Below are 461,373 nucleotides of genomic sequence, written 5' to 3' on the forward strand. Positions count from 1 at the left end.
CGCCTGCATCATCGTCAGTTTGTAGAAATCGGTGTCGAGCAGGTTCTGCACAATGCGATCGCCAAACACGCTCTCGCTCATAACGGGGTTCTCCAGGCGGGCCGCGGCCTGTGGTCGCGACGTTTCAGCTGTTTCTATGAATGGGGCTAGTGGCGCATATCAGAGGCAGTTATTGCCAGCGATTTTTTAGACAGTACATATCCTTGTGGCGAGGGAGCTTGCTCCTGCTGGGGTGCGAAGCGCCCCCAATACAGGACTGCTGCGCAGCCCAACGGGAGCAAGCTCCCTCGCCACAAGAATTAGCCGGGGCTTCAAATCTACGGCGCATCCGGGCTGTCGATCTGCTCGAGCATCCACTTCACAAAATCGCGCACCTTGGGCACTTCCGCCGAGTGCTCGGGATACGCCAGGTAATAGGCATCCGTGCTTGGCATCGCGTGTTTCCAGGGGATAACCAGTTTGCCGTCCGTCAACTCTTCTTCCACCAAAAACCTTGGCAACAGCGCCACGCCGCAGCCGACCTGGGCGGCGCGGATGCACATATAAAACGTTTCGAAGCGCGGGCCGTGGTAGCTGTGTTCAGTGTGGTAGCCCTGGCTGTCGAACCAATCGTGCCAGGCCTGGGGCCGCGAGGCGTTTTGCAACAGGACGAGGTCGGCGAGCTGCGTAGGGTCGGTGAACGGCGTGTCCGGCAGGCTGCCCGGCGCGCAGACCGGCACCAGCTCCTCGCCAAACAGCTTCAGGCATTCGGTGCCGGGCCGCGAGCCTTGGCCGAAGTAGAACGCCAGGTCGCTGCGACCTTGCAGCAAATCGTCGGCTTCCTGCTCGCTGCACAGGTCCAGATGGATTGACGGGTGGCGCAGGCGCCAGCCTTTCAGACGTGGCACCAGCCAGCGTGCGCCGAAGGTCGGCGGCGTCGAAACCCGCAAGACTTCGGTTTCGCCGCCGTAGGAACGCAGGTAATGGGTCGACATCTCGACCTGGGTGAGGATTTTTCGTACTTCCACCAGGTACAAATCACCGGCCGGGGTCATTTGCAGGCGTCGGCGCACCCGGCGGAACAGCAAGTGCTGCAACAACTCTTCGAGTTGCGCGACCTGTTTGCTGACGGCGCTCTGGGTCAGGTTCAGCTCTTCGGCGGCCCGGGTGAAGCTCAAATGCCGGGTCACGGCCTCGAAACACTGCAGTGCGGTGATCGACGGCAAATAGCGTTTATTCAGCATGGACGGTCCTTTTTCTTGTTTCTTTTACTGCCAGCAATTCAAAGCATGAATAAACGGAATGATATCTCTCTTAAAGGTCGTTTGTTGGGTAACCTCCGGGGAGCTAAAACTACAGGTCTGATCAGCCGTGAATGTCCGGCTGTACGTTTTCTGTTTTTTGCTCGAGGAGTGACCCATGGTTGCCGCATTGCTTGATCGTCTTGGTGTGAACCCGGCCCTGTACCAGAACGGCAAAGTGCCGGTGCATTCGCCGATCGATGGCAGCCGGATCGCTGCCGTGAACTGGGAAGGCGCCGCTGAAGTCGAGCAGCACATCAGTCGTGCAGATCATGCGTTCGAATTGTGGCGCAAGGTCCCGGCCCCGCGCCGTGGCGAACTGGTGCGTCAACTGGGCGACATCCTGCGCGAATACAAGGCCGACCTCGGCGAGCTGGTGTCCTGGGAAGCGGGCAAGATCACACAGGAAGGCCTGGGTGAAGTTCAGGAAATGATCGACATCTGCGATTTCGCCGTCGGCCTGTCCCGTCAGCTGTACGGCTTGACCATCGCGTCCGAGCGTCCTGGCCACCACATGCGCGAAACCTGGCACCCGCTGGGCGTCGTCGGCGTCATCAGCGCCTTCAACTTCCCGGTTGCGGTCTGGGCCTGGAACACCACGCTGGCGCTGGTCTGCGGCAACCCGGTGATCTGGAAACCGTCCGAGAAAACCCCACTGACCGCACTGGCCTGCCAGGCGCTGTTTGACCGCGTACTGAAGAACTTCAGCGACGCACCTCCACACCTCAGCCAAGTGATCATCGGCGGCCGCGATGCCGGCGAAGCGCTGGTCGATGACCCGCGTGTCGCGCTGATCAGCGCCACCGGCAGCACCCGCATGGGCCGTGAAGTGGCGCCAAAAATCGCCGCACGTTTCGCCCGCAGCATTCTGGAGCTGGGCGGCAACAACGCGATGATCCTCGCCCCAAGCGCCGACCTGGACATGGCCGTCCGCGCCATCCTGTTCAGCGCCGTCGGCACCGCCGGTCAGCGTTGCACCACGTTGCGTCGCCTGATTGCCCATGAGTCGGTGAAGGAAGAAATCGTCACTCGCCTCAAGGCTGCCTATTCCAAGGTCCGCATCGGCAATCCGCTCGAGGGCAACCTGATCGGTCCGCTGATCGACAAAAACAGTTTCGAAAACATGCAGGACGCGCTGGAACAAGCCCTGAGCGAAGGCGGCCGGGTGTTTGGCGGCGAACGCCAGCTGGAAGACAAATACCCGAACGCTTATTACGTCTCGCCGGCCATCGTTGAAATGCCGGAGCAGAGCGATGTGGTCTGCAATGAAACCTTCGCACCGATCTTGTACGTGGTCGGTTACAAGGATTTCGACGAAGCGCTGCGTCTGAACAACTCGGTGCCACAAGGCCTGTCCTCGTGCATCTTCACCACCGACGTGCGTGAAGCCGAACAGTTCATGTCGGCGGTGGGCAGCGACTGCGGCATCGCCAACGTCAACATCGGCCCGAGCGGTGCGGAAATTGGCGGCGCGTTCGGTGGCGAGAAAGAAACCGGTGGTGGGCGTGAGTCGGGCTCCGATGCATGGCGCGGCTACATGCGCCGCCAGACCAACACCGTGAACTACTCGCTGGAGTTGCCGTTGGCGCAGGGTATTACGTTCGACTGATCCTCGAGTCGAACAGTGATCCCCTGTAGGAGTGAGCCTGCTCGCGATTGCGGTCTATCAGTCAACATAGATGTTGAATGTTAAATCGCTATCGCGAGCAGGCTCACTCCTACATTTTGAACTGTGTGTTGGTTAGGTTTCTGTTGGAGTCTGGCAATGCCGTTACGCGAAGAGTGTCTGTGGGAAAAACTGACGCCGCAAAGGCCCGACAATGCCGCGCTCAAGGGCGAAGTTACCGTCGATGTCTGCGTCATTGGCGCCGGTTTCACCGGCCTGTCGGCGGCGGTGCATCTACTTGAAAAAGGTAAAAAGGTCTGCGTGCTCGAAGCCCATCGCGCCGGTCACGGCGGTTCGGGGCGCAACGTCGGTCTGGTCAACGCCGGGATGTGGATTCCACCGGACGAGATCGAAGCCGGGTTCGGCGAAGCGGTGGGCAGTCAGCTCAATCGCATGCTGGGTGCAGCGCCATCGCTGGTGTTCAGCCTGGTCGACAAATACAACATCGATTGCCAGTTACGCCGCGAAGGCACGCTGCACATGGCGCACAACGCCCGTGGCGAAGCCGATCTGCGCAGTCGCGAAGAACAATGGAAACGTCGCGGAGCACCGGTCGAACTGCTGACGGGGCAATCCTGCGAACAAGCGACGGGTACAAAAAAGATTGCTGCCGCGCTGCTCGACAAGCGTGCCGGCACGATCAATCCGATGGCTTACACCACGGGGCTGGCCAAAGCGGCGATCAGCCTCGGGGGCCAACTGTTCGATCATTCTCCGGTGACCCGACTCGAACGTCAGGGCCAACGCTGGTCGGTGCAAACCGCTCAGGGATCAGTGCTCGCCGAGCAAGTGGTCATCGCCTCCAACGCTTATACCGAAGGTGACTGGACGGAGTTGCGGCGCAATTTCTTCCCCGGTTATTACTATCAAGTGGCGTCGGTCCCGCTGACCGAAGACGCCGCGCAGCAAATTCTGCCCGGCGGGCAGGGTTCCTGGGACACGCGCCAGGTACTGAGCAGTATTCGTCGCGACAAAGACGGCCGTCTGTTGCTGGGCAGCCTCGGTAACGGCAATCAGAAACCGGCCTGGTTCCTCAAGGCCTGGGCCGATCGGGTGCAGCAGCACTATTTCCCCTACCTCAAACCCGTGGAATGGGAATGCACCTGGACCGGTTGCATCGCGTTTACCCCGGACCATTTGATGCGTTTGTTCGAGCCGGCGCCCGGTTTAGTGGCAGTCACCGGTTACAACGGCCGGGGCGTGACAACAGGGACAGTGGTCGGCAAAGCCTTTGCCGATTATCTGTGTAACGGAAATCCTGAGGCGCTACCCATTCCCTTTGCCCCCATGCAGCCATTGGCCGGGGTGGGTTTGCGCAGTTGTTTGTACGAGGCCGGTTTCTCGCTGTATCACGCAGGCCAGTGCTTGCGGATCGTTATTTGATTGTTGAAATTTGTTGCTGGGAGCGGCGCTTTTTCGCGCAGCGACTAGCCTGTAAAAGGTGCGGGTTGTAGCAGTTCCGCACCAGCAGTGTGCACTTCGGTGACGCACGTTGTTACAGGCTGGTTGCACGTCGTTTGGCGCCGCGGTTGCAATGATGGCGCACGCGGGTTGCGCCTTTAAAAATAAATGGTTTCACCTTCTGCGGTTTAGACGGTTGCACGCCCAATGAAAATGGGATCGAAACAGTCGAAATAACAATAAAGCAGCGACTTTTTTCAGAATAAAAAACCGATGGCACGGCCCTTGCTCTGAGCATTCAGAGAAGTCGCAGTGCCAACTAAAAAAAACCTTGGAGCACCACCTCATGTCCCAGACGTTTTACAAGAAAGGCTTTCTGGCCCTCGCAGTGGCAACTGCGTTGGGTGTTTCTGCGTTTGCACAGGCTGATGTGAAAATCGGTGTGGCGGGTCCGATGACAGGCGCCAACGCGGCATTTGGCGAGCAGTACATGAAGGGTGCACAGGCTGCAGCCGACGCGGTCAACGCGGCGGGCGGCGTTAACGGGGAAAAAATCGTACTGGTGAAGGGCGATGACGCCTGCGAACCGAAACAGGCTGTGACGGTCGCCAAGGACCTGACCAACCAGAAAGTCGCCGGCGTAGTCGGTCACTTCTGCTCCTCGTCGACCATCCCGGCCTCCGAGATCTACGACGAAGCGGGCATCATTGCAATCACTCCGGGTTCCACCAACCCAGCGGTTACCGAACGCGGCCTGAGTGCCATGTTCCGTATGTGCGGGCGTGACGATCAGCAAGGCATCGTGGCCGGTGACTACATCGTCGACGTGCTCAAGGGCAAGAAAGTCGTTGTCCTGCACGACAAGGACACCTACGGCCAAGGCCTGGCGGACGCTACCAAGGCCCAACTGGAAAAACGCGGCGTGAAGCCTGTGCTGTATGAAGGCCTGACCCGTGGCGAGAAAGACTTCAGCACCATCGTCACCAAGATCCGCGGCGCTGGCGCCGATGTCGTCTACTTCGGCGGTCTGCACCCGGAAGCCGGTCCTCTGGTCCGTCAACTGCGTGAGCAAGGCCTCAAAGACGTCAAGTTCATGTCCGATGACGGCATCGTGACCGACGAACTGGTCACCACTGCTGGCGGTCCGCAATTCGTTGACGGCGTACTGATGACCTTCGGCGCCGACCCACGCCTGCTGCCAGACAGCAAAACCGTGGTGGACGAGTTCCGCAAGAAAGGCACCGAGCCTGAAGGCTACACCCTGTACGCCTACGCTTCGGTCCAGACCCTGGCCGCAGCTTTCAACGGCGCCAAGTCCAACAGTGGCGAGAAAGCCGCCGAGTGGCTGAAGAAAAACCCGGTCAAAACCGTGATGGGCGAGAAGACCTGGGACGCCAAGGGAGACCTGAAAGTCTCCGACTACGTCGTTTACGAGTGGGACAAGGACGGCAAATACCACCAGCTGGAAAAACAGAAGTGATATGACCTGATCTGCCCGGTGCCTGTTGCACCGGGCAGTCTATGAACATGTCCGTGCAGTACCTGTCTTTTCTCGTAGAGCTGCACACAACCGTGTTGCCCCGGCGGCTGAACCCCGGTCCGTTGCACCCGGCTTCTGTGCAGTCTCTCAAATGCGTGAGATTGCGTTATGGATGGTATTTTCCTGCAGCAACTGGTCAACGGCCTGACCCTCGGGTCGGTCTATGGCCTGATCGCCATCGGCTACACAATGGTCTATGGCATCATTGGCATGATCAACTTCGCCCACGGCGAGGTTTACATGATTTCCGCTTACCTCGCGGCAATCAGTCTGGCTCTGCTGGCGTACTTCGGTATTGAATCCTTCCCGCTGTTGATGCTCGGCACCTTGATCTTCACCATCGTGGTCACGGCGGTGTATGGCTGGGTCATCGAGCGCGTCGCCTACAAGCCCCTGCGCAACTCCACCCGACTGGCACCGCTGATCAGCGCCATCGGGATTTCGCTGATCCTGCAAAACTATGCCCAGATCGCCCAAGGTGCCAAGCAACAGGGCGTTCCGACCTTATTGACGGGGGCCTGGCGCGTCGAAATCGGCACCGGCTTCGTGCAGTTGACCTACACCAAGGTGTTTATCCTGATTGCCGCATTCGCCGGCATGGCCCTGCTGACCTACATCATCAAGTACACCAAGCTCGGCCGCATGTGCCGCGCCACCCAGCAAGACCGCAAGATGGCCTCGATCCTGGGGATCAACACCGACCGCGTGATTTCCTACGTGTTCATCATCGGTGCAGCGATGGCGGCCCTGGCCGGCGTGCTGATCACCATGAACTACGGCACGTTCGACTTCTATGCCGGCTTCATCATCGGCATCAAGGCGTTCACGGCCGCGGTACTTGGCGGCATCGGCTCGCTGCCTGGTGCGATGCTTGGCGGGATCATTCTCGGGATCTCCGAGTCGCTGTTCTCAGGTTTGGTCAACTCGGACTACAAAGACGTTTTCAGCTTCTCGCTGCTCGTTCTCGTTCTGGTCTTTCGGCCCCAAGGCCTGCTCGGCCGTCCTCTTGTGTCGAAGGTGTAAGCGATGTCTTCAACCACTAAAAAAACCATTGATCTCAAAAGAAGCCTGGTTGACGCGATTCTTGCCGGCCTTGTCGCCCTGATTGTGTTCGGCCCGATTGTCGGCGTGGTCCTTGACGGCTACGGCTTCAATCTGGAAACGACCCGGGTGGCCTGGATTGTCGCCATCGTCATGGCTGGCCGGTTTGCCCTGAGCCTGTTCCTGCAAACGCCCAAGGGTCTGAAAATCCTTGAAGGCTTTGAAAGCACTGGTTCCGGGGTTCATGTACTGCCGCCTGATTACAAATCCCGCCTGCGCTGGATCATCCCGCTGGTGATCCTCGTTGCCGTGGTGTTCCCGTTCTTCTCCAACTCCTACCTGCTGGGCGTGGTCATTCTCGGGCTGATCTACGTATTGCTCGGCCTGGGCCTGAACATCGTGGTCGGCCTGGCCGGCCTGCTCGATCTGGGTTACGTGGCCTTCTACGCCATCGGTGCCTACGGCCTGGCGCTGGGTTATCAATACCTCGGCCTGGGTTTCTGGACGGTGCTGCCGCTGGCGGCCATCACCGCGGGCCTTGCCGGTTGCATCCTCGGGTTCCCGGTGCTGCGATTGCACGGTGACTACCTGGCGATCGTGACCCTGGGATTCGGTGAAATCATTCGCCTGATCCTCAACAACTGGTTGTCCCTGACCGGCGGCCCGAATGGCATGGCGGCTCCATTGCCAACCTTCTTCGGTCTCGAGTTCGGCAAGCGCGCGAAGGAGGGGGGCGTCCCGTTCCATGAGTTCTTCGGCATCGCCTATAACCCGGACGTGAAGTATTACTTCATCTATGCGGTGTTGTTCCTGGTGGTGCTGGCCGTGCTGTACATCAAGCATCGTCTGGTCAAGATGCCGGTCGGCCGCGCTTGGGAAGCCTTGCGTGAAGACGAAATCGCCTGCCGCTCCATGGGCCTGAACCACGTACTGGTCAAGCTCTCGGCGTTCACCATCGGTGCCTCGACGGCCGGCCTGGCCGGGGTGTTCTTCGCCACGTATCAAGGCTTCGTCAACCCGACCTCGTTCACCTTTTTCGAATCGGCGCTGATCCTCGCCATCGTGGTCCTCGGCGGAATGGGCTCGACCATCGGCGTGGTGATTGCAGCCTTCGTGCTGACCGTTGCCCCGGAACTGCTGCGCGGCTTTGCGGAATATCGCGTGCTGCTGTTCGGCGTGTTGATGGTGTTGATGATGATCTGGCGACCGCGCGGCCTGATTCGGATCAGCCGTACCGGTGTGACCCCGCGTAAAGGAGTAGCGCCATGAGCGAAGTCGTACTCTCGGTCGAGAAGCTGATGATGCACTTCGGCGGCATCAAGGCGTTGAGCGATGTCAGCCTCAAGGTGCATCGCAACTCGATCTTTGCCCTGATCGGCCCCAACGGCGCCGGCAAGACCACCGTGTTCAACTGCCTGACCGGTTTCTACAAGGCCTCCGGTGGCAGGATCGAACTCAATACCCGCGGCGAACGCACCGATGTCATCCAGCTGTTGGGCGAATCGTTCAAAGCCACGGATTTCGTTTCGCCGAAAAGCTTCATCACCCGGATGCGCTACAAAATGTTCGGCGGCACCCACCTGGTGAACCGTGCCGGGCTGGCGCGCACCTTCCAGAACATTCGCCTGTTCAAGGAAATGTCGGTACTTGAAAACCTGCTGGTAGCCCAGCACATGTGGGTCAACCGCAACATGTTGGCCGGCATCCTCAATACCAAGGGCTACCGCAAGGCCGAAAGCGACGCGCTGGACCACGCCTTCTACTGGCTGGAAGTCGTGGACCTTGTGGACTGCGCCAACCGTCTGGCCGGTGAACTGTCCTACGGCCAACAGCGCCGCCTGGAAATCGCCCGGGCCATGTGCACCCGGCCGCAGATCATCTGCCTCGACGAACCGGCGGCCGGCCTCAACCCTCAGGAAACCGAAGCGCTGAGCGCGATGATCCGTTTGCTGCGCGACGAGCACGATCTGACCGTGGTGCTGATCGAACACGACATGGGCATGGTAATGAGCATTTCCGACCACATCGTGGTGCTGGACCACGGCGTCGTCATCGCCGAGGGCGGACCTGAAGCGATTCGCAACGACCCGAAAGTGATTGCGGCCTATCTGGGCGCTGATGAAGAGGAAGTGGTGCTATGAGTCAACCCATCCTCGAACTCAAGGATCTGGATGTGTTTTACGGGCCGATCCAGGCTCTGAAAAAAGTCTCGCTGCATATCGAAGAAGGTGAAACCGTCAGCCTGATCGGCTCCAACGGCGCCGGTAAATCGACCTTGCTGATGTCGATCTTCGGCCAGCCGCGAGCGGCTAGCGGGCAGATCATTTATCAGGGCGTGGACATCACCCACAAGTCGTCGCACTACATCGCGTCCAACGGCATCGCTCAGTCGCCTGAAGGCCGACGGGTGTTCCCCGACATGACCGTCGAGGAAAACCTGCTGATGGGCACCATCCCTATCGGTGACAAGTACGCTTCCGAGGACATGCAGCGCATGTTCGAGTTGTTTCCACGGCTCAAGGAGCGCCGTAACCAGCGGGCCATGACCATGTCCGGCGGTGAGCAACAGATGCTCGCCATCGCTCGTGCGTTGATGAGTCGGCCCAAGCTGCTGTTGCTTGATGAACCGAGCCTTGGACTGGCGCCGATCGTGGTGAAACAGATCTTCGCGACCCTGCGGGAACTGGCGAGTACCGGCATGACCATCTTCCTGGTCGAGCAGAACGCCAACCACGCGTTGAAGCTGTCGGACCGGGCATACGTGATGGTCAACGGCGAGATCCGCATCACGGGCACCGGCAAGGAGCTGCTGGTCAACGAGGAAGTGCGTAACGCCTATCTCGGCGGGCACTGACACGCTGCCGAAATATCCACAGCCCCGACGAGCAATCGCCGGGGCTTTTTTACACCTCGAATACACCACGAATCCCCCTGTGGGAGCGAGCCTGCTCGCGAAAGCGGAGTGCCAATCGACAGGTGTTTCACTGGCCCACCGCTTTCGCAAGCAGGCCCGCTCCTGCAAGGGCCAAGTGTGCTTTCCGGAAATTGTGGAAAACAATATTCACAAGCTCTCAAAGCGCGACATAAAGCCGCTGCAAATAGTTGTTTTGTCACGCTTTTGACTTGTCCCCGTTTACTGTGGAGCTGGCTGTGAATAACGTGGGAGTAGCTGTCTGAGAGCCTTTGAATCCGTGGCTTGCAGCGATGTGGTTGTTTTTTGATCAGGCGTTTTTGCTTGACCCGGAACAGGCTTTGTCAACCTTTTTGTTGGATGGCAAAGTGGCTGGAAATGTAATGGGCCAGCCTGTGGATAAGTCTGTGGTTAAACTCTGGAAAGACTCGGCTGAGGGCCGTAGTTACTGGCTTGGCGCCATCGTCGGTTTGCCCATCACATCGTGCAAAATGCCATGGGCTACACAGCTGGTACCCGAGGGTCAAGCAAAAAACTTTGTAATCTACCCGCAAAGCCTTGTGGATAGCGGCTTGCAGCTTTTCCACTTGCCCCCGGAAACTGTGGACCGGCCTGTGGATAAGGTGCGTGTACATGGCTGCAAGCCACGGTGCCTGTGGCTTTGGAAGGTCTGGTTGTTTTTTGTACAGTTTTTGCGGCGGTTGCCGCTGTGGGCAAGGCCGGGCATGCTGCCAGCTGATTTTCTATTCCAATGGCTGTCGATCAGCCGAAGCAAGGAGAACACGATGTCCAACACCCTGTTTATTACCGGCGCGACCTCTGGTTTTGGTGAAGCCTGTGCCCGTCGTTTTGCCGAGGCCGGCTGGAAACTGGTGCTGACAGGCCGTCGTGAAGAACGCCTCAATGCCCTGTGCGCCGAGTTGTCGAAGCAGACCGAGGTGCATGGCCTGGTGCTCGACGTGCGTGATCGCAAGGCCATGGAGGAGGCGATCGCCAACTTGCCGCCGTCCTTTGCCAAGCTGCGCGGGCTGATCAACAACGCCGGTCTGGCGCTGGGCGTTGACCCAGCACCTAAGTGCGACCTCGACGATTGGGACACCATGGTCGACACCAACATCAAAGGCCTGATGTACGCCACTCGCCTGCTGTTGCCACGCCTGATCGCCCACGGTCGCGGTGCCGGTATCGTCAACCTCGGCTCCGTCGCCGGCAACTATCCGTACCCGGGCAGCCATGTTTATGGTGGGACCAAAGCATTCGTTGGCCAGTTCTCGCTGAACCTGCGTTGCGACCTGCAAGGCACTGGCGTGCGTGTCAGCAATATCGAGCCGGGCCTATGCGAGAGCGAGTTCTCGCTGGTGCGTTTCGCCGGTGACCAGGAGCGCTACAACGCGACCTACGCCGGTGCCGAGCCGATCCAGCCGCAGGACATCGCCGATACCATTTTCTGGGTGCTTAATGCCCCGGCGCACATCAACATCAACAGCCTCGAATTGATGCCGGTGAGCCAGACGTGGGCCGGGTTTGCGATTGAGCGTAATGCCAAGGGTTAAGACCGCATAACGGCTTTCGCGGGCAAGCCGCGCTCCCACAAGACTTGTGTTGAATCGTCATTTCGCGAACGACAAAAAACCTGTGGGAGCGGCGGTGCGGCGATCCGAATTGCCCGCGATAGCTATCTGTCAGTCAGCCGAGATAGTCGACCAGCCCTCGATAGCAAGTGGCCAAGTGATAAGGCGTGGTCGATGGCATGTCCTTGCGGCTGACTTCGCCCTGCTCGTCGCGACATTCATACCACCCCCTCGCATGCAAAAAGCGTTGCTGCAATGCCTGCAATTGGCGTTGCACCAAGCCTTCGCTATTTGGACGCAAGGTCAGCGCGCGCAGGTATTCAGCCTGGGCCCAGATGCGTTGAGTGGCATCCTTGGCAGAGCCATTCAGATCGAGCATCGCCGTCACCGCACCCGTTTGTGGATCAACGCCCAGTTGTTCGGTGAGTACAAACGCGCGCTCCAGCGAAGCATGCAGTTTTGAGCCGTGCAGCAGTGGCGAAGACTCCAGCAGGAAATACCACTCGAACTGATGCCCCGGTTCAAACCAGTTATCCACAGCGCCCAGCGGTTTTTCCATCAGCACGCTGTGGTGCGGGTCAATAAAACGCTTCTGCATGGCTGTGCATAACTCGACCAGCGCGCGCTGTACGGCGATGTCTTCTCGCACCGACAGGGTCGCGAGGAAAGCTTCGGCCAGATGCATCAAGGGATTTTGCAGGGGGCCGGAGTCGAGCGAGGACCAGTCGCGGTCGAGGCTGGCTTCGTACAGGCCGTCGCCTGTGGCGAAGCGCTGCGCCAGCACTTCCAGTGTCGCGTTGAGGACCGATTCCACTAGCGGCTCGCGCACCTTGCCCCAGTAATGGGCGCAGGCGAACAGGATAAAGGCGTGGGTGTAGAGGTCTTTGCGCTGATCCAGTGGCGCACCTTGCGGGTCGATGCTGTAGAACCAGCCACCGTGCTCGGCGTCGTGAAAATGCTGTTGCAAGGAACGGAATAGCGCCGCGGCGCGTTCCTCGGCGGCCGGCACCTGGCCGATCAGGCTGGAAAACAGATACAGCTGCCGCGCGCAGGCCATCGCTCGATAGCGTTGGGGCGGCAGCGGTTGATGCCCGGCGTCCAACGCTTCGTAAGGCAACGCCATGTCGGCATTCCAGCCGGGGCCTTGCCAGAGCGGCACGATCACGTCCTGGAAATGCTGTTGCACCGAGGCGAACAGAGCGGTCAATTCAGGCTGGGAGGCAGAGCGGGAAACAGGCGGCATTGGCTGGCGTCGTCACGGCAGGGTAGATTGCGCGACATGTTAGCAGGCCTGAGAGATGCGGTGTCTGTCAGGCCGTCTTTGCGAGCAAGCCTCGCTCCCACAGGTGTACGCATTCCAATGTGGGAGCGAGCCTGCTCGCGAAGGGGCCATCACAGGCAATAAAAGATCAACCTGCGAGCAACCACGCACCAGTCGCCGCCGAAGCCGCACCGGCCAATCGAACCAACGGCGCCGCCGCTTGCGGCAACACGCGCACCACCGCATAACCCGCGGCATGCAACGCCGCCGTCGCCGCCACAAACCCTGCGGCATACGCCCAAGGGCTCGACATGTCCGGCAACTCCAGCCCATGGGCCACACCATGGAACAGCGCAAACAAAGCCGTCGCACCGACCGCCACGCCCAGCGGCGGACGCACGGCCAGGGCCACGGCCAGGCCCAGCGCCAGCACCGATGCCGCAATGCCGCTTTCCAGCGCCGGCAGGTTCAATCCTTCAAATCCCAGCAGTCCACCAATCAGCATGGTGCCAACGAAGGTGCACGGCAGCGCCCAGCGCGCGGCGCCTTTTTGCTGCGCCGCCCACAAACCCACCGCCACCATTGCCAGCAAGTGATCAAGGCCGCCAATCGGGTGGCTGATGCCGGCGATCAAACCGTTGTCGCCATGACCCGGGTGCGCGAAGGCGATGGCCGGGGTCAGCAGCAGGGCCAGGGTGCCCAGGATGCGTTTCAGTGTCATGGATAAGCTTCCTTGTTGATAAGTCGTGATCAGGCTGCGGTCAGCAGGCCTTGGCGTTCGATGAAGGCGATGATTGCTTCCAGGCCCAAGCCGGTTTTCTGATTGCTGAAGACAAACGGCTTGCCGTTGCGCATGCGCGTGGTGTCGCTGTCCATCAGTTCCAGCGACGCGCCCACCAGCGGCGCGAGGTCGACCTTGTTGATCACCAGCAAGTCGGACTTGCAGATCCCCGGCCCGCCCTTGCGCGGCAGCTTGTCGCCCGCCGAGACGTCGATCACGTAAATGGTCAGGTCGGACAGTTCCGGGCTGAAGGTCGCCGACAGGTTATCGCCGCCGGACTCCACCAGAATCAGATCCAGCCCCGGAAAGCGGCGGTTCAGTTGATCCACCGCTTCGAGGTTGATCGAGGCGTCTTCGCGGATCGCCGTGTGCGGGCAGCCGCCGGTTTCCACGCCGATGATGCGCTCAGGGGCCAGGGCTTCGTTGCGCACCAGGAAATCGGCGTCTTCGCGGGTGTAGATGTCGTTGGTGACGACGGCCAGGTTGTAGCGGTCGCGCAGGGCCAGGCAGAGCGCCAGCGTCAGGGCGGTTTTACCGGAACCGACCGGTCCGCCGATGCCGACGCGCAGGGGTTGTGTGTTCATGTGATTCTCCAAGTAAAAAGGCCCTAGGAACGGAACAGACGGCTGTACTGGCGCTCATGGGCCATGCACGCCAGGGACAGGCCGAACGCGGCGCTGCCGTAGTGTTCGGGGTTGATTCGGGTGGCGTCCTGCTGGGCTTGTTGCAGCAGTGGCAGCAGTTCGCTGGTCAGGCGTTGCGCGGCTTGCTGGCCCAGGGGCAGGGTTTTCATCAGCACCGCCAATTGATTTTCCAGCCAGCTCCAGAGCCACGCCGCCAGCGCATCTTGCGGGCTGATCTGCCAGGCGCGAGCGGCAAGCGCCCAGCCGAGGGCCAAATGCGGCTCAGGGCGCTGCTGGAGAAAGGCGCGGGCCGGCGCATCGAGTTCCGGCAAGCCGTTGAGCAGTTGTTGCAATGAATAGCCCATCTGCCGGCTTTCCTGATGCAGCTCGCGGGTTTCCCGGCTGGCACGATGTTCTTCGCAGCGTTGCAGCAACTGGCCCCAGTTCTCATCAAAGGCAGCGGTGCAATGGGCGAGCAGCAGCGGCGCTTCGAAGCGTGCCAGGTTCAACAACAACTGATCGCTGATCCAGCGTCGCGCGCTGTCTGCATTGTTCACCCGGCCGTTATCCACCGCCATCTCCAGGCCTTGCGAATAGCTGTAGCCGCCAATCGGCAGTTGTGGGCTGGCCAGGCGCAGCAGCGCCCAGGCCGGGTTCATAACCGGACGCCGAACTGGTGCAATTTCGGCGGGTAGTTGAAGTCCTCGTCGCCGTGGCGGGAATGGTGATGGCCGCCCCCATAGGCGCCGTGTTCCGGCTGGAACGGTGCCTCGATGTTGTCGACGTTGGCCTCCAGCTGTTCGAGCATGGCCTTGAGTACGTAATCATCGAGCAGGCGCAACCAGCCATCACCGACTTGCAGGGCGACGTGGCGATTGCCCAGGTGATAGGCCGCGCGAGTCAGTTCGAACGCGTTGGCGCACGTAACATGCAGCAATTGTTCGGGGCGGGCGCAGACGCGGACGATGCGCCCATCTTCGGCTTGCAGGCACTCACCGTCATACAGTGGCGGCTGACCGCGCTCCAAAAACAAACCGACGTCCTCGCCTTCGGCACTGAAACAGCGCAAACGGCTTTTGCTCCGGGCCTCGAAAGTCAGGTGCAACTCGGCGGCCCAGACGGGTTGAGGGTCGATTCTGCGATGAATCACCAGCATCGGAAGGCTTCCAGCAATGGACGATGTTCAGGCTAGAGCAAGGGGCTTGCCAATCGGGCGATACGTAGGAAATACCTGTCGGAGCGTAGTGGGTGGCTCAGGCTGTTGCGGGATTTTGAACTGGAATGGTGCGGGGATTTTTCGGTGGCACCAAATTGATGCCTTGACTGGTTTTGTGGACGTGAGCCTGCTTGCGATAGCGTCGGCACAACAACATTTGATGTGGCTGACATTCCGCTATCGCGAGCAGGCTCGCTCCTACAGGGTTTATTCAGTGCTGCCGAGGCCTTGCCAATGCTTGAGACCGATGAAGATGAAGCGCAGCTGTTGAGTGATTTTTGCCTGTGGCGTCAGGTGCTCAGGCAGCGCCTCGGCCGGTGGATCGATAATGTCCGGCAAGGTCGCGAACACACTTTTGACGATCAGATCCGCCATGACGCTGAGGCCGGCGATGTCCAGATGCTGCAATTTCGGCATCAAGGACAGGTCGGCCGCGAGGTCCGAGCTGATGTCTTCCCGCAGGCGACCAATGGCCTGGCGCACGGGCAGCGATCCGCCGTACTGCTCCCGGGCCAGAAACAGGAACTGCGAGCGATTGGCCGAGACCACGTCGAGAAAGATCCGAACCGAAGCGTCAATGATGCCGCCCATGACGAACTCGTTATGGCGCACCAGGCGAATGGTCTCGCGAAAGGTCTGGCCGACTTCGCTCACCAGTACCAGGCCCAGTTCGTCCATATCGGCGAAATGCCGGTAGAAACCGGTGGGCACGATGCCGGCGGTTTTCGCCACTTCGCGCAGGCTCAGGCTGCCGAATCCTCGACCACATTCCATCAGGTGACGGGCAGCGTCCATCAGGGCGTTGCGGGTTTGTTGTTTCTGTTCGGCGCGGGGCAGCATCGCAAGGGTGTTTTTCTGGACAGGGACAGCGGCGCACTCTAGCAAATCGGCTTCGCTGGCGTCGAACGACTATCGGGGGATCAAGCGGGGATGTACAACTTCCAATGAGGCAAAACCCTATAAAGTCAAAAGCCCAATCCAGGGATTGGGCTTTTTTTCAGGGCCGCCATGGGCTCAGCTCACAGCGCTGTTGCGTTCGATGACACGGTCACCACCACCTTCGGCGAGTGTTTGGCCTGGAGTGCGGTCGGAACCATCGGCAGCCAGTGTTTGACCTGGGGTGCGGTCGGAACCATCGGCAGCCAGTGTTTGGCCTGGAGTGCGGTCGGAACCATCGGCAGCCAGTGTTTGGCCTGGAGTGCGATCGGAACCATCGGCAGCCAGTGTTTGACCTGGGGTGCGGTCGGAACCATCAGCGGCGAGAACCTGGCCTTGTGGCGTTTTGTCATAACCGTCTTCAGTGATCAGGCCTTTTTCTTTCAAGCGATCATTGCCACCTTCGGCAAGGGTCTGGCCTTGTGGAGTGCGGTCGGAACCATCGGCAGCGACGGTTTGGCTGAACACCGAGCGGCTGTCTTTGACTTGTGGAGTGGCCTGGTCAGCAGCAGGCAGAGCGAAAGCGGTGCTGGCCAGCATTGAGAGGGTAAGGCTAAGCAGTAATTGGCGTTTCATGATGGGTTGCTCCTTGGGAGGGCGATAAAGTGGGTACGAGGGCAATGCTACTCTCGATAAGTCGATATAAAAGTTCATAAACGCAATGGTAATAATCAACGGAATTGATTGTTCTGCCGAAGCGCTCTAGAACGGGTGTCTCCGGCGATCGCTTTTGCACTGGAGTGGGTATTTTCGACCCACTGATGCCGCACAAAAGTGCGGGGGCGGTAACGCTGGATTCGGGGGCAGTCTCTCCCCGGTCGATTATTTGAGGATTAATCGATGTTTCGGTTAAACCTGCGGGCCGTTTTTCAGTCGTAGATTCCATGGCAGGCCGGTTCTGGCCTGTCGTTTCACACGTGCGTCGCAGTCAGGGCGCTCAGTCGTATCAGGAGCCCTGTGCAATGACGCGCACTCGTAAAATTGTTACCTGGACCTTCGCCAGCCTGATTGTCTTGCTGGCGGTATTGGTTCTGATCATCGCGTTCTTCGATTGGAACCGGATCAAACCGCCCCTTAACGCCAAAGTTTCTGAAGAGCTGCATCGTCCGTTCGCCATTAATGGCAACCTCGCGGTGGTCTGGCAGCGCGAGCCCGACGAGGGCGGTTGGCGGGCGTGGGTGCCGTGGCCGCACGTGGTGGCCGAAGACCTGAGCCTGGGTAACCCGGACTGGTCGAAAAAACCACAGATGGTCACCCTCAAACGCGTCGAGCTGCGTATTTCACCCTTGGCATTGCTGGCGCAACGGGTGGTGATCCCGCGTATTGACCTGACCGAGCCGAATGCCGATCTTCAGCGCCTGGCCGATGGCCGTGCCAACTGGACGTTCCAGTTCGACCCCAAAGACCCGAGCGCCGAGCCTTCGAGCTGGGTGGTGGACATCGGTGCCATCGGCTTCGACAAGGGCCACGTCACCCTCGATGACCAGAACCTCAAGACTCAGCTCGATGTGCTGATTGATCCGTTGGGCAAACCCATTCCATTCAGCGATATCGTCGGCGACAAAGCCGCAAAAACCGCGCAGGAGAAAGGCGCGGCGCCCCAGGATTACGCGTTCGCGCTGAAGGTCAAAGGCCAATACCACAATCAGAAACTCGCGGGCGAAGGCAAGATCGGCGGGTTGCTGGCATTGCAGGATGCGGCCAGGCCGTTCCCGCTCCAGGCGCAAGTGAAGATCGCCGATACCAGTGTCGAACTGGCCGGAACGCTGACCGATCCGCTGAATCTCGGCGCCCTGGACCTGCGCCTGAAACTGGCCGGTACCAGCCTGGGCAATCTCTATCCGCTGACCGGTGTGACGCTGCCGGATACGCCGCCCTACGAGACCGACGGGCATTTGATCGCCAAACTGCATGAGCCGGGTGGTGCGGTGTTCCGCTATGAAGCATTCAACGGCAAGATCGGCGAGAGCGACATCCACGGCAGCCTGGCCTATGTCGCCAGCCAGCCGAGGCCGAAACTCAGTGGTTCGCTTGTTTCCAACCAACTGCTGTTCGCCGACCTGGCCCCGTTGATCGGCGCTGACTCCAACGCCAAGCAAAAGGCCCGTGGCGGCGAAAGCAAGCAGCCGACGGACAAGGTGTTGCCGGTCGAGGAGTTCAAGACCGAGCGCTGGCGTGACATGGACGCCGACGTCGAATTCACCGGCAAGCGCATCATCCACAGCGAAAAATTGCCGTTCAATGACCTCTATACGCACCTGGTGCTGACCGACGGCGTTCTCAGTCTGGAGCCTCTGCGTTTCGGCGTGGCGGGCGGCAACCTGGATGCGCAGATTCGCCTCAATGGCCGCACCGAGCCGTTGGAAGGCCGGGCCAAACTGACCGCGCGCAAGTTCAAGCTCAAGCAGCTGTTCCCGACTTTTGAACCGATGAAAACCAGTTTCGGCGAACTCAACGGCGATGCTGACATCACCGGCCGTGGCAACTCGGTGGCCAAGCTGCTGGGCAGCGCCAATGGCAACCTGAAAATGCTGATCAACGATGGCGCCATCAGCCGCGAGTTGATGGAGCTGGCCGGGCTCAACGTCGGCAACTATGTGGTGGGCAAGATCTTTGGCGACAAGGAAGTGAAGATCAATTGCGCGGCGGCCGACTTCGATATCAAGACCGGTTTGGCCACCACCCGACTGTTCGTCTTCGATACCGAGAACGCGATCATCTATATCGACGGCACGGCGAACATGGCGACGGAGCAGCTGGACCTGACGATCACCCCGGAATCCAACGGCTGGCGGTTGATTTCGTTGCGCTCGCCGCTGTACGTGCGGGGCAAGTTCATCAAGCCGGATGCGGGCGTGAAGGCGGTGCCACTGATTTTGCGTGGCGCCGGGATGGTTGCGTTGGGCGTGATCGCAGCGCCGGCGGCGGGGCTGTTGGCGTTGGTGGCACCGAGTGGGGGTGAGCCGAATCAGTGTGCGCCATTGTTGGAACAGATGAAGGCAGGCAAGGCGCCGGTGACCGTTAAACCAACGAAATAATGGGGTGTCAGTGTGGCTGCCTTCGCGGGCAAGCCTCGCTCCTTCAGGAGAATACTAAACCTGTAGGAGCGAGGCTCGCCCGCGAAGACGATCTGAAAGGCGCTAAAGATCTTTCAGAATGTCAGCCATATCATCCGCATGCTCTTCTTCCTGAGCCAGGATGTCTTCAAAGATGCGCCGGGTGGTCGGGTCTTTTTCGCCGATGTACTGAATGATCTCGCGGTAACTGTCGATGGCAATCCGCTCGGCGACCAGGTCTTCGTAGACCATCTCTTTAAGGGAATTGCCCGCCACATATTGCGCGTGGGAGTTTTTCGACAGCAAGTCAGGGTTGAACTCCGGCTCACCGCCCAGTTGCACGATGCGCTCGGCCAGTCGGTCGGCGTGCTCGGCTTCCTGGGTTGCGTGCTCGAGGAACTCGTCGGCCGCGACGTTGGCTTTCAAGCCGCTGGCCATGAAGTAGTGGCGCTTGTAGCGCAACACGCAGACCAGTTCCGTGGCCAACGACTCGTTCAGCAGGCGCAATACTTCTTCACGGTCAGCGCTGTAGCTTTCGGTCACCGCGCCGTTCTCGACGTTCTTGCGGGCCCGTTCGCGAAGGGTGGTTACGTCAGACAAATGCATGTCACTCATCTCGTTCTCCTGGAGGCTAATCCGGTTTGCGTCACCTTCTGGGGAAGTGATCGCTACTTAAGGTGTGAGTGATGAGCGCGGCGAAAAGTTTTATGCCATTTGTCCATCGTAAAAAGCGCCCGAAATGGTCACGCCAACCCATGCCCGGACAGCAGCGCCTCCTCGCGCAGCCACGCAAAAAACGCCCGCACCGGCGGATGCCGTTCGCGTCCCGGCACACAGAGTGCGCTATAGCCGGCGCCATCGACCTGGACCTCGCCCCGGTAGGCGACCAGTAAACCGTTGGCCACGCTTTCCGACACCAGGATATTGCTCGCCAGCACCAGCCCCTGCCCGGCGATCGCGGCTTGCAGGGCGTAATGCTCTTCGTCGTATTCACGGACCGCCGGTTGCCCTGTCAGCCAACTTTCGCCGGACTGCGCGCACCAGGCCGCCCAGCCGTGGGCATAGAGTTTGGAGTTGTGCCAGCGCACGCTGATCAGCGTGGGTACCCGCTCAGCCGCCAGGGCCACCTGCCCGGGCGAGCCATAGACGCCGAACGATTCGTCGAACAGGCACAGCCCATAAAGGTTCGGGTAATCACCCAGGCTGTAGCGCACCACCAAATCGACGCTGGCGTCCTGATGCAGATCGATGACTTCGCAGTGGGTGTCCAGGCGCAGGTTGATGTTCGGATGGCGGGCGTAAAACCGACCCAGACGCGGCACCAGCCACAACGCCGCGAAGGCCGCCGTGGTGGAGATCGTCAGGCTCGCGCCGCTGCGTTGCGGGCGCAGGGTGTCGACGCTTTGCGCCACTTCCAGCAGCGCGCCGTGCAGGCTGCGGAACAACCGTTCGCCGCCGTCGGTGAGGCGCACCTGCCGTGGCAGCCGCTCGAACAGCGGCACGCCGAGCCAGTTCTCCAGCGAACGAATCTGGTGCGACACCGCTGTGGGCGTCACCGAAAGTTCTTCGGCGGCGGCCTTGAAACTCAGCAGGCGCGAGGCGGATTCGAAGGCGCGCAGGGCGGTGAGCGGCAACGAGGCAAACATTCAAATACTCCATGGATGAAATGGATTCATCCAGACTGATTTCTACTCAGTTGAAGAAGGGCGGCTGTGAGCTTCAATCTGCAAGCCACAGGCAGTTTAGCCCTTAAGGAGATTCAGATGAGCAAGATTCTTGCGATCCATGCCAGCCCCCGTGGCGAGCGTTCCCATTCCCGGCGTCTGGCGGAAGTGTTTCTTGGCGCTTGGCAAGCGCGACATCCTCAGTCGCAGCTGACTCGCCGGGAAATAGGTCGGGCATTGATACCGCCGGTTAACGAGGCCTTTGTGGCCGCGGCCTTTTACCCCGAGCCCCAAGCGCGTCCCTTGTCGATGCAGGCCGACCTGGCGTTCAGCGATGAGCTGGTCGGCGAGTTGCTCGGTCACGATTTGCTGGTGATTTCCACGCCGATGCACAACTTCAGCGTACCCAGCGGCCTCAAGGCCTGGATCGATCAGATTGTGCGGCTCGGGCTGACGTTCAATCACACCCTGGACAATGGCGTGGCGCAGTACGAGCCGTTGGTGCACGGCAAAAAAGCCCTGATCGTCACCAGTCGCGGCGGCTTCGGTTTCGGGCCGGGCGGCGAGCTGGAGGCGATGAACCATGCCGATCCGTTGCTGCGCACCGCGCTGGGGTTCATCGGCATCACCGACATCACCGTGGTGGCCGCCGAAGGCGAAGAGTCGGCTGAGCGCACGTTCGAGATTTCGCTGGCCGAAGCCGAGCAGCGCTTGCTGACGCTGGCCCGGGAGTTCTGATGGCCTGGCTGTTTCTGCTGATCGCCGCCGGGTTCGAAGTTACCTTCGCCATGGGCATGAAGTACGCCGAAGGCTTTACCCGGCTCTGGCCATCGCTGATCACGGTGGTGGCCGCCGTCGGCGGGATTTACTTCCTGACCCTGGCCATGCGCGAGTTGCCGGTAAGCATCGCCTACCCGATCTGGACCGCCATCGGTTCACTGGGCACGGTGTTTCTCGGCTTTGCGCTGCTGGGTGAAAGCCTGACGGCGATCAAACTGGTGTCGGTGGGGCTGATCGTGGCAGGCGTGGTGGGGCTGAAGTAGGGTGGATGTCATAGACTGGTCGTCGAGTTGTCATCTTGGGTGACGATGCTTGGCTGACGTCTTGCATCGCGCCTTGCTTCATCTCACCGATCACAAGGATGTCCGTCCATGTCGCAAGGTTCTGCCACGCGTTATCCGTTGGTGCTGGTCCCGGGAATGCTCGGGTTTATCCGTCTGGTGCTGTATCCGTACTGGTACGGGATCATTTCGGCGTTGCGCCGGGGTGGGGCGACGGTGTTTGCGGTGCAGGTCTCGCCGCTCAATTCCAGCGAGGTGCGCGGCGAGCAGTTGCTGGCGCGGATCGAGGAGATTCTGCGGGAAACCGGGGCCGAGAAGGTCAACCTGATCGGCCACAGCCAAGGCTCGCTCACAGCCCGTTACGCGGCCGCCAAACGTCCGGATCGCGTGGCGTCCGTCACGTCGGTCGCAGGGCCGAATCATGGCTCGGAGCTGGCGGATTATCTGGAAAAGCATTACCCGGCCGACACGTTCAAAGGACGGGTTCTCAGCGTGTTGTTGCGCTGGATCGGCGCGTTGATGAGCCTGCTGGAAACCGGCTATCGCGGGCCGAAGTTGCCTGTGGATATCCCGGCTTCGCACCATTCGCTGACCACTCAAGGCGTGGCGCTGTTCAATCAGCGTTATCCACAGGGCCTGCCTGAAACCTGGGGCGGGCACGGGCCGGAAGAGGTCAACGGCGTGCGCTATTACTCCTGGTCCGGGACGTTGCAACCGGGCAAGACGGACCGCGGCGGTAACCGGTTCGACGGCACGAACCGCAGTTGCCGGCTGTTTGCCAGAACCTTTGTGCGCGAAACCGGGCATTGCGACGGGATGGTCGGGCGTTACAGCTCGCACTTGGGGACGGTGATTGGCGATGAGTATCCGATGGATCACTTCGACATCGTCAATCAGTCGCTGGGGCTGGTGGGGAAAGGGGCGGATCCGGTGCGGTTGTTTGTCGAGCATGCGGCCCGATTGAAAGCGGCTGGCGTGTAAACGTCAGTTGGACCGCGAAGGCGTCGGGTCAGGCAACGCTGACCTTACGGCCCAACACGGTAGTCCAGCGCTCCGAAAGCACCACCCCACCCAGCGTCAACACCCCACCCACCAGGTGATACATCGCCAACTGTTCATTCAGTACCACCGCCGCAATCAACGCCGTAATCAACGGCAGCAAATTGAAAAACAGCGTGGTCCGGCTCGGTCCCAGGCGCACCACGGCCTGCATCCACGCCAATGGCGCCAGCATCGAAGCCAGCAAACAGGCATAAAGCACCAGCGGAATATTCTGCAAGGTCGGTCCGACCTTCGGTGAAGCGACAAACAACGGAAACAGCACCACCACCGCCACCAGCACCTGCAAATACAACAGCACCAGTGGCGGCAAGCGCAGCTGCCATTTTTTCAGCAGCGTGCTGTAGATCGCGTAGGCCAGCGTGGCGATCAGCATCATCGCGTCGCCCAGGTTCACGCCGTGCTCAAGCAGTGCGCCGAGGCTGCCGGACGACACCACCACCAACACGCCGGCGAACGACAACACCGCACCGGCCAATGCGCCCGCAGTCAGGCGCTGACCGAGGCTGGCGATTGCCATGGCCAGCGACATCAAGGGCATCAGCGACAAGATGATCCCCATGTTGGTGGCTGTAGTCAGCGTTGCGGCGAAGTACGCCAGGCTCTGATAGACGGCCATGCCGAGCACGCCAAGGATGAAAATCTTGCCCAGGTTCGGGCGAATCTGCGGCCAATGCGCGATCACCGGTTTGAGCATGAACGGCGTGAACAGAATCCCGGCCAGCAGCCAGCGATAGAAGCCGATTTCTGCGGGGAAGATCGCGCCGACCGCCAGTTTGTTGATCACGGTGTTGCCGGCCCAAATGAAAATGGCCAGCAGGGGATAAGCGTATTGCATCAGAAAAACCATCAACGTTAGTGAGGAGCGATTATCCGCCTGTCTGGATGCAAGCCTATACTTCAATCCAGACAACCTGCCCTTGATGACGGACAGCATGACCAGTAAACACATCGACCTGCTCGACTTCGCAGAATTGCCGTCCCCGGTCTATTTCCGTTATGCCGACTTCGACACCCATGAATATGCCTCGACCCACCGTCACCCGTGGGGCACCCTCGAGTATTCGGCCAACGGTGTGTTGCACATGGAAATTGGCAGCAGCCGCTTCATGTCGCCGCCGCAATACGCGGTGTGGGTGCCGCCACAGACCGAGCACAGTTTCTACAGCAATCAACCGATCAACTATCGCGCGGTCTGCCTGGCGCCGGTGTTGTGCACCGCGTTGCCACAACAAGCGTGCACGCTGGCAATCAGCGACATTCTCAAGGCGATCCTCAAGGACTTCGCCGCCCGCGACGTGAAAATTCCCGACCAGGATGCGGACAAACGTCTGGCGCAGGTGTTGGTGGACCAGTTGCAACTGGCACCCATCCAGGAGTGTTTTTTGCCTTACGCCAGCAGCTCGGGATTGCTCGTAATACTTGAAGCCCTGCAAGCCGAGCCCGGGGACAATCGGCCATTGGCGCACTGGGCCGCGCAGATTCATGTCAGCGAACGCACCTTGGCGCGGCAGTTTGTCCGTGAGCTGGGCATGAGTTTCGGCGAGTGGCGGCAACGCTTGCGTTTCCTCGCGGCGATCGAAGCGCTGGACAGTCAACGCAGCATTCAAAACATTGCCTTCGACATGGGTTACAGCACCGGTTCGGCATTTATTGCGATGTTTCAACGTCAGGCCGGGTGTACGCCTGAGCAATATCGTCGGCAACGAATTATCTGAGATAAAGAAGTCAGTGGATGTTAGAAGTTTTAAGTGGTGAAGTTTCTTACAGGCTAATCGGAATTGAACTTCATTTGATTGAGTGATTAACGTTGTACGCTAGTTGCATAAGCCGTTTCTGTTCAGCAAACTTATGCAGAGTATCAATGTGACCACTTCAATCCGGATCGATGAAATATCAGCAACCGCAATACAACAAAAAAGCATACATCACGAACTTATAAAAAATGCTATCCCGGAATGGATGCGCCAAACTTCACCCCACAGAATCAGCGCGTTAAAAACCGTGATAGCCCCACTTCCGGAATGGATTAGCACCGCTTCACCGATGCAGCTCGCAGCCCTGCAGCGCGCCTCGGAGGAAAGCTGGCGGGCTCAAAACGATGTCGACCAGATGCTGAGCGAGACGCAAGATGTCTACGCCTTTGCTGAACCGCTGCTTCGTCAGGCGCTGAAAGATCAATACGGTGTAGACGTCGATGTAAAGGAAACTTTCTTGCAGTTGTTTTCTCCGCCCCATTTATCCCCTTGGGCCAACAATTTCAATAACGGCGTGGAATCGCGCATTGTTTCGTTGCTGGATGCGGCATTACATAATTTTTCGGATAAAGAAGTATTAACCTCTGATTCGCAGTTTATTACCCGGCCGGACAAATCGAATCGATTCGATATAACCGGTGTTCGTAACAACATGAGTGTCGACCAATTCAAGACACTTTGCCGCACTCTGGATATCGGCGCTCACTATAAAGCCCATCTTGAAGGCTATGTGCGCCCTGTCGACGGGCTGGCGCGTAGTGTGGTGCAGCAAACAGTCATAAAAAGCCAAAAGGCTGCGTTAAAAGCAGCCCTGTATCTGGCCAGCCTTAAAAATGACATCTCGGCCAGTGGCTACCTGGCCGTACAAAGCCTGCTCAAGGATATTAAAGCGTGGAAGATGGATGGCCTTCCCGTTCATTACTATCAGCTGAAAATTCTCGATGTCCAGTTGAGAGGCATCGTGCTGATCGCCCCTGATCTGCATATCCACGACAGCGCCGCCCGGCGAGTCATTGTCTATGTGCCACATGACCCGGAGCATCCACTGAAAGAGTACGCCTCGAAGGCCGAGTTCGCCCGTGAGCTCACTCGCCAATTGCGGGATGCCCCAAGGAATTCCACAAACAGTTATCAGCAGTTCTTCAGCCGTTTTGTCGACCATCAACAACGGGGGCGCTTCTTCTCGGCACTCAATGCCGCGCTGGTGGAAATAACCCAACACGACAAAATTCCGGGCGTCGATCAGCCGGTATGGCGCGAAACGCCCATCGAGAATCCGCGCCTGCACTTTGAGCACGTTCGGTTCGAGAACGACATCCATACCTTTTTTACGGGCGACCCTTGGCTTTATCTCTACCAGCAACAGCAAAACAAAATCCTGAACGACGCCCGGGAGATGGTCATCTCGACGCAAGATGCCGATCGTATGGAGCGCTGGGCGTGGTTCGACAACCTGGAAAAAATGCTTTCCGACGTCTTCAATGCCGCGTTAATGGTGGTGGGGCCTTTCATACCCTTTGTGGGCGAGGTAATGATGGGTTACATGGTTTATCAGTTGGTCAGCGAGGTCGTCGAAGGCATTGTGGATCTGGCTGAAGGTCTCTATCTGGAAGGGGCCGAGCACATCATTGGGTTTGTCGAAAGCCTGGTCCAGTTGGTGGCCTTCGCTGGCGGCATGAAAATCGGCAGTGAGGTGGTACTGCCCAAGTTGTCATCGTTCATCGAGTCGACAACACCGGTCACGCTGGCCAACGGCGCCAAACGCCTGTGGAGCCGCGACCTTGAGCCCTATCAAAAACAAAACCTGACCCTGACTGCGGATTCAAAGCCTGATGAAACCTGGCTGCACCGGCATGAGGGCAAGCCGATTCTCAAGCTGGACACCCGGCACTTCGAACTGACGAAAGATCCACAGAACGGTAAACACAGGGTTAAACATCCGACCCGCTCCGACGCCTATCAACCCGTGGTGGAGAGCAACGGCGAAGGTGCCTTCGTGATTGAAGGCGAGCAACCCCATAGGTGGGATGACTCGACCTTGATGGCGCGACTCGGCCCGGACATGGGTGAGCTGGCCGACGCCTACGGCGACATCCGCACGGTCAGCCAGACCGATGCCAGCGCGATCCGCCAAATGTATGCCGACAATGAGCGGCCATCGCCGTTGCTCAGCGATACCGTGACCCGGTTTCGTATCGACCGTGACATCCAGACCTTCATCGAGCAGATGGGCAGCGAGCGTGCGCAAGATTACTCAAACGCCGATCCCGAGATGCAATTTCAGCTGCTCGATGGTCTGTGGCCCGGCAATGCGATTGAGCTGGTAGACGCCAGGGGCGAAGTGCTTCGGGTCATCGGTCGCGCGGGCGGGCCGGGTGTCCAGATAAACAGCAATCGTCTGGCTGACGTCGATCTGCTCAAGACGCTGTTATCGCACCTGGATGAAGCACAACTGAACACCTTGTTGGACGTCGAGTTCCATATCACGCCCAGCACGCTGGAACTGAACGCCAAAAATCTGCGGGCCGAGTTGGCGATACGGGCCAGGAGCAAGCGCACGTCGCTGTTCAACGCACGTTATCGTCGTGTCGAAGCTGCCACGAGTGACAGCGCAAAAACGATCCAGGCCCAAGTGCCGGGCCTGCCTGGCACTGTCGCCCGCGAGTTGCTGTCCATCGCCACGCCCTCCGAAGTCCAGGCGATTGAGCGCGGGCAGTTGCCCGCAAGGCTGGAAAACCTCGCGCGTTGGGCGCTGCGAGACGTGCGCATGAGTCGTGCTTATGAAGGTTTTTACCTCGACTCGGTCGACAGTCCCGACATGGACCGGCTGGCGCTGCACTCCCTTGAGCATCTTCGCGGCTGGAATCCCGATGTGCGCATTGAGGTCCGACGGTTCGAGTACGACGGAACCCTGCTCGACAGTATCGGCCAGGACGACGCAGGGATTCGCCGTACGCTCGTCGAGCTTCATGACTCGACATTCGTCGCTTATGACGAAGACGCAAATGCCCTGCATTCGGGCATGGATCTGTTTTCCGCTATTTTGCAGGCGTTGCCGGACGCCGAGCGTAACGCGCTGAACATCTATATCGGCCAGGGGGCCAAACTGAAGCTGGCCCTGCGCGACAACGCATTGCAGCCCTATCAGTTGCTGAAGGTGCTGGACGGTCTGCCGGTTCTTGACCCGCTCACTTACGATCCTCAATTGATGCGCCTGCGTGGTGGCTCGCCGGGCGCGGGCGGCGAACGTGCAGTCCTGGAAGACATCGGCGGCCAATACAGCGACCTGGTCACGGTAGCGTTCCATCCTTCTGTTTCGGCATTCAAGCGATTCGATTATCTGCGCGGCCTGAAACTGATTCACGACAGCCTTCCACAGGATTATCTTTTCGACCTTTTCGAGGCGCTGAACGCAGCCAATGCGACCGGAGAGGCCGGGCCAGGCCTGCGGATCGTCCAAAGTATCGAGGCGTTGCCTGATCTGCAGAAGCTGATGCTGCCAGAGCAGTTCAACGCGTTGACCGGGCGCCTGTTTACCAAAGAGGGCCTGGTGCCGCTCACTGAACTGGAACGAAACCTGGGGTTGAATGCGCGCAATCTGGAACAGACCGGGCGGGCCAATGCCTACCAGGCGCTGTTACATTCAGTCCGGGAGAACGGTGTAACGCCAAGTCCGGAGCTGGCTGATTTAAGCAGCTATGGGGAGTGGTTTTCCCAGGCCGTGGTCGAGACCGAAGGGCCGGTTCAGGTATCGCCTCAAACCATGGCCAACTTGAAAATGGCGCAGGACGCGATCTATCGAGCCAAGGAGCTCCTGCCGTTATCGGGGAATCAGTTGCCAAGCATGTGGGAAAACGGCGGTTCGGCGATTGCCAAAATCAAAGGCCTGCGAGGGATGGACCTTGAGGAGGGCGGGTTCTCTGCAAAATTGACCACCGCTGAGGCCGCTCGCAAAGCCATTGATATCAAGGGCGGGAATTGTTCGGAGAACTCGAAGGTTACGTTTTCGATTCTCGCCAGCCAGCCCCGGACGTCCAGCATTCACATTGTCAGGGCCACCCGTTTTGATCATCAATATGTAGTGATAGGAGATGATCTGAGCAATCTTGATGCTCTGGTCGTCGCTGACTCGTGGCCGGAATTTCCCGCAGCGCACTTGGCCAGCAATGCACACTTCAATTTCGAAATGCCGCCGGTGACCACACTGACCCCCGGGCCGGCCGTGGCCGAGTACGCCTTTATCAATGAAGCCGCGCCAGGGCCGGCGGTATTGCCTGCGGTTTCCGAGGCGAACACGTTCCGGCAGATAAAAATCAACAAGCTCTATGAGGAGGGTGCGGCATATGCCCAATGGACGTCGTTGCGTGAGCTTGGACAGACTTATGCGGTCGAGGGGGGCACGCCGGTCTTGTTCGAGCGGATGCCCGCGTCGGTCATTGATAACCGGGTTGATGCTTATCAGCGATACCGGGAAGCCTTTAAAGATCTTCTGGAATCGGAGGTTGATTGAGAACCATCGATTGCGGCGGTGGATGAATGTGTAACAGGGGTTGTCTACACTCCAGATTGAGGCCGCACCCCTCGGTGCGGCAACAAGGAGAAAACTCCATGATGATGTTGCGTGTCCCTTTGTTGATGATCGGTTTGCTGCTTAGTGCCCAGGGCTTCGCCGCCACTGAGCAACAGAACAAGATGACCACCTGCAACGCTGACGCTACCGCGAAAGGCCTCAAGGGCGACGAGCGCAAAGCCTTCATGAGCACCTGCCTCAAGGCGGCGCCGGCCGCCAATGACGCCAAGACCTTGACCCCTCAGCAAGAGAAAATGAAAACCTGCAACGCCGATGCGGCGACCAAAGCGCTTAAGGGTGATGAGCGCAAAGCATTCATGAGTGATTGCCTGAAGAAAAAATAAATAACTGAGTCATAACGGGCGGCAGATTGTGATGGCTGTGAGGGCCCCTTTGCGAGCAAGCCCGCTCCCACAATGGAACTGTGTTCGCAGGACTGATGTGGGAGCGAGCCTGCTCGCGAAGGGGCCAGCATGGCCGCTATAAAAAATCGCCCACGCCCCACTAAGGTCGCCCTACACAATCCCTAGTGCTGGCCTGCGAACGCTGGCAGACTGCCAATCCTTTTACGTCGTTCGTTTTGAGGCTGTATGCCAACGTTTTCTCAACGCCACGTTTTGCTGCTGATCAGTTGGGTCATCATCTTTGGTGGTTTGCTGCTGGTGATCCCGCTGCGACTGCTGCCTAGCCTGCTGGCCGGGTTGCTGGTGTTCGAACTGGTCAACATGCTCACCCCGCAGTTGCAGCGGCTGATCGAAGGTCGACGCGCGCGCTGGCTGGCGGTGGCGTTGCTGGGGACGTTAGTGGTCAGCGTGTTGACCCTGATTTTTGCCGGCGCCATCAGCTTTTTGCTGCACGAGGCGGAAAACCCGGGCGCATCGCTCGACAAATTCATGCACGTGGTTGACCGCGCGCGCGGGCAGCTGCCGCCGTTCATCGACGCCTATCTGCCCGCCAGTGCCGCGGAATTTCGCGTGGCCATCGGCGAGTGGATGAGCAAGCACCTGAGCGACTTGCAACTGGTCGGCAAGGACGCGGCGCACATGTTTGTGACGCTGCTGATCGGCATGGTACTCGGGGCGATCATCGCCTTGCAGCGCATACCGGACGTGACCAAGCGCAAGCCGCTGGCTGCCGCGTTGTTCGACCGCCTGCACCTGCTGGTCCAGGCGTTTCGCAATATCGTCTTCGCCCAGATCAAGATTTCCCTGCTCAACACCTTCTTTACCGGGATCTTCCTGGCGGTGATCCTGCCGATGTTCGGCGTCCAGCTGCCGCTGACCAAAACCCTGATCGTGCTGACCTTCCTGCTCGGTCTGTTACCGGTGATCGGCAACCTGATGTCGAACACGCTGATCACCATCGTCGGCTTGTCGCTGTCGATCTGGGTCGCCATGGCGGCGCTGGGTTATCTGATTTTTATCCACAAGCTCGAATACTTCCTCAACGCGCGCATTGTCGGCGGGCAGATCAGTGCCAAGTCGTGGGAGTTGCTGCTGGCAATGCTGGTGTTCGAGGCCGCGTTCGGCCTGCCAGGGGTGGTGGCGGGGCCGATTTATTACGCGTACCTGAAGAGTGAGTTGAAGCAGGTGGGGATGGTGTAACCACCCCATAATCGTTCTCACGCTCTGCGTGGGAATGCCGCCATGGACGCTCTGCGTCCGTTGATGAGGCTGTGACGCGGAGCGTCACGGGATGCATTCCCACGCAGAGCGTGGTAACGATCACTACCTCGGGTTGCGAATCAGTCCATCGTGCCGTAACGCTTCATCGCCTCGATCGCCAACCCGCTGCCGATGCTGCCGAAGATGTTCCCTTCCACATGCCGCGCATTCGGCAACATCGCCGACACGCTGTTGCGCAGCGCCGGAATGCCGCTCGAACCGCCCGTGAAGAACACCGTGTCGACCTGATCGACCCGCACGTTGGCGTCGTTCAGCAGTTGGGTCACGCTGTTGCGCACGCGCTCCAGCAGGTTGTCGATGGCCGACTCGAACAGTGCGCGACTCAGCTCAACGCTCAAGCCCGGCTCGATGCGGTCCAGCGGCACATGGCGGCTGTCGGCGTGGGTCAGCTGGATCTTGGTTTCTTCCACTTCCATGGCCAGCCAGTGTCCGGCGCGCTGGTCGATCAGCTTGAACAGGCGATCAATACCGCCGGTGTCTTCGATGTCGTAGCGCATGCTGCCCAGGGCCAGGGTCGACTTCTGCGAGTACACCGAGTTGATGGTGTGCCAGGTCGCCAGGTTCATGTGGTGGCTGGTGGGCATGTAGGCGCCGCTCTTCATGCGGCTGCCGTAGCCGAACAACGGCATCAGGCCTTGCAGGCTCAACTGCTTGTCGAAGTCGGTCCCGCCGATGTGCACGCCGCCGGTGGCGAGGATGTCGTCGTGACGGTTGTCGTGGGTGCGGCGCTCCGGGGACAGGCGCACCAGCGAGAAGTCGGAGGTACCACCGCCGATGTCGACGATCAGCACCAGCTCTTCCTTTTCGATGGTCGACTCGTAGTCGAATGCCGCCGCAATCGGTTCGTACTGGAACGACACATCCTTGAAGCCGATGGCGCGCGCCACGTCCACCAGGGTGTTCTCGGCCTCCTGGTCGGCCATTTCGTCGTCATCGACGAAGAACACCGGGCGGCCCAGCACCACTTCCTCGAATTCCCGACCGGCGGCCGTCTCGGCGCGCTTCTTCAACTGGCCGATAAACAGCCCGAGCAGGTCCTTGAACGGCATCGCCGTGCCGAGGACGCTGGTGTCGTGCTTGATCAGCTTGGAGCCCAGCAGGCTCTTGAGCGAGCGCATCAGCCGGCCTTCGTAGCCTTCCAGGTACTCGTGCAGCGCCAGCCGACCGTACACCGGGCGGCGTTCTTCCATGTTGAAGAACACCACCGACGGCAGGGTGATCTTGTCGTCCTCCAGCGCGATCAGCGTTTCCATGCCGGGGCGCAGCCAGCCGACGGTGGAGTTGGACGTGCCGAAGTCGATACCACAGGCACGGGCTGGAGATGCGTTTTTCATGACTTTCAGGTTCCGGTTAAAAAACGGCCGCGCAGTGTATGTCAGTGCGGCGCAGATTCGAAGGCCGACTATCCGCTAAATACACCAATGGCGCCTTGATAAGATGGCCGGATGCCCCAAACTTGTCTGCATTGAGCCTGGCAGCCATCGGACGGTCGCAAGAACCGCCCACTGCTGCCGATAAACTTCTGACGCGCTACCCGGTCACAAACTTGAGATCGGTCAACCCGGCGCCTGGAAATACGCGCAGACTACGGTGACGGCGCGATATCGATAACGGATGGTGATCCTTAGATGGACTTCAAAGACTATTACAAGATTCTCGGTGTGGAACCGACCGCGGACGATAAGACGATCAAGGCGGCTTATCGGAAACTGGCGCGCAAATACCACCCCGATGTCAGCAAGGAAAAGGACGCCGAGGCCAAGTTCAAGGACGCCTCGGAAGCTTATGAAGCGCTGAAAAGTGCCGACAAGCGCGCCGAATATGACGACTTGCGCAAATACGGCCAGCACGGCCAACCGTTCCAGGGGCCGCCGGGTTGGCAGGGCCGTGGCGGCGGTGGGTTTGGCGGTGGTCAGGACACGGGCGATTTTTCGGACTTCTTCAGTTCGATCTTCGGCAACCGTGGTCCGGGTTTTGGTGGTGGACAGTCGGGCCGCAGTGCCGGGCGCCGAGGGCAAGACGTGGAAATGGAACTACCGATTTTTCTGGAAGAAAGCCTGTCGAACGAGTCGAAGAAGGTCTCCTTCCAGGTGCCGCAGTACAACGCGGCCGGCCAGCACGTCAGCAACACCAGCAAAAGCCTGAACGTGAAAATCCCGGCCGGTGTGACCGACGGCGAGCGCATCCGCCTCAAGGGCCAGGGGGCGCCGGGCATCGGTGGCGGGGCCAACGGCGATCTGTTCCTGATCATTCGCTTTGCGCCGCACCCAAAATTCGACGTCGAAGGCGAGAACCTGATCATTACCTTGCCGCTGGCGCCCTGGGAGTTGGCGCTGGGTACCGAAGTCGCCGTGCCTACACTGACCGGCAAGATCAACCTCAAGGTCCCGGCCGGCAGCCAGAACGGCCAGCGCATGCGCGCCAAGGGGCACGGTCTGCTGAACAAGGCGGGCGAGCGTGGCTACCTGTTCGTGCAATTGAAAGCCGTGATGCCCAAGACTTCAAGCGACGAGGTCAAGGCGCTGTGGGAAGAACTGGCGAAAAAAGCCGCTTTCGACCCGAGAGAAAATTTCTGATCCAAGAGACGGAGTAGCCCATCATGAGCAACCCCCTGATCGTTCAACTGGACATGGCAGAATTCTGTGAGGCGACCGAGCTGTCGGACGTCTACGTGATCGAAATCGTCGAGCACGGCATCCTCGAACCTCAGGGCAAGCAGCCCAAGGATTGGGTTTTCAACGATTACGAGCTGGCTCTGGCCAAGCGCGCCGCCAAGCTGCGGCGCGATCTGGAGCTGGAGTGGGAAGGCGTCGCCCTGGCGCTGGACTTGCTTGAAGAGGTCCAGCAGCTGCGGGCGGAGAATCGCATGCTCAAGCAGCGGTTGGGGCGGTTGGTCGTCGAGTAGTGTTCTGCTGGTTTTGTGTCGTTTGACACGGCCCCTTCGCGAGCAGGCTCGCTCTCACATTGGATCGGGTTCTTCCAGAAGGAATACGGTCAACTGTGGGAGCGAGCCTGCTGGCGATGAACGATGACGCGGTCCGTGGTATTAAACCTTGCGCGGCAACACCACGGTAAACAGCGTGCCGTCCGCTTCGCTGGAACTGACGTCGATCGTCCCGCCGTGTGCATCGACCACTTCCTTGACGATAAACAACCCCAAACCAAGGCTGGTGGAGGGTTGGCCGAGCTGCTCGTCAGCGCTGCGCACCAGCGGATCGAAAATCGTGCCGATCGCTTCCTCGGGGATCGGAGCGCCATAGTTATGCACCGTGAGGCGAACCATGTCCGGCTCGCCCGTCAGGGTCACCGTCACGTCACGCTTGTTCAACCCATGCTGCAAGGCGTTGCCGACCAGGTTCTGCAACAGTTGACTCACTCGTCCGGCATCCCAGGCGCCTCGGGTGTCACCCTTTACGTGGACCGTCGGATCGCACTCGGGGTTACCGGCGCAGGCTTCGGCAATCGCCGCATGGGCGGCATCGGCCAGGTCCATGGGGGCCCGTTCGATCGGCAGGCTTTTACCCAGGCGACTGCGCACCAGCTCCAGCAAATCGCCGACCATCGCCGCCATGTGCCGCGCGCCGTGCTTGATGTTGACCGCGCAGGTCAGCGCATCGCCTTCAAGCTTGGCTTTGCGCAGCAGTAATTCGGTGGACATGCTCACCGCTTGCAAGGGTGCCCGCAGGTCATGCCCCAGGATCGCCAGAAAGATATCCCGCGAACGATTGACCTGCTCGGCGTAGGCCGCGGTGGATTCGGCGAGTGCTTCGTCAATGGCTTCGTTGAAACGGATCATGTCCTGGAAATAGGCAATGTCCGGAGACGCCAGGCTGTCGACCCACAAACGGATGACGCAGGCACGCAAATGACGGAATTCCGATGTCATCTGTACCAGATCAAACCCCACGGTATGCCGCAGTTCGCCATGACTGGCACCGGCCTCGTCCAGGCTCGGGGTTTTTTCCGGGCCTTCGCCCTTGGCCTTGGCCATCTGTTCACTGGAGGTTTGCGCGGTGGTCATGTCACGCGCGGCGGCCAGCAAAATGACCTTGGCGTGATCGCGCAGGGCGACCTTGTCCATGTGCTCGGCCGCCGGGGTAATGGTGCTGGCGAACTGCTCCCATTCATCGACGATACGGTCTACGTGTTGCCTGATGAAATCGGGTAGGCGCATGTCCGGTTTCCTGATGGGAATTCTGGCGCATCTTAGCCCCTTTGCTGCCCGCTAAAAACTACCATTACGCGGGGGAGCACTTTTGTACGGGGTTCGGGTGGTAATTGCCTGTTTTTTAGATTCTTAAATCGAATGCGACGTTGATGTATTCGTGATTTTGGCGTTGTTTTTTGAGCTTTTGTTTTCGTCGCCAGCCAATAATCTGGTGGTTCAATTCGTCGCATAAGGATTTGCGAAATGAGTGAACGTTCGGACAACCCGGGTCGGCCAGCCATTGCCGGGCAGGCAAGAGAAGTGAATAACAATGCGTATCGTGATTATCTGCTGGGCAAACTGCCCGCGCCGGTCAAAGACGCGCCCGCCTCACGCCTGGTTGCCTTTGCCCATTCGAAACCGGAGTTTCCTGAGTGGTATTTGAATTCAAGCGCCATTGATCGCCAGTACCTCAAGGAGTTGATCGACGAGCGCTGGCGCCTTCAGGGGCCATTGGACGAGGCGCTGAAGAATGTGCAGCAGGACATTCTTGCCTTCGCCGAGCCCTTGCTGGTCCAGGCTTTGAAAGAGCATTTGAACCTGGAGCTGGACGTCAACGCGACGCTGATTCGGCTGTACGTCCCCGCCAATCTGGCCATTGGCATCGATACCCATGCCAGTCGGCTCAGGCAATCATCATTGCTGGAAGCGGCCCTGCACAATTTCGAGGCCCCCGAAACGCAGGAGGGCGCGTTTCGCGATGGCTCGGGCATCTTCATCAGGGACGACGAAAACGAACTTCAGCGGCATACGCTGACGGTCGAAAGATTTGCCGCCCTGTGCCGCACGCTCGATATCGGTGCGCACTATCAGCGTCACATCAAGGCATTGCTGATGCCCGAAGAGGTGACGGCCAGAGCGAACGTCGTGAATCAATGCACGGCCAGTGAAAAGGCCGCGTTTCACGAATCGGCGCTGATCGCGTATCTGAAAAAAGACATCACGTCCTATGGCTACGGGAAACTCCGGCAGATTCGTGACAACGAACAAGGCATTTTGATGGGCCGTCGGCCCCTGCAATGCCACCGGCTGGCGATCATGGGGTTCAGGCTGTCCGGCATTGTGTTGTTCAGTGCAGTGGCGGACCCTTCAAAAATCAAACGGGTTTACGACGCGCTGATTCCACAGCATCAACGAACGATGCTGGAATGGTCGCGACGTCTGACACTGCTCCCGGGGCAGGAGTTTGATCAGTTCAAGTTGCTCCAGGCGTTTTTCGCCAATGGCCCCAGCGGTCTCGTTGAGGCCATGTTGCAACGGGACGATGCTTATCAACAAAGTCGTCTGGAGGGGACGCTGATTGCGTATGTCCCCGATGATCCCGACCACCCCTTCAAGGAATACGAGTCCTTCACTGACTTCATGAAGGCGCTGACGAGCCAGTTGCGCTCGCCGGGTTATCAACAGTTTTTCAGCCGTTTTGTCGCGCAAAAAGACCAGGGCAAGTTTTTTGCCCGGGTTCGCGAGCGCCTCTCGACCTTCACCTGGAAACAGCGAGAGCCGCTGGACATGGGGCCGTGGTGGCGGGAGAGCGCCGTTGAAAATGCCAACGCAGAGCCTGTCACCCATATCATTTCGGGCGATCTCTGGGCGCAAACAAGTCTATGGCGCAGGGAGAAAGCGATTGCCGATGCGCGGCACATCGCCGTGCCGACCGGCGATGAAGACGCCACCACCCGTTGGAACCGGCTGATCAGTAATCTGAACATCGGCTGGAACGTGTTCAATTTCGGCGCCATGCTGGTGCCCGGCCTGGGCGAAGCGATGCTGGCCTCCATGGTCGGGCAGATGGTCCTGGAAACCCTGGAAGGCTTCGAAGACTGGAGCAAGGGCGACAAGGAAGACGCGGCGTCCCATCTCACCGGCGTCATGATCAATTTCGCGCAGTTGGCCATTATGGGCGCCGGGCATGTCTTGCCGGCCGGTGCGGCGGCGTCGGTCAAACCATCGGCGTTTATCAACCGGTTGAAAAAGGTTGATCTGGCCAACGGCCAGACGCGCCTCTGGAAGCCGGACCTTTCACCCTACGCCCATGACATGGTGTTGCCCGCCGAGGCGAAGCCAAGCGAGCAGGGTCTGTATCGGCACAGCGAAAAGGACTTCCTCAAGCATGAAAACCAACACTTCGAAGTGATCAGCGATTCACGCACCGGCCAGCCACGCTTGCAACATCCGGCCCGGCCACAGGCTTATCAGCCGACACTGGAGCACAACGGTGGCGGCGCGTGGAAAACCGAACTCGACCGTCCCATCGAGTGGGACAAAACCACCCTCATGCGGCGCCTGGGCCCGACGGTTGAGGACTTTTCTGATAACACCCTGGAGCATATTCGTCTCGTCAGCGGCATGGAGGAGGACGAATTGCGTCGCTTGCATGTGGTCAGCGAACCGCCGCCCGCGTTGCTGACCGACACGATCGAACGCTTCCAGGCCTGGGCCGAAGTGCAAAAACTGCCCGGGCAGATAAGGCTCAACGAGGTTCCGCAAGCATTCGTCGAGCAGGTGCCCCGCTTGCTGGTTGAATGGCCCGGATGGCCTGAGCAAAAAGGCATCGAGCTGTTTGACGGCCCTGGGCATAGCGGGCGCTCGATCAAATTCGGCAACGTCGATGCTCTGCCCGCCGACACGCTGAAGATAAGTCGTGCCGAGGTTCGTTCAGGGAAACTGCCGGAGCGTGCCGTGAAGTTTGCGAACGAGGCCGACATCCACGCGCTGCTCGGGCAGGGCATTTCAACGGACGAGCAAGTCCGCATCGATGCCTTGAAAAACCTGCTGGCCGGGCGAGCAGACAGTCGCCGCGCAACTCTGTTTGACGCGCTGAGTCGCCGTTTGCAGCAAACCGACAACCCGCAGGTGCAGGTGCTTCAGGATGCGTTCAATGGGCTCCCCGCTGCGGTAGCCCGGGAACTGCTCGCCGACATCGAGCCGCAAGACCGGCTCGACATCACCGAGCCGTCGCGCATCCCCTTGCAACTCAGGGAGCGGGTAGGAGTGGCCTTGCGGGCCATACGAACCGCGCGCGCTTATGAAGGGCTCTTTCTCGACGCGGCGTTCAGTGTGGACACCGAGCGGCTGGCGTTGCACTCGATGCAGGCGCTACCCGGCTGGCCCGAAAACGTGAGGATCGAAATCCGTGAGTTTTCATTCGATGGCCCGTTGCGCGACAGCGTCGGCCCGACGGACGCCACCCACCGCAGAATCCTGGTCAGCGAGGACGGCCAATACCAGGCGCGCGATACCGATGATCTGCAATTGCACGGGGCCGATGATTTATACGCGTCGGTGTTGCATGCGTTGCCGGATGCCGAACGAAACGCGCTGGGGTATCACGTCAACCAAGGTGCCACGCTCAAGTCCGCCATTCAAAAAACGCCATTGCCACGGGAAAGGTTCAGCGCGCTTCTGGGCGATAACCCTGTACGCAAACCGGCGTATGACCCCGTCACGATGCGCCTGCGTGGCGGCATGCGCGGGGTGGCTCATGGGCTAAGTCGAATCAACGAACCCATGACGCCGCAAGAGCGGGTGCGTGTTGTCCGCCCCGGATGGACGGAGGCCGAAGCCTTGGCCTATCTGCAGATGAGTGGCAGCGAACTCAGTCTGGAGCAGAGGGCCAGCGCACTCGAAGCGGAATTCGATCGGCTCAACGCCAATTTTCAACGCTGGTTGAAATCGCCGACCGAAGCGTACAGCTTCACGCCTGCCGGCGTCGCCGAATGGCAAGTCAGAAACGCTTTATACAAAGAGATCAGGGAATGCTGGCAGCACACCGGGTTGCGCCACGTGGATTCATTCGGTCATCTGCAGGGCGTTGTGCTCGACCTGGAAAACATCCCGCTGGGGCGTCATCTGCGCACCATGCCTGCCCTGGAAGGTAATTTCGATCACGTCACGCGCCTCAATCTGACCCTGTCCGAATTGACCGACGCACACAGTTCCTTTCTCGATCATTTTCCCCGCTTGCGTTCGCTCAACGTCAACGGCAATGCGTTCTCCGCTGTTCCCGGTGCCATCCGCCGCATGCGCGCGCTGACAGAACTCAACATGCGAGGCAACCGTATTGTCCTGGATGCACAAGGTGTCGCGGACCTGCGCAACCTGACACGACTGGAGGTTCTGGACCTGTTTGGCAATCCGTTGGGGCAAGTCCCGGATATTGGCGGCATGAGAAGGTTGCATACGCTGATCCTGGCGGACACCGGCGTGCACACCTGGCCGCAGGGGCTGTTCGCACAACCGCGGTTCCGGCATTTTTTCCTGGATTTGCAGCGCAACGAAATCACCCACATTCCGGCAGTGCCCCCTGGCTCCGCTCAGGCGGAATTGCTGGCGCGCACCTTGCTGAGCCGAGAGCCGCAGTGGTTGGCCGAGGCCAATCTGCAAACGCTCAGGGACTACATCGAGTCCATCGGCATGGACCCCGATCGACCTTATCCTCCCCGTGGTGTGCGTGACAGTCTCGACTGGGAGGAGGGCATGACACGGCCGGAATGGGTGGCGAAGCAAGCGGTCTGGAACAGTGTCGAGGATGAGCGCGGATCGGTCGGTTTTTTCAACGAAATCCGCAAACTCACCGAGTCGGGGCACTTCAAGCACGACCTCGGGTTTCGGGTCGATATGACCGCCAAGGTCTGGCGCATGCTCGAGGCGATGTCGAAAAATACCGAGCTTCGGCAAAAACTCTTCACCATGAGTACGGTGCCCACAACGTGCGTCGATGCGGGCGCGCAGCTGTTCAATGCCATGGGCCTGGAGGTGCTGATTCATGAAGCCTATGAGTTGGCCAATCCTTCGCTGGTGGAGGGTGAACTGGTCACGCTGGCGCGAGGCAAGTCACGTCTGGATGAACTGAGCAGGATTGCCCGCAAAACCATTTCCGAACGCGAGGCGATGGGCGAGGAGTTCAGGCGTGTCAATGCCATGGGGGAGGTGATGGGCACGATCGATGAGGTGGAAGTTCACCTGGCGTTCATGACCGATCTTGCCGAACGGCTGGACTTGCCCTGGCAGTCTCGAAACATGCAGTTCCGAGGGATCGCGGGTGTCACCTCGGCGATGACCGACAATGCTTACCTGCGTGTGCTCGACCTTGAGGAAGGTGAGCTGCTCGGTGATTTGCTTGTCGAGCAGCCGTTCTGGTCATCCTATGTCGAGGGTGTCAACCGACGGGCTTTCAAAGTGTTCAGGCGCCGGATCGATGCCACGACAGACTTCTATATGGCCTTGGACCAGCGTGCGAACGACACAACGCTGACCCTTGAGCAAAAGGCTCGGCTGAAGGAAGCGCTCAGGGTGCTCGGCGCGGAACTGAACAAGCCGGAAAGCGACTTTGCACCGGGACGCATCATGACCGATGCGCAATACGCTGCTGAGTTGAAGACGATCGATGAAGAGCAAAAGGCGTTGCTCAAAACCTTCACCCAACAGGCGATCGACCGGGCAAAACTGCAAAGGGTAGAACTGCCCTTTGTCGTGCAGCCGGACAGCTGATTGCACCTGTTTTTCCCGGGGGGCTGGTACGCCAGGCCGCCGGGATTGTCAGGCAGACAGAACGATCAAAACAGGAAATATCGCTGAGCCATCGGCAGCACATCGGCGGGCTCGCACCACAGCAGGACACCGTCAGCCTTGACTTGATAGGTCTGCGGGTCGACATCGATGGTCGGCAGATAGTCGTTGTGGATCAAGTCGGTTTTCTGCACCTCGCGGCACCCTTTGACCACTGCGATTTTCTTCTTCAAACCCAAGGCCTCGGGAAGGCCTGCTTCTTGGGCTGCCTGGCTGATGAAGGTCAGGCTGGTGGCGTGCAACGAGCCGCCGTAGCTGGCAAACATCGGGCGGTAATGCACCGGTTGCGGCGTCGGAATGGAAGCATTGGCATCGCCCATCAGGCTGGCCGCAATGGCCCCGCCCTTGAGGATCAAGGTCGGCTTGACGCCAAAAAACGCCGGACGCCAGAGCACCAGATCCGCCCATTTACCCACTTCCACCGAGCCCACCTCATGGCTGATGCCATGGGTGATCGCCGGGTTGATCGTGTACTTGGCGATGTAGCGTTTGGCGCGGAAGTTGTCGTTGCCTTCGCCATCCCCGGGAAGCGGGCCGCGCTGCTTTTTCATCTTGTCGGCGGTCTGCCAGGTGCGCGTGATGACTTCACCGACGCGGCCCATGGCCTGGCTGTCGGAGCTGATCATCGAGAACGCGCCGAGGTCATGCAGGATGTCTTCGGCCGCGATGGTTTCGCGGCGGATGCGGCTTTCGGCGAAGGCCACGTCTTCGGCAATGCTCGGGTCCAGGTGGTGGCAGACCATCAGCATGTCGAGGTGTTCGTCAATGGTGTTGCGGGTGAACGGCCGGGTCGGGTTGGTCGAGCTCGGCAGCACGTTGGCAAAGCCGCAGGCCTTGATGATGTCCGGGGCATGACCGCCCCCCGCGCCTTCGGTGTGATAGGTGTGGATGGTGCGACCCTTGAAGGCGGCGAGGGTGGTTTCGACAAAGCCCGACTCGTTGAGGGTGTCGGTGTGGATCGCCACTTGTACGTCGTACTGGTCAGCGACGTTCAGGCAGTTGTCGATGCTCGCCGGGGTGGTGCCCCAGTCTTCGTGCAGCTTGAGGCCGATGGCGCCGGCCTTGACCTGCTCGATCAACGGCTCCGGCAGGCTTGCGTTGCCCTTGCCGGTAAAGCCAATGTTCATCGGGAATGCATCGGCAGCCTGGAGCATACGCGCCAGGTGCCACGGCCCGGACGTGCAGGTGGTGGCGTTGGTGCCGGTGGCCGGGCCGGTGCCGCCGCCGATCATGGTGGTGACGCCGCTCATCAATGCTTCTTCGATCTGTTGCGGGCAGATGAAATGGATGTGTGTGTCGATGCCGCCAGCGGTGAGGATCATGCCTTCACCGGCAATGACTTCGGTGCTGGCGCCGACCGCGATGGTCACGTCCGGCTGGATGTCCGGGTTGCCGGCCTTGCCGATGGCGGCGATGCGGCCGTCTTTGAGGCCGACGTCGGCTTTGACGATGCCCCAGTGGTCGATGATCAGCGCGTTGGTGATCAAGGTGTCGACCACTTCGGCGGCCAGTAATTGACTCTGCCCCTGGCCATCACGGATGACTTTGCCGCCGCCGAATTTCACTTCTTCGCCGTAGGTGGTGAAGTCTTTTTCCACTTCGATCCACAGCTCGGTATCGGCCAGACGGACCTTGTCACCGACGGTGGGGCCGAACATGTCGGCGTAGGCCTGACGGGAAATCTTCATTCGTTCGCCTTGAGATTCAATTGAATTTGAAATCGTTCGCTGCGCTCACTCTCGCGAGCAGGCTCGCTCCCACAGGGGAGTGCGATCAACTGTGGGAGCGAGCCTGCTCGCGATGGGGTCGGTGCAGACACCGCATTCCTTAGAGGTCACCCATGATCCTGCCGGCAAACCCGAACACCCGGCGATGCCCGGCCAGGTCCACCAGCTCGACCTCGCGACTCTGCCCCGGCTCGAAGCGCACGGCGGTGCCGGCGGGGATGTTCAGGCGCATGCCGCGACTGGCGGCGCGGTCGAAGGTCAAGGCGTCGTTGGTTTCGAAGAAGTGGTAGTGCGAGCCGACCTGGATCGGCCGGTCGCCACTGTTGGCCACTTTCAGGCTGACAGTGCGACGGCCAACGTTGAGTTCGATGTCGCCGGGCTGGATCTGGTATTCACCGGGAATCATCAGTGGGCTCCCTGAAGAATCTTGTAGTAGAGGGCGGTCGGTTTGTACTGGCCGCTCGGGTCGCAGGCGTAATCAGGGATTTGACCTGCCTTGGTGTAGCCCAGGGCCTTGTAGAAGTCTTCGGCGGGGGAGCCGGCTTCGGTGTCGAGGTAAAGCATGCCGCGTTTGTGCTGGAGCGCGGCCTGTTCCAGCGCGCTCATCAATTGTTGGCCCAGACCACGGCGGCGCGCATGTTCGCGCACCAGCAGTTTCTGCACTTCGGCACGGTTAAGGCCGTTGGCTTTCTGGCACAGGGTCAGTTGCACGCTGGCCTGCACTTGCTCGTCCTTGACCACCACCCACAGCAGTACGTTGCCCTTGTTCAGGTTGTCCTGAACCTCATCGAAATAGGCGCGGGCCTGAGTGGCGTCCAGATTGGCCATGAACCCGACACTGGCGCCATAGCCGACGGCGTCGAGCAGCAAATCAATCAAACCCTGACGATAGTGCGCAAAGCTTTCAACATTGACGCGGCGCAGTTGGGCAGCGTTCATCGGCAATTACTCCTTGTTGGCGGGCGGCGGCTCCGCGCCAGGATTGAGGGTCAGTTGCATGAAGGTCAGGTCCAGCCAGCGGCCGAACTTGGTGCCCACCTGCGGCATTTGCCCGGTGGTCACGAAACCGGCCCGTTCATGCAAACGGATGGAAGCGGCATTGCCGCTTTCGATGGCAGCGACCATGACATGTTTGTCGCAGTCTTTGGCGCGCTCGATCAGCACCGTCATCAATTGCGGGCCGAGACCGTTGCCACGCTGGTCGCTACGCACGTAGACCGAGTGCTCGACGGTGTGGCGGAAACCGTCGAACGGCCGCCAGTCACCAAATGAAGCGTAGCCCAGCACACTGTTATCGCCGTCGACGATCACCAGGATCGGATAACCCTGGGCTTGCCGGGCGCTGAACCATGCCTGACGGTTGCCCAGGTCCACGGCCTGTTCGTTCCAGATCGCCGTGGTGTTGAGCACGGCGTCGTTGTAGATGTCGCGGATCGCCGGCAGATCGGCGTGCAGCGCGTCGCGGATGTGATAGGTCATGACGCGTCCTCAGGCGATGGGTTGGTGAACGGTGACCAGTTTGGTGCCGTCGGGGAACGTCGCTTCGACCTGGATCTCCGGGATCATTTCCGGGATGCCTTCCATCACTTGTTCGCGGCTGAGCAGGGTGGTGCCGAAGTGCATCAGTTCGGCCACGGTCTGGCCGTCACGCGCGCCTTCGAGCAGCGCAGCGGAGATGTAGGCCATGGCTTCCGGGTAATTGAGTTTCACGCCGCGCGCCAAACGCCGCTCGGCCACGAGGCCTGCGGTGAAGATCAGCAGCTTGTCTTTTTCGCGTGGGGTCAGGTCCATCGTTTGGAATCCATCAAGGCAGTTAAAAAGGTCATTGGAACTGTGAATATAAACCTTGTGGGAGCGAGCCTGCTCGCGAAGGCGGCGGGCCAATCAGCATCTATGTTGAATGACACCGCGCCTTCGCGAGCAGGCTCGCTCCCACATTGGAAAGTGTTTCAGGTGCTCCATATTCTGGGTGGGACCGCTTCCCTGCCGAGCAACGCAGGTCTCAGCAACCGCCACAAATCAATCATCCAGCCCCGCGCCAACAGCGCCTCACTGGCCAGACACCGAGCCACCAGAAGCCCCGGCAATTGCGTCAGATCCCCGCGCACTTCATTGGGCAGCGAGCGACAGGTTTCCAGCAGTTCGCTATCGATCTCACCCGTGACCAGCAACGTCGCAAACACCGGCTGCCCATCCAGGCCAATCGGCGAGTCGAGCAGCCCGTCATCCCCGACAATGCGCTGGCGTTCGTGCCAGAGCAACTGGCCGTCGCGGCGGATGTCCAGTTGCGCCTGAAAATACCCGAGGTCGAAGCGCTCGCCACTGGCCGGGCGACCCAGCGCCACGACGTCCCAGTAAAACAGCCGGGCGTCGCCCTCCAGATCAATCGAGGTGCCGAGTTCGGCCTGGGCGTCGCTGAAGATAATCGTCTCTTGCGGCAGCCATTCCAGTGTTGCACCGCACGCCACTTTCAACGTCAGCTGCTGATAGGCGGGCCCCGCCGCGCGATACCATTTGGCAGCGCCCGGGCTGGTGATTTGCGCCCAGGCATCCGGGCCGACGCTGGCCGAGATGTCCAGTCGATCACCGCCTGCGATGCCGCCCGGCGGATGAACGATGATGTGCTGGCACACTTGCGGCCCTTCGGCATACAGGTGCTTCTGCACCCGCAGCGGGCCTTTATGCCGGCGCTGGACCGGGCGCGTGCTGTCGCCGAACCGGGCGTAGCCCAATTCCAGCTCGGCATGCCAGCTCGGTGTAAACAGGGCAGTGGGGAGAGGTAAGTTCATGTCTTCTAGTTATCGTCAGGACGCTTCAGATTAGATCGTAACCAGACCGCGTACACCCTCGGCTTCCATATTTTCGCCGCGACCTTGCTGCACGATCTCGCCGCGGGACATCACCAGGTACTGGTCGGCCAGTTCGGCGGCGAAATCGTAGAACTGCTCGACCAGCAGAATCGCCATGTCGCCCCGGGCCGCGAGCTTCTTGATCACCACGCCGATCTCCTTGATCACCGACGGCTGGATGCCTTCGGTGGGCTCATCGAGAATCAACAGCCGTGGACGGCTGGCCAGTGCGCGGCCAATCGCCAATTGCTGCTGTTGGCCGCCGGACAAGTCACCGCCACGCCGTTGCTTCGTTTGCAGCAATACCGGGAACAGCTCGTAGATGAAGGCCGGCACTTCCTTGGCTTCAGAACCAGGAAATCGCGAAAGGCCCATCAGCAGGTTTTCTTCCACGGTCAGGCGGCCGAAAATTTCGCGGCCCTGAGGCACATAGGCGATCCCGGCATGCACCCGCTGGTGCGGCTTGAACGTGGTGATCGGTTTGCCTTCCCAGTTCACTGCGCCTTCCTTGGCCGGCAGCAAACCCATCAGGCATTTGAGCAGGGTGGTCTTGCCCACGCCGTTGCGCCCCAGCAGGCACGTCACTTCACCGACCTTCACGTCAAACGTCAGGCCCCGCAGGATGTGGCTACCACCGTAATACTGGTGCAGCTTGTCGACTTGCAGCATCTTCAAATTCCCCTCAAATCCCCTGTAGGAGCGAGGCTTGCCCGCGAAGGGGGCCTGGAGGCCGCCAAAAGCTTCGCGGGCAAGCCTCGCTCCTACGGGAGCAAAATCATCTTCCGAGATAAACCTCGATTACACGCTCGTTTTCCTGCACCTGTTCCAGCGACCCTTCGGCCAGCACGCTGCCCTGGTGCAACACGGTGACGTGGTCGGCAATCGAGCCGACAAAACCCATGTCGTGCTCCACCACCATCAGCGAATGCTTGCCGGCCAGGCTTTTGAACAGTTCGGCGGTGAACTCGGTCTCGGCATCGGTCATGCCCGCCACCGGCTCGTCGAGCAGCAGCAGTTGCGGGTCTTGCATGAGCAGCATGCCGATCTCCAGAAACTGCTTCTGGCCGTGGGACAACAGACCCGCCGGGCGATTGACCGAGGCCGTCAGGCGAATGGTTTCCAGCACCTCGCTGATGCGATCTTTCTGTTCGCCACTGAGGCGAGCCCGCAGGCTGGCCCACACCGACTTGTCGGTTTTCTGCGCCAGCTCCAGGTTCTCAAACACGCTCAAGGCTTCGAACACCGTCGGCTTCTGGAACTTGCGGCCGATGCCGGCCTGGGCAATCTGCACTTCGCTCATCGACGTCAGGTCCAGGGTTTCACCGAACCAGGCTTTGCCGTGACTGGGGCGAGTCTTGCCGGTGATGACGTCCATCAGCGTGGTCTTGCCCGCGCCGTTGGGGCCGATGATGCAGCGCAATTCGCCGACGCCGATGTACAGGTTCAGAGCGTTGAGCGCCTTGAAACCATCGAAGCTGACGCTGATGTCTTCCAGGGTCAGGATCGTGCCGTGGCGTGTGTCCAGGCCAGGGCCGACACGTTGCCCGAGGCCGATGGCATCGCGGCTGCTGCCGGCGTCCTTGTTGGGCTCCACAGGAAAAAATGCCGGTTCGAGCATGAATTCAGCCGTCGCAGTGACTCTCATTGCTCACCTCTCTTTTTCAGCAGACCGATCACGCCTTTGGGCAGGTACAAGGTCACGACGATGAACAGAGCTCCGAGGAAGAACAGCCAGTATTCGGGGAATGCCACGGTGAACCAGCTCTTCATGCCGTTGACCACGCCAGCGCCGAGCAGCGGACCGATCAGCGTGCCGCGACCACCGAGGGCCACCCATACGGCTGCTTCAATGGAGTTGGTCGGCGACATTTCACTCGGGTTGATGATTCCGACTTGCGGCACGTACAGTGCGCCAGCCAGACCACACAGCACCGCACTTAAGACCCAGACAAACAGCTTGAAACCCCGCGGGTCGTAGCCGCAAAACATCAGGCGGTTTTCCGCATCGCGCAACGCGGTCAGCACCCGGCCGAACTTGCTCTGCGCCAGGCGCCAGCCAATAAACAGGCTCGCCACCAGCAACACCACCGTGGCGAAAAACAGCACCGCGCGCGTGCCCGGCTCGGTAATGCCAAAGCCGAGAATGGTGCGGAAGTTGGTGAAGCCGTTGTTGCCACCAAACCCGGTTTCGTTGCGGAAAAACAGCAGCATCCCGGCGAAGGTCAGGGCCTGGGTCATGATCGAGAAATACACGCCCTTGATCCGTGAACGGAAGGCGAAAAACCCGAAGACCAGCGCCAGCAACCCCGGCGCCAACACCACCAGGCACATCGACCAGAGAAAGCTGCTGGTGCCGGTCCAGTACCACGGCAGTTCGGTCCACGACAGGAAGGTCATGAACGCCGGCAAGCCATCGCCTGAGGCCTGGCGCATCAAGTACATGCCCATCGCATAGCCGCCGAGGGCGAAGAACAGGCCGTGGCCGAGGGACAACAGCCCCGCGTAACCCCAGACCAGATCGAGGGCGAGGGCGACGATGGCGTAGCAAAGGATTTTTCCCACCAGCGTCAGGGTGTAGGCCGAGACGTGGAACACACTGTCCGGCGACAACAGTGAGAGCAGTGGCAACGCCAGCAGCAGAACCAGAATCACCGCGCCAACAGCGATGGTGACTTTGGGACCGGCCTTTTGGCTGGCCGTGAGCATCAGGGGCTGGTTCATCAGTCGATCACCCGTCCTTTCAGTGCGAAGAGGCCTTGCGGACGCTTCTGGATGAACAGAATGATCAGCGCGAGGATCAGGATCTTGCCGAGCACGGCGCCGATCTGCGGTTCGAGAATCTTGTTGGCGATGCCCAGGCCGAACGCGGCCAGGACACTACCGGCCAACTGACCGACACCGCCGAGCACCACCACCAGGAACGAGTCGATGATGTAGCTCTGTCCAAGGTCCGGGCCGACGTTGCCGATCTGGCTGAGCGCTACGCCGCCGAGTCCGGCAATGCCCGAGCCGAGGCCGAACGCGAGCATGTCCACGCGCCCGGTCGGAACGCCGCAGCACGCGGCCATGTTGCGGTTCTGGGTGACGGCGCGCACGTTCAAACCCAGGCGCGTCTTGTTCAGGAGCAGCCAGGTCAGCACAACCACGAACAAGGCGAAGGCGATGATCACGATGCGGTTGTACGGCAGCACGAGGTTGGGCAGCACTTGAATCCCGCCCGAGAGCCAGGCCGGGTTGGCCACTTCGACGTTCTGCGCGCCGAACACCAAACGCACCAGCTGAATCAGCATGAGGCTGATGCCCCAGGTCGCGAGCAGGGTTTCCAGCGGGCGGCCGTAGAGGTGACGAATCACCGTACGCTCCAGCGCCATGCCGATTGCGGCAGTGACGAAAAACGCCACCGGCAACGCGATCAGCGGGTAGAACTCGATGGCTTGCGGGGCAAAGCGCTGGAACATCAGCTGCACCACGTAGGTCGAGTACGCGCCGAGCATCAGCATTTCGCCGTGGGCCATGTTGATCACGCCGAGCAGACCGAAGGTGATCGCCAGTCCCAGGGCGGCGAGCAGCAGGATCGAGCCCAGGGACATGCCGCTGAACGCTTGCCCGAGGATTTCGCCGATCAGCAGTTTACGTTTGACCTGGGCCAGGCTGGTTTCGGCAGCGGTGCGCACGTTGGCGTCTGTTTCAATGCCCGGCTCCAGCAGGCTTTCGAGGCGGGTGCGGGCCAGCGGATCGCCGGTTTCGCCGAGCAGGCGCACTGCCGCGAGGCGCACGGCCGGGTCGGTGTCGACCAGTTGCAGGTTGGCCAGCGCTAGGCTCAGGGCTGCGTGGACGGTTTCATCTTTTTCGCCGGCCAGTTGTTGGTCGAGGAATTTCAGCTGGGCCGGTTTGGCACTTTTCTGCAATTGCTGCGCGGCGGCCAGACGGATTTTGGCGTCGGCGGCGAGCAATTGGTGGCTGGCCAGCGCGGTGTCGATCAGACCCCGCAGACGATTGTTCAGGCGCAGGGTTTTGGCTTGGCCGTCGACGGTCAACTCGCCTTGTTGCAGGGCGTTGATCAGTTCGATACGGGCAGGATCGGGCTGCGCAGCCCAGGACTCCAGAAGCTTGGCTTGCTGCACGGGATTGGCGGCGACGAAGTCTTCGGCGTCGCCGGAATGCGCGGCCATCGGCAGTAAGAGCGCGAGTGCAAAGATCAAGCGGTAAAGGGCGGTGGGCATATGTAAGGCCTTGCGCGGGCTAAATGTAGGAGTGAGCCTGCTCGCGATAGCGGTCTATCAATCAACAGGTCTGTTGTCTGTCCCACCGCTATCGCGAGCAGGCTCACTCCTACAGGGATTTGTGTCGGTCCTGAATGAAGTGCTCAGGCCGACATCCAGTGACTCAGTTGCTCTTCACCGCATAATCCGGCTTCTTGTCGTTACCCGAAATGAACGGGCTCCAAGGCTGGGCACGGATCGGCCCTTCGGTCTGCCACACGACGTTGAACTGACCGTCGGCCTGTATTTCGCCGATCATCACGGGCTTGTGCAGGTGGTGGTTGGTCTTGTCCATGGTCAGCGTGTAACCCGACGGCGCGGCAAAGGTCTGGCCGGCGAGCGCTTCGCGGACTTTGTCGACGTCGGTGGATTTGGCTTTCTCAGCCGCTTGCGCCCACATGTGGATGCCCACGTAAGTGGCTTCCATCGGATCGTTGGTCACCGCTTTGTCGGCGCCCGGCAGGTTGTGTTTCTTCGCGTAGGCTTTCCAGTCGGCCACGAATTTCTTGTTCGCCGGGTTCTCGACCGACTCGAAGTAGTTCCAGGCCGCGAGGTTGCCCACCAGCGGTTTGGTGTCGATGCCGCGCAGTTCTTCTTCGCCGACCGAGAACGCTACAACCGGAACGTCAGTCGCTTTCAGGCCCTGGTTGGCCAGTTCTTTATAGAACGGCACGTTGGAGTCGCCGTTGACGGTGGAAATGACCGCTGTCTTGCCTCCGGCCGAGAATTTCTTGATGTTGGCCACGATGGTCTGGTAATCGCTGTGGCCGAACGGGGTGTAGACCTCTTCGATGTCCTTGTCCGCTACGCCTTTGGAGTGCAGGAACGAGCGCAGAATCTTGTTGGTGGTGCGCGGGTAAACGTAGTCGGTGCCCAGCAGGAAGTAACGCTTGGCGCTGCCGCCTTCTTCGCTCATCAGGTACTCCACCGCCGGGATCGCCTGTTGGTTCGGCGCGGCACCGGTGTAGAACACGTTCGGCGACATCTCTTCGCCTTCGTACTGCACCGGGTAGAAGAGCAGGCCGTTGAGTTCTTCGAACACCGGCAACACCGATTTACGCGACACCGACGTCCAGCAACCGAACACCACGGCGACCTTGTCCTGGGTCAGCAACTGACGACCCTTTTCCGCGAACAGCGGCCAGTTCGACGCGGGGTCCACGACCACCGGTTCCAGCATCTTGCCGTTCACGCCGCCCTTGGCGTTGATCTCGTCGATGGTCATCAACGCCATGTCTTTGAGCGAGGTTTCGGAGATCGCCATGGTCCCGGACAACGAGTGCAGAATACCGACCTTGATGGTCTCGGCGGCCTGGACGGTCCAGGTCATGCCCATAGCGGCAATGCTTGCCGTGAGTGTGAAAGCCTTGATCAAGCTACGACGCTTCATTGTGCGATCTCCATGAACATTAGAATTTTTTCTGGGTTGGCAGATGCGGACTACTGAAGGGTCTTTAGCAAGGGCTGTGCCTGTTCGGAAAAGGCAGGGAAATATTGAAATAGAGCCCTCGGTGAACGTGATGACGCACCAGACTGGGGCTTGATGAAGGCGCGGGTGCACCGCCGTGCGCAGCATTGGTGCCGGGTGCGGCAAAGCAAAAAAAACGGTAGCGATATATATGTACCACCTGCCGCGCTCCGGGATCTTGATCATCGTGGCTTCTCAGTTGAGTGAGCAGCGCATGAACGGCATTTCTATCAGTACACCTTCAGCACCCCGACGCGGGGCAACCTTTCCTGCCCTGGGGCCGATCTTCATCAGCGCGGATGACGCGGCCTACTGGGCTCACCGGCAGATCGGCGCGCGCCATGACAAGACTTACGGCGGTGTGATCTTGCAGCGTGGCGACGGAAAATTTCAGCCCACATTGCCGGTGGCGGGAAGGATGAGGCATTTCGATTTCGACTTTCTGTCATCTTCTGAAAACTCCCAAGAGCTGTTTGCCCCACCCGGCTACAGGGGCGCGGCGTATTACTTGTCCCACGCGGCCAGTCACGCTGACGTCCAGCGTATTCATCCGCGCTGGACGACTGAGCAGATCACGTTGAGCCTCGGATTTTTTTCCAGAGCACATCTCCTGAGTCACATGCAGGACCCGGGCGCCTATGGCCAGCGTCATTATTTGTCGGGGCCGGATGGCTCGTTGATCAAGTACGAGTCCACTCAGCCGGCAGAAGAGGAAGAACTCATTGAGCTGGGCGTCAAGGCTTTCGGGCCGTTCTCCGACGTTGAGCAACTGATTCAGAAAGTCGCCCAGACCGGCACCCTGAGCGTACTGGTAGCCAATGCACCGTGGGGAGGCGTGCGAGGAAACGTGCCGACGAACTGGACGCTCGGTACGGCTGCGGTGAGAAGTTCGACGTCGGTACAGCCGTTTTTTTGTGCGGTGTTCGACCAGGTGGACAAGGCCATCGAAGCGGCCGCCGCCACGGTAAGCGCATCCACCGGCAGCGTTTATCTGGGGTTTGTCGTGACCTCTGCCGGCAGCGCGCAGTACATGGCGACCTATCCGGTGCTTTCCAGCGATCCGGCAGCCGAACTGTTCAAGTCCTTCCCGATGAATGCCGATCGCACGCTGGAGCGCCTGCTCGATTTCGACCTGAACGGCGTCTACTTCATGCCGCAGGGTGATGCGTCTCAGAGCGCCGGCGAGCCCTGGCTTTATGAGCGCTTTTTTTCACCGCAGGAGTTGGCTACGGGCATCAGGTTTTCGCTGGAGGATGTCCACCGGCAGGAGTACCCGGACTACCTCAAGGTGTACGCCCGGACCCGGGACGGCGCCGTGTTGCAATACCGACCTTCGGCGCACCTGCGTGAAGTACCGCTGGAGGACAGCGCGGATCTCAACGTGCGACTGAAGACCGGTACGCTCAAGCCTGCGGATTACATCGGACAGGTGGCAGCGGCTGGCGAGCTGACGGTGCTGAAGGACAGCGCGCTTTGGGATGTTGTCGGGATCGTGGGGCCTGACTGGCAACCCTATGCCCGGTCGAGGCGCTTGAGTCCCGCTTTCCTCAGGGCGGACGATGCCGCCCGTTTTGCTCATGAATATATTGGCAGCCGGCGTGAACAGGGCTTCGTCGGGATGGTTTTGCAGGATCGAAACCAACGTTTCGTCGCCACCGAGCCGGTGTTTGCCGCAAAACGGTTTGCACTGGACAGGCTCTGCCCCCTCGACGCTACCGGGGCACCGATCGTGTTGGTCGAGGGTCACTCTTTTCATGGGCTGTACGCCTCGCGTTGGCAAGCGGATGCCGGAGCCATTGTGCGTACTGACTTGCAAGAGCAACTGATCCACGCACAAATGTTCACCACCGAAGACATTCGCTCGGTGTTCGACAAGCGTGCGCATGTTGTTGATTTCTACCTGTCCGGCTCAGCCGACGCCCTGTTGGTTTACAGCCCCGATGTATCGAAAGTGGCGGCTCGCAACCGCCTGCAACAGCGGGCGGCTGTACTCGCCGATGGCAAAACGCTGATAGACCAGGAGCTGGCAGCCGGCACACTTGAGCCCGGTGCAGTGGTCGACGAACTGGCTGGCACCGGCAGATTACGCGTGGTGGTCGGCAGCGACGTGTGGGGGCCGCGGGGAACGGTGCTGGGTGATCAGTCAAATAACGAGGCCGCCCGCACAGACATTGCCGCTCCCGTGCTGGGGGCGATTTTTACCAGCGCCGAAGACGCCGTGTTGAACGCCCGCCATCGTGCCCGGCATGACTACCGCGCAGCCGCGGCGGGTTGGGGATTCATCCTCAAGCACAAGGCGCGCGAGGAGTACGTGGCGACCGAAACGGTTACGCCCAGGGGCCTGGGGGCGCTGAACCAGGCAAGCGACTTTGGCGCTCCCGTATTGATCGACGAGTTCAGGACCCTCGGGCTTTATTACGCGGCAAGCTGGATGCCTAAAGGGTTATCGACCACGGAGGCCTGGTTTGCCCGGCATTTTGCGTCCATCAGCGATTTGGCTGCAGCGATCTACGACGACAAGGGCACGCAACGCCTGACGCATTTTCAGGACCTGAACATTTTTATCGCAACACTGGATGGGGCATTGTTGCGTTACCAGTACTCGGCCTCCTCAACACAACTCGACAATCAGGGTGTGCAGCAACTGACGTCAGCATTGGGCAAGGACACACGACCCTATGCCAACGTCATTCAAATGCTCGCCAAGGCCGGAGACCTGAAGGTGCTGCGCACCAGTGAGCTGTGGGACGAGCCGGGGAGTGTCGGACCTGACTGGACACCTTTCGTGCAGATCCAGCGGCGAGCCCTCAGTCCGGTCTTTGTGTCGCAGGACGATGCCGCGGGCTATGCGCTGGCGCAGTTGGGCTCACGGCGTGAGCGGGTCTACGGCGGCCTGGTGCTGCGTCGCGCCGATGGTTTGTTTGTCGCAACGTTGCCGGTGGCCGTGGAGGTCGAGAACTTCCCTGCCAACTGGATTCGTCTGGATGAATTGATTGAACAGGGTTTGTTTCTGACCGGGAGTACGGTCGTCGCCCGGTACCATTCCAGAATTCCGGTCGAACCGATTTTCGCGCTGTCGGACCGCGAGCGGGACGTGTACCAGGCGATGTTTTCCACGGATTTTCTGGCGGACATTCTGACCGGTTCGGGGGGTTCCCCGTCTCTGTCGCCCGGCAAGGAATACCTGCTGGGGCTCGACGGCAGCCTGATCAGCTACACCCTCAGTGCAAGCGCCAGCGAAAAGCAACTCGCCCGGGCATTGGCGCCACCCAGCCAATTGCAGCGCCGGCATACCCCGATAGAACTGCAGATGCGCAACGGCACGCTAACACCGAGCGAGTATGTCAATCAGGTTGCAAGGGCCGGCCGGTTGCAAGTGATTCGGGGGAGCCGACTGTGGGGCGAGGCCAGGCAACTGTCGCACTGGAGTGCTTATCCGGGGATTATCTCGTCGGACGTGCATCGATTTGCCATTACCGAGCCGGCGCTCAGCCCGGTCTTCACGCAGGTAGACGATGCCATGCGCCATGTCCATCGCGCGGTAGGCGCCCGTGCCAGCCTGATGTTCGGCTTTGTGCTCAAGGGGCTGAACGGTGAACGGTACGTGACGACGCTGCCGATCGACGGGCGGCAAGGGCATCTCACGGTCGAGCGGGTATTTCCCCAAGGGTTGCTACCGTTGGGGTATCGAGTCGAGGGCATTTATTTGTGTCCGTCGACAAGCCCGGGACGATTGCCCCATGACGTGACACAGAGCTTCATCTCGCCTCGGGACTTGTCCTACGGGCTGGGCGCTGTCGGTGTGCGCACGGCTGAAGGATCCACGTACCTCAACGTCTACATCTCCTGCGCCGACGGCGCCTTGTTGCGCTATGCCCCCAGGGCCAAGGCACCTGAGTGGACCCTGTTTCATGCCATGGTGGCCTACGAGAAAATCCTGCAATCAGGCCGGGAATCGCTGATTGACTACCTGCGCAAAGTCATCGCCAACGGTGAGTTGCAGGTCGTGGTGCGCAGCGCTTTCTGGTCGCCGCTCAGGGTTGATGCCCGGGGTGTCAAAACCGGCATCGAGCTGATCAAGTGGGAGCAGGACAACCTGTTTGCGCTCGGCCCCGTCTTCGCCCATGCCGATGATGCGGCTCGCTTGGCGCAGCGATTGATTGGCGAGTACGTCGGCCAACCGTATCTGGGTGGCGTGCTGATCCATCAGGCGTCTTCTTCGTTCGTGGCCGTCGAGCCGCATGAGGACGGCGTCAACAGTGGGGCTGCCAGTACGCTGTTTTACTCAGGGCCGGGTGGGCCCATTGCACCGGTCACGGTGCCGGGTGCGCAGCCTTTGCCGTTGCCGGTTTTTCCGCAGGACTACAGGTGGGCGGCTGTTCATCAGTTCTACAAACGCTTCAACCTGTTCGTGAAGGACCCCACTGCGTCTGATCGATTACTGATGGATAACCTGGCCTTGGCCGACCTGTGGTTCTGCAGAGACGTTGTGAAAAAGAGCGGTGTCTCCGGAGGCTGTTGCTATTTCACCGGTCGTGGCGGGGCCCTGTTCAAATTCACCCCCAGCTTCTCGCCACAGGAAACGGCCTTGTTCAACGAGGAGGCGAAGGACGGGGTCGCTGCGTACCTTGCCGCGCTCGCCAGTGTCGGATTGCTTGAGGTACTGGACACCGATGGTTACTGGCAACGTCGCGGGCGATTGAATGCGACCTGGCAGCCCCCTGTGCAACCGGCGACGAAGCCAGATCGTGACGAACTGTGAAGTGCAGCGTTCATTGATCTGAGCGCCGGATGAGCCGTGCCCCCCCTCCGGTTGGCATGGCTCAGCGACGCTGCATGAGGCCGATGAAAAACAACCCGCCTATCGCCGCCGTGGCCACGCCAATCGGCAAGTCCTCGGGGGCGATCAGGGTGCGCGCGGCGACGTCGACCCACACCAGAAACACGCTGCCCAGCAATACACACGCCGGTAACAATCGCCGGTGCTCGGCCCCGACCAGTCGACGGGCAATGTGCGGCACCATCAGCCCGACAAACCCGATCGACCCGCTGATCGACACCAATACGCCGGTCATCAGCGATGCAATCAGAAACACCCGCAAGCGCACGGTACGCGCATTCAAACCAAGGGTGACGGCAGTCTGTTCGCCGGCCATCAGCGCATTCAACGGTCGGGCCATGCCTAGCAGCAAGACCAATCCCAGCAACACGCTGGCGGCCGGCACCGCAAGCAACTCCCAGCGCGCCAACCCGAGCCCGCCGAGCATCCAGAACATCACCGCCGAACTCGCCCGGTGGTCGCCGAGGAACAGCAGCAGATTGGCAATCGCCATCATCACGAAAGACACCGCCACGCCGCACAACAGTAGCCGGTCACTGTCCAGACGACCGTTGCGATTGGCGATCATCAGCACGGTCAACATGCTCAGCAGCGCGCCGATAAACGCCGCGATCGGCAAGGTCAGCAGGCCGACGATTTCACCGACGTGCAGCACCACAATCACCGCGCCAAGGGTCGCACCGGAAGTGACCCCGAGCAGGTGGGGGTCGGCCAATGGATTGCGCGTCACCGCTTGCAGCACCGCGCCGATCAGCGCCAGGCCAGCACCGACCAGCGCACCGAGCAGCATGCGCGGCACGCGGATCAGCCAGACAATGTGTTCCTGCCCTGCAGTCCAGCTCACTTCACCAGCACCGAACACCTTGTGCAGCAAGATCCGCCCCACCACGTCCACCGGAACCCGCGCCGGACCGAAGCCCAGCGACACCACGCACGACACCAGCAACAGCGCGGCGAGCATCACCAGCAGCAAGACATAGCGACGATCCATCATTCTCCGTGGAAACCTTTGGCCAGGGTTTCAACCGCCAGCACGTTGTCGATGCCCGGCGTGGCCTGCACATACGGAATCACGATAAATCGCTGGTTCTTGATCGCGTCCACCGATTGCAGCGCCTTGTTGCTGAGCAGGAATTGTTCTTTCTGTTCGGCGGTGACTTCGCCGTAGTCGACGATCACGATCACCTGAGGGTTGCGCTCGACCACGTCTTCCCAGTTGACGCGGGTCCAGCTCGCCTCGACGTCGTCCAGAATGTTGCGCCCGCCCGCGGCGTCGATCAGTGCCTGCGGCATGCCGAGGCGGCCGGACGTCATGGCGCGGTCTTCACCGCTGTCGTAAAGGAAGACCCGCGGTTTATCGGCGGGCAGACCCTTGCGCACCTCGGCGACTTGCGCCTGCATTTGGGCGATCAGGGCATTGGCGCGGTCCTGCACGTCGAAGATCTTGCCGAGGTTGCGCAGGTCGTTGTAGGTGTCTTCCAGGCTGGCCGGTGGACGCTTCATGACAAAGGCGCAGGACTCGGTCAGCTCGTAGACATTGATGCCCAGCGGTTGCAACGTTTGAGGCGTGAGGTCGCCACCCACGCGCATGCCGTAATCCCAGCCGGCGAAGAAGAAGTCGACGTTGGCATTGAGCAGGGTTTCCACCGACGGGTATTTGGCTGCCAGCTCGGGCAAGCCGTCGAGGATGGTCTGCATCTCGGGCGTGACTGACTTCCAGCCGGACACGCCGCTGTAGCCGGCCATGCGCGGTTTGAGGCCAAGGGCGAGCATCATCTGGGTCATGTTGATGTCGTGGCTGACCGCGTGTTTCGGCGCCTGCGTGAAGGTCACTTCGCGGTTGCAGCTCTGGATCGTCAACGGGTAGTTCGTGGCCTCGGCCAACGCGTGGGCACTGCCCAGCAACAGCGTGAAGCAAAGCAGGGAACGCAAAGTCATGGTTGGGTTATCCAGGTAATTCGTGGGTAGCCGTGCAAGGGGTGTTCATCGATCAGCGCTTCGACGCCGAACACGTCGCGCAGCAGCGGGGCGCTCAGGACTTCTTTCGGCGTGCCGCTGGCGACGATGCGACCGTGATGGATCACGTACAAACGATCGCAGAAAGCGGCCGCCAGATTGAGGTCGTGGATGCTGGCCAAGGTGCCGATTTTCAGGCGTTTGACCAGCTGCAACAGTTCCAGTTGATAGCGTGGGTCGAGGTGGTTGGTCGGCTCGTCGAGGATCAGCAATTGCGGTTGCTGAGCCAGAGCGCGGGCGAGGATCACACGTTGTTTTTCACCGCCGGAGAGGGTGGCGAAGGCGTGGTCTTCGAAGCCTCTGAGGCCGACGGACGCCAATGCTTGAGTTGCCAGATTCCGGTCTTCAATCGTGTCGCCACCGAACAGGCCTTTGTGCGGCGTGCGGCCCATGGCGACCACCTCGTCGACGGTCAGGCCGAAGGCATCGGGGAACTCCTGCAACACCACGGCGATGCGTTGGGCGCACCAGCGCGAGGATTGCTTCCAGACGTTGTGGTGGTCGAGCCGGACCTCGCCGCTCTCGGGCTTACTGAAGCGATAAGCGCAGCGCAGCAGGCTGGTCTTGCCGCTGCCGTTGGGGCCGATCAACCCGACGAACTCACCGGCGGCCACCTGCAGGGACGCCTCACGCAGCTGGAACTGGTGATGGCAGTGGCCGTGGCCCAGGGGTGTCCAAGCGAGGTTTGAGAGGTTAAGCGAGGTCATGCAGTTGCTCTGAGAGAGTGGGTGATGCTGATGACGCCATTACGGGCAAGCGCGCTCCCACAGGGATCGCGCAAATCCTGGGGGAGCGGGCCTGCTGATCAAAACACTGTATTTGAGTTATACAGTAACACTAGAGATGATGCCGAGCTAAGCGCGGCAAGTCTACAGATTCGTCTAAATCGCGCATCTCGCCTGCTTCATGAAGAAGGTGAGGCCGATTCAGTTTGCCGGGTGAATCGCGAAAACAGCACACGATCCAGCACCCACACCACCACCAGCGAAGCCCCCACCAACGGAAACGCCACGGCCAGAGCGAACATGATGATCATCGCGGTTTTCCATCTCGGCAGGTCGTGGCGCAGCGGTGGAACTCCGAACTTGCCTTGTGGACGCCGTTTCCACCAGATCACCACGCCGCTCACCGCGCTGAGCAAAATCATCAGGCAGATCAGCAGCACGACGATCTGGTTGAACGCGCCAAACATCTTGCCTTCGTGCAACATCACGCCGATTTCCGTGGCGCGGGCGACGGTCCCGTATTGCTCGTAGCGCACGTCGGCGAGGACATCGCCGGTGTACTGGTCGACATGCAAAGTGGCGTCGTTGCGCGGGTCGTCCGCGAACACGGCGATGGTGAACACGCCGGTGTCGGTGGTCGGGAAGGTGATGCTGTAACCCGGCTCGACCTTGCGTTGCACGGCGATGTTCTGCACGTCTTGCAGGCTGATGGTCGGTGCGGCGGGGCCGGCTTTGGCGCCATCGTGGGTCATGTGTTCGGCGTGGTCGCCGGACATCGGCATCGGCGTGTTTTCCATCGCCCATGGCACGGTCTGGCGAGTGGCAGTGTTGAGGCTGCGGGCCTCGACATCGGATTTGGGCACGTTGTCCCACATTGCCGCCGGAAACACGTTCCACACCTGCGCATATTTCTGGCCCCAGAACCCGGTCCAGGTCATGCCGCTGAGCAGCATCACCAGCAGCAACGATGCGCCCCAGAACCCGGTCACAGCATGCAAATCACGCCACAGCACCCGACCGCGACTGGTCAGGCGCGGCCACAAAATACCGGCCGCCTGGCCACGTGGCCACCACAGGAACACGCCGGAAACCACCAACACCACGCCCCAGCCAGCAGCCAGTTCGACCAATCGATCACCGACGGTGCCGATCATCAATTCACCATGAATCGCTCGCGCCACCGCTTGCAGATTCTTCTTGGCGTCTTGCTCGCCAAGGATGTCGCCCTGATAGGGATCGACGAATACGTTGAGTTCGCTACCGCCATTGATCACGACAAACTGAGCGCTGCGCTCGGCGTTGACCGACGGCAGGTACTGTTTGATCGTGGCGTGTGGGTACGCCTGTTTCACCCGTTTGAGCAGGTCGTCGGCCGGGATGCTGTGATGCCCGGCCGGTACGTTCATCAGGCTGCCGTACATCATCGGATCGAGTTGCGGCTTGAACAGGTAGATGACGCCGGTCAAGGCCAGCATCACCATGAATGGCGCGACGAACAGACCGGCATAGAAATGCCAGCGCCAGGCCAGGTTGTAGAAATTTACTTTGGGCTGTTTCATCACGTGTGCTCCGCTTTGGCATGGTTCTTTTAGTTGTTTGTTTTGCGGTTGCTGCGCAACCGATCGCGAGCAGGCTCGCTCCCACAGGTTCTCCACTGTCCATGTGGGAGCGGGCTTGCCCGCGATACTCTTAGAAGCTCATGTCCACCTTGGTCCAGAGCGTTCGCCCCGGTTCTTTGATGGCCTGCGGGTCATTGGCCGGGTAGCCAAAACCGGCGTTGCCGGCCAGGTTCAAATGCTCGGCGTAAGCCTTGCCGAACAGGTTGTCGACGCCACTGCTGACCTTCCAGTTTTTGTTGATACGGTAGGCGCCATTGAGCGAGAACACGCCAAAACCGGAGGTCTTGTCGAAGTCCTTGCCGACCACGTTGCCCTTGTTCTGGTCGATGCGGTTTTGCGCCGCGACCACTCGCCACAGGGCACCGGCACTCCAGTTGTCTTCGCTGTAGGTCAGGCCGAAACGCGCGTCCAGCGGCGGCATTTGCGGCAATGCGTTGCCATCGCTGCTGTTCTTGCCCCAGGCGTAGGCCAGGGTCGCGTCGGCTTTCCAGTTGCTGGTCAGCTGGTAGGCCGCGCCGAGTTCGCCGCCCATGATTCGCGCGTCGATGTTCTGCGCCTGGGAGGTGGTGCCCATCATGGTCGGGGTGTAGTTGAACAAGATGTAATCGCGCACCTGGCCGACATAACCCGAGGCCCAGGCTTCGAGGTCCTCGGTCTTGTATTGCAGGCCGAAATCGAGCTGGGTGGTTTTTTCAGGCTTGATCGAATCGAAGGCATTCACCGATCCGGCGGGGCCGGACTTGGGCGAAAACAGTTCCCAGTAATCGGGGAAACGCTGGGTGTGACCGAGGCCGGCGTAGAGGGTGGTCGGGCTGTCGGCGAGGTCATGCTCGTAGCGCAGGAAGCCGCTTGGCAATGTGTCGGCGCGGGTTTCGTCGGCGGTCGGGTTGGGGCGGGTCATCATCCCGGAACCGGTGGTCTGCCGGTAATCCTTGGCCGATGCACGGTCCAGGCGTGCACCAGTAATCAACCGGTCACGGTCAGCGGCGTACCAGGTCAGTTCGCTGAACACTCCGTAGTTATGGAAGTCGGCGTCCTTGGTATACGGCAAGTCCTTGTAGGTATCGACGCCCATGCTGCCGCGTTGGCGATGCTCGTTGGTCTGCGCATCGATGCCGCTGATCAACTGCACATCGGCCCAGCGCCAAGTCGCCTTGATCCGCGCGCCGAGGGTGCGGCGGTCGACGTTGGAAGCCATTGGGCCGGCCATCATCCCGGTGCCCGATGGCGTGCGCAGCGTGTAGTTGTCCATCACGTGGTCGGCGTAGTTGTAGTAGATCTGCGCTTCGACCTTGTCCAGCACCTCGCCGATGTTCGATTTTTCGAACCGCAGGCCCAGGCTTTCACGCTTGAACTGCGAGCCGTCCATGCCGCGCCCGGCGTAACGCGCCTCGCCATCGCCTTTGCCGGCGGTCAGCTCCAGCAGCGTGTCGGCGTCCGGCGTCCAGCCGAGCGCGACGTCACCGTTCCATTTGTCGTAGCGCGACGGCACGGTGTCGTTGTTGCCGTCCTTGTAGTCGTCGGCGTGCGCGGTGTTGCCGATCACGCGCACGTAGCCCAGCAGCCCGCCGGCAGCGGCGTCCACCACTTTGTCAAAACGGCCGTTGGAGCCGGCCAATACGCTGGCGTTCACGCGGGTACCGAGTTCGCCGAAGCTTTCCGGTTCACGCTCGAACAAGATCGTGCCCGCCGATGCGCCCGGTCCCCACAGTACGGTTTGCGGACCTTTGATGACGGTGAGTTTGTCGTAGGTTTCCGGCGAGATGTAGGAGGTGGGCGCGTCCATCCGGCCGGGGCAGGCGCCGAGCAATTGGCCGCCGTTGGTGAGGATGTTCAGTCGCGAACCGAACATGCCGCGCAGCACCGGATCACCGTTGGTGCCGCCGTTGCGTACCAGGGCGAAGCCGGGGATGGTTTTCAGGTAGTCGCCACCGTCGCTGGCCGGAACGGGTTGGCGCGGGTCCTTGGGGTTGGTGACGATGGTCAGCGGCGAACTCGGGGCAATGGCGGTGATCACCGTCGGGCTCAGTTCTTCACCGTGGCCCGCGTGTTCGTTGGCCAGCACCGTGGATGTCAGCAATGCGCTGCAAAGGACGGCGGTGGCGTGCCTGAAACGAATACTCGATTCGTTCGGGGCAAAAGAAGCTTGGGCAGGGCTCAAGCGTGTGTCAGCAGCAAACCTGGACATGACAATTTCCATCGAGCAGTCGTAAACGACACGGCGGACAGCCTGTGGCTGTCTGCAAAACCGTGTGAAATCAGAGGTGCGTGTTTACGCGACGATGGGTGGGGCGCGGGTTCGGGCGCCGGGGAAGACGGTGTGCCGGGCATGGCCCAGGCGAGGGGAGGGAGTGGTGAAGGTGGTGGCTGTTGGTGTGTCGAACGCGACGAAGGTCTGGCCGCCGGTCAGCGCCGGGCAATTGAACAGCAGGCTGCAATAGCCGCATTTTTCCCAGAGCGCGTGGTGCGAGGCTTTGGGCGGGCAGTGCTCGGCGGCGGGTTGCGCGCCGTGGTTGGCGTGCTCCATGGCCGACATGTCCATGCTCATGTCCATCGACATGCTCATCGACATCGACGAGGCGCGTTGATCCATCGGCATCGACTGAGAAATCAGCGGGCCGATAAAGATCATCAGCATGGCGAACAGGCTGATCCAGCTGCCGTGCGTCAGGCTTGACGACTGACGACGGTGTGCGGATGACCTGGCGCTAAGCGGGCGCATGGGGGTGTTCAGCTCAGTGGATTTACTGGGCGTGGGTGTGCATCTGCATGACTTCTGGTGGCTTCTTCTGCACCGCGACTTCGACCGTCACGTCACCGGATTTTTCGAAGTGCAGGGTCAGCGGGAAACGCTTGCCGTCGCTCAGCAGGCTGCGGTCTTTGAGATTCACCAGCATCACGTGATAGGCCATTGGCGCAAACGTGACGTTGCCACCGGCAGGAATCTCGACGCTCGGCACTTGCTGCATTTTCATCAGGTCGTTTTGCATGATGTGCTCATGCAATTGCGCTTCACCGGCAATCGGCGAGTCGACGCTGAGCAGGCGGTCGGCGGCTTTTCCGGTGTTCTGAATAACAAAATAGGCCGCTACGGTTGGCGCGTTGGGCGGCAACTCCTGGGACCACGGGTGAGCGATCTGCAGTTCGCCGACCTTGTATTCGTGGGCATTGGCAAAGCAGGCAGGCAGCAGCAACGCAGCCAGAACGATGAGTTTGTTCAACATGGCAGTTCTCCAGAGCGATTCAAGACGCAGTTCAATTGCGAGAAGGAATCACACCAGAGGGGACGCGCGGGGGTTGAGGCTCGGCCATTGCTGGCGCGGGGTGGGGGTGTCGAGAGCGGTGGCAGGCACGCTTCGATTGGCTTCGAAACGAGCGAAATACAGTTGTGGCGCATGCCCCGGCAACGCCACCAACGGCGCGGAACCGGAACAGCACCAGCAATGCTGCATGTTGGAATGGTCGTCGTTCTGCGGGGCTTTTTGCTCAAGGTCGCCCAAGGAAATCGCCACCATCTTCGTGCCGCTGGACGTACAGAAACTGCCCCACAACAATTGCTCGGCGGGTGATTTCGCCGACTGCGCCATGGCTCCGGTCATCGGCATGGCGAGCATGTTGAACAGCACTGCGAAGCAGGCGATCCAGGCAATTGCTAGCCGTTGTCGGGACATTGGACAAAATCCGTTGGGTGGGCGATCAGTCGCGGCTATTTAGCCTGATCAGGGCCGATAAGTAAAAAAGCGGCGTGCGGTGTGGTGTCGCAGTGCACGTTCAAAAGAGTGTAGCGGCTATGATTCGAAATGCCGGATGAATTGCGGTCGGCATACAACCCTGTGGCGAGGGAGCAAGCTCCCTCGACACAATTACTTAGGCGTCCGGCAGATTGCATTCCGCCAGTGCAGCAAACAACTCACTCACCGATCCAAACTCCCGATCCACCCCCGGCAACACCGGCCGCTGCAACACAATCACCGGCACCCCACGCTCCCGCGCCACTTCCAGTTTCGGTTCGGTCGCGGTGCTGCCGCTGTTCTTGCTGATCAGCACATCAATCTGCCGACGTTCAAACAGCTCCCGTTCATCCTCTATCAGAAACGGCCCGCGCGCGCCGATGACTTCGCAGCGTTCGTTGCCCGGGTAAGCGTCCAGTGCGCGCAAGGTCCAGAATTGCTCCGGCGGGATTTCGTGCAGGTGCTGCAACGGTTCGCGGCCGAGGGTGAACAGCGGTCGGCGGAAGGGCTTCAGGGCTTCGATCAGTTCGTTCCAGTCGCTGACGTCGCGCCAGTCATCCCCGGCCTGTGGCTGCCAGGCAGGACGGCGTAACGCCCAGCATGCAATGCCGCTCAGCTGCGCGGCGGCCTTGGCGTTGTGGCTGATTTGTGCAGCGTAGGGGTGGGTCGCGTCCAGCAGCAGATCGATCCCTTCATCGCGAATGAACTGCGCCAGGCCTTCGGCACCGCCGTAGCCGCCAACGCGCACCTGGCAGGTCAGGTCCGTCGGCACGCGACCGACACCGGCCAGGCTATAGATGTGTTCCGGCCCCAGCGTGCGGGCGATGGCCAAGGCTTCGGTCACGCCGCCCAGCAGCAAAATACGCTTCATTGAAAAGCACCTGCATGGCCGACAATTCCGCCCTGGCGATCGATGGCAAAGACTTCAACCTGAACCTGCGCCGGCACCACGCTGCGGGCGAAGTCCAACGCGTGCTGACACACCGCATCTCCAAGGGCGATGCCCGCCGCGCTGGCCATCGCCAAGGCTTGCTGGCTGGTATTGGCGTTGCGAATGCCTTGCTGCAGCGCCTTGTCGGCGCCCATTGTGGCGGCCCATTCGGCCAGTTGCGGCAGGTCGATGCTGGAATGCCGGCTGTGCAAATCCATGTGCCCGGCCGCCAGTTTGCTGATCTTGCCGAAGCCGCCGCACAGGCTGAGTTTATCCACCGGCACTTTGCGCAAGTGTTTGAGCACGGCGCCGACGAAGTCGCCCATTTCGATCAGGGCGATTTCCGGCAGGTCGTAGACGCGGCGCATGGTGTCCTCGCTGGCGTTGCCGGTACAGGCGGCGATGTGCAGGTAACCGTTGCTTTTGGCCACATCGATACCCTGGTGGATCGAGGCGATGTAAGCCGCACAGGAAAACGGCCGGACGATGCCGCTGGTGCCGAGGATCGACAACCCGCCCAGAATGCCCAGTCGTGGGTTCATGGTTTTCAAGGCCAGCGCCTCGCCGTCCTCGACGCTGACCGTGACCTCGAAACCGCCGCCATAGCCGAGTTCTTCGGCCAACAACGTCAGGTGCTCGGTGATCATTTTGCGTGGCACCGGGTTGATCGCGGGCTCGCCGACGCCCAGCACCAGCCCCGGCCGGGTGACTGTGCCGACGCCACGCCCGGCGCTGAAACGGATACCCGGCTCGCCGCGCAGTCGCACCTGGGAATACAGCAACGCGCCATGGGTCACGTCGGGGTCATCCCCGGCATCCTTGATCGTCCCGGCTTCGGCGCCGTCGTCGATCAGGCGGCAGAATTCCAGGCGCATCCGCACCTGCTTGCCCTTGGGCAGCACGATCTCCACGGCGTCAGCGCTCATCCCGCCCAATAACAAACGGGCCGCTGCCAGACTGGTCGCGGTGGCGCAACTGCCCGTGGTCAGGCCGCTGCGCAGCGGGGCGGGTTGTTCGGCGGTTTCGTCACGCATCGAGGGGCTTCGTCACGTCCAGCAAGGTAATCGGCAGCGCCTGACGCCAGGTGTCGAACTCCCCCAGCGGCTGGGCCTGGGCAACGTGAATGCGGGTCAGCTCGCCGCCGTGGCGTTCGCGCCAGGTCATCAGGGTGACTTCGCTTTGCAACGTGACGGCGTTGGCGATCAATCGGCCGCCGGGTTTGAGTTGCGCCCAGCAGGTGTCGAGCACACCTTCACGGGTGACCCCGCCACCGATAAAAATCGCATCCGGGAGTTCGAGCCCGGCCAGGGCCTGCGGCGCACTGCCGCGAATCAATTGCAGACCGGGCACGCCGAGGGCATCGCGATTGTGTTCGATCAACAGCTGCCGACCTTCATCGGCTTCGATGGCCAGCGTGCGGCAACTGGGGTGGGCGCGCATCCATTCGATGCCGATCGAGCCGCTGCCGGCGCCGACATCCCACAGCAGTTCGCCGGGTACCGGGGCCAGGCGCGCAAGGGTGATCGCGCGGACGTCGCGTTTGGTCAGTTGACCGTCGTGCTGGAAGGCCGAGTCTGGTAGGCCGGCCAGTCGCGAGAGCCGCGGGGTGTCCGGCGCGGCGATGCATTCGATGGCGATCAGGTTCAGATCGGCGACCGCTGGATCGTTCCAGTCATTGGCCACCCCATCGATGCGCCGTTCGTTTGCGCCGCCCAAATGTTCCAGCACGCTGAGACGGCTCGGACCGAAACCGCGTTCACGCAACAATGCCGCAACGGCGGCCGGGCTTTGGCCATCGTTGCTCAGCACCAGCAAACGCACGCCGCTGAACAACTGCGCGCTCAGTGCGGCGAGGGGCCGGGCTACCACCGAAAGCGTCACCACCTCCTGCAAGGGCCAGCCCATTCGCGCCGCCGCGAGTGAGCAGGAGGAGGGCGCGGGCAGGATCAGCATTTCAGCGTCAGGCACTTGCCGGGCCAGGCTGGCGCCGACGCCGAAGAACATCGGATCACCGCTGGCCAGCACGCAGACCGGTTCGCCACGCAGCGCCAGAACGGGGTCAAGGGAAAACGGACTGGGCCACAACTGCCGCTCGCCACGGATGCACGCTGGCAACAAATTCAGTTGCCGCTGGCCGCCGAAGATTCGCGAGGCGCCCAACAGGGCGCGACGGGCATTCTTGCCCAGGCCCTTGAAGCCGTCTTCACCGATTCCCACAACCGTTAGCCAGGGTGCCATGCCGTTCCTTAATCCAGGGTTCATGTTCAAGGGCGGCATGATAACGCGGCTTCTGTTATCTGGCGCTGCTCCATTGTCGGAGCAGACGGCGTTTTTTTGAAAACTTATGTGGTCGAAAACTTGTTGGGTGTTGGGTTGGTTTTGTTATTTTTGTTTTTGGGTCAAGTTTAAAATTTGCTGTAAGGCATGCTTGATTTGTTTTCGAATAACTACTTTTCAAGTTGGATGGATAGTCGCCTTTATGGCGTTAATGGATATGGATATGGATATGACTGTGATAACGGATGATATGAAACATAATGCAGCCTTGGTGGGAGATATCTTGCTGACCGGTGTTCAAGGACAGTCGCGCGAGGATTATCGTTTCGCATTGAATTGTACTTATCTGGCACAGCGGCAAGCGGACAATACTTACAACAGCGCAATCCGGCCCGGACGCTGGATCGATTATTACGCTGATGTACTGTGGTCGCATGGCTGGAATCGTGATCATCCGCCGATTGAGCATGTTCAAACGCAGTTTTATGGAAGTGTGCGGCAGGTCTGGTCGAAGCTGGCTTCTCCTATTCTCAGCCGTGACCAGGTGGAAGGGGTGAATCTGGGACTTGCTGCACTGGAAAAAGACGTTGAACTGTTAAAGAAGGTCAAGGGGGTGAGTGGAAAGGCCTTCGACTTTAAGATAATGCCGATTAGCTACAACGCAAATGGGGATATGGAGTTAGTGGTCAGTAATATCAGGTTCATCAAGTCAAGCATGAATACCGAATACCTTTTTTGGGATATATCGCAAGTCATGAATCAGCTGGATGTCCTGGCTCGAAAGGTAGTGATCTCACGGCGGGTGATGGACGCTCGTCGATCCAGCGTGGAAGAGGCGCTGGCAGGCATTAAATTCAACTTCGAGGACTATGAGCTGTAAACCGCCCAAGGGACGGGGCAGTCGTTACGCTTTCGGATGACCTGAAACACGAATTCCGACCGGCAGGCATTTTCATGCGCTCGGGCAAAGCAGGCATAATGGCGACCTTTCGCCCACCACGGCGCTGCCAGCCAGCCGGTCCATCCCTTGAACGAACGCCCGATGTCCACCGCTTTACGCCCCTCGGCCTGTCCGGGGTTGTTGCGTATCGTCCAGGCACTGGACGGCGGCATCTGCCGGATCAAGTTGAATGGCGGTTCGATCAGCGCGGCTCAGGCCGAAGCGGTGGCGAATGCGGCCGAGCATTTCGCCGGCGGAGTGATCGAGGCAACCAACCGCGCCAACCTGCAGATTCGCGGGATCGGCAGTGAGCACGCTGCCTTGATCGACAGCCTGATGGCGGCCGGACTCGGCCCGACCAGCGCGGCGGGCGATGACGTGCGCAATCTGATGCTCAGCCCCGGCGCCGGCATTGATCGGCAGATGCTGATCGATACGCGCCCGCTGGCTGAACAGATCCTCGCCACGCTGCAAAGCGATGAACGCTTTCACGACCTCAGCGCCAAGTTTGCGGTGCAACTGGATGGCGGCGAAGGGCTGGCAATGCTCGAACACTCGCATGATCTTTGGTTGTCCGCTGCTGAACGAGGCGGTGAGCGAGTGTTTGTGTTCGGCCTGGCGGGTTGCCTTGTCGACCTGCCCGCAGGCGCGGTGTCGCTGGAGCAGGGGCATGCGCTGGTAGTTGCGGTGCTGGAGCTGTTTCTGGAGCTGGCGCGCCCCGAGCAGACTCGCATGCGACACCTGCTCGCCGAATGTTCGCTCGACGTGTTTCTCGTGCGTCTCGCCGAGCGAGTGCCGTTGATGCCCATCGAGGCGTGGCGGCGCGAGGCAAATCCAGATGCGTTGCACATCGGCGCTCATCCACAGCGTGATGCCGGTCGTGTCTACATCGGCGCAGTGCCGCCGCTGGGCCGCCTCAACCCAGCGATGCTCCGAGGCGCTGCACAACTGGCCCGCGAACAGGGCGACGGCACGCTGCGTTTCACGCCCTGGCAAAGCCTCTTGGTGCCCGGCGTCCATGGCAGCAAGGCGCCTCACGTTATCCACAACCTTGAACACCTCGGCCTGCGCTGCTCGGCCGACGATGCCCTGGCGCATCTCATCGCCTGCACCGGCTCGACCGGCTGCGGCAAAGGCCTGGCTGACACCAAGGGCGATGCCCGGCAACTGGCGACGCTGTTGCAACGTCACGGCCAGACGCTGAACGTGCACCTGTCCGGCTGCCCGCGTTCCTGCGCGGCGGCGCACATCGCGCCGGTCACGTTGCTGGCGGTTTCTTCCGGTCATTACGACCTCTATTTTCGCGATGCAGCGCAGCCGGGTTTCGGCGCGCTGCACGCACGCAATCTTACTATTGAAGCGGTCGCGGCCTTGCTCGACGCCCGCTCACGGAGCCCCTTAGATGCTTGATTACATCCGCGACGGTCAGGAGATCTATCGCAACTCCTTCGCGATCATTCGTGCCGAGGCCAACCTCGGGCGAATCCCGGCCGATCTGGAAAAACTCGCGGTGCGGGTGATCCACGCCTGCGGCATGGTCGACGCCATCGACGGCCTGCAATTTTCGCAAGGCGCGGGCAAGGCCGGGCGTGAGGCGCTCGCCGCCGGTGCGCCGATCCTGTGCGATGCACGGATGGTCAGCGAAGGCGTGACCCGCACGCGGTTGCCGGCCAACAACGAAGTGATTTGCACCCTGCGAGATGAAAGCGTCCCAGCGTTGGCCCGAGAGTTGGGCAACACCCGGTCCGCCGCCGCCCTGGAGCTGTGGCGTCCGCATCTGGAAGGCAGCGTGGTGGTGATCGGCAACGCCCCGACCGCGCTGTTCTATTTGTTGGAAATGCTCGATGCCGGCGCCCCCAAGCCGGCGCTGATCCTCGGCTTTCCGGTCGGCTTCGTCGGCGCTGCCGAATCAAAGGCGGCGCTGGCGGCCGACAGTCGCGGCGTGCCGTTTGTCATCATGCAAGGCCGGCTGGGCGGCAGCGCCATGGCCGCCGCCGCCGTCAATGCCCTCGCCACGGAGATCGAATGATGCAGCAGCCTGGACGCTTGATCGGCCTGGGCGTCGGCCCCGGTGACCCGGAGCTGATTACCGTCAAAGCCCTGCGCTTGCTGCGCGAGTCGCCCGTGGTGGCGTACTTCGTCGCCAAGGGTAAAAAGGGCAACGCCTTCGGCATCATCGAAGCGCATTTGCAGGACGCACAAACGCTGCTGCCGCTGGTGTATCCGGTGACCACTGAAGCGTTGCCGGCGCCGCTGTCTTATGAGCAAGTGATCAGCGATTTCTACGATGCGGCGGGCGAAGAACTCGCCGCGCATCTGGATGCCGGTCGCGACGTGGCGGTGATCTGCGAAGGCGATCCGTTCTTTTACGGCTCCTACATGTACTTGCACGATCGTCTGGCCGAACGGTACGAAGCCGAAGTGGTGCCGGGTGTGTGCTCCATGCTCGGCGGCGCTTCGGTGCTGGGCGCGCCGTTGGTGTATCGCAATCAGAGCCTGTCGGTACTCTCGGGCGTATTGCCGCACGAGGACCTCAAGCGTCGCCTGGCCGATGCCGATGCGGCGGTGATCATGAAGCTGGGACGCAACTTTCCCAAGGTCCGTCAGGTGCTCGAAGAACTGGGGCTGGCGGAGCGGGCGCTGTACGTCGAGCGCGCGACCATGGCCAATCAGAAGATCGTGCCGCTGGATCAGGTCGAGCCGATGTCCTCGCCGTACTTCTCGTTGATCATCGTTCCCGGCGAACGGTGGCAAGGTTGATGGCCCGTCCAGTTCCGGCGATTGTCATTCTTGGCAATGGCAGCCTCGCGACCGCACGCAAGATCCAGCAGGTCTACCCCGGCGCCTTGATTCATGGCCTGGCCGGACGGGTTGAAGGCGCGGACCGTGTCTATCACGAGTTTGGCGCGACCGTGCGTGAGTTCTATCAGCAGGACACGCCGATCATTGCCTTGTGTGCGGCCGGGATCGTGATCCGCACCCTGGCGCCGTTACTGCTGGAGAAGGGCGCCGAGCCACCCGTGCTGGCCGTGGCCGAAGACGGCAGTGCCGTGGTGCCGCTGCTGGGTGGCCTCGGTGGCGTGAACGTCATGGCGCGGGAGATTGCTGCCGGTCTTGAGGTGGCGGCGGCGATCACCACCAGCGGTGAACTGCGCTTCGGCACCTGCCTGCTCAATCCACCCAGCGGCTACGCCCTCGGCGATCTGGAACTGGGCAAACGTTTTGTCTCGGATCTGCTCGCCGGCCAAAGTGTGCGCATCGAAGGCACCGCGCCGTGGCTGGCGCAAGCGCAGCTGCCGGAAGATCCGCAGGCGCCGTTGTCGATTCATGTCGGCAGTGCCGAGCGCACGCCGGCGGCCAATGAATTGCTGATCTACCCGCGCAGTGTGCTGGTGGCGGTGAACGCCGAGGTGGCGGATCTGCCGAACGCGATTCGCGGGGCGCTGCATCAGGCAAACATCGCCGTGCAATCGCTGGCGTGCCTGCTGGCCAGCGATCTGCACATGGCCAACCCTGCGTTGCGCGACGCGGCGCTTGAGCTGGGTGTGCCGCTGCGGTTTGCCTCGGTCAGCGGCGGCGTCAGCGAGCTGGCCCGCGACACCGCGCCGAACGCTACCGTCGTGGCGGCGGATACCGGCATCGCGATCGCGGTGGCCAGTCAGCCACTGGAGGTTGCACAGATCGGGCGTGCGCGCGGTCGTCTGGCCGTGATCGGCCTGGGCCCTGGCGCCGCCGAACTGATGGTGCCAGCGGTGAAGGCTGAACTGGCGCGCGCCAATGACGTGCTGGGTTATGAAACCTACGTGCGCATGGCCGGGCCATTTCGCGCCGATCAAGTGCTGCATTGCACCGACAACCGCGAAGAAATGCAGCGCGCTCGCCACGCCTTTGAACTGGCGGCCCAAGGGCGGTCGGTGGTGGTGGTTTCGTCGGGAGATCCGGGCGTATTCGCCATGGCGGCCGCCGTGCTCGAAGCGCTGCACGAGTCGAGTGAGCCAGGTTGGCACAACGTCGATCTGGAGATTCTTCCAGGCGTCTCCGCATCCCTGGCAACGGCCGCCCAGGCCGGCGCGCCATTGGGGCACGACTTCTGCGTGATGTCCCTGTCGGACAACCTCAAGCCTTGGGCAATCATCGAGAAGCGGCTGGACCTGGCGTCTCAGGCCGACCTGGCGCTGGCGTTCTACAACCCGATCTCGCGGTCGCGTCCTTGGCAACTGGGTCGGGCACTGGAGATTGTCGCGCAGCACCGCACCGCTGAAACGCCAGTGGTGTTGGGGCGGGACATTGGTCGTCCAGGCCAGACATTGCGTGTCACCACGCTGGGTGATCTGACCCCCGATCAGGTCGACATGCGCACCATGGTGCTGGTCGGCTCTTCCACCACCTGCGTGTTCCCGCGTGCCGAGGGTGGCCAGTGGGTGTATACGCCTCGTTGGTACGGCGACAAGCCAGCCGGGTAAGTCTTGGCGGCCAGCGGTGCTGGCCGCAGTTCAGCCCCCCTTCCAGTGCGTAAGATTTTTCACCGCGCATCGACCGAAAGATTCCTTGATGCCCGCCGTACTTTAACTGGGCTCACCCGGAAAGTGCATGCGAGTGCCTCAGACAATTCAATATCCGCGTTTCATGTTCTGATACAACCGACGCAGGCCGTTTGATTCGCGGCTGTGCGCAGTGTGTTAGTAACCGTTTCCGACAAAGATAAAAGTTACACTTGTTTGTTCGGCTTAAGTGTAATTAATTAATTGCGCTGTTGTTGGATTGAGGTTGTTATTTTTATCGCATAGTATTTTTTGGGTGGGCAGCTTGGGCAGTTTTTTGCCTGCTGTTTCAGTGGTTAGCGTATTAGCAATGCCAGTGCTTTCGGTGCTGGTTTTAAATATCAGTTCAGGTTCGCAAACATCGACGGATGGCGTGTGCGCGACGCTGTGGGCTACGTGTATTTCAAGTTTGTTATAAGGGCATGGATGTGATGAATCAATATCAGGGATCAAACACGGCGGGTAAGTCGTTTCTTCAGTATTTCAGACTCGATGATATTCAAGCACTCTCGAACGAGTTTCGCGCCGCGCCGGAATATGAAGCGCTGGTTGGCTATTACTCAGCGTGCGCAAAAGATCAGCCATGGGCTGACCAGATGGCGCCATTGTTATTGCTCAAAGAGACGCTCGACTCACTGATTGGCCAGCGCGCCGGACCGATTTCCGCCGCGTTGGCCGACCTCTCTGCGCGGCTTGAAAACTATACAAACCGGCTGGTCCAGACCGTGCGAATGTTGAATCCGGTTGCGCCCGAAGTGCCGAAAATAATGCACTTCGTTTGGGTCGGCGGGAGCGCGGTTGGCGCTATTCAGCGAGACTACATCAATATATGGAAGGCGGTCATGGTCAAGGAAGGCCATACGTTCAACCTCTGGTACGACAGTGATGCAGTACTGGCCTTCGAGATGAATCGAGTGATCCTGGACAGTGCCAGGGCGCATGCCATGGAGTCAGGGGGAGCCACTATCGCCACGCCTGTGGAGCTGGCCCGGATGATCGAACATCGAGCCCGGGTGCTGAAAATGCAAATGTCGGCTCACCTCAGGCAGGAGCGCTGGGCCGGAAAGGCGGATGAAGCGCGTATTGATCTGATGGTTCGCGCCTATGGCAAGGACGAGGCCACCCTCATTGCGTTCAGACAAAAATGCCTGGACAGCCACTTGGCCATGGTTGATCAACATCTGCGGTTACGCGACGTGCGTGAAGTCTTCAAAGAACACCTTTTATGGGACGTCTATGAACGCGAAGTGGCAGGGCGAGGCAACTTTGCTGCGGCCAGCGATGTGGTTCGCCTGCAGGTCGAAGCACTGGAGGGCGGTCGCTACAGTGATGTGGATTACTTGCCGCAACTGAAAAACGTATTGGGCGGAGTCGATATTACGGCGTTCGATGAAAGTGCGCGAATTGGCGTATTACAACTCCTGCTCAATAACAACGAATCGCTGATGCCAGGGCGCGACCCCAGTCGATACCCTGACCGCACAATGAGTATTCCTGAACAGCACAGGGCAGCATTAAACGAGTTTGCACTGCAGCGTCCGGGGCCCTCCGACATATTTTCTGCGCCGGGCAATAGTCAAACGCCCACGGACGGTATTCGCATGGCCATCCAGATCAACAGTGAAATGAACTCTCATATCGTCGCGCATGCCGGCGCTGGCTCGACCCAGGCGATTATCGAGTTGATCAGGTTCAACTACGACTTCCTGTCAGAGTTTGAGTCTCGATTGAACGCGACGGCTGTGGACTGGAGCGACAGTGCAGCCGTACAAGATATTCTCGTGGCGATGGTGAATGAAAAGATTGCCGAGGTGCCTGGACTGTCGAAAACGCGCCGAGGGTATTTAGGCAAGCTGGTTAGCGCCATTGGCGCTTACTACAGTGACGGTATTCGTTATGAATCCCGTGGGACCATTGATTTGACCGGACCTGGAGCGGCGATTACAGGGCTTGAGGAGTATGTGGAAAAGCATCTCCTGTTTGATGGGAAAAACGAAATACGAGACCGATTGAAATTGTCGGATGGCTACAACGTGGCCACCGAAGAAGAGAAGGTTTCTGGCTGGACGATCAACGCTACACCGCAAGAATGGCTGCAAAAAGAACAAGCAAACTGGGCCGACGGCAAATTACAAACACGCTATCAGGGGACTTTTTCCGAGCTGTTGAAAGGGCGCACCATCAGCTTCGAAAAAGGCTGGCCGATCATGGAAGGGCGCCCGGTTTTGTTGACCGCCATCCTGCAGCGCTGGATGGATGAGTTAGGGGAGCCCTTCATCCGTGCGATGAACGAAAAGCTCAGCGGTGAGTTGAATTTCGCTAAACCTTTTTCCCTGGACTTTGATGACCGGCAAAGGATTCTGAACCAGCCTGTAGCCGAGCTACCGGTTTCCCATGGTTTCTATCCGATTGGCAATCTGAATGAAATGATCGTTCGCATCGGTCATGGGACTCTGCCGCTCGATCAGTTGAGTCCGGTACATCGGGTGGTGCTCGGTGGCCTTTTCGGCGCATCGACGCTGGACGAAACCGGTTTCGCCGACGCCTGGCAGCAGCTCGGCGCGCTCGCGGAAAGTACGGCCGACCGGGGTATATCCGAGCGGTACATGTCTATCGAGCAGGTGTTGCTTTCGCTCAAAAGTCCCGAGTTCGAAACGGCGTTTGCCGCCGTCAAAACGCCAGTTGACCCCTCCACGGAGAGCGCTCAGGTACTCAAGATTCTTTCATTCGAGAATTCGTTGACGCTTCGTCAATGGGGCGAGAGCGTGGCTCGCATCAGGCACCAGACGGACTACGAGCTACGCCGATACATTCTCCAGCGCAGTGCCTCGGTGCGTAAAACGCTCCTGGAGGCGGGCGCGTCAATGGCCAAGTTAATGCCTCAGGGGTTGCTGGTCAGGGGCGATGGCGACCCCGGAAGACGCTGTTATCCACTGGCGCTGCTGATGGCGGCGGCGACTCATCAGGGCCGCGATGCGGTACAGGCACTCAGCGGCAGACTGGCCAATGCGCATTTCTCGCCCGGTGAAAGTGATACCCATGCATTTCTTCAGGCGCTCGACGAATTGCGCGCCATACCCCAGGCTGATTTTGGCGACAAGCTCGGCCCGTTGAGTTTCGATGGCATCTTTGAGGTGTTGGCGGCTAAACCTGCACCTTGCACGTTGATGCTCAATACCGAAAACCATTCAATGATGGTGGCCAGGACCGGGACGGCCGAACACAGTAGCTGGTCTTTCTACGACCCCAATTTCGGTGTCTTTGGTTTCGATCGGATAGACCACCTCAAGCTTGGGATGAAGGCCCTGTTCAACACGTCCGACCTGGCCAGGCAGTATGCGATCGAGTCGACGGATCGCTCGCCCTTCAATGTGATCGAGCTGGACGGCGCTCGCCTCGCCAGCAAGCACTTACCCTCGGAACTGCCAGTGTCGAAGCTGTTGGGCAATGAATCCTTGAGCTCAGGAAAAAGCATCGCACCCTGGTCCCATCACGCCCAATTACGCTCACGCGCGCTGTCTGAAAATGCGCGATTGGGACGGGGTCTTTCCGAACGGGATGCCAGCGTCTGGGCGAGCAAAATCGATCAGGTGACAAACCGGGTGAGATCGGCGAACGGACTCGGGAGCGAGTACGTCCCCGTGTTCGCAACCCTGCAGGCTCAACCGGATGACGGTTACGCACTGTCGTTCATGGACATCAAAACGCAACAGATCCGCGTGGTGAAAACCAACGAACCGTTTCTCGGGCGAATCAAGTCGTTCCTGGACACGAGTATCGAGTACCTGGCCGGCAGCAACGATGGACATAAACCTGTTGATCCAACGGATGTTTCCGAGGGGAGCCGGCTGAGTTTTGCGTTTGGTTTCCAGGCGTTGATCACCGAACTTCGAAACCGCGATCAACTGGCGCAGCCTGGAACAGAATCGAACCTGGCCGTCGCCGTTCGCCTTCATGGCTACCTGGGCCATGCACAGTTAGTCCACGGTATCGGCCTCGACACGCTGCAAATGGCGAACCTGGTTCGACAGCTGGTGAACGCCGAGCGAGCGATAGCGGTCAGGACCGCTTCGGCGGGCGGGCGACTCCTGGCGCGAATCGCTGGCCCGGGGTTGGGGCAGGTATTGGGCGTGGTCAATATCGGTTTTGATATTTACGAGTTCTACAACGCCGAAAACCACGAGCAGCAAGCGCGTTTCGGCACTCAACTGCTGTTCGATGTCAGTGCGCTTGTGCTCGACGGCGTTGCGCTGGTAGTCGGCGGGACGGCGGGTGCGGTCGCAGGTTTTCTGTCGGTACCATTGCTTGGCATCGGAATCGGCGTCACGGCGATTGCCGGCAATCTCGGGCAAATCATGGACAAGGCAGAGAAAGTTGCCGAATTGTTTACCCGGTTCAAAACGGCGTACAGCCCGCAGGCTTTTTCGGTCAAGCAAGGGGTCGTATCGATCATGCCCGAGTCGGTGGTGGACACGCTTGATCTTCGCGAAGGGGTCATCGTGTTCGGCAGCCAGGGGCTCTTTCGCTCGCTGGGTGGCTCGGGGCTCCCACGGCCCGATGGGAACAAACAGAACGCTATTGTCGTTCGAGAAAGCATGGGGCTGCCAAAACAGGTCGCGATTCCTGGCCCGCGTGTTCATGGTCGATTTAACGCTGTGCCGGCAGAATCGGCCTTGCTGCTTCCGGGTACTCCAAAGTGTTATTACGGTTACGAGTATCAACTGGGTTCCGATCCGCAGGTCTTTGAGTGGAGCAACCTGCTCCTGAACGTTGTCGGCGGCTCGAGCGTCCTGCCTCGTAAGATGTATCCGCAATATGACGTGTTGCGTGAACTTGAAGCCAGGGAGGAAGGTTTTTTCTTCACCCACGCCAGACCTTTCCCGCACATCCTGTACAAACTTAACCCTGTCTATGAGCCCACGACCATTACCGTGCGCGTTGGAAATGAAACCCGGGCGCTGTACGTTCCTGAATTACCGCGAGAGATGCGGGGCAAGGTTTCTTACCGCATCGACACGCTGAGGGGGGCTTACTCCCTCGCACTTAAACCAGGACTCGTGTCGGTCCATCTCAGCGCACTTCCCGGTGACGGAAGCGTGAGCTGGGTGTTGAGCGCCGACTGGATCACGCCACAACACATCAGTGTCGGCGCGGCGGGGTTGAACATCGACGGTATCGAGCTGAGCATCGAGGCCGACATCGACGTATATGTTCGAACAAAGAACCTCGAAACCTACCGTGTTGACCGCGAACATCGGCAACTGTACCTGGCGTCACTTCAAGCGGCTGACGGACATTACTCGCAGGCGGAGCTTGACCGTTTGAAGGTGCTTCACCGGCAGCAGCGCATGGGCAATGCCTTAATTCCTGCGGGCAAGTTTCTGCTGCCTTTTGGCAATCCAGAAAAGCCGCAATACACTGCCGGTTGGTACGAAGTGGCAAAGGAACGGTTCGTTTATGGCCGTCAATTCCTGGGTCCGGTCAGCGAGAAACTTCAACTGGCGGCAGTGCAAGACGATCACGCTTACTTCTATCACCCGGATCAACCCCTGATATGGCGCGTCAATGCCGTCACGGGTTTGACCACCTGGCGCTACAGCGTTTTCAATCGTGGAAGTGAAGAGGCGCAGATCATTGGCTGCCTTGATCGGGGCGCTGGCGTTGTTCAAGTCACTCAGCGGGTACGCCTGAGCAAGACCCAGCGTTACGTGGTGATTTATCTGATTCACGGCGAGGAAATCTCGTTGGTCTCGGTATCGAGCGAACCACCGGACTATTTCGATACCTTGAAGGACGTCATTGCCCTGTTACAGCAGGTTGATATTGCGGTTGTTGCTGAGGGCGCCGACGCCGAACGGCAAACGTCCTGGAGGCCTGCGTCCTTTGTGACGGTAACGTCCGGCGACCTCGACAAGCCGTCGCTGCCGAGATGGATCAACGGGCAGAGCCACCAACTCCTGACCCCGCACTTGCCCGTCAGCGAAACCGCCTCGGCGCTGCCCCAGATAAGCTTGCTGCCACCGAATGATCCTGATGCTGCAGCGTTCCTGTTTCACGACGCACACAGTCAAAACCTCTATCACCAACCCTTTACCGGCGATGAGGCACAACGGGTGCCATTGCCAGGCAGCGTCAAGCTCAGGATCAGCGACGGCGGGTACCTGGTCGTCAATGAGTCCGGGCTGATGTTTGACGTTCGTCAGGACGCGAGCTTTTTCCTTAGCGGCGTGACGGGGGATTGGCTGGATGCCCATCCATTGTGGATGAGCGATCTGGAGGCCCTTGGCAAGGAGCATGCGGTTTCGCTGATTTCGCTTTCCGGATTATCGGACGTCACCGGCCAGGTGCCTGTCTACGCGCGCTATCTGAACAACAAGCTGTTGGTAACCGACCTGATGGCTGAAAAAGGTTGCCGTCTGTTGTCCGTCACTCGTGATGGCAAGCACGCCTGGTTACTTGGCCTGAGCAGCGGCCACCTTTATCGTCAGGCGTTTATCGAGCCTGAGCAGCTGAGCCGCGCGTTCGGCAGTGGCAGGCGGCTGATCAATGCCGACGCGCTGCCACGACCAGAAAAGGTCTGGGGAACCTGGGCATTTTCTGACGTGCTGCCTTACGGCACCGGTTTGCGGGGCCGCACTCGGGACGGGGTCAATTTCGAACTGATTGAAGGTGAGCCGGCCCGCATCATCAGTGTCGAGAACGCCTGGTCTTATCGTTACAGGGAGTCGCCTGAAGCGCTGACAAAACGCCTGAACGATTTAGTGTCCGGTCAGGCTCATGCGCCTTTTTTGCCGATTGGCCACTCGACCAACCGTTACGCGTATTACGTACCCGAACTCAATCGTGTCTTTGAGGTTAACGGCAGAGCGGATGGGCAGTGGGCAAACTTCCTCGGGACGAAACAAGGGAGTGTTCCGCTGTTGTTTGATCCGGTGGACGGCGTGATCTTCAACCGCAACACAAAAGAGGTTGTGTGGGTGGCGGCGAACAAGGCCAGTCGAGAGGGGGATGTCATGACGCTGGAGATCGGGGGAGAGGTAAAAGACCTGCTGGCTCTGGTGCCTGACGGTGTCAGTTCATTGATTCTGGGAGGCGCTGAAACGGGGTCGATTTACCACGTGTCGGAGACCGCCTGGCAGCACCTCGATTGCATCGTGGTCGATTGCACTGACTGGCCGGACATTGACGCCATACCCTCGCGGCTGATTCTGGCGACCGGAGCGCAGGATGACTGGCGTGTCGATCGGGCAGACAACCATCTGCTGCTCACCGACCCCGACAACGGCAGCAGCCTGGTTTTTCGTTCGGCACAATCTGAGGAGTGGGCATTGGCCCAGTCGCTGAACCTGAGTGTGCAAGTTCTTGGCAATACGCTTGAGGTCAGCGTCCATGAACTGTGGCAAACGATGTTCGATCTTGGGGAAAGCAGCCTTGAGTTAAAAGTGCTCGTCGAGAAGTTGAGCTCGGTCTAAAAAACCGAGGGTGGAGATCCGGGTTCCGAACGTTTCGCAACGTTGTCAATTCACAACGTTGCGCTCCCTGGCTGATCAGGGCACCAGGTAACCTTTTACGCCCGTGAAGATAATCTGTGCCGCCAGCGCGCACACAAACAATCCCATCAGCCGGCTGACAATCTGCAAGCCCTGGTCACCGAGAATCCGTTCGATGCGGCTGGACAAATAAAGGACCACGCCAACCGTAAAACTGGCCAGGGCAATGCTGAGAATGGCCGTGAGTTTGTCGTCCCAATGTGGCTGGCTCACGCCCATAACCAACAAGGCACCGATGGTGCCGGGGCCGACCGTCAATGGAATCGTCAGCGGGACGATCGTCACGTCCTGCTGCACATTGTCGGTCTGCACCGCCGACTTGCCTTGGGCCATGCCCAGTGCCGAGATAAACAGCACGCTGCCGGCGCCGATGCGGAACGCGTCCACGGTGATGCCGAAGACACTGAAAATCACCCGTCCGAACAAGTACAGCAAGACGCTGGACACCAGCGTGGCGGTGGCCACTTTCCAGGCCAGTCGACGTTGTTCCTTGCGTGAATAACCGCGGGTCAGGCTGATGAAGCAGGACAACACGAAGAACGGGCTGTAGAGCACCAGCATCTTCAGGTAAACGCTGAATAACACGTGGAGCATGGTTTCGGCTCGCATCAGGAGTGAGGATGACGAGGAGTCTATCAGTCAGTTAATTGCTTGTGGGTGTGAGTTGTGACAGGCGCGTCAGTTAATTTTGCGGTTGGGCGCTTTTGTTAGTTGCTTAGGTGTTGTTGTAACTTATGTTTATTGAATGGATATGGTGTTACAGGTTTTAGTTTGTCGTAGTTCGTTTGTTTGGTTATTGTTTTATCGCAAGTTCATGAGGAACTTGTCTGGTATTTTTATAAGGAATTCATTGTGTATAATCAAGCTATTCGTGAAAGTTATGTCGCTGCCTGTATTGAAGCGATTGAAGCGTGTGATATCGACGAGCAGATCATTATCCGCCCTCGTGGTCTTATGGTTGTGGGCGACGAGATCGAAGCACCGTCGAAAGGCTCCGTTGTGGGTGAAGGCACGTTGGGCTTTTCTGGCAAGCTCAGTGCTGAAAACAAGTCAGACGCTCAAAACGCCTTTCTCTTTGCATCCCGTGCAGCGAACAAACTATACCCTGAAGAACATCAGGGCAAAGAGTGGTACTTGAGGTTCCGGGAAGTCATGACCCTCGCAGGCTGGACGCCTGTCAGCAAGTACTACAGCGATCTGCACGTCAGCGGCACCAGCGTCCGCATGGACAAACTGGTGCTGGAGATTCTCGGTGCGGTGGTTGCCGGCGTTGCATTGCCTGGTCCGACGACTGCGTTGATGCTCAAGGTGGCGGGTGATGCGATCGCGGCCCTGCAAAAGCGTGACACGGCTGCCCTGACTGTTTATGAGCGAAATCTGCTGGAAAATGGCGTCGGGGGAATCTCGGCAGGTGCGTGTGTCGAAGTCGAGGGTGAGGCAATCATGGCTGTGGGTGCAGTGCGTTTTCTTCGCAAGAACAGCTCCACCCAAGTAATGTTTACGGATGTGGATATCCGAAATGTGAACTTGTATCGCGGCGAAACGGTATTTGCCAAAAATACATTGGTCGCTGATGCAGTCCGTGAGTCCATCAAGAGCAAACTTGTCCCACATAAAGACCAGATCGTAGACATTGATATCTAACTGATCTAAATCGGCAGCCGGTTGTCGGCTGCCTTTTTTATTGTCGAGGGAGTTGATATGAGTTGCGAATATTCTGTGTTGATCGTTGGCGCTTGTGTCGTGATTATTCCGGCTGCGGATGGGGCGGCGCACTATAAGGATCTGGTCGATTCCGTGTTGCTGGCGCAATTGATTGCCAATAAGAAGATTGAAAAAGCCCCGGATGTCGACTGGTACAACGCTTATGTGGAGTTTCTGGATGACTACTGGCTGCGACGTACAAGAGCGCGACAGGAATGGCTGATTACCCAGGACAGTGTCGAGTCTGTCAGCGACTGGGTCATTGCAGCGATTTCACAAGGCGCTGTGGATAAAGGAGGCGCTACGGCGGCAACAGTGCAGCGGCTGGCAAGGTTGTCCGGCAACGAGCCCGCAATGGGTTTGCTGCGCGATCACATGCAGAAAATATCCACGGACGAGTCGGGTGATGTTCTTGCGCCCGCAGAGGCTGTGCGTTTGCTGGTGGTTATAGCGCAGACGCCGACATCGCTCACAAGTGTGTACATCGAGCTTAAGACCCGCCAGATCATCAGTGCCAATCCGCTGGCCCAGCGACATCTGGCCGAGGATGTACAAGGCAGCGTTTGCATGCGCTACGCCAGTGCTGACTTGTCCGGAATCCTCTACGGCCCCGTGCGCGACGCCATTGCCTTGAAGATCAGGGACAGGTATCAGGACAACGTCGCGATGTTGACGTTGACCGATGATGCTTCGACCATGGAAATCTGCGCAGCAGATTGAGTCATGCCGGCGTTGATTGCCCTACACGCCTGCCTGGAGCGTTGAGGTCGTGCGATTCTGCTGATCACGCTGGGCAACCCAATGCTCGATCAGATCGCGCAGTTGCGACAGCTCGACCGGTTTGGCCATGTGCCCGTCCATGCCGGCCTGGCGCGCGCGTTCTTTGTGCTCGGCGAGGATGTGCGCGGTCAACGCAACAACCGGGGTGCGAATCCGCTGGTTGCCGACTTCCCAGGCACGTAACTGCTGGGTGGCAGAGAAGCCATCGAGGATGGGCATTTCACAGTCCATCAGGACCAGGTCATAGCGCTGGGCTTTCATTGCCTGCAAGGCTTCTTCGCCATTGCTGGCGGTGTCAGGTTGCAGGTTGAGCTTGCCGAGCATGCCGCGAATCACCTTGGTCGAGATGTTGTTGTCTTCGGCCACCAGAATGCGGAAATCACTCGGAACCTTGACCGGAAGCGTCGGACCGGAGGGCTGGTACGGCGAGACGGTCGGGCCCTTGTTGCGCTGGTTCAGTTCGTCCGCCAGGGTGGTCTTGAGGGTGTAGCCAGCCACCGGTTTGGCGAGGATGCGTTTGATCCCGGAGTTGCGCGCGATGATCTTGCTCGGCGCGTTGCTGATGCCAGTGAGCATGATCAGCAGAATGTCGTGGTTCAGGCTCGGGTCTTCCTTGATCTTGGCCGCCAGTTGCATGCCGGTCATGCCGGGCATGTTCTGGTCGAGCAGGACCACGTCGAAATAATCGCGCAGGTGAGCTTTGGTGCGCAGCAATGCCAGTGCCTCTTTACCGGACGGCACGGCACTGACGTTCAGGCCCCAGGCGCTGCATTGCTGCACCAGCACTTTGCGGCACGTGTCGTTATCGTCCACCACCAGCACACGCGCACCTTGCAGCGGCCCGTCGAGGTCGGAGGTCGGGTGCTCGAGACGATCAGGGTCCAGCGGCAGGGTCAGCCACAACGTGCTGCCTTGGTTGGCGCCAATCTTGATGCCGAATTCGCCCTGCATAAGGCGGATCAACTGACGGGCAATCACTAGCCCCAGGTTGCCGCCCAGGCTGGTTGCCGAGAGGAAATGTTTGCTGTGCAGCTCGGCGTGCATCAGTGCGTCGCGTTCTTCGGCCTCCATCGGCACGCCGCTGTCTTGCACGGCGATGCGCAGGCGCGGTTGGGCGCTGCGTTCGTCAAGCGCGACGACGATCAGGATCTCGCCCTCGTCGGTTTTCTTCAGGGCGTTTTCCAGCAGGCTCAGCAAGGTCTGGCGCAGACGCGTCGGGTCGCCGCTGATGACGCGTGGCACTTGCGGCTGGATGAAACTGATCAGCTCGACGTTCTGCTGTTCGGCCTTGGCGCGGAAGATGCTCAGGCAGTCTTCGATCAAGGCATTGAGATCGAATTGAACGTCGTCCAGTTCTATCTGCCCGGACTCGAGCTTGGAGATGTCGAGTATCTCGTTGATCAGGGTCAGCAGTTCGTTGCCGGCGCTGTGGATCGTCTGCACATAGTCACGCTGCTTGACCGACAACGGTGTGCCCAGCAGCAGTTCAGTCATGCCCAGTACGCCGTTCATCGGGGTACGGATTTCGTGGCTGATCTTCGCCAGGAACTCGGCCTTGGCGTTGATCTCGGCATTGCTGGCCGCCAGGTCGCGACTGACGCTGAAACGATCTTCGGTGATGCTGCGCTGACGTTCGCTCAGCGCAATGCTCATCAGCACGCCGCTGATGCAGATAAACCCCAGCAGCGTCATGATCAAGCCCTGCGGCGCGACCAGCGTCAGCCCCAGCAGGGCCGGCAACATGATCAGCGTGCCAATGTTGAACACGACCATCGCCGCGACGAACAGGCGCGCCGGGCGATAACCTTTTTGCCAGTGATAGGCACTGACGAACAACATGCTCAGACCTGCCAGGGCGACCAGGGCGTAGGTCATGATGTTCAGCGGCAGCGTATTGACGAACAGCAGCAGCAAGCCGCACATCACGATGAACAGAATGTCACCCAGCAGCAGCTTGTTCAGCGGGTGCGGGCCGAGTGGCGCAAAGAAACGATAGGCGAACATCAGGCCGCACGGCGCCGTCAGCAGCAGGGCGAGGTAGGCGCCGGGTGTCTGCACCGCGTGCCAGTTTGGCAGCCAGGGCCCCGCCAGATTCAGCAACAGCAGCAGGCTGAGCATCAACAGTGCTTCGCATGCGGCCAGCCAGAGACTGCTGCGCGAGCGCGTATAGGCGTAGCGGACGAGGCTGTGCAGGATCAGCATCCCGAGGCAACCGAACAGAAGGCCGTAAATCAGCATCTGGTTCTGATTGGCCGCGGTCATGATCGCCGATTGCAGGGTGATGTACGGCCGTAACTGGTGTTCGGACACCAGCCGCAGGTAGACGTCGAGGGGTTTGTCGCTTTGTGGCAGCGGCAACATGAATTCGCTGCTGGGCAGGGGACGGTCAGCCTGGGGCTGCCCGGTGCCGGTGTTCAATTGATCGATCAGCGTGTCGCCGTCGAGCACGTACAGATTGAGGCGCGACAGGTCGGGGGCGAACACTCGCAGCAATTGCTCGTGTTTGCCGGGTGCGAGCCGGAAGCGCAGCCACAATGCGCCTTCGGGCTCGGCCGCGGTGAGGCGGTCAAGTTCGATGGGGCTGAATTGATTGGTGTAGCGCGCGGAACGGATGTCGCTCAGCTGCAGGTCGCCCTGTTCGTCAAGCAATACCGCCCAGCCACTGCCTTGCGCGGCCTGGGCCGGGAGCATGCAGAGCAAGGTCAGCAGCGTGACAGTGAAACCTATGGCAATCCTGAGCCAGCGCACGGCGAAATCCCTTCGTAGGTTGATGCCAGATTATAACTATGCGCGGCGCCGGAACAGTCCGGCAAGGGCCTGAAGCACAAGCCCTGCCGAACGGATCGCTTATTCCTGATTTTCGCCACGTTCGCGGGCAATGGCACGGTAACCAATGTCCTTGCGATAGAAACAGCCTTCCCAATCAATCTTTGCCGCCAGTTTGTAAGCCTGTTGCTGGGCAGCATCAACGCTGGCGCCCATGGCGGTAGCGCAAAGCACACGACCACCGGCGGTCACCACTTGACCGTCCTTGAGCGCAGTGCCGGCGTGGAAGACTTTGCCTTCCAGTGCGGCGGCTGCATCCAGGCCGTTGATGGCGACGCCTTTAGCGTAGTCGCCAGGATAGCCGCCAGCCGCCAGCACGATGCCGACGCTCGGACGTGGATCCCATTGCGCTTCGACCTTGTCCAGGGCTTGCGCCAGGGCCGCTTCGACCAGCAACACCAGGCTCGACTGCAAACGCAGCATCACCGGTTGGGTCTCAGGATCACCGAAACGGCAGTTGAACTCGATAACTTTTGGGTTACCAGCCTTGTCGATCATCAGGCCGGCATACAGGAAACCGGTGTAGACGTTACCTTCATCGGCCATGCCGCGCACGGTCGGCCAGATCACCAGGTCCATGACGCGCTTGTGGACTTCAGCGGTCACGACGGGGGCAGGGGAGTAGGCACCCATGCCGCCGGTGTTCGGGCCGGTGTCGCCGTCGCCGACGCGTTTGTGGTCCTGGCTGGTGGCCATCGGCAGTACGTTCTTGCCGTCGACCATGACGATGAAGCTGGCTTCTTCGCCGTCCAGGAATTCTTCGATCACAACGCGCGAGCCGGCCTCGCCGAATGCGTTGCCCGCGAGCATGTCGCGCACAGCATCTTCTGCTTCGGCCAGGGTCATGGCAACGATCACGCCTTTACCGGCGGCCAGGCCATCGGCCTTGATCACAATCGGCGCACCTTTTTCACGCAGATAGGCCAGGGCCGGCTCGATCTCGGTGAAGTTCTGGTAATCGGCGGTCGGGATCTTGTGGCGAGCCAGGAAATCCTTGGTAAAGGCTTTCGAACCTTCCAGCTGGGCCGCACCGGCCGTCGGGCCGAAGCAATCCAGGCCACGGGAGCGGAACAGGTCGACGACGCCAGCGACCAGCGGCACTTCCGGGCCAACGATGGTGAGGGAAACGTTTTTCTCCGCGAAATCTGCAAGCTGCTCGAGGGCGAGCACGTCGATAGCGACGTTCTCGCACTTGGCTTCAATGGCGGTGCCGGCGTTGCCCGGGGCAACGAATACTTTCTGCACACGCGGATCCTGAGCCACTTTCCAGGCCAGGGCGTGTTCACGGCCACCGCTGCCAATGATCAAAACATTCATTTCAAAAACCTCGGATGACGCTAATTCTGTGGGGGCAGCCTGAGCTGCCTGGCTAACGGTACGCGGCATCCGCCACCACCGAACCTGTAGGAGCGAGGCTTGCCCGCGAAGGGATCGCCTCGGTCTTGTTGATACACCGTGGCGAGCCCTTCGCGGGCAAGCCTCGCTCCTACAAGAGCGAAAAATCAGTGACGGAAGTGGCGCATGCCGGTGAAGACCATGGCGATGCCAGCTTCATCAGCAGCGGCAATCACTTCCGCATCACGCATCGAGCCACCCGGCTGGATCACCGCGGTGATACCGACCTTGGCCGCGTTGTCCAGGCCGTCGCGGAACGGGAAGAACGCATCGGAGGCCATCACCGAGCCCGCCACCTGCAAACCGGCATGTTCAGCCTTGATCGCGGCGATACGGGCGGAGTTCACGCGGCTCATCTGGCCAGCGCCGACGCCGATGGTCTGACGGTTCTTGGCGTAGACAATGGCGTTGGATTTAACGTATTTGGCGACTTTCCAGGCGAAGATCAGGTCGTTGATTTCCTGCTCGGTCGGGGCACGCTTGGTCACGACTTTCAGGTCGTCGGCGCTGATCATGCCGATGTCGCGGCTCTGTACCAGCAAACCGCCGTTGACGCGTTTGTAGTCCCAGGCAGCGGCGCGATCAGCCGACCACTCGCCGCAGGCCAGCAGGCGCACATTGGCTTTGGCCGCCACGATGGCGCGGGCTTCTTCGCTGACGCTAGGGGCGATGATCACTTCGACGAACTGACGCTCGACGATGGCCTTGGCGGTTTCAGCATCCAGCTCGCGGTTGAAGGCGATGATGCCGCCGAACGCCGACTCGGTGTCGGTGGCGTAAGCCAGTTCGTAAGCCTGACGGATACCGCCTTCTGCGTCCGGGCTGACCGCAACGCCGCACGGGTTGGCGTGCTTGACGATCACGCAAGCCGGCTTGACGAAGCTCTTCACGCATTCCAGCGCGGCGTCGGTGTCGGCCACGTTGTTGTACGACAGCTCTTTGCCCTGCAGTTGGGTCGCGGTGGCGATACCGACTTCGGCAGGCTTGGCTTCCACGTAGAACGCCGCGCTCTGGTGCGGGTTCTCGCCGTAGCGCATTTCCTGAGCCTTGACGAACTGGCTGTTGAACGTGCGCGGGAACTCGCTGCGACCGGAGGTCGAGAGGGTGTCAGCGGCCTGGTTCACGGTGCCCATGTAGTTGGCGATCATGCCGTCGTAGGCCGCGGTGTGTTCGAAGGCCTTGAGCATCAGGTCGAAACGCTGAGCATAGGTCAGGCCGCCAGCCTTGAGGCCTTCAAGGACGCTGGCGTAGTCGCTGGCATTGACCACGATGGCCACGTCTTTATGGTTTTTTGCCGCCGAGCGGACCATGGTCGGGCCGCCGATGTCGATATTTTCGATGGCGGTCGGCAGGTCGCAGCCTGGCTTGTTGATGGTGGCCTCGAACGGGTACAGGTTGACCGCGACCAGGTCGATCGGCTTGATGCCGTGCTCGTTCATGATGGCGTCGTCGATACCGCGACGACCGAGGATCCCGCCGTGGATTTTCGGGTGCAGGGTTTTCACCCGACCGTCCATCATTTCTGCGAAACCGGTGTAGTCCGCGACTTCCACTGCGGCAACACCGTTGTCGCGCAGCAGCTTGAACGTTCCGCCGGTGGAGAGAATCTCGACGCCCAGGGCTTCAAGCTCTTTGGCGAATTCGAGGATCCCGGTCTTGTCGGAAACGCTGATCAAGGCGCGGCGGATCGGCAGGCGGGTAGTCTGGTCGGTCATTTCAATTTCCATCAAAAGCAAAGGAGTCAGCAAAAAGGCGACCGTTTTTACGCGGGCGCCTTTCTGGTTTGATTGAATGCTTACAGCAAATCGTACTGCTTGAGTTTCTTGCGCAGCGTGCCTCGGTTCAACCCGAGCAGCTCGCTGGCCTTGGTCTGGTTGCCCTTGACGTAGTTCATCACGCACTCGAGCAGGGGCGCCTCGACTTCGGAGAGCACCAGGTTGTACACATCCGTGACGGCAGCGCCCTCAAGGTGGGCGAAATAATTGTGCAGCGCCTTCTCGACACTCCCGCGAAGGGTCTGACCTTCTTCGCTCGGCGTATTGAGGTGCTGTTTCAAATTCACGTTGTCGCTCACGGGTGTTGTTCCACTCACTAAAGTCTCGGTCATCATCGTCATGCGGCCACCCCTTCTCCGTCCCCTGTCAGGCTCTTGTAACGTTCGGCGAAGAAGCCCTGAACGTTGGCGCATTGTGCTTCCGTATCTTCCAAACGATTGAAGTGGGCGCGAAACTCCCTGGCGCCCGGCAAGGTTGCGAGATACCAGCCCACATGCTTTCGAGCGATACGGACGCCCATCACGTCTCCATAGAAGACGTGCAGTGCAGCCAGATGCTCTAGCAGAATGCGTTCCACCTCGATCAATTCCAGTGCCGGGAGTTTTTCGCCAGTACGCAGGAAATGATCGATCTCACGAAAAATCCACGGCCGCCCCTGGGCGGCCCGGCCTACCAGCAGGCCATCGGCACCGGTCGCATCGAGCACGTACCGGGCCTTCTCGGGTGAATCGATGTCGCCGTTGGCAAAGACCGGCATCGACACCGCCTGCTTGATCGCGGCAATGGTGTCGTACTCGGCTTCACCGGTGTACAGGTCGGCACGGGTGCGGCCATGAACCGCCAACGCCGTAATGCCCGCTTGCTCGGCGATCTTCGCCACCGTCAGACCGTTCTTGTTGTCCCGGTCCCAGCCGGTGCGGATCTTCAAGGTGACCGGCACATCAACCGCAGCCACGACGGCTTGCAGGATCTCGGTCACCAATGCTTCATCCTTCAACAGCGCGGAACCGGCGGCCTTGTTGCAGACCTTCTTCGCCGGACAGCCCATGTTGATGTCAATAATCTGTGCGCCCAGTTCGACGTTGGCCCGGGCCGCATCCGCCAGCATCTGTGCATCACCCCCGGCGATCTGGACCGAGCGGGGCTCGGGATCACCTTCGTGGATCATGCGCATCCGCGATTTGCGGGTGTTCCACAAGCTCATGTCGCTGGTGACCATTTCCGAGACTACAAGCCCTGCGCCCAGTCGCTTGCACAGCTGACGAAAGGGCTGGTCGGTGACGCCCGCCATGGGGGCGAGGATCAAGCCGTTGTGCAATGTATATGGACCGATGCGTACCGCCGACATAGGACTTCCCTGTTGTGGGGCCGGATCATGAGAGTTCGAAAAAGGGTTGGCATGATACCCGCTCTCGATGACTGGATAAAGGCTGAATTGAACAAAATCTGAACAGTAATTCTGTTATCGCCAGCGGTTTGGTATGAGCGGTCAAAGTCAGAAATATGCCGTCAATGCCGTAACACTGAAGCGTTTCACTCGGGCGAATGAAAGCTCAGGCTGTAATTCACCGCTTTGGAGCCTGGATCAAGGATATCCAGTGCGATGTGGATCGGCGTTTGCGGCGGCATCTCTGCCAGGCCTTCGAGGTCGCCGTTGAGGTACTCGCCGGGTTTGAAGCGCCGGCTGGCGATCAGGTGGCCGTTAAGGTCGGCGAAGCGCAGTTCCAGCAGCGGGAAGGGCTGGGAGAAGGGCGCGCGGTTGTAAATGATCGCATCGACCACCAGTGCACCGTTGAAGTCGGGGTGACTGCGGACCACCAGGTTGCTGCTTTTGATTTTCGCGATATCAACTTTCGATGGCACCGTGCAGCCGACTTGCGGGCACAGTTGCTGGAACCATGGACGGTATTGATCCTGGCGCGCCAGTTCGTCGAAGTGGTAAGCGATGTATTGGCCGGCGAGAGCACCGGCACCGATCAGGACCAGCAGCAGCCAGAAAAGCCGTCGGCCCCAGGGGGAGCGACGTTTTTGCCAATCCAGTTGCAGCGGATCGTCGGTCAGGTCCTGCAGGGCGTCGGCACGTTCGGTCGACTCGCTGCGTTCGTGTCGCTTGCGCAGAGGGGCGATCGGGGGCAGGTCGTCGTCAGGTGCATCGGTTGCCGACAGGCGATCATGGTGCAGGGGCGTGTCGAGCGGATCATTCAGGCGCAGTTGCGGCACCTGGGGTTCGTCGTCCAGATCAACCGGTTCCAGCGAGAATGACGGTTCGGTGCGCGAGTGCTTGCTCGGTACTGGCTGCGTTTCCCGTGGTTCGGCTTCGACCGCCTGGGCACGATCGGCCGCCGATTCGCTGAAGAGGCTGTCGGACCAGGGTTCATCGTCGTGCTCGACAGAGTCGCGGCGAGCACTGAGACCGTTTTCGCGGTGCTGGCCGAATTCCGTGGTGGGCTGGATTTCCCGCTGTTCGAGCCGGGCGAGTTCTTCGTCCAGGTCCAGGCTGTCCAGATCCATTTCGGCGGCGGACCATTGCTTTTGGCTGATGGCGCGCTGTACCGGCGGTTCGACAATGGCCGGGGCTACCGGTTGGACAGTTTCCTTGGCGCCCCGTTGCTCAAGCAGCTGCTTGGCGGCGTTGAACACCTGCAAGCACGAGCCGCAACGAACCACTCCACGGGCCACGCTCAATTGAGCATGGCTGACGCGGAAGCTGGTTTGGCAATGCGGGCACTGGGTGACGAAGCTGTCGGTCATGCGGCGATCCGGTTTATGCAGGCGTTCATTCTAGCGCCGACGGCCAGTGATGCGCACCCAGCCATCGCGATTGGCGATCGGGTCCAGATCGAAGTCTTGAGCGTAGGCTTTGGCGACTTCTTCGCCTTGCTCGGCGAGGATGCCCGACAACGCCAGACGACCGCCAGGCTTGACCAGGCTGGACAATTGCGGCGCCAGGGACACCAGCGGTCCGGCCAGAATGTTGGCCACCAGCACATCGGCTTGAACCTGTGGCAGATCTTCCGGCAGGTACAGCGGGAAGAGCGCGTCGGCAATATTGTTGCGCCCGGCGTTGTCGCGGGAAGCTTCCAGCGCCTGCACGTCGATGTCGGTGCCGACGGCTTCCTTGGCGCCCAGCAGCAGGGCGGCAATCGCCAAAATCCCCGAGCCGCAACCGAAGTCGAGGACGTGGCAGTCCTTGAGGTCCTGACCATCGAGCCATTCCAGGCACAGTGCAGTGGTCGGGTGGGTGCCGGTGCCGAACGCCAGGCCCGGGTCGAGCAGAATGTTCACAGCGTCGGGTTCAGGGGCAGCGTGCCAGCTTGGGACGATCCACAGGCGTTGACCGAAGCGCATTGGCTGGAAGTCGTCCATCCAGCTGCGTTCCCAGTCCTGGTCTTCGATGACTTCGCTGTGATGCTCGGGCAGCGGGCTGCCGGTCAGCAACTCAAGATGAGCCAGCACACTGGCCGCTTCAGTGCCGCCTTCGAACAGGGCCAGCAGATGAGTGTGCGACCATAACGGCGTGGTGTTGAGTTCAGGTTCGAAGATCGGCTGATCTTCGGCGTCCATGAACGTCACCGACACGGCGCCCACTTCAAGGAAAGCGTCTTCGTAGGTTTCGGCTTGTTCTGGGCTGATGGCGAGACGGACTTGCAGCCAAGGCATGGCGGGCACCTTTGAAAAATATTGATTGCAGCCTAGCGGGCTGCGAGAAGCGCGCAAGTTTACGCGAGCGCGCGGCAGAAGACGACAAGGCCGACACTGGTATGCAGTTTGTAGGAGCGAGGCTTGCCCGCGAAGCGCGATGACGCGGTGATGCGGTGAGTCTGCAATACCTCGGCGTATGGTTTGCGGGCAAACCTCGCTCCTGCAGGAGTTGTAACCTCCAGAAACAACAAAGCCGCCCGAAGGCGGCTTTGTTGGACGGGCTAAAGCTTAATGCTTGTCGCCAGCCAGCTTGTGTTCCAGGTAGTGGATGTTGATACCACCTTTGCAGAAGCCTTCATCGCGGACCAGGTCGCGGTGCAGCGGGATGTTGGTCTTGATCCCGTCGACAACGATTTCGTCCAGCGCATTGCGCATGCGCGCCAATGCTTCGTCACGGGTTGCGCCGTAGGTGATCAGCTTGCCGATCAACGAATCGTAGTTCGGCGGAACGGCATAACCGCTGTACAGGTGCGAATCGACGCGAACGCCGTTGCCGCCTGGAGCGTGGAAATGCTTGACCGTGCCTGGGCTCGGCATGAAGGTTTTCGGGTCTTCGGCGTTGATCCGGCATTCCAGGGCATGGCCGCGGATAACCACGTCTTCCTGGGTGTACGACAGCTTGTTGCCAGCGGCGATGCTGAGCATCTCCTTGACGATGTCGATGCCAGTGACCATTTCCGAAACCGGGTGCTCAACCTGAACGCGGGTGTTCATTTCGATGAAATAGAACGCGCCGTTCTCGTACAGGAACTCGAAAGTACCCGCGCCACGGTAGTTGATGTCGATGCAAGCCTTGACGCAGCGTGCGAGGACTTCAGCCCGTGCCTTCTCATCGATGCCCGGTGCCGGCGCTTCTTCGAGAACCTTCTGGTGACGACGTTGCAGCGAGCAATCGCGGTCGCCCAGATGGATGGCGTGACCCTGGCCGTCGGAAAGCACCTGGACTTCCACGTGACGTGGGTTAGTCAGGAATTTTTCCAGATAGACCATCGGGTTACCGAACGCCGCGCCTGCTTCGGTGCGGGTCAGTTTGGCGAAGGAGATCAGGTCTTCTTCTTTATGCACAACGCGCATGCCGCGACCACCACCGCCGCCAGCGGCTTTGATGATCACCGGGTAACCGACTTCGCGACCGATGCGCAAAGCGGTTTCTTCGTCTTCAGGCAACGGGCCGTCGGACCCCGGAACGGTTGGAACGCCAGCAGCGATCATGGCGTGCTTGGCCGATACCTTGTCGCCCATCAGGCGAATGGTGTCGGCTTTCGGGCCAATGAACGCGAAGCCGGAGTTCTCGACCTGTTCAGCGAAATCAGCGTTTTCCGCAAGGAAACCGTAGCCTGGGTGAATGGCGGTGGCGCCGGTCACTTCGGCCGCGGCGATGATGGCCGGAATGTGCAGGTAAGAGTGGGCGGCCGAGGCCGGACCGATGCAGACGGATTCGTCTGCCAGGCCCAGGTGCATCAGCTCTTTGTCGGCCTTGGAGTAAACGGCGACAGTCTTGATGCCCATCTCTTTGCAGGCACGCAGGATCCGCAGGGCAATCTCACCGCGGTTGGCGATCAGAACTTTTTCCAACTTCGCAGTCATCAAAGTTTCTCCGCGTTTCAAACGATGGTGAACAGCGGTTGGTCGTACTCAACCGGCTGGCCGTCTTCGACGAGGATGGATTCGATCACACCGCTGGTTTCAGCTTCGATGTGGTTCATCATCTTCATGGCTTCGACGATGCACAGAGTGTCGCCTTTCTTCACGGTCTGGCCGACTTCAACGAAGGACGGCGAGCTTGGCGAAGATTTGCGATAGAAGGTGCCGACCATCGGCGAACGGGCAACGGTGCCGTTCAGCACTGGCGCGACGGGAGCCGCAGGCGCTGCAGCGGCAACCGGAGCAGCAGCCACTGGCGCAGGCGCCTGTGCATGCATCGGAGCCGGTGCGTAGAACTGCTGAGCCGGGGTCTTGCTATGACGGCTGATGCGTACGGACTCTTCGCCTTCCTTGATCTCGAGCTCGTCGATGCCGGACTCTTCCAGCAGTTCGATCAGTTTCTTAACTTTACGGATATCCATGAATCATCAACTCCCAAGGGTCGGTCAGGGGCGTATAGCTTGTTGTTCAAGCTGTTCCAGGGCGGCCTCCAGGGCCAGTCGATAACCGCTGGCGCCAAGGCCGCAGATCACTCCCACCGCTACGTCGGAGAAGTAAGAGTGATGGCGGAAAGGTTCGCGTTTGTGCACGTTAGACAAATGCACTTCGATGAATGGGATGCTCACCGCCAGCAGCGCGTCACGTAATGCGACACTTGTGTGCGTAAAAGCTGCTGGGTTGATCAGAATGAAGTCCACACCTTCGCCTTTTGCGGCGTGGATGCGGTCAATCAATTCGTACTCGGCGTTGCTTTGCAGGTACAGCAGATGATGGCCGGCTTCACGGGCACGGCGTTCCAGGTCCTGGTTGATCTGCGCCAGTGTCGTAGCGCCATAGGTGCCCGGTTCGCGGGTGCCGAGCAAGTTCAGGTTGGGTCCGTGCAGAACCAATAGCGTCGCCATCTGCTGTTCCTTGTTATCTGTGTGCAGTTGTCAGAACCCGGCGACTATGCCGCAAAGCCTTTGTGACTGTCCAGTTCTATGCAAAAGCCAGCACGATGGCCGATGTTTGCGCGAAATATGTGACCGGCCTGTTAAATCCGGTCATTTGCTTTCGCAACACGTTCGGCGAAGTCTGTCGCGCTGATCTCGCCGATCACTCGCACATCGGCGCGTTCGACACCGTCCTTGCCGAAAAACATCAGGGCCGGAGGGCCGAACAGTTTGTAGCGATCGAGCAGGGCACGTTGTTCGGCGTTGCTGGCAGTGATATCGAAACGCACGAGGCGATAGCCTTTCAGGCGTTCGATGACGGTGGCGTCGTTGAGCACTTCGCGTTCGATGACTTTGCAGCTGATGCACCAGTCGGCGTACCAGTCGAGCAGCAGCGGAGTGTTGGTGGATTTGGCCTCGGCGAGGACGCGATCCAGGTCTGCCGGAGTGCTGATGGTTTGCCAGGCGCTGGTGTTTTGCGGCTGTTCGGTGCCGGCAATGATGCGCGGTTGGCCAATCGGGTTGAACGGATCGGTCTGCCCGCTGAACGCCCCGAACCAACAGGCCAGGGCGTAAAACAGCAGAAACATCCCGAGCAGTTGGCCGAGGCGTTTTCGTGGCGGTTTGTAGACGAATTCCAGCGCGCCCATGAACAAACCGACGCCACCGGCCAGCAAACCGATCAGCAGCAAGGTGATTTGCCCCGGCAATACGCGACTGACCAGCCCGATTGCCAATCCCAGCAACAACACGCCAATCGCATTTTTTACATAGACCAGCCACGGCCCGCTTTTCGGCAGCCAGGCTGCGCCGCCGGTGGCCACGAGTAACAACGGCGCCCCCATGCCGAGGCCGAGCATGAACAGTTTCAAGCCTCCCCCCAGTGCATCGCCGCTGGCGCTGATATAAAGCAATGCACCGGCCAGCGGCGCCGACACGCAGGGCGACACCAGCAGGCTGGACACCACGCCCAGGACCGCGGCGCCCCATAACGAACCGCCTTCGGTACGCCCGGCGATCCGGTCCAGGCGACTGCTGATGGCATGTGGCAGCTTGAGTTCGAACACGCCAAACATCGCGAGGGCAAATACCGCAAAAAACATCGCGAACGGCACCAGCACCCACGCCGATTGCAGACGCGCCTGAAGGTTGAGCTGGGCGCCGAACATTCCCATCAACGCACCCAGCAGGGCGAAGCAGGCGGCCATGGGCAGTACATACGCGAGCGACAGATTGAAACCGCGCAACCCACCGATCTGGCCGCGCAACACCACGCCGGAGAGGATCGGCAGCATCGGCAGTACGCAAGGGGTGAAGGTCAGGCCCAGACCCGCAAGGAAGAACAAGGCGAGCTCGCGCCAGCTCCAGCTCTGGGCCGTGGCGGGCGTCGTTGCGCCAATGCCATCAATGTTCAGTCGTTCGGTTTCGGGCGGATAACACAGGCCTTTGTCGGCGCAGCCCTGATAGGTCACGGCCAGCGTGAAGGCGCGGGGATCGGTGCGCGGCACTTCGACGTCGAGCACGCCGTGATAGACCTCGACGTCGCCAAAGTACTCATCGTGCTTTTGTTCGCCCTTGGGCAATTGCGCCGCGCCAAGGCCAACTTCGGCCGGTTCGGCGCGAAACTGAAAGCGGTGCCGATAGAGGTAGTAACCCTCGGTGGCGACAAAACGCAGCTTGATCGATTGCGGCGTGCTGTCGACCAGGCTCAGCTGAAATGCCTCGCGCACCGGCAGGAAGTCGGCACTGTTGTTGATCGAGCCCAGGGTGGAACTGGGTCGACTCTCCAGCAACCCGGCGGCGTTTGCCGGCAGGGCGAGCACTAAAAGCAGCAGGCAGAGCAAACGGCGCATGACAATCTCGCGTATCGGAATTGGGGGCATGATAGCGGACAGTCGCGCGGATTGCCCCGCCCCTGTAGGAGCGAGGCATGGCGGTCTATCAGACGCGGAAGGCTTGAACGGCGGTATGCAAGCGTGCGCCCAATACCAGCAGGTTCTCCCCTTGCACGCGCCCCTCGCCAATGCGCAACAAATTATCCCCACCCAATTGGTGAATTCGCTCACTGTGATCACGGATCTCACTGACCGCACCACTCTGCTGCGCAGTGACATCGGCAATGCGCACGGCGGTGTCGGAAATGGTCTGGATCGCCCCGACGATTTTATCCAATGCACCGTCGGCAGCCTGAGCCTGATTGGCCGTGGCTTCGGCGTGTTCGACCTGGGCGCGCATGCCTTCCACCGATTGCCGCGCGGCGGTTTGCAGGCCGGCGATCAAGGTCTGGATCTCTGCGGTGGCCCCGGCCGTGCGTTGCGCCAACGAGCGAACCTCTTCCGCCACCACCGCAAACCCACGACCCATTTCCCCGGCGCGGGCGGCTTCGATGGCGGCGTTCAGGGCCAGCAGGTTGGTCTGGTCGGCAATTGAGCGGATGACCGTCAGCACGCCGCCGATGGTCGCCGATTCTTCTGCCAGGTGTTCGATCATCTGCGCATTGCCTTGCACTTCACCCACCAGCGCATGCAGGCCGGTGAGGCTCAGACCAATAACTTTCTGGCCATGCTCGACCGCGATTCCGGCATGACGACTGGCGTCGGCGGCCTGGCTGGCATCGCCAGCAACTTGTTGGATCGTTGCTTCCAGTTCGCCGAGAGAATCGCGGATCAGCGCGGTGTCGCCGGCCTGATGTTCGGCACCGCTGTGCAAGTCGTTGCTCAACTCGGCCAAAGTGCGGCTACTGCCGGCGACCTGCTCGGCATTGAGACGAATAGTCCCGACCAGGTCCGCCAGGTACGCGCGCAAGCGGTTGAGCGAGGCTTCAATGTCATGCAGTTCGCGATTGGTCTTGCCTAATTGAATTTCCTGGCTGAAGTCGCCTTCGGCCCAGGTCGACAGGGCGGGGGCGAGGTTGGTCAGTGTCCGGGCCAGCTTGCGTTGCAAGGTGTCGATCAACAAGGCGATCAGCAGAATCAGGCCGATCATCACGCCTTGCATCAAGCGTACTTCGCCCTGGATCTGCCCGTGCTGGGCGCGGACCACCGGCTCCAGTCCGGCAATGGCCTGCTGTACGTCGGCGATCTTCAGGTGCGTCGCGGTACTGAGGTCGGTGCGTTTCTGGATTTGCTCGCGAGTGCGTGCCAGTTCAGCGGGGTAACGCGTCAGCAAGCTATTGAGTTCCCGTTTGAGGGCGACACCGGCATCTTCGGCGACGGTTTTTTCGGTGTTCTCCAGCCCCATCATCGCGGCGAAATCATCGGTGCCGGATTCGCTGCTGGCGGCCACCCCGAGCAGCGGCAAGGCGCCTATCAGCTCGGCCTGCGCACGAATGCTGGCGACTTCGCGTTCGACATCGGCGGCCAGTTCACTGCGACCGCTGCTGACCAGTTTGTCCCGCGCCAGCGACAGTTTGCCCAGGTGCTGGGACGCGGCGAGCAAGGGCGCGAGGTACGCTGCGTTCCCGCTGGCGTATTGGCTGAGCTGATCGAGGCTGGCGCCGAGTTCACGTTCAGCTTGCAGCAGCAAGGCTTGAGGGTCCCCGGCAAGTTTGCCGGCAGCCAGAAGGTCGGTCTTGCTGAATTCACTGAGGTTCGACAGGCTCGGACGCAAGGTGTCGGCCAAGGCTGGCGGTAATTCACCGAGTTCCTTCTGCAGGCTGTCGATGGCCTGGCTGGCGCTGCTCAGGCGCAGGGCATCGCCGCTGGCGAGATAATCCTCGACGTTGCGCGCCACTTCATTTTGAAATTGCTGGGACAAACCGAGGTAACGCTCCATCAGCAGATAGGGGCGTTCGAGGGCTTTTTGCGACCACCAGAGCGTCGCGCCAAGGGCCACGCACACGGCGACTAAAAGGAGGGTGTTGAGATTGGTCAGCAGCTTCAGGCGCATCGCGGGTCTACCAACGGCAGAATGGTAAGCGCCTGAAGTTATTGCGTTTCTGTTACAGGGTTATGACCGAATGGGTCCATTCCGATGAAAAAGTGGCACTTTGCTTTGACGTCCGCGCAGCCTGCACGCGGTTACGTCCACCGTCCTTGGCGCGGTACAGCGCTTCGTCCGCCTGGCTGGCCATCATCAGGCTGTCGGAGTGGTCGCACAGCTCCACCACTCCGGCGCTGAACGTGCACCACAAATCCTGGGGCTGGGCCGGGTAGTGGATTTCGGCAAACCGCTGACGGATTTCATCGAGCACTCTGTGGGCCGCTTCGAGATCGGTGTCCGGCATGACGATGGCGAATTCCTCGCCACCGTAGCGGCCGATGAAGTCTGTTTTGCGCAACCGCTGCTTGAGAAACAGCGCCAGGCTCTTGATGACCCGGTCGCCCATGGGGTGGCCGTGGCTGTCGTTGACCCGTTTGAAGTGGTCGATGTCGAGCATCGCAAAACTCAACGGCTTGCTCTCGCGGCGGGCGCGGAAGCTGCAGTCTTCGAGCAATTGCAGGATGTGGGTGTGGTTGTACAAACCGGTCAGGCTGTCGCGCACCATCCGTGCTTTCAGATTGCGTGCCCGCGCCGCGCGGTTGCGCACAGTGGTGATCAGGTGCCGCGGCTTGATCGGTTTGGTCAGGAAGTCGTCGCCGCCTTCGCTCATGGCGTCGAGTTGCTTGTCCAGATCATCTTCGGCGGACAGGTAAATGATCGGTACGCTCACGTAGCGGTCGTTGTGCCGGATCACCTTGGCCAGTTCCGTGCCGGTGCAGGTCGGCATGTACATGTCGAGGATGATCAGGTCCGGCTGAAAGTCCGCCAGTTCGGCCATGGCCTGAATCGGGTCGATCAGGGTGCGCGTGACGATTCCGGCGCTGTTCAGCAGGCGCTCGGTGTGCAAGGCCTGAGCGCGGGAGTCGTCGATGATCAGCACTTTATAAGGTTCGTACTGGGCGACGCAGGTCAGGACTTCGATCTTCTCCAGCAGGCTTGAGGCTTCGAGGGTGCCGGTGAGAAATTCCTGGCCACCGGCGCGCACGGCGGCGAGGCGGGTCGGGGTGTCTGTTTCGAGCAAGCTGAAGAACAACAGCGGTAGAGGCTCATCCAGTCCGACCTGGGCTTCGGCGGCCAGTTTCAGGCCGATGCCGGCGCCACTGAAGTCCACGTCCATGACGATGGCGGCGGGCAGGCGCTCGATCATAGAGGAGCGAAACGCCGCGACGCTGTCCAGGGATTGGGCGCTGAGCCCGAAAAATTCCAGCTGTTTGGCCAGGCGCTCGGCGCGGTCGTGATCCTGCAACATCACGTAGATCGGCTTGCGCAGCGGTGGCAGAAAGGTTTGTTCGAGCTGATCGCCGTGGCGCAGGCCGGTGCGCGACAGGCGCTGCATCAAGCGATTGAGGTCGGTGATCAGGCCACTGCTCAGGCGTCCGCGATTGGCGTCGACAGCCTCCAGCGACTGGCCGATGTGACGCGCCAGCTGCGTGTGTTCCGGTTGTTCGAAACGTTCGGCAAAGCGCAGCAGGCGCAGGTTGGCCTCGCTCAGTTCCGACAAATCGGTGTTGGACCACTCGCTGCGTTGCAGGCGCTGCCATATCTCAAGAATCTGACGTGCCTGATGAATTACCCGCTGGGCAAAGTGGTGCTTGAGGCGCTCACGGCTGGGGTCTTCTGGCTCGGTCATATCCTGACTACTAGTTAGGGTGCATGCTGAGATCGACTGGTGGCTCTATGCTAGCACCTCTTTTCAATCCCATGAGCATCGTGTGTCAATAATCTGCAAAGCGGCCTTATTCAGTTTCTGACTGGATGGTCGCATAGGCTCGCGGCTGTGCTTCATTTATAGTGGCCCCTGATCGCGGTCATTGTAAGTCCCGCCATTTCCCGCAGGATTTAATGCGCGGCAAACGAGGCACGATGGCGTAGGGTTGTGGTCGAACCGATGAACTCAAGTGATTGAAAGGATATCGCCATGCTGGACTGGAAGAATCGCGCGGGCAGCGCGCCTGAACGTGCCGCTGAACCGAAGTCGGCCACCCGCAGTTACGTCGGCGGCCTGTTGTTCAGCCGGGCGCTGGCGACGCTGATTGGCCTTTACCTGCTGGTGACGATCGGGCTGGGTTGGTATTGGAGCCAGGAGCCGGCACTGTTCCCGGTTCAACAGAATGCGCAAGTGGCGGCCGAGAAAGAAGGCAAGCAAATGGTGGTCGGGTACACCACGGTGGAAACCCTCAAGACCGTCGCTGGTACATTGCTGAGCAAGCCAGGTGGCTATATTTCCAACGACCGTTTCCCGCCGGGTCTGTGGATGGACAATACGCCGAGCTGGGAATATGGCGTGCTGGTCCAGGTTCGCGACCTGAGTCGTGCAATGCGTAAGGACTTCGCCCGTTCCCAGTCGCAGTCCACCGAAGACGCTGACCTGGCCAAGGCCGAGCCGCGTTTCAACTTCGACAACAAGAGCTGGGTGCTGCCCTCCAGTGAGTCCGAATACCAGGAAGGCATCAATTCCCTGAGCCGTTACCAGACACGCCTATCCGATCCGAGTCAGAAAAGTGCGCTGTTCTATGCCCGCGCCGACAACCTGAACAACTGGCTGGGCGATGTCGGCACCCGTCTGGGTTCGCTGTCGCAACGGCTGTCGGCCAGCGTGGGCCGAGTCAAGCTCAACACCGCGCTGAAAACCGAAGTCTTGGCGCCGGGTCAGGTGCCACAGGTCGATGAAGAAATCGTCGAGACCCCGTGGATGCAGATCGATAACGTGTTCTATGAAGCCCGCGGCCAGGCTTGGGCGCTGTCCCATTTGCTGCGCGCCATCGAAGTCGATTTCGCCGATGTGCTGGCCAAGAAGAACGCCACGGTCAGCGTGCGTCAGATCATTCGTGAGCTGGAAGCCTCGCAAGAGCCGGTCTGGAGCCCGATGATCCTCAACGGCAGCGGCTTCGGTGTGCTGGCCAACCATTCGCTGGTCATGGCCAACTACATCTCCCGTGCCAACGCGGCAGTGATCGATCTGCGTCAATTGCTCAATCAGGGCTGAGTCATGGTCGATAACGCCAAAGAGGCTGCCCATCGCGCGGCCTCGGATGCCGAACACATCGCCTGGGTCGACGAACAGGACAACCTGCTCGGCGCCCTGGTCCGTTCTGACCTGCGCGAGCGGGGGCTGATCGGGCGTGGCACCTACATCATGCTGTTCAACTCGGTCGGTGAACTGTGCGTTCACCGTCGAACCCTGAGCAAAGCCATTTACCCCGGTTACTGGGATGTGGCGGCCGGCGGCATGGTGCTCGCCACCGAGACGTACGTCGAATCGGCTGCCCGTGAGCTGGAAGAAGAGTTGGGCGTGAGCGGTGTGGAGTTGACCGCCCATGATCACTTCTTCTTCGAGGACACCGGCAATCGTCTCTGGTGTTCGGCGTTTTCGGCGGTGTGGGACGGCCCGTTGATCCTGCAACCGGAAGAAGTGCTGGAAGCGCGTTTCATCCCCATCGAGCAGGTCATGCTGGAAATCCAGCAAAAGCCTTATTGCCCGGACTCCCTGGCCGCGTTGAAGCGTTATCTGTGCGCCCTTGGGAAGGGCGTCGCAAAAGAGCAGTAAATTGGCGCCGATTGGCTCTTAGCAAGTCGGCTTTTTGCCGTTACACTGCGCGACCTTTTCAAACTGAGCCAGCGTTGTCTGGCCCAGTAGCGCTGCCCCTGCCTGAGTGGGGCTTCGCGGTCGATGGCAGCTTCCCAAGTTGCCGCGACCAGTCTTTGTCCTCCCAAGAGGATTGCCGGTGGCCAAAAAAGCCGCATCCTTCGCCGCCCTTGGTGGCCTGGTATTTTCCACCGACGCAGGTCGTCATTGCCCGGATTGCAGTAAACCGGTGGACGCCTGCATCTGCAAACAGACCGTTATCCCGGCTGGCGACGGCATCGCTCGCGTGCGTCGCGAAAGCAAGGGGCGTGGCGGCAAGACGGTGACCACCATCACCGGCGTGCCGTTGGCGGAAGAAGCGCTCAAGGACCTGGCCACCACGTTGAAGAAACGCTGTGGCACCGGGGGTGCGTTGAAAGACGGAATCATCGAAATCCAGGGCGATCATGTCGAGCTACTCTTGGCTGAACTGATCAAGCTGGGTTTCAAAGCGAAGAAGTCCGGCGGCTAGCAGCCTCTGTGAAAACCACCCTCGGCTTGATCCAGTCCTGATTCAACTCTGGCCTGGCGTCGTCTACATGGTTTTCACAGAGCCTGTTCTGACCGGTTTCTAAACTCAGCGCTGAATGTGAGGTCTATGGCCCTTGCATGCAGGCTAATCGTCATTTTCATTCTTTAGACTGCGCCGGCCTGAACCCAGGCGACGCTCTATGACTTCTTTATAGGGGACTTCAATGTCCGTACGACGCACACGCAAAGACGATGGCAGCCAATGGACAGTTGCGGACAGCCGCAGTGTTTACGGGATTCGCCATTGGGGGGCCGGGTATTTCGCGATCAATGACGCCGGTCGCGTCGAAGTTCGTCCGAACGGTCCGACCAGTTCGCCTATCGACCTCTTCGAGCAAGTCGACCAGCTGCGCAAAAGCGGCCTGTCCTTGCCGCTGCTGGTGCGTTTCCCTGACATTCTGCAAGACCGCGTGCGTCAGCTGACCGGCGCGTTCGACGCCAACATCGAGCGCCTGGAATACCAGAGCAAGTACACCGCGCTGTACCCGATCAAGGTGAACCAGCAGGAAGCGGTGATCGAAAACATCATCGCCACCCAGGATGTGTCCATCGGCCTGGAAGCCGGCTCCAAGCCTGAGCTGCTGGCCGTATTGGCCCTGGCGCCAAAGGGCGGCACCATCGTTTGCAACGGTTACAAGGACCGCGAGTTCATCCGACTGGCGCTGATGGGCCAGAAGCTGGGCCACAACGTGTTCATCGTGATCGAGAAAGAATCCGAAGTTGGCCTGGTGATCGAAGAAGCCGCCTCGCTGAAGGTCAAGCCTCAAGTCGGCCTGCGCGTGCGTCTGTCGTCCCTGGCCTCAAGCAAGTGGGCGGACACCGGCGGTGAGAAGTCCAAGTTCGGTCTGTCGGCGGCGCAGCTGTTGTCGGTGGTCGAGCGTTTCCGCGCGGCTGGCCTGGATCAAGGCATTCGCCTGTTGCACTTCCACATGGGTTCGCAGATCGCCAACCTGGCGGACTACCAGCACGGCTTCAAGGAAGCGATTCGTTACTACGGCGAACTGCGTAACCTCGGCTTGCCGGTTGACCACATCGACGTCGGTGGCGGTTTGGGCGTCGACTACGACGGCACGCACTCGCGCAACGCCAGTTCGATCAACTACGACATGGACGATTACGCCGGTGTCGTGGTCGGGATGCTCAAGGAGTTCTGCGATGCGCAGAGCCTGCCGCACCCGAACATCTTCTCCGAAAGCGGCCGCTCGCTGACCGCTCACCACGCCATGCTGGTGGTGCAAGTGACCGACGTCGAGAAGCACAACGACGACGTGCCGAAGATCGACAACAAGGAAGAGCTGCCGGAGACCGTGCAGTGGCTGGTTGACCTGTTGGGCCCGACCGACATCGAGATGGTCACCGAAACCTACTGGCGCGCCACGCACTACATGAGCGATGTGGCCACCCAGTATGCCGATGGCAAGCTGACCCTGGCCGAGAAAGCCCTGGCCGAGCAATGCTACTTCGCCGTGTGCCGTCGCCTGCACAACTCGTTGAAGGCGCGTCAGCGTTCGCACCGTCAGGTGCTCGACGAACTCAACGACAAGCTGGCCGACAAGTACATCTGCAACTTCTCGGTCTTCCAGAGCCTGCCGGACACCTGGGCCATCGGCCAAGTCCTGCCGATCCTGCCGCTGCACCGTCTCGACGAAGAGCCGCTGCGCCGCGCCGTGCTGCAGGATCTGACCTGCGACTCCGACGGCAAGATCAAGCAATACGTCGACGAGCAGAGCATCGAAACCAGTCTGCCAGTCCACGGTTTGAACGAAGGCGAGGACTACCTGCTGGGTATTTTCCTGGTCGGCGCCTACCAGGAAATTCTCGGCGACATGCACAACCTGTTCGGTGACACCGACTCGGTGAACATCTACCAGAACGCCGACGGTAGCGTGTACCACGCGGGTATCGAAACCCACGACACCATCGAAGACATGCTGCGTTACGTGCACTTGTCGCCGGAAGAACTGATGACCCACTACCGCGACAAGTGCGCAAGTGCGCGCATCACTGCCGCCGAGCGCACCCAGTTCCTCGACGCTCTGCGCCTCGGCCTGACCCGTTCGTCTTACCTGTCTTCTTGAGGTAAGGCACTGGTCTCATCAGGTTGTCGGAAAATGTTCCGCGCGCTGCGGAAATTTCAGATGACCTGGTGGGACGCCTCCCTGATTTCAAACGAAATGACTCACACCCTCGCTATCCAAGCGACGTGGTCCTCTTTTCGCGTAGGTCATTTCCTAAGTTGTACTTCGGCTCTCTACTCGGCCAACTCTCTCGGAGAGAATCCCCGGCCGCCCCTCCTGTAGAGAATCGCCGATGTTCGATCCAGTCAACGAGCCGTCATTTCGTCTGGATGTAGAGGGTCTGCCCGACCCCGTTGAGGTCTTGGCCTTTACCGGCAGTGAAGCGATCAGCGAACCCTTTGTGTTTGACGTGGATCTGCTGATCGAAGACCCGACACTGGACCTGGCAAGCCTGCTGTACCGTCCAGCCTTTTTGCATTTCGGGCCGCCGGGGACCGGTTTTCACGGGCAGTTGCATGAGCTCGTCCAGACGGGTCATGGTGCTGCGCCCAGGCTTTGCCGTGTGCGCCTGAAGCCGAAACTGGCTTGCCTGGCCCAGCGTTTCAGCCAGCGCATCTTCAGCAACCGTTCAGTGCCCGAAATCCTCGCCCAGGTGCTCAAGGAGCATGGCATTACCGGTAAGAATCGGCGCTTTGACTTGAGCGGCGATTACCCTCCGCGTGATTTCTGCACGCAGTACCGGGAATCGGATCTGCAGTTTCTCCAGCGCCTGTGTGCCCAGGAACGGCTCCATTACCACTTCGAGCATCACCCGCGCGGGCACTGTCTGGTAGTTGGTGATAAGCAGGGGCCCTTTCAGCAGGGCGCCGAGATGGTTTTTGCACCCGACCCCGAACAGCCTGGGGTGCGCCGCTTCAAGGTTCACGGCAACACGCAGGCGGGCGAAGGTCAGACGAATTTGACCACGTTGCGCAGCGGCCAGCGGGTTCTGCTGTCCGGCCATCCGTGTACGGACTGGAACCGTCGCTGGCTGCTGATCCAGGTCGAGCATCAGGGTGGGCAGACACCGGGGTTTGCCTACGGCAACAAGATCCACGTTGCCGGGGCGGTACCGCTTGCGGCGCCTCATTCGGTCATGAACCCCAGGATGCACAGCCTGCAGCGGGCGTGGGTGGTCGATGTCGATGAGCCGCAACCCGATTCAACCAGGCCCGTTGCCGTGCAATTTGATTGGGTCTATCAGGGCGAAGGCGCTGCGCCCAGCCACTGTTGGCTGCCATTGGCGCCGGAGTTGGGCGGCGCGCATGCCAAGCCGTTGAGAGAAGGCGCGCAGGTACTGGTGAGCTTTATCGAAGGCGATCCGGATCAACCGTTAATCACCGGGTATCTTCCCGGCCCCTCTTTCACCCACGCGTCAGGCTTGTCCGAACCTCCACCCACCACGACAACAGATGCCGACACTGCCAGCGTCGGATTGCTGCGTTTGTTGCAATCCAGCGAACCGATCGTGCTGCTGTGTCTGTTGCCTGGCGGGGGTAGTTTCAGCCATTGCGCGCAAGCCTTTTGCACCTGCCGGGCCGCGACAAGGCTTGGCCAGAGCGGTGCGGCATGATCGTCGCTCAGGCGCCGGACTCAACCGCACAATGGCTGTTGCTCGACGTACCGGGGCAGCCCCGCGCCGGCGCGAGGCTGATCCAGCAGTTTGCGCAGGCCCGACGGTTCTGGCTGTTCGATAGCACCGAGTTGCAGCCGTTACGCGAGCACGGTCCGGTGTTGGTCGACCTCAAGGGATGCCCGGCGCTGGCCGAGCTGTGCCTGCGCGAACCGCACCTCTGGAGCGGTTTGTTATTGGTCAGTGAGGCTTCGCCGTCGCAGTTGCTCGAGCATTTGCGTCGCATGCTGACCGTCACTTTTGGCCTGCATCACCGTGCTTTGTTGAGTTACTACAACCCCCACACCGCCAGTTACTTTTTTGATGCTTGCGATGCCCTGGAATTGAGTCGCTGGCTGGGGCCGATCAGTCAGTTGCGCTGGTTCGGCGGAACCTGGGCCGACCGGGCAATCGGCAGTCAGGGTTGGCAGCAGTTGTTCAATCCCGGGCTTGCCGTCAGCCCGTTGGCCATCGAAGAAAACCTGACGCCCCGGCAGCGTGACACCTTGCAAACCTGCCTGCTTGAACAGCACGTCTGGCATTGGAGCCGGTCCACCGGGACCGACTACAACAGTCTGTGGGCCCTCGTGCAGGAAGGGCTGGCGCTGGGTTTCAGCGAACGCCCGGTGCTCGATGGCTGGTTATGGCTACGCTTGCAGTATCCCGACGCTTCACCCGTGCAGCCGCTACCGGGTATCACTCAGCAGGAACGTCTCGATAGCTTGCGCAATCTATGGCAGAACGATCAACCCTGAACACGAGGTTCGACATTGATGGCGAGCACAACCCGCTGGCTGTTCGGCCTGACCATGGGCATTTGTTTGCTGACCGTGATAACGGCGTGTTCACCGCTGAAAATGCTCAATGCGCTGACCCCCGACAGCACGTTCGACAAGACCGAAGGGATTGCCTATGGCGATGATCCGCGGCAGAAACTCGATGTGTATGTGCCTCGTCACCCTCTGGAGAATGCCCCGGTGGTGGTGTTTTTCTACGGCGGCAGCTGGAACAGCGGTTCACGCAGTGATTACTCTTTTGTCGGCGAGGCGCTGGCATCGCGCGGAGTGGTTGCGGTGCTGGCGGACTATCGACTGTATCCACAGGTACGCTATCCCTTGTTCCTGGAGGATGGCGCTAAAGCCGTGGCCTGGACTCACGATCACATCCACAGGTTTTCCGGTGACCCGCAACGGTTGTACCTGATGGGCCACAGCTCCGGGGCCTATAACGTCGCGATGCTGGCGTTGGACCCCGGTTTGCTGGGGGCCGTGGGGATGTCGCCGCACGATCTGCGCGGCTGGATCGGTCTGGCCGGGCCTTATGATTTTCTGCCCATCCAGAATCCGGACGTGCGGCCCGTGTTTTTCTGGCCGGATTCTCCGCCGCAGTCGCAACCGATCAATCACGTCAGTCGAGGCGCGCCGCCGGCGTTGTTGATGGCTTCGCGCGACGACGATCTGGTCAACCCGACGCGTAACACTGGCGGCCTGGCGCGCAAGCTGCGCCAGGCCGGAGTGCCGGTTCAGGACTTCTATTTTGCCCGCACCGGCCATGCCACGCTGGTGGCGACACTGTCTCGGCCCATGCGGGGTTTGGCGCCGGTGCTGGATGAGGTCAGCGCCTTCATCAGAGCCACGCCGACTCAGTAAACCTTGCCCGCGAACCAGCCGTCGTTCTTGCGCAAGTACCAGGCGAAAGCACCGAGGGTCAGGCTGCGCAGCAACATGAACAACAGGAACGTTATCCACAGCCCATGGTTGCCAAAACCTTGCAGTGCCCAGGCGAACGGCAGCAGCAGAACGACCGTCAGCAGCATGCCGTTGCGCATTTCCCGGGCCCGCGTGGCGCCGATGAACAGTCCGTCGAGCAGGTAACTCCACACGGCAATCAGCGGCAGCGCGGCGAGGTAGGGCAGGTAGATAAACGCGGTGTCGCGCACGCTCTGGATGTCGGTCTGCATCTCAATGAACAAATGCCCGGCGAAGGCGAACAGCACGGCAAATCCCAGGCTCGCCAGCAACGACCAGCCGCAGGCGACCACCAATGAGCGACGCAGCGCCTCTCGATCGCGCGCGCCGATGGCATGCCCGCACAGGGCTTCCACGGCATGGGCCAGACCGTCCAGCGCGTGGGCCGTCAGCAGCAAGCCGTTGAGCAGCAGGGCGTTGGCGGCGACGGTGGCATCACCGAGCCGTGCGCCCTGCACGGTGACCAGGAAAAACACCGATTGCAACGCCAGGCTGCGGATGAAAATGTCGCGGTTGACGGCCAGCAGTGGCCGCCAGCTCTGCCACAGCGCCAGCGCGGCCCAGGCGATGTGGCCGGGATAAGCGCGCAGGGCTTTGCGGGTCATGAACAGGCCGATCAGGGCCCCGGTCCATTCGGCGATCACCGACGCCCGGGCTGCACCGACCACGCCCCAATCCAGTCCGAGAACGAACCACAGGTTCAGCGCGATGTTCACCAGGTTGGTGCTCAGTAGAATCGCCAGCGGGGCCCGGGCGTTCTGGGTGCCCAGGAACCAGCCGACCAGCGCATAACTGGCCAGCGCCGCCGGCAGGCCGAATAGCCTTGTATGGAAAAATTCGCGGGTGAGTTGGTCAAGCTCGGCGGAGGGTTGCATGAAGTGCAGCGCGACGCCGCTCAACGGAACGCCCAATGCGCCCAAGACAATCGCCAGTCCCATCGCCAGCAACAAGCCCTGCAACAAAATCTGCCGCAACGCCGCGCCATCCCCGCGCCCGGCGGCCTGGGCGGCAAAACCGGTAGTGCCCATGCGCAGAAAGCCCATACCCCAGGCCAGAAAGGTATACAGGCTGGCCCCGACCGCGACGGCGCCCAACTGATGGGCGTGGGGCAGGTGGCCGATGACGGTACTGTCGACCAGTGCCACCAGCGGAACGGAAATGTTCGAAAGAATCATCGGCGCAGCCAGCGCCCAGACCCGACGATGGGTAGGGCGGTCGCGCCAGTCGGCAATCAGGTTGGACATGCAGGCTCCTTGGGGAGCAGGCATTGTAGCGGGAGGTGTCGTACTAATGTGGGAGCGGCGGTGTCAGTGGATGATCCAGCTCAGCAGCCAAAGGCCCAACACCAACCAGATAATCCCCATGATGATCGACGCATTCATAAACGCCCGGATCGCCGACCACAACAGCATCAGCCCCAGGATCAGCGCAATGATGCTGATGATCGATGTGTCCATGCCCAGTGCCCGGGACAAGCCTTCGACAAAATTGCTGCCGGCATGGCTCAGCAGGTTGAACAAGCCGCTGAGGCCATCAACGATAAACCGGATGACCGAACCGAGTGCCTGGCCGAGCCATTCGAAGAAACTTTCTACCTGCATGTCGTGAACGTCCTGATGTAAGTGGTGGCGTGCTTGCCGGACTTGGGCCATGGATTACGGTGCCGAGTTCCCCACAAGCATAGAGCGTTGCATCGACCCTGTGGGAGCGAGCTTGCTCGCGATGGCGTTTTGTCAGTCAACATCCGGGCTGGATTAAGTCCGCGCTCTCACATTCAACTGCCCACTTGCCATCCCCGGTCATCCCCCCGAAGCTATACGCCTTCAGGAGAGCCCGATGAACCTTGTTGAACTGACCGAACGCCTGCACGCCATCCGTGACCGCAACGACTGGCGGCAATTTCACAGCCCGAAAAACCTGGCCATGGCCGCGAGCGTGGAAATGTCCGAGCTGGTGGAGATTTTCCAGTGGCTGACCGAAGACCAGTCGCGCCAGTTGCCGGCGGACAAACTGGCCCACGCCGGGCAGGAAGTGGGTGACATCGTCCTCTATCTATTGCTGCTGTGCAGCGAGTTGGGGCTGGACATGAATGAAGTGGTACGCAACAAACTCGCTGACAGCGAAAAGAGGTTCAGCTGATGAGCGATCGTCATTTCGATCAACTGGCGACCCGGTTTGCCGAAAAAATCTACGGTGGGGCGAAAGGTGCGATCCGCCTGGCGGTGCTTCAGGCCGACCTGGCCGAAACCCTGCCGGACCGGCCGCTGCGCGTGTTGGATATCGGCGCGGGCCTGGGCCACATGTCGTTGTGGCTGGCCCAGCGTGGCCATGACGTCACGCTTGCCGAACCCGCCGAACCGATGCTCGAAGGCGCCCGCCAGCGGTTCGCCGACGCCGGGCAGAGCGCCACGTTCATTCAGGCACCGTGGCAGGAATTGCTCGGCCAGCTCACCGAGCCCTATGACCTGGTGCTGTGCCATGCCGTGCTGGAATGGCTTGCCGAACCCCATGCCATCCTGCCGGTGCTGCATCAACTGACCAAACAGGACGGCTGGCTCTCCCTGGCCTTCTACAACCGCGACGCGCTGATCTACCGCAACCTGCTCAAAGGCCATTTCCGCAAGATGCGCAAGAACGACATGGCCGGCGAGAAGCAGAGCCTGACCCCGCAGCAACCTCTCGATCCGCGCGAACTGGCGGCGCAACTTGAGGGCCTGTGGCAGGTCGAAAGCCAGAGTGGGGTGCGGGTTTTCCACGACTACATGCCAGTGGAATTCCAGGCCCGCGCCGAACTCGTGGACTTGCTCGAAATGGAGCTGGCCCACCGCCGTCACCCGAGCTTTGCCGGGCTTGGGCGCTATTTGCACTGGATCTGTCGGCCGGTCTGATCGGAGCGCAACATGAAAAGTCGTTCAGGGTTACTGGTGATCTGTCTCGGGTTGGCGGCCTGCCAGGGCAGCAATCCCTATGTGGTGACCTCCAAGCCCTTGCCGCCGGCACCGCCTCAGGCGGCCAACACCTTCGACCGCAGCGCCTACCCGGCACCGCCGCGTGACTATGGGCGTTACCGCAGCTGGGCCTGGCTCAACGGGCAGCTGCCACCGGGCAGCGCCTGGGCAGACTCGGGCCAGGTCGCCGAAGCGGTCAGCAACGCCCTCGATCAGCGCGGCCTGCGTCCGCTGCACGACAACACCCGCCCGGCCGACCTGTTTGTCAGCGCCGATCTGCACCTGGAAACCCGGTTGCGCCAGGTTCGGGACGACTACGGTTATTACGGCGGTGGTTATGGCGGCTACAACCGCTACGGCACCGGTTATGGCATGTACAACACGGTGCCGATCGTGCGCACGTATCAAGAACAGGTCGTGGTGGTGCGAGTGGATCTGTTCGATGCGGGCACAGGCCAGCCAGTGTGGAGTGCCAGCGCCGAAACCGGCAGTCGGGGCAGTCAGAGTGAGCGTGGCGATGCGATACGTGAGGCTGTGGAAAAGGCCATGTCGGCGTATCCTCCCAGTTAACTTCTCACGTTGAGAGGGCGTTCACAGGTTCATGTCTTCAACCGGAGAACCATCATGATCCGTCGTTTCGCTTTACTGGCTGTGGCCGCGCTGCTCAGTGCCTGCGCCGCCAACCAGGTCAATAATGACTTCGATGCCAGCCGCGACTTCGCCGCCTATCGCACCTGGAGCTGGAAAGAACCTGCACTGCAATATCGCCCCGACGACCCACGGATCAAGAGCGACCTGACCGAACAGCGCATTCGTCAATCGGTGGCCGATCAACTGGATCAGCGTGGCCTGCGCCCGGCCGCCGCTGGCAGCAAGGGTAATTTGGACGTCCAGACTTACCTGATCGTCGAAGAACGCCAGCAACAGGTGACCACCAACTATGGCGGCGGTTGGGGTAATCCATGGAATGGCTACTGGGGTGCGCCGATGTACAACGAAACCCGCAGCGTCAGTTACAAAGTGGCGACCATCCAGATCGATTTGCTCGATGGCAAGGACGGCAAACTAGTGTGGCGTGGCAGCGATGAGCAACTGCTCAGCCGCACGACGAACCCCGCTGATCGCAGCAATGCGATACGCGAAACCGTCGCACGAATCCTCGCCAACTATCCACCGCACTGACCATCCACCCAGCCTGAAACACAAGCCCGCTCCCACAAACGGTTGTGGGGTGGCTTGTTGCCAGCAGCCTTGCCCAGCGTTGTCTACACTGTTTTTCCATGGAGGTAACCCCCCGGCGGTTCACCGGCAAAGGAGTGCATGATGTCTCCACGCTTGCAATTTTGCGGCCCGTCCCGGCAACGGGGGGCGATAGGCTTGATGGCGGCGCTGACATTCGCATTGGCGCTGGTGTTCCTGCTGGTGGTGATCGACAGCGGCCGGCTCTACCTGGAAAAGCGCAACCTGCAGCGCGTCGCTGACATGGCCGCGCTCGAAGCCGCCACCCGTGGCGGTGACTGCGGCGTCGGTACAACCGCGCTCATCTACGCCACTGCCAGCGCCCAACGCAATAATTTCACCGTGCCCGGTGCGGATCGCACACTGGCCGTTGCCTGTGGTGCGCTGACCGTCGGCGCCAACAACCTTCGGGTTTTCGGCGTTGACCCGAGCAAAAGCGAAGCCATCCGCGTGATCGCCAGCCATGGGGTGCCGCAAAGTCTCGTCGGTGGAATCGGCGCAATGTTCGGGGGCGCACCCGCCAACTCGACCATCACCCTCAGCGCCACTGCGGTGGCCGGGCTGCCGGGGCCGCCGGTCGCCCAACTGACCATTCGCAGCACCCTGGTCGACGTCAATTTGTTGAACGGCTTCCTTTCCGCGCTCGCGGGAGCGTCCATCAACCTGCCTGTCGCGAGTTGGAACGGGCTGTTGGGCGCCGACATCAACTTGCTTAAATACATGGACCAGTTGGCCATTGACCTGCAGGTCACGGCAGGCGATTACACAGGGCTGCTCGGTGCTGATGCCACCGTGGGCCAGTTACTTCAGGCCGCTGCCACGGTGGCGCGACTCAATGGGGCGACGGCGGACGTGCAGGCCGGTTTCGACAGCTTGGCCATCGCGGTCGTCAGCCCGCTCAAAGTGCATTTGGGGGACCTGTTGAAACTGCAGACAGGCACCACGTCTGCCGGCCTGAACGCCAACGTGAACGCGCTTCAACTGGTGCAGGCCTTTATCGAACTCGGCAACAGCAAGAGCGCCGTGGCAGGCACCATTCCGGTGAATCTGCTGGGGCTTGGCGTCGGGGCCAGCGCAAAGATCAAAGTCATCGAACCCCCGCAGTGGTCGGCGGTGGGCAATCCCGCACTGGCAAAAAATGGCGCCCTTGGGCGCCAATCGAATCTATGTGCGCACCGCTCAAGTCCGGGTGCTGGTGACATTGGATTTGTCATTGGTCACCGGTCTGCTAGGCGCGGTGACGGGGACTTTGTCCGTGGTCACCGGGTTGCTCGGGCTCGACTTGTACGTGTTGCCCAGCCCCAACCTGGACGTCAGCCTGGAAGCCGGTGGCGGCAACAGTTACGTCACCGATTACACCTGCCCCAGCGAAATCAATAAAAGCCTGACCGTGAACACCACGACCACCGTGGCTGAATTGCGTGTCGGACGGGTCAATTCGGACTGGGATTCATCGTCCGTGCCCCTGACGGTCACGCCGGTCACCCTGCTCGATATCCGCAAGGCGGGCGTACCCTTTTCCGGCGGTGGCGCTGAGCTGCAAATTTACAGTCCCGTGCTGCCGGCCAATGCCACCTCGACGTTCATCAACCCGCCGAAAGTCGGTTTGGCCCCGTCGGATCCGCCATACACCTTGACTGCTACCAACGCGGTTTCCGGATTGTCGCAAACCGTCAATGACGTGAACCTGATCGTCCACGCGCCGTCATTCACGCCCAACTTCCTGTTGGCCGCGACCTTCGAATTATTGAAAACACTGCTCAATGGCGTGATGTTGTTGCTGAAGTCGACACTTGAATCAATCCTCGGTCCGCTGCTGGATAACCTGCTCGACACGCTTGTGAAAACCCTGGGAATCGAGGTCGGGAAAATCCAGGTCGGTGCCAACCTCAGTTGTTACTCCGGGCGGCCGGCGCTGGTGATCTGATCCACCGGGACCACCGGCAACTCAATGCAAAACAGCGCACCCTGCTCCGAGTTACGCACACTCAGCCGCCCCTCCATGTTCTCGATGATGCCGTAACTCACCGACAACCCCAGCCCGGTGCCGATGCCCACCGGTTTAGTGGTGAAAAACGGCTCGAAAACCTTCTCCATCAACCTCGGATCTATCCCGCCACCGTTGTCCTCGACCCATATCCGCACGCATCGCTCATCCCGTTCGGCGTATAGCGCAATCCACGGATTGAACTCACGGTCGGCTTCGCGTTTGCTCAGCAGCGCATCCCGGGCGTTGACCATCAGGTTGATCAGCACTTGCTCCAGCTGGTCGATAAAGCCGCGGACCTGCACGGCAAAACCAATCTCGCCGATGCGCAATTCAACCCCTTTGCCGCGCATGCCTTCGGCGAGCAGCGACAGCGTGCCTTCGATCGCGTCGGCCGGGTTGAACGGTTGCTGCTCGATGTCCGAGCGCCGGCCAAACACGCGCATATGATCAACCACTCGTGCGGCGCGCTGGACCTGTGAATCGATGCGGTTGAGCTTGTCTTTCAAGTAATCGATCTGCACGTCGCCATTGTTCAAGCGCTTGAGCACATTGACGATGGCCATGCGCATCACGTTCAGCGGCTGATTGATTTCGTGAGCGAGTCCCGTGGCCATTTCGCCGAGGGTGGCCATTTTCGCGCTCTGGGTGAGTTGCTGCTGCGAGCGGCGGACTTCGGTGTTGTCGCGGCCGACTGCCTGCACTTCCAGCAAGCGACCCTCGGCGTCGAACACGCCGCGGTCCGACCAGACCCACCAGGCGTGTTCCCGCCCCGGCAGTTGCAGATAGATTTCAGCGGTACTGACCGGGGCTCGCGGCGTCAGTTGGCTGAGTCGCAGCACGAATGCCTGGCGCTGATCGTCCGACATCCAGTGGCCCAGGTTCACACCGGGCAGTTGATCGGGCTGACATTCCAGATACGTCGCCAGCGGCCGGTTGCCGAAGGTCAGGGTCAGGTCCGGGCGATAGCGGCAGATCATCGCCGGGGAGTCCTCCACCAGGATTCGATAGCGCTCTTCGCTCTGTTTCACCTGCTCGGTGGCGAGGGTCGCTTCGGTGACGTCCAGCCACAAGCCGACAGTTTCCACCGGCAGGCCGAGGTCGTCGCGCAACACCTTGGCTTCGTCAAGCAGCCAGTGGTACTCGCCGCGGCTGTCGCGCAACCGGTAACGGGCGCGCACCGTGCCTTCACGCAGCAGCCGTCGGGTGCGCTCGAAATAGTGCTCGCGGTCTTCTGGATGCACCCTTTCTATCAAGGCTCCTGCGGTGCAATCGGCGAGTGTCAGGCCGAGCAACGGCAGCAGGCTGGCGCTGAAAAACGTCGGCAAGAGCGCGCCTTCAACATAGCGCTGCACGTAAATCACGGCCGGCGAGCTGGCGATCAGATTGTCCAGTCGGGCATGGGCGGTGGCGGCGTTCTGTTCCTGGTTTTTGATGTCGCTGATGTCGAGCATGAAGCCCACCAGTCGGCGGTTTTTACCCATGCCAATGGCCTGACCTTGCAGCCGATACCAGACGGGCGCTTGCTCACAGTGCCAGCGCACGCAGAGCAGCAACGGGGTGCCGGCGTCCTCCAGGGCGTGCAGGCGGCTGCGCAGTTCTTCGCGGTCGGCAGGGTGCACGTGATCGAGCCATTCGCCGAGCGTCAGGCGGGGGCTCGCCAGGTTCAGCGAGCTGGCCAGCGAAGGGGCCAGTTGCATTTCAGCGCTGTCGCTGAACACTTCCCACCAACCGGTGCCGAGTAGCGCTTGCAGCGACGCCAGGCGCTCCAGCTGCAAATGATGCCGATGCTCGCGCAAGCGTTCCAGCAGGGGGCTGGCGAGGGCGGCGGTGAGCTGCAACCAGTCGCCATCGTTCAATTCGGGCGCCCGCTGCTGCGCCGTGTAAAAACCGCAGAGTAACCAGGTGGCCACGCCGTGAGCATCGTAATAGGGCACCGCAAGTCCTTCGGCATGCCCGAAGATTTCTTGCAAACGCGGGTGCTCGCCACGCGCCAGGTGTTGCGGGAAAGAACCGTTCAGGCTGTCGAGCCCGGAACCCAGGCGCTGTCCGTTCTGCCACAGCATCGGTGCATCGAAGGCCGCGTAATACTGATGGATTTGCCAGCCCTGGTCCTGCTCATCAAGCAGCGCCACCGCAATACACGGAATGTGAAAGCGCTGAGCCAATACCTGAAGCTGCTCCTGCAACACATCGGGCAGACGGGTGAGGCTGCACAGGCGCAACTGTTCGCTGATCCTGGCCGCGAGAAGCTGGTTCTGTTCGCGGCGGCACGATTGTCGACGTTCAACCAACACATCGCTGATGTCCAGCAACTGCAACAGCCAGTTGTCCGCCAGTGGAAGGACCCAGCCGCGCAGGTGCAGTGGGTGCCCGCTGACGCTGTGAAAGTCCAGGTCGAGGATTTGGCCTTGCCAGTCGGCGGGGATACCTTCGATGACCAGGCTGCTGTGGGGCATCAGGTAATCGAGCAGCGGTGGTGCCTGTGTGGAGAGCCGTTGCGGGGCGAGCGTATGGCGCAATGGGCCGGTCAGGTGCAGCACCCGGCCTTCGCCATCCAGGTGCACCTGCAAGCCGACACTCGGCACGCTCAGGGTGTCCGGCGCAACCTGAGGTGGTGGCGATTGGCGGTTGAGCAGACGCCCGAAGAGTTTTTCCCCGGAATTCAAAATTGCAGGCTCGAACTGGCCGAGAGGGTCGTCGGCAGGTTAGGCACCGCGCCGATGCCCGGCAGCACCAGAAACGGCAGCACCTGGTTGAGTTTGGTGGTGGGGTAATCGATGTTGACCTTGAGCATGCCGCCGACGAAGGTGATGGTCGAATCGGTGGCGACATTGAAGTTCAGTGCGGCGGGAATCCACGCCAGTTGCCGGGTCAGTTCGGCTGAGGCTGTGGCTTGGACGTTGGCGGCGTAACCGGGCGTGCCCGGGTCCACCGCCACGCTGCGACGCACCGCTTCGGCGGTCGACTGGTTGAACGACTGCATCAGCAACAGCGGCAGGCTGTAACTGACAATGGCGTAAAACACAGCGAAAAAAATCACGAACACCAAAGCGAACTCAATCGCTACGGCGCCTTTTTGCTGGCGGGGGAGGCTCGAATTCATGACTGCGTCTACCCTGACTGTCACTGCGTAATATCAGCATAGAATCATTCAGCCAAAAGGGACTTTTTTACGCAATGCAAACTTTTGTCCTACTGATCTGGCTGACGCTTTGCGCAGCGCAGGATGCCCGTGAAAAGCACATTGCCAACTCGTTGACCCTTGGCGCGGGGGTGTTGGCGTTGGCGTTTCTGCTATGGACCGACACCACTTGGCTGGGGGCAGAAGGGGCGCAGGGCGGCTGGGCTGCTTTTCTGGCACTGGCCTTCACGTTGCCCGGTTACGCGCTGAGGCGATTGGGCGCCGGGGATGTGAAATTAATGACAGCCTTGGGTTTGGCGACGGACGGAATGCATCTGCTGGGCAGCTTTGTCGGGGCCGCGCTGGCCAGCGTGTGCTGGCTGCTGCTCGCGCCAAAAGTATGGCCTCATATGAGTCAACGGGTTAGGGCGCGTCTTCGATATTTAGGCCCTGGGCTGTCAAAAAAGCAGCCATTTGCGCCGTTCGTGCTGATGGGTTTTTCATTGGCCCTGCTTTGGATTCGCTAGTCATGTTGTTCCATCCCCCCTATGTACATAGTCGGAAAGTGCGTCTACTTTTCAGATTGATAGTCGTACGGCCAGTGGCTTTCGTACAGGAACGGTCAGCTGTAGACCGAGCATGGAGTGGCGCGTGAACAAATTCACCTCGGCAGTAAAAGTCCTCGTGGTTGATGATCAGGCGTTGATTGTTGAAGAACTTTGCGAGTTTCTGGAGGCGAGCGGCTATCGCTGCGTTCCCTGTGAATCGAGCAAGCAAGCCATTTCCCGTTACGGCGAAGACCTGCAAATCGGCCTGGTGCTGTGTGATTTGCATATGCCTGACATGGACGGGATTGAGCTGGTGAAGGAGTTGCAGCGGATGTCCGGCAAGCACCGGGCCTTCGAGGCGATCATGCTGACTGGGCGTGCGGACAAGCAGGATGTGATCAAGGCCTTGCGGGCAGGGATTGCCGATTATTACCAGAAGCCGATTGATCTCGATGAGTTGCTCGAAGGGGTTCAGCGACAAGAGGTGGCGTTGCAAGATCGACAGAAGAATCTGCAGTTGGGGCATTTGAATCAGAAGCTGCAGTACCTGACTGAGTCGATCGATGATTTGTATCAGGATCTGGATAAGGTGCGGCGTGGTCCGCAGGGGGCGGATTCTTCCGGGGCTGATGTCAGTGATGTGGATCGGGTGGAGATCCCGGCGATTTTCAATCAGTTGTCGCCCCGGCAGCTGGATGTGGCGCGGTTGGTGGGGAAGGGGCAGACCAATTATCAGATTGCCTGTGAGTTGGGGATTACCGAGAACACGGTGAAGTTGTATGTGTCGCAGGTGTTGCGGTTGACGCATATGCATAATCGGACGCAATTGGCATTGGCGTTGTCGCCCGGTAACTCCGGGATGCGCCAGCGGGTTACGGCTCACTGAGTGTGGTGGGTCGCTTTTGGCGGCCTTTGGGCCGACCATGTTCTTGGTGGTTGTGTGCATATCCATTTTTGCGGTAACGGCGGCTGGCGGTTTCGCCCTTACGGCGAGTCCCTTTTGTCAAACGCCAAAAAAGGAACCAAAAAGTCTCGCCCCAAGCGTCCGGCCCCTCGCTAAGGCTCGGCGTACCTTCGCTCCGGTATCCATCCGGGGACACTGCCCTCCGGTCTGCTTCGCGACGACCTACATGCAGCGTGTTCGACTGCGTCGAACGGCGCTGCGCGCCACTCCCCGGATGAACACCTCCACTCAGCCTCCCGAAAGGGGCGGGTGGATCAAGATCAAAAGCTGCAGGCGAGCTAACGCTCGGCCTGATGAGTGGTGAGAATCAAAAGCTGTACGCTGAATTCTTGTAGGAGCGAGGCTTGCCCGCGAAGGCGGCCTGACAGCCGACCATTTTTTTGCAGCACCAAACCCTGTGGGAGCTGGCCTGCCAGCGATAGCGGCCTGACAGCCGCCCAACATTTGCTGATGTACCTAGTTCAATTGTAGGAGTGAGCCTGCTCGCGATGGCGGCCTGACAGCCGACCATTTTTTTTGCGGATGTACACCAAACCCTGTGGGAGCTGGCCTGCCAGCGATGGCGGAGTGTCAGACGACGTGAATGCCAGATGCCGGACCGCAATCGCGAGCAGGCTCGCTCCCACAGGGGGAATGTGTGTGGATTTGAGGGCTGTGTTTAATAGTGTTTAGCGTTACTTCCTGAAAGCTACAGTTTCTTGCTCCTTTGCCTACGACTACGCCAGAATCCGCCGGCTTGTGCGCTTTGACCCTGGTCTTTATCGTTTCCCCCTACGATCCGCTCAATCCCAAAAAGCTCAACGAAGCCGCCGACCGCGCGCTGGATCACTAGCTCAATCCGTCTGCCCTCAAGGCCCCCGTCATCCGCAAGGTCAGCACTATGTTCATCGTCGCCCCCGATATCGATAACGAAAGCCTGTTGGCCCACGCTTGCGAGTCCTTGGCGTGGCGATCCAGCAGGTCATCATGCTGGCTGAGTTGGCGGTGAATCGAGCGCTGGATAATGTGGATGTGCCGCAAGCGATGTACCGGTTAGACCGCGTCATCGTTCTTCGCGGGCGCGTCGGATCGCTGCACCGCTCGCGAAGGCGATGAATTCGATGCAAGAAAGCCTGACGCTACCCCCCCGCCCCACCGTTCACTGTCCCCCCTTCCTCCTGATCGAAAAACATCGGAATCTCATGCTGATAGCTCTTCAGCCAGCGCTGCATGCTCAGCTCTCGTTCGGTCGCGGTTGAGGTCTGTGGGGTGTGTGAGGCGGCCTGGTGGCTGATCTGCAATTTCAACCAGCCTTCGGTTTCCTGTTGTTGTGGTGAGGCGGGGCCGTCGAGGGCGTTGGCGGTGAGTGGCAGGGCCAGCAGGGCGAGGTAAAGGAGGATCGGTTTCATCTGTCTGCTCCTATTGAAGGCCCGGCGTCGCGACGGCGGCGACCTGGTTTGCGGGTGTCGGAATCACCTTGGTCGGGGCCTTGAGTTTTTGTGCGCGTTCCTGGGCTTCGGTGACCTGGGCGGGGCTCAGGCCGACGCGGCTGACGAGTTCGGCGGCGCGGCTCCAGTCATCCTGGTAGATCAGCAGCGTCACCATATTCAACGCCGCCAGTCGATCGCTTTGCTTGAGCTCCATGGCCGTCAGGAATTCGAAGCGTGCATCGTCGACGCGCCGTTGGTTGAGGTAGACCACGCCGAGGTCGTTGCGGATTTTTTCATCGGTTGGCGCCAGTCGGGCGGCGCGTTGCAGGTGGGCCTGGGCCTGGCCGTTGTCGCCCCTGGCTGCCGCGAGCTGGCCGAGGCCGTGTTCGGCAGCGGCGGCGAGGCAGGTGTCGAGCAGGCTGCGGTAAAGTGGCTCGGCTTCGCTGCGCCCCAGCAGCCGGTTTACCTTGGCCCGGCGCAAGCGCACGTCGGCAACGTTGTCGGGCAGGCTTTGCAGGTTGGCGAGGCTCGCGTGCAGTTTGCCGTCGTTGGCCATGTCATCGGCCAGGTTCAATTTCAGCTGTTCATCGGAGCCCAGCTTGCTGCAACTGGCGCTTTGGGTCAGGGCGTTCCATGGCGCCTGGCCGTCGGTGGCGCAACCGCTCAACAGGAGCAAACTCAAACCGGCAATCATTGCTTTCATCGCGATCCCTCTATGAACCAATGGCCCGGGCCAGGGCGGTGAAGCCCGGGCCGGCCAGGACGATCAATAACGCCGGGAAGAGAAACAGCATCATCACGACGGACATTTTGGCGGACATCTTGGAGATGTATTCCTGCAAGCGCGTGAGGCGCCGGTCATCGAACAGTTGCTTGAGCGCCAGTAGCGATTTCATCGCACCACCACCCTGGTGGATCAGCTGTTGAAGGATCACGCAGGTGTCCGTGAATTCGTCTACCGCCAACAAGCGGCTGGCCTTGCTCAGCTCTTCGCCCAACTCCAGGCCGGAATCGACACGGGCCAGAACCAGGCGCAGTTCGTGGGTCAATGCGGGCATCAGTTGCTTGCCTTCCTGGCTCAGCACGCGCAGCGATTGCTCGACGGCCATGCCCGATTCAAACAGGATGCGCAGCAGCGGAATGAAGGTCGATATCTCCAGGGCCAACTGTTTTTGCCGGCGTTGAGACGCGGCGGCGAGCAGGCGTTTAGGCAGCAGGTAACCGATGGCCGTGGCGAAGAGCGGGGCGATCCAGTGGTTTTGCACGCTGGGGTAGAACACGCTTTGAATCAGCAATGCCAAGGCCAGCGCCAGCACCGGCACTCCCACCTGGAACGCCGCGAACTGTGAGCGGCGGCGGGCGCTGCGCCAACCCAAGCGGTTGAGCAGGGTTTGGGTTTCGTTGTCCAGATTGACCGAACGCTGACCGATGCGGCTGTTGCCCAGCGCTTGTAGCCAATGACCCATGCGGTCGTGGTCAACGGCTTTGCCGTCCAGCCGTTGAGCCACCTGACGCGCACGCCGGCGCTGGTCCAGCAGGCTGCCGAGCAGCAACAGCGCAGCCGCCATAAACAGCAGGGCACTGATCAGCAGCGGTATTTTCATACGCTGCGCAACATGCGCCAAAGCGCCAGGCTGCCCACCGCCTGCAAGCCAAACGCACTCGCGAGCATCATTTGCCCTGAGCTGTCGTGCCACATTGCAAGCAGGTAAGCGGGGTTGGCGGCCAGGAAATAGGTGGCCAGGCCCAGCGGCAAACTGCCTAGCACCCAGGCCGTCACGCGGGTTTCACCGGTCATGGCGCTGAGCTGGCGGGCGGCCTGTTCGCGTTCACGGATCATCTTGATCAGGTTCTCCAACAATTCGCTGGCATTGCCGCCGTAGCGGTGATTGACCTTCAGGCCGAGGGCAAACAGGCGCAGTTCATCCTTCTCATACAGCTCGGCGAAGTCCGACGCGGCATCCGGCAGGCTGACGCCCAACTGCACGTTGCGTTGTACCCGGCCCATGGCCTCTTTGAGCGGATTGTCGGCGGCATGGATAGCGCCCAGCACCGCGTCGGCCAGAGTGCGACCGGACTTCAGGCTGCGCACGGTGTGATCGAGCAACGTCGGCAGTTGTTCGATCATGCGCTTGAGCCGGCGCTGATAACGCCAGCTTATGAACAGCCGGAACGCGAGTGGCGGTACCAGCAAACACACCACGAGCCCGATCCAGCCACCGGCGGCGAAGCCGATCAACGTACCGAACGCCCACAGCAGCATCCAGCGTCCCAGCTGTTCGTTCGGGCGCCCAAGGCCCGCGCGCAGGAACGCCCGTTCCAGGCCTGCCCAAGAGGTTTTTTCCACCACCAACTGCGGTTGCCCCTGGGCCAGGCGATTGAGCACGCGCTCGGTGCCAGTCTGGCGCAAGCCTTTGAGCAGCAGGTGAATCGACACGCCGAGCATGATCAGGCAAACGAGAATGAGCAATGCCGGTTTGAGCATGCCGTGAGCCTCAGTACGGTGATGGCGGGAGCGCCGACTCGCGGCGCAGTTTATCGCCGGCCGGGTTGACGGCCTCGCGCAGAAACCCGAATCCGCTGCGCCGGTCGAGGCGGAACAGCGTATTGGTGACGTAGACATCGTCACGGACGCCCACCACCTCCACCACTTCGCTGACGCAGCGTCGACCATCGGGCATGCGCGTCAACTGGATGATCACGTCCAGTGCCGCGCAGATCATTTGCCGCAAGGTCTTTTCAGCAATGACGCGACCGGTCAGGCCGACCAGGGTTTCCAGGCGCAGCAGCGCATCCTGGGCGTTGTTGGCGTGCACGGTGCTCATCGAACCGTCGTGGCCGGTGTTCATGGCGGTGAGCACGTCGAGCACTTCGACACCGCGAATTTCGCCGAGGATGATCCGGTCCGGGCGCATCCGCAGGGCGTTGCGGATCAAGTCGCTGGACTTCACTTCACCGTGGCCCTCGGCATTGGGAGGACGGGTTTCCAGGCGCACGACATGCGGGTGGCCGAGTTGCAATTCGGCGACATCTTCGATGGTGACCAGCCGCTCGTGTGGGTTGATCAACTGGCTGAGAATATTCAACAGCGTGGTTTTACCGGTGCCGGTGCCGCCGCTGATCAAGACGTTGCAGCGCTTGCCCACGGCTTCCTGGAGGAAATCGAAGATCGGCTGATCGATGGTTTGCATCGTCACCAGGTCGTTGCTTTTGAGCATGTCCTTGCGAAATTTGCGAATCGACAGGCAGGGGCCGTCGAGGGCGATCGGTGGAATGATCGCGTTGACCCGGCTGCCATCCGGCAGGCGAGCATCGACCATCGGCGAAGACTCATCGAGCCGCCGACCCAGTGGTGCGAGAATCCGTTGCATGACGCGTTCGACGTGGTGCGCATCAATGAAGCGCAAGTCACTTTGATGCAGCACACCGTCGCGTTCGATGAATACCCGGTGCGGGCCGTTGACCAGGATCTCGGTCACCGCCGGATCGCGCAGCAGCACTTCAAGCGGACCGAAACCGGTGAGTTCGTCGACCAGTTCTTCGGCCAGTCGCTCCATTTCATAACGGGAAATCGCCAGGTGCAGTCGCGCGATGTACTCAGCCACTTTGTCGGTGACGAATTGCGACAGTACCTGGCGCGAACCCTCCAGCAGGTTTTTACCGGACTCTTCGATGGCGTCGATGATGAAACGGTGCAACACCAGTTTCAGGCCTTCATGGTCGGCGTTGGCGCTCGAAGCGCGTTGCGGCGCACCGAACAGTTTTTCACTGCTCATTGCGCACCTCGAAGCCGGTTGAACCAACCGGTCCTGGGTTTGGCCAAGGCTTCGGAGCGCTTGGCCAGACATTCACCGAGGGCCCGCAGGCCTTGGCTCAGGCCTTCGCGAGGGGCTAGTTCGAACAGGCTGACGCCCTGATTCTTGGCGTTGAGCCGCACTTCCGGGCTGTAGGCGAGGGTGGCGATGATCTCCATGCCGAAACTTTTACCCAGGGTTTCCGAGTCCGGCGCGACGTGGCGCAAGTAGCGGTCGATGAGCAATCTGGCGTGGTCAAGCTTCATGCCTTTCTCCCGCCACAGATTCAGCAGCGCGAGGTTGCGGCGACAGTCGAGAACGTTCTGATCGGTGTACCAGAGCAGCTTGTCGCAATGGCTGATAAATGTGCGCAGTGCCTCGCTGTCCGGCTGGCCGGTGAGGTTCACCACAATGTGCTGGAAGTGTTGGCGCAGGGCGCTGAGCAGCATGTACAGCTCGGCGGCGCTGGTGTGTTCCAGCGGTTCGTCATGACTGGCGTACGCCAGAATCCGCAGTCCGTCACCGTCGCTGGTGAACGCACTGTCGATCAGCGTTGCGTCCAGCCGCCGCAAATGGCGCAGGGCATCGCCGAAGTGAAACGAGCTCTCCAGGCCGAGCAGGGCCAGGCTGTCGCCGCGTGGCAGGCCGAGGTCGAGCAGCAAGGTTTGCTGTCCGCTCTTTTGCACCACCTGCGCCATATGGTTGGCGAGCAGCGCGCCGTCGGCACTGCTTTGCACGCCATATAGCACGGTCAGGCCACCCAGGTGGGTATTCGGAGCCACCGGTGGCAGGCGTTTACTGAGACGCCGCACCAGCCCCGCGACTTCGCTGGAGCGCGAGCCATACGCGACGAAATCCCGGGCGCCGGCCCGCATCGCGTTGAGCACGAGCTGGTTGTCCATGCCGTCGCCCAGCGCGACGATGGCCAGCATCGGTTTGGCTTCAAGTGCACCCTCGATCAAGGTGCTCTGCGCCACCACATGTTCGCGATCCAGCCCCACGAACACCAGGCTGGCGAAGGTCACGTCGACCAGCGTCAGCAGTTCGTCGAGGCTGCCGCCACCGGCACTGACGACCTGGCCCAACGGGGCGAGGGCGCCTTGCAGCCATTCAAGGTCGGTGGGGTTGCGGGTGATCGCCAGGAAGGTCTGGCTCAGGTTCTGGCTCATTGCGATAACCCGCTGCGTTTATCGAAGTTGCCGTTTTCGAGGAAGTACATGCGATAGAAACCGGGGTCGTAGTTGCGCAGTTGTTCACCGGGCAGCGACGGTAATTTCGCGTTGGCCGCCAACGGCTGCACCAAGTGCGGCGTGACGATCATCAGCAGTTCGCGCTCCTCGCGCTTGATCGATGAACTGCGGAAAAACGCACCGAGTATCGGGATGTCGCCAAGACCGGGAAATTTGTCGACCTGCGAGGCGTTTTGCGTGCTGATCAAACCGCTGATGACGAAACTTTCGCCATCGGCCAGGGAGATGCTGGTGTCAGTGCGGCGGATGGTGAGCGCCGGGACTGTGGTGCCGCCGATGGTGACGCCGTTGTTGTAATCCAGCTCACTGACTTCCGGCGCCACTTTCAGGGCGATGCGTTGGTTGCTGACGACGGTCGGCGTGAGTGTCAGGCGAATGCCGAATTCCTTGTATTCGATCGAGTAGCTGTTGCTGTTGGCGCTGGGCACCGGAATCGGGATTTCACCGCCGGCCAGAAAGCTCGCGCTCTGTCCGCTGATCGCCACCAGGCTCGGCCGCGCCAGGGTGTAGGCGAAGCCGCTGCCTTCCATGGCGTTGATGATGGCGAGGAAATTACCGCCGCCGGCGACGATGTTGTACATGTCGTTGGCCAGCGGAATGCTCGGCACGGCAATGCGTGGATCGATGTTGCGCAGCGGCAGCACACGCGGTGTGACTGCCGTATTGGGCACGGTGCCGGGTGAGCCGAACAGGAAGTTCGAGTTTTTACCGTAGATCGAGGTGCTGGCCTCTTTCAGTTTGGTCCGGCTGACCTCGACGAAGCGAATATCGGTCTGCACTTGCGACGCCAGCATCGGGTCTTCGGAAGGCATCGACGCCGCGCCGGTCATCGCTGCTGTGGCCCGGCCCTGAACGAACACCATGCTTTGGCGCGGTGTGCTGGCGCAGGCGGTCCAGACCATCAGGCTGGTGGCGCCCGGCGCCATGCCGGTGAGCAGAAACGCCTGATTGCCGTTGACGCGCACGTCGGCGATTTTCGGATCGCCCACGGCCAGTCGCGTGATCGCTACCGGCGATTGCAGTTCCTGCTGCAACCCTTCACCGACTTCCAGCACCGCCGGCAGGGGCCCTAATGCAGAGCAATTGCCCGCGGCGGCGAATGTCATGCCGAGCGGTTGAGCGCCCAGCAAGGAGACACAGAGCAGGCCTTGGAACATGGACATGGAACGTCTGCGCATTTAAAGGCGTCCTTGCTCGACTCAGGGGGTTTGTTGGGAGATTTGGTTGCCGCGAATGACTTCCACGCCTGATTTGCGCGGTGCCGTGCTGCCGAGGGTGAGTGCTTTGGGGGGGCCGACGAGGGCCAGTTGGCTGAACTGCACCAGGTCGCGATCAGCCCGGGCAAGGTGGGCGTTTGAATCGTTTTCGCCGGCCCAATAATGCGCCAGGCGTTTCTCTTCGGCACTGCGCACGGCCAGGCGCAGCACCCCGGCCTGGGTCGCCAGCATCAGCCGGCTCAGCAGCGACTCGGGCACGGCGAGCACCACCGAACGGGCGTTGGTGCGCTGTGGCTCCTGCTTGAGTTGTTCTTCGTTGCTGCGCACCGGTTTGGCCGGGCGCCCATCGTTGGTCAGTCCCAGCTGTTCGCCGACGCCGAGCACCCGCAACGCGGGGATGACGACCTGAGCCGACGGCTGAACGTTGTTGGCGTCTGCACGCAGAAACAGCATCACGTCGACATAATCGCCAGGGCTCAGTTGCCCGCCGGCATTGATCACTTCATCCACCGCGACGGCGAGCGCACGTTCATCGGGCCGGATCATTCGCGACAATGCACTGCCGGCTTCGAAGCTTTCAGCGTTGAGCCAGGTGCCTGCGGTCAGTGCGCGCCACGGCGTGCGACCAATGGCCTGATCGAGTCTGGTCAGACTGCCGGCCGGGGCGGTGCGCAGTTTTTCCAGGGTCACGTCGGCGGCGGTGATTTGAACGAAGGGCGCCACATCGCGCAGCAGCACGACAACGGGTTGACGGGTGGGATCGTCTACCGACGCAGGTTCCGGAACAGGTGCGGTGGCGACAGCGTTCGGCGGTGTGACGGGGTCGGGGGCCGGTTGTCGACTCAGTGTCAGCCCCCAATAACCGGCAATGATGGCACCCACCAGAAAAAAACCGGCCAGACCCATGGTGACTCGGCTGTTCATCACGGCTCTCCCTTTCCTGCTGCTTGATGACTCGTAAGGTCCAACGAGATAACTTCGCAATCAGGCAGCTTTGACCTTCTAACTATTTCGCTATTTGACGTTAGCGCAGGTAGATCAAAATGCCATTACTCCTTGGAAAATATCTAACGAAAGTAAGAGGCTATCGTGCCAAACCTGGTTTTTTGGCGTCGATTGGCCGGTTAATACTTAAGTATTAATTCGTTCTTACAGTTGTTGGTAAGCGGAATGCCGACAATGCTGATGCTGGCACAGGGGAATCATGTTGCGGCCATGCAACACCCGGCACCCTCCAAGGAGAAAACGTCATGTCCCTCACTCAGTTTGTTCAGCGGCTGAAGTCTGAAGTCGTCTTCTACATCAACCTGGCGAAAGACACCGAAGGGGCTTCGGGTATTGAGTACGCCATTATCGCGGGGATGGCGGCGGTCGCGCTGGTAGCTTTCATGGAGCCGATCTCGGGTTCGATTACTTCGATCTTCACCAGTATCACGGCGTTACTGCCGGCGGCGCCTTGATCGATGCCGTTTGCCAACGGGCCTGAGTGGTTTTAACGTCAGCGCTTAGTCCATCGCAGGAAAACCCTATGAACGCTCTCGCATTCCCACGCCAACAACTCCTTCTGGTCGATGACGAGGAGGATGCGTTGCTGGAACTGGCGGAGCTGCTTGAGGGCGAGGGCTTCAATTGCTTTACCGCAACCTCGGTCAAACTCGCTCTGAATCATTTGACCCGCCATCCCGATATCGCCCTGGTGATCACCGATCTGCGCATGCCGGAGGAAAGCGGCATGTCGCTGATCAAACGCCTGCGCGAGCACACCTCCCGCCAGCATTTACCCGTGATCGTGACATCCGGCCATGCAGACATGGAAGATGTCAGCGACATGCTGCGCTTGCAGGTGCTCGACCTGTTCCGCAAGCCGATCTATCACGTGCGGTTGCTGGAGACGCTCAATAACCTGTTTCCGCAGCCAAGCGCGCACTTCAATCACTGAACCAGCCCTTTTCGCGAGCAGACTCACTGCCTCGGACGACTCGCAAACGCGGTCCCCTGCAGGCGCGAACCTGCTCGCGACGGCGATTTCACAGATGATCAACCGGTTCAGGCAATCGGCCGCCAATGTCCCACCATATGTTCAAGATCCCCCGCCCCCAGCAGCTGGAAATCCCCACTGGATCCCGCCGCGCTGACCAGCAACGTCACCTCACTCGGCAACCGCACCGGTTTCCTGAACTGCACCGCCATCTCGACATTCGCCGTGGGCAGATGCTCACTCAACGCTGCCAATGTCCGGGCCTTGTTCCACAATCCATGAGCAATGGCCGTCGGAAAACCAAACAGCTTGGCGCTCGCGGCACTCAGGTGAATCGGGTTGTAGTCCCCGGATACTTTTGCGTACTGCCGGCCGATGTCCGCCGGCGCATTCCAGCGAGCCACTTGCGTCATCTCCAGGGTTGATGCCAACACGTCCTCGACCGGTTCGCCTTCGAGCTTGACCCCGCGGCACAGCATCTGGCTTTCAGCTTCCCACAACGGCCCCAACTGATCGTCAAGCGACGTCACCAGATCGAACGTCGCACCCTTGGCATGGGGTTGCAGGTTCTGCACCTGCACGCTGACCCGAACACGGTTGACCCCACCCATGGGGCGCAATACACGAATGCGATTGCTCAGGTGAATCAGCCCCAGCAGCGGGAACGGAAAGTCCTTGGCCGTGAGCAATTGCATCTGCAAGGCAAACGCCAGGATGTGTGGATAGGTCGGCGGCAGCAAACCGTTATCGGCAAAACCACAGACCTTGCGATACGCCGCCAGGCGTTTCGGATCGACCTCGAGCCAGCAGCGCAATCCCGTGTCGGGCAACGTGGTGCCGGTGATTTTGCGCCGTGTTGCCGCCTTCACGTACAGCCCCGTCAGGCTCGGTTCGCGGTTGAGGGTGTGCCAATCGGTGATCATGTTCATGCCCCCAGGACGCTTTGGCCGCAGACTCGCAACGCTTGCCCGGTGAACGCGCCGGTCCCTGGCTGAGCAAGCCACGCGACGGCTTCGGCAACGTCTTGTGGCAGGCCGCCCTGGCCCAAAGAACTCATACGTCGCCCGGCTTCACGGATGCCGAACGGCAGGTGCGCGGTCATCTGGGTTTCGATGAACCCCGGCGCCACCGCATTGATGCTGATGCCGCGTTGACTCAGCAGCGGCGCCCAGGCCTGGGCCAGACCGATCAGCCCGGCCTTGCTCGCCGCGTAATTGGTCTGCCCGCGATTGCCGGCGATGCCGCTGATGGACGCCAACAGAATCACCCGCCCGTTGTCATGCAAGGCGCCGCTGTCGAGCAGGGCCTTGGTCAGCACTTGCGGCGCGTTGAGGTTGACGGCGAGCACCGCGTCCCAGAATTCGGGGGTCATGTTGGCCAGGGTTTTGTCGCGGGTGATGCCGGCATTGTGGACCACGATGTCGACGCCGTCGGGCAGCAGTTCGATCAGCTGCGCGGCGGCGTCTTCGGCGCAGATGTCCAGGGTGATGCTGCGCCCGCCGAGGCGCGCAGCGAGTGCATCGAGGTCGGTTTTGGCCACAGGTACGTCAAGCAGGATGACCTCGGCACCGTCACGGGCCAGGGTTTCGGCGATGGAAGCGCCAATGCCGCGCGCGGCACCCGTGACCAGCGCCTTGCGCCCGGCCAGTGGGCGAGTCCAGTCCGACACCTGCGTATCGCAAGCCTTCAAACGAACCACCTGGCCTGACACAAACGCACTTTTGGGCGAGAGGAAAAACCGTAGCGGCCCTTCGAGTTGATCCTCGGCGCCGTCACCGACATAGATCAGCTGCAAGGTGCCGCCGCTGCGCAATTCCTTGGCCAGCGAGCGACTGAAACCTTCCAACGCACGCTGTGCGCTGGCGGCGAACGGGTCGGTCAACGTCTCTGGCGCACGCCCCAGAATTACCAGGTGCGCGCTGTGATCGAGGTTCTTGATCAGCGGCTGGAAGAACTCGCGCAGCTGTTTGAGCTGATCGGTCTGCACTACGTTACTGGCGTCGAACACCACGGCTTTGAGCTTGGGGCCGTGGCCGGGAATCCACGCGGTGGCCAGCGAGGGGTCAGTGCCGTAGCTGTAGATCGCATCGGTCAGGCGATTGGCAAAAGCGCTGACTTTCTCTGTCAGCGGGCCGCCGCCAATCAACAGCGCCCCTTCGACAGGCCGCAGTCGGCCTGCTTGCCACCGCTCCAGGCGTACCGGAGACGGCAGTCCCATGGCCCCGACCAGACGATGGCCGATGGAGGAATTGGCGAAGTCGATATAACGGTCAGACATGGAACGCACTCCGGCAGCTGGGGTTCAAAGTGTGGACCACGAATGGCAATCAGTCGTTCGATCCACGATATAAGGCCTACGCTTGAACAGTGTAGGAGCGAAGCTTGCTCGCGAAGACGATGTTTCATTCAGAGGAGATATTGAATGTGCCGGCGCCTTCGCGAGCAAGCTTCGCTCCTGCAGGGCAGGTGTTTACATCTGATTTTTTGACAGGAGCTTTTCATGACCCAGCTGCGCCGCGTCGCGATTATTGGCGGTAACCGAATCCCCTTCGCCCGCTCCAACGGGCCTTACGCCACCGCCAGTAACCAGGCGATGCTCACCGCAGCGCTCGAAGGCCTGATCGAACGCTACAACCTGCATGGCCTGCGGATCGGCGAAGTGGTCGCGGGGGCGGTCCTCAAGCTGTCCCGAGACATGAACCTGACGCGCGAGTGTGTGCTCGGTTCACGGTTGTCCCCCGGCACCCCGGCCTATGACATTCAGCAGGCGTGCGGCACGGGCCTTGAAGCGGCGTTGCTGGTGGCGAACAAGATTGCGTTGGGACAGATCGAGTGCGGCATTGCCGGTGGCGTCGATACCACCTCGGATGCGCCGATCGGCGTCAGTGAAGGTTTGCGCAGGGTGCTGTTGCAAGCCAATCGCGCCAAGACCACCGGCGACAAACTGAAAACCTTTCTGCAGCTGCGTCCCCGGGACTTGATACCGGAGTTCCCGCGCAACGGCGAACCGCGCACCGGTTTGTCCATGGGCCAGCACTGCGAGTTGATGGCCCAAACCTGGAACATCCCCCGCGAAGAACAGGATCAGCTGGCGCTGGAGAGCCATCGGAACCTGGCCGCGTCCTACGCCGAAGGCTGGCACAACGACCTGATGACACCGTTCCTCGGCCTGACCCGCGACAACAACCTGCGCCCGGACCTGACCCTGGAAAAACTCGCCTCGCTGAAACCGGCCTTCGAGAAAAGCGCCAAGGGCACGATGACGGCGGGCAACTCCACGCCGCTCACCGATGGCGCGTCGCTGGTACTGTTGGGCAGTGAAGAATGGGCGAAGGAACGTGGCTTGCCGATCCTCGCCTATTTGCGTGACGGCGAGGCCGCGGCAGTGGATTTCGTCAACGGCGCCGAAGGGCTGTTGATGGCGCCGGTGTACGCGGTGCCCCGTTTGCTGGCGCGCAATGGCCTGACCTTGCAGGACTTCGATTACTACGAAATCCACGAAGCCTTCGCCGCGCAGGTGCTCTGCACGTTGAAGGCCTGGGAAGATCCGGAGTATTGCAAAACCCGTCTCGGCCTCGATGCGCCGCTGGGCTCCATCGACCGCAGCCGCCTCAACGTCAAAGGCAGTTCACTGGCGGCCGGGCATCCGTTTGCCGCAACCGGCGGGCGCATCGTCGCCAACCTGGCGAAGTTGCTCGACGCGGCGGGCAAGGGCCGAGGCCTGATCTCGATCTGCGCCGCTGGCGGCCAAGGGGTGACGGCGATTATCGAGCGCTGATCAGTTCGGCGTTCTGCTGCGCGATGCGTTCACGGTTGCGGTTGGCGTAGCTCTCGGCCATCACCGAGCAGACGATCAACTGCAACGGGTGATAAATCATGATCGGCAGCAGAATCAGGCCCAGGCCAGGGTTGGCGCCGAAGATCAGTGCCGCCATCGGCGCACCGGCCGCGAGGGATTTTTTGCTGGCGCAGAACACCGCAGCGATCTCATCCGCCGGGCTGAATTTCAGTGCGCGAGCGGTGCGGGTAGTCATCCACAGGATGACCGCCAGCAGGATCACGCTGCCGATCAGTGCGCTGAGAATTACGCCGTTGCCCTGTTGTTGCCACATCCCCGAGACCATCGAGTTGCAGAACGCCGAGTACACCAGCAACAGAATCACCAGCTTGTCGACGATGTTGGTGTAGCGCTTGTGGCGGGCGAAGAACTTGCCGAACATCGGCCGCAACAGCTGGCCGAGCACCAGCGGCACCAGCAACATGGCGCAGAGGTCGAGCAGCGTCGAGCCCAGATCGATGCCGCCAGCACCGCTGCCGACCACCAGGCTTACCAGCAACGGCGTCAGGAAAATCCCCAGCACGCTGGACAGGCTCGCATTGAGTATCGCCGCCGGCACGTTGCCGCCCGCGCTGCCAGTCAGGGCCACAGACGAAGAAATGGTCGACGGCAGGGCGCAGAGGTAGAAGAAGCCAAGCATCAACAGCGAAGGCACGTGCGAACCCAGCAGCTTGTCGCTCAGCAACCAGATCAACGGGAACACCATGAAGGTGAAACCCTGGACCATCACGTGCAGCTTCCAGTTCTTCAGGCCGTGGCTGATCTGCTCGCTGGAGAGGTTGACCCCGTGCAGGAAGAACACGAGGAACACGCCGATGTTGATCACATATTCCGCGTGCATCCCGCCACCCGTGGCGCCGAAGACCGGGAAGAAATACGCCAGCAGCGTGGCGATCAGCATGCCGCACAAGAACCAGTCGGTGACCACGCGTTTGAGGTGTTTGAAGGCATGCATAACGGCCACCGAATACATTTGTAAGAATTGATGACTTAGCCTAACGTCGGCCCTATCTGCCGTCTTGCGACATAAGGCCAATCAATGCCGGCTAACGGACAACTTTCCCTCGAACGGGCCATTCCGACGCTGAAGGCGCTACCGCGTCCGCTGTTCGCTCGGGCGGAAAGTCTGAATGCCGGGTCGTGGACGCCACCTCATCGCCACGATTGGGTGCAGTTTTCCTACGCCATCAGCGGCGTTCTCGGCGTGCACACGGCTGAGGGCAGTTTCTTTGCGCCGCCGCAGTGGGGGATCTGGATTCCGGCGGACCTCGAACACCAGGTGGTGACCTCGATGCGTGCCGAAATGCGCAGCCTTTACGTGCGCCGCGAGGACTGTGAATGGGCCGACGGGCGTTGTCGGGTGCTGGAAGTCACGCCGCTGGCCCGGGAGCTGATCAAGCGTTTTTGCTTGCTGCCGGTGGAGTATCCGCAGGGCGACAGCCAGGAAACGCGGCTGGTGAATGTGCTGCTGGATCAGTTGGCGAATCTGCCGGAGGTGGGGTTTTCCCTGCCGTTGCCGCGTCATGAACGGCTGCTCGGGTTGTGCAATGAGCTGATCGAACGTCCGGAGCTCAGTGTGACGTTGCAGGAATGGGCGCAACGCCTGGGCACCTCGGAAAAGACGCTGATGCGCTTGTTCCAGCGCGAGACCGGGCTGAGCTTTCGCGGGTGGCGACAGCGAATGCGGTTGCTGTCGTCGCTGAGTTTGCTGGAGGAGGGCGACAGCGTGACCCATGCCGCGCTGTCTTGTGGGTATGACTCGACGTCGGCGTTTATTGCGGCGTTCAAGGGGTTGTTCGGCTTCACACCCGGTGAATTGTTCAAACAGTAATTGTGGCGAGGGAGCTTGCTCCCGCTGGAGCGCGAAGCGGTCCCAATTCAGTAAACACGCTGTATCAGGTATTCCGTGTTTACCGGTTTGCGACCGCTTCGCGGCCGAGCGGGAGCAAGCTCCCTCGCCACAGGTATCGGTTTTCGACCCGTTAGATCAGCGACCTCAGGTCCTGAAGCGACGAACCAACCCGTCCAGTTCATTCGACAACCCGGCCAGGCTCTGCGAGTCCAGGCGCGCCGAGTTCGCCAGTTCTGCCACCAACTGCGCGTCGCCATGGATCTGGCTGATGTGCCGGTTGATGTCTTCGGCCACCTGATGCTGTTCTTCCGCCGCCGTGGCGATCTGCGTGTTCATGTCGCGAATCACATCCACCGACTCACGAATCAGCCCGAAACTGCTGCGCGCTTCACCGATGCGGGTCACCGATTGTTGCGACACTTCCAGGCTCGCATGCATCTGTTGAGTCACTTGGCTGGTGCGCTTGGCCAGGTTGCCCAGCAAGCCATCGATTTCCGCCGTGGAATCCGCCGTGCGTTTGGCCAGTGCCCGGACTTCATCCGCCACCACTGCAAACCCGCGACCTTGCTCACCGGCCCGTGCAGCCTCAATGGCGGCGTTCAGGGCCAGCAGGTTGGTCTGTTCGGCAATCGAGCGAATGGTCCCCAGGATCGACTGGATGTCGTTGCTGTCGCGTTCGAGCTGTTGCATCGACTGCGCCGACTGTTCGATTTCCTGGCTCAGGCGATCAACGCTGGTCACGGCCGCATCAATCTGTTGCTGACCTTGACGCGCCTGGCGCTGGCCACTGTCGGCGGATTCTGCCGCCTGGCTGCATGAGCGCGCGACTTCGTTGGCGGTGGCGACCATTTCATGGAACGCCGTGGACACCATGTCCACCGCCTCACGCTGGCGCCCGGCGGCTTCAGCCATATCGCTGGAAACCTGAGTCGAGCTTTTGGAGGTGGCGAGAATCTTGGTCGCGGCACCGCCGATGCTTTGGATCAGGTTACGAATCGCCGTCAGGAACTGATTGAACCAGTTGGCCAGTTGCGCGGTTTCGTCGCTGCCACGGATTTCCAGGTTTTTGGTCAGGTCGCCTTCACCTTGGGCGATGCCTTCCAGGCCGCTGGCCACGCTGCGGATCGGTCGCACGATGACACTGGCGAAACTGGCGCCAATGATGGCGAAGAACACTGCCAGAACGGCGGCGATGATTGCGATCAGCCAAGTCAGTTGAGTCGCGGAGCTCATCACATCGTTTTGCTTGATCAGGCCGATAAAGGTCCAGCCCAGTTGCTCCGACGGCCAGACGTTGGCCATGTAGCGTTCGCCGTTCAACTCGACTTCCACCAGGCCTTTGCCGGCCTTGGCCAGTTGCGCATAAACTTCGCCGAGGCTGCTCAGGGCTTTGAAGTTGTGTTCCGGTTGTTTCGGATCGACCAGCACGGTGCCGGTGTTTTCCAGCAGCATCAGGTAGCCGGTTTCACCCAGTTTGATCTGCTTGACGATCTCGGTGAGCTGCTTGAGCGTCACGTCGATACTGACCACGCCGCCGTTGGTGCCCAATTGGTTGTCGATGGTGCGCACGGTGCTGACGTAGGTCGCATCGTCCTGGGCCCAGTAATAGGCCTCGGTGCGAAATGGTTTGCCCGGCTTGGCCTGGGCCGCCTTGTACCAGGGGCGCTGGCGCGGGTCGTAATTGTTCAGCTTGGCATCGTCCGGCCAGGACACGTAACCGCCCGCCGCAGTGCCGAGGATGGCATAGGCATAGGACGGATGGCTGTTGCCCAGGTCCTGCAGGAGGCTGAAGACCTTTTTGTCCATCTCGCCCTGGGGAATGCTCTCGGCGTTGGCGCTCATGTAGGTCTTGAGGCTGTCGTCGGAGTTCTTGATCAGCGGTTGTCTGGCCAGGTAGTCGACGTTCTGGCTGATGCCGTCGAAGAACAATTGCATCGCGTTGCTGACCTGACGAATTTCACGACCACTGCCGTCGACGAAATTCGCCTTGGCGTCACTGCGCAAATTCAGCACCACGAGGGTGGCGACCAGCACCACGGGCAGGCAGGCGATGATTGCAAACGCCCAGGTCAACTTCTGTTTGATGTTCATCCGCGCTCCAGATTTTTCTTGTAGGCCCACGCAGTGCAGATGACTCGCGGATTATTGGCAGCCGTAAACGTATTTGATCAACCCGGATCCCTGAGCGCGCCATCGTTTTTGTAGTCGGAACGATTGTCGGACAAATCACTCTGTCACTGAGGACTTCGGCTGAATTAATGGGAAATTGAGGCTTGGTGAGAAATATCCTACGAAGGGTGTGAATTAAGGTGTCAGCTTCTGTCGCAAATGCCCTCGCACCCCTTCGCCACACAGTGGTGCAGGCTCAGCTATGATCTCGGGCGGCCGATGACGACCGAAAGGAGTTGGCCGATTAATTCGGCACATTGTGTGCATCACGACGTTCATAGGTCGGCAACCCCTCCCCCGAACGAGTGGATTGCCGTATAACGAATGACTTTCGCGTGTTTGGTAATAAAGGACCCACAATAAAAGCTGATGAAGACTCCAAAACGCATTGAACCCCTGATCGAGGACGGTCTGGTCGACGAGGTGCTGCGCCCACTCATGAGTGGTAAAGAAGCAGCTGTTTATGTGGTGCGCTGCGGTAACGAGCTACGTTGCGCGAAGGTCTACAAGGAGGCGAATAAACGCAGTTTCCGTCAGGCGGCCGAATATCAGGAAGGCCGCAAGGTGCGCAACAGCCGCCAGGCTCGAGCGATGGCCAAAGGCTCGAAATTCGGCAAGAAAGAAACCGAAGACGCCTGGCAGAACGCCGAAGTGGCGGCGCTGTTCCGTCTGGCCGGTGCCGGTGTTCGGGTGCCCAAGCCGTATGACTTCCTCGAAGGCGTACTGCTCATGGAGCTGGTGGCCGACGAGTACGGCGATGCCGCGCCGCGTCTGAACGACGTGGTGCTGGAGCCGGACCAGGCGCGCGAATATCACGCGTTCCTGATTTCGCAGATCGTGCTGATGCTGTGTACCGGTCTGGTGCACGGTGACCTGTCCGAGTTCAACGTGCTGTTGACCCCGACGGGCCCGGTGATCATCGACTTGCCGCAAGCGGTAGACGCGGCGGGCAACAACCACGCGTTCAGCATGCTGGAGCGGGACGTGGGCAACATGGCGTCTTACTTCGGCCGGTTTGCGCCAGAGTTGAAAAAGACCAAATACGCCAAGGAAATGTGGGCGCTGTACGAAGCCGGCACCTTGCACCCGGCCAGCGTGTTGACGGGCGAGTTCGACGAACCGGAAGAATTGGCCGACGTCGGCGGTGTCATACGCGAAATCGAGGCGGCACGCCTGGATGAAGAGCGTAAACAGGCGGTGCGCGCGGCAGATGACGCGCCACCGGGCAAAACCGAAGAGCCGCCTCCACCGTGGATGCAGTGATCGGTTGACGAAAACCCGGCTTCGGCCGGGTTTTTTGTAAATGCTGATCCCTAAACACTGGAGATCATTTGTGGGAGTGAGCCTGCTCGCGCCTACAGTGGATTGTTCCCTGCGACTCCCACACTCAAGGACTGAATGTGAACCCCTCCACCCGCAATGCCCAACTGATCATCGCGGCCCGTCTGGTCTCGGACTTCGGCGCCTTTCTCAACATGGTCGCCCTGGCCACTTACGTCTACCTGCTCAGCAACAGCGCCATGAGCGTTGGCATTTTCCTCGCCAGCCGGGTGGGCGGAGGGGTTTTCGCCAGCTTGATCGGCACCTCGTTCTATCGCCGCTGGGCCGGGCGCATGCCGCTGATTGCCTTTGATTTGCTGCGCGCAGGGTTGTTGGGCCTGTTGCTGGTGCTGCCGGTCGCCCAGCAAGCACTGCTTTTACCGTTGATCGCGTTCGGCCTGGGGTTCGGCAACTCAATGTTCGCCATCGGCCTCAACAGCCAGTTGCCGCACCTGATCGAAGGCGAGCACTTGCTCAAGACCAACGCCTGGATCACCTCGGCCTCGTCGGCGGCCATGGTCGGTGGGAGCCTGGTGGCAGGACTGTTGGTGGCGGCCTTCGGCTTTGAAGCGGTGTTCGCATTGAACGTGGTCACTTATCTGCTGGCCGCGTTGTTCATCCTGCCGTTGCGGTTTTCCCGACCAGCATCCGATCCCGAACCAACCCAGCCTCGTAGTGAGTGGCACGCCTTGCGCCAGGGCTTGCGCAGTACGCCCGTGGTGGCCGCGATGCTCGCCGTGACCATGGCCGACACCTTGGGCAGCGCGGCGCACAACGTCGGCTTTCCGATCATTTCCCGGCTACTGACGCCCGAGTCGGCCAGCACCACGCTGGGCCTGATGCTGGCCGTCTGGGCGTGCGGAAAGCTGATCGGCGCGCGAATCGCCAGTCGCCTGAAAGGGTCGGACAATGCACACCTGGAGCGGCGATTTTTCTTCGGGGTATTGCTGATGTCCTGCGGTTTTATCCTGATGTTCCAGCAGCAGACCCTCTACGGTTTGCTGTTGTTCTCGTTACCGGCCGGATTGGGTGACGGCTTCTCCGAGGTCGGCCTGATGTCGCGTCTGCAACGTGAACCGGACAGCCTGCGCCTGCCGATCTTCAGCTTGCTGACACTGCTGCAAATGACCGGTTTCGGGGTCGGCATGTTGATCGCCGCGCCGTTCTATTCGTGGTGGACGCCGGGGGCCGTGGTGCTGCTGTTCCACGGCGTTCCCCTGACCACGTTGCTGGTGGTGAAGGTGCTCGCGATCAGGGGCGAACGGGTGACGCGCAGCAGCCCGACTCCAGGTTCTTGAGGATCGGACAATCGGGACGATGGTCGCCCTGACAGTGTTCGACCAGGTCCTGCAGGGTGTCGCGCAACTGACCCAACTCGCGGATCTTCTGGTTCAGCTCGTCGATGTGCTGGCGGGCCAGGGCTTTCACGTCGGCGCTGGCCCGTTGGCGGTCCTGCCAGAGGGTCAGCAACTTTCCCACTTCTTCCAGCGAAAACCCCAAGTCCCGGGAGCGTTTGATGAACGCCAGCGTGTGCAGGTCATCGTCGCCATAAATGCGGTAGCCGCTGTCGGTGCGGTGGGCGGCCTTCAGCAAGCCGATGGACTCGTAATAACGAATCATCTTCGCGCTCAGGCCGCTGTGCCGCGCTGCTTGGCCGATGTTCATCGATTGTCCTCCAGGTCCTTGGGTTTCCAGGTTTTCAACAGTAACGCATTGCTCACCACGCTGACGCTGGACAGCGCCATCGCCGCGCCGGCCAGCACCGGATTGAGGAAGCCGAACGCAGCCAGCGGAATGCCGATCAGGTTATAGACGAACGCCCAGAACAGGTTTTGCCGGATCTTTGCGTAGGTCTTGCGGCTGATTTCCAGCGCGGCGGGCACCAGTCGTGGATCGCCGCGCATCAGGGTGATGCCGGCTGCGTGCATGGCAACGTCGGTGCCACCGCCCATGGCGATGCCGATGTCGGCGGCCGCCAGGGCCGGGGCGTCGTTGATGCCGTCGCCGACCATCGCCACCACGCCGGTTTTTTTCAGTTCGGCGACGGTGGCGGCTTTGTCTGCCGGCAAGACTTCGGCGTGGACATTGGTAATGCCCAGCGCTTCGGCAACCACTTTGGCACTGCCGCGGTTGTCGCCGGTCAGCAAGTGGCTGCTGATGTGGCGTGCGCTGAGCTGTTGCACAGCGTGCAGCGCGCCGGGTTTGAGGGTGTCCCCAAACGCGATCAGGCCCAGTACCTTTGGCTCGGGGCTTTGTTCGATCAACCAGGAGAGGGTGCGGCCTTCGGTTTCCCACGCAGTTGCGGAGTCGGCCAGATCCCCTGCGCTCAAACCGCTTTCTTCCAGCAGCCTGCGATTACCCAAGGCCAAACGACGGCTGTCGAGCGTGCCGGCGATGCCGCGACCGGTCAGCGATTGACTGTCGCTAACGTCGGCCACGGTCAAAACCCGTTCGGCGCAGGCGTCCAGAACCGCCTTGGCCAGCGGGTGTTCACTGCCGCGTTGCAGGGCGCCGGCCATTTGCAGCAGGGCGGCTTCGTCACCGTTAATGGCACTCAGATGAGCGATTCGCGGCGAACCCGAGGTCAGCGTGCCGGTCTTGTCGAACACTACGGCGCTGACTTCATGAGCGCGTTCGAGCGCTTCGGCGTCCTTGATCAGAATCCCATAGCGGGCCGCGACGCCGGTGCCGGCCATGATCGCGGTCGGCGTGGCCAGCCCGAGTGCGCAAGGGCAAGCGATGACCAGCACGGCGACGGCGTTGATCAACGCGGTTTCAATCGGCGCGCCGTACAACCACCAGCCAATCAGCGTCGCCAACGCGATCAACAGAACGGTAGGCACAAATACCTGACTGACTTTATCCACCAGCTTCTGAATCGGCGCTTTGGCGGCCTGGGCGTCTTCGACCAGACGGATGATCCGCGCCAGCACGGTTTCCGCCCCCAACGCTTGAGTGCGAACCAGCAACCGGCCTTCGCCATTGATGGCACCCCCCGTGACCTTGTCACCGGGTTGCTTGGGCACCGGCAGGCTTTCGCCGCTGATCAGCGCTTCGTCGGCGTGGCTCTGGCCTTCGACCACTTCACCGTCCACCGGGAAGCGTTCGCCGGGTTTGACCATGACCAGGTCGTTTAGGCGCAAGGCGCTGATGGCAACGTCCTGCTCGCGGCCGTCGATCACCTGAATGGCGCGTTCCGGGCGCAAGGCTTCGAGGGCGCGGATGGCGCTGGCGGTCTGGCGCTTGGCACGGCTTTCCAGGTATTTGCCCAGCAACACCAAGGCAATCACCACCGCCGAGGCTTCGAAATATAGATGAGGCATGCGCCCGGCCGCCGTGGCCCATTCATAAAGACTCAAGCCATAGCCGGCGCTGGTTCCGAGGGCGACCAGCAAATCCATGTTGCCAGCCCCGGCGCGCACGGCTTTCCAGGCGGCCACATAAAAACGTGCGCCGAAAATGAACTGCACCGGCGTGGCCAGCGCGAATTGCACCCAGGCCGGGAGCATCCAGTGCACGCCAAACGGTTGCAGGAGCATTGGCAACACCAGCGGCAGGGCGAGGGCGATCGCCATGATCAACGCCCAGCGCTCACGGTGCAGGCGCTGCTGTTGCTGATCGGTTTGCGGGTGTTCGACTTCCCAGACGCTGGCGCTGTAACCGGCTTTGGTGACCGCTGCGATCAAGGTTTGCGGATCGATGTGTCCGAGCAGTTCCAGATGCGCCCGTTCGTTCGCCAGGTTGACGCTGACGCTTTTCACCCCGGGCACTTTGGCCAGCGCCCGTTCGACGCGACCGACGCAGGAAGCGCAGGTCATGCCGTCGATGCTCAACTCCAGACTTTGCTGCGGCACGCTGTAGCCGGCCTGCTGCACCGCGTCGATCAAGGCCGGCAGGCTGTCGCCGGGCGCCTGGACCCGCGCCTGCTCGGTGGCGAGGTTGACGCTGACGGCAGAAGCGCCGATGACTTTGCTCAAGGCACGCTCGACACGCCCCGCGCAACTGGCGCAGGTCATGCCGGCAATCGGCAGATCGAACGTAGTGGATTCGGACATCGGTCGCGCTCCCTGTAGAAGATGTCTACAGGATCAACCTTGCCATGCTGGCAAGGTCAAGCGCCATGTCTCAGATCAAAAGACCTGATCGTTCCCACGCTCTGTGTGGAAATGCAGCCGGGACGCTCCGCGTCCCATTTAAAAGCCCAACGCAGAGCGTCCGTTGAAGTGTTTCCCGCCGCAGAGCATGGGAACGATCGGTGTGGCGATTAGTAGTCGAGAGCGGTGGGCTTCAGGTACATCCCTTCCTGCGTCATCGCAATCCGGAACTTCAACACGTCCCCGGCCTTGAGCGTGATGTTCTGCGAACCCGGTGCGAGCATGCCCGGGTTGCAACCCGGTGCCTGGCCCGGCAACAGTTTGAGGCGCAGGGACACAGTGCCCGGCGGCAGGTTGAACGAGGTGCTTTGTTCCTGGAACAGCCGCGCCGACAGTTGGTCCTGGATGTAGACGCCGATCTCGCAGGAGGTCGCGACTTCGAGGCGCTCGCGAGAAATGATCAGTACGCCATAGTCCTCCCCGGCGGCTTGAACCGAAGGTGTCGCGGCAAATAGGCTGAGGAAGCCAAACAGGCTGAGAGCTGACCAGCGCATGGCTGAATCTCCTGAAGTCGAGTCATTGATGCACGCAGCTTGGCCGAGCGCGACACCGATTGCCAGCCCGGCAGATTTTGGCAGAACTTGACCTTGCCATGGTGGCAAGCCCGAGACTGCTCGCAACCTCATAAAAGGAGCCACACCATGCAAGTGTTCAACGTTCAAGGCATGTCCTGCGGTCACTGCGTCAAAGCCATTACCCAGGCGCTGCAAGCCAAGGATCCTGCGGCCAGCGTGCGGGTCGATCTGGCAGCCGGGGAAGTCGGTGTGGAAAGCGCGCTGACGACCGAGCAAGTGATCGCTGCGATCACGGAAGAAGGCTACGACGCCAAACTCGCTTAAGCCCAGGCACAATCCCCTGTAGGAGCGAGCCTGCTCGCGATAGCGGTGTGTCATTCAGCGTTGATGTTGACTGGCACTGCGCTATCGCGAGCAGGCTCGCTCCTGCAGGTTTTATATTTATCCAATGATATTTAATAGTTAGCGAGCTATCGGAATGTTCAAGGCGTCCATGCGCGGCTAGACTGTCGGGCTGCCGACCCATGCCCAACTGGATGCCTGATGAACTTCCGTACCATTTTGATTCTTGGCGCCCTGAGCGCTTTCGGTCCGCTGGCAATCGATTTCTATCTGCCGGCGTTCCCGGCGATGGCACTCGCGTTCGGTACCGATGAGAAACACGTCCAGCTGACCCTGGCCGCGTACTTCCTGGGCCTGTCCCTGGGTCAACTGGCATACGGACCGGTGGCGGATCGCTTCGGGCGAAGGATTCCGTTGCTGACAGGCGTCGGGTTGTTCACCGCGGCGTCCCTGGCCTGCGCGTTTGCGCCAAATCTGGAATGGTTGATCGGCGCGCGATTCATCCAGGCCCTTGGTGGTTGCGCCGGGATGGTGATCGCCCGTGCGGTGGTCAGTGACAAATGCGATGCGGTGGGCTCGGCGAAAGTCTTTTCGCAATTGATGCTGGTGATGGGCCTGGCACCGATTCTCGCGCCCATGCTCGGTGGACTGCTGGTCAACACCACCGGCTGGCAGTCGATCTTCCTGGTGCTGACCGGATTCAGTGCGCTGGCAGGGTTGGCCGTGGCAATCGGGTTGCCGGAAAGCCTGCCGGCCCACGTACCGCGTCAACCGCTGTCGGGGGCGTTGCGTCAGTACGGTCGGCTGTTGTCGGATCCGGTCTACCTTGGCCACGCCTTGACTGGCGGTATCGCCATTGCCGGGATGTTTGCCTACATCGCCGGTTCGCCGTTCGTCTTCATCAAACTCTACGGGGTCCCGGCCGAGCATTTCGGCTGGCTGTTCGGGACCAACGCGGCGGGTTTCATTCTGGTGGCGCAGGTCAACGCACGACTGCTGGCCAAGCGTGGCCCGGCATTTCTGCTGGTGCGTACCGTGTGGATTTACCTGGGGGCGGGCCTGACGCTGCTCGCCGTCAGTGCGCTGCACACCGAACAGTTATGGCCGCTGCTGATTCCGCTGTTTATCTGCATCGCCAGCCTCGGTTGCATCCTCCCCAATGCCTCGGCCTGCGCCATGAACGGGCAGGGCGCTCGCGCCGGCAGTGCGTCGGCGATGCTCGGGTGCCTGCAATTCAGCGTCGCCGCCGGAGCGGCTGCATTGGTCGGTGTTTTACACGATGGCAGCGCCGTGCCGATGGCCATGGTCATCAGCCTGTGCGGGATTCTGGTGGTGAGCGCGGCGATGCTCACCCGGCGTTTGCAAAATGCCCGGGCATTGGCGCAAACCCAGGTCTGAGGGCGGACTCAGCCAGCGGCGCGCTGTTGTTGGCGGTCGGGAATTTGATGGGGCGCGAGCAATCGCGCTTCAAGGGTCTTGGTGAAGGCTAGCGCTTCAGCTTCGCTGCGGAACGTAACAGCGTGTTGGTCCAGACGAACCTGCCACTGGGATTTAGCCACTTCTTTAATCAGGATCTTCATTGCTGAACTCTCCTCTCTTAAAAGATGTTGCGTAAAAGATTGCATCGCAGAGGTTTCGATTGTAGACCCGAATACGATCGTAATTGTGACATGGGTCAATTCTCGGACTGACGGTGTCGTCCATCCGGACGACACTTGTCTCAATCTGTTTCAGAACCCTTCGAGCACAATCTTGCCCTTGGCCTTGCCGCTTTCCAGCAGCTCATGGGCGCGTCGCAGGTTGGCCGCGTTGATGGTCCCGAAGTGCTCGCCGACCGTGGTTTTCAGCGTCCCGGTGTCGATCAGCCCGGCCACGCGGTTGAGTAAGTGGTGCTGCTCGATCATGTCCGCCGTTTCGAACAGCGAGCGGGTGTACATGAATTCCCAGTGCAGCGACAGGCTCTTGCGCTTGAGTTTGGTCACGTCCAGCGCTTTCGGATCATCGATCAGCGCCAGTTTGCCTTGTGGCGCCAATGCCTCGACCAGTTGATCCAGGTGATGATCGGTCTGGGTCAGGCTGGCGACGTGGGTCACATTGTCCACGCCTGCGCGTTTGAGTTCTTCACTCAACGGCTGGCTGTGATCAATCACCAGATCGGCGCCCAGTTCGCGTACCCAGCTCTGGGTTTGCGCACGGGAAGCGGTGCCGATGACCTTCAGCCCGGTGAGTTGGCTGGCCAGTTGCGTGAGGATCGACCCTACGCCGCCCGCCGCGCCGACGATCAGCAGGCTCTGGCCTTCATCGGTTTTACCTTCGCGCACTTGCAGGCGTTCGAAGAGCAATTCCCAGGCGGTGATGGCGGTCAGCGGCAGTGCGGCGGCTTCGGCGAAACCGAGGGTTTTCGGCATATGGCCGACGATGCGTTCATCCACCACGTGCAATTCGCTATTGCCCCCCGCACGGGCGATAGAGCCCGCGTAAAACACCTTGTCGCCAGCCTTGAACAGCGTGACTTCGCTGCCGACAGCCTTGACCACACCGGCCACGTCCCAACCCAGCACTTTCGCCGCGCCGCCTTCAGGCTGGACGTTCTGGCGGACCTTGGTGTCGACCGGGTTCACCGAGATGGCTTTGACTTCCACCAACAGGTCGCGCGGACCGGCAACCGGTTCTGGCAGTTCGATGTCTTGCAGGGCATTGGCGTCGCTGATCGGTAACGAGGTGTAGTAGGCGATGGCTTTCATGTGCGGCTCCTGAACAGTAATAGATGAAGGGATCAAGCCACGGTGCGCAGGCGCTTGAGGTCGAAGTGCTCGAGAAAGTCGCCGGCCTTGGCGCGGAAGTTCTGTACATGGGCGCTGGCGTCATGGGCTTGCAGGGCTTCGTCGCTGCTCCAGTGTTCAATCATGTAGAACGCCAGTGGATTGGCCAGGTCCTGATGCAAATCGTATTGGCCGCAACCGGCCTCGGCGCGGGTCGGCTCCACCAGCGCACGCAGGTGTTGTTCGAGGGCGTCTTGCTGGCCGGGTTTGGCAATGAGGGTGGCAATGGCGGTGAAAGGCTGGGACATGGTCGCTCCGCAAACGGGTTGATTTCGATGGGACAGATGATTGGCTATTTCTCTGCAAGATAAAACCCGCTAAAAGAGCAGTCTCTTTCAATATTTTTTTGATAATCGGGGCTGAGAATGCTGCGTTTCGATGACTTGCAGTTATTCGTCCGGGCTGCGGACCTGGGGAGTCTGTCGGCGGCGGCGCGGGTGATGGACATGTCGGCGGCGGTGGCCAGTGCGGCTTTGAAGCGCATCGAACAGCAACTCGGCGCGCGCTTGCTGGCGCGCTCCACCCGCAGTTTGCGTCTGACCGCCGAAGGTGAGGGCTTTCTGGAATATGCCCGGGCCGCCCTGAGCAATCTCGACGAGGGTCGTCGCTTACTGGCCAGCGGTCAGGATCAGGTCAGCGGGATTCTGCAGTTGTCGGCACCGTCGGACTTTGGCCGCAACCTGTTGCTGCCGTGGCTCGACGAGTTCCAGCGCGAGCACCCTAAACTGACCGTGCGCCTGTTGCTGGGGGACCGCATCGCCGACCTGTTCCGCCAACCCGTGGACATTGCCCTGCGTTACGGCGAGCCGGAAGACTCAAGCCTGGTGGCACTGCCCATCGCGACGCAGAACCGCCGAGTGCTCTGCGCCGCGCCGAGTTATCTGGCGAGGCACGGCGAGCCGCGGCATCTGGAACAACTGGCGCAGCACAATTGTTTGTTGTTCATGCTCGGTAGCCGGGTCCATGACCATTGGAGTTTCCACGACGGCAAACGCGAAGTCGGGCTGACCGTCAGCGGCGATCGCTTCAGTGACGACGCCGATGTCGTGCGGCTGTGGGCAGTGGCGGGGGCCGGGATTGCTTACAAGTCCTGGCTCGATGTCGCGGCCGATGTGCTCGCCGGCCGGTTGAAAGTGCTGATGCCGGAGTTGCTCTGTGAGCGCGCACCGCTGAATTTGCTGTGCGCCCATCGCGCACAATTGAGTAAGCCGGTGAACCTTCTACGGGAAATGCTTGCCAGCCGATGCGCTCTTTTAGGCAGTCAATTTCCGACAATATCGGGCATCGATCATTAGTCGCAGGCAAATAGCGAAATTTCTGTCAGGAACTATCACCACCCGCGCTTTCCCAAGGGCAGGAACCGGCGGTTAACCCGCTTATACTAGCGCCCGCCTCATGTACGCACCGTCGACCTCGCGATGGCGATGGCCTCACGGTCAAGCATCCGACCTTCGGCGCACCTGCGAAGCAATGGCATGGGGGAGAAGGGGCTTTGCCCGGCTTATGGCGGTTTCCGCGTCTTGGCCGACGACACATTACTGGTCAAGATGTCTCTGAGCAGCAGACGAAACGATTCAACAGGGAGTGAATACATGGAACATGCACCTTGCATCAGCCAGATCGCCACGTTGCTGGCTGACCCCAAGCGCAGCGCAATGATGTGGGCCTTGATGGATGGCTCGGCGCGGCAGACCGAAGAGCTGGCGCTATTGGCCGGCCTGTCACCGTCTTCGGCCAGTGCACACCTGGGGCGTTTGTCCGCCGGAGGTCTGTTGAAAGTCGAAATCCGTGGGCGCAAACGCTTTTTCCGCCTGGCCGCGCCTGAAGTGGGCGCGGCAATCGAAGCACTGGCCAGCGCGACGATGGCCAGCACGCCGCAGCCCGTCCCGGACGTCTTCAAACGCACCAGCCCCATTGCCAAACCTCAGGCGGCGCCATCGTCGTTGTTGCGGGCCCGACTGTGCGACGACCATTTGGGAGGCACCCTGGCCGCCGATCTTTACCAGCGGTTGCTGGATGCCGGCTGGATCGAGCAGTTCGAACAGCGCGTCATGATCACCCACAAGGGTTCCACACAACTGGCCTCGCGCGGGGTGTTCATCCAGGCCCTGGCTCATCGCAACAGTCGAGTGGCCTGTGCGTGTCCCGACTGGAGCGAAAGACGCCCGCACATGGGCGGGTCGCTGGGCGCTGCGTTGTTGCAGCTGTTCATGCAGTCCGGCTGGCTGAGCCTGCCCAATGATTCGCGCGCCTTGCAGATCACGGCCGCGGGGCAGCGGGAGATCCATCGATTCGCCAAGGAAACCGAGCTGGAAATGGCGCTTTAGAGCTGTTTGATTGACTGAGTCGCTAGCTGGCTGAACACAGAGCCTGTGGGAGTGAGCCTGCAACATAGACTCTCCCACAGGGGTTCTGCGCTAAGGCTTATGGTTTTACCAACCGCGCATCCAGGCTGTTTTGCGCCAAACGCTTGGCCTGATCCTGGGTCATGCCCAGGTCGGTGTACAGCGCATGGAAGTTCTCGGTCACATACCCGCCAAAGTACGCCGGGTCATCCGAGTTCACTGTCACTTTCACGCCACGCTCAAGCATGTCGAGGATGTTGTGCTGGGACATGTGATCGAACACCCGGAGCTTGGTGTTGGACAGCGGGCACACGGTCAGCGGGATCTGCTCGTCGATGATCCGCTGCATCAAACGCTCGTCTTCGATGGCGCGCACGCCATGGTCGATGCGCTGGATTTTCAGCAGGTCGATGGCTTCCCAGATGTACTCAGGCGGGCCTTCTTCACCGGCGTGGGCGACGGTCAGGAAGCCTTCGTGGCGGGCACGATCAAACACACGCTGGAACTTGCTCGGCGGGTGGCCCATCTCCGAGCTGTCCAGGCCCACGGCCACAAACGCTTCACGAAACGGCAGCGCCTGGTCGAGGGTTTTCTGCGCTTCGTCTTCACTCAGGTGGCGCAGGAAGCTCAGGATCAAACCGCTGGTGATGCCCAGTTGCTGCTCGCCATCCTTGAGCGCCGCCGCGATGCCGTTGAGCACCACTTCAAACGGGATGCCACGGTCGGTGTGGGTTTGCGGGTCGAAGAACGGTTCGGTGTGAATCACGTTCTGCGCCTTGCAACGCAACAGGTAGGCCCAGGTCAGGTCGTAGAAATCCTGCGAGGTGCGCAACACGTCGGCGCCCTGATAATACAGGTCGAGAAACTCTTGCAGGTTGTTGAAGGCATACGCCTTGCGCAGGGTTTCTACATCGCTCCAGGGCAGGGCGATCTTGTTGCGTTCGGCCAGGGCGAACAGCAACTCGGGCTCCAGCGAACCCTCGAGGTGCAGGTGCAGTTCTGCCTTGGGCAGGGCGTTCAGCCAGTCGTACATAGTCTTTTCTCATCAGGTGCAGATGGCGAGCATTCTACAGATGCCCGTAGAAACAATTAGCAAAACCTGACCAGCCGGTTCATCACACCACGGCCTGTTCCCGTCGATAGGCGTAGGTGTCGGCGAAGCGCGAGAGCAGGAATTCAGCGCAGGTAGTGGCCGGGTACTTCGCCGGGTGCGATTCGTCCTGGCAACCTGGCAGGCATTCAATGGGCGTATCGGGGTGTGGTTCGGCGAAGAACGGCATCGAGTAACGATCGATGCCCAGCGGGCTGATCACCCGGTGCGGCGTCGACAGGTAACGGTCGTTGCTCCAGCGGGCCATCATGTCGCCGAGGTTGACCACGAACGTGCCTTCGATCGGCGGCGCGTCGATCCATTCGCCTTTGACGTTGCGCACTTGCAGGCCACCGGCGGCGTCCTGGTACAGCAGGGTAATGCAGCCATAATCGGTGTGGGCGCCGGCGCCTTGCTGCTCCTCGGAGCTGGCGGTATGGCGCGGCGGATAATGGATCATCCGCAGCACGCTGACCGGTTCATTGAAGCGCGTGTCGAAGAAGTCGCGCTCGATGTTCAGCGCCAGGGTCATGGCACGCAGCAGGGTTTGGGCGAGGGCCTGCATGTCGATGTAATGCTGTTCCATCAGCACTTCCCAGCCGGGCATCGAGGGGTGGCGGTTGGGACCGCGCAGCGGTTTTTCCGCCAGTACTTGCGGGTGGTCGGCCGGCAGGTGCAGGCCCATGTCGAAGGTTTCTTTCAGGTCGCTGGGTTTGCTCGGGTCAAGTTGCTCGGTGGCGATGGCACCGTAGCCGCGATGGTGGCGAGTCTGGGTGATGTCGATCTTGAGCTTTTCGGCGGTGGGCAAGGCGAAGAAGCGTTGGGCATGGTCGAGCACGGCGTGGATGCGTGACGCGGAGATCGGATGCCCCTTGATGTAGAAAAAGCCCCAGTCGCGGCAGGCGCGGTCGATTTGAGTCGCGACGGATTGCCAGGCGGTTTGGTCAGCGCTGTAGAGCGGGGCGATGTCGATGATCGGGAGTTGGTTCATGCGCAATTCTCAAGAACGCTGAAAATTCATTGTAGGAGTGAGCCTGCTCGCGATCGCGGCGTGTCAGTCGACATTGATAGCGTCTGACACTCCGCCATCGCGAGCAGGCTCACTGCTACAGGGTTTTGTGTTGGGTTGGGGAGCTACTTCGGAATGTCGGCCTTCATCCCTTCAACGTAGTAGTTCATCGACGCCAGTTCCGCATTGCTCGCCGTCGCGCCCGTCGGGATTTTTTCGGTGCCGGCCTGATCCTTGATCGGCCCGGTGAACGGGTGGAAGGCGCCGCTCTTGATGTCCGCAATGATCTGCTCGGCCTCGGTTTTCACCGCCGCTGGCACCAGGTCGCTGATCGGCAGTTCAACTGTGCCTTCTTTCAAACCGCCCCAGTAATCCTGCGATTTCCAGGTGTGGTCGAGCACGCTTTGGGTCGCTTGAATGTAATGCGGGCCCCAGTCGTTGACGATCGACGTCAGCACCGCTTTCGGCCCGAAGTGCGCCATGTCCGAAGCGTAGCCCACGGCATACACGCCGCGGCGTTCGGCCGCCTGAATCGGTGCCGGGCTGTCGGTGTGCTGGAACACCACGTCGACGCCCTGGTCGATCAGCGCGTTGGCGGCGTCGGCTTCCTTGCCCGGATCGAACCACGAGTTGACCCATACCACCTTGATCTCGGTGCCTGGGTTGTATTTGTTCAGGGCCAGTTGAATAGCGTTGATGTCGCGGATCACTTCCGGGATAGGGAAGGACGCGACGTAGCCGATCTTCTTGGTCTTGGTCATCTTCGCCGCGAGGAAACCGCCGACGTAGCGACCTTCATACGTGCGCGCCAGGTAGGTGCCGAGGTTCTTGTCCTGCTTGTAGCCGGTGGCGTGTTCGAAGGTCACCTTGGGAAACTGCTTGGCGACTTTCAGGGTCGGGTTCATGTAGCCGAACGACGTGGTGAAGATCAGGTCGTAGTTGTCCTTGGCCATGTTGCGGATCACTCGCTCGGCGTCGGCACCTTCGGCGACGTTCTCCACATAGTTGGTGGTGATCTGATTGCCGAACTTCTCGGCCAGCGCCTTGCGCCCCTGTTCATGCTGATACGTCCAGCCGTGGTCACCGATCGGGCCGATATAGACGAAGCCGACTTTCAGCGGGTCGGCGGCGCTGGCGGTCAGGCTCGCGCTCAGACCAATAGCCGCGGCAACGGCGCAAAGCAGCTTCTTCAACGGACGTTTGTGCATGAATTCGAACTCCATGTTGTTGTGAGGTGGGCAGAGGCAATGCAAATTGCTGACCAACAGGACAACAAAAACGCCGAAACCGTGTAATGGCCTTCGCGGGCAAGCCTCGCTCCTACAAGAGCGACGCCAACCTGCAGGAGCGAGGCTTGCCCGCGAAGAGCCCGCAAGGCCAATAAAAGTGCACGTGTCAAACCTGCTGCCATCCACTGGTGCGCTAAGGTGTAACGAAACGTTAGCGCCGCCCCGCAGTCAGTAGCTCATCACCCTGATCGCTTCACTCGGCACAAAAGGCCCGCAATGCTCACACTCCTCAAGCAAGAAAAGTTTCTGTTGCTGGCCGTGATTGCCGCGCTCGTCGCTTATCCACTGGAACACTGGATGCTGCACAGCGGCCAGCCCATCGCGCTGACCGCTGGCCTGGTGCTGATTGCCTTCATCGTCGTCGCCTCCATGCGTGTCGCCCATCACGCCGAACTGCTCGCGGAAAAAGTCGGCGACCCTTACGGCACCATGATCCTGACCCTGGCCGCGGTGCTGGTGGAAGTGGTGATCCTGGCGATCATGATGAGTAACGAAGCCTCGCCAACCCTGGTGCGCGACACGATTTACTCGGCGGTGATTTTGTAGACAATGCTTTTATGGGGTCAAAAAGTGTCAATCCACTTAATTGGTTTTTTACTCAAGATATTGATTTTATTTAGATATTTTTCTGATTTTGATAGCTTACAATGTGATTTCTCCACGTGCACTGTGTCTAAACTCGGTGTCACGCCCGGTGTCAAGCTCCTTGCGCCTCAGCCACATTGAAAAGAGATGCCGGTCTTGTCGATGGGGAGTAAACCTGCATACCTCCTACCAGGTAGTGGGTACTGTTGTTACAGCCTCATTTTTCTAGACACACCCCTCTTTGGTGTCAAAGCCCTTAGGCTTTGACCTGCTCCTGCTCCTGCTCCTGCTCCTGCTCCTGCTCCTGCTCCTGCTCCTAGAAGCTTTAAAGCCCACTCTTGATTGGGAGTGCTCTTGCCTTGGCCTTCCTGACACACCACGATCAATGGCATACCCCGGAAGCCCGAAAATTTTGCTTGGTCAGTGTGCCGCGATCTTGTGTGAAACCTTTGGGATAAACTTGCCATCAAGGGAACGTCCTTGCTCCCGAGTTCTAGCAACCTCAGCGATTACCGCTATGCATCAGGCATATGGCGAAATGGAGAGAAACGGAGTTACGTAGGTGACGAATTCTGCATGGGGAGTGCGATGCTCGTTCCATCTTGGAGGGTTTGAGGCTGGCCGATGGCGTATGTTGCACGTCGTGATCATCAACCGCTCCTTGGCGCGAGAAACACCTACAAAGAAACCGCAGCGCTCCTCTTGAGCATTACCCCAAAATGTCTGAGTCTCAATACCGATCATGATTACAGAGTGGAATTCTAATCCCTTGCTTTTATGAATCGTGAGAAACCGAACTGCTTGATCGTTGGAGAACAGATCAAGTGCTTTCAGTAAGTCAGGTTGTTGCTCAAGCAATTTTTCAATCTGCTGTCTTGTATTCTTGATCACCTCGTTCAATCTGGCCTTTGCTTCATAGTCAGAAGAAAGTGTGGTCAGCACGGGTAGGCCGACGTTCTTTAGGAACGTCATCGTTAGATCCCACCATCCTGCAAAAGGGGCGTCAGATCGGGATAATTTTTTTACTTCCTTGAGCTGGGCCAGATAGAGACGCTCGAAGTTTCTCTGGAGCTCAGATTCACCGTCTTCGTCATTAAACGAAACCAGTTGCTCCATCAAACTGATCCACGCCTTTGGCTCTCGCTCGCGATACAGGCATGACAAATAGTCAATAATTAGGCGAGCGGCGGGCTCATTAACCAGATCCTGAGACTCATGCTCGTTTCGATAGGGAATTCCCTTGGCCGCCAGTTGCTCCATGAGAGGGGTTCCATAGAGGTCTATCTGCCTGGGAAACAGAATCGCTATTTCTTGGAGGGGGATTTTCTCTACATCTATCCACTGTTGGATTAGCTTGGCCAACGCGGCGGCTTCGCTGTGACTGGTGTCGTAGTTTCGGGCGAGGAGTTCGCCATCGTTTCCAATGATTAGGTCATCGGCCATTACAGCAGCAGGATCAAGCGTTCGAATGATTTCGTTCTGCATCCGCAACAGGCGAGGCTTGGATCGGAAGTTTCGATATAGATTGAGTGGCCGGGCGTCGAAGTCCTTCGCATACTCTATAAATATGCCATCCAGTGCTCCCGCCCAGCCCATGATTTTCTGTTTGGTGTCACCGACTGCGGTTAATCGAATTGGTTTGTTCATGAAGACTAGCTTCAGAAGCCCGTACTGTTCAGTGGTGCAGTCCTGAAATTCATCTAGGAATACATCAGCGTAAGTCTGGCAAATCGCGTTCCGCGCAATCCTTGAGTCGCTCAAAATCTTTGTGGCGAGTGGTATGAGCTGCGTGAACTTAATTTGTTTGCCTGGGATTTGTTCGTTGCCTATTGAGTAGTTGGGCACTAGAGAATCCTTGCCTGTGAGCACCGGTCTAAACCTGTCGATGATGCGCTTGGCGAACCCATGAAACGTGTAGCTGTCGAAGCGCGCAGCCAAATCAAGGCCGCATCTGCGACGAATCCGATCCTTGAGGTTTTTGCTCGCATCGACCTTGAAAGATATCGCGAGTATTCGCTTGGGATATCGACAGTTTCCGGTGCGTAGCAAAAAATCTGCACGCTGTGCCAGAACCTCCGTTTTACCAGCGCCTGGGCCAGCGGTGAGCGCGAGCGACTTTCCGAGTTCCTTCACAGCAAGAAGTGCGTTTGTTTCCAAGGTCAAACCATCGGCGACTTTCCATGCGTCCTCGCTAATCATTCTGGAATGTCCTCCAGCGCCGCAATGATTGCGTCAGCCATTCGGTTAAGCGATGGTGGAAGATTATCTAGCAACTCTTCGTCGGTTAGCTTCGCCAGTGCAGAGATATGCGCTGCTGGCTTGCTGTTCAATTTGAATTTCGAGTGGTAAGTACCAAACAACTGCTGCTCATCTGCATCGTATTGGTCGGCGTTATGGTGGTTCTTTCCTAGGACAGCCTTAAACGTTGACTCATCAGGATCGCTAGGCGAAACATCATAGGCGTCTGGATAGGCGATCAGCATGGCAAAGTCCAGATCCATAGGTTCTGAGAAGAAAACGTTTCGCTTCTCAAGCTCGGCGAACAGACTGACCTTACCGCCTTCGATCCAATGGTGAGTCCTGACTGGATGATCATCGTTCCACTTGGCCAGTTTCACATCAGGAAGTATTTTGTCTGGCGAAAACTTCACTAGCTGATTCTTAATGTTACTTACACGTCCCCACCCACCCTGATAGCGCGCGACGTCGAGATCTAGCAGGGTCACATAAGGTGTCTCCAGCGCGGATAGTAACCTCCAAAAATGATTAACGTGACGACCGCCCAGTGGAGCGATGGTCACCGCCGACTCATCAACAGGCGCGCCCTTCGCTTGAAGGATTCTAGGAAGGACAATTTCCTCACTGTCTCCTTCGCCCAGTACCACCAGCCTGGAGAAATAGACTTCTGGAAAAGCCTGCACAGCCTCTCGGACGAACTTATGGGCCTCATCTTCCTTATCAGGTAGGGCGATGCAGGTAACCTTGGTTGCACGGCTTGTAGTCAAGCGTAGATAGCGGATGTTCTCGGGAGCCACACGGCGGAGCATGGAGGGGGCGTGTGTTGCAATTATTGCTTGGGAGTCAGCGCCGCCAATTGAGCTATTGAGGGCATTCACGATGCGGCCAAGATAATGAGGTGAGAGGCTGTTTTCTGGCTCCTCCACTGCTATCAGAGTGAATGAAGGTGGCTTCAGTTTATCCGCGTCGAATGACTTGTCATTCCCGGTAAGGACTGCACGCCCGATAGCATGAGAGGACAAAACAAGTGAAAGATATAGCATCGACTTTTGCCCATCGCTCAATCGAGAGAAGTCGACGAGATTTTCGTCGTGCCCCGGCGAGAAAGAGACCGACATGTGCCTAAGAAGGGATTCAATTTCGGACGTTACGAAGGTGAGCTTGGGGTCGGTGAAAAAGCTTCCTTTATGGAGCCGCTTCCACATGATATTCAAGTTTTCACTGAATGCACTTACGGACTGGTTTCCTGATAGGCATTCACTGATCTGATCGGTGAGCCCTTTGATCCGCTCGCGGTCATCCTCCCAATTCACCGCCCGTAACAAGCGACCGAGCAAGGCATTAGCACCGTAGGTGATGTGGTCGGCAGGATCACGTCTGGCGGGGAGATAATGCATTTGAATGGTGTTGCGATGAGCCCGAGTGACTACTGCGGTCGACAATGGGCTGGCATCTTTATCAACGTCGAGGACATACACTAGAGTCTCTTCGATGTCCCCTTCAATCCCCATGGTTGCACTGAGTCGATACCTAACGCGAGGGATGCCGTCAGGTGAATCCAACCGCATATGAGCGAAATGTGGAGCGACCGTGGAGTTTTCTTCATCTTCCATCAGCTCTGGGAATTCGAAATCTGCTTCCAGCCACAGGTTCCGCTCCTCTGGTACCAAGTCCTCATCGGCAGGTACATGGAAGTCAGATCGCTTGATTCGCCGCAGACTCGGATCAAAGGCAAACAATCTGCAAAGCGCTTGAAGGACTGCAGTCTTTCCGGAGCCATTGGGGCCGATCAGGTAGGTGACATCCTCAAATGTAATTACCGTAGGCGCTTCACCAAAGGACTGAAAATTACTTAGCCGAATACTGTGCAGCTTCATTGCTCACCGTCCATCATCCAAGATGTGTTCGCCCCACGTCATGTTTGACCTGGTTAGCGCCTTCGACAGCCGAATGGCTCGGCCATCGGTGGCCTAGGATATGCGTATTGATCTAGAAGCTGGTAGTAGGCCAGCATTCCGACGCGAGTGATGGCAATCTGGCCTCTTTCCCGTCATCATGAGTCTAGGTGTATCCAGATCGAACTGGCCAATCTGCAGAAAAGGCCTCGGTGCCTCGCAATGGGCAATGCCAAGGAATGGAAAAAGTGCCGTCGTCCTCTGATTCGTCGCTTCCACTCAATGCCGTAATCGAAAAGCTTCTCGACGAGTCGCCACTCGACGACTTTGTTAATTGTGCTGTCGATTTATCGTCCGCTTCAGACACGCCGCCAAAGATCTCCTTGCTTCACGTCAGATTTCGAGAAGATATTCCTAATACCAGCTCTCTTGCCGATTTTCTAAGTAACCAGGCCGTAAACTACGCACTAAGTCGCCGGCGTCGGGACGCTTATATTGCAGAGTTGACCGCCGGTAAGAATGGTGATTTATCTCTAGCCAACCAAATCAGCAAAGCAGTAAGGAATGCGTTCATCCAGTTTCGGAAGGAATACCCATCGCGAGCAAGTGAAGTTGGTGAGGTGTTGGCTTACTGTGTAGCGGTTCATCATCTGAAAGCAGCTCAGCTTGTAGCAAAAATGTCCCTAAAAACATCAACAAATATGCCAGTGCACGGACTTGATGGAATCCATGCGGCGGTGAAGGATGGTGTTTTAAATGTATTTTTTCTCGAGTCAAAACTAGCTGGAAGCGCCGCTAGCGGTACTGCCGATTATGCAGAGTCTGTGTCAGGCTTTGGTAGTAGCAAAAAACAATATCTTCAGGAATATGGGTTGGTTAGAGACCTGGGTAACCTCGATGCGTTAAGTGTCACGGATAAAGAATATCTGATGGAGTATCTCGACGTCTTTGGCAAACCCAATGCCCAAAGACGAGAGAGATCTGTGGGGGTGGTTTGTTACTCTGAAACAAAGCATTTTGCTAACAAAGTTCCAGTCGATGACGGCCCATTAGATAAGCATGAGCTGCATTTTAGTGGGCTGTACTCAAAGGATTATGATCGGCATCACAAGAACGTTATCAATCAATTGGCCAGCCATGGTGTGGATCCAAGCAAGTGCCTGTTATTTCTTGTGGCAGTGCCGGATGTAGATGAGTTAAGGGAAGAATTCTATGATGCCCTAGGACTGCCTCCAGTTGCGACAGAGGCAATCTTAGCCATAACCTCTGTTGCCAAGGACGAGCAGGAATGAGCAGCTTCGCATCTGGACTATCCGCGCGATTTCTAAGTAATTCAAGTTTCCTGCAGGCTTTAGGTGACCTTCAGTCTGCTGGAGCTGCAAACACTCTGCCTGGCAAGATGGAGAGATCAAAGCAGGATCCTGATGAAGAAGCACTGGGCAAACTCTTATATTGTGCCTCCGTATTCGCTCAGTCTAATATTGAAAGTCACATGGGACTGGCACAAGCAATTGCTTTTAATGCAATGCTCGTCAGTCAAGACCAGAGCATTCTAGACCGTTGCACCAGCATATTGACGGAGCTGGGAAATTTTCCGGGTTTAAAATATGCTGAGCTTACATTCAAGTCTAAGTTGAATAGTTTAGTGGGCATGATTCAGCGTAATGTGGTTGAGCAGCTTAATACTATCCATGTTCACGGTCAGAAAATTGCATTAACAGACTATCAGAAAAGCGTATGGGATTCGTTGGAGGGAGGGCGATCCTTAGCGATTTCTGCCCCTACCTCAGCGGGAAAATCTTTCTTAGTAATCGAGCACCTTTGTCGGCGGGCCATCGCCACAGATAGATTTACTTTCGTTTATATCGCACCTACACGGGCCTTGCTTTCTGAAGTCCACATAAAGATTAAAGAACGTCTCGCAAGTGATTCAGGGATTCGTGTTACGGATATCCCGACTTTTGAACAGATATCGAAGCAGATTTTCATTTTGACTCAGGAAAGGTTCCAAGTATTGCTTTCCGCTACCTCTGTTAAGATTGACCTTGTAGTAGTAGATGAGGCGCAGAATCTGTCCGATGGCGCTAGAGGAATGATCCTCCAAGATTGCATTGAACAATGCTTTGATCGCGATAACCGTACTCATATTGTGATGTTGGCACCGGGCGCCCAAGGCTTTAAGGAGGCCATCGAAAGTCTCGGGTTACCTGAAATTTCTGAAATCTCCACGACTGTTTCCCCTGTTCTCCAAAATCGCATCGTTGTGACAAAGACTGTCGGCTTAAATCAGCTCGAATTCAGGCTTTTATCAGCCTACAAAGCAACGCCGATTGGAGTCATGAATTGTAAAATCGGGCTTTCCTCACCAGAAAGTCGTCTTGCCGCCGTTGCGTTGGAACTGGGTAGTGGTGGAGGATCTCTTGTTTATGCCAAGACCCCGACTGAGGCCGCAATCTTAGCGGGGATGATTTCTCTTGGTGTCACCGATCCAGATGCGATAGGTAAAAATGACGAGTTAGTATCTTTTATTAAAGATCACATTCATCCTGAATACCACCTTATTAAGATGGTCGACCAGGGCGTTGCATTTCACTATGGGCAGATGCCGTCCCTTCTGAGAGAGGCAATAGAAACAGCATTTCGAAAAGGGACTATTAAGTTTTTAATCTGCACAACTACTCTGTTTCAAGGTATCAATCTTCCGGCTAGGAATGTATTTATTAATACACCTGCTAGGGGCAAAGGCATTAAACAAAGTTTAGATCCTGCGCTTCTGTGGAATTTCGCTGGAAGAGCGGGGCGGATGGCCAAAGATATCGTGGGTAATGTATTTTTGGTTGATTACGATTCATGGAGCGAACAGCCCATGGATAAGTTTTCAAAATTTACTATCAAGTCTGCATTGTCTAATTCAATTACCAATAATCTACCTGATGTAATCGAGGTTCTCCAAGGAAAAGCACCGTCAGGAAAACCTCGTGATGACGCCCATAAAAATGCAATTGCTTCAGCTGGAATGTTGATTACAAAGGCTCGGCAAGGTGTCATTCAAGACTTCTTACTCCGTGTTGCGCCTGACTTGGGTTACTTGGACTCCCGCCTGGTTCGGGACGCGTCTCTGAGGGCTTCGGAAAAAATACTATTACCACTAAAAGTGTTAAGTTCGAACTGGACGCTTGATGTTTTTGCGTTAAATGCGCTTATGGCGTTTTTTTACGAAAAGGCCGATTCTGATTCCATTGGAGATGTGATTCCTAAAAATCCATCAGATCTAGGTTCGAAATCATTTGGCTTTTATCGCGACATATTTAATATCATGTTCAAGTATATAAAAGGATATGGTGGGAATTACGGTGGATACGTTTCTAGGATTGCCGTGAGATGGATGGAAGGTAAGCCATATCCTCTTATACTGAAATACGAGATAAAGTCAAAAAAAGACGAGATTCAGAAAAAGCGGGACATAGATAATATGTTCATTCGTACTGCTCCAAACTACAAGCCGAAAAGAATTGCTGCGTTAAATCCAAGCAAGGTAATCAAAGATACTTTTGATACCATAGAAGACGTTGTTCGTTTCCAATTGGTGCAGATGGGTAAGGCTTACATTGATATATTGAGGCATGTTCTTGTTCAGCGTGGATTGAACCATAGACTACCAGAGATTTTCGATTTTTCACTGGCGTTGGAGTTAGGCGTCAGCACGTTAACTGGTCGTGCTTTTCTAGAGCTTGGACTATCACGGATTGCTGCGGCGGAACTCCAGAGAATCTTCCCCGACAGCGATTTGGATCTCGCAGCAGCGCGGGCACTGCTTATGGATTTTGATCATAGTCCATTTGAGCTAAGTCAAGTAATTATTGATGAGGTTGTGAAAGTGCGCAATAGTATTTCGAGTGCGGAATTTATTTTTGAGTGAGTAATATTAAATACGGCCACGGCTTCTTTTTTGGCATCGCTGTTGATTGCTGGCTGCTTTTTAAGGCGCAGAGACTTTCGCAATCCATTTGCGACTTAGTACAATAAGTTTACGTATATTCGGTGTGAGCTATAAATTTTAGCGAGTCATTAGGTTTTTTTGGGGGGCTTCTGATGGTATTTGGCTGCCGGTTATTTATTGTTTGCGACTTGGATGACATTAGTCAGTAACCCGTTAATATCGAACATTGCCGTTGGTGTTCTGTACGGAGGTCGCGCTGAATTGCTGATTCAGCCGTCATGTGAACTTCACTCTGAACGCGAGGTATCACCTGGTGTCTAGTAGCGAAGCTGTGGAAGAAACTTCGGCAAGTGGCGCGTCGACCTTCAGCCTTTCTGACGTCCTTCTTGAGGGGCACGGCTGCTATTTCTCGGCTGTCGGTGATTCTCAAAGCTGATGGGCTTGCACAAGAACCACTTACTCATAAGTTGAAGGAACCTCGAATGGCCGGCAGCAGCCTGTTCGCACTATTGGATGACATCGCCACGCTTCTGGACGACATCTCCCTCATGAGCAAAGTCGCTGCAAAGAAATCGGCTAGTGTCCTGAGCGACGACCTTGCTGTGAATGCTGAGCAGGTTACCGGCATGAAAGCAGACCGAGAGCTACCGGTGGTATGGGCTGTATTCAAGGGGTCGTTGAGAAACAAAGCAATCCTGGTGCCTTGTGCGTTGGTGTTGAACGCACTGTTGCCTGCGGCGGTTCACTGGCTGCTCATGATTGGGGGAGCATATCTCTGTTATGAGGGCTTTGAGGCCATCAAGGACAAGCTCACGGCTAGTCGAGAAGATGGCACAGGCCAGCCAAGGAAACCTAAACCCAAGACACCAGAAGAGCTCGCGGCTTATGAAAAGAAGAAGATTGCTGGGGCGGTACGCACGGACTTTATCCTGAGCGCCGAGATCATCGTCATCACCCTGAATATCGTTACTGATGCACCAACGCTCCAGCAGGTTTTAACGTTAGCGTTGATTGCTGTCGTCATGACGGTGGGCGTTTACGGCTTGGTCGCTGGGATCGTACGCCTGGATGATGCAGGCCTTACCAAAGCCTGAAGTTGTGCCCATTGACAACAACCAAGTCGAAAACCAGATCAGGCCGTGGGCACTTGGGCGCTCCAACTGGTTGTTCGCCGGATCGCTACGCAGCGGCAAACGGGCGGCAGCAATCATGAGTTTGATCCAGTCTGCACGCATGAATGGGCATGATCCGTATGCGTACCTGAAGTACGTTCTTACTCGCCTGCCAATGCAGCGGGCGAGTGAGATCGCTCGACTGCTGCCGCATCAGTGGGGCACTGTTAATTTATCGGAGATGGCAAACTCGTTTTAGAGTGGCTGAAAGCGAAATGACAAAAGAGACGGCACGTTACATCTTGATCACAGGCGCGGCAGGTACCGGCACCTCGACCTTAGCGGATGCTTTAGCAAAGGAACTGAGCACAACTCACCTGGAAGCAGATGATTTTTTGTGGCTGCCGAGTAACCCGCCATATCAGCATCTGGCAGACAAAACGCAGCGAGGAGAGCGCTTGCTACAAGAAATGCGCTCTCATGGCCGTGCCGTGGTTGCCGGATCAGTAATGGGCTGGGGTCAACCGCTTGAGAATGAATTTGATCTTGTGGTGTTCCTTTATCTTCCTGTTGAACTCAGGCTAGAGAGATTAAAACGTCGAGAGGTAAAACGCTTCGGTCAAGCAAGACCGGAGTTTCTGGCTTGGGCAGCTCAGTATGATGAGGGAGGCGTCCCTGGACGGAGCTTGGCCAGGCATCAGGAGTGGCTGTCTGTGCTTACTTGTGCTGTCTTAAAGCTTGAGGGGGACATGTCCGTTACAGATCGGGTACGGCAAATACTGGATGCAGTCGACGGGCTGAACCACACACCGTCGGTCATGTGAACGCGTGTTGGCTATACGCTTACGCATTAAGCCTAAAATTATGGTTAATGTCCCATATGGGGAAACTCGACGGAGGACGTACGGGTTAGATAAAAAAAGCCCGCCAAGGGGGGGCGGGCTGTAAAAAGTCATGAGGATCAGACTCAAGTTTATACCACCAATTACGTCTAGCTAGGGCATCCGAAAAAAATGTCGCTGAGAAGGATTCAGTGCATGAATTTTCAGTACGTCTTAGCCCGCACAATCCTTCCCGCCTTCACCTCTGCCGCATAAGCCCTTAGCTTGTCCGCGTCGCTGTACAGCATGGACATCAGATTAAGGACGGCTGTGATATCCACTCCATCAATGCGCTCGGCCAATTTACTCAGTTCACCAGAGACAAGTTCCAAATTGTCAGCTATGTCCTTAAGGTCACACTTCAGTCCCACCGCAGGCTTTTTTGGCCCCATGACTACCTCGTAAAAATTCCTACCGCGCCACTTATTCGGGGTTGGCGCGCCGCACAATTGTTCCAGTCTTCACTTCTGCCGCATAGCTGCGCAGTTTGTCTTGCTCGGCTTCCAACATCTTGCAAATTTTGATAAGAAACGCCCGTTGGCAATCACTGGGCCTACTTGCCATATCTGTTAGCTCAATCACCGACCAACTGATGATCGCGGCAGCGTCCTCAAGGCCATAAAACAGCTCCTGCTGAGCGGTTCTTGGCCCGTCGAGCCCAGTTATTAGATCACTCATCTACGTCACCATCCGGATCATCGCGCAACCATTGACCTTATCCGCCTATTGCATGGCGTTAAGGGATGACTTCTTGAGCACTTGCTCCAGAAAAGCCTACTCTCGTGTTTACTCTTGGCCATCAGGCTACGGGTATTTTTCAGACTTCTTTTGGTTTTTGATTAGCGTAATCGCTACCGGAGTATTCTAATGGGTCTGTACGCTTGGCGATAAGGTCTAAGCAGTTTGGCGAACCTAAATTCCCTTTCTAGAACTTGCGCCCATGCTTCCCCTCGCGCAGTTAACACCTACGGTAACGCAATCGATCCGAACCATTCCTGTCCGGCGCAAGAGTGTCGGCGGCTGACCTTACTATTTTTCTATAGGCACTTTTACAAGGAATGTGGTTCCGCGCTCTCTGTCGGAGGTCACGTCTATCGTCCCCGAATGTGCTGCAACAATTTCGGAAGCGATGTACAGACCTAAGCCAAGGCCTGTGCTAGGGCCTAGATCAAGAGATGCATGCTGAGAGAAACGCCCCATAGGGTTGAAGATGAAAGGCAAAATGTCCTCCTGGATAGGTTCTCCGAAATTCTGGACGATGAAAACAACACTGCTGTCTCTTACCTCCAGTGAAACCCTGATTGGAAACTGCAAATCGCCATGCTGCGCAGCGTTGCTGAGCAGATTGGAAAATACCTGCTCCATGCGGGCGCCGTCGAATTCACCGCGAGCTGATTCCCCCACTTTGAAAGTGATGTCCGCGTTTGGGTGAGCAGTGCGTATCTCTTCAACTATGCGTGTGCAGAGTGGCCCGAGGTCGATATCTTCCTTTTTGACGGGAATCCCAGGGCCCATTTGGCAGCGTGTTAGATCCAGCAAGTCGCCAACAATCTGGCTGGCTCGTTTGACGCTGGTGTATATCCCCAATGCAATTTTACTCTTACGTACCCCCAGATCAACCGAGCGCCGCAACACATCGGCCCCCAGCAAAATGGCTCCCAGTGGCGTGCGCAAGTCATGGCCTAGGATGCCCAAAAATACGTTACGTGAGGCTTCTACCGCACGCGAGTAGCTAGCAATAGACTCAGCGAGCGCCTGGTCTATGGCTTCGTTGAAACGGATCATATCGTCCACTTCCAGAACTGTTCCTGCCTTCATCTGACCCAGCCACTGACTAAGTACGCTCGTTCTCAAAGCCCGATACTCAGAGACCATTTGATCCAGCGTGAAACCCGCCATCAGACGTGTGACCGCATGAGTTTCGGCAGCGGTTTCCAACTCATCCATAGGCGCATTGCCTTGGGCCTTGGCGATTTGCTCTTGCGCAGACTGGTATGTGCACAGGTCTACAGCTATTGCACGCAGCATCTGTTCGGCATGATCGCGCAAAGCCTTGGAGTCCAGTGCTTCGCCGGGTACCTCAATGGTTCTTGCGAAGTCTTCCCATGCTTGCAAAATCGGCTCAAGGTTCTTGATGATGAAGTCAGACAGGCGCATGCCGGTGATCCTGGTAGGGAGACGTGATAGAGGTCGAAAACGGGAGCGAAACAGCGTGTGCTGAATTAGAGCACTGATTCAGTCACTTGGCCTTTATGGCTGACATCGAGCCTGTTCCCTACCAAAGCAGATTGCGGTAGTTGCCGCACTCATCGAAACCTCCAAAGCCGGTGATCCTCGTCGTTTTCAGGCAGGGCGTATCAGCTTCGTTGCGAAGATTTGGAGTTGACTGGTTGGATATCATCAAGCTCGTCCCAGGGACGTGACTGCGCATCTGCTCTTGGACAGATAGAATTGTGGGGGAAGTCGCTGCCCCTATCCTGCTCAGTCTGTGTAGCTGTGCATGACCTACAAGTGACGACACCCTTTGAAAGGCTCCAGTTTTTGTGCCAAGCGATAAGTCGTTCTGAAGGAGACATGTTATTTCCGAGCTTGACTGGACTTGTACAATTTTAGTTTTTTGTACAGTTTTTGCGAGCGATTTTCCGCTTCTTCACCAGTAAACTTTTCCAGCAGTAGTACGAAGCTAATAGTAGTAAATCTTGATAATTTCAGAATTAACGAGGGGGGGTGTGAGCCGTGCTGGCGGCGGTCTGCTCGACGCAATGCATAACGAAAGGGCGTTCGATTACCTTTGACTTTGTAGCCATTGGGGTCACAGAAACTGCCGGGAGTCATCACCGGTACGGCGGGGGGCTTGGCTCAATGACTGATCCGGTGATACGCCTAAGTAAAGCATCACCTGCTTTCACATTAATTGTCTCCTCAGTCACCTGAGATTTCGAGCATTTCGCGAGCGGTTGAGCCACGAGTTTATGCGTTCCGATGGTGACGCCGAAGTAAACAATCTCACCGTTGGAAAAATCGGCGGCAGGCTTTCCATCAATGGACAGACGGATCATGCAGCCTCCGTCCGGTACGGAGTCGAGCATGACGACCAGTTGGGCATCAGATTTTTTTGAGTAGCCATACAAGCGTGAAGCCGGAACCGGATTGGCGTCTTCCGCTGACTTCGGCACCAAGGTGCACGCGGTGAATGAGCTAAGCACCATAAGGAAAATGATTTTCTTCTTCCTGTTCCCTTACTTATTACCGTCATCATCCTCAGGGCAAGCCGACGGATAAAATTTTTAATCGGTTTCCAGTCGTTTTGTCAAAATGCTCGGAGAGGGCCTCTCCTTGCTCTGCCGAGATACCGCCCGCACAGACCAATCCCTGAACGAACCCGTAAGCCTGCGCGCCACTCTTGATGGCTAAAATCATTGATCCAGCGCTTTCTATTTCAGCGAGTTTTTTCTCAGCTTGCTGACGGATGGGTTCAGGCAAATCTCTTATAGCCTCGCTCATGGTTTGCTCCGCACGCTATGTACTGCACCTCATCGGCAGTAAAGGCATCAATGTCATGTGATGTACATGACCTGAGCGAAGGAGCAGAGGTTCAAATTACCCCGTGCATGCGATCAGCCGAACGCTGCCGAAATGTCTTCAACGGAAGGAAAATAGGCAAAGGGATTCGAACAAAATTTAGATCTGACAGTAACGCTACGGCAAGGGGATATTGGCAATCTAGTCAGCCTGCCTGCCTGCCTGCCCGCACTCAGCGATGACCTGGGCTTTAAGGACTCGGAATAGGAACAGCGTTCTTGTGAAATAGGCATCCGCTTTAAAAGGCTAAATATGGTGTCCACTTAATTTAGGTGTCTCAAGAGACGGTGTCAGGAACCTGAACCAAAACGTTGTCCTTACTGGACTTCGTCTGAAAGGCATCCTCATCGCCAAACAGGTCGTCAACGAAGCGTTCTGCAACGTAGCTTTTGAGGCTCTCCTGAAATTCCTGTCCACCATGCTCGTCTACGATCATCCGGAGATCAGGGTGTGCTCTGAATAGACGTTCATAGAGCAACCCGTTCACGTATTTAACGAACGAGGTCTTGATACGAAGGCCGCCATCTTTGTGAATTCGGGACTTATCAACGACGGTGAAAGCTTGAATGGGAGCTCGGCCAGCTCGCTCAAGATCCGAGCACGGCGATCTGAATCCTTAGGCTTCAGGTTGCTGGATTTGATCTCACCTTTTTGAAAATGGAGTTTCCGGATTGCTTCAGCTTGGGCATAGGCAGCATCCAGATCTTTCTCTGCCACCAGAGTGGAGCACACGATGAAGAAGCCCGAGCTTCCACTCTTTGACGTATCAAGGTCGGAATTCCCGGATTCATCCACGAAGGCATACGTTCTATCCATGGGCATGCTCCATCAGCATCTGACTGAGCGCGGTAAATCGCCCAGTGGCAAAGTGGCGACCTCAATTCGTCGCAGTGGTAGTGCCTGGAGCGGGGCCTTCGCTGAACGTGTAGTTGATGACCACGTCATTGCGGATCAAAACGTCGAGCGTTTTCTGAGCGCCCGTAGTCGTCACCTTCATGGTGACCACGTAGCTCTGGGCATGGGCTGAGCCATTGGTGTAGGTGTAGATCCACTTCTCGTCAGTCTCGCTGACTGCGCTTTTGGCGTAGGGCTCACCAAACAGCGACTTCAACTCAGTGGTCGTGGTTTTTCCTTTGGTGATGCTCGCTACACTGGCCGAAGGAAAGTCTCGGCCTGCGGTGTAGTGCGACGTAGCGCAACCGCCAAGTGCGACACACATTCCCATAATTGCGATGAGCTTTTTCATATCCTTCCTTGATCGTAGAAAGCAGCAAATCTAGCTGGCATCGAAGCTAAAAGCCATCATGAGGTAAATCATCTGCTTTGGCGCTCTCACAGGAATCAGAGCATCTTAGGAATAGCCATCTAGCCCCTGCTTATCGACCTTGATTAGGTCTCCCTTTACGATGTGTTCCTGTCCAGAGAGACACTTCAAAGCCGCTTCAGGTTGAGACGCTGGCACTCACTTTCAGCCTCTAGTTGGGTCTGGTAGGTAGTCTTCAGGCGCAGTTTTTCTTCGTTGTCATAAATGTTGAAGCCTATAGGCGCAGTTTCGCAGTAAAAGCGCCTTCCGTTACGCATGGATCCCGTTTCCGTGGGGATTGCAGGAACAACAACAAATCTCGAAATCATCTTCACGCCTTCTTTAAGCACCTTTTCACTAATAGCGGCTATCCCCCTAAATTGGGCGCGCAAGAACAAGCAATCTTTGCTGGGTGCTCGCATGCAGTTACCAGTGAAAAGGGGATTGGACGCCCGATTGATTGGTGGCAGTCTGGTGTTCGGCATAGGTTGGGGAATTGCGGGGATCTGCCCTGGGCCTGCGGTCGCTATTCTGCTTACGGGGCGCTGGCAAATAATCATTTTCGTGTTGGCTATGTTGGCCGGTATGTATTTGTTCTCTGCACTAGAAAGCCGACGCATGTGTTGATCAGATGATAACCATGGAGGCAAATGACGGAAACACTGTCCGATACCTGCACCATTCGACCATAGCGATCTCACGCACTGTTGGGCTTAGGAGTATTTAATGTCCGATCTGAACGATCCACGCGTGTTCTTTGCCGCTGAGAGAACCTTGCTGGCGTGGAACCGAACCAGTCTTTCGCTTATGGCCTTTGGCTTTGTGATTGAACGATCCGGGCTACTGCTACAGATGCTCAAACCAGGTGCTTCGGTCAGCCCTGAAAGACATTTTTCCTTCTGGATCGGGCTAGCTTTTCTCATGCTGGGCTCATGGGTTGCATGCTGGTCATCTTGGCAGTACAAACGCGTCGTTAAAGCTCTGAAGCCAGTTGAAATCCCTGATGGGTACAGTATCAATTCTGGCCCTATAGCGAATGTGCTTACCGCCGTTCTGGGAGCCTTGCTCATGGCCTATCTTGCCATCATCTAAGCAAAGCTCAGCCCCGAAGCTTTGAAGAAAAAAGTGTTTATGGGCCCTCTTCTATTGAGATACCGCCAAAATTGAGTCGGCTTTCTGATTCACCAATTTCAATTCCTCGTTCATGGATGTCCTCCTCGGACAATCCGCGCACGCCAATCACGTCCTTTCTAGCCCGTCGTTCACCGGCAGCCTATAGGGTAAATTGAAGTTGGAATTTGAGGGTGAAGCCAGCGGCGGTCAATGCGCTGTGCAAGGACAGAGGTGCAGCGCGAGCGAGTCGTGCGACTCGAAACTGCTAATGCATGATAATCGAGTAGTGCCATGAAAAAAAAACATCACCATGAGCATCACCTTCAACTCCGAGTAAGCGAACTTGCACAGTTGTTTAACTCGATGGATCCGACACCTTTTCTTAACAAGGATCTTGATCGCGAGGCTGAAGTGTTCATCGAGACCTGGGCAGCAGAGTTTCCGTCGGACAGTCTGCTTCGTATCACAATCCACCTTGAGCACCTGCCAGCAGAAGGCGATCCAAGTGCGATCATGGTCGAGGCAATCCACAATTACTTTGATCACAAGGCAGGCCTCACGCGCAGAGAGTTAAAACACCTCCTTCGAGATGGCCGCATTAGCCTGGTGATCGGCATCGCCTTTGTTACCCTCTGCCTGATTGCAGTCGATGTCATTGACCAATTTGGTACGGGCGCCGTAGTCGGCATAGCGCGCGAAAGTCTGATGATTGTTGGCTGGGTGGCAATGTGGCGACCGCTGCAGATTTTTCTATATGACTGGTGGCCGCTTTTAAGATGGATTCGCGTCTACAAAGCTATAAGCCATGCACATGTTCGAGTAGTGCAGGGCAAATAATGCCTACCGCAAGCCGCAATAGGTGTGGGCCCTATGGTGGTGCGTTCCCAATTGAGCCAAGTAGGTGGTAGGTGCACAAGGTGGCCAAGGTAAAAAATGATGACTGCAATTTCATTGATGACCTAATGACTCGCTACTCAGTATTTGAGCATGCTCAGTCTGAAGAGATGCCAAGCAGCGGTCTTGAGCTGGATGTATTTGAAGCCGATGTGACAGCCCTGTACAACTGGATCACAGAGTTTGGATCTAGGGCCAGTTAACGTGAGTCATTGAGCAAGGGTCAGAATCAAGCCAAACCCTCTGATTCTGGCCTGCTCCTAGACAGCATGACCCGCCTCCCCCTTCCGGGGCAGGTCTGGGCTGGGACAAACAAGGAGTTTGTTGAAAAGTCTGATTGGGTCAGGGCTCGGAATTCGATCTACATTCCCAGCTCAGCCTCAAGCCGGGCCCCCTTCAAACTGGGCGGAAGCTTTCCGACCGGCATGGCCTGCAATAACCCATGTGCAAGATGCTCGGCGTGAGCGGAATAGATCGCGATCCTGCCTGACTCAACCGGCCTGTAAGGCACTACCGCGCCGACAGCGATTTGAGCAATCCTCAGTAAATTCAGCACGTCACCACCAACGTAGTCGCTGTCCAGATACTCGACAGTAGTGCGGGCGGGTGGCCGGGTTATTGTCCATAGTTCGACCACCACTTGATGGAGATCTATGGGGCCAAGGTGTTCCAGAGCAGCCTTCCACAGCAGTCCCTCCTGTGACATTTTCAGTCGGGTGCTGGTCATTTAGAGGTCATCCGGAAATCACGGATGTTCGGGTGTGGTTGTTTTCAGATATCTGCGAACGGTAGTTTTCGACAGCCCCAATGCTTCCGAAATCTCGGCCACGGATACTCCTTCGTTGTTCAGACGATTAGCCTCTGCAGCCTTGTCCGCCGCCCCGGATCGAGGTGGTCGTCCAGGTGGAAGCTTCCCAGCACGTGACAACGACTCCATCTCAGAATCGACGCCATCTCTTTTAATCTTATTCAACTGCTTGTTTAGACGCTTCAGCCCTTCCCGGAATGGTTCATTGGACTGCAGAGAGGTCGCCATGAGGATCAACGAAGCCGCCTCTACCTCCAGTAGCGCTGCTAGTCGAATGAGGACGTCAATCGTGATGTTTACTTCCCCACGCTCTATCTGGCCCCAGTAGGAACGGTCGATGCTGATCAGGTTTTCTTGAGATAGGCCTTTTCTTCTACGCACGGCGCGTACCACTACAGCTAGTGCTTCTGCCGCCTCCATGACTTTTCCTCAAGTAAATCGAGGATAAAGCCATATTGCGACGCACCATAACACGGGCTATGATCCGTATTGCGGTGCGCGCCGAGTTCTAAGGTCGGCCTTCCATGATTTAGATCGTCGCAAATAGCGCAACGCAGCACGCGTGCGGGAGGCCTATCCGCACGACGGCGAACGGCAACAAACAGGATTGAATTGTCAATTTCCTGGTTATTAATCAAAGGACACCCTATGGCTAGCGTCGAAGAACCCGACTTTATGAAAGGGCCACGAACGCCTCTTGAAGGCCTGTCGAGCAGCTCAGAAGCACGAGCGCTGGTGAGCCAACGCTTCCCCAGAAAGCCGTACTGCTTGATCACGGACTGGACAATATTTCGCATCGATGTCACGCCCGATGAGCTCGCCAAAGTTCATGCAGTCGGCCAGCTCCCAATGATCGTGTTTGCTCACAATGTGGTCGAGGACAGTCAGGGACGTTTTCAGCAAGGCGACTGGGTTCGCTCAAGCATGTGCACCAATTTCAACGACGGTGTCGTGTTCGAAACCAGAAACACCATTTACGCCTTGATCGGCCCAGGTCATGAACAACCTGCGAGCCTGAAGACTATTTTTTCCTTCTTCTAATCTGCGCTCTGTAACGCAGCCTCTTGAGACCCAAGGACATACGATGTTTAGAACACACGACGACGACATGCTCGGTCTACCGGGCATGTTTGGCGAAGGTCAATGCCACTGGCAGAAGGTATCCAGAGTGCTACGAACCCATTGGTATCACGTGACCGTCCAAGCAAAGTACCAAGACAGAATCACCGAAGCGGCGCTGATGGTCGACAACGAAAACCGGCTACAGCAAATTTTGATTGCCCAAGACGCCGAAACAATCGTCACCGATGTTCAGGTAGTCACGCCCGCCCACATGAATGGCACAAAAGGTTGGCGCATGGAAACTCTGACCAAGGTGACACTTGGTGAAGACGAGAACGAGTGCGTGGTGTGTCTAGTAGAAGTAGATACAGGCTCCACATACCACAGCTCCCACAATCCTGCGTTCCAAAGCAACTTGCTGACCAATCTCAGCCCGATTTTTCAAGCGGGCATGATCCGCGCAGCCTGAAATCCATGAGGTTTTCGGCACGGCATCAGCCTGGATGATTCCGTGTCGAACTCCTAGTCGCGCCATACGAGCGGTCAAAGGAACGCAATTATGCCGAACACGGTTGAAGTAAGTTTTCACGTAAAGCGCCATACAGATTTCGAACTTAGGCGAATCATCAAAGCTCAGGGGCAAGGGTTTGACGAGCCCGTTACCGCCTACCTCTGCGGAGTCGCCATCAGGGCGCGCATTGGCATAGGTGTCGTTTTTGGCCACAAACGCGAAGACCAGTACGGTCGGTTCGGCGATGGTCATTTAATCCGAACGTCAGACGTTATTAAGGTTGAACGCGAGGGACGATTTTGGGTGCTGACAACGGTGAACTCACGGTATGTGATCGCGACTTTTCAGCGAGGGAACGGGCGCTCAAGCCTCCGTGAATTCCTGAGTCTTTAACGGGGGCACCACCATTTGCCCCCCACGTGCTGCAGTGATGGACGTGCTTGCGTTCGCCATGGGTGAAGCTTCCTGAGTACCTCCAAGGTGGTGTAATGATCGTCAAGGCAGGCGAAATCATCTGCATAGCCTCGGGCATTTTCGAAGGGTACGACCGCGCTGGGCCATTTGTCGCTACGCAGGACTTCGACCTCGATTCATTCGTTGCAGAGGTAATGAAGCCGCTGACCGAGAGATGGGAGGTGTCGAGCTTTTTATCGGAAATACCAAGGATGCTTTTCGAATGCGGATTCATCACCAAGTTACCTTGTCGGAACATTCACCTGGGAGCGATGGGCGAAGTCGACATTCGGGAAGAGCAGGATGACCTTTAATGGCGACGCTTCAAGCATCTGACTAAAGCGTCATGATGGTAGCGATAGAGCTGAGATGGTTCGCACTACGCCAGTGATTTTGAGAACGCTGAAAAAGCAGGTAATTTCAGCGGATGCATCGGCCTCCAGGCTAAGGCGGCTCAGGACTACCAGACGCTGGCAGGGTTGGTTGCGTAGTCGTCAATTGCTAGGATAATCGGCGACTACTTGATCGGTACCCGTTAGGGTCTGACCTATGACCTGATACGGCTGTTTGGTTTGGCCGAACTCCATTCCAGGCGAACCAGCGGGCATACCCGGCACCGCAACTCCGACGAAGTCGGGGTGGTTCTTCAGGTCGAGAATCTGTGCTACCGGTACATGGCCTTCGACAAATTTTCCGTCAATCATCGCGGTATGACAGGAGGCCAAGCGCGGAGCGACGCCGAGGCGCTGTTTGACTTCGCTCATGTTGGGCTCGACATGGTCGCGCACGCTGAAGCCATTAACTTCAAGATACTTTATCCAGTCCTTGCAGCAGCCGCAGTTAGGATCGCGGTAAACGTCGATGACTTCAGCGGCTTGTGCCGCTCCGGTCATGAGTAGTGTCGTGAACGCAACAATTCGCAGACTGGCATTCATGGGAGTTCTCCTGTTTATAAAAAATGCTTACCGGCAGCAGCAACCGCCGCCGTTCCCGCCACAGCCCGAGGTTTTCTTACTCGCTACGCTTTCCACTGTCGCCAGCTGTGCTGGATAGCCCGCGTTCTCCAGGGCCGCAAGCAGCGCATGGTTGTCCGAATCGCCGCTGACCTTCACCCGTCCGGCTTGTAGATCCACTGTTACGTCACTGACTCCTTCAAGTGGGCGCAGCGCTTCAGTGACATGTTTGACACATGAGCCACAGCTCATGCCCTGGACTTGCAGTTCAACAGTTTTCATTGGTAACTCCTCACAACAAAACTGATCATGTAAAGACTGACGCATGAGGCTTTTCTGCGGCGTTGGCTTATCCTCAACCTTGCTGCCATGGCAAGGTCAAGCGGTCGTTTTCACTCAATCAATGGAAGCCTGGCGCAGACGCAAGGCGTTGAATACTACCGACGCCGAGCTCACGCTCATGGCCAGTGCGGCAATGAGCGGTGACAGAAGGTGACCGGTAAGTGGAAAGAACAAGCCGGCAGCCAGTGGGATACCCATGGCGTTGTAGAGGAAGGCGAAGGTCAGGTTCTGGTGCATATTTCTCACCGTTGCGACTGACAGGCTGCGAGCACGCAGGATACCGAGCAGATCCCCCTTCACCAGGGTGACCTGAGCGCTGTTCATCGCCACGTCAGTGCCAGTGCCCATGGCGATACCTACATCAGCGCGAGCCAGTGCGGGGGCATCATTAATGCCGTCGCCGGCCATCGCCACCCGGTGTCCAGCTTGTTGCAGAGATGCCACCAGACGTTCTTTATCTTGCGGTTTGACCTCGCCGTGAACCTCCTCGATGCCCAACTGGCGAGCTACCGAGCGAGCAGTCGTAAGGCCGTCGCCAGTGGCCATGATGACCTTGACGCCATCCGCCTGCAGACGCTCGACGGCCAGCTTCGTGGTGGGTTTGATGGGGTCGGCAACAGCCAGCAAACCCGCCAGGGCGCCATCGACTGCCAGGTACATGATGCTCGTACCGTCGCCGCGTAGCTTCTCGGCATGTATTTGCAAGCTCTCGGTGGAAACGCCCGCCTCCTGCATCAACGCGGTATTGCCTAGCATCAGGCGGCGACCCTCCACCTGACCGCTTACGCCGATACCTGAGGCTGACTCGAAGATTTCAGGTGTCACCAGTTTTAGCCCTGCGGCACGAGCCTGCTCGACGATGGCGTGGGCCAATGGATGCTCACTGCCCTGATCGAGACTTGCGGCCAGGCGCAACACTTCATCCTGAGTAAATCCGGGTACGGCCTCGACGCTATGGAACGCTGGTCGACCTTCAGTGAGGGTGCCAGTTTTGTCGACTATCAAGATGTCTATCTTGCGCAGGTTTTCGATGGCGGCGGCATCGCGAAACAATACGCCGCTGCCAGCAGCCTTGCCGGTGGCAACCATGACTGACATCGGTGTCGCTAGGCCAAGGGCACAGGGACAGGCGATGATCATGACCGCAACAGCGTTGATCAGTCCGAACACCCAACTTGGCTCAGGCCCCCACAGCCCCCAGCCGAGTAGAGTCAGCGCGGCGATAGCAATTACAACGATCACGAAGTAACTGGCAATCACGTCTGCCAGCCGTTGCATCGGCGCTTTTGAGCGTTGTGCCTGCACAACCATCTGCACAATCTGTGCGAGCAGGGTCGCTGACCCTATCTTCTGCGCTTGCATCACCAGACTGCCGTGAATGTTGAGAGTGGCTCCGATCAGCGCGTCGCCGGCCCTCTTCATGATCGGTATCGGTTCTCCGGTGAGCATCGACTCATCTACGGCGCTTTCGCCTTGTAACACCTGGCCGTCGACAGGTACTTTTTCTCCCGGACGCACACGTAATGTGTCGCCGCTGTGTACGTGTGTCAGAGGGATGTCTTCTTCCGTGCCATCGGCATTGATCCGTCGGGCAGTTTTGGGTGCAAGTCCAAGCAGCGACTTGATGGCAGCCGAGGTTTGCGAGCGAGCCTTGAGTTCAAGCATCTGGCCGAGAAGGGTCAGTGAAATGATCACAGCCGCCGCTTCGAAGTACACACCGATGCGACCCTCCATCATGAAGTTGCTGGGGAATACATCGGGGGTCAGGGTGGCCACGACGCTGTAAAGGAAGGCCGCCGCCGTGCCAAGGCCGATTAGCGTCCACATGTTCGGACTTCGCTGAATCACCGAACGCACACCGCGCACATAAAACGGCCAGCCAGCCCACAGCACGACGGGTGTAGCCAATCCCAGCTCGACCCAATTTTGCGTGGTGCCATGGAACAGCTCCAGGGCATGGCCACCCATAGCCAGCACGGTGACGATCACAGTCAGTGGCAATGTCCACCAGAAGCGCCGGGTGAAGTCCTTGAGTTCTAAGTTATCTTCTTCCTCCAATTCGGGAATCACCGGCTCTAAGGTCATGCCGCACTTAGGGCAGACGCCGGGGCCGATCTGGCGAATTTCCGGATGCATGGGACATGTGTATTCAGCGGCACCCGTTAACGGTTCTGCTGTTGTCTGAGGGACTGGTTCGATTTTCAGTTGAGATATTCGATAACGCTCGGGCGCTGCCCTGAAGGTCGTTTGGCATTTCTGGCTGCAGAACCGATAGTTTTGCCCCTCATATTCCGTGCTGAACTGGCTGTCGTTACTCACGGTCATGCCACATACCGGGTCATGGGAGCCGGTGGGTTGGGGTTCAGAGTTCTGTATAGGGCCGTGCTCTTGACGAACCTCAGGGGTGTGCATGAGCTAACTCCTGTTCGCATCCTTGGTTGAGACTGAGGTTTTTCCGTGATGACTGTGACCACCGTGGTGGTGCCCGAAAAAATGCATCAGCGGGCACAACAGCAAGATCATATAAGGCAGTAAACCCAGCATATGACCGTAGTGTTCTCTTGCCAGATAAAACAGCACGATCACCAGCAGCATGCCCAGCGCTATGCCGGGTTTGCTCCTCCAAAATGTTGGTGAGGTGTTAGCGGAATGTGGTGAATTCATCATGGTTCTGTACTCCTAAGGGAGTGCTGTTTAGTGATACGTCGTAAAGGTGCAACGGGCGGCAGTTTTACCCTTGGCATATTGGCTAAAGTAAAACCGTCGCTGCATTGCCTACAGGCTTGTGCGCGTCACTTGCTCATCGGCATGTTCATCATGCTCGTTTGCTGATCCATCATTTTCATCATCATGTTCATCATTCCCATCTCCATGCCGTCTTTGTTGCCGTCCATGCCCATGCCCATGCCCATGCCCTTGCCATGACAGTTCTTATGCATCATGGCCATGCTGTCCTTCATCGTCTTCATGCTCTCCTGCATGGCGGCGTGTCGCTCGGCAGGGGTCTTGGCGGCGGCTGCCTTGTCGTGTGCAGCCTGCATTTTTTGCATTTGCTCGGTCATGACATTGTTTTGCATCGGCGTAGCTGCTTCGCTTGTCTTGGCGGGCGCGGTCTGCTCCTCCGGGTGGTGCTCATCGACTGCCGAAGCGATAAGTGGGCTGCTCACGAGCAGGGTGGCGAGGATAATTTTCAATGTGGCATGCATGGCAATCTCCAAAGGGTGAGGACAACTCAGGTAATACCAAGCCGCACCAGGTTGGCGCAGTCAGGCAGCGCGCCGAAGATCGGCGCGCAGAAGGTCGGATTAATCGTTGAAACGGACGAAAATCAGACGTACAGGCGGTCTGGCGGGAGCCGGGCGCCGTAACGCAAGAAAGGCAGAAGCGAAGGGGTTGGCGGGATATAAAATTAGCAACGCAGGGATCAGGAGCAGAAACGTCCAACTGGACAGGTCAAATATTTTAAGAAGGAGCGACGGACTTATAGCTATCGCCGCATCAGCGCAATGCTGAAGGCAATCGAGAGCAGGAGCTTCGTGGTTATCGTGATCTTGCGCGGTGTTCAGCGAGACATGAGTTGTAGCCGGATTGAGACTGGGCTGTGCCAGACATCCCTGGGTTGCTGCCAGACCAAACGCTAACACCCACAGCACGAATGCGAGGCGTATGAACGTTAGCAGGTGATGGCGAAACCAGAACATGGAGAATCTCCGGTACTGATTAGCGGGTTTTGTTTTTTCAACATACAGCACATCGAAGTGCCAAGGTTGATCTACATCAGTTTATGCAAACGGGTGTCGGCTCTTGTGGTGTGGTCAAAATTGTATGGTCTACGTCGACCTTTCAGATGTTTACCCCTCTTTGTCGTCCTTTACTAGCATCTTGTGGTGCACCGCCCCTTTCACGATTGCTGAACCGCCCAGCTTACGGAAATGTAATCACCCCGTTTGCTGGCTTATGGCATCTTTCAATGTATCAAGCGCACTAGATATCCAAAGCGTGAACTCTCGGGAACACGCCAACGTGCGTGCACCTGACATCCGACTGACGGGACATGAATCGGTATGCATTCCAAAACTTCTCGGCGCACCTTTGTGAAAGGTCTCACCGCAGGCGGGATTCTCGGTGGCTTAGGCCTCTGGCATACCCCTATTTGGGCGGCCCGTAGCTTGGGCGAGACTAATGTCCTGTCAGGTACAGAGTTCGACCTCTTTATTGGAGAGACACCGGTAAATATCACTGGGAATGCCCGGACTGCCATGACAATCAATGGTGGGATTCCGGGGCCTCAGCTGCGCTGGCGTGAGGGCGATACCGTGACCTTGCGGGTCAAGAACCGCCTCAAGGATATGACATCAATCCACTGGCACGGGATTATCCTCCCCGCCAATATGGACGGTGTGCCGGGCCTTAGCTTCATGGGATCGAGCCTAACGGCACGTATGTCTATCAGTTCAAGGTCAAGCAAAACGGAACGTACTGGTATCACAGTCACTCCGGCTTCCAAGAACAAGTAGGTGTGTACGGCCCACTGGTAATCGACGCGAAAGAGCCCGAGCCGTTTGAGTATGACCGTGAATACGTGGTGATGCTTACCGACTGGACGGATGAAGATCCGGCTTCGCTGATGAAAACACTGAAGAAGCAGTCTGATTACTACAACACCCACAAGCGAACAGTCAGTGATTTCATCCATGACGTAGCTGACAAAGGTTGGTCAGCCACCGTCGCTGACCGCAAGATGTGGGCCGAAATGAAGATGCCTGCACAACCCCACAAATCATCAATCCCACAGCAAGCGATAGCTTTCGTTTGAACATTCGATGCACCTCGTCACGTTTTAGTGTGCGGTTGCACTGTATGCACTGTATGCACTGTATGCACTGTATGCACTGTATGCACTGGCCGTAGGCCAGGAGTCGTGCTTCCGCACTGGATGGAAGGTAGGTTAAGCGCAAAAAGCTCAGGTTACTGTTTGACGCTCAAGTAATTGCCGGTCGTTTTCAGTGAGATGGTCACGTCGTTGTTGCTGCGATTACGCCAAAACCAACCGTGGGTGCCATCAAAAATGGCGGTGAATTCACCTTTGTCACTTTTGACTTGCTTGCCCTTGGTGTAGCTGTGGAAGTAACCCTTTTCACCGTTGTAGGGCTCGCCATGGGTGTCGTAGTTCACAGGCCCACCAGCCGCAGACCATTCATAACTGACAGTCTTGTTCTTCAGCATTTCCAGTTTTATTTCTGTCCCTTCACCTGGCTTGAGCGTGACGGTCATTTGATCCGTCTTCAACGCAGGGTCAGGTGTCACCACCGGCTGAGCAGCAGGTTTCGCAGTAGGTTGGACTTGCGCAACCTGCGGAGCTGGAGCTGGAGCTGGAGCTGGAGATACTGCTTGCGGCGGCGCGGCATCTGCCAACGCCTCTTGAGCAAGGATGATCTTCAGTTCGCCCATCTGGGTCAGTCCCAGTGCTCGGCCTACACCGGTTGGATCAATGGCGTACTCCGAAGGCATGACCACAGTCACCAGCAAGCCGACCGCAGTCAGCAGTGCAATGACAGTCGAACGCACGAGTTTGCGGGTACTAGGCAATTCATTAACAGTTGGAAGCGGAGTATTGAACATGGTCAGAATTCCTTACGCGGAGACAAACAGGCCGGTGATCTGGTAACCCATCAGGAGGAAACCGGCACTCATCATGGCGACGTTGGCGGTATAGGCGTGGCGCCAGAAACTGCCGGTGCGCCGCCAATACCCCATCAGAATGAGAATCGCGCTGAGGGCCAGCAATTGGCCGATCTCGACCCCGACGTTGAAGGCGACCAGGTTCGGAATCAGGCCGTCAGGCGAGATTTCGTACTCCTGGATCTTGGTGGCCAAACCGAAACCATGGAGCAGGCCGAAGATCAGCGTGGCCACCTTGTTGTTGGGTTGGAAACCAAACCAGCGCTGGAACGCGCCCAGGTTATCGAGCGCCTTGTACACCACCGAGAAACCGATAATGGCGTCGATGATGTAAGAGCTGATGCTGATCTCAGCCAGCACACCCAGCAGCAGCGTGACCGAATGGCCTACGGCGAAAAGCGTGACGTAGAGCCCTACGTCTTTCAGGCGGTAGAGGAAGAAGATCACCCCGAACAGAAACAGCAGGTGGTCGTAGCCCGTCATCATGTGCTTTGCGCCCATGTAGATGAAGGGCAGCAACATGACGCCGGAGCTTTCCTGAATGAATCCCTTGTCACCTTCGGCGACGGCATGAGCCATCGCCTCGGGCATTGCGAGGAAAAGTGCCGCGACAAATAAAAACAACAGCAGTAGCAGGCGACGCGAAGGCGCAGTAAATGCGTCAACGCCGCTCATCGAGTGCGAATGCATAGATTAATCCTACGTTGCAGGGATCAAAGGCCGCAGTGCGGCCATGGTCAGGATGCGAACGAAGAACGGGGTGGCCGCTCGATCAAGAAAATCGGCGGACGGGGAACGGAGTAGCGCGGAGCATCGACCCGCATGGAGAGCTTCGGCTGCGCAGCCAAATTCAACGCGGAGGTGAGCTGTGGCGTTTCGTGCTGATGGTCAGGGGTCAACGGGGAGTGATAATGATCCGAGCAGCTCGCACACGACATCTCGGCTTGCTGTTCATGGGAGTGATGGGCGTCTTGCGCAATCTCCCAGGTCGGCTGTTTCGATGTCACTGACAACGTATAGGTATGCCCGGCCCAAGCCACAAACATGGCGAGAGCAAGCGCGATTACCACCGTTGTTGTCAGTATTCTGCTGAACATAACGTTCGGGTTTCAACTCGTTTTTTAGGGCTTTTATTCGTTTGACTGCATCCCCCTAGGGGGGATAGGATGCCAGCGTAATTCATTGAGGCCTGAGGCTCAAGTCATGAGTGAGCACGAACACGAACACAGCCATCCCCACACCCACCAAAGTCACGAGGCGATCATCAAGCGCCTCAAGCGAGCGGACGGCCATTTACGCGGCATCATCACCATGATCGAAGAGGGGCGTCAGTGCGTGGACATCGCTCAGCAGCTGCATGCTGTCGAAAAGGCTGTGTGCCAAGCCAAACGCACACTCATCCAGGATCATATTGATCACTGCCTAGAGGACACCGTCTCGGCGTTGAACAATGGCGAGCGCGCACCACTGGAAGCCTTCAAGCAAATCACCAAGTACCTCTAGGTCTGACATGCCCAACTTCGCTGAATTGCTACAACAAGGCGGGGCTCACGCCTGGCTGTATTTTCCGAGCGCTATCTTGCTCGGCACCCTGCATGGCCTGGAACCGGGCCATTCAAAAACCATGATGGCGGCCTTTATCGTGGCCATCCGTGGCTCGGTAAAACAGGCCGTACTGTTGGGCTTGGCCGCGACGCTGTCGCACACCGCCGTGGTGTGGTTGGTCGCCATCGGTGGCATGTACCTGGGCAAAGGCCTGGATGCTCAAACCACTGAGCCGTACTTCCAGCTAGCGTCCTCAGCACTGATCATCGTAATTGCGCTTTGGATGCTTTGGCGTACCTGGCGCGGTGAGCAGATGTTCAAGTTCGAGCAAGGTGATGATCACCATCACTGCGAGCATGACCATGGTCACCATGATGAAACTCATCGGATCGATACCGGTCACGGGCGCATGGAACTGTCGATCTTTGAAGAGGGTATGCCACCGCACTGGCGCTTGAAGGCGGTGACCGGGCATGCGTGGCCTGCTTCAAACGTTCGTCTCACTACTATCCGTCCAGACGGCAGCACTCAAACGTTTTCATTCGTCGAGCGCGAAGGTTTCCTGGAATCGAAGGTCGATATTCCAGAGCCTCATGAGTTTAGTGCTCGCTTGAGTCTTGGGCATGCGGGCCACTCCCATGATTACGATCTGACGTTCCAGGAGCATGAGCACGGGCACGCGCATTCCGAACTGGAAGGTCTGGAGTTGTCGATTGACGGCTATCAGGATGCGCACGAACGTGCGCATGCCAACGATATCCGCAAGCGCTTCACTAACCGCGAGGTCACCACGGGCCAGATTGTCATGTTCGGCCTGACTGGCGGTTTGATTCCGTGCCCTGCGGCCATCACCGTGCTGCTGCTGTGCCTTCAGGTTAAAGAAGTGGCGCTGGGTGGGATGCTGGTTCTGTGCTTCAGCATTGGCTTGGCGATCACCTTGGTGGCGGTGGGAGCGGCGGCAGCCATTGGTGCTAAACAGGCCTCCAATCGCTGGCCTTGGCTGGGCACCGTGGCTCGTCGCGCGCCGTACCTGTCCAGCGTGTTGATCATCGGTGTTGGCCTCTACGTGGGCTTCCATGGCTGGATCGGCCTGTACGCATAAGGCGCCGTCCGAGTGTTTGAACTCACCAGCTACGTTGGTCTGTTTCTGGCGGCATTCGGTGCCGCCACGTTATTGCCAATGCAATCTGAAGCCGTGCTGGTCTCGATGTTGCTCTCAGACCGGTACATCGCTTCGACGTTATTGGCGGTCGCCACCTTCGGCAACGTTCTCGGTTCTACCCTGAATTGGGTGTTGGGTCGCTCCATTGAGCGATTGCGCCACAAGCGCTGGTTTCCGGTGAGCGAGAGCAAGCTCGAAAAAGCCCAGCAATCCTACTTGCGCTATGGACGCTGGTCGTTATTGCTGAGCTGGATGCCCATCATTGGCGATCCATTAACGGTCGTTGCTGGAGTGATGCGCGAGCCTCTCTGGAGCTTCCTGCTGATAGTTACCCTGGCCAAGGGCATTCGTTATCTCTTACTGACCGCCGTCACCCTGGGTTGGGCATGATAATTGGCTTATTCGCGCTTGCTCTCGCCATATTGATGACCTGGGCCGGGCATACCTATACGTTGTCGGTAGCATCAAAACAGCTGGCCTGGGAGATTGCGCAAGACGGCGGTGTGTTGACCATGCTGGTGCGAGGTGGGAACTTGTCATTGGGATCGCTTGCCGGGTTTGTCACCCTGTTCGGCATCACGCTGCGAAACTCCTTCATGCTCATCTCGCACTACTCTCACCTAGTTAGTGAAGACGACATGACATGGGGCCCGGAACGGCTCGAAGGGGTGCCGCCGAACGACCTGTACCTATCCTGATGACCGCCGTGGTGACCGCTTTGGGACTGCTACCTTTGGCGCTCACCAGTGGTGCTGCTGGCAATGAAATCGAAGGGCCTATAGCTATAGTTATAGTTATCGTGGATGGCTTAGTAACCTCGACAGCACTCAATCTGTTGGTGTTACCAACCTTGGCTTTGCATTTTGGGCGCTTTGAAAAGCGCGTTGAAGAGTTTCCCGCTGACGTCGCACCTGCGTCATAACGGTTGCGCGACATATCGGCACCGACATTCTATAGGCCGCCCACGAATGATGACGTCCTTGGTCTTATCAATCATCGAGTTCCTGACGGCGCATCCGCATGTCGCCTATCTGGCGGTATTTCTCCTGGCACTTTCCGAGTCAATCCCGATCATCGGTGTCGTCGTTCCCGGTACAGCCGTGATCCTCGTGCTCAGCACCTTGGTGCCGAGCGGCGTCTTATTGCTCTGGCCGTTGCTGGTCGCTGCCACGTCAGGTGCCATCGCGGGTGATGGTCTTTCGTTCTGGCTCGGGCACCGATACCACCGCGAGATTCTCGGTCTCTGGCCACTGAACCGACACCCTGAACTGATTCAGCGCAGCGAAGCCTTCTTCACCCGTCATGGTGACAAAAGTGTCTTTCTCGCGCGCTTCACACCGGGCGTTCGAGCCTTCGTTCCGCTCCTCGCCGGCATGCTGGGAATGGCGCCCCGGCGGTTCTATACAGTCAATGTCGCGTCGGCGCTCGCCTGGGCGCCGTCGCATATCTTGCCTGGTGTGCTCGCCGGCGCGACGTTCAGGACTCTCGGTGCGACTGCAAAACCGCTCGCGATCCTGCTGGTCGTTCTTGTCGCGGTGGGCTGGGCGAGTCTGCATCTCGTGCGTTGGACGTTGCGTCGTGGCATCCCCTACCTCATCATCGCAGTGACGCGGCTGCGGGCTTGGGCAGGCACTCACAACACTTGGCTGAGCCGCAGACTCAGCAGCTCGCTCGATCCTTCACGGCCCGAAGTGCGGGCTCTCGCCTTGTCGACTGTGCTGCTCGTCGGTGCAGCCTGGCTTTTCTTCGGTGTCCTTGAAGACGTCGTCAGCGGTGACCCGTTGTTGCTTGCAGACAGCGCTATATACCGCGCCCTCCAGGGTCTTCGCTCAACGCCAGGCGATGCGGTGATGATCGCCATCACCGAACTTGGTGACTCCAAGGTCGTGGGGGCGGTCACGATTGTGGTCTTGCTATGGTTCCTGTGGAAACGCGCCTGGCGTACCGCTGGCTATTGGCTGGTTGCGATTGCCGGCGCTTCGGCTCTCAACACAATCATAAAAGTGGCGCTGCATCGAGCTCGACCCGGCGAGCTTCTCTACTCCGGGTGGAGCGCGTTTTCCTTCCCCAGCGGCCATAGCACTGTCAATGTCGTGCTATACGGCTTCCTCGCCTTCCTCATCGCGCGTGATATCCGCCCGGCATGGCGCCTAGCGGTCGCTCTTGGCGCAGCAACTCTGATATTTCTGATTGCATTCTCGCGCCTCTACCTCGGTGCACATTGGTTTTCCGACGTTATTGGGGGATTGGCATTCGGGTCGGCTTGGCTGGCGCTGCTCGGACTGTCCTACCTGCGACGGCAGGCCGGACGTATTGAGCCAAGCGGGCTACTCGCAGTCGGATGTTCAGCACTGATTCTCGCCGGAGGACTCAATATCTATCGTAGCCATGCGACTGACAGCGACCGCTATGCCGTCAAGATAGGAACTCCGTCCATGGCCGCCACCGATTGGTGGGCGTCGGATTGGCAGCAACTGCCAGTGCGGCGTATTGATCTGACTGGCGAGACGAATGAGCCACTGACTTTCCAGTGGGCCGGTGATCTGAAGGAATTGCAAGATATCCTGCAGCGCAACGGGTGGCGTAACTCGGTGGACTGGACACCGCTGGGTGCCCTGAATTGGCTGACCGTCCAGACCGACCCTGCGGGCCTTCCGGTTATTCCACTTTTCGCTAGTGGCCGCCTCCCTAGCCTTACCCTCGTTCGACCGAATAGCGATGCCGCACTTGCCGGTTCGCGCCTCGTGCTTCGATTATGGATTGTCGATTTCGAGCTAACAAACGGGCGAACTGCACCGCTGTGGATGGGCTCGGTTGTCGAGGAGCGTTTCTATCATCCCCTATCCCTCATCACGTTGACGTCGACACAGCCTGGTGTGGATGCGCCGCGCAGCACGCTAGCTGCCGCTTTTGACGATGGGCGGCTCCTACCTCGAACCGAAGGAATGGCAGATGGAGATTGGGATGGCAAAGTCCTGTTAGCTCGCCAGGGTGGGCACTCCTGCTGCGAAAACACTTTGCTCAAACGGTGAGTTGTTCGTTCAGAATCATTTGTTTTGCTTTTTGGTTGCGCTTACTGCTTCTTGAGTAACAGTAACAACAGAGCTGTTGTGGCAAGCAATGCACCCGTGAGGAAGATGCTGTCTGATCCAACGCTTTGCCATAGCCAGCCCGCAAGAACACTGGCGATCAGCATGCATACACCACTGACCAAATTAAAAATACCGAAGGCGGTGCCCTTGAGTTTTCCAGGCGCTTTATCGGCTACCAGCGAGGCAAGAATGCCTTGGCTAAATCCCATATGAAGCCCCCAGAAGGCAACGCCCAACATCATCGTTATGACAGAACTGGATTGAGCGAGTACCAGATCTGCCAAGACGAGCAAGCCCATACCTAAGTAGAGCAATTTCGTGCGAGGGATACGATCAGATAGCCAGCCGGCAGGATAAGCAGACAGCGTATAGAAAAGTGCCATTACCACCATCACCAGTGGAGTCCAGGTGTTCGACAGGCCTATCTGTTGCGCTCGTAATACCAGAAACGCCTCGCTGAAACGAGCAAGCGTAAACACCCCTCCAATGATGACGATCCACCAATACCCTGAGGAGAAGTCGTGAAGGACTTTCCAATGGATTGGAGATCGAAATTTGTGTTCGCTGGCGAGGTGTATGGGCTCTTTTACCCCCGTGACAATGAGCGCCACCGCCACTGCTGCCGGGATCACTGCAAACCACAGGACACGCTGAATATCTGCGAGCCATAACATCAGCAAGATGGCCAGGGCAGGGCCAAGTACGGCCCCTACGGTATCCATCGACTGCCGCAGTCCAAAGCAGGCGCCACGGATTTCCGGTGGCGACAGATCTGCGACCAGAGCATCCCGTGGCGCCCCACGAATTCCTTTGCCAATGCGATCCAGCAATCGTGCTGTAAAGACCACCTCCACCGAATGAGCTAAAGGAAATAGTGGTTTGCTAAGCGCGGCTAAACCATATCCAAGCAACAGCAATACTTTGCGCCGACCAATAAAGTCGCTAATGGCGCCAGAGAAAATATCTTGACGAGCATGGCGGTCGACTCGGCAATACCCTCGATCACTCCTACGGCCAATGCACTCGCACCCAATGTCGTGACCAAAAATACGGGTAGTAAGCTGTGTACCAGCTCAGACGATAGATCCATGAATAGGCTGACAAAGCCCAACGCCCATATCGTTCGCGGAATACGAAGACGCTCAGCGTTGGTGTGTGGGCTTTCGCTACTCATATTTTCTTCCTGTACTCATCGGTATCAAGGAGAGACTGAGAAAGCTGTTTAGACTTGCAGGCGAACCAAGCTCCCGCCAGAGCAGCCACTCAAACCACGACGATGAGCACCGCCGCCACTTTACTCAACGGGTGCTTCACAGATGCAAGTGAAAAAGCCCAACGCCACACTGAGTATTATTCGACTTTAGGCAAAATCAATGAAGCTGCCGTTGCCTCTGTAGCTCCCGCTTGAGCCAGGTGCTTGCCGGTTGTGCGCCTTCTGGACATCGCACCTCATATGCGCGGCCACTCATACTGCTTTTAGTGGCAGCAAGATCGATGAAGTCTTCTGCACTGTTCACCATGTTTTTACCTTCCAGATAATTCAGCTTTTTCTCCAGATGCGCCCGAGCCCGGTTTCCTGGGAATTCGATCCCGTTACGCACAAACTGACATTCACTGTGTTCGACAAAGTCCAGCAAGCCCTTTATCTCTTGAGTGGCTTGAGGTGTGGCTTGAGCCTGCGCATTGGTTACGATTGCGATCAGGCTAATACCAGCTGCCATCATCAATTGGCTGATCGGCCCAGCCGCCGCTCCTCTCCACTTTCGCATTATTCATCCTCGTCCTGAAAGTTGAATGAATGTACCTACCTTTAACTGATACGTACGGATCATTGCGTTAATCCGCGAACGAATTGTTCATCGACTTACCGTTCGGTTCTAACGGCGACAGCGAGCGGCGCGGGTGTAAGAGTGATAATGGCTGATACGACCCAGCATATCTCGCTCAAGAGCCGAATCAGCAGCCTGGAGGTCGCGGCTATGGGGTTCATCCGCAGATAACGCTGTGCTGACTGCCGTCTCAAGATCCTGCAAGGCTGAGTCAATCTGCTGCTTAGGCTTGCCTGGAAAGTAGTCGATGTTTGTAAGCTGATCGTAGGTTTTGCGCAGCTTGAGAAGCTGTTTGGTGGTGGCCAATGCGTTTTCAGGATTGAGATGCTCACGGCATTCTTCGATTTCTACGCGTACCTTGCTGTAGTCATCGCTACGGTCGAACAACTCGACAAAACGCTCACCCTGCGAATCGACCACCGGTAGGATGTAAGCAGTGCCATTGATGGAAAGGATTTCGTGTTCGACGGACGCCAAGGCTTCACGACAGACATTGGAGTCAGGCAACAGATAGGCACCATCTTGCAAAACCGCGAAGGACAGCTAATGGATGAAGTCAGTCATAGCCCCAATGCCTGCACCATTCTCGGGAACTCAGCACCATATGTAAGGAAAGTCACCCCACTTTTGGGGAATGCTCCGTGAAGCAATATGCATCTACCGTCCTGAAGTGGCCATTTCATCGCCAAGTCGTGGTGACCTACCAACTGGCTTAGTAATTGCTCTCATGTTTGTACTCAATATTCGTTGAGTAATCGAAAACCGGAGATTAGAGCCTTGTGGAAACGTCCTCTGCTCATCGGAGTTTCGCTTGGAATCGGAATCCTTACACTCGGTTTGGCTGTGAGTATTATCCTTATGCAATGGGAACTGAGATAACCTAGCCACGCAGCTGTGCAGGCGAAGTAATGCGTCTCGGCTGGATTGGCTTGAGTGATGCCTTGATCGTTTTTTAACCACTGAAGATCTAGAAACTGCATGTCAGAAACTTTATTTCGCATCGGTAATGTTGGCTTAACTTAGGATTTGTTTTATCGCCTTGGTTGGCCAATTGGGTCGACCGCTTCCAATTGTAAGAGCCATTTGCAGCGACTACACTCCAGCCTATGAAACGCTATCTGCGGTTTTGCATCATCTTCATGATCAGCTTGGCGCTTCCCCTCAGCGGGATGGCGGGCGTTCAGGCACCGACAGAACCGTGCCCAATGAAGACGATGGGCATGGCGATGATGGACGATATGGGGATGGACTGCTGCAACGATATGAAAAGCCCTTCCGAGCACGCCAAACCTTGTAAGCCGGGCCAGGAATGCAAGTCGGGCGGCATGCTGCAAGTCTCGATCTTCAAGCCTCCTGTAACCGTATTCAGCCCCGAAGTGATTTCCTTCTCCAGCGATTCCTTGCCTGTAAAGACCTCGTCCGGGGTTTGGCGACCCCCTCGCGTTTGATTCCTGTCCCACATTGAGCCTCATTCCGCATTAGCGGGATGGCATATCTGCGTGCATGTCTTATGAAGCGCGCAGTGGATCATCACAGGAATCGTGAACATGAACCCCAAGTGCTATTGCACAGGTTGGTCTCTCGTGGCCGGCTTGGCGGCAAGCATGCTGGCATTGCCGAGCTTCGCTGCCGCCTTAACATTCGATGAAGCGTTGCGGCTAGCCGAAAACAATTCGCCGTCACTGAACGCACAAGATGCCAAAATTCAGGCTACCAGCAGCGCGGCTATTCCAGCCGGTGAATTACCTGATCCCAAGTTATTGGTGGGTGTGCAGAACTACCCCATTGGCGGCCCGGATCGCTGGAGCATCGACCAGGACTTCATGACCATGCAAATGGTCGGGGTCAGGCAGGAGATGCCCAATAGCGACAAGCGCAAAGCGCGCATCGAGGTCGCCGACGCTGCCGTTGATCGCGCTGCTGCGGAGCGTAGAGTCGAACGTCTGAAGGTACGCCAGGCCACGGCATTGGCCTGGATTAGTAGCTACTCGGTTGAGCGCAAAGATGCGCTCTTCCAGGACTTCTACAAAGAAAATCGTCTACTAACCGATACCGTCCGGGCCCAAATTGCCGGTGGCCGCGCTCAACCCGCCGATGCTGTGACGCCCAAGCAAGAAGCGGCTCAATTGGCGGAGCAGCAGGACGATCTGATTCGCCAGCGAACACAGGCCCGAGCTGCCCTCAAACGCTGGATTGGCTCCACCGCCAATGACAAGCCTGTGGGCAGCTTGCCTGAATGGCCCGTCGATACCTCAAACTACTCCCATAAACTGCAACACCATCCCGAGTTGGCAGCGTTTGCACCGATGACCCGTGAAGCGCAAGCCAAGGTTCGTGAAGCCGAAGCGGAGAAGCAGTCGGACTGGAGTTGGGAACTGGATTACCAGCGCCGTGGCCGTGAGTTCGGCGATATGGTCAGCGTGCAATTTTCCTGGGATCTGCCGCTGTTTCCTGACTCTCGCCAAAATCCCAAAATCGCGGCCAAACAGGCTGAACTCAACCAGCTTGAGGCCGAGCGCGAGGCCCTATCTCGTGAGCACACCCAGCAATTGGAGACTGAACTGGCTGACTATGAGCGCCTAAATCGTGCCGTGCGCCGAAACCAAGAAAGCCTATTGCCGCTGGCCAAGGAAAAGGTAGAACTCAGCATGGCCAGTTACCGCGCCGGCAAAGGTGATTTAAACGCCGTTGTTGCCGCCCGACGCGAGCTGATCGAGGCCCGTCTCAAGCAGATCGACGTGGAAGAGCAGCGAGCGCTGACGAGTGCGCGCCTGTATTTCGCTTATGGGGAGGCCAGCCAATGAACCTTAAATGGAACGGGGCATTGTTGGTAGGCATCTCGCTGGCGTTCGGTATTGCCGGTGGTTACTGGTTCGCTCAACAGCGCATGAATGGGGTAGCCAGTTCTGCCCAGGAGCAGAGCCTCGACTCACCTGACGAACGTAAGGCTCTGTATTGGTATGACCCCATGTACCCGCAGCAAAAGTTCGATAAGCCGGGTAAGTCCCCCTTCATGGACATGCAACTGGTTCCTCAGTACGCCGGTGGCGCAGGGGATCGTGCGACCGTCAGTATCGATCCGAGTCTGACCCAGAATCTCGGTCTGCGTTTTGCAACAGTCACCCGTGGAATCTTTGACTTCAGCCTCGATGTGACAGGTGTCTTGGGATTCAACGAACGTGATGTCGCTGTGATTCAGGCACGCACCACCGGCTTTGTGGAGCGGGTTTATGCCCACGCTCCCGGTGATGTGCTCAAAGCCAATGCGGCGTTGGCGGATATCCTGGTGCCAGAATGGGCCGCTGCCCAGACGGAGTTCCTTGCCCTGAAACGCAACGGGGATGCTGACCTATTGGCTGCGGCCCGCCAGCGACTGCGGCTCACAGGGATGCCGGCAGCATTGATTACTCAAGTAGAGCGTGGCGGCAAGGTTCAGCCCTACCTGACTCTCACCAGCCCTATTGGTGGTGTGCTGCAAGAATTAAATGTACGTGCGGGTATGACTGTGGCTACTGGCGATACTCTGGCACGCGTCAATGGCTTGAGCAGTGTCTGGCTCGCCGTGGCCGTTCCAGAATCGGATGCCGGATCGATCACCGTGGGGCAGGTGGTCGAAGCGCGTCTGCCAGCCTTCCCAGGGACAATGCTCAGTGGCAAAGTCAGCGCGATTTTGCCCGAGACCAACCCGGACACCCGCACGCTTCGCGTGCGGGTGGAACTCCCCAATCCCGACGGGCGCCTCAGACCGGGTTTGACGGCGCAGGTACGCTTGAATCGCTCGACCGGGCAAAGTGTGTTGTGGGTGCCGAGCGAGGCCGTCATTCGCACTGGCCGACGTGCCTTGGTGATGCTCGCCGAAGACGCGGGCCGCTACCGCCCAGTGGAAGTGCACCTCGGGCAGGAAAGCGATGGCAAGACGGCGATAGTGAAAGGTCTGGAAGAAGGCCAGAAGGTAGTTACGTCTGGCCAGTTCCTGCTCGACTCGGAGGCCAGTCTTAAGGGCATCGTTGCAAGCTCGGAGGAAGAGTCACCGCCCAGCGCAGCAACCTCCAGTTTTCATGAGGCGGATGGGCAGATCGTTGAGATCAACGACAAAGAAGTCACGCTCGCCCATGGCCCCTTCAAGACGCTGGGCATGCCTGGCATGACGATGACTTTCCCACTCGCCAATCCGGCTCTGATGCAGGGCCTCAAAACGGGCGACAAGGTTCGGATTGCGGTGAGCCAGACCGATGATGGTTTGCGTGTTGAGCGTCTGGATAAATCGGGGAGCCAGCCATGATTGCTGCCCTCATTCGTTGGTCGGTGGCCAACCGATTCCTGGTATTACTTGCGACACTGTTCGTCACGGCTTGGGGCATTTGGTCGGTGCAGAGCACGCCCATCGATGCGCTGCCGGATCTCTCCGATGTGCAGGTGATCATCCGTACACCTTACGCAGGCCAGGCGCCGCAGATTGTCGAAAACCAGGTGACCTATCCGTTGGCGACCACCATGCTCTCGGTGCCAGGCGCAAAGACGGTGCGCGGTTATTCCTTCTTCGGTGACAGCTTCGTCTACGTACTGTTCGAGGACGGTACTGACCTGTATTGGGCCCGCTCACGGGTGTTGGAGTATCTAAGTCAGATACAAAGTCGGTTGCCAGCCAGCGCCAAGCCAGCGTTGGGGCCGGATGCGACGGGAGTGGGTTGGATCTATCAGTACGCACTGGTGGATCGCAGTGGCGGACACGATCTGGCACAGCTTCGTGCACTTCAGGACTGGTTTCTAAAGTTCGAACTCAAGACCCTGCCGAACGTTGCGGAGGTGGCTACTGTGGGGGGTATGGTCAAGCAGTACCAGGTGCAGCTTGATCCGCTCAAACTGGCCAGCCTCGGTATCACTCAAGCTGAGGTAACCGAGGCTATCGGCAAGGCCAATCAGGAAACCGGTGGTGCCGTGCTGGAGATGGCTGAGACCGAGTTCATTGTGCGGGCCTCAGGCTACCTAAAAACGCTCAATGACTTTCGTGCTATCCCGTTGAAGCTCGGTGCTGGAGGTGTACCGGTGAGTCTTGGCGACGTAGCCACGATCCAGTTGGGGCCGGAAATGCGGCGTGGCATTACTGAACTCGACGGCGAAGGCGAGACCGTCGGCGGCGTGGTAATTTTGCGTAGTGGCAAGAATGCTCGCGAGACCATTGCGGCGGTCAAGACGAAACTCGACGAACTGAAAAAAAGTTTGCCGGTCGGGGTGGAAATCGTCACCACCTATGACCGAAGCAAGCTGATCGACCGTGCCGTGGAAAACCTCAGCCACAAGCTAATCGAAGAGTTCATCGTCGTCGCGTTGGTCTGCGGGATCTTTCTCTGGCACTTGCGCTCATCGCTGGTGGCGATCATCTCCCTGCCTGTTGGTGTGTTGATTGCCTTCACCGTCATGCGTTACCAAGGGATAAACGCCAACATCATGTCGTTGGGTGGGATTGCTATTGCCATCGGCGCCATGGTCGATGCCGCCGTGGTGATGATCGAGAACGCCCATAAGAAGATCGAGGCCTGGCACGCGGCCAATCCGGGGGAAGAACTGAAGGGTGAACGTCATTGGCATGTAATGACCGAAGCGGCGGCAGAGGTAGGCCCCGCGCTGTTCTTCTGTTTGTTGATCATCACCCTGTCGTTCATTCCGGTGTTCACGCTGGAAGCTCAGGAAGGACGGTTGTTCGGCCCTTTGGCTTTCACCAAGACCTACGCCATGGCCGCAGCGGCGGGATTGTCAGTAACCTTGGTGCCTGTACTGATGGGCTACTGGATTCGAGGACGAATTCCCAGTGAACATCAGAATCCGTTGAACCGGTGGTTGATTCGGATCTATCAGCCAGCCCTGGACGCAGTCTTGCGTCGACCAAAGATCACGCTGCTGGTGGCGCTATTGGTTTTTGTCAGTGCGCTATGGCCAATGTCGCGCTTGGGTGGCGAGTTTCTCCCCCCTTTGGACGAGGGCGATCTGCTCTATATGCCTTCTGCCCTGCCTGGATTGTCGGCGCAGAAAGCGGCGCAATTGCTGCAACAAACCGACCGCCTGATTAAGACTGTTCCAGAGGTCGAACACGTCTTTGGTAAAGCAGGTCGCGCCGAAACCGCTACCGATCCGGCACCGCTGGAAATGTTCGAAACCACGATTCAATTCAAACCTCATCAGCAATGGCGCCCTGGCATGACCCAGGAAAAGTTGGTGGAAGAACTGGATCGAGTGGTACGAGTTCCTGGGTTAACCAATATCTGGATACCACCGATTCGAAACCGCATCGACATGCTGGCCACTGGGATCAAGAGTCCTATCGGCGTGAAAGTTGCCGGCACCAACCTGACGGAGATCGATGCCGCTACTCAGGCGGTCGAGCGGGTGGCCAAGGGTGTGCCCGGTGTCAGTTCGGCTCTGGCCGAGCGACTGACCGGTGGCCGCTATATCGACGTAGATATCGACCGCAAGGCCGCCGCCCGCTACGGACTAAATATCGCTGATGTGCAGTCCATCGTTGCCGGCGCTATCGGCGGCGAAAACGTCGGGGAGACCATTGAAGGTCTCGCACGCTTTCCGATTAACGTGCGTTACCCACGTGAGTGGCGTGACTCGGTCGGCAGCCTGGAGCGATTAACGATTTACACTCCGTTAGGCAGCCAGATCACCCTCGGCACTGTGGCGAAGGTCAAGGTCAGCGACGGGCCGCCAATGCTCAAGAGCGAGAACGCACGGCCTTCTGGCTGGGTATACATCGACGTGCGGGGGCGAGACATTGCCTCGGTGGTCGCCGATCTACGCCAGGTCGTCAATGAGCAGGTCAAGTTGCAGCCCGGCATGAGCCTGAGTTACTCAGGACAGTTCGAGTTTCTAGAAAGAGCCAACGCACGCCTCAAACTGGTGGTGCCTGCCACGCTGTTGATCATCTTTGTGCTGCTCTACCTGACTTTCGCCCGCTTCGATGAGGCGTTGCTGATCATGGCCACTCTGCCATTCGCACTGACTGGCGGAGCATGGTTTCTCTATCTGCTGGGATACAACCTGTCGGTCGCCACCGGAGTCGGCTTTATCGCCTTGGCCGGGGTGTCTGCCGAGTTCGGCGTAATCATGCTGCTCTACCTGAAGAACGCCTGGGCCGAGCGTGAAGACCTCGGCGACAACACTGAGCGTGGGCTGGTTGCGGCCATTCGCGAAGGCGCTGTGCAGCGCGTTCGACCCAAGGCCATGACCGTTGCCGTGATCATTGCCGGCCTTTTACCCATTTTGTTGGGCAGCGGTACTGGTAGCGAAGTGATGAGCCGCATCGCCGCGCCTATGGTCGGCGGCATGATCACGGCCCCCTTGCTTTCCCTGTTTGTCATTCCGGCAGCCTATCGCCTGATGCGTCGCCGGCACCTCATAGTTGAACCCATCAAGCCTCAAGGAAAAGTCGTATGAAACTGACCATGATTGCAGTTGCAAGCACCGTATTTGCGCTTTCACTTTCTGTCCACGCGGAGGATAAGCCGGGCATGAAAATGGACGGTATGGAGGGCATGCAGATGGAACAAGATTCAAAACAGGCTCAAGTTGCCAATGCCGAGGGAACGATCAAGGCTATAGATACTACGAAGAATACGGTGACCATCTCCCACGGAGCGGTTCCAGCCGTGAAGTGGCCTCCAATGACAATGGCCTTTTCAGTGACGAAAGATCAGCTGACAGGGCTGACGGCTGGAGACCGTGTAACGTTTTCCTTTCGGCTAGACGGCGGCAAAGCCGCAATCGTTTCCATTAAAAAATAAGACCGTAACGAGCAAGAATTACCGGCGCGCTCTGCCGTGCCGGTTGGAAATCTATTCATTGCTGGCTTTGACCCCCGCGTTCCCGACTCCCTTGGTCTACCTTGAAGAGGAATGATGTGATCAACGTCATGTTTAGTACCTGTCACGGCTGAAAGACGCTTGGCCTCAGTGTAAAAGGCGTCAATTGCCTCATGGTCAGCCCAAGACGGCGTGGTGTTCTGCAACGCTATCCTTTGCTTCAGAGCATTCCACTTAAGAATGTCCTTGCGCCTTTGCACTCTTAACAACGCATCGGTGTCCCCTGCGACAGCCCACAGGACATCATCTCGTTCGAACTGTCGCATGGCGTCGATTAAACGTCCTCTCTCATCGCAGTTCCGGTCAGAATGGAAAATCCAGTTTTTTCTGCACCGCAAATTCGCCTGGTGCTTTACCTCGTTCGAAAGCAATCAAATACGACATCTGGACAGTCAAGGGCTTCGCTTCTGACTGCTCGCCAGACATCTTCAGATGTACCTTGCGAGTCGCATATTGAATCGATACCTCAAGCCCTTGTAGTTCATCGATCAGCTCCTGCATCTCGTCGTACACAGCAAATTTGGCGCTTTCTGAGTAATCGCTGGCGCAGTCCCTATAGTCGCGAAAATAGTCCACGAGCGACGCAAAGACCTCGTGGGCATCACGCTGCATTTCAAATCCGGGTTGGGAAATATCCACTGTGGAGCTTTCCGCAAGCTTAGCGAGCTGGTGTCCAGTCGACAGAGGCAGTGCCGGTAAGGTGATGTAGTCGCGCTCAATACGGGCTTTCTCTACTCTCAATTCCTCTTCCGTGGGGATGTCGAAGGGCTTGTTGAAGGCGTCGATGTCTTCGATCTCGAAAGCAGCTGCGAGCGCACGTCGAGTATCAGTGCTTGCCGACTTGGCATTCTCAACGCGCTGTACAGTCCGTACATTCAAGCCTGCAAGCTCGGCCAGAGTCTCCTGTGACCATTGAAACACTTCCCGCATTTTGCGGATGAGAGCGGCGAATTCTTCGAGATTCAACACGCGAGGTTGGCCAGACGAGGTGTACGTATTCATTTTTAAGCTCCATGAGATGGTTGGTGCGGCTCATGATGAAGAAGCTGCTGATGACACAACACGACAGGAACCCGACAGAGAACCGACAAGGCCTGAGGCTCTGCTGAGGTTACGAGGAATTGAAGCTGGCTGCAGACACTTGCACCTCTCCGCTCAGCGTAGTCGTGATAACGTCGTCCGAGCCCGTGATCCTAGTGCGGGCCGGGGAATGACAATCACCTACCAGGACAACGAAATGGACATTCGGTACTTCCTTGAACAGCGGCTGGCTTTTATCAAGCAGCTCTATCTAAATGGGGCCAGCCCGTTTGAAGATCGCAAAAGGAAAATTGAGAGCGAGGAAGCCCCCTTCATCCCGCCCTATAGCGAAGATGGGGAGCCTGCATATTTGAATGAATGGCTAGAAGCTGATTCGTCAGTGCAGGTGCTGGGTAGCGCATGCTTATCAATGATTGCTGCGTCGCTACACTTATACTTCAAAGAATGGGAGCGTCTGCTTGGGTCTGCTCCTGGGCCTTCACTCAAATCAGAATTCAAAAATGGCGGATGGCCAAATGGCTACAGGGCATTCTACCTGGCCCATGGTTCAGACCGGTTTGAGGATGGCCCATTCGATTTCGCTTTGATTGAAGAACTCGTGCTGGCGAGGAATAGCATCCAACATCCCGACTCACTGATCTTCGAGACATCTCGATACTCTGACGATGCGCTCCAAAAGCTGCCAAGCCCTTTCTTTGTAAGTGATCGAGAGAAAAGTTTGATTGAGGAGGCCGATGGAGAGAGCCGGCAATGGTTATACCGCCCCCATATTCACATCACTACCGAGAAATTTCTGCATGCTGTTTCTCAGGTATCTGCATTCGTGAAGTGGCTGGAGGATCAAGGGGAAACCATGATGCATAAGCGTTATCTTGAGCGAAAACGTCAACGCGAGATAAACGCTGGCTCCAATCCTTTCTAGCTCCCGCCAGAGGCTTCTTTCCCCATTTAAATCTGAAGCAATGGTTGGTCAGAACGAATCCAAATGACCAGCAAGGTCGAATAAATACTCAAGGGATCCTTTGTGCCTTCAACTTTAGTACACATTATTACCCGCGACCGGGGCGCGCAGGCCTATACCGATTACGCAAAGTTTCAAATTACCGATCCTGATGTAATCGTTAGCGCCGCTAGGCAAACGCTAGATTCGATCCCTCCATCATTTGGTTCTTGCGTCATGGTCAGTGCTGGCTTCACTGCCATTCTCAAATCTCAAGGGATACCCGCAGTTGTCGTCCTCGGAGACCTACTGATTAACGGTCAGTATGCTTTTGAATGCCGGGGGAACATTCCAGGGGCAACCTATGAGGGAGAGTTTGTGGAAGCCAAGTGGGACGGTCACGCCTGGGTAATGCTCGCAGGTGTGCTCTGCGACCTGTCGATCTTCCGAAGCGCCTACGCCACTCAAACGCCAAGCAACCTCAAAACTTTCATCAGCGAGCAGTTCGGTGAGGGCAAGGGAGCACTGATGTGTCCCCACGATAGCTTGCCGGTCGGCATGCAATTTGTGCCCAAATTTGCTCTCAGTGACGCTCAGATTCTGGGGATTCTGGATGGTTTGTCCAGACAAACACTTGAGAGCTAAGTGACGAAATTCTACATGGCATTCCCAGTTGAGCTGGGAGCTGAAGATGGCTAGAACCTAAGAGCGGCGCTGACTTCACTGCGATTTTAGCCAGGCCTTCTTTTTTTTTGCAGTCTGCCCATTTCGAGAAGCTTCGGTTTTCCTAAACCTAACAACATTAGGAGCTCTTGCCTGTCCCCAGGTGAGGGAAACCAATCAGCCACTTCAACATAGTAGTGGACGGCCTCGCTCAGTGCCCACCTCACAATGATATCCGCTGCTGCTCGATAGTTATCTGCCATGAAGAGCCGTCGATCCTCTGCAAACTAACCACGCTTATCGGGAGCGGTGGATCCAGCCAAGGGCAAATTCAGCTAGGCTTCGCGCATCGGTTACTCACGGACGATACCCATGCTAAATAACTCTGACGCCAACATAGCCACAGCGGACGCCCTCACACTGCTCCTGCACATTCAGCATGCCTTAGCTGTGGCCATAGAAGAAGTTACCAAGTGGCTTTCAGAGAATGGAGTGGGGAGTGTCGCCGACAACGCGGTTACTGCCATGGAAACGCTGGACACAAATGCCCGTGGCATCACGGACGCCATCATGCGACTACGCCAGTTGTAGGCATCCTCACGCTGTAAGATGGAGCACAAGAGCACAAGAGCACAAGAGCACAAGAGCACATAGACGGACGGCCAGAGATGGAGTGTACTTTTACCCTGAAATAGCGGTCTTAGATCTTATCGGTCGATTAGAGATGGGAGTGCTGGTGTAGTTCACAAGGCGGTAGTCGAGCACAATCCAGTCCTGGCCTGCCATCGCTCCTTCGTGCCGACGGCTCGGCTCAGTACGCCAACAAGATCGCAGATAGTTATCGCACGAATCGGCTGAGTGACCGTCGACTCACTATCACTTGCTCTCGTATCTCGTCGGGGTCAATCGACATGCCGCCATTGGGCGTCACGCGAAGCGACTGCAGTTTATTGAGGGCAGCTATGAAAGCGCGATCTCTCGCTTGCTCTGAGCCAGATCTTTTGTCACGCCAAACGAATTCGATGCATCGCGATAAAAAATTCATACCACTCTCCATTGCTGTCGAAATATGGAACGCATTTTCATCGATGGGGGGGGAATGCCGTGGCATTTCATTCTGCTCATCGCAGCGCTTAAGCAAACTATATCTGGGTTCTCCTACCCTCAGCCACGGGCACTGATATGCCGAGCCATAAAACTCAAAGGGCTCGGGTTATTCGTTCCGCATCGACCACCTGGCGCTTAACCGGGGGTATCAAAAGAGGGAGCGATTAGCCGCGAGATATTGGACAACTTGCTCGAGACCCGCTCTGCATTTGATGAGGGCACGAGGTCGACTTCGCAGACTACGATTCTCGCTGCTGAGCCATTTTCTTGCATTTTGCTCGTTACCTACGGCTGCGAGCAACGCCTGATACACCTCAACTAAAAGTAAGGCCCGGCTCCACGATTCCGTGCTTGGTCGAAGCAGTTCATGTCCTTGGCGTAGAAGCAGCACCGTGGAAACATGCTCGTCCAAGACAGCCGCTAAATCAGTGTCATCGAGCCCAAGCCCTTCGCCGGCGCGGATAAAAGCTGTGCCAAGTACCGTGCTTTCAGCGCTCGATGTGGATCTCATGTTCCACCATATGGTCGGTGATGACTGGTCTGTAACGTAATTCTATGCTCTGTAACGCTGCTTACGTTACAAGTCAAAAGTTACGTTACAGTCTGTGATTAAGCTCATAAGGCAAGCGGAGCGCGCAGGCGTGCAGGATGTCAGCCCGAAGGGCCGAGCCGTGGCTTGCTACGGCTCGGTTCACGACAGCCCTCCGCCAACGGCGGCACGCCACTATCTAAGCCCAGCTTCAACCAACCTGAAAGAGGCTGAAATGACCCACGATGAACTCCGGAAGCTGTAAAGCACCAGGCGAAGAGCCCTCTGGGAGATCGCCAGATTCCTTCCTGGTGATTCGGAGGCAGCCGATGCCTTGGCCATCCTTGATGAGCTCGACGACAAAGAGCTAAGCGGCGAACCCTTCACCGATAAGCCACTTGAGCTCATCGACGTTCGTAACTCTGTCCCTGTGCAGCCTCACCAGTGCGGCATCGACATAGTGCTGGAAATGAATATTCCCCAGCCATGGAGAGAGCGCTTCCTTCAGGCGAGCATCGGATCAACGCGACTCCCCGAAGCACCTTATGCTGGCGACTGGGAGAAGTTTCTGCGCCGGTGGGAATCCGAGATGGCCCACCTTGAGAGGCATAGAGCGCACAGGTCAAAGGTGGATAGCCCTAGCTAAAACACCGAGGTCGTATGGTGCCTACCGAGCATTGCATCTTACGAATGCAGGGCCATCGGTGCTTGAGGCTACTTATCCAACTCTGCATCCTGTCAGCTTTCGAGAGTGCCCCGCCTCTGTGCAATTAGGGTTTCTACGGCATCGGTGGCTGATAAATCTTCTCGCTCTCGTGCGAGTAAAAAATCCCGATCAAACATTGCCTGGTTTTCAGCTACCAAGCCTTGGAATGGGGTAACGATATCTGCAGGCGAGCGCCCGTCATCAGCATGGGGTCTAGCAGGATCGACCAGGACATTGTCCTCATCGGCCCGCTCTAGTAGAGCTACCCAAAGCCCATGAGGGATGGTCGTGCGACTCTCATGTCGATGGCGATATGAGGGTATCCGCAGCAGCTCAGGAACTCGGCTAATAACGACTTCGCACGCGACGCCTAGCACCTCAAAGGGGGCGTCACTCATTCCAATGACCGAGCTGTGCTGCTGCTTGGGTATAGATTGGTAGGGCTCGTCGATTTTGACCGGATATTCGCAAGCTAACTGTAAAGCCAGAGCACCGAAGCGGTCAGCGCCGAGCGTAGAAGCGAGGCCTTCGATAGCGTCGAGCTCATGCAGGTTTTCCCGTGTCAAAGCTATCAAATTCCCCACACTTCCTCCGATAGCTCGATATGACTGTTCACTGATTTTTCTCCTGCGGTCGACAACGCCATCCTACTGCAACCCTCCCTGGGGTGGATGCTTTCACCTACGACCCATACTTACCAGTCCGCGTAATGAGTAACCAGGTGACCCCAGGCCGAGAGCGCCGACCCATTACTGCGGAGGATATCCATTGCCTCTTCGGCGGGAATTTTCGTCGGACAGCCCCCAGTCAGATATGTCTTGTCTTTGCCTTGGTTGTACAAGTGCATGATCGTTAAAACCATGATCTGTTGCAGCGGCGACATTGCGCGATAATTTTTACGCATTGCCTTCAAGGACTGAGGATCAGGATCTTCTCCACCAGCCCAATCGAAGCCGCGAGGCCGCAAGTTGTAATGCCAGCCTGGAGTGCCGTAGGCGCGTTCGACGCGCTCAAAACAACCCCCAAGTGAGTAAGCCTCTACGACGCTCCACACTGCTTGCCCAAAAATATTTCCACGCTCTGATGAACTGGGAAATGTAGGCATTGAAGCTCCGCAAACCATCGCTAGCGCCGTGTGCTCAATACCATCCATGCAAGGCACTTTGTCGACCATGTCGACCAGCCCCCAATCTGGGAAACGGCCTGCAGCGAACGTGGGGTTAACTGCCGCGTAGGCGGCAAGGGCGACTGGTTCTCGCGAGTGATGGATGTAAGCTAGGTTTGCAGTGTGAATATGCGTGAATGCCCATACGCATTGAGAAAGCTGGTGTACGCCAATCTCAGAGAGAAGACCTTTAGCTTGGTCAACGTAGTCGTCGTTCATGATTAGACTCCCTTTCCCCCTGTTTGGTATCCCACTGCCAATGGCTCTGTTAGGTGCATCCTCTTTCGGATAAAGCCAACAGAGCTGATCGCTTTCCCGTCAGAGCAGAGCGTGAGAGGGAGGACGATTTACAGTTGTAGAAGAAGCCGCTCCAAAACTGCCCGTTCCTCGGAACTCAGCAAAAAGATTGGATCAATACTGTCACTGCCAACACTCTTGAATGACCATCGTCGTCCATCAGGACTGATGCACTCATCGCAGTAGTCGAGCTCGCAGCAATCGTTAAAGAACACGAGGTGCCAACCTTCGACTTCGATGTGGATGGAATAGCCCGGCGAAAACTTCGTCCCAGGACTGCGCGCATGCTCTCTTCATGGTGCAGCGCTCCAATATGATGTCTCTTAGCATTTGGCTGACATCATCCGCTATGAGCGAAGGCATTGAGGTTGCGTGGGAGTCTAGTGTCATCGAGATGCACCTAGTGCTTAGCTGCAAGGAGCAGCCGTTGAATGTTTATGGAGAAATAGGCCATGCGTCATATCCATTTTCGACGAACCACTGGGCCGCATGGCGCGGCATGCAGGTTATGAAAAAGTGAGGGCAGGCAGGTCTTAGGCCGCACGTTTAGGCACTGTCGCTTCGATATGGTCTGCAATTTCATTGATGAATGCAGAGAGGCGTTCTTCCAGTGCGATCCCTTCTTTGATGGAGGTATACAAGAGACGTAACAGGGTATGCATGGCCGACTCAGTATCATTACTGCGTTCAACGGCAGTTTTACCATCGGTGACTTTTGCCATCGCAAAGACCCTATCGTAATAGGGGCGGAGAGAGTCTCCGTCCGCGTGGCCGGTTTTTTCAGCGACGCGATCACATATCTTGCGCCTCACGGCCTCACCCCAGATATCAGTTAGACGATGCTTGCTGTCTGCGTCTTCGCCAAGCTCATCGCGGAGTTCTAGAAGAATGTGAAGCGTGATAAAACGGTGGCGAAACAAGCTCATGCTGATCTTTTCTGAGTAAAGGCCAGCGCTCTTTACAAGCCTTGAAAAATCTTTCTGCAATGAGCGAGTTTTCATTGGCTTACCTTGTTCTGTGAGAATCATTGAAAGTGGAGCTTCGTCTAGGCGACCTAAGCTAATCAAATGATCCACGTATTCCTGACGGCAATCCAAATAGGCATTTACCTCAGTAATGTCGTAGTCTGTGAGTTGAAAATTCCTGGTTGGCCATTGGCGCTTTCTTTTCTTTGCTACAGGCAGCACCAGGTTGTATTTTTCAGCGTATTCTTCCCGATCCGGTACTTCATAGTTAGCTAGCTCACTAGGACGCCCGCCGGTTCTTTCGAGAAACCAAATAGAGAATGTCCTCCGGGCGTACATGTAACGCATCGTTAAGTTTGTATCAGTTTCTCTACCGAATCGATTGAACTTATTTGCGAAGTATGGGCTTGCTTTCTTGAATACCTCGTCTTTCAATGTAGCAATGGCATCCTCTGGCATTACTCGTTTCGTTTTTACGGGCTGAGATACTTCTGGAGAATGAATATGTTTGAAGTAATAGCGCCCGGTGTGTTTGTTAAATTTTTCAATGATCGTTATTTGAGGGTTGTCCGATTCCTTTCCGACTATCAATGACCCGGTTAGCGAATAATTTCGCTGTAGCCAGACTAAAAACTGTATTGACCTATCGACAAGCGTTGCGCAGTGATTTTTGGTAATGTTTCTAACTTTGCGGCGATCTCTGCCTTTACGTAATTTAAGCGAATTTATGAATTTCGTGAAGGTTTGGTCTGTCAAATCTTCGAAGTTTATATTTGACTCGTGGCAAAATTGAATTAGTGGGGTGAGCTGAGACGCATAAGTTTCAAGTGTTTCTAAGCCTGTAGCCAAATAGCCTCGTTCTTGCAAAAAAAAATTTACAAGTGAACATGGCTTGCCGTTAGGCCAGTAAGTGAGTACAAGGCATTCTAAGCTCCTAATCGATTGATAGTGCATTCCACGCTTTATGGCTTTTGACTCTGTGAACATCTGCTGTGGTGGTAGCAGGACATCCTTGTATGATAAATATAACTTATTCATAGTTAATCTTTCACCAGATCCAGGCGGGAGTTTTTCAACGCAGATGGGGAACTAATGTGTTTGAACTTTTCGCGAGAAATATCAATCTGTCTTTGCAGTCGGGCCTTTGCAATAGGGCTCAAATCATCTTGAGATTCAAGAATGGATTTAATTGAATTGAACAAGTTGATAAAGGCTAGAGAGCACAGATGAGCATGCAGGTTTGCTTGTTTTATTTTTTCATCAGAGGAAATTTCTACACTGGCCTCTGAGCTGCGTTTTTTTGAGTTGCATTTAGAATGGGCATGGTCACGTGCTTCGGAGAGTAGATTAAGAATATACTCCCATTGAGTGGTATAAGCCGGCGCGTAAATTCCTGGAATAAGGCTTTGTTTAGCTACCGCTTTAAACGTGTTCAAGGATATTTTCGCAAATTTACCAGGTATTTCAAGATTGCAAAAACTACGAGCAGATGCCAGTGCTGCCAGATAGTCAGGTGCCAAATTGGTATTCGACTTGGCTGCGCGCAGCAGCCATGTATGCCGGGCGCACACATTAACGAGGGATGTATTTTGCATCGACTTGCTCACCAAATTTAATGGCTATCTCAGTGTCTAAAATCGTGCCATCTAGCATCTCGCGGACAATAGTGTACCCAGCCGTCTCTACCTTTTTCTCGTAAATCAACCTGCGTACAAAATCGTGAAATTTGGCAGTAGGAAGACCTTTCACAGACTTAACTTTGAAGCCTAGAAGGACATCATTGTACAAGCCTGCCAGACCCGCTATCGATGTTGTCGGAATAGGGTGAAGTTCATGGCTAATTAACTTATCTACGACGGACTCTGTCTGTAGTTCAATGACCTCATCAACTACACCAATAGTCGACGTGTAGCTATTAAGTTCTTTTGCTGAAGCATGGCCGGCATGCCAGCTGATCCCATCGGCCACGTAATTTGGCTCATGATAATACATCGTGTAGATGAAGAACTTCCTCATTTCATGAGTTCGAATATACCACCTAGTGCCGTCTTTCTCTCGTGGAACATCAATTATGTCTGAAAAACGAATAAGCGCATGATCGATTCTTGTTGCTGTTCCCAGAGTGCCTGCCTTCGAAAAGTCTCGCAGGCTGGGAAAGTAAAAAAGTCGGGTCATTATTACTGGAAAAGTCTTGGTAGATACAAGACAGTCCGTTTCCCAAACGTTGTAGTAACTGTACGGCAATTGTTGTTACGTATGGTATTGGGCGGCAAATGTTTGGGTTGAGCGCCGCAGTACCCGCCTTTTTGTTTTCATGGACGATGAAAGCTCCGGAATCGTACATTTCATCGGTATAAAGTGATTCAGTCAGGCCCACTGGATTAGTGGATAGTAGATCTTTGTAGGGCTCAATGTTAGGGTTTCGCGTGAGAAGGCCGGAGCGTTTTATAGATGATAGTTCTTCTTGTCTGATAGGTTTGAACATCGCAATAAGTACTGCGCAGGCACCTATAAATGCTGAAAGAACGTAGCTAAAACTGCGATTGGTACCCCCGGTTCGGCTTGCGGTCAGAGTGTTTATGTCAAGCGCTGCAAACAGCGGGGCTGAGGGGTGGCCTGGGTAGGCGTTAGTAACATAAGGCTTCGACCAATCGCGTATATTTTTTGCTAAATAATCGATATTAATACCGCTCGAAATAGTCTCGGCAATATGCAACGTCATATCAACAATGGCTTTGCCATACAGGACTATCCATTCAATGGCAGACGTGAGGACATGCATCCCGACGCCATACGGTATTTTTGGGGTATGCGCTGTAATCATAAGGCGATCAGAATAAATAGATTTATATTCTTTCACTTCATCTTTATTTATTGTAATGTTTGGAAAGCTTTTAGGGTCAATGTAGCTTGCTTGCATGAAGCTATGTAGTTTGTCTACATGCCCGTAGAAAGTTTTCGCATAAGCGGTCTTGGTGTGGACGGACTCTATGCTAACAGTGCGTGAGTCAATATAATTTCTGATGCCTCGACTTGTTCGTGCCAATAAACGATCATGATGAGCTGTTGGTTCAAATTGCCGAAGAAACAGTCTAATTTTTTTATCGTTTTTGTGAACTGGCGAAAGTATTGCTGTCGAGAGCCAAGCTCTCGATACGATTTCAGATTGCACGTATTTTTCATGCTTGGTTAGCCATTTGATGGCGTCGTCTATGAATTGATCTGGAAGGTTAAATGGGTTGTCATGGTATGTGCTGGGAGCAGCATATCCATACACACTTTGATGGATTGCGTCTAGGGATCGATTGATGATGCAGAGCGCTGATGCCCAAGATCCATCTGCAAGCATGTCCAGCAGTGTATCGATATCATCGTTGGTAACCTTGCCGAATGCATACTTTTCTGGTTCAAAAATGTGTTTGTTTAAGTACACCCACTGTGTAAATTTGAATAGCCATTTTATCAACCTGATACTTGTCTCTTGGTTCGCCTTGTGCAAATGGCCGCACCGCGCTGCATAGAAAATTCGCTGAATCAGCGTAAGGCATTTGTTGTTCTGAGGATCGGTTAAGGTTGTGCCGTCTGGAAGACTAATGCCGAAGTCAATAGTTTCTGGGGGCGCGTCTGCCCTTTCGCGTATTGTCCATCTTGGGCTGCCTAATTGACCATCAATTAGCCATGCCGCTTTAATGGAGTTTAGATTTGATTTGCTCGACTTAAGGCTGCGCGCCTGTTTTTTTAAAGCTGCGATTAAACCATCTGTATCATCGTATTTGGGAGCGTTACGTGTTCGCATGCTGAGCCTCCGAACGCTTTAGTCTTGTGCTGATAATCGTTTGGCTTTTGGCGATCAACTGCGCTTTTTGATGAATCATTTTTAACTCAATTCTTGAGCCTTGGTGAAGGGAGGCGGCGATCATTTCTTCCAAGTCTGAGGATAAATTGGCCTCAGCCACGCCTGCAATTAACCCTTTCAGCTGTATCAATGAATTAAGTGAAACATTCAATACTGGGTCGACCTTATCTAGTTCTTTAGGGTCGGTGTGTTCAGTTGAATGGTTGACCAAGGTGTAGAGTGCGGCTAGTGATTTTTCACTTATTTCGAACGCCAAATGTGCGTCACTTAGTTCCAGAATGGTTGAGTTGCTTTCACAGTGTTGGAAGTGACGCCTGAAGTGCTGCGAGAAAGCATCAGACCTCCGTGTTTTTTTCAGCTGTTTGCTCACGAAAACTTTCAAGTCATCTTTCGTGAGAAAGTCACTTGTTTCCAGCGCCCATGGTTTATCACTCGTAGCGAGTAACACCAGCTTCGCTTGAAAGGCTCTAATCATCCATATGTATCGCCGCTCCTGTACCCAGTTTGGGATGTAGCAGGACTTTACAGTCTGGATTTGATTGCCCAAGCGCTGAGAAACTGCATACAGACTACCTGTTTGAAAGTAAGTAATAAGTCCTTGGGTTACACGTAGAGCCCCTAAGCTGAAAGTCTCTTTGTCGAAATGCAGCCCATCAAAGTGATGTGCGATTTCTTTGTACAAGGTGTGACCGTTCGAGTGCATGATGTTATCGATGTTTCCGGGGCAAATTATTCCCAGCTTTGTTACTGTGAGGAACAGGTAATTAGCCTTTGCGTCATTTTTGCGTTTCAACTTGGCTCTGATCGGGTCAGTGCATTGAAGTGCGTACTTAAATACCTCGGCGCTTCGAGGGGTGAGTATCTCGACTTGAAATTGATCAGCTCTCGGTTTTTCAATGGAGAACTGAATTGATTGTTCATCGATTTGTACTTCAATTAGGGGGGTGCCTTCGCAGGTTTTCAGCTTGGCGCCTTGAAGGCCCGTAGATGGGAATTTTGGTTGATCAATCATCAGAACTGAAGCCATTGCAGCACAATCCCGAGCTGAAAGGTGGCCTAGGAGTCGGCTAAAGTTTTCTGTGGAGTTGACAGTGTGTATGCCAAGATGGCCAATGGCTTGACGAATTAGTTTGGAAAATTCGTCTCTGGTTGCCTTGCGAGTTAAGTCTTTGAAGAAATCAATTTTTGATAATGCAACATAGCTAATAGAATTGAGTTGCTCGGTTTCTTTGAGGAAGTAGTTTGCTACAGCTAAGACCCATGGCAAGCAATTTTTGCTTTTCGGATCGGCGACGTGAACTCCATCAGCATAGTAGTCCCCGCTTGTGATGCGTCTCTTTAATTCGGCGGGGTCAACTTTTTCAATGAGCTTTCGTCCTAAATCGTGGGCGCTTTTCATCTTTTCCAAATACTCGAAGCATCCGTCAATGGTTGCTTGAATTGCGGAACAGAGGCTTTGTGAGATACGGCACAGAAACTCATCTTCATCTAGGCAAAGGTCTCTGCTGACAAGCGCTTCTTTACTCCAACTTCCACTTGTCTCGGAAACCTGTTTTGATAGTTTTCCAATAGGTGTCCGTAGTTTTCTCGGCATGTTATTGCCATCGGATAAGTGCCTGGATGGTATGTGCGCGTCTTTGGGAATAAGCTCACGAGTTTGCAACTTATTATAAAATCGCTCGATATTTGACCATCTGGATATCCTGGTTTCTGGAGTTCTTTTGCCGTTTGGGCCTAAGTCATCCAAAGTAAATTCAAAATGTCCTATAAGGAATTCGTCCCATTCGAGGGCGCATTTGGGCAGGGGCGTGCTCTCTGCGATTGCGTAACGTTGAATGTTTTTCAGTATCTCGACCTGCTCAATGACGCTGTCTGGTGACTCAGACTTGAGGTTGTCCACTGCTGCTTGAGCATAAGAATTGAATTCCGCCCATGTAATTATCGGTGCCATTGGGCATCGGAACTCACGTTCTCCTTTACCATTTTTCTCCGACGGCGCGAAAAACGAACATGTATGGCTGTTCGAGTCGTAATGGAAGGTTACGGGCACGTGCAGCCCTCCGTTCCAGAACTCAACGCGAAGGCTTCGAAAATTAATCGGCTTTTAGGATTTGGGTAGGTCTGGAAGGGAGCAAGTGTTCGCACAGGATTCTCCTTGATGCAAAGGATCCTGTATTGATTTTGACAAAAAGTCAAATCACCTTTATGAGTATGCCACTAGCGTACCGTTATAGCAAGAAAATTGGTTGTGACGCTTCGCCCTCGAATTATCTGTTTAGAGCGTATTTTTTTCCTTGTGCCTAAATGGCTATTCAAAGCAGAGGGAAGCTGCCCCTTTTGACACTGGTGACCGTGTCTACAAAATTATCATGCTCGACATCAACGGCATCCTCGGCCTGGCCGCGTTGATGGGTGGGATCAAGCACGGTGAGCAGTCGTACAACGACGACTCGGCCCGCAGTTACAGCGTGATGATCCTCACCGCCATGGGCGTTTCCATGGTGGTGCCGGAGTTCATTCCCGAAGCTAACTGGAAGCTGTATTCGGCGTTCACGATTGGCGCGATGGTGGTGCTCTACACCCTGTTCCTGCGTATGCAGGTCGGGCCGCACAGTTACTTCTTCAGCTACAGCTACCCGGAAAAACGCCGCAGGAAAGTCCCGGAGGAGGAACCTGAACCGGTCAATCTGGCGCTGAGTATCGGCACGTTGGTGTTCGGCGTTGTGGTGATCGGCGCCTTGGCCGAAGTGATGTCCAAGACCCTCGACCTGGGCCTGGAAGGCACGGGTGCTCCGCCGGTGATTACGGCGATTCTGGTGGCGGCCATTTCCGCGGCGCCGGAGATCCTGACGGCATTGCGCGCGGCCTTGGCCAACCGCATGCAATCGGTGGTCAACATCGCCATGGGCGCGTCATTGTCGACGGTGATCCTGACGGTGCCGGTGATGGAAGCGATGGCGCTCTACACTGGCCAGCCGTTTCAGATGGCGATGACCCCGGTGCAGACGGTGATGATCTTCCTCACCCTGATCGTCAGCGCAATCAACCTCAACGACGGCGAAACCAATGCCATCGAAGGCATGACCCATTTTGTGTTGTTTGCGACGTTCATCATGTTGTCGCTGCTGGGCCTCTAAACACACCACAAATCCCCTGTAGGAGTGAGCCTGCTCGCGATAGCGGTGTGTCAGTCGACATTGAGGGTGTCTGACACACCGCTATCGCGAGCAGGCTCACTCCTACAGTTTGATTTGTGTTGTATCAGACGCCGGCGATTAGCTGCCGGGCCGCCTGGCTGTGATCGGCGATCAGGCCTTTGAGATCCAGCCCTTCAACCTGCCCGTCAATCACCCGCCATTTGCCACCAATCATCACCCGATCCGCGCGATCAGCACCGCACAGCAGCAACGCCGACACCGGATCATGACTGCCGGAGAAGCGCAGCTCATCGAGCTTGAACAACGCCAGATCCGCCTGCTTGCCCACCGCCAGTTCGCCGATATCGGAACGCCCTAACAAACTCGCCGAACCCTTGGTTGCCCAACCCAGAACCAGTTCCGGGGTGATCTTCTGCGCGCCATAACGTAGCCGCTGAATGTAAAGCGCCTGACGGGTTTCGAGCATCATGTTCGACGCATCGTTGGACGCCGATCCATCCACGCCCAGGCCGAGCAACGCGCCGGCAGCGGTCAGGTCCAGGGTCGGGCAAATGCCGGAGGCCAGGCGCATGTTCGAACTCGGGCAATGGCAGATCCCGGTGCCGGCGGCGCCGAGGCGGGCGATTTCGTCCGGGTTGAAGTGGATGCCGTGCGCGAGCCAGGTGCGTGGCCCGAGCCAGCCGACGCTGTCCAGATAATCCACGGTGCGCAGGCCGAAGCGTTGCAGGCAGAAGTCTTCTTCGTCGAGGGTTTCGGCCAGATGCGTGTGCAGACGCACGTCGAGTTTGTTTGCCAGTTCGGCGCTGGCGGACATGATTTCCGGTGTCACCGAAAACGGTGAACACGGCGCCAGGGCGATCTGGATTTGCGCACCTTCACCACGCTCGTGGTACTCGGCGATCAAGCGCTGGCTGTCCGCGAGGATCACTTCGCCTTCCTGCACGGTCTGCTGCGGTGGCAGGCCGCCGTCCTTTTCACCCAGGCTCATGGACCCGCGCGTCAGCATGGCGCGCATGCCCAGTTCGCGAACGCTTTCGACTTGCACGTCGATCGCGTTTTCCAGGCCTTCCGGGAACAGGTAGTGGTGATCGGCGGCGGTGGTGCAGCCGGACAGCAGCAACTCAGCCAGCGCGACTTTCGTGGCGAGGGCGAGTTTTTCAGGGGTGAGGCGGGCCCAGACCGGGTAGAGGGTTTTCAGCCACGGGAACAACGGCTGATTGACCACCGGCGCCCAGGCGCGGGTCAGGGTTTGATAGAAGTGGTGATGGGTGTTGATCAGTCCCGGCAGGATCACATGCTCGCGGGCATCGAAGACGTGTCCGCAGGGCGCGGACGGTTGCTGGCCAGCGGCGAGCACTTCGACGATCACGCCGTCTTGCACCACCAGGCCGCCACGGGCATCGAGGTCATTGGCAGTGAAAATGGCGAGGGGATTTTTTAGCCAGGTACGGGTCGCAGGCATGTTAGCCGGCTCCTCTGAAAGTGGGGTTCAGGTTAGCCAGCTCAGTGATTACCCTGTCTGCTGATCCAGGGTCGCCGCGGGGACGAGGTGCGGAGTTTCAAACAAAACCGCCTGGCCGGCAAGTCCTGCCCGACCAGACGACGCAAACCTTATGTGGAATGAAATCCTGTAGGCGCGAGGGTGGTGTTTACCAGGGAATGGTTTCGCCTCTGTAGTTCACGAAGTGATGTCCACCCTTGCCGGTGTACGCATTCACCTGATCGACCAACCCGCGCGTACTGGTTTCCACGTCGATATCGGCGCCTTCACCGCCCATGTCGGTCTTCACCCAACCCGGATGCAACGACAGCACGGTGAGTTTCTGCTCGCCCAGTTGCGTAACGAAGCTGTTGGTCATGGAATTCAGCGCCGCTTTACTGGCCTTGTACAACGCCAGCTCCGGCGCGTCCGGCATGGTCACGCTGCCCAGCACCGAGCTCATGAACGCCAGCACGCCGGTCTCCGGGCGAATCTGCCCGGCAAAACGTTGTGCCAGGTTGATCGGCGCCACGGCGTTGGTGAAAAACAATTGACCGACCTCGGCCAACGTCGCGCCGCCCGGCGTCTGAACGTCCGGCCCCTTGACCCCGGCATTCACGAATAGCAAATCGAACACTTCACCCTTGAGCTGTTGGCTCAGGGCGATGACCGCCTGCTGATCGTCCATGTCGAGCTTCTCGATCCGCACCTTGCCCAACGCCTGCAGCGCCTCGGCGTTCTGCGGGTTGCGCACGGTGGCGGTGACTTGCCAGCCGTCGGCCAGCAGGGTTTTCACCAGGCCGAGGCCCAGGCCCCGGGAGGCACCGATGATGAGTGCGGTTTTTGCCTTGGACATGAGTGGCTTCCTTGATAAGTGAGGATCATGGGCTCAGTGGACAACGCTGACCGAGCCGTTGTTGCAACTCGTGGCGCAATGCACCGAGTTCGTCCATACGGGTTTCAATCAGCTTGAGTTTGTCTTGCAGCAACTGTGTGACGGCGCTGTCAGGATCCGGCGATTGCCAGATCGAGGCGACGCTGTTGCCGATCTCGCCGAGGGTAAAGCCCAACCGCTGAGCCGTCTTGATGTACAACACCAGTTGCACCATGTCTGGCGGGTAGTCGCGATAGCCGTTGGCACTGCGTTGTGCGGCGATCAGTCCGCGCTGCTCGTAGAAGCGCAGCGTGTCGCGGCTGACGGCGCTGGCCTGGGCTAATTCACCGATGCGCATCATGACGTCTCAAGAGGGGCTTGACCTTGGAGCATACTCCAGGCTTTAGCCTTGTTGCTCCCTGAATTTATGGAGCAAGGCCGATGTGGAATTCAACGCAATATCGCCGGGTGGTGCGGGGCAGCGCCTGGTATGACTTGATCGTGACGGCAGCGTTTATCACGCCGTGGAGTTTTGCCGCGTTGCACGGGGTGTTGTTGAGTGTGAGTCAGGCGTTCGATTTGCCGGGCGAGTTGCCGCCGTTCGAGCCGATGCACATGTTGATGGCGAATCTGCTGGGGTCGATTGTGTGTGTCTGGGCGGTGCTGCGGATTCGTGATCCGCAGCAGGTGTTTGGGCGGTATGACGCGGTGGGGCGGTTTCTGTTTTCGGCTTGGCAGCTTTATGCCTTGGTCCATGGCGCCAGTTCGCTGTTGGTGATTTTTCTGATCTTTGAATTGGCGTGGGGCGTGGCTCAAGTGTTGCCGGTTCGGCAGCCTTCGCGGCAAGTCGGATCGCCGCGCCGATCCGACTTGCCGCGAAGAGGCCGGCCGGGTCAACCTTAATGCCCCGCCTGCCACGGCTGCCCCAACGACACCGGCGCATACAACCGTGTGCGCACCGCGTCCCGCGACAACAGCACCAACACCACAATGGTCGCGACATACGGCAACATCGCCAACAGGCTCGACGGAATCGCCAGCCCCAACCCCTGCGCCACCAGGTGCAGGATGCTCGCGAGCCCGAACAGGTACGCCCCCAGCAGCAATCGCCACACTCGCCAACTGGCAAACACCACCAGCGCCAAGGCAATCCAGCCACGGCCGGCACTCATGTTTTCCGCCCACATCGGCGTATAGGCCAGGGACAAATAAGCCCCCGCCAAACCGGCCATCGCGCCGCCAAACAGCACCGCCAGTGCACGCACACCCAACACCGGCAAGCCCATGGCACTGGCCGCCTCCGGGCTTTCCCCGACCGCTTGTAAGATCAGCCCGACGCGACTTTTCAGAATCACCCACGCCACCAGCGCAAACAACGCGAACGACAGGTACACCAGCAGATCCTGGGCGAACAGCATTCGCCCGATCAAAGGGATTTCACTCAGGTAAGGAATCGCCACCGGCTCAAAACCGGCCAGTGGTTTACCGACCCACGCCGCGCCAACAAACGTCGACAGGCCCACGCCGAAAATCGTCAGCGCCAATCCGGTGGCCACCTGATTGGCATTGAACACCAGCGCCACCAGCGCAAACAGCGACGACAACAGCATCCCGGCGAGCATCGCCAGCAACACGCCAAGCCACAGGTTGCCGCTGTTCAGGGCGACGATAAAACCGATCACTGCGCCAAACAGCATCATGCCTTCCTGACCCAGATTCAGGACGCCGCTTTTCTCACAGATCAATTCGCCCAGGGCCACCAACAGCAACGGCGTGCCGCAACGGACCATGGCGTAGAAAATATTGCTCAGCAGATCGATATCCATCACAGCGCTCCGGCGTGTGCAGCGGTGGCTTGTGTGCGGCGAGTCCAGCGCAGGTTCAAACGCGGTCGGTAAAGAATCAGCACGTCACTGGCCAACAGGAAAAACAGCATCATTCCCTGGAACAACTGGGTGATGGCTTGCGGCAGATTCATGCTCATCTGCGCGCTCTCGCCGCCGATGTACAGCAACGCCATCAGCAGGCTGGAAAATAGAATGCCGATGGGGTTGAGCCGCCCTAGAAACGCCACCGTGATAGCGGCATAGCCATAACCCGGCGAGACCTGCGGCACCAGTTGGCCGATCGGCCCGGTGACTTCGCTCACTCCGGCCAGCCCTGCCAATCCGCCGCTGATCAACAGCGCCAGCCAGATCAGCCGCTTCTCGCGAAACCCGACGAAACCCGCCGCGCGCTTGTCCAGCCCGAGCACTTTTATCTGGAAACCGACAAAGCTTTTCTGCAGCAAAACCCAGACCGCCACCAACGCGAGCAGGGCGAAATACACTCCGGCGTGAACCCGACCGTCTTCCATCAACAGCGGCAAACGGCTGGCATCGCCGAACATCGCCGACTCCGGAAAGTTGAACCCGGCCGGGTCCTTCAACGGCCCATGCACGCAGAACAGCAGCAGGTTCAGCGCGATGTAATTGAGCATGATGCTGGTGAGGATTTCGTTGGCATTGAAACGCGTGCGCAACCACGCCGTCAGCCCGCCCCACGCGGCACCGGCTAACGTGCCGACCAGCAGGATCAGCACCAGCGCCCAGCGACTTTGCATATTGATGATATTCACCGCCAGCGCACTGCCGGCCAGGGCGCCGAGCAGCAATTGGCCTTCGGCGCCGATGTTCCAGATCCGCGCCTGATACGCCACGGCCAGCCCCAGCGCGCAGAGCAAAATAGGCAACGCTTTGACCAACAGTTCGGAGACACCATACAAGTCGCTGACCGGCGCAATCAGCAGGGTGTGCAGCGTGAGCAGCGGGTCATGACCCAACGCAATAAACAACAGCGAGCCGCAGCCCAATGTCAGGGCCGCGGCCAGCAACGGCGAGCACCACAGCATCAGGCGCGATTGCTGGCCACGGGGTTCGAGAGAAAGCAGCATGTGAAACTCCGTTAAACCGTTGCGGATGCGAGTGTTTGAGGGGCGTCGAACTGGCCGGCCATCCAGCCGCCGACATCGATCAGGCGCGTGTCGACCGTGGCCCTGAGCGGCGACAGGCGTCCGCTGCACAAGGCACCGAGCCGGTCGCTGATCTGGAACAATTCGTCGAGGTCTTCGCTGATCACCAGGATCGCCGCACCGGCATCGCGCAAGGCAATCAACGCTCGGTGAATGGTGGCGGCGGCGCCGACGTCCACGCCCCAGGTCGGGTGCGCGGCCACCAGCAATTTCGGTTGCTGAAGGATCTCGCGGCCGAGGATGAATTTCTGCAAATTGCCACCGGACAGACTGCGGGCCGGCGCTTGGGTATCGGGTGTTTTCACGCCAAAGCGGCGGATGATTTCTGCCGCCAAGGCTTCGACCTTGGCGCGCTGAATGAGGCCGTTGCTGACCAAACCTTGTTGAAACGCGGTGAGCAGGGCGTTGTTGGCGAGGCTCAGTTCGGGCACCGCACCGTGGCCCAAACGCTCGGCGGGAACGAACGCGAGGCCGAGGTGGCGTCGCGCATCGGGCCGCAAATCGGCGACCGGCTGCCCGCCGAAACGGATCGTCCCGTTATCGTTTCGGCTCAACCGTTCTTCACCGCTGAGCAGGGCCAGCAATTCATCCTGACCATTGCCTGCAACACCGGCGATTCCGACGATCTCGCCGCTGCGCACTTCGAGGCCAATGTCCGTCAGGGAGCAGCCGAACGGGTCCGGGTTGTGCCACGACAATCCGCTCACATTCAAAAACGAGTCACCGCCGATCACCTTCGGATAATCGGTAATCAGCTCGGCGGCTTCCCCCACCATCAACCTCGCCAATTGCTGATCCGAACACTCGGCCGGCACGCAATGCCCGGCCACCCGACCGCCGCGCAGCACCGTAGCGCTGTGACATAACGCGCGCACTTCACCGAGCTTGTGGCTGATGAACAGAATGCTGCAACCCTCGGCCGCGATCCGGCGCAGGGTGATGAAGAGGTCGTCAGCCTCCTGCGGCGTAAGCACGGAAGTCGGCTCATCGAGAATCAGCAGGCGGATGTCCTGCATCAAGCAACGAACGATTTCCACCCGTTGCCGCTCGCCGATCGACAGGCTATGGACAAGGCGCTCCGGTTCCAGCGCCATGCCGTAGCGTCGGGAGACTTCACGAATTTTTGGCTCAAGCTGCTTCGGCGTGCCGGACGCCGCACCCATTGCCAGGGCAATGTTCTGCGCCACGCTGAGGGTTTCGAACAGCGAGAAGTGCTGGAAGACCATGCCGATCCCCAGTGCGCGAGCCTGCGCTGGATTGCGCATGTTCACGCGGCCGCCCTGCCAGATCATTTCCCCGGAATCGGCGTGTGTGACGCCATAGATGATCTTCATCAACGTACTTTTGCCCGCACCGTTTTCGCCGAGCAGGGCGTGGATTTCACCGGGAGCAATGCTCAGGTCGATGGCGTCGTTGGCCAGGCAGCCGGGGTAACGTTTGCTGATTTTGCGCAGTTGCAGTCGAGGCGTTTGATCGGGGATCGGCACGGGGTTGGGCATGACAGGCTCGGGTCGATAGGAGTTATGCCTGTGGATAAAGCAATTTCCTGGCCATTGAGTCAGGAAAACCGAAAATCCTTGCTGGCAAAGGCATTGAGGGCGCGGCCTCGCCATCTTTTGATCGTCGATCAAGCACTACTTAGGGGCAAAGTGCTTGATCAGGCTCTGCTTTTGCCCGTCGGGTATTGATCAAAAAACGAGCAACACACCGCAACCTATGCCGGATATAGGGCAGAGCCAGTCATGAACGGGTTATCCACAGGTTGTTCCACAGTATTTGTGCGCAAGCCGAAAGCACGGGCATAAGCACTGTGCGGCTATCTTCTAAAGGTGATAACCGACGCTAACTGTTTGTTTTTTCGTGAAATTAGTGGTTTGTATGGAAAGTTGGACGAAAAATGAGCAAAGCCCGCAAAGCCGCATGACAGAAGGGTTACAGCAGGATGTGCTCAGGTTATCCACAGCCGGGTGCACAGCAGATGTGGGCATCTGAACAGGCTCGATAAAAGGGCGGTGAACGGTGTTGGTGCGATCAGTGCTGCAACACAATGCGCCCGCGACTCAGGTCGGCGAGCTGAGTTTGCAGGGTTGTGATGTGCTCTTTGCCGATCGCCAATTGCAAGTCCACGCCGTTGGCGGTGAAGGTTTCTTCCACCACCAAACCACCCGATTCAGCGACGCGCAGTTTCACCAGCGCCAACTCACCAAACGCACAGGTACAGCTCACCGGTACCCGACTGATCAGCTCGACTTTCGCCGCGCCTTGCAGGCACTTGTTGGCGCCACCGCCATAGGCCCGGGCGAGGCCGCCGGTGCCCAATTGAATGCCGCCATACCAGCGAATCACCAGCACTGCGACCTGATCGCAATCCTGCGCTTCGATGGCCGCCAGAATCGGTCGTCCTGCGGTGCCGCCCGGTTCGCCATCATCATTGCTGCGGTATTGGTCGCCGAGCTTCCAGGCCCAGCAGTTGTGCGAGGCATTCAAGTCGCTGTGCTGATCGATGAACGCCTGGGCGTCGGCAGGGCTTGCGATCGACGTGGCGAACGTGATGAAACGGCTTTTGCGAATCTCTTCGCGGTATTCGCAAAAACCGCTGAGGGTAAAAGGCATAAGTGTCTTAGATAGCTGGCGTGAGGCCGCAGCCCTTGAGGATGATGCGGATCAGGTTGTTGCCGGCGTCTTCCATGTCTTGCTTGGTCAGCTTGGTGCGGCCGCTGACACGGCAGATCTGGGTGGCGAAGTCGGCGTAATGCTGGGTACTGCCCCACAGCAGGAAGATCAGGTTTACCGGGTCGACCGGGTCCATCTTGCCGGCGTCGATCCACGCCTGGAACACCGCCGCCCGGCCCTGGAACCAGGCGCGATAGTCCTGATTGAAATACTCGGTCAGGCATTCGCCGCCACTGATCACTTCCATGGCGAAGATCCGCGAGGCTTGCGGCTGGCGACGGGAGAATTCCATTTTGGCGCGGATATAACGCGTCAGCGCTTCGGCCGGATCATCCTCGGCAGTCAAGGTATTAAAGGTGCTATCCCATAACTCAAGGATGTTGCTCAACACCGCCACGTACAAACCGAGTTTGTTGGTGAAGTAATAATGCAGGTTCGCCTTGGGCAACCCGGCATTCAAGGCGATGGTGTTCATGCTGGTGCCTTTGAAACCGTGACGGGCAAATTCGTCTTCGGCGGCTTTGATGATGGTCTCTTCGTTCTTCTGACGAATGCGGCTGGCGGGTTTGCCGCCGTGAGCGGGGACTTCAAAGGTCATAGGCACTTCCGGACAAGTGGATGGGTGTAGCCACTGCGTTGATAGCGCACCCACAAGCTCCAGACAAGTCCTGACGCAATAAAACCTGAACACCACAATTCCTGTAGGCGCAGTGCTTGCTCGCAAAAGCGATGTGTCAGTCGACATTAATGCAGCTGACACACAGCCTTCGCGAGCAAGCTTCGCTCCTGCAGGCTTTCGCCACTTTCAACGTGTCGCGGCCAGGCTTTCGAGGAAGCTTTCCAGCACCAAATGTGGGCGCCGGCCCTTGCGCGTGACCGATGCGAGGCTCAGGTCATAAAAGCGCACGTTGGGTTTCAGCGCCCGCAATCGACCTTGCTGCACCCAGAGGCTGGCGTAATGGTCCGGCAGGTAGCCGATGAAGCGTCCGGTCAGGATCAGGAAGGCCATGCCCTCACGGTCCGAGGCACTGGCGGTGCAATTGAGCGCCTGGTAATGGGCCTGGATTTCCGCGGGCAAACGGAAAGTCGGCGCGATGGCGTCCTGGCTATTGAGGCGCTCGTCATCCAGTTGTTTATCGTCGACATAAAACAACGGATGACCGACTGCGCAATACAGCAGCGAGCGTTCGCTATAAAGCGGCTGATATTCCAGCCCCGACAGCGCGCTGGCCTGCGGCACCACGCCGACATGCAATCGACCGTCGAGCACCCCTTGTTCAACTTCATTTGGCGCGATCATGCGGATCTGAATCTGCACGTCCGGCCCGCGTTCCTTCAGCTGTGCCAGCGCATGGGTGATGCGCATGTGGGGCAGGGTGACCAGGTTGTCGGTCAGGCCTATGGTCAATTCGCCGCGCAAGTGTTGGTGCAGGCCGTTGACCTCAGTGCGAAAACTTTCCAGCGCACTTAATAGCTGCAAGGCCGATTGATAGACCTCGCGACCTTCCTCGGTCAGGGAAAATCCGGCGCGACCGCGTTGGCATAAACGCAGACCGAGGCGCTGTTCCAGATCGCTCATCTGCTGGCTGATGGCCGAGCGGCCGATCCCCAATACCGACTCTGCCGCAGAAAAGCCTCCGCACTCCACCACACTGCGAAAGATCCGAAGCAGGCGGATATCAAAGTCACTGACTTGCGCCAGCGGATCGGGGCGACGGCTGCTCATGCTTTAATTACTCAAAGTTTAGTGGATGGCTGACTGAACGTTAGAAGAGTTGGATTTCACCGACTTTATCCTCGTGGCAATTTAGCTGCAAGAACGCTTTTGATCTCTATGCCGCTTATTGCCCTGCGAGGTTTTGCCCATGAACTTGCCCGAAAACGCCCGATCTCCTTTGGCCAGCCAGCTCAAGCTCGATGCCCACTGGATGCCCTACACCGCCAACCGTAATTTCCAGCGCGATCCACGACTGATCGTTGCTGCTGAGGGCAGTTGGTTGACGGACGATAAAGGGCGCAAGGTCTACGATTCGCTGTCGGGTCTGTGGACCTGCGGCGCCGGGCACACTCGCAAGGAAATCCAGGAAGCGGTTGCCAAACAGTTGGGCACCCTCGATTACTCGCCAGGCTTCCAGTACGGCCATCCGTTGTCGTTTCAACTGGCCGAGAAAATCACCGATCTGACGCCGGGCAATCTGAATCACGTGTTCTTCACTGACTCGGGCTCCGAGTGCGCTGACACGGCGGTGAAGATGGTGCGTGCTTACTGGCGTCTGAAAGGCCAGGCCACCAAGACCAAAATGATCGGTCGTGCCCGTGGCTATCACGGTGTGAACATCGCCGGCACCAGCCTCGGTGGCGTGAACGGCAACCGCAAAATGTTCGGTCAGGCGATGATGGACGTCGATCACCTGCCGCACACCTTGCTGGCGAGCAATGCCTATTCCCGTGGTATGCCGACGGAGGGCGGTATCGCCTTGGCCGATGAACTGCTCAAGCTGATCGAGCTGCATGACGCTTCGAACATCGCCGCCGTATTCGTCGAGCCAATGGCCGGTTCCGCTGGCGTGCTGGTTCCGCCGCAGGGTTATCTGAAGCGTCTGCGCGAGATCTGCGATCAACACAACATCCTGCTGGTGTTCGACGAAGTGATCACCGGTTTCGGCCGTACCGGTTCGATGTTCGGCGCCGACAGCTTCGGTGTGACCCCGGACCTGATGTGCATCGCCAAGCAAGTCACCAACGGCGCGATTCCGATGGGTGCGGTGATTGCCAGCTCCGAGATCTACCAGACCTTCATGAACCAGGCGACGCCAGAGTACGCGGTGGAATTCCCGCACGGTTACACCTACTCCGCGCACCCGGTGGCTTGCGCCGCTGGCCTGGCTGCACTCGACCTGCTGCAAAAGGAAAACCTGGTGCAGAACGTGGCTGAAGTCGCGCCACATTTCGAAAATGCGCTGCACGGCCTGAAGGGCTCGAAAAACATTATCGATATTCGTAACTACGGTCTGGCGGGCGCGATCCAGATCGCACCGCGTGATGGCGACGCCATTGTGCGTCCGTTCGAAGCGGGCATGGCTCTGTGGAAAGCCGGGTTCTACGTGCGCTTCGGCGGCGACACCCTGCAGTTCGGCCCAACCTTCAACAGCAAGCCGCAAGACCTTGATCGTCTGTTCGACGCGGTCGGCGAAGTGCTGAACAAAATCGACTGATTTTCCCTTCTATATAGAGGCGCCCGTTGACGGACGCCTGTGGACAACTTTTCTGGAGCCCCGCATGAGCCTTATCCCGCATTTGATCAATGGCGAACTGGTGACCGAAGACGGTCGCACGGCCGACGTGTTCAACCCGTCCACCGGCCAGGCCATCCACAAGCTGCCGTTGGCCAGCCGCGAAACCATTCAGAAAGCCATCGACTCGGCCAAGGCTGCGTTCCCGGCCTGGCGTAACACGCCGCCGGCCAAACGTGCTCAGGTGATGTTCCGCTTCAAGCAACTGCTGGAGCAGAACGAAGCGCGTATCGCCCAGTTGATCAGTGAAGAGCATGGCAAGACCCTGGAAGATGCTGCCGGTGAACTGAAGCGCGGAATCGAGAACGTTGAGTTCGCCTGCGCAGCGCCGGAAATCCTCAAGGGCGAGTACAGCCGTAACGTCGGTCCGAACATCGATGCCTGGTCGGACTTCCAGCCGTTGGGCGTGGTGGCGGGTATTACTCCGTTCAACTTCCCGGCCATGGTTCCGCTGTGGATGTATCCACTGGCGATTGTCTGCGGTAACTGCTTCATCCTCAAACCGTCCGAGCGTGATCCAAGCTCGACGCTGTTGATCGCTCAACTATTGATCGAAGCCGGTCTGCCTAAAGGTGTGCTGAGTGTGGTGCATGGCGACAAGGCGGCGGTGGACGCGCTGATCGAAGCGCCGGAAGTCAAAGCGCTGAGCTTCGTTGGCTCGACGCCGATTGCCGAATACATCTACGCCGAAGGCACCAAGCGCGGCAAACGCGTCCAGGCACTGGGCGGCGCGAAGAACCATGCGGTGCTGATGCCGGATGCGGATCTGGACAACGCGGTGAGCGCACTGATGGGCGCGGCTTACGGTTCTTGCGGCGAGCGTTGCATGGCGATCTCGGTGGCCGTGTGTGTGGGCGACCAGGTGGCGGATGCGTTGGTGGCCAAGTTGGTACCGCAAATCAAGGCGCTGAAAATCGGTGCGGGTACTTCCTGTGGGCTGGACATGGGGCCACTGGTTTCCGGTCAGGCTCGCGATAAAGTCAGTGGCTATATAGAAGACGGCATTTCTTCGGGCGCGTCCCTGGTGGTTGATGGTCGTGGATTGAGCGTGGCCGGTCATGAGGAAGGTTTCTTCCTGGGTGGCTGCCTGTTCGACAACGTCACGCCAGAGATGCGCATCTATAAAGAAGAGATCTTCGGGCCAGTGTTGTGTGTGGTTCGGGTCAACAGCCTGGAAGAGGCGATGCAACTGATCAACGATCACGAATATGGCAACGGCACCTGCATCTTCACCCGTGATGGGGAAGCGGCGCGGTTGTTCTGTGATGAGATCGAAGTCGGCATGGTCGGCGTCAACGTGCCGTTGCCGGTGCCGGTGGCTTATCACAGCTTCGGTGGCTGGAAGCGTTCGCTGTTTGGCGATCTGCATGCGTATGGCCCGGATGGCGTGCGCTTCTATACCCGTCGCAAGGCCATTACCCAGCGCTGGCCGCAGCGTGCGAGCCATGAAGCGTCGCAATTCGCATTCCCTAGCTTGTAAGTAGAAGGGCAGAAGGCCGAGCCCCTTGGGGCTCGGCCTTCGTGTTTTCGGGCTTTTTTAATCTATATGACAGAAATGTGAAGATAGGTGTTGACGGCAGATTCTGGAAGTCTATAATTCGCCCCACTTCCGGCGCAGTCGAAACGGAAAACTCCTTGGTAAACAAAGAGTTACGCAGTTTTCGACAGCGAGTTGCTTCAGGTCATCGAAGCCCAGAAGGAGTTGATCAAGCAGGGTTGTTTGGCTTGATTGACGGTTCGATCTTCTCGGTCGAAAGCGGAGAAAAAGAGGTGTTGACAGCAGCGAGTAACGCTGTAGAATTCGCCTCCCGCTAACGAGAGATCGAAAGCGCAAGTGGTTGAAGTTGCAAAGGAAACTTTGAAAACTTCTGAAAATAACCGCTTGACAGCAACAGAGGCTGCTGTAGAATGCGCGCCTCGGTTGAGACGAAAGATCTTAACCAACCGCTCTTTAACAACTGAATCAAGCAATTCGTGTGGGTGCTTGTGGAGTCAGACTGATAGTCAACAAGATTATCAGCATCACAAGTTACTCCGCGAGAAATCAAAGATGTAACCAACGATTGCTGAGCCAAGTTTAGGGTTTCTTAAAAACCCAAAGATGTTTGAACTGAAGAGTTTGATCATGGCTCAGATTGAACGCTGGCGGCAGGCCTAACACATGCAAGTCGAGCGGCAGCACGGGTACTTGTACCTGGTGGCGAGCGGCGGACGGGTGAGTAATGCCTAGGAATCTGCCTGGTAGTGGGGGATAACGCTCGGAAACGGACGCTAATACCGCATACGTCCTACGGGAGAAAGCAGGGGACCTTCGGGCCTTGCGCTATCAGATGAGCCTAGGTCGGATTAGCTAGTTGGTGAGGTAATGGCTCACCAAGGCGACGATCCGTAACTGGTCTGAGAGGATGATCAGTCACACTGGAACTGAGACACGGTCCAGACTCCTACGGGAGGCAGCAGTGGGGAATATTGGACAATGGGCGAAAGCCTGATCCAGCCATGCCGCGTGTGTGAAGAAGGTCTTCGGATTGTAAAGCACTTTAAGTTGGGAGGAAGGGCAGTTACCTAATACGTATCTGTTTTGACGTTACCGACAGAATAAGCACCGGCTAACTCTGTGCCAGCAGCCGCGGTAATACAGAGGGTGCAAGCGTTAATCGGAATTACTGGGCGTAAAGCGCGCGTAGGTGGTTTGTTAAGTTGGATGTGAAATCCCCGGGCTCAACCTGGGAACTGCATTCAAAACTGACAAGCTAGAGTATGGTAGAGGGTGGTGGAATTTCCTGTGTAGCGGTGAAATGCGTAGATATAGGAAGGAACACCAGTGGCGAAGGCGACCACCTGGACTGATACTGACACTGAGGTGCGAAAGCGTGGGGAGCAAACAGGATTAGATACCCTGGTAGTCCACGCCGTAAACGATGTCAACTAGCCGTTGGGAGCCTTGAGCTCTTAGTGGCGCAGCTAACGCATTAAGTTGACCGCCTGGGGAGTACGGCCGCAAGGTTAAAACTCAAATGAATTGACGGGGGCCCGCACAAGCGGTGGAGCATGTGGTTTAATTCGAAGCAACGCGAAGAACCTTACCAGGCCTTGACATCCAATGAACTTTCCAGAGATGGATTGGTGCCTTCGGGAACATTGAGACAGGTGCTGCATGGCTGTCGTCAGCTCGTGTCGTGAGATGTTGGGTTAAGTCCCGTAACGAGCGCAACCCTTGTCCTTAGTTACCAGCACGTAATGGTGGGCACTCTAAGGAGACTGCCGGTGACAAACCGGAGGAAGGTGGGGATGACGTCAAGTCATCATGGCCCTTACGGCCTGGGCTACACACGTGCTACAATGGTCGGTACAGAGGGTTGCCAAGCCGCGAGGTGGAGCTAATCCCAGAAAACCGATCGTAGTCCGGATCGCAGTCTGCAACTCGACTGCGTGAAGTCGGAATCGCTAGTAATCGCGAATCAGAATGTCGCGGTGAATACGTTCCCGGGCCTTGTACACACCGCCCGTCACACCATGGGAGTGGGTTGCACCAGAAGTAGCTAGTCTAACCTTCGGGGGACGGTTACCACGGTGTGATTCATGACTGGGGTGAAGTCGTAACAAGGTAGCCGTAGGGGAACCTGCGGCTGGATCACCTCCTTAATCGACGACATCAGCTGCTCCATAAGTTCCCACACGAATTGCTTGATTCATTGAAGAAGACGATAGAAGCAGCTTTAAGCTCCAAGCTGATAGCTCCAAGCTAACAGTTGCGCGCTCGAAATTGGGTCTGTAGCTCAGTTGGTTAGAGCGCACCCCTGATAAGGGTGAGGTCGGCAGTTCGAATCTGCCCAGACCCACCAATTTTGTTATGGGGCCATAGCTCAGCTGGGAGAGCGCCTGCCTTGCACGCAGGAGGTCAACGGTTCGATCCCGTTTGGCTCCACCATATAACTGCTTCTGCTGTTAGAGTTTAGAAATGAATATTCCGGTGTGAATATTGATTTCTAGTCTTTGATTAGATCGTTCTTTAAAAATTTGGGTATGTGATAGAAAGATAGACTGAACGTTACTTTCACTGGTAGCGGATCAGGCTAAGGTAAAATTTGTGAGTTGCTCTTAATTGAGTATTATCGAATTTTCGGCGAATGTCGTCTTCACAGTATAACCAGATTGCTTGGGGTTATATGGTCAAGTGAAGAAGCGCATACGGTGGATGCCTTGGCAGTCAGAGGCGATGAAAGACGTGGTAGCCTGCGAAAAGCTTCGGGGAGTCGGCAAACAGACTTTGATCCGGAGATGTCTGAATGGGGGAACCCAGCCATCATAAGATGGTTATCTTAAGCTGAATACATAGGCTTAAGAGGCGAACCAGGGGAACTGAAACATCTAAGTACCCTGAGGAAAAGAAATCAACCGAGATTCCCTTAGTAGTGGCGAGCGAACGGGGACTAGCCCTTAAGTGGCTTTGAGATTAGCGGAACGCTCTGGAAAGTGCGGCCATAGTGGGTGATAGCCCTGTACGCGAAAATCTCTTAGTCATGAAATCGAGTAGGACGGAGCACGAGAAACTTTGTCTGAATATGGGGGGACCATCCTCCAAGGCTAAATACTACTGACTGACCGATAGTGAACTAGTACCGTGAGGGAAAGGCGAAAAGAACCCCGGAGAGGGGAGTGAAATAGATCCTGAAACCGTATGCGTACAAGCAGTGGGAGCCCACTTTGTTGGGTGACTGCGTACCTTTTGTATAATGGGTCAGCGACTTATTTTCAGTGGCGAGCTTAACCGAATAGGGGAGGCGTAGCGAAAGCGAGTCTTAATAGGGCGTCTAGTCGCTGGGAATAGACCCGAAACCGGGCGATCTATCCATGGGCAGGTTGAAGGTTGGGTAACACTAACTGGAGGACCGAACCGACTACCGTTGAAAAGTTAGCGGATGACCTGTGGATCGGAGTGAAAGGCTAATCAAGCTCGGAGATAGCTGGTTCTCCTCGAAAGCTATTTAGGTAGCGCCTCATGTATCACTGTAGGGGGTAGAGCACTGTTTCGGCTAGGGGGTCATCCCGACTTACCAAACCGATGCAAACTCCGAATACCTACAAGTGCCGAGCATGGGAGACACACGGCGGGTGCTAACGTCCGTCGTGAAAAGGGAAACAACCCAGACCGTCAGCTAAGGTCCCAAAGTTATGGTTAAGTGGGAAACGATGTGGGAAGGCTTAGACAGCTAGGAGGTTGGCTTAGAAGCAGCCACCCTTTAAAGAAAGCGTAATAGCTCACTAGTCGAGTCGGCCTGCGCGGAAGATGTAACGGGGCTCAAACCATACACCGAAGCTACGGGTATCACTTAGGTGATGCGGTAGAGGAGCGTTCTGTAAGCCTGTGAAGGTGAGTTGAGAAGCTTGCTGGAGGTATCAGAAGTGCGAATGCTGACATGAGTAACGACAATGGGTGTGAAAAACACCCACGCCGAAAGACCAAGGTTTCCTGCGCAACGTTAATCGACGCAGGGTTAGTCGGTCCCTAAGGCGAGGCTGAAAAGCGTAGTCGATGGAAAACAGGTTAATATTCCTGTACTTCTGGTTATTGCGATGGAGGGACGGAGAAGGCTAGGCCAGCTTGGCGTTGGTTGTCCAAGTTTAAGGTGGTAGGCTGGAATCTTAGGTAAATCCGGGATTCTAAGGCCGAGAGCTGATGACGAGTGTTCTTTTAGAACACGAAGTGGTTGATGCCATGCTTCCAAGAAAAGCTTCTAAGCTTCAGGTAACCAGGAACCGTACCCCAAACCGACACAGGTGGTTGGGTAGAGAATACCAAGGCGCTTGAGAGAACTCGGGTGAAGGAACTAGGCAAAATGGCACCGTAACTTCGGGAGAAGGTGCGCCGGTGAGGGTGAAGCATTTACTGCGTAAGCCCATGCCGGTCGAAGATACCAGGCCGCTGCGACTGTTTATTAAAAACACAGCACTCTGCAAACACGAAAGTGGACGTATAGGGTGTGACGCCTGCCCGGTGCCGGAAGGTTAATTGATGGGGTTAGCTAACGCGAAGCTCTTGATCGAAGCCCCGGTAAACGGCGGCCGTAACTATAACGGTCCTAAGGTAGCGAAATTCCTTGTCGGGTAAGTTCCGACCTGCACGAATGGCGTAACGATGGCGGCGCTGTCTCCACCCGAGACTCAGTGAAATTGAAATCGCTGTGAAGATGCAGTGTATCCGCGGCTAGACGGAAAGACCCCGTGAACCTTTACTATAGCTTTGCACTGGACTTTGAATTTGCTTGTGTAGGATAGGTGGGAGGCTTTGAAGCGTGGACGCCAGTTCGCGTGGAGCCAACCTTGAAATACCACCCTGGCAACTTTGAGGTTCTAACTCAGGTCCGTTATCCGGATCGAGGACAGTGTATGGTGGGTAGTTTGACTGGGGCGGTCTCCTCCTAAAGAGTAACGGAGGAGTACGAAGGTGCGCTCAGACCGGTCGGAAATCGGTCGTAGAGTATAAAGGCAAAAGCGCGCTTGACTGCGAGACAGACACGTCGAGCAGGTACGAAAGTAGGTCTTAGTGATCCGGTGGTTCTGTATGGAAGGGCCATCGCTCAACGGATAAAAGGTACTCCGGGGATAACAGGCTGATACCGCCCAAGAGTTCATATCGACGGCGGTGTTTGGCACCTCGATGTCGGCTCATCACATCCTGGGGCTGAAGCCGGTCCCAAGGGTATGGCTGTTCGCCATTTAAAGTGGTACGCGAGCTGGGTTTAGAACGTCGTGAGACAGTTCGGTCCCTATCTGCCGTGGACGTTTGAGATTTGAGAGGGGCTGCTCCTAGTACGAGAGGACCGGAGTGGACGAACCTCTGGTGTTCCGGTTGTCACGCCAGTGGCATTGCCGGGTAGCTATGTTCGGAATAGATAACCGCTGAAAGCATCTAAGCGGGAAACTAGCCTCAAGATGAGATCTCACTGGGACCTTGAGTCCCCTGAAGGGCCGTCGAAGACTACGACGTTGATAGGTTGGGTGTGTAAGCGCTGTGAGGCGTTGAGCTAACCAATACTAATTGCCCGTGAGGCTTGACCATATAACACCCAAGCAATTTGCTGACCTGAAAAGGCACCAGATTGCGGTGTGTGAAGACGAAATGAACCGAAAGTTCGATTGTTCACAAACACCGAGATCTATCACATACCCATTCGCTGGAGCGTGCGCCGTAAGGCAAGCGACCTGGCTACCGAATTTCTTGACGACCATAGAGCATTGGAACCACCTGATCCCATCCCGAACTCAGCAGTGAAACGATGCATCGCCGATGGTAGTGTGGGGTTTCCCCATGTGAGAGTAGGTCATCGTCAAGATTAAATTCCGAAACCCCTATCTGCGTATGCAGGTAGGGGTTTTGTTTTGTCCGCAGGAAAGTTCGTACAGCAACATCGGACGGCTCCCGGCTGTCACAGTCTCCCGACAATGCTAAGGTTCGGCCCTAGCTTTTGTATTTTTCCAAGGAAGCCTTTATGCCGGACGCGACGTCCCTCAGTGCTGGTTTTATGGTGGTTCACGGTAATCGCCTGGACGAGTTGCGCAGTCTGGTGGTCAGCTGGATGCGCCGCTACCCGCTGGCTCCCTTGGAAAATGAAATCGCCCTGGTACAGAGCAACGGCATCGCCCAGTGGCTGAAACTGGCTCTGGCTGAAGACCCTGAAGAAGACGACATGGGTGGCTGCGGCATTGCGGCAGCCATCGACGTTCAACTCCCAGGCAGCTTCATGTGGCAGCTCTATCGCATGGTTCTGGGTCGTGATGAAATTCCGGTCAAATCCCTGCTCGATAAAGCTCCACTCACCTGGCGTCTGATGCGTCTGCTTCCCCAGTTGATCAATCAACCGCACTTCGAACCGCTGCAACGCTTCCTTACCAATGACACTGACCTGCGCAAACGCTACCAGCTGTCCGAGCGGCTGGCTGATCTGTTCGACCAATACCAGGTATACCGGGCCGACTGGCTCGAAGATTGGGCGGACGGTCGTCATCAATTGCGAAACGGCCGAGGCGAAGCCAAGCCCCTGACCCCAGCCAACTGCTGGCAGGCAGAGTTATGGCGGGCTCTGTTGCTGGATGTGGGTGAGCAAGGCATGGCGCAAAGCCGTGCCGGTGTTCATCAACGGTTCATCGAGCGCATCAACAGCCTCGACGTGGCCCCCAGCGGATTACCTTCCCGGGTCATCGTTTTCGGGATCTCCTCTCTCCCGGCGCAAGCGCTCGAAGCTCTCGCCGGACTGGCGCGATTCAGCCAGGTTCTGCTTTGCGTACACAACCCATGTCGTCATCATTGGGCAGACATCGTCGCCGATAAAGACCTTCTGCGGCATCAATACAAGCGTCAGGCTCGCAAGAGCGGAATGCCTGTTGTGCTTGATCCGCAAACCCTTCACCAACATGCACACCCGCTATTGGCGGCATGGGGCAAGCAGGGGCGGGACTACATCAATCTGCTCGACAGCTACGACGATCCCAACAGCTACCGCTCGGCATTCCGTGATGGGCGCATCGACTTGTTCAGTGATAGCCAGCCACAAACCATGCTCAACCAGTTGCAGGACGACATCCTTGAACTGCGCCCCTTGAATGAAACCCGCGAGCTCTGGCCGGCTGTCGATCTCAATCAGGACGAATCCATTCGTTTCCACATCGCCCATAGCGCCCAGCGCGAAGTGGAAATCCTCCACGATCAGTTGCTCGCACGCTTCAGTGCCGATCCAGACTTGAAGCCTCGCGACATAATCGTGATGGTTCCGGACATCGACAGCTACGCTCCGCATATCCGTGCAGTCTTCGGTCAACTTGATCGCTTCGATCCGCGCTTCATCCCCTTTACACTGGCGGATCAAGGCCAGCGCGGTCGTGATCCACTGCTGATTGCTGTCGAACATCTACTCAAACTGCCCGACAGCCGTTTCCCCGTCAGTGAGATCCTCGATTTGCTGGATGTTCCTGCACTGCGCGCTCGCTTCGGTGTCGAGGAACGTGACCTGCCCACCCTGCATCGCTGGATCGAAGGCGCTGGTATTCGCTGGGGGATGAATGCCGAGCAGCGCGCGGGTCTGGGTTTGCCTCAAGAACTGGAGCAAAACAGTTGGCGTTTTGGCCTGCGCCGGATGCTGCTTGGTTATGCCGTCGGCAGCGCCGCTGCTTGCGAAGGCATTGAGCCTTACGACGAGATTGGCGGTCTGGATGCTGCGCTCATCGGTCCTTTGGTTGCACTGCTGGACGCGTTGGAGATTGCCCATCAGGAACTGACTCAACCTGCACCGCCTAAGCAATGGGGCGTCAGGATGCAAGCTTTGGTGCAGTTGTTCTTCCAGGCCAGCAATGAACATGACGACTACTTGCTGGGTCAACTCGAAGAACTGCGGGAAACCTGGCTCGAGACCTGCGAATCAGTGGGCTTGCATGATGAGCTGCCCTTGACCGTGGTCCGTGAAGCCTGGCTGGCAGGCCTCGACCAGGGCCGGCTGTCCCAGCGTTTTCTGGCCGGAGCCGTCAACTTCTGCACCTTGATGCCGATGCGGGCGATCCCCTTCAAACTCGTCTGTTTGCTCGGGATGAATGACGGAGATTACCCGCGTGCACAACCGCCGCTGGACTTTGATCTCATGGGCAGCGATTACCGCCCGGGTGATCGTTCCCGGCGCGAGGATGATCGCTATCTCTTGTTGGAAGCCCTGTTGTCGGCACGTGACCAACTCTATATCAGTTGGGTCGGCCGTAGTATTCGGGACAATAGCGAGCGCCCAGCCTCGGTACTGATTGGTCAACTGCGCGATCATCTTGCCGGTGGTTGGCGATTACAGGTCGACAGTGAAAAGCTGCTGGAATCGGTGACTCAGGAGCACCCGCTGCAACCCTTCAGCGCACGCTATTTTCATGAAGGTAATGACCTGTTCAGTTTCGCAAGCGAGTGGCAGGTGCTTCATCAAGCCAGTGAACAGGCAACGGACATCAAGCCCCTTGATGCCTATGTTCAGGAAGAGCCGCTGAGCCTCGGTCAATTGCAGGATTTCCTGCGCAATCCCGTGCGACATTTTTTCAGTCAGCGACTCAAGGTGTTCTTCGAAGCGGCTGAAGCCCCCTTGGCCGACGAAGAGCCCTTCGTACTCGACGCTCTCCAACGCTATAGCCTCAGTGACAGTTTGCTCGAAGCGGCGCTCGGGCAACTGGATCACGTCGATCATGCGCTTGAGGCCCGTGCTAAACGTTTGCAAAACAGTGGGCTCTTGCCCATGGCCGGTTTCGGCGAATGCCTGCAGCGAGAGTTGATCGAACCGCTGCCGGATCTGTTGCAGCGTTATCAACAACTCCTTACGTTGTGGCCAACGCCGCTGACTAGTGCGTTGCCTGTGAATCTGGAACTGGAAGGCCTGCGCCTGGAAGGCTGGCTCAGTGGCCTGCACCAGCGTGCGGATGGTGGCCTGTTGTCGATTACCACGATTCCCAACAGCATTGGTTCGATCAAGACCCGCAAGTGGCATCGGCTGACGCGACCTTGGGTCAATCACCTGGTCGCTTGCGCCAGCGGCATGTCGATGACCACCGCGCTGGTCGCCAGTGACGACAGTCTGCTACTGGCCCCTTTGGAGCAGGGCGCTGCACGTCATGCCTTGAGTAACCTGTTGCAAGCATGGCAAACCGGCATGCGCCAACCCCTGCCGATTGCCGTGAAAACCGCCTTCGCGTGGCTCTCTCAAACTGACCCGGCCAAAGCCGACGCCGCTGCTCGCAAGGCCTATGAAGGCGACGGTCAAACCACCGACGGCGAACGCCGCGAAAGTCCGGCACTGGCACGACAGTTCGCTGATTACGACGCGCTGACCGCCGAGGAGACTTTCGCCGATTGGTGCAACGCTTTGTACAAACCGATGCTTGAAGCCCCCTGGCGTTCATTGACCAGCGAGGAGGCGCGTTCATGACCACGAAAACACCGCTGGCCCTGGCTTTTCCCCTGAGCGGCAGCCAACTGATCGAAGCCAGCGCCGGTACCGGCAAGACGTTCACCATTTCTGCGCTGTACTTGCGTCTGGTCCTTGGTCACGGTGGCGAATCGAGTGGGTTTGGGCGTGAACTCTTGCCGCCGCAAATCCTCGTGGTCACGTTCACTGATGCCGCGACTAAAGAGTTGCGCGAACGTATACGTACCCGACTGGCCGAAGCGGCCCGATACTTTCGGGACGAGACCCAGGCACCCGATAGCCTCATCGCGGAGTTGCGTGACCAGTACCTCCCGGAACAGTGGTCCGGCTGTGCAAACCGTCTGGACATTGCCGCGCAGTGGATGGATGAAGCCGCCGTCTCGACCATTCACAGTTGGTGCCAGCGCATGTTGCGTGAGCACGCGTTTGACAGTGGCAGCCTGTTTACTCAGACCCTGGAAACCGATCACAGCGACTTGCTGGGTGAAGTCCTGCGTGATTACTGGCGGCTGTTCTGCTATCCGATGCAAGGTGATGCGCTGAACTGGGTGCGGGGTAATTGGGGAGGGCCAGCGGCGTTATTACCGCGAGTACGTAGTTTATTCGCCAGTGAGCGTGACAGCACTGAAGGCAAGGAGCCTGCCGAGCTGATCGCCGAGTGCTTGCAGGAACGGCGACTGGCCTTGCTCGAACTCAAGATGCCCTGGCGCCAATGGGCGGACGAACTGCTTGCCATCTGTCACCAAGGTGTTGCGAGCAAAAGTGTCGATGGTCGAAAGATGCAGGCACGTTATTTCGAACCCTGGTTCGAAAAGTTAAAAGCATGGGCTGAAGATGAATCCCTTGAGCAACTGGATATCGGCACGGGCTTCACTCGCCTGACGCCTGACGGCATGGCCGAAGCCTGGAAAGGCGACGCCCCCAGTCATCCGGGGCTGGACGCCATGCCCGGGCTCAAGGCCAGCCTCGACGGCTTGCCAACCCCCGACGCGGCCGTTCTGCAACATGCTGCGCAATGGGTCGGGGCACGGTTCGAAGAAGAAAAACGCCGCCGCGCGGAAATGGGTTTCGACGACATGTTGCTGCGCCTCGATGCGGCGTTGCAATCCGAGGGTGGTGAACGCCTGGCGACCTTGATCCGCGAACAGTTTCCGGTGGCGCTGATCGATGAGTTCCAGGACACCGACCCGGTGCAGTACCGGATTTTCGAAAGCATCTATCGCATCGAAGACAACAACCCTGAAGGCGGCCTGTTTCTGATCGGCGATCCCAAGCAAGCGATCTACGCCTTTCGTGGCGCCGACATCTACACCTACTTGCGAGCCCGCCAGGCCACCGCCGGCCGTCTGCATACCCTGGGTACGAATTTCCGTTCCAGCCATGGCATGGTCAATGCGGTGAACCATGTGTTCGAGCGCGCGGAGTCTCGTGAGCTGGGGCGCGGCGCGTTTCTGTTTCGTGAAAAGAACGGTGAGAACCCGGTACCGTTCCTGCCCGTCGAGTCCCAAGGGCGCAAAGAAGTTCTGCACATCGATGGCCAGCTCGTGCCGGCTCTGAACATCTGGCACCTGTCCGCCGATCAGCCGCTGTCCGGCGTGGAATACCGACAAAAACTCGCCGCCGCGTGCGCCAGTGAAATCACCGCGTTACTTAATGGTGGCCAGGAAGGTCGTGCAGGTTTCATTGAGAAGGACATGGACTTCCGGAGCCTGCTACCCGCAGACATCGCGATTCTGGTTCGCGACGGCAAAGAGGCCCAGGCCGTGCGGGGCGAACTGTCTGCACGCGGGGTGCGCAGCGTTTATCTGTCGGACAAGGATTCGGTGTTCGCCGCTCAAGAAGCCCACGACCTGCTGACCTGGCTCAAAGCCTGTGCCGAGCCGGATGTCGAGCGACCGCTGCGAGCCGCATTGGCCAGCATCACGCTGAACCTTTCCCTGGCGGAACTGGAGCGGCTGAATCAGGACGAACTGGCCTGGGAAGCGCGGGTCATGCAGTTCCGCGGTTATCGCGAGCTGTGGCGCAAGCAAGGCGTGCTGCCCATGTTGCGGCGCTTGCTGCATGACTTCCAGTTGCCTCGATCGTTGATCGCCCGCAGCGACGGTGAACGGGTACTGACTAACTTGCTGCACCTGTCCGAGTTGTTGCAACAAGCCGCTGCGGAGCTTGATGGCGAGCAAGCGCTGATTCGTCATTTGTCCGAGCATCTGGCGTTGTCCGGTCAGGCCGGCGAAGAACAGATCCTGCGTCTGGAAAGCGACGAGCAACTGGTTAAAGTCGTGACCATTCACAAGTCCAAGGGCCTTGAGTATCCCTTGGTGTTTCTGCCGTTCATTTGCTCGGCAAAACCGGTGGATGGCAGCCGTTTGCCGCTGCATTACCACGATTCAAACGGCAAGGCGCAGGTGACTTTAAAACCGACTGCGGAGTTGATCGCCCTGGCCGATGATGAACGTCTGGCGGAGGATCTGCGTTTGCTCTATGTCGCCCTGACCCGGGCGCAACATGCCTGCTGGCTGGGTGTGACCGATCTCAAGCGCGGCAATAACAACAGCTCGGTGCTGCACCTTTCTGCATTGGGTTACTTGCTCGGCGGTGGTGCCCCTCTGGCCGAGTCCGCAGGTTTGAAACGCTGGCTCGAAGACCTCCAGCAGGACTGCCCGGCGCTTCTGTACGGTGATATGCCGCCAGCGACGGCCGAGCATTATTATCCGCCACGCAATGACGCGACGTTGCTTGCGCCGCTGATACCCAAGCGCAAGGCCAGTGAAAACTGGTGGATTGCTTCGTACAGCGCTTTGCGTATCGGCGACAGTCTGAGCGTGGGCAGTGACGAGGCCCCGGAGAATCCGCAGGCGCAAAAGCTCTTTGACGATGAACGTCTCGATCCGCAGGCGCCACGAGAAGTGGCCGTCGGTGGTGCCGATATCCATCGGTTCCCCCGCGGCCCCAACCCCGGCACCTTTCTCCATGGTTTGCTGGAGTGGGCCGGTGATGAAGGTTTTTCTGCTGCACCACAAGTCGTGGAAGATGCCATTGCCCGCCGCTGCAACCGCCGAGGCTGGGAAGGCTGGATCACCACGCTGAGTGATTGGTTGCAGCACTTGCTCAAGTCTTCGTTGCACCTCGGCGGGGGCCAGCCTCCGGTCGTGTTCGAGCAGCTCACTCAATACCGCGTCGAGATGGAATTCTGGTTCGCCAGCCATAAAGTCGACGTACTCAAGCTCGATGAACTGGTGCGCCAATACACCCACAACGGCGTCGCCCGGGTCGCCGCTGAACCGGTCTCGCTCAACGGCATGTTCAAGGGTTTCATCGACTTGACGTTCGAACACGACGGCCGATATTACGTTGCCGACTACAAATCCAACTGGCTGGGCCCTGATGACGCTGCGTACACCGAGCAGGCCATGGAGCAGTCGATTCTCGACAATCGTTACGACCTGCAATACGTGTTGTACCTGCTGGCCCTGCATCGCCAGCTCAAGGCGCGGCTTGCCGACTACGATTACGACCGGCATGTCGGTGGCGCTCTGTATTTGTTCTTGCGCGGCACACGGGCATCCACCCAGGGCGTCTATTTCTCCCGTCCGCCCAGAGAGCTGATCGAGCGTCTGGATCGGCTCTTCCAGGGCAAGCCAGAACCCAAGGCCGAACCCGCCTGGGAACAGGGAGTATTGTTATGAGCCGCACCTTCGCCGATTTGCTGCCCACGTCATTGGCAGCCGAAACCATGGCGGATCTGGCACCCCTGAGTCGTGCCGATGACTTGTTGCTTTTACTCTCGCGGTGGGTCGAACGCGGCTGGCTGCGGGCGCTGGACAAAGCCTTCGTGGCCTTCCTCCACGAGCTTGCCCCCGACGACGATCCGTTGGTGTTGCTTGCCGCCGCATTGACCAGCCACCAACTGGGTCACGGCCATGTCTGCCTGGACCTGTTCGAGACGCTCAAAGAGCCGGATTTTGCCCTGTCGCTGCCACCCGAAGGCGATCTGCAAAGTGGTGCGATGCTGTTGCCGTCGCAACTGCTTGAGGCGCTGGATGGCGCCCATTGGTGCAAGGTCCTGGCGTCCAGCCGTCTGGTGGCTCTGGCGGTCGATGGTCGTGAGGCTGCGCAATCACGGCCCTTGGTGTTGTCGGGCAAGCGCCTGTACCTGCGTCGCTACTGGGTTTACGAAAGACGCATCGACAACGCCCTTCGCCTGCGCCTGGCTGAACACGAAACAACGCCGAATGACTTGCCCCAGCGACTCACTGGTTTATTCGGTCCAGCCAGGCCCGGCGAAGTGATCGATTGGCAGAAACTCGCCTGTGCCCTGGCTACCCGCAGTGCGTTCAGTATCGTCACCGGCGGCCCGGGGACCGGTAAAACCACCACGGTCGTGCGGTTGCTGGCATTGCTCCAGGCGCCAGCGGTGGAGGCCGGCAAACCGTTGCGAATTCGCCTTGCCGCACCCACCGGTAAAGCGGCGGCACGGCTGACAGAATCCATCAGCCAGCAAGTCCGGACGCTGGAAGTCGATGAAAACGTAAGAAACAAGATCCCCTCTGACGTGACTACCGTGCACCGCCTGCTTGGCAGTCGCCCCGGTACCCGGCACTTCCGTCACCATGCCGGTAATCGCTTGCCGCTGGATGTGCTGGTGGTGGACGAAGCCTCAATGATTGACCTGGAGATGATGGCGAACTTGCTCGACGCGATGCCGGCTCATGCCCGGCTGGTGTTGCTCGGTGACAAGGACCAACTGGCATCGGTGGAGGCCGGCGCCGTGCTTGGTGATTTGTGCCGCGACGCCGAGGCCGGTTGGTACAGTCCGCAGACGCGCCAGTGGCTGGAGACGGTCAGTGGTGAAAGCCTGCTGGCCAGCGGTTTGCAGGAAGACACTGACGCGACTCACCCCCTGGCCCAGCAAGTGGTGATGCTGCGTCACTCGCGCCGGTTCGGTGAAGGCAGCGGCATTGGCCAGTTGGCGCGATGGGTCAATCAGCAGCAACCGGAGGAAGCCCGCACGTTGCTGGCTGCTCGAAGTCACGCCGACGTGTTTTCCCTGCCCCTCAAAGGTGAGCACGACCGGGCGCTGGAACACTTGCTGCTCGAAGGCCATGGCGACGGACCGCAAGGTTATCGCCACTACCTGAGTGTGCTTCGCAGCCAGCGGCCACCGCTCGACAGCCTGCTCGAAGACTCCCGCTGGACCGATTGGGCGCGTCAGGTATTGCAAGCTTTCGACGCCTTCCAGTTGTTGTGCGCGGTACGCAAAGGGCCATGGGGCGTGGAGGGATTGAATCAACGTGTAACCGCCGCGCTGCTCAAGGCTCGAGTGATCGACAGCGACCAGCAGTGGTACGAAGGTCGCCCGGTATTGATGACGCGTAATGACTATGGCCTGGGGTTGATGAACGGTGATATCGGTATTGCCCTCAAACTGCCGGAACGTGATGGGCCTGAGGCTGGCAAGCACGTACTGCGTGTGGCGTTCCCGCGCAATGATGGCCAGGGTGGCGTGCGATTTGTTCTACCGAGTCGACTCAACGATGTCGAGACGGTTTATGCCATGACCGTACACAAATCCCAGGGCTCGGAGTTTGCCCATACGGCGTTGATTCTGCCGGATGCGCTGAACCCTGTACTGACCAAGGAGTTGATCTACACCGGGATCACCCGGGCCAAGAACTGGTTCACCTTGATCGAGCCACGGGCCGGAGTGTTTGAGGAGGCCGTGCGGCGCAAGGTCAAGCGCTTGAGCGGGTTGATGCTGGAGTTGGACGATGGGGTTGAGCCGAGCCATCGATAGGCTGGCGTGTACGCCGGAAACTGTCCGAAGTGCCGTAGTGCACCGCCTCGCTGGGGGGTAAACGCTATGCTATCGTTGCGACATTATTTCGTAACATCGAAGAGAATCCCCGCATGAAGGTGGCTGTCTGGACGACAGGGCGCGTCGTTAGCCGCAAGCAAGTGCTGCTCGCGGGGCTCCTCTGCTTGCTGACCGGTGTCGTGTTCGCTCAATCGGAAACCCCGGTGAGCATGGCCGACCAACGTGCCAGATCGGTCACTCAGGTTGTCCTCGGGATTCTCAGTTATGCGCGCTGGCCTGTTGAGCCTGCGCAACTGCGCCTGTGCGTGGTCGGCCCCACCGAATACACCGACGACCTGGTCAAGGGCACAACCCAAGCCACCGGCCGGCCCGTCACTGTGCGCCGGCTGTTGGCCGACAATCCGTCGATCGTCGGTGAATGCGATGCGGTGTACATCGGCAAATTGACCGACGACGAGCGCCGCCAACTCTTTGCTTCGCTGACAGGACGCCCGGTGTTGAGCATCAGCGAGAGCGATGATCAATGCACCGTCGGCAGTCTGTTCTGCCTCAGGGTCACTGATGATCAGGTATCTTTCGAGGTCAACCTCGATTCCGTCGCCCGTAGCGGTGTGCGCATTCACCCCAGTGTGCTGCAACTGTCCCGCCGCAAGCCGGCGGCGCCATGAGTCTATTCAAATCGGGTAGTCGTCCAACGTTGCGCTCGGTCATTGGCCGGGGACATTTGATCGTCGCCCTGGTCGCCGTGGCCATGGCCAGCGTCTCGCTGACACTGCTGGGTGTATTGGCGTTGCGGGTGTATGCCGACCACAACCTGCACCTGATCGCACGCTCGATCAATTACACCGTGGAAGCCGCGGTGGTGTTCAACGATAAAGCCGCAGCCACTGAGGCCCTGGCATTGATCGCCTCCACTGAAGAAGTCGCTGACGCCAGGGTGCTGGATGAAAAAGGCCGGTTACTGGCCCGTTGGCAGCGACCGGAAAGCGGCTTGCTCTCTGATCTGGAATTGCAGATCGCCAAAGCCTTTCTGGAAAAACCCATCGACATGCCGATCGTTCATCAAGGTCGGGAAATCGGCAGCATTCAGCTCACCGGTCACGGTGGCAGCTTGATGCGTTTTCTGCTCAGCGGCCTGATGGGCATTATTCTGTGTACGGCCATCAGCGCCTGGGTCGCACTCTATCTGGCACGCCGGCAACTTCGCGGGATCACGGGGCCTCTGCGAAGCCTGGCCGCCGTAGCCCACGCCGCCCGCAGCGATCGAGCCTTCGACCGGCGCGTGCCACCCGCCGATATCGCTGAACTCGACAACCTGGGCAACGACTTCAATGCCTTGCTCGATGAACTCGAGTCCTGGCAGACCCACCTGCAAAGCGAAAACGAAACCCTGGCGCACCAAGCCAGCCACGACAGCCTCACCGGATTGCCAAACCGGGCGTTTTTCGAAGGCCGTCTGATGCGTGCACTGCGCAATGCCCACAAGCTCAATGAGCGCGTAGCCGTGCTGTTTCTCGACAGCGATCGATTCAAGGAAATCAATGACAGCTTCGGTCATGCCGCCGGCGACGCCGTGCTGGTTGCCGTCGCGAACAGGGTTCGGGCGCAGTTGCGTGAAGAGGATCTGGTGGCGCGGCTGGGCGGTGACGAATTTGCGGTGTTGCTGACGCCGCTGCATAAAACCGAAGACGCCGAGCGGATCGCTGACAAGATCCTTGCCAGCATGGAAGAGCCCATCCCGTTACCGGGTCATACCCAAGTCCTGACTTCACTCAGTATCGGTATCGCCGTGTACCCGGATCATGGTGCTACCCCGGGCGCATTGCTCAATGCCGCCGATGCGGCGATGTACCAGGCCAAGCGCCTTTCCCGAGGTGCGCAGCACACGTCCGGGGCGGAGCACCCGGTCGCCCACGTACACACCAGGAGCTAAATTGCCGTGTTCTCAATTACCCAGCGTTCCCCGCGATTTTTCGCAATCACCTTGTTCATGGCCATCCTGGCATTGACCGGGTGCCAGACCGCACCGCAAAAGGGGCTGACCCCGGCGCAAATCACTGTACTCAAACAGCAAGGCTTCGAGCTGACCGATGAGGGCTGGGCGTTCGGTCTATCCGGCAAAGTGCTGTTTGGCAGTGACGATGACAGCCTGAACGCCGCCAGTACCGGGATCGTCCAACAGATCGGCAAGGCCTTGCTGGGTGTCGGCATCGAGCGAGTGCGGGTCGACGGTCACACGGATGCCTCGGGCAAAGAGTCCTACAACGAACAACTTTCCCTGCGTCGCGCGAAAAGCGTCGGCAAGGTGCTGACCACGGTGGGCATGAAAGAAGAAAACATCCAACTGCGCGGTCTTGGCAGCAGTCAGCCGGTGACGTCGAACGACACCGCCTCTGGCCGCACCGAAAACCGCCGGGTATCGATCGTGGTGAGCGCCGATTAGTCGGCGAACAACATCTCCCGGCTTTCGCCCATCAACAGACTCTGATTCTGCTCGGTGACCGAACGGATGTAATCCCACAACAGGGTGATCCGCTTGAGCTTCCTCAGGTCCTCGCGGCAGTACATCCAGAACTGCCGCGTGATGTTGATCTCTTCCGGCAACACCGGAAGCAAGCGCGAGTCCTGCGCCGCGAGGAAGCACGGCAGAATCGCCAATGACCGTCCTTGCTGCGCCGCCACGAATTGTGCGATCACGCTGGTGCTGCGCAAGTTGGCGCTGGCGCCGGGCAACACATTCGCCAGGTACAACAGCTCCGAGCTAAACGCCAGATCGTCGACATAACTGATGAATGAATGCTTGCCCAAATCTGCCGGGCGGCGGATCGGCGGGTGCTTGTCCAGATAATCCTGCGTCGCATAAAGCTGCAGTTTGTAGTCGCAGAGTTTGCAGCAGACGTAAGGGCCATGTTCCGGGCGCTCCAGGGCGATGACGATGTCCGCCTCGCGCTTGGACAGGCTGATGAAGTGCGGCAGCGGCAGGATGTCCACCGAGATCGCCGGGTAGGCGTCGACAAAATGGCTCAGCTGCGGGGTGATGAAAAAACTGCCGAAGCCTTCGGTGCAACCCATGCGCACATGCCCGGACAGCGCCACGCCGGAGCCTGAAACCTGTTCGCAGGCCATGTGCAGCGTGCTTTCAATCGATTCCGCGTAACCGAGCAATCGCTGACCTTCGGTGGTCAGGACAAAACCGCTGGTCCGGGACTTCTCGAACAGCAATGTACCCAATGCCGCTTCCAATGAACTGATGCGCCGCGACACGGTGGTGTAGTCCACCGCCAGGCGCTTGGCCGCCGTGCTGGCCTTGCGGGTGCGGGCGACTTCGAGGAAAAACTTGAGGTCATCCCAGTTCAATGAGCCTAACGACGTGATGTTTTTTTGCATGATGGACCGGCTTTTATGTGCGTTCTTATTAGAAGTTTGCACATCTATACTCCAAAAACAGTCCGACAACCAATTCGCGACACACGCCTCATCTCAAGGCTGCTTTCTCGCCTTGGCTCTCAAGATAGTTCTCTAGATAACAACAACGTCCCGGAGACCCAACATGAACGCATCGCTCACGCCAAACGAAACCACTGTGCAAACGGTCAAGCTGTTGATCGACGGCGAGTGGGTCGAGTCCCAGACCACCGAGTGGCACGACATCGTCAACCCGGCCACCCAGCAAGTGCTGGCCAAGGTTCCGTTCGCCACCGCGCAGGAAGTGGACGCCGCGATCAGTGCTGCCCATCGCGCCTTCCAGACCTGGAAGCTGACGCCGATCGGCGCGCGGATGCGCATCATGCTCAAGCTCCAGGCGTTGATTCGCGAGCACTCCAAGCGCATCGCCGTGGTGCTCAGCAACGAGCAGGGCAAAACCATCGCCGACGCTGAGGGCGACATCTTCCGCGGTCTGGAAGTGGTCGAACACGCTTGCTCCATCGGCACCCTGCAAATGGGTGAGTTCGCCGAAAACGTCGCCGGCGGCGTCGATACTTACACCCTGCGTCAGCCCATCGGCGTTTGCGCCGGCATCACCCCGTTCAACTTCCCGGCGATGATTCCGCTGTGGATGTTCCCGATGGCCATCGCCTGCGGCAACACCTTTGTGCTCAAGCCGTCCGAACAGGACCCGATGTCGACCATGCTGCTGGTGGAACTGGCGATCGAGGCCGGCGTTCCAGCGGGCGTGCTCAACGTGGTGCATGGCGGCAAGGACGTGGTGGACGCGCTCTGCACCCACAAAGACATCAAGGCTGTTTCCTTCGTCGGTTCGACTGCGGTCGGTACTCACGTCTACGACCTGGCCGGTAAACACGGCAAGCGTGTGCAATCGATGATGGGCGCGAAAAACCACGCCGTGGTTCTGCCGGATGCCAATCGCGTACAAGCACTGAATGCTCTGGTCGGCGCCGGTTTCGGCGCAGCGGGCCAACGTTGCATGGCCACGTCCGTGGTGGTGCTGGTGGGCGCGGCCAAACAATGGTTGCCGGACCTGAAAGCGCTGGCGCAAAAACTCACCGTGAATGCCGGCAGCGAGCCGGGCACTGACGTTGGCCCGGTGATCTCGAAAAAAGCCAAACAGCGGATTCTCGACCTGATCGAGAGCGGCATCAAGGAAGGCGCCAAGCTGGAGCTGGATGGTCGCGACGTCACCGTTCCAGGCTTCGAGAAGGGCAACTTTGTCGGCCCGACCCTGTTCTCCGGCGTGACCCCCGAGATGCAAATCTACACCCAGGAAATCTTCGGCCCGGTGCTGGTGGTCCTGGAAGTCGATACCCTCGATGAGGCCATCGCACTGGTCAACGCCAACCCGTTCGGCAACGGCACCGGCCTGTTCACCCAAAGCGGTGCGGCAGCGCGCAAATTCCAGACCGAAATCGACGTTGGCCAGGTCGGCATCAACATCCCGATTCCAGTGCCGGTCCCGTTCTTCAGCTTCACCGGTTCGCGCGGCTCCAAACTGGGCGACCTCGGTCCGTATGGCAAGCAAGTGGTGCAGTTCTACACTCAGACCAAGACGGTCACCAGTCGCTGGTTCGATGACGACAGCGTCAACGACGGTGTGAACACCACCATCAACTTGCGTTAAGGAGCGGGACATGAAAATCGCTTTTATCGGTCTCGGCAACATGGGCGCGCCGATGGCGCGCAACCTGATCAAGGCCGGCCACGCACTGAGCCTGGTGGACCTGAACAAAACCGTTCTGGCGGAGCTGGAACAACTGGGCGGCAGCATCAGCGCTTCGGCCCGTGAAGCGGCGCAAGGCGCGGAACTGGTGATCACCATGCTGCCCGCCGCTGTGCATGTACGCAGCGTGTGGCTGGGTGAGGACGGCGTTCTCGCCGGTATCGGCAAAGGCGTGCCAGCCGTGGATTGCAGCACCATCGACCCGCAGACTGCGCGCGATGTGGCAGCCGCTGCGGCCAAGCAAGGCGTGGCCATGGCCGATGCGCCAGTCTCTGGCGGTACGGGCGGTGCGGCGGCCGGGACGCTGACTTTCATGGTCGGCGCCACGCCTGAACTGTTTGCGACCCTGCAACCGGTGCTGGCGCAGATGGGCCGCAACATCGTTCATTGCGGTGAAGTCGGCACCGGGCAAATCGCCAAGATCTGCAACAACCTGCTGCTGGCGATTTCCATGGTCGGCGTCAGTGAAGCCATGGCGCTGGGCGATGCCCTCGGCATCGACACCACCGTGCTGGCGGGAATCATCAACAGTTCCACCGGGCGTTGCTGGAGTTCGGAGATGTACAACCCGTGGCCCGGCATCGTCGAAACGGCACCGGCCTCGCGCGGTTATACCGGTGGTTTCGGTGCCGAACTGATGCTCAAGGATCTGGGGCTGGCCACTGAGGCGGCACGTCAGGCGCACCAACCGGTGGTGCTCGGCGCGGTGGCCCAGCAGTTGTATCAGGCGATGAGCCAGCGTGGGGAGGGTGGCAAGGACTTCTCGGCGATCATCAACAGCTATCGCAAACCCCAGTAAGAAGTTTTTCCGGGGAGTGTGATTAAAGGCTTTTGTGGCGAGGGAGCTTGCTCCCGCTGGTTCGCGAAGCGGACCTGATGCCCGTGAACGAGGTGCGTCAGATAAAACGCAGTTGCTGATTTTACGGCTGCTTCGCAACCGAGCGGGAGCAAGCTCCCTCGCCACAAGGAATGCGTATTTACCGGGAGACCACGTCGGGTGGTCTCCCGGTTTTTTGCATCAGGCAAACACGAAATACTTGCGCACGGTTTCAACCACTTCCCACGTGCCTTTCATCCCCGGCTCAATGACGAAAATATCACCGGCACGCAGATGGATCGGCTCTTTGCCTTCCGGGGTGATGATGCAATACCCCTCGCGGAAATCGCAGTATTCCCACTTCACGTATTCCACATACCACTTGCCCGGCGTGCAGATCCAGGTGCCCATGATCTTGCTGCCGTCTTCGCTGGTGTAGGCGTTGAGGTTGACGGTGTGCGGGTCGCCTTCGAGTTTTTCCCATTTGCAGGCGTCGAGCACCGGCAGCGGATGAGTATCGCGAAGAACGGTAATAGGTGCGGTCATGTGGACTCCGGGGCAGTGGATTAGAGAACTGAAGCCGCACCCTATAGCGCCCCGCACTCGGTCAGTTGTCTGTGCTCGACACTCAGTTACCCAGAAGCGCTGTGCCGATTTGCCTGGTCGGCTTCTAAATCCTCAATACGCATTATCTAAGGGCCAGGTTGAAAGTTATGAAGTTATAACTGTTTTCTTATCCGGTTTTTATTATTGGTGCGTCTGTGCTGTCAGCCAGAAGTTAATACTTTCGAGCCCCTCTCTATTTAGCCGGCGATACAGTGTGCACCCCACCATACGCAGCCTTTGTTAAGTAAATAAGTCGACAGGCATGGGGCTTCGCACCAATCGAGTGCGGTGCGCAGGCCTGTTAGGACGTCTGTCTCAAGTGGTTAAAAAACTTTGAATAGTTCGTTGACTCTCCCCTTAAGGGCAGAGTTTAGATTTCCGCCGCGTCAGAAGTTGCTGTGGGAAAAGTTACTTCTCGCATACGGAATTCATGAAGCAATCACGATATAGGGAGATAGAGATGAACAATCCATTGGAGTTGGAAAACGTCATTGTCAGCACCCGCGAGATCCTCGCGCAACTGTTGGTGATGAGCGCCGATGATATCGATGAGAACAGCAGTATCGTCGAGGATCTCAGCGCCGATTCGCTGGACATCGTCGACCTGAGCTTTCAACTGGGTCGTCAGTATGGCTGCACCTTGCCCAAAACCAGCGTGCTCGATCACGCCGTCGCTGTCTGCGGCGACGCCGGCGAGTTCCTGGCCAGCGGTCGCATCACTGAAAACGGCAAGGCCTTGCTTGAACAGAGCCTCAGCGCCTACTCCCCGGATCAACTCCAGTCCGGCATGCAACCGGCGCAGGTATTTGCCGCCACCACCGTGCGCAACTGGGCGCAACAGTGCCGCAACCTCTTCAACTATCTGCCGCAGAACTGCCCCGATTGCGGCGCTCAAAAAGCCGTGCTGAACGAACGTCAGCAAGTGGTCTGTGACGCGTGCAGTGCGCGGCTGGTGCCGGCCGACGGCGACGAGGTTTCACGCCAACTGGTGGAGCAATTTGTGGCCACTCACGTCAAAGAGACGGTGTAGGAGTTCTCATGCGGGCACGAGAAGTCTATGTGACCGGATTCGGTCTGGTGGCGCCCATGGCACTGGACGCCGCCACGTTGTTCGAGCGGATCTGCCAGAAGCAGTCCTGTGTTCGCGAACATCCACGGTTCAAGGCGCTGGGCTTCAACAACAGCGCTGCCGGGTTTATCGATGACGGCCAGTGGCAGCAGATCGCCGCGGGTTTCGGCGGCAATGCTGCGCTGCATCCACGGCAAAGTGTGCTGGCCGAGTTCGTCGCTCGACAAGCCATTCAGCATGCCGGTCTGACCCCGACAGCCTTTGCTCACACCCGCAGTGGATTGTTCCTGGGGGCCAACAAGTACTGCGCGGACAGTCACGATCTGCACCGGGCCAGTCGCTGCATGGATGAGGCCGGGCGTGTCGATCTGGATCAACTGCTGGATAACCCGGCGGCGTCGAGCGCGGTCTTCGGGCGCCGGGTCGATCAGCAGACCCAGCACCTGGCCGAGATGCTCGGTATCCGCGATCACATTTCGACCCACTCCGATGCCTGCGCCGCCGGCACCATGGCGATCGGCAGCGCCTACCGGGCGATCGAGCGAGGTGAAATCGACCTGGCCATTTGCGGTGCCGTCGAACTGATGGCCAACGAGTTGCCGTACTACATGTTCAACAGCCTGGGCGCGCTGTGCCAGGCCGACCTGCCGGCAAGCGAGCAGAGTCGACCGTTCATGCCGGACCGCTGTGGCTTCGTGATCAGCGAGGGCGCGGCCATGATCATTCTCGAATCCGCCGAGCATGCGCAACGTCGCAAAGCCGCGCCGTTGGGGCGCGTGCTGGGTTACGCGAATATGTGCGAGGCACAAAAAATGACCTCCAGCAGCCGGGACGGCAGCAAATACGAGGAATGCATGGAAGCTGCAATCGAAGACGCCGGGCTGCTCAGCAGCGCCGTGCAACACGTCAACACCCATGGCACGTCTACCCAGGCTAACGACAGCTGCGAGGCGTTGGCCTTGCAGCGCGTGTTCGGCGAGTGCCAGGAACATGTGACGTTCACTGCCAACAAATCGGCCATCGGTCATTCCCTGGCGGGCAGCGGCGCGATTGAAGCGGTGCTGTCATTGATCAGCCTGCGGGACGGCGTGCTGTTGCCGACCTTGAACTACGATCACGACCGCGCCGAATACCCCTCACTGAAGTTTCTCAGCGAGCCGGTGCGCCAGTCGATCAATGTGGTGATGTCCAATTCGTTCGGGTTCGGCGGTGTTAACAGCTCGCTGGTTCTGGGGAGGGCATGACATGAGCATTGCCGTTTTCATCCATTCTGCCGCCGTGCTGAACGCCGCCGGCAGCGAATGTGCCGACCTGCTCGGAACGCCACCTTCGCCGCAACCGCTGGCATTTGACGCGACGCGACGGGCATACCCGCTGCCGACACCGCGTCTGGCCAGCGATCTGTTCGACCGCAAAATCCAGCGCAGCGTCGAACCTCAAGGCCTGCGGCTTTTGCATTGCACGGCGCGTCTGGCGCCCGCGCTCGCGGCCCTGCAACTGCCGCCGGCACGGATTGCCCTGACGGCGGCCATTCCAGAAGTCGACGCGCCAAGCCCTTGCTGGGACGCAGTGCAAGCGATCGGCGAGCAACCGCAAAAGCCACTGGCGCAACTGTTGGCCAATACACCGCCGCTGCATGCCCTGACGCTGCTCAACAGCAGCGTGATGGCCTACGTGGCCGAAGCGTTGCAATGCCACGGGCCTATGGGTGGGTTCTGTTCCCAGGAAAACGCCGGGCTCGATGCCTTGATCGAAGCCTGCCAGCAAATTGTCGAGCAACGTGCCGAAGCGGCGCTGGTGGTCAGCAGCAGTCCGAACCTGACGCCCGCCCTGTATCTGCGTGAACCCTATCAGGCAGACGAGCCGACTTATGGCGAAGGCGCCGCGGCACTGCTGCTCGGCTCGACGCCTTCGCGCACCAACCCGAAGGCCTTGCGCATTGCCGGGTTCGCCCGGGGTTACAGCGCTGATCCGCAACGGGGCGCAGCGGTTGCCCGGCGGGTGATCGACCAGGCACTGAGCCTGGAAAAACTGTGCCTCGGTGACGTCCAGCAAATCGTCGCCAATCCTGAGGATGCGCAACTGATGAGCCTGTTCGCCGACCGACCGCAGGACGTTCGCAGCACTCATGCCATGACCGGCGATCTTGGCGCCAGCGCCTTGCTGACCGAAATCGCGCTGGCCTTGCACCTTACCCACAACGCTTCGGCGACACCGGGCTATACGCTGTTGGTCAGCCATAGCCGCGCCGGTCATTGGGGAGCCTTGCTGCTGGCCAGTGAAACCATGGAGAAGCACACATGAGTGCGACACGGATTGTGATTACCGGCATGGGCGCCGTGACCGGGTTCGGTTTCGAATGGCAGACCCTCTGGGAAAAAATGCTTGGCGCCGAACATTGCGTGCGTCCATGGCAGCCCGACGGGGTGGAAGACGGCACGTTCCCGGTGCGCTACGCCGCGGCCGTGGATATGAGCCTGTTGCCTGAGGCCCTGCAGGACCACCCGGCCTGGACCGTTGCATTGGAAAAACGCAGCCGTTTTGGCTGGGTGGCCGCCACCCAAGCGGTGAAAGACAGCGGACTTGCTCCTGAACAGCTACGTGAAGCCGCCGTGCTCTGCGCTTCGGGCGCGCCCCAACACATGCTGGCCGACATGCTGTTGACCCAGGCACCGGATGGCTGCACCCCGGGCTGGCAACACCTGATGCCCCGCGCCGGGCAGGTCAGTACCGAGGGCTCGCTGCGTCAGAGCAATGATCGACTGGCTCGGGTGATTGCCGACGGTTTGGGTTGCGAAGGCCCGGTGATCAATATCAGTAGCGCCTGCGCCGGAGCCTCCCAGGCCATCGGCAATGCTTTTCAGATGATTCGTCGCGGTGAAGTGAACGTGGCGATTGCCGGCGGCGCCGATTCGGTGCTGAACCTCGACACCATGGCCGCGCTGTACCTGCTCGGCGCGGCATCGAGCGAACAGCGCTGGGGTGTCGATTTGTGCCGGCCATTCGACCGTGATCGCAGTGGCCTGATTGCCGGCGAGGGCGGTGGTTTCTTGGTACTGGAAAGCCTTGAGCATGCGTTGGCGCGAGGAGCGACGCCGTATGCCGAAGTGCTCGGTTTCGGCAGCAGCCTGGACGCCTACAAAGTCACCGCACCGCAACCCGAAGGTCGGGGCGCGGCGCTGGCGATGCAAGCCGCGCTGGACGACGCCGGCCTGCGTGCGCAACAGATCGATCTGATCAACGCCCACGGCACCTCGACGCCGCTCAATGACGTCGCCGAAACCCTGGCGATCAAAAGTGTGTTCGCCGAGCACAAACACTACCGGTCCCTGGCCATCAGCGCCAACAAGTCGCAGTTCGGGCATTTGATTGCCGCCGCCGGCGCACCCGAATGCATGATCACCGCGCTGGCGTGCCTGAACGATCTGGTCACTCCGACAGTGAACCTGCATGAGGTCGATGAGCAATGCGACCTGGACTATTGCGCCGGACAAGCGGTCAGCCGCCGGGTGGATTTTGCCTTGAGCAACTCCTTCGGTTTTGGCGGCCTCAACACTTCGCTGGCCTTGGGCAAATATCGGGAGCACGGACAATGACGGGCGCTACTGTGCGTGTTGCCATCGCCGGCAGCGGTTGCGTATTACCCAGCGGCTGGGGCGTGCAACGCTTTTGGTCAGCGGCCAGTGAAGCCCGCAGCGGTATCGCTTTGCTGCAGTCGAAACTGTTCCACAGTGAGCGCGTGACGGCGTTCGGGCATGTCAGTGATGAAGACCATCAAACCAGTCGCCAGGACGTGGCCCAGAATCTCCAGCGTTACTGCCCGCCGGCTGTGATCTGGGGCGTCAGCGCGGTGCGTCAGGCGTTGGTCGAAGCCGGGCTTGAACCAGGCAATGACGAGCTGCGCTACGGCCTCTATTGCTGCCAGGGCGGTTATACCCATCCGTCGTTGGCGGCCTATGGCGAGTTGCTCCACGAGTGCCGCGATGAGTCCGGTGCCGACATGCGGCGCCTTGCTCAACGGGTGTTGCGGGAGCGCGCGCTCGACCCGTTCCTGGTGCTCAAGAGCCTGAGCAACGGTTTGCTCGGGGTTGTCAGTCTGGCGCTGAAACTGGAGTGCGAATGCAACGCCTACATGCAAGGCGTGGCCGGCAATCTGGCGGCGTTGCGCGAGGCATGCGCGGCGTTGCAAAGCGGTCGTATCGATGCGGCGATTGTGGTCGGCGCCGGCAGTGAACTCGATCCGTTGGCGCTGGCCGCACTGGCCGAGGCTGGCGTGATCAGCACCGACGGTTCGCAAACCTTGCGTGCATTCGATCGCCAAGGCACGGGGGGGATTGCCGGTGAAGGCGCGGCGGCATTGATTTTGCGCCGGGCCGACGATCTACCGGATGGGCCGCAGACCTGCCTGTCGGGACTCACCGCCCATCCACGACTGGGGTCGTTGAACCTGCCGGACAAGCAGGTCGATCTGCTGGTCAGCAGCGCCAGTGGCGATCCGCACAAGGACACCGACCTGGCACGGACGCTGGCCCGCGCCGGTGCCTCGCATATCACCAGTAGCGTGCCGGTGACCGGCATTCTCAGCGGCGCGCCGAGCCTGGTCGACCTGATCCTGGCCCGTCATGCACTGCAGGCCCAGCGTGTGCCGCCGATCATCGGGTTGCAGCAACCGGTGGAACCGCAGCTGCCGTTTGTGCTCGGTGAGGGCCGGGACGCGGTGCTGCGCGACTGCCTGATCATCAACCGTGACGACAACGGTTTCAGCGCCTGTTACCAGCTCGACTATCAGGCGGCCGGTCAGCCGTTTTGAACGTAATGAATCGCTTCTATTTTCTGATCAAGGGATATGACTTTTATGGATTACCGCGATTACGTACGACCTAAATTCGTTGAATTAATGCAGGCCCTGGGCCTGGAATGCCAGTTCCACCGGGCGCTGGGCAGCAAGCTGTTTTACCTCGACAAACAAGGCGCAGAGGTGACCGTCACCGACTTTCTGGGCGGTTACGGTGCGGCGTTGTTTGGCCACAATGACCCGCAGTTCGTCGACCAACTCTGCGGCCTGTTGCGCGCCGATGTGCCGTTCAATGCGCAGATGTCCGTGCGTGGCGCCGCCGGTATGCTGGGGCGCGAACTCAGCGAGGCGTTCAATCGGGAGTTGAACAACAACGAACGCTACATTTCGACCTTCTCCAACAGTGGCGCCGAGTCGGTGGAAATCGCCGTCAAGCATGCCGAATACCGCCGTCAGAAAACCTTGCAGAAGCAGTTCGACGAACGGGATTTCGCCCTGGCCAACCTGACCGCCAGCGACAAGGCCTATGTCGAACTGGACGTTGATGACCTCGACCTGCCCGCCGGATTGCTGCCGGAAAATCTGTCTTACGTGACCGTGCGCCAAGTGGTGGAAGCGGTGCGTCAACACAACCTCGCGCAGTTGCATGTCGAGCCGGTATTCGTCGCCCTGCGTGGCAGCTTTCACGGCAAACTGGTGAACACCGTCCAGCTGACGTACGGCAAACAGTACCGTCAGCCGTTCGCCCGTTTTGGCCTTAACGTCGAGTTCATCGATCCGCAGCAACCCCAGCAGCTCTTGGATTTGCCGGCCCGCCACACGCGGCATTGGCTCAGCCTTGAGTGGAGCGGCGAGACCTTGCAGGTACGTCGTGACGCTTTCAGCGCGATCACGGCGGTGTTGCTCGAACCGATCCAGGGCGAGGGCGGCATCAACGAGTTCGCCAACGAGTTCTACCTGGGCCTGCGTCGCCTGTGCAACGAGCAGCAATGCCCGCTGATCATCGACGAAGTGCAATCGGGTTTCGGCCGCACCGGCACTTTGCTCGGCGCCAGCCATTTCAACTTGCAGGGCGATTACTACTGCCTGTCCAAAGCGTTGGGCGGTGGCCTGATGAAAATTGCCGCGACGGTCATCCGTGCCAGCCACTACGAAAACGATTTCAGCTACATCCACAGCTCGACCTTCGCCGAAGACGATGCCTCGTGCCATATCGCCCTGTCGGCATTGCGCCGCTTGTTTGCCAACGACAGCGCGATGCTCAAGGAGGTGAACAGGAAAGGCGAATACCTCAAGTCGTCATTGCTCGAACTCAAAGCCGCGTACCCGGACGTGATTGCCGACGTGCGTGGTCGAGGGTTGCTGCTGGGGTTCGAATTGCACGACCTGACCGGCACCAGTTCGCTGGTGCAGGCGTCGGCGCAGTACAACGATGCGCTGGGTTACATCATTGCCGGCTACCTGCTGCAATTCGAATCGCTGCGGGTCGCGCCGTCGGGCAGCAACGCCAACGTGATTCGCCTGGAGCCGCCGGTGTGCATCACCTTCGAGGAAATCGACGGCTTGATCGGCTCGTTGCAAAAGGTCTGCGACATGCTGCGTCGACGCGATGCCTTCCCGCTGGCGGCCGGGGTGTGTGCCGACAGCATCCCCGAAGTACCGGCCCGCGAGGTGAGCTTCAAGGAACCTGAAAACCTCCCAAAGCCTGACGAGAACGTTCGCGTGGTGGCGCGCGTGGCGTTCATCAATCACCTGATCGATTCCGACATGCTCAGTGATGTTGATCCGTCGCTGTCGACCCTCAGCGCCGAACAGAAGCGCGAGTTCATCAAACGTATGGCCCCGGAGCGGCGTGCTGCGCCAATCGGCCCGGTGCTGATTCGTTCGAAACTCGGCACCGCCGTGGAATTCACCCTGTACCCGTTGTGCATGGACTCCGATGCCATGGCTGCGTACATCGCCAGTGGCGACCTGGACACCATCCGCGACGAAGTCGGTAATCGCATCCGTGATGCCCGGGCGGATGGCTACAGTGTGGCCGGTCTGGGCATGTACACCTCGATCGTCACCAACAACTGTCAGGCGCTGAAAATCCCCGACATGGCGCTGACTTCCGGCAATGCGCTGACCATCGGCATGGGCCTGGAAGCGATCGAGCAAGGCTGCAAGCAGCAAGGCCTGGAACTGAGCCAACAGACGGCGGCGGTGGTCGGTGCGGCGGGCAACATTGCTTCCACTTACGCTTCGTTGCTGTCCACCAGTGTCGAACACCTGATCCTCATCGGCAGCGGTCGCGACGGCTCACTGCGGCGCCTGGAGAAAACCGCCCAGCTGATTTACGCCGAGGCCGCCCGCGCGATTCTCAAAGGTGTCGCCGAGCACGACCGCCTCGCCAGCCGCTTGCAGAAACTCGACGGCATCGACGCGTTGTTGCAGGCCCACGGTGCTGGCGCCGACCTCGGTTTGCGAGTGCAGCGTCTGGTCGAAGAGCACCTGGGGGCGAATGCGTTCATCACGGTCAGCAATGACCTTGAGGTGCTGAAACAGGCGCGCATCGTGCTCTGTGCGGCGAATGCCCCTCAACCGTTTCTCGGTGCCGATCACTTCGCCGAAAACAGCGTGATCTGCGACATCGCGGTGCCGCTGAACGTCGATCAGAACCTCTCCGGGCAACGGGCCGACGTGTTGTACATGCACGGCGGGATTGTCCAGACACCGTTGGGCGATGGCCTGATTCGTAACGTGCGCGCCTACCTCAAGGAAGGCCAGTTGTATGCCTGCATGGCGGAGTCGGTGTTGATGGGGTTGTCCGGGATGAAACAGCACTACTCCTACGGCGATATCAGCCGCGAGCAAGTGCAGCAGATTCGTGCCCTGGCCGCGACCCACGGCTTCAGCCTCGCGCAGTTCAAGACTGACAACTCACTCTAAGGAACGGTCATGCCGAATAAAGTAGCAGTGGTGACCGGTGGCAGTCGTGGTATCGGCCGGGCGATTGTCCTGGCCCTGGCCGGCGCGGGCTTTCAGATCGCATTCAGTTATGTACGCGACGAAGTGGCCGCCATGTCCTTGCGTGACGAGGTTCAGGCACTGGGCCTCGAGTGCCTGGCGCTGCAATGCGATGTCAGCAGCGGCGACAGCATCAAAGCCTTTTTCGAACGGGTCGACGAGCATTTCCAGCGCGTCGATCTGCTGGTCAACAACGCTGGCATCACCCGTGACGGGTTGCTGGCGACGATGCCGAGCCGCGACATCGTCGAGGTGATCCAGACCAACCTGATCGGCACCTTGCTCTGCTGTCAGCAAGTGGTGCCGGGCATGATGCGCCAGCGCAGCGGTTGCATCGTCAACATCAGCTCGGTGGCAGCGCAGAAACCCGGCAAGGGGCAAAGCAACTATGCCGCGGCCAAGGGCGGTGTCGAAGCGCTGACCCGTGCCCTGGCAGTGGAACTGGCGCCGCGCAACATTCGGGTGAATGCGGTGGCGCCGGGCATCGTCAACACCGAAATGAGCACGGCGCTGATCGGCAGTCAGGAACAGGAAATCCAGTCACGGTTGCTGATCAAGCGTTACGCCGAACCTCATGAGATAGCCGAGGCGGTGCTGTACATCGCCGATCGCGGTTTGTACCTGACGGGTGAGGTCCTGCCGGTCAACGGCGGGTTGAAGATGCCATGAGCCGGACCATTCTGATTACCGGTGCCGCCAAAGGCATCGGCCGGGCGGTGGCAGAGAATTTTGCCGCCGACGCCGGGCACCGCTTGATCCTGCTGGATCTGGATTTACCGGAACTACAACGCTGGGTCGACGAGCAACACGGGCAGATCAAGGCCCGTGTCGAAACCCATTCGGCGAACATTGCCGACCTGGAGGGCATGGAAGCCTTCTTCAAAATGCTCGCCAAACAGGTGGACTACGTCGATGTGCTGGTCAACAGCGCCGGTATCTGCAACGAGAACGAACCGGAAGATTTGCACAACTGGCACAAGGTGATTTCGGTCAACCTCAACGGTACGTTCTACGTCACTTCTTTGTGCCTGCCGTTGATGCCGGACCGCGGGCGGATCATCAACATGTCGTCGATCCTCGGCCGCGCCGGCAAGGTCCGCAACACCGCGTACTGCGCTTCCAAGCACGGCATCGTCGGCATGACCAAAGCCCTGGCGCTGGACCTGGCACCACGGTTGATCACCGTCAACGCGATTCTGCCCGCATGGATCGATACGCCCATGCTGCAAGGTGAACTGGCGGCGCAAGCGGCCATTGCCGGGCTGACCCAGGAACAGATCCTGCGCAACGCCAAGAAAAAACTGCCGATGCGCCGCTTCATTCAAAGCGAAGAAGTCGCGGCGATGGTGCGTTACCTGGCCAGCCCCGAAGCGGGCGGGGTGACTGCGCAGAGCCTGGTGATCGACGGCGGTGTCGGGTTGGGAATGTAACCATGCCGGGATCACACATTAACCGTGCCGCGTGGGCGGTATTGGCCTGCATGGTCGCGCCGCCGGCGCTGGCTGAATTGACGGTCGACGACCTCAAGCCGGATTACGCCGACGCCGAGGTCGGCGTCGCCACCGCATTGCGCCTGCACGGTGACGACCAGATCACCCAGAAGGCCATGTATTTCAAGGCCAACCTGGAAGACAACTGGGACGGTGGTTACTACAAGGCCAAGGGCCGGGTGCGTTACGACGCCCGGTATGACGGCAACAATCCGTACAGCGAGCGGGCGCGGGACAAATACCGCTTCGACGCCGACTGGCGGCATTTGTACTGGGGCCAGTCGGTGGGCGACGGCGAGGTGACTGTCGGCTGGCAGCAAGTGGTCTGGGGCCGTGCCGATGAGTTGCGGGTGCTCGACCAGATCAACCCGGTGGACTATCGCGATGGCCTGACTCCGCTGCTGGAAGACAGTCGGATCGCGGTGCCCATGGTGCGGTTTGCGCAACCGGTGGGCGAGTGGGAGCTGGAGGCGCTGTGGATCACCGACTTTGTGAAAAACCAGCCGCCGGTGGCAGGCAGCGAGTTCGACGCACCGCTGTTTGCCGCGCCGGATCCTCAGTATTTCCTGCTCGATTCCAAGCCCGGCTACGACGGTGACAAGGGCTTTTCGTATGGCCTGAGCGCCAATGGCCGGATCGGTTCGGTGGACACCAGTTTCGTCGCACTGAACGCGCGCCAGCAGGACCCGGTGTACGCCGTCGAAGGCCTGGCCGATGACGGCCGCACGCGACTGGAGCGCCAGTTTCCCCGTTACACCATGGGCGGCGCGGGGCTGGCGATCGACGCCGGTCACAGCATCGTGGTGCGCAGCGAAATTGCCTGGTTCGACAACTGGCGGGTGACCAATCCGACCCGCGCTTACGGCGCCGACAGCACCTCGATGGTCAAGTCGTTGCTGGGCGTCGACTACTTGCTGCGTGACTGGCTGATTTCCGTGCAGTGGCAGCAACAGCAATTGCTCGACTGGCAGGACGGCATGCTGCAAGACAAGCGCGAGCACCTGTTCACCTTATCCGCCGAGGGCACCCATTGGCAGGACCGACTCAAGAGCCGGCTGGTGGTCGCCGCCTCGCCACCGTTTAACGACGATGCGCTGTTGCAAGGCATCTTCACTTACAAACCGGTGGACTGGATCAAGCTCGGGCTGGAAGTGGATGTGTTCTTCGGCAAGCCCGACAAGCCCTTCGGCGAGTACGACAACCGCGATCAAGTGCGGCTGTCCGCCGGTTACCTGTTTTAACCCTATGACGCCTGCGTGCCCCTGGCGCATGGGCTCGACCATATTCATCTGACGAAAAGGGAAGTTCCCATGTTGCCGCTATTCAAAAGTCTGACCGCCGCCGCATTGATCCTGAGCGGCGCTTGCGCCACCGCCGCCGACGGCAAGAATGCCGATGAAATCATCCGCCAGGTGCGGGATCGAAACGACGGCAAAAGCTTCATGTCCCAAGTGTCGCTGATCCTCCACGACAAAAAGGGCAATACCCGGGTTCGCGAGTTCACTTACCTGCAAAAGGATTACCCGGACAGCGACAAATTCAGCATGTATTTCTCCGCCCCCACTGACGTGCGCGACGTGGCTTTTCATATCGAAAACCCCCACGAAACCCTGGGCCAGGAAGACAGCCAGTGGATGTACTTGCCGGTCAGCCGCCAGACGCGGCGGATCTCCACCACCGACAAGCGCGGCTCGTTCATGGGCAGCGAGTACTCCTACGCCGACCTGGACAAGATCCGGGTCAAGGATTACACCCAGACGCTGGTCGGCGAAGAACAGGTCAAGGGCCGCGACTGCTACGTGATCGAGCGTGAACCGGCGTCGCCCGAGGTGCTGGCCAAGACTGGCTACAACAAGCTGAAAGTGTGGATCGACAAGCAGAATTTCCTGGTCATGCGTCAGGACTTCTTCGACGTCAAAGGCGTGCTGGTCAAGCAGATGCGCACGCAAAAGGTCGACACCATCGACTCGATCGACAGCATCGTGTTGAGCGAAACCGAACACTTCATCGACGGCACGCGTTCGGAGATGCGCTTCAACCACCTGCAATACAACGTGCAACTGGAAGACCGTTTGTTCACCCAGACCGCCATCAAGCGCGGGCTGAAAACCGGCGACGTGCCGGACTTTGCCGTGTCTGCCCGCTAAGCACCGATCCCGACGACCCTGGAACGCATGATCATGGAAAGATACCTGAACTTCGTCGAGCGCTATGCGCGGGCGATCGTTTTCCTGCTGGTGGCGGTCACGGCGTATTTCACCTATACGCTGGGCTCGCTGATCTCCGACACCAACCCTTACTTGCTCAAGGAAAGCCATCCGGCGCGCAAGACCATCATCGACTTGCAAAGCGAATTCACCGGCACGTTTGACTCGGTGATGGTGGCAATCAACAACCCGCAGACGGTGTTCAACAAGCCGACCCTCAACGCACTGTTTTCGATGTCGCAATCGGTGCGCAAGATGATCCTGGCCAACGACGCCGACAAGGAACAGTTGACGCAAATCGTTGCGAAGCACCCAGACGACAGTCGTGCACAGTTATTGGCGCGGGACATTCTGGAGAACGGTTTTTCCCAGAACGACTACGCCCAGGCCAAGGCCCTGCGTGATTACGCCCAGAGCCAGAACTGGGATGCCCATGATCAGTTGTTCCTGACATTTCTCGCCGAGCGAATCAACCCGATTCGTGAAATGGCGTCGATGGGCGACCTGGAAAACATCGTGCTGACCGGCGATGGTGAGTTGCTGATCCACAAGACCCTCAACGCCTACGACATGGACCCGGCGCTGGTCGAGTCGCAGATCATGGGCAACGAGCTGATGGTCGACGGGGTCGTCTCCAAGGACAAGAAAGTCGCGATGCTGGTGGCCGAGCTGGGCACCAAGCAAGACGACGCCCAGGCGCAACTGCGCGCCTACCAGATCGTGCGCGGCATTGTCGCGGACTATCAGGCAGCGCACCCAGAGTTCAAGGATGAGATCTTCATTGCCGGCATGCCGATCTTCATCGCGGCCCAGCAGGAGATCATCGACCATGACCTGGCGGTGCTGTTTCCGATTGTCTTTTTGTTGATCACCCTGCTGTTGATTTTCTTCTTCCGCAAACCGCTGGGCGTGCTGTTGCCGCTGTTCAATATTCTGTTCTGCACCATCTGGACACTGGGCCTGATGGCTTTGTTGCGGGTGCCGTTCGACTTGCTGACCAGTGTCCTGCCGGTGTTTCTGTTCACCATTTGCTGCTCGGATGCGATCCATGTGATGGCCGAGTATTACGAGCAGAAAAACGCCGGTAAAAGTAACCGTGAAGCCAATCGCGAGACGCAACGGCTGATGGTGGTGCCGGTGGTGTTGACGACGGTGACTACCATCGCCACCTTCATGATTTCCACGACCAACAACATCGTCAGCATCCGCAATTTCGGCGTATTCATGTCCATCGGCCTGACGGCGGCGCTGATTATTTCACTGTTGCTGATTCCGGCCTGGATTTCGATCTGGGGCAAGGACCAGACTCCGAAAACCCTCGCTGCCGTGCACAAGGAATCGATCATTTCGCGTTATCTGGTGGCGTTCTGCGCGCGGTTGATCCAGTGGCGCAAACCGATCTTGATCGTGACGCTGCCCTTGCTGATCTTGATGACGGTGTTCACCTTTCGCGTCGATATCGAAGACTCGGGCATCGCCTACTTCAAGCCCGAGAGTCATATTCGCGTTTCGGACGAGTTCATCAACCAAGCCGGGGTCGCGGGCACGGCACCGGGCTGGATCGCCATCGACAGCAAAGAGCCGCGCGGCGTGCTGACCACTGAAGTGGTGCAGTTCATCGACAAGCTCGACCACTTCATCAAGCAGCAACCGCACGTCAGTTACGGCTATTCCCTGGCGACTTACGTCAAGCGTATGAACCTAGTGCTCAACGACATGAACCCCGACTACTTGCGCGTGCCCCAGGCGCTGGAGCAGGTGACGTCGGTCAATGATGAGGGGCAGGTCGAGCGGTTCGAGGTGCCGGGCAATTCACTGATCGAGCAACACGTAATGCTGTTCGAGAACGGCGGCGGCTCGGACCTCAATAACGTGCTCAACGCCGACTATTCCAAGGCGTTGACGCTGTACACCATGACGTCGTCGGTGGCCAGCGACTACCAGGCCATGCTGGATCAGCTCGATGCCTGGTTGCTGGTGAACAAACCGGCCAATCTCGAAGTGACGCACGCCGGCACGCCGTTGATCTGGACCGGCGTGTTGCAGGAAATCACCCAGGGCCAGGTCTTGAGTTTTTCCCTGGCGTTGCTGGTGGTCACGCTGATGATGATGTATTGGCTCAAGTCGGTACGGTTGGGCGTACTCGGCATGCTGACCCTGTTGACCACCTCGGTGACAGTCTATGGCTTCATGTTCCTGTTCGGCATCGAGCTGAACATCGGTACGACACTGGTGACCTTCCTGGTGGTGGGTGTGGTCGATTACGCGGTGCACCTGCTGTCACGGATCAAACTGTTGGTGCAGCAAGGCATTCATATCGACGCGGCCATTTTGCAGGCGATGCACAGCGTCGGCCGTTCGACCGTGGTCAACGTGGTGATTTTCTCCGTGGGATTCATGGCGCTGCTGTTTTCCGACTTCAAGCCGATTGTTGATTTGGGCGCACTGGTGGCGATGGCGCTGTTTTCCAGCGGTGTCATGACCATTCTGCTGGTGACGCTGGTGTCTCCGTGGTTCTTCGCCGCGATTGTTCCGGTAGCGCCGCTGCCGGAAAAAGATCGAGCCGCAGGGAAGCCCGCCTTGATCTGACCTGATGACCGGCAGCGCAGGCGCGCCAGTGACATGCGAGGGATCATCCTGCGCAGCAGGGTAGTCAGTTCAGCGTAGTGCCCGGGTTTTTTTCGCCATAGCGGGCGATACGCTCGAACTGACATTCATCTCGGGCATCGTTGAGGTTGTTTTCGAATTCTTCGAGGCCGTTGTGCAGTTGCTGTAGAGCGCCGATCTGGGAGACCAGCTCGGCCTTTTTTTCGGCGATCGCTTTTTGCGCCATGTCCCACGGGAATTCGTCACCTTGGTAGTTGTTCAACATCAACCGCAGCTCTTTGAGCTTGAAACCCAGTTGCTGGGCGCACTTGATGAACGTCAACACCTCGACACTCTGCTGGCTGTAGATACGGTATTTGCCTTCACGCTTGGGCTCGGGCAATAGGCCGATTTCTTCGTAATGGCGAATGCTTTTGACTGTGGTGCCCGACAGCTGGGCGGCTTTGCCGATATACATAAAGATCCGTCTCGATGATCAAACAGGGCGTAGCGCGACCAGACCTCATGCCTGATCGGAGCGAATAATATAGTGAATAACATTCAATGGTTGCAGCGGCGTGTAAATGACGCGCACAGCCGACGAACGACCGCTTGAGAGGGAACGTGAGGACGGACTGACGGCGAGGGTGCGCCGTCAGCAGGCAGCGAAGGGTGCGTCAGCTACCGGCGGTAACCCGGGCCTGTTCGAGCCAGGCGTCACGCTGGGTCGACTTCGAACCCAGGATCGGCCCGAAAGTCAGGGTCTTCAACGGCTTGATGCCGCAGAACTCCAGGGTCGTCTTGCGCATCTGGTGCAGGCCGGGCATGTGATAGACCCATTTGTAATACCAGGGCGGCGTGTCCATGGTCACCAGCAGATGCGCGGTCCGGCCCTTGAGCAGTTTGTCGGGGAAGGCCTTGCCCTCACGGTATTTGAAAGCAAAACCGGGCAGGAAAATGCGGTCGAGAAAGCCCTTCATCAACGCCGGTATGCCGCCCCACCAGATCGGATAAACGAACGTCAGGTGTTCGGCCCAGGTGATATCGGCCTGGGCTTGCAACAGGTCCGGCTCCAGCGGCTGGATAGTGTTGTAGCCGTGGTGCAAGACCGGATCAAAGTCCAGCGCATCCAGACGCAGCAGGCGCACGTCATGTCCGGCATCCTTGGCGGCCTGGACGTAAGTTTCGCTCAGCGCCCCGCAGAAACTGTCGGTGGAGGGGTGGCCCAGAATCACGAGCATTCGTTTGCTCATCGCGTGTACTCCTGAAATGAAGCCCGCAGCATAGAGTCTGCCCCTTACGGTAGAGTCAAGGCGTTCCCGGCGTCAGTGCCTCCAGCAAGGCCCGGGCGTAACCGGGCAGGCTGTCGACGTCACGGGCACAGATTTTCAGGGTGCGGTTGGCCCAGTCTTCGGGAAGAGCGCGGGTCGTGACCCCTTGTACCTGTGGCCAGCGCTCGATGGCCACCCGCGGCACGATGGCCAGTCCTGCGCCGCGCGCAACCATGCGAATGACCCCGTCGAAGCCGTCGGCACGAATGCGGATCGGCATGCGCTGGCCAATGTGCAGGGCCTGTTCTTCCACGTGGATGGCCAAGGCACTGCTGGCGCCCAGGGCCACATAGTCGTGGTTCAAGGTGTCGGCGAAGGTCAATGATGGCTGGTCGGCCAAGGGATGATCAGGAGGCAGAATCAACACCAGCGGGTCCTCGCGAAACGGCCGGGTGTGCAGGTCATCGGTGTCCACCGCGTCGGACACGATGCCGAGGTCTGCCGCCCCTTGGCGCAACGCATGGGTGATGCGGGCGCTGGGCAGTTCTTGAAGGTCGATGTCGAGGTTCGGATGCTCGCGCAGAAAGTCGGCGAGCAACTCCGGCAGGTATTCGGTGATCGCGGTGGTGTTGCACAGCAATCGCACCTGACCTTTGACGCCCTTGGCGTATTCGGCCAGATCCTGTTGCAGGCGCTCGGCTTGTTGCAGCAGGGCACGGGCGTGTTTCGCCAGGGCTTTGCCGGCCGGGGTGGGTGTGACACCGCGCCGGCCACGCTCCAGGAAGTCGATGCCGAGGGAGGATTCCATGGCCCGGATTCGGGCGCTGGCCGCTGCCAGGGATAAGTGGCTGCGGGCGGCACCGGCGGTGATGTTGCCAGTGTCGAGGATGTTCAGGTAGAGGCGCAGGTCGGTCAGGTCGAAGTGCATGGCAGCAACCTCTAAATATGTGTTGCCTGGAAGGGCGCTTTCGCGAGCAGGCTCGCTCCGACATTGGGAAATGCGTTTTAACTGTGGGGGCGAGCCTGCTCGCGAAGGCGTCAGTCGTAACGACGCAGTTGTCAGCCTCTTGTCAGGCAAGAGGCTGCCTCAGTATATGGCAGATTTTCAACCCGCCAATCCAGGCTCACCATGGCCCCATGAATACTCTCTCTGCGTTCTATCAAAACCTCGGTCTGACCCTTTCCTTGCTGGTGATCGCCACATTCCTGCTGGCCGGCATGATCAAAGGCGTGATCGGCCTCGGATTACCCACCATCGCCATGGGCCTGCTCGGTCTGGCTATGGCCCCGTCACAGGCTGCCGCGCTGCTGATCATCCCGGCAACCCTCACCAATGTCTGGCAACTGGCATTCGGTGGGCATTTGCTCGGTTTGATCAAACGGTTGTGGCCGATGCTCCTGGCGATCTTCATTGGCACCGGGGCAGGCACGGTGTGGATCGGCATGGCCGGTGGTCAGTGGGTGGTGCGGGCGTTGGGCGGGGCGCTGATGCTTTATGCACTGAGCGGTCTATTCCTGCCGGCCTTGCGCGTGGGTGGTCAGAGCGAACGCTGGCTTGGTCCGCTGTGTGGAGTTGTGACGGGCGTCATCACCTCGGCCACCGGCGTCTTCGTGATTCCGGCGGTGCCGTATCTGCAAGCACTGGGTTTGAGCAAGGATGAACTGGTGCAAGCCCTGGGCCTGTCGTTCACCGTCTCGACCCTCGCCCTGGCCGCCGGCCTGTTATGGCGCGGCGCCCTTGGCGGTGGTGAACTGAGTGCGTCGTTGCTGGCGTTGATCCCGGCAGTGCTCGGCATGTTGCTCGGCCAATGGCTGCGTCAGCGGATCAGCGCCGTGCTGTTCAAACGCGTGTTCTTCATCGGCCTCGGTGTGCTCGGCGGCCATTTGCTAATCAACGGGTAGCGGAGGAAGGGCTAAGCATCTCGATGGCGCGGATATCAAAATCCCGTTCCAGGTATTCCATGCGCATGTCGCGGAACTGCTGCATGTGCGGCAAGTTCGAGTGCACGTCGAGGTGCGCCTGGGACTGCCAGATCTCGTAGAAGATAAACAGGGTCGGGTCCTGTTTGTCGCGCAGCATGTGGTACTCGATGCAGCCGGGCTCGGCGCGACTCGCATCTACATGGCCGCTGAAAAACGCTTCGAAGGCGTCGGATTTTTCCGGGCGGGTCTTGGCGTGCAGGATGAAGCCTTGCAGTTCACTCATCAGAAATCTCCTCAAGTTCAGAATCGGCGCAAGTTTATGGCAACAATCTCCTGTCGATTCGTGCGTATTGGTCAAATGTATTTTGCGAATTCAGCGCTTATTCCGCGCGAGGCAGCTCGTTACTCTGCCGCCATCGAATTCCTGACCTTCCGAGATTTCTCATGAAAAAAGTCCTGTTGCTCAATGGCGGCAAAAAGTTCGCCCACTCCGATGGCCGTTACAACACCACCCTGCATGAAGCCGCGTTGAGCGTGCTGGATCGCGGCGGCATCGATGTAAAAGCCACCTTCATCGACGAGGGCTACGACGTTGCTGAAGAAGTCGCCAAATATCTCTGGGCCGACGTGATCATTTATCAAATGCCCGGTTGGTGGATGGGCGCACCGTGGACGGTGAAGAAGTACATCGACGAAGTCTTCACTGAAGGCCATGGCAGCCTCTACGCCAGCGACGGCCGCACCCGTTCCGACGCCTCGCAAAAATACGGCAGCGGCGGTTTGGTGCACGGCAAGCAATACATGTTGTCGCTGACCTGGAACGCACCGCAGCAAGCCTTTGACGACCCGACCGACTTCTTCGAAGGCAAAGGCGTGGACGCGGTGTACTTCCCGTTTCACAAGGCCAACGAATTTCTCGGCATGAGCGGTTTGCCGACCTTCCTGGCGGTCGATGTGATGAAGCGTCCGAATATCGAGGCTGATGTGGCGCGCTATGAGCAGCACCTGACCGAGGTGTTCGGCCTCAAGGCGTGAGCTCGGTTACTATCGATACCTGAAGCCAGAACCTGTAGGAGCCAGGCTTGCCGGCGAAGGCGTTTTAGCGGACGCCTTCGCCGGCAAGCCTGGCTCCTACAGAGGCCGGCGCTGAATTGATCGATGAGGGGCGTCCGTGAAAGCAAGATCCGATGAGTTGCAGATTTTCGTCTGCGTGATTGAGTGCGGGTCGATTTCCGCGGCGGCCGAACAGGTTGGGCAGACGCCTTCGGCGGTCAGCCGCACGCTGTCGCGGCTGGAGGCCAAGCTCGATACCACGCTGATCAACCGCACCACGCGGCGCATGGACCTGACGGAGGAGGGCAAGTATTTCTTCGAGCACGCCAAGCTGATTCTCGATCAGATGGACGAGCTCGAAGAACGCCTGACCTCACGCCAGCAAACCCCGTCCGGGCGTCTGCGGATCAACGCCGCCTCGCCGTTCATGCTGCACGCCATCGTGCCGTACATCGACGAGTTCCGCCGGCTCTACCCCGACATTCAGCTCGAACTCAACAGCAACGACCTGATCATCGACTTGCTCGAACAAAGCACCGATATCGCCATCCGCATCGGCGCACTGGCCGATTCAACCCTGCACGCACGCTCACTGGGTTGCAGCCCGCTGCACATCCTCGCCAGCCCGGCGTACCTTGAGCAACACGGCACGCCAACGGCGGTTGCAGACCTGGCCGGGCATGCGTTGCTCGGTTTTACCCAGAACGAGGGCCTCAACCAGTGGCCGCTACGGTATGTGCACGGTGATCGCTGGCCGATTCAGGCGTCGATCAGCGCCTCCAGCGGCGAGACGATCCGGCACCTGGCGCTGGAAGGCCAGGGCATTGCCTGTCTGTCGCACTTCATGACGATCGACGACATTCGTGCCGGTCGCTTGCAGGTGCTGCTGGCGGACTTCAACAGCGGCTATCGCCAACCGATCAACGCGGTGTACTACCGCAACTCGCAACTGGCCCTGCGCATTCAATGCTTCCTGGACTTCATTCAGGGCAAGTTGGCGGCTTATGCGAATGCGAACTTCACAGGCTGATCCGTGATCCCTGCGCAAGAGTGATTTGGGTCAGCGGGTCTGTTTCACCACGGGACGGTCCTCGATACTCAATGCATCACTTATTCACGCAGGGAGTTTCTCCATGAACGTATTCGTTACCGGCGCTGCTGGTTTCATCGGCGGCTCCATTGCCACCGGTCTTGTCCGGGCGGGCCATAAAGTCACCGGCCTGGTTCGCAACGCCGACCAAGCCACTGAACTGAGCGCAATCGGTATCATCCCGGTGATCGGCACTCTTGACGACAGCGCACTACTGGCTGAACAGGCCCGCGCCGCCGATGCCGTGATCAACGCTGCCAGCAGCGACCATCGTGGCGCGGTGGAAGCCTTGCTCAATGCGTTGCGCGGCTCCCACAAAGTGTTCCTGCACACCAGCGGTTCGAGCATCGTCGGCGATGCCTCCGGCGGTAAAGCCAGTGACGTCATCTACTTCGAAGACAACCTGCCGGAACCGACCGTCGACAAGGCTGCCCGCGTGGCCATCGACAACCTGATCCTCGCCGCGGCGAAAGACGGCGTGAACTCGGCCGTGATCTGCAACACCCTGATTTACGGCCACAGCCTGGGCGTCAATCGCGACAGCGTGCAATTGCCGCGCTTGCTCAAACAGGCGCGTAAAAGCGGTGTGGTCCGACATGTCGGCACGGGTCAGAACATCTGGTCCAACGTACACATCGAAGACGTGGTGTCCCTGTATCTGCTGGCACTGACCAAAAACGTCCCGGGCACGTTCTACTTCGTCGAAAGCGGTGAAGCGTCCTTCATCGACATGACCACGGCCATGGCTGAAGCCCTGAAACTGGGCAAGCCGCAAGACTGGCCGTTGAAAGACGCCGAAGCCGAATGGGGTTATGAAATGGCCAACTATGGCCTGGGCTCCAACAGCCGGGTGCGCGGCAAGCATGCGCGTGAATTGCTGGGCTGGGTGCCGAAGCGGACGTCGGTGGTTGAATGGATTCGGGACGAGATGGTTTGAGTTCGCTTTAGACCGCGTCGCTGCAATCGCGAGCAGGCTCGCTCCCACAGTTTGATCTTCACAGGACACAGATTTTGTGTGTAACGGACATCCACTGTGGGTGCGAGCCTGCTCGCGATTGCGTTTTCAGCAACCTGACAACTGGCCGGGTCGCCCCCGATTCCGTAACATCCGCACCCTCTCTCCCTGTCGTGTTCGATTCTCCATGAAACCAAAACGTCTGCGCGCCGATGTCCTGGCCGGACTCACCACTTCTTTCGCCCTGCTCCCCGAATGCATTGCCTTCGCGTTGGTGGCCCACCTCAATCCGCTGATGGGGCTTTACGGCGCGTTCATCATTTGCACCCTGACCGCGCTTTTCGGCGGGCGGCCGGGGATGGTGTCCGGTGCGGCGGGTTCGATGGCGGTGGTGATCGTCGCGCTGGTGGTGCAACACGGCGTGCAGTATCTGCTCGCGACCGTGTTGCTCGGTGGCCTGATCATGCTGGCGTTCGGGCTGCTGAGGCTTGGCAAACTGGTGCGCATGGTGCCGCACCCGGTGATGCTTGGGTTCGTCAACGGCCTGGCGATCATCATTGCGCTGGCGCAACTCGAACACTTCAAGGATGGCGAAACCTGGCTCAGTGGCACGCCGTTGTACCTGATGACCGGGTTGGTGGTGTTGACGATGGCGATCGTTTACCTGCTTCCGCGCCTGACGCGTGCCGTGCCGCCGGCGCTGGTGGCGATCCTGAGTGTCGGGCTGGCGGTGTATCTGCTCGGCCTGCCGACGCGCACCTTGGGCGACATGGCGCACATCGCCGGCGGCTTGCCGACGTTCGCGCTGCCAGACATTCCCTGGAGCCTGGACACCCTGCGCATCATCGCCCCCTACGCGATCTTGATGGCGCTGGTCGGCCTGCTGGAAACCCTGCTGACCCTGAACCTCACCGATGAGATCACCGAAAGCCGTGGCTTCCCTGATCGCGAGTGCGTGGCGTTGGGCGCGGCCAATATGGTCTCGGGGTTTTTTGGCGGCATGGGTGGCTGCGCGATGATCGGTCAGACCGTCATCAACCTCAGTTCCGGTGGTCGTGGCCGGCTGTCCGGGGTGGTGGCCGGGGTGCTGATTCTGCTGTTCATTCTGTTTCTGTCGCCGCTGATCGAGCGCATCCCGTTGGCCGCGCTGGTCGGCGTGATGTTTGTGGTGTCGCAGCAAACGTTCGCCTGGGCGTCGTTGCGGGTAGTGAACAAGGTGCCGCTGAACGATGTGTTGGTGATTGTGGCGGTCACGGTCATCACCGTGTTCACCGACCTGGCCACTGCCGTGTTGTGCGGGATCATCATCGCGGCGCTCAACTTTGCCTGGCAGCAGGCACGCGAGCTGTATGCCGATGCTCATCTCGAGAGCGATGGCAGCAAGTTGTACCACCTGCATGGCACGTTGTTCTTTGCCTCGACTACGCCGTTTCTCAATCAGTTCGACCCCGCCAATGATCCGCCTGTCGTGACCATCGACTGCCGCCACCTGAGTTTTGTCGACTATTCGGCCATCGCCGCGCTGAAGACTTTGCGTGAACGCTACGCCAAGGCCGGCAAGCATCTGCGGGTGCTGCATTTGTCCGAGCGCTGCAAGAAGCTGCTCAAACGTGCCCGCGTGAATCACGACTGAAATCAACGCAGGCGCGATGTAAATCCGCCTGCCTGATTTTCATATCCACCGACCTGGCATACCTCTGCGCGACATCCCTTACCTCTGCACGAAAATAACTTTCACCTCGTTTGAATGTCACGCCTCGAAATGATTTAAGAGTTTCACAACCCATTCGACGTGGCCCTTTCGAGGAGTACCGCATGACCCTGTCCTTCGGCTATTGGCTGCTGGTGTATGCCGCCATCGCCATCATTGCCCTGATCGTTCTGATCGCCCGCTACCGACTCAATCCGTTCATCGTCATCACCTTGGTCTCCATCGGCCTCGCGCTGCTGGCCGGCATGCCGGCGTCCGGGGTGGTCGGGGCCTACGAGGCCGGGGTTGGCAAAACCCTGGGGCACATTGCCCTGGTGGTGGCGCTGGGCACGATGCTCGGCAAGATGATGGCCGAGTCGGGCGGCGCGGAGCAGGTGGCGCGGACCTTGATCGACCGTTTTGGCGAGAAGAACGCGCACTGGGCGATGGTTTGCATCGCCTTTCTGGTCGGGCTGCCGCTGTTCTTCGAGGTCGGTTTTGTATTGCTGGTGCCGATTGCCTTTACCGTGGCGCGGCGGGTTGGCGTGTCGATCTTGATGGTCGGTTTGCCGATGGTCGCTGGCTTGTCGGTGGTGCATGCGCTGGTGCCGCCGCACCCGGCCGCGATGCTGGCGGTGCAGGTGTATGGGGCGTCGGTCGGACAGACCTTGATGTACGCGATTCTGATCGGTATTCCGACCGCGATTATCGCCGGTCCGCTGTACGCCAAGTTCATCGTGCCGCGCATTCAACTGCCGGCGGAGAACCCGCTGGAGCGGCAGTTCCTCGACCGTGAACCGCGCGACAGCCTGCCGGGTTTCGGCATCACCATGGCGACCATTCTGTTGCCGGTGGTGCTGATGCTGATCGGTGGCTGGGCCAACCTGATTTCCACGCCGGGCAGCGGTTTCAACCAGTTCCTGCTGTTCATCGGCAACTCGGTGATCGCGCTGCTGCTGGCGACGTTGCTGAGTTTCTGGACCCTCGGCATTGCCCAGGGCTTCAGCCGCGAATCGATCCTCAAGTTCACCAACGAATGCCTGGCGCCGACCGCCAGCATCACTTTGCTGGTCGGCGCCGGCGGTGGCTTGAACCGGATTCTGGTGGACGCCGGCGTGACCAACCAGATCGTCAGCCTGGCCGACGAATTTCACCTGTCGCCGCTGATCATGGGCTGGCTGTTCGCGGCGTTGATGCGCATCGCCACCGGCTCCGCCACCGTGGCGATGACCACCGCCTCGGGCATCGTCGCGCCGGTGGCCATCGGTCTGGGGTATCCGCACCCCGAGTTGCTGGTGCTGGCGACCGGCGCCGGGTCGGTGATTTTTTCCCACGTCAACGACGGCGGCTTCTGGTTGATCAAGGAATACTTCAACATGACCGTTGCCCAGACCTTCAAGACCTGGACGGTGCTTGAAACCATTATTTCGGTGGTGGCTTTCGCGCTGACCGTGGGTCTTTCTTACTTGATCTAACCGGAGCCGCCTGCCATGGACATCCTCTACCAGATCCGCGCCCGCCAGGATTCCTTCAGCGCCGGTGAAGGACGCATCGCGCGTCTGATGCTCAACGACGTCGGCTTTGCCTCCGCCGCCAGCCTCGATGAGCTGGCGCAGAGGGCAGAGGTCAGCACCGCCACGCTGTCGCGGTTTGCCCGCACGGTGGGCTGTCGCGACCTGCGTGATCTGCGCCTGCAACTGGCCCAGGCCAGCGGCGTCGGCAGCCGCTTCCTTGACCCGGCGGGGACGCCGGATCAGTCGGCGTTCTATGGGCAGATCGTCGGCGATATCGAGTCGACCCTGCGTCAGCATCTGTCGGCGTTCGACGAGTCGCGGTTCGCTGATGCCGTGAAACTGCTGGGCAAGGCGCGGATGATTCATGCATTCGGCCTGGGCGGTTGTTCAACCTTGTGCAGCGATGAGCTGCAAGTGCGGCTGGTGCGATTTGGCTACCCGATTGCGGCGTGCCACGACCCGGTGATGATGCGCGTCACCGCCGCCAGCCTTGATGCCGAACGCGCGGTCATTGCCTGCTCGCTGACCGGCATCACCCCCGAACTCATCGACGCCGTCGAACTGGCCCGCAACTACGGTGCACGGATTATCGCCATCACCCGGGCCGACTCGCCGCTGGCGCAATTGGCCGATGTGCTGCTGCCGCTGCAAGGCGTCGAAACCTCGTTTATCTACAAACCGACGGCGGCGCGCTACGGCATGCTGCTGGCCATCGACGTGCTTGCCACCGAGCTCGCGCTGGCCAACCCTGAAGACAATCAAGAACGTCTGCGGCGGATCAAACTCGCCCTGGACGATTACCGTGGCGGCGACGATCGTTTGCCGCTGGGAGACTGACATGATGTACGACACGCTGATCCGCAACGCCTTGGTCATCGATGGCAGCAACAGCCCCGGTTACCCCGCCGATGTGGCGATTCAGAACGGCCGCATCGCGCGCATCGGCGACTTGCATGAGGCGACCGCCCGCGAGGAAATCGACGCTGCCGGCCGCGTGCTGGCGCCGGGTTTTATCGACGTGCACACCCATGACGACACGGTGGTGATCCGCCAGCCGCAGATGCTGCCCAAGCTCAGCCAGGGCGTGACCACGGTGATTGTCGGCAACTGCGGGATCAGCGCGTCACCAGTGAGCCTGCGTGGCGATCCGCCCGATCCGATGAACCTGCTCGGCACTTCGGCAGCCTTCGTTTATCCGACGTTCAGTGATTACCGCGCAGCGGTCGAAGCGGCGAACACTACGCTGAACGTCGCCGCGCTGGTGGGCCACACCGCGTTGCGCAGCAACCATCTCGACGACCTATTTCGCACCGCCACGCCTGATGAAATCAGCGCGATGCGCGAGCAGTTGCGTGAAAGTCTTGAGGCGGGCGCCTTGGGGTTATCCACCGGTCTGGCCTACGCCAGCGCGTTCTCGGCGTCCACCGACGAAGTGATGCAACTGACTGAAGAGCTGACGGCGTTCGGCGCCGTGTACACCACCCATTTGCGCAGTGAATTCGAACCGGTGCTGGAGGCGATGGACGAGGCGTTCCAGATCGGCCGGCATGCGAAATCCCCGGTGATCATTTCTCACCTCAAATGCGCGGGGGCCGGTAACTGGGGGCGCAGTCCGCAATTGCTGGCCTCGCTTGAGGAAGCGGCGAAAACTCACCCGGTGGGCTGCGATTGTTATCCCTACGCGGCGAGTTCTTCGACCCTGGACCTCAAGCAAGTCACCGACGCCCATCGCATCACCATCACCTGGTCCACGCCGCACCCGGAATTGGGCGGCCGCGACTTGATGGACATCGCCGCCGAATGGAGCGTGCCGTTGCTTGACGCTGCACGCCGTCTGCAACCGGCCGGCGCGGTGTACTACGGCATGGACGAGGCCGATGTGCGAAAAATCCTTGCCCATCCCTTGTCGATGGTGGGGTCCGACGGATTGCCGGAAGATCCGTTCCCGCATCCGCGCTTGTGGGGCGCTTTCCCACGTGTGCTCGGACATTTCAGTCGCGACGTCGGCCTGTTTCCGCTGCATACCGCCGTACACAAAATGACCGGATTGTCGGCGGCACGTTTTGGCTTGAAGCAAAGGGGTGAGATTCGTGAAGGACATTGGGCGGACCTGGTGTTGTTCGATCCGCTGAGCATTCGCGACGTGGCGGACTTCAGTGACCCGCAACAGGCGGCCGAGGGGATTGAAGGTGTATGGGTCAACGGCGTGTTGAGTTACAGCGATGGCCAGGCGAACGGGAAACGGGAAGGACGGTTTCTGGCGCGGGAAGGGGATTTGCGTGACGGGTTTCAGTAGGCATTCCGAGAAATACGTCACAGTGATGGCACATTGCGATTAAAGAAAGCCAACGCCAAGCCGAAGCGCTGACATCCAGCCCAACTTCAACGGGTGTCTTTTCAGTCAGGGAGCAACCCAATGAGCTTCGGCAAAACCACCTCGATCCTGCGGATTTTCGACGAGGCCAAGGCATTGGAATTCTACGTCGACTTTCTGGGGTTCACGGTCGACTGGCAGCATCGCTTCGAGCCGAATTCCCCGCTGTACCTGCAAGTCTCCCGTGGCGAATGCGTGCTGCACCTGTCCGAACACCCTGGCGACAGCACGCCGGGTTCGGCCCTGCGCATCGAGACCGATGAGCTCGAGGCCTTCCAGCAGCAACTGCTGGCGAAGGCGTATCCGTTTTCGCACCCGCAGATCCAGGCCATGCCCTGGGGAAGCCAGGACATGACCATCAGTGATCCGTTCGGCAACCGGTTGGTGTTTACCAACGCGATCTGCCTGTAAAAAGCTTCATCAGTTCCTCCAAATCACCCGTGAGCGTTACGGACGGATAAACGCTCCGTAAAAATGACGAAGCCCTTTATTTAAAGGGCTTCTGCGGGGCTGGAGAGCGGCGGTGCTTTAAACCCTGAAGTGACTGACCATCATCTGCAACTGATTCCCCAGCCGCGCCAGCTCAACACTGGACTTGGCCGTTTCATCGCTGGCGGCGGCAGTCTGTTCCGACACGTCGCGCACGTTGATGATGCTGCGGCTGATTTCTTCGGCCACGGCGCTTTGTTGCTCGGCGGCGGCAGCGATCTGCTGGTTCATCGACTGGATGTTGGACACCGTGCGGGTGATGTTTTCCAGCGACGTGCCAGCCTTGCGGGTCAAGGCCACGCTGCTGTCGGTCAGGGCGCGGCTGTTGTTCATCACGGTCGACACTTGTTGGGTGCCATTCTGCAGACCGGCCACCAGGCCTTCGATTTCTTCGGTGGACTTCTGTGTGCGCTGGGCCAGGCCACGGACTTCGTCGGCCACCACCGCAAAACCACGACCGGCTTCACCGGCGCGCGCGGCTTCAATGGCGGCGTTGAGGGCCAGCAGGTTGGTCTGTTCGGCGACGGCCTTGATCACGTCCATGACGCTGCCGATCTTGTCGCTTTCCTGTTGCAGCACACTCATGGCTTCGGTGGAGCGCGCCACTTCAGTGGCCAAGCGTTCGATCTGGGCGATGGCTTCGTTGACCACTTTATCGCCTTCGCGGGCTTCACCATCAGCGGCGGCTGCGGCCAGGGAGGCTTCTTCGGCGTTGCGCGCGACTTCCTGCACGGTGGCCGTCATCTCGTGCATGGCGGTGGCCACTTGATCGGTTTCGATCTTCTGGCTGTTGACGCCGGCACTGGTTTGCTCGGTGACGGCGGACAGTTCTTCCGCGGCGCTCGCGATCTGGGTGACACCGTCGCGGATGCCGCTGATCAAGTCACGCAGGGTCACGCCCATGCGTGCGATGCCTTGCTGCAACACGCCGAGTTCATCGCGGCGCGTCACTTTGACGTCCTGGGACAGGTCGCCGCTGGCGATGCGTTCGACCACGGCCAGGGTGTCGCGTAGCGGGCCGGTGATCTGACGGGTGATGATCACGGCTGCAATGATGCCCACCAGCAATGCCAGCAATGTGCTGATCAACTGCAGTGTGCGCGCCTGGGCGCTTTCGGCGTCGCGACGGTCGAGCTGGATCTGATACAGCTGCTCGCTCAGGGTCACGATGGCGGCGCCCTGGTCGGTCATTTCCTTGCGCGCCTGCACGGCATCGCTGTTGGCGGCTTTATAGGCGATCAACGCGCTGCGGTAATTGCCCAGTGCGGTTTCCAGCTGACGCAGGGCATCTTGCTGGGTCTCGGCGAAATGCACGTTCAGCGGCTTCAGGCTGGCAATTGCTGAATCCAGTTGGGCGACGGCTTTTTGCTCGGTTTCGGCATTGGTGGTGGCGGTGTAGCCGCGCACTTCGTAGCGGGCCAGGATGAACGCTTCTTTGGCGGCGGTGACGGCCTGGAATTGTTCGAAACGCTGGTCACTCAGGGGCATTTGTTGCACGCGGGTGCTGATGGCGTCGATTAGTGTGCTGGCTGTTTCAGCGTTGGCGGCCATGGTGTCGCGGGCGCTGTTGCCGGTGCGGTAGGCGCTGCGCATCTTGTTCAGCGACGTCTTGTAAGCGTCGATGTAAGTGCCTTGCTCTTTGAGCAGCTTGAGGTTTTCCGGGCTCTTGAACTTCGACAACAGCGATTGTTGCTGAGCGGAAAAGGCGTCAAGGGTGGTCTGTACGTTCTGAGCGGCGGTTTCGTCGCCGTTGGTCAGCATGTATTGCAGGCGAACCACACGAAGCTTGGTCAAGCCGGAGTTGAGCTGGGTGATGTCGCTCATCCAGTTGCTGCGGTCAATCAAGCCGCCCAGGCTCGTCCAGCCGGTCAGGGCCAGTACGCAGGTCAGTGCCAGGACCAGGCCGAACCCCAGGCCCAGTTTCATGTTCACGCTGATGTTGCCGAACCAGCTATTCATCAAATTCCTCCAGGAACGTTGCGCTTTCGATCGTCAGTTGGCTGGAAGATTGTTGTTTTTTAGGTGCCAGCAAGGGTGTGTAGCAGGCCTGTATCGGCAGCAATCGCGAGAGCTGAAAGGTTTTTGTCGGACTGATTCTGTAACAAGGTTTTTGTGAGCGGCTTAAGCTTTTTTTCACATGGGTTTCACCGGCTGCCGACGCGCGCCTCTCTACCCTCGCGGCTTCGAATAACAATGGTGCATGCCGGCGAGGCGGCTTGATGTGGAATTGAGACTGAGTCTGTTCGGGATAAAACGCTCAATTAACCTGAGCTGTTTGACCCGCCATCGAAACACCGTAGTGGTGCTGGCCTCGGCGCTGCTGGTCATTCCATTGATCGTATGGCTGTTGCAGCCGGCCGCTGTGCCGGACCTGGCCCATGGCAATGTGGCGGGTGCACGAACGTTGGCCACCGAATGGGCCAAAGGCGACGTCATCGTGCTGGTCCGCCATGTCGAGCGCTGCGATCACTCGAAAGCCGCGTGCCTGAGTGGCAACGATGGCATTACCGATCGCTCGCGCAGCGTCGCGGTCAGTGTCGGTGCGCGGTTCGAACAGTTGGGGTTGGACAAGACCGATATCTACAACAGCCCGATGATGCGCACGTCACAGACGGCCGGCTACATGTTCAACAAGGTCGGTGTGGGCGAGGACTGGCTGGTGAGCTGCAAGGGCACGATGCTGCGCGACGCCCTGGCGCACAAAGTGGCGGGTCGCAATTTGATCCTGGTGACCCACAGCGAATGCATGGCGCAACTTGAAAAAGACCTCAAGGTGTCGACCTCCACGCTCGGTTATGGCGCTTCATTGTTTATTTCCGCCAGAAAACCTCTGACACCGAAAATGCTCGGCTTCATTGAAGCCTCTGACTGGCGTTCGGTGACCACCGAATGAATTTTTCCTCTGTATCAGGACACACGATGCTGACGTCTTCCCGCAACCACTTTTATTGGATGAACTTCGGTATCCCGTTGGCCTGCGCGGCCTTGGTTTTCCTGATGTTCGACATGACCCGGATCGACATCGCCTTCAGTAATCTTCTGTTTGATCCGGTTGCTCAGATCTTCCCGCTCGACAAGGTTCACTTCTTCGAAAAGCTCACCCACAAGTGGGCGCGCATCATTCCGAACTGGACCGCCGAGATTGCCTTGATCGGTGCGATGCTGTCGTTTGTCTGGCCGCTGATCAACACTTCAAAGCATCCTCGTCTTGGTGGTTTTCTGGAACGGAGCAAGGCGGCATCGGTGTTGCGATTTGCCAACGAACATCGTCGGGATTTTCTGTTCGTCGTCTTCGCATTTGCCATCTGCACCGGCGTGATCCATTTCCTCAAGGCGCACACCAGCGTGTACTGCCCGATCGAAACAACCCTCTACGGTGGGAAATTGCCCCACGTGGAGTGGTACAACAACTTCCAGCTGTTCAGGGAGGCCGGTGATGGCCGTTGCTGGCCGGGTGGCCATGCTTCCGGCGGTTTTACCATGCTCGCGCTGTACTTCGTGGCTCGCCGCTACCGCTGGCGCTACTCCAAGGCGCTGATGTACGGAGCGTTGCTGCTCGGTTTCGTCTATGGCACGACACGTGTCCTGCAAGGCTGGCACTACATGTCCCACACCTTTTGGGCCGGGATCTTCGTGTGGCTGGCCTGTTTGCTGACGGCGTTGCCATTTTACGGACGAGCGCGGCTGGAGATGCCGGTGCTGCAAAAGGCTGAAGCGCCAACCGTCGAGCCGCTTATTGGTTCACAAAGTAGTAAGCCTGACGCCCCACCTTCATGCTCTTGAGCACTTTCAACGGCGCGGCCGGTTCGATTTCACCAGACATGACCGCCACGTTGCTGGGTGAGGCCGCAAGAAACTCATGCAGTTGCGCCTCGGTGTCCAGGCCCTTGAGCACTTGTCGGGTGTAGAACACGCTGGCACCGCCCACCCGTTCGTTGGCCTGGAACAGGGCGATGTGTTGCCCGTTGGCCTGCATCGTCTGGATCTGTGCAGTCAACGGCAGGAAGGACAGTTTGCGGTCCGCATGGGGCAGCGCCCATTGAGCGGCGGCCAGGTAGCTGCCAATCACCAACGCGATCACGCCAATGGCTGCGCCGCGTCGATGCCGTGCGATGTGCCCCAAAAGGTTCGAGGCCCCTTCGCGCATCTTCAGCCGCTCGAACAGAACGCCCGCATACTCCGCCGCAATCACCGCCGCCGCAGGCGTCATCGACATGAGATACACCGTGCGCTTGCTCGACGCCAATGTCAGCATCACAAACTGCGCCACGATCCACAGGGTGAAAAACAGCAAGTAACGATTGGCCATCAAGCTTTTGCGAAAATGCCACAGCCCCAGGTACACCAGAATATTCCACGGCAGAAACGCCTGGGGCAGCTTGGCCAGGTAGTAGTAGTACGGTTCGTAATGCCCGGCCTCGACGAAGGATCCACTGAAGCGCCCGACACTGTTGGTCAGCAGCACTTCCCCCACGGCATGCGCGCCACCACGCTGGTACAGCACGGCGAGCCAAATCATCAGCGGGATCAATCCAGCCAGTGTCAGTAAACCGGGACGCAACCAGTCGTGGATTTTCAGGCGCCTGTCCATCAAGGTCTCGGCCAGCAGATAGGCGAAAATCACCACGCCCGGCATCGCCAGGCCGAGGACGCCTTTGCTCAGTGTGGCGATAGCGATTCCCAAGGCGAACAGCAGCGCGTTGCCGGGCGTCGATTGACGTTGCCCCTGAAAGAACGCCAGCAACGCCAGGGTCACGCCGAGGGCGAGTAACGCGTCTTCACCGACGCCGCGCACGTTGCTCCAATAACTGGCCATGGTTGCCAGAAAGATTCCCGCCGTCCAGGCAATCGCCTTGGGCCGGCCGAACCGCCGCAGCATCGCGTACAACAGCATCACGCTGAACAGCCCGGCGAACGCCGAGGCCAGTCGCACCGCCCACGGCGTGCCGCCAAATGCACGGATGGCGCCGGCATCGAGCCACAAGCTCAAAGGTGGTTTTTCCAGAAACGGTTCGCCGAACAAACGGGGCGTTACCCAGTCGTTGTCCAGGTGCATCTGCATGGCGATCCCGGCCACCCGGGCCTCGGTGGACCCTTGCAGTTGATGATTGCCCAAGGCAAAGAAAAACAGCAGGGCGGCCAGCAGGAACAGTGAAGTGGCGGGACGCGACATAGGCTTCTGGCTACCGAGCAGGTGGACCGGGAAGCCCGAGCATACGGTGCGAATGCTTAATGAATTGTGAACGGCCGCGAAATATTACGAGAGGCGCCTGGACCAGCGCTGTTCCGGGGTTTCAAAGCGATCATTGATCAACGCGGTCAACACGTGATCCTGCCAGCGCCCGGCGATACTCAGGTAGGCCTTGGCGTAGCCTTCACGTTCAAATCCCAGACGCTCCAGCAGCCGCGCGCTGCGTTCGTTGCCGGGGATGTAATTGGCCATGATCCGGTGCAGTTTCTGCTCATCGAACATGTAGCCGATGCCTGCTTCCAGTGCTTCCTGCATCAAGCCTTGGCCCTGACGGGATTCGTCGATGTGGTAACCGAGATAACACGCCTGAAACGCTCCGCGAGTGATACCGCTGAAATTGCAGGCGCCGATCATCTGGCCGTTGTCCGGGTCCAGCAGCGCGAAATGCACCGCCAGGCCGGCCTCGAACGCACTGGCTTGCACCTCAAGGCGCGGACGAATGTTTTCTGGGCTGTGGTAGTCGGAAGGGCGAATCGGCGACCACCGGGCAAGGTGCCTTTGGTTGCGCCGGTAGAAATCGCTTTCCAGCGCCGCCTGTTCGGGGGCGAGCACCGCCAGCGTCAAGCGTTTGCAGGGCAGGGACAACAACGGCATAGGGCGCTCCGGTTCGGGGGGATCGTCGCGCAAGCATTACGCGACCATCGGAAAAACTCTGCAGGCCGTTATCATCGATGCTGTACAGGCGCAATTCATCGGAATGGGCGCTGGCCTGTACCTTGACCACCGCCATGATGCGCAACAAGCGGCTCTGCACTTCGATGTAGCGCTGGACAATGATTGCATCGGTGAGAAACGCCGTGCCGTAAGGGCTGAAACGCAGGTCGGTGCAGTGGTTTTGCTGTTCCGAGGTCAACAACACACTGACACCGATGCTCGTCAGTGCGGTGACGAAAACTCCGGCAAACCTCCGCCCAGCACCTCGTCCAGTCCTGGCACGCCGGTGGCAGACATCGAGGGTACACACAATAAGGTGGTTGGGCGTGATTGGCGACAGTTCCAGAGGAGACACTGGGTGACACCGACCGCTGCTGGTTGATCAAAAGGCAAAAAAAAGCCCGCGGGAGGGCGGGCAAACCGTAGTTTCTTGAATGAGCGGGAGCACTGTACCGGTTGGGGGTAGGTGGTGGGGTGAAGAAAAGTTCATGTGTGGATGGACCGCGTTACCCGCTTAGGGCAAATGATCTGCCGCAAAGTCTGCCTCGGAGCGAGCTTGTAACCGGCCCTTGCGGCAGGCCTGCTGGAATCGCTCAAAGTCTTGCTCATTCTGCGTTGCATAACTTTTCGCATACTTGAACAGCGCGTCGGCCAACGCATCGCTCTTGCCAATGTAACCGCTGATCTGCGCGGCCTGCCCGGACGATTTGGCATGCGCGCGAGCGAGGGCGCGACCACAGACGCGACCATACGCGGCGAAGGTGTCCGCATCGAACGTCTCGAGTTCGGCCGAGATTTTCATGTCGCGCAATTGCCGCACGTAGAAGTGTCGACCGCTGGGGCCGGTGGTCCAACCGAGAAACAGGTCACTGGCCGATTGCATCAATCGTTGACCCTCAACCACCCGCTGACCGTTATGCCGCACTGTTGATTTTGTCTTCACGTAATCGGCCAGTACCGAGCGCCGTGCTTCCTTGAATTGCAGGAACAGCGGGAATTCCTGATCGTCGGTCAGCAAGACCACCAGACAACGGGTGCCAACACTGCCGACACCCACCACTTTGAACGCCATGTCCTGGGCGTGAAAACGTGAATACAACGCCCGTCGGTCAGCCTGCAGCGTGCCGGGATACTCGCGCATGAAGGCGTCGTAGATTGGCCGCCAATCCGAGTGGCGTAGCCAGTCATCATCGGCATCCAGCAATGTGGTGTTTTTGTGCAGGTGGAAAATTTCCGGCAGGTCATCGCGAATGATCAGTCGACCATCGGCGTCACGTTCGCTGATTTTCGGCAGTAGCTCGGCGTGGGATCGGCCCTCGGCCTTTTCGATGGCACGCTCGATATGCTCCAGCGTTTTTTTGTTCGCCTGCTTGCGCAAGTCGTCGTAACGGATGGACTCGTACCAGGTTTCCAGCGAGCTTTGTTCGGCGCACTCGAGCATGGTTTCCTGATAAGCGCTGACCACTTCGCGGCAGACCGTCTCTTCGATCGTTTCGCCATGACGCAGATCGCGGGCGGCCACTACGATACTCGCCACCAGCCGTTTAACGTCCCACTCCCAAGGGCCGGGATGGACCTCGTCGAAGTCGTGGACGCCGAACAACAGATTGCGTTCGGGCGTGGCGAACCCGCCGAAATTCATCAGGTGGCAATCGCCGCAGATCGGTGAGGTCAGTCCCATGTTCGGCGTGGAAGACAGGTCGTGAGCCTGCAAAAGCGCGGTGCCGCGATAAAAGCTGAAGGGGGAGACGAGCATGCGGCCGTAGCGGAGTTCGATCAGGGACTTGATTCGGCCTTCGCTTGAGGCTTTGATCAGTGGGAGCGGGTCGCGGTTGGTTTTTCCCGTGGACGCTTGGGAATTGCGGGGGCAATTCTTGCGCGCATCCTTGCCTTGCTTCAAGCGGTCTTTGAGGGTGGTCATGGGGGCTCGTTTGATGGGGGCGTATGCGGATTGAGTGTAGAAGGCCTTTGCCGGATCACCCGTAGTTTGGGCAGCGGCTAATCTATCCTTCAGAGACCTGTTCGATGTGGCGGCCCGGAAACAAGGAGGCCTGTGCTTTCCCTGCTGATTTCACTGCTGTTGGCCTTCCTTATCGGTTGGGTATCCCAGCGCATGGGCATGTGCCTGGTCAATGCCACCGGGTTGTTGCTCAGACGCCGGCCGACACTGTTTGTGTCGCTCATCTCTTGCGGTCTGTTCGGCCTGTTACTGGCACCGTTTTACCGGCTGTTTGGCATCAGTCAGCCGTTGTTCGTTCCTGACGTCGGCTACGTGTCGCTGGTCGGGGGCGGGTTGCTGTTCGGCATCGCCTCGGTGCTCAACGACGGTTGCAGCGTCGGCACCCTCACCAAACTCGCCAGCGGCAACCTCAGCAAAGCCTTCACGATTGTTGGCTGGGTGGTGGGGATCGTCCTCTGGTATCACCTGAACATGCTGACCGAACACAAAACCCTGCAAATGCCGACGATCTCCAGCCACCAATACTGGCTGACCATCGGCATCGTGCTGATGGCATTACTCTTCCTGATCCGCGTTCACGGCGACAAACACCTGGTGCTGTCCAGCATGCTCCTGGGCGCTTTGACCAGCGCCCTCTACACCTTCGAACCGCTGTGGACCCCGAGCGTGTTCTTTTACGACCTCTCGCAAATGTTCTGGGCCTCGGGCGACGGCTCACTGACCAGCCAGCGCGTCGCGGTGTTCGTCATGCTCATGGTGGGGATGCTCAGCTACACGTTGCATCGACGGACGTTCAGCTATCAGCGGTTTGAATGGCGGGCCGCGGGGAAGCATTTACTGGCGGGGGTGCTGATGGGGATTGGTGCGTCGATGATGCTGGGTGGAAATGATTCGCAGATTTTGCTGGTGTTTCCGACGATGACTTGGGTGGGCGCGGTGCCGTTGGGGGCGATTGTGGTGGGGATATTGGTGGGGATTGGGGTGAGGCGGGTGAGGGGGCGGATTCGTGAGACTAGAAGTTGAGTTGGCTTTAATGTGCCGTATACAATACATTTGTCTTTTAATGTTGCGGTAACGACACATGGATTACGCTCTGCTAATTTCCCGTCTCGGCAACCAAATACGCGAAAAGCGTATGAATCGTGGCCTGACGCAAGCTCAGCTTGCCGAGCTCGCAGGACTGACACGATACAAAATCATTGCCGTAGAGAAGGGGACCCTTTCTGTAGGAATGATCGCCTATGCGCGGATGCTGGCAGCGCTGGATTGCGAATTAGCGGTCATTCCGGCAGCTATGCCGACGCTTGAAGAGCTTGGGGGGCTGTTCGAATGAAAATGACTTCTCTTAAAGTCAGCACGCCAGAGGGAAGCAGCGGCAGCATCCTCACCAGTGCTGAGGATTTCCTGTTTCGCTATGACGAAGATGCATTGCCCCCCATGGCAATCAGTTTGTCGATGCCTGTACGCCCCGACGAGTTTCGCCGCCGAGACCTGCACCCGATTTTCCAGATGAACCTGCCGGAAGGTTATGTCCTGGAACAACTACGTAATCGCCTGGCTAAAACCGTCAACGTCGATCCGATGCTGTTGTTGGCACTGTCTGGTAGCAGTTCGCCAATCGGTCGGGTTCAGGTGCATTCCGAAACGGTCGATTCTTTGCTTGCCGGACAGCAGTTTCCCGGGGAAAGGCTCGATGAGATTCTGACGTGGGACGGTGCCGAAGATATCTTCGCTGACCTGCTCGATCGTTACATCCTGCGGGCGGGCATTTCGGGTGTTCAACCTAAAGTGTTAGTGCCTGAACAGCAGGAAACGGCCTTGCCGCGAGTCACCTCGAAAACCTCGGACTTGATCATCAAAAGTGGTCGAGAGGAGTTTCCAGGCCTGGCGATCAACGAGTTCCTTTGCATGTCCATTGCCAAGGAAGCAGGTATTCCCGTTCCGGAGTTTTTCCTGTCCGATAATGCACAGCTGTTTGTCATGCGGCGCTTTGACCGAGACGATCAGCAAAACCCGATCGGTTTCGAAGACATGGCTGCGTTGATGGGGCTTTCGGCCGATCAGAAATACAGCAAAAGTTACGCGGCAATCGCCAAGGCGGTACGGCTGTTCTGCCCCGCTAAACATCAGCGAACTTCCCTTGATCAACTGTTCGATAGCGTCGCATTGAGCTGCATCGTCGGAAACGGTGATGCTCACTTGAAGAATTTTGGCTTGCTCTACTCGGAACCTACGCAACGCGATGCGTGCCTGGCACCGGCTTACGACATCGTCAACACCACGGCCTATATCCCCGAGGATGTATTGGCGCTGGATCTGGCGGGTAACAAGTCTTTGTTCGCCTCCCGGCAAGGGTTGCTGGAGTTTGCACATACGTGTGAGATCGAACGGCCAAAGGAGCGTATTCAGAACTTGCTTACTGCACTCGAAGTGGTGCTTGAACGTTACCCGCAGCATCGGGAGCGAGCACCTCATGTTGTCAGTGCCATTCAACAAGCGGCTGCGCCATTTGCGCTGACGTTCGGGTAATGCTTGTTTTGGGTTACGGCCGAAAAAAGAATATTGGCTTTTTCAATGACTCAACAGTAAGTTACACAAAGTGAAACCTTCTGTAGAGTCATGGGTATGCATCCACACTCAAAATCCACCCAGCCAATGGGGCGGCTTCTCCGAAAACTGACCCGTCTGGCCAGCGAAGAACGCTACCTGTTCACCCCCGAAGATCTCAGAGGGGTGGTGCCCGATATTTCCGAAGGTGCTTACAAAACCTTGTTGAGCCGCGCAGCTTCGGAAGGTCATCTGGCTCGGGTGTGCAGAGGGCTTTACCTGTTTGAAGCGGCCAAACCGTCTAGCGGATTGGTGCTGTTTCATGCCGCTGCCAGGCTACGTGCCAAGGAGTTCAACTACATCAGCCTTGAAACGGCATTGAGCGATAGCGGCGTTATCTCTCAGATCCCCATCAATTGGATCACGCTGATGTCTTCCGGTCGCAGCAGCACCATTTCATGCGGACGCTGGGGCACCATCGAATTCGTGCACACCCGCCAGAAACCTCAAGATCTGGTTGGCCTGGTTCACTATGACGCGCGTTGCCGCCTATGGCGGGCAACACCGCAACAAGCATTGCGGGACATGAAGGCCGCGAAACGAAACATGGATTTGATCGATTGGAGCGTCGCCAATGAGTTTGTTTGATGAACTGGTAGATGAAGCACTTAAACACAAACAGGATTTGGCGCCATTGCGGGTCGTGGTGGAAAAGGAATTGCTGCACCACGACATCATGCTCGCACTGAGCTCTGCCGGCATGCTCGCCAAACTCACCTTCATCGGTGGAACCTGCTTGCGTGCCTGTTACGGCTCAAACCGCTTGAGCGAGGATCTGGATTTCACTGGTGGCGCTGACTTCAATCGCGAGAGTCTGACTGAGCTTGCTCACGTTCTTGTCTCAACGCTGAAAACCAAATATGGCCTTGAAGTTGAAGTCGGTGAACCTGTTCGTGAGGAGGGGAATGTTGATACCTGGAAGCTGAAGGTTCAGACCCGACCCGGGCGCAAAGACCTTCCGGCGCAACGCATCAACATCGATGTGTGCTCCATTCCGAGTTATCAGCCACAACCCATGTTGCTGCTGAATCCGTATGGCGTCGACATGGGCACGAGTGGCCTTATTTTGCAGGCAGAAACGCGCGAAGAAATCTATGCCGACAAAATTGTGGCTTTTGCTCTGCGCCCTAACCGAATCAAGAACCGGGATCTCTGGGACATGGTCTGGCTACGTCAGCAAGGTGTAACGCCGCAGCTGGATTTGATTGGGAAGAAACTCAGCGATCATCGCTGTGGGCAGGATGAGTTCTTGAAGTTGTTCAAGGAGCGTTCAGAGCAGCTCAATGCAGATCTGAAAGTGGTGCTCGAATTCCGCAAGGAAATGAATCGGTTCCTGCCAGCAGACTTGGTCGCTCAAACCGTCAATGACCCGGCGTTCTGGACGTTTTTGGTCGGACATATACGTGAATTGTATGTGACGACGGAGAAGGCGTTGGCCGGAATTGATAGCGCTCAGGGGTTTGGTTTCAAGATGTAAAGTCCAGTAGTCATAAACAATGGGCGATCTCAGGGAGATCGCCCATTTTTTTATGCCGAAACTTGAGCCTGCAATCGACGGCCGACCACATCCATCAAATCGCAACCATCGCGCAGCGAAGTCACCAACACCCGCGCCAGTTCACTGTGAACCCCCTCGTTCACAGCAAAACTCTCCAGCAATTGAGTTGCCGTGCGAATTCGGTAAGCCGCAGTTTCGTGCAATACGTCCAGCGGTGCTTCGGTGTCGATCAGCAGCGACGCGATGGTGCAGTCGATGCCGGTGACAGGCATGTATCGATCCATGACAAAACCTCCATTTAGTAAAAGAGCGCGACCACTCAGTGATGGCGGGCGGACGAAACTTCCGACACACCATTGGGTGGATCGAGGTTGTCCAGCGCTCGGTTTACCAACAGTTCACCCAGCACCGCCAACTGCTGAATCGCCAGTGCCACGTTACGGCGCGAGCCTTCGAGGTCGCAGGCCAGGTCGGTGGTCATGACGTTGAGTGAGGCGAGGGTTTCGCAGGCGTGAGCGAGCAGGGTTGGCGTGTCGACGGCGGGGAGGAGGGTGAAAACGTGACTGATGGGATCGGGGTGATTTGGGTTGCGGAGGCGGGCACTGATGGTTCGTTCGGTGGCTTTGGAAAGATCCGATAAGTCGGGCGACTCTTTTGCCGAGTCCGGCGGGTTGGGGCTGTGTTTTTTCATGGTGCATCTCCGGTTTGTAAAAGGAGCTGCCATGCCCCTGCTGTCAAACAGGGAAGGGTGGCAGCCGTACGCAGGTTGACAGACCGGCAAACCAGAAAGCCGGTGCATCCGAAGATGCCCCACGCACAGCCGCCATGAAAAAACTGCACACGTGCAAGGATGCCGTTTTATCAGGAAGAGTGAAAGTTTCTGGTTGTCAGCCTGTCAAAGCCGATCGCTGATTTGCAGCGACACCTGAAGGCTATCGATGCAGAACCGCTTCCGCCAGTTCATGAAAGCCGATACGAGTTGCGGGAAGTTTCCTAGGACGGACTACACGCCTCTCAGGCCCGCGTTCATACAAACAAAAAAAGCCCGGCGCTTGGCCGGGCTTCGTTATCAGAACCGTGAGTTAACCTCGTTTGGCTTCAGCTTCCATCATCACGAGGTTTTGCTGCTTGGTAGCCTCCGTCAGCACTTCACTGTAGACACGCTTTTTCTGCTCCGACTTGGCGTTACGAATAAAGTCGGCAAAGGGGCTCTTGGTGCCCTTAGTAAAACCTAGCTTGATCGATATCATGAATGTGCTCCTGATCCTAACCCGAGCTGAGCCATTAAATCGGCTCGCGTGTGTCGCTCAGGGATATGGTAGTCAATTTTATCGACCCCAGCTTTGTAGAGACGTCCCGAATTGTCGATGTGCTTGAGCAGCAAATCCACGTGAACGTTTCCGCCGTACTCTAGCTAAGAGCATTTACCACGTCACGTGCGGCGAAATATTGATCGACGGCTAAGCAAAATGTCAGGGGGAACAGAAAACGACGACGAATCTGTTTGGACGAAAGAATAACGATTTGCTTGCAAAGCTCCAGTTCATGGCAATCGCCAAAACTTGAAGGAAATCTCCTAGGACCGTATACCGACGTTGTGCAGGCTCTCCAGTTACCGAATGCTCAATACACGATAACTTCACCCCTCCGCAAAACCCACCCAGCCTCCCCAGCCATCAACCGATACCGAACCTCGCGCATCTTCCCCGTCCTCCCGGCCCCGGCGTCCGCACTCTCATAAACCGGAAACCGCCGCACCAGCACATTTTCCACCACCGCAAACTCATCCTCGCCCTGATAGCCCTCGGCTGCCTCGACGTCCTCACTGACCGGCGGAAGATAAATCTCGCTGAGCGATTTTTTGCGATTCGCCGAGTAGGCGACGAGTTCACCCGGCAATCCGCGTCCCGGTGATCGGGCAAAGACGTAAAGCTCTGGCGAGCCATCCCGATCAAGGTCCGCCACCTCGGCCCGGACGACGTTTCCCGTCAATGGCCGTGTGAAGTCTGAATTATCGGTTTCCAGCCCTTGAGGTGAAATACGCAGCACACGGTGGTCATCGATCCCCTCCGTCGTCACATGAAACCGGATGCCCTGTAATTCAAGCGTCTGGTCAAACGGTCGAGTGCTGTCCGAGGCATCAGCGGGGCTGAGGTTCAATGAAAGGTTGTAGTTCGCCACCTCATTGCGCCGTGCGGCGTTGCGCATGAGGTACACCTGAACCGTGTACTCACCATCGGCGGGTAACGGCCCCATGAAATGGTTGCCCATGATCGAGCCGTTAAACAGCGCGTAGTCCGCGCCTTTGGCGGTGATGTTGAAGTAGGCAGATGTATTGGAAGGCTTGAGGTCGACGGTCAGTATTTGGCCCGCCTTTGCACTCACTCGGTATTGCGCGGTGAGCGGGCCCTGGATCGACTGGTTGAACTCGACAGCGTCGGCGCCTTTTTCGAAAGTGACTCGTTCGACTCGTGGCGTAACTTTAGTGGCCGCTTGTGCAGACAGGGAAATAATGGCCGCAAGCGCGGCGGCAAGCCAGATGTTCATGTTTGATTTCCTGCAAGCGCGACAGCGCTCAATAGCCCGACCCAAATTGATTACAGCTCATCTGATCATATCGTGTGCTTGAAATGATGCGCCCAAAGCTTCACCCAAGCGTGCCGGTCTGATTCGCGAAGCTGAGCTGAAGCGTCGATGATGAGGAGGGCTTGAAGCCTGGCGTGAGTTCCGGTTCAGACGGAGTTTGCGGGTCAGAAGTGGCAATTGTATGACGGCCTGTAACTGATAACTGCCGTCAAATAAGTGACGATTTTGGGGGCGAATTACCGCTCGGCGATAAATTAGACAAAGTATTGACAGTGCCAATCTGATCTCCCATTATCGGCCGCGTTTTGATGGCCTTGCGCCACAAAGTTGGCGGACTTCAACCACTCGTATCCGCTCTAATGTTCAGGGAGAGATTTCATGTTTGTTGAGCGAATACTGGTGACTGGCGGTGCCGGTTTTATTGGGTCGCACCTCGTAGAAGCCTTGCTGGGCAAGGGCTACAAGGTTCGCGTGCTGGATAATTTGTCGACTGGAAAAGTCAGCAATCTGCCGATGGACAATGCCAATCTGAACCTGGTCATCGGTGATGTCGCGGACGGCGCCGTAGTGGCACAAGCCATGCGCGATTGCGGTGCTGTCGTTCACCTGGCCGCAGTGGCCTCGGTGCAAGCGTCGGTGGATGATCCGGTCAGCACCCATCAAAGCAACTTCGTCGGCACCCTCAACGTGTGCGAAAGCATGGTGAAGGCCGGGATCAAGCGCGTGGTATTCGCGTCCAGCGCCGCTATCTACGGCAACAACGGCGAAGGCACGGCGATTCACGAAGACACGCCAAAATCCCCGCTAACGCCGTATGCCAGCGACAAACTGGCCAGCGAGCAATACCTCGATTTCTATCGCCGCGAACATGGTCTGGAACCGATGATCTTTCGGTTCTTCAACATCTTCGGCCCACGCCAGGATCCGTCATCGCCGTACTCCGGCGTGATCAGCATCTTTACCAAGCTGGCCTTGGCCGAGCAGTCGGTGGCGATTTTCGGCGACGGTTCGCAGACCCGCGACTTCGTCTATGTCCAGGACCTGGTGAGCATTCTCGTGCAGTCCCTGGAAGTCAGTGAACCGAGCCCCGGCGCGGTGAACGTTGGCCTGAGTCGTTCCACCAGCCTCAACGATCTGATCGCCGAATTGGGCACCGTCACCGGCAGCCCGTTGAAGGTGATTCATCACGCGCCACGTCAAGGCGACATTCGCCATTCGCGCGCCAACAACAGTCGCCTGCTGGAGCGTTTCAAGCTCCCGGAACCGACCGCCATCGGCAAGGGGCTGTCGCAGCTTATTCGCAGCCTGTAACCCGGCCGGTTCCACTGTCCGACATCCAAGCAGTATCGGTTCAGTCCATTCAAGAGTGAGTTATGGAAATCGTTTTTCGCAGGACGCGTGTCCGCGCGGCCGCTAAACGGCTGCTCGCCGCTTTAGCGTTGTTCGTGAGTGGGCCCGCTGTTCAGGCCGCAGCATTGCCGCAACCCGCCAGCGTGGTTTTCTGGTACGCCGATCAACCACCCATTTCCGAGTTGGCTCAGTTCGACTGGTCAGTGGTCGAGCCGGGGCATCTGACCGCGGGCGACGTCAAAACACTGCGCAAGTTGGGCAGCCAACCGTTCGCCTACCTGTCGGTGGGCGAGTTCCATGGTGGCAAGGCCGAGCTCGAAAAGGCATCCCTCACGGGAGCGGTCAGCCCGGTGCGCAACGGCGCGTGGGACAGCCAGGTCATGGACCTCGCGGCACCTGCCTGGCGTGAACATTTGTTCGGCCGAGCCAAGGCGTTGCAGGCTGAAGGCTACGCCGGGTTGTTCCTCGATACCCTCGACAGCTTCCAGTTGCTGCCGGAGTCGGCACGAGAAACTCAGCGTGTGGCACTCGCCGGTTTCCTGCGGGAATTGCATCAGCGTCAGCCAAACCTGAAGCTGTTTTTCAACCGTGGCTTCGAAGTGCTGCCCGACCTCGATGGCGTGGCCGCCGCCGTGGCGATCGAATCGATTCATGCCGGTTGGGACGCTTCCGCCAAGCGTTATCGCCCGGTACCGGAAGCCGACCGCGAATGGCTGGAAACCCAGATCCAGCCGTTGCGCGCCAAAGGTATTCCGCTGGTAGCGATTGACTATCTGCCGCCGGAGCGCCGCGATGAAGCGCGCAAACTGGCCAAGCGTCTGCGCGATGAGGGCTTCATTCCCTATATCGGCACGCCTGAACTGGACTCGATGGGCATCAGCAGCATCGAAATCCAGCCGCGCCGAATCGCGCTGCTTTACGACCCGCGCGAAGGCGATCTGGTGCGCAACGCCGGGCACACCTTGCTCGGCGGTTTGCTCGAATACCTCGGCTACCGGGTCGATTACCTGCCGGTCGACGGCTCGCTGCCGGAGCACCGTTTCAGCGGTTTGTACGCCGGGATCGTGACCTGGATGACCAGCGGCCCGCCGCAGGACGCATCGGCTTTCAATAGCTGGATCGGCAAACGTCTGGACGAACAGGTCCCAGTGGTGTTCTTTTCCGGCCTGCCGATTCAAGACCCGCTGCTGCTCAAGCGCCTGGGCCTGAACCGCTCGGCGCCGATCGGTACTCAGGCCTTGACCATCAGCTATCAGGACAAGGCGCTGATCGGCGCTTTCGAAGCGCCGGTGCAGCCCCGGTCCCGTGACCTGACCGCAATCTCCCTGCTGCCCAAAGGCCCGAAAGCTGCGTTGTTGCTGACCGCTGCCGACGGCCAGACATTTGCTCCGGTGGCGACGGCCGAGTGGGGCGGTGTTGCCCTTGCGCCGTACATTCTCGAAACGAATAACGAGCGCAGCCGCTGGATTCTCGATCCGTTCGCTTTCCTCCAGGCCAGCTTGCGCCTGCCGGTTCAGCCACGCCCCGACACCACCACCGAAAACGGCCGCCGCATCGCCACCGTGCACATCGACGGCGATGGTTTTCCGTCGCGCGCTGAAGTGCGCGGCACGCCGTATGCCGGCAAGCAGGTGCTCGACGATTTCATCCGGCCCAACCCGTTCCTGACTTCGGTGTCGATCGTCGAAGGCGAGATTTCACCGCGCGGCATGTTCCCGTTCCTGGCGCGCGAACTGGAACCCATTGCCCGTGAGTTGTTTGCCAACCCGAAAGTCGAAGTCGCCACCCACACCTTCAGCCATCCGTTTTTCATGCAGCCGGAAGTGGCGCAGAAACGTGAGAACTTCAACCCGGAATACGGCTTGAAGATGGCCATTCCGGGCTACGACAAAATCGATTTCCGCCGCGAGATTTTTGGCTCGCGCGACTACATCAACCAGCAGCTCACCACCCCGGAAAAACCGGTGAAGCTGGTCTTCTGGCCGGGCGATGCCTTGCCCTCGGCAGCGACCTTGAAACTGGCCTACGACGCGGGCCTGAAAAACGTCAACGGCGCCGAGACCATGCTGACCAAGGCCAACCCGTCGCTGACCGGCCTCAATCCATTGCTGCGTCCCACCGAAGGCGGCCTGCAGTACTACGCGCCGATCATCAACGAGAACCTCTACACCAACCTGTGGAAGGGGCCGTATTACGGTTTCCGCGATGTGATCGACACCTTCGAACTCACCGACAGCCCACGGCGCTTGCGCGGCCTGCACCTGTATTACCACTTCTATTCGAGCACCAAGCAGGCCTCGATCAAGGCGATGAACGAGATCTACGGCTACATGAAGGACCAGCAACCGATGTCGCTGTGGATGAGCGACTACCTCGATCGTGTGCACGGTTTGTATCAGGCCAGTCTGGCGCGCACCGCCGAGGGTGACTGGCAGGTTCGCGGCATGGACGCGCTGCGCACCCTTCGACTCGACCCGCAAATGGGCTGGCCGGACCTGCTGCGTTCGCAAGGCGTTGCCGGTGTTCGTGACTTGCCGCAAGGCCGGTATGTGGCGTTGAGCAGTGATCAGGCGTTGCTGGTGTTGCGTCCCGACCGGGATGAACGGCCGGCGCTGGAGGAGGCCAACCTGCCGTTGGTGGACTGGAAATATGTGGATGAAAAACACGTGAGCTTTTCGTTTGCCGGTCAAGTGGACCTGAGCTTCTCCGTGCGCTCGGCGAGCAGTTGCCGGGTGGAAGTGGACGGGCAAACTTTTGCAGGCAAGGCATCCGCCGGTCTGTGGACTTTTCAATTACCAATGAAGCAGGTGAGTCATGGTCAGCTCTACTGCATCTAACGCCTCAGCAACTAAAAGCCGCCGCCTGCTCAATCCCTGGGCATTGGCGGTGGTGGCTGTGGCCGTGGGCGGCCTGTTGTGGCTGACGTTCCAGCGCGAAGAAGTGTTCCAGCCGGACGGCCGTGAGCCCGATGCGGTCTCGGCCAATTACGCCGAATTGCTGCTGGCCGCGCACCCGGATGACGATCACCTGCGCTTGCAGCTGGTCGATCTGCTGATCCGTCTCGGCGACTACCCGAAAGCGCGCCTGCACCTTGAGAACTGGCCGAAACCGGTCGTTGAATTGCAGGCCTATTACCGGCTGGAACTCGATGCATTGGAAGCGGCGAAAGCCGATGATCCGATCGCGCAGAAAGCCTTGATCGAACGCCTGCAAAGCTTCGATCACCGCCTGTTGCCGCTGCCGCAATTGCACAACCTGGCCAAGCTGGCGCTGACGCTACAAGCGCCGGCGTTTGCTGCCAGCGTCTACGAAGAAATTGCTGATCGCGACCCGGCCCAGCGCATCGCTTCGCTCAAGTCCGCCGCGCAGTGGTACCTGGCCGGTGAGCAACCTGGTCGCGCCGCCGACATTTATCTGCTGCTCAAACAGGACAGCCAACAAGCATCCGAGCGTCGCGAATACGCGCAACTGGCGTTCAACAGTCTGTTGGCCGCCGGTCGCGGTGAACAGGCCGCGCGCGTACTGGCCGATGAACTGGATCAGCTCAAGGATCCGCAAACCGATTCGCCGTGGCTGGAGCAGGGCGTCGACGTTGCCGTTAGCAGCAAGCGCTTTGATCTGGCGCAGCGCTTTCTGGATCAGTGGCGCGTGTTGCAGCCGGACAACCCACAAATCCTGCGCAAGGAATTCAGCATGCGCCTGGCCCTCGGCGATTTGGCCGGTGCGTGGGACAGTGGTCAGCAGCTGGTGGCTGAGCACCCGGATGACTTGGCATTGCTCGAGCAAATGGGGCATCTGGGCGAATGGCGTGGCGACAGTCAGGCCGCCCTCGGCTACTGGATTCGCCTGCTCAAGCTGCACGAAGACCCGCAAACCCGTGAACACGCCTGGCGTCTGGCGAGTCAGCAGTTCGACTTTGACCATGCGATTCCCTTGCTCGCCGAGATCATGGAGCAACGTGCGCTGACCGACGTCGAACTCGATGCGCTGATCTACGCTCACGAATCGCGCGGCACACCGGCCCAGGCCGAAGCCTGGTTGCACGCCTACTTGCGCAAGTACCCGGCGCATCGCCTGGCCTGGACACGCCTGCTGCAGAACCTGGAAAACACCGGGCAGTTCGCACAGAAAACCGAGGTCTATCAGCGCTACTCGAAACGCTTCGCGCTGACGACGACCGAGCGCATCGACTGGGCCAATACCGACCTTAAGCTGTTTGATAATCAGGCGGCGTGGGAGGTATTGCAGGTTGATAACCGCAAGATCACCGATGAGGGTTACTGGCGCTTGCGTGCTGCGCTGGCGTGGGATCTGGAGCTCGATGACGAGCTGCAGTTTTCCCTGGAGAAACTCCTCGCGCTCAAGGGTTCGCTGAACAGTGGCGACGAGAGTCAGCTGATCACGATGTACCGCACCAGCGATCCGAAGCGGGCGCTGACCATGATGGTCGGCAGCTGGAAGCGCACTCGGGATCCGCAGCGTCTGGTTGAATCCTTGCAGCAAGCCCAGGAATTGCAGGACTGGCCGCAAGTGGTCGCGCTGCTCAAAGACGCCGAGCAATACCCGGACGCCAACGAGCAAGCACAAGTGCTGGCGATTCGCGGTGCCTTGGCGGTGCAGCAGGGAAATATCGACGAGGCGCAGCGTTTGTACCTGTTGGGGCTGTCGCGTTTCCCGGATGACAACCTGTTCCGCGAGCGCCTGATGTGGCTGTACGTTGATCAAGGCAACACCGCCGCGCTTAAGCCTTTGCTGACGGAATGGAAACCCCAGGCGCGTCAGGACCGAATCCTCTGGCTGCCGTTCGCCAGTGCCAGCCAGATGCTCGGTCGCGATACCGAAGCGTTGGCCTGGTATCGGATGTACCTCAAGACCAGTCCGCAGGATTGGCTGGTGCGTGCGGCCTACGCCGATGCTTTGGAAAGCGCCGGTTATCAGGACGCGGCCCAACGGTTGCGCCTGAAGCTGCTGCGCAGCCCCGAAGGCGAAAACATTCAGCCATCGTCCCAGCGTTATGCGATCTGGTTGCGCTTGATGGCCAGCAGTTATTCGCCGGCCAAGGCACAGCAGGAGGTGGCGAAGTGGAAAGACGGCTCGCCGGCCATGCTGCAATTGTGGTTCGAGCGGTTGCTGGCGCGTCTCGACGCGACGAACCAGGAATCGCAGAAAGACCAGTGGCTGGAGTGGGCGCGCAGCCAAGGCTTGAAGGTTCAGCGTTACGAAGAAATCCAGCAAGCCTTGCGCAGCCGCAACAAGGCGCAAGTCGAAACGCTATTGGCCAGTAGCGACCTCAACCCGGCGCAACGCGCCCAGGCCTTGAGTCGTCTCGGCCGCTTCGACGAAGCTCTAGACCTCAGCCAGTCCGCGCTGGGTGACGATCAACCGGCTGCCGTGCGCGAGCAGTTGCGCCGTCAGGCTGCCGAGTTGCAGGAATTGACGCCGCAGGGCGCGCAGCTGTCCTGGCATCAACAGGATTTCGGTGGCCTGGAATTCAACACCCCGCGCCTGCAAATCGCGCACAACCTTGGCGCTCAGTGGTACGCCAATCTTGAGTTGGAGAATGGCACCTACAACAGCGATCAGCTGATCGAATCGCGCATGGGCGATGAGCGCAACGCTGCGCTGACCCTGCAACGTTCGGTGGAAGACGGCGGCTACAAACTGTTCGCCGACACCAGCCAGCGCAAGGACGACGACCGCACTGGCCTGGGCCTGTCCCGGACCTGGCAGTTGAGCGCCAGCGACCAGATCGAGACCGGTCTGGACTGGCACCGCAAAAGCGAAGACAGCGGCCTGATGCGCGCTTTCGGCCAGCACGACAGTGTGTGGGTCGGCGGTCGTCACGGGTTCTCGGCGCGGGATCAGATCAGCTGGGAAGTGGCACAGAAATCGTTCTCGACTCGTGCGGGCGATTCCTTGGGCAACGGCCAGGCGCTGAAGATGGAATACAACCACACGCTGGAATTCGCCGGACCTAACTGGACCGTGCGCAGCGGTGTCGATTATCAGCACAACAACGTCAAGGACCGCACGCTGGAGTACCTGTCCAGCGCCAACGACGGTCCGGTGAAAAGCGTTGATGACTCGGACGATCCCGCGATCGTGACGGCCAACGATCTGCTGCAAAGCCGTTACGGCCAACTGTATGTCGGTAGCTCATGGCGTCGCGGCTTGCCGGGCGCCCTGGTGCGTACTCGCCCGCAATACACCTGGCTGGTGGACGTGACGGCGGGCTGGCAATGGCTGGATCAAACCTTCAACTACGGCATCAACACCGGGATCGGCGTCGAGGTGCTGGGCGGTGACGAATTGGCCCTCACCGTTGGCTACCAATCCGCGCCACAAGGCGGGGACGGTCAGGCGGGCGGAACACTGGGTGTGAGCTACGGCGTGCGATTCGGACGCTGATCATGAAATGTTTACGGGAGAAAAACTGATGCAAGCAATTCGTAATCTGAGCCTGGCTCTGGCAGTCCTGTTCGTCGCCGGTTGCGCCAGCTTCACCGGCGACACCAGCCCGAACTTTGCGCGTACTGCGAAGTGGGGCACCGTGCCGATGATCAACTACTCGCAAACCCCGCAAGCCGGCGAGCGTGCCGAGCAGATCCTGCTCAGCGTGCTCAGCAGCCACGGTCTGCAACCACGGGTTTACCCGGTCAGTACGCAGGGCGAACAAGCGCTGATGGACGACAACGAACGCTTGGCCGGCGCCCTCGATTGGGCACGTGATCAGAAGCTTGATTACGTGGTCGCTGGCAGCGTCGAAGAGTGGCAGTACAAGAACGGTCTGGACGGCGAACCGGCAGTGGGCATCAGCCTGCGCGTGCTCGAGGCCAGCAGCGGTCGTGTGCTCTGGAGCAAGAGCGGCGCGCGTGCGGGCTGGTCCCGTGAAAGCCTCGCCGGCACCGCGCAAACGGTGCTCGACACACTTGTTGGCGCCCTTCGGTTCGAGTGAATGCAATGAATTCTCCTCACATGGATTACAGCCTCGCGCCGCGTGCCAGCGGCCCGGTGTCTTGGCTGGAAACGCTGTTGGTCACCGGCGCGGCGATTGGCCTGGGCTTATGGCTGACCCCGCAAGACCCGTTGCAAATGCACGCCGGTTTTCCCTGGCCTGTGCTGGCGCCGCTGCTGTTGGGTGTGCGCTACGGTTTCGTGCGCGGCTTGCTCAGCGCCAGTCTGCTGGTGATGGCGTTGTTCGCCCTGCGCTACAGTGGGCATGAAGCCTACGCCCAGCTTGATCCGTCATTCATTGTTGGCGTGCTGGTCAGCGGCATGCTGGTGGGCGAGGTTCGCGATCTGTGGGAACGGCGCTTGCAGCGTCTGCAGATGGCCAACGATTACCGCCAGTATCGACTCGACGAATTCACCCGCGCGCACCAGATTTTGCGGGTCTCCCACGACCTGCTGGAGCAGCGCGTGGCGGGCAGCGATCAAAGCTTGCGCAGTTCGTTGCTGGGCTTGCGCGACAAACTGCGGGTGATGCCGGACGAAGGCGATGCACTGGCCGCGCTGGCCGACCCGATCGTGGCCATGCTCGGTCAGTACGGTGCGCTGCGCGTGGCCGGGCTGTATCGCGTCGATGAACGCGAAGAGAACGTGTTGCCCGAAGCCTTGGCGACCATCGGCGTCATGGGGCCGTTGGGCACCGAAGACGGTCTGGTCAAGCTGTGCCTGGAACGTGGTGAGCTGGTCAGCGTGCGTCAGGAACTGATTGATGCCGGCAGCTCGGCGCAATTCTCGTCATTGCAGGCCTGCATTCCGCTGATCGATGCCGAAGGTCGTTTGCTGGCGATTCTGGCGGTGCGGCAGATGCCGTTCTTCGCGTTCCAGGATCGCACGCTGAGCCTGTTGGCGTTGCTCGCCGGGCACATCGCCGACCTGCTGCGCCGCGACCCGCAAGTGCTGCAACTGGCCGACGCCGATGCGCAGCAGTTCACGCTGCAACTCAAGCGTTCGTTGGTGGATGTCGAGCAGCACAAACTGGCGGCCGGCCTTTTTGCCTTCGAATTGACCCGCCCCAACGATGAGCTGTCGCGCCTGTTCGAGCGCAGCCAGCGTGGCCTCGACCTGCAATTGCCGCTGCGTAATAACCGCGATCATCAGCTGTTGCTGGTGCTGTTGCCGTTGACCAGTCCGCAAGGCACCGAAGGTTATCTGGCGCGGATGAACCTGATGCTGCACGAGCACTTTGGCATTGAAAGCAGCCTCGACAGCCTCGGCGTGCGCGTGTTGCCGTTCAACCTGGAGCCTGGCTGTGAACGCAACGGGCTGCGTAATTTCCTGTTCAACGAGTGTGGCCTGAATGATCAGCAAGTGGCTGTTTAGCGGAGCCTTGTTGTTAGAGGCGGGCAGTTGGGCCAGCTTGTGGCTCACCGCGCCCGAGTTGCAACAATTGCTGGTGTTCACCCTCAGCCACGGCCTGGCGTGCGTGATGTTGTGCGCGGCCGTGTGGCTGTTGCTGCCGGCGCGCTACCGTTCGCCGCTGCCGTGGAGCCCGCTGTTTATCTTCAGCCTGGCGTTCTTCGTGCCGGTGCTCGGCGCGGTCGGCGTGGTGGCGGCGATCTTCCCGGCGCTGTACCTGCCGCGCAAACGCGACAAGCAAGCGTGGCAAGCGGTGGGCATTCCGAAGCTGCCGTTCCGCGCGCAATTGCAACTGCACTCGCCGATCTTTGCCGATGGCGGTTTGCAGGACGTGTTGCGCCATGCCCCGGATCCGGATCAGCGTCTGGCCGCCCTCTTGGCGACTCGGCGCATGCCCGGCAAAGAAGCGGTGCCGATTCTCAAGCTGGCCCTCGGTGACCCGAGTGACGATGTGCGGCTGCTGGCGTATTCGATGCTCGACAAGCAGGAAAGCGACATCAACCTGCACATCCAGATCGCGCTCGGCGAACTGGTCAACGCCAACGCCAAAACGGCGGGTGCGCTGCACGGCAGGCTGGCGCGCTGGTATTGGGAGCTGGCGTATCTGGGCCTGGCGCAAGGCAGCGTGCTTGATCACGTGCTGACCCAGGCCAGCGAACATGCCGAGCAAGGCTTGAAAGCGGGCGAGGGCGGTGAGCTGTTCCTGCTGGCCGGGCGCATCGCGCTGGAGCGTGGCGATGTCGAGCGTGCCGAAGTGCTGCTGAGTCAGGCTCAAGAGAACGGCATGGGCGCGGCGCAGGTGCTGCCGTTTCGCGCCGAGCTGGCGTTCGAGGCCGGTCGTTACCACGAAATTCCCGGTTTGCTCGCCCGTCTTCCCGAGGAAACCCGTCAGCGGCCGCCGTTCGCCGCATTGGTCAGGAGCTGGACATGAGTCACAAGGAACAGGCACCGGTTGCCGACATCTGTCTGCTGCTCGAAGGCACCTGGCCTTACGTGCGTGGCGGCGTTTCCAGCTGGATTCACCAGATGATCCTCGGCCTGCCGGAACTGACCTTTTCGGTGATGTTCATCGGCGGCCAGCGTCAGGCCTATCCGACCCGGCGCTACGAAATACCGGCCAACGTGCTGCATATCGAAGAAGTGTTCCTCGAAGATGCGACCCATCCGACCAACACGCACGTAGAGCCGCGCGAGGCTGACCCGCAGCAGTTGCAGGATTTGTATCGCTTCCTGCATCACCCGGATGCGCCAGACCCGGCCCTGGGTGAACGCTTGCTCGACTGCATCGCCCAGGGCCACATGACCCTCGACGACGTGCTGCGCAGCCGCGCCAGTTGGGAGTCGCTGAGCGAAGGCTATCGCCAGCATTGCGCCGATCCGTCCTTCGTCAATTATTTCTGGACCTTGCGCGCGATGCAGTCGCCGTTGCTGATGCTCGCCGAAGCCGCGCAACGGATGCCGAAGGCGCGGGTGCTGCATTCGATTTCCACCGGGTACGCGGGCTTTCTGGGTTGCATCCTCAAGCAGCGTTGGAATTGCACCTACTTGCTCAGCGAACACGGGATCTACACCAAGGAACGCAAGATCGACCTGGCCCAGGCCAGCTGGATCGCCGAGAGTTCCGGCCAGGCGCTGAACCGCAGCCTCGATGCCGGCTCGGGTTACATCCGAACCTTGTGGGTGCGTTTCTTCGAGCGCATTGGTCAACTGACCTACAACAGCGCCGACAACATCATCGCGCTCTACGACGGCAACCGTCAGCGCCAGATCAAGGACGGCGCCCTCGCGACCCGCACCCAGGTCATTCCGAATGGCATCGACCTGCCGATGTGGACCGCAGCGCTGGAATCCCGCGCTCACGGCATTGCGCCTGTGGTCGGTTTGATCGGCCGTGTGGTGCCGATCAAGGACGTGAAAACCTATCTGCGTGCGATGCGCGGCGTGATCAGCGCGATGCCGCAAGCCGAGGGTTGGATTGTCGGCCCGGAAGAGGAAGACCCGGAATACGTCAGCGAATGCCGCAGCCTGATGGCCAGCCTGGGTCTGGAAGGCAAGGTGCATTTCCTCGGCTTCCAGCGCATTCAGGACATCCTGCCCAAACTCGGCCTGATGGTGCTGACCTCGATCAGTGAAGCGCAGCCGCTGGTGATCCTCGAAGCCTGGGCCGCCGGTACGCCGGTGGTCAGCAGCGACGTGGGTTCGTGCCGCGAGTTGATCGAAGGCGGCAGTGCCGAAGACCGTGACCTCGGACACGCCGGCAAAGTGGTGGCGATTGCCGACCCACAAGCCACGTGCGCCGCGATCCTTGAACTGTTGCGCAGCCCGCGACGCTGGCAGGCCGCCCAGGCCAGCGGCTTGTTGCGGGTAAATCGTTATTACACCGAAGCCTTGATGCTGCAGCGTTACCGCGACCTGTATCAAGCCGCCATGGAGAACAGCTAAATGGCCGGTATTGGCTTTGAACTGCGAAAAATCCTTTCGCGTGATTCCTACACGGCGACCTTGCACGCCTACGTCTACGCCGGGCTGATCAGCTCCGGGCCGTGGGTGTTGTCGATCATCAGTGTCATGCTGGTGGGCATCATCAGCATCGGCCTGTTGCTGCCGAACATGCTGGTCGGGCAGTTCCTGGTGACGGTGACGTACCTGATGGCCACTTCGTTGATCCTGACGGGCGGCTTGCAGCTGTTCTTCACGCGCTTCGTCTCCGACCGTTTGTTCGAGCACAAGTACGATCAGATCCTGCCCAACCTCTTGGGGGTGTTGTTGCTGGTCACCCTAGGCGCCGGGTTGTTGGGGATCGTCGTGTTGGGCTTGTTGTTCGATGAACCGCTGATTTACCGCGTACTGGTGTTGGCGAACTTCGTGGTGCTGTGCAACTTGTGGCTGGTGATCATCTTCCTCTCGGGGATGAAGGCCTATAACCGCATTCTGCTGGTGATGCTGGTGGGTTACACGCTGATGGTCGCGAGCGCCTACCTGTTGAGCTTTTTGCAGATGCCGGGCTTGCTGCTGGCGCTGTTGATCGGGCACAGCACGCTGCTGTTCCTGTTCCTCTACGACATCCTGCGCGAGTACCGCGCCGAGAAACTGATCGCCTTCGATTTCCTCGATCGTCGCAACGTGTTCCTCAGCTTGCTGGCCACCGGTTTCTTCTACAACCTGGGGATCTGGATCGACAAATTCCTGTTCTGGTTCAACCCCGGCACCTCCAACGAAATCGTTGGCCCGCTACGCGCTTCGATCCTCTACGACTTGCCGATCTTCCTCGCGTATCTGGCGATCATCCCCGGCATGGCGGTGTTTCTGGTGCGCATCGAGACCGACTTTGCCGAGTGGTACGACCGTCTGTTCCGGGCGATCCGCGAAGGTGAAACCCTGCAACACATCGGGCAACTGAAAACCGAGATGACCTTGTCGATCCGCCAGGGCCTGCTGGAAATCTGCAAGGTGCAGGGGCTGACGGCGGTGCTGTTGTTCCTGTTCGCGCCGCGTCTGCTGGAATGGCTGGGTATCTCCAGTTATTACCTGCCGCTGTTCTACATCGACCTGATCGGCGTGAGCATCCAGGTGGTGTTCATGGCGTTGCTCAACGTGTTCTTCTACCTCGACAAGCGCACCGTGGTGCTGGAGCTGTGCGTGCTGTTTGCGGTGTTGAACGCGATGCTGACGTTGTTCAGCATGTACCTGGGGCCAAGCTTCTTCGGGTATGGGTTTACGCTGTCGTTGCTGATTTGTGTATTGCTGGGTTTGCATAGGCTTTCGACGGCGCTGGAAGATCTGGAGTACGACACTTTCATGCTGTCTCGCTGACGTTACGGTTCAGGCAAAAAAGGCACTGGCGATCATCGCCAGTGCCTTTTTTTTGTCCGACTGACGTCACTTGTCAGCCGGAGTTGCGCTGCTAGGCTTGTTCAGCCGGACCTTTCCGGCATGCCCATTATCTGCTTCAGACTGTAGAACGTTGTTCGCGGGGACCACATGTTTTTCAACTGGAGGTTTTCCCATGAGACTGCAGCTATTCAATGCCGCGATCATTGTCGCCAGCATGGCGGCCACCGACCCGTCTCTCGCCGGTGAAGCATCGACCGCATCCGCTTCACCCGACAAGACCCCGTCCACCCACGCAGCAAAACAGGAGATCAAGCTCACCCGCCTCACCCCCGAGTATTGGCGCGTCACCTTCCACAACCCGCCGTACAACATCTACGGCCCCGAGACCATGCCGCAACTGAATGAGGTCGTCACGGCCATCGAGACCGATCCGAAAGTGGTAGTCGTAGTCTTCGACAGTGACGTTCCAGACTTCTTCCTCACCCACTACGACTTCGTCCCGCCGCTGACCGACACCACCAGCCTGCCCAACGGCCCCACCGGCCTGCCACCGCTGCCCGATATGCTGGTTCGCTTGAGCAAGGCGCCCGTGGTCTCGATAGTGTCCATTCGCGGTCGCGCCACCGGCGTCGGTAGCGAACTGGCCCTGGCCAGCGACATGCGTTTCGCCAGCCGTGAAAAAGCCATCCTCTCGCAATGGGAAATCGGCGCCGCCCTGGTGCCCGGCGGCGGCCCGATGGCGCGTCTGCCCAGGCTGATGGGCCGTGGGCGCGCCCTGGAAGTGCTGCTCACCGGCAACGACATCAATGGCGAACTCGCCGAACGCTACGGCTACGTCAACCGTGCGCTGCCCGATGCCGAACTCGATGCATTCGTCGACACCATGGCCCGGCGCATTGCCCGGTTCGACAAACAGTCGATCGCCGACATCAAGCGCCTGGTCGACGCCGCCAGCCTGCCACCCAACGAAGCCATCGCCGCCGAATGGGACGGTTTCATCGGCTCGGTCAAACGCCCGGCTGCGCAGCAACGCATCACCCAACTGATGGAGCTTGGCCTGCAGAAAAAAGCCGACGTCGAAAAACGCCTGGCGCACTACACCGGCACCCTGGGCGAGGCCTCGAAATGAGCTCGCCGTCGTTCAATCCTGATCAGGAGTCACTGTCATGAGTGCTGCACTGGAAACCGTTCTCTACACCGCAAAAACCCACACAGTCGGCGGTCGCACCGGCACCGGCAAATCCAGCGACGGCGAGCTGGACGTCAAATTCAGCTCGCCCGGCTCGGGCAAGCCGGGCACCAATCCGGAGCAACTGTTTGCGCTGGGGTATTCCGCCTGCTTCATCGGCGCGATACAGGTGGCGGCGGGCAAGATGAAGATCAAATTGCCGGAAGACACGTCTGTGGATGCCGAAGTGGATCTGGGCAAAACCGGCGCTGGGGATTTTCAATTAGCGGTCCGGTTGAACGTCAACTTTCCCGGGTTGGAAGAGAGGGTGAAACGGGAACTGGCTGAGGCTGCGCACGAGATGTGCCCGTATTCGCGGATGACGCGGGGGCATGTGTCGGTGGATTTGAAGGTGCTTTGAATCCCAGCGGTCCAATGGACTGCTTTTGTGGGAGTGAGCCTGCTCGCGATAGCGATTGTTCATTCAACATGGATGTCGACTGACACACCGCCATCGCGAGCAGGCTCGCTCCTACAAGGGGATTAGCTGCGTGGCGAAGATCTTGGCATTTCAACCGCGACAATCAGTAATTTGTATTTCATGGCGGCGTCCTTGCACGTAGACCGCCAGCATAGGCCCGGTTGTGTCTAACCACAGATCACCAACCCCCAGATGCAACAAAACCCGCACTTGGCGGGTTATGTCTTGCTTCATACGCCACGTCGCCTCATGAGCGCCTCGCATCCGGGTTGTCTACAGCAGGATTAGCAAAAAGGTGCTCCGCAGCAAAGTCCACGAATACGCGGATTTTCGGTGAAAGATGGCGACTGGACGGCCACAACGCCCAGAACTGTCCTTGGTCTTCGGTGTGACCGTCGAGCACCGTTTCCAGGCGCCCTTGGGCGATTGCTTCGCGGGCCAGGAAGTCCGGGACAAATGCGATGCCGTGCCCGTCCACCACGGCCATCAGCATGGCTTCCATGTTGTTCAATGTCAGGGCGGTTGGCAGGCGCAACTGCGTGATCTGGGGGGATGAAGACATACTCCATTCCATTATTTTGCCCGTCGTGACAAATCGATAACGCAAGCACTCGTGATGCTCAAGGTCACTGAGCGTGACAGGCCGTCCCTTACGCTGCAAATAATCAGGCGATGCGCACAGGACAAACTTGAAGGGCCCCAGCTTGCGGGCCATCAGCTTGGAGTCGGCCTGCCCGCCGCTGCGAATGACCACGTCAAAGCCTTCATCGATCACATCCACCAGTTGGTCGTTGAAGTCCAGTTCCAGCTCGATCTCCGGGTAGGCTTTGCGGAACCGCGCCATGTGGGGCAAGAGAAAGCGATAGCCGATGGTGGGCAAGCTGACGCGTAACTTTCCGCGGGGTTCCTGTGTGGCGTGGGAAAGCATCGCCCGGGCATCTTGAAGATCGTCAAGGATCTTGCGGCAGCGCTCATAGAACAACTGCCCCTCCGCGGTCAGGCTGACTTTGCGGGTGCTGCGGTGCAATAACCGCACGTTCAGCGAAGCTTCAAGCTTGGCGACGTTTTTGCCCACGGCCGAGGCAGAAATCCCCAACGTCCTGGCGGCGCTGATGAAACTGAGCGCCTCGGCGGTTTTTACGAATGAGATCACCCCACTAAGACTGTCCATGCCTCGATTACATCCTTTTGGTTCATTATAAGTGGAATAAAAGCCCGTTTATCTTCGATTGTATCCTAACTAGAGTGGGTGAACGATCGCGTGCCTCGGCCTGGACAGCACGGATACTTCACAGATATGCAGGGATTGATTTGATGAACTCAGTGACCGAATCGCTGCCGACCCATGGTCGGCACTCCATTTTGGCTGCCATTTGCCTGGCAGCCCTGGTGTTACCCATGAGTTTTACCGGCGGGGCAGTGGCTACGCCGTTCATTGGTCAAACGTTTGATGCCCAGCCCACGGAACTGGCCTGGATCACCAATGCCTTCATGCTCAGCTTCGGCAGCTTGCTGATGGCCGCCGGTACCCTTGCTGACCTCTATGGGCGCAAGCGTCTGTTCATGTGTGGCATGGCGTTGTTTGCACTGGTGTCGACCCTGTTGGCGGTGGTGCCCGATATTCTCTGGCTGGACCTGTTGCGCGGCGTGCAGGGTATTGCCGCGGCGGCAGCCCTGTCGAGCGGGTCGGCGGCATTGGCTCAGGAGTTTGACGGGCATGCCAGGACGCGGGCGTTCAGCCTTCTGGGCACCACGTTCGGGGTTGGCCTGGCCTTCGGTCCGTTGTTGTCGGGGTTGCTGATCGAGTACATGGGGTGGCGCGCCATTTTTCTTTGCACCGCCCTGATTGCCATCCTTTCTTTGATCTTTGCCCTGCCGAAAATGCGCGAAAGCCGCGACCCGCAAGCACAACGTCTGGATACGCCTGGCGTGCTGACGTTTTCCGGCCTGTTGATCTCGTTCACCACGGCGGTGATTCTGGCGCCCGAGCAAGGCTGGGGCTCGCCGGTGATCCTCGCGCTGCTTGGAGCATCGGCGGTCTTTTTGTTGCTGTTTGTCGTAGTTGAAAATCGGGCGAAACATCCGATGCTGGAACTGGGGCTATTTCTGTTTCCTCGCTTTGTTGGTGTGCAGATCCTGCCGATCGGTACCTGCTACTGCTACATCGTCTTGATCGTATTGCTGCCGTTTCGGTTTATCGGCGTGGAAGGGGCCAGTGCCTTTGAAGCGGGGCTGATGATGCTGGCACTTTCTGCCCCGATGCTGATTGTTCCGATCATTGCTGCGTCGCTGACGCGCTGGTTGTCGGCGGGCGTACTCTGCGCCATCGGCTTCGTTATTGCAGCGACCGGGCTCTACTGGCTGAGTGCGATCCCGGTCGGCGCGCACGCGCAGATCATCGCGGCCATGCTGCTGACCGGTATCGGTACAGGTCTGCCCTGGGGCTTGATGGATGGTTTGTCGATAAGCGTGATCCCCAAGGAGCGGGCGGGGATGGCCGCCGGAATTTTCAACACAACGCGGGTGGCCAGCGAAGGTGTCGCCCTGGCCATCACGGTTGCGGTGCTGACGGCCCTGGTCGCGCACCATTTGAGCCTCAGTACCTCGGTCCAACTGTTCGCCGGTGACTATTCAACGATCGCGCAACGCCTGGTAATGGGTGACATCCAGCACGCGAGCGCCGACGCCAGTCAAATCCCGCTGACGGTACTGCGCTCGGCTTATACCGCGGGGTTCAACACCTTGTTGCAACTGCTGGCGATGTTCACGCTGTTCACTGCCGCCGTGGTCTTTCTGTTTCTTGGGCGCCAAAGCGAAGTCGGCACTCAATCCGCATCCGATGTCGTGCGTCTCTCATCGGACACCTGAAAGCCGCTTTGGAGCCATGCCTGATGTCGCCCAACACACACTTCACGCCGCTGGTTCTGGCGGGCATTGCCTTACTCTGCGGCTTGTCGGTGGCCAATGTTTACTTTAACCAGGCACTGCTGCCGGTCTTCGCCGATACCCTGCACGCCGGTGCCGGGCAAACCAGCTGGATCGCCACTGCATCGCAGATGGGCTATGCCTTGGGGATGTTGCTGATCGTTCCGCTGGGCGACAGAGTGTCGCCCTTGCGACTCTGTCGCGTACTGCTGGCGTGGACTTGCGTGCTGTTATTACTGGCAAGCCAGGCCACCCATCTTTCATTCCTGGCAGGCGCCAGCTTCTTGCTCTGCATGGGCACATGCATCCCGCAGGTGTTGCTCCCCTACCTGGCCGGGCTGGCCACGGCTGGCGAACGCAGCCGCGTCATTGCCTGGGTACAAACGGGGCTGGTCACCGGGATCCTGCTGTCCCGGGCCATTGCCGGATGGTTGGCCGATCACCTCGGCTGGCAGTCGGTCTATTGGGTGGCGGCTTCTGCCATGGTGCTGTGTGCACTGGCGCTGCCGAGCGTTCTGCCACGGCGCGATACGCCTGCGGTGTCCGTTGCCTATGGCAGATTATTGAGCTCGATGCTGCACCTGTTCTGGCACGAGCCGCTGCTGCGCCTGTCATGCGCCCTGGGTGCAGCGGTCTTCGCAGCGTTCAGTGCGTTCTGGTCGGTTATCGCGTTCAAACTGATGGCGCCGCCCTACAGCATGAACGCCGCTGATGTCGGGTTGTTCAGCTTGTGGGGCGCCCTCGCCACCCTGCTGACTCCTGCCGCCGGCAAGGTGTGTGAGCGCTTTGGCACAGTCGCCATCAGCCTCGTCTCTATCTTGCTCTGCGGCCTGAGCTTCGCCTTGACCATCGCCTGGTCCAATAACTTTATTGTGTTGCTGGTGTGCGCCAATCTGCTCAGCTTCGCCCTGCAACTGGGCCAAGTTGCCAACCAGACGCGTATTTTTTCTCTGAGACCGGAAAGTCGCAGCCGCTTGAACACGGTGTACATGGTCTGCAATTTTTGTGGTGGCGCGTTCGGCAGTGCCATGGGAGGGTACCTTTGGCAGCGTTTCGGCTGGACCGGGTGCGTCTTGTTGGGATTGCTATGTGCTGTATTGGCGATGGTTGCCTTGCTGGCTATTCTCAGACCGCGTCAAAAACAACTTTCCGCCATTTAATCATTGAATGACTGAGCGGCCACGCTTGTAACTTGCTATTCCCCTCCTGCACTGACTAGTTGTATTGGTTAGCCACGCCAATGCAACTACCTTCGCCTTCTGATTTCTTCCTGCGTTCAAATCCTCGACTCGTGCCCAATCTACTCATTGGTCTTTCGCGCAATGATGTATTTAGCGTTGCTGGACCTTGGACTTATAGTTCAGACAGTTCAGCCTAAAACGCTCAACCGCTTTGAAATACCCTGAAATACAATTGGCCGCAGCAAACAGATTTTTCGAAAAAAGCAGACAGACTCCAACTTGGCAGAAAGGTCAGGGTGTTCGTTAGTTCCCTGGTTTTAATTTGATCTCTCAAAAAAGGAGTCTTCGATGACTGTCATCGACTCTGAAAAAGTGTGTGTTTTCATACCCTTCGCCGGGGGCAGTGGCTTGTCCTTTGAAGCACTGCGGCGTGCCGTAGGCGATTACATGCCCGTGATTGGGGTCACTTACAATGGGCGCTATCAGAAGAATGTGACGCCGGCACCAGGCACGGTCGAAGCAATGGCGAATGAGGTCATTGCACTTATCGATAATCTGGCGGCGCGTGAGGTCATTGTTTTTGGTTATAGCCTGGGTGCCATCGTTGCTTACGAAGTTGCTCGACGCAAACATGAGTTTGGCACGCGACTGATCAGTCTGGTGGTCGCTGCCTGTCGTGCCCCACATCTTTTTAATTGCGCGCAGGTGACACTCGACGAATCTGAAGAAGTATTTGTTCAAACTGTTTCCAGGTTTGGTGCCATCCCGGATTTCATGCTTAAACACTCGGCGGCGAAGGCACGCATGCTGCCTTCGCTTATCAAGGATTTCCATGCTGCAGCCAAGTATCGCCACATTCCTGGTGAGCCTCTGGACGTTCCCATGATGGTTTTGGGTGGAAAAGAGGATCCGTTTGCACCGATTCAGGATGTTATTGCCTGGAAGGAGCATAGCCACAATTTTGTTCGTCTGGAGTTTTTTGAAGGAAGCCATTTTTTCCTCACTCAGCATATTCCTGCCATCACCCAACTGATTACCGAGTTTGTTAGCCCGGCAGCACCGCTGCCAGTTTCATCCCAATATCTGGATACATCTGCACGCATATAAAGGTGAAAAAATGGAAGAACTCAGAGTTTCAAATAGCGCTTCTTCGTGCCCGTTTTCTGGGCTTTCCTCGTTCTGCGAAACTCAGCAGGAATCGCCCAGGCATTACATTGTGGTGGGCGATCGAATCAAAAGTCAGTGCAGTGACAATATGTTCATTTCGGTGACGGCAGCAGAAGAAATAGTGACCCAGCTAGATAGAGACGAAAAGTTAACTTTGCATGTTGGTCAAGGTATTACCGATGAGCAACTCAATATTCTGTATGGCTTCAAGGAGGTTTTGTCGCCTGCCTTGAATATTGTTCCAGTTGATCGCCGTCTTCGTGCCTCCTCAACAGCTACTCATAAATTGAAGAGTCATAACATTGCCATCTCTATGCCGAGTGAAAATGGCAACGGTACTTACTCTGCCTCGCTGATGATCGATGATGCCAATGCCGAACTAAGCGATCATCTGACGGGGCAACACGTTTCCGGAATGATGGTGATCGAAGCTGCCCGGCAAATGACCATCGCCGTGGCAGAAGCCTATTACGTGACACCGGCTGCCAAAGGAAAAGTTAACTTTGTCACTAACAAGATGGACGTCACTTACATGGACTTCCTGTTGCCGATACACACGGAAATCCTCTGCGTTCCTATTGAATTACGCCGCTCTGGTGCCTCGAATTTTCGTTTTGGCTGCCGCCTTGAATTCAAGCAACAAGGCCAGTGTCTGGCGGCGCTCGGCTTTGAACTATCGGTCATCGACTCGCGCTATTTCCAACTCAAGGAAGCGCAACTTATTCACCAATTCGTCAAGCGTCTCGCCTGATCTCACGTTGAGAGGAACCCCTATGAAAGAGCAAATTCTCGGCATCATTTACAACGCTATCGAAAATGAAAACCGCAGTCTCGTCCAACCCATCAGCCTGGAAAAAGGTGAAGACACCGCCCTCTACGGTGCCGGAGGCGTCCTCGACTCGATGAGTCTGGTGTCCATCGTGATTGATGTCGAGCAGATGATCGAGGAGCAACTGGGGGTCAAAATGACGCTGGTCAACGACAGCGCCATGTCTCCCAAACGCAGCCCGTTCCAGTCGGTAAAGACCTTCGCCAACTACATTCTCGAATTGAATGCACAGGTGTCCCATGCCCGATAACACGCCTGTCACGCTGATTACGGGGACACGCAAGGGCATCGGCAGACATCTTGCCGAGTACTACCTTGCCCAAGGCCATCGTGTGATCGGCTGCAGTCGCTCATCCAGCGATCTGAGCCATCCGGGCTATGACCACTTTATTGCCGATGTGGCCGATGAACAGGCCATCAGTGAACTGATGAGGCACGTGCGCGGCACCTGCGGTCGGCTCGATCACCTGATCAACAATGCCGGGATCGCCAGCATGAACCACTCACTGCTGACGCCCTACAAAACCGCGCAAAATATTATGCAAACCAATGTTCTGGGCACATTCCTGCTCAGCCGTGAGGCAGCAAAGCTCATGCGAGCCGGGCGCCAGGGGCGCATCGTGAATTTTTCCACAGTGGCCAAGCCGTTGAAGCTGGAAGGCGAGGCACTGTACGCCGCGTCAAAAGCCGCCGTGGAAACCCTGACCTGTGTGATGGCCAAGGAGCTCGCCAGTTTTGGTATCACCGTCAATGCCGTGGGTCCTACACCGATCGATACCGATCTGACGCGGGTCATCCCCGCACAAAAGATGAAAGACCTGCTGGCGCAACAATCGCTGCAGCGCTTTGGCACTTTCGACGACGTGACCAATGTGACGGATTTTTTCCTTTCACCGCGTAGCAATTTCATTACCGGCCAAGTCGTGTATCTCGGCGGGCTCTAACTCTCGTTCTCTTGCAAAAGGATCTCACCATGAACCTGGACGCCATCAAGAAAGAACTGGCAGAACTTCTGGAACTGCGCGAATCGGAACTTCAAGTCGATGTATTGCTGCACCCCCTGAGCAATTGGGATTCATTGACCAAGGTCACGCTGCTGGGGGTGTTGAATGACCAGTTCGGTTTCGCCTTGAGCCCTTCCGTGCTCGACGAGGTTGAAACCATGGGTGAGCTGTTCGATGCCATTCAGGCCGATGCGGCTGGCGCTCGCGTCAGTGAGCCTTCATGAGCGCGTCTATCGATGGGGTGTCGATCCGCGCGCTGTCGGCCGCAGTACCCCAGGACGTGATGACCCTGGCCGATTTCGCCACGTTGTTTGGTGAAAAAGAAGTGCAGCGGATCGCCAAGAGTACCGGTATCCATCAAGTGCGGGTGGCCAACCGGCTGTCGACGGTGGATCTGTGTGCCGCGGCTGCCCGGTCGTTGTTCAACGCCGCGGATATCGATCCCGCCAGCATCGATGGCCTGGTGGTCGTCACACAAACGCCCGACAGCCTGATGCCAGCCAGCAGTGCAATCCTGGCGGATCGCCTGGGGTTGAAGAAAGGACTGGCTGCCTTCGACCTCAACTTCGGCTGTTCCGGCTACATCTATGGCCTGTTTCAGGCAGCCATGCTGATCAAGGCCGGTGGCTGCCGTCGAGTCCTGGTATGTACTGGCGATGTGATCAGCAAACTGCTCAACCCTGAAGACCGGCACGTGCGGCTGGTCTTCGGCGATGCCGCGACCTGCACCCTGTTGGAATGCGGCGATCAGACGCTCGGGTTTGCGTTCGATACCGATGGCGCCGGTGCGCAATACCTCAACACTGCGCTGGATTACACGCCCGGCAGCACCAGCCGGGTACAGGCGGCCGGATTGCATATGGACGGCGGCCAAGTGATGAACTTTGCTTTGGAAAAAGTGCCGTCGGCGATCAACGCCTTCCTGCGGGACAAAGGCATCGACCCCGACCGTGTGCCGTTCTTCCTGCTGCACCAGGCCAACAAATTCATGCTCGATTACCTGGCCAAAAAGCTCGGCGTTTCGCCGGCCAGGGTCCCCATCGAAGTCGCTGATGTGGGCAACACCGGCCCCTCGTCGATTCCGCTGATGATCTGCAAGCGGCACGACCGCGAAGACTTGCGGCAAGACAACCTGATTGCCTGTGGTTTTGGCGTCGGATTGTCGATCGGCGTGGCCCATTTGTCGCTGCGCGATGCGCTCATCGTTGACCCCGTAGAAGTACCTGCCCTCCCTAACTGATCTGACAATCAAGGAAAGATGACGATGACTATCCAAGCAATCTGGTTCGACTTCGGCGGCGTACTGTCGCCATCCATCGACGAGCTGTACCGCGTCTACCAGGAAAATACCGGCATCAGCCGCACCCAGATGGAAGCCGCCATGCATGCCGTGGCCAAGCCGCTGAACGTGCAGTTCCAGGCACCCATCGAGCTGGCAATGATGACTCAGATCGAATGGGGGCAGGGCATGAGGAAGGCATTGTCCGAGCTGTATCCGGGCATTGATTTGAGCCGCTGCGACTTTGATCATCATGGCGAGCAGTGGTTTTCCCCGCACAACGTCAACGAACACATGTTCGAGCTCTTCCATGAAGTGAAAGCGGCCGGTCTGAAGTCATGCATCCTCACCAACAACGTGGTGGAGTGGGAAACGCCTTGGCGGCGCATGGTTGGCCTGGATGATGTCGCTGACAGCATCGTCGATTCCTGCAAAGTGAAACTGCGCAAACCAGACCCGAAAATCTTTGCGCTGGCGGCCGACCAGATCGGCGTACCTGCCGACGGCTGTGTGCTGATCGATGACGTCGAAGAAAACTGCGAAGCCGCGCGAGCTGCCGGTTGGCACGCCATTCTGTTCGTGGACAGCCTCGAGACTCAGCAAGCCGTACGCGCCCTCATCGACGCTGCCCGACCTCGTGCGCAGGCAGGTGCCCGATGAACATGCGCGTCCATCCCTGCGTGCTGGATATTCCCAACCTTGATGCGGTGCCCTACTACCAAACCGTGGGTTGGGAAGGTCAACTGCCGCAAATCCGGTTGCCCAGCGGCCACGTCGCCACTCACCTGACTGGATACGCCGATTGCAAGGCGTTCCTGGCCGACCCAAGTATCAGTCGAACCCTGTGTAACGTCGAAAACGGCCCGACCTTTCTTCCCGGACCGACCCAGCCGGAGCTGTTGCTCAATCTGGATAACCCTGCCCACATGCGCTCCCGCGCGACCGTCGCGCGTGCTTTCAGCAAGCGCGGCCTGGAAAGCGTGCGCCAGCACGTGACCACGGTGACCGTCGACAGCATCGAGCTGCTGCGCAAAGGCGAGACGCCGGCGGACCTGTTTGCCTCGGTGCTGGAGCGCCTGACTTCATCGACGGTGTGCCACATCCTCGGTATCCCGGAAGAGGACCGGCTGCTGTTCAGGCCCTGGAGCCAAATGATTCAATCGGCGCCGCCGGACGATATCGCCGGTATCGAAGCGGCGGTCAACGCCAGTTTCGATTACATGATGGACTTCGTGCAGGGCCGCAGGGTGGCGCATCCAGACGGTTTTATTCGCCAGTATGTCGACCAGCGCCACACCCTGGAAGACCCGCTGAACGACCGGGAGTTTGTCGGCGTGCTGCTGGGTATTCTGCTGGGGGGCGACCATAACGCCCTGAGCGTGATGACTAAAAGTCTCTATACCTTGCTGTGCGCGCCATCGCTCTGGCAGTACGTCCGGGAGAACCCCGATCGTTCGCCACAATTGATCGAGGAGCTCATTCGGCTGATTCCCATCGGCAAGTTATCGGCGTTCCCCCGAATCACCACCCAAGCCCTGCAAACTAGCCGCGGGCTGATTGCGGCGAACACTACGGTTTACGCCAACGTGTTCCTCGCCAACCGTGACCCCAGCGTGTTCAGCGCACCGCTGCTGATCAATCCCGACCGCCAGGACAAGGCCGCGCATATGCAATTCGGCCATGGCATCCACAGCTGCATGGGGCCGGCGCTGGCGCGTCTGGAAATAGCCACCGTGCTGTCGACCCTGGTACAGGCATTGCCCGATCTGGAGCTGGCGTGTGACCCGGCGTCGATCCGTTGGATCAACGGCACGGTACTGCGCCGCCCCGACGAACTGCCTGTGCGTTTCTGATGCCATTTCAATCAAGGGAACAAGCCATGATCTTTAAACCGCTGATAAACGGATTTTCGCAGTTTTCGAACCAGATCTTTCTGAATGACCCTGAACACTCCTACACCTACGCCCAGTTGAGCGATGAGATCAGGGTTCAACTGGAGTGGCTGGCCGCCAATGACGTGCCCAGGCAAGCGGTCATATTCATGAGCGGTGACTTTTCGTTCGCGGGCATCGCGCTATTCCTGGCGCTGTACCAGAACGGCCACATCATCGCCCTCAACACCGCTGAAAACCCGGCTGAAATTCAAAACAAGCAGGCGGCGGCAAACCCTGAGTTTGTGATCGATATCGATACCCGCCAGATCCTGCCGTGCGTATGTGCCCAAGCCCCGGAAAACCTGATGATCGGCGAGCTGAAAAAACAGGGGCATGCCGGCCTGATTCTGTTCAGCAGCGGCACTACCGGCACACCCAAGGCGATGTTGCATGACCTGGACCGACTAGTGGGTGAGTTCTCCGAAAAACGATCTCGTCGCCTCGATATCTTTCTGTTTTTGCTGTTTGATCATATCGGCGGCATCAACACGCTGTTGAACATACTTTCCATCGGAGGAACAGCAACGATCGCGGCCAGCAAAACGCCGGACACCGTTGCCCGCCTGATTGAAAAACACCGCATTACCGTGTTGCCGACCTCGCCAACATTCTTGAACCTGATGTTGATCAACGAGGTGTTCGATACCTGTAACCTCAGCAGTTTGCGCATGATTACCTACGGCACGGAGCCGATGCCGGAGAGTTTGTTGCTCAAACTGCGAGAGCGTCTGCCACGGGTAAAATTCCTGCAGACCTTCGGCACCAGCGAGACGGGCATTATCACCACCAGCTCGTTGTCTTCCGACAGCCTGTATATGCGATTCCAGGAAGGTTCGAGTGAACACAAAGTCGTCGACGGTGAGCTCTGGCTGCGCAGTGCGACACAAGTCATGGGCTACCTGAACCACTCGATGGACAGCTTCACCGACGATGGCTGGTTCAAGACCGGCGACCTGGTGGAGGTCAATGCCGACGGTTACCTGAAAATCCTCGGTCGCAGCAAAGAGATCATTAACGTCGGTGGCGAGAAGGTCTACCCCGCGGAAGTCGAATCCGTGCTGCTTCGCCATCCGCAGGTGCGTGATTGCAAGGCGTATGGCGAGGCCAATGGTTTGACCGGGCAATTCGTCGCTGCGCACATCGTCCTGGATAGCGACTATGGGGACTCGACTGCGACGGTGCTGCGCGATATCCGGCAATTTGCCCGGCGGCTGATGGATGCCTATAAGGTGCCGGTACGCTTGAAATCGGTGGAGGCTATCCAGTATTCGACGCGTTTCAAAAAGCTGCTGATCGACTGAATGTGTGGCATGCCCTGAAGGAGCGATCAACCACCTTCAGGGCTGCTCATCAGTTGCGCTTCACCGAGAAAATCAATGAATGCGCGGGTCTTGGGTGACAGCAAGCGGCTTGGCGACCAGACAATCCAAAAATCCCCCTCCAGGCTTAATTCGGGCAACACCCTGATCAATTCGTGGTTGGCCAGGTATTCCTGAATGACAAAGTCAGGCAGGTAGGCCAGGCCCATACCATTACGGCACGCCGCCAGGACCGCCTCCACGCTGTTCATGATCACCGTGGTTTCCAGGTTGATCTTGACGGTGTCGCCATGGACCTTCAGCCACCAGGGCTGGAGTTTGCCGTTCGAGGGGAACTTATAGGCGATGCCTTTGTAGTGCTGGAGATCCTCCACGCTCGTTGCTGTGCCGTAGCGTTGCAGGTAGTCGGGCGCTGCACACAAGACGAACCTGAATGTGCAGATTCTTTTCGCCGCGAGGCTGGAATCGGGCAGTTCGCCGCTTCGGATCACGGCGTCAAAGGCTTCATCGACCACATCGACCAGTCGGTCGCTGAAGTCCAGGTCCAGTTCGATGTCCGGATAGCGATGGTAAAACTCGCGCAAGATACCTGATATCAGACGGTAGCCCACTGCTGGCAAACTGATTCGCAGACGTCCTTTCGGGCGCGTCTTGGAATGGGAAAGCGCAGCCTCGGCATCCTGCAATTGCTGGAGCAAGGTCCGGCAACGACCAAAAAAATCCAGGCCTTCGCTGGTCAGGCTGATTTGCCGGGTACTGCGGTGGAACAAGCGCACGCCAATCCGCTCTTCAAGACGGCTGACACTTTTTCCTACTGCAGAAGACGAGATGCCCAGCGCTCTGCCCGCCAGGGTAAAACTTTGATTCTCCGCTGCCCGCACAAAGGCAATCAACCCGCTCAGATTATCCATATTCCGTGTCCGCCCACTTATCCATTTTGTCGGCAGCCGCAACGACAGGACGCCGTGGTGACTTGCGAAAAACCAGTAACGACAAACCTGCTACAACCCCTGCGGAGATTGACTGGATTTCAGGCACAAAAAAAGACGTCCGTGGACGTCTTTTTTCGTTGAATTGGTGGAGCCGGGGGGATTTGAACCCCCGTCCGCCAGTACTCCGCTGTCGGTACTACATGCGTAGCCGTTTCTATTAAGTTAACCCTCAGCGACCCGAAGGGCAGGGTGCTTTGGGCGAGTTGTGTAAGTTTTAGCCGCTTCGTCCACAACGTACTGCACGGCGATTCTGTTCTATATGACAATCACTTTGGGTTTACAGACATCCCCTGATGATTGCTGGACCCGAAGGTACCAGGAGGGAAGGGCTAAGGCTGCTTACGCAGCGAGAGCGTATTCCCCGTAGGTTTCGTCATTGGCAACTATAGAAAGTTGCAACAGTGGATTTACGAGTTCTGTTACCAACTCGGCATGCACCTAAAGTTTCGCAACCGGCGTCGAATCCTAAACGGCCCCGAGCCTGTTGCTCGGTGAATCAAAGTGAGCAACAAGCCTGCGCATTGTACGCCAACACGCGTGAGAAGGCCAACCCGAAGGTTGGCCGCGAGTGGTTATGGGTTGGGTTCGCTGCTCAGTTTGTCAGCGCCAATGCCTGGATGGCCTCGGTGGCGCATTTTTTGTCGTCCCCGGCGGCTTTTGAAGTTTTGGCGCTGGCCAGCAGTCTTTTGATCTCCGGTGCGTTGGTGGAGGTCGCTGGTAGCGCATTCACTTTGGCTTCGAGTTCCTGCAGCTTGCTCGTGCAAAGGTCGTTGTCCGCTGCAAATACGGGAGAGGCCAACACTGCAGCAGACATGAACAAACACGCGAGTGCGGTACGTTTCATGGATATCTCCTTGTACTGATGGTCTCGGTGCTGCCGTATGAGCGGGCGGCTCGGGCCAGTCCGAAAAATAAGCCACGATTGATTGGGGCCTACCTAAAAGACTGCGACACCGCGCAGAAATTCGGTTTTTTCAGAATGGCTATGAAAAAACTGTTTGATAGTCGATGGGTGCAGTGGCACTAAAAATGGGGGCAATTGCCTCTGTATCGCGGGTGGGGTTGTGTAAGTTTTAGCTGCTTGAACCGGCGTCAAATCCTGAACGGCCCCGAGCCTGTTGCTCTGTGATTCAAAGTGAACAACACGCCCGCGCCGTGCGCGCCACCGCGGTGGATAAGGCCAACCCGAAGGTTGGCCTGGTCACACGGGATTACTTGTTGGTTGGGTTTCGCGTTTGAATTTTCTCAAGCAAACCGCTAGTGATTCCAACGCACCCCTTGTCGTCCCCTGCGGCTTGGGCTGCTTTTGCTTTGTCCAAACCGGCTTGTACGTTGTCCTTGGCGTTTTCTGATGTGGCGGGATCAGAGTCCAGTACCTGCTGAATTTGGCTTATGTTTTGTTTGCAAAGGTCTTTATCTGCCGCAAACACCGGCGAGGCCAACAGTGCGGTGGTGATGAACAATCCAGCAATTGCAGAGTGCTTCATGGGTATCTCCTTGCGCATGAGGGCTCGGTGCTGCCGGTGAAGTAGGCTGCTGGCCGAGGTGGTTATAAGCCCGTTCACAGGGCCTAGCTAAATGACTATAGCCGCATGCTGGAGTTCGGTTTTTTTTTGAAGGCGTGTCGAGAAGATTGGCGCAACAGCGGTGCATGAAAAAGGGGCGAAATCGCCCCATTTTCACCAAAGTGCCCTCAAGCCGGACGCACTTGCGTCACCCGATCCACCAAGTAAACCAGACCGTGATAGTCGATCCCGCCATGTTGGCTCAGGCCGATTTCGCAGGTGCGGCTGGTGGAAATGCCTTCTGCGCAGAACTGCACGGCGTCTTTCAGGCTGCGCAGTGAGTGAGCGTTCAGTTCGGGGGTGGTGAAGCCCTTGTCCCCCGCAAAACCACAGCAGTGAATGCCCTCTGGAATGACCACGTTTTTGCTGCATTTACGCGCCAGATCAATCAGCGCCTGACTCTCGCCAAGGTGCTGGGTGCTGCAAGTGACGTGCACGGCGATCGGCGCTTCCTGCGGTGTGAAATCCAGGCGATCCATCAAATGCGTACGGATGAATCGCACCGGGTCGTAAAGGTCGAGTCGGACTTCGCCCAAATCCTGAACCAGCCGTAACGTGCACGGGCTGGTGTCGCAATAGATCGGATCGAGCCCGCCGCGACTGGCGTGCAGCAATGCGCCGATCAGTTCCTGGCGTTTGTGCTCGGCCTGTTCCGCATAACCTTTGGAGGCAAATGGCTGACCGCAGCAGAGGCTGTCCTGATTGTCGGGAAAGACGACCTGGTAACCGGCTTTTTCCAGCAGCCCACGGGTTTTGTCGTACAGCGACATCTGCTCTTTATCACCCGCCGCCGGGCCCATGACCCGCGAGACGCACGCCGCCAGATACACCACACGAGGGCGTTGGTCCGATACGACCGGGCTGAAGCGAATGGCTTTTTCTGGCTGCGGCATAGCGTTGGTCCATTGCGGGACCTGACCTTTGGACAACTTGGTCAACGTCGCCGACAGCTTCGCCAGGCGCGGTGCGCCCAGCAGCATCCGCGCACCGTTGGCGACATGCAGGGTGAAACGCGCGCCTTGCAGTGCCGTGGCGAAATTGCCTTCAAGCCAGTTGGCGGTTTTCGTATGCGTCGCCTTGCGGCCGCGAAGCTTTTTCACCAGCTCGCCGGTGTTGATGCCTACAGGGCAACGTTGCGCACACAAACCGGTGGCGGCGCAGGTGTCGATGCCTTGGTATTCGTAGGCGGCTTCAAGTTCGGCGGTGTCGACGCCTGCGCGTTTCTTCGCCTGAATATCGCGCCAGATCACGATGCGCTGGCGCGGGCTCAGGGTCAGTCCTTTCGACGGGCAGACCGGTTCGCAGAAACCGCACTCGATGCACTTATCCACAATCTCGTCGGCGGCCGGCAGCGGTTTCAGGTGCTTGAGGTGGATCTGCGGATCTTCGCTGAGCACCACGTCCGGGTTGAGGATGCCGTTAGGGTCGAGCAGCCGTTTGAGTTGCCACATCAGTTGATAGGCATCGCTGCCCCATTCCAGCTCGACAAAAGGCGCCATGTTGCGGCCGGTGCCGTGCTCGGCCTTCAACGATCCGCCAAACTCCACCGCCACCAACTGCGCCACGTCGTCCATGAATGCCTGGTAGCGTGCGACTTCTTCCGGGTTGTTGAAGCCTTGGGTGAAGACGAAGTGCAGATTGCCTTCCAGGGCATGGCCGAAGAGGATCGCCTCGTCGTAGTGGTGTTTGTCGAACAGCTCGATCAGGCGGTTAACGCCAATGGCCAACTGTTCCACCGGAAACGTCACGTCTTCGATGATCACCGTCGTGCCGGTTTTGCGCACCGCACCGACGGCAGGGAAGGTGTCTTTGCGGATAGCCCAAAGTCGAGCGTTTTCAACTGGGTCCTCGGTGAAGTCGACTTGTTTTTCCACCGGGAAAGAAGTCAACGACGCCATGATCTGCGCCAGTTGTTCCTGTAGCAAAGTGGACGATGCTGCGCGGGATTCGATCAGCAAGGCGCAGGCATTGTTCGACAGCTGTTGTACGAAAGCGGGCATGCCGGGTTTGTCCTGCACCGAGCGCAGGCTGCGACGGTCCAGCAGTTCCACGGCGGACACCGGCTGGCTTTTCAGCACGGTGACGGCGTTGCAGCAGGTCTCTACATCCGGAAACACGATCAGCGCCGAAGCCTTGTTCGGGTGGTCGATGACCGTGTCGTAGGTCACCGCGCTGATGAAGCCGAGCGTGCCTTCGGAGCCCACCAGCAAGTGGCTCAAGATATCCACAGGCTCGTCAAAATCCACCAGCGCATTGAGTGACAGGCCGGTGGTATTTTTCAGGCGGTACTTGTGGCGGATTCTCGCAGCCAGTTCGGCATTGGCGCGGGTTTCGCGGCCCAATGTCGCCAGACGTTCAAGCAGCGCGGCGTGGCTCTGGTGAAACGCGGCAACGCTCGCCGGATCTTCGGTATCGAGACGGCTGCCGTCGGCCAGGACCAGACGAATACCGGCCAGCGTGTGGTAGGTGTTCTGCGCGGTGCCGCAGCACATACCGCTGGCGTTGTTGGCTACGATACCGCCGATTTTGCAGGCGTTGATCGAGGCCGGATCTGGACCAATCTTGCGCCCGAACGGCGCCAGCCAGGCGTTGGCCTGCGCGCCGATCACGCCCGGTTGCAGGCGGATTTGCGTGCCTTGGCCGCGGATCTCGCGACCGTTCCAGTTATCCCCAAGCACGATCAGCACCGAATCGCTGATGGCCTGGCCGGACAGGCTGGTACCGGCCGCGCGGAAGGTCACCGGGACCTGGTCACGTTGCGCCAGTTTCAGCAGCGCCACCACTTCGTCTTCGGACTCGACACGGATCACCAGTTTCGGAATCAGTCGATAAAAACTGGCGTCGGTGCCAAAGGCCAATGTCGACAATGGGTCGTCGAAGCGCCGCTCTTGGGGGATCAGTTGCTGCGCATCTCGCAGGAAAGCCGCCGGTAGAGTCATTGGTCCTCCAGAATCAAAACCACCAGGTCTTTCGGACCGTGCGCACCGTAGGCCAGGACTTGCTCGATGTCGGCCGTTTTCGACGGGCCGGACACCAGCAGCGCGTTGGTCGGCATGCCTTTCGCCCAGTCGAATTCCTGTTGGACCTGATAGAAGTTGTCGCGAATTTCACTGGCTTTCAGCAGGGCAAAATGCACGGGCGGAACCAGGCTCATCAAGCGCGGTTCCTCCCGTGTTGGCCAGAGAATCAGACTTCCGGTGGCGGCAATTGCGCCGAGGGTGGTGGTCAGGCTGGCCGGGGTGTCGTTGAACAGCTCGGCTTTCCACTCTTCAACCGGACGGTCGTAGGACTTGAGTGTCGGTAGATCAGGATTATTCGCCCAGTGTTGCGTGACGCGTTGCCCATGAGGCGTAGTCGGCGCGATCAACAAGCTCGGCAACTGACGGTCTCGCAACAACTGTGCGAGCAACGCCGGCCAACCTTCGCCGGACGTGAGGTGGATCTCGGTGTGCACCGCTTCCATCAGTTTGCGCAATTGCGGGATGCGTTGCTCGGCGGTGTAGGTGTAAGGCGCAGTCACCAGCTCGACGTCGAATTCGTCGGGCACGGGCGTGGTGCCTGTCAGACTTTTCCGTAGCTTGGCGAGGATGTTTTGCTTGGCGCTCATCAACGATCTCCCTGTTTGGCCAGATGCTCACGGGCCATGTCATGCAGTGAGCGGGCAGCGGGTTTCGGTGCGCTGTGGTTTTGCGTCCACGGGCCAACATTGTTCGGTGCCAGGGCACGCAGTCGTGTGGCGACAAAGCCGAACAGACGATACAGCGTCGGCGAGCTGTTGAGTCTGGCCCAGGCGTTCCAGATAAAACGTTCCTTGCGCGAATATTTGCTGCCCTGACCGCGCATGACTTGATGCGCACTGTCCGGGGCTTTGACGTTCTCTTCCCGCAGGCGACGCAGCAGTGCCGGGATCGGAATTTTTACCGGGCAAACTTCACCGCAAGCACCGCAGAGCGACGATGCGCTCGGATGGTCCGGGACGTTCGCCAGGCCGACCATGTGCGGGGTGATGATTTTTCCGATGGGCCCAGGGTAAACCTCCCCATAGGCGTGACCGCCAATTCGGGTGTACACCGGGCAATGATTCATACAGGCACCGCAGCGGATGCAGTTCAGGGTCTGGCGCAATTCGCTGTCGGCGAAGGCCTGGCTGCGACCGTTGTCGAGCAGGACCAGATGCACTTCCTGCGGACCGTCGAGTTCATGTTCCTTGCGCGGGCCGGAGATCATGTTGACGTAGGTGGTGATCGGCTGGCCGAGGGCCGAGCGGGTCAACAGCGACAGCAGCGGGACCACGTCGCGCAGGTTTTCCACGACTTTTTCGATGCCGGTCACCGCGATGTGCACTGGCGGCACCGTGGTGGTCATGCGGCCGTTGCCTTCGTTTTCCACCAGCAGCAAGGTGCCGGTTTCGGCCACGGCGAAGTTGACGCCAGAAACGCCAATGTCCGCTTCGAAGAATTTCTGTCGCAAGACTTTGCGACCGATCTGAATGAGTTGGTCAACGTCCTTGGTGTACTCCACGCCAAGTTTGTCGTGGAACAAGGACGCGACCTGACCGGCATTCTTGTGGATCGCCGGCATAATAATGTGTGAAGGCTTCTCGTGATCGAGCTGGACGATGTACTCCCCCATGTCCGACTCCAGGCATTCAATGCCTTGAGCTTCGAGGACATGGTTCATTTCCATCTCTTCGCTGACCATCGATTTGCCCTTGATCACTTGCCGCCCCTCGTGAGCGCGGATGATCGAGAGGACGATGCCATTGGCCTCGTCCACCGTTTCCGCCCAGTGCACTGTCACACCGTTGCGGGTCAGGTTCTGTTCCAGCTGCTCGAGCAGGTCGGGCAACTTGGATAACGCACGGGCACGGACTGCATTGCCCAGCGCTCGTAAATGTTCTCTTTCATGGGCATCGCTGAAGGACGCTGCCCGTTTTGTCATCAGAGAATCCATCGCAGTACGAAAGTTGTTTCGCAGCTGCTTGTCACCCAATGCCTTGTGAGCCCGGGTGCGAAAGTCTTCTTCCACGGCAACCGTAGGAATAATCGCGGAAGCGTTCATAGAACACCTCCGGTTCGCTGCCAAAGGAAACTGGCCAGGTGTTGGCCGCGCAACGCTTCCTTCTGTTTCTCCAGCGAGCCGTTGATGTTCATCAGGCAACCACAATCGGCACTGAGGACCTTGTGTGCGCCGGATTCCTTCAACGACCTTGTCTTGTCAGCCACCATCGCGCCGGAAATATCTGGCATACGGACGCTGAACGTTCCACCAAAGCCACAGCATTCACTTTCGTGGCTGTGGTCGACTCGCTCCACATTGCTCAGTTGCGACAACAACTCGCGACCGTGCAAGTGGGTGTTCATTTCACGCCGTGCCGAACACGAGGTGTGCAACGCCACTTTTACCGGCTCGCCGCCGTCCTTGAGCTGCACCTTGCAGACAAACAGCAGGAACTCGGCCAGTTCGTAAGTCCGGGCCGCCAGCGCCTGAACCTGCTTCAACGTCTGCGGCTCGTCCTTGAACAAGTCGGCGTAGTGTTCGCGCAACATCCCGGCACAGGATCCCGACGGCACCACCACCGGGTAATCCCCGGCGAACAGCGCCAGTTGCGAGCGCGCCACGGTCCTTGCCTGCTCGGTGTAACCCGAGGTGTAGGCCGGTTGTCCGCAGCAGCTCTGCCCTTGCGGGTACTCGACACGGATACCTTCGCGTTCCAGCAAGTGAATCGCGTCCATCCCGGCTTCGGGGTAGAACAAGTCCACCACGCAGGTCCCGAACAGGTAGACCCGTGACGGTTTCTCGCTGGGGTATTGCCGAGGCTCGGGCAGTGGCGGGGCGACGCGGGTCGCATTCGGCACGGCGTTGTAAAAAAGCTCGCTCATCAGGCGTGTCTCCGGGTGGACCCGGTTATCCGTCTGCTGAGGCTGCTGAATATAGAGAGGGAAACTTTCAGCAGCCTTACAGACCGGGTTGTGAATAGCTGACGCCGGAATCGTGGTCCGGCGTCGGTTTTTTCGATGTGGCTTGTAGTCCCTAGTGCACCAACATGCCAGTGAGCCAGTAGGCCTGGACGTAGGTGATCAGGCCGACGATGGTTGCAAAGAACAGGCTGTGCTTGAGGGTGAAGCGGAACAGGTCCGATTCCTTGCCCACCAGACCGGTGGCGGCGCAGGCCACGGCGATCGATTGCGGCGAGATCATCTTGCCGGTCACGCCGCCGCTGGTGTTTGCCGCCACCAACAGCACATCGCTCACGCCGATCTGGTGCGCGGTGGTTGCTTGCAACGAACTGAACAGCGCGTTGGACGAGGTATCGGACCCGGTCAGGAACACGCCCAACCAGCCGAGGAATGGCGAGAAGAACGGGAATGCCGCGCCAGTGCCTGCCAATACCAGTGCCATGGTCGAAGACATGCCCGAGTAGTTGGTGACGAAGGCGAACGCCAACACCATGCCGATCGACAGAATCGGCCAGCGCAGCTCGTAGAAGGTCTCTTTCAAAGTGGTAAGACCAGTTTTGATGTTGATCTTCAGCACCAGCATCGAGATCAGCGCGGAGAAGAAAATCGCCGTGCCGGTCGCGGAAATCGGATCGAGTTTGAACACCGCTGTAATGGCGGTCGGCGCAGTCACGATCGGTGCGACCTTGATCACCATCTGATCCAGGTGCGGGATGGCGAAGTTGAACACCCAGCTGTACATCGAACCGCCGGCGGCGAACATGGCCTTGAACGGTTTCAGGGTCCAGATGGTGACCAGCACGGTGAGGATCAGGAACGGCGACCAGGCTTTGACGATTTCGAACAGGCTGTAAGGCGACGCCACGCTGGTGCGCGGCTGGCCGAAACCACCGGCGCTGGCGGTCACAACGGAGGCCGAGACGGCACCGGCGATGTGTTGGCCGGCGGCGCGTTTTGGCTGCCAGACTTTCAGGAACAGCGTCAGGGAAATCAGGCTGGCCAGGGCCGAGGTGATGTCCGGCAACTCAGGGCCGATGAAGTTCGACGTGAAGTATTGGGTGATGGCAAAGCTCAAGCCGGCCACCAGCGCAGCAGGCCAGGTTTCCCGAACGCCGCGCAGGCCGTCCATCATGAACACCAGCCAGAACGGCACGAACAGCGACAGCAACGGCAGTTGGCGGCCGGTCATGGCGCCGATCTTGAACGCGTCAATGCCGGTCACTTGCCCGGCCACGATGATCGGAATCCCCAGGGCACCGAAGGCCACTGGCGCGGTGTTGGCGATCAGGCACAGGCCAGCGGCGTACAGTGGGTTGAAGCCCAGTCCTACAAGCAGCGCGGCGGTAATCGCTACCGGTGCACCGAAGCCGGCGGCACCTTCCAGGAACGCACCGAAGCAGAAACCGATCAGCAGCACCTGCAAACGCTGGTCGTCGGTGATCGACAATACCGAGCTGCGGATCACTTCGAACTGACCACTCTTGACCGTCAGTTTGTAGAGGAACACGGCCGCGACAATGATCCAGGCAATCGGCCACAGGCCGTAGGCAAAGCCATAGCCTGCGGCGGCGAAGGCCATATCGACCGGCATCTGGAAGGCAAAGATCGCAACGGCGATGGACAACGCCAGGGTGATGCTGCCGGCCACATGGCCTTTGAGGCGGAACACCGCCAACGCCAGGAAGAAAAACACGATGGGAATAACGGCCGCGAGCGCGGAAACGCCAAGGCTGCCGAGCGGGGTATAGAGCTGTTGCCAGGTTTGCATATGGGGTGGCCCCTAATTGTTGTTGGTCAGGCACTGGTCAGCGTTCTTGGATAATTGGTAATACCAATTTACAATCGCTGTTGGCTAGGGTAAAAGCCTTGTATGCGGTGTGTCAATTTGTCGCCCTAAAACTTTTGTCGAATAAGTGCTGAATAGTGGGCGTGATCCGCTTTAACAAATGCCGTCTGGTAGGTGCTGGCACAGCGCCGATAGGCCAGAATAGAGGGCCCGGCGAGCCGTCGGGACCGTGGAGAATTGAGTTATGGGGTTTGATCAGATTCGTCAGCGCCGTTTGTCTGACGATATTGTCGAGCAACTCGAGGGGATGATCCTCGAAGGCACGTTGAAGTCTGGCGAGCGCTTGCCGGCCGAGCGCGCGTTGGCCGAGCAGTTCGGCGTGTCACGCCCCTCCTTGCGCGAGGCGATTCAGAAACTGGCGGCTAAAGGCTTGTTGGTCAGTCGCCAGGGCGGCGGCAATTATGTGGTGGAGTCGCTGGGTTCAACCTTCAGCGATCCACTGTTGCATCTGCTGGAAAGCAACCCGGAAGCCCAGCGCGATCTGCTGGAGTTTCGTCATACGCTGGAGGCGTCCTGCGCCTATTACGCGGCACTGCGCGCCACGGATGTCGATCGCGAGCGGCTGACGGCGGCATTCAATGAATTGCAGGACTGCTACACGCGTCACGATGAGGTGAGCCGGGCGGAAGAGGGCGCGGCGGATGCGAAATTTCATTTGGCGATTGCCGAAGCCAGTCACAACGCTGTGTTGCTGCACACCATTCGCGGGCTGTTCGATCTGCTCAAGCGCAACGTGGTGACCAACATTGGCGGCATGTACAAGCAGCGCACGGAAACCCGCGACATGCTGATCACGCAACATCGGGAGCTGTACCTGGCGATTATCGAAGGGCGGGCGGAACAGGCGCGGGAAGTCTCCAGCCGACATATTTTGTATGTGCAGGAAGTGCTGGAAGAAGTGCGTCAGGAAGTGCAGCGCATGGCCCGGGCGGAGCGGCGCAAGGGGATGTAGCCATGATCATTCCCACGCTCCGCGTGGGAACGATCATCAGACCGAAAGATTAATCTTCCTTGCCCTTGTTGCGCACCGCACGCTGCAACTCGCGACCGGCGTCGCGTTCGCGTTCGGTATCACGCTTGTCGTATTCCTTCTTGCCCTTGCCCAGAGCGATCTCGCACTTGACCATGTGCTTGCTCCAGTACCAGGACAGGCACACGCAGGCATAGCCTTTTTGCTGCACGGCGGCGGCCAGCTTTTCAAGCTCGCGGCGGTTGAGCAACAACTTGCGGGTGCGGGTCGGATCGGCGATGACGTGGGTGCTGGCGGTCATCAGCGGCGTAATGTGGCTGCCGAGCAGCCAGGCTTCGCCATCCTTGAGCAGCACGTAACTGTCAACCAGTTGCAGCTTGCTTGCCCGCAGACTTTTTACTTCCCAGCCGGCCAGGACCAGACCAGCCTCGAACTTATGCTCGATGAAGTAATCGTGTCGCGCCTTTTTGTTTTGCGCGATGGTCCCTGTTGGGTGTTTCTTCTGTTTAGCCATAGGGGCGGCATTATAGGGAGTTGCACGCGAGTCGGCTACGGTATCGCTACGTGCTTGAGCAGGTTGATTGAATCCCGGACAATGCGGCCTCTTTTTTGAACGCTTGGGCGTGATAACGATGTCGACAGACAAGGTTTCTGTCCACGGCAGTTGGGCTAGCCGCTGGGTCTTCATACTCGCCGCGACCGGTTCGGCCGTGGGCCTGGGTAGTATCTGGAAATTCCCGTACATGGTCGGCGTCTACGGGGGCGGCGCCTTCGTGCTGATGTTCCTGGCCTGTATCGCGCTGATCGGTGTGCCGGTCATGCTGGCCGAAACCCTGATCGGCCGCCGCGCGCGGCAGAGTCCGGCCAACGCCTTGAAGGTGCTGGCGGTGGAGGCGGGGCATTCGGGCAAGTGGTCCTGGGGCGCATTCGCCGGGATGATCACGGCGTTGCTGATCCTGTCTTTCTATAGTGTGGTCGGCGGCTGGTCGCTGGATTACATCATCGACATGGGCCGTGGCGACTTCCAGGGAGCAACGCCCGATCAGGTCGGCGCGTACTTTGGCAATGTGATCGCCGATCCGTGGCGCCTGACACTTTGGCACACGATTTTCATGCTGCTGTCTGCCGTCGTCATCGCCAAAGGCGTGGTCGCCGGGCTTGAACGCAGCTTGCGGATCATGATGCCGCTGCTCTTCGTGATGATTCTGGTGCTGCTGGGCTACAGCATGACCACCGGCCATTTCATGGAAGGCGTGCATTTCATGTTCGACTTCCACCCGGAAAAAGTCCTCGACGGCTTGTTGCCGGCCATGGGGCACGCGTTCTTCTCCCTGAGTGTGGGCGTTGGTTCGATCATGATTTACGGCGCTTACATGCCCAAGCATTCGTCGATCTCCGGCACTGTGGTCGGCGTGGCGCTGCTCGACACCTTCGTTTCCCTGGTGGCTGGTCTGGCATTGTTTCCGATTGTGTTCGCTGCGGGCTTGAACCCGAGCGAAGGCCCGGGCCTGATGTTTGTCAGCCTGCCGTTCGCCTTCGGTAACGTAGCGTTCGGCCAGTTGATGGGCGTAGTGTTCTTCGTACTGGTCGCGGTGGCTGCCTGGAGCTCGGCGATTTCCCTGCTCGAGCCGATGGTGGCTTACCTGGTCGAGCGTACGAAAGTCAGTCGCGCCTGGGTGACTTTCTGGCTGGCTTTTATCTGCTGGTTCGTGGGGTTGGGCACGGTGTTTTCCTTCAATATCTGGAAGGAAGCCAAATTTTTCGTGAACGAAGGCGGGATGTTCCATCTCTATCAATGGGGTGCGGCAGGTGGCCTGGACTTCTTTGGCGTGATCGATTTCTTCACGTCGCGGATCATGTTGCCACTCGGTGGTTTGTGTTTCGTGGTGTTTGCGGGCTGGGTGATGGGGCGTGAAGCGGTGCGCGACGAGTTGTCGGTCCGCAACCCTGCGCTGTTCGCCCTGTCCTTGTTCTTGATGCGCTATGTGGCGCCCATCGGCATTCTCGTAGTGTTTGCCGCACAGCTGTGGAAGTGACGCTGACATGACGACACACATTCAACGTTCGGCTCTGCTGCCTTACCCGGCGCAAGCGCTGTATGACCTGGTCAACGACGTGGCGCGTTACCCGGAATTTCTGCCGTGGTGTTCCACCGCTGAAGTGCTGGAAAGCACTCCCGAGCACATGCGTGCCAGCGTGGGCGTGGCCAAGGGTGGGTTGAGTCAGCATTTTGTTACCAGAAACACTTTAGTGCCCGGCCATTCAATCGAGATGAACCTCGAGGAAGGACCTTTCACCCAGTTGCATGGCATTTGGGTGTTCAAGCCGTTGGGCGAAAAGGCCTGCAAGATCAGTCTGGACCTGTCCTTCGATTACGCCGGGCCGATTGTTCGCGCAACCTTGGGGCCGCTGTTCAATCAGGCCGCAAACACGTTGGTGGACGCGTTTTGCCAGCGCGCCAAACAAATGCATGGTTGAGTCGAAGGTTGACGTCGAGGTGGTCTACGCCGCAGTTGATCGTCAGGTGCTTCTCGCAGTGTCGGTGCCAGCGGGAACGACGGTGCGCGCGGCTTTGCTGGCGTCAGGCGTTGGCGAGACCTTCGCGGAGCTGGATCTGACCCATTGCCCGGTGGGGATCTTCGGTAAAGTAATTACTGATGCGGACACTTGTCCTGTGCAGGCGGGTGATCGCATCGAGATTTACCGGCCATTGCTGGCAGATCCGAAAGAGATTCGTCGGCTGCGTGCCGCCAAGGCTGCTGAGGCCAAGGCCCGGAATCAGTAAGCCGCCCAAGCGCCAGACAATAAAAAACCCGGACATGCCGGGTTTTTTATTGCGTCGCAAATTATTGCGGCGAGGTTTCCAGCGGTTCTGGCGTCGGGACCGGAACGGTTTCTACACCGTCTACGTCCTTCTGGATCTGGTCCAGCAACGAGCCTGGCTTGACCGGTTTTTCCGGTTTCGGCTTCTCGGCGTTTTCTGCTGGTGCAGTGACTGTTGTGCCACTGTCCTTGCCGAGAATAGCTTCGTCGCGGCTCACGCCTGGCATGAAATCACCAGAGAGGCTGACAAGTTGGTCATTTGGGTTGAAGATAACGCTAATGCGTTCCTGTTGGCGTTCACCGCCACCCGGTTGCAGGCTGTACAGATAATCCCAGCGATCGGCATGGAACGTGTCGGTCAGCAGGGGGTTGCCCATGATAAACCGTACTTGCTTACGGGTCATTCCCGGGCGTAACTGGTTTATCATGTCCTGCGTGACGACATTGCCCTGCTGGATGTCGATTTTGTAAACCCCGGGGAATGAACAACCGGCGAGTGCGAGCAGTCCCACAAAGGTGAAACTGGTTAGCAAGAGCTTGGTGTTTTGCATCGGTGGGCGACTTCCACTATCTTGGCTGGGACAACGTAAACGCCGATCATACCCGCATTAAGAGAAGCTGCGAAGCAGCATCGCGAGAAAGCTGACCATGGTTGAAAATAGCGAACTACGCAAAGCCGGCCTCAAAGTGACCCTTCCACGGGTCAAAATTCTGCAAATGCTCGATTCCGCCGAGCAACGCCACATGAGTGCCGAGGATGTTTACAAGGCGCTGATGGAGGCTGGTGAGGACGTCGGTCTGGCCACGGTTTACCGTGTACTGACTCAGTTCGAGGCAGCTGGCCTTGTGGTGCGGCACAACTTCGACGGAGGCCATGCGGTCTTCGAGCTGGATGACGGCAAGCATCACGACCATATGGTCAACGTCGAAACCAGCGAAGTGATCGAATTCTTCGACGAAGAAATCGAGCGTCTGCAGAAAGCCATCGTCGATAAGTACGGCTTCGAGATGGTTGATCACAATCTGGTGCTGTACGTGCGCAAGAAAAAGTAAGCATGTCGCGCGAATTTTACATTCGCGAAACGAGCGAAGGCGACCCAAGGGTCGCCTTCGTGCTTTCTGCCGTCCTTAAATTTTTGCGGTGACGACCATTTTTTTCGCGTGAGCCAGGGATTCCTTGGTCAGATCGATGCCACCCAGCATCCGCGCTACTTCTTCGACGCGATCATTCTTGCTCAGTTTGGAAACAGCCGTGTGGGTCGCCTCTTCGCCGCGCACCTTGTGCACGAATAGATGTTGATGGCCCTGGGCGGCCACTTGCGGCAAGTGGGTCACTGTCAGCACCTGTCCGCGTTCACCGAGGCGACGTAGCAGTTGGCCAACGATCTCCGCGGTGGGGCCTCCGATGCCCACGTCTACCTCATCGAATACAAGTGTCGGCACACGTGAGGTCTGTGCGGTGATCACCTGAATAGCCAGGCTGATTCGTGACAGTTCGCCACCCGAGGCCACTTTGGCCAAGGCTTTTAATGGCTGACCGGGGTTGGCGCTGACCAGCAGCTCGACCTGCTCCAGTCCATTAGGCAGCAGTTCGTCGCTGCTGTTAGGACGTAATTCGATAGTGAAGCGCCCGCCGGGCATGCCCAGTCGCTGGATTTCCTGTTCCACGGCGCTGGCCAGGCTGTTCGAGGCTTGATGGCGCAGGTCGCTTAGTTCTCGAGCCTTCTCCTGATAATGACGGGCATAAGAAGCCAGCTCATCGCTCAGTCGCTCGATGGATTCATCGTTGGCGTTCAGGGTTTCGATTTCATCCAGCAAGCGCTGCTGCATCTCGGCGACTTCGGTCGGCTGGATGCGGTGCTTGCGCGCCATGGTGTAGATCGCATCCAGGCGTTCTTCCAGGTATTGAAGGCGCGCCGGGTCGGCGTCGAAGTTGTCGAGAAAGCGGTTGAGCTCGCCCACGGCTTCTTCGACCTGTATCTGTGCGCTGGTCAGCAGGCTGCTGGCTTCACCCAGTGCGCCGATCGAGTTATTGACGCTCGATAGACGATTGAGGCTGGCGGTCAGCGCGTTCAGGACATTCCCGGAATCACTTTCGCTGCATTGCTCGACCACTTGCCGACAGATACCCAGCAGGGTTTCTGCGTTGGTGAGGTTCTTGTGCTCCTGTTCCAGTTGTTCCAGCTCGTTTTCGCCGAGGCCGAGGTTTTCCAGCTCTTCGAGCTGATAGCTGAGCAATTGATGGCGAGCGCGCTGCTCGTCGCCGGAATTGGAGAGGCGTTCCAGCTCCTGGCGAGTCTGGCGCCAGCGTTGGGCGGCCAGCTGCACCTGGCGGGCAAGATCAGTGGCGCCGGCGTATTCGTCGAGCAAGCGGCGGTGAGTGTCGGTCTTGAGCAGGGATTGGTGTTCGTGCTGGCTGTGGATATCGATCAGCAGTTCGCCGAGGGCTTTGAGGTCGCCGAGCGGGCAGGGCGTGCCGTTGATATAGCCACGAGAGCGTCCTTCGGCGGTGATGACCCGTCGCAAGATGCACGGGCCGTCGCTTTCCAGGTCGCGCTCCGCCAGCCAGGCGCTGGCTTCCGGGATGTCGACCAGGTCGAAGGTTGCAAGGATGTCGGCCTTGTCGGCGCCGGGACGGACCACGCCGCTGTCGGCACGGTCGCCCAGGGTCAGGCCGAGGGCGTCGAGCATGATCGACTTGCCGGCACCGGTTTCCCCGGTTATCACGCTCATCCCGCGATCGAGCTCGAGATCGAGATGTTCAACGATGGCGTAGTTATGTACGGACAGGTGCACCAGCATAAAGGCCGCTCCCAGGCTTTAGGTCTGGTTATTTATACAGTGTTTTATTTGCGGCTGACAATGCCCCTGAAGTGCTCGATCGCCTCGGTCTGACGAAATGCCTGGTCGTCGCGTAATCACAATGCAGCGTTTTTTGTAGGGTTAATCGCAACCCGCCCCTTGAAGCTGATTTTTGCGGCCCCATATACCGGGACAGAAGCGCGAGTTGAGCTCGCGGACGTTATTGAAAGGAGAATTCTATGGCTGACGAACAGACAGTGGATACGCAAAATCTAGACGCCGATCAGGCTGCCCCGGATTCGGGTGATGAACTGGCGGCTCGCGTACAAGTGCTCGAGGAGCAATTGGCTGGCGCTCATGATCAAGCTTTGCGTGTAGCGGCTGATCTGCAGAACGTCCGTCGTCGAGCCGAGCAGGATGTAGAAAAAGCGCACAAATTCGCCCTGGAAAAATTTGCTGGCGATTTGTTGCCGATCATCGACAGCCTGGAGCGTGGCCTGGAGTTGTCCAACCCGGATGACGAAAGCATCCGCCCAATGCGCGAAGGCATCGAGCTGACCCTGAAAATGTTCCAGGACACCCTGAAGCGTTATCAGTTGGAAGTGATCGATCCGCATGGCGAGCCGTTCAATGCCGTTCAGCACCAGGCAATGGCCATGCAGGAAAGCGCCGACGTTGAGCCGAACAGCGTGCTCAAGGTGTTCCAGAAAGGGTATCAGCTCAACGGTCGTCTGCTGCGCCCGGCCATGGTTGTGGTGAGCAAGGCCCCTGCGCCAGTTTCGCCTTCTATTGATGAGCAGGCTTGAAATTAGCCACAAGGCCCCCATTTAGAAGTCAAGCGTTTAAGTGCTACCGCAGTTAGCCACCACTGCTGCGGCAACCAAATCCAAAAGTTTCGGGAGAATAAACATGGGCAAAATTATCGGTATCGACCTGGGGACTACCAACTCCTGCGTCTCCGTGCTTGAAAACGGCGTAGCCAAAGTTATCGAAAACGCTGAAGGCGCGCGTACCACGCCGTCGATCATCGCTTACGCCAACGACGGCGAAATCCTGGTTGGTCAGTCCGCCAAGCGTCAAGCTGTGACCAATCCGCATAACACCCTGTACGCGGTGAAGCGTCTGATCGGTCGTAAGTTCGACGAAGAAGTCGTACAGAAAGACATTAAGATGGTCCCGTACAAAATCGCCAAGGCTGACAACGGCGACGCATGGGTAGAAGTGAACGGCCAGAAAATGTCGCCGCCACAGATCTCTGCTGAAATTCTGAAGAAAATGAAGAAGACCGCCGAAGACTACCTCGGCGAGCCAGTGACCGAAGCGGTCATCACCGTTCCGGCTTACTTCAACGACAGCCAGCGTCAAGCCACCAAAGACGCCGGCCGTATTGCTGGCCTGGACGTAAAACGTATCATCAACGAACCGACCGCGGCCGCTCTGGCCTACGGTATGGACAAGGCGAAGGGCGATCACACCGTGATCGTTTACGACTTGGGCGGCGGTACCTTCGACGTTTCCGTGATCGAAATCGCTGAAGTCGATGGCGAGCACCAGTTCGAAGTATTGGCCACCAACGGTGACACTTTCCTGGGCGGTGAAGACTTTGACATTCGTCTGATCGACTACCTCGTCGACGAATTCAAGAAAGAAAGCGGCATGAACCTCAAAGGTGACCCGCTGGCCATGCAGCGCCTGAAAGAAGCCGCTGAAAAAGCCAAGATCGAACTGTCCTCGAGCATGTCGACTGATGTGAACCTGCCGTACATCACTGCAGACGCCACCGGTCCTAAGCACTTGAACGTGAAAATCTCCCGCGCCAAGCTCGAAGCGCTGGTAGAAGACCTGGTTCAACGCACCATCGAACCTTGCCGCATTGCGCTGAAAGACTCCGGTATCGACGTTGGCGCCATCAACGACGTGATCCTGGTGGGCGGTCAGACCCGTATGCCACTGGTTCAGAAGTTGGTGACCGAGTTCTTCGGTAAAGAAGCACGTAAAGACGTGAACCCGGACGAAGCCGTTGCCATGGGTGCTGCTATCCAGGGTGCCGTACTGGCCGGTGACGTGAAAGACGTTCTGCTGCTCGACGTCAGCCCGCTGACCCTGGGTATCGAAACCATGGGTGGCGTGATGACCGCGCTGATCGAGAAAAACACCACGATTCCTACCAAGAAATCGCAAGTGTTCTCGACTGCCGACGACAACCAGGGCGCCGTGACCATTCACGTGCTGCAAGGTGAGCGTAAGCAAGCGGCACAGAACAAGTCCCTGGGCAAGTTCGACCTGGCCGAGATTCCACCAGCACCACGTGGCGTGCCACAAATTGAAGTGACCTTCGACATCGACGCCAACGGCATCCTGCACGTAGGCGCCAAAGACAAGGCCACCGGCAAGACTCAGTCGATCGTGATCAAGGCCAACTCCGGTCTGTCCGAGGAAGAGATTCAGCAGATGATTCGCGATGCTGAAGCCAACGCCGAAGAAGACAGCAAGTTCGAAGCACTGGCCGCAGCCCGCAACCAGGGCGATGCACTGGTTCACTCGACTCGCAAAATGGTCGCTGACGCTGGCGATAAAGTGACGGCTGAAGAGAAGACTGCAATCGAAGCCGCTGTTGTTGCTCTGGAAGCCGCTGTCAAAGGCGACGACAAGGCTGCAATCGAAGCCAAGGTTGAAGAGTTGTCCAAAGTCTCCGCACCAGTGGCGCAGAAGATGTACGCCGAACAGGCCCAGCCTGCCGAAGGCGCGGCACCTAACGACGAAAAAGCCGAAAAAGCCGACGACGTTGTTGATGCCGAGTTCGAAGAAGTCAAAGACCACAAGTAAGTTGTTGGTCGCCCGGTTGACTGCCTTCTGGCGGTGACTGGTAGGATGTCGCCGCGCGGGAGCTTGCTCCCGCGTTGGCGTGTCTGGAGTTAGCGAATTTTTACAGCATGCGACAACGCTCGAATGCTGGCGGTATGGCCGGGAATGCTCCTGCTTCTCGAGCTGAAAGTACCGCATTGAATCAAAGACCAGGATCGTTGAATTGACGTGAGTTGGGTCCGGGCCTGTATTGGGGCTCAACGAGTTTGGCGAGGCTCAGGAGGGGTTTGCCGGACGTCCTTAAGAGTGCAAAGACTTATGGCAAAGCGTGACTATTACGAAATATTGGGTGTTGAGCGTGGTTCAAGCGAAGCAGACCTGAAAAAGGCCTACCGTCGCCTGGCGATGAAGCATCACCCGGACCGTAATCCCGATGACAAAGCGTCGGAAGAGATGTTCAAGGAGGCCAACGAGGCCTACGAAGTCCTGTCCGATTCCAGCAAGCGCGCGGCCTACGACCAGTACGGTCATGCCGGCGTCGACCCGAGCATGGGTGGCGGCGGTGCCGGATTTGGCGGTCAGAACTTCTCCGACATCTTTGGTGATGTCTTCAGTGACTTCTTCGGTGGTGGTCGCGGCGGTGCCCGTGGCGGCGCTCAGCGTGGCAGCGACTTGCGTTATACCCTGGAGCTGAACCTGGAAGAAGCGGTGCGCGGCACGACCGTGAATATCCGCGTTCCGACACTGGTCAACTGCAAGCCCTGCGACGGCTCGGGTGCCAAGAAAGGCTCCTCGCCAGTAACCTGCCCGACATGCGGCGGTATTGGCCAGGTGCGCATGCAGCAGGGCTTCTTCTCGGTGCAGCAGACCTGCCCGCGTTGCCATGGCCAGGGCAAGATCATTTCCGACCCGTGCAACTCCTGCAACGGCGAAGGCCGTGTCGAAGAGTACAAAACCCTCTCGGTGAAAGTACCGGCCGGTGTGGATACCGGTGATCGCATTCGTCTGTCCGGCGAAGGCGAGGCGGGTGCGCAGGGTGGACCGACGGGCGATCTGTACGTGGTGATCAATGTGCGCGAGCACGCGATCTTCCAGCGCGACGGCAAGCACCTGTTCTGCGAAGTGCCGATCAGTTTTGTTGATGCTGCACTGGGCGGCGAGCTGGAGATTCCGACCCTTGATGGTCGAGTCAAACTGAAAATCCCTGAAGGGACCCAGACCGGCAAGCAGTTCCGTGTTCGCGGCAAAGGCGTTGCGCCTGTGCGTGGCGGTGGAGCCGGTGACTTGATGTGCCGTGTGGCGGTCGAAACTCCGGTCAACCTGGGTCGTCGTCAGCGCGAATTGCTGGAAGAGTTCCGCAGCTCGCTGGCGGACGACAACAGCCATTCGCCGAAAACCACTGGTTGGTTCGAAGGCGTGAAGCGCTTCTTCGGCGATTTGTAAGGAGACGGGCATGCGACGTATTGCAGTGATGGGCGCCGCCGGGCGCATGGGCAAAACCCTGATCGAGGCCGTGCAGCAACAGCAGGGCGCGGGTCTGACGGCGGCCATTGATCGTCCGGACAGCTCGCTGGTCGGCGCAGATGCCGGCGAACTGGCTGCGCTGGGTCGTATCGGAGTGCCGCTGTCGGGTGATCTGGATCGCGTGGTCGACGAGTTCGACGTGCTGATCGACTTCACGCACCCGACGGTGACGCTGAAGAACCTCGCGTTCTGCCGCAAGCATCACAAGGCGATGATCATCGGTACCACCGGTTTCAGCGTTGAGGAGAAGCAGCTGCTGGCGGAAGCGGGCAAGGACATTCCAATTGTCTTCGCGGCCAACTTCAGCGTCGGCGTTAATCTTTGCCTGAAGCTGCTCGACACCGCTGCCCGGGTACTGGGTGATGATGTCGATATCGAAATCACTGAAGCCCATCATCGGCATAAAGTCGATGCGCCGTCCGGTACTGCCGTGCGCATGGGTGAAGTGATTGCCGATGCGCTGGGGCGTGATCTGAAGAAGGTGGCGGTTTACGGTCGTGAAGGCCAGACCGGCGCCCGCGCTCGCGAAACCATCGGCTTCGCCACGGTGCGTGCCGGTGACATCGTCGGTGATCACACCGTGCTGTTCGCCGCTGATGGTGAGCGTGTCGAGATCACGCATAAAGCGTCCAGTCGCATGACCTTTGCCAAGGGTGCAGTACGTGCCGCCTTGTGGCTGGATGGGCGCGAGCCGGGTCTTTATGACATGCAAGACGTGCTCGACCTGCGTTAAGAAGTGCCTGAAATCGGGTTCGAACACGGCGTTTGAGCCCGGTTTTACTCCGCCAAGCGACGTCCTGTCGCATTCTCCGGCCTTTAAGGCTCATTGGCGGTAGACCGAAAATGCCTTTTTCTGTAAGCTACAGCTTTAGTGTGTTCACTAAAAGCGCGCAGAATAATTCAGTGAATGAGCGGGGTGACGTGTCCATACGTCACTCCGCTTTTTTACACCTGCGATCGCCCTTTCAGGCTTTATTTACGGGAGGTCTTCTTGACTAAGCCAGCCATACTCGCCCTTGCTGATGGCAGCATTTTTCGCGGCGAAGCAATTGGAGCCGACGGTCAAACCGTTGGTGAGGTGGTATTCAACACCGCCATGACCGGCTATCAGGAAATCCTTACCGATCCTTCCTACGCCCAACAGATCGTTACCCTGACTTACCCGCACATCGGCAACACCGGCACAACGCCGGAAGACGCCGAGTCCGACCGCGTATGGTCCGCTGGCCTGGTCATCCGTGACCTGCCACTGGTTGCGAGCAACTGGCGTAACACGATGTCCCTGTCCGACTACCTGAAAGCCAACAACGTAGTGGCAATCGCCGGTATCGACACTCGCCGCCTGACACGCATTTTGCGTGAAAAAGGCGCGCAGAACGGCTGCATCATGGCAGGTGACAACATCTCCGAAGAAGCCGCCATCGCCGCCGCCCAGGGTTTTCCTGGCCTCAAAGGCATGGACCTGGCGAAAGTCGTCAGCACCAAAGAGCAATACGAGTGGCGCTCGACTGTCTGGGATCTGAAAACCGACAGCCACGCGACCATCGAAGCCTCCGAGCTGCCCTACCACGTGGTTGCCTACGACTACGGCGTCAAGCTGAACATCCTGCGCATGCTGGTCGAGCGCGGTTGCCGCGTGACCGTGGTGCCGGCCCAGACTCCAGCCGCTGACGTTCTGGCGATGAAGCCGGACGGCGTGTTCCTGTCCAACGGCCCTGGTGACCCGGAGCCTTGCGACTACGCGATCCAGGCGATCAAGGACGTGCTCGAAACCGAGATTCCGGTCTTCGGCATCTGCCTCGGTCACCAGCTGCTGGCCCTGGCCTCCGGTGCCAAGACCCTGAAAATGGGCCACGGCCACCACGGTGCCAACCACCCGGTCCAGGATCTGGATACCGGTGTAGTGATGATCACCAGCCAGAACCACGGTTTTGCGGTAGACGAAGCGACCCTGCCGGCCAACGTCCGCGCGATTCACAAATCGCTGTTCGACGGTACCCTTCAAGGCATCGAGCGTACCGACAAAAGCGCCTTCAGCTTCCAGGGTCACCCTGAAGCCAGCCCTGGCCCGAACGACGTAGCGCCATTGTTCGATCGCTTCATCAACGAAATGGCCAAGCGACGCTAATCGCTCGCCTTGATGTTGCAAAGCTTGAGGGGCGGTCCCGAACATCGGCGGCCCCCTCAAGGCTTCACAGATTGAACAAGACGGCTTGCCGACTGACCTGCGGATTTGAGTGACAAACCCATGCCAAAACGTACAGACATTAAAAGCATCCTGATTCTCGGCGCTGGCCCGATCGTGATCGGCCAGGCCTGCGAATTCGACTACTCCGGCGCCCAGGCCTGCAAAGCCCTGCGCGAGGAGGGTTACCGCGTCATCCTGGTGAACTCCAACCCAGCGACCATCATGACCGACCCGGATATGGCTGACGCCACCTACATCGAGCCGATCAAATGGCAGACCGTTGCCAAGATCATCGAGAAAGAGCGTCCGGACGCGCTGCTGCCGACCATGGGTGGCCAGACTGCTCTGAACTGCGCCCTGGACCTGGAGCGCGAAGGCGTTCTGGAGAAGTTCGGCGTAGAGATGATCGGTGCCAACGCTGACACCATCGACAAGGCCGAAGACCGTTCGCGCTTCGACAAGGCGATGAAATCCATCGGCCTGGACTGCCCGCGTTCGGGTATCGCCCACAGCATGGAAGAGGCCAACGCAGTGCTCGAGAAGCTTGGCTTCCCGTGCATCATCCGTCCGTCCTTCACCATGGGCGGCACCGGTGGCGGTATCGCTTACAACCGCGAAGAGTTCGAAGAAATCTGCGCCCGCGGTCTCGACCTGTCGCCGACCAAGGAACTGCTGATCGATGAATCCCTGATCGGCTGGAAAGAGTATGAGATGGAGGTTGTCCGCGATAAGAAGGACAACTGCATCATCGTCTGCTCCATCGAAAACTTTGACCCGATGGGCGTGCACACCGGTGACTCGATCACCGTTGCTCCGGCACAAACCCTGACGGACAAGGAATACCAGATCATGCGTAACGCCTCTCTGGCGGTACTGCGCGAGATCGGCGTGGAAACCGGCGGCTCCAACGTCCAGTTCGGCATCTGCCCGGACACTGGCCGCATGGTAGTCATCGAGATGAACCCGCGTGTATCCCGCTCTTCGGCACTGGCCTCGAAAGCCACTGGTTTCCCGATTGCGCGTATCGCTGCCAAGCTGGCGATCGGCTACACCCTGGACGAACTGCAGAACGAAATCACCGGCGGCGCTACTCCTGCATCCTTCGAGCCGTCCATTGACTACGTCGTGACCAAGTTGCCACGCTTCGCCTTCGAGAAATTCCCGAAAGCCGACGCGCGCCTGACCACTCAAATGAAGTCGGTCGGTGAAGTCATGGCGATCGGCCGGACCTTCCAGGAATCCCTGCAGAAAGCTTTGCGCGGTCTGGAAGTGGGCGTTTGCGGCCTGGACGAGAAGCTCGACCTGAGCAATCCGGAAAGCATGAGCATCCTCAAGCGCGAACTGACCGTGCCGGGTGCCGAGCGTATCTGGTACGTGGCTGACGCGTTCCGCGCCGGTCTGTCGGTCGAAGACATCTTCGGCATGAACATGATCGACCCGTGGTTCCTGGTGCAGATCGAAGACCTGATCAAGGACGAAGAGAAGGTCAAGACCCTGGGTCTGGCTAGCATCGACCGCGACTTGATGTTCAAGCTCAAGCGCAAAGGCTTCTCCGACATGCGTCTGGCCAAGCTGCTGGGCGTGACCGAGAAGGCGCTGCGTCGCCACCGTCACAAGCTGGAAATCTTCCCGGTCTACAAGCGCGTTGACACCTGCGCGGCCGAGTTCGCCACCGACACCGCCTATATGTACTCGACTTACGAGGAAGAGTGCGAAGCCGCACCGACGGGCCGCGACAAGATCATGATCCTGGGCGGCGGTCCTAACCGCATCGGCCAAGGCATCGAGTTCGACTACTGCTGCGTACACGCGGCACTTGCCCTGCGCGCCGACGGTTACGAGACCATCATGGTCAATTGCAACCCGGAAACCGTTTCGACCGATTACGACACCTCCGATCGCCTGTACTTCGAGCCGGTGACCCTGGAAGACGTGCTGGAAATCTGCCGCGTCGAGAAGCCAAAAGGCGTGATCGTCCAGTACGGCGGCCAAACCCCGCTGAAACTGGCTCGCGCCCTGGAAGAAGCTGGCGTGCCAATCATCGGCACCAGCCCTGACGCCATCGACCGTGCCGAAGACCGTGAGCGTTTCCAGCAAATGGTTGAGCGCCTGAACCTGCGTCAGCCGCCAAACGCCACCGTGCGTAGCGAAGACGAAGCGATTCGTGCTGCCGCCAAGATCGGTTACCCGCTGGTGGTTCGTCCGTCCTATGTTTTGGGCGGTCGTGCGATGGAAATCGTCTACGAAGAAGAAGAACTCAAGCGCTACCTGCGCGATGCGGTGAAGGTGTCCAACGACAGCCCTGTGCTGCTCGACCACTTCCTCAACTGCGCCATCGAAATGGACGTGGATGCGGTTTGCGACGGCACCGACGTGGTAATCGGCGCGATCATGCAGCACATCGAGCAGGCCGGCGTTCACTCCGGTGACTCGGCGTGCTCCCTGCCGCCGTACTCGCTGCCTGCGCACATCCAGGACGAGATGCGCGAACAGGTCAAGAAAATGGCCCTGGAACTGGGCGTTGTCGGCCTGATGAACGTACAGTTGGCGCTGCAAGGCGAAGACATCTACGTCATTGAAGTCAACCCGCGCGCTTCCCGTACCGTACCGTTCGTGTCCAAGTGCATCGGTGTTTCCCTGGCCATGATCGCGGCACGCGTGATGGCCGGTAAAACCCTGAAAGAAATCGGCTTCACCAAAGAAATCATTCCGAACTTCTACAGCGTGAAAGAGGCGGTGTTCCCATTCGCCAAATTCCCTGGTGTGGACCCGATCCTGGGCCCAGAGATGAAGTCCACCGGTGAAGTGATGGGCGTGGGTGACACCTTCGGCGAAGCGTTCGCCAAGGCCCAGATGGGCGCCAGCGAAGTGCTGCCGACCGGCGGCACCGCGTTCATCAGCGTGCGTGACGACGATAAGCCACTGGTTGCAGGCGTGGCCCGTGATCTGATCAACTTGGGCTTCGAAGTGGTCGCCACTGCCGGTACTGCCAAGCTGATCGAAGCCGCAGGCCTGAAAGTGCGCCGTGTGAACAAGGTGACCGAAGGTCGTCCGCACGTGGTCGACATGATCAAGAATGACGAAGTCACCCTGATCATCAACACCACCGAAGGTCGTCAGTCGATTGCTGATTCGTACTCCATTCGTCGTAATGCCCTGCAGCACAAGATCTACTGCACCACGACTATTGCTGCTGGCGAAGCCATCTGCGAAGCGCTCAAGTTCGGTCCCGAGAAGACCGTACGCCGCTTGCAGGATCTACACGCAGGATTGAAGGCATGATCAAGTACCCTATGACCGTCCAGGGCGCGAAAGCCCTGGAAGAAGAACACGCTCACCTGACCAAGGTCGTCCGTCCGAAGCTCAGCCAGGACATCGGCACGGCCCGCGAGTTGGGTGACTTGAAGGAAAACGCCGAATACCACGCTGCCCGTGAGCAGCAAGGGATGGTCGAGGCGCGGATTCGTGACATCGAGGGCCGGATTCAGAATCAGGTGATCATCGACGTCACGACCATTCCTCACACCGGCAAAGTGATTTTCGGTACCACCGTTGAAATCGCCAACGTCGAGACTGATGAAAGCGTCACTTACCACATTGTGGGTGAGGATGAGGCTGACTTTAAACTCGGCAAGATTTCGGTGGGCTCACCACTGGCCCGCGCCTTGATTGCCAAGGAAGAGGGTGACGTGGTTGCCGTGAAAACGCCTGGCGGCGTTATCGAGTACGAGATTGTCGAAGTACGCCACATCTAAACGCAGGCGCCCGCTCCGTGCGGGCTCCATGCTTTGGCAGCTCACTCAGATGTTGTGGGTGGGCGGCTTGTGGCTGTTACACATCGGTCTGCTGCCGGTGCTGGGCCAGATTGGCCTGGCGCCGCTGCTGATTGACGAAATTGCGGGCATGCTTGATGCGCTGATGGTGGGTTTCGCCACAGCGTGTGTGATTTTTCAGGCTTTGGTGCTGATTCAGGCCGAGGGCCTTGTCAGTCTATGGCGCGATATTCGTGGGCAACTGCTGCTGATGGCGCTGTATGCCTGCGGGATGTTCTTCGCGGTGCGCGTCGGTTGGCCGGATGCCGTGCGCTGGCAGGTGTTCAGTTACCTTGTTCTGGGCTTTTCCGGGGTGGTGCTGGTGTTGCAGCCGGTGCCAGGATGGAGTGGCAGGGTGCGCGAAGCACACCCTTGACCCTTGCCATCACTTGAAGCGATGAACGTTCGACAGCTGCTTGTTGACGCTGAAGTTCTTGCGGTAAATCAGTGCCATCTTGCCGATGACCTGAACCAAGTCCGCTTTGCCGACCTTGCACAGTTCTGCAATGTTCGCCAGGCGCGACTCGCGATCGAGGATGTTGAGCTTGATTTTAATCAACTCGTGATCCGCCAAAGCGCGTTCAAGTTCGGCTAACACACCTTCAGTCAAACCGTTGTCAGCCACAATCAAAACTGGTTTCAGATGATGGCCAATGGATTTGTACTGTTTCTTCTGCTCTTGAGTGAGCGGCATAATCTGACCCCTGCGTCTGATCTTGTAAAAAGCGGCGGCCAGTTTACCCGAGCGAGTCCGGGACCGCCCAGTTAATCACGACCCGTTTTATTTTCGAGGTGGCCCGTGGCCCGTTCCAAGACAAGCCTTAAATGGCTGCAAAGACATGTCAATGATCCCTATGTGAAGCAGGCGCAGAAGGATGGTTATCGCTCGCGTGCGAGTTACAAGCTTCTGGAGGTCCAGGAGAAATACAAACTGATCCGTCCGGGTATGAGCGTTGTCGACCTGGGAGCGGCGCCCGGCGGCTGGTCGCAGGTCACCAGTCGGCTGATCGGTGGTCAGGGGCGACTGATCGCCTCGGACATCCTGGAAATGGACAGCATTCCGGACGTGACTTTCATCCAGGGTGACTTCACCCAGGACGAAGTGCTCGCTCAGATCCTCGAAGCCGTGGGTAATTCGCAGGTGGACCTTGTGATTTCCGATATGGCCCCCAATATGAGTGGTACGCCTGAGGTGGATATGCCCAAAGCCATGTTTCTATGTGAGCTGGCTCTTGATCTGGCGGCTCGGATACTCAAGCCGGGTGGTAATTTCGTGATCAAGGTGTTTCAGGGCGAAGGGTTTGATGCTTACGTGAAGGACGCTCGTCAGAAATTCGACAAGGTCCAGATGATCAAGCCAGATTCTTCCCGTGGCAGTTCCCGCGAGCAATACATGCTGGCTTGGGGCTACCGTGGCCGTAGCGAGTAAATCGAGGTTTTTTTGCGGGTCGATAGGATTTTCGTATTTCGCCCCGTGAGCATTAGCGAATATTGTGTAGAAAGTGTTTCACAAAGGGTTACAGACGGCGCCTGCCAGAGTCGTAGGTAATGTAGTAAGTTAGGCCGGTGAATATCATGCGAAGCGCGCGCCATTAGCGGAGCTTGCTTCAGAGGGTAGTTAATTGAACGATATGGCAAAGAATCTGATCCTGTGGTTGATCATCGCGGCTGTCCTGGTGACGGTGATGAACAACTTCTCCAGCCCTAACGAGCCGCAGACCCTCAACTATTCCGACTTCATCCAGCAGGTCAAGGATGGCAAGGTCGAACGCGTAGCAGTTGACGGCTATGTGATTACCGGTAAGCGCACCGATGGCGATAGCTTCAAGACCATTCGTCCTGCCATTCAGGACAACGGTCTGATCGGCGATCTCGTGGATAACCACGTCGTGGTCGAAGGCAAGCAGCCTGAGCAGCAAAGCATCTGGACTCAACTCCTGGTCGCCAGCTTCCCGATCCTGGTGATCATCGCCGTGTTCATGTTTTTCATGCGGCAGATGCAGGGCGGTGCGGGCGGCAAGGGCGGGCCGATGAGCTTCGGCAAGAGCAAGGCACGCCTGCTCTCCGAAGATCAGGTGAAAACCACCTTGGGTGACGTTGCCGGTTGCGACGAAGCCAAGGAAGAGGTCGGTGAACTGGTCGAGTTCCTGCGTGATCCGGGCAAGTTCCAGCGACTGGGCGGCCGCATTCCACGCGGCGTGCTGATGGTGGGTCCTCCGGGTACCGGTAAAACCTTGCTGGCCAAGGCGATTGCCGGCGAAGCCAAAGTGCCGTTCTTCACCATTTCCGGTTCCGATTTCGTCGAGATGTTCGTCGGTGTCGGTGCCAGCCGTGTTCGCGATATGTTCGAGCAGGCCAAGAAACACGCACCCTGCATCATCTTTATCGATGAAATCGATGCTGTCGGTCGTCACCGTGGCGCCGGTATGGGTGGCGGTCATGACGAACGCGAGCAGACACTCAACCAATTGCTGGTTGAGATGGATGGCTTTGAAATGAATGACGGCATCATCGTCATTGCAGCAACCAACCGTCCCGATGTACTGGACCCTGCGTTGCTGCGTCCGGGCCGTTTCGACCGTCAGGTTGTGGTCGGTCTGCCGGATATTCGTGGTCGTGAGCAGATTCTCAAGGTTCACATGCGCAAAGTGCCAATGGGTGACGACGTCGCTCCTGCGGTGATTGCACGTGGTACGCCTGGTTTCTCTGGTGCCGACCTGGCTAACCTGGTGAACGAGGCCTCGTTGTTCGCTGCCCGTACCGGCAAGCGCATCGTCGAAATGAAAGAGTTTGAACTGGCGAAAGACAAGATCATGATGGGCGCCGAGCGCAAATCCATGGTCATGTCGGAAAAAGAGAAGCAGAACACCGCTTATCACGAAGCGGGTCACGCCATCGTCGGTCGTGTCGTGCCAGAGCACGATCCGGTCTACAAGGTGTCGATCATCCCGCGCGGTCGTGCGCTGGGTGTGACGATGTTCCTGCCGGAAGAAGATCGCTATAGCCTGTCCAAGCGTGCGCTGATCAGCCAGATCTGCTCGCTGTACGGTGGCCGTATCGCTGAAGAAATGACCCTGGGCTTTGACGGTGTTACCACCGGCGCGTCCAACGACATCATGCGTGCCAGCCAGATTGCGCGGAACATGGTGACCAAGTGGGGCCTTTCGGAAAAACTCGGTCCGTTGATGTATGCCGAGGAAGAGGGCGAAGTATTCCTTGGTCGCGGCGGCGGTGGTCAGGGTGCGAGCTTCTCTGGTGAGACAGCCAAGCTGATTGACTCCGAAGTGCGCAGCATCATTGACCAGTGCTACGGCACGGCCAAGCAGATCCTCACGGATAACCGTGACAAGCTCGACGCCATGGCGGATGCCTTGATGAAGTACGAGACGATCGATGCCGATCAGATCGATGACATCATGGCCGGACGTACCCCTCGCGAACCACGCGACTGGTCGGGTGGCGGCACCGGTACTTCCGGGACACCTCCGGTGGTCCAGGATGAGCGTCCGCAAACACCGATCGGCGGTCCGGCTGCTGACGTCTAAGGTTTGAAATGACTTCTGTTCAGTCCTCGACCCGGTTGCCTTGCGGCAACCGGGTTCTTGATTTGGCCCAGACGCATGTCATGGGTATTCTCAATGTCACTCCCGATTCCTTTTCTGATGGCGGCCGATACAGCCAGCTCGACGCGGCCCTGCGCCACGCCGAGGCGATGGTAGCGGCGGGCGCCACGCTGATCGATGTCGGTGGCGAATCGACCCGGCCCGGTGCAAGGGCGGTTTCGCCACTTGAAGAGCTGGAGCGCGTGGCGCCTATCGTTGAACTCATCAATCGCGAACTGGATGTGATTATTTCGGTTGATACCTCCACTCCGGCGGTCATGCGCGAAACCGCACGGCTCGGAGCGGGCTTGATCAATGATGTGCGCTCGCTGCGCCGAGACGGTGCCCTGGATGCGGCAGCCGCCACCGGATTGCCGGTGTGTCTGATGCATATGCTCGGTGAGCCGGGCGATATGCAGGATAATCCGCACTACGAGGACGTGACTAAAGAGGTCTGCGAGTTTCTCGCTGAGCGTATGGCCCAGTGTGCGTTGGTGGGAATCCCTGCTGAGCGGATTATTCTTGATCCGGGGTTTGGGTTCGCAAAAACCTTGCAGCACAATCTAAGCTTGTTCAAACATATGGAAGACCTGCATGCCTTGGGGCGGCCCTTGTTGGTTGGGGTTTCGCGAAAGAGCATGATAGGTCAGGCCTTGAATCGCCCGGTTGGAGAACGCCTGTTTGGTGGTCTGGCGCTCGCGGCGCTGGCTTCGGCCAAGGGTGCGCGTATATTGCGCGTCCATGATGTAGCCGAAACAGTGGACGTGGTGCGGATGATCGCCGCAGTGGAATCAGCCGAATAAGAATGATGGAGCACTTATGAGCAAAAAATACTTTGGCACCGACGGTATCCGTGGTCGGGTCGGTGAATACCCGATAACTCCTGATTTCATGCTCAAGCTCGGTTGGGCTGCAGGCATGGCGTTCCGCAAAATGGGCGCCTGCAAGGTGCTGGTTGGCAAGGACACCCGGATCTCCGGTTACATGTTTGAGTCCGCGCTCGAGGCTGGTCTGACGTCGGCAGGTGCTGACGTGATGCTGTTGGGCCCGATGCCAACGCCGGCGATCGCTTACCTGACGCGTACCTTTCATGCTGAAGCCGGTATTGTGATCAGTGCCTCGCACAATCCTCATGATGACAACGGCATCAAGTTCTTCTCCGGAAAGGGCACCAAGCTGCCGGATGAAGTCGAACTGATGATTGAAGAGTTGCTCGACACCCCGATGACCGTGGTTGAGTCGAGCAAGATCGGCAAAGTTTCGCGAATCAACGATGCCTCTGGCCGCTATATCGAATTCTGCAAGAGCAGCGTGCCGACCGGTACCAACTTCGCCGGCCTGAAAATCGTGATCGACTGCGCTCACGGCGCGACCTACAAGGTTGCACCTAGCGTGTTCCGCGAGTTGGGTGCCGAAGTCGTTGTGCTTTCTGCTCAGCCAAACGGCTTGAACATCAATGACAATTGCGGTTCGACCCATATGGGGCAGTTGCAGGCTGCGGTATTGGCCGAACACGCCGATCTGGGTATTGCCTTTGACGGTGACGGTGATCGCGTCTTGATGGTCGACCACACAGGCGCCATCGTAGATGGTGACGAGTTGCTGTACATCATCGCCCGCGATCTGCATGAGCGCGACAAGCTGCAAGGCGGCGTGGTTGGTACATTGATGAGTAACCTTGGGCTCGAATTGGCCCTGGCGGATCTGTCGATTCCTTTCGTGCGTGCCAACGTTGGCGACCGTTATGTGATCGCTGACTTGCTGGAGCGTAACTGGTTGGTAGGCGGTGAGAACTCGGGTCATATCGTCTGCTTCAATCACACCACCACAGGTGATGCGATCATCGCGGCGTTGCAGGTGCTGATGGCGCTGAAAACGCGCTCGGAAGGACTTGCTCAGGCCCGTCAGGCGCTGCGCAAGTGCCCTCAGGTGCTGATCAATGTCCGGTTCGGTGGGGGCGCGAGTCCGCTCGACCATCCGGCGGTCAAGGAAGCCAGCGACCGTGTTACCCAGGCTATGGCCGGCCGCGGGCGCGTGTTGTTGCGCAAGTCCGGGACGGAGCCGTTGGTGCGCGTGATGGTTGAAGGCGAGGACGAAACACAGGTCCGTGGCTACGCCGAAGAGCTGGCAAAACTGGTTACTGAAGTTTCTGCCTGAATTCGGCTTGCCAGCCATGATTGTGTTGGGTAACATCTGCGCCCACTTTGACCGACGAGGTACAGCATGCGTCGCCCTATGGTAGCTGGTAACTGGAAGATGCACGGTACCCGCGCCAGCGTCGCTGAGCTGATCAATGGCCTTCGTCATCTGGCCTTGCCGAGCGGTGTTGATGTAGCGGTATTCCCGCCTTGCTTGCATATCAATCAAGTGATTGATGGCTTGAACGGCAAGTCGATTTCGGTCGGCGCGCAGAACTCTGCGGTGGAAGCCATGCAAGGTGCACTGACCGGTGAAATCGCGCCGAGTCAATTGGTGGATGCAGGTTGTTCCCTGGTTCTTGTCGGGCATTCCGAGCGCCGCCAGATTATGGGCGAGCAGGACGGTGTGCTGATTCGCAAGTTCGCAGCGGCGCAGGCATGTGGCTTGATCCCGGTGTTGTGCATAGGGGAAACCCTTGAGCAGCGCGAAGCCGGTAAAACTCTAGAGGTTGTCGGGCGTCAGCTAGGCAGTATCATAGAGGAGCTGGGTGTAGGTGCCTTTGCAAATGCAGTAATTGCTTACGAGCCAGTCTGGGCTATTGGCACTGGGCTGACTGCTTCGCCGCAACAAGCGCAGGATGTGCATGCAGCCATTCGCGCTCAGTTGGCGGCAGAGAATTCTGAGGTCGCACAAGGTGTGCGGCTTCTATACGGCGGCAGCGTGAAGGCGGCCAATGCGGTCGAACTGTTCGGCATGCCGGATATCGATGGGGGGCTCATTGGTGGAGCTTCCCTGAATGCAGATGAGTTCGGTGCGATTTGTCGCGCCGCGGGAAACTGAAAAAATGCTGGAAACAGTCGTAGTCGTTTTTCATCTGCTGGGTGCATTGGGCGTAGTTGCTCTGGTATTGCTGCAGCAGGGTAAAGGTGCGGATGCTGGCGCGTCTTTCGGAGCAGGTGCTTCAAATACTGTGTTCGGAAGCCAAGGTTCCTCTACCTTTCTTAGTAAGTTTACTGCTATACTTGCCGCCGGTTTCTTCATAACCAGCTTAGGGTTAGGTTACTTTGCTAAAGAGAAAGCTCAGCAGCTGACTCAAGTAGGTTTGCCAAACCCGGCAGTGTTGGAAGTTCCAAAGCAACAACCGGCTTCTGATGATGTACCGGTGCTTCAAGAGCAAAAGTCGGCTACTCCAGCGACTGACGTGCCTCCAGCTCAAGAGCAAAAGTAAGAAGGGTTTCAAACGTAGTATTGCCGAGGTGGTGGAATTGGTAGACACGCAACCTTGAGGTGGTTGTGCCCATAGGGTGTAGGGGTTCGAGTCCCCTTCTCGGTACCAATTATCAGGAGAGCCCGCTGTTGCGGGCTTTCTTGTAGGTGGAAGGTTACATTGACCCTGTCAGGGATCGGTCGTATACTTCCGCCCCAGCTTTGTCGCGGGGTGGAGCAGTCTGGTAGCTCGTCGGGCTCATAACCCGAAGGTCGTCGGTTCAAATCCGGCCCCCGCAACCAGTTTAAGGAGCCCCTTTTAAGGGGCTTTTTGTTAGCTGGACACTTTCTACGCCGCTGTTCGACGGCGTTTCAAGGATGGGCGTTTCGCCCATTTTTTTATTTTGCATAGCATGCACATACATGCACGAGGGGGTTCAGGTGTCGAGCAAGCTAGAAGAGTTGCAGGCCTTGTTGGCCCCGGTGGTCGTGGCCCTGGGCTATGAATGCTGGGGTATTGAGTTTTCGGCTCAAGGTCGCCACTCAATGTTGCGCGTTTATATTGATAAAGAGGGCGGTGTGCTGGTGGACGATTGTGCCATCGTCAGCCGTCAGATCAGCGGTGTCCTGGATGTTGAAGATCCAATCGCCGTTGAATACACCCTTGAAGTTTCCTCGCCTGGCATGGAACGCCCACTGTTCACTATTGAGCAGTTTGCAAAATTTGCCGGTGAACAAGTGAAGATCAAGCTGCGCTCGCCTTTTGAAGGACGACGCAACTTTCAGGGCCTTCTGCGCGGTGTAGAAGAGCAGGACGTCGTGGTGCAGGTAGAAGACCATGAGTTCCTGTTGCCGATCGATATGATCGACAAGGCCAACATTATTCCCAGTTTTGACTGAGACGCGGATCCCGCGGATCCAATGGCTTGCGAAAGGCGAGGCGTACGATGAGCAAAGAAGTACTGCTGGTTGTTGAGTCGGTATCCAATGAAAAGGGCGTACCGGCAAACGTAATTTTTGAAGCGCTGGAGCTGGCCCTGGCCACTGCTACCAAAAAGCGTTTCGAGGACGAAGTCGATCTGCGTGTGGAAATCAATCGCCACACCGGTGCTTACGAGACATTCCGTCGCTGGACGGTCGTCGAAGAAGCAGACCTGGATGATCCGGCCATCGAAACCTGGCCGAGCAAGGTTGCCGAAACGCACCCGGGCGCGCAGGTGGGTGATGTAGTCGAAGAGAAAATCGAATCCATCGAGTTCGGCCGCATTGCTGCACAGACTGCCAAGCAAGTCATCGTGCAGAAAGTTCGCGAAGCCGAGCGCGCTCAAGTCGTTGACGCTTATCGCGAGCGCCTGGGGGAAATCATCTCCGGCACCGTGAAGAAAGTGACCCGCGACAACGTGATCGTTGACTTGGGCAACAACGCTGAAGCGTTGCTGGCTCGTGAAGACATCATCTCTCGCGAAACCTTCCGGGTTGGCGTGCGCTTGCGTGCGTTGCTCAAGGAAATCCGCACCGAGAACCGCGGCCCGCAGCTGATCCTGTCGCGTACCGCGCCGGAAATGCTGATCGAGTTGTTCCGCATCGAAGTGCCGGAAATCGCTGAAGGCCTGATCGAAGTAATGGCAGCCTCCCGTGACCCGGGTTCGCGTGCCAAGATCGCGGTCCGCTCGAAAGACAAACGCATCGACCCGCAAGGCGCTTGCATCGGTATGCGCGGTTCGCGCGTCCAGGCAGTGTCGGGTGAGTTGGGCGGTGAGCGTGTGGATATCGTCCTGTGGGATGACAACCCGGCTCAGTTCGTAATCAACGCCATGTCCCCGGCTGAGGTTGCGGCGATTATCGTTGACGAAGATGCCCATGCAATGGACATCGCCGTTGGCGCAGACAATCTGGCTCAGGCCATCGGTCGCGGTGGTCAGAACGTGCGTCTGGCTAGCCAGTTGACTGGCTGGACCCTGAACGTGATGACCGAATCGGACATCCAGGCTAAGCAGCAAGCAGAAACCGGCGACATCCTGCGCAACTTCATCGACGAGCTGGAAGTCGACGAAGACCTTGCACAGGTGCTGGTAGATGAAGGCTTCACCAGCCTGGAAGAGATTGCCTACGTACCGTTGGAAGAAATGCTCAACATCGAAGGCTTTGACGAAGAAACCGTCAACGAGCTTCGCGCTCGCGCCAAGGATCGTTTGTTGACCAAAGCCATCGCTACTGAGGAAAAGCTGGCAGACGCCCATCCGGCCGAAGACCTGCTCTCGCTTGAGGGTATGGACAAGGATCTGGCGATGGAACTGGCGGTGCGCGGCGTAATTACCCGCGAAGACCTGGCCGAGCAGTCTATTGACGACCTGCTCGACATCGACGGCATTGACGATGATCGTGCCGGCAAGTTGATCATGGCCGCCCGAGCCCACTGGTTCGAGTAATTAGGCGCGGCCTGAGGAGAGAAGTGCATGACGCAAGTCACGGTGAAACAACTGGCCGATGAGGTCAAAACACCGGTAGAGCGCCTGTTGCAGCAGATGCGTGAGGCAGGTCTGCCGCACACCGCCGCCGATGAAGGTGTGAGCGATAGTGAGAAGCAGTCTTTGCTGACTCACTTGAAGAGCAGCCACAAGGCGAAAGTGGAAGAACCGCGCAAGATCACACTGCAGCGCAAAACCACCAGCACCCTGCGTGTTGCTGGCAGCAAAAGCATCAGCGTTGAAGTACGCAAGAAGAAAGTCTTCGTACAGCGCAGCCCGGAAGAAATTGAAGCCGAGCGCAAACGCGAACTGGAAGAACGTCGCGCAGTAGAAAATGCTGCTCGTCAGAAGGCTGAAGAAGAAGCCAAGCGTCGCGCCGAAGAAGAAGCGCGTCGCCAGCCTGCTGCTGCGCAATCCGCTACTAACGACGCCGTTGCAGCCCCTGCTGCAGTTGCCGAGCCAGTACGCGAAAGCGCGCCGGTTGTAGCCGCTGCTCCAGCACCGTCTGCTGACGTTCGCAACAAGCAGAACGAACAGCGCCGTCCGGACAAACCACGCGCCGACGATAACAATCGTCGTGGCAGTGGCGATGGTGAGCGCAAAAACGCTCCGCATCGTGCTTCGGTTAAAGAGAAAGCGCCTGCTCCACGCGTTGCCCCACGTACTACCGACGAAGAAAGCGATGGCTTCCGTCGTGGTGGTCGCGGCAAGGCCAAGCTGAAGAAACGCAACGCCCACGGTTTCCAGAGCCCAACCGGCCCTGTCGTGCGTGATGTGCAGATCGGCGAGACCATCACTGTTGGCGATCTCGCCAATCAGATGTCGGTCAAGGCTGCTGAAATCATCAAGTTCATGTTCAAACTGGGTACGCCAGCGACCATCAACCAGGTGCTTGATCAGGAAACTGCTCAACTGGTAGCCGAAGAACTGGGCCACAAAGTGACCCTGGTCAGCGACACCGCCCTGGAAGATTCCCTGGCCGAGTCCCTGAAGTTTGAAGGTGAGACGTTCTCCCGTGCGCCAGTCGTGACCGTAATGGGCCACGTTGACCACGGTAAGACGTCGCTGCTCGACTATATCCGTCGTGCCAAGGTAGCTGCAGGCGAAGCCGGCGGTATCACCCAGCACATCGGTGCGTACCACGTTGAAACTGATCGCGGCATGGTCACTTTCCTCGATACCCCGGGTCACGCCGCGTTTACCGCAATGCGTGCCCGTGGTGCCAAGGCGACTGACATCGTGATCCTGGTGGTTGCAGCGGACGACGGCGTAATGCCGCAGACCATTGAAGCGGTCCAGCACGCCAAGGCTGCCGGTGTTCCACTGGTTGTTGCAGTGAACAAAATCGACAAGCCGGGCGCTGATCTCGATCGCATCCGTAGCGAGCTGTCGGTTCACGGCGTGACTTCGGAAGAGTGGGGCGGCGACACCCCGTTCGTATCGGTTTCGGCGAAAGTCGGTACTGGCGTGGACGAGTTGCTCGAAGCTGTTCTGCTGCAAGCCGAAGTTCTGGAACTGAAAGCGACGCCTTCGGCTCCTGGCCGTGGTGTGGTGGTTGAATCGCGTCTCGACAAAGGTCGTGGCCCGGTTGCAACCGTTCTGGTTCAAGACGGTACCCTGCGCCAAGGCGACATGGTCCTGGTCGGTTCGAACTATGGCCGTGTACGCGCCATGCTCGACGAGAACGGCAAGCCGATCAAAGAAGCCGGTCCTTCCATCCCTGTCGAGATCCTCGGCCTGGACGGTACCCCGGACGCTGGCGATGAGATGAGCGTGCTGTCGGACGAGAAGAAAGCCCGTGAAGTGGCTCTGTTCCGTCAAGGCAAGTTCCGCGAAGTCAAACTGGCTCGCGCTCACGCCGGCAAGCTGGAAAACATCTTCGAAAACATGGGTCAGGCAGAGAAGAAGACGCTCAACATCGTCCTCAAATCCGACGTCCGTGGTTCGCTGGAAGCGTTGAACGGTGCCTTGAACGGCCTGGGTAACGACGAAGTGCAAGTGCGTGTTGTCGGTGGCGGCGTCGGTGGTATCACCGAGTCCGACGCTAACCTGGCACTGGCCTCCAACGCTGTACTGTTTGGCTTCAACGTGCGTGCCGATGCTGGCGCTCGCAAGATCGTCGAGCAGGAAGGTCTGGATATGCGTTACTACAACGTGATCTACGACATCATCGAAGACGTCAAGAAAGCCCTCACCGGTATGCTGGGCAGCGATGTTCGCGAGAACATCCTGGGTACCGCTGAAGTGCGTGACGTGTTCCGTTCGCCGAAGTTTGGCGCGATCGCCGGTTGCATGGTTATCGAAGGTGTTGTTCACCGTAACCGTCCAATCCGTGTACTGCGTGAAGACATCGTTATCTTCGAAGGCGAGCTGGAATCCCTGCGCCGCTTCAAGGATGACGCTTCCGAAGTACGTGCCGGCATGGAATGCGGTATCGGCGTGAAGAGCTACAACGACGTCAAAGTCGGTGACAAGATCGAAGTCTTCGAGAAGGTTCAGGTTGCTCGCAGCCTCTAACTCGCGTACTTCAAGGGCCACGCCAAGCCGCCGCATGCAAATGCGCGGCACCGCGTCAGGACTCTAAACGCAACGCCCGGTCTGGCTTTTGTCAGGCCGGGCGTTTGCCGCTTTCAGACCCCTCGGGTTTCACCGTGGGGCAGTAACAGGTAACAAGACATGGCAAAAGAATACAGCCGTACCCAACGTATCGGCGATCAGATGCAGCGTGAGCTGGCACAGCTGATCCGTCGTGAAGTCAAAGACCCGCGCGTCGGTCTGGTCACCATTACCGCTGTTGAAGTCAGCCGTGACGTCGGTCACGCCAAGATCTTCATCACCGTGATGGGCCAGGACAACGCCGAAGACATCGCGCAAAGCATCAAGGTGCTCAACTCAGCCGCCGGTTTCCTGCGCATGCAGTTGGCTCGTGAAATGAAGTTGCGCAGCGTTCCGCAGTTGCACTTCCACTACGACGAAAGCGTCGTGCGTGGCGCGCACCTGTCGGCCCTGATCGAGCGTGCGGTGGCTGAAGACAATCAGCACCCGGTAGCGGCTGAACCCGAAGACGCCAAGGAGTAATCGGTGGCTCAGGTCAAACGTATCCGTCGTAACGTCAGCGGTATCATTCTGCTCGACAAGCCATTGGGGTTCACCTCCAACGCCGCGTTGCAGAAGGTTCGCTGGCTGCTGAACGCCGAGAAAGCCGGTCACACCGGCAGTCTCGATCCGCTGGCCACCGGCGTGTTGCCGTTGTGCTTCGGTGAGGCCACCAAGTTCTCGCAATACCTGCTCGATTCCGACAAGGGTTACGAAACCCTGGCGCAACTGGGCAAGACCACCACCACGGCCGATGCCGAGGGTGAAGTTTTGCAGGAGCGTCCGGTGACCGTTGGTCGCGCAGATGTCGAAGCTGTTCTGCCGAAATTTCGCGGGCAAATCAGTCAGATACCGCCGATGTACTCGGCGCTCAAGCGTGATGGTCAGCCGCTGTACAAGCTGGCCCGTGCAGGCGAAGTAGTGGAGCGTGAACCGCGTTCTGTTACTATTGCGCGCTTGGAATTGCTGGCCTTTGAAGGTGATACTGCGCGGCTTGCGGTGGATTGCAGCAAAGGCACCTATATTCGCACCCTGGTGGAGGATATCGGTGAGCAACTCGGTTGTGGCGCTTACGTGGCTGAATTGCGACGTACCCAGGCCGGGCCTTTCACGCTGGCGCAGACGGTCACGCTTGAAGAGTTGGAAGCGGTACATGCCGAAGGCGGCAACGAAGCGGTCGACCGCTTCCTGATGCCATCGGACAGCGGCCTTCTGGATTGGCCACTGTTGCAGTTCTCGGAGCACAGTTCGTTCTACTGGCTTAACGGCCAACCGGTACGAGCCCCGGATGCACCGAAGTTCGGCATGGTACGGGTACAGGATCACAACGGTCGCTTCATCGGTATCGGTGAAGTGAGCGAAGACGGGCGCATCGCGCCACGTCGACTGATTCGGTCAGAATGACCGGACGAGGGTGGCTGTTAACAGGCACGGTCACTACTCATTTTTAGATACAGGGATTTGTCCCTGGCCTGTTGAAGCTGTTTCTTTGAAACAGTTTCCTGATAAAAGGATTGCCTCATGGCTCTCGACGTTCAAGAAAAAGCTCAAATCGTAGCTGACTACCAGCAAGCTGTTGGTGACACTGGTTCGCCAGAAGTGCAAGTTGCACTGCTGACCCACAACATCAACAAGCTGCAAGGTCACTTCAAGGCCAACGGTAAAGATCACCACTCCCGTCGTGGTCTGATCCGCATGGTTAACCAGCGTCGTAAGCTGCTGGACTACCTGAAAGGCAAGGATCTGGGTCGTTATCAGGCTCTGATCGGTCGCCTGGGTCTGCGTCGCTAATAAGCGATTGCGCTAGAGGTTGGTTGTCTGTCGTGCGCCAGTGGGTTTCCCGCTGGCACATGGCAGGCTCCCAGCCTCAAGTTTTATCTGGATAGTCGTTTTACCCTGGACAGGCGTTGGGCCGATTCCCGACATTGCCCAAGAATTTCGCAAGAAGACAAGTTCCCCAAGAGCCACAAAAGAAGGTAGGACACCGTGAACCCGGTAATCAAAAAATTCCAGTTCGGTCAGTCGACCGTTACCCTCGAGACTGGCCGTATCGCCCGTCAGGCCTCCGGCGCAGTATTGGTCACCGTTGACGACGACGTCAGCGTGTTGGTGACTGTGGTCGGCGCCAAGCAAGCCGATCCAGGCAAGGGCTTCTTCCCTCTGTCTGTTCACTACCAGGAAAAGACTTACGCTGCCGGTAAGATCCCTGGCGGTTTCTTCAAGCGTGAAGGCCGTCCTTCCGAGAAAGAAACCCTGACTTCCCGACTGATCGACCGTCCGATCCGTCCGCTGTTCCCAGAAGGCTTCATGAACGAAGTGCAGGTTGTCTGCACCGTCGTTTCCACCAGCAAGAAAACCGATCCGGACATCGCTGCGATGATCGGTACCTCGGCTGCGTTGGCTATCTCCGGTATTCCTTTCGATGGCCCGATCGGCGCTGCCCGCGTTGCGTTCCACGAAAGCACTGGCTACCTGCTGAACCCGACTTACGAACAACAGAAAGCTTCGAGCCTGGACATGGTCGTTGCCGGTACTTCGGAAGCCGTGTTGATGGTTGAATCGGAAGCCAAAGAGCTGACCGAAGACCAGATGCTGGGCGCGGTACTGTTTGCTCACGACGAGTTCCAGGTGGTGATCAACGCCGTCAAGGAACTGGCCGCCGAAGCTGCCAAGCCGACCTGGACCTGGGCTCCACAGCCAGAAGCCACTGCTCTGCTGGGCGCTATCCGTGCCGAGTTCGGCGACGCGATCTCCCAGGCTTACACCATCACCATCAAGGCCGACCGTTACGCTCGCCTGGGTGAGCTGAAAGACCAGGTGGTTGCCAAGCTGTCCGGTGAAGAAGGCCAGCCTTCGTCCAGCGAAGTCAAAGCCGCTTTCGGCGAAATCGAATACCGCACCGTTCGCGAAAACATCGTAAACGGCAAGCCACGTATCGACGGTCGCGACACCAAGACCGTACGTCCTTTGAACATCGAAGTCGGTGTTCTGCCAAAGACTCACGGTTCGGCGCTGTTCACCCGTGGCGAAACCCAGGCGCTGGTTGTTGCAACACTGGGCACCGCCCGTGACGCACAGCTGCTGGACACCCTGGAAGGCGAGAAAAAAGACCCGTTCATGCTGCACTACAACTTCCCTCCGTTCTCGGTAGGTGAGTGTGGTCGCATGGGTGGCGCTGGTCGTCGCGAAATCGGTCACGGCCGTCTGGCCCGTCGTTCGATTGCAGCCATGCTGCCTGCTGCCGACGTGTTCCCGTACACCATTCGTGTTGTGTCGGAAATCACCGAATCCAACGGTTCGAGCTCGATGGCTTCCGTTTGCGGCGCTTCCCTGGCTCTGATGGACGCCGGCGTTCCGATGAAGGCACCGGTTGCCGGTATCGCCATGGGTCTGGTTAAAGAAGGCGAGAAGTTCGCCGTCCTGACCGACATCCTGGGTGACGAAGACCACCTCGGCGACATGGACTTCAAAGTAGCCGGTACCGCCAAAGGTGTTACCGCGCTGCAGATGGACATCAAGATCAAAGGCATCACCGAAGAAATCATGGAAATCGCTCTGGGCCAAGCCCTGGAAGCGCGCCTGAACATCCTCGGTCAGATGAACCAGATCATTGGTCAGTCCCGCACCGAGCTGTCGGAAAATGCTCCGACCATGATCGCGATGAAAATCGACACCGACAAAATCCGTGATGTCATCGGTAAAGGCGGCGCGACCATTCGTGCGATCTGTGAAGAGACCAAGGCTTCGATCGACATCGAAGACGACGGCTCGATCAAGATCTTCGGCGAAACCAAGGAAGCGGCTGAAGCAGCACGTCAGCGCGTTCTGGGCATCACCGCAGAAGCTGAAATCGGCAAGATCTACGTTGGTAAGGTTGAGCGCATCGTCGACTTCGGCGCATTCGTAAACATCCTGCCTGGCAAGGACGGTCTGGTACACATCTCGATGCTGAGCGATGCTCGCGTTGAGAAAGTGACCGACATCCTGAAAGAAGGCCAGGAAGTGGAAGTACTGGTACTGGACGTGGACAACCGCGGCCGTATCAAACTGTCCATCAAAGACGTAGCAGCGGCCAAGGCTTCGGGCGTTTAATCACCCCCCGCTTGATTGCTTCAACGTTATAAAAAATGCCCCGCAGTGAAAGCTGCGGGGCATTTTTTTGTCTGTGAAACAGGGTGTGAAGTTGCTGGCTATCGAACCCGGTGCTAGGTTTAGCCCACCGCCCGTGTAGCTCAGCCGGTAGAGCAGCGCACTCGTAACGCGAAGGTCGCAGGTTCGATTCCTGTCTCGGGCACCATTCCCCCCTGTTATTTCACCTTTCTGCTCAAATCTTCCACGGTGCGTTTCAGCTGATCCAGTTGGTTGTCCTGATCGCTGACTTCCCGCTTAAGGCTGGACAGGTCGCTGGAGCTTGAGCTGGAACTCGATCCGGCGCTGCGCTTGAGTTCTTCCACCTGGCTGGCAAGCCGTTTCAGGTCGTTTTCCTGTTCGTTGACGGTACGCTTGAGGTCGTTCACTTCGCTGGAGCTTGAACTGGAGTTCGAGCCGCCGCTGCTGCGCTTCAGATCGTCCATCTGACTGGCGAGCTTTTTCAGACCGTTTTCCTGTTCGCTCACCGCGCGTTTCAGATCACTCACTTCGCTTGAGCTAGAGCTTGCGCTTGAGCTGGAATTCGAGCTGCTGCTGCGCTTGAGGTCGTCTATCTGGCTGGCGAGCTTTTTAAGTCCGTTGTCCTGTTCGCTGACCGTACGCTTGAGGTCGCTGACTTCGCTGGAACTGGAGCTGGAATTCGAGCTGCTATTGCGTTTGAGTTCGTCCACAGCCTTGGCAAGGTTTACCAAACCGGTGTTCTGTTCGCTGACCGTGCGTTTCAGGTCGTTCACTTCGCTGGCGCTGGCGCTGGAACTGGAGCTCGAACCACTGTTGCGTTTGAACTCGTCCATGGCCTTGGCGAGGTTTTTCAGCGCCGTGTCCTGATCACTGACGGTGCGCTTGAGTTTATCCACTTCGCTGGCAGTCGAATTCGAACCGGACACCGTGTTCTTTTTCAACTCTTCGATGAGCCGCGCCTGTGTACTGACGGTTTTCTTCAGCTCTTCAAGATCTGCCGTATCGGTTTTAACCATTCTTTGTAATTTTTCCACGTCTTCGATACTGAGGCCTGATTTGACCATCACGTCTGTGCCGTAATAGTTGTGGAAAACCAAAAATTTATCGGAAGAGTTTGCGCTGTCGAATTTGTACTCCAGACCGGCTTGAGCCGAATCGGGCATTGCCAGGCTGCCGAGAAGAAGGGCAGCCATGCCGGTTGCAAACAGGGTAGATGGAAGCTTGGGAAAATTGCGCATCACCGGTTCCTTGTGAAGTGCCTAGCTGGCACATCGCTATGACTTTACCTTTTGAACGTTGTTCCTGGGTAGCGAAGGAAAATTTTCAGAAAGGCCGATCAACGGTTTTTTTGTAGATTTGATGTAAAAGTCCATATAAATCGTCGACCAAACGTCCTATATTCGGACGTTGCACACGTACCACTTCTGCAGTTTTCAGATGATCCCCGAATGGTTCTGAAGGCCAGACAAACCGGGCTTCACACGGTTTTTTGCGTCAGAGAGATCCTTGATGATCCAGATCCATCTTCCATTCCCCAGATCAGCGAGAACGCCATGACCGTTAAAGAATTGACCCAAGAAGCCAGACACGAAGAAGCGCTTAAAAAGTACCTGCTTGAATCACCCCAGCTAGCGGAAGAGATCAAGGACCTGCCCGCCGACGATCAGAAAGACCAGATCCAGTGGGCGTTCGAGGATGAGGCGGAGTCCCAGGGCTTGCAGCCATGGGAACTGACGCTCAAGTACACCTCGACCCCTGAAGAGTTCGAGGCTGCGCGCCTGGTGCTGCACAAGGAGGCGGCCGAGGTGTTGGGCGTCGAGTGGGAAGAGTACTGCGAGATGAACAATCTGGTGGTTTGAGAGCAGCTTCAGGCTTCAGGCTTCAAGCGGTAAGCTGCAAGTAAAAGCAAAACTGCTTGAAACTTGGAGCTTGCCGCTCGAAGCTGCGTTTTAGAGGCTTAAGCGCATCGACAGGTCGACAGCCTTCACATCCTTGGTCATCGCACCAATCGAAATGTAATCCACCCCGGTTTCGGCGATCGGCAGCAGCGTGTTTTCGTTGATACCACCGCTGGCTTCCAGTTTCGCCTTGCCCGCGTTCAGGCGCACGGCTTCACGCATGTCATCCAGGCTCAACTCATCGAGCATGATGATGTCGGCACTCGCCGCCAGGGCTTCTTTCAATTCCACCAGGCTTTCCACTTCAATCTCGACCGGCTTGCCCGGGGCGATCTTGTGCGCGGCGTTGATGGCCTCAGGAATGCCACCGCAGGCGGCGATGTGGTTTTCCTTGATCAGGAAGGCGTCGTACAGGCCGATGCGGTGGTTGTGGCAACCGCCGCAGGTCACGGCGTACTTCTGCGCCAGACGCAGCCCTGGCAGGGTTTTACGGGTGTCGAGCAGCTTCACCTGGGTCTCGGCGACAAAATCCGCCAGGTATTGCGCGCGCGTGGCCACGCCCGAGAGCAATTGCAGGAAATTCAGTGCGCAGCGTTCGCCGGTCAGCAGCGAGCGTGCCGGGCCCTCGAGGTGAAACAGCGCCTGATTGGGTTTCACCCGTTCGCCGTCACGCACCTGCCAGTGCACCGCGACCCGTGGATCGAGTTGCCGGAAAACGGCATCGACCCATGCGGTGCCGGCAATGACCGCGGCGTCGCGGGTGATGATGGTGGCTTTTGCCAGGCGTTCGGCCGGGATCAGCTGTGCGGTGATGTCGCCGCTGCCGATGTCTTCGAGCAACGCACGGCGCACGTTGGCTTCGATTTCGGCGGTCAAATCGGCGAGACGTAGATTCGGCATAACGGGCTCCACAAACAAAGTGGCCCGATTATAGGGCCATGGCGCGAGGCAACCCAAGGCATCAGAGGCGTTCCCCTCACCTGCAAACCTGCATTTGGTCGATTCCCTTGAATCATCGGCACTAAGTCAACGTCTTTCCTATGCGTCTATTTCGATACGTAGCACAGAGTCTGCTGGTACACGGGAGCGCTTTTGCAAGATAATCCGCCTTGCTTTTGACGTCATGGCTTTGACGTTCGTTTGGATTTACGACTATTCGCAGAATCACCGTTTCAGGAGGCTTGGATGCACAACGACGGGAATGTAGTGCCTTTGCACAAGGCGGCTACCGGTCAGGCGACGCAATCGCCGCTCGCCCGCCTGCCTGTGATTCTGCTTCAGGTTCGCGACAAGGCCACTCAACAGCTCAGGCATGGCTTGCAGGAGCTGTTTGATAACGCCGACGACACGCTGTTCGAAATGGCTGATCGGGCCCGCAGCGATGTCGAGCAGAACCTCTTTTTCGAAGCCATGCGCGACTTGCGACTCAAGCGAAAAAGCATCGAACGCGGTTTTCTCGAACACTTCTTCGAGGCGTTCGTCAGTCTCTCGCAGCACGACAGCGCCCAGGCGGCCTTGCCTCAGGCATTGGCATTTGAAACCGATGCATTGCCCAATGACGATCTGGAACGCAGCGTCGCGGTGGACGCCATGGTCAGCAAAGTGCTGAGCCGCGACGGGTTCGCTCTTGACCAACTGACAGCCCGACTCAGTGCTTTGCTGGGCAAGGCGCTGGACGATGAGCACAACCCGCTAGGGCCTGCGCGGCTCTGCGAGTATTTCTTGCAGGCCTGGCGCAACCTGGGGGTGGAGATCAAGGTCAAGCTGATCATTCTCAAACTATTCGATCGCTACGTGCTCAGCAGCACTGATCAGCTGTACGCCGAAGCCAATCAACTGCTCATCGCGACCGGCGTGTTGCCCGACCTCAAGCCCGCTCCCACGCGGCGAGCCAGCGATCATGCCGCCGCCAGCGCCTATGCCGAACCGATCGAAGTCGGCATCCACTCGGGCCATGCACCGGTCGACGATGGCGTGCAGGAAGTCTTTGCCGCGTTGCAGGAGCTGCTGCTACACGTGCGCGGCAGTGTCGCGCCGACCCTCGAAGCCAGTGCCCAGACACAGCCCATTTCCACCCGAGACCTGTTGCGCCTGCTCTCGCACTTGCAGCAATACGTGCCGGCGCTGGCGACCCAGGACGACTTCGATCTGCGTAACCAGCTCGAACAGCTGCTAACCCGGGTCAGCGTCAAAAGCGGCAAGTCGCGCGTGGTCGGCGTGGCTGACGAAGACGTGATCAACCTGATCGCCATGCTCTTCGAATGCATCCTTGATGACCGCAACCTGCCTGACTCCCTCAAGGCGCTGATTGGTCGGTTGCAGATTCCGATGCTCAAAGTGGCGGTGCTCGACAAGAGCTTCTTCAGCCGGGCCAGCCACCCGGCCCGGCGTCTGCTCAACGAAATCGCTGCCGCCGCGATGGGCTGGGGGGAGTGCGATGACCACGAGCGTGACAGCCTGTACCTGCGCATCGAGCAAGTGGTCCAGCGTCTGTTGAACGACTTTGTTGATGATCCGGCGATCTTTTCCGAATTGCTGGCGGATTTTCTCGCCTTCACCAGTGATGAGCGCCGCCGCAGCGAACTGCTGGAACAGCGTACCCGTGACGCCGAGGAAGGCCGCGCCAGGACCGAACTGGCTCGCCAGCGTGTCGAGCAGGCGCTGAATCAGGCGTTATTGGGCAAAGTGCTGCCCCAGGCTGTGGTGGTCTTCGTGCAGGAGGCCTGGAGCAAAGTGCTGTTGTTGACCTGCCTCAAACATGGTGATGCGTCGGCGCAATGGCAGGCCGATGTGCAGACTATGGAGCAATTGATCTGGAGCGTGCAGCGCCATGACGAGCCCGATGCCGGCCTGCGTTTGTTGGCGCTGGTGCCCGGGCTGCTGAAGGCCTTGCGCGACGGATTGAGCAGCTCGGCGTTCGATCCGTTCGCCACCAGTGAGTTTTTCAGTGAGCTGGAAACCTTGCACGTGCAACTGTTCGAGCGCCCGGGTCAGGCGGCTGAACAACCCGTCGACCCGCCGGTAATGGTCGAAGTGTTGCAGCAAATCGTGCTGCACACGGCGGACGAAGGCCTGGCCGATTTGGTGTCTGTGCGGTTGCCGGCGGACGATGCCGGTTTGCTTCAGGTCGATCAACTGCGTCCGGGCTGCTGGGTCGAGTTTCAGGAAGACGATGAAAACACCCTGCGTTGCAAGCTGGCAGCGATCATCGATTCCACCGGCAAATACATCTTTGTCGACCGCACGGGAATGAAAGTGCTGGAGCGCAGCCGCACCGGCCTGGCCCTGGAATTTCGCCGTGGCGCGGTGCGGGCGCTGGACGATACCTTGCTGTTCGACCGGGCCCTGGAGTCGGTGCTGGGCAATCTGCGGCGTCTCAATCGCGGCAAGTGATCGCGCCCCGAGGGCCTATCGCGGCATACTGGGCGCCAACACAGTCGTCGTTGAAGGAACCTGTATGCAGTTGGACCCCGCGAGCGGTTGGTGTCAGGGCGTGCGTGTATGCCGCTCGCCCAACTTCAATGCGCGCCCCTCGGGCGAAATTTCCCTGCTGGTGATCCACAACATCAGCCTGCCGCCAGCGCAGTTCGCCACCGGCAAGGTGCAGGAATTTTTCCAGAATCGTCTGGATGTCACGGAGCATCCCTATTTTGCAGGTATTGCTGACCTGCGGGTGTCTGCGCACTTTCTGATCGAACGTGACGGCACCGTCACTCAGTTTGTCTCTTGTCTTGAGCGCGCCTGGCACGCCGGTGTCTCGAGTTTCGAGGGGCGGGAGACCTGCAACGATTTTTCTGTGGGCATCGAACTTGAGGGCACGGATGATCTTCCGTTCGAGGACGCCCAGTATCAGGCGTTGACGACTCTGACCCGACAACTGCAAAGCACCTTTACGGCGATCACGGCGCAACGCATCTGCGGGCATAGCGACATCGCACCGGGGCGCAAGACGGATCCGGGACCCGCGTTCGACTGGGCACGCTACCGCGCCGCCTTGGCAAAAGCCGCTTTGGAACAAGAGGAACAACGATGAGTTTTCTGGTGTTGCTGTTGGCCGTCTGGATCGAGAAATTCTCGGCCTTGCGCCATCGGGTCCAACGTGACGGCGGTTGGGTGCGTGAACTGAACAAGCTTGAAGTCAGCCCGCGCCTGATTGATCGGCCATGGCTGGTATTGGTGGTGCTGGTGTTGTTGCCGGTGGCGCTGCTGGGTTTGTTGCTGGTGGTGCTTGAACCGGTGGCCTACGGGTTGCTGGCATTGCCGGTGCACCTGCTGGTGGTGATTTACAGTCTGGGTCGCGGCGATTTGCTGGCTGGCCTGGGACCGTTTCGCGATGCCTGGCGCCGGGAAGACCTGCAAGCCGCCGCCCATGTGGCGAAGCGCGACGTGGACATCTGCGCCGATAGCGGCGAGCAACTGCTTGAGCGGGTCGAAGGGCATTTGCTGTGGGAGGCGTACCAGAGCTTTTTCGCGGTGATTTTCTGGTACTTCGTGCTGGGCCCGGTCGCCGCACTGAGCTACCGGCTGCTGGCGCTGGCTGAAGAGCACGGGCAGAACCCTGCTGTGGTCGAGCGCGCTGCACAGTTGCGTCATGCGTTTGATTGGGTGCCGGTGCGTCTGTTGGCGGCCAGTTTCGCGCTGGTCGGAAATTTTGTCGCGGTCAGCCGCGTCATGCTGCATGAACTGCTGAACTGGAACATCAGCGCTGCCCAGTTGATCGAGAAAGTTGGCCTGGTGGCTGGCGAAATTCCTGCACCGGTCGTCGGACCGGACGGTATCAACAGCCTGGACCGGATCTGGGAATTGCTGCTGCGAGCGGCGGTGCTCTGGTATGCAGGTTTTGCGTTGTGGACGGTCCTTCCGTAAACCAACGGCTGTCTTGCGTGAACATCTTTGTGGAGAGGGGGCTTGCTCCCGCTGGGCGCGCAGCGCCCTCAAACGGCCAGGCGAATATGTCAGGAAAACCCGCTCGCCTGCATTGCGTCTGCTTCGCAGACGAGCGGGAGCAGGCTCCCTCGCCACAAGATGATCATCGATCTCAAGTCCGGCGATCTGCCGTTAACCTTAAGTTACAAAACCCTCAGCCGATTTAAGCTATACAGGGATAGCGCTGAATAGTGGCTATCTGCCGTCGACCCGCGCCTGCCAATAAAAATAAGAATCAAAAGGGAGACTTCCAGTGAAGAGCTTGCTCTATCCCGCCGTCGCGCTGATGAATCGCCTGAGCTTCGGCATGAAGTTCAGCCTGATCAGTGTGCTGTTCCTCGTGCCGATGCTGGTGACCAACTTCTATCTGGTCCGCGACTCCTATCGTGAATTCCAGGGCACACAAGTCGAGCTGCAAAGCCTCGACCTGCTCGGCAGCAGCCTGACCCTGCGGCGTGATCTGGAAACCCTGAACAACCTGGTGCAAATCAACGTCACCCTTGGCCAGTCCGGCAAGGCCGGTAATGTCGAGACGAAGATCAGCACTCTGGAGCAAAGTGTTCTGGCCCGCCTGCAAGGGCTGACGGCGATGACCACTGATCCGGAGCAGATCACGGTTTTCGATGGCAAGCGCGATGAAATGATCGCGGCGTTCAAGGCCCAGCAAGCGGAAAACTCCCTGCAAAGCAAAAGTGGGATGATCGGCAAGTTGCTCGGCAGCGCGCAGATTTTCAGCCAGATCATCGCCAGTCAAGCCGGCCTGAGCCGCGATACCCAGAGCGACATGCGTCAGCTCAGCGAACTCATTACCAACGTCACTCCGCCTGTGACGCAGATCCTGGGCGACGGCCGGGCGATGGGTTCCTATTCGCTTGGGCAAGGTTTTCTGAATTCGTCGTCGAGCACCCGATTTGATGAGCTGCTGGCGCAGATCGAAAAGCTCCAGGGCGAATACGGTCTGAAGCTCAATGATGCATTGGGTTCCAGCAAAGCGGCGCGTGACACCCTGGCCGCCCAGGCCGAGAGCAGCAAGGCCTCGCTGAAAAAGGCCAGTGAACTGTTCGAAGAACAGGTGGTGATGGCCGACACCCTCGATGCGCCATGGCAGGCCTTTTACGACCAGGTCACCGGCCTGATGGACCAGACCTACCAACTCAACGAAGCCACCCTGGCATTCCTCGGCACCCAGTTGCAGCAGCGACTGGAGCAGAACCGCACCCATATGGTCTTGCAGGCCGTGGCGCTGTCGGTGGTGTTTGTGTTGATTTTCTACCTCTACGGCGGCTTCTACGCCTCGACCCGCACCACCCTCAAACGTCTGGGCGCGACGCTGGACAAAGTTGCAGCGGGCGACATGACCGTCACTTTCCGGGCCGAAAGCCGCGACGAGTTGGGCGAGTTGGGCGAGGTGTTCAACGGCACCGTGAAGAAAATCCATGACCTGATCGAGCGCGTAGGCCAGACCGTCAATGAGGTCGAGCGCCAGGCCGGACAAGTCGAAAGTGTCTCTGCCCAAAGCAACCAGGCGGTGGCGGGGCAGCGTTCGCAGATCGAGCAGGTCGCCACGGCCATGAACCAGATGTCTGCCACCTCCCTTGAGGTGGCGCGCAGTGCCGCCGCAGCAGTCAGCAGTGCCCACAGCGTCAACGACGAAACCATCAGCGGTCGCGGCCTGGTGGCGTCCCAGCAGGGCAGCATCGCGCAACTGGCCAGCGAGATCGATCAGTCGGTGCGGGTGGTCAACCAATTGGCCAGCGACAGTCAATCCATCAGCCGCGTGCTGGAAGTGATCAAAAGCATCGCCGAGCAGACCAACCTCCTGGCGCTCAACGCCGCGATCGAAGCCGCTCGGGCCGGTGAGCAAGGGCGTGGTTTTGCGGTGGTGGCCGATGAGGTCAGGACCCTGGCCAAGCGTACCCAGCAATCGACCGAAGAAATCGAGCAGATGATCACCAAGCTCCAGAATGGTGTCGGCGCGGCGGTGAAAGCCATGGGCGTCAGCCATCAGGTGGCCGATGGCACCGTCGGGCAGTCGGAAAAGGTCCAGCAAGCGCTGGAAAACATCCTCGGTGCCGTCGGCATGATCGTCGACCAGAACCAACAGATCGCCGCCGCGGTGGAGCAGCAGACGGCAGTGGCCCACGACATCGACCAGAACATCGTCGAGATCAACCGCGCGGGTGAACGTACCGCCGAAGGGGCGCACCAGACCGAGGATGCCAGTCGAGCATTGTCGGCCCAAGTGTTGGAACTCAAACAACTGATCAGCGCGTTCCGGGTCTGACGACACACAAGGATCAAATGTGGGAGCAGGTTTTTGTGCAGGGCTGATTTACCAGTTGAACAACTTGCAGGCATTGGCCGTGCTCGCGGCCGCCAATCGCTCGGGACTGGTCGCCATGATGCCGGCCAGCGCCGAGCAAATCGCCGGCAGGTGCGCCGGGCTGTTGCGTTGACCGGGAAACATGGCGGGCGCCATGTCCGGTGAATCGGTTTCCAGCACCACTGATTCCAGGGGCAGGTCAGCGAGGACGCGGTGCATGCGCAGCGCCTGCGGCCAGGTCGCGGCGCCGCCCAGGCCCAGTTTGAAACCGAGCTTGATGTATTCGCGCGCCTCTTCCTTGCTGCCGGCGAAGGCATGAATGATGCCCGCGCGTTTCAATCGAAACCGTTTGAGCGTGGCAATCACCGCGGCATGGCTGCGCCGCACATGAATCAGCGCCGGAAGATTGAAGTCCACCGCCAGTTGCAGTTGCGCGTCGAACAAGGCCTGCTGGCGCTCACGGTCGAGGGTTTCGATGAAGTAATCCAGACCGATCTCGCCCACGGCACACAATTGCCGATGACCCGCCAGGCGGGTCAGCCAGTCACCGAGTTCGAGTAAATCGTCAGGGCGATGCTGGTCCAGGTACACCGGGTGCAAACCGAGCGCCGCATGCAGGTCGGGGTCGCTCTGCACCAAGTCCCAGACCCGCTGCCAATTGCCCTGATAAACCCCCAGCACCACCATCCGCCGTACCCCGAGGGCGCGGCTTTCGGCGAGCAGTGCCGTGCGGTCCTCGTCGAAGTCCGGAAAATCCAGATGAGTGTGGCTGTCAATCAGCTCCACGGTTCAGTCCTGGCGAATACGCTGCTTGAAGGTCCGCGCGATGGCTTGCACGCCGGGTTGGTAGTCGGACTGCTCGATGGCGGCCAGCGCCAGCGCCAGGGCCTTGTCGGCAATCAACTGATGCTGCTGGGCCATGGCGTTGACCGGCAGCGGCAAGAAGTCCAGCAACTGCGTGTCGCCGAAGGTGCCTAGGCGCAGCGGACGGGTTTTCAGCGGGAAGTCGTGCAAGGCATCGAACACGCCTTGAAGCAGCACGTAAGACGTGGTCACCAGCGCATCCGGCAAATGCCCAAGGCGCTGTAACAATTCCTCCATCAACTGCTTGCCGCACTCACGGCTGAACGATTCGCCGTGCTCGATCAGCACGTCGCCTTTGAACCCGCTTAACGCCTCCTTGAACCCGGCGGCACGTTCCTGGCTGATGCTCAGCTCGGGGCGGGCACCGATCAGCGCGATTTGCTTGGGCAGCGGGTCGAGCAGACTGCGGGTCAGTTGCAGGCTGGCCTCGCGATCATCGCTGATCACCGAACAGAAATGCTCAGGCTCCATCACCCGGTCGATGGCGATGATCGGAATGCCTTTGGCCTGCAACAGACGATAACTGTCATCACCGGCCGGCAGGCAACTGGCGACGATCAAGGCATCACAGCGCCGGGCGCGGAACAGTTGCAGCAATTGCCGCTCACTGTCCGGCGCATCGTCGGAACTGGCGATCAGCAATTGATAACCGCGCGCCCGGGCGCCTTGCTCGAGCAGTTTGGCGATTCTTGCGTAACTGGGGTTTTCCAGGTCCGGCAGAATGAAGCCCAAAGTGCGGGTGTGCCGACTGCGCAGCCCCGCCGCCTGAGGGTTGGGCGTGAAGCCATGTTGTTCGACGACCGCACGAACGCGCTCGACGGTGGCACTGCTGATACGTTGCTGCTCGGCCTTGCCATTAATGACATAACTGGCGGTGGTAACGGACACACCGGCCAACTGTGCGATATCACTGAGTTTCAACTCGGGATTTCCTTGTTTGTTCGAGCTTGCCCCGACATTTTCGACAATCCTACCCGATTCGGGCAGACGACCATTGTCGCAACGCTTCCGACAAGTTGGACTTCAAGGATGGGACATAATCGAGTAACGTGCCAATCATTCTAGATTAAACGTTTCAGCAAGCGTATTTTCTACGTTATAAGCGCATTTGGCCGGTTCTGCCGTGAAACCGCCAAAAATGATGACGAAGCGCCTAAGCTGGAATCATCCAAAACAATACCTGGCGCCCACAGACGCCAAAAAGGAGAAAGCATGCTCGAGCTCACCATAGAGCAGATATCCATGGGCCAGTCGGCTGTGGATAAGTCCGAAGCCTTGCAATTACTGGCCGGGCATCTGGTCACCGATGGCCTGGTGGCCGAGGGTTATCTCGCCGGTTTGCAGGCCCGGGAAGTCCAGGGCTCGACCTTTCTCGGTCAAGGTATTGCCATCCCTCACGGTACGCCGGAAACCCGCGATCAGGTGTTTTCCACCGGTGTGCGGCTGATGCAATTCCCCGAAGGCGTGGACTGGGGCGACGGCCAGATCGTTTACCTGGCGATCGGCATTGCCGCCAAATCCGATGAACACCTGCGACTGCTGCAACTGCTGACCCGTGCCCTCGGAGAAACCGACCTGGGCCAGGCCCTGCGTCGCGCCAGTTCCGCCGAAGCCTTATTGAAACTGCTGCAAGGGGCACCGCAGGAACTGGCGCTGGATGCACAAATGATCGGCCTTGGTGTCTCCGCCGATGACTTCGAAGAACTTGTATGGCGCGGCGCGCGTTTGCTGCGCCAGGCCGATTGCGTGAGTAACGGGTTCTCCGCCGTCTTGCAACAGGTCGAAGCGCTGCCGCTGGGCGATGGCTTGTGGTGGCTGCACAGCGAACAAACGGTCAAGCGTCCGGGCCTGGCGTTCGTCACGCCGGACAAGCCCATGCGCTACCTCGGCCAGCCCCTCAGTGGCCTGTTCTGCCTGGCCAGCCTCGGCGAGGCGCATCAGGCTTTGCTCGAACGCCTGTGTGCGCTGCTGATCGAAGGCCGTGGCCATGAACTGGGTCGCGCCACCAGCAGCCGTAAAGTCCTCGAAGTGCTGGGCGGTGAACTGCCGGCGGACTGGCCGAGCGCGCGCATTGCGTTGGCCAACGCCCACGGTTTGCATGCCCGCCCGGCGAAGATCCTCGCGCAGTTGGCGAAAAGTTTTGAAGGCGAAATCCGCGTGCGCATCGTCGATGGCCAGGACAGCGCCGTGTCGGTGAAGAGCTTGAGCAAACTGCTCAGCCTCGGCGCCCGGCGCGGTCAGGTATTGGAGTTCGTCGCTGAACCGAGCATCGCCGCCGATGCCTTGCCAGCCTTGCTGGCCGCCATCGAAGAAGGCCTCGGTGAAGACGTCGAGCCGTTGCCCGCCGTGAGCCAGCAGCGCGAGGTGTTTGCCGATGTCGCCGAAGTGCTCCTGGCGCCAGCGTCCGGCAGTCTGGTCCAGGCCATTGCCGCTGCACCGGGCATCGCCATTGGCCCGGCGCACATTCAAGTGCTGCAAACCATCGAATACCCGTTGCGTGGCGAGTCTGCCGCCATTGAGCGTGAACGTCTCAAGCAGGGCTTGGTGCACGTGCGCCGCGACATCGAAGGCTTGATCGAACGCAGCAAATCCAAAGCCATCCGCGAGATTTTCATCACCCACCAGGAAATGCTCGACGACCCGGAATTGACCGATGAAGTCGACACCCGCCTCAAGCAAGGCGAAAGCGCTGAAGCGGCGTGGATGGCGGTGATTGAAGCGGCGGCCAAACAACAGGAATCGTTGCAGGACGCCTTGCTCGCCGAACGGGCTGCCGACCTGCGCGACATCGGTCGTCGGGTGCTGGCGCAACTCAGCGGCGTCGAAACCCCGAGTGAACCCGATCAGCCGTACATTCTGGTGATGGACGAAGTCGGCCCGTCCGACGTTGCCCGTCTCGATCCGACCCGTGTGGCCGGCATTCTCACGGCCCGTGGCGGCGCGACCGCTCACAGCGCGATTGTCGCCCGGGCGCTGGGCATTCCGGCCTTGGTCGGCGCTGGTGCGGCGGTGTTGCTGCTGGCGCCGGGCACGCCGTTGCTGATTGATGGTCAGCGCGGTCGCCTGCATGTGGACGCCGACGCGGCAACCTTGCAGCGCGCCACCGAAGAACGCGACACCCGCGAACAACGCCTGAAAGCCGCCGCCGAACAACGCCATCAACCGGCGCTGACCACCGACGGCCATGCGGTCGAAGTGTTCGCCAACATCGGCGAAAGTGCCGGCGTGACCAGCGCGGTGGAGCAGGGTGCCGAAGGCATCGGCTTGCTGCGCACTGAACTGATTTTCATGGCCCATTCCCAGGCGCCGGACGAGGCCACCCAGGAAGTCGAATACCGCCGCGTCCTCGACGGCCTGGCCGGTCGTCCCCTGGTGGTTCGCACCCTCGATGTCGGTGGCGATAAACCACTGCCGTACTGGCCGATTGCGAAAGAAGAAAACCCGTTCCTCGGCGTGCGTGGCATTCGCCTGACCTTGCAGCGTCCGCAGATCATGGAAGCGCAATTGCGCGCCTTGCTCCGTGCAGCGGACAACCGCCCGTTGCGGATCATGTTCCCGATGGTCGGCAGCGTCGATGAGTGGCGCCAGGCGCGGGACATGACCGAGCGTCTGCGTCTGGAAATCCCGGTGGCTGATCTGCAACTGGGGATCATGATCGAGGTGCCATCGGCGGCCTTGCTGGCGCCGGTGCTGGCCAAGGAAGTCGACTTCTTCAGCGTCGGCACCAATGACCTGACTCAATACACCCTGGCCATCGACCGGGGACATCCAACCTTGTCGGCCCAGGCTGACGGCTTGCACCCGGCGGTGCTGCAACTGATCGACATCACCGTGCGCGCGGCCCATGCCAACGGCAAGTGGGTCGGCGTGTGCGGCGAGCTGGCAGCCGATCCGCTGGCGGTGCCGGTGCTGGTCGGTCTCGGCGTGGACGAACTCAGCGTGTCCGGTCGCAGCATTGCCGAGGTCAAGGCACGCATCCGCGAACTCAGCCTCAGCCAAACCAGAATTCTCGCCCAACAGGCCCTGGCCGTGGGCAGCGCCAATGAAGTGCGCGCATTAGTGGAGGCCCTGTAATGGCCAAAATCCTGACCCTGACGCTCAACCCGGCGCTGGACTTGACGGTGCAGTTGCCGCGCCTCGAGCCCGGCCAAGTCAATCGCAGCGACGAAATGCACACCCACGCCGCCGGTAAAGGCGTGAACGTGGCGCAGGTGCTCGCCGACCTCGGCCATCAGCTGACGGTCAGCGGTTTCCTCGGTGAGGACAACCTTCAAGCGTTCGAAACCCTGTTCGCCAAACGCGGTTTTGTCGATGCGTTCATCCGGGTGCCCGGTGAGACGCGCAGCAACATCAAACTGGCGGAAAACGATGGTCGGATCACCGACATCAACGGTCCGGGGCCGATGGTCAATGCGACGGCTCAGCAGGCGCTGCTGGATCGACTCGAGCAGATTGCGCCCGGTCATGACGCGGTCGTGGTGGCCGGCAGCCTGCCGCAGGGAATAAGCCCGCAGTGGTTGCAGGCGTTGATTGAGCGTTTGAAAAACCTCGGTCTTAACGTTGCCCTCGACAGCAGCGGCGAAGCCTTGCGTGCAGCGCTCAAGGCCGGCCCGTGGCTGATCAAGCCGAACACTGAAGAGTTGGCCGACGCGCTGGGTTGCGAGGTGATATCGGTGGCGGCACAAGCCGAAGCGGCGAGCCGTTTGCACGCTCAAGGCATCGAGCATGTGGTGATCTCCCACGGGGCCGATGGCGTGAACTGGTTCAGTGTCGGCTCGGCGATGCACGCCACGCCGCCCAAGGTCAGTGTCGTCAGCACCGTGGGCGCAGGCGATTCGTTGCTGGCCGGCATGCTCCACGGTTTGCTCAGTGCCGACACGCCTGAACAGACCCTGCGCACCGCCACGGCAATCGCCGCGATGGCGGTCACGCAGATCGGTTTCGGAATTGGCGATGTCGCGCAGTTGGCGCGGCTCGAACAGGGCGTGCGCATCCGCACCCTGACAGAACAATAAGAGGGTTTGTCATGAAACTAGCCATTGTTACGGCCTGCCCGAACGGCATGGTCACCAGTGTGCTGTGCGCCCGTTTGCTCGATGCAGCGGCCCAGCGTCAGGGCTGGAGCACCAGCGTCGAAGTGGTCGATGCCGCGCATCCGGAACGTCAGCTGTCGGCTGCCACGATTGAAGCGGCCGAGTGGGTGCTACTGGTCACCAGTGCGCCGGTGGATATGTCGCGATTCGTCGGCAAGAAAGTGTTCCAGAGCACGCCCGCGCATGCCCTGCAGGATGTCGAAGCGGTGCTACGACGCGGGGCTGAAGAAGCTCAGGTGTATGTCGCGCCCGAAGCTGTCGAGCAACCTGCTACCACCGTTCAAAACGCGCCACGCCTGGTGGCGATCACGGCGTGTCCGACCGGTGTCGCTCACACGTTCATGGCGGCCGAAGCCTTGCAGCAAGCGGCCAAGCGTCTGGGCTACGACCTGCAAGTGGAAACCCAAGGCTCGGTCGGTGCGCGCAATCCACTCAGCGCTGCAGCGATTGCCGATGCCGATGTGGTGCTGCTGGCGTGCGATATCGAAGTCGCCACCGAGCGTTTTGCCGGCAAGAAAATCTACCGTTGCGGTACTGGCATTGCGTTGAAGCAAGCCGAGGCGACGCTGAATAAAGCGCTGGCCGAAGGCAAGCAGGAAACCGCTTCGACCGGTGCCAAAGGCCCGGCCAAACAAGAGAAGACCGGCGTCTATAAACACCTGCTGACGGGCGTGTCGTTCATGCTGCCGATGGTGGTGGCGGGCGGTCTGATGATCGCCTTGTCGTTCGTGTTCGGCATTTCCGCATTCAAGGAGGAAGGCACACTCGCCGCCGCACTGATGCAGATCGGTGGCGAGACTGCGTTCAAGTTGATGGTGCCGCTGCTGGCGGGTTACATCGCCTACTCGATCGCCGACCGTCCGGGCCTGGCGCCGGGGATGATCGGTGGCCTGCTGGCGAGCACTCTGGGCGCCGGTTTTATCGGCGGGATCATTGCCGGTTTCATTGCCGGTTATGCGGCGCAGGCGATCAATCGTTATGCGCGCTTGCCGCAAAGTCTTGAGGCACTGAAACCGATTCTGATCATCCCGTTGCTGGCGAGCCTGTTCACCGGCCTGGTGATGATTTACATCGTCGGCAAACCGGTGGCGGGGATGCTCGAAGGGCTCACGCACTTCCTCGACAGCATGGGCACCACCAACGCGATTCTGCTCGGTGTGCTGCTCGGCGGGATGATGTGCGTCGACCTTGGCGGGCCGATCAACAAAGCCGCGTATGCGTTCTCGGTGGGGCTGCTGGCCTCGCAAAGTTATGCCCCGATGGCCGCGACCATGGCCGCCGGCATGGTGCCGCCGATTGGCTTGGGCATCGCCACGTTTATCGCACGGCGAAAATTTGCCCAGACCGAGCGCGAGGCCGGTAAAGCGGCGCTGGTATTGGGGCTGTGTTTCATCTCCGAAGGGGCGATTCCGTTTGCCGCCAAAGACCCGTTGCGAGTGATTCCGGCGAGCATTGCCGGTGGCGCGCTGACCGGTGCGTTGTCGATGTATTTCGGCTGCAAACTGATGGCGCCGCACGGTGGGTTGTTTGTGTTGGCGATCCCGAATGCGATCAATCATGCGCTGTTGTATCTGTTGGCGATTGTGGCGGGGAGCCTGCTGACGGCGGTGGCGTATGCGCTGCTCAAGCGGCCGGAAGCTGTTGAGATGGCACTCGAACCCGCCAAAGCCTGACACCACGTTGTAGGAGCGAGGCTTGCCCGCGAAGACGGTTTAACATTCAACAAATAGGTGTCTGTCAGATCGCCTTCGCGGGCAAGCCTCGCTCCTGCAGGGGGGAGTGGTGTCACACCGGTTTCATGCGCACGTGCTTTAGTTTTCCTTTTCAGGGAGAACACCATGAGCGAATTCGACCTCGGCCGTCGCCGTGTCATGCAAGCCGTCGGCGCCGGGCTATTGCTTCCAGGGCTGGCGCCGGCCGTCATCGCCTCGGTCAAGGACCGTCCGCAGCTCACCGATGGCGTGCAGTCCGGCGATCTGATGGGCGACCGGGCGATGATCTGGAGCCGCAGCGACCGACCGGCGCGGATGGTGGTCGAATGGGACACCCGCAGCCTGTTTGGCAACCCACGCCGATTCGTCTCGCCATTGGCCGATGCGCGCAGCGATTTCACCGCACGGGTCGAGCTCACGGGCCTGCCGGCTGATCAGGCGATTTTCTATCGCGTGTATTTCGAAGACGCCCAAAGCGGTGTCACCAGCGAACCCTGGTTCGGTCATTTGCGCAGCGTGCCGCAAACCCGGCGCGACCTCCGTTTTGTCTGGAGCGGCGACACCGTTGGTCAAGGCTTCGGCATCAACCCGGACATTGGCGGCATGCGCATCTACGAAGCCATGCGTCTGCGCCTGCCCGACTTCTTTATCCACAGCGGCGACACCATCTACGCTGACGGCCCGGTGCCGGCGCAACTGGCCACCGAAAGCGGCCGGGTGTGGCGCAATATCACCAGCGAAGCCAAGAGCAAGGTCGCCGAGACACTCGACGATTATCGCGGCAACTACCGCTACAACCTGATGGACGAGAACATCCGTCGCTTCAACGCCGAAGTCCCGCAGATCTGGCAGTGGGATGACCACGAAGTGGTGAACAACTGGTCACCGGGCAAGCAATTGGATGAGCGCTACAAGAGCAAAGATATCCACAGCCTGGTCGGTCGCGCCCGCCAGGCCTGGCTCGAATATGCGCCCATGCGTTTGCAGAGCGCCGATGGCGGCGGGCGGATTTATCGCAAGCTCGGCTACGGGCCGATGCTGGATGTGTTCGTGCTGGACATGCGCAGCTATCGCGAAGCCAATGACGACAACCTCGGCACTGCCAAACCGTTTCTCGGTCGTGAGCAACTCGACTGGCTCAAGGCTTCGTTAAAAGCCTCCAGTGCTCAATGGAAGGTCATCGCCGCCGACATGCCGATCGGCCTCGGCGTCCCCGACGGAGAAGTCAGCCCCGGTGTGGCACGCTGGGAAGCAGTGGCCAACGGTGATCCCGGACCGGCCCAGGGACGTGAACTGGAAATCGCTGAACTCTTGGGCTTTTTACGGGCGCAGCAGGTGCGCAATTACGTGTTCCTGACGGCCGATGTGCATTACTGCGCAGCCCACCATTACCACCCGGACCGCGCCGCATTCCAGGACTTCGAACCGTTCTGGGAATTTGTGGCCGGGCCATTGAATGCCGGGAGCTTCGGACCCAATCCGCTGGACAAGACCTTCGGGCCCGAGGTGGTTTTCGAGAAAGCACCACCGGCGCAGAACACCTCGCCGTTTGCCGGGTTCCAGTTTTTTGGCGAGGTGAATATCGATGGGCAGACGGGGGAGATGAGTGTGGTGTTGCGGGATCTGGATGGGGTGGCGGTGTTTGAGCGCAAGCTTCAGCCAGCCTGACCGTTTCCACCAACAACACACAACCAATGTGGGAGCGAGCCTGCTCGCGAATGCGGTTTCACATTCAACAGCGTCGTTGTCTGACCCACCGCTTTCGCGAGCAGGCTCGCTCCCACAGGGATTGTGGTGGTTCAGTAGACGTCGCGGCGGTAGCGACCCTGCTCGATGAGGCGGTCGACTTCTGCAATCCCGAGCACTTCGTTGAGTACGTGATCCACGCCTGATGCCATTCCCTGCAAGCTGCCGCAGATGTAAATCACGGCGCCGTCAGCCAGCCATTGCTTCAATAGATCGGCCGACTCACGTAGCCGATCCTGCACATAAATCTTCTCGGCCTGATCCCGCGAGAACGCCAGGTCCAGTCGCTCCAGATCGCCTGAAGTCAGCCATTCCTCAAGCTCATTGCGGCACAGATAGTCGTATTCCCGATGACGCTCACCGAACAGCAGCCAATGCCGTTGCTGCCCATCGGCAATGCGTGCCTTGAGCAAACTGCGCAGTCCAGCCAGCCCGGTGCCGTTGCCCAGAAGGATCATCGGCACCGGCTCGGTCGGCAGGTGAAACCCGCTGTTGCGCCGCACTCGCAGGCTGATGGTGCCACCCACCGGCGCGTGTTCGGTCAGCCAGCCGGAGCCGATGCCCAGGCTGCCATCGGTGTGCATTTCCTGGCGCACGATCAGTTCCAGAATGCCGTCAGCCGCAATCGAAGCAATGGAGTATTCGCGCATGGCCAACGGCACCAGTGCATCGACCAGTGCCTGAGCGTGCAGGCCGACCAGATGGGTTCTGTTTTCCGGCAGTTGTCGGCTGGCGAGGGCGTGCTCCAGCGGTTGCGACAAGCCACTGAAGGTCACCATCGCCCGGCCTTCAATACCCAGGCCATCAAGGAAATGCTCGATTGCCCACGGGCAATTGCGGGGCAGGACTTCCACCAGATCCCCCGCCAGCCAACTGCTGGTGGTCGGTGCGGTGAGGCCCAGCAAGTACACCGGTGAGCCGCTGCTGTCCGGGTTCATCAACTCGCGGCGGGTCAGGGTCCAGTTGTCGTAGCTCGGCGCCTGCCAGGTGTCGACCGGTGCTTGCCCGGTCAACAGGCCGAGTTGCTGCTGCCAGTGACGCAAGGCGTAAGGGTCGCCGCTGTCGACTTCCACTGGGGCGAACAACGTCTTGCCGCCATGCTCGCCAAGCCAGGTGTGCAAGCGTCGGGCGAAGCCGCAGAAGTGGTGATATTGGCGATCACCGAGACCCAATACCGCGTAGTTCAGGCTTTCCAGGTTCGACGCCTGGCCCAGCACCTTGCGTTCGAAACCGCGGGCGCTGTCCGGCGCTTCGCCGTCGCCGAAGGTGCTGACCACGAACAGCGCATTGCTGGATTCACGCAAATCCTGTTCGCTGACATTCGCCAAGGGTTGGACTTTTACCGGCAGGCCGGCCGCCTGCAATTGCCCGGCGGTCTGCCACGCCAGTTGCTCGGCAAAGCCGCTTTGGCTGGCGAAGCCGATCAACCAGGCTGGCGCATTGTTGCCCGTTTGCGCGAAGTTTTTGCGGGCGTCCTTGATCTGCTTTTTCTTGCGGCGACGGTCCAGGTACAACAACCAGCCAGTGACAAAGAACAGCGGCATGGTCAGCGCGGTGAGGGTCAGGATGATCCGCCCGACGATGCCGAAGTAACTGCCCACGTGCAGCGCGTAAATGCTGGTCAGCAGTTGTGCCTTGAGGCTCTTGTCACTGTAACGGTCATGCCGTTTGACGAGGCCGGTGGCCGGATCGAGGCTGATCTGGTTCAGCGCACGGTCATGGGGCGAGGAGTTCAACAGGTAGAAGACCGTCGCCGGTTGGCCGGCCACGGGTGGCATGCGGATGTTGTAGGCACTGAGTGCCGGACCTGCGGCGCTGTAGATACTGCTCCACATGGCGGCGTAATCGGCGGTGGGCGCCGGGCCGCTTGGGGCAGGACCTCGACCGCCGCGCACGCGCTCGTTCTGCGGAGAGTCGGACAGCAATTGGGTCAAGCCCTTGTTGTACCACTCATAGGACCAGGACAACCCGGTCAGCGCTGACAGGAGGTAAAACACCAGGCACCAGGTGCCGGCCACCGAGTGCAGGTCCCAGTTGAAACTGCGGCCCTTTTTCTTCCAGTCGAGGGTCAGCCAGGCGCGCCAGTTTTTCCATTGGCGCGGCCAGCGCAGGTACAGGCCGGACAGGCAGAAAAATACCAGGATCAGCGTGCAGGCCCCGGTGATCTGCCGCCCGGTATCGCCCATGGCGAGGAAGCGGTGCAGTTGCAGCATCAGGCCGAAGAAGTCCTGACCGGTGGCTTCACCCATGAACTGGGCGGTGTACGGATCGAAGTAGCGCATCTCGCCCCGGCGTTCGCCCGGTGGCGGGGTGAAACTCACCCGCGCGGCGTTGCCGCTGTCGGTCTCGACCCAGAGCATCGCGACTTTCTTACCGGAGGCGCCCTCGATTTTTTCCACCAGTTCGGCGGGCGGCAGGACGCCGGCAACCTGCTTCTCGACCTGCAACACAGAAGGATTGAGCACGCTGAGGATCTCATCCTCAAACGACACCATCGCCCCGGTGATGCCCATCAGGGCCAGGACCAGCCCGGCACTGATGCCGAAAAACCAGTGCAACTGGAACAGGGTTTTCTTCAACACGTCGCTCGCCTTGTTCGTTCGAAATAATCATCACGGCGCGCATTATGCCGTGGGTTGCTGAGAAACATTCTTTTTTACGTACAAAAGCCCCGTTCATGCAGATGAACGGGGCCTGACCTTATATCGCCGGCTGCTTTATGTGGGAGCGAGCCTGCTCGCGAAGGCTGTAGCCGTCGCCACAGATGAGGTGCGGCAACCATCCATTCGCGAGCAGGCTCGCTCTCACATTGATCAGAAGTGGAAGTTGGTGCTCAGCAATGCCGTGCGGCCCGCCGCCTGGTTGGCGAAGTGGGTCGAGAAGGCTTTGTCGTAGTAGGTTTCGTCGGTCAGGTTCTGCACGTTCAGTTGCAGATCGACGTTTTTGCTCAACTTGTAGGCAGCCATTGCGTCGTAACGAACATAGGACTCGACCATGGTGGTGTTGGCCACGCTGCCGAAGACGTCGTCGACATAGAACGCACCACCACCGATGGTCAGCTTCGGCGTGACCTGATAGGTCGTCCACAGGCTGGCACTGTTTTTCGGGGTGTTCGGCAGTTCGTTGCCATCGTTGGCTTTACCCAGCGGGCCACCGTCTATTTGCTCGCTGTCCATGTAGGCGTAACCGGCGAAGACTTGCCATTTTTCGGTGATCTTGCCGCTGGCCGACAATTCGATGCCCTGCACGCGGGTTTTACCGGCGTTTTCATAGGACGTGGTGTCGACCTGTACGCGGGCGTTGTCTTTCTCGGTGCGGAAGATATCGGCGGTCAACGACAGGCGATCGTTCAGCAAGTCCCACTTGGTGCCGATTTCGTAGTTCTTGGTGGTTTCCGGCTCCATGTCGCTGCTCAGCAGATTGCCGTTGCGATCCGGCGTGCCGCCCAACGGGTTGCCTTCCTGACCTTCGCCCAGCGTGTTGCCCGGTGGCGTGGCGGAGGTGGCGTAGGACGCGTAGATGCTGCCGTTTTCGGCCGGTTTGTAAACCACGCCGAACTGGCCGGTCACGAACTCGCTGACGTCATCCCCTTTGGACGTGGTCACGCTGGACGCGTTGTAGGTTTTGTATTTGGTGTCGAAATGGTCGTAACGCAGGCCCATGTTCACCAGCCATTGCTCGGACAACTCGAGGGTGTCGAACACATACAACGCGTAGGTATCGGACTCGGTATCAGTGCCGGCGTAGTTCCGCGAGATCGCACCGTTCCATGGGTCGTTCGGGTTCGGGTTGGCCAGCGAGGTGCAGTTGTAGCCGCTTGGCGCGCCGATCAGTGCCGGCGAGCAGTTGGTGGTCGACGCCGCGGTTCTCGGGGTGGTGTCGACGTTGACGTTGTACGAGGATTTCTGGTTTTCCTCGCGGCTCAGCTCGATGCCGGTGGCGAAGCTGTTCTTGAAGCCCGCAATGTAGACGTCACCAAACAGATCGGTCTGGTTCGTGGTGGTCTCGGTGTTGCTCACGCGGGTGTTGGCCCGGCGCCAGACGCTGCCGTTGTTCACGTTGCCCTTGCTGTCGTCTGGCTGGGTCAGGATGTAATCCTGCATGCTGCTGCCGTGGCGCAGGGTGTTCTTGACGGTCAGCGCATCGCTCAGGTCGTGCTCGATGGCAAAGGTTGCCGTGTCGGTGCGGCCCTTGCGGAAATCGCGATCCAGCCCGTAGAAGTTGCTGTGATCGCCGCCGGCGAACGGCTTGTCCGGATTCGACTTGGTGCGGGCGGCGGAACCTGCGACAGGGATGGTGTACGGAATGCCCGAGTCTGGCGTGTCGTTGCTTTCCAGATGGTAGTAATCGAGGTTGACCCGGGTGTCGGTGCCCAGGCCGAATGCCAGCGACGGCGCGATGCCCCAGCGGTCGTAGTCGACGCTGTCACGGCCGGCGACATTGCTTTCGTGGCTCATCAGGTTCAGACGGCCAGCGGCGGTGTCGGTGAACTGGTAGTTGCCGTCCAGGGTATAACGCTGGGTCTGGTCCGAACCCCAGGTAAAACCACCGTCGAACGAGTCGCCCAAGTGGGCCTTTTTGCTCACCAGGTTAATGCTGCCGCCCGCCGCGCCACGGCCGCCAATGGCCGAGTTCGGACCTTTGCTGACTTCGATGGATTCTACGGCGAAGATCTCGCGGCTCTGCGAACCGGTGTCACGCACGCCGTCCAGATAGGTGTCGCCCTGAGCGTCGAAACCACGAATGAACGGCCGGTCGCCTTGTGGGTTTCCACCTTCACCGGCACCAAAGGTGATGCCCGGAACGGTGCGCAGCGCATCCTGCATATTGAGGGCGCCGGTGTCCTTGAGCACTTGCTGCGGGATGACGGTGACCGAGCGCGGTGTGTCCACCAGCGGTGCGGTGTACTTGGGCGAGGAGGCTTTTTCAACGTTGTAGGAAGTCGCATCCTGGGCTTCGCCAGTGATGGAGGTCGCCCCCAGGGAAATCGCATTGCCCGGCGCTTTTTCGTCGGCCTTTTCGGCTGCGAAAACCATGTGGCCGGCAGAACCGGCCGTGATCGCCACGCCAATTGCAGACGCGAGCAAACGCGGTGAACTGACCGGTAAATGTGAGTGTTGGCGTGACATGTGAATTCCCCTCCCCAAGGATTTGAGGCCGCGGAATATAGGGTAGACGCGTATTTGTATCAATTGCGAAACGTTACTATTCGCGAGGAATTTACATTCTTTACAATTTGACCTTACGGTTTTTGATGATTCGTTCGTCGTGGGGGTTTTACACAGTCAATAAGAATCAATACCATTGCCGCCTCTTTACCTCCAGGTGTCCTCCCATGCTGCTGCACATTCCCGGCGTGTTCGCGAAAGAAGAAGTGCAGCGCATCCGCGAGGCTCTGGAGCAGGCGGATTGGGCCGATGGCAAAATCACCGCCGGCTACCAGTCGGCCAAAGCCAAGCACAACCAGCAGCTGCCTGAAGGTCATCCTCTGGCCAAGGAAGTGGGGGCGGCGATGCTTGAGCGGCTGTGGAAAAATCCGCTGTTCATGTCCGCGGCTTTACCGCACAAAGTGTTTCCTCCGTTGCTGAACTGTTACACGGCGGGCGGCAGTTTCGACTTCCATATCGACAACGCCGTGCGTCAGCCCAAGGGCGGTATCGAGCGGGTTCGCACCGACCTGTCGGCGACGCTGTTTTTCAGCGAACCGGAGGACTATGACGGCGGCGAACTGGAAATCCAGGACACCTTCGGCACCCAGCGCGTGAAATTGCCGGCCGGCGACATGGTTTTGTATCCCGGCACCAGCCTGCACAAGGTCAACGCCGTCACCCGCGGCACCCGCTATGCGTCGTTCTTCTGGACCCAAAGCCTGGTGCGCGAAGACAGTCAGCGCGCGTTGCTGTTCGAGATGGACGGGGCGATCCAGCAATTGACTCAGGACATGCCCGATCACCCGTCGTTGATCCGCCTCACGGGCACATATCACAACCTGTTGCGTCGTTGGGTCGACGTATGAGTTTCCAATTGCGCCGCGAGGAAGTCCTCGACGGTGATTCGCTCAAAGCCATGCTGGAAGAAAGCCCCGCTCGTGCAGCCCAGGCGATTCTGATCGCTGCCCGTGAAAACATTCTCGATGCTCAAGCCTTGCTCGGGCAGATTCTGCTGGACGGGAATGGCATCGGGCAGGACCAGCCGCTGGCCGTGCGCTGGTTCGAGATCGCCGCCCGGCGCGGGCATCTGATGGCGCGCAACATGCTCGGTCGTTGTCATGAACATGGCTGGGGGGGTGCGGCGGACGCTTCGGTTGCCGCGCAGCATTATCGAATCGCCGCCGACGCCGGGCTGGATTGGGCGATGTACAACTACGCCAATCTGCTGGCGACCGGGCGAGGTGTGATGGAGGATCAGGTGCAAGCGCTGAGTCTTTATCGTCGCGCCGCAGAACTGGGCCATGCGAAGTCGATGAACCTGTTCGGTCGTTATCTGGAAGAAGGACGGGGCTGTCCGGCGGATCCGCAAGCTGCGCGTGAGTGGTATCGGCGCTCGGCGGTCGGTGGTGATTTTCGTGGGCAGTTCAGTCATGCCGCTGTGCTGGCCGACGAGGGGCATATCGAAGAAGCGCTGGGTTGGTTACGCAAGGCGCGGGACGGCGGAAATATAAATTTCCTGCGGGGGGCGAGTCAGACGTTGTTGACTGCGCAGAACGGGCAAGTTCGCGAATTGGCTACCGATTACGCTCAGCGCTGCGCCGACCTTGAGCGGGAGCTCGTCCCCCTGCAAGCGCTGTAGAGTGCCGGGGGAGAAGTTTTCAGACACAAAAAAGCCCATGACATGTCATGGGCTTTTTGATTGTCGCTTCAGCGCTTACAGGTAAAACGATTTCAACGGCGGGAAGCCATTGAATTCAACCGCGCTGTAACTGGTGGTGTAGGCACCGGTCGACAGCCAGTACAGACGATCACCGATGGCCAGGTTCAGCGGCAGACCGTACTTGTAGTTCTCATACATGATGTCGGCGCTGTCGCAGGTGGGGCCGGCGATGACCACTTCTTCCATCTCGCCTTTCTTCTCGGTCCAGATCGGGAACTTGATCGCTTCGTCCATGGTTTCGATCAGGCCGGAGAACTTGCCCACATCCGTATAAACCCAACGCTCGACGGCGGTACGGGATTTACGCGCCACCAGCACCACTTCACTGACCAGGATGCCGGCGTTGGCGATCAACGAACGGCCTGGCTCCAGGATGATTTCCGGCAGGTCATCACCGAAGTCTTCCTTGAGGAAACGGATGATTTCTTCGGCGTAGGTTTCCAGGCTGTTGGTGCGAGTGATGTAGTTGGCCGGGAAGCCGCCGCCCATGTTGATCAGCTTGAGGTGGATGCCGTCTTCTTCTTTCAGGCGTTCGAAGATCACTTTGACCTTGGCGATCGCCGCGTCCCAGACGCTGATGTCGCGCTGTTGTGAACCGACGTGGAACGAGATGCCGTAAGGCACCAGGCCCAGGTCGCGGGCGAGGATCAGCAGGTCCATGGCCATGTCGGTCTGGCAGCCGAATTTGCGCGACAAAGGCCAGTCAGCCGTGGTCGAGCCTTCGGTGAGGATGCGCACGTAGACTTTCGAACCCGGCGCAGCCTTGGCAATGTTGCGCAGGTCTGCTTCGGAGTCGGTGGCATACAGGCGCACGCCCTTGTCGTAGAAGTAGCGGATGTCCTTGGATTTCTTGATGGTGTTGCCGTAGCTGATGCGATCCGGGCCAACGCCCTGGTTCATCACTTTGTCGAGCTCGTAGATCGACGCGATGTCGAAGTTCGAGCCTTTCTCTTTGAGCAGGTCGATGATTTCGACGGCTGGGTTGGCCTTGACCGCGTAGTAGACCTTGGCGAATTCGAAACCGGCGCGCAGGTCGTCATAGGCCTGGCTGATCATCGCGGTGTCGATCACCACGAACGGGGTTTCTTGTTTGTCGGCAAACGCCTTCATTTTGTTGAAGGTATCGCGCGCGAAATAGTCTTCGACGTTGATCGACATGCTGGGAACTCCTACTGGCAAACTGAAATTAACAATGGGTGCGAGGGTGTGTCATCAATGAAATCGCGAGTGCGTTGCGCCTGAGCGCGTGCCAGGCAAGGCGCAGGCCGCCGCTAATGGTCATTCCCTTCGCAAGGCCTGCAACGCAGCATGGCGCGCGCTCAGGCACAACCCGAAGGGCCGGGCCTGCTTTTGCGCAGGGCTGCGTTGCTCGTCCCTTATTTGGAACAACCAAACCGCGGGCCTCGCGCCTTGCCCTGCGCAAAAGCAGGCTCCGGCGCACTCGTGATTTCATTGATGACACACCCTCCTGAACGTCCTCCGTATCCCCACTTTGGTTCGCCTACTTCCCAAGGCATGTCGCCGAAAGCAAAAAGGCCACGGGAGGCGGTGCTTTCCCTTGGCCTTGCTGTCTCGTCGTCAGTACTTGAGCCGGATGGATCGTTTCCAGCATGGACGTTCGGCGCGAACTTTAGGGCGTGAGGGGCTTGAGATCAACAAAAAATGTCGCGTTTTTGCACGCTTCCGTCGTGCGGTCCTGGATAGCTACTGATGTAACCGACCTGCATGACAGTGTGATGTTCCCTTGGTAGGGAAATTTGAGGGGGGCAGCGGGATTTGTGGTGCGCCATCACGATTCTGCTCGCGAAGGCACTAGATCCGGCGACAGCAGGGTTGGCCGACCCTTAGGTACTTGCCCAAACACCGGTAACTCTCTAATTGTTGAGTTATCTTCATGCGGATCCCCTCCACGGAAACAAATTGAGCACCGCATAAGTAATGATCGTTTGAATATCTCTCTATAGTCGAAAAGGTTATTTAAACTTTTCGCGTGTTTCAAAAATGATATTAAAACCTGCTGTAACCTGTTATTTGTGTCAGTAGATCGCTCTCCTCATCTATCCGATACTCCAGATCGAAAGCGAGTTGAAAATTTTGGTCGAATGGAATTCGCTCGTACGGTCATAGATGCATTGCCATTATTAGGGTGAGTACTTCCCTGCGCGTTTTAGTGTGTCGGATTTCGCACGTGTCATGCGTTTTCCTAAATAACGCAATGGGAGACTAATGTGTTTAATAATGTATTGTTAAAAGCGGTGCGCGTCACTTTGATGGTAGGAGTTGCCGCTGGCTCTCCTCTCTTGCAAGCAAGTCCCGGCACAGATACGGCAACGCTGATGGAGTATTGGTATCGTCTTACCGCCAGGGATTGTGGCAGCGGAAGGCTTGCATCTGACTGTTCCGGATTGATTCTTCGGGGGACGGACAGCAAAAAAGTATTCCGTCCATGGAATGCTGGTCCGAACTCGCATAACGCTGAGGCGGGTGGCAACGGTGTTGTTTCCAATGGTGGCGTGTCTGCTTCCTATCTGCGCAAGGACGCGGAATACGATGGTCTGGGTTTGCTTAAGTATAATGGTTTTGCTTTGATACCTAATGATTTTATAAATGAAAATGACCAATTCAAAGTCACAGTGCTTTGTGCGTTTCCTATTGATGCCTGGACTTATAATCGAAACAATAACGGTTGTGGTGATTATTTTCAGGATGGCGACATCAATAATACCGTTGGTGTTCAAGAGGATTATTGTCAAAAGCTTAAGATCAGTAGCGCCTCGGGCTGGATGGAGTATTTTGATCGTCAGACCAAGGATCCAGATCCTATCAAGGCTCATCGATTTCAATGTGGGTTCGATACGACCGCAGATTATTTTGGAACGTTCAATAAGGCGGATGCTTTTAATGCCTTTATTGAAGGGCGGAAATTGATAGCCCATGATCCTGAAGAAAAAATCAGAGCTCAAACCACTCAAACGGAGTTGCGACTGCGCGTTTGGCCTGACGATAATTTTTGGAAAAGAGACTGGAACCTCAGCAGGCCCCATTTTGATTCTCCCGACCCAGATGATACAAACCCGGCGACAGTTGCAAATCAGGTATTTAAGGCACTGCCTATCGCAGCATTTACGTATATCGGTGGCATCGACATCGTTGAGACGAATGGCAAAAGCTTCGCGGGTCGCGCGCTCGCTCAGGATGACCAGCGTAGATGGAACGAGGAGATTCCATCTGGTAAAGGCGGCTGGAAACCAGTCATAAAAGTACAAATGCCGCGCACGATCGTCGAGGATGCCAAATTTGCCTATTACCCGGGCGATCAGGTCGTTGCACCGCCGGTCGACAATCGGTCCTGTGACAAATACATCGAGAAGGCTGTGTGGATTGACGACTACAAAGAGCCAGTGCTGGGAACCATCTCATCACTGACGGTGACACCAACCGAGTGCGGAAGGAAAGCCGGAGTGGGGAAAACAAATGTGGTATTTGCGGAATTAGCCAATCTGGCGGCTAACAATTCCAGTAAGGAATGGAATTTCGATCACATCGGCAGCAGCATGCGCCGTCAACTCGCCTGTCATCTTGATTCCCCTGACATCGCCGCGAACAAGGCGACCTGGAGCCTTGAACCGCGTCGCCCGTACGTCGCTCATGAGGTAATAATGGAGCTGCAGGGTGACAATAAATGCAACCCTCACTAAGACGTTGAAAGCGGCGTCCATATCGCCGCCTGGTTATCAAACAGGCGGCGACAGATTAGGGTCAGGCCAGCGCAGTCTCGGCCGGCGAAACGATGCTGGTCTTGCCCCCACGGGACTTGCCGGAACTCAGGTACTCGGCAATCGATTCCTGAGTCACTTCCCCCAGGAACACCCGCTCCGCATCCATCACCGGCAACCACGAGCGGTTGAACTCGTACATGCGCGACAGCAGGATGCGCAAATGCTCGTCAAACGCCGCCGTGGCGTTGAACTCACGCAAGTACTGCGCGCAAGTCCCTGTCTGACGGTGCAGGTCGCGACGTCGTACATAACCCAGCGCCTTGTTCTCACCATCGGTGACCACCACATAGCGACGGTCCAGTTCGTCCATCAACTCCAGGGCTTCGGCCACCGCGGTTTCCGGGCTGACCGACGGCGCGTTGTCCGCCGCGTCTTCGGCTTTCACCAGCAACAGACGCTTGAGGGTGCTGTCCTGGCCGACGAAGTTGCTGACAAAGTCATCCGCCGGGTGCGCCAGCAGCGTGTCCGGGTGATCGATCTGCAGCAGCTTGCCAGCGCGGAAGATTGCAATCTTGTCGCCCAGCTTGATCGCTTCGTCGATGTCGTGGCTGACCATGATCACGGTCTTGTTCAGCGCCCGTTGCATCTCGAAGAACTCGTTCTGGATCATCTCGCGATTGATCGGGTCGACCGCGCCGAAGGGTTCGTCCATAAGCAACAACGGCGCGTCGGCCGCCAGTGCCCGAATCACACCGATCCGCTGCTGCTGACCGCCGGACAACTCACGCGGGTAGCGATTCAGGTACTGCTTGGGTTCCAGCTTGATCATGCTCATCAACTCGCGGGCGCGGTCGTGGCATTTCTGTTTGTCCCAGCCCAACAGGCGCGGAACGATGGTGATGTTTTCCTCGATGGTCATGTTCGGGAACAGGCCGATCTGCTGGATCACATAACCGATGTTACGGCGCAAGGTCACGGCGTCGAGGTCGGTGGTGTCTTCGCCGTTGATCAGGATCTTGCCCGAGGTCGGCTTGATCAAGCGGTTGATCATTTTCAGCGTGGTGCTTTTGCCGCAGCCCGATGGCCCGAGGAATACGCAGATTTCGCCTTCATTGACGGTCAGGCTTACCGAGTCCACGGCTTTCACATCTTTGCCGTTGCTTTGGAAGGTCTTGCTGAGGTTTTGAAGTTCGATCATTTGAGCAGTCCTTTTGGAGTCAGCGTGCGTTGCAGCCATTGCAGAAGCAGGTCGGCGAAGATGGCCAGGAGACTGACCAGCACGGCGCCGACGATCAGCATCGACATATCGCTGCGGCTGATTGAAGCGAGAATAAGTACACCGAGGCCACCGGCACCGATGGTCGCGGCGATGGTCATGACACCAATGTTCATGACCACGGCGGTGCGCACACCGGCGAGGATCACCGGCACGGCGATGGGCAGTTCGACCATGCGCAGGCGCTGGCCGAAGGTCATGCCGATGCCACGGGCGGCTTCGCGAATGCCCGGTTCGACGCCGGTCAGCGCCAGGTAGGTGTTACGCATGATCGGCAGCAGCGAGTACAAAAACACCGCCGTGATTGCCGGCATCGGACCGAGGCCCTGGCCGAATTTCGAGTAGAACGGCAGCAACAGGCCAAACAGCGCAATCGACGGCACGGTCAGCAGCACCGTGGCGCTGGCTTGCAGCGGGCCGGCGAGGGTCGGGAAGCGCGTCATCAGCACGCCCAACGGCACGCCCACGAGGATCGCCAATGTCACGGCGATGCCGACCAGGGTGATGTGCTGCCAGGTCAGGTGCAGCACCAGCGGCCAGTCGAGATGGGAAAAGGCGTTCAGAAATTCCATGTCTTTTCCTCCTCAGTTCAAGGGATGCTGGCGCAGAAAGTCTGCGGCAACGGATGAAGGGCTTTCGTGATCGACATCGACCCGCGCGTTGAGCTGGCGCATGGTGGCGTCGTCGAACAGTTCAGCCAGCGGCTTTATTTCTTCCGCCAGTTTTGGATGGGCGTCGAGGTAGTCCTGACGCACAACTGGCGCGGCGGTGTAGTCCGGGAAGTAGTGCTTGTCGTCTTCGAGCAGTTTGAGCTTGAAGGCGTTCAAGCGACCGTCGGTGGTGTAGACCAGACCGGCAAACACCTGGCCATTGCGCAGGGCGGTGTAAACCAAACCGGCATCCATCTGCCGAATGTTCTTGCGGGACAGGTTCATGCCGTAGAGATCGACCATGCCGTCCAGACCGTCGGAACGGTTGGCGAACTCAGTATCCAGCGCCACCAGATGATTGGTCTTGGCTTCAGCCTGCAGCACCGTGTTCAGCTCGCTGATGGTGTTGATCTGCGGGTAAGCCTTAGCGGTGGTTTCCGGCAGGGCCAGGGCGTAGGTGTTGCTGAATTTCGACGGAGTCAGCCAGATCAGGCCTTTTTTCGCGTCGAGTTCCTTCACCTTGGCGTAGGACTGCGCACTGTCGAGCTTCTCGGTGATGTGGTTGTAAGCCACCAGCGAGACGCCGGTGTATTCCCACATCAAATCCAGCTGACCACTTTCGTGGGCGCTACGGGCCAGGTTGCTGCCCAGACCGCCGGTCACCTGAGTGTCGTAACCCTTGGTGCGCAGGTATTGGGACGTGATTTCCGCCAGCAGGGTTTGTTCGGTGAACACCCGGGCGCCGATGCGGATGACCGGTTTTTCTGCGGCTTGGGCGATTCCTGCGAACAGCAGGGCGCAGCCTAGAAACAAGCATATTTTTTTCATGAGATTTCCTTTGCCGAGGCTTAAGACGGGCGCAAGCCGCGTTCGAGCCAGAGGCGGCTGGCGAGTGTCACCAGGCCGTCGAGCAGCAAGGCCAGCAGGGCGGTGCAGGCCGCGCCGAGCAGCAGTTGCGGCTGATTGTTCAAGGCGATGCCAGGGAAAATCAGGCTGCCCAGGCTGTTGGCGCCGATCAGGAACGCCAGCGGTGCCGTCCCGACGTTGATCGCCAAGGCCACGCGCACGCCGCCGATGATGATCGGCACGGCGTTCGGCAGCTCGACCCGCCACAGCACTTGCGTCGGTGTCATGCCGATGCCGACGGCCGCTTCCTTGAGGGAACCCTGAACGTTTTTCAGGCCTTCATAGGTGTTGCGCACAATCGGCAACAGCGAGGCGAGGAACAGCGCGAAGATCGCGGGGCCGCTGCCGATGCCGAGGATCCCCAGGGCGATGGCCAGTACGGCAAGAGGAGGCACGGTGTTGCCGATGTTGAAGATCTGCATGAAGCGTTCAGCGCGGCCCACCATGCTCGGGCGGCTGAGGAAAATACCGGCGGGGATGCCCACAACGAGGGCGGCCAGCATGGAGACAAGGACGAGGATCAAGTGAGCTTGCAGGTAAAACAACAAATCGTCGCGGTAATGTTCGATCGTGTTGATGCCAATCCAGTGGACCAGCAGGGCCAGGAGAGCGACGACAACCGCACCTCCTATCAGCCCCTTGCCATAGCGAATAGCCACAGGCGGACTCCTTTTTTCTTTGTCGGCGAACGCAGTCCCGTGTGGCATGCCATTCCTGGCTGCCGGGAAAAACAACGTTCGCGAGAAGCAGCTCTTCATGCTGATGCAACCGCATGAGATCGAGCCATAAGCGCAGCCTCGTCAGGCTAACTTGCAGGTTTTTCAAACCCTGCTACGAGAGCTGTAACAGGGGAGTGGACGTCTGCACCTTTTAAAAGGTTCCATAATTAGCAGCAATTAGCCACCCTTGATCTCCCTTTGGACCTGTCGATCGCCATGGGCGAGAGGGCGAACGGTGGTCCGTGACGGTCGGTTTGCGCTATACTCGCCGCCCTTTTTTGAATCACCTGCCAGGCGATTTCCCATGACCAAACAGGCCGCCGAAGTCGCGAAACGCCGCACTTTCGCCATTATTTCCCACCCCGATGCCGGTAAAACCACCATCACCGAGAAGCTCTTGCTGATGGGCAAGGCGATTGCGATTGCGGGCACGGTGAAATCCCGTAAATCCGACCGCCATGCCACCTCCGACTGGATGGAAATGGAAAAGCAGCGTGGTATCTCGATTACCACGTCGGTCATGCAGTTCCCATATCGCGACCACATGATCAACCTGCTCGACACCCCGGGCCACGAAGACTTCTCCGAAGATACCTACCGCACCCTGACGGCGGTGGACTCGGCCTTGATGGTCCTCGACGGCGGTAAGGGTGTAGAGCCTCGGACCATCGCGCTGATGGACGTCTGCCGTCTGCGTGACACGCCGATCGTCAGCTTCATCAACAAACTCGACCGTGACATCCGCGACCCGATCGAACTGCTAGACGAAATCGAAGCGGTCCTGAAGATCAAGGCGGCGCCGATCACCTGGCCGATCGGTTGCTACCGTGACTTCAAGGGCGTTTATCACCTCGCCGACGATTACATCATCGTGTACACCGCGGGCCACGGCCACGAGCGCACCGATGTCAAAATTATCGAGAAGCTCGACTCCGACGAAGCTCGCGCGCACTTGGGCGATGAATACGATCGCTTTGTCGATCAGCTGGAACTGGTGCAGGGCGCCTGTCACGAATTCAATCAACAGGAATTCCTCGACGGTCAGCTGACGCCGGTGTTCTTCGGTACTGCCCTGGGCAACTTCGGTGTCGATCACGTGCTCGATGCCGTGGTCAACTGGGCGCCGAAACCGTTGGCCCGTGTTGCCAACGAGCGTACCGTCGAGCCAGTCGAAGAGAAATTCACCGGCTTCGTGTTCAAGATCCAGGCGAACATGGACCCTAAACACCGCGACCGTATCGCCTTCATGCGTATCTGCTCCGGCAAGTACGAAAAAGGCATGAAGATGCGCCACGTGCGCACCGGCAAGGACGTGCGGATCGGCGACGCGCTGACCTTCTTCTCCTCCGAGCGCGAGCAACTGGAAGAAGCGTTTGCCGGCGATATCATCGGCCTGCACAACCACGGCACCATCCAGATCGGCGACACCTTCACCGAAGGCGAAGCCCTGAGCTTCACCGGTATCCCGCACTTCGCCCCGGAACTGTTCCGTCGCGTGCGCCTGCGTGATCCGCTGAAATCCAAGCAACTGCGTCAAGGCTTGCAGCAATTGGCAGAAGAGGGCGCCACCCAAGTGTTCTTCCCCGAGCGCAGCAACGACATCATCCTCGGCGCCGTCGGTGTGCTGCAGTTCGATGTGGTGGCCAGCCGCTTGAAAGAGGAATACAAGGTCGAGTGCTCTTACGAGCCGATCACCGTCTATTCCGCTCGCTGGATCGATTGCGACGATAAGAAGAAATTCGAGGAGTTCCGGGTCAAGGCCGTGGAAAACCTGGCGGTCGATGGCGGTGGTCACCTGACGTACCTGGCGCCGACCCGGGTCAACCTGGCGTTGATGGAAGAGCGCTGGCCGGACGTGAAATTCCGTGCGACGCGTGAGCATCATTAAACGCTGAGTTGCAAAATCAAAAGCCCCGGTCGCGAAAGCGCCGGGGCTTTTTCATGCCCGACACAATTCCCTGTGGGGGCGAGCCGGCTCGCGATGGTGGTCAGGACGCCACGGGTTATCAGGCGGCCCGCATTCTCGTTGACGTCTTTCGCGAGTGCTGGCCGGACGTGAAATTCCGCAAGGCGGGCGAACATCATCAAGCGATGAGTCAGTACGCGTACGTCAGGCATTTCTGTAGGCGTTTTTACGGAGTTCTGTAGCTGGGCTCTGCTTTTTACTTCTCTAGTCTTTTACGCGAGACATGGAAGTCGTTGACGTCTAGCTTTCGGTGGACATTTCGCAAGTAGCGACTTTCCACGAGCAGGAGCACAAGACAAATGGACGTAATGAAAACCGATGCGGCTGCACTGACAACCCAACGACCTCTGACTCCCATTTCTGTCATCGAACGTTACTACGATCTGATCGTCAGCAGTGCTCCCTGTTTCGAAGTCAGCATCCGTGACGACGCTTTTGAGCCTTCCATGAAGCTGCCCGAAATGGAGCCGCGAATGCAGGCCTTCCTTTCTGTCGCCACTGCGCAATTTTTTGAGATGGGCCGTTACCGAGGTATGCCGTTGCGTTTGTTCGACCTGAGGCAAAACGCAAATACTCAAACCACAAAGACCTTTGCCTCGACGCTGATCGTTGCGCGCGCCATTCGCCATATTCAGGATACCGGCGACAGTATTGTGTTGTTTTCCCCCTCATCCGGAAACAAAGCCATCGCTCTACGTGATGCGGTTCTACGGGCACTTAAAAACAAGCTGGTCCACCCAGAGCAGTTACGCATTGTCACGCTGACGCCTGCCCTGACGACTGAAAAGTTGCGTAGATCCGAACTTTACGACGATCCTCGATTGCGTGCTTTGAATCCTGTGTTCGTGCTGGGTACTGAGTCGCCGGAAGCAGTAAAGGTTGTTGGTCAACAGTTCAAGGATCTCTTCAATCGTCGTCCATTGGGTGATTCGAAGTTGTGGCATTCCCTCCGGCTCGAGAACTACCGGTTTTCTGATCAAGCCCGGGCTTTTTTTGATTTTGAGTATGGTGACGCCTGGGACACTGACCGCAAGACCGTGCATGTGCATGCTGTGTCGAGTGCTTATGGTCTTCTGGGATATTGCTCAGGTGTGGACGTGATGAAGCGTCACGGGACACAGGTTTCCACTCCGTCATTTTTGTTGGTTCAACATCTCGCAACCAGCGACATGGTTCTGCACTTGCTCGACGGAAATTTTGAGGGTGCTTCTGCTCCACGCTATAAGCAGGGGGCCGACGGTTTATGGGTGCAGTCGGAGTCTGCGCACTTTCCTGCCACAACATGGAGTCTAGACGAAGTACTCGAACACACTTTTTATACACACCTGCCACCTACCGCAGTGGAAATGACTGCGCGGGTCAGGGCCAATGGCGGCTCGGGGATAGTCGTTTCGCTTCATGAGTGCATGCAGCGCTACAGTGAATGCGCTCAATTTCTCGCGAATACGCCCGTCAGCTTGCCAGCCGATCCTCGTGATCTGAAAGAGTGGTCATTGGTGATGGCCATGACAGGTTGCCTGAATGCAATTGATCGACAACTACTTGAGGGTATGGACGGTTGCACCATCCACGCGTCGGGCACCTATTGCGGGCGGGATTTTGAAGGCATTCCCACAGAGGGTTTGTCTTTTATTGATAGTGCTGAAGAGATGATGGAGATCCTTCGCAGCCCTTGTAATCCATGAGCTTTGATCCTCACGTGATCAGCAAAGCGCTCTGCCATTTTCGCGTCTATCGGGGCGACTCCAGAGCTGGAGAATCGGCATGCCTGGTTTATGCAGGAGTGGCGGAAGGTTTGGTTTATATCGCACCGTTTGTGGCGCAGTGTTTTTTTGAGAAGTCGTATATAGAGCAGGAAGGAACTCTGGAGTGGCACCAGCTTGAGGGTTTCATAAAGCAGGATCAAACCGACTTGTACTTGTTGATGGCTCCCTTGGAGGTCATTCAGCAATACCGGCAGCCTGGCGATATTGTTGGCGTGAGCAGGATTCACCAGCAAGTTGATGTTTCAGCTGGATGGCAGCAGGTACTGAGCCAATTCTCCCATCGAGAAAACAAGCGTCGCACTCAATTGGCCGGACAAGGTTTTGATTTCGATGTGTCGTTTGAAGATAAAGACTTCTTTGCGTTCTATCGGTCGATGCACGTCCCGACAATGAGCGCCCGTTACGGGTGTTTTGCGCGAAGCGTGCCGGAGCAAGTGGCTTATCTCGACTTATTTAAACAAGGCGTTTTGTTTCGAGTTCATTTAAAGGGTGAGTGGGTGGCGGGCAGTATTTCCCAGATTAATGAATCGACACGCACCTTGAATGCGCGGTTGATCGGAGTGAAGGAGGGAGCCGCCGTCTACCGGGCCAATGGAGCGCAGAATTATGTCTACCACGCGATCCTTGAGTGGGCATCCGACCATCCAGCGATTGACTGTGTCGACTTCCAGGGCTGCGAGCCATTTCTGAGCAAAGGAACATTCCAGTACAAGAAACGCTTTGGGACGACGGCAGTTGTTCCTGAAAACGCATTCGGTCAATGGCGGTTGTTGATTCGAACAAGGGCGCTTTGTGTGTCCACCAGACACTTTCTGATCAATAACCCTTTACTGGGTCTGGATGCCGAGGGGCGGTTACAAGCGCAATATTTTTTTGATGCAGAGCATGAGGTTCGCTCGGATATTCCTTTCGCTTCAAAGGGCATCCAAAGCGAAGTAAGGCGCAACCTGGATCAATGGGATGACTGATCGGTACATTTACCCGATTCGGCTCAGTGGCTATTTCTGCCCAATGGCCTGGGTGCTTGCTGCGTTGATTTTTATCAGCCGTTTGAGCGCCATGGTGAAGCTGTTCATGGCGTTGTACCTGCGTCAGGCGTTGGCGTTGCCGATTGAAACCGTTGGATGGTTGTTGTCCGGGTACGGAGCCGGCTTGTTGATAGGGTCGATGGGGGGAGGACTGCTGAGTGAGCATTTCCCGACGGCTCGACTCACTGCCGCGCTGTTTTTTGTTTCAGCGTGGATTTTGGTCTTGTTGGGACTGGTTACAGATGTGCTTTTGTTGGCAGGTCTGCTTCTGTTCAGCGGGGTACTTGATGGTGCGATTCGCACCCTTCATCAGCGGTTGATCATGGAGTATTGCGAGGTTGCACAGCGGACTCGCTCGCAGTCATTGAACCGTGTTGCCAGCAATTTGGGCATGGCAGTTGCCGGAGTGGTGGGTGGCGTCCTGGCGCAGACGGATTTTCGTTGGGTATTTTTTCTCAGTGCCGCCATGTCTCTGCTGGCCTTGGTCTGGTTTGTTCGGGCGACACATCAGCGAGATATTCTGAGGCAGGATGAGGACTCTGAGGGGGCTTCAGGTTCTTGCGTACCGTATCGCGACAAGCCTTTCCTCTGGCTGTTGGGGGCCTCAGTCTTGCTCGGTCTTGCCTTTGAGCCGGTCTACAGCATGTTGGGCAACTATTTACTTGATTACTATCGGTTGGGTGCTGAAGTCATTGGTTGGCAATTTGCGCTCAACGCAGTGCTGGTGGTGGTACTGCAAATCCCGATATCTCATTGGAGCGAGCAATGGAGCGCACGCTGGCGGCTGCTGGCAGGCAGCATTTTGCTGGCCTGCGGGCTTGGCATGTTGCCCTTGGGCGCCGGTGTGTTTTATCTCTGCCTCTCGACCGCTATCTGGACGCTTGGCGAAATTCTCTTCATGCCTACTTTGAACGTGATGGTCATGAAGCGCGCACAAGCGGGTAAAAGCGGGCACTACTTTGGTCTTTTCTCAATGTGTTGGAGCGCGAGTGTGCTGCTTTCTCCGACGCTTGGAGGCCACCTTTATGGCCACTTTGGTGGGCATAGTGTCTGGCTTGGGTGTGCGGCCTTGGCGATCTTGTCCATGCCACTGGTTTGCCAGGCAACTCGCAGATAGCTCGCGTAATTTAGCTGATCTGGTTATAGGCATTATTCAAATCCGTTCTCCCCACCCACTGCATTTCCCGCGCATCGTTAGAGTCCTATCTGGAGAACCCAACCTGCCCCATCGGGACCGGATGTCTACCAGTGCCGTCGGGCCACCACGTTTCACCTGCGATAAGGATGGAATCAGCCATGAGCATTTTTCAACGCATTGTGTTGTTGCTGAAAGTTTGGGTAGTGCTGTTGGTTGGCATGTCAGCGGCCTGGGCGGAATGCCCGGACCATGGTGAGCAGGCTTCGAGTGGGCAGGTGACGCACACTGGGCTGATGATCGCCGCGTCCGAGTCGGAGCCAGGCGACAAAGGGCAGGGCGGCAGTGCGGACGATGACGACTCGACCACCGAGGATCCCGATGAGGATGAGGGGGCTTAAGTAGCAGGCAAAAGAAAACCCCTTTTCCCCCGACTGATGCGCAGCCAGGGAAGAAGAGGTTTTTGAACAGGTCGCTTATCCCTGTGGGAGCGAGCCTGCTCGCGAAGGCGATATTCCAGTCAACATCTAAGTCGACTGAGAAAACGCTATCGCGAGCAGGCTCGCTCCCACAGTTTGTTACGCGGCGCCGTCGAGGAACTGCTCGGCGTAGTGGCAAGCCACCTGACGGCTGTCGAGCAGGCGCAGGGCCGGCTCTTCGGTGCTGCAGCGCTCGGTCGCGTAAGGGCAGCGCTTGTGGAATGCGCAGCCGGACGGCGGGTTCAGCGGGTTGGGCAGTTCGCCGACGATCTTGATCTTCGGCTTGTTCGGGTCCGGGTGAATGGTCGGGGTGGCCGACAGCAGCGCCTGGGTGTACGGGTGCAGAGGACGCTCGTAGATGTCGTTCTTCGGACCCATTTCCACCGGGCGGCCGAGGTACATCACCATCACGTCATCGGCGACGTGTTGAACCACCGCCAGGTTGTGGGAGATGAACACGTAGGCGGTGTTGAACTCTTGCTGCAAATCCATGAACAGGTTGAGCACCTGCGCCTGAATCGATACGTCCAGCGCCGAGGTCGGTTCGTCCGCGACCAGCACTTTCGGTTGCAGCATCATCGCGCGAGCGAGGGCGATCCGCTGGCGCTGACCGCCGGAGAACATGTGCGGATAACGCTGATAGTGCTCAGGACGCAAGCCTACCTGCTTCATCATCGCCTGTACTTTCTCGCGACGTTCCGAGGCGCTCAGGCTGGTGTTGATCAGCAGCGGCTCGGCGAGTTGATCACCGACTTTCTGCCGAGGGTTCAACGAGGCGTAAGGGCTCTGGAACACCATCTGCACGTCTTTGCGCAGTTGTTTGCGCTGAGCCTTGTCGGCGCCGGCGACTTCCTGCCCGGCGATTTTCAAGGAGCCGGAGGAGGGCTCTTCGATCAGCGTCAGGGCGCGGGCCAGGGTGGATTTGCCGCAGCCCGACTCACCTACAACGGCGAGGGTCTTGCCGGCTTCCAGTTCGAACGACACACCGTTCAGGGCGCGCACGGTCGCATGGCCCTTGAACAGGCCACGGGACACTTCGTAGTGACGGGTCAGGTCGCGGGCGGTAAGTACGACGGCCATTACGCCACCTCCTGATTCAGCGGGTAGAAGCAGCGGGCGAGGCTGTTGCTTTTCGGGTCCAGGGCTGGACGCTGGGCGCGGCAGCTGTCTTGCACATACGGGCAGCGTGGCGACAGCAGGCAACCCTGCGGACGGTCATAGCGACCGGGAACAATGCCCGGCAACGTGGCCAGGCGCGTGGCACCCAGGCTGTGCTCCGGAATCGCCTTGAGCAGCGCTTCGCTGTAAGGGTGTGCCGGAATGTCGAACAACTGAGGAACCTGACCCACTTCAACCGCCTGGCCGGCGTACATCACGCACACACGCTGAGCGGTTTCGGCCACGACCGCGAGGTCGTGCGTGATCAGCACCAGGCCCATGTTCTGCTCTTTCTGCAACGCCAGCAGCAGGTCCATGATCTGTGCCTGGATCGTTACGTCCAATGCCGTGGTCGGTTCGTCGGCGATCAGCAGTTTCGGTTCGCCGGCAATCGCCATGGCGATCGCAACACGCTGGCTCATACCGCCGGAAAGCTGATGCGGGTAGGCGTCCATACGACTGGCGGCGCCCGGGATTTCCACTTTTTCCAGCAGTTCGATGGCGCGTGCGCGGGCCTGCTTGCCGGACATTTTCAGGTGCAGGCGCAGCACTTCTTCAATCTGGAAGCCGACGGTGTAGCTCGGGTTCAGCGCGGTCATCGGGTCCTGGAAGACCATGGCCAGGTCTTTGCCGACGATTTGCCGACGCTGACGGTTGCTGAGCTTGAGCATGTTCTTGCCGTCGAAATTCAGCGCGTCGGCGGTGACGATCCCCGGGTGCTCGATCAAGCCCATCAGCGCCATCATGGTCACGGATTTACCGGAACCCGACTCGCCAACGATGGCCAGGACTTCGCCCTTGTCCACGGTAATGTCGAGCCCGTCGACCACCGGAACCGCGTTCTTGTCGCCGAAGCGAACGTTGAGATTCTTGATTTCTAACAGTGACATTTGAATCTCCTCAGGCGGCGTTCTTGAGTTTCGGGTCCAGCGCATCGCGCAGACCGTCGCCCATCAAGTTGATTGCCAGCACGCTGAGCAAAATGGTCAAACCAGGCAGACTTACCACCCACCAGGCGCGTTCGATGTAGTCGCGAGCCGAAGCCAGCATGGTGCCCCACTCAGGGGTTGGCGGTTGTACACCAAGGCCGAGGAAGCCCAGTGCCGCGGCATCGAGAATCGCCGAAGAGAAACTCAGGGTGGCCTGAACGATCAGCGGCGCCATGCAGTTGGGCAGCACGGTGACGAACATCAGGCGTGGCAGACCGGCACCGGCCAGACGCGCGGCGGTCACATAGTCGCGGTTCAATTCGCCCATCACCGCAGCGCGGGTCAGACGAACATAGGACGGCAACGAAACCACGGCGATGGCAATAATGGTGTTGATCAAGCCAGGGCCGAGGATGGCGACAATCGCCACCGCCAGCAGCAGGGACGGCAGGGCCAGCATGATGTCCATCAGACGCATGATGGTCGGGCCGAGCAGTTTCGGGAAGAAGCCGGCGAACAGGCCCAGAAGGATGCCCGGAATCAGCGACATCACCACCGACGACAAGCCGATCAGCAGGGACAGGCGCGAACCGTTGATCAGGCGCGACAGCAGGTCGCGACCCAGTTCATCGGTGCCGAGCAGGAACTGGATCTGCCCGCCCTCCAGCCAGGACGGCGGGGTCAACAGGAAGTCACGGTATTGCTCGCTCGGGTTATGCGGAGCAACCCACGGCGCGAAAATCGCGCAGAAAATCACCAGCAGCATGAACATCAGGCCGGCAACGGCGCCTTTGTTCTTGGAAAACGCTTGCCAGAATTCTTTGTACGGGGACGGGTACAGCAGGCTTTGATCGACTGTTACCGCTTGATTTTGAGTTGAAGCTGGAGTGGTCATGGTCATGATGATCTCAGCGCTGGTGACGAATGCGTGGGTTGGCAAAGCCGTAGAGGACGTCCACGACGAAGTTCACCAGAATCACCAGGCAGGCGATTAACAGGATGCCGTTCTGCACCACGGGATAGTCCCGTGCGCCAATGGCTTCGATCAGCCATTTGCCGATGCCGGGCCAGGAGAAGATGGTTTCGGTCAGAACCGCACCGGCCAGCAATGTGCCGACTTGCAGGCCGACCACGGTCAGTACCGGAATCAGCGCGTTGCGCAAGCCGTGAACAAAGACCACGCGCGACGGCGACAGGCCTTTGGCGCGGGCGGTACGGATGTAGTCTTCACGCAGCACTTCGAGCATCGACGAACGGGTCATCCGCGCAATCACCGCCAGCGGGATGGTGCCGAGTACGATGGCCGGCAGGATCAGGTGATGCAGGGCATCAAAGAACGCACCGACGTCATCGGCCAGCAGCGTGTCGATCAGCATGAAGCCGGTCCGCGGCTCGATGTCATAGAGCAGGTCGATCCGCCCGGACACCGGGGTCCAGCCCAGGGATACCGAGAAGAACATGATCAGGATCAGGCCCCACCAGAAGATCGGCATCGAGTATCCCGCCAGGGAGATGCCCATCACCCCATGGTCGAACAGGGATCCTCGCTTGAGTGCCGCGATCACCCCGGCCAGGAGGCCCAGGATGCCGGCGAACAACAGCGCGGCCATGGACAGTTCCAGGGTCGCGGGGAATAGAGAGCTGAACTCGGTCCAGACACTTTCACGGGTACGCAGGGATTCGCCAAGGTCGCCGTGGGCCAACTTGCCGATGTAGTCCAGGTACTGGGCATACAGCGGTTTGTTCAGGCCAAGGCGTTCCATTGCCTGAGCGTGCATTTCGGGGTCGACCCGACGTTCGCCCATCATCACTTCCACGGGGTCGCCAGGAATCATGCGAATCAACGCGAAAGTCAGCAAGGTGATGCCGAAGAATGTGGGGATCAATAACCCCAATCGGCGGGCAATAAAACTAAACATCTTGTGTGGTACCTCATCAGCCGGTTAGGCGTGCCCGGCATTCCTGGGTCAGGAATGCCGGTAGTTTCTTATCTACTTCACCTGGGTGGTGGCGAAGTTATTAGTGGTGAGGGGGCTAATGTGATAGCCCTCTACGTTGTTGCGCATTGCGGTAAACATACGGGTGTGCGCCATGTTGATCCATGGCTGGTCCTGATTGAAAACCTCCTGGGCTTGCTCGTAGAGCGCTGCACGTTCCGCCGGGTTCACTTTAGCCCGTGCCTGGTCAATCAGGGTCTGGAATTTCTCATTGCACCAGCGCGCGTAGTTTTCGCCGTTCTTGGCGGCTTCGCAACTCAGATTAGGCGTCAGGAAGTTGTCCGGGTCGCCGTTGTCACCCGCCCAGCCGGCGGAAACCATGTCGTGCTCGCCGTTTTTGGCGCGTTTGAGCATTTCGCCCCATTCCATGACGCGAATGTCGACCTTGATCCCGACCTGGGCCAGGTCAGCCTGCATCATCTGCGCGCCGAGCATCGGGTTCGGGTTGGTCGGCCCGCCGCCGTTCCGGGTGAACAGCGTGAAAACAGTGCCCTCCGGCACGCCCGCTTCCTTGAGCAGGGCGCGAGCCTTGTCCAGATCACGTGGCGGGTTTTTCAGCTCGTGGTTGTAACCCAGCAGGGTGTCCGGGTAAGGGTTGACCGCCACCGTTGCGTTGCCTTTGCCGAACAGCGCGTTGACATAAGCCGCCTTGTCGAACGCGATGTCGATGGCCTTACGCACACGCACATCGCTCATGTATTTGTGCGAGGTGTTCATGGCGATGTAGGAAACGGTCATCGCGTTCATCTCATCAACCTTCAGGTTGGTGTCTTTCTTGATGCTCGGGATGTCATCCGGTTTCGGATACAGCGCGACCTGGCACTCGTTGGCCTTGAGTTTTTGCAGGCGCACGTTGTTATCGGTGGCGATGGCCAGGATCAGCGCATCAGCCGGTGGCTTGCCACGGAAGTAGTCCGGGTTGGCCTTGAAGCGAACCTGGGCATCTTTGTTGTAGCGCTGGAAAACGAACGGGCCGGTGCCGACCGGTTTGTTGTTCAGGTCGCCGGTCTTATTGGCCTTGAGCAACTGATCGGCGTACTCAGCTGAGTAGATCGAGGAGAAGGCCATGGCGACGTCCGCCAGGAACGGCGCTTCGCGACGGGTCAGGGTGAATTTGACGGTGTTGTCGTCAACTTTCTCGACGCTTTTCAGCAGTTCCTTGAAGCCCATGCTTTCAAAGTACGGGAAGCCCACGCTCGACAGTTTGTGCCATGGGTGGTTCGGGTCCAGCTGACGCTGGAAACTCCAGACTACGTCGTCGGCGTTCATGTCGCGGGTCGGCTTGAAGTATTCGGTGGTGTGAAACTTAACGCCTTTACGCAGGTGGAACGTGTAGGTCAGACCGTCCTCGCTGATCTCCCAGGAGTCGGCCAGTGCCGGAATCACTTCAGTGGTGCCGGGCTTGAAGTCGGCCAGACGATTGAAGATGGTTTCGGCCACCGCATCGGCTGTGACTGCAGTCGTGTACTGGACCATGTCGAAGCCTTCCGGACTGGCTTCGGTGCAGACCACCAGGGGTTTGGCCGAGACGCCAACAGCGACACTCAGCAACGCGGCTGCAATGGCCGCACGTAGGGGAAGCATTTTCATCAAGAACCCTCTGCAATCGGTTAAAGGACAAAAGCCGAACGGCCGATTCGTCACTGAATCAGCCGTTCGGCAGGTGTATTACAGAATGTTGAACGGGATGGTGGTCACGAGACGGAACTCGTTGAGGCTGCCATCCGCCTGGTTATCACTGGCGCGGTGAGCGGTGTAGGTCGCGCGGATAGCCGTGGCCTTGAGCGGGCCGCTCTGTACGGCGTATGAAGTACCAATGCCGTATTCATAGTGGGTTTCGCCGTCCATCGACTGCACGCCGTCGTAACCGCCGCCGGCATAGTGAGTACCGTCGATGCCCCAGCCACGAGCCTGGTAGATGTTGAACTTCAGGCCTGGAATGCCGTATTCAGCCATGTTCAGGCCGTAGGCGATCTGGAAGGATTTCTCGTTCGGGCCGTTGAAGTCCGACAGCAGGGAGTTGGCCAGGTAGATGCCGTTGGTTTCGTGCAGGTAGTCGAAGTACTCGTTACCGTTCACTTCCTGGTACGAGAAGGTCAGGCTGTGGGCCTGGTGAGTCAGGCCCAACGACAGGGAGTAGGTGTCGTTGTCGATTTCGCCCAGCAGCTTTTTGCCTTCGTCGACGGTTTTGTAGTAATTCAGGCCGGTGGTCAGGCTCAGTACCGAGCTGTCACCCAGAACGTGGGTGGCGCCGAAGTAGTACTGGTTCCACAGGTCTTCGGCCTGGGTGCCCCACAGGCTGGTGGTCAGGCTGGCGAACGGCGTGTAGGTGATACCGGCGGTGTTGACGTGATCGGCTTCAGCGGTACCGTCGCCGTATTCGGAACGGAATTTGCGCTGGCTCTGTTCGGTACGCGGCGAGTTACGGTCAAAGGTGGCGATGTCGAAAGTCAGGTTTTCCAACTCTTCGCTGTGCAGACTGACACCCTCGAAGCTCGAAGGCAGTGGACGGTTGCCGATGACATCTACTTGCGGGCTGCTGAAGTTCTGGCGACCGGCAGTCAGTGTGGTATTGGAGAAACGCGCCTTGACGTTGGCCAGGCCCAGTTTGCTCCACTGATCAACAGCGTCACCGCCATTTTCAGTCAAAGTACGGTTGTTGCCACGGCCGCCACGACCTGGCTCGGGAGCACCACCGTTACCGGATGCGAGGTCTTTGCGATCGCGGTCCAGAGCAATGGCGTTGTACGCCGCCACTTCGGTGCTGAAACCGACAGTACCCTCGGTGAAGCCCGAGTTGTACTTGATGATCGTGCCTTGAACCCAGTTGATTCGACGGTCAGTCGTACGAGTCTCACCATTTTTACGATAGTTGAGCGTCGCGCCCCGCTTGAACGACTCATTCGCATACCAGTTACGCGTGGAACCGGTGATCGATTGGCCTTCAACAAAGCCGGTGGCTTCGCTTTGGGCGCTTTTCTCTTTCACGGTAACCGGAGTGAAAGCCTGGCTTTGGGTTTCTGCGTAAGCCGAGGCGGTTACGCTGCTGATGGCCAGGGCCAATAACGCGGTGCTGCTCAGTTTCATGGGTGAAGCTCCTTACTTTCTTTTTTTTAATGCCGGTCTTTTTTGGTGATCCGGCTATTTGGTTTAGAACTCATACAAGGCTTCGCAAACGTTTGCTTTATGCCGGATTGGCGAATTACGGCAATACGTTTGCGTGAGGGCGCAATGCGCCCCCAGCGTTCTGGCTAATCGGTTATTGGTCGATACTGACGCCCGAGAACACGTTACGACCGAATGGACTCACCTTGAATCCTTCGATTTTGGCGCTCAACGGCTGGTTAACCGTCGAATGGGCGATAGGCGTGATCGGCACTTGTTGCTTGAGGTAGTGCTGCGCCTGTTTGTAGAGCACGGTGCGCTGGTCGCGGTCGGTGACGACCTTGGCCTGCTTGATGAACTTGTCGTAAGCCGGATCGCACCACATGGAGTAGTTGTTGCCACCAATGGCGTCGCAGCTGTAAAGCGTGCCGAGCCAGTTGTCCGGGTCCCCATTGTCGCCGGTCCAGCCAATCAGGCTGACGTCGTGTTCGCCATTCTTGGTGCGCTTGATGTACTCGCCCCATTCATAGCTGACGATCTTCACTTTGAGGCCGATTTTTGCCCAGTCAGCCTGGAGCATTTCGGCCATCAACTTGGCGTTCGGGTTGTAAGGGCGCTGAACGGGCATCGCCCACAAGGTGATTTCGGTGCCTTCTTTCACGCCGGCAGCCTTGAGCAGTTCCTTGGCTTTTTCCGGGTTGTAGGCAACGTCCTTGATTGTGTCGTCGTAGGACCATTGGGTCGGTGGCATGGCGTTGACGGCCAATTGACCGGCGCCTTGGTAAACGGCGTTGAGAATGCCCTGCTTGTTCACCGCCATGTCCAGCGCCTGACGCACTTCGAGCTGGTCGAAAGGCTTGTGGCGCACGTTGTAGGCGATGTAGCCCAGGTTGAAGCCGGGCTTCTCGATGAGCTTGAGTGCCGGGTCGTTCTTCAACGCGGGAACGTCGGCGGGGCGCGGGCTCAATGTGATCTGGCACTCATTGGCCTTGAGCTTCTGCACCCGCACCGACGCGTCGGTGTTGATCGAGAAGATCAGGTTGTCGAGCTTGACCCGGCTCGGGTCCCAGTACTGCTTGTTGCCGGTGTAGCGGATGTTGGAATCTTTCTGGTAGCTCTTGAAGGCGAACGGGCCAGTGCCGATCGGCTTCTGGTTGATGTCGCTCGGCTTGCCTTCGGCCAGCAGTTTGTCGGCGTATTCGGCGGACAGAATAGCGGCGAAGCTCATGGCGATGTTCTGGATGAACGCGGCGTCGACGCTGTTGAGCGTCATGACCACGGTCAGCGGCCCGGTCTTCTCGACCTTGGCGATGTTCTTGTTCAGGCTCATCCCGTTGAAATACGGGAACTCGGTCGGATAAGCCTTACGGAAAGGTTGTTGCGGATCGAGCATGCGATTGAACGTGAACAGCACGTCATCGGCGTTGAAATCACGGGTCGGCGTGAAGTACTTGGTCGTGTGAAATTTCACACCTTCGCGTAGGTGAAAGGTGTACTTGAGGCCGTCCTCGGAAATATCCCAGCGAGTGGCCAGGCCGGGTACGACGTTGGTGGCGCCTTTTTCAAACTCTGCCAATCGGTTGTACAACGGCTCGGCGGCATCGTTGTCGGTCGATGTCGTGTACTGCGCAGTGTCGAAGCCAGCCGGGCTGCCTTCGGAGCAGAACACCAGGCTGTTATTGGCGGCCTGGCTGATGGAAGTGGCGGCCAACAGGCCGGTGCCCAGCAATGCGGATAAAACCAAGGTATGGCGCATGACGCTCCCTTTTCTTGTTCTCTAAGTGTCTTCAATGAACCGCCGTCCCGTCCGCGGACGTGGAGGCATCACTGAGTTCAAACCATGCCATGCAGCAAAACCGAGAGCCCACGCATGAACTGGTCAGATCCCGACGGTATGAGCCGTGGGTCCGGCAGTAAATGCGTAGAGTCCGAAAGACTTGTGGGAAAAGGCAACGCATCCGACATCACGATGGTCATCCGTGACGGAATTGGATGTAGGCGTTTTCCTACTTTCTCGGCAGATAAAACAACGGCGACGTTAAATACGTCGCCGTTGCAAAACCTTATTTGCTGACGCTGACGCCGTAGAAGGAGTTCAAGCCAAACGGGCTGATCTTGAAGTCCTGCACGTTGTCGCGCATGGGTTGGAACACCGTCGAGTGAGCGATAGGTGTCATTGGAACAGCGTCTTTGAGGACGTGCTGCGCCTGTTTGTACAGTTCGGTGCGCTTGCCCTGATCGGTCGTGCGCTTGGCCTCTTTGACGATGCCGTCGAACTTCTTGTCGCACCACTTGGAGAAGTTGTTGCCCTGCAGCGAGTCGCAGCCGAACAGCACGTTCAGCCAGTTGTCCGGGTCACCGTTGTCGCCGCTCCAGCCAATCAGCATCGCGCCGTTTTCGCCGCCTTTGGAGCGCTTGATGTACTCGCCCCACTCGTAGGTCACGATCTTGGCCTTGATACCGATCTTGGCCCAGTCGGACTGCAGCATTTCAGCCATCAGTTTGGCGTTCGGGTTGTACGGACGCTGTACCGGCATCGCCCACAGGTTGATCTCGGTGCCTTCCTTGACGCCGGCTTCCTTGAGCAGCTCTTTGGCTTTCTCAGGGTTGTACGGCGCATCCTTGATGGTGGTGTCGTAAGACCACTGGGTTGGCGGCATGGCGTTGACGGCCAGTTGACCAGCACCTTGGTAGACGGAGTCGATGATCTGCTGCTTGTTGACGGCCATGTCCAGTGCCTGACGCACTTTCAATTGAGCCATCGGGTTCGGCTGATCGCTGCCCTTGATCTTGTCCATCACGTTGTAGGCGATGTAACCCAGGTTGAAACCAGCCTGGTTAGGCACCTTCAAGGTCTTGTCTTCTTGCAGCGCCTTCAGGTCGGCTGGACGTGGGAACAGAGTGATCTGGCACTCGTTCTTCTTCAGCTTCTGAATACGCACCGACGGGTCGGTGGTGATGGCGAAGATCAGGTTGTCGATCTTGACGTCGTCAGGCTTCCAGTAGTCCTTGTTCCCGGTGTAGCGGATGTTGGAATCTTTCTGGTAGCTCTTGAATACGAACGGACCGGTGCCGACCGGCTTCTGGTTGATGTCGGCGGCCTTGCCTTCCTTGAGCAGCTGGGCAGCGTACTCGGCGGACTGGACGGAGGCGAAGCTCATGGCCATGTTCTGGATGAACGCGGCATCAACTTCTTTAAGGGTGAACTTGACGGTGTGGTCGTCGACTTTATCGATCTTGGTGATGTTGGTATCCATCCCCATGTCGGTGAAGTACGGGAATTCGGTCGGGTACGCTTTGCGGAACGGGTCGTTCTTGTCAATCATGCGATTGAAGGTGAACAGCACGTCGTCGGCGTTGAACTCACGAGTCGGCTTGAAATACGGGGTGGTGTGGAACTTCACGCCTTCACGCAGGTGGAAGGTGTAAGTCAGGCCATCATCGGAGATGTCCCACTTGGTTGCCAGACCAGGAATCACGGCGGTGCCGCCGCGCTCGAACTGGGTCAGGCGGTTGAACATGGTTTCTGCAGAGGCGTCGAAGTCGGTTCCGGTGGTGTACTGGCCTGGGTCGAAACCGGCCGGGCTGCCTTCGGAGCAGAACACCAGGTTAGTCGCAGCGGATGCGAAAGGTGCGGAGGCTAACAAGCCTGCGCCGACTAAAAACGGAATGACCGCGTGTTTAAGCATGTTGGCCTCATGATTTGTTGTCATTTTTGGAATTAGAGGACGACCTCGTGAGCCGTGCCTGCGGATACTTATGCAGGGGCCATACCCATTGCAAGATCCAGAGCGACCACAGGCGTTAAACGGTGGCACGAACGTACCTTAATGTCGCATATGTATAAATTCATGCGCATTTGACCGTTTGCGCAGGGTTTTTTCGGTGCATCTGGCGCACCGCGACGGGGCAATCGGCACGACTTTCGCACCCGGTTGGAGCGAGGTGTTACTTATTTATACCCATCTTTGAGGGGCGTGGATGAGAGGTGTGGGCGTGAATGAGATTGAGTTGTAGTTGGGTGGATAGGTGTTTGTTGTTTAAAGGGTTGTTGTGTCTGTGGGGGCAGATTGTTGCGTTACTGTCTGGCAGTGGACATCTGTGGGGATGATTTGGATCCGGGAGGTGATGGAGGCTACGTGGGAGTGGTGGGTAGTACCGAGGGTGCAACCTGTCTGCTGCTTGCGGTAGCACTATTGGCTGTTTTCCACGTGTTGAGCGTCTTATCCCTGAGCTTTTTATGACGGATATGCATAGGTCAAGTGTTGGCGACGAGCCTGTTTGCCGATCCTTGCTTCCAGATGACCCCGGTCCTCTGTAGGAGCGAGGCTTGCCCGCGAAGGCGGCCTGACAGCCGACCTGTCTCTTTCTGTTGCTCCCGATTGATCGTTCCCATGCTCCGCGTGGGAATGCCGCCCGGGAGGCTCCGCGTTCCATTTTTGTGTGTTGAAAGATGTGTAAAAAACACAGCGATTTCCCACGCATTTTTCAGGTTGCCGGGTAGGAAGCAGTGTCTCTAACCTCTGACTGTCGCTGAAGAACTCAGCGAACGGGTGTGAGAACCTGGGAACAGATATGTATGAATCTAGCGCCAGCATCACCATAATTGCCGCCAGCTATACGCTGCCTGTAATGCTCTATGGCGGCTGTGTGCGGGCGGACTTCGGTCCGGCCGGTTCTCTGTTCCCGGCTTTCTCACCCTGCACATAGCTGCCACCACTTTCCGTGTGAGAAACGAAAAGTGATGGCTCCAAAAATGAACAGGGAAAGCAAATGAGCAAAATTGTCCCCGATCCACCCTTCAACACCACAACCCCCACCGACGAAGCCACCGAAGCCGAAACGCTCCTCAAAGACCGCGAAGCCATAAAACGCGCCCTCGATTACTACCTCGATCCCCCCGATCAATACGCTTCCAGACCCCGCCGTCCCAGCACCATGTTCATGGTCGTCCCGGACATGGACAGCGAAAGTCTCCTGGCACAAGCTTGCGAGTCATTGGCGTCCGCGAGTGTCATGGCCAGTGATTTCGCAGCAAACCTGATCGGCCCGCAGAGAAATACGGTATTGGCGATTCAGAAGATCATCATGCTGGCGGAGTTGGCAGTGAATCGGGCGCTGGATAACGTCGATCCGGCGTAGACCGCGTTATCGTTTTTCGCGAGCAGGCTCGCTCCCACTGGGGGCGAGTGTGTACATGGGTTTTGTGTACGACTCTGATCCCATGTAGGAGTGAGCCTGCACGCGATGACGGTGGATCAATCACCACAAAATCATCAGACAAACCTGCCGGCTTTCCGCCAGGCAACAAAAAACGGCGATCACTTCAGTGACCGCCGTTTCTGTGTACGGGTTATCGAATCAAGGCATCAACACTTCAATCGCGCCATCCGCCGTCATGCTCACCTGGCTGGTGCCGGCCTCAACCTCTGGCGTCACCGGAGCGCCATCCATGCCGGCCGCTTTCATCATCATCGGCCCACGCATGTACGGCTGTGGATAACCGTTGCTGTTCAGGTTCAGGCTGACGATTTTGTAACCCTTGCCACCCAACGCATCGGTTGCCAGCTGCGCGCGGGCCTTGAAGGCGGTGACAGCTTCTTTAAGCAGCGCATCTTCGCTGGCCTTGCGCGTTGGCGTGGCGATGGCGAAGTCCATGCCACCCATTTTCAGGTCGGTCAGCAGTTCGCCGGTCAGCTTCGACAGTGCGGCGAAGTCGGAGCTTTCCATGCGCAGTTCGGCGCGTTCACGCCAGCCGGTGATTTTCTGGCCCTTGGTGTCGTAGATCGGGTAGCTGTTGCGGCTGCCCTGGCGCAGGGTGACTTCCTTGACTTGTTTGGCCTGGGCCAGCGCTTTGTTCATGGTGGTGCTGACGTCGGCGGCGAGTTTGGCCGGGTCGGTGTTCTGTTCTTCGGTGTAGAGGGTCACGATCATCTGATCGCGGGCCACTTCCTGGCTGACTTCGGCACGCAGGGCGATCTGGTTGTAATGAAGTTCGTCGGCGGCCAGGGCCGGGAGGCTGGCGACGGTGCCAACGCTAAGGGCAAGAAGGGCGGCGCTGCGGCGGAAACTGTGCATGAAAACTCCTTGGAGGTGCGCAGGGGTTAAGGTCCGAGCCTGCGTGAAACCATCAGACTCTAACTTTATTGATCCGGTTCGCACAGTTACAACTTCCATACAGATGGAATGGGGGAGACCGTGTCGAGGCCATTCGCGGGCAAGCCTCGCTCCTACAGGAATGTGTCGTACGCCAATCCTTTGAACGACACATTCCTGTAGGAGCGAGGCTTGCCCGCGAAGGCGTCCTTATAGACGCAGCAGAACTTCCTGCCATGTGGCTGTTTGCCGCACTTTTGCCTGCCAGCCCCCGTGCTTGGTTATACTCCGTGCGATCCGCCTGGAGCGCTCATCAGGAGAGCTCATGCTCGCCCCCGTTCAAATCACTTCCGCCACTCGCCAAAACCTTTGGCGGCTGACCTTCATCCGAACCTTGGTACTCGCCGCTCAGGCCGGTTCCGTAGGCCTGGCCTACTGGTTCGATCTGCTGCCGTTGCCGTGGGTGCAACTGGCGATGACCCTCGGCTGCTCGACGCTGCTGTGCGCGTTCACGGCGGTTCGCCTGCGCACCTCGTGGCCGGTCACCGAGCTGGAATATGCCCTGCAACTGGCCTGTGATCTGTTTATCCACAGTGCCCTGCTGTATTTCTCCGGCGGTTCGACCAACCCGTTCGTTTCCTATTACCTGGTGCCGCTGACCATCGCCGCCGTGACGTTGCCGTGGCGCTATTCGGTGATTCTGTCCGGTATCGCGCTGGCGCTTTATACGTTGTTGCTGGCGCGGTTCTATCCGCTGGAAACCTTCCCCATCGCCCGGGAAAACTTGCAGATCTACGGCATGTGGCTGAGTTTCGCCCTTGCCGCCGCCGTCATCACATTCTTTGCCGCGCGCATGGCCGAAGAGCTGCGCCGCCAGGAAGAACTGCGCGCCATCCGTCGTGAAGAAGGCCTGCGCGACCAGCAATTGCTGGCCGTCGCGACCCAGGCGGCCGGCGCCGCCCATGAGTTGGGCACGCCGTTGGCCACCATGAGCGTGTTGCTCAAGGAAATGCGCCAGGACCATCCCGACCCGCTGTTGCAGGATGATTTAAGCGTGTTGCAAGATCAGGTCAAACTCTGCAAAGAGACCTTGCAGCAACTGGTGCGCGCCGCCGAGGCCAATCGACGCCTGGCGGTGGAAATGCAGGACGTCACCGACTGGCTCGACGAAGCGCTGAACCGCTGGCACTTGATGCGCCCGGAAGCCAGTTACCGTTTCCAACGGCTGGGCCAGGGCACGGTGCCACGCATGGCACCGCCGCCAGACCTGACGCAAGCCTTGCTGAATTTGCTCAACAACGCCGCCGATGCGTGCCCCGAAGGGCTGCAAGTGACGCTGGACTGGAATGCCGAGGACCTGACCATCAGCATTCGCGACCATGGCGCCGGCGTGCCGCTGGCCATTGCCGAACAGATTGGCAAGCCGTTTTTTACCACCAAGGGCAAAGGTTTCGGCCTCGGCCTGTTTTTGAGCAAGGCCAGCGTGACACGCGCCGGCGGCTCAGTGAAACTCTACAGTCATGAGGAAGGCGGCACGCTCACCGAGCTGCGCCTGCCCCGTGTCGCCCGAGGAGACGAACATGAGTGACGAGATCCAAGTTGAAGGCGAAGAACTGCCGCATTTGCTGCTGGTAGACGACGACGCAACCTTTACCCGTGTGATGGCCCGCGCCATGGCCCGCCGTGGTTTTCGCGTCAGCACCGCCGGTTCCGCCGAAGAAGGGCTGACCATCGCCCAGACCGACATCCCGGATTACGCCGCGCTGGACCTGAAAATGGACGGCGACTCGGGCCTGGTGTTGCTGCCCAAACTGCTCGAACTTGACCCGGAAATGCGCGTGGTGATCCTCACCGGCTACTCGAGCATTGCCACCGCCGTCGAGGCCATCAAGCGCGGCGCTTGCAACTATCTTTGCAAGCCGGCTGACGCTGACGACGTGCTGGCCGCGCTGCTTTCCGAGCATGCCGACCTCGACACCCTGGTGCCAGAAAACCCGATGTCGGTGGACCGCCTGCAATGGGAGCACATCCAGCGCGTACTGACCGAACACGAAGGCAACATCTCCGCCACTGCCCGCGCCTTGGGCATGCACCGCCGCACGCTGCAGCGCAAACTGCAAAAGCGTCCGGTCCGCCGCTGAACGGACGCTGAACGATTAACGCCAGCCCTCGCGATAACCCGAACCGATCATCTATGATCGGTTCGGGTGTGTTCTTTTCTTTATCGAGCCTTTTCCATGAATCAGAACGCTGAGTATTCCGCGGTCAACGATGCTGTGCGCGGGCAGTTTTTTCGCAAAGTCTGGGCGATGACCACGCCGTATTGGCGCAGCGAAGAGAAGGGCAAGGCCTGGACATTGCTGATCGCCGTGATTGCGCTGTCACTGTTCAGCGTGGCGATTTCGGTGTGGGTCAACAGTTGGTACAAGGATTTTTACAACGCCCTGCAAAAGAAGGACGAAGCGGCTTTCTGGCAACTGATTCTGTACTTCTGCGGGATTGCTGCGGTGGCGATTCTCGGTGCGGTGTATCGGCTCTACCTGACGCAGATGCTGACGATTCGCTGGCGGGCCTGGCTCACCGAGCAGCACTTCGCCCGTTGGCTCGGTCATAAAAACTACTACCAACTGGAGCAGGGCGGTTACACCGATAACCCTGACCAGCGGATTTCCGAAGACCTCAATAGCTTCACCTCCAATACGCTGGGCCTGGGGCTGGGCCTGATCCGCAACGTCGTCAGTCTGGTGTCGTTTTCGATCATTCTGTGGGGCGTGTCGGGCAGCATCGAAGTGTTCGGTTTCACCATCCCCGGCTACATGTTCTGGTGCGCTCTGGTTTATGCCGCCGTCGGCAGCTGGCTGACGCACTTGATTGGCCGTCGTTTGATTGGCCTCAACAACAATCAACAACGCTTCGAAGCTGACCTGCGTTTTTCCATGGTGCGAGTTCGCGAGAACGCGGAAAGCATCGCGCTGTACAACGGCGAACCCAATGAAAACCGCCGTCTGAGCGGGCGCTTCGGGCTGGTCTGGCATAACTTCTGGGACATCATGAAAGTGTCCAAGCGCCTGACCTTCTTCACCTCCGGTTATGGCCAGATCGCAATCATTTTCCCGTTTATGGTCGCCGCGCCGCGTTACTTCGCCGGCAAGATCGAGCTTGGCGAGCTGATGCAAATCAACTCAGCGTTCGGCAACGTGCAGGAGAACTTCAGCTGGTTCATCAGCGCCTACCAGGACTTGGCCGCTTGGCGAGCCACCTGTGATCGTCTGCTGAGTTTCCGCCAGGCGATGACCGACAACGAAGAGCGAGCGCCGGCGATTGATGTGCAGAATTCGGGTACAGCCTTGAAGGTGCACAACCTGGGCCTCGATCTGGCCGACGGTCGTCACTTGCTGACCAACGCCGACATGACCGTGGAGGAGGGCGAGCGCGTCATGCTCAGCGGTCGTTCCGGCAGCGGCAAGTCGACCTTGCTGCGGGCGATGGGGCACCTGTGGCCGGCGGGTCATGGCAGCATTCGTCTGCCGACGGCGCGTTACCTGTTCCTGCCACAAAAGCCGTATCTGCCGATTGGCACGTTGCGCGAGGCACTGAGTTATCCACAGGCCGGCGGGACTTATCCGCACGAGCGGTATGTGCATGTGCTGGAAACTTGCCGCTTGCCGCACCTTGTTGCGCGCCTGGACGAGGCCAATCACTGGCAGCGCATGCTGTCGCCGGGTGAACAGCAACGGCTGGCCTTCGCTCGTGCGCTGCTCTATGCACCACAGTGGTTGTACATGGACGAGGCGACGTCGGCGATGGACGAAGAGGATGAGGCGTCGCTGTATCAGGCCTTGATCGATGAGATACCGGGGTTGAGCATCGTCAGCGTTGGGCATCGCAGCAGTCTGAAGCGTTTCCACCCACGGCATGTGCGCATTGAAAATGGACATCTGGTGGACCAGACCGTGATCGCATAACACCACAATCCGTGTGGGAACGAGCTTTTGTGGCGGGGGATTTATCCCCGTTCGGCGTCGCAGCCGTCGCAAAACCACAGCACTCGGCATACCTGATGCACCGAGGCTGTGGGTTTTGGGATGGCTGCGCCATCCAACGGGGATAAATCCCCGCGCCACAGGTTGCTCTTACAATAGTGGGTGGTGGTGATCGTACAACCGCGTTGAGCTATGATGCGGTTTCAGCCGCAATTTTCGAGACAGACGTTCACCATGGAAAACCCGATCGACGCACCACGCCTCCCTCGCAAGCGCCGCAGCCTCGCACAGGAATTGGTGACGGTGCTGTCCGAGCAGATCCGCGACGGCCACCTCAAACGTGGCGACAAATTGCCCACCGAGTCGGCGATCATGGATGCCCATGGCGTCAGCCGAACCGTGGTTCGCGAAGCAATTTCACGTTTGCAGGCCGCTGGCCAGGTGGAAACCCGTCACGGCATCGGCACCTTCGTGCTCGACACCCCGAGCCCGAGCGGTTTTCGCATCGACCCGGCGACCGTGGTCACCCTGCGTGACGTATTGGCGATTCTGGAACTGCGCATCAGCCTCGAAGTGGAGTCCGCCGGCCTCGCTGCACAACGCCGCAGCCCGGAACAGTTGGCCTTGATGCGCGCCGCGCTGGACGCCTTGAATGAAAGTGCCGCCCACGCCAGTGATGCCGTGGCGTCCGACTTCCAGTTCCACCTGCAAATCGCTCTGTCGACCGGTAACCGCTACTTCACCGACATCATGACCCATCTGGGCACCAGCATCATTCCGCGCACCCGCCTGAACTCCGCGCGCCTGGCCCATGATGATCAGCAGCACTACATGAGTCGCCTGAGCCGCGAACACGAAGAGATTTACGACGCGATTGCGCGCCAGGATTCGGATGCGGCGCGGGCGGCGATGCGTTTGCATTTGACGAACAGTCGGGAGCGGCTGCGCCACGCGCATGAAGAGGCTGAGGCGCAGCGCTGAGAGTTGCGGTTGGTGGGACCCAGTTTTTTTGTAGCGCTTTTGCTAACGCACCACGATGAGACGAAGGGGGTGTGATTCTTTTTTGATCCCGTCAATTTCTACCTCATACCAAAACTCAGCCGTACTTTTGTTAACGATGGGCTCGAGTGTATACGTGGTGATTTTTGAGATGTGCTGCTCGGTGTCTTTAATTTCAATTCCGCCGCGCCATAATTCTTCGTAACCGCTCTCATTGTGAAATTTTATAAAGTATTTGCATCGTTGTCCGCTAGCTTGACCTTTATATTTAACGGCAAGCTTAAAACTAAATTGCTGAATTTCTCCGAAGTTCTTTAGGTAGAGGGTAGTTCCGTCTGTTTCAGGGGCAGTGGGCGCGGCTAATTCTGGTGATACTGGCGATTTTACAGGTTTTTCCACTTTTGTTAGTTCGACAGTGCTCATGGCGAATCTCCATATATAAAAAGTAATTTTGCGATAACTTATCCGCGACATCAGTTCATCAGATGCTTTTAATGTTGGCTACTGTCAGAAATGACAGTTGCGACCAGGGGTCGTTACGCGCTGGACCGCGCGCGTAGCCCATGACGATCAACAGCGCATGAGTCGCCTGAGCCGTGAGCACGAAGAGATTTACGACGCGATTGCGCGCCAGGATTCGGATGCGGCGCGGGCGGCAATGCGTTTGCATTTGACGAACAGTCGGGAGCGGCTGCGCCATGCTCATGAAGAGGCTGAGGCGCAGCGTTAATGCTTTTTATCGCCGATAGCTGAGTTTTGTATAAGTCGCAATATTCCAAAGCGCCGGGTTAATCAGGTGGTGCGTGCGCTGTAGAAGATCTCAGTGGCCATAGCGGACAGTAATCTATTTAACAGAACTGTCCGCGTCTCTTATTGTACGAGCCTAAATTTCACCTTAGGGGAGTGTCTCACTCCCCCATCTCTTGTCACAGTGTATTGCACTTCAACACTGGCGCCTTCTGCCAAACCTTTTTCGAAGAAGTTTTTTTCGGCTCCGTATCCGTATGCATCTGATGGACGTTCTATAGTCACTGAATACACGATGGAGTCGCCTGTAGAGGTTTTTACAATAAATGCTAATTTATCCCCCTCGATCGCATCTGCGATGGGTTCCACTGTTATTGAGACTGATCCAACAATTTGGCTAACGCTCAAAACACCTTCTTTAACATTTTTAACTTTTGGGGGCGCCAAGTCGTTCTTTTGTACTGTCATGAATAAAGTCCTTCAACAATAAGTCGAACCATTTTGATAAACGCTCTTTTATAAGCGTTCTAAGGGGCCGGTTCGTTAACTCCTGAGGTGATTAAGTCACCGCAGTTGATGTCGTGCTACTGTCAGAATTTACAGTTCAGACGAACGGTCAGTGTTTTGTGTCGTGTGTTTACTTGTCCCGAGATTTGCGTTCAAAGGCAGGCTCGCTTCCATTTGGGATCTAATCAGTGGAATACCAAAGACTAATGGGTGCGAGCCTGCTCGTGATGGGGCAATCGCCTCAGCCGGTTTTCAGAACTGAACGATCCACCCGTACCGCCAATTCAGTCTTCGCCGATTTAACCTCGAAGGTCACACCCCCCTGCTTATCCACATTTCCGCGGGCAATGGGCACACCCTTGGACAACAACTCCAACGGCGCACCCTCCAGCGATTGCCCTGAAGCCAGTTCCAGTTTCAATTTAATCGTCATCATCAATCTCCTTATCAAGCCACGTTGCCAGTGGGGTTGTAATCCTTGAGCAGCAAGTAAGTACTCCAGCCCCACCAGTCATCGACGGTGGCGGTGTCGTTCAGGTTGTTGACGTCCTTGCGCCGCAGCACCTTGCTGCCTTCAACCCGGAACAACGGTGAAAAGTTGTTCGCAGGATTCAATACGGCTTGCAGATCCGGGGTCTTTTTCAAGGCGCCAAAATTATCGGGAACCGTGACGGTGCCGCTGAGATACGCCGCAAACACTTCATCCGCCGACACCTGCACCGCCTGATTCACCTGGACACGATTGGCGCTGTCGATGGCGTCGAAGTAGCGTTTGTCGCCGTACCCACGCCAGTGATCGCCGGTGCCGTTGCGCACATTGAGGCCGAACTTGCTGTCTTCGTCGTGCATGAAGCGGGTAATCAGTGAGCCCAGATCACTGGGCGTGACCACCGCAGCCAACTGTTTGCGCGGTACTCGCAAATGGCCGGCAGAAAACAGGTCGGTCAGGTAGTGATCGGCAAACGCATTCATCGCGTAGGCCAGTTCCAGCTGCTTTTCATCGTTGCTGCTGTGAGCCTTCACCGCTTGTTGCAGAGCTGCCGTGTGCCCGGAGATATAGGCCAGCAGCGCCCATTCGGCAAAGTGGTCAGCATTATTGGCGGCCAGTTTCAGATAGCGCCCCAAGGGAAACAGCGCCGAGACGAAACTGCCGCCGCCCGTGATTCTGTTCCACTCTTCTGACAACGTATCTCCGAGTGCGTCATACGCCTCGTGAGGCTGTTTGCCGTCTTTGATTGCCTGTTTAACGGCGGCGATTTCCTTCTGCATGACGCCGAGGATCAGCTTGGCTTCGGCATTGGACGCCGGCAGCACCGCCAGCGAGTTGAAGGCATTGGTAAAGCGCTGGACGCGGTCGGCAGGCGTGGCGCCTTCGCTGACTGGTTGATCGGGAATGCCATAAAAGTCACCGCCCAGAGCGATGACCTGACCGTAAGTCAGCGCCAGTCCATTGGGTAAATGCAGCGCTACCTGCGAGGCGGGCACAGCGGGCGCGTCCTTGATAAAACGCAGCAACGTACCGTCACCGATGGCGGTGTGCTCGCCGCCCTCAAACCTCAGCTGTGGCTTGCCTTTCAAGGCGTTGCCAGGCGTAGCGTTAGTTGTTAGAGGTGCGTCGTGATGTTCGCCGAGCTTCAGCATAAGCGAGCTGTTGGCGGTGACGGCGATACCGTCTTCAGTAAAAAGATCGTCCAGGTTCGCGATGATCTGTTCTGGTTTTCCCTGCGGTTGAGCGTGTAGACCTGACATTTCTGGCTCCTTGATATGTCGTCGGTATGATTCAAGACAGCTGTATGTATATACAGCTAATCAGAGCTTAGGTCAGAAATTTCCTACGTCAAGAAAATCCCCTTCCGACACAAATTTCCAGGCGCGACGATGAAATGCAGTTGACGGTTATTATTTAAGTTGTACGATGACCTACAACTCGGCCACAGGCTGAACGCTTTTCTCACACAAACGTTGCTACCCAGGGTGTTCGAATAATGAATCCACAAGAACTGAAGTCCATCCTCTCTTCTGGCCTGCTGTCTTTCCCGGTCACCGATTTCAATGCTCAGGGCGACTTCCATCGCGCGGGCTACATCAAGCGTCTCGAATGGCTGGCCCCATACGGCGCCACGGCGTTGTTCGCCGCAGGCGGCACCGGTGAGTTCTTCTCTCTGGCGGCCAGCGAATATTCGGAAATCATCAAGACGGCTGTCGACACCTGCGAAAACAGCGTGCCGATTCTGGCTGGTGTGGGCGGTTCGACTCGCCAGGCCATCGAATACGCACAGGAAGCCGAGCGCCTGGGCGCCAAAGGCTTGTTGCTGCTGCCGCACTACTTGACCGAAGCCAGCCAGGACGGCGTTGCCGCCCACGTTGAAGCCGTGTGCAAATCGGTGAACATCGGCGTGGTGGTTTACAACCGCAACGTCTGCCGCCTGACCGCGCCATTGCTGGAACGCCTGGCCGAGCGCTGCCCGAACCTGATCGGCTACAAGGATGGCCTGGGCGATATCGAGTTGATGGTATCGATCCGTCGCCGCCTCGGTGATCGCTTCAGCTACCTGGGCGGTTTGCCGACCGCTGAAGTCTATGCCGCTGCTTACAAGGCATTGGGCGTACCGGTCTACTCCTCGGCGGTGTTCAACTTCATCCCGAAAACGGCGATGGATTTTTACCACGCCATTGCCCGCGAAGATCACGCCACCGTTGGCAAGATCATCGACGACTTCTTCCTGCCGTACCTGGACATCCGTAACCGCAAAGCCGGTTATGCGGTGAGCATCGTCAAGGCCGGGGCAAAAATTGCCGGTTATGACGCAGGTCCTGTGCGTGCACCGCTGACCGATCTGCTGCCAGAAGAGTACGAAGCTCTGGCCGCGCTGATCGACAAGCAAGGTGCGCAGTAACACACCCGATTAATAAGGCCGCTGAGCAATCAGCGGCCTTTTGCGTGAGGAGATTGTTGTGGCTGATACAAAGCGTTTCGATAACTACATCAACGGTGAATGGGTGGCGGGCAGTGATTACTGCGCCAACATCAACCCGTCCGAACTGACCGACACCATCGGCGACTACGCCAAGGCTGATCTGGCCCAGGTCCACGCCGCCATCGACGCCGCTCGCGCTGCGTTTCCGGCCTGTTCGACTTCGGGCATTCAGGCTCGCCATGATTCACTGGATAAAGTCGGCACCGAAATCCTCGCCCGCCGCGAAGAGCTTGGCACCTTGCTGGCCCGGGAAGAGGGCAAGACCCTGCCTGAAGCCATCGGCGAAGTGACCCGCGCCGGTAACATCTTCAAGTTCTTCGCCGGTGAGTGCCTGCGCCTGTCCGGTGACTATCTTCCGTCGGTGCGCCCGGGTGTGAACGTCGAAGTCACTCGCGAAGCCTTGGGCGTCGTTGGCCTGATCACCCCGTGGAACTTCCCGATCGCAATCCCTTCGTGGAAAATCGCCCCGGCCCTGGCCTACGGCAACTGCGTCGTGCTGAAACCGGCCGATCTGGTGCCGGGTTGCGCCTGGGCGCTGGCGGAAATCATCTCCCGCGCAGGCTTCCCGGCCGGCGTCTTCAACCTGGTGATGGGCAGCGGTCGCGTGGTTGGCGATGCGCTGGTGCAGAGCCCGAAAGTCGACGGCATCAGCTTCACCGGTTCTGTCGGTGTCGGTCGTCAGATCGCCGTCAGTTGCGTCTCGCGTCAGGCCAAGGTTCAGCTGGAAATGGGTGGCAAGAACCCGCAGATCATTCTCGACGATGCCGACCTGAAGCAAGCGGTCGAGCTGTCGGTGCAGAGCGCGTTCTATTCCACCGGTCAGCGTTGCACGGCGTCGAGCCGCTTCATCGTCACCGCCGGGATTCACGACAAGTTCGTCGAAGCCATGGCCGAGCGCATGAAGTCGATCAAGGTCGGTCACGCGTTGAAAACCGGCACCGACATCGGTCCGGTCGTCTCGCAAGCGCAGCTTGAACAGGACATGAAGTACATCGACATTGGCCAGTCCGAAGGTGCTCGTCTGGTCAGCGGCGGTGGCTTGGTGACTTGCGACACCGAAGGCTACTACCTCGCGCCAACGCTGTTTGCCGACAGCACAGCTGCGATGCGCATCAGCCGTGAAGAGATCTTTGGCCCGGTGGCGAACATCGTTCGCGTCGCCGATTACGACGCCGCGCTGGCCATGGCCAACGACACCGAATTCGGTCTGTCAGCGGGCATCGCCACCACGTCGCTGAAGTACGCCAACCACTTCAAGCGCCACTCCCAGGCCGGGATGGTGATGGTCAACCTGCCGACGGCGGGCGTGGATTACCACGTTCCATTCGGCGGGCGTAAAGGTTCATCCTATGGTTCCCGCGAGCAAGGTCGCTACGCGCAAGAGTTCTACACGGTCGTGAAGACCAGCTACATCGGTTCGTAACGCAACACCCTCTGTGGGAGCGAGCCTGCTCGCGAAGGTCTTGAGGACGCGACGGTAAACCTGATGCCCCGCGTCATCGTTGACCACCATCGCGAGCAGGCTTGCTCCCACAGAAAAACCAAAGATTCACCCGCGCATAAAAATAATCAGTGGGAGTACATGTACATGCAAGCGACCAAGCCGACTCACGTCCGCTATTTGATTTTGCTCATGCTTTTCCTGGTGACCACGATCAACTACGCCGACCGGGCCACTATCGCCATCGCGGGCTCCAGCCTGCAAAAAGACCTCGGCATCGACGCGGTCACCCTCGGTTACATCTTCTCTGCATTCGGTTGGGCTTACGTGGCCGGGCAAATTCCCGGTGGCTGGCTGCTGGACCGTTTCGGCTCGAAAAAGATCTACGCGCTAAGCATTTTCACCTGGTCGCTGTTCACCGTTCTGCAGGGCTATGTCGGCGAATTCGGCATGTCCACCGCAGTGGTTGCGCTGTTCATGCTGCGCTTCCTGGTGGGCCTGGCCGAAGCGCCATCCTTCCCGGGTAACGCCCGTATCGTCGCGGCCTGGTTCCCGACGGCTGAACGCGGCACGGCCTCGGCGATCTTCAACTCGGCGCAGTACTTTGCCACCGTGTTGTTCGCACCGCTGATGGGCTGGATCGTCTACAGCTTCGGCTGGCAGCACGTGTTTATCGTCATGGGCGTGATCGGCATCATCTTCTCGGGGATCTGGCTGAAGGTGATCTACAGCCCGCGCCAGCACCCGATGATCAACGACGCCGAGTTCAAGCACATCGCCGACAACGGCGGCATGGTCGACATGGACCAGGACAAAGGCAAAGGCAAAAAAGGCGACGGTCCGAAGTGGGACTACATCCGCCAGTTGCTGACCAACCGCATGATGCTCGGCGTGTATCTGGGCCAGTACTGCATCAACGGCATCACGTACTTCTTCCTGACCTGGTTCCCGGTGTACCTGGTGCAAGAACGCGGCATGACCATCCTCAAGGCCGGTTTCATTGCTTCGTTGCCAGCGATCTGCGGCTTTATCGGGGGGGTGCTTGGCGGGGTGATTTCCGATTACCTGCTGCGCAAGGGCCATTCCCTGACCTTCGCTCGCAAGGCACCGATCATCGCGGGTTTGCTGGTCTCCAGTAGCATCGTGGCGTGCAACTATGTTGATGTCGAGTGGATGGTCGTCGGCTTCATGGCCCTGGCCTTCTTCGGCAAAGGCGTGGGTGCGCTGGGTTGGGCGGTGGTGTCCGACACCTCGCCGAAACAGATTGCCGGCCTGAGCGGTGGCCTGTTCAACACCTTCGGCAACATCGCTTCGATCACCACCCCGATCGTGATCGGCTACATCATCAGCTCCACCGGTTCGTTCAAATGGGCGCTGGTGTTTGTCGGTTGCAACGCACTGGTTGCAGTGTTCAGCTACCTGGTGATCGTCGGTCCGATCAAACGTGTGGTGCTGAAAGAGCCGCCAGTCAGCGGTCCTGAAACCAATAACAAATTGTCTCAAGCGCATTCCTGAGGAGCGGCGTCATGCAGTTGATTGAACATTCCGACTCGCCGCGCTACATCCGCCTGCACGAGCGGGACAACGTCGTGATCGTGGTCAACGACCAAGGCGTACCGGCCGGTACCGAGTTTCCAGATGGCCTGGTGACGGTGGACTTCGTGCCGCAGAGCCATAAAGTCACCCTCGAGGACATTCCCGAAGGCGGCCAGGTGATTCGTTACGGCCAGACCATTGGCTATGCGTTGCAGCCGATCCCGCGCGGCAGCTGGGTCAAGGAAGATCAACTGCGCATGCCCACCGCGCCACCGCTGGACAGCCTGCCGCTGTCCACCGAAGTGCCTGCGGCCCAGGCACCGCTGGACGGTTACACCTTCGAGGGGTATCGCAACGCCGACGGGACCGTTGGCACGCGCAATATTCTCGGGATTACGACGACCGTCCAGTGCGTGACCGGCGTGCTCGACCATGCGGTCAAGCGCATCAAGGATGAATTGCTGCCCAAGTACCCGAACGTCGATGACGTGGTGGCGCTGACCCACAGCTACGGCTGCGGGGTGGCGATCACTGCCACTGACGCGTACATCCCGATCCGCACCGTACGCAATCTGGCGCGCAACCCGAACCTGGGTGGCGAAGCCTTGGTCATCAGCCTGGGCTGCGAGAAATTGCAGGCCGGGCAGGTGATGCACGAGGGCGACAGCTCGGTGGATTTGAGCGAGCCGTGGTTGTACCGCTTGCAGGATTCGAGTCACGGTTTCACTGAGATGATCGAGCAGATCATGGCGCTGGCCGAGACCCGTTTGAAGAAGCTCGATCAGCGTCGCCGGGAAACTGTGCCGGCGTCCGAGCTGATCCTGGGCATGCAGTGCGGCGGCAGCGATGCGTTTTCCGGCATCACCGCCAACCCTGCGCTGGGTTATGCCTCTGATTTGTTGTTGCGCGCTGGCGCGACGGTGATGTTTTCCGAAGTTACCGAGGTGCGCGACGCGATTTATCTGCTGACCTCCCGCGCGGAAACTGAGGAGGTTGCTCAGGAACTGGTGCGGGAAATGGACTGGTACGACCGTTACCTGGCCAAGGGTGAGGCGGACCGCAGCGCCAACACCACGCCGGGCAACAAGAAGGGCGGGTTGTCGAACATTGTCGAAAAGTCCTTGGGCTCGATCGTCAAATCCGGTAGCAGTGCGATCAATGGCGTGCTCGGCCCTGGCGAGCGCTTCAAGCGCAAAGGGCTGATCTTCTGCGCGACCCCGGCCAGTGATTTTGTCTGCGGGACGTTGCAGTTGGCGGCGGGGATGAACCTGCATGTGTTCACCACCGGGCGCGGCACGCCTTATGGTTTGGCGATGGCGCCGGTGGTCAAGGTATCGACCCGGACCGAACTGGCACAGCGCTGGCCGGACCTGATCGACATCGATGCCGGGCGTATTGCGACCGGACGCGCTTCGATTGAAGACCTTGGGTGGGAGTTGTTCCACTACTACCTGGACGTGGCGAGCGGCAAGAAGCAGACGTGGGCCGAGCAGCACAAACTGCATAACGACATCACCCTGTTCAACCCGGCGCCGATAACATGAGATAGCGCTGGGTGAACTATGCTGGATTCGACTCGGAATGCGATCACCCAAGTAGAGTTCACCGGCAGATAAGGCGCGCCGCCTCTCCATCGCTACAGCGATTACTGATCGTCAGTAGCAATGGAGGATGGCTTTCGATCAGCACCCTAAATACCTTGTCGATCAAGTGTTAATGCGGTGCTTTTAGCTTTTTATGGATGCCTCAGACTAAACCAATGACCACGCCAGATTATCCAGATAAAGGTTGCCAGCGGTCACGGATAATTTGCCAGAAAAGCCGGCGATCAATAGTACGTCAAAGGGTATTTCTGCAATTTCGAACGCTTTGTCTTCGGAACTGATAGGGGCGCCGTATACGACTTCTTCTTTCTTCATTGCAATAATATAGGCAGTATCACGTTCATTGCCGCCAGCTGCCTTAATCTGGAACCTCAGGCTATTCACATAGTTTCCAAATGAAAATTTCAATCTGGAACCACTTGGCAAATATAGACTTTTATCGCCTAAGCCCGCCCCATCGGGAGCTTTTACTATTCCTGACGTTTTATCGTCCGGTTGTTCTTCGACAGTAACGATTAAATTGTTACTGAATCGCACGGGTAGTTGCAACAAAAAAGACTGGAGGGGTTCTCTTTCCCAGTCCTCCTTGTTCTCTGAGACAGTACCGGTTTTTGAAGCGCCTGAAAATTTATCGCCTGTTGATTTAACTGACATATTTTTTACTCCTGTAATTTGTTTTATTTGCGGGATTATTAAGTGCCCGACGACTAAGCATTGGCTACTGTCAGATCTGACAGTAGCGACGAACGGTCCACACAAATTTCAGCTCGAAATCAGTGGGATTTATAGAAAATCAGTGCAGGACGTGACCATGTCAGCGAAGTCGTTCTCTCACACGCAAAGGTCCCCAGTCGCTTATCATTAGCCCCCTAACGACGCCCACCCAAGGTTCCCCCCGGCATGCTGGCTATCTTCCTCGAAACCCTGAACATCACCGCGCCGGTGTTTGCCATGCTGTTTCTGGGGGTGTTGCTCAAGCGCATCGACTGGATCAACGACAACTTCATCCACACCGCGTCGGCCCTGGTGTTCAACGTCACCATGCCGGCGCTGCTGTTTCTGGGCATCCTGCATGCCGACCTGCACGCCGCGTTGCAACCGGCGCTGCTGATCTACTTCTCGCTGGCCACCCTGGCGTGTTTTGCCATCGCCTGGGGCTGGGCGATCTGGAAGTGCCCGCGTGAAGATCGAGGGATTTATACCCAAGGCGCTTTTCGCGGCAACAACGGGGTCATCGGCCTTGCGTTGGCGGCCAGCATGTACGGCGATTACGGGATTTCTCTCGGGGCGATTCTCGCGGCGCTGGTGATTCTTTTTTACAACACGCTCTCGACCATTGTGCTGGCGGTGTACAGCCCGGTGATCAAGTCCGATCCGTGGAGCATCTGCAAAAGCGTGATGGTCAACCCGCTGATCATCAGCGTGTTGGCGGCGGCGCCCTTTGCCTATTTCAAGATCGGCTTGCCGGGGTGGCTGGAAACGTCTGGCCAGTACCTGGCGCAAACCACGTTGCCGTTGGCGTTGATCTGCATCGGCGGCACGCTATCACTGGCGGCATTGCGCAAAAGCGGCAAGATGGCGCTCAGCTCAAGTCTGGTGAAGATGATCGGCTTGCCAGTGTTGGCGACGTTGGGGGCATGGCTTTGGGGATTTCGCGGGGCTGAGTTGGGGATTCTGTTTCTGTACTTCGGCAGCCCGACCGCCGCGGCCAGTTTTGTCATGGCCCGCCAGGCAAACGGCAATCATGAACTGGCGGCGGCGATCATCGTGATCACCACGTTGATGGCGGCGGTCACCACCAATGTCGGAATCTTTTTGTTGCAGTGGGGTGAGTGGATCTAGCGTCGGGATTTTCGCTGGTGTCCAGGGCTGGCAAGCCTCGCCCTGTAGGAGCGAGGCTTGCCCGCGAAGGCGCCAGTCCTGTCACCACAACTTTTGAAGACTCACTCAGGCTTCTGATAGCTGTCGATCACTTCCTGCGCCGCCCGAAACGCATCAATCGCCGCCGGCACACCGGCATAAACTGCGCAATGCAGCAGCGCCTCGCGAATCTCTTCCACGGTGCAGCCGTTGTTCAGCGCGCCGCGGACGTGGCCTTTCAACTCCTGCGGGCACTTCAACGCCGTCAGCGCGGCGAGGGTGATCAGGCTGCGGGTTTTCAGCGGCAGGCCTTCGCGGTTCCATACGGCGCCCCAGGCGTGTTCATTGACGAAGTCCTGCAGCGGCTGGGTGAACTCAGTGGCATTGCCCAGTGCGCGGTCGACGAACGCATCGCCCATCACCTGGCGGCGGACTTCTACACCAGGCTTTTTGTTGTCAGTCATGGCATTTCCCTCTTGTGGTGTTGGCGACGCCAGGCGCGCAGCGATGTGAACAGCAGAAACGCCACCAGCGCCGGCAGGACAAAAAACAGCATCAAGTGTTCAAGCTTGCCGGCCAGGGGCATGCCGGTGGTGAACGACACCACGTGCAGACCGTAAGCGAGATACAACCCCAAAAACAGCAGACCTTCGGCGCGGGTCACCCGGTAACCGGTGTAGAACAGCGGCAGGCACAGCACCGCCACACCGAGCATCACCGGCAGGTCGAAATCCAGGGCATTGGGCGAGACCGACAGCGGCGAGGGGGCGACAAGCGCGGTCAGGCCGAGTACGCCCAGGAGGTTGAACAGGTTGCTGCCGATCACGTTACCCACGGCAATGTCCCGCTGACCGCGCAAGGCCGCGATCAATGAGGTGGCCAGTTCCGGCAGGGAGGTGCTGATGGCGACGATGGTCAGGCCGATGACCCGCTCCGACAGACCCAGATCGGTCGCAACCGCCACGGCGGCGCCCAGCAACAAATGGCCGGCGTAGACCAGCATCGCCAGTCCGGCGACGATCATCAGCACGCTGCTGAACCACGGTGCCTGGGGAGTTCCGTCGTGGGAGGGCGGACGGGTCGAGTGCCGCGACTGGCGCAGCAACAAGCCCAGGTACAGCGCCAGGGCCGCCAGCAGAACGATGCCGTCCATGCGGGTCAGCTCTTCATTCCACGCCAATACAAACACCAGCAGGCTGGCGCCGATCATCAGCGGAATATCCAGGCGCACCAGTTGCCGTGAAACCCGCAGCGGAATGATCAGCGCCGAAAGCCCCAAGGTGACGAGGATGTTGAAGATGCTGCTGCCGATCACACTGCCGACGGCGATGTCGGCGTTTTGCGCCAGGGTGGCTTGCAGGCTGACCGCCATCTGCGGTGCGCTGCTGCCCAAGGCGACGATGGTCAGGCCGATGATCAGCGGCCGCACCTGCAAGCGCGCCGCCAGGCGCACGGCGCCACGGACCATCAGTTCGGCACCGGCGATCAGCAACAGCAGGCCGCCGAGCAACTCAATCAGGCTGATCAGGGGTAAATCGGCAAGTCCGAAAATGGTCGGGGCTCCGTCTGTTAATCGTCGAGGGCTTGCACGCGAACCCGTGCGGTGCCGCTACGGAGCATACCCAGTTGTTTGGCGGCCTCGTGTGAAAGATCAATCAGGCGCCCGCGGGTGTGCGGCCCGCGGTCGTTGATTCGGACCACGCAGGACTTGTCGTTATTCAGATTGGTGACCTTCACCCGCGTGCCGAACGGCAATTGGCGATGGGCGGCAGTCAGGGAATTCTTGTTGAAACGCTCGCCGCTGGCGGTGCGTTTGCCTTGGTGTTTGGCGCCGTAATAGGACGCCGTACCGGTCTTGTCGTAGCCGTGTGGGTCGATGACATCGTTACTGGCGCAACCGGCCAGCAGAGCGAGCAGGGCGCAGGCACCCAGTAGACGCTTCATTTAAAGGTATCCACATACAAATGTGGGAGCGAGCCTGCTCGCGATGGCGGGCTGTCTGACACATCAATGTTGGATGTGCTGCCGTCATCGCGAGCAGGCTCGCTCCCACAGGGATCGGAGCCAGGCTTTAAATCTGGCTCCATGCTCATCAGCCTTCGAGCTTGCTTTTCAGCAGTTCGTTGACCTGTTGCGGGTTGGCCTTGCCTTTGGAGGCTTTCATGGCCTGGCCGACGAAGAAGCCGAACATCTTGCCGCGTTTGGCTTCGTCTGCCGCGCGGTATTGCTCGACCTGCTCGGCGTTGGCCGCGAGCATTTCGTCCAGCACCGCCGAGATCGCGCCGCTGTCGGTCACTTGCTTGAGGCCGCGCTTGTCGATGATCTCGTCCGCGCTGCCTTCGCCGTTGGCCATCGCTTCAAACACCACCTTGGCGATCTTGCCGGAGATGGTGTTGTCCTTGATGCGCAGCAGCATGCCGCCCAGTTGCTCGGCCGAGACCGGCGACTGGTCGATTTCAACGCCTTGCTTGTTCAGCAGGCTGCCCAGTTCAACCATCACCCAGTTGGCCGCCAGCTTGGCGTCGCCGCTGATGCTCACGACTTTCTCGAAGTAATCGGCTTGCTCGCGGCTGGTGGCCAGGACGCTGGCGTCATACACCGACAGGCCGAACTGCGCCTGGAAGCGCTCGCGTTTCTGTGGTGGCAATTCCGGCAGCGTGGCGCGTACTTCGTCGAGGAACGAGTCTTCGATGACCACCGGCAGCAGGTCCGGGTCGGGGAAGTAACGGTAGTCGTTGGCTTCCTCTTTGCTGCGCATCGGACGGGTTTCGTCCTTGTTCGGATCGTACAGGCGGGTCTGCTGGATCACTTTGCCGCCGTCTTCGATCAGCTCGATCTGACGACGCACTTCGCTGTTGATCGCCTTCTCGATGAAGCGGAACGAGTTGACGTTCTTGATCTCGCAGCGCGTGCCGAATTCAACCTGGCCTTTCGGGCGGATCGACACGTTGCAGTCACAACGCAGCGAGCCTTCGGCCATGTTTCCGTCGCAGATGCCCAGGTAACGCACCAGCGCGTGGATGGTCTTGACGTAGGCCACGGCTTCCTTGGCACTGCGCATGTCCGGCTCGGAGACGATTTCCAGCAGCGGCGTGCCGGCACGGTTCAGGTCGATGCCGGTGGCGCCGTTGAACTCTTCGTGCAGGCTTTTACCGGCGTCTTCTTCCAGGTGCGCACGGGTGACGCCGACACGTTTGATCGTGCCGTCTTCCATGGCGATGTCCAGGTGGCCCTTGCCGACGATCGGCAATTCCATCTGGCTGATCTGGTAGCCCTTCGGCAGATCCGGGTAGAAATAGTTTTTACGGGCGAACACGTTGTGCTGGCCGATCTCGGCATCGATCGCCAGGCCGAACATCACGGCCATGCGCACGGCTTCCTGGTTCAGCACCGGCAGTACGCCAGGCATGCCGAGGTCAACGAGGCTGGCCTGGGTGTTCGGCTCGGAACCGAACGTGGTGGAGCTACCGGAAAAGATTTTCGACCGGGTGGTGAGCTGGGTATGAATCTCCAGCCCGATCACGACTTCCCATTGCATGTGTTTCTCCTCAGAAGCCGGTTGGGGTGCGGGTGTGCCAGTCAGTGTTCAATTGATACTGATGGGCAACGTTCAACAGGCGACCTTCCTGGAAATACGGGGCGAGCAATTGCACGCCGACCGGCAGACCATCGACGAAACCGGCAGGCATGGACAAGCCCGGCAGACCCGCGAGGTTGGCGGTGATGGTGTAGACGTCTTCCAGGTACGCAGCCACCGGGTCGCTGTTTTTGGCGCCGAGCTTCCAGGCCGGGTTCGGCGTGGTTGGGCCGAGGATGATGTCGACCTCATTAAAGGCTGCCATGAAGTCGTTCTTGATCAAGCGACGGATCTTCTGCGCCTTCAAGTAGTAGGCGTCGTAGTAACCGGCCGACAGCGCGTAGGCACCGACCATGATCCGGCGCTGCACTTCCGGGCCGAAACCTTCGCCACGGGAACGCTTGTACAGATCGATCAGGTCTTTCGGGTTCTCGCAGCGATGGCCAAAGCGCACGCCGTCGAAACGCGACAGGTTGGAAGACGCTTCCGCCGGGGCGATCACGTAGTACGCCGGGATCGCGTGCTGCATGTTCGGCAGGCTGATTTCCTTGATCACGGCACCGAGCTTTTCCAGCTCCTTGATGCTGTTGTGGATCAGATCGGCAATGCGCGGGTCGAGGCCGGCGCCGAAGTATTCCTTGGGCACGCCGATGCGCAGGCCTTGCAGCGAGCCGTTGAGGCTGGCGCTGTAATCAGGCACTGGCTCGTCGATGCTGGTGGAATCTTGCGGGTCGAAACCGGCCATGCCTTGCAGCAGGATCGCGCAGTCTTCGGCGGTGCGAGCCAGAGGGCCGCCCTGATCGAGGCTGGACGCGTAGGCAATCATGCCCCAGCGCGAAACACGACCGTACGTCGGTTTCAGGCCGGTGAGGTTGGTCAGTGCGGCGGGTTGGCGGATCGAACCGCCGGTGTCGGTGCCAGTGGCCGCCGGCAACAGGCGCGCGGCAACCGCGGCCGCCGAACCGCCGGACGAACCGCCCGGAACGTATTCCAGATTCCACGGGTTTTTCACCGGGCCGTAGTAGCTCGACTCGTTGGCCGACCCCATGGCGAATTCGTCCATGTTGGTCTTGCCCAGGGTCACCGCGCCGGCAGCCGCCAGTTTGGCAACGACCGTGGCGTCGTACGGGGCTTTGAAGTTGTCGAGCATCTTCGAGCCACAGCTGGTGCGGATGCCCAGGGTGCAGAACAGGTCTTTGTGGGCGATCGGCGCGCCGAGCAGGGCGCCGCTCTCACCTTTGGCGCGGCGTGCGTCAGCGGCTTTCGCCTGCTGGAGCGCCAGGTCTTCGGTGAGGCTGATGAAGCTGTTGAGCTGCGGATCGAGCTGGGCGATACGCGCCAGCAGGGTTTTGGTCAGCTCTTCGGAAGAAAACTTTTTATCGGCGAGTCCGCGGGCGATCTCGGCCAGAGTCAATTGATGCATTGCAGGCTCTTTCCCTTTAGTCGATGACTTTCGGAACCAGGTACAGGCCGTTTTCGACCGCTGGTGCGATGGACTGGTAGGCCTCGCGATGATTGGTCTCGGTCACGACGTCTGCACGCAGGCGCTGGCTGGCTTCCAGTGGGTGGGCGAGCGGCTCGATACCGTCGGTATTGACCGCCTGCATTTCGTCGACCAGCCCGAGAATGCTGTTCAGGGCTGAAGTAATGTGTGGAAGATCGGCATCATTGAGGCCAAGGCAGGCCAGATGAGCGATTTTTTCCACGTCGGAGCGTTCAAGCGCCATGGGAATCTCCAGTGGAAAACAGAACGGACGGCGTCCGTGTGTTAGATTGTCGGAACACTACCGCATTTCTACGGTCATAAGGCCGCGATTGTGGGGGTTGGTGCACAGAAAAGCGGCCAATTTAACATATTGGCGCCTTGCCCAAAATCCCTGTCGTTGTTAGAGTTTGCCGCACTTTTTTACCCACGCGTTGCCTAGGGTCCCTTTCCCATGTTCAAGAAACTGCGTGGCATGTTTTCCAGCGATCTTTCCATTGACCTGGGCACTGCCAACACCCTTATTTACGTGCGCGAGCGCGGTATCGTCCTGAATGAGCCATCGGTTGTGGCTATTCGGACACACGGTAACCAGAAAAGTGTCGTTGCTGTCGGCACCGAGGCGAAGCGTATGCTCGGCCGTACGCCGGGCAACATTGCTGCCATTCGTCCGATGAAGGACGGCGTGATTGCCGACTTCAGCGTTTGCGAAAAGATGCTGCAATACTTTATCAACAAGGTTCACGAAAACAGCTTCCTGCAGCCAAGCCCGCGTGTGCTGATCTGCGTTCCGTGCAAATCCACCCAGGTTGAGCGTCGTGCCATCCGTGAATCGGCCCTTGGTGCCGGTGCACGTGAAGTGTTCCTGATCGAAGAGCCAATGGCTGCCGCGATCGGTGCCGGCCTGCCGGTTGAAGAAGCACGCGGTTCGATGGTCGTCGATATCGGTGGCGGTACCACTGAAATCGCGCTGATCTCCCTGAACGGTGTGGTGTACGCCGAATCCGTTCGTGTTGGCGGCGACCGCTTCGACGAAGCGATTATCACCTACGTACGTCGCAACTACGGCAGCCTGATCGGCGAATCCACCGCCGAGCGCATCAAGCAGGAAATCGGTACGGCCTACCCGGGCGGCGAAGTGCGTGAAGTCGACGTTCGTGGCCGTAACCTGGCCGAAGGCGTTCCACGTGCCTTCACCCTGAACTCCAACGAAGTGCTGGAAGCTCTGCAAGAGTCCCTGGCCACCATCGTTCAGGCTGTGAAAAGTGCGCTGGAGCAATCGCCTCCGGAACTGGCTTCCGACATCGCCGAGCGTGGCCTGGTACTGACCGGTGGTGGCGCCTTGTTGCGTGACCTCGACAAGTTGCTGGCCCAGGAAACAGGTCTGCCGGTGATCGTTGCCGAAGACCCGCTGACCTGCGTTGCTCGCGGCGGTGGCCGTGCATTGGAAATGATGGATAAACACACCATGGACCTGCTGTCGAGCGAGTGATCTCGCCCGATGCATCTATGCTGTTGAGCGCGCAGGCGGCACTTTGCAGTGCTGCCTGTTTGCGTTTACCTTCTGTCAGTCTGTATCCAGGCCGGTCTGCCGTATGAATAAACAAAACATTTGCCTGGGAGGAGCGGCTTATTAAACCGCTTTTCACCAAAGGGCCTTCACTGGGCGTGCGCTTGTTGGTGCTGGTCGTGCTATCGGTCGCGCTGATGGTGGTCGATGCCCGCTTCACACTGCTCAAGCCAGTGCGTAGCCAAATGTCGCTGGTACTGATGCAGTCTTACTGGATCACGGACCTGCCGCAGCGGCTATGGCAGGGGGTGGCCAGCCAGTTCGGCAGCCGTACCGAGCTCGTCGCCGAAAACGAAAAACTCAAGACCGAAAACCTGCTGTTGCAGGGTCGCATGCAAAAGCTTGCCGCCCTCACCGAGCAGAACGTTCGGCTGCGCGAGTTGCTCAATTCCTCTGCGCTGGTCAACGAGAAGGTCGAAGTGGCCGAGTTGATCGGCATGGACCCCAACCCCTTCACCCATCGCATCATCATCAATAAAGGTGAGCGTGACGGTGTGGTCCTCGGTCAGCCGGTGCTTGATGCCCGCGGCCTGATGGGCCAGGTGGTCGAATTGATGCCTTACACCTCCCGTGTGCTGTTGCTGACCGACACTACCCACAGCATTCCGGTGCAGGTGAACCGCAACGGTCTGCGGGCGATTGCCAGCGGCACCGGCAACCCGGAGCGCCTGGAACTGCGTCACGTCGCGGACACGGCTGATATCAAGGAAGGCGATCTGCTGGTCAGTTCCGGTCTCGGTCAGCGATTCCCTGCGGGTTACCCGGTTGCGACCGTCAAGGAAGTGATCCACGATTCCGGCCAGCCGTTTGCCATCGTGCGTGCCGTGCCGACCGCCGCGTTGAACCGCAGCCGTTATCTGCTGCTGGTGTTCACCGACGGTCGCACAGCCGAAGAGCGCGCAAACGATGCTGCCCAGGCGCAAGAAGCACTGGACCAGCACGGCGGTGGGCCGATCATTCCGGCGACCGTGCCTAAACCTGTGCCGGCGACCGTGGTGGTGCCCGCGCCTGCTGCTACGCCCGCCGCAACACCGGCAGCACCAGCACCGGCGGCACCCCCGGCCAAACCTGCGGCCGCCAAGCCCCCTGCATCGCAACCTGCCGCAACCAAACCGCCGGCCACTCAACCGGCCGCGGTGAAGCCTGCCACCAAACCGCCTGTCTCCGCGCCGGCTTCCACAGGGGGACGAGAATAATGGTCGGTGCAACCGCATCCCGAAATGACTGGATGATCTGGCTGACGTTTGCCATTGGTATGCTGCTCAGCGTTTCACCGCTGCCGCAATTCATGGAAATCCTCCGCCCGCTCTGGCTGGCCTTGCTGCTGGCCTTCTGGGCGTTGTACTTGCCGCAGAAGGTCGGCATGGTCACCGCGTGGTGCCTGGGCCTGGCCGAAGACGTGCTGTACGGCACGTTGCTGGGCCAGAACGCATTGATCCTGACCCTGATCACCTTCCTGGTGCTGTCGCTGCAACAGCGCCTGCGCATGTTCCCGATGTGGCAACAAAGCCTGGTGATCCTGGTCATCTTCGGCCTCGCGCAGCTTGTTCAACTATGGCTCAGCGCTTTGACCGGTAATCGACAGCCCACACTGGCGCTGGTCTTGCCAGCACTGGTCAGTGCATTACTCTGGCCGTGGATCAGCTACGGTTTGCGCGGTTTGCGTCGGCGCTACAAGATCAATTAATTCGGTCAGGCATCTGCCAGTACCTCGACAGGGAGATGTCTAGATGAAAGTGCTTTACCTCGCCTCAGGCTCGCCGCGTCGGCGTGAACTGCTCACGCAGATCGGCGTGCCGTTCTCCGCCATCAGCGCGGACATCGATGAAACCCCTTTAACTCAAGAATCCCCGTCGGACTATGTCGAGCGCCTGGCGCGCGGCAAAGCCGAGGCCGGGCGCGGCGTGGTCGTGTCCGACGCCGATTTTTGCGTGCTGGGCGCCGACACCGCCGTGGTGCTCAACGGGAAAATTCTCGGCAAACCGGTGGACGAAGCCGATGCGTGCGCCATGCTTATGATGTTGGCCGGTCAGGAACACGAAGTGTTGACCGCCATTGCGGTGCTCGACGGTGAGCGTTGTGAGTCCCGGGTAGTACGCAGTCTGGTGCGCTTTCGCAACATTGCTCACGATGAAGCGGCGGCCTACTGGGCCAGTGGCGAACCCCGGGACAAGGCCGGTGGCTATGGCATTCAAGGACTGGGCGCGGTGTTTGTCGCCGGCCTCAATGGCAGTTACTCGGCAGTGGTTGGACTGCCGCTGTGCGAAACCGCTGAGCTGCTCGGCCATTTCGGCATACCCTGTTGGCAAACCCTTAACGCGCGCTGAGCGTCGTACTGACAAGATGCGGCCATTATCGTGAACATGCCTGGACGAGACCCTGCCATGAGTGAAGAGATTCTGATCAACATCACGCCGATGGAATCGCGCGTGGCAGTGGTCGAAAACGGTGTCCTGCAAGAGGTCCACGTCGAGCGCACGCAAAAGCGCGGGATCGTCGGCAACATCTATAAAGGCAAGGTCGTGCGGGTATTGCCGGGCATGCAAGCCGCCTTCGTCGATATCGGCCTGGACCGCGCGGCGTTCATTCACGCCTCGGAAATATCCTTGCGCGAAGGCCCAGCGGTGGAGAGCATCAGCTCGCTGGTTCACGAAGGCCAGAGTCTGGTTGTCCAGGTCACCAAGGACCCGATCGGCTCCAAAGGCGCACGCCTGACCACTCAGCTGTCGATTCCGTCGCGTTATCTGGTGTACATGCCGCGCACGGCCCACGTCGGCATTTCGCTGAAGATCGAGGACGAAGCCGAGCGCGAACGCCTCAAGCAAGTCGTCACCGATTGCGTGGCCAAAGAAGGCATCAAGGAGGCGGGCGGTTTTATCCTGCGTACCGCCGCCGAAGGGGCCGGTGCCGATGAAATCCTCATGGACATCCGCTACCTGCGCCGTCTCTGGGATCAGATCAACGAGCAGATCAAAACCATCGGTGCGCCGAGTGTGATCTACGAGGACCTCGGCCTGGCGTTGCGTACGCTGCGCGACCTGGTCAGCCCGAAGATCGAGAAGATCCGCATCGACTCTCGGGAAACCTTTCAGAAAACCACGCAGTTCGTCGCCGAACTGATGCCGGAAATCGCCGATCGTCTTGAGCATTATCCGGGCGAGCGGCCGATTTTCGACCTGTACGGCGTCGAAGACGAAATCCAGAAAGCCCTTGAGCGCAAAGTGCCGCTCAAGTCTGGCGGTTATCTGGTGGTCGACCCGGCCGAAGCCATGAGCACCATCGACGTCAACACCGGGGCGTTCGTCGGCCATCGCAACCTCGAAGAAACCATCTTCAAGACCAACCTCGAAGCCGCGACCGCCATTGCCCGCCAGCTGCGCCTGCGCAATCTGGGCGGGATCATCATCATCGACTTCATCGACATGGAAGACGAAGAGCACCAGCGCCAGGTGCTGCGGACCCTCGAGAAGCAGCTGGAACGCGATCACGCCAAGACCAACATCATCGGCATTACCGAGTTGGGCCTGGTGCAGATGACGCGCAAGCGCACCCGTGAAAGCCTCGAACAAGTGTTGTGCGAACCGTGCAGCAGCTGTCAGGGCCGCGGCAAGCTCAAGACGCCGGAAACGGTCTGCTATGAAATTTTCCGCGAAATCCTCCGCGAGGCGCGTGCCTATCAAGCGGAAGGCTATCGTGTATTGGCGAACCAGAAAGTCGTCGACCGTTTGCTTGATGAAGAGTCGGGTAATGTCGCTGAGCTTGAAGGATTTATCGGACGCACCATTCGTTTCCAGGTGGAAACCATGTATTCCCAGGAACAATACGACGTGGTGCTGCTCTGAATCGCTGTGTTTCACCCTTACTAGAACGGCTGGCCTCAGCTTTTTGCAGTATTTTTGCCATGGGAGCCAACTGACATGGAACGTCTGACACGCATTTTGGCCGCACTGACCCGCTGGGGTCTTGGCCTGTGCGCGTTGGTCCTGGTGTTGATGGCGTTGTACGTCAGCCTCGGCCGGGAGCTGACGCCTCTGGTGGCCGAATACCGGGCCGACGTCGAAACCAAAGCCAGCGCCGCCTTGGGCATGCCGCTGCAGATTGGCAAGCTGGAAGGTAACTGGAGCGGCTTCGCGCCGATTTTGCTGGCGCACGATGTGACGGTCGGCGAGGGCGCCAACGCCCTGCACCTGGATCAGGTGCGAGCGGTGCCAGACCTTTGGGAAAGCCTGTTGGCTCGCGAAGTGCGCATTGCCCACCTGGAACTCAACGGCCTGAAGATCAGCCTCAAGGAAGGCGCGGACGGTCAGTGGGCGCTGGAAGGGTTGCCCGTGCAACAGGACCAGCCGCTTGATCCGGAGCAACTGCTCAACCGCCTGCAAATGGTCCAGCAGCTATCGGTAATCGACAGTCAGGTGACGTTGCAACCTGTGGACCACTCGCCGCTGACCCTGACTTACGTTGGCCTGAATCTGAAAACCGGCGTCTCCCGCCAGCGCCTCGATGTCCGTCTTAATCTGCCAGATGGTCAACCGGTGGCCATGAGTGTGCACACGCGGATCCGCGCCAGCCAGTGGAAGGATGGCGAGGCCGAGGCCTACCTGAGCCTGCCGCAAAGCGACTGGTCGAAATGGCTGCCCGAGCGCCTGACTCGACAATGGAACTTCTCCGAGTTCAAGGCCGGCGGCGAGCTTTGGGTGAACTGGGGCAAAGGCGCGCTGCAAAGCGGTGCCATTCGTTTGAACGCGCCGCAACTCAAGGGCGCCTTCGGCGAACGCAAGCCGATCCAGATCAACAATCTGGCGCTCAACGGTTATTTTCAGCGCAGCACCGAAGGCATGCTGGTGACCCTTGATTCTCTGGCCATGAACTTCGGCGAGACCCGCTGGGAGTCGCGCTTGCAACTTCGACAAACCGTCGCCACCGACAAGGCTGAAGAACTTTGGCACTTGCAGGCCGACCGCCTCGACCTCACTCCGCTCACGCCACTGATTAACGCCTTGGGGCCGCTGCCCGAAGGTGTTGCCACTGCGGTCGAGCGACTCAAGGTGACCGGTGGGCTGCGCAACGTGCTGATCGATCTGCGTCCCAATGCCACCGATGACAGCAAGTTCAGCTTTGCTGCCAACCTCGATCAGGTCGGCTTCGACGCGTATCACGGCGCTCCGGCAGCACGAAATGTCAGCGGCAGCATCAGCGGTGACCTCGGTCAGGGCGAACTGCGGATGGACAGCAAGGATTTTGTCCTGCACCTGGATCCGATTTTCGCCAAGCCGTGGCAATACATTCAGGCCAACGCCCGGCTGACCTGGAAGCTCGACAAGGAAAGCTTCACCCTGATCGCGCCGTACCTGAAGGTGCTGGGGGAGGAGGGCAAGATTGCCGGTGACTTCCTGATCCGCCTGCATTTCGACCACACCCAGGAAGACTACATGGACCTGCGGGTCGGCCTGGTGGACGGCGACGGTCGCTACACCGCCAAGTACCTGCCGACCATGCTCAGCCCGGCGCTGGACGAATGGTTGCGCACGGCGATTCTCAAAGGCGCGGTGGACCAGGGCTTCTTCCAGTATCAGGGCTCGCTGAACCAAGGCGCCGCCGACACCGCGCGCAGCATCAGCCTGTTCTTCAAGGTGCACGATGCCGAACTGGCCTTTCAGCCGGGTTGGCCGCATGTCAGCAAGGTCACCGGTGATGTGTTCGTGGAAGACAGTGGCGTGCGAGTTCTGGCCAGTAAGGGCCAATTGCTCGACACGCAGGTTCGCGACATTTACGTCAATATTCCCCATGCGCCGGAAGGGCAAAGCGTTCACCTGTTCCTCGACGGCGGGTTTTCCGGCGGGTTGGGTGATGGCCTGAAGATTCTCCAGGAAGCGCCAATCGGTACGGCTGAAACCTTTGCCGGATGGGAAGGCGAGGGCGATCTGCAAGGCAAGCTGAAGCTGGATATTCCACTGGTCAAAGGCGAGCAGCCGAAGATTCTTGTCGACTTCAAGACCGCCAAGGCGCGGTTGAAGCTGGCCGAGCCTTCCCTGGAGCTGACGCAGCTCAAAGGTGATTTCCGCTTCGACAGCGCCAAGGGCTTGAGCGGGCAGAACATCACTGCGCGTGCCTTCGATAAACCGGTCACCGCGCAGATTTTTGCCGATGGCAGCGCGGGCAATCTCAAGACTCGTGTGACGGCCTCCGGTCAGGTCGAGGTCAAGAAGCTCACTGACTGGTTGAGCGTCACCCAGCCATTGCCGGTGTCCGGCCTGATCCCGTATCAACTGCAACTGAGCCTGGATGGCCCTGACAGCCAGCTCTCGGTCAATTCCAGCCTCAAAGGCGTGGCGATCGACTTGCCGGCGCCGTTTGGCATGACTGCCGATGCTGGCCGCGACACTACGTTCCGCATGACCCTGCAAGGGCCGGAACGCCGCTACTGGGTCAATTATGGTGCGCTGGCAGACTTCACGTTTGCGGCGCCGCCCGGCAATTTTGCCGACGGTCGTGGCGAGTTGTTCCTGGGCGGCGGCAGTGCCGTGCTGCCCGGCGCCAAAGGGCTGCGAGTGCGCGGCGTGCTGTCGGAACTGGATGTCGGGCCATGGAAGGATCTGGCGGACAAGTACGCTGGCCAGGATCCGGGCGGCAGTGCCAAGCAGTTGCTCAGCAGTGCAGACTTCAAGGTTGGCAAGCTCAGCGGTGTCGGCACGACGCTCGATCAGGCCTCGGTGCAGTTGAACCGCAAACCGGCTGCGTGGGCCTTGCAACTCGACAGTCAGCAGGTCAAGGGCAGCGCGAGCATCCCTGATGCGAAAGGCGCGCCGATTGCGATCAATCTGCAAACCGTGCGGTTGCCGGCACCCGACCCGACGGTCCTCGCCGACGAAAACTCACCGGATCCACTGGCCTCGGTGGACCCGACCAAGATCCCGGCGCTGGACATCACCATCAATCAGCTGTTCCAGGGGCAGGACCTCGTCGGCGCCTGGTATCTGAAAGTCCGCCCGACGGCCAAAGGTATTGCGCTCAATACTCTGGACCTGGGCCTCAAAGGTATTTTGTTGCAGGGCAGTGGCGGCTGGGAGGGCATACCTGGCAGCTCCAGCAGTTGGTACAAAGGACGGATCAGCGGCAAGAATCTCGCTGACGTGCTCAAAGGCTGGGGTTTCGCGCCGAGCGTCACCAGTGAAGAGTTTCACATGGATGTCGACGGTCGCTGGCCGGGTTCACCGGCGTGGCTGGCCACCAAACGTTTCTCCGGCACCCTCGATGCTTCGTTGAATAAAGGCCAGTTCGTTGAGGTCGAAGGCAGCGCCCAGGCCCTGCGGGTGTTTGGCCTGCTCAACTTCAACTCGATCGGTCGTCGTCTGCGCCTGGACTTCTCCGACCTGTTCGGCAAAGGCTTGAGTTATGACCGGGTCAAAGGTCTGCTGGCCGCGACCAACGGGGTTTATGTGACGCAGGAACCGATCCTGCTGACTGGCCCGTCGAGCAACATCGAACTGAACGGTACCCTGAACCTGGTGGCCGATCAGGTTGACGCAAAACTGCTGGTGACTTTGCCGGTGACCAACAACCTGCCGATTGCCGCGTTGATTGTCGGCGCACCGGCCATCGGCGGTGCGCTGTTCCTGATCGACAAGCTGATCGGTGACCGCGTGGCACGTTTCGCCAGCGTCAAATACACCGTCAAAGGCCCATGGAAAGAGCCGAAAATCACCTTCGACAAGCCTTTTTGAAAAGCCACTCTCCAGATCTATGGAGTAGCATGGTCCTCGGTTCTGATGCTACGCCCCTGATCTTTGTAGGCGCGAGGCTTGCCCGCGAATCGACGCACCGCAGTGTGTCAGGCAAGATGCCTTCGCGGGCAAGCCTCGCTCCTACAGGGTTGTGTTGATTCCCGATAAGGAAAAGGCCATGTCTTTTGCGGTGATTCAAATGGTCAGCCAGAGCGACGTGCTGGCCAACCTGGCCCGGGCCCGGCATCTGCTCGAAGAGGCGGCGGCGGGTGGCGCGCAGCTGGCGGTACTGCCGGAAAACTTCGCCGCCATGGGCCGTCGCGACATTGCTGACATCGGCCGCGCCGAGGCGTTGGGTGAAGGTCCGATCCTGCCGTGGTTGAAACAGACCGCCCGTGACCTCAAGTTATGGATAGTGGCCGGCACGTTGCCGTTGCCGCCGTTGGGCCATCCGACGTCCAAGGCGCATGCCTGTTCGTTGCTGGTCAATGATCAGGGCGAAACGGTGGCGCGCTACGACAAGCTGCACCTGTTCGACGTGGATGTGGCAGACAATCGCGGGCGTTATCGCGAATCCGATGACTATGCTTATGGCAGTGGGATTGTGGTGGCGGACACGCCCGTCGGCCGGGTCGGCCTGACAGTGTGTTACGACCTGCGTTTCCCGGAGTTGTACAGCGAATTGCGGGCTGCGGGCGCGCAATTGATTACCGCACCGTCGGCATTTACCGCGGTGACCGGCGCAGCACATTGGGAGGTGCTGATTCGCGCGCGGGCCATCGAGACGCAATGTTATGTGCTCGCGGCCGCCCAGGGTGGGACGCATCCGGGACCGCGAGAAACCTGGGGGCACGCTGCAATCGTCGACCCTTGGGGACGCGTGCTGGCACAACAGGATCAAGGCGAGGCCGTGCTGCTGGCCGAACGCGATAGCAGCGAACAGGCGTCCATCAGGACGCGGATGCCGGTGTCCAGTCACCGGCGCTTTTTCTCGCAGGGCGCACAGCGACCTGCCCGGAACGACGAATTTAAGGCGTAAACATATGAGCGAGTTGTTGTCCTCCGTCAGTGAACACCTCCTGGCGCCCGGTGGCGTAACGATCGAGAGCCTGCAAGGTGTGCTCGGCGATCTGGCCGGTCCGGGCATCGATGCGGCGGATCTGTATTTCCAGGGGCAGATTTCCGAGTCCTGGGCGCTGGAAGACGGGATCGTCAAGGAGGGCAGCTTCAACCTCGACCAAGGCGTGGGCGTGCGTGCGCAATCGGGTGAAAAAACCGGTTTCGCCTACAGCAATGCCATCACCCTGGAAGCCCTCGGCGCTGCGGCCCGGGCGGCACGTTCGATCTCCCGCGCCGGGCAGAATGGCACGGTGCAGGCGTTCACCTCGGCGGACGTCACCCAGTTGTACGGGCCGGACAACCCGCTGGAAGTGATGAGCCGCGCGGAAAAAGTCGAACTGCTCAAGCGCATCGACGTCGCGACTCGCGCCCTCGACCCGCGTATCCAGCAAGTCACCGTAAGCATGGCCGGCGTCTGGGAGCGCATTCTTGTCGCTTCGACCGACGGTAGCCTGGCCGCCGATGTGCGGCCGCTGGTGCGCTTCAACGTCAGCGTGATCGTCGAGCAAAACGGTCGCCGCGAGCGCGGTGGTCATGGCGGTGGCGGTCGTACCGATTACCGCTATTTCCTCAGCGATGACCGTGCCATGGGCTACGCCCGTGAAGCGCTGCGTCAGGCGCTGGTCAACCTTGAAGCCATTCCTGCGCCGGCCGGTACGTTGCCGGTGGTGTTGGGTTCGGGCTGGTCCGGCGTGCTGCTGCACGAAGCGGTCGGCCACGGTCTGGAAGGTGATTTCAACCGCAAGGGCAGTTCGGCCTACAGCGGGCGCATGGGCGAGATGGTTGCGTCCAAGTTGTGCACCATTGTCGATGACGGCACGCTGGCCGGTCGTCGTGGTTCCCTGAGCGTCGACGACGAAGGCACCCCGACCGAGTGCACCACATTGATCGAAAACGGCGTGCTCAAGGGTTACATGCAAGACAAGCTCAACGCACGCCTGATGGGCGTGGCCCGCACCGGCAACGGTCGTCGTGAGTCCTATGCGCATCTGCCGATGCCACGGATGACCAACACCTACATGCTGGCCGGCGAAAGCGACCCGGAAGAAATCATCAAGTCGGTCAAGCGCGGCATCTATTGCGCCAACCTCGGCGGCGGGCAGGTGGACATCACCAGCGGCAAGTTCGTGTTCTCCACCAGCGAGGCGTACCTGATCGAAGACGGCAAAATCACTGCCCCGGTCAAAGGCGCGACGTTGATCGGCAACGGCCCGGAAGCCATGAGCAAGGTGTCGATGGTCGGTAACGATCTGGCGCTGGACAGTGGCGTGGGGACGTGTGGCAAGGATGGGCAGTCGGTGCCGGTGGGTGTCGGCCAGCCAACGCTGAAAATCGATGCGATCACTGTGGGTGGCACAGGATCGTAAAAGGATGGAGCTTCGGGTGAGCCGCTTGGCGACTCACCCGATTCGAGATTTAACGCAGGCCGCGTTGAGTCTCGTCCAGCTCACGGATGTACTTGAAGATTTTACGGCTCGATGCCGGTGGCTTGTTGGTCGCCAGTTCGTGCTGGGCCTGACGGATCAGGGAGCGCAACTGCTGACGATCAGCCTCCGGGTAGTCGAGCACGAACTTCTCCAGGACCGCATCGTCGCCCGCGATCAAGCGATCGCGCCAGCGTTCCAGGCCATGGAAACGTTCGTTGTACTGCCGGGTGGAGGCATCGAGTTGATCGAGCAGCGCCAGAATGGCGTCAGTGTCCTGATCGCGCATCAGTTTGCCGATGAACATAAGGTGCCGTTTACGCGCGATATTCGCGGTGTGCTTGGGCGCATCAGCCAGTGCCCGGCGCATAGCGTCGGTCAACGGCAGTTTTGCCAGCAAGTCAGGCTTGAGCGTTGTAAGGCGCTCGCCGAGGTCAACCAGAGCATGAAGCTCGCGTTTAACCTGGGATTTGCTTTTTTCTCCCGTATCGAGGGAGTCGTCGTAAGAATCAACCATGGTGGCCGTCCGCAAAGAAACGCCGCCATGATAACCAGTCGGGGGCCGCTTGTCCGGCCCGGTCGCTCGAAGGCCCCAGCCGAAAGCAGAATTTGAGTGGAGAACAGCATGAGTGCAGTTGAAAGCGTCGGCCCACAAGCGTTGCCGGCACTGCAAGAACAAGTCGAGCAGATCATCGCTGAAGCCAAGCGTCAGGGGGCCAGTGCCTGTGAAGTGGCCGTGTCCCTGGAGCAGGGCCTGTCCACCTCGGTGCGCCAGCGTGAAGTCGAAACCGTCGAATTCAACCGCGACCAGGGCTTTGGCATCACCTTGTACGTCGGTCAGCGCAAAGGCTCGGCCAGCACCTCGGCCAGTGGTCCTGAGGCGATTCGTGAAACCGTCGCGGCGGCGTTGGCCATCGCCAAGCACACCTCCGAAGACGAAGCTTCCGGCCTGGCAGATGCCGCGCTGATGGCCAGGGATCTGCAGGATTTCGACCTGTTCCATGAATGGGACATCACCCCGGAGCAGGCCATCGAGCAGGCGCTGACCTGCGAAGCCGCGGCATTTGCCGCCGACAGTCGGATCAAGAACGCCGACGGTACGACTCTCAGCACCCATCAAGGCTGTCGCGTTTACGGCAACAGCCACGGTTTTATTGGCGGTTATGCGTCGACCCGGCACAGCCTGAGCTGCGTGATGATCGCCGAGGCTGACGGCCAGATGCAGCGCGATTACTGGTACGACGTGAACCGTCAGGGTAACTTGTTGGCCGACCCGGTGAGCATCGGCCAGCGTGCCGCGCAACGGGCCGCGAGCCGATTGGGCGCGCGTCCGGTGCCGACCTGTGAAGTGCCGGTGCTGTTTTCCGCGGAACTGGCCGGTGGCTTGTTCGGCAGCTTCCTCTCGGCGATTTCCGGCGGCAGCCTGTATCGCAAATCGTCGTTCCTTGAAGGCACGCTGGGTCAGAAACTGTTCCCGGAATGGCTGACCATCGATGAGCGTCCACACTTGATGCGCGCCATGGGCAGTTCGGCGTTCGACGGTGATGGTCTGGCGACTTACGCCAAACCGTTCGTCGAGAAAGGCGAGTTGGTGTCCTACATCCTCGGCACTTACTCCGGGCGCAAGTTGGGCATGCCGAGCACCGCCAACGCGGGTGGCGTGCACAACCTGTTCGTCACCCATGGTGATGAAGACCAAGCCGCCTTGCTGCGCCGCATGGGGCGTGGCTTGCTGGTCACCGAGCTGATGGGCCAGGGCCTGAACATGGTCACCGGCGATTACTCCCGGGGCGCGGCGGGTTACTGGGTCGAGAACGGCGAAATCCAGTTCGCGGTCCAGGAAGTGACCATCGCCGGCAACATGCGCGACATGTTCAAGCAGATCGTTGCCGTCGGTAATGACCTGGAATTGCGCAGTAATATTCGCACCGGTTCGGTGTTGATCGAGCGGATGACCGTCGCGGGCAGCTAAACCCTTACCGCTAAGCAAAAAAGCGCGCCACCCATCAGGTGGCGCGCTTTTTTTATGTGCCATGCACCGTTCCCTGTGGGAGCGAGCCTGCTCGCGATAGCGGAGTGTCAGACGACACAGATATTGAATATTCGGTCGCCTTCGCGAGCAGGCTCGCTCCCACACTGGCGTCCGGTGCGTGCTTGCGGGGTTGTTTTGGTTCTCATTATCATCTAATAATAAATCTCATTACCGAATGAGCCCGGATCATGAGTTCTGCCTTGCACGAGCAGCCTTACCTCGAAAGCTGGCGCTGGATGAGTCGCCAGATCCGTTGCGCGATGGACCCCGAAGAGCCGCGCCTGATCGAACATTACCTGGCTGAAGGCCGGTATCTGGCGTGTTGCACGGCCACTTCTCCCTGGACCATCGCCGAGACGTCCTTCCGTTTGTTGCTCGACACCGCCGCCGATGTCGCGCTGCCGTGGCACTGGCGGACTTACTGCCTCGACCAAGCCTGGCGCCCGCTGCGCGAACTCGAACGCCTCTCTCTGTGCAAATGCCGCCTCAAACGCTGGCAAAGCTACACCTGGCAACTGGCGATCTGCGAGTTACAGCCCTCGATTCCCCTAAACGAACTGGTGCAAGGATTTTCTGATGACAGACCCTCAGACTCGTATTGAGCGCGACAGCATGGGCGAGCTTCAAGTCCCGGTGGACGCCCTCTATGGCGCACAGACCCAACGTGCGGTGGATAACTTCCCGATCAGCGGCAAGCCGATGCCAGTGCAGTTCATCCGGTCGCTGATTCTGGCCAAAGCCGCCGCTGCCCGTGCCAATGTCGAGCTCAAGCAAATCAGCGAATCCCAGGGCAAAGCCATCGTCGATGCGTCACTGGGGCTGCTTCAGGGCGACTTCATGCAGCACTTCCCGGTGGACATCTTCCAGACCGGCTCCGGCACCAGTTCCAACATGAACGCCAACGAAGTGATTGCCACCCTGGCCAGCCGCCTGCTCGGCGAGCCGGTGAACCCTAATGATCATGTGAACTGCGGTCAAAGCAGCAATGACATCATCCCGACCACCATCCATGTCAGCGCTGCACTTGCCTTGCATGAGCAGCTGCTGCCGGCGCTGGTGGGTCTGGTGCAGGTCATCGAGCGAAAGGCTGAAGAGGTTCATCTCCACGTCAAAACCGGTCGCACGCACTTGATGGACGCCATGCCGGTGCGCATGAGTCAGGTCCTGAATGGCTGGGCGCAGCAGCTCAAGGCCAACATCGGTCACTTGCAGGACTTGCTGCCGAGCCTGCAATCCCTGGCTCAGGGTGGTACGGCGGTCGGCACCGGGATCAATGCACATCCGCAATTCGCAGCGCGTTTCAGCCAACAGCTGAGCGAGCTGACCCACGTTCAGTTCACGCCGGGCAAGGATCTGTTTGCGCTGATCGGCTCCCAGGACACTGCGGTGGCGGTCTCCGGCCAGCTTAAAGCGACAGCGGTTTCGCTGATGAAAATCGCCAACGACCTGCGCTGGATGAACTCCGGCCCGCTGGCCGGCCTCGGCGAAATCGAACTTGAAGCCTTGCAGCCGGGCTCTTCGATCATGCCCGGCAAGGTCAACCCGGTGATCCCGGAAGCCACTGCCATGGTCGCCGCCCAAGTGATCGGCAATGACACAGTCATCACCATCGCCGGTCAGTCAGGCAATTTCGAGCTGAACGTGATGCTGCCGATCATCGCCCAGAACCTGCTGAGCAGCATCGAATTGCTGGCCAACTCAAGTCATCTGCTGGGTGAGAAGGCCATCGCCAGCTTCAAGGTCAACGAATCTCGAATCAAAGAGGCGCTGTCGCGCAACCCGATTCTGGTGACCGCACTCAACCCGATCATTGGTTACCAAAAAGCCGCTGAAATCGCCAAGAAGGCCTATCAACAGGGGCGTCCGGTGATCGATGTCGCCCTGGAGCACACCGACCTGACGCGCAGCCAACTGGAAGAATTACTCAACCCAGAGAAGCTCACAGCAGGCGGCGTGTAATCACCGCTACCGCTTTGGAGGCTCACCATGGAGCACTGGAAACGCACGATCGAAAGGGCCAATCGCCATTTCATGCTGGGCGAATTGGTCGATGCCCGCGAGGCTTACTTGCAGGCACTTGCCCTGGCCCAGGTGTTGTTCGAGCGCTGGGCGGATGCCGACGAAGCGGTGGCGGCCTGCGTGATTTCCCATCACAACCTGGCGGATCTGCATTTGCGTCTGAACCAGCCGGAGGAGAGCGCAGAATATTTGTGCGCGATCCATCAGCGGTTGTTGCAAACCCTGCAGGACCCGCGCCTGGCCCCGGCACTGCGTGAAGCCGCACAGCGCCAAAGCAGCAAAACCTATGTCGAGCTGCTGAATTTCATCAGCGACCACGGCGAATATCCGCGCACCCACCGTTTGCTGCACACCGATACCGCATCGCCTGCGCCTCTACACCATGGAGTCCATTGAAATGGCTTTTACCTTGCCTGCCCTGCCTTACGCTTACGATGCCCTGGAACCGCATATCGATGCGCAGACCATGGAGATCCATTACACCAAGCACCACCAGACCTACATCAATAATCTCAACGCCGCGGTCGAAGGCACCGAATTTGCCGAGTGGTCGGTGGAAAAACTGGTCGCCAGCGTCCGGCAGCTGCCGGAAAAGCTCCACGCGGCGGTGATCAATCAGGGCGGCGGCCACGCCAACCATTCGCTGTTCTGGGAAGTGATGGCGCCTCACGGTGGCGGCAAACCCGAAGGTGCGCTGGCCAAGGCGATTGATGAGCAACTGGGTGGCCTGGACAGTTTCAAGGATGCCTTCACCAAAGCTGCGCTGACCCGCTTTGGCAGTGGCTGGGCCTGGCTCAGCGTCACGCCGCAAAAGACCCTGATAGTGGAAAGTAGCGGCAACCAGGACAGCCCGTTGATGAATGGCAATACGCCGATCCTTGGCCTGGATGTGTGGGAGCACGCTTACTACCTGCAATATCAGAACCGTCGTCCGGAATACATCAATGCGTTCTACAGCGTGATCAATTGGCCTGAAGTCGCTACGCGTTATCAGGCTGCGCTGGTTTAAGTCCTCTATAAAAACAATCCAAGGCTGACTATGGGTACTGAAACACTGGCGTTTGGCAGCGGACGAATGTTTCGTTACGCGGTGGGATCGCTATTGCTGTTGGCGGGCATGTCGTTGTTGGTCGCGCACGGGCTGGCGTGGCTCGATCTCGAACCCAAGCTGCTGCGTGCACTGCAGGGCGGGGCGATTTGTGCCCTGGGCACTGCGTTGGGTGCGGTTCCGGTGCTGGTGATTCGCCGCATGCCGCAGGCGGTCAGCGATACGTTGCTCGGTTTTAGTGCCGGAGTGATGCTCGCGGCGACGGCGTTTTCGCTGATCGTTCCGGGGATCTCGGCTGCTGAAAGCCTGGGGCTGACACCCTGGGCGGCCAGTGGCCTTATCAGCTTCGGCATCATGCTTGGCGCGTTCGGGCTGTTTCTGGTGGACCGTAAAGTGTCGGGCGCCTCGCCGGAAATGCTCGTTGGAACCCTGGAGCGCCCGGTCATCCCCCCACGGATCTGGTTGTTTGTATTTGCCATCATTGCCCATAACATCCCCGAAGGCATGGCGGTCGGGGTTTCGGCCGGTGGTGGGATGCCGGATGCTGACAGCCTGGCCATGGGCATTGCGTTGCAGGATGTGCCGGAAGGGTTGGTGATCGCGCTGGTACTGGCAGGGGCGGGGATGTCGCGGGTCAAAGCTTTCCTGATCGGTGCGGCATCAGGTCTGGTGGAGCCGGTCTTTGCGCTGTTGTGCGCCTGGCTGGTGAGCCTGGCCGAATTGCTGTTGCCGTTAGGGTTGGCGTTGGCGGCGGGGGCGATGTTGCTGGTGGTCACCCATGAAGTGATTCCCGAGTCGCGGCGCAATGGTCACGACAAGCTGGCGAGTCTTGGGTTGTTGATCGGGTTTTGTTTGATGATGGTGATGGATACGGCGCTCGCTTAGGCGAATGTTTAATCGCCTTCGTCGAAGTAGTTATTGATCAGTTCGACCAGCGCATCCATCGCTTCCTGTTCCTGCTCGCCTTCAGTGCTCAGGTGGATTTTGGTGCCCTTGCCGGCCGCAAGCATCATCATGGCCATGATGCTTTTGCCATCGACCGCGGATTCTGGCGTACGACCTACTCTGATGGTGCAACCCGGGAACCGACCCGCAACGCCAACGAATTTTGCCGAAGCGCGGGCATGAAGGCCCAGCTTGTTGATGATTTCAATTTCCCGAGCAGGCATCGCGATGTGAATCCTTTAGCTGAGGTCGCGGTGGCGAACCTGGACGTTCTTCAGGGATTGTTGCAGGACCTGGCCCAGACGTTCGGTCAGGTAGACGGAGCGGTGATGCCCGCCGGTGCAGCCAATGGCGATGGTGACATAAGCGCGGTTGCTGGCGGCAAAGCGCGGCAACCACTTGAGCAGGTACGTGGAGATGTCCTGGAACATCTCTTCGACGTCCGGTTGTGCCGCCAGGTATTCGGCCACCGGTTGATCAAGCCCGGATTGGTCGCGCAATTCCGGCTTCCAGTAAGGGTTGGGCAGGCAGCGCACGTCGAACACCAGGTCTGCATCAACCGGCATGCCCCGCTTGAACCCGAAAGACTCCACCAGGAACGCCGTGCCCGCTTCCGGCTGGTTCAGCAGACGCAGCTTGATGGTATCGCGCAGCTGATACAGGTTCAGGTTGGTGGTGTTCACCTTGAGGTCCGCCAGATCGGCGATCGGACCCAGCAGCGCACTTTCGTCCTGAATTGCCTCGGCCAGCGAGCGATTGGCGTTGCTCAGCGGGTGGCGGCGGCGGGTTTCCGAGAAGCGTTTGAGCAACGTTTCTTCGTCGGCGTCCAGGTACAGCACATCACACTTGATATGCCGGCTGCGGACTTCTTCAAGCAATTCCGGAAACCGCGACAGGTGACTCGGCAGGTTGCGAGCATCGATGGATACCGCGACCAGCGGTTGTGCCAGCTCGGTATGAATCAGCGCGCGCTCGGCCAGTTCCGGCAGCAATCCGGCGGGCAGGTTGTCGATGCAGTAGTAGCCGTTGTCCTCGAGAACATCGAGTGCGGTACTTTTACCTGAGCCGGATCGGCCACTGACGATGATCAAGCGCATGGTTAATGACCGTTTTGCTCGTCCAGGACAACCTGATACAAGGCTTCATTGCTCGGGGCGCTGCGCAGTTTTTCGCGCACTTCCTTGCGGTCGAGCATGCTGGCGATCTGGCGCAGTAACTCCAGGTGCGCATCGGTAGCGGCTTCCGGGACCAGCAGAACGAACAGCAGGTCAACCGGGGCGCCGTCGATGGCGTCGAAATCAATGGGTGCATCAAGGTGCATCAGGGCGCTGATGGGCGAGGTGCAGCCCTTCAGGCGGCAGTGGGGAATGGCGATGCCGTTGCCAAAACCGGTTGAGCCGAGTTTTTCACGGGCAATCAGAGCCTCGAAGACATCTTGCATCTCCAGATCCGGCACTTCTTTGTGGATAAGGTTGGCAATTTGCTCGAGGGCTTTCTTTTTACTGCCGCCCGGCACGTTCACGAGGGAACGGCCGGGGGTCAGGATGCTTTCAAGTCGGATCATGGGTTGGGAGTGTTAACGACCGGTCGCGCCCTGGAGGAGGCTTTGGGTCTTTTCCTTATGCTTTTTGAGTTGTTTATCCAGCTTGTCGGTCAGTGCGTCGATCGCCGCGTACATATCGGTATGCTCCGCGTTTGCGACCACTTCATTGCCGGGAATATGCAGCGTGGCTTCGATTTTCTGCTTGAGCTTTTCGACCGTCATCGTGACCTGCACGTTGGTGATCTTGTCGAAATGCCTCTCTAATCGTTCGAGTTTTTCGCCGATGTAGGTGCGAAGAGGTTCGGTCACTTCCAGTTGGTGTCCACTGATGTTGACTTGCATACAGCTTCTCCTTCGTTGCCAGTGCATAAAGCGGCAGGCAGAAATGCCTGCCACTGGAACGCTGTGGCGTGGCTCTACATCAACCGCTTGCGTTCGCTCGAAGGCGCGATCCCGAGGGATTCGCGGTACTTGGCGACGGTGCGGCGAGCCACCTGAATGCCTTGTGCCTCCAGTAAACCAGCGATCTTGCTGTCACTCAACGGCTTTTTCTGATTTTCCGCGGCAACCAGTTTTTTGATGATCGCGCGGATCGCTGTGGACGAGCATTCACCGCCTTCGGAGGTGCTGACGTGGCTGGAGAAAAAGTATTTCAGTTCATATATGCCCCGAGGGGTATGCATGAATTTTTGCGTGGTGACCCGTGAAATCGTCGACTCGTGCATCCCCACCGCTTCGGCGATGTCATGCAGGACCAGCGGCTTCATCGCTTCGTCGCCGTATTCAAGAAAGCCGCGCTGATGCTCGACGATCTGAGTGGCTACTTTCATCAGGGTTTCGTTGCGGCTTTGCAGGCTCTTGATGAACCAGCGGGCCTCTTGCAACTGATTGCGCATGAAGGTGTTGTCGGCGCTGGTGTCGGCGCGGCGCACAAAACCGGCGTATTGGGCGTTGACCCGCAGCCGTGGCACCGATTCCTGGTTCAGCTCGACCAGCCAGCGCTCATTGTCCTTGCGCACGATCACGTCAGGGACAACATATTCGGCTTCACTGGACTCGATCTGCGAGCCCGGGCGCGGGTTGAGGCTCTGCACCAGCTCGATGACCTGGCGCAGTTCATCTTCCTTGAGTTTCATGCGACGCATGAGCTGGCTGTAATCGCGGCTGCCGAGCAGGTCGATGTAGTCGGTGACCAGGCGTTTCGCTTCGGCCAGCCAAGGCGTCTTGGCAGGCAGTTGGCGCAATTGCAGCAGCAGGCATTCGCCCAGGTTGCGGGCGCCAATGCCGGCCGGTTCGAATTGCTGGATGCGGTGCAGGACGGCTTCGATTTCGTCCAGTTCGATGTCCAGTTCCGGATCGAAGGCCTCGAGAATTTCCTCGAGGGTTTCGTCCAGGTAGCCCTGATTGTTGATGCAGTCGATCAGGGTCACGGCGATCAGACGATCGGTGTCGGACATCGGTGCCAGGTTCAGTTGCCACAACAAATGGCTTTGCAGGCTTTCACCGGCCGATGTGCGGGTGGTGAAATCCCACTCGTCGTCATCGTTGCTCGGCAAGCTGCTGGCACTGGTCTGGTAGACGTCTTCCCACGCGGTATCAACGGGCAGCTCGTTGGGAATGCGCTCGTTCCAGTCGCCTTCCTCGAGGTTATCCACCGTCGGGGCGGTTTCCTGGTAGGAGGGTTCCGAAATGTCGGCGTTGGGGAGCTGTTCGGCTTTGTCGGCCAAGGGGTCGGCGTTATCGAAGTCGTCGCCTTCTTCCTGGCGTTCGAGCATCGGATTGGACTCCAGGGCCTCCTGGATTTCCTGTTGCAGGTCCAGGGTCGACAATTGGAGCAGGCGGATGGCCTGTTGCAGCTGCGGTGTCATCGTCAGCTGCTGGCCCATTCTCAAGACTAGCGATGGTTTCATGGCAGGGGCTTAACACCTTATTCGCCGGCGCACATGCGCCATCCACTACAGGGCGCCGGAGCGCCAAACATAAGCAAATTATATGCCCGAAACTGCAGCGTTTGCCTAGAGCGCTGTAACAATAAAAAAGTATTGATTTTTTATCGAGACGAGCGCCCGGACAATCAGCCAGACACCTTACTGCTTAAAGGCGGAATTCATGGCCCAGATACACTTCCTTGACCAGTTCGTTGGCCAGGATGGTGGCGGAGTCACCTTCGGCGATCAGTTGACCATCGTTGACGATGTAGGCGGTTTCGCAGATATCCAGGGTTTCACGGACGTTGTGGTCAGTGATCAGCACGCCAATGCCTTTGGCCTTGAGGTGGTAGATGATCTGCTTGATGTCGCCCACCGAAATCGGGTCCACGCCGGCGAATGGTTCGTCGAGGAGGATGAATTTCGGGTTGGTGGCCAGTGCCCGGGCGATTTCCACCCGACGACGTTCACCACCGGACAGGCTCATGCCTAGGTTGTCGCGGATGTGGCTGATGTGGAATTCCTGAAGCAGGCTTTCCAGTTCCTTGCGACGCTCGGCCTTGTCGAGTTCCTTGCGGGTCTCGAGGATGGCCATGATGTTATCGGCGACCGAGAGTTTGCGGAAGATCGACGCTTCTTGCGGAAGATAGCCGATACCGGCCTTCGCACGACCGTGCATTGGCTGGTGGCTGACGTCCAGGTCGTCGATCAGCACGCGACCCTGATCGGCCTGCACCAGGCCGACGATCATGTAGAAACAGGTGGTCTTGCCGGCGCCGTTAGGGCCTAGCAGGCCGACGATTTGACCGCTGTCGATGGACAGGCTGACGTCACGCACGACCTGGCGGCTCTTGTAGCTCTTGGCCAGATGCTGAGCTTTCAGAGTTGCCATTAAGGAGCCTTTTTCGCGTCGTTTTTCGGCTTGGGCTGGATCACCATGTCGATGCGCGGACGCGACTCGGTAACCTTGCTACCCGTAGCACGCCCGGCGCTCGCAAGCTTTTTCTGGGTGTCGTAGACGATTTTTTCGCCCTGGGTGACGTTGTTGTCCTTGTCGACAACTTTTGCCTTGTCGATCAGCACGACGCGGTTTTGCGAGGCGTGGTACTGGATGGTCACGCCCCAGCCCTGAACAGGCTTGGTGTCGCCGGCCGTCTGCATCTGCTCGAAGTAGGCGAGGTTGCCCACCGAGGTCACCACGTCGATGTCGCCAGCCGGGGTGCGGGTGATGGTCACGGTATTACCGGTGACCTTCATCGAGCCCTGAGTGATGATCACGTCACCTTTATAGGTGGCAACGCCATTCTTGTCGTCCAGTTGGGCGTCGTCGGCCTGAATGCGGATAGGCTGCTCTTGATCGTTCGGCAGAGCCCAGGCGCTCACGCTTCCCAGTGCTGCGCCCAGACTGAGCAAAATAGGGAGAGTTTTAACGAGCCTCATACTGTCCTCTTACGTTCGATAGCAGGTGTATCCTGCTTTCTTTCAAATACGCTTTCATTCCGTTGCCTGTCGATACACCGCCAGCGCCGTCGATTCTAACGGGTTGATCGGTCTGCGCATATTGCTGCTGCGGGAACACCGTCATTCGGGTGGTGGTAATCAGGGTTCGGCGGTTTTTCTCGTCGAAACGGGTGATGCGCACCGAGTCGATCAGCTCGACCTGAGTGCCGTCCGGGTTGACTTCGCCGCGCTCACTCTGGACGTGCCACGGAAACTGCGTACCGCGAAACATGTTCAGGTCAGGGTTGGTCAGCAACGTCACCTCGCTCGCTTTCAGGTGTTCGACCTTATCGGACGTCATTTCGTATTGCAGTTTGCCGTCCGGCAGGTACTGAACGCTGTGGGCGTTGAGGGCGTAATAGTCGATTGCGCTTTCATCGACCGTGACCACCGGCTTGTCGAGGAAGCGTTCCGGGCTGATGTTCCAGTAGCCGACCGCGGCGAACAGCGCCGCGATGCAGCCGAACACCAGGATGTTACGAATCTTTTTGCTCAGCATAATGGGCTCACAGGTACGCGGCGTTGGCCGCATCGAGGCGGCCCTGGGCGCGCAGGATCAATTCACAGAATTCGCGAGCGGCACCCTCGCCACCACGGGCCAGGGTGATGCCATGGGCGTGTTCACGCACGAAGCTGGCAGCGTTTGCTACGGCCATGCCCAGACCCACGCGGCGAATCACCGGCAGGTCCGGCAAGTCGTCGCCCAGGTAGGCGACCTGTTCATAGCTTAGGTTGAGTTGGGCAAGAAGTTCGTCGAGCACCACCAGTTTGTCTTCACGACCCTGGTAAAGGTGTGGAATGCCGAGGTTCTTCGCCCGCCGTTCGACCACCGGTGTCTTGCGGCCGCTGATGATAGCGGTCTGCACGCCGGCTGCCATCAACATCTTGATGCCTTGACCGTCGAGGGTGTTGAACGTCTTGAATTCGCTGCCGTCTTCGAGAAAGTACAGGCGCCCGTCGGTCAGTACGCCATCGACGTCGAACACCGCGAGTTTGATCTGTTTGCCGCGTTGCAGCAGGTCCGTGCTCATTACATTACTCCCGCACGCAGCAAGTCGTGCATGTTCAAGGCGCCGACCGGGCGGTCTTCGCTGTCGACCACGACCAGTGCGTTGATCTTGTGGTCTTCCATGATTTTCAGGGCTTCGGCGGCGAGCATCTCGGCGCGAGCAGTCTTGCCGTGCGCGGTCATGACCTGATCGATGGTGGCGCTGTGGATGTCGATGCTGCGGTCCAGTGTGCGGCGCAAGTCACCGTCGGTGAAGATCCCGGCCAGTTTGCCATCGGCTTCCAGGATCACGGTCATGCCCAGGCCCTTGCGGGTCATTTCCATCAGCGCATCCTTGAGCAGCGTACCGCGCTGAACCTGCGGCAGCTCCTGGCCGGCGTGCATGACGTTTTCGACTTTCAGCAGCAGCCGTCGACCCAGCGCGCCGCCTGGATGGGAAAAGGCGAAGTCTTCAGCGGTAAAGCCCCGGGCTTCCAGCAGCGCAACGGCCAGGGCATCGCCCATGACCAGCGCGGCGGTGGTCGACGAGGTCGGTGCCAGGTTCAGCGGGCAGGCTTCGTGCTCTACGTGAACGTTGAGGTTGACCTCGGCGGCCTTGGCCAGCGGCGAGTCCGGGTTGCCGGTCACGCTGATCAATTTGATGCCCAGACGCTTGATCAGGGGCAGCAGGGTGACGATTTCATTGGTGGAGCCGGAGTTCGACAGCGCGAGGATGATGTCGTCGCGGGTGATCATGCCCATGTCGCCGTGGCTGGCTTCGGCCGGGTGCACGAAAAAGGCCGTGGTGCCGGTGCTGGCCAGGGTGGCGGCGATCTTGTTGCCGATGTGCCCCGATTTGCCCATGCCGACCACGACCACGCGGCCTTTGCTGTCCAGAATCATCTCGCAAGCGCGTACAAAATCTGCGTCGATATGGGGCAGCAAGCCTTGTACGGCTTCCAGTTCGAGGCGGATGGTGCGTTGTGCAGATTGAATCAGGTCGCTGGATTGGCTCATGTCAGAAATCGTATAGCCTGATGAAAAGGCGGCGATTATAGCGGTAATGATCAAAACCCTCACGCAAGTTCGTCACGCTTTGTCATTCCCTGTTACTGAATCCCTTCTGAACAAGGCTTTTTGCCTGTCAAGTTGCTGAACATGGGCCGGCGTGGGCCTTGGGCGCTTGGCCTTTGCAGTGATATAGTTCGCCGCCAGTTCGGCCTGCCCGTGGAGGTATGTGCTTTCGTCAGAAAGACAGGCGTCCGAGTGTGAGGCTGCATCGCAAGGAGTTTAGATGAGTGCCGATAACGCCTACGCGGTCGAGCTGAAGGGACTGTCCTTCAAGCGCGGTGCGCGCAGCATTTTCAATAACGTCGATATCCGTATCCCGCGCGGCAAGGTCACCGGCATCATGGGGCCTTCCGGGTGTGGCAAGACCACGCTGTTGCGGTTGATGGGCGCGCAGTTGCGGCCCACCAAGGGCGAAGTCTGGGTCAATGGCCAGAACCTGCCAAAGCTGTCGCGCAGCGATCTGTTCGATGCGCGCAAGCATATGGGTGTGCTGTTCCAGAGCGGCGCGCTGTTTACCGACCTCGACGTGTTCGAGAACGTCGCCTTTCCGCTGCGCGTTCATACCGAGCTGCCGGAAGAAATGATCCGTGACATCGTCCTGCTCAAATTGCAGGCCGTGGGGTTGCGTGGCGCCATCGAGCTGATGCCCGACGAACTGTCCGGTGGCATGAAGCGCCGTGTCGCGCTGGCGCGGGCGATTGCCCTCGATCCGCAGATCCTCATGTATGACGAACCCTTTGTCGGCCAGGACCCTATCGCCATGGGCGTGTTGGTGCGCCTGATCCGCTTGCTCAACGATGCGTTGGGCATCACCAGTATCGTGGTCTCCCATGATCTGGCCGAGACCGCCAGCATCGCCGACTACATCTATGTGGTGGGCGACGGCCAGGTGTTGGGGCAGGGCACTCCCGAGGAGCTGATGAACTCGCAGGAACCGCGGATTCGTCAATTCATGACCGGCGATCCCGACGGTCCGGTCGCATACCACTTTCCAGCGACGGATTACCGCGCAGATCTTCTGGGGAAGCGTTGATGCGCAAGATTTCACTATTGGAACGCGTGCGTCGGTTCGGCCATGCCGGCATCGATGTGCTGGCGGTGTTCGGCCGTTCGGCGATTTTCCTGTTTCATGCCTTGCTCGGTCGCGGTGGTATCGGCGGCGGCTTTGGCCTGCTGATCAAGCAACTGCATTCGGTGGGCGTGATGTCCCTGGTGATCATTGTGGTCTCCGGGGTGTTCATCGGCATGGTGCTGGCGCTGCAAGGCTTCAACATCCTGTCCAGCTACGGTTCGGAGCAGGCGGTGGGGCAGATGGTTGCGCTGACGCTGTTGCGCGAACTCGGCCCCGTGGTCACGGCACTGCTGTTCGCCGGGCGTGCAGGTTCGGCGCTGACCGCCGAAATCGGCAACATGAAGTCCACCGAACAGTTGTCCAGTCTGGAAATGATTGGCGTCGACCCGCTCAAGTACATCATTGCCCCGCGCCTGTGGGCCGGCTTCATTTCCCTGCCAGTGCTGGCGATGATTTTCAGCGTGGTGGGTATCTGGGGCGGTTCGTGGGTGGCTGTCGACTGGCTGGGTGTCTATGAAGGTTCCTACTGGTCCAACATGCAGAACAGCGTGACGTTCACCGATGATGTGCTCAACGGCATCATCAAGAGCATCGTCTTTGCCTTCGTCGTGACCTGGATCGCCGTATTCCAAGGCTATGACTGCGAGCCCACTTCCGAGGGGATCAGTCGTGCCACTACCAAGACCGTGGTGTACGCCTCTTTGGCTGTGCTCGGCCTGGACTTTATTTTGACCGCCTTGATGTTTGGAGATTTCTGATGCAAAACCGCACCCTGGAAATCGGTGTCGGCCTTTTCTTGCTGGCTGGCATCCTGGCTTTGCTGTTGCTAGCGTTGCGGGTCAGTGGCCTGTCCCCAAGTGCCACCACCGATACTTATAAACTTTATGCATATTTCGACAATATCGCCGGTTTGACGGTCAGAGCTAAAGTGACCATGGCCGGTGTGACCATCGGCAAGGTCACGGCGATCGATCTGGACCGCGACAGTTTCACCGGTCGAGTGACGATGCAGCTGGAAAAGCGCGTAGATAACCTGCCGACCGACTCCACTGCATCTATCCTGACCGCTGGCCTGTTGGGCGAGAAGTACATCGGCATCAGCGTGGGCGGCGAAGAAGGCTTGCTCAAGGATGGTGGAACCATCCACGACACCCAGTCGTCGCTGGTGCTCGAGGACCTGATCGGTAAATTCCTGCTCAATACCGTTAGCAAAGACGCCAAATGAGGAGCTTTTGAATGATCTCTACCTTGCGACGTGGCCTGTTGGTATTACTCGCGGCCCTGCCGTTGATGGCTAACGCCGTGGCAGCGCCCTCAGCGCACGAAATCGTGCAGGACACCACGACTCGGTTGCTTGCAGACCTGTCGGCCAACAAAGAGAAGTACAAGCAGGACCCACAAGACTTTTACACGGCGCTGAACACCATCGTCGGGCCGGTCGTGGATGCCGAGGGCATTTCCAAAAGCATCATGACGGTCAAATACTCGCGCAAAGCAACGCCGGCGCAGATGAAGACCTTCGAAGAAAACTTCAAGAGAGGTCTGTTCCAGTTCTATGGCAACGCCTTGCTCGAGTACAACAATCAGGGCATCACCGTCGACCCTGCCAAGGATGAGTCCGGAGACCGTACCAGCGTTGCCATGACGGTCAAAGGCTCCAACGGCTCGATCTATCCTGTGTCTTACACACTCGAGAAGATCAACGGCGAGTGGAAACTGCGCAACGTGATCATCAACGGCATCAATATCGGCAAGCTGTTCCGCGATCAGTTCGCCGATGCGATGCAGCGCAATGGCAATGACCTGGACAAGACCATCAACGGTTGGGCCGGGGAAGTCGCCAAGGCCAAGGATAAAACCGCAGACGCCTCCGAGAAGTCTGCCCAATGAGTGTGTCGGCCATTCGCATGAGCGAAACCGGCGAGCTGCGACTGAGCGGCATGCTGGATTACCGCACCGGCCCTGGTCTGCGCAAGCAGGGGCAGGCGTTGATCAAGTCCAGCAAGGCCGCCGAACTGGTGGTTGATTGTTCGGCAGTGTTGAAGTCCAGCAGCGTAGGCTTGTCCCTGCTGCTGTGCTTCATGCGCGATGCAGAGGCGGCCGGCAAGGCGCTGAGCATCCGCGGAATGCCAGAAGACATGCGTGAAATCGCTCAGGTCAGCGAATTGACCGAGCTGTTGGCGCATCCCTAACCAGCATCTATAAAGAAGCCCCCCGTCAGAGTCCTGCTTCGCGGGGTTCGCAGGCGCGGGGCTTTTTTGTATGATGTCCGACCCGCGCGCACAGGGCGCCGATTGAGGTTGAGCATGCAGGCCGTAGAAGTGAAGAGCTTCCTTGAAGGAAAGCTGCCCGGAACGTTGGTAGAAGTTGAGGGCGAAGGCTGCAATTTCCAGCTGAACGTGATTAGCGATGAACTGGCGGCGTTAAGCCCGGTGAAGCGTCAGCAGCAGATCTATGCCCATTTGAACCCATGGATCACCGATGGCAGCATCCATGCGGTCACTATGAAATTTTTCAGCAGCGCGGCCTGGGCCGAGCGCACCTGAGCCCAAGGGCGTCGAGATTCTTATGGATAAATTGATTATTACTGGCGGCGTTCGTCTTGATGGCGAAATCCGCATCTCCGGGGCGAAGAACTCTGCCCTGCCGATCCTGGCTGCAACCCTGCTGTGCGATGGCCCGGTAACGGTTGCCAACCTGCCGCACCTGCACGACATCACCACCATGATCGAGCTGTTCGGCCGCATGGGCATTGAGCCGGTGATCGACGAGAAGCTCAGCGTCGAAATCGACCCGCGTACCATCAAGACCCTGATCGCACCGTATGAGCTGGTGAAAACCATGCGCGCATCGATCCTGGTGCTGGGCCCGATGGTTGCTCGTTTCGGTGAAGCCGAAGTCGCCCTGCCTGGCGGTTGCGCCATTGGTTCGCGTCCGGTTGACCTGCACATCCGTGGTCTCGAAGCCATGGGCGCGGTCATCGACGTCGAAGGCGGCTACATCAAGGCCAAGGCGCCAGAAGGCGGCTTGCGCGGTGCGCACTTCTTCTTCGACACCGTCAGCGTGACCGGTACCGAAAACATCATGATGGCCGCCGCCCTGGCCAAGGGCCGCAGCGTGCTGCAGAACGCCGCTCGCGAACCTGAAGTCATCGACCTGGCGAACTTCCTGATTGCCATGGGTGCCAAGATCACTGGCGCCGGCACTGACACCATCACCATCGATGGCGTTGAGCGTCTGCACCCGACCACCTACAAAGTGATGCCTGACCGTATTGAAACCGGCACCTACCTGGTGGCGGCAGCCGTCACCGGCGGTCGCGTGAAGGTCAAGGACACTGATCCGACCATCCTCGAAGCGGTTCTTGAGAAACTCAAGGAGTCGGGCGCGGAAATCACCTGCGGCGAAGACTGGATCGAGCTGAACATGCACGGCAAGCGGCCAAAAGCCGTCAACGTGCGGACCGCTCCGTACCCGGCGTTCCCGACCGACATGCAGGCGCAGTTCATCTCCCTCAACGCCATTGCCGAAGGCACGGGCGCCGTGATCGAGACGATCTTCGAAAACCGCTTCATGCACGTTTACGAGCTGCACCGCATGGGCGCCAAGATCCAGGTCGAAGGCAACACGGCCATCGTCACCGGTACCGAAAAGCTGAAAGGCGCGCCAGTGATGGCCACCGACCTGCGTGCTTCGGCCAGCCTGGTAATCTCGGCACTGATCGCCGAAGGCGACACCCTGATCGACCGCATCTACCACATCGACCGTGGTTACGAGTGCATCGAAGAGAAACTGCAGATGCTCGGCGCCAAGATTCGCCGCGTACCGGGCTAGTTTCTGCTGCATGGGCGCAGGGACGCGCCCGTTGAATTTGTTTCAAGTCGAGCCAGTTTCTGGCTCGATGTGTGTCCGGCGCCGTTTGCGACCGGGCATCAGTAGCCTGATAAGGACTGACGTTTCCCATGTTGACCATCGCACTGTCCAAGGGCCGCATCCTTGACGACACCCTGCCGCTTCTGGCTGAAGCGGGCATCGTGCCGACCGAGAATCCGGACAAGAGCCGCAAGTTGATTATCCCCACGACCCAGGCCGACGTGCGCCTGCTGATCGTGCGCGCCACCGATGTGCCGACCTACGTCGAGCATGGTGCCGCGGACCTGGGCGTCGCCGGTAAAGATGTGCTGATGGAATATGGTGGCCAGGGTCTGTACGAACCGCTGGACTTGCGAATTGCCCTCTGCAAGCTGATGACCGCCGGCCGTGTCGGTGATGTCGAACCCAAGGGCCGCCTGCGGGTGGCGACCAAGTTCGTCAACGTTGCCAAGCGTTACTACGCCGAGCAGGGCCGTCAGGTCGACATCATCAAGCTCTACGGCTCGATGGAGCTGGCGCCGCTGATCGGTCTGGCGGACAAGATTATCGACGTGGTCGACACCGGTAACACCTTGCGTGCCAATGGCCTGGAACCCCAGGATTTCATCGCTGACATCAGCTCCCGGCTGATCGTCAACAAAGCGTCGATGAAAATGCAGCACGCCCGTATCCAGGCGTTGATCGACACCCTGCGCAAGGCAGTGGAGTCTCGACACCGCGGCTGATTCACCTGCGCGACGTTAAGTCGCGCCCGTCTATCCGCCTCATAGCCAGAATTCTCAGGTGCCCAAGCGGAAACGACTGCTAAGTTAGGGCGCCTGAGTTTTTGCCATTCCTATGAGGCTCTCGCTATGACCGCACCGACTGCAATTCGCCGACTCAATGCTGCTGACCCGGATTTCGCGCATCATCTGGATCATCTGCTGAGCTGGGAAAGTGTGTCTGACGACTCGGTCAATCAGCGAGTGCTGGACATCATCAAAGCCGTGCGCGAGCGTGGCGACGCAGCGCTGGTGGACTTCACCCGGCAGTTCGACGGCCTGGACGTTGCGTCCATGGCGGATCTGATCCTGCCGCGTGAACGCCTGGAACTGGCCCTGACCCGCATCACCGTGCCTCAGCGTGAAGCGCTGGAAAAAGCCGCGGCCCGCGTGCGCAGCTACCACGAAAAACAGAAACAGGATTCCTGGACCTACACCGAAGCTGATGGCACGGTGCTGGGCCAAAAAGTCACGCCACTGGATCGCGCCGGTCTGTACGTCCCGGGCGGCAAGGCGTCGTACCCATCCTCCGTGTTGATGAATGCAATTCCGGCCAAGGTCGCCGGCGTGACCGAAGTGGTCATGGTGGTGCCGACACCGCGCGGTGAAATCAACGAGCTGGTGCTGGCGGCGGCGTGCATCGCCGGTGTTGACCGCGTTTTCACCATTGGCGGCGCGCAAGCGGTTGCCGCATTGGCTTACGGTACCGAAAGCGTGCCGAAGGTCGACAAGGTGGTTGGCCCGGGCAATATCTATGTCGCCACCGCCAAGCGCCATGTGTTCGGCCAGGTCGGCATCGACATGATCGCCGGTCCGTCGGAAATCCTCGTGGTGTGCGATGGCCATACCGATCCGGACTGGATCGCCATGGACCTGTTCTCCCAGGCCGAGCACGACGAAGACGCCCAGGCGATTCTGGTCAGCCCGGACGCAGAGTTCCTCGACAAGGTCGCGGCCAGCATCGCCAAACTGCTGCCGACCATGGAGCGCGCTCAGATCATCGAAACCTCGATCAATGGCCGTGGTGCGTTGATCAAGGTTCGCGACATGGAGCAGGCCATCGAAGTGGCCAACCGCATTGCGCCGGAACACCTGGAGTTGTCGGTCGCCGATCCGCAAGCCTGGCTGCCGCTGATCCGTCACGCCGGCGCGATCTTCATGGGCCGTCACACCTCCGAAGCCCTGGGCGATTACTGCGCAGGCCCGAACCACGTGTTGCCGACGTCCGGCACCGCGCGGTTCTCTTCGCCGCTGGGTGTGTACGACTTCCAGAAACGCTCGTCGATCATCTTCTGCTCCGAGCAGGGTGCGTCCGAACTGGGCAAGACCGCTTCCGTGCTGGCCCGTGGCGAGTCGCTGACTGCCCACGCCCGTAGCGCCGAATACCGCATTGTTGATGAGCAAAAGGGGAACTGAACATGAGTAAATTCTGGAGCCCGTTCGTCAAGGATCTGGTGCCTTACGTGCCGGGCGAGCAGCCGAAACTGGCGAAACTGGTGAAGCTCAACACCAACGAAAATCCTTACGGCCCATCGCCAAAAGCGCTGGCGGCGATGCAGACCGA

The 461,373-nt window shown here is 58.6% G+C and carries 399 protein-coding genes, 5 tRNA genes, 3 rRNA genes, 1 other RNA gene and 12 pseudogenes (2 of these 420 running past the window's edge); 229 read left to right on the forward strand and 191 right to left on the reverse strand.

All coding sequences use genetic code 11. The annotated features are described in order from the left end of the window. Both pncB and JIO00_RS02740 read right to left on the reverse strand, forming a co-directional pair. A protein-coding gene (pncB, locus tag JIO00_RS02735) for a nicotinate phosphoribosyltransferase (RefSeq protein ID WP_010464157.1) crosses the window boundary here: on the reverse strand, positions 1-81 show its start. The gene continues 1,155 nt to the left of window position 1, outside the view; the window shows 81 of its 1,236 coding nt (coding positions 1-81); the start codon lies at positions 79-81; the stop codon falls past the left edge of the window. A 236-nt stretch (positions 82-317) separates the two neighbouring features. After that, complete coding sequence (locus JIO00_RS02740; RefSeq protein WP_200667573.1) at positions 318-1,223, reverse strand: LysR family transcriptional regulator; 906 nt, start codon at positions 1,221-1,223, stop codon at positions 318-320. Positions 1,224-1,398: 175 nt separating this feature from the next. On the opposite strand from JIO00_RS02740, the gene amaB reads away from it, so the two are divergent. From amaB to JIO00_RS02780, 8 genes are all read left to right on the forward strand, one after another. Beyond that, on the forward strand, positions 1,399-2,889 hold the full coding sequence (gene amaB / locus JIO00_RS02745; protein WP_010464154.1) for an L-piperidine-6-carboxylate dehydrogenase: 1,491 nt from the start codon (positions 1,399-1,401) through the stop codon (positions 2,887-2,889). Positions 2,890-3,045: 156 nt separating this feature from the next. After that, the gene (gene amaA / locus JIO00_RS02750) at positions 3,046-4,329 is read left to right on the forward strand and encodes an L-pipecolate oxidase (protein ID WP_010464152.1); all 1,284 of its coding nucleotides are present in this window, start codon (positions 3,046-3,048) and stop codon (positions 4,327-4,329) included. Between the two features lie 364 nt (positions 4,330-4,693). Continuing rightward, positions 4,694-5,827 (forward strand): ABC transporter substrate-binding protein, encoded by a 1,134-nt coding sequence (locus JIO00_RS02755; protein WP_010464151.1) that lies wholly within the window; start codon positions 4,694-4,696, stop codon positions 5,825-5,827. Positions 5,828-5,995: 168 nt separating this feature from the next. Then, positions 5,996-6,910 carry an ABC transporter permease subunit gene (locus JIO00_RS02760; RefSeq protein WP_010464150.1) on the forward strand — a complete coding sequence of 305 codons (915 nt, stop codon included), beginning with the start codon at positions 5,996-5,998 and terminating at the stop codon, positions 6,908-6,910. A gap of 3 nt (positions 6,911-6,913) precedes the next feature. Beyond that, a complete protein-coding gene (gene livM / locus JIO00_RS02765) occupies positions 6,914-8,197 on the forward strand; it encodes a high-affinity branched-chain amino acid ABC transporter permease LivM (protein WP_010464149.1) in 1,284 nt (427 codons plus the stop codon). Further along, the gene (locus JIO00_RS02770; RefSeq protein ID WP_010464147.1) at positions 8,194-9,069 is read left to right on the forward strand and encodes an ABC transporter ATP-binding protein; all 876 of its coding nucleotides are present in this window, start codon (positions 8,194-8,196) and stop codon (positions 9,067-9,069) included. Before livM ends, JIO00_RS02770 begins: the two co-directional genes overlap by 4 nt. After that, on the forward strand, positions 9,066-9,782 hold the full coding sequence (locus JIO00_RS02775) for an ABC transporter ATP-binding protein (protein WP_077748934.1): 717 nt from the start codon (positions 9,066-9,068) through the stop codon (positions 9,780-9,782). Before JIO00_RS02770 ends, JIO00_RS02775 begins: the two co-directional genes overlap by 4 nt. An 842-nt stretch (positions 9,783-10,624) precedes the next feature. After that, positions 10,625-11,392, forward strand: a complete 768-nt coding sequence (locus JIO00_RS02780; protein WP_010464142.1) for an SDR family oxidoreductase — start codon at positions 10,625-10,627, stop codon at positions 11,390-11,392. A 133-nt stretch (positions 11,393-11,525) separates the two neighbouring features. Here the strand turns inward: JIO00_RS02780 and JIO00_RS02785 are convergent, their stop codons facing one another. From JIO00_RS02785 to JIO00_RS02815, 7 genes are all read right to left on the reverse strand, one after another. Next, positions 11,526-12,653, reverse strand: a complete 1,128-nt coding sequence (locus JIO00_RS02785; RefSeq protein WP_200667575.1) for an AGE family epimerase/isomerase — start codon at positions 12,651-12,653, stop codon at positions 11,526-11,528. A gap of 166 nt (positions 12,654-12,819) precedes the next feature. Then, positions 12,820-13,392: a HupE/UreJ family protein gene (locus tag JIO00_RS02790; RefSeq protein WP_200667576.1), complete on the reverse strand. Its 573-nt coding sequence runs from the start codon at positions 13,390-13,392 to the stop codon at positions 12,820-12,822. A gap of 29 nt (positions 13,393-13,421) precedes the next feature. Then, a complete protein-coding gene (gene ureG, locus JIO00_RS02795; protein ID WP_010464137.1) occupies positions 13,422-14,036 on the reverse strand; it encodes an urease accessory protein UreG in 615 nt (204 codons plus the stop codon). A 23-nt stretch (positions 14,037-14,059) separates the two neighbouring features. Then, entirely contained in the window at positions 14,060-14,734 is a 675-nt protein-coding gene (locus JIO00_RS02800; RefSeq protein WP_154502827.1) for an urease accessory protein UreF, read from the reverse strand. Beyond that, entirely contained in the window at positions 14,731-15,231 is a 501-nt protein-coding gene (gene ureE, locus JIO00_RS02805) for an urease accessory protein UreE (RefSeq protein WP_010464135.1), read from the reverse strand. Before ureE ends, JIO00_RS02800 begins: the two co-directional genes overlap by 4 nt. Positions 15,232-15,498: 267 nt before the next feature. Then, on the reverse strand, positions 15,499-16,131 hold the full coding sequence (locus JIO00_RS02810; RefSeq protein WP_010464134.1) for a TetR family transcriptional regulator: 633 nt from the start codon (positions 16,129-16,131) through the stop codon (positions 15,499-15,501). Positions 16,132-16,305: 174 nt separating this feature from the next. After that, a complete protein-coding gene (locus tag JIO00_RS02815) occupies positions 16,306-16,803 on the reverse strand; it encodes a hypothetical protein (protein ID WP_077748940.1) in 498 nt (165 codons plus the stop codon). A 386-nt stretch (positions 16,804-17,189) separates the two neighbouring features. On the opposite strand from JIO00_RS02815, the gene JIO00_RS02820 reads away from it, so the two are divergent. Further along, positions 17,190-19,265: an AsmA family protein gene (locus tag JIO00_RS02820; protein WP_200667577.1), complete on the forward strand. Its 2,076-nt coding sequence runs from the start codon at positions 17,190-17,192 to the stop codon at positions 19,263-19,265. A gap of 102 nt (positions 19,266-19,367) precedes the next feature. Here the strand turns inward: JIO00_RS02820 and JIO00_RS02825 are convergent, their stop codons facing one another. Then, the gene (locus tag JIO00_RS02825) at positions 19,368-19,898 is read right to left on the reverse strand and encodes a ferritin-like domain-containing protein (RefSeq protein WP_010464129.1); all 531 of its coding nucleotides are present in this window, start codon (positions 19,896-19,898) and stop codon (positions 19,368-19,370) included. A 128-nt stretch (positions 19,899-20,026) separates the two neighbouring features. Beyond that, positions 20,027-20,929 (reverse strand): LysR substrate-binding domain-containing protein, encoded by a 903-nt coding sequence (locus JIO00_RS02830; protein ID WP_077748943.1) that lies wholly within the window; start codon positions 20,927-20,929, stop codon positions 20,027-20,029. 117 nt (positions 20,930-21,046) lie between these two features. Here JIO00_RS02830 and JIO00_RS02835 point away from each other — a divergent pair, with 117 nt between their 5' ends. The 3 genes from JIO00_RS02835 (at position 21,047) to JIO00_RS02845 (ending at position 22,989) form a co-directional block, all read left to right on the forward strand. After that, the gene (locus JIO00_RS02835) at positions 21,047-21,685 is read left to right on the forward strand and encodes an FMN-dependent NADH-azoreductase (protein WP_010464126.1); all 639 of its coding nucleotides are present in this window, start codon (positions 21,047-21,049) and stop codon (positions 21,683-21,685) included. Further along, positions 21,685-21,990 (forward strand): DMT family transporter, encoded by a 306-nt coding sequence (locus JIO00_RS02840; RefSeq protein ID WP_007947555.1) that lies wholly within the window; start codon positions 21,685-21,687, stop codon positions 21,988-21,990. The genes JIO00_RS02835 and JIO00_RS02840 overlap by 1 nt, the downstream gene beginning before the upstream one ends. 108 nt (positions 21,991-22,098) lie before the next feature. Continuing rightward, complete coding sequence (locus JIO00_RS02845; RefSeq protein ID WP_077748945.1) at positions 22,099-22,989, forward strand: esterase/lipase family protein; 891 nt, start codon at positions 22,099-22,101, stop codon at positions 22,987-22,989. Positions 22,990-23,017: 28 nt separating this feature from the next. On the opposite strand, the gene JIO00_RS02850 is transcribed toward JIO00_RS02845, so the two are convergent. Continuing rightward, positions 23,018-23,905, reverse strand: coding sequence for a DMT family transporter (locus JIO00_RS02850; RefSeq protein WP_154502833.1), 888 nt, complete (start codon positions 23,903-23,905; stop codon positions 23,018-23,020). A gap of 97 nt (positions 23,906-24,002) precedes the next feature. Here JIO00_RS02850 and JIO00_RS02855 point away from each other — a divergent pair, with 97 nt between their 5' ends. The 4 genes from JIO00_RS02855 (at position 24,003) to JIO00_RS02870 (ending at position 30,998) form a co-directional block, all read left to right on the forward strand. Continuing rightward, positions 24,003-24,785 carry an AraC family transcriptional regulator gene (locus tag JIO00_RS02855; protein ID WP_178113300.1) on the forward strand — a complete coding sequence of 261 codons (783 nt, stop codon included), beginning with the start codon at positions 24,003-24,005 and terminating at the stop codon, positions 24,783-24,785. A 148-nt stretch (positions 24,786-24,933) separates the two neighbouring features. Then, the gene (locus JIO00_RS02860) at positions 24,934-29,334 is read left to right on the forward strand and encodes a dermonecrotic toxin domain-containing protein (protein WP_234452925.1); all 4,401 of its coding nucleotides are present in this window, start codon (positions 24,934-24,936) and stop codon (positions 29,332-29,334) included. A gap of 98 nt (positions 29,335-29,432) precedes the next feature. After that, on the forward strand, positions 29,433-29,738 hold the full coding sequence (locus JIO00_RS02865; protein ID WP_010464113.1) for a PsiF family protein: 306 nt from the start codon (positions 29,433-29,435) through the stop codon (positions 29,736-29,738). A 246-nt stretch (positions 29,739-29,984) separates the two neighbouring features. Continuing rightward, entirely contained in the window at positions 29,985-30,998 is a 1,014-nt protein-coding gene (locus tag JIO00_RS02870; RefSeq protein WP_010464112.1) for an AI-2E family transporter, read from the forward strand. A gap of 140 nt (positions 30,999-31,138) precedes the next feature. On the opposite strand, the gene JIO00_RS02875 is transcribed toward JIO00_RS02870, so the two are convergent. After that, positions 31,139-32,413, reverse strand: coding sequence for an Hsp70 family protein (locus tag JIO00_RS02875; RefSeq protein ID WP_145310282.1), 1,275 nt, complete (start codon positions 32,411-32,413; stop codon positions 31,139-31,141). Between the two features lie 294 nt (positions 32,414-32,707). Here JIO00_RS02875 and JIO00_RS02880 point away from each other — a divergent pair, with 294 nt between their 5' ends. Together JIO00_RS02880 and JIO00_RS02885 are read left to right on the forward strand one after the other, a co-directional pair. Next, a complete protein-coding gene (locus JIO00_RS02880) occupies positions 32,708-33,655 on the forward strand; it encodes a DnaJ C-terminal domain-containing protein (RefSeq protein WP_010464109.1) in 948 nt (315 codons plus the stop codon). Between the two features lie 23 nt (positions 33,656-33,678). Beyond that, a complete protein-coding gene (locus JIO00_RS02885; protein WP_077748948.1) occupies positions 33,679-33,984 on the forward strand; it encodes a chaperone modulator CbpM in 306 nt (101 codons plus the stop codon). Positions 33,985-34,125: 141 nt separating this feature from the next. On the opposite strand, the gene JIO00_RS02890 is transcribed toward JIO00_RS02885, so the two are convergent. Then, positions 34,126-35,253, reverse strand: a complete 1,128-nt coding sequence (locus tag JIO00_RS02890; protein WP_200667578.1) for a sensor histidine kinase — start codon at positions 35,251-35,253, stop codon at positions 34,126-34,128. 237 nt (positions 35,254-35,490) lie between these two features. On the opposite strand from JIO00_RS02890, the gene JIO00_RS02895 reads away from it, so the two are divergent. After that, on the forward strand, positions 35,491-40,776 hold the full coding sequence (locus JIO00_RS02895) for an NEL-type E3 ubiquitin ligase domain-containing protein (protein WP_200667579.1): 5,286 nt from the start codon (positions 35,491-35,493) through the stop codon (positions 40,774-40,776). A 65-nt stretch (positions 40,777-40,841) separates the two neighbouring features. Here JIO00_RS02895 and ureC read toward each other — a convergent pair whose 3' ends face one another. The 11 genes from ureC to urtA form a co-directional block, all read right to left on the reverse strand. Further along, positions 40,842-42,542, reverse strand: coding sequence for an urease subunit alpha (gene ureC / locus JIO00_RS02900; RefSeq protein ID WP_010464104.1), 1,701 nt, complete (start codon positions 42,540-42,542; stop codon positions 40,842-40,844). Between the two features lie 139 nt (positions 42,543-42,681). Further along, positions 42,682-42,987: an urease subunit beta gene (locus tag JIO00_RS02905; RefSeq protein WP_008146494.1), complete on the reverse strand. Its 306-nt coding sequence runs from the start codon at positions 42,985-42,987 to the stop codon at positions 42,682-42,684. Beyond that, positions 42,987-43,520 (reverse strand): GNAT family N-acetyltransferase, encoded by a 534-nt coding sequence (locus JIO00_RS02910; protein WP_010464097.1) that lies wholly within the window; start codon positions 43,518-43,520, stop codon positions 42,987-42,989. Before JIO00_RS02910 ends, JIO00_RS02905 begins: the two co-directional genes overlap by 1 nt. Before the next feature lie 6 nt (positions 43,521-43,526). Continuing rightward, on the reverse strand, positions 43,527-44,060 hold the full coding sequence (locus tag JIO00_RS02915; protein WP_010464096.1) for a GNAT family N-acetyltransferase: 534 nt from the start codon (positions 44,058-44,060) through the stop codon (positions 43,527-43,529). A gap of 9 nt (positions 44,061-44,069) precedes the next feature. Then, the gene (gene ureA / locus JIO00_RS02920) at positions 44,070-44,372 is read right to left on the reverse strand and encodes an urease subunit gamma (RefSeq protein ID WP_007907366.1); all 303 of its coding nucleotides are present in this window, start codon (positions 44,370-44,372) and stop codon (positions 44,070-44,072) included. A 158-nt stretch (positions 44,373-44,530) separates the two neighbouring features. Beyond that, positions 44,531-45,370 carry an urease accessory protein UreD gene (locus JIO00_RS02925; RefSeq protein ID WP_154502845.1) on the reverse strand — a complete coding sequence of 280 codons (840 nt, stop codon included), beginning with the start codon at positions 45,368-45,370 and terminating at the stop codon, positions 44,531-44,533. 30 nt (positions 45,371-45,400) lie between these two features. Then, positions 45,401-46,099: an urea ABC transporter ATP-binding subunit UrtE gene (gene urtE, locus JIO00_RS02930; RefSeq protein ID WP_200667580.1), complete on the reverse strand. Its 699-nt coding sequence runs from the start codon at positions 46,097-46,099 to the stop codon at positions 45,401-45,403. 106 nt (positions 46,100-46,205) lie between these two features. Further along, on the reverse strand, positions 46,206-47,075 hold the full coding sequence (gene urtD / locus JIO00_RS02935) for an urea ABC transporter ATP-binding protein UrtD (RefSeq protein WP_010464089.1): 870 nt from the start codon (positions 47,073-47,075) through the stop codon (positions 46,206-46,208). Further along, on the reverse strand, positions 47,072-48,151 hold the full coding sequence (gene urtC / locus JIO00_RS02940) for an urea ABC transporter permease subunit UrtC (RefSeq protein ID WP_010464088.1): 1,080 nt from the start codon (positions 48,149-48,151) through the stop codon (positions 47,072-47,074). The genes urtD and urtC overlap by 4 nt, the downstream gene beginning before the upstream one ends. Next, on the reverse strand, positions 48,151-49,653 hold the full coding sequence (gene urtB / locus JIO00_RS02945) for an urea ABC transporter permease subunit UrtB (protein ID WP_010463933.1): 1,503 nt from the start codon (positions 49,651-49,653) through the stop codon (positions 48,151-48,153). The genes urtC and urtB overlap by 1 nt, the downstream gene beginning before the upstream one ends. Positions 49,654-49,816: 163 nt before the next feature. Further along, positions 49,817-51,082, reverse strand: coding sequence for an urea ABC transporter substrate-binding protein (gene urtA, locus JIO00_RS02950; protein WP_010463931.1), 1,266 nt, complete (start codon positions 51,080-51,082; stop codon positions 49,817-49,819). A 292-nt stretch (positions 51,083-51,374) separates the two neighbouring features. On the opposite strand from urtA, the gene JIO00_RS02955 reads away from it, so the two are divergent. After that, positions 51,375-55,922: a DUF4329 domain-containing protein gene (locus JIO00_RS02955; RefSeq protein ID WP_200667581.1), complete on the forward strand. Its 4,548-nt coding sequence runs from the start codon at positions 51,375-51,377 to the stop codon at positions 55,920-55,922. Between the two features lie 61 nt (positions 55,923-55,983). Here JIO00_RS02955 and JIO00_RS02960 read toward each other — a convergent pair whose 3' ends face one another. The 11 genes from JIO00_RS02960 to cbiE all read right to left on the reverse strand — a co-directional run bounded on the left by JIO00_RS02960 (position 55,984) and on the right by cbiE (position 67,260). Further along, on the reverse strand, positions 55,984-56,994 hold the full coding sequence (locus JIO00_RS02960) for a FecCD family ABC transporter permease (protein ID WP_200667582.1): 1,011 nt from the start codon (positions 56,992-56,994) through the stop codon (positions 55,984-55,986). Next, a complete protein-coding gene (locus tag JIO00_RS02965; RefSeq protein ID WP_010463926.1) occupies positions 56,991-57,938 on the reverse strand; it encodes an ABC transporter substrate-binding protein in 948 nt (315 codons plus the stop codon). The genes JIO00_RS02960 and JIO00_RS02965 overlap by 4 nt, the downstream gene beginning before the upstream one ends. Then, positions 57,935-58,723 carry an ABC transporter ATP-binding protein gene (locus JIO00_RS02970; RefSeq protein WP_077748956.1) on the reverse strand — a complete coding sequence of 263 codons (789 nt, stop codon included), beginning with the start codon at positions 58,721-58,723 and terminating at the stop codon, positions 57,935-57,937. Before JIO00_RS02970 ends, JIO00_RS02965 begins: the two co-directional genes overlap by 4 nt. Positions 58,724-58,920: 197 nt before the next feature. After that, on the reverse strand, positions 58,921-60,300 hold the full coding sequence (locus JIO00_RS02975; RefSeq protein WP_200667583.1) for a PepSY-associated TM helix domain-containing protein: 1,380 nt from the start codon (positions 60,298-60,300) through the stop codon (positions 58,921-58,923). A gap of 130 nt (positions 60,301-60,430) precedes the next feature. Further along, the gene (locus JIO00_RS02980; protein WP_200667585.1) at positions 60,431-62,548 is read right to left on the reverse strand and encodes a TonB-dependent copper receptor; all 2,118 of its coding nucleotides are present in this window, start codon (positions 62,546-62,548) and stop codon (positions 60,431-60,433) included. A gap of 84 nt (positions 62,549-62,632) precedes the next feature. Next, complete coding sequence (locus JIO00_RS02985; protein WP_145310668.1) at positions 62,633-63,082, reverse strand: DUF2946 domain-containing protein; 450 nt, start codon at positions 63,080-63,082, stop codon at positions 62,633-62,635. Positions 63,083-63,104: 22 nt separating this feature from the next. Then, the gene (locus JIO00_RS02990) at positions 63,105-63,584 is read right to left on the reverse strand and encodes a copper chaperone PCu(A)C (protein ID WP_010463921.1); all 480 of its coding nucleotides are present in this window, start codon (positions 63,582-63,584) and stop codon (positions 63,105-63,107) included. Between the two features lie 48 nt (positions 63,585-63,632). Continuing rightward, the gene (locus JIO00_RS02995; protein ID WP_010463920.1) at positions 63,633-64,031 is read right to left on the reverse strand and encodes a DUF2946 domain-containing protein; all 399 of its coding nucleotides are present in this window, start codon (positions 64,029-64,031) and stop codon (positions 63,633-63,635) included. A 196-nt stretch (positions 64,032-64,227) separates the two neighbouring features. Beyond that, positions 64,228-64,962 (reverse strand): cobalt-precorrin-6A reductase, encoded by a 735-nt coding sequence (locus JIO00_RS03000; protein ID WP_200667587.1) that lies wholly within the window; start codon positions 64,960-64,962, stop codon positions 64,228-64,230. After that, positions 64,959-66,056 carry a cobalt-precorrin-5B (C(1))-methyltransferase gene (locus JIO00_RS03005; RefSeq protein ID WP_200667589.1) on the reverse strand — a complete coding sequence of 366 codons (1,098 nt, stop codon included), beginning with the start codon at positions 66,054-66,056 and terminating at the stop codon, positions 64,959-64,961. The genes JIO00_RS03000 and JIO00_RS03005 overlap by 4 nt, the downstream gene beginning before the upstream one ends. Next, positions 66,049-67,260 (reverse strand): precorrin-6y C5,15-methyltransferase (decarboxylating) subunit CbiE, encoded by a 1,212-nt coding sequence (gene cbiE, locus JIO00_RS03010; protein WP_077748963.1) that lies wholly within the window; start codon positions 67,258-67,260, stop codon positions 66,049-66,051. The genes JIO00_RS03005 and cbiE overlap by 8 nt, the downstream gene beginning before the upstream one ends. A gap of 262 nt (positions 67,261-67,522) precedes the next feature. On the opposite strand from cbiE, the gene JIO00_RS03015 reads away from it, so the two are divergent. From JIO00_RS03015 to JIO00_RS03040, 6 genes are all read left to right on the forward strand, one after another. Next, positions 67,523-68,179 carry a hypothetical protein gene (locus JIO00_RS03015; protein ID WP_042932955.1) on the forward strand — a complete coding sequence of 219 codons (657 nt, stop codon included), beginning with the start codon at positions 67,523-67,525 and terminating at the stop codon, positions 68,177-68,179. 162 nt (positions 68,180-68,341) lie between these two features. Beyond that, the gene (gene cobG, locus JIO00_RS03020) at positions 68,342-69,649 is read left to right on the forward strand and encodes a precorrin-3B synthase (RefSeq protein ID WP_083375146.1); all 1,308 of its coding nucleotides are present in this window, start codon (positions 68,342-68,344) and stop codon (positions 69,647-69,649) included. After that, complete coding sequence (locus JIO00_RS03025) at positions 69,642-70,268, forward strand: precorrin-8X methylmutase (protein ID WP_083375145.1); 627 nt, start codon at positions 69,642-69,644, stop codon at positions 70,266-70,268. The genes cobG and JIO00_RS03025 overlap by 8 nt, the downstream gene beginning before the upstream one ends. Continuing rightward, positions 70,268-70,999 carry a precorrin-2 C(20)-methyltransferase gene (locus JIO00_RS03030; protein WP_010463910.1) on the forward strand — a complete coding sequence of 244 codons (732 nt, stop codon included), beginning with the start codon at positions 70,268-70,270 and terminating at the stop codon, positions 70,997-70,999. The genes JIO00_RS03025 and JIO00_RS03030 overlap by 1 nt, the downstream gene beginning before the upstream one ends. Next, positions 70,999-72,702, forward strand: coding sequence for a precorrin-3B C(17)-methyltransferase (gene cobJ, locus JIO00_RS03035; protein ID WP_010463908.1), 1,704 nt, complete (start codon positions 70,999-71,001; stop codon positions 72,700-72,702). The genes JIO00_RS03030 and cobJ overlap by 1 nt, the downstream gene beginning before the upstream one ends. A 509-nt stretch (positions 72,703-73,211) precedes the next feature. Beyond that, the gene (locus JIO00_RS03040; protein WP_200667593.1) at positions 73,212-80,252 is read left to right on the forward strand and encodes a TcdA/TcdB pore-forming domain-containing protein; all 7,041 of its coding nucleotides are present in this window, start codon (positions 73,212-73,214) and stop codon (positions 80,250-80,252) included. A 75-nt stretch (positions 80,253-80,327) separates the two neighbouring features. On the opposite strand, the gene JIO00_RS03045 is transcribed toward JIO00_RS03040, so the two are convergent. Then, the gene (locus tag JIO00_RS03045) at positions 80,328-80,924 is read right to left on the reverse strand and encodes a MarC family protein (protein WP_010463905.1); all 597 of its coding nucleotides are present in this window, start codon (positions 80,922-80,924) and stop codon (positions 80,328-80,330) included. A gap of 258 nt (positions 80,925-81,182) precedes the next feature. Here JIO00_RS03045 and JIO00_RS03050 point away from each other — a divergent pair, with 258 nt between their 5' ends. Together JIO00_RS03050 and JIO00_RS03055 are read left to right on the forward strand one after the other, a co-directional pair. Next, positions 81,183-81,974, forward strand: a complete 792-nt coding sequence (locus tag JIO00_RS03050; protein ID WP_083375142.1) for a hypothetical protein — start codon at positions 81,183-81,185, stop codon at positions 81,972-81,974. 21 nt (positions 81,975-81,995) lie between these two features. After that, positions 81,996-82,754: a hypothetical protein gene (locus JIO00_RS03055; RefSeq protein ID WP_234452926.1), complete on the forward strand. Its 759-nt coding sequence runs from the start codon at positions 81,996-81,998 to the stop codon at positions 82,752-82,754. Positions 82,755-82,775: 21 nt separating this feature from the next. Here JIO00_RS03055 and JIO00_RS03060 read toward each other — a convergent pair whose 3' ends face one another. The 13 genes from JIO00_RS03060 to gcbA all read right to left on the reverse strand — a co-directional run bounded on the left by JIO00_RS03060 (position 82,776) and on the right by gcbA (position 100,699). Then, complete coding sequence (locus JIO00_RS03060; protein ID WP_154913238.1) at positions 82,776-85,562, reverse strand: hybrid sensor histidine kinase/response regulator; 2,787 nt, start codon at positions 85,560-85,562, stop codon at positions 82,776-82,778. Positions 85,563-85,661: 99 nt separating this feature from the next. Further along, positions 85,662-86,957 carry a phosphoribosylamine--glycine ligase gene (gene purD, locus JIO00_RS03065; RefSeq protein WP_077748970.1) on the reverse strand — a complete coding sequence of 432 codons (1,296 nt, stop codon included), beginning with the start codon at positions 86,955-86,957 and terminating at the stop codon, positions 85,662-85,664. Between the two features lie 185 nt (positions 86,958-87,142). Continuing rightward, positions 87,143-88,750, reverse strand: a complete 1,608-nt coding sequence (purH, locus tag JIO00_RS03070; RefSeq protein ID WP_145310646.1) for a bifunctional phosphoribosylaminoimidazolecarboxamide formyltransferase/IMP cyclohydrolase — start codon at positions 88,748-88,750, stop codon at positions 87,143-87,145. 80 nt (positions 88,751-88,830) lie between these two features. Continuing rightward, positions 88,831-89,151 carry a DNA-binding transcriptional regulator Fis gene (gene fis / locus JIO00_RS03075; RefSeq protein WP_007907419.1) on the reverse strand — a complete coding sequence of 107 codons (321 nt, stop codon included), beginning with the start codon at positions 89,149-89,151 and terminating at the stop codon, positions 88,831-88,833. Continuing rightward, positions 89,148-90,158: a tRNA dihydrouridine synthase DusB gene (gene dusB, locus JIO00_RS03080; protein WP_010463890.1), complete on the reverse strand. Its 1,011-nt coding sequence runs from the start codon at positions 90,156-90,158 to the stop codon at positions 89,148-89,150. The genes fis and dusB overlap by 4 nt, the downstream gene beginning before the upstream one ends. 185 nt (positions 90,159-90,343) lie before the next feature. Further along, positions 90,344-91,561 carry a DUF3426 domain-containing protein gene (locus tag JIO00_RS03085; protein ID WP_102595313.1) on the reverse strand — a complete coding sequence of 406 codons (1,218 nt, stop codon included), beginning with the start codon at positions 91,559-91,561 and terminating at the stop codon, positions 90,344-90,346. 30 nt (positions 91,562-91,591) lie between these two features. After that, complete coding sequence (gene prmA, locus JIO00_RS03090) at positions 91,592-92,470, reverse strand: 50S ribosomal protein L11 methyltransferase (RefSeq protein WP_010463886.1); 879 nt, start codon at positions 92,468-92,470, stop codon at positions 91,592-91,594. Between the two features lie 270 nt (positions 92,471-92,740). Further along, positions 92,741-94,099, reverse strand: a complete 1,359-nt coding sequence (gene accC, locus JIO00_RS03095; RefSeq protein WP_010463885.1) for an acetyl-CoA carboxylase biotin carboxylase subunit — start codon at positions 94,097-94,099, stop codon at positions 92,741-92,743. Positions 94,100-94,116: 17 nt separating this feature from the next. Next, on the reverse strand, positions 94,117-94,578 hold the full coding sequence (gene accB, locus JIO00_RS03100; RefSeq protein WP_010463882.1) for an acetyl-CoA carboxylase biotin carboxyl carrier protein: 462 nt from the start codon (positions 94,576-94,578) through the stop codon (positions 94,117-94,119). A gap of 24 nt (positions 94,579-94,602) precedes the next feature. After that, positions 94,603-95,058 carry a type II 3-dehydroquinate dehydratase gene (gene aroQ / locus JIO00_RS03105; protein WP_010463880.1) on the reverse strand — a complete coding sequence of 152 codons (456 nt, stop codon included), beginning with the start codon at positions 95,056-95,058 and terminating at the stop codon, positions 94,603-94,605. 131 nt (positions 95,059-95,189) lie between these two features. After that, a complete protein-coding gene (locus JIO00_RS03110; protein WP_200667595.1) occupies positions 95,190-96,941 on the reverse strand; it encodes a protein-disulfide reductase DsbD in 1,752 nt (583 codons plus the stop codon). Between the two features lie 88 nt (positions 96,942-97,029). Continuing rightward, entirely contained in the window at positions 97,030-98,976 is a 1,947-nt protein-coding gene (locus tag JIO00_RS03115; protein WP_200667597.1) for a methyl-accepting chemotaxis protein, read from the reverse strand. Between the two features lie 52 nt (positions 98,977-99,028). Next, positions 99,029-100,699, reverse strand: a complete 1,671-nt coding sequence (gcbA, locus tag JIO00_RS03120) for a diguanylate cyclase GcbA (protein ID WP_010463874.1) — start codon at positions 100,697-100,699, stop codon at positions 99,029-99,031. Positions 100,700-100,987: 288 nt separating this feature from the next. On the opposite strand from gcbA, the gene JIO00_RS03125 reads away from it, so the two are divergent. From JIO00_RS03125 to JIO00_RS03155, 7 genes are all read left to right on the forward strand, one after another. Next, positions 100,988-102,055 carry a DUF2333 family protein gene (locus tag JIO00_RS03125; protein WP_102595311.1) on the forward strand — a complete coding sequence of 356 codons (1,068 nt, stop codon included), beginning with the start codon at positions 100,988-100,990 and terminating at the stop codon, positions 102,053-102,055. 3 nt (positions 102,056-102,058) lie between these two features. Beyond that, complete coding sequence (locus tag JIO00_RS03130) at positions 102,059-102,616, forward strand: NUDIX hydrolase (RefSeq protein WP_010463869.1); 558 nt, start codon at positions 102,059-102,061, stop codon at positions 102,614-102,616. A 178-nt stretch (positions 102,617-102,794) separates the two neighbouring features. Beyond that, the gene (locus tag JIO00_RS03135) at positions 102,795-103,166 is read left to right on the forward strand and encodes a translation initiation factor Sui1 (protein ID WP_010463867.1); all 372 of its coding nucleotides are present in this window, start codon (positions 102,795-102,797) and stop codon (positions 103,164-103,166) included. A 223-nt stretch (positions 103,167-103,389) separates the two neighbouring features. Continuing rightward, positions 103,390-105,303: an arginine decarboxylase gene (speA, locus tag JIO00_RS03140; protein WP_010463866.1), complete on the forward strand. Its 1,914-nt coding sequence runs from the start codon at positions 103,390-103,392 to the stop codon at positions 105,301-105,303. Between the two features lie 232 nt (positions 105,304-105,535). Beyond that, positions 105,536-106,855 carry a type VI secretion system Vgr family protein gene (locus JIO00_RS03145; protein WP_154913244.1) on the forward strand — a complete coding sequence of 440 codons (1,320 nt, stop codon included), beginning with the start codon at positions 105,536-105,538 and terminating at the stop codon, positions 106,853-106,855. Continuing rightward, complete coding sequence (locus JIO00_RS03150; protein ID WP_145310629.1) at positions 106,852-107,649, forward strand: DUF4123 domain-containing protein; 798 nt, start codon at positions 106,852-106,854, stop codon at positions 107,647-107,649. Before JIO00_RS03145 ends, JIO00_RS03150 begins: the two co-directional genes overlap by 4 nt. 18 nt (positions 107,650-107,667) lie before the next feature. Next, positions 107,668-108,543, forward strand: a complete 876-nt coding sequence (locus JIO00_RS03155; RefSeq protein ID WP_077748978.1) for an alpha/beta hydrolase — start codon at positions 107,668-107,670, stop codon at positions 108,541-108,543. Here the strand turns inward: JIO00_RS03155 and JIO00_RS03160 are convergent. Together JIO00_RS03160 and JIO00_RS03165 are read right to left on the reverse strand one after the other, a co-directional pair. Further along, positions 108,537-109,886 carry an MATE family efflux transporter gene (locus JIO00_RS03160; protein WP_200667599.1) on the reverse strand — a complete coding sequence of 450 codons (1,350 nt, stop codon included), beginning with the start codon at positions 109,884-109,886 and terminating at the stop codon, positions 108,537-108,539. The two genes, JIO00_RS03155 and JIO00_RS03160, sit on opposite strands and share 7 nt — an antisense overlap. Positions 109,887-109,949: 63 nt before the next feature. Continuing rightward, positions 109,950-110,243, reverse strand: a complete 294-nt coding sequence (locus tag JIO00_RS03165) for a hypothetical protein (protein WP_010463857.1) — start codon at positions 110,241-110,243, stop codon at positions 109,950-109,952. A gap of 235 nt (positions 110,244-110,478) precedes the next feature. Between JIO00_RS03165 and JIO00_RS03170 the strand changes: the two genes are divergently transcribed. The 6 genes from JIO00_RS03170 (at position 110,479) to JIO00_RS29975 (ending at position 114,756) form a co-directional block, all read left to right on the forward strand. Continuing rightward, positions 110,479-110,781 carry a MazG-like family protein gene (locus JIO00_RS03170; RefSeq protein WP_010463855.1) on the forward strand — a complete coding sequence of 101 codons (303 nt, stop codon included), beginning with the start codon at positions 110,479-110,481 and terminating at the stop codon, positions 110,779-110,781. Beyond that, complete coding sequence (locus JIO00_RS03175; RefSeq protein WP_010463853.1) at positions 110,781-111,530, forward strand: methyltransferase domain-containing protein; 750 nt, start codon at positions 110,781-110,783, stop codon at positions 111,528-111,530. The genes JIO00_RS03170 and JIO00_RS03175 overlap by 1 nt, the downstream gene beginning before the upstream one ends. A gap of 12 nt (positions 111,531-111,542) precedes the next feature. Beyond that, the gene (locus tag JIO00_RS03180) at positions 111,543-112,160 is read left to right on the forward strand and encodes a DUF4136 domain-containing protein (protein WP_200667601.1); all 618 of its coding nucleotides are present in this window, start codon (positions 111,543-111,545) and stop codon (positions 112,158-112,160) included. Between the two features lie 54 nt (positions 112,161-112,214). After that, complete coding sequence (locus JIO00_RS03185) at positions 112,215-112,772, forward strand: DUF4136 domain-containing protein (RefSeq protein ID WP_010463848.1); 558 nt, start codon at positions 112,215-112,217, stop codon at positions 112,770-112,772. 141 nt (positions 112,773-112,913) lie between these two features. Beyond that, a complete protein-coding gene (locus JIO00_RS03190; protein WP_325166926.1) occupies positions 112,914-114,209 on the forward strand; it encodes a pilus assembly protein TadG-related protein in 1,296 nt (431 codons plus the stop codon). Further along, on the forward strand, positions 114,118-114,756 hold the full coding sequence (locus JIO00_RS29975) for a hypothetical protein (protein WP_325166927.1): 639 nt from the start codon (positions 114,118-114,120) through the stop codon (positions 114,754-114,756). Before JIO00_RS03190 ends, JIO00_RS29975 begins: the two co-directional genes overlap by 92 nt. On the opposite strand, the gene JIO00_RS03195 is transcribed toward JIO00_RS29975, so the two are convergent. Together JIO00_RS03195 and JIO00_RS03200 are read right to left on the reverse strand one after the other, a co-directional pair. After that, complete coding sequence (locus JIO00_RS03195; RefSeq protein ID WP_200667603.1) at positions 114,726-117,485, reverse strand: PAS domain-containing sensor histidine kinase; 2,760 nt, start codon at positions 117,483-117,485, stop codon at positions 114,726-114,728. The genes JIO00_RS29975 and JIO00_RS03195 overlap by 31 nt on opposite strands. Further along, the gene (locus JIO00_RS03200; protein ID WP_010463843.1) at positions 117,482-117,922 is read right to left on the reverse strand and encodes a TadE/TadG family type IV pilus assembly protein; all 441 of its coding nucleotides are present in this window, start codon (positions 117,920-117,922) and stop codon (positions 117,482-117,484) included. Before JIO00_RS03200 ends, JIO00_RS03195 begins: the two co-directional genes overlap by 4 nt. 74 nt (positions 117,923-117,996) lie before the next feature. On the opposite strand from JIO00_RS03200, the gene JIO00_RS03205 reads away from it, so the two are divergent. The 3 genes and pseudogenes from JIO00_RS03205 to JIO00_RS29715 all read left to right on the forward strand — a co-directional run bounded on the left by JIO00_RS03205 (position 117,997) and on the right by JIO00_RS29715 (position 120,547). Then, a complete protein-coding gene (locus tag JIO00_RS03205; RefSeq protein ID WP_010463841.1) occupies positions 117,997-118,467 on the forward strand; it encodes a prepilin peptidase in 471 nt (156 codons plus the stop codon). 124 nt (positions 118,468-118,591) lie between these two features. Beyond that, a complete protein-coding gene (locus JIO00_RS03210; RefSeq protein WP_102595315.1) occupies positions 118,592-119,374 on the forward strand; it encodes a response regulator transcription factor in 783 nt (260 codons plus the stop codon). A gap of 814 nt (positions 119,375-120,188) precedes the next feature. Beyond that, positions 120,189-120,547 (forward strand): annotated as a pseudogene (locus JIO00_RS29715) (DUF6124 family protein). A gap of 23 nt (positions 120,548-120,570) precedes the next feature. On the opposite strand, the gene JIO00_RS03215 reads toward JIO00_RS29715, so the two are convergent. From JIO00_RS03215 to cpaB, 8 genes are read right to left on the reverse strand one after another with little or no spacing between them, the layout of a single operon-like run. Continuing rightward, complete coding sequence (locus JIO00_RS03215) at positions 120,571-120,840, reverse strand: DUF3613 domain-containing protein (RefSeq protein WP_010463836.1); 270 nt, start codon at positions 120,838-120,840, stop codon at positions 120,571-120,573. 10 nt (positions 120,841-120,850) lie between these two features. After that, a complete protein-coding gene (locus JIO00_RS03220) occupies positions 120,851-121,564 on the reverse strand; it encodes a tetratricopeptide repeat protein (RefSeq protein WP_200667607.1) in 714 nt (237 codons plus the stop codon). A 10-nt stretch (positions 121,565-121,574) separates the two neighbouring features. Beyond that, positions 121,575-122,465, reverse strand: a complete 891-nt coding sequence (locus JIO00_RS03225; RefSeq protein WP_102595838.1) for a type II secretion system F family protein — start codon at positions 122,463-122,465, stop codon at positions 121,575-121,577. Beyond that, positions 122,462-123,346 (reverse strand): type II secretion system F family protein, encoded by an 885-nt coding sequence (locus JIO00_RS03230; protein ID WP_102595839.1) that lies wholly within the window; start codon positions 123,344-123,346, stop codon positions 122,462-122,464. Before JIO00_RS03230 ends, JIO00_RS03225 begins: the two co-directional genes overlap by 4 nt. A gap of 10 nt (positions 123,347-123,356) precedes the next feature. Continuing rightward, the gene (locus tag JIO00_RS03235; protein WP_010463832.1) at positions 123,357-124,637 is read right to left on the reverse strand and encodes a CpaF family protein; all 1,281 of its coding nucleotides are present in this window, start codon (positions 124,635-124,637) and stop codon (positions 123,357-123,359) included. Continuing rightward, entirely contained in the window at positions 124,634-125,824 is a 1,191-nt protein-coding gene (locus JIO00_RS03240) for an AAA family ATPase (RefSeq protein WP_010463831.1), read from the reverse strand. The genes JIO00_RS03235 and JIO00_RS03240 overlap by 4 nt, the downstream gene beginning before the upstream one ends. Next, on the reverse strand, positions 125,821-127,083 hold the full coding sequence (locus tag JIO00_RS03245) for a type II and III secretion system protein family protein (protein WP_010463830.1): 1,263 nt from the start codon (positions 127,081-127,083) through the stop codon (positions 125,821-125,823). The genes JIO00_RS03240 and JIO00_RS03245 overlap by 4 nt, the downstream gene beginning before the upstream one ends. 21 nt (positions 127,084-127,104) lie before the next feature. After that, on the reverse strand, positions 127,105-128,046 hold the full coding sequence (gene cpaB, locus JIO00_RS03250) for a Flp pilus assembly protein CpaB (protein ID WP_200667609.1): 942 nt from the start codon (positions 128,044-128,046) through the stop codon (positions 127,105-127,107). A gap of 326 nt (positions 128,047-128,372) precedes the next feature. On the opposite strand from cpaB, the gene JIO00_RS03255 reads away from it, so the two are divergent. After that, complete coding sequence (locus JIO00_RS03255) at positions 128,373-128,582, forward strand: Flp family type IVb pilin (protein ID WP_200667611.1); 210 nt, start codon at positions 128,373-128,375, stop codon at positions 128,580-128,582. 68 nt (positions 128,583-128,650) lie between these two features. Further along, positions 128,651-129,061, forward strand: coding sequence for a response regulator (locus JIO00_RS03260; RefSeq protein ID WP_010463827.1), 411 nt, complete (start codon positions 128,651-128,653; stop codon positions 129,059-129,061). A gap of 107 nt (positions 129,062-129,168) precedes the next feature. On the opposite strand, the gene JIO00_RS03265 is transcribed toward JIO00_RS03260, so the two are convergent. Both JIO00_RS03265 and JIO00_RS03270 read right to left on the reverse strand, forming a co-directional pair. Then, entirely contained in the window at positions 129,169-130,023 is an 855-nt protein-coding gene (locus JIO00_RS03265; RefSeq protein ID WP_200668598.1) for a MaoC family dehydratase, read from the reverse strand. Positions 130,024-130,025: 2 nt separating this feature from the next. Then, positions 130,026-131,378 (reverse strand): 3-oxoacyl-ACP reductase, encoded by a 1,353-nt coding sequence (locus tag JIO00_RS03270; protein ID WP_200667613.1) that lies wholly within the window; start codon positions 131,376-131,378, stop codon positions 130,026-130,028. Positions 131,379-131,600: 222 nt separating this feature from the next. Between JIO00_RS03270 and JIO00_RS03275 the strand changes: the two genes are divergently transcribed. Beyond that, positions 131,601-132,878: an acetyl-CoA C-acetyltransferase gene (locus JIO00_RS03275; protein WP_083375122.1), complete on the forward strand. Its 1,278-nt coding sequence runs from the start codon at positions 131,601-131,603 to the stop codon at positions 132,876-132,878. Here JIO00_RS03275 and JIO00_RS03280 read toward each other — a convergent pair. Next, positions 132,865-133,893, reverse strand: a complete 1,029-nt coding sequence (locus tag JIO00_RS03280) for a bile acid:sodium symporter family protein (protein WP_145310923.1) — start codon at positions 133,891-133,893, stop codon at positions 132,865-132,867. The two genes, JIO00_RS03275 and JIO00_RS03280, sit on opposite strands and share 14 nt — an antisense overlap. Positions 133,894-133,977: 84 nt before the next feature. Here JIO00_RS03280 and JIO00_RS03285 point away from each other — a divergent pair, with 84 nt between their 5' ends. Then, a complete protein-coding gene (locus JIO00_RS03285; protein WP_010463818.1) occupies positions 133,978-134,769 on the forward strand; it encodes an AraC family transcriptional regulator in 792 nt (263 codons plus the stop codon). Positions 134,770-134,934: 165 nt separating this feature from the next. Here JIO00_RS03285 and JIO00_RS30070 read toward each other — a convergent pair whose 3' ends face one another. Together JIO00_RS30070 and JIO00_RS30075 are read right to left on the reverse strand one after the other, a co-directional pair. Then, a complete protein-coding gene (locus JIO00_RS30070; protein ID WP_370655161.1) occupies positions 134,935-135,702 on the reverse strand; it encodes a methyl-accepting chemotaxis protein in 768 nt (255 codons plus the stop codon). A 138-nt stretch (positions 135,703-135,840) separates the two neighbouring features. Then, a pseudogene (locus JIO00_RS30075) lies at positions 135,841-136,881 on the reverse strand (cache domain-containing protein); the annotation flags it as partial. Between the two features lie 447 nt (positions 136,882-137,328). On the opposite strand from JIO00_RS30075, the gene JIO00_RS03295 reads away from it, so the two are divergent. Next, on the forward strand, positions 137,329-138,222 hold the full coding sequence (locus JIO00_RS03295; protein ID WP_010463815.1) for a PA4780 family RIO1-like protein kinase: 894 nt from the start codon (positions 137,329-137,331) through the stop codon (positions 138,220-138,222). A 137-nt stretch (positions 138,223-138,359) separates the two neighbouring features. Then, positions 138,360-139,577, forward strand: coding sequence for an MFS transporter (locus tag JIO00_RS03300; protein ID WP_200667617.1), 1,218 nt, complete (start codon positions 138,360-138,362; stop codon positions 139,575-139,577). On the opposite strand, the gene cueR is transcribed toward JIO00_RS03300, so the two are convergent. The 3 genes from cueR to JIO00_RS03315 form a co-directional block, all read right to left on the reverse strand. Then, a complete protein-coding gene (gene cueR, locus JIO00_RS03305; protein WP_010463810.1) occupies positions 139,531-139,944 on the reverse strand; it encodes a Cu(I)-responsive transcriptional regulator in 414 nt (137 codons plus the stop codon). The genes JIO00_RS03300 and cueR overlap by 47 nt on opposite strands. Further along, entirely contained in the window at positions 139,941-142,334 is a 2,394-nt protein-coding gene (locus JIO00_RS03310; protein ID WP_200667619.1) for a heavy metal translocating P-type ATPase, read from the reverse strand. The genes cueR and JIO00_RS03310 overlap by 4 nt, the downstream gene beginning before the upstream one ends. A 209-nt stretch (positions 142,335-142,543) precedes the next feature. Next, positions 142,544-142,927 (reverse strand): hypothetical protein, encoded by a 384-nt coding sequence (locus tag JIO00_RS03315; protein WP_010463805.1) that lies wholly within the window; start codon positions 142,925-142,927, stop codon positions 142,544-142,546. A gap of 147 nt (positions 142,928-143,074) precedes the next feature. Between JIO00_RS03315 and JIO00_RS03320 the strand changes: the two genes are divergently transcribed. Together JIO00_RS03320 and JIO00_RS03325 are read left to right on the forward strand one after the other, a co-directional pair. Beyond that, complete coding sequence (locus JIO00_RS03320) at positions 143,075-143,272, forward strand: cation transporter (protein ID WP_010463804.1); 198 nt, start codon at positions 143,075-143,077, stop codon at positions 143,270-143,272. A gap of 219 nt (positions 143,273-143,491) precedes the next feature. Then, positions 143,492-144,688 carry a multidrug effflux MFS transporter gene (locus tag JIO00_RS03325; protein ID WP_077750216.1) on the forward strand — a complete coding sequence of 399 codons (1,197 nt, stop codon included), beginning with the start codon at positions 143,492-143,494 and terminating at the stop codon, positions 144,686-144,688. Between the two features lie 8 nt (positions 144,689-144,696). Here the strand turns inward: JIO00_RS03325 and JIO00_RS03330 are convergent, their stop codons facing one another. The 3 genes from JIO00_RS03330 to JIO00_RS03340 form a co-directional block, all read right to left on the reverse strand. Further along, positions 144,697-144,870: a hypothetical protein gene (locus JIO00_RS03330; RefSeq protein WP_010463800.1), complete on the reverse strand. Its 174-nt coding sequence runs from the start codon at positions 144,868-144,870 to the stop codon at positions 144,697-144,699. Between the two features lie 150 nt (positions 144,871-145,020). Continuing rightward, a complete protein-coding gene (locus JIO00_RS03335; protein WP_010463797.1) occupies positions 145,021-146,034 on the reverse strand; it encodes a zinc-binding alcohol dehydrogenase family protein in 1,014 nt (337 codons plus the stop codon). A 32-nt stretch (positions 146,035-146,066) separates the two neighbouring features. Further along, positions 146,067-146,360 (reverse strand): putative quinol monooxygenase, encoded by a 294-nt coding sequence (locus JIO00_RS03340; protein WP_010463795.1) that lies wholly within the window; start codon positions 146,358-146,360, stop codon positions 146,067-146,069. Between the two features lie 117 nt (positions 146,361-146,477). Between JIO00_RS03340 and JIO00_RS03345 the strand changes: the two genes are divergently transcribed. Together JIO00_RS03345 and JIO00_RS03350 are read left to right on the forward strand one after the other, a co-directional pair. After that, the gene (locus JIO00_RS03345) at positions 146,478-147,407 is read left to right on the forward strand and encodes a LysR family transcriptional regulator (protein ID WP_200667620.1); all 930 of its coding nucleotides are present in this window, start codon (positions 146,478-146,480) and stop codon (positions 147,405-147,407) included. Positions 147,408-147,704: 297 nt separating this feature from the next. After that, positions 147,705-148,439 carry an ArsR/SmtB family transcription factor gene (locus JIO00_RS03350; protein WP_200667622.1) on the forward strand — a complete coding sequence of 245 codons (735 nt, stop codon included), beginning with the start codon at positions 147,705-147,707 and terminating at the stop codon, positions 148,437-148,439. 97 nt (positions 148,440-148,536) lie between these two features. Here JIO00_RS03350 and JIO00_RS03355 read toward each other — a convergent pair whose 3' ends face one another. The 3 genes from JIO00_RS03355 to JIO00_RS03365 all read right to left on the reverse strand — a co-directional run bounded on the left by JIO00_RS03355 (position 148,537) and on the right by JIO00_RS03365 (position 151,764). After that, positions 148,537-149,490 (reverse strand): adenosine deaminase, encoded by a 954-nt coding sequence (locus JIO00_RS03355; protein WP_010463790.1) that lies wholly within the window; start codon positions 149,488-149,490, stop codon positions 148,537-148,539. A gap of 82 nt (positions 149,491-149,572) precedes the next feature. Further along, entirely contained in the window at positions 149,573-150,538 is a 966-nt protein-coding gene (locus tag JIO00_RS03360) for an isopenicillin N synthase family dioxygenase (protein WP_200667624.1), read from the reverse strand. 143 nt (positions 150,539-150,681) lie between these two features. Continuing rightward, on the reverse strand, positions 150,682-151,764 hold the full coding sequence (locus tag JIO00_RS03365; protein WP_010463786.1) for a BMP family ABC transporter substrate-binding protein: 1,083 nt from the start codon (positions 151,762-151,764) through the stop codon (positions 150,682-150,684). 297 nt (positions 151,765-152,061) lie between these two features. Between JIO00_RS03365 and JIO00_RS03370 the strand changes: the two are divergent. Then, positions 152,062-152,388: pseudogene (locus JIO00_RS03370) on the forward strand (calcium:proton antiporter); the annotation flags it as partial. 564 nt (positions 152,389-152,952) lie between these two features. On the opposite strand, the gene JIO00_RS03375 reads toward JIO00_RS03370, so the two are convergent. Further along, positions 152,953-154,629: an ATP-dependent helicase gene (locus JIO00_RS03375; protein ID WP_200667626.1), complete on the reverse strand. Its 1,677-nt coding sequence runs from the start codon at positions 154,627-154,629 to the stop codon at positions 152,953-152,955. After that, entirely contained in the window at positions 154,626-156,545 is a 1,920-nt protein-coding gene (locus JIO00_RS03380) for an ATP-dependent nuclease (RefSeq protein WP_200667628.1), read from the reverse strand. The genes JIO00_RS03375 and JIO00_RS03380 overlap by 4 nt, the downstream gene beginning before the upstream one ends. 266 nt (positions 156,546-156,811) lie before the next feature. Here JIO00_RS03380 and JIO00_RS03385 point away from each other — a divergent pair, with 266 nt between their 5' ends. From JIO00_RS03385 to JIO00_RS03405, 5 genes and pseudogenes are all read left to right on the forward strand, one after another. Next, positions 156,812-157,855, forward strand: coding sequence for a HamA C-terminal domain-containing protein (locus tag JIO00_RS03385; RefSeq protein ID WP_234452927.1), 1,044 nt, complete (start codon positions 156,812-156,814; stop codon positions 157,853-157,855). Next, positions 157,852-160,482: a DEAD/DEAH box helicase gene (locus JIO00_RS03390; RefSeq protein WP_200667631.1), complete on the forward strand. Its 2,631-nt coding sequence runs from the start codon at positions 157,852-157,854 to the stop codon at positions 160,480-160,482. The genes JIO00_RS03385 and JIO00_RS03390 overlap by 4 nt, the downstream gene beginning before the upstream one ends. Positions 160,483-160,985: 503 nt before the next feature. Then, positions 160,986-161,585: pseudogene (locus JIO00_RS03395) on the forward strand (DUF808 family protein); the annotation flags it as partial. Between the two features lie 16 nt (positions 161,586-161,601). Then, positions 161,602-161,874 (forward strand): annotated as a pseudogene (locus JIO00_RS03400) (transposase domain-containing protein); the annotation flags it as partial. A gap of 16 nt (positions 161,875-161,890) precedes the next feature. Then, complete coding sequence (locus JIO00_RS03405; RefSeq protein WP_200667632.1) at positions 161,891-162,439, forward strand: AAA family ATPase; 549 nt, start codon at positions 161,891-161,893, stop codon at positions 162,437-162,439. Positions 162,440-162,660: 221 nt separating this feature from the next. Here JIO00_RS03405 and JIO00_RS29980 read toward each other — a convergent pair whose 3' ends face one another. The 8 genes from JIO00_RS29980 to JIO00_RS03440 all read right to left on the reverse strand — a co-directional run bounded on the left by JIO00_RS29980 (position 162,661) and on the right by JIO00_RS03440 (position 167,773). Next, on the reverse strand, positions 162,661-162,888 hold the full coding sequence (locus JIO00_RS29980) for a hypothetical protein (RefSeq protein ID WP_325166928.1): 228 nt from the start codon (positions 162,886-162,888) through the stop codon (positions 162,661-162,663). Positions 162,889-162,919: 31 nt separating this feature from the next. Then, the gene (locus JIO00_RS03410; RefSeq protein WP_200667634.1) at positions 162,920-163,174 is read right to left on the reverse strand and encodes a hypothetical protein; all 255 of its coding nucleotides are present in this window, start codon (positions 163,172-163,174) and stop codon (positions 162,920-162,922) included. A 351-nt stretch (positions 163,175-163,525) separates the two neighbouring features. Continuing rightward, positions 163,526-164,653 carry a sensor histidine kinase gene (locus JIO00_RS03415; RefSeq protein WP_200667635.1) on the reverse strand — a complete coding sequence of 376 codons (1,128 nt, stop codon included), beginning with the start codon at positions 164,651-164,653 and terminating at the stop codon, positions 163,526-163,528. 677 nt (positions 164,654-165,330) lie between these two features. Further along, positions 165,331-165,555, reverse strand: coding sequence for a hypothetical protein (locus JIO00_RS03420; protein ID WP_200667636.1), 225 nt, complete (start codon positions 165,553-165,555; stop codon positions 165,331-165,333). Between the two features lie 202 nt (positions 165,556-165,757). Further along, positions 165,758-166,000, reverse strand: coding sequence for a hypothetical protein (locus JIO00_RS03425; RefSeq protein ID WP_200667637.1), 243 nt, complete (start codon positions 165,998-166,000; stop codon positions 165,758-165,760). Positions 166,001-166,561: 561 nt separating this feature from the next. Further along, positions 166,562-166,894 (reverse strand): DUF3800 domain-containing protein, encoded by a 333-nt coding sequence (locus tag JIO00_RS29720; RefSeq protein WP_234452928.1) that lies wholly within the window; start codon positions 166,892-166,894, stop codon positions 166,562-166,564. Positions 166,895-166,955: 61 nt separating this feature from the next. Continuing rightward, complete coding sequence (locus JIO00_RS03435; protein WP_200667638.1) at positions 166,956-167,324, reverse strand: hypothetical protein; 369 nt, start codon at positions 167,322-167,324, stop codon at positions 166,956-166,958. A 185-nt stretch (positions 167,325-167,509) separates the two neighbouring features. Continuing rightward, complete coding sequence (locus JIO00_RS03440) at positions 167,510-167,773, reverse strand: hypothetical protein (protein ID WP_234452929.1); 264 nt, start codon at positions 167,771-167,773, stop codon at positions 167,510-167,512. Here JIO00_RS03440 and JIO00_RS29725 point away from each other — a divergent pair. From JIO00_RS29725 to JIO00_RS03455, 4 genes and pseudogenes are all read left to right on the forward strand, one after another. After that, positions 167,742-168,008, forward strand: a pseudogene (locus tag JIO00_RS29725) (DUF6691 family protein); the annotation flags it as partial. The gene JIO00_RS03440 and the pseudogene JIO00_RS29725 sit on opposite strands and share 32 nt — an antisense overlap. Before the next feature lie 99 nt (positions 168,009-168,107). Beyond that, on the forward strand, positions 168,108-168,473 hold the full coding sequence (locus JIO00_RS03445; RefSeq protein ID WP_200667639.1) for a YidH family protein: 366 nt from the start codon (positions 168,108-168,110) through the stop codon (positions 168,471-168,473). A gap of 312 nt (positions 168,474-168,785) precedes the next feature. Next, the gene (locus tag JIO00_RS03450; protein ID WP_200667640.1) at positions 168,786-169,331 is read left to right on the forward strand and encodes a hypothetical protein; all 546 of its coding nucleotides are present in this window, start codon (positions 168,786-168,788) and stop codon (positions 169,329-169,331) included. Positions 169,332-169,411: 80 nt separating this feature from the next. Next, positions 169,412-169,591 carry a hypothetical protein gene (locus JIO00_RS03455; RefSeq protein WP_234452930.1) on the forward strand — a complete coding sequence of 60 codons (180 nt, stop codon included), beginning with the start codon at positions 169,412-169,414 and terminating at the stop codon, positions 169,589-169,591. A 158-nt stretch (positions 169,592-169,749) separates the two neighbouring features. Here the strand turns inward: JIO00_RS03455 and JIO00_RS03460 are convergent, their stop codons facing one another. Both JIO00_RS03460 and JIO00_RS03465 read right to left on the reverse strand, forming a co-directional pair. Then, entirely contained in the window at positions 169,750-170,115 is a 366-nt protein-coding gene (locus JIO00_RS03460) for a hypothetical protein (protein WP_200667642.1), read from the reverse strand. Between the two features lie 18 nt (positions 170,116-170,133). Beyond that, positions 170,134-170,616, reverse strand: coding sequence for a helix-turn-helix domain-containing protein (locus tag JIO00_RS03465; RefSeq protein WP_200667644.1), 483 nt, complete (start codon positions 170,614-170,616; stop codon positions 170,134-170,136). 228 nt (positions 170,617-170,844) lie between these two features. Between JIO00_RS03465 and JIO00_RS03470 the strand changes: the two genes are divergently transcribed. From JIO00_RS03470 to JIO00_RS03480, 4 genes are all read left to right on the forward strand, one after another. Beyond that, complete coding sequence (locus JIO00_RS03470; RefSeq protein WP_200667646.1) at positions 170,845-171,237, forward strand: DUF6957 family protein; 393 nt, start codon at positions 170,845-170,847, stop codon at positions 171,235-171,237. A 43-nt stretch (positions 171,238-171,280) separates the two neighbouring features. After that, positions 171,281-171,727: a hypothetical protein gene (locus tag JIO00_RS03475; protein WP_200667648.1), complete on the forward strand. Its 447-nt coding sequence runs from the start codon at positions 171,281-171,283 to the stop codon at positions 171,725-171,727. Positions 171,728-171,817: 90 nt separating this feature from the next. Beyond that, positions 171,818-172,162, forward strand: a complete 345-nt coding sequence (locus JIO00_RS29730; protein ID WP_234452931.1) for a hypothetical protein — start codon at positions 171,818-171,820, stop codon at positions 172,160-172,162. A gap of 95 nt (positions 172,163-172,257) precedes the next feature. Continuing rightward, positions 172,258-172,536, forward strand: a complete 279-nt coding sequence (locus JIO00_RS03480) for a hypothetical protein (RefSeq protein WP_200667650.1) — start codon at positions 172,258-172,260, stop codon at positions 172,534-172,536. Positions 172,537-172,716: 180 nt separating this feature from the next. On the opposite strand, the gene JIO00_RS03485 is transcribed toward JIO00_RS03480, so the two are convergent. The 6 genes from JIO00_RS03485 to JIO00_RS03505 all read right to left on the reverse strand — a co-directional run bounded on the left by JIO00_RS03485 (position 172,717) and on the right by JIO00_RS03505 (position 177,218). After that, positions 172,717-173,157 (reverse strand): DUF411 domain-containing protein, encoded by a 441-nt coding sequence (locus JIO00_RS03485; protein WP_200667652.1) that lies wholly within the window; start codon positions 173,155-173,157, stop codon positions 172,717-172,719. 27 nt (positions 173,158-173,184) lie between these two features. After that, positions 173,185-173,457: a heavy-metal-associated domain-containing protein gene (locus tag JIO00_RS03490; protein WP_200667653.1), complete on the reverse strand. Its 273-nt coding sequence runs from the start codon at positions 173,455-173,457 to the stop codon at positions 173,185-173,187. 114 nt (positions 173,458-173,571) lie between these two features. Next, positions 173,572-175,842, reverse strand: a complete 2,271-nt coding sequence (locus JIO00_RS03495) for a heavy metal translocating P-type ATPase (RefSeq protein WP_234452932.1) — start codon at positions 175,840-175,842, stop codon at positions 173,572-173,574. 90 nt (positions 175,843-175,932) lie between these two features. Then, on the reverse strand, positions 175,933-176,184 hold the full coding sequence (locus JIO00_RS29735; protein WP_224792062.1) for a DUF2933 domain-containing protein: 252 nt from the start codon (positions 176,182-176,184) through the stop codon (positions 175,933-175,935). Between the two features lie 125 nt (positions 176,185-176,309). Beyond that, positions 176,310-176,723, reverse strand: coding sequence for a hypothetical protein (locus tag JIO00_RS03500; RefSeq protein ID WP_200667654.1), 414 nt, complete (start codon positions 176,721-176,723; stop codon positions 176,310-176,312). 99 nt (positions 176,724-176,822) lie between these two features. Further along, positions 176,823-177,218, reverse strand: coding sequence for a hypothetical protein (locus JIO00_RS03505; protein WP_200667655.1), 396 nt, complete (start codon positions 177,216-177,218; stop codon positions 176,823-176,825). A 363-nt stretch (positions 177,219-177,581) separates the two neighbouring features. Here JIO00_RS03505 and JIO00_RS03510 point away from each other — a divergent pair. Continuing rightward, positions 177,582-178,279 (forward strand): annotated as a pseudogene (locus tag JIO00_RS03510) (multicopper oxidase domain-containing protein); the annotation flags it as partial. Between the two features lie 206 nt (positions 178,280-178,485). Here the strand turns inward: JIO00_RS03510 and JIO00_RS03515 are convergent. Together JIO00_RS03515 and JIO00_RS03520 are read right to left on the reverse strand one after the other, a co-directional pair. Beyond that, a complete protein-coding gene (locus JIO00_RS03515) occupies positions 178,486-179,139 on the reverse strand; it encodes a transmembrane anchor protein (protein ID WP_200667656.1) in 654 nt (217 codons plus the stop codon). Positions 179,140-179,151: 12 nt separating this feature from the next. Further along, complete coding sequence (locus JIO00_RS03520) at positions 179,152-179,889, reverse strand: HupE/UreJ family protein (protein ID WP_200667657.1); 738 nt, start codon at positions 179,887-179,889, stop codon at positions 179,152-179,154. 513 nt (positions 179,890-180,402) lie between these two features. Between JIO00_RS03520 and JIO00_RS03525 the strand changes: the two genes are divergently transcribed. The 6 genes from JIO00_RS03525 to JIO00_RS03550 are packed head-to-tail and all read left to right on the forward strand — an operon-like array spanning position 180,403 to position 184,938. Continuing rightward, on the forward strand, positions 180,403-180,702 hold the full coding sequence (locus JIO00_RS03525) for a metal-sensing transcriptional repressor (RefSeq protein ID WP_069557030.1): 300 nt from the start codon (positions 180,403-180,405) through the stop codon (positions 180,700-180,702). A 7-nt stretch (positions 180,703-180,709) separates the two neighbouring features. Then, on the forward strand, positions 180,710-181,846 hold the full coding sequence (locus JIO00_RS03530) for a nickel/cobalt efflux protein RcnA (protein ID WP_200667658.1): 1,137 nt from the start codon (positions 180,710-180,712) through the stop codon (positions 181,844-181,846). 12 nt (positions 181,847-181,858) lie between these two features. After that, positions 181,859-182,296 carry a YqaA family protein gene (locus JIO00_RS03535; protein ID WP_200667659.1) on the forward strand — a complete coding sequence of 146 codons (438 nt, stop codon included), beginning with the start codon at positions 181,859-181,861 and terminating at the stop codon, positions 182,294-182,296. Next, positions 182,293-182,604 carry a hypothetical protein gene (locus JIO00_RS03540; protein ID WP_200667661.1) on the forward strand — a complete coding sequence of 104 codons (312 nt, stop codon included), beginning with the start codon at positions 182,293-182,295 and terminating at the stop codon, positions 182,602-182,604. The genes JIO00_RS03535 and JIO00_RS03540 overlap by 4 nt, the downstream gene beginning before the upstream one ends. After that, positions 182,604-182,828: an efflux RND transporter permease subunit gene (locus JIO00_RS30080; protein WP_200667663.1), complete on the forward strand. Its 225-nt coding sequence runs from the start codon at positions 182,604-182,606 to the stop codon at positions 182,826-182,828. Before JIO00_RS03540 ends, JIO00_RS30080 begins: the two co-directional genes overlap by 1 nt. Before the next feature lie 46 nt (positions 182,829-182,874). Further along, positions 182,875-184,938, forward strand: coding sequence for a bifunctional DedA family/phosphatase PAP2 family protein (locus JIO00_RS03550; RefSeq protein WP_234452933.1), 2,064 nt, complete (start codon positions 182,875-182,877; stop codon positions 184,936-184,938). 41 nt (positions 184,939-184,979) lie between these two features. Here JIO00_RS03550 and JIO00_RS03555 read toward each other — a convergent pair. The 3 genes and pseudogenes from JIO00_RS03555 to JIO00_RS03565 all read right to left on the reverse strand — a co-directional run bounded on the left by JIO00_RS03555 (position 184,980) and on the right by JIO00_RS03565 (position 187,334). Then, positions 184,980-186,172, reverse strand: a pseudogene (locus tag JIO00_RS03555) (MFS transporter). Positions 186,173-186,368: 196 nt separating this feature from the next. Further along, entirely contained in the window at positions 186,369-186,767 is a 399-nt protein-coding gene (locus tag JIO00_RS03560) for a DUF5329 domain-containing protein (protein WP_200667665.1), read from the reverse strand. A gap of 108 nt (positions 186,768-186,875) precedes the next feature. After that, positions 186,876-187,334, reverse strand: a complete 459-nt coding sequence (locus JIO00_RS03565) for a hypothetical protein (RefSeq protein ID WP_442793939.1) — start codon at positions 187,332-187,334, stop codon at positions 186,876-186,878. Between the two features lie 599 nt (positions 187,335-187,933). Between JIO00_RS03565 and JIO00_RS03570 the strand changes: the two genes are divergently transcribed. From JIO00_RS03570 to JIO00_RS03590, 5 genes are all read left to right on the forward strand, one after another. Continuing rightward, complete coding sequence (locus JIO00_RS03570) at positions 187,934-188,275, forward strand: hypothetical protein (RefSeq protein WP_200667667.1); 342 nt, start codon at positions 187,934-187,936, stop codon at positions 188,273-188,275. 99 nt (positions 188,276-188,374) lie between these two features. Next, positions 188,375-189,631, forward strand: coding sequence for a TolC family protein (locus JIO00_RS03575; protein ID WP_200667669.1), 1,257 nt, complete (start codon positions 188,375-188,377; stop codon positions 189,629-189,631). Continuing rightward, positions 189,628-191,109 (forward strand): efflux RND transporter periplasmic adaptor subunit, encoded by a 1,482-nt coding sequence (locus JIO00_RS03580; protein ID WP_200667671.1) that lies wholly within the window; start codon positions 189,628-189,630, stop codon positions 191,107-191,109. Before JIO00_RS03575 ends, JIO00_RS03580 begins: the two co-directional genes overlap by 4 nt. After that, a complete protein-coding gene (locus JIO00_RS03585) occupies positions 191,106-194,264 on the forward strand; it encodes an efflux RND transporter permease subunit (protein WP_200667673.1) in 3,159 nt (1,052 codons plus the stop codon). The genes JIO00_RS03580 and JIO00_RS03585 overlap by 4 nt, the downstream gene beginning before the upstream one ends. Then, positions 194,261-194,611: a copper-binding protein gene (locus JIO00_RS03590; RefSeq protein WP_200667675.1), complete on the forward strand. Its 351-nt coding sequence runs from the start codon at positions 194,261-194,263 to the stop codon at positions 194,609-194,611. Before JIO00_RS03585 ends, JIO00_RS03590 begins: the two co-directional genes overlap by 4 nt. A gap of 381 nt (positions 194,612-194,992) precedes the next feature. On the opposite strand, the gene JIO00_RS03595 is transcribed toward JIO00_RS03590, so the two are convergent. Further along, positions 194,993-195,691, reverse strand: a complete 699-nt coding sequence (locus JIO00_RS03595) for a helix-turn-helix domain-containing protein (protein WP_200667677.1) — start codon at positions 195,689-195,691, stop codon at positions 194,993-194,995. A gap of 208 nt (positions 195,692-195,899) precedes the next feature. Between JIO00_RS03595 and JIO00_RS03600 the strand changes: the two genes are divergently transcribed. From JIO00_RS03600 to JIO00_RS29740, 3 genes are all read left to right on the forward strand, one after another. Further along, positions 195,900-196,652 (forward strand): hypothetical protein, encoded by a 753-nt coding sequence (locus JIO00_RS03600; protein WP_200667679.1) that lies wholly within the window; start codon positions 195,900-195,902, stop codon positions 196,650-196,652. Positions 196,653-196,754: 102 nt separating this feature from the next. Then, positions 196,755-197,315, forward strand: coding sequence for a transglutaminase domain-containing protein (locus tag JIO00_RS03605; RefSeq protein WP_200667681.1), 561 nt, complete (start codon positions 196,755-196,757; stop codon positions 197,313-197,315). A gap of 390 nt (positions 197,316-197,705) precedes the next feature. Then, a complete protein-coding gene (locus tag JIO00_RS29740) occupies positions 197,706-197,924 on the forward strand; it encodes a hypothetical protein (protein WP_234452934.1) in 219 nt (72 codons plus the stop codon). Between the two features lie 664 nt (positions 197,925-198,588). Here the strand turns inward: JIO00_RS29740 and JIO00_RS30085 are convergent. The 9 genes from JIO00_RS30085 to JIO00_RS03645 all read right to left on the reverse strand — a co-directional run bounded on the left by JIO00_RS30085 (position 198,589) and on the right by JIO00_RS03645 (position 208,008). Beyond that, entirely contained in the window at positions 198,589-198,951 is a 363-nt protein-coding gene (locus JIO00_RS30085) for an MbcA/ParS/Xre antitoxin family protein (RefSeq protein WP_200667683.1), read from the reverse strand. Positions 198,952-199,707: 756 nt separating this feature from the next. Next, complete coding sequence (locus tag JIO00_RS03615) at positions 199,708-200,250, reverse strand: hypothetical protein (RefSeq protein WP_200667685.1); 543 nt, start codon at positions 200,248-200,250, stop codon at positions 199,708-199,710. A 119-nt stretch (positions 200,251-200,369) separates the two neighbouring features. Continuing rightward, positions 200,370-201,059 (reverse strand): hypothetical protein, encoded by a 690-nt coding sequence (locus tag JIO00_RS03620; RefSeq protein WP_200667687.1) that lies wholly within the window; start codon positions 201,057-201,059, stop codon positions 200,370-200,372. Between the two features lie 128 nt (positions 201,060-201,187). Beyond that, positions 201,188-201,352: a DUF7693 family protein gene (locus JIO00_RS30090; protein ID WP_442793940.1), complete on the reverse strand. Its 165-nt coding sequence runs from the start codon at positions 201,350-201,352 to the stop codon at positions 201,188-201,190. 318 nt (positions 201,353-201,670) lie between these two features. Beyond that, positions 201,671-203,140, reverse strand: a complete 1,470-nt coding sequence (locus JIO00_RS03625; protein WP_200667689.1) for a hypothetical protein — start codon at positions 203,138-203,140, stop codon at positions 201,671-201,673. Positions 203,141-203,142: 2 nt separating this feature from the next. Beyond that, on the reverse strand, positions 203,143-203,697 hold the full coding sequence (locus JIO00_RS03630; RefSeq protein WP_200667691.1) for a hypothetical protein: 555 nt from the start codon (positions 203,695-203,697) through the stop codon (positions 203,143-203,145). Then, positions 203,675-204,118, reverse strand: a complete 444-nt coding sequence (locus JIO00_RS03635) for a hypothetical protein (protein ID WP_200667693.1) — start codon at positions 204,116-204,118, stop codon at positions 203,675-203,677. Before JIO00_RS03635 ends, JIO00_RS03630 begins: the two co-directional genes overlap by 23 nt. Positions 204,119-204,167: 49 nt before the next feature. Beyond that, positions 204,168-205,898, reverse strand: coding sequence for a hypothetical protein (locus tag JIO00_RS03640; protein WP_200667695.1), 1,731 nt, complete (start codon positions 205,896-205,898; stop codon positions 204,168-204,170). After that, complete coding sequence (locus JIO00_RS03645) at positions 205,885-208,008, reverse strand: hypothetical protein (protein ID WP_200667696.1); 2,124 nt, start codon at positions 208,006-208,008, stop codon at positions 205,885-205,887. The genes JIO00_RS03640 and JIO00_RS03645 overlap by 14 nt, the downstream gene beginning before the upstream one ends. A gap of 313 nt (positions 208,009-208,321) precedes the next feature. Between JIO00_RS03645 and JIO00_RS03650 the strand changes: the two are divergent. After that, positions 208,322-209,095, forward strand: a pseudogene (locus JIO00_RS03650) (calcium:proton antiporter); the annotation flags it as partial. Between the two features lie 124 nt (positions 209,096-209,219). Here JIO00_RS03650 and JIO00_RS03655 read toward each other — a convergent pair. The 3 genes from JIO00_RS03655 to JIO00_RS03665 all read right to left on the reverse strand — a co-directional run bounded on the left by JIO00_RS03655 (position 209,220) and on the right by JIO00_RS03665 (position 211,828). Next, positions 209,220-210,578: an 8-oxoguanine deaminase gene (locus JIO00_RS03655; RefSeq protein ID WP_200667697.1), complete on the reverse strand. Its 1,359-nt coding sequence runs from the start codon at positions 210,576-210,578 to the stop codon at positions 209,220-209,222. A gap of 187 nt (positions 210,579-210,765) precedes the next feature. After that, complete coding sequence (locus JIO00_RS03660; RefSeq protein ID WP_010463780.1) at positions 210,766-211,452, reverse strand: SDR family oxidoreductase; 687 nt, start codon at positions 211,450-211,452, stop codon at positions 210,766-210,768. Between the two features lie 25 nt (positions 211,453-211,477). Then, positions 211,478-211,828, reverse strand: coding sequence for a MerR family transcriptional regulator (locus JIO00_RS03665; protein WP_010463778.1), 351 nt, complete (start codon positions 211,826-211,828; stop codon positions 211,478-211,480). An 83-nt stretch (positions 211,829-211,911) separates the two neighbouring features. Between JIO00_RS03665 and JIO00_RS03670 the strand changes: the two genes are divergently transcribed. Beyond that, on the forward strand, positions 211,912-212,373 hold the full coding sequence (locus tag JIO00_RS03670) for a hypothetical protein (protein ID WP_200667698.1): 462 nt from the start codon (positions 211,912-211,914) through the stop codon (positions 212,371-212,373). Here the strand turns inward: JIO00_RS03670 and JIO00_RS03675 are convergent. From JIO00_RS03675 to JIO00_RS03700, 6 genes are all read right to left on the reverse strand, one after another. After that, positions 212,370-213,296 carry an ABC transporter permease gene (locus JIO00_RS03675; RefSeq protein ID WP_010463775.1) on the reverse strand — a complete coding sequence of 309 codons (927 nt, stop codon included), beginning with the start codon at positions 213,294-213,296 and terminating at the stop codon, positions 212,370-212,372. The two genes, JIO00_RS03670 and JIO00_RS03675, sit on opposite strands and share 4 nt — an antisense overlap. Next, the gene (locus JIO00_RS03680) at positions 213,296-214,402 is read right to left on the reverse strand and encodes an ABC transporter permease (RefSeq protein WP_010463773.1); all 1,107 of its coding nucleotides are present in this window, start codon (positions 214,400-214,402) and stop codon (positions 213,296-213,298) included. The genes JIO00_RS03675 and JIO00_RS03680 overlap by 1 nt, the downstream gene beginning before the upstream one ends. An 11-nt stretch (positions 214,403-214,413) precedes the next feature. After that, positions 214,414-215,979, reverse strand: coding sequence for an ABC transporter ATP-binding protein (locus tag JIO00_RS03685; RefSeq protein WP_200667699.1), 1,566 nt, complete (start codon positions 215,977-215,979; stop codon positions 214,414-214,416). 532 nt (positions 215,980-216,511) lie between these two features. Then, positions 216,512-217,093 carry an IMPACT family protein gene (locus tag JIO00_RS03690; protein WP_102595206.1) on the reverse strand — a complete coding sequence of 194 codons (582 nt, stop codon included), beginning with the start codon at positions 217,091-217,093 and terminating at the stop codon, positions 216,512-216,514. Between the two features lie 7 nt (positions 217,094-217,100). Next, on the reverse strand, positions 217,101-217,751 hold the full coding sequence (locus tag JIO00_RS03695; protein WP_010463768.1) for a TetR/AcrR family transcriptional regulator: 651 nt from the start codon (positions 217,749-217,751) through the stop codon (positions 217,101-217,103). A 207-nt stretch (positions 217,752-217,958) separates the two neighbouring features. Beyond that, complete coding sequence (locus JIO00_RS03700; protein ID WP_010463766.1) at positions 217,959-218,879, reverse strand: LysR family transcriptional regulator; 921 nt, start codon at positions 218,877-218,879, stop codon at positions 217,959-217,961. 139 nt (positions 218,880-219,018) lie between these two features. On the opposite strand from JIO00_RS03700, the gene JIO00_RS03705 reads away from it, so the two are divergent. The 13 genes from JIO00_RS03705 to JIO00_RS03765 all read left to right on the forward strand — a co-directional run bounded on the left by JIO00_RS03705 (position 219,019) and on the right by JIO00_RS03765 (position 239,650). Beyond that, on the forward strand, positions 219,019-220,368 hold the full coding sequence (locus tag JIO00_RS03705) for an aspartate aminotransferase family protein (RefSeq protein WP_010463764.1): 1,350 nt from the start codon (positions 219,019-219,021) through the stop codon (positions 220,366-220,368). Positions 220,369-220,432: 64 nt separating this feature from the next. Continuing rightward, positions 220,433-221,926 (forward strand): CoA-acylating methylmalonate-semialdehyde dehydrogenase, encoded by a 1,494-nt coding sequence (locus JIO00_RS03710; RefSeq protein WP_200667700.1) that lies wholly within the window; start codon positions 220,433-220,435, stop codon positions 221,924-221,926. A 627-nt stretch (positions 221,927-222,553) separates the two neighbouring features. After that, positions 222,554-224,091 (forward strand): 16S ribosomal RNA (locus JIO00_RS03715). A gap of 123 nt (positions 224,092-224,214) precedes the next feature. Continuing rightward, a tRNA-Ile gene (locus JIO00_RS03720) sits at positions 224,215-224,291 on the forward strand. Between the two features lie 10 nt (positions 224,292-224,301). Then, positions 224,302-224,377: transfer RNA gene (locus tag JIO00_RS03725), tRNA-Ala, on the forward strand. Positions 224,378-224,617: 240 nt separating this feature from the next. After that, positions 224,618-227,509 (forward strand): 23S ribosomal RNA (locus JIO00_RS03730). Positions 227,510-227,667: 158 nt separating this feature from the next. Then, a 5S ribosomal RNA gene (rrf, locus tag JIO00_RS03735) occupies positions 227,668-227,783 on the forward strand. Together the 16S, 23S and 5S rRNA genes with 2 tRNA genes alongside form the textbook arrangement of a ribosomal RNA operon. Before the next feature lie 156 nt (positions 227,784-227,939). Beyond that, on the forward strand, positions 227,940-231,392 hold the full coding sequence (recC, locus tag JIO00_RS03740) for an exodeoxyribonuclease V subunit gamma (protein WP_200667701.1): 3,453 nt from the start codon (positions 227,940-227,942) through the stop codon (positions 231,390-231,392). Continuing rightward, on the forward strand, positions 231,389-235,078 hold the full coding sequence (gene recB, locus JIO00_RS03745; RefSeq protein WP_154914026.1) for an exodeoxyribonuclease V subunit beta: 3,690 nt from the start codon (positions 231,389-231,391) through the stop codon (positions 235,076-235,078). The genes recC and recB overlap by 4 nt, the downstream gene beginning before the upstream one ends. Then, positions 235,075-237,186 (forward strand): exodeoxyribonuclease V subunit alpha, encoded by a 2,112-nt coding sequence (gene recD, locus JIO00_RS03750; protein WP_102595236.1) that lies wholly within the window; start codon positions 235,075-235,077, stop codon positions 237,184-237,186. Before recB ends, recD begins: the two co-directional genes overlap by 4 nt. A 113-nt stretch (positions 237,187-237,299) precedes the next feature. Further along, positions 237,300-237,875: a YfiR family protein gene (locus JIO00_RS03755; RefSeq protein WP_010463742.1), complete on the forward strand. Its 576-nt coding sequence runs from the start codon at positions 237,300-237,302 to the stop codon at positions 237,873-237,875. Continuing rightward, entirely contained in the window at positions 237,872-239,140 is a 1,269-nt protein-coding gene (locus tag JIO00_RS03760; protein ID WP_200667704.1) for a diguanylate cyclase domain-containing protein, read from the forward strand. Before JIO00_RS03755 ends, JIO00_RS03760 begins: the two co-directional genes overlap by 4 nt. Before the next feature lie 57 nt (positions 239,141-239,197). Further along, the gene (locus JIO00_RS03765; RefSeq protein WP_442793948.1) at positions 239,198-239,650 is read left to right on the forward strand and encodes an OmpA family protein; all 453 of its coding nucleotides are present in this window, start codon (positions 239,198-239,200) and stop codon (positions 239,648-239,650) included. Here JIO00_RS03765 and JIO00_RS03770 read toward each other — a convergent pair. After that, on the reverse strand, positions 239,647-240,594 hold the full coding sequence (locus JIO00_RS03770; RefSeq protein WP_010463739.1) for a LysR family transcriptional regulator: 948 nt from the start codon (positions 240,592-240,594) through the stop codon (positions 239,647-239,649). The two genes, JIO00_RS03765 and JIO00_RS03770, sit on opposite strands and share 4 nt — an antisense overlap. A 163-nt stretch (positions 240,595-240,757) precedes the next feature. Between JIO00_RS03770 and JIO00_RS03775 the strand changes: the two genes are divergently transcribed. Together JIO00_RS03775 and mmsB are read left to right on the forward strand one after the other, a co-directional pair. Next, positions 240,758-242,284, forward strand: coding sequence for a CoA-acylating methylmalonate-semialdehyde dehydrogenase (locus JIO00_RS03775; protein ID WP_010463738.1), 1,527 nt, complete (start codon positions 240,758-240,760; stop codon positions 242,282-242,284). 10 nt (positions 242,285-242,294) lie between these two features. Beyond that, positions 242,295-243,182: a 3-hydroxyisobutyrate dehydrogenase gene (gene mmsB, locus JIO00_RS03780; RefSeq protein ID WP_077747330.1), complete on the forward strand. Its 888-nt coding sequence runs from the start codon at positions 242,295-242,297 to the stop codon at positions 243,180-243,182. 219 nt (positions 243,183-243,401) lie between these two features. Here mmsB and JIO00_RS03785 read toward each other — a convergent pair whose 3' ends face one another. Continuing rightward, positions 243,402-243,746: a cupin domain-containing protein gene (locus JIO00_RS03785; protein WP_007946320.1), complete on the reverse strand. Its 345-nt coding sequence runs from the start codon at positions 243,744-243,746 to the stop codon at positions 243,402-243,404. Between the two features lie 520 nt (positions 243,747-244,266). Here JIO00_RS03785 and JIO00_RS03790 point away from each other — a divergent pair. From JIO00_RS03790 to JIO00_RS03840, 11 genes are all read left to right on the forward strand, one after another. Further along, positions 244,267-244,836 carry an acyl carrier protein gene (locus JIO00_RS03790; RefSeq protein ID WP_083375111.1) on the forward strand — a complete coding sequence of 190 codons (570 nt, stop codon included), beginning with the start codon at positions 244,267-244,269 and terminating at the stop codon, positions 244,834-244,836. A gap of 8 nt (positions 244,837-244,844) precedes the next feature. Continuing rightward, a complete protein-coding gene (locus JIO00_RS03795; RefSeq protein WP_200667708.1) occupies positions 244,845-246,119 on the forward strand; it encodes a beta-ketoacyl-[acyl-carrier-protein] synthase family protein in 1,275 nt (424 codons plus the stop codon). 1 nt (position 246,120) lies between these two features. Next, entirely contained in the window at positions 246,121-247,179 is a 1,059-nt protein-coding gene (locus tag JIO00_RS03800) for a beta-ketoacyl synthase (protein ID WP_010463730.1), read from the forward strand. Next, positions 247,176-248,471: a beta-ketoacyl-[acyl-carrier-protein] synthase family protein gene (locus JIO00_RS03805; RefSeq protein ID WP_077747333.1), complete on the forward strand. Its 1,296-nt coding sequence runs from the start codon at positions 247,176-247,178 to the stop codon at positions 248,469-248,471. Before JIO00_RS03800 ends, JIO00_RS03805 begins: the two co-directional genes overlap by 4 nt. Next, complete coding sequence (locus tag JIO00_RS03810; RefSeq protein WP_200667710.1) at positions 248,468-249,685, forward strand: beta-ketoacyl synthase N-terminal-like domain-containing protein; 1,218 nt, start codon at positions 248,468-248,470, stop codon at positions 249,683-249,685. The genes JIO00_RS03805 and JIO00_RS03810 overlap by 4 nt, the downstream gene beginning before the upstream one ends. 45 nt (positions 249,686-249,730) lie before the next feature. Further along, positions 249,731-252,601, forward strand: coding sequence for an aminotransferase class III-fold pyridoxal phosphate-dependent enzyme (locus JIO00_RS03815; protein WP_200667712.1), 2,871 nt, complete (start codon positions 249,731-249,733; stop codon positions 252,599-252,601). 9 nt (positions 252,602-252,610) lie between these two features. Further along, on the forward strand, positions 252,611-253,348 hold the full coding sequence (locus tag JIO00_RS03820; protein ID WP_200667714.1) for a 3-oxoacyl-ACP reductase family protein: 738 nt from the start codon (positions 252,611-252,613) through the stop codon (positions 253,346-253,348). Further along, positions 253,345-254,109, forward strand: a complete 765-nt coding sequence (locus JIO00_RS03825) for an SDR family NAD(P)-dependent oxidoreductase (RefSeq protein ID WP_010463725.1) — start codon at positions 253,345-253,347, stop codon at positions 254,107-254,109. Before JIO00_RS03820 ends, JIO00_RS03825 begins: the two co-directional genes overlap by 4 nt. Before the next feature lie 2 nt (positions 254,110-254,111). Continuing rightward, entirely contained in the window at positions 254,112-255,410 is a 1,299-nt protein-coding gene (locus JIO00_RS03830) for a DUF1302 family protein (protein ID WP_154502972.1), read from the forward strand. A 69-nt stretch (positions 255,411-255,479) separates the two neighbouring features. Further along, positions 255,480-256,316, forward strand: coding sequence for an outer membrane lipoprotein-sorting protein (locus JIO00_RS03835; RefSeq protein WP_010463723.1), 837 nt, complete (start codon positions 255,480-255,482; stop codon positions 256,314-256,316). Between the two features lie 33 nt (positions 256,317-256,349). Further along, positions 256,350-258,965 carry an efflux RND transporter permease subunit gene (locus JIO00_RS03840; protein ID WP_200667716.1) on the forward strand — a complete coding sequence of 872 codons (2,616 nt, stop codon included), beginning with the start codon at positions 256,350-256,352 and terminating at the stop codon, positions 258,963-258,965. Positions 258,966-259,029: 64 nt separating this feature from the next. Here the strand turns inward: JIO00_RS03840 and JIO00_RS03845 are convergent, their stop codons facing one another. The 3 genes from JIO00_RS03845 to JIO00_RS03855 all read right to left on the reverse strand — a co-directional run bounded on the left by JIO00_RS03845 (position 259,030) and on the right by JIO00_RS03855 (position 261,161). Continuing rightward, positions 259,030-259,440, reverse strand: a complete 411-nt coding sequence (locus JIO00_RS03845; protein ID WP_200667718.1) for a MerR family transcriptional regulator — start codon at positions 259,438-259,440, stop codon at positions 259,030-259,032. A gap of 199 nt (positions 259,441-259,639) precedes the next feature. Beyond that, the gene (locus JIO00_RS03850; protein ID WP_077747337.1) at positions 259,640-260,215 is read right to left on the reverse strand and encodes an NAD(P)H-dependent oxidoreductase; all 576 of its coding nucleotides are present in this window, start codon (positions 260,213-260,215) and stop codon (positions 259,640-259,642) included. 55 nt (positions 260,216-260,270) lie between these two features. Then, positions 260,271-261,161, reverse strand: a complete 891-nt coding sequence (locus tag JIO00_RS03855; protein ID WP_010463719.1) for a LysR family transcriptional regulator — start codon at positions 261,159-261,161, stop codon at positions 260,271-260,273. 209 nt (positions 261,162-261,370) lie between these two features. Between JIO00_RS03855 and JIO00_RS03860 the strand changes: the two genes are divergently transcribed. Next, positions 261,371-262,135 (forward strand): sulfite exporter TauE/SafE family protein, encoded by a 765-nt coding sequence (locus JIO00_RS03860; RefSeq protein WP_083375100.1) that lies wholly within the window; start codon positions 261,371-261,373, stop codon positions 262,133-262,135. Here JIO00_RS03860 and JIO00_RS03865 read toward each other — a convergent pair. After that, entirely contained in the window at positions 262,125-262,439 is a 315-nt protein-coding gene (locus JIO00_RS03865) for a putative quinol monooxygenase (protein ID WP_200667720.1), read from the reverse strand. The genes JIO00_RS03860 and JIO00_RS03865 overlap by 11 nt on opposite strands. 161 nt (positions 262,440-262,600) lie before the next feature. On the opposite strand from JIO00_RS03865, the gene JIO00_RS03870 reads away from it, so the two are divergent. The 8 genes from JIO00_RS03870 to JIO00_RS03905 all read left to right on the forward strand — a co-directional run bounded on the left by JIO00_RS03870 (position 262,601) and on the right by JIO00_RS03905 (position 271,243). After that, the gene (locus JIO00_RS03870) at positions 262,601-263,191 is read left to right on the forward strand and encodes an NAD(P)H-dependent oxidoreductase (protein ID WP_010463714.1); all 591 of its coding nucleotides are present in this window, start codon (positions 262,601-262,603) and stop codon (positions 263,189-263,191) included. Between the two features lie 136 nt (positions 263,192-263,327). Continuing rightward, complete coding sequence (locus JIO00_RS03875) at positions 263,328-264,239, forward strand: LysR family transcriptional regulator (protein WP_077747341.1); 912 nt, start codon at positions 263,328-263,330, stop codon at positions 264,237-264,239. Between the two features lie 103 nt (positions 264,240-264,342). After that, a complete protein-coding gene (locus JIO00_RS03880) occupies positions 264,343-265,236 on the forward strand; it encodes an NAD-dependent epimerase/dehydratase family protein (RefSeq protein WP_200667721.1) in 894 nt (297 codons plus the stop codon). 205 nt (positions 265,237-265,441) lie between these two features. Beyond that, on the forward strand, positions 265,442-266,887 hold the full coding sequence (locus tag JIO00_RS03885) for a SulP family inorganic anion transporter (RefSeq protein ID WP_200667722.1): 1,446 nt from the start codon (positions 265,442-265,444) through the stop codon (positions 266,885-266,887). Between the two features lie 182 nt (positions 266,888-267,069). Beyond that, a complete protein-coding gene (locus tag JIO00_RS03890; RefSeq protein WP_145309808.1) occupies positions 267,070-268,419 on the forward strand; it encodes a GntT/GntP/DsdX family permease in 1,350 nt (449 codons plus the stop codon). Between the two features lie 15 nt (positions 268,420-268,434). Continuing rightward, positions 268,435-269,295, forward strand: a complete 861-nt coding sequence (locus JIO00_RS03895; RefSeq protein WP_077747344.1) for a MurR/RpiR family transcriptional regulator — start codon at positions 268,435-268,437, stop codon at positions 269,293-269,295. A gap of 1 nt (position 269,296) precedes the next feature. Next, on the forward strand, positions 269,297-270,754 hold the full coding sequence (locus JIO00_RS03900; protein ID WP_200667723.1) for an N-acyl-D-amino-acid deacylase family protein: 1,458 nt from the start codon (positions 269,297-269,299) through the stop codon (positions 270,752-270,754). A 120-nt stretch (positions 270,755-270,874) separates the two neighbouring features. Beyond that, positions 270,875-271,243, forward strand: a complete 369-nt coding sequence (locus JIO00_RS03905) for a glyoxalase superfamily protein (protein WP_200667724.1) — start codon at positions 270,875-270,877, stop codon at positions 271,241-271,243. 117 nt (positions 271,244-271,360) lie between these two features. Here the strand turns inward: JIO00_RS03905 and JIO00_RS30095 are convergent, their stop codons facing one another. Further along, positions 271,361-272,224 carry a methyl-accepting chemotaxis protein gene (locus JIO00_RS30095; protein WP_371857859.1) on the reverse strand — a complete coding sequence of 288 codons (864 nt, stop codon included), beginning with the start codon at positions 272,222-272,224 and terminating at the stop codon, positions 271,361-271,363. A gap of 42 nt (positions 272,225-272,266) precedes the next feature. Continuing rightward, positions 272,267-273,280, reverse strand: a pseudogene (locus JIO00_RS30100) (methyl-accepting chemotaxis protein); the annotation flags it as partial. Positions 273,281-273,542: 262 nt separating this feature from the next. Here JIO00_RS30100 and JIO00_RS03915 point away from each other — a divergent pair. Together JIO00_RS03915 and JIO00_RS03920 are read left to right on the forward strand one after the other, a co-directional pair. Beyond that, the gene (locus JIO00_RS03915) at positions 273,543-274,214 is read left to right on the forward strand and encodes a histidine phosphatase family protein (RefSeq protein WP_042932398.1); all 672 of its coding nucleotides are present in this window, start codon (positions 273,543-273,545) and stop codon (positions 274,212-274,214) included. Positions 274,215-274,240: 26 nt separating this feature from the next. Continuing rightward, positions 274,241-275,104 carry a phosphatase PAP2 family protein gene (locus JIO00_RS03920; protein ID WP_200668603.1) on the forward strand — a complete coding sequence of 288 codons (864 nt, stop codon included), beginning with the start codon at positions 274,241-274,243 and terminating at the stop codon, positions 275,102-275,104. Here JIO00_RS03920 and JIO00_RS03925 read toward each other — a convergent pair. The 4 genes and pseudogenes from JIO00_RS03925 to JIO00_RS03935 form a co-directional block, all read right to left on the reverse strand. Next, on the reverse strand, positions 275,055-276,494 hold the full coding sequence (locus JIO00_RS03925) for an ArnT family glycosyltransferase (protein WP_154502992.1): 1,440 nt from the start codon (positions 276,492-276,494) through the stop codon (positions 275,055-275,057). The two genes, JIO00_RS03920 and JIO00_RS03925, sit on opposite strands and share 50 nt — an antisense overlap. Positions 276,495-276,578: 84 nt before the next feature. Beyond that, entirely contained in the window at positions 276,579-277,166 is a 588-nt protein-coding gene (gene rimJ, locus JIO00_RS03930; RefSeq protein WP_010463690.1) for a ribosomal protein S5-alanine N-acetyltransferase, read from the reverse strand. Positions 277,167-277,224: 58 nt separating this feature from the next. Continuing rightward, positions 277,225-277,464, reverse strand: a pseudogene (locus tag JIO00_RS29745) (RAD55 family ATPase); the annotation flags it as partial. A gap of 276 nt (positions 277,465-277,740) precedes the next feature. Continuing rightward, the gene (locus JIO00_RS03935) at positions 277,741-279,147 is read right to left on the reverse strand and encodes a DUF2252 domain-containing protein (RefSeq protein WP_200667725.1); all 1,407 of its coding nucleotides are present in this window, start codon (positions 279,145-279,147) and stop codon (positions 277,741-277,743) included. Between the two features lie 132 nt (positions 279,148-279,279). On the opposite strand from JIO00_RS03935, the gene JIO00_RS03940 reads away from it, so the two are divergent. From JIO00_RS03940 to JIO00_RS03960, 5 genes are all read left to right on the forward strand, one after another. Further along, on the forward strand, positions 279,280-280,209 hold the full coding sequence (locus JIO00_RS03940; RefSeq protein ID WP_010463686.1) for a YeeE/YedE thiosulfate transporter family protein: 930 nt from the start codon (positions 279,280-279,282) through the stop codon (positions 280,207-280,209). Between the two features lie 58 nt (positions 280,210-280,267). Beyond that, positions 280,268-280,519: a helix-turn-helix domain-containing protein gene (locus tag JIO00_RS03945; RefSeq protein WP_010463684.1), complete on the forward strand. Its 252-nt coding sequence runs from the start codon at positions 280,268-280,270 to the stop codon at positions 280,517-280,519. Then, entirely contained in the window at positions 280,516-281,715 is a 1,200-nt protein-coding gene (locus tag JIO00_RS03950) for a type II toxin-antitoxin system HipA family toxin (RefSeq protein ID WP_010463682.1), read from the forward strand. The genes JIO00_RS03945 and JIO00_RS03950 overlap by 4 nt, the downstream gene beginning before the upstream one ends. A 96-nt stretch (positions 281,716-281,811) precedes the next feature. Next, positions 281,812-282,381 (forward strand): type IV toxin-antitoxin system AbiEi family antitoxin, encoded by a 570-nt coding sequence (abiEi, locus tag JIO00_RS03955; protein WP_042932396.1) that lies wholly within the window; start codon positions 281,812-281,814, stop codon positions 282,379-282,381. Further along, positions 282,368-283,270, forward strand: a complete 903-nt coding sequence (locus JIO00_RS03960; RefSeq protein WP_083375089.1) for a nucleotidyl transferase AbiEii/AbiGii toxin family protein — start codon at positions 282,368-282,370, stop codon at positions 283,268-283,270. The genes abiEi and JIO00_RS03960 overlap by 14 nt, the downstream gene beginning before the upstream one ends. Before the next feature lie 50 nt (positions 283,271-283,320). On the opposite strand, the gene JIO00_RS03965 is transcribed toward JIO00_RS03960, so the two are convergent. The 4 genes from JIO00_RS03965 to JIO00_RS03980 all read right to left on the reverse strand — a co-directional run bounded on the left by JIO00_RS03965 (position 283,321) and on the right by JIO00_RS03980 (position 285,838). Further along, a complete protein-coding gene (locus JIO00_RS03965) occupies positions 283,321-283,575 on the reverse strand; it encodes a hypothetical protein (protein ID WP_010463676.1) in 255 nt (84 codons plus the stop codon). Positions 283,576-283,610: 35 nt separating this feature from the next. Continuing rightward, positions 283,611-283,982: a DUF6124 family protein gene (locus JIO00_RS03970; protein WP_010463674.1), complete on the reverse strand. Its 372-nt coding sequence runs from the start codon at positions 283,980-283,982 to the stop codon at positions 283,611-283,613. Positions 283,983-284,373: 391 nt separating this feature from the next. Beyond that, entirely contained in the window at positions 284,374-284,541 is a 168-nt protein-coding gene (locus tag JIO00_RS03975) for a hypothetical protein (protein ID WP_172792220.1), read from the reverse strand. A 373-nt stretch (positions 284,542-284,914) separates the two neighbouring features. Beyond that, positions 284,915-285,838: a hypothetical protein gene (locus JIO00_RS03980; protein ID WP_172792221.1), complete on the reverse strand. Its 924-nt coding sequence runs from the start codon at positions 285,836-285,838 to the stop codon at positions 284,915-284,917. 417 nt (positions 285,839-286,255) lie between these two features. On the opposite strand from JIO00_RS03980, the gene JIO00_RS03985 reads away from it, so the two are divergent. From JIO00_RS03985 to JIO00_RS04030, 10 genes are all read left to right on the forward strand, one after another. Beyond that, a complete protein-coding gene (locus JIO00_RS03985) occupies positions 286,256-287,188 on the forward strand; it encodes an NAD-dependent epimerase/dehydratase family protein (protein ID WP_010463668.1) in 933 nt (310 codons plus the stop codon). A gap of 62 nt (positions 287,189-287,250) precedes the next feature. Then, complete coding sequence (locus JIO00_RS03990) at positions 287,251-290,064, forward strand: bifunctional glycoside hydrolase 114/ polysaccharide deacetylase family protein (protein ID WP_154911909.1); 2,814 nt, start codon at positions 287,251-287,253, stop codon at positions 290,062-290,064. Beyond that, positions 290,042-293,635: a tetratricopeptide repeat protein gene (locus JIO00_RS03995; protein WP_154911908.1), complete on the forward strand. Its 3,594-nt coding sequence runs from the start codon at positions 290,042-290,044 to the stop codon at positions 293,633-293,635. The genes JIO00_RS03990 and JIO00_RS03995 overlap by 23 nt, the downstream gene beginning before the upstream one ends. Positions 293,636-293,663: 28 nt before the next feature. Then, a complete protein-coding gene (locus tag JIO00_RS04000) occupies positions 293,664-294,182 on the forward strand; it encodes a hypothetical protein (protein ID WP_010463662.1) in 519 nt (172 codons plus the stop codon). Positions 294,183-294,187: 5 nt separating this feature from the next. Further along, positions 294,188-295,555, forward strand: a complete 1,368-nt coding sequence (locus JIO00_RS04005) for a PelD GGDEF domain-containing protein (RefSeq protein ID WP_154503019.1) — start codon at positions 294,188-294,190, stop codon at positions 295,553-295,555. Then, complete coding sequence (locus JIO00_RS04010; protein ID WP_010463659.1) at positions 295,533-296,522, forward strand: tetratricopeptide repeat protein; 990 nt, start codon at positions 295,533-295,535, stop codon at positions 296,520-296,522. The genes JIO00_RS04005 and JIO00_RS04010 overlap by 23 nt, the downstream gene beginning before the upstream one ends. Continuing rightward, on the forward strand, positions 296,519-298,033 hold the full coding sequence (pelF, locus tag JIO00_RS04015) for a GT4 family glycosyltransferase PelF (RefSeq protein WP_010463656.1): 1,515 nt from the start codon (positions 296,519-296,521) through the stop codon (positions 298,031-298,033). Before JIO00_RS04010 ends, pelF begins: the two co-directional genes overlap by 4 nt. Then, positions 298,034-299,404 carry an exopolysaccharide Pel transporter PelG gene (gene pelG / locus JIO00_RS04020; protein ID WP_010463655.1) on the forward strand — a complete coding sequence of 457 codons (1,371 nt, stop codon included), beginning with the start codon at positions 298,034-298,036 and terminating at the stop codon, positions 299,402-299,404. 193 nt (positions 299,405-299,597) lie between these two features. Next, positions 299,598-300,554: an enoyl-CoA hydratase/isomerase family protein gene (locus tag JIO00_RS04025; protein ID WP_172792225.1), complete on the forward strand. Its 957-nt coding sequence runs from the start codon at positions 299,598-299,600 to the stop codon at positions 300,552-300,554. A 37-nt stretch (positions 300,555-300,591) separates the two neighbouring features. Further along, positions 300,592-301,014, forward strand: a complete 423-nt coding sequence (locus tag JIO00_RS04030; protein WP_010463651.1) for an organic hydroperoxide resistance protein — start codon at positions 300,592-300,594, stop codon at positions 301,012-301,014. A 307-nt stretch (positions 301,015-301,321) separates the two neighbouring features. Here the strand turns inward: JIO00_RS04030 and JIO00_RS04035 are convergent, their stop codons facing one another. Then, a complete protein-coding gene (locus JIO00_RS04035; RefSeq protein WP_083375082.1) occupies positions 301,322-302,245 on the reverse strand; it encodes a LysR family transcriptional regulator in 924 nt (307 codons plus the stop codon). A gap of 143 nt (positions 302,246-302,388) precedes the next feature. On the opposite strand from JIO00_RS04035, the gene JIO00_RS04040 reads away from it, so the two are divergent. From JIO00_RS04040 to JIO00_RS04090, 11 genes are all read left to right on the forward strand, one after another. Beyond that, positions 302,389-303,942 carry an MFS transporter gene (locus JIO00_RS04040; RefSeq protein ID WP_083375081.1) on the forward strand — a complete coding sequence of 518 codons (1,554 nt, stop codon included), beginning with the start codon at positions 302,389-302,391 and terminating at the stop codon, positions 303,940-303,942. 23 nt (positions 303,943-303,965) lie between these two features. Then, the gene (locus JIO00_RS04045) at positions 303,966-305,159 is read left to right on the forward strand and encodes an MFS transporter (RefSeq protein WP_083375080.1); all 1,194 of its coding nucleotides are present in this window, start codon (positions 303,966-303,968) and stop codon (positions 305,157-305,159) included. A 369-nt stretch (positions 305,160-305,528) separates the two neighbouring features. Then, entirely contained in the window at positions 305,529-306,287 is a 759-nt protein-coding gene (locus JIO00_RS04050) for a thioesterase II family protein (protein ID WP_154503024.1), read from the forward strand. Positions 306,288-306,297: 10 nt separating this feature from the next. Beyond that, positions 306,298-307,098: an AfsA-related hotdog domain-containing protein gene (locus JIO00_RS04055; protein WP_102593590.1), complete on the forward strand. Its 801-nt coding sequence runs from the start codon at positions 306,298-306,300 to the stop codon at positions 307,096-307,098. Positions 307,099-307,120: 22 nt separating this feature from the next. After that, on the forward strand, positions 307,121-307,426 hold the full coding sequence (locus tag JIO00_RS04060) for a hypothetical protein (RefSeq protein ID WP_083375077.1): 306 nt from the start codon (positions 307,121-307,123) through the stop codon (positions 307,424-307,426). After that, complete coding sequence (locus tag JIO00_RS04065) at positions 307,416-308,120, forward strand: SDR family NAD(P)-dependent oxidoreductase (protein ID WP_102593591.1); 705 nt, start codon at positions 307,416-307,418, stop codon at positions 308,118-308,120. Before JIO00_RS04060 ends, JIO00_RS04065 begins: the two co-directional genes overlap by 11 nt. 29 nt (positions 308,121-308,149) lie before the next feature. Beyond that, positions 308,150-308,404 carry a phosphopantetheine-binding protein gene (locus tag JIO00_RS04070; protein WP_083375075.1) on the forward strand — a complete coding sequence of 85 codons (255 nt, stop codon included), beginning with the start codon at positions 308,150-308,152 and terminating at the stop codon, positions 308,402-308,404. Further along, entirely contained in the window at positions 308,401-309,420 is a 1,020-nt protein-coding gene (locus JIO00_RS04075) for a 3-oxoacyl-ACP synthase III family protein (protein ID WP_083375074.1), read from the forward strand. Before JIO00_RS04070 ends, JIO00_RS04075 begins: the two co-directional genes overlap by 4 nt. A 24-nt stretch (positions 309,421-309,444) precedes the next feature. Continuing rightward, positions 309,445-310,119 carry an HAD family hydrolase gene (locus JIO00_RS04080; protein ID WP_083375073.1) on the forward strand — a complete coding sequence of 225 codons (675 nt, stop codon included), beginning with the start codon at positions 309,445-309,447 and terminating at the stop codon, positions 310,117-310,119. 2 nt (positions 310,120-310,121) lie between these two features. Further along, on the forward strand, positions 310,122-311,312 hold the full coding sequence (locus tag JIO00_RS04085; protein ID WP_158243822.1) for a cytochrome P450: 1,191 nt from the start codon (positions 310,122-310,124) through the stop codon (positions 311,310-311,312). Between the two features lie 26 nt (positions 311,313-311,338). After that, on the forward strand, positions 311,339-312,694 hold the full coding sequence (locus JIO00_RS04090; RefSeq protein ID WP_083375071.1) for an ANL family adenylate-forming protein: 1,356 nt from the start codon (positions 311,339-311,341) through the stop codon (positions 312,692-312,694). Positions 312,695-312,720: 26 nt separating this feature from the next. On the opposite strand, the gene JIO00_RS04095 is transcribed toward JIO00_RS04090, so the two are convergent. The 9 genes from JIO00_RS04095 to JIO00_RS04135 form a co-directional block, all read right to left on the reverse strand. Beyond that, complete coding sequence (locus tag JIO00_RS04095) at positions 312,721-313,623, reverse strand: LysR family transcriptional regulator (RefSeq protein ID WP_083375070.1); 903 nt, start codon at positions 313,621-313,623, stop codon at positions 312,721-312,723. A 164-nt stretch (positions 313,624-313,787) separates the two neighbouring features. Next, positions 313,788-314,181: a transfer-messenger RNA gene (ssrA, locus tag JIO00_RS04100) on the reverse strand. 115 nt (positions 314,182-314,296) lie between these two features. Beyond that, positions 314,297-314,548, reverse strand: a complete 252-nt coding sequence (locus JIO00_RS04105) for a hypothetical protein (RefSeq protein WP_083375057.1) — start codon at positions 314,546-314,548, stop codon at positions 314,297-314,299. A 367-nt stretch (positions 314,549-314,915) separates the two neighbouring features. Next, the gene (locus JIO00_RS04110; protein ID WP_083375056.1) at positions 314,916-315,191 is read right to left on the reverse strand and encodes a hypothetical protein; all 276 of its coding nucleotides are present in this window, start codon (positions 315,189-315,191) and stop codon (positions 314,916-314,918) included. 206 nt (positions 315,192-315,397) lie between these two features. Next, the gene (locus JIO00_RS04115) at positions 315,398-318,208 is read right to left on the reverse strand and encodes an FAD-binding and (Fe-S)-binding domain-containing protein (RefSeq protein WP_154503026.1); all 2,811 of its coding nucleotides are present in this window, start codon (positions 318,206-318,208) and stop codon (positions 315,398-315,400) included. Beyond that, positions 318,205-318,876 carry a LutC/YkgG family protein gene (locus JIO00_RS04120; protein WP_154503028.1) on the reverse strand — a complete coding sequence of 224 codons (672 nt, stop codon included), beginning with the start codon at positions 318,874-318,876 and terminating at the stop codon, positions 318,205-318,207. The genes JIO00_RS04115 and JIO00_RS04120 overlap by 4 nt, the downstream gene beginning before the upstream one ends. Beyond that, complete coding sequence (locus JIO00_RS04125) at positions 318,876-320,330, reverse strand: LutB/LldF family L-lactate oxidation iron-sulfur protein (RefSeq protein ID WP_010463552.1); 1,455 nt, start codon at positions 320,328-320,330, stop codon at positions 318,876-318,878. The genes JIO00_RS04120 and JIO00_RS04125 overlap by 1 nt, the downstream gene beginning before the upstream one ends. Continuing rightward, complete coding sequence (locus JIO00_RS04130; RefSeq protein ID WP_010463550.1) at positions 320,327-321,151, reverse strand: (Fe-S)-binding protein; 825 nt, start codon at positions 321,149-321,151, stop codon at positions 320,327-320,329. The genes JIO00_RS04125 and JIO00_RS04130 overlap by 4 nt, the downstream gene beginning before the upstream one ends. A 151-nt stretch (positions 321,152-321,302) precedes the next feature. Further along, positions 321,303-322,997, reverse strand: coding sequence for a lactate permease LctP family transporter (locus JIO00_RS04135; RefSeq protein WP_102593593.1), 1,695 nt, complete (start codon positions 322,995-322,997; stop codon positions 321,303-321,305). A gap of 262 nt (positions 322,998-323,259) precedes the next feature. Between JIO00_RS04135 and JIO00_RS04140 the strand changes: the two genes are divergently transcribed. After that, positions 323,260-324,027: a GntR family transcriptional regulator gene (locus tag JIO00_RS04140; RefSeq protein WP_010463546.1), complete on the forward strand. Its 768-nt coding sequence runs from the start codon at positions 323,260-323,262 to the stop codon at positions 324,025-324,027. Between the two features lie 49 nt (positions 324,028-324,076). On the opposite strand, the gene smpB is transcribed toward JIO00_RS04140, so the two are convergent. Next, positions 324,077-324,559, reverse strand: coding sequence for an SsrA-binding protein SmpB (gene smpB, locus JIO00_RS04145; RefSeq protein WP_007900551.1), 483 nt, complete (start codon positions 324,557-324,559; stop codon positions 324,077-324,079). A gap of 118 nt (positions 324,560-324,677) precedes the next feature. On the opposite strand from smpB, the gene JIO00_RS04150 reads away from it, so the two are divergent. From JIO00_RS04150 to JIO00_RS04160, 3 genes are read left to right on the forward strand one after another with little or no spacing between them, the layout of a single operon-like run. Next, positions 324,678-326,081: a sodium-dependent transporter gene (locus tag JIO00_RS04150; RefSeq protein WP_010463541.1), complete on the forward strand. Its 1,404-nt coding sequence runs from the start codon at positions 324,678-324,680 to the stop codon at positions 326,079-326,081. A gap of 7 nt (positions 326,082-326,088) precedes the next feature. Beyond that, positions 326,089-326,523, forward strand: coding sequence for a type II toxin-antitoxin system RatA family toxin (locus JIO00_RS04155; RefSeq protein ID WP_010463538.1), 435 nt, complete (start codon positions 326,089-326,091; stop codon positions 326,521-326,523). Then, the gene (locus tag JIO00_RS04160) at positions 326,516-326,830 is read left to right on the forward strand and encodes an RnfH family protein (protein WP_083375054.1); all 315 of its coding nucleotides are present in this window, start codon (positions 326,516-326,518) and stop codon (positions 326,828-326,830) included. Before JIO00_RS04155 ends, JIO00_RS04160 begins: the two co-directional genes overlap by 8 nt. A 61-nt stretch (positions 326,831-326,891) precedes the next feature. Here the strand turns inward: JIO00_RS04160 and JIO00_RS04165 are convergent, their stop codons facing one another. Beyond that, positions 326,892-327,419 carry an outer membrane protein assembly factor BamE gene (locus JIO00_RS04165; protein WP_010463534.1) on the reverse strand — a complete coding sequence of 176 codons (528 nt, stop codon included), beginning with the start codon at positions 327,417-327,419 and terminating at the stop codon, positions 326,892-326,894. A gap of 97 nt (positions 327,420-327,516) precedes the next feature. On the opposite strand from JIO00_RS04165, the gene fur reads away from it, so the two are divergent. After that, positions 327,517-327,921, forward strand: a complete 405-nt coding sequence (gene fur, locus JIO00_RS04170; RefSeq protein WP_003197684.1) for a ferric iron uptake transcriptional regulator — start codon at positions 327,517-327,519, stop codon at positions 327,919-327,921. Between the two features lie 75 nt (positions 327,922-327,996). On the opposite strand, the gene recN is transcribed toward fur, so the two are convergent. Beyond that, positions 327,997-329,670, reverse strand: a complete 1,674-nt coding sequence (gene recN, locus JIO00_RS04175) for a DNA repair protein RecN (protein WP_109627902.1) — start codon at positions 329,668-329,670, stop codon at positions 327,997-327,999. A gap of 239 nt (positions 329,671-329,909) precedes the next feature. Here recN and grpE point away from each other — a divergent pair, with 239 nt between their 5' ends. The 8 genes from grpE to JIO00_RS04215 all read left to right on the forward strand — a co-directional run bounded on the left by grpE (position 329,910) and on the right by JIO00_RS04215 (position 340,375). Next, entirely contained in the window at positions 329,910-330,476 is a 567-nt protein-coding gene (gene grpE, locus JIO00_RS04180; protein WP_077747384.1) for a nucleotide exchange factor GrpE, read from the forward strand. Between the two features lie 103 nt (positions 330,477-330,579). Next, positions 330,580-332,496 (forward strand): molecular chaperone DnaK, encoded by a 1,917-nt coding sequence (dnaK, locus tag JIO00_RS04185; protein ID WP_077747385.1) that lies wholly within the window; start codon positions 330,580-330,582, stop codon positions 332,494-332,496. A 297-nt stretch (positions 332,497-332,793) separates the two neighbouring features. Further along, positions 332,794-333,918 (forward strand): molecular chaperone DnaJ, encoded by a 1,125-nt coding sequence (dnaJ, locus tag JIO00_RS04190; protein ID WP_010463516.1) that lies wholly within the window; start codon positions 332,794-332,796, stop codon positions 333,916-333,918. Positions 333,919-333,928: 10 nt separating this feature from the next. Further along, positions 333,929-334,732, forward strand: coding sequence for a 4-hydroxy-tetrahydrodipicolinate reductase (dapB, locus tag JIO00_RS04195; protein WP_010463514.1), 804 nt, complete (start codon positions 333,929-333,931; stop codon positions 334,730-334,732). A gap of 258 nt (positions 334,733-334,990) precedes the next feature. Continuing rightward, positions 334,991-336,127 (forward strand): glutamine-hydrolyzing carbamoyl-phosphate synthase small subunit, encoded by a 1,137-nt coding sequence (gene carA / locus JIO00_RS04200; protein WP_010463512.1) that lies wholly within the window; start codon positions 334,991-334,993, stop codon positions 336,125-336,127. Between the two features lie 120 nt (positions 336,128-336,247). Beyond that, positions 336,248-339,469: a carbamoyl-phosphate synthase large subunit gene (gene carB / locus JIO00_RS04205; RefSeq protein WP_010463509.1), complete on the forward strand. Its 3,222-nt coding sequence runs from the start codon at positions 336,248-336,250 to the stop codon at positions 339,467-339,469. Further along, a complete protein-coding gene (gene greA, locus JIO00_RS04210; RefSeq protein ID WP_010463507.1) occupies positions 339,466-339,942 on the forward strand; it encodes a transcription elongation factor GreA in 477 nt (158 codons plus the stop codon). Before carB ends, greA begins: the two co-directional genes overlap by 4 nt. 28 nt (positions 339,943-339,970) lie before the next feature. Next, a complete protein-coding gene (locus JIO00_RS04215) occupies positions 339,971-340,375 on the forward strand; it encodes a hypothetical protein (RefSeq protein WP_010463505.1) in 405 nt (134 codons plus the stop codon). 9 nt (positions 340,376-340,384) lie between these two features. Here JIO00_RS04215 and JIO00_RS04220 read toward each other — a convergent pair whose 3' ends face one another. Next, entirely contained in the window at positions 340,385-340,693 is a 309-nt protein-coding gene (locus JIO00_RS04220) for a YhbY family RNA-binding protein (RefSeq protein ID WP_008057408.1), read from the reverse strand. A gap of 105 nt (positions 340,694-340,798) precedes the next feature. On the opposite strand from JIO00_RS04220, the gene rlmE reads away from it, so the two are divergent. The 16 genes from rlmE (at position 340,799) to JIO00_RS04300 (ending at position 356,306) form a co-directional block, all read left to right on the forward strand. Continuing rightward, on the forward strand, positions 340,799-341,428 hold the full coding sequence (rlmE, locus tag JIO00_RS04225) for a 23S rRNA (uridine(2552)-2'-O)-methyltransferase RlmE (protein ID WP_008005470.1): 630 nt from the start codon (positions 340,799-340,801) through the stop codon (positions 341,426-341,428). A 202-nt stretch (positions 341,429-341,630) separates the two neighbouring features. Further along, positions 341,631-343,544 (forward strand): ATP-dependent zinc metalloprotease FtsH, encoded by a 1,914-nt coding sequence (gene ftsH / locus JIO00_RS04230; RefSeq protein ID WP_010463496.1) that lies wholly within the window; start codon positions 341,631-341,633, stop codon positions 343,542-343,544. A gap of 8 nt (positions 343,545-343,552) precedes the next feature. Next, on the forward strand, positions 343,553-344,404 hold the full coding sequence (gene folP / locus JIO00_RS04235) for a dihydropteroate synthase (protein WP_077747388.1): 852 nt from the start codon (positions 343,553-343,555) through the stop codon (positions 344,402-344,404). A 16-nt stretch (positions 344,405-344,420) separates the two neighbouring features. Beyond that, entirely contained in the window at positions 344,421-345,758 is a 1,338-nt protein-coding gene (glmM, locus tag JIO00_RS04240; RefSeq protein WP_010463493.1) for a phosphoglucosamine mutase, read from the forward strand. 66 nt (positions 345,759-345,824) lie between these two features. Then, positions 345,825-346,580: a triose-phosphate isomerase gene (gene tpiA / locus JIO00_RS04245; protein WP_145309768.1), complete on the forward strand. Its 756-nt coding sequence runs from the start codon at positions 345,825-345,827 to the stop codon at positions 346,578-346,580. Positions 346,581-346,584: 4 nt separating this feature from the next. Further along, on the forward strand, positions 346,585-346,968 hold the full coding sequence (gene secG, locus JIO00_RS04250) for a preprotein translocase subunit SecG (protein WP_010463489.1): 384 nt from the start codon (positions 346,585-346,587) through the stop codon (positions 346,966-346,968). Positions 346,969-346,990: 22 nt separating this feature from the next. Next, a tRNA-Leu gene (locus JIO00_RS04255) sits at positions 346,991-347,076 on the forward strand. Positions 347,077-347,172: 96 nt separating this feature from the next. Then, positions 347,173-347,249: transfer RNA gene (locus tag JIO00_RS04260), tRNA-Met, on the forward strand. A 138-nt stretch (positions 347,250-347,387) separates the two neighbouring features. Beyond that, complete coding sequence (rimP, locus tag JIO00_RS04265) at positions 347,388-347,846, forward strand: ribosome maturation factor RimP (protein WP_010463487.1); 459 nt, start codon at positions 347,388-347,390, stop codon at positions 347,844-347,846. Between the two features lie 47 nt (positions 347,847-347,893). Next, positions 347,894-349,375: a transcription termination factor NusA gene (gene nusA, locus JIO00_RS04270; protein WP_010463485.1), complete on the forward strand. Its 1,482-nt coding sequence runs from the start codon at positions 347,894-347,896 to the stop codon at positions 349,373-349,375. 27 nt (positions 349,376-349,402) lie between these two features. After that, positions 349,403-351,931: a translation initiation factor IF-2 gene (gene infB, locus JIO00_RS04275; RefSeq protein ID WP_010463483.1), complete on the forward strand. Its 2,529-nt coding sequence runs from the start codon at positions 349,403-349,405 to the stop codon at positions 351,929-351,931. Positions 351,932-352,090: 159 nt separating this feature from the next. Continuing rightward, positions 352,091-352,492: a 30S ribosome-binding factor RbfA gene (gene rbfA, locus JIO00_RS04280; RefSeq protein ID WP_007942872.1), complete on the forward strand. Its 402-nt coding sequence runs from the start codon at positions 352,091-352,093 to the stop codon at positions 352,490-352,492. Between the two features lie 3 nt (positions 352,493-352,495). Then, positions 352,496-353,413 carry a tRNA pseudouridine(55) synthase TruB gene (gene truB / locus JIO00_RS04285; RefSeq protein WP_034148331.1) on the forward strand — a complete coding sequence of 306 codons (918 nt, stop codon included), beginning with the start codon at positions 352,496-352,498 and terminating at the stop codon, positions 353,411-353,413. A 117-nt stretch (positions 353,414-353,530) separates the two neighbouring features. After that, entirely contained in the window at positions 353,531-353,800 is a 270-nt protein-coding gene (gene rpsO / locus JIO00_RS04290) for a 30S ribosomal protein S15 (RefSeq protein ID WP_003176135.1), read from the forward strand. A 195-nt stretch (positions 353,801-353,995) separates the two neighbouring features. Next, positions 353,996-356,101 carry a polyribonucleotide nucleotidyltransferase gene (gene pnp / locus JIO00_RS04295; protein WP_010463478.1) on the forward strand — a complete coding sequence of 702 codons (2,106 nt, stop codon included), beginning with the start codon at positions 353,996-353,998 and terminating at the stop codon, positions 356,099-356,101. Positions 356,102-356,230: 129 nt separating this feature from the next. Continuing rightward, positions 356,231-356,306 (forward strand) — tRNA-Thr (locus JIO00_RS04300). A 10-nt stretch (positions 356,307-356,316) separates the two neighbouring features. Here the strand turns inward: JIO00_RS04300 and JIO00_RS04305 are convergent. Further along, on the reverse strand, positions 356,317-357,357 hold the full coding sequence (locus tag JIO00_RS04305) for a hypothetical protein (protein ID WP_200667726.1): 1,041 nt from the start codon (positions 357,355-357,357) through the stop codon (positions 356,317-356,319). A 315-nt stretch (positions 357,358-357,672) separates the two neighbouring features. On the opposite strand from JIO00_RS04305, the gene JIO00_RS04310 reads away from it, so the two are divergent. Continuing rightward, on the forward strand, positions 357,673-357,978 hold the full coding sequence (locus tag JIO00_RS04310) for a DUF6388 family protein (protein ID WP_077747454.1): 306 nt from the start codon (positions 357,673-357,675) through the stop codon (positions 357,976-357,978). 90 nt (positions 357,979-358,068) lie between these two features. Here the strand turns inward: JIO00_RS04310 and nadC are convergent, their stop codons facing one another. After that, positions 358,069-358,917 carry a carboxylating nicotinate-nucleotide diphosphorylase gene (gene nadC / locus JIO00_RS04315; protein WP_200667727.1) on the reverse strand — a complete coding sequence of 283 codons (849 nt, stop codon included), beginning with the start codon at positions 358,915-358,917 and terminating at the stop codon, positions 358,069-358,071. A gap of 285 nt (positions 358,918-359,202) precedes the next feature. On the opposite strand from nadC, the gene JIO00_RS04320 reads away from it, so the two are divergent. The 4 genes from JIO00_RS04320 to JIO00_RS30105 all read left to right on the forward strand — a co-directional run bounded on the left by JIO00_RS04320 (position 359,203) and on the right by JIO00_RS30105 (position 365,227). Further along, positions 359,203-361,410, forward strand: coding sequence for a DUF1631 domain-containing protein (locus JIO00_RS04320; protein ID WP_200667729.1), 2,208 nt, complete (start codon positions 359,203-359,205; stop codon positions 361,408-361,410). A gap of 64 nt (positions 361,411-361,474) precedes the next feature. Then, positions 361,475-362,050 (forward strand): 1,6-anhydro-N-acetylmuramyl-L-alanine amidase AmpD, encoded by a 576-nt coding sequence (gene ampD / locus JIO00_RS04325; RefSeq protein ID WP_010463469.1) that lies wholly within the window; start codon positions 361,475-361,477, stop codon positions 362,048-362,050. Beyond that, on the forward strand, positions 362,047-362,883 hold the full coding sequence (ampE, locus tag JIO00_RS04330) for a regulatory signaling modulator protein AmpE (RefSeq protein ID WP_010463467.1): 837 nt from the start codon (positions 362,047-362,049) through the stop codon (positions 362,881-362,883). Before ampD ends, ampE begins: the two co-directional genes overlap by 4 nt. Positions 362,884-364,522: 1,639 nt before the next feature. Then, positions 364,523-365,227 carry a methyl-accepting chemotaxis protein gene (locus JIO00_RS30105; protein ID WP_371857853.1) on the forward strand — a complete coding sequence of 235 codons (705 nt, stop codon included), beginning with the start codon at positions 364,523-364,525 and terminating at the stop codon, positions 365,225-365,227. A 48-nt stretch (positions 365,228-365,275) separates the two neighbouring features. Here the strand turns inward: JIO00_RS30105 and JIO00_RS04340 are convergent, their stop codons facing one another. Further along, a complete protein-coding gene (locus JIO00_RS04340; RefSeq protein ID WP_200667731.1) occupies positions 365,276-366,052 on the reverse strand; it encodes a TatD family hydrolase in 777 nt (258 codons plus the stop codon). A 3-nt stretch (positions 366,053-366,055) separates the two neighbouring features. Beyond that, the gene (gene cra, locus JIO00_RS04345; RefSeq protein WP_010463461.1) at positions 366,056-367,051 is read right to left on the reverse strand and encodes a catabolite repressor/activator; all 996 of its coding nucleotides are present in this window, start codon (positions 367,049-367,051) and stop codon (positions 366,056-366,058) included. A gap of 291 nt (positions 367,052-367,342) precedes the next feature. Between cra and ptsP the strand changes: the two genes are divergently transcribed. The 4 genes from ptsP to JIO00_RS04365 all read left to right on the forward strand — a co-directional run bounded on the left by ptsP (position 367,343) and on the right by JIO00_RS04365 (position 374,603). Continuing rightward, complete coding sequence (gene ptsP / locus JIO00_RS04350) at positions 367,343-370,204, forward strand: phosphoenolpyruvate--protein phosphotransferase (RefSeq protein ID WP_010463459.1); 2,862 nt, start codon at positions 367,343-367,345, stop codon at positions 370,202-370,204. Beyond that, positions 370,204-371,145, forward strand: a complete 942-nt coding sequence (pfkB, locus tag JIO00_RS04355) for a 1-phosphofructokinase (RefSeq protein ID WP_010463457.1) — start codon at positions 370,204-370,206, stop codon at positions 371,143-371,145. Before ptsP ends, pfkB begins: the two co-directional genes overlap by 1 nt. A gap of 11 nt (positions 371,146-371,156) precedes the next feature. Continuing rightward, entirely contained in the window at positions 371,157-372,896 is a 1,740-nt protein-coding gene (locus JIO00_RS04360; protein WP_010463455.1) for a PTS fructose-like transporter subunit IIB, read from the forward strand. Positions 372,897-373,061: 165 nt separating this feature from the next. After that, the gene (locus JIO00_RS04365; protein WP_102593602.1) at positions 373,062-374,603 is read left to right on the forward strand and encodes an alkaline phosphatase D family protein; all 1,542 of its coding nucleotides are present in this window, start codon (positions 373,062-373,064) and stop codon (positions 374,601-374,603) included. A 131-nt stretch (positions 374,604-374,734) separates the two neighbouring features. Here JIO00_RS04365 and JIO00_RS04370 read toward each other — a convergent pair whose 3' ends face one another. Both JIO00_RS04370 and JIO00_RS04375 read right to left on the reverse strand, forming a co-directional pair. After that, a complete protein-coding gene (locus tag JIO00_RS04370; protein ID WP_200667733.1) occupies positions 374,735-377,263 on the reverse strand; it encodes a PepSY domain-containing protein in 2,529 nt (842 codons plus the stop codon). A gap of 231 nt (positions 377,264-377,494) precedes the next feature. After that, the gene (locus JIO00_RS04375; protein WP_200667735.1) at positions 377,495-379,810 is read right to left on the reverse strand and encodes a TonB-dependent receptor; all 2,316 of its coding nucleotides are present in this window, start codon (positions 379,808-379,810) and stop codon (positions 377,495-377,497) included. A 206-nt stretch (positions 379,811-380,016) separates the two neighbouring features. On the opposite strand from JIO00_RS04375, the gene JIO00_RS04380 reads away from it, so the two are divergent. Beyond that, positions 380,017-380,697: a Fe2+-dependent dioxygenase gene (locus tag JIO00_RS04380; protein ID WP_200667736.1), complete on the forward strand. Its 681-nt coding sequence runs from the start codon at positions 380,017-380,019 to the stop codon at positions 380,695-380,697. After that, positions 380,694-381,470, forward strand: a complete 777-nt coding sequence (locus JIO00_RS04385; RefSeq protein WP_200667737.1) for a tetratricopeptide repeat protein — start codon at positions 380,694-380,696, stop codon at positions 381,468-381,470. Before JIO00_RS04380 ends, JIO00_RS04385 begins: the two co-directional genes overlap by 4 nt. A 75-nt stretch (positions 381,471-381,545) precedes the next feature. On the opposite strand, the gene JIO00_RS04390 is transcribed toward JIO00_RS04385, so the two are convergent. After that, complete coding sequence (locus tag JIO00_RS04390; RefSeq protein WP_010463443.1) at positions 381,546-382,709, reverse strand: type III PLP-dependent enzyme; 1,164 nt, start codon at positions 382,707-382,709, stop codon at positions 381,546-381,548. 1,070 nt (positions 382,710-383,779) lie between these two features. Between JIO00_RS04390 and JIO00_RS04395 the strand changes: the two genes are divergently transcribed. Then, positions 383,780-385,249 carry a DUF2599 domain-containing protein gene (locus tag JIO00_RS04395; RefSeq protein ID WP_234452935.1) on the forward strand — a complete coding sequence of 490 codons (1,470 nt, stop codon included), beginning with the start codon at positions 383,780-383,782 and terminating at the stop codon, positions 385,247-385,249. Positions 385,250-385,310: 61 nt separating this feature from the next. On the opposite strand, the gene JIO00_RS04400 is transcribed toward JIO00_RS04395, so the two are convergent. From JIO00_RS04400 to JIO00_RS04415, 4 genes are read right to left on the reverse strand one after another with little or no spacing between them, the layout of a single operon-like run. Further along, entirely contained in the window at positions 385,311-386,468 is a 1,158-nt protein-coding gene (locus tag JIO00_RS04400) for an osmoprotectant ABC transporter ATP-binding protein OsmV (RefSeq protein ID WP_172792257.1), read from the reverse strand. Beyond that, on the reverse strand, positions 386,465-387,118 hold the full coding sequence (locus JIO00_RS04405) for an ABC transporter permease (protein ID WP_010463438.1): 654 nt from the start codon (positions 387,116-387,118) through the stop codon (positions 386,465-386,467). The genes JIO00_RS04400 and JIO00_RS04405 overlap by 4 nt, the downstream gene beginning before the upstream one ends. A 12-nt stretch (positions 387,119-387,130) precedes the next feature. Continuing rightward, complete coding sequence (locus JIO00_RS04410) at positions 387,131-388,024, reverse strand: glycine betaine ABC transporter substrate-binding protein (RefSeq protein WP_010463436.1); 894 nt, start codon at positions 388,022-388,024, stop codon at positions 387,131-387,133. Positions 388,025-388,044: 20 nt separating this feature from the next. Continuing rightward, the gene (locus JIO00_RS04415; RefSeq protein WP_010463434.1) at positions 388,045-388,761 is read right to left on the reverse strand and encodes an ABC transporter permease; all 717 of its coding nucleotides are present in this window, start codon (positions 388,759-388,761) and stop codon (positions 388,045-388,047) included. A 364-nt stretch (positions 388,762-389,125) separates the two neighbouring features. Between JIO00_RS04415 and JIO00_RS04420 the strand changes: the two genes are divergently transcribed. Then, positions 389,126-390,709, forward strand: coding sequence for a peptide chain release factor 3 (locus JIO00_RS04420; RefSeq protein WP_010463432.1), 1,584 nt, complete (start codon positions 389,126-389,128; stop codon positions 390,707-390,709). On the opposite strand, the gene JIO00_RS04425 is transcribed toward JIO00_RS04420, so the two are convergent. Continuing rightward, positions 390,706-390,939 carry a hypothetical protein gene (locus tag JIO00_RS04425; protein ID WP_234452936.1) on the reverse strand — a complete coding sequence of 78 codons (234 nt, stop codon included), beginning with the start codon at positions 390,937-390,939 and terminating at the stop codon, positions 390,706-390,708. The genes JIO00_RS04420 and JIO00_RS04425 overlap by 4 nt on opposite strands. A gap of 147 nt (positions 390,940-391,086) precedes the next feature. Between JIO00_RS04425 and JIO00_RS04430 the strand changes: the two genes are divergently transcribed. The 4 genes from JIO00_RS04430 (at position 391,087) to JIO00_RS04445 (ending at position 395,117) form a co-directional block, all read left to right on the forward strand. After that, positions 391,087-392,472, forward strand: a complete 1,386-nt coding sequence (locus JIO00_RS04430; protein WP_200667738.1) for a DUF6002 family protein — start codon at positions 391,087-391,089, stop codon at positions 392,470-392,472. Beyond that, complete coding sequence (locus JIO00_RS04435) at positions 392,469-393,521, forward strand: hypothetical protein (RefSeq protein ID WP_234452937.1); 1,053 nt, start codon at positions 392,469-392,471, stop codon at positions 393,519-393,521. Before JIO00_RS04430 ends, JIO00_RS04435 begins: the two co-directional genes overlap by 4 nt. Next, positions 393,514-394,698, forward strand: coding sequence for an MFS transporter (locus JIO00_RS04440; RefSeq protein ID WP_077747404.1), 1,185 nt, complete (start codon positions 393,514-393,516; stop codon positions 394,696-394,698). Before JIO00_RS04435 ends, JIO00_RS04440 begins: the two co-directional genes overlap by 8 nt. A 179-nt stretch (positions 394,699-394,877) precedes the next feature. Then, a complete protein-coding gene (locus JIO00_RS04445) occupies positions 394,878-395,117 on the forward strand; it encodes a hypothetical protein (RefSeq protein WP_200667739.1) in 240 nt (79 codons plus the stop codon). Positions 395,118-395,294: 177 nt separating this feature from the next. Here JIO00_RS04445 and JIO00_RS04450 read toward each other — a convergent pair whose 3' ends face one another. The 8 genes from JIO00_RS04450 to JIO00_RS04485 form a co-directional block, all read right to left on the reverse strand. Then, positions 395,295-396,275, reverse strand: coding sequence for a peptide ABC transporter ATP-binding protein (locus tag JIO00_RS04450; protein WP_010463420.1), 981 nt, complete (start codon positions 396,273-396,275; stop codon positions 395,295-395,297). Then, on the reverse strand, positions 396,275-397,243 hold the full coding sequence (locus tag JIO00_RS04455) for an ABC transporter ATP-binding protein (protein ID WP_010463418.1): 969 nt from the start codon (positions 397,241-397,243) through the stop codon (positions 396,275-396,277). Before JIO00_RS04455 ends, JIO00_RS04450 begins: the two co-directional genes overlap by 1 nt. A 10-nt stretch (positions 397,244-397,253) precedes the next feature. Beyond that, positions 397,254-398,183 (reverse strand): ABC transporter permease subunit, encoded by a 930-nt coding sequence (locus tag JIO00_RS04460; RefSeq protein WP_370654429.1) that lies wholly within the window; start codon positions 398,181-398,183, stop codon positions 397,254-397,256. 7 nt (positions 398,184-398,190) lie between these two features. Continuing rightward, a complete protein-coding gene (locus JIO00_RS04465; protein ID WP_038978933.1) occupies positions 398,191-399,201 on the reverse strand; it encodes an ABC transporter permease subunit in 1,011 nt (336 codons plus the stop codon). Positions 399,202-399,273: 72 nt separating this feature from the next. Further along, complete coding sequence (locus JIO00_RS04470) at positions 399,274-400,869, reverse strand: ABC transporter substrate-binding protein (protein ID WP_077747406.1); 1,596 nt, start codon at positions 400,867-400,869, stop codon at positions 399,274-399,276. A gap of 78 nt (positions 400,870-400,947) precedes the next feature. Next, positions 400,948-402,366, reverse strand: coding sequence for an OprD family porin (locus tag JIO00_RS04475; RefSeq protein ID WP_010463411.1), 1,419 nt, complete (start codon positions 402,364-402,366; stop codon positions 400,948-400,950). Positions 402,367-402,538: 172 nt separating this feature from the next. Further along, positions 402,539-404,140 carry an ABC transporter substrate-binding protein gene (locus JIO00_RS04480; protein ID WP_010463409.1) on the reverse strand — a complete coding sequence of 534 codons (1,602 nt, stop codon included), beginning with the start codon at positions 404,138-404,140 and terminating at the stop codon, positions 402,539-402,541. A gap of 307 nt (positions 404,141-404,447) precedes the next feature. Beyond that, positions 404,448-406,073, reverse strand: a complete 1,626-nt coding sequence (locus JIO00_RS04485) for an ABC transporter substrate-binding protein (protein WP_083375031.1) — start codon at positions 406,071-406,073, stop codon at positions 404,448-404,450. A 1,084-nt stretch (positions 406,074-407,157) separates the two neighbouring features. Between JIO00_RS04485 and JIO00_RS04490 the strand changes: the two genes are divergently transcribed. Beyond that, entirely contained in the window at positions 407,158-407,526 is a 369-nt protein-coding gene (locus JIO00_RS04490) for a DUF6124 family protein (RefSeq protein ID WP_200667740.1), read from the forward strand. A 219-nt stretch (positions 407,527-407,745) separates the two neighbouring features. Here the strand turns inward: JIO00_RS04490 and JIO00_RS04495 are convergent, their stop codons facing one another. Beyond that, entirely contained in the window at positions 407,746-408,462 is a 717-nt protein-coding gene (locus JIO00_RS04495) for an SIMPL domain-containing protein (protein WP_010463403.1), read from the reverse strand. A gap of 343 nt (positions 408,463-408,805) precedes the next feature. On the opposite strand from JIO00_RS04495, the gene JIO00_RS04500 reads away from it, so the two are divergent. From JIO00_RS04500 to JIO00_RS04515, 4 genes are all read left to right on the forward strand, one after another. After that, complete coding sequence (locus JIO00_RS04500) at positions 408,806-410,068, forward strand: ATP-binding protein (protein ID WP_010463401.1); 1,263 nt, start codon at positions 408,806-408,808, stop codon at positions 410,066-410,068. Then, positions 410,061-410,621: a response regulator transcription factor gene (locus JIO00_RS04505; protein ID WP_200667741.1), complete on the forward strand. Its 561-nt coding sequence runs from the start codon at positions 410,061-410,063 to the stop codon at positions 410,619-410,621. The genes JIO00_RS04500 and JIO00_RS04505 overlap by 8 nt, the downstream gene beginning before the upstream one ends. A gap of 96 nt (positions 410,622-410,717) precedes the next feature. After that, positions 410,718-412,445 (forward strand): ABC transporter ATP-binding protein/permease, encoded by a 1,728-nt coding sequence (locus JIO00_RS04510; RefSeq protein ID WP_010463398.1) that lies wholly within the window; start codon positions 410,718-410,720, stop codon positions 412,443-412,445. 252 nt (positions 412,446-412,697) lie between these two features. After that, the gene (locus JIO00_RS04515; protein WP_010463396.1) at positions 412,698-413,444 is read left to right on the forward strand and encodes a FadR/GntR family transcriptional regulator; all 747 of its coding nucleotides are present in this window, start codon (positions 412,698-412,700) and stop codon (positions 413,442-413,444) included. A 42-nt stretch (positions 413,445-413,486) separates the two neighbouring features. On the opposite strand, the gene JIO00_RS04520 is transcribed toward JIO00_RS04515, so the two are convergent. Continuing rightward, positions 413,487-413,885, reverse strand: coding sequence for a hypothetical protein (locus JIO00_RS04520; protein WP_154503065.1), 399 nt, complete (start codon positions 413,883-413,885; stop codon positions 413,487-413,489). Positions 413,886-414,009: 124 nt separating this feature from the next. On the opposite strand from JIO00_RS04520, the pseudogene JIO00_RS04525 reads away from it, so the two are divergent. After that, positions 414,010-414,192: pseudogene (locus JIO00_RS04525) on the forward strand (FCD domain-containing protein); the annotation flags it as partial. A gap of 140 nt (positions 414,193-414,332) precedes the next feature. On the opposite strand, the gene JIO00_RS04530 reads toward JIO00_RS04525, so the two are convergent. The 3 genes from JIO00_RS04530 to JIO00_RS04540 form a co-directional block, all read right to left on the reverse strand. After that, the gene (locus tag JIO00_RS04530) at positions 414,333-414,677 is read right to left on the reverse strand and encodes a hypothetical protein (RefSeq protein ID WP_154911877.1); all 345 of its coding nucleotides are present in this window, start codon (positions 414,675-414,677) and stop codon (positions 414,333-414,335) included. Between the two features lie 280 nt (positions 414,678-414,957). Then, positions 414,958-415,149: a hypothetical protein gene (locus JIO00_RS04535; protein WP_077747411.1), complete on the reverse strand. Its 192-nt coding sequence runs from the start codon at positions 415,147-415,149 to the stop codon at positions 414,958-414,960. Positions 415,150-415,163: 14 nt separating this feature from the next. After that, the gene (locus JIO00_RS04540) at positions 415,164-416,465 is read right to left on the reverse strand and encodes a phospholipase (protein ID WP_172792263.1); all 1,302 of its coding nucleotides are present in this window, start codon (positions 416,463-416,465) and stop codon (positions 415,164-415,166) included. 236 nt (positions 416,466-416,701) lie between these two features. Between JIO00_RS04540 and kdgD the strand changes: the two genes are divergently transcribed. From kdgD to garD, 4 genes are all read left to right on the forward strand, one after another. Beyond that, complete coding sequence (gene kdgD, locus JIO00_RS04545; protein ID WP_010463384.1) at positions 416,702-417,613, forward strand: 5-dehydro-4-deoxyglucarate dehydratase; 912 nt, start codon at positions 416,702-416,704, stop codon at positions 417,611-417,613. A 58-nt stretch (positions 417,614-417,671) separates the two neighbouring features. After that, on the forward strand, positions 417,672-419,117 hold the full coding sequence (locus JIO00_RS04550; RefSeq protein WP_200667742.1) for an aldehyde dehydrogenase family protein: 1,446 nt from the start codon (positions 417,672-417,674) through the stop codon (positions 419,115-419,117). A gap of 165 nt (positions 419,118-419,282) precedes the next feature. Next, positions 419,283-420,650 carry an MFS transporter gene (locus JIO00_RS04555; protein ID WP_010463380.1) on the forward strand — a complete coding sequence of 456 codons (1,368 nt, stop codon included), beginning with the start codon at positions 419,283-419,285 and terminating at the stop codon, positions 420,648-420,650. Positions 420,651-420,661: 11 nt separating this feature from the next. After that, a complete protein-coding gene (garD, locus tag JIO00_RS04560; protein WP_010463378.1) occupies positions 420,662-422,215 on the forward strand; it encodes a galactarate dehydratase in 1,554 nt (517 codons plus the stop codon). A 207-nt stretch (positions 422,216-422,422) separates the two neighbouring features. Here the strand turns inward: garD and JIO00_RS04565 are convergent, their stop codons facing one another. Next, on the reverse strand, positions 422,423-422,929 hold the full coding sequence (locus tag JIO00_RS04565) for a hypothetical protein (RefSeq protein WP_200667743.1): 507 nt from the start codon (positions 422,927-422,929) through the stop codon (positions 422,423-422,425). A gap of 246 nt (positions 422,930-423,175) precedes the next feature. On the opposite strand from JIO00_RS04565, the gene JIO00_RS04570 reads away from it, so the two are divergent. Next, positions 423,176-424,117, forward strand: a complete 942-nt coding sequence (locus JIO00_RS04570) for an AEC family transporter (RefSeq protein ID WP_010463375.1) — start codon at positions 423,176-423,178, stop codon at positions 424,115-424,117. A gap of 101 nt (positions 424,118-424,218) precedes the next feature. Here JIO00_RS04570 and JIO00_RS04575 read toward each other — a convergent pair whose 3' ends face one another. The 6 genes from JIO00_RS04575 to gatC form a co-directional block, all read right to left on the reverse strand. After that, positions 424,219-424,599 (reverse strand): carboxymuconolactone decarboxylase family protein, encoded by a 381-nt coding sequence (locus tag JIO00_RS04575; RefSeq protein ID WP_010463373.1) that lies wholly within the window; start codon positions 424,597-424,599, stop codon positions 424,219-424,221. Then, positions 424,596-425,654: a calcium/sodium antiporter gene (locus JIO00_RS04580; protein WP_077747414.1), complete on the reverse strand. Its 1,059-nt coding sequence runs from the start codon at positions 425,652-425,654 to the stop codon at positions 424,596-424,598. Before JIO00_RS04580 ends, JIO00_RS04575 begins: the two co-directional genes overlap by 4 nt. 50 nt (positions 425,655-425,704) lie before the next feature. Then, entirely contained in the window at positions 425,705-426,079 is a 375-nt protein-coding gene (locus JIO00_RS04585; RefSeq protein WP_200667744.1) for a septal ring lytic transglycosylase RlpA family protein, read from the reverse strand. Between the two features lie 148 nt (positions 426,080-426,227). Then, positions 426,228-427,673, reverse strand: a complete 1,446-nt coding sequence (gene gatB / locus JIO00_RS04590) for an Asp-tRNA(Asn)/Glu-tRNA(Gln) amidotransferase subunit GatB (RefSeq protein ID WP_010463367.1) — start codon at positions 427,671-427,673, stop codon at positions 426,228-426,230. Between the two features lie 10 nt (positions 427,674-427,683). Continuing rightward, positions 427,684-429,135 carry an Asp-tRNA(Asn)/Glu-tRNA(Gln) amidotransferase subunit GatA gene (gene gatA / locus JIO00_RS04595; RefSeq protein ID WP_077747416.1) on the reverse strand — a complete coding sequence of 484 codons (1,452 nt, stop codon included), beginning with the start codon at positions 429,133-429,135 and terminating at the stop codon, positions 427,684-427,686. A 16-nt stretch (positions 429,136-429,151) separates the two neighbouring features. Beyond that, positions 429,152-429,439: an Asp-tRNA(Asn)/Glu-tRNA(Gln) amidotransferase subunit GatC gene (gene gatC, locus JIO00_RS04600; protein WP_007901429.1), complete on the reverse strand. Its 288-nt coding sequence runs from the start codon at positions 429,437-429,439 to the stop codon at positions 429,152-429,154. Positions 429,440-429,649: 210 nt separating this feature from the next. Here gatC and mreB point away from each other — a divergent pair, with 210 nt between their 5' ends. The 8 genes from mreB to tldD all read left to right on the forward strand — a co-directional run bounded on the left by mreB (position 429,650) and on the right by tldD (position 440,972). Beyond that, positions 429,650-430,687: a rod shape-determining protein MreB gene (mreB, locus tag JIO00_RS04605; protein WP_002555108.1), complete on the forward strand. Its 1,038-nt coding sequence runs from the start codon at positions 429,650-429,652 to the stop codon at positions 430,685-430,687. A 176-nt stretch (positions 430,688-430,863) separates the two neighbouring features. Then, positions 430,864-431,961, forward strand: coding sequence for a rod shape-determining protein MreC (mreC, locus tag JIO00_RS04610; protein WP_010463361.1), 1,098 nt, complete (start codon positions 430,864-430,866; stop codon positions 431,959-431,961). Continuing rightward, positions 431,961-432,452: a rod shape-determining protein MreD gene (gene mreD / locus JIO00_RS04615; protein WP_010463359.1), complete on the forward strand. Its 492-nt coding sequence runs from the start codon at positions 431,961-431,963 to the stop codon at positions 432,450-432,452. The genes mreC and mreD overlap by 1 nt, the downstream gene beginning before the upstream one ends. Positions 432,453-432,495: 43 nt before the next feature. Then, positions 432,496-433,092, forward strand: a complete 597-nt coding sequence (locus JIO00_RS04620; RefSeq protein WP_200667746.1) for a Maf family protein — start codon at positions 432,496-432,498, stop codon at positions 433,090-433,092. Between the two features lie 57 nt (positions 433,093-433,149). Continuing rightward, positions 433,150-434,607: a ribonuclease G gene (rng, locus tag JIO00_RS04625; protein ID WP_102595727.1), complete on the forward strand. Its 1,458-nt coding sequence runs from the start codon at positions 433,150-433,152 to the stop codon at positions 434,605-434,607. A 75-nt stretch (positions 434,608-434,682) separates the two neighbouring features. Beyond that, the gene (locus JIO00_RS04630) at positions 434,683-438,486 is read left to right on the forward strand and encodes a YhdP family protein (protein WP_200667748.1); all 3,804 of its coding nucleotides are present in this window, start codon (positions 434,683-434,685) and stop codon (positions 438,484-438,486) included. Positions 438,487-438,664: 178 nt separating this feature from the next. Then, complete coding sequence (locus tag JIO00_RS04635; RefSeq protein ID WP_010463351.1) at positions 438,665-439,525, forward strand: carbon-nitrogen hydrolase family protein; 861 nt, start codon at positions 438,665-438,667, stop codon at positions 439,523-439,525. A gap of 4 nt (positions 439,526-439,529) precedes the next feature. Beyond that, the gene (gene tldD / locus JIO00_RS04640; protein WP_010463350.1) at positions 439,530-440,972 is read left to right on the forward strand and encodes a metalloprotease TldD; all 1,443 of its coding nucleotides are present in this window, start codon (positions 439,530-439,532) and stop codon (positions 440,970-440,972) included. A 49-nt stretch (positions 440,973-441,021) separates the two neighbouring features. On the opposite strand, the gene yjgA is transcribed toward tldD, so the two are convergent. Then, positions 441,022-441,546 (reverse strand): ribosome biogenesis factor YjgA, encoded by a 525-nt coding sequence (gene yjgA / locus JIO00_RS04645; RefSeq protein ID WP_010463348.1) that lies wholly within the window; start codon positions 441,544-441,546, stop codon positions 441,022-441,024. A gap of 108 nt (positions 441,547-441,654) precedes the next feature. Between yjgA and pmbA the strand changes: the two genes are divergently transcribed. The 6 genes from pmbA to JIO00_RS04675 all read left to right on the forward strand — a co-directional run bounded on the left by pmbA (position 441,655) and on the right by JIO00_RS04675 (position 447,013). After that, positions 441,655-443,001 (forward strand): metalloprotease PmbA, encoded by a 1,347-nt coding sequence (gene pmbA, locus JIO00_RS04650; protein WP_010463346.1) that lies wholly within the window; start codon positions 441,655-441,657, stop codon positions 442,999-443,001. Positions 443,002-443,249: 248 nt separating this feature from the next. Beyond that, the gene (locus JIO00_RS04655) at positions 443,250-443,663 is read left to right on the forward strand and encodes a FagA protein (RefSeq protein ID WP_200667750.1); all 414 of its coding nucleotides are present in this window, start codon (positions 443,250-443,252) and stop codon (positions 443,661-443,663) included. Beyond that, the gene (locus JIO00_RS04660; RefSeq protein WP_169856357.1) at positions 443,638-445,020 is read left to right on the forward strand and encodes a class II fumarate hydratase; all 1,383 of its coding nucleotides are present in this window, start codon (positions 443,638-443,640) and stop codon (positions 445,018-445,020) included. The genes JIO00_RS04655 and JIO00_RS04660 overlap by 26 nt, the downstream gene beginning before the upstream one ends. Before the next feature lie 27 nt (positions 445,021-445,047). Beyond that, positions 445,048-445,476 carry a hypothetical protein gene (locus JIO00_RS04665; protein WP_200667751.1) on the forward strand — a complete coding sequence of 143 codons (429 nt, stop codon included), beginning with the start codon at positions 445,048-445,050 and terminating at the stop codon, positions 445,474-445,476. A gap of 1 nt (position 445,477) precedes the next feature. After that, positions 445,478-446,089: a superoxide dismutase gene (locus JIO00_RS04670; RefSeq protein ID WP_077747422.1), complete on the forward strand. Its 612-nt coding sequence runs from the start codon at positions 445,478-445,480 to the stop codon at positions 446,087-446,089. 30 nt (positions 446,090-446,119) lie between these two features. Further along, a complete protein-coding gene (locus tag JIO00_RS04675; protein ID WP_200667752.1) occupies positions 446,120-447,013 on the forward strand; it encodes a ZIP family metal transporter in 894 nt (297 codons plus the stop codon). Positions 447,014-447,021: 8 nt separating this feature from the next. Here JIO00_RS04675 and JIO00_RS04680 read toward each other — a convergent pair whose 3' ends face one another. The 10 genes from JIO00_RS04680 to JIO00_RS04725 form a co-directional block, all read right to left on the reverse strand. Further along, positions 447,022-447,297, reverse strand: a complete 276-nt coding sequence (locus JIO00_RS04680; RefSeq protein WP_077747424.1) for an HPr family phosphocarrier protein — start codon at positions 447,295-447,297, stop codon at positions 447,022-447,024. A 15-nt stretch (positions 447,298-447,312) separates the two neighbouring features. Next, a complete protein-coding gene (rapZ, locus tag JIO00_RS04685) occupies positions 447,313-448,170 on the reverse strand; it encodes an RNase adapter RapZ (protein WP_010463332.1) in 858 nt (285 codons plus the stop codon). A gap of 2 nt (positions 448,171-448,172) precedes the next feature. Continuing rightward, positions 448,173-448,637 carry a PTS IIA-like nitrogen regulatory protein PtsN gene (ptsN, locus tag JIO00_RS04690; protein WP_056742951.1) on the reverse strand — a complete coding sequence of 155 codons (465 nt, stop codon included), beginning with the start codon at positions 448,635-448,637 and terminating at the stop codon, positions 448,173-448,175. Between the two features lie 12 nt (positions 448,638-448,649). Then, entirely contained in the window at positions 448,650-448,958 is a 309-nt protein-coding gene (hpf, locus tag JIO00_RS04695) for a ribosome hibernation-promoting factor, HPF/YfiA family (protein ID WP_007941242.1), read from the reverse strand. A 74-nt stretch (positions 448,959-449,032) separates the two neighbouring features. Next, positions 449,033-450,526 (reverse strand): RNA polymerase factor sigma-54, encoded by a 1,494-nt coding sequence (locus JIO00_RS04700; RefSeq protein ID WP_010463324.1) that lies wholly within the window; start codon positions 450,524-450,526, stop codon positions 449,033-449,035. A 184-nt stretch (positions 450,527-450,710) separates the two neighbouring features. After that, positions 450,711-451,436 (reverse strand): LPS export ABC transporter ATP-binding protein, encoded by a 726-nt coding sequence (gene lptB / locus JIO00_RS04705; protein ID WP_010463322.1) that lies wholly within the window; start codon positions 451,434-451,436, stop codon positions 450,711-450,713. Then, positions 451,436-451,984 (reverse strand): lipopolysaccharide transport periplasmic protein LptA, encoded by a 549-nt coding sequence (gene lptA, locus JIO00_RS04710; RefSeq protein ID WP_042932376.1) that lies wholly within the window; start codon positions 451,982-451,984, stop codon positions 451,436-451,438. Before lptA ends, lptB begins: the two co-directional genes overlap by 1 nt. Then, the gene (gene lptC / locus JIO00_RS04715; protein ID WP_010463318.1) at positions 451,971-452,543 is read right to left on the reverse strand and encodes an LPS export ABC transporter periplasmic protein LptC; all 573 of its coding nucleotides are present in this window, start codon (positions 452,541-452,543) and stop codon (positions 451,971-451,973) included. Before lptC ends, lptA begins: the two co-directional genes overlap by 14 nt. 7 nt (positions 452,544-452,550) lie before the next feature. Next, positions 452,551-453,075, reverse strand: a complete 525-nt coding sequence (locus tag JIO00_RS04720) for a KdsC family phosphatase (RefSeq protein WP_007941249.1) — start codon at positions 453,073-453,075, stop codon at positions 452,551-452,553. Next, positions 453,075-454,049 (reverse strand): KpsF/GutQ family sugar-phosphate isomerase, encoded by a 975-nt coding sequence (locus tag JIO00_RS04725; protein ID WP_010463314.1) that lies wholly within the window; start codon positions 454,047-454,049, stop codon positions 453,075-453,077. Before JIO00_RS04725 ends, JIO00_RS04720 begins: the two co-directional genes overlap by 1 nt. A 277-nt stretch (positions 454,050-454,326) precedes the next feature. Here JIO00_RS04725 and JIO00_RS04730 point away from each other — a divergent pair, with 277 nt between their 5' ends. From JIO00_RS04730 to hisC, 10 genes are all read left to right on the forward strand, one after another. After that, entirely contained in the window at positions 454,327-455,136 is an 810-nt protein-coding gene (locus JIO00_RS04730; RefSeq protein ID WP_010463312.1) for an ATP-binding cassette domain-containing protein, read from the forward strand. Next, the gene (gene mlaE / locus JIO00_RS04735; RefSeq protein WP_010463310.1) at positions 455,136-455,933 is read left to right on the forward strand and encodes a lipid asymmetry maintenance ABC transporter permease subunit MlaE; all 798 of its coding nucleotides are present in this window, start codon (positions 455,136-455,138) and stop codon (positions 455,931-455,933) included. Before JIO00_RS04730 ends, mlaE begins: the two co-directional genes overlap by 1 nt. After that, the gene (gene mlaD / locus JIO00_RS04740) at positions 455,933-456,400 is read left to right on the forward strand and encodes an outer membrane lipid asymmetry maintenance protein MlaD (protein ID WP_010463308.1); all 468 of its coding nucleotides are present in this window, start codon (positions 455,933-455,935) and stop codon (positions 456,398-456,400) included. The genes mlaE and mlaD overlap by 1 nt, the downstream gene beginning before the upstream one ends. Before the next feature lie 11 nt (positions 456,401-456,411). Then, the gene (locus JIO00_RS04745; protein WP_010463306.1) at positions 456,412-457,065 is read left to right on the forward strand and encodes an MlaC/ttg2D family ABC transporter substrate-binding protein; all 654 of its coding nucleotides are present in this window, start codon (positions 456,412-456,414) and stop codon (positions 457,063-457,065) included. Continuing rightward, a complete protein-coding gene (locus JIO00_RS04750) occupies positions 457,062-457,367 on the forward strand; it encodes an STAS domain-containing protein (protein WP_010463303.1) in 306 nt (101 codons plus the stop codon). The genes JIO00_RS04745 and JIO00_RS04750 overlap by 4 nt, the downstream gene beginning before the upstream one ends. A 114-nt stretch (positions 457,368-457,481) precedes the next feature. Further along, complete coding sequence (locus tag JIO00_RS04755) at positions 457,482-457,721, forward strand: BolA family protein (protein WP_007912386.1); 240 nt, start codon at positions 457,482-457,484, stop codon at positions 457,719-457,721. Between the two features lie 22 nt (positions 457,722-457,743). Next, the gene (murA, locus tag JIO00_RS04760; RefSeq protein ID WP_010463300.1) at positions 457,744-459,009 is read left to right on the forward strand and encodes a UDP-N-acetylglucosamine 1-carboxyvinyltransferase; all 1,266 of its coding nucleotides are present in this window, start codon (positions 457,744-457,746) and stop codon (positions 459,007-459,009) included. 128 nt (positions 459,010-459,137) lie between these two features. Continuing rightward, positions 459,138-459,773, forward strand: coding sequence for an ATP phosphoribosyltransferase (gene hisG / locus JIO00_RS04765; RefSeq protein ID WP_007901570.1), 636 nt, complete (start codon positions 459,138-459,140; stop codon positions 459,771-459,773). A 126-nt stretch (positions 459,774-459,899) separates the two neighbouring features. Next, positions 459,900-461,225, forward strand: coding sequence for a histidinol dehydrogenase (hisD, locus tag JIO00_RS04770; RefSeq protein WP_077747426.1), 1,326 nt, complete (start codon positions 459,900-459,902; stop codon positions 461,223-461,225). A 2-nt stretch (positions 461,226-461,227) separates the two neighbouring features. After that, on the forward strand, positions 461,228-461,373 hold the beginning of the coding sequence (gene hisC, locus JIO00_RS04775) for a histidinol-phosphate transaminase (protein WP_169856353.1). 907 nt of this gene lie beyond the right edge of the window; the window shows 146 of its 1,053 coding nt (coding positions 1-146); its start codon is at positions 461,228-461,230; the stop codon falls past the right edge of the window.

This window comes from Pseudomonas sp. SW-3 (assembly GCF_016615645.1).
Taxonomy (GTDB): domain Bacteria; phylum Pseudomonadota; class Gammaproteobacteria; order Pseudomonadales; family Pseudomonadaceae; genus Aquipseudomonas; species Aquipseudomonas mandelii.

Coding starts and splice junctions, on each gene's coding strand:
- JIO00_RS02740 (WP_200667573.1), bottom strand. CDS start 1,223: ATGCTGAATAAACGCTATTTGCCGTCGATCACCGCACTGCAGTGTTTC.
- amaB (WP_010464154.1), top strand. CDS start 1,399: ATGGTTGCCGCATTGCTTGATCGTCTTGGTGTGAACCCGGCCCTGTAC.
- amaA (WP_010464152.1), top strand. CDS start 3,046: ATGCCGTTACGCGAAGAGTGTCTGTGGGAAAAACTGACGCCGCAAAGG.
- JIO00_RS02755 (WP_010464151.1), top strand. CDS start 4,694: ATGTCCCAGACGTTTTACAAGAAAGGCTTTCTGGCCCTCGCAGTGGCA.
- JIO00_RS02760 (WP_010464150.1), top strand. CDS start 5,996: ATGGATGGTATTTTCCTGCAGCAACTGGTCAACGGCCTGACCCTCGGG.
- livM (WP_010464149.1), top strand. CDS start 6,914: ATGTCTTCAACCACTAAAAAAACCATTGATCTCAAAAGAAGCCTGGTT.
- JIO00_RS02770 (WP_010464147.1), top strand. CDS start 8,194: ATGAGCGAAGTCGTACTCTCGGTCGAGAAGCTGATGATGCACTTCGGC.
- JIO00_RS02775 (WP_077748934.1), top strand. CDS start 9,066: ATGAGTCAACCCATCCTCGAACTCAAGGATCTGGATGTGTTTTACGGG.
- JIO00_RS02780 (WP_010464142.1), top strand. CDS start 10,625: ATGTCCAACACCCTGTTTATTACCGGCGCGACCTCTGGTTTTGGTGAA.
- JIO00_RS02785 (WP_200667575.1), bottom strand. CDS start 12,653: ATGCCGCCTGTTTCCCGCTCTGCCTCCCAGCCTGAATTGACCGCTCTG.
- JIO00_RS02790 (WP_200667576.1), bottom strand. CDS start 13,392: ATGACACTGAAACGCATCCTGGGCACCCTGGCCCTGCTGCTGACCCCG.
- ureG (WP_010464137.1), bottom strand. CDS start 14,036: ATGAACACACAACCCCTGCGCGTCGGCATCGGCGGACCGGTCGGTTCC.
- JIO00_RS02800 (WP_154502827.1), bottom strand. CDS start 14,734: ATGAACCCGGCCTGGGCGCTGCTGCGCCTGGCCAGCCCACAACTGCCG.
- ureE (WP_010464135.1), bottom strand. CDS start 15,231: ATGCTGGTGATTCATCGCAGAATCGACCCTCAACCCGTCTGGGCCGCC.
- JIO00_RS02810 (WP_010464134.1), bottom strand. CDS start 16,131: ATGCTGCCCCGCGCCGAACAGAAACAACAAACCCGCAACGCCCTGATG.
- JIO00_RS02815 (WP_077748940.1), bottom strand. CDS start 16,803: ATGAAACGCCAATTACTGCTTAGCCTTACCCTCTCAATGCTGGCCAGC.
- JIO00_RS02820 (WP_200667577.1), top strand. CDS start 17,190: ATGACGCGCACTCGTAAAATTGTTACCTGGACCTTCGCCAGCCTGATT.
- JIO00_RS02825 (WP_010464129.1), bottom strand. CDS start 19,898: ATGAGTGACATGCATTTGTCTGACGTAACCACCCTTCGCGAACGGGCC.
- JIO00_RS02830 (WP_077748943.1), bottom strand. CDS start 20,929: ATGTTTGCCTCGTTGCCGCTCACCGCCCTGCGCGCCTTCGAATCCGCC.
- JIO00_RS02835 (WP_010464126.1), top strand. CDS start 21,047: ATGAGCAAGATTCTTGCGATCCATGCCAGCCCCCGTGGCGAGCGTTCC.
- JIO00_RS02840 (WP_007947555.1), top strand. CDS start 21,685: ATGGCCTGGCTGTTTCTGCTGATCGCCGCCGGGTTCGAAGTTACCTTC.
- JIO00_RS02845 (WP_077748945.1), top strand. CDS start 22,099: ATGTCGCAAGGTTCTGCCACGCGTTATCCGTTGGTGCTGGTCCCGGGA.
- JIO00_RS02850 (WP_154502833.1), bottom strand. CDS start 23,905: ATGCAATACGCTTATCCCCTGCTGGCCATTTTCATTTGGGCCGGCAAC.
- JIO00_RS02855 (WP_178113300.1), top strand. CDS start 24,003: ATGACCAGTAAACACATCGACCTGCTCGACTTCGCAGAATTGCCGTCC.
- JIO00_RS02865 (WP_010464113.1), top strand. CDS start 29,433: ATGATGATGTTGCGTGTCCCTTTGTTGATGATCGGTTTGCTGCTTAGT.
- JIO00_RS02870 (WP_010464112.1), top strand. CDS start 29,985: ATGCCAACGTTTTCTCAACGCCACGTTTTGCTGCTGATCAGTTGGGTC.
- JIO00_RS02875 (WP_145310282.1), bottom strand. CDS start 32,413: ATGAAAAACGCATCTCCAGCCCGTGCCTGTGGTATCGACTTCGGCACG.
- JIO00_RS02880 (WP_010464109.1), top strand. CDS start 32,708: ATGGACTTCAAAGACTATTACAAGATTCTCGGTGTGGAACCGACCGCG.
- JIO00_RS02885 (WP_077748948.1), top strand. CDS start 33,679: ATGAGCAACCCCCTGATCGTTCAACTGGACATGGCAGAATTCTGTGAG.
- JIO00_RS02890 (WP_200667578.1), bottom strand. CDS start 35,253: ATGCGCCTACCCGATTTCATCAGGCAACACGTAGACCGTATCGTCGAT.
- JIO00_RS02895 (WP_200667579.1), top strand. CDS start 35,491: ATGAGTGAACGTTCGGACAACCCGGGTCGGCCAGCCATTGCCGGGCAG.
- ureC (WP_010464104.1), bottom strand. CDS start 42,542: ATGAAGATTTCCCGTCAGGCCTACGCCGACATGTTCGGCCCCACCGTC.
- JIO00_RS02905 (WP_008146494.1), bottom strand. CDS start 42,987: ATGATTCCCGGTGAATACCAGATCCAGCCCGGCGACATCGAACTCAAC.
- JIO00_RS02910 (WP_010464097.1), bottom strand. CDS start 43,520: ATGAACGCTGCCCAACTGCGCCGCGTCAATGTTGAAAGCTTTGCGCAC.
- JIO00_RS02915 (WP_010464096.1), bottom strand. CDS start 44,060: ATGACCTATCACATCCGCGACGCGCTGCACGCCGATCTGCCGGCGATC.
- ureA (WP_007907366.1), bottom strand. CDS start 44,372: ATGGACCTGACCCCACGCGAAAAAGACAAGCTGCTGATCTTCACCGCA.
- JIO00_RS02925 (WP_154502845.1), bottom strand. CDS start 45,370: ATGAACTTACCTCTCCCCACTGCCCTGTTTACACCGAGCTGGCATGCC.
- urtE (WP_200667580.1), bottom strand. CDS start 46,099: ATGCTGCAAGTCGACAAGCTGCACCAGTATTACGGTGGTAGCCACATC.
- urtD (WP_010464089.1), bottom strand. CDS start 47,075: ATGAGAGTCACTGCGACGGCTGAATTCATGCTCGAACCGGCATTTTTT.
- urtC (WP_010464088.1), bottom strand. CDS start 48,151: ATGAACCAGCCCCTGATGCTCACGGCCAGCCAAAAGGCCGGTCCCAAA.
- urtB (WP_010463933.1), bottom strand. CDS start 49,653: ATGCCCACCGCCCTTTACCGCTTGATCTTTGCACTCGCGCTCTTACTG.
- urtA (WP_010463931.1), bottom strand. CDS start 51,082: ATGAAGCGTCGTAGCTTGATCAAGGCTTTCACACTCACGGCAAGCATT.
- JIO00_RS02955 (WP_200667581.1), top strand. CDS start 51,375: ATGAACGGCATTTCTATCAGTACACCTTCAGCACCCCGACGCGGGGCA.
- JIO00_RS02960 (WP_200667582.1), bottom strand. CDS start 56,994: ATGATGGATCGTCGCTATGTCTTGCTGCTGGTGATGCTCGCCGCGCTG.
- JIO00_RS02965 (WP_010463926.1), bottom strand. CDS start 57,938: ATGACTTTGCGTTCCCTGCTTTGCTTCACGCTGTTGCTGGGCAGTGCC.
- JIO00_RS02970 (WP_077748956.1), bottom strand. CDS start 58,723: ATGACCTCGCTTAACCTCTCAAACCTCGCTTGGACACCCCTGGGCCAC.
- JIO00_RS02975 (WP_200667583.1), bottom strand. CDS start 60,300: ATGAAACAGCCCAAAGTAAATTTCTACAACCTGGCCTGGCGCTGGCAT.
- JIO00_RS02980 (WP_200667585.1), bottom strand. CDS start 62,548: ATGTCCAGGTTTGCTGCTGACACACGCTTGAGCCCTGCCCAAGCTTCT.
- JIO00_RS02985 (WP_145310668.1), bottom strand. CDS start 63,082: ATGCGCCCGCTTAGCGCCAGGTCATCCGCACACCGTCGTCAGTCGTCA.
- JIO00_RS02990 (WP_010463921.1), bottom strand. CDS start 63,584: ATGTTGAACAAACTCATCGTTCTGGCTGCGTTGCTGCTGCCTGCCTGC.
- JIO00_RS02995 (WP_010463920.1), bottom strand. CDS start 64,031: ATGTCCCGACAACGGCTAGCAATTGCCTGGATCGCCTGCTTCGCAGTG.
- JIO00_RS03000 (WP_200667587.1), bottom strand. CDS start 64,962: ATGAAGCGTATTTTGCTGCTGGGCGGCGTGACCGAAGCCTTGGCCATC.
- JIO00_RS03005 (WP_200667589.1), bottom strand. CDS start 66,056: ATGCGTGACGAAACCGCCGAACAACCCGCCCCGCTGCGCAGCGGCCTG.
- cbiE (WP_077748963.1), bottom strand. CDS start 67,260: ATGGCACCCTGGCTAACGGTTGTGGGAATCGGTGAAGACGGCTTCAAG.
- JIO00_RS03015 (WP_042932955.1), top strand. CDS start 67,523: ATGGATATGACTGTGATAACGGATGATATGAAACATAATGCAGCCTTG.
- cobG (WP_083375146.1), top strand. CDS start 68,342: ATGTCCACCGCTTTACGCCCCTCGGCCTGTCCGGGGTTGTTGCGTATC.
- JIO00_RS03025 (WP_083375145.1), top strand. CDS start 69,642: ATGCTTGATTACATCCGCGACGGTCAGGAGATCTATCGCAACTCCTTC.
- JIO00_RS03030 (WP_010463910.1), top strand. CDS start 70,268: ATGCAGCAGCCTGGACGCTTGATCGGCCTGGGCGTCGGCCCCGGTGAC.
- cobJ (WP_010463908.1), top strand. CDS start 70,999: ATGGCCCGTCCAGTTCCGGCGATTGTCATTCTTGGCAATGGCAGCCTC.
- JIO00_RS03040 (WP_200667593.1), top strand. CDS start 73,212: ATGAATCAATATCAGGGATCAAACACGGCGGGTAAGTCGTTTCTTCAG.
- JIO00_RS03045 (WP_010463905.1), bottom strand. CDS start 80,924: ATGCTCCACGTGTTATTCAGCGTTTACCTGAAGATGCTGGTGCTCTAC.
- purD (WP_077748970.1), bottom strand. CDS start 86,957: ATGAATGTTTTGATCATTGGCAGCGGTGGCCGTGAACACGCCCTGGCC.
- purH (WP_145310646.1), bottom strand. CDS start 88,750: ATGACCGACCAGACTACCCGCCTGCCGATCCGCCGCGCCTTGATCAGC.
- fis (WP_007907419.1), bottom strand. CDS start 89,151: ATGACGATGATGACCGAGACTTTAGTGAGTGGAACAACACCCGTGAGC.
- dusB (WP_010463890.1), bottom strand. CDS start 90,158: ATGTCGGCGGTACGCATCGGTCCATATACATTGCACAACGGCTTGATC.
- JIO00_RS03085 (WP_102595313.1), bottom strand. CDS start 91,561: ATGACCGACAGCTTCGTCACCCAGTGCCCGCATTGCCAAACCAGCTTC.
- prmA (WP_010463886.1), bottom strand. CDS start 92,470: ATGCCTTGGCTGCAAGTCCGTCTCGCCATCAGCCCAGAACAAGCCGAA.
- accC (WP_010463885.1), bottom strand. CDS start 94,099: ATGACTGCGAAGTTGGAAAAAGTTCTGATCGCCAACCGCGGTGAGATT.
- accB (WP_010463882.1), bottom strand. CDS start 94,578: ATGGATATCCGTAAAGTTAAGAAACTGATCGAACTGCTGGAAGAGTCC.
- aroQ (WP_010463880.1), bottom strand. CDS start 95,058: ATGGCGACGCTATTGGTTCTGCACGGACCCAACCTGAACTTGCTCGGC.
- JIO00_RS03110 (WP_200667595.1), bottom strand. CDS start 96,941: ATGCGCCGTTTGCTCTGCCTGCTGCTTTTAGTGCTCGCCCTGCCGGCA.
- JIO00_RS03115 (WP_200667597.1), bottom strand. CDS start 98,976: ATGCGCCTGAAGCTGCTGACCAATCTCAACACCCTCCTTTTAGTCGCC.
- gcbA (WP_010463874.1), bottom strand. CDS start 100,699: ATGACCGAGCCAGAAGACCCCAGCCGTGAGCGCCTCAAGCACCACTTT.
- JIO00_RS03125 (WP_102595311.1), top strand. CDS start 100,988: ATGCTGGACTGGAAGAATCGCGCGGGCAGCGCGCCTGAACGTGCCGCT.
- JIO00_RS03130 (WP_010463869.1), top strand. CDS start 102,059: ATGGTCGATAACGCCAAAGAGGCTGCCCATCGCGCGGCCTCGGATGCC.
- speA (WP_010463866.1), top strand. CDS start 103,390: ATGTCCGTACGACGCACACGCAAAGACGATGGCAGCCAATGGACAGTT.
- JIO00_RS03145 (WP_154913244.1), top strand. CDS start 105,536: ATGTTCGATCCAGTCAACGAGCCGTCATTTCGTCTGGATGTAGAGGGT.
- JIO00_RS03150 (WP_145310629.1), top strand. CDS start 106,852: ATGATCGTCGCTCAGGCGCCGGACTCAACCGCACAATGGCTGTTGCTC.
- JIO00_RS03155 (WP_077748978.1), top strand. CDS start 107,668: ATGGCGAGCACAACCCGCTGGCTGTTCGGCCTGACCATGGGCATTTGT.
- JIO00_RS03160 (WP_200667599.1), bottom strand. CDS start 109,886: ATGTCCAACCTGATTGCCGACTGGCGCGACCGCCCTACCCATCGTCGG.
- JIO00_RS03165 (WP_010463857.1), bottom strand. CDS start 110,243: ATGCAGGTAGAAAGTTTCTTCGAATGGCTCGGCCAGGCACTCGGTTCG.
- JIO00_RS03170 (WP_010463855.1), top strand. CDS start 110,479: ATGAACCTTGTTGAACTGACCGAACGCCTGCACGCCATCCGTGACCGC.
- JIO00_RS03175 (WP_010463853.1), top strand. CDS start 110,781: ATGAGCGATCGTCATTTCGATCAACTGGCGACCCGGTTTGCCGAAAAA.
- JIO00_RS03180 (WP_200667601.1), top strand. CDS start 111,543: ATGAAAAGTCGTTCAGGGTTACTGGTGATCTGTCTCGGGTTGGCGGCC.
- JIO00_RS03185 (WP_010463848.1), top strand. CDS start 112,215: ATGATCCGTCGTTTCGCTTTACTGGCTGTGGCCGCGCTGCTCAGTGCC.
- JIO00_RS03190 (WP_325166926.1), top strand. CDS start 112,914: ATGTCTCCACGCTTGCAATTTTGCGGCCCGTCCCGGCAACGGGGGGCG.
- JIO00_RS03200 (WP_010463843.1), bottom strand. CDS start 117,922: ATGAATTCGAGCCTCCCCCGCCAGCAAAAAGGCGCCGTAGCGATTGAG.
- JIO00_RS03205 (WP_010463841.1), top strand. CDS start 117,997: ATGCAAACTTTTGTCCTACTGATCTGGCTGACGCTTTGCGCAGCGCAG.
- JIO00_RS03215 (WP_010463836.1), bottom strand. CDS start 120,840: ATGAAACCGATCCTCCTTTACCTCGCCCTGCTGGCCCTGCCACTCACC.
- JIO00_RS03220 (WP_200667607.1), bottom strand. CDS start 121,564: ATGAAAGCAATGATTGCCGGTTTGAGTTTGCTCCTGTTGAGCGGTTGC.
- JIO00_RS03225 (WP_102595838.1), bottom strand. CDS start 122,465: ATGAAAATACCGCTGCTGATCAGTGCCCTGCTGTTTATGGCGGCTGCG.
- JIO00_RS03230 (WP_102595839.1), bottom strand. CDS start 123,346: ATGCTCAAACCGGCATTGCTCATTCTCGTTTGCCTGATCATGCTCGGC.
- JIO00_RS03235 (WP_010463832.1), bottom strand. CDS start 124,637: ATGAGCAGTGAAAAACTGTTCGGTGCGCCGCAACGCGCTTCGAGCGCC.
- JIO00_RS03240 (WP_010463831.1), bottom strand. CDS start 125,824: ATGAGCCAGAACCTGAGCCAGACCTTCCTGGCGATCACCCGCAACCCC.
- JIO00_RS03245 (WP_010463830.1), bottom strand. CDS start 127,083: ATGCGCAGACGTTCCATGTCCATGTTCCAAGGCCTGCTCTGTGTCTCC.
- cpaB (WP_200667609.1), bottom strand. CDS start 128,046: ATGAACAGCCGAGTCACCATGGGTCTGGCCGGTTTTTTTCTGGTGGGT.
- JIO00_RS03255 (WP_200667611.1), top strand. CDS start 128,373: ATGTCCCTCACTCAGTTTGTTCAGCGGCTGAAGTCTGAAGTCGTCTTC.
- JIO00_RS03260 (WP_010463827.1), top strand. CDS start 128,651: ATGAACGCTCTCGCATTCCCACGCCAACAACTCCTTCTGGTCGATGAC.
- JIO00_RS03265 (WP_200668598.1), bottom strand. CDS start 130,023: ATGATCACCGATTGGCACACCCTCAACCGCGAACCGAGCCTGACGGGG.
- JIO00_RS03270 (WP_200667613.1), bottom strand. CDS start 131,378: ATGTCTGACCGTTATATCGACTTCGCCAATTCCTCCATCGGCCATCGT.
- JIO00_RS03275 (WP_083375122.1), top strand. CDS start 131,601: ATGACCCAGCTGCGCCGCGTCGCGATTATTGGCGGTAACCGAATCCCC.
- JIO00_RS03280 (WP_145310923.1), bottom strand. CDS start 133,893: ATGCATGCCTTCAAACACCTCAAACGCGTGGTCACCGACTGGTTCTTG.
- JIO00_RS03285 (WP_010463818.1), top strand. CDS start 133,978: ATGCCGGCTAACGGACAACTTTCCCTCGAACGGGCCATTCCGACGCTG.
- JIO00_RS30070 (WP_370655161.1), bottom strand. CDS start 135,702: ATGGCTGAAGCCGCCGGGCGCCAGCGTGAGGCGGTGGACATGGTGTCC.
- JIO00_RS03295 (WP_010463815.1), top strand. CDS start 137,329: ATGAAGACTCCAAAACGCATTGAACCCCTGATCGAGGACGGTCTGGTC.
- cueR (WP_010463810.1), bottom strand. CDS start 139,944: ATGAACATCGGCCAAGCAGCGCGGCACAGCGGCCTGAGCGCGAAGATG.
- JIO00_RS03310 (WP_200667619.1), bottom strand. CDS start 142,334: ATGTCCGAATCCACTACGTTCGATCTGCCGATTGCCGGCATGACCTGC.
- JIO00_RS03315 (WP_010463805.1), bottom strand. CDS start 142,927: ATGCGCTGGTCAGCTCTCAGCCTGTTTGGCTTCCTCAGCCTATTTGCC.
- JIO00_RS03320 (WP_010463804.1), top strand. CDS start 143,075: ATGCAAGTGTTCAACGTTCAAGGCATGTCCTGCGGTCACTGCGTCAAA.
- JIO00_RS03325 (WP_077750216.1), top strand. CDS start 143,492: ATGAACTTCCGTACCATTTTGATTCTTGGCGCCCTGAGCGCTTTCGGT.
- JIO00_RS03330 (WP_010463800.1), bottom strand. CDS start 144,870: ATGAAGATCCTGATTAAAGAAGTGGCTAAATCCCAGTGGCAGGTTCGT.
- JIO00_RS03335 (WP_010463797.1), bottom strand. CDS start 146,034: ATGAAAGCCATCGCCTACTACACCTCGTTACCGATCAGCGACGCCAAT.
- JIO00_RS03340 (WP_010463795.1), bottom strand. CDS start 146,360: ATGTCCCAGCCTTTCACCGCCATTGCCACCCTCATTGCCAAACCCGGC.
- JIO00_RS03345 (WP_200667620.1), top strand. CDS start 146,478: ATGCTGCGTTTCGATGACTTGCAGTTATTCGTCCGGGCTGCGGACCTG.
- JIO00_RS03350 (WP_200667622.1), top strand. CDS start 147,705: ATGGAACATGCACCTTGCATCAGCCAGATCGCCACGTTGCTGGCTGAC.
- JIO00_RS03355 (WP_010463790.1), bottom strand. CDS start 149,490: ATGTACGACTGGCTGAACGCCCTGCCCAAGGCAGAACTGCACCTGCAC.
- JIO00_RS03360 (WP_200667624.1), bottom strand. CDS start 150,538: ATGAACCAACTCCCGATCATCGACATCGCCCCGCTCTACAGCGCTGAC.
- JIO00_RS03365 (WP_010463786.1), bottom strand. CDS start 151,764: ATGCACAAACGTCCGTTGAAGAAGCTGCTTTGCGCCGTTGCCGCGGCT.
- JIO00_RS03375 (WP_200667626.1), bottom strand. CDS start 154,629: ATGATTAGCGAGGACGCATGGAAAGTCGCCGATGGTTTGACCTTGGAA.
- JIO00_RS03380 (WP_200667628.1), bottom strand. CDS start 156,545: ATGAAGCTGCACAGTATTCGGCTAAGTAATTTTCAGTCCTTTGGTGAA.
- JIO00_RS03390 (WP_200667631.1), top strand. CDS start 157,852: ATGAGCAGCTTCGCATCTGGACTATCCGCGCGATTTCTAAGTAATTCA.
- JIO00_RS03405 (WP_200667632.1), top strand. CDS start 161,891: ATGACAAAAGAGACGGCACGTTACATCTTGATCACAGGCGCGGCAGGT.
- JIO00_RS29980 (WP_325166928.1), bottom strand. CDS start 162,888: ATGGGGCCAAAAAAGCCTGCGGTGGGACTGAAGTGTGACCTTAAGGAC.
- JIO00_RS03410 (WP_200667634.1), bottom strand. CDS start 163,174: ATGAGTGATCTAATAACTGGGCTCGACGGGCCAAGAACCGCTCAGCAG.
- JIO00_RS03415 (WP_200667635.1), bottom strand. CDS start 164,653: ATGCGCCTGTCTGACTTCATCATCAAGAACCTTGAGCCGATTTTGCAA.
- JIO00_RS03420 (WP_200667636.1), bottom strand. CDS start 165,555: ATGATCCGTCTGTCCATTGATGGAAAGCCTGCCGCCGATTTTTCCAAC.
- JIO00_RS03425 (WP_200667637.1), bottom strand. CDS start 166,000: ATGAGCGAGGCTATAAGAGATTTGCCTGAACCCATCCGTCAGCAAGCT.
- JIO00_RS29720 (WP_234452928.1), bottom strand. CDS start 166,894: ATGGATAGAACGTATGCCTTCGTGGATGAATCCGGGAATTCCGACCTT.
- JIO00_RS03435 (WP_200667638.1), bottom strand. CDS start 167,324: ATGAAAAAGCTCATCGCAATTATGGGAATGTGTGTCGCACTTGGCGGT.
- JIO00_RS03445 (WP_200667639.1), top strand. CDS start 168,108: ATGTCCGATCTGAACGATCCACGCGTGTTCTTTGCCGCTGAGAGAACC.
- JIO00_RS03450 (WP_200667640.1), top strand. CDS start 168,786: ATGAAAAAAAAACATCACCATGAGCATCACCTTCAACTCCGAGTAAGC.
- JIO00_RS03460 (WP_200667642.1), bottom strand. CDS start 170,115: ATGACCAGCACCCGACTGAAAATGTCACAGGAGGGACTGCTGTGGAAG.
- JIO00_RS03465 (WP_200667644.1), bottom strand. CDS start 170,616: ATGGAGGCGGCAGAAGCACTAGCTGTAGTGGTACGCGCCGTGCGTAGA.
- JIO00_RS03470 (WP_200667646.1), top strand. CDS start 170,845: ATGGCTAGCGTCGAAGAACCCGACTTTATGAAAGGGCCACGAACGCCT.
- JIO00_RS03475 (WP_200667648.1), top strand. CDS start 171,281: ATGTTTAGAACACACGACGACGACATGCTCGGTCTACCGGGCATGTTT.
- JIO00_RS29730 (WP_234452931.1), top strand. CDS start 171,818: ATGCCGAACACGGTTGAAGTAAGTTTTCACGTAAAGCGCCATACAGAT.
- JIO00_RS03480 (WP_200667650.1), top strand. CDS start 172,258: ATGATCGTCAAGGCAGGCGAAATCATCTGCATAGCCTCGGGCATTTTC.
- JIO00_RS03485 (WP_200667652.1), bottom strand. CDS start 173,157: ATGAATGCCAGTCTGCGAATTGTTGCGTTCACGACACTACTCATGACC.
- JIO00_RS03490 (WP_200667653.1), bottom strand. CDS start 173,457: ATGAAAACTGTTGAACTGCAAGTCCAGGGCATGAGCTGTGGCTCATGT.
- JIO00_RS03495 (WP_234452932.1), bottom strand. CDS start 175,842: ATGACCGTGAGTAACGACAGCCAGTTCAGCACGGAATATGAGGGGCAA.
- JIO00_RS29735 (WP_224792062.1), bottom strand. CDS start 176,184: ATGATGAATTCACCACATTCCGCTAACACCTCACCAACATTTTGGAGG.
- JIO00_RS03500 (WP_200667654.1), bottom strand. CDS start 176,723: ATGCATGCCACATTGAAAATTATCCTCGCCACCCTGCTCGTGAGCAGC.
- JIO00_RS03505 (WP_200667655.1), bottom strand. CDS start 177,218: ATGTTCTGGTTTCGCCATCACCTGCTAACGTTCATACGCCTCGCATTC.
- JIO00_RS03515 (WP_200667656.1), bottom strand. CDS start 179,139: ATGTTCAATACTCCGCTTCCAACTGTTAATGAATTGCCTAGTACCCGC.
- JIO00_RS03520 (WP_200667657.1), bottom strand. CDS start 179,889: ATGCATTCGCACTCGATGAGCGGCGTTGACGCATTTACTGCGCCTTCG.
- JIO00_RS03525 (WP_069557030.1), top strand. CDS start 180,403: ATGAGTGAGCACGAACACGAACACAGCCATCCCCACACCCACCAAAGT.
- JIO00_RS03530 (WP_200667658.1), top strand. CDS start 180,710: ATGCCCAACTTCGCTGAATTGCTACAACAAGGCGGGGCTCACGCCTGG.
- JIO00_RS03540 (WP_200667661.1), top strand. CDS start 182,293: ATGATAATTGGCTTATTCGCGCTTGCTCTCGCCATATTGATGACCTGG.
- JIO00_RS30080 (WP_200667663.1), top strand. CDS start 182,604: ATGACCGCCGTGGTGACCGCTTTGGGACTGCTACCTTTGGCGCTCACC.
- JIO00_RS03550 (WP_234452933.1), top strand. CDS start 182,875: ATGATGACGTCCTTGGTCTTATCAATCATCGAGTTCCTGACGGCGCAT.
- JIO00_RS03560 (WP_200667665.1), bottom strand. CDS start 186,767: ATGCGAAAGTGGAGAGGAGCGGCGGCTGGGCCGATCAGCCAATTGATG.
- JIO00_RS03570 (WP_200667667.1), top strand. CDS start 187,934: ATGAAACGCTATCTGCGGTTTTGCATCATCTTCATGATCAGCTTGGCG.
- JIO00_RS03575 (WP_200667669.1), top strand. CDS start 188,375: ATGAACCCCAAGTGCTATTGCACAGGTTGGTCTCTCGTGGCCGGCTTG.
- JIO00_RS03580 (WP_200667671.1), top strand. CDS start 189,628: ATGAACCTTAAATGGAACGGGGCATTGTTGGTAGGCATCTCGCTGGCG.
- JIO00_RS03585 (WP_200667673.1), top strand. CDS start 191,106: ATGATTGCTGCCCTCATTCGTTGGTCGGTGGCCAACCGATTCCTGGTA.
- JIO00_RS03590 (WP_200667675.1), top strand. CDS start 194,261: ATGAAACTGACCATGATTGCAGTTGCAAGCACCGTATTTGCGCTTTCA.
- JIO00_RS03595 (WP_200667677.1), bottom strand. CDS start 195,691: ATGAATACGTACACCTCGTCTGGCCAACCTCGCGTGTTGAATCTCGAA.
- JIO00_RS03600 (WP_200667679.1), top strand. CDS start 195,900: ATGACAATCACCTACCAGGACAACGAAATGGACATTCGGTACTTCCTT.
- JIO00_RS29740 (WP_234452934.1), top strand. CDS start 197,706: ATGCTAAATAACTCTGACGCCAACATAGCCACAGCGGACGCCCTCACA.
- JIO00_RS30085 (WP_200667683.1), bottom strand. CDS start 198,951: ATGAGATCCACATCGAGCGCTGAAAGCACGGTACTTGGCACAGCTTTT.
- JIO00_RS03620 (WP_200667687.1), bottom strand. CDS start 201,059: ATGAACGACGACTACGTTGACCAAGCTAAAGGTCTTCTCTCTGAGATT.
- JIO00_RS03625 (WP_200667689.1), bottom strand. CDS start 203,140: ATGAATAAGTTATATTTATCATACAAGGATGTCCTGCTACCACCACAG.
- JIO00_RS03630 (WP_200667691.1), bottom strand. CDS start 203,697: ATGCAAAATACATCCCTCGTTAATGTGTGCGCCCGGCATACATGGCTG.
- JIO00_RS03635 (WP_200667693.1), bottom strand. CDS start 204,118: ATGAGGAAGTTCTTCATCTACACGATGTATTATCATGAGCCAAATTAC.
- JIO00_RS03640 (WP_200667695.1), bottom strand. CDS start 205,898: ATGCGAACACGTAACGCTCCCAAATACGATGATACAGATGGTTTAATC.
- JIO00_RS03655 (WP_200667697.1), bottom strand. CDS start 210,578: ATGCCTGCGACCCGTACCTGGCTAAAAAATCCCCTCGCCATTTTCACT.
- JIO00_RS03660 (WP_010463780.1), bottom strand. CDS start 211,452: ATGTCCAAGGCAAAAACCGCACTCATCATCGGTGCCTCCCGGGGCCTG.
- JIO00_RS03665 (WP_010463778.1), bottom strand. CDS start 211,828: ATGCGCATCGGTGAATTAGCCCAGGCCAGCGCCGTCAGCCGCGACACG.
- JIO00_RS03670 (WP_200667698.1), top strand. CDS start 211,912: ATGTGGAATTCAACGCAATATCGCCGGGTGGTGCGGGGCAGCGCCTGG.
- JIO00_RS03675 (WP_010463775.1), bottom strand. CDS start 213,296: ATGGATATCGATCTGCTGAGCAATATTTTCTACGCCATGGTCCGTTGC.
- JIO00_RS03680 (WP_010463773.1), bottom strand. CDS start 214,402: ATGCTGCTTTCTCTCGAACCCCGTGGCCAGCAATCGCGCCTGATGCTG.
- JIO00_RS03685 (WP_200667699.1), bottom strand. CDS start 215,979: ATGCCCAACCCCGTGCCGATCCCCGATCAAACGCCTCGACTGCAACTG.
- JIO00_RS03690 (WP_102595206.1), bottom strand. CDS start 217,093: ATGCCTTTTACCCTCAGCGGTTTTTGCGAATACCGCGAAGAGATTCGC.
- JIO00_RS03695 (WP_010463768.1), bottom strand. CDS start 217,751: ATGACCTTTGAAGTCCCCGCTCACGGCGGCAAACCCGCCAGCCGCATT.
- JIO00_RS03700 (WP_010463766.1), bottom strand. CDS start 218,879: ATGAGCAGCCGTCGCCCCGATCCGCTGGCGCAAGTCAGTGACTTTGAT.
- JIO00_RS03705 (WP_010463764.1), top strand. CDS start 219,019: ATGAACTTGCCCGAAAACGCCCGATCTCCTTTGGCCAGCCAGCTCAAG.
- JIO00_RS03710 (WP_200667700.1), top strand. CDS start 220,433: ATGAGCCTTATCCCGCATTTGATCAATGGCGAACTGGTGACCGAAGAC.
- recC (WP_200667701.1), top strand. CDS start 227,940: ATGCCGGACGCGACGTCCCTCAGTGCTGGTTTTATGGTGGTTCACGGT.
- recB (WP_154914026.1), top strand. CDS start 231,389: ATGACCACGAAAACACCGCTGGCCCTGGCTTTTCCCCTGAGCGGCAGC.
- recD (WP_102595236.1), top strand. CDS start 235,075: ATGAGCCGCACCTTCGCCGATTTGCTGCCCACGTCATTGGCAGCCGAA.
- JIO00_RS03755 (WP_010463742.1), top strand. CDS start 237,300: ATGAAGGTGGCTGTCTGGACGACAGGGCGCGTCGTTAGCCGCAAGCAA.
- JIO00_RS03760 (WP_200667704.1), top strand. CDS start 237,872: ATGAGTCTATTCAAATCGGGTAGTCGTCCAACGTTGCGCTCGGTCATT.
- JIO00_RS03765 (WP_442793948.1), top strand. CDS start 239,198: ATGGCCATCCTGGCATTGACCGGGTGCCAGACCGCACCGCAAAAGGGG.
- JIO00_RS03770 (WP_010463739.1), bottom strand. CDS start 240,594: ATGCAAAAAAACATCACGTCGTTAGGCTCATTGAACTGGGATGACCTC.
- JIO00_RS03775 (WP_010463738.1), top strand. CDS start 240,758: ATGAACGCATCGCTCACGCCAAACGAAACCACTGTGCAAACGGTCAAG.
- mmsB (WP_077747330.1), top strand. CDS start 242,295: ATGAAAATCGCTTTTATCGGTCTCGGCAACATGGGCGCGCCGATGGCG.
- JIO00_RS03785 (WP_007946320.1), bottom strand. CDS start 243,746: ATGACCGCACCTATTACCGTTCTTCGCGATACTCATCCGCTGCCGGTG.
- JIO00_RS03790 (WP_083375111.1), top strand. CDS start 244,267: ATGAACAATCCATTGGAGTTGGAAAACGTCATTGTCAGCACCCGCGAG.
- JIO00_RS03795 (WP_200667708.1), top strand. CDS start 244,845: ATGCGGGCACGAGAAGTCTATGTGACCGGATTCGGTCTGGTGGCGCCC.
- JIO00_RS03800 (WP_010463730.1), top strand. CDS start 246,121: ATGAGCATTGCCGTTTTCATCCATTCTGCCGCCGTGCTGAACGCCGCC.
- JIO00_RS03805 (WP_077747333.1), top strand. CDS start 247,176: ATGAGTGCGACACGGATTGTGATTACCGGCATGGGCGCCGTGACCGGG.
- JIO00_RS03810 (WP_200667710.1), top strand. CDS start 248,468: ATGACGGGCGCTACTGTGCGTGTTGCCATCGCCGGCAGCGGTTGCGTA.
- JIO00_RS03815 (WP_200667712.1), top strand. CDS start 249,731: ATGGATTACCGCGATTACGTACGACCTAAATTCGTTGAATTAATGCAG.
- JIO00_RS03820 (WP_200667714.1), top strand. CDS start 252,611: ATGCCGAATAAAGTAGCAGTGGTGACCGGTGGCAGTCGTGGTATCGGC.
- JIO00_RS03825 (WP_010463725.1), top strand. CDS start 253,345: ATGAGCCGGACCATTCTGATTACCGGTGCCGCCAAAGGCATCGGCCGG.
- JIO00_RS03830 (WP_154502972.1), top strand. CDS start 254,112: ATGCCGGGATCACACATTAACCGTGCCGCGTGGGCGGTATTGGCCTGC.
- JIO00_RS03835 (WP_010463723.1), top strand. CDS start 255,480: ATGTTGCCGCTATTCAAAAGTCTGACCGCCGCCGCATTGATCCTGAGC.
- JIO00_RS03840 (WP_200667716.1), top strand. CDS start 256,350: ATGGAAAGATACCTGAACTTCGTCGAGCGCTATGCGCGGGCGATCGTT.
- JIO00_RS03845 (WP_200667718.1), bottom strand. CDS start 259,440: ATGTATATCGGCAAAGCCGCCCAGCTGTCGGGCACCACAGTCAAAAGC.
- JIO00_RS03850 (WP_077747337.1), bottom strand. CDS start 260,215: ATGAGCAAACGAATGCTCGTGATTCTGGGCCACCCCTCCACCGACAGT.
- JIO00_RS03855 (WP_010463719.1), bottom strand. CDS start 261,161: ATGCACTTCGACCTGACCGACCTGCGCCTCTACCTGAACATCCTCGAC.
- JIO00_RS03860 (WP_083375100.1), top strand. CDS start 261,371: ATGAATACTCTCTCTGCGTTCTATCAAAACCTCGGTCTGACCCTTTCC.
- JIO00_RS03865 (WP_200667720.1), bottom strand. CDS start 262,439: ATGAGTGAACTGCAAGGCTTCATCCTGCACGCCAAGACCCGCCCGGAA.
- JIO00_RS03870 (WP_010463714.1), top strand. CDS start 262,601: ATGAAAAAAGTCCTGTTGCTCAATGGCGGCAAAAAGTTCGCCCACTCC.
- JIO00_RS03880 (WP_200667721.1), top strand. CDS start 264,343: ATGAACGTATTCGTTACCGGCGCTGCTGGTTTCATCGGCGGCTCCATT.
- JIO00_RS03885 (WP_200667722.1), top strand. CDS start 265,442: ATGAAACCAAAACGTCTGCGCGCCGATGTCCTGGCCGGACTCACCACT.
- JIO00_RS03890 (WP_145309808.1), top strand. CDS start 267,070: ATGACCCTGTCCTTCGGCTATTGGCTGCTGGTGTATGCCGCCATCGCC.
- JIO00_RS03895 (WP_077747344.1), top strand. CDS start 268,435: ATGGACATCCTCTACCAGATCCGCGCCCGCCAGGATTCCTTCAGCGCC.
- JIO00_RS03900 (WP_200667723.1), top strand. CDS start 269,297: ATGATGTACGACACGCTGATCCGCAACGCCTTGGTCATCGATGGCAGC.
- JIO00_RS03905 (WP_200667724.1), top strand. CDS start 270,875: ATGAGCTTCGGCAAAACCACCTCGATCCTGCGGATTTTCGACGAGGCC.
- JIO00_RS30095 (WP_371857859.1), bottom strand. CDS start 272,224: ATGGGCGTGACCCTGCGTGACTTGATCAGCGGCATCCGCGACGGTGTC.
- JIO00_RS03920 (WP_200668603.1), top strand. CDS start 274,241: ATGCTGACGTCTTCCCGCAACCACTTTTATTGGATGAACTTCGGTATC.
- JIO00_RS03925 (WP_154502992.1), bottom strand. CDS start 276,494: ATGTCGCGTCCCGCCACTTCACTGTTCCTGCTGGCCGCCCTGCTGTTT.
- rimJ (WP_010463690.1), bottom strand. CDS start 277,166: ATGCCGTTGTTGTCCCTGCCCTGCAAACGCTTGACGCTGGCGGTGCTC.
- JIO00_RS03935 (WP_200667725.1), bottom strand. CDS start 279,147: ATGACCACCCTCAAAGACCGCTTGAAGCAAGGCAAGGATGCGCGCAAG.
- JIO00_RS03945 (WP_010463684.1), top strand. CDS start 280,268: ATGGATTACGCTCTGCTAATTTCCCGTCTCGGCAACCAAATACGCGAA.
- JIO00_RS03950 (WP_010463682.1), top strand. CDS start 280,516: ATGAAAATGACTTCTCTTAAAGTCAGCACGCCAGAGGGAAGCAGCGGC.
- abiEi (WP_042932396.1), top strand. CDS start 281,812: ATGCATCCACACTCAAAATCCACCCAGCCAATGGGGCGGCTTCTCCGA.
- JIO00_RS03960 (WP_083375089.1), top strand. CDS start 282,368: ATGAGTTTGTTTGATGAACTGGTAGATGAAGCACTTAAACACAAACAG.
- JIO00_RS03965 (WP_010463676.1), bottom strand. CDS start 283,575: ATGGATCGATACATGCCTGTCACCGGCATCGACTGCACCATCGCGTCG.
- JIO00_RS03970 (WP_010463674.1), bottom strand. CDS start 283,982: ATGAAAAAACACAGCCCCAACCCGCCGGACTCGGCAAAAGAGTCGCCC.
- JIO00_RS03975 (WP_172792220.1), bottom strand. CDS start 284,541: ATGATATCGATCAAGCTAGGTTTTACTAAGGGCACCAAGAGCCCCTTT.
- JIO00_RS03980 (WP_172792221.1), bottom strand. CDS start 285,838: ATGAACATCTGGCTTGCCGCCGCGCTTGCGGCCATTATTTCCCTGTCT.
- JIO00_RS03985 (WP_010463668.1), top strand. CDS start 286,256: ATGTTTGTTGAGCGAATACTGGTGACTGGCGGTGCCGGTTTTATTGGG.
- JIO00_RS03990 (WP_154911909.1), top strand. CDS start 287,251: ATGGAAATCGTTTTTCGCAGGACGCGTGTCCGCGCGGCCGCTAAACGG.
- JIO00_RS03995 (WP_154911908.1), top strand. CDS start 290,042: ATGGTCAGCTCTACTGCATCTAACGCCTCAGCAACTAAAAGCCGCCGC.
- JIO00_RS04000 (WP_010463662.1), top strand. CDS start 293,664: ATGCAAGCAATTCGTAATCTGAGCCTGGCTCTGGCAGTCCTGTTCGTC.
- JIO00_RS04005 (WP_154503019.1), top strand. CDS start 294,188: ATGAATTCTCCTCACATGGATTACAGCCTCGCGCCGCGTGCCAGCGGC.
- JIO00_RS04010 (WP_010463659.1), top strand. CDS start 295,533: ATGATCAGCAAGTGGCTGTTTAGCGGAGCCTTGTTGTTAGAGGCGGGC.
- pelF (WP_010463656.1), top strand. CDS start 296,519: ATGAGTCACAAGGAACAGGCACCGGTTGCCGACATCTGTCTGCTGCTC.
- pelG (WP_010463655.1), top strand. CDS start 298,034: ATGGCCGGTATTGGCTTTGAACTGCGAAAAATCCTTTCGCGTGATTCC.
- JIO00_RS04025 (WP_172792225.1), top strand. CDS start 299,598: ATGAGACTGCAGCTATTCAATGCCGCGATCATTGTCGCCAGCATGGCG.
- JIO00_RS04030 (WP_010463651.1), top strand. CDS start 300,592: ATGAGTGCTGCACTGGAAACCGTTCTCTACACCGCAAAAACCCACACA.
- JIO00_RS04035 (WP_083375082.1), bottom strand. CDS start 302,245: ATGGACAGTCTTAGTGGGGTGATCTCATTCGTAAAAACCGCCGAGGCG.
- JIO00_RS04040 (WP_083375081.1), top strand. CDS start 302,389: ATGAACTCAGTGACCGAATCGCTGCCGACCCATGGTCGGCACTCCATT.
- JIO00_RS04045 (WP_083375080.1), top strand. CDS start 303,966: ATGTCGCCCAACACACACTTCACGCCGCTGGTTCTGGCGGGCATTGCC.
- JIO00_RS04050 (WP_154503024.1), top strand. CDS start 305,529: ATGACTGTCATCGACTCTGAAAAAGTGTGTGTTTTCATACCCTTCGCC.
- JIO00_RS04055 (WP_102593590.1), top strand. CDS start 306,298: ATGGAAGAACTCAGAGTTTCAAATAGCGCTTCTTCGTGCCCGTTTTCT.
- JIO00_RS04060 (WP_083375077.1), top strand. CDS start 307,121: ATGAAAGAGCAAATTCTCGGCATCATTTACAACGCTATCGAAAATGAA.
- JIO00_RS04065 (WP_102593591.1), top strand. CDS start 307,416: ATGCCCGATAACACGCCTGTCACGCTGATTACGGGGACACGCAAGGGC.
- JIO00_RS04070 (WP_083375075.1), top strand. CDS start 308,150: ATGAACCTGGACGCCATCAAGAAAGAACTGGCAGAACTTCTGGAACTG.
- JIO00_RS04075 (WP_083375074.1), top strand. CDS start 308,401: ATGAGCGCGTCTATCGATGGGGTGTCGATCCGCGCGCTGTCGGCCGCA.
- JIO00_RS04080 (WP_083375073.1), top strand. CDS start 309,445: ATGACTATCCAAGCAATCTGGTTCGACTTCGGCGGCGTACTGTCGCCA.
- JIO00_RS04085 (WP_158243822.1), top strand. CDS start 310,122: ATGCGCGTCCATCCCTGCGTGCTGGATATTCCCAACCTTGATGCGGTG.
- JIO00_RS04090 (WP_083375071.1), top strand. CDS start 311,339: ATGATCTTTAAACCGCTGATAAACGGATTTTCGCAGTTTTCGAACCAG.
- JIO00_RS04095 (WP_083375070.1), bottom strand. CDS start 313,623: ATGGATAATCTGAGCGGGTTGATTGCCTTTGTGCGGGCAGCGGAGAAT.
- JIO00_RS04105 (WP_083375057.1), bottom strand. CDS start 314,548: ATGAAACGTACCGCACTCGCGTGTTTGTTCATGTCTGCTGCAGTGTTG.
- JIO00_RS04110 (WP_083375056.1), bottom strand. CDS start 315,191: ATGAAGCACTCTGCAATTGCTGGATTGTTCATCACCACCGCACTGTTG.
- JIO00_RS04115 (WP_154503026.1), bottom strand. CDS start 318,208: ATGACTCTACCGGCGGCTTTCCTGCGAGATGCGCAGCAACTGATCCCC.
- JIO00_RS04120 (WP_154503028.1), bottom strand. CDS start 318,876: ATGAGCGCCAAGCAAAACATCCTCGCCAAGCTACGGAAAAGTCTGACA.
- JIO00_RS04125 (WP_010463552.1), bottom strand. CDS start 320,330: ATGAACGCTTCCGCGATTATTCCTACGGTTGCCGTGGAAGAAGACTTT.
- JIO00_RS04130 (WP_010463550.1), bottom strand. CDS start 321,151: ATGAGCGAGCTTTTTTACAACGCCGTGCCGAATGCGACCCGCGTCGCC.
- JIO00_RS04135 (WP_102593593.1), bottom strand. CDS start 322,997: ATGCAAACCTGGCAACAGCTCTATACCCCGCTCGGCAGCCTTGGCGTT.
- JIO00_RS04140 (WP_010463546.1), top strand. CDS start 323,260: ATGGGGTTTGATCAGATTCGTCAGCGCCGTTTGTCTGACGATATTGTC.
- smpB (WP_007900551.1), bottom strand. CDS start 324,559: ATGGCTAAACAGAAGAAACACCCAACAGGGACCATCGCGCAAAACAAA.
- JIO00_RS04150 (WP_010463541.1), top strand. CDS start 324,678: ATGTCGACAGACAAGGTTTCTGTCCACGGCAGTTGGGCTAGCCGCTGG.
- JIO00_RS04155 (WP_010463538.1), top strand. CDS start 326,089: ATGACGACACACATTCAACGTTCGGCTCTGCTGCCTTACCCGGCGCAA.
- JIO00_RS04160 (WP_083375054.1), top strand. CDS start 326,516: ATGGTTGAGTCGAAGGTTGACGTCGAGGTGGTCTACGCCGCAGTTGAT.
- JIO00_RS04165 (WP_010463534.1), bottom strand. CDS start 327,419: ATGCAAAACACCAAGCTCTTGCTAACCAGTTTCACCTTTGTGGGACTG.
- fur (WP_003197684.1), top strand. CDS start 327,517: ATGGTTGAAAATAGCGAACTACGCAAAGCCGGCCTCAAAGTGACCCTT.
- recN (WP_109627902.1), bottom strand. CDS start 329,670: ATGCTGGTGCACCTGTCCGTACATAACTACGCCATCGTTGAACATCTC.
- grpE (WP_077747384.1), top strand. CDS start 329,910: ATGGCTGACGAACAGACAGTGGATACGCAAAATCTAGACGCCGATCAG.
- dnaK (WP_077747385.1), top strand. CDS start 330,580: ATGGGCAAAATTATCGGTATCGACCTGGGGACTACCAACTCCTGCGTC.
- dnaJ (WP_010463516.1), top strand. CDS start 332,794: ATGGCAAAGCGTGACTATTACGAAATATTGGGTGTTGAGCGTGGTTCA.
- dapB (WP_010463514.1), top strand. CDS start 333,929: ATGCGACGTATTGCAGTGATGGGCGCCGCCGGGCGCATGGGCAAAACC.
- carB (WP_010463509.1), top strand. CDS start 336,248: ATGCCAAAACGTACAGACATTAAAAGCATCCTGATTCTCGGCGCTGGC.
- greA (WP_010463507.1), top strand. CDS start 339,466: ATGATCAAGTACCCTATGACCGTCCAGGGCGCGAAAGCCCTGGAAGAA.
- JIO00_RS04215 (WP_010463505.1), top strand. CDS start 339,971: ATGCTTTGGCAGCTCACTCAGATGTTGTGGGTGGGCGGCTTGTGGCTG.
- JIO00_RS04220 (WP_008057408.1), bottom strand. CDS start 340,693: ATGCCGCTCACTCAAGAGCAGAAGAAACAGTACAAATCCATTGGCCAT.
- ftsH (WP_010463496.1), top strand. CDS start 341,631: ATGGCAAAGAATCTGATCCTGTGGTTGATCATCGCGGCTGTCCTGGTG.
- folP (WP_077747388.1), top strand. CDS start 343,553: ATGACTTCTGTTCAGTCCTCGACCCGGTTGCCTTGCGGCAACCGGGTT.
- glmM (WP_010463493.1), top strand. CDS start 344,421: ATGAGCAAAAAATACTTTGGCACCGACGGTATCCGTGGTCGGGTCGGT.
- tpiA (WP_145309768.1), top strand. CDS start 345,825: ATGCGTCGCCCTATGGTAGCTGGTAACTGGAAGATGCACGGTACCCGC.
- secG (WP_010463489.1), top strand. CDS start 346,585: ATGCTGGAAACAGTCGTAGTCGTTTTTCATCTGCTGGGTGCATTGGGC.
- nusA (WP_010463485.1), top strand. CDS start 347,894: ATGAGCAAAGAAGTACTGCTGGTTGTTGAGTCGGTATCCAATGAAAAG.
- infB (WP_010463483.1), top strand. CDS start 349,403: ATGACGCAAGTCACGGTGAAACAACTGGCCGATGAGGTCAAAACACCG.
- rbfA (WP_007942872.1), top strand. CDS start 352,091: ATGGCAAAAGAATACAGCCGTACCCAACGTATCGGCGATCAGATGCAG.
- rpsO (WP_003176135.1), top strand. CDS start 353,531: ATGGCTCTCGACGTTCAAGAAAAAGCTCAAATCGTAGCTGACTACCAG.
- JIO00_RS04305 (WP_200667726.1), bottom strand. CDS start 357,357: ATGCGCAATTTTCCCAAGCTTCCATCTACCCTGTTTGCAACCGGCATG.
- JIO00_RS04310 (WP_077747454.1), top strand. CDS start 357,673: ATGACCGTTAAAGAATTGACCCAAGAAGCCAGACACGAAGAAGCGCTT.
- nadC (WP_200667727.1), bottom strand. CDS start 358,917: ATGCCGAATCTACGTCTCGCCGATTTGACCGCCGAAATCGAAGCCAAC.
- JIO00_RS04320 (WP_200667729.1), top strand. CDS start 359,203: ATGCACAACGACGGGAATGTAGTGCCTTTGCACAAGGCGGCTACCGGT.
- ampD (WP_010463469.1), top strand. CDS start 361,475: ATGCAGTTGGACCCCGCGAGCGGTTGGTGTCAGGGCGTGCGTGTATGC.
- ampE (WP_010463467.1), top strand. CDS start 362,047: ATGAGTTTTCTGGTGTTGCTGTTGGCCGTCTGGATCGAGAAATTCTCG.
- JIO00_RS30105 (WP_371857853.1), top strand. CDS start 364,523: ATGTCTGCCACCTCCCTTGAGGTGGCGCGCAGTGCCGCCGCAGCAGTC.
- ptsP (WP_010463459.1), top strand. CDS start 367,343: ATGCTCGAGCTCACCATAGAGCAGATATCCATGGGCCAGTCGGCTGTG.
- pfkB (WP_010463457.1), top strand. CDS start 370,204: ATGGCCAAAATCCTGACCCTGACGCTCAACCCGGCGCTGGACTTGACG.
- JIO00_RS04360 (WP_010463455.1), top strand. CDS start 371,157: ATGAAACTAGCCATTGTTACGGCCTGCCCGAACGGCATGGTCACCAGT.
- JIO00_RS04365 (WP_102593602.1), top strand. CDS start 373,062: ATGAGCGAATTCGACCTCGGCCGTCGCCGTGTCATGCAAGCCGTCGGC.
- JIO00_RS04375 (WP_200667735.1), bottom strand. CDS start 379,810: ATGTCACGCCAACACTCACATTTACCGGTCAGTTCACCGCGTTTGCTC.
- JIO00_RS04380 (WP_200667736.1), top strand. CDS start 380,017: ATGCTGCTGCACATTCCCGGCGTGTTCGCGAAAGAAGAAGTGCAGCGC.
- JIO00_RS04385 (WP_200667737.1), top strand. CDS start 380,694: ATGAGTTTCCAATTGCGCCGCGAGGAAGTCCTCGACGGTGATTCGCTC.
- JIO00_RS04390 (WP_010463443.1), bottom strand. CDS start 382,709: ATGTCGATCAACGTCGAAGACTATTTCGCGCGCGATACCTTCAACAAA.
- JIO00_RS04400 (WP_172792257.1), bottom strand. CDS start 386,468: ATGATCGAACTTCAAAACCTCAGCAAGACCTTCCAAAGCAACGGCAAA.
- JIO00_RS04405 (WP_010463438.1), bottom strand. CDS start 387,118: ATGGAATTTCTGAACGCCTTTTCCCATCTCGACTGGCCGCTGGTGCTG.
- JIO00_RS04410 (WP_010463436.1), bottom strand. CDS start 388,024: ATGAAAAAAATATGCTTGTTTCTAGGCTGCGCCCTGCTGTTCGCAGGA.
- JIO00_RS04420 (WP_010463432.1), top strand. CDS start 389,126: ATGACCAAACAGGCCGCCGAAGTCGCGAAACGCCGCACTTTCGCCATT.
- JIO00_RS04425 (WP_234452936.1), bottom strand. CDS start 390,939: ATGCCTGACGTACGCGTACTGACTCATCGCTTGATGATGTTCGCCCGC.
- JIO00_RS04430 (WP_200667738.1), top strand. CDS start 391,087: ATGGACGTAATGAAAACCGATGCGGCTGCACTGACAACCCAACGACCT.
- JIO00_RS04435 (WP_234452937.1), top strand. CDS start 392,469: ATGAGCTTTGATCCTCACGTGATCAGCAAAGCGCTCTGCCATTTTCGC.
- JIO00_RS04440 (WP_077747404.1), top strand. CDS start 393,514: ATGACTGATCGGTACATTTACCCGATTCGGCTCAGTGGCTATTTCTGC.
- JIO00_RS04445 (WP_200667739.1), top strand. CDS start 394,878: ATGAGCATTTTTCAACGCATTGTGTTGTTGCTGAAAGTTTGGGTAGTG.
- JIO00_RS04450 (WP_010463420.1), bottom strand. CDS start 396,275: ATGGCCGTCGTACTTACCGCCCGCGACCTGACCCGTCACTACGAAGTG.
- JIO00_RS04455 (WP_010463418.1), bottom strand. CDS start 397,243: ATGTCACTGTTAGAAATCAAGAATCTCAACGTTCGCTTCGGCGACAAG.
- JIO00_RS04460 (WP_370654429.1), bottom strand. CDS start 398,183: ATGACCATGACCACTCCAGCTTCAACTCAAAATCAAGCGGTAACAGTC.
- JIO00_RS04465 (WP_038978933.1), bottom strand. CDS start 399,201: ATGTTTAGTTTTATTGCCCGCCGATTGGGGTTATTGATCCCCACATTC.
- JIO00_RS04470 (WP_077747406.1), bottom strand. CDS start 400,869: ATGAAAATGCTTCCCCTACGTGCGGCCATTGCAGCCGCGTTGCTGAGT.
- JIO00_RS04475 (WP_010463411.1), bottom strand. CDS start 402,366: ATGAAACTGAGCAGCACCGCGTTATTGGCCCTGGCCATCAGCAGCGTA.
- JIO00_RS04480 (WP_010463409.1), bottom strand. CDS start 404,140: ATGCGCCATACCTTGGTTTTATCCGCATTGCTGGGCACCGGCCTGTTG.
- JIO00_RS04485 (WP_083375031.1), bottom strand. CDS start 406,073: ATGCTTAAACACGCGGTCATTCCGTTTTTAGTCGGCGCAGGCTTGTTA.
- JIO00_RS04490 (WP_200667740.1), top strand. CDS start 407,158: ATGAGCAAAATTGTCCCCGATCCACCCTTCAACACCACAACCCCCACC.
- JIO00_RS04495 (WP_010463403.1), bottom strand. CDS start 408,462: ATGCACAGTTTCCGCCGCAGCGCCGCCCTTCTTGCCCTTAGCGTTGGC.
- JIO00_RS04500 (WP_010463401.1), top strand. CDS start 408,806: ATGCTCGCCCCCGTTCAAATCACTTCCGCCACTCGCCAAAACCTTTGG.
- JIO00_RS04505 (WP_200667741.1), top strand. CDS start 410,061: ATGAGTGACGAGATCCAAGTTGAAGGCGAAGAACTGCCGCATTTGCTG.
- JIO00_RS04510 (WP_010463398.1), top strand. CDS start 410,718: ATGAATCAGAACGCTGAGTATTCCGCGGTCAACGATGCTGTGCGCGGG.
- JIO00_RS04515 (WP_010463396.1), top strand. CDS start 412,698: ATGGAAAACCCGATCGACGCACCACGCCTCCCTCGCAAGCGCCGCAGC.
- JIO00_RS04520 (WP_154503065.1), bottom strand. CDS start 413,885: ATGAGCACTGTCGAACTAACAAAAGTGGAAAAACCTGTAAAATCGCCA.
- JIO00_RS04530 (WP_154911877.1), bottom strand. CDS start 414,677: ATGACAGTACAAAAGAACGACTTGGCGCCCCCAAAAGTTAAAAATGTT.
- JIO00_RS04535 (WP_077747411.1), bottom strand. CDS start 415,149: ATGACGATTAAATTGAAACTGGAACTGGCTTCAGGGCAATCGCTGGAG.
- JIO00_RS04540 (WP_172792263.1), bottom strand. CDS start 416,465: ATGTCAGGTCTACACGCTCAACCGCAGGGAAAACCAGAACAGATCATC.
- kdgD (WP_010463384.1), top strand. CDS start 416,702: ATGAATCCACAAGAACTGAAGTCCATCCTCTCTTCTGGCCTGCTGTCT.
- JIO00_RS04555 (WP_010463380.1), top strand. CDS start 419,283: ATGCAAGCGACCAAGCCGACTCACGTCCGCTATTTGATTTTGCTCATG.
- garD (WP_010463378.1), top strand. CDS start 420,662: ATGCAGTTGATTGAACATTCCGACTCGCCGCGCTACATCCGCCTGCAC.
- JIO00_RS04565 (WP_200667743.1), bottom strand. CDS start 422,929: ATGTCAGTTAAATCAACAGGCGATAAATTTTCAGGCGCTTCAAAAACC.
- JIO00_RS04570 (WP_010463375.1), top strand. CDS start 423,176: ATGCTGGCTATCTTCCTCGAAACCCTGAACATCACCGCGCCGGTGTTT.
- JIO00_RS04575 (WP_010463373.1), bottom strand. CDS start 424,599: ATGACTGACAACAAAAAGCCTGGTGTAGAAGTCCGCCGCCAGGTGATG.
- JIO00_RS04585 (WP_200667744.1), bottom strand. CDS start 426,079: ATGAAGCGTCTACTGGGTGCCTGCGCCCTGCTCGCTCTGCTGGCCGGT.
- gatB (WP_010463367.1), bottom strand. CDS start 427,673: ATGCAATGGGAAGTCGTGATCGGGCTGGAGATTCATACCCAGCTCACC.
- gatA (WP_077747416.1), bottom strand. CDS start 429,135: ATGCATCAATTGACTCTGGCCGAGATCGCCCGCGGACTCGCCGATAAA.
- gatC (WP_007901429.1), bottom strand. CDS start 429,439: ATGGCGCTTGAACGCTCCGACGTGGAAAAAATCGCTCATCTGGCCTGC.
- mreB (WP_002555108.1), top strand. CDS start 429,650: ATGTTCAAGAAACTGCGTGGCATGTTTTCCAGCGATCTTTCCATTGAC.
- mreD (WP_010463359.1), top strand. CDS start 431,961: ATGGTCGGTGCAACCGCATCCCGAAATGACTGGATGATCTGGCTGACG.
- JIO00_RS04620 (WP_200667746.1), top strand. CDS start 432,496: ATGAAAGTGCTTTACCTCGCCTCAGGCTCGCCGCGTCGGCGTGAACTG.
- rng (WP_102595727.1), top strand. CDS start 433,150: ATGAGTGAAGAGATTCTGATCAACATCACGCCGATGGAATCGCGCGTG.
- JIO00_RS04630 (WP_200667748.1), top strand. CDS start 434,683: ATGGAACGTCTGACACGCATTTTGGCCGCACTGACCCGCTGGGGTCTT.
- JIO00_RS04635 (WP_010463351.1), top strand. CDS start 438,665: ATGTCTTTTGCGGTGATTCAAATGGTCAGCCAGAGCGACGTGCTGGCC.
- tldD (WP_010463350.1), top strand. CDS start 439,530: ATGAGCGAGTTGTTGTCCTCCGTCAGTGAACACCTCCTGGCGCCCGGT.
- yjgA (WP_010463348.1), bottom strand. CDS start 441,546: ATGGTTGATTCTTACGACGACTCCCTCGATACGGGAGAAAAAAGCAAA.
- pmbA (WP_010463346.1), top strand. CDS start 441,655: ATGAGTGCAGTTGAAAGCGTCGGCCCACAAGCGTTGCCGGCACTGCAA.
- JIO00_RS04655 (WP_200667750.1), top strand. CDS start 443,250: ATGAGTTCTGCCTTGCACGAGCAGCCTTACCTCGAAAGCTGGCGCTGG.
- JIO00_RS04660 (WP_169856357.1), top strand. CDS start 443,638: ATGACAGACCCTCAGACTCGTATTGAGCGCGACAGCATGGGCGAGCTT.
- JIO00_RS04665 (WP_200667751.1), top strand. CDS start 445,048: ATGGAGCACTGGAAACGCACGATCGAAAGGGCCAATCGCCATTTCATG.
- JIO00_RS04670 (WP_077747422.1), top strand. CDS start 445,478: ATGGCTTTTACCTTGCCTGCCCTGCCTTACGCTTACGATGCCCTGGAA.
- JIO00_RS04675 (WP_200667752.1), top strand. CDS start 446,120: ATGGGTACTGAAACACTGGCGTTTGGCAGCGGACGAATGTTTCGTTAC.
- JIO00_RS04680 (WP_077747424.1), bottom strand. CDS start 447,297: ATGCCTGCTCGGGAAATTGAAATCATCAACAAGCTGGGCCTTCATGCC.
- rapZ (WP_010463332.1), bottom strand. CDS start 448,170: ATGCGCTTGATCATCGTCAGTGGCCGATCCGGCTCAGGTAAAAGTACC.
- ptsN (WP_056742951.1), bottom strand. CDS start 448,637: ATGATCCGACTTGAAAGCATCCTGACCCCCGGCCGTTCCCTCGTGAAC.
- hpf (WP_007941242.1), bottom strand. CDS start 448,958: ATGCAAGTCAACATCAGTGGACACCAACTGGAAGTGACCGAACCTCTT.
- JIO00_RS04700 (WP_010463324.1), bottom strand. CDS start 450,526: ATGAAACCATCGCTAGTCTTGAGAATGGGCCAGCAGCTGACGATGACA.
- lptB (WP_010463322.1), bottom strand. CDS start 451,436: ATGGCAACTCTGAAAGCTCAGCATCTGGCCAAGAGCTACAAGAGCCGC.
- lptA (WP_042932376.1), bottom strand. CDS start 451,984: ATGAGGCTCGTTAAAACTCTCCCTATTTTGCTCAGTCTGGGCGCAGCA.
- lptC (WP_010463318.1), bottom strand. CDS start 452,543: ATGCTGAGCAAAAAGATTCGTAACATCCTGGTGTTCGGCTGCATCGCG.
- JIO00_RS04720 (WP_007941249.1), bottom strand. CDS start 453,075: ATGAGCACGGACCTGCTGCAACGCGGCAAACAGATCAAACTCGCGGTG.
- JIO00_RS04725 (WP_010463314.1), bottom strand. CDS start 454,049: ATGAGCCAATCCAGCGACCTGATTCAATCTGCACAACGCACCATCCGC.
- JIO00_RS04730 (WP_010463312.1), top strand. CDS start 454,327: ATGAGTGCCGATAACGCCTACGCGGTCGAGCTGAAGGGACTGTCCTTC.
- mlaE (WP_010463310.1), top strand. CDS start 455,136: ATGCGCAAGATTTCACTATTGGAACGCGTGCGTCGGTTCGGCCATGCC.
- mlaD (WP_010463308.1), top strand. CDS start 455,933: ATGCAAAACCGCACCCTGGAAATCGGTGTCGGCCTTTTCTTGCTGGCT.
- JIO00_RS04745 (WP_010463306.1), top strand. CDS start 456,412: ATGATCTCTACCTTGCGACGTGGCCTGTTGGTATTACTCGCGGCCCTG.
- JIO00_RS04750 (WP_010463303.1), top strand. CDS start 457,062: ATGAGTGTGTCGGCCATTCGCATGAGCGAAACCGGCGAGCTGCGACTG.
- JIO00_RS04755 (WP_007912386.1), top strand. CDS start 457,482: ATGCAGGCCGTAGAAGTGAAGAGCTTCCTTGAAGGAAAGCTGCCCGGA.
- murA (WP_010463300.1), top strand. CDS start 457,744: ATGGATAAATTGATTATTACTGGCGGCGTTCGTCTTGATGGCGAAATC.
- hisG (WP_007901570.1), top strand. CDS start 459,138: ATGTTGACCATCGCACTGTCCAAGGGCCGCATCCTTGACGACACCCTG.
- hisD (WP_077747426.1), top strand. CDS start 459,900: ATGACCGCACCGACTGCAATTCGCCGACTCAATGCTGCTGACCCGGAT.